The sequence below is a fragment of the Rufibacter roseolus genome (assembly GCF_017916365.1).
In the GTDB taxonomy this organism is placed as follows: Bacteria; Bacteroidota; Bacteroidia; order Cytophagales; family Hymenobacteraceae; genus Nibribacter; species Nibribacter roseolus.
This window is the reverse complement of sequence record NZ_JAFMSU010000003.1, coordinates 691,729-1,153,101: the sequence shown is the minus strand read 5'-3', so window position 1 is coordinate 1,153,101 and position 461,373 is coordinate 691,729. Positions and strand designations below refer to the sequence as shown.

Below are 461,373 nucleotides of genomic sequence, written 5' to 3'. Positions count from 1 at the left end.
AAACGGGATGCCCAGCATCTGCTCTACCAGCGGTACGCGGGGAAGATGCTGGCCGTGAGTAAGCGGTATGCCCGTACGGATTTTGAGGCCGAGGATATCTTACAGGACTCATTTATCAAGGTCTTCCGCTATCTGCAGGATTTCAAGGGCGACTGCCCGCTGGAGTTCTGGGTAAAGCGCATCGTGATCAATACGGCCCTGAAACACCAGCGCACAAACCGGCACCTCATGGTCACAGACCAGGAGGAGGAGTGGGACGATGTCTCTGAGCACGATAGCATAGACAGCCAGTTTGCCTACGAGGAGCTACTGGAGCTGGTGCGGGGCCTGCCGCCACGTTACCAGGCGGTTTTTAACCTGTATGCCATTGAAGGCTTCTCGCACAAAGAAATAGGAGAGATGCTGGACATTACCGAGAGCACCTCCAAGTCACAATATTCCCGCGCCCGCGCCAGCTTACGGCAGGCGTTGTTGCGGTTAAAACAGCAATACCATGAAAAAGTCACCGGCTGATAAAGAGAAAGGCCAGTCTGTGGAGGACATCTTCCGGAATGGCTTTGCTGAAGCTGAAAGCGCTCCACCACCCAGAATCTGGGAAAACGTGCACCGCGAAATAGAGAACCAGGAACTGCACCGGTATAGGAAGCAGATGATATGGTACCGCTCCATGGCGGCGGCCCTGCTGTTGCTCCTGCTCTCGGCGGGTATCATTGTTTGGCAGCAGGATTCCCCTCTTCTGGTTGGCCAGCAGGATACCCTTGCTTCCGGGCAGGAGAGAAGTAGCCAGAAAGCTCCGGCGGCATCTGTGCCAAACCGGCCTGCGGCCGATGTGAACCTTCCGGCAAATGCCGCCCCCGCGATAGCCGAAGCTCCTGAGATGGCCGAAGCTTCAGAACGCCACGTTACGCCTGAAGTTCTGGTTTCCGTTCCAAGGGTGTTTTCTGGGAAACAGGCTCAAAACGAAGATGCTACTGGGGCTGCTTCTAATAGCAGAACTTATGCTTTGAATGAGAACCGGCCAGCTTTAAGCATTTCATTTGCGCAGCAAAACCCTAAAGAAAATACCGCCACTGTAGAAACGCTGAAAGAAAGTAAACCTGCCGTAGAATTAGCCATCACAACAGAGGCAGAAAGGCCGGTTACAGACAAAACCATCCAGCCAATCAGCGGGGAAAACAAGGCTTTTCCCCGATCTGTTACAAATAATCTGTCATTTTCTAAAGGACTCCCGTTAGGCTTGGATTCGCTTAAAGGAGCGTCTGAGAGAAGTATTTTGGTTCAGAAGGAAGCCCCCTTGACGGCCTTGGCCCAGACCCCACCGCCTAAAAAAGGCAATGAAGCCGAAGAAAGTGACGTTTACAAGTGGAGCGTGACCATGGCCTATAGCCCTCAGTATGCTTACGCACCGGTAAAACTAAGCGATAATTCTGCTATGAACAGCCCGGCTGTAGGACAAGCCCAGGCATATGCGCAGTACAAGGAGGCGGTAGAGGAATACAACCACAGCTATACCCCAACCTATTCTTATGCGGCCCTGGTGGGAGCCAGTTACCGGATCAATGACAAATGGCAACTGGAGACCGGAGTCTTGTACACGCAGAACGAGGCAACCACCACGCAGTCTTACCTGGTGTACCAGGGAGGGTCGGTGTTATCCACGGTAGGGTTTGACCTGGGGAGCTCGTCGGGCAAGAGTGCACCTTTGGTGACCAACGCTTTCAACAATGAAATGGCCGCCAGAGCCATCACTGTAGACCGCACAGACCGCTACAACACCAGGTACCGGTACCAACAGGTTGGTTTGCCTGTGCGGTTGGCTTACCGGCTGAACATGAAGAGAATGTATGCCCTTTTCTCTGGCGGGCTGAACATGAACCTGCTGGTGCAGAATACCATTGTGCCAGAAACAGACCAGGTAGAGGCTGTGAGATATGGCCTCAATGACAAAGATTCCCCCTTCCGGACGGTACAGTGGGCAACCACTACCTCCATTGGGGTTGGCTATGACGTCACCAAGAAGATGAGTATACTGTTGGCACCTGAATTCACCTACTCGCTCAGCCCTATGCTGCGGGAGGCTCAAAGACAGGCCAATCCGTACCAGCTTGGGGTTAGTATAGGCGGCAGATGGCGCCTTGCCAAGTAATTTAGTTTATTTTTACCAACAGCAGTAGGGGTATGCCTTCCTTTAGTGGTCTCCTCTATCCAGGCATACGCTTACCAAGTTCCCTTACCATTATGAACAAGACTTGCTCTCTCCCCAAAGTAGTAAGAAACTGGGCATTGTTATTTTCTGTGCCATTGTACATTGGTACCTCCGTCCTGTGGCTTAAAGAAGAAATTAAGGATGTTGTAAGTGAGAAAGAACAAAATATAATTGCCGCTATGAAGAGCCAGGTACAGAAAGCGGTGGCAGACAAGAAGATAAAACAAAATACCTTGATTTTACCTTGATTCTTTATTGAATTCGAAATAAATTAATAGTGAAAATCATTATCTTTATAATCAAGGTCAAATTATTAGCATAAAAGTTTGATAGAATAAATGCGTTTAAGAGGAGTAGCTTTATTAGGGCTTGCGGGTTTGCTCACCTTTTCCAGTTGCGAGGATGAGGAGGTAACCAGCGATTGTTTTGAGGCGGTGGTATTAGACCAGGGCTGTGGTACGGTATTGGCCGTTTTGGATCCAGCCGCGGCCGAGATAGTGGACACCAAACCCAGTAATGACACGGTGTATGTGAACACCTTCAACTTGCATCCTGTCTATCAGGTGCCAGGCAAAAGGCTGTACATCACCATCAAATCCATCCCGGAGAACGAGGCGCCTGACTGTCCCGGCTTCATTCCTATCATTTATCCGCATGTAAAGGTGCTCACCGTGAGTGAGTCGCCCTGCAACTAAACTTAGAAGATTCTTTTCTGGTCATATAAAACAGAGACGCCGCTTTGCCAAAAGCGGCGTTTTTGCGTTATTTTAGTAAAGTAGCCTTTAAACACCAGTATATTTAGCAAGAAGGTAAACTCTCTTGCCAAGCCTGGTGTTATAATCCGTTACCTTTGATTGTATTTAATTCCTCTATGGATTTTCAGTTAACCTCAGAATTTCAACCAACCGGAGACCAGCCCAAAGCCATCAAGGAATTGGTGCGTGGTATAAAAACCGGTGAGCACGCGCAGGTGTTGCTGGGTGCCACCGGTACGGGTAAAACCTTCACGGTAGCCAACGTGATCCAGGAGGTGAAAAAGCCCACCCTGGTGCTTTGCCACAACAAAACCCTAGCCGCGCAGCTGTACGGCGAGTTCAAGCAGTTTTTCCCCAACAACGCGGTGGAATACTTTATTTCCTACTATGACTACTACCAGCCCGAGGCCTACATCGCCTCGTCTGATGTCTTCATTGAGAAGGACCTGGCCATCAACGAGGAGATTGAGAAGCTGCGGCTGCACTGTACCTCGGCCTTGCTCTCGGGTCGCCGCGATGTGATTGTGGTAGCCTCGGTGAGCTGCATCTACGGTATAGGCAACCCCGAGGAATTCGGGAAGAACGTGATTCCTTTGGCCCCGGGCATGAAGGTGAGCCGCAACAACCTGCTCTACCAGTTCGTGTCCATTCTTTACAGCCGCACCGAGGTGGAGTTCACACGTGGAACGTTCCGGGTGAAAGGCGATACCGTGGATATATTCCCGGCCTACGCCGATTTCGCGTACCGCATCTACTTCTGGGGCGACGAGATTGAGTCTATCCAGCGCATTGATCCGCAGAGCGGCAAAAAGATCGCCGATGAGGAAGGCATTTCGCTGTTCCCGGCCAACCTCTTCGTGACGGGCAAAGACACCCTGAACCAAGCCATCAATGAGATCCAGTTTGACATGGTGGCCCAGCACGAATACTTCCTCAAAGAAGGCCGCGACAACGAAGCCAAGCGCATCAAGGAGCGGACCGAGTTTGACTTGGAGATGATCCGGGAACTGGGTTACTGCTCCGGCATTGAGAACTACTCGCGTTACTTTGACCGCCGTGAGCCCGGTGCCCGCCCGTTCTGTCTGCTGGACTATTTCCCCGATGATTTCCTGATGGTCATAGACGAGAGCCACGCCACCTTGCCTCAGGTGCGCGCCATGTGGGGCGGTGACCGCTCCCGTAAAACCGCGCTGGTGGAATACGGCTTCCGTTTACCCGCCGCCATGGACAACCGCCCGCTTACCTTCAATGAGTTTGAGAGCGTGATGCACCAGGTCATCTTCGTGAGCGCCACGCCCGGCGACTACGAGATCCAGAAATCTGAAGGTGTGGTGGTGGAGCAGATTATCCGCCCAACGGGTCTTCTGGACCCCGAGATTGAGATCAGGCCCAGCCAGAACCAGATTGATGATTTGCTGGACGAGGTGGACAACCGCATTAAAGCCGGCGACCGCATCCTGGTGACCACGTTGACCAAGCGCATGGCCGAGGAACTCACCAAGTACATGGAGCGCCTCAATATCAAGGTGAAATACATCCACTCTGAGGTGAAAACCCTGGAGCGGGTGGAGATTCTGCGGGAACTCCGCCTGGGCGAGATTGACGTGCTCATTGGCGTGAACCTGCTCCGTGAAGGCTTGGATTTACCGGAGGTGAGTTTGGTAGCCATCCTGGACACAGATAAGGAAGGTTTCCTGCGCGACCAGAGATCCCTCATCCAGACTATCGGCCGCGCCGCCCGTAACGAAAACGGAAAAGTGCTCATGTACGCCGACCGCATGACCGGTTCCATGCAGCGCGCCATTGACGAGACCAACCGCCGTCGCGCCGTGCAGATGGAGTACAACCTGGAGCATGGCATTACGCCGCGCACCGTGCTCAAGTCCAAGGAAGCGATCATGGAGCAGACCTCGGTGGCCGATAGTAACAAACGCGAGCCGAAGGCCTACGCCGGCCCAGATGAAAGCCTCATGTCCGTGGCCGCTGATCCGGTGGTGCAGTATATGAAGAAGGACGAACTGGAGAAGGTCATCAAGAAAACTGAGAAGCAGATGGAAGCCGCCGCCAAAGAGCTGGACTTCCTGCAAGCCGCCAAGTACCGCGATGAATTGGCCGAACTGCGCAAGCTGCTGAAAAGCAAGCGCGACTAAGCATTAACTAATAAAAAAGGAAGCCTCGCCTGTTTTGGAGCCGTTTCTAGGAAATCGGCCTTAAAATGGGCGAGGCTCTTTTGTGATTAGGGTAACAAGACTACTTTCTTGGTGCTTTGATACGTGCCTGTCTGTACGGAAACATAGTAGACGCCGGGAGCATTATGAAGTGACTTCCATTGCAAGGCGTTGACACCGGCCGAGGCTTTATATGCTTGTTTGTAAACCAATGCCCCTTTTGCATCTGCCACCTGAATCTGTACCACAGAAGGCGCAGAGAGGGTAAACCGAAGGCTCAACTGATCCTGGAACGGGTTGGGGAAAGCCTCCAGCGTGAACCTGAAGTTCTCAGAAGGTTTATCTGTGCCTAACAGGTAGATTTTGGAATACACATAATTGTCAAAAGGCTGCAGGGCGAAAATCCTGTTTTGGCTGTTTTCGGCAAACTGGAAGTGTTGCAGGCTGGAGGCATAAGGCGGAGTCCCGATGTTTTGCATATCCCTGGTCCAGGTTTCTCCTTTATCTTTGGAGACCAGAATGCCGCGGCTAGGCCAGTTGCTGGTCCAGAGCGTGCGGTCTTTGCTCACGTAAAAGCTGTGGGCCACGGGTTGGTGCCAGTAATTCCAAGTGGTGTTGTGGGTGAGGTACAAAGGCCGCCACGTCTGCCCGCCATCCGAGGATTTAAGGGTTCCTTCCACGGCCAGGCTAGCAGAGCTCCCGGCCACGCCAACATAGAGGCTATCGTTTTCATCCACCGCAATGGAGTGCAGGTACGCCACATTGAAGTTGGCGATCTCCCGGAATTTGATGTCAACGGGTTGCCAGGTGGTTTGCTCCTTCTGGCGCGTGTATAAACCTATTCTGGTGTCTTGCCGCCCGTTGCCGTCATGGGTGCCCACGTACACCTGATCGTTCTTGCCCACCGCCAGATTCCAGGCACTCAAAGTACCGGTCATACCCTGGATGTCCTTCGTCCAGGTTTGGCCATTATCGGTGGAGGTGAAAACGCCGTCGCCCACGTAAAATTCCTCCTCGCTGCCGTCTTCGCCCAGGTCTCCGGTAACCAGATACAGTTTTCCCTCACTGTCTGATACAATCTTCCGGATGGAGTATTCACTGCTGACCGGGTGAGCAGTCCAGTTCTGGCCCTGGTCCACGGAGCGGTAGACAGTTCCTTTTCCTCCGGCTAGCAGGGTGCCGTCTGCTTTCGCCAAGATACTGACCACCGCGTGCGGTAACACCTGCTGCCAGGTCCGGCCATCGTCAGAACTCAGGATACCGCCATCGGTTGACCCAATGAAGATTCTGTCATTCACCGGACTGACTGCGATGCTGGTGGTGTTGGCGAAAGTGGAGCTAAGGGGTGGGCTGGGAGTCCAGACAGCCTGTGCGGCTGCTTTTGTTAAAAACAGGCCCAAAACGGTGAGAAGCGCCAGCAAAAATTTCATAGAAGAGACCATCTGTTAGGGATGTAATGTATTGGAGATTCCGGCAATAGGGCAGAAGTTGCAGAATGAATTACTTTTTCTTTAAAAACTCAGGGACAACCTGCTTATGCAACAGCGCTTTGGTAAAAAAGCAGGCAAAGAGCCTTTTCTGGAGCTAGGGGTGAAAGCCCTTGGAATGGTCTTTGCTTTGAAGAGATACCTGTCTTTAAAAAGTGTGGTCGGGACATATCAGGTGCAGTTGTAAACTAAGAGACAGGAATCGCTCCATCTAACCCTTATGTTACCGTGAAAAAACTTTTCCAACTGCTCTGGCTTCTAGCCGCTCCCTATTTATTAGCTTCCTGCTCTGATGACGATGAACCCACGCCGGCTCCTTATGCCACTTTATCCAGCAGCGTGGTCTATTCCAAATTCACCAATAACGGCTACATCCCGTCTGGACAGGCAAGCGAAATGCGCGTCTATTCCGGCGATACCCTCCGCTATTTCTTTCGGTTTGACTCCAATCAAGGTATCAAAGATCTCAAGGTCTATGACAACCTGCGGGGGCGCGATTTTCCGTTGGTGGTGAACCGCACGGCTTCTTCTGTTTCTGGTGGCCTAACCTCCAATGAGTACGAGCTGGAGTACATTGTCAACGATAGCCCAATGCAGGCGCAACCGGGCCAGGAGATTGTACTCACGGTAGAGCCCCAGGAGGCAAATGGCGCCGTTTACCATAATCCGGCCACCGGCAAACCCTTTGAGGTGAAGTTTACCGTATCTGCCTCTTCAGAATACAAAGGCGTGAAACTCTACAACTATTGGGGAGAGAAAAGAAACTCTTTGACCATCCTGGACTATCGCATTGGGGATTCCCAGCCACAGACTTTGGTCAATGAGCCCGGACTTACCCCGTTCGCCTTCCTTACAAACAAAATGCCTCCTAGAGATTGGCTCGATCAGCGCTTTGAACATTCTTTTACGTCGGGCCCGAGCATGGCCGCAGGACAGGTGGCGTACGTAAAGGTGCCCGCAGCCGCCAGGAACTGGAGCCAGCCCAACCAGGTAGCCGCAGCCATGAAACAATACGGCCCGGAAAAGACCGAAATCATAAACGTGCAGGCTGGCGATATCTACGCAGTAAGGGTGCGCTACCCCCTCAACAATTCCTGGGTCATTTACGGGCTAATAGAGGTGAAAAGCATAATGGATGACGGCGGCGATACCCACACCGGCAACGGTCATGATGAAGACTACATGGAGTTTGATATCAAGTATTTCCCCGGCTACCGGTATTAGTCTAAAATGGATTTGCCGTTTACACGCCGATTTCACCAAAACGGCCCCAAAACAGAAAAGCCGCTCTATCTAGTAGAGCGGCTTTTCTGTTTCTATAAGTAATAAACTTAAATCAACTTATCTGGTGTGATAGGCAGTTCCCGGATGCGTTTGCCGGTGGCATTGAAGATGGCGTTGGCAATGGCCGGAGCCACCCCAATGGTCGCGATTTCCCCGATGCCTTTGGTACCCAGCGGATTCCCGATGAAGTCTGGTTTGTCCACAAAGGCCACCTCAATGTTAGGAGAGTCGGCATGCACCGGTACGTGGTAATCGGCAAAATCTTTGGTCACGTAGCGCCCGAACCGGTCATCAATCACGGCACCCTCGGTCAGGGCCATGCCAATGCCGCCCACGGCTCCGCCGATCATCTGGTTCCCAGCCGTTTTCTTGTTCACGATTTTACCCGCATCTGCGCAGGAAACCATTTTGGTCACCCGCACCTGACCGGTGAGCGGATGCACCTGAACTTCGGCAAAATGCACCGAAAACGAGTACATAGAGTATTTGTTCCGTTCTGGGTTGTCTGGTTTTGACTCTTCGGTGGCTTCCAATTCTGGCAATCTTTGTTGCTTCAGAATATCGGTGAAGGACAGCTTGGTATTGGGCGCGCTGGAAAGGGAAACCTGTCCGTCTTTGAAGGCGAGGTCCTCGTACTTGGCTCCTTTGAAACTTGACTCCGCGTTTCCGGATGCCATAGTCGCCAGCTTCTTCTTCAGGGAATTACAAGCCGCTTGCACCGCCGAGCCCACGCTGGCTACCGTAGCCGACCCGCCTTGGCTAGGTGCCGGCGGGAAAAGCGAGCTACCCAGTTCAAAGGTGATTTTGCTTGGGTCCATGCCCATGGCATCGGCGGCAATCTGCACCATGGCCGTGCCCGTTCCGGGCCCGATGTCGGTAGTGGCGCTTTGGATGAGCACGGTTCCGTCGGCGCGAAGCACCGCTCTAGCCGAGGCCCGGTTGCGGTGCGAGCCGAACGTGCCCACGCCCATGCCGTAGCCTACCAGCCACTCGCCGTTGCGCAGGGTGCCGGGTTCTAGTTTCCGGTTTTTCCAACCAATTTTTTCGGCGCCCATCTGCATGGCCTCGGTCAGGAACTTGGTGGACCAGGGCAGGTTACGCTCAGGGTCACGGTCGGTGTGGTTTTTTATGCGGAACTCCAGTGGGTCCATTTTCAGCACATAGGCCATCTCATCCATCGCCGATTCCAGCGCGAAAGCACCGGTGGCCTCGCCGGGACCACGCATCCAGATGGGCGTGCTCACGTCCAGCGGCAGGATGCGGTAGCGGGTGGTGATGTTGGGGCTGGTGTACATCATGCGGGTCTGCTGCAGGACAGACTCCGTGAACTCCTCGTAAGAAGACGTCTGCCCGATGGCCTCGTGCGTAATGGCGGTAATTTTACCGTCTTTGGTTGCGCTCATGCCCATTTTCTGCCACGCAAATGGGCGGTAGCCCACCATGGTGAACATCTGCTCGCGGGTGAGCATCACTTTCACGGGGCGGTTCACTTTCTTGGCGGCGATGATGGCGGCGGTTTCGTGGGGCCAGGTGTGCAACCCGTTCCCGAAGGCGCCACCCACAAATGTGGCAATCACCTTTACGTTCTCCACCGGAATGTTCCACTCCTTCGCAAAAGCGTTCTGAGTGCCAATCACCGCCTGGGTTTTGTCATAGACGGTGAGGCGGTTATCAGCTTCCCAGTGGGCCACAATAGCCTGCAGTTCTATGGGGTTGTGGAATTCCGTAGGGATGACGTACTCGCCCTCAACCTTCAACGGTTCGCCTTTGTACGCATCCTCTTTGCCCTTCACATAGTCATTTAAGTAGTGCTTAGGGTTGCGCTGGGCGTGCGTAGGCAGAATGGCTTTGGACTGGTGCTTAAGAAAGTCAGTGGCGTGTTTGTCTTCTTCGTACTGCGCTTTCACCAGCCTAGCAGCGTAGCGGGCGCGCTCCAGCGTATCGGCCACCACAATGGCGATGGGCTGGTCATTAAAATAGACTTTGTCATCATAGAACACGCGGTGCGGCTGCCCGACGGGTTTTGGTTCCGTGGGGTGTGCGGCCTGGATGTAGCCCGGTACTTTGGGGGCGTTCTGGTAATGCAACACGGCAATCACCCCGGGCGCGCGCTCGGCGGCTTTGGTGTCGATGCTCTTGATGCGGCCTTTGGTGATGGTACTGCCCACCAGCACGCCGTACGCCATGTTGGGTAACTCGTACTCCGCGGAGTATTTGGCCGCGCCCGTCACCTTCAGCCGACCGTCTACCCGGTCCATCGGCTTCCCGACGTTATCTTGGAAGAAATAATCTTTCATAAGGAAGAGAGGTTAAACGGCAGCTGCCGCGTTTTTCAGCGCCTGCACAATGGTGTTAGGGCCTAGTTTAAGTTTATATTGGTTGTGTTCAAAGGCTTTGGCCCCGCGCATGGCAATCTCGGCGGCCTGCCGGAACGTCTGCTCCGTTGCTGGTTTGCCCACCAGGGCTTTCTCCGCATCGGTCAGGCGCCAGGGTTTGTGGGCCACGCCACCCATGGCCAAACGGGCATCCTTGATGGTGTTGTTCTCAATCTGGAGCGCCGCCGCCACAGATACCAGCGCGAAAGCATATGAAGCGCGGTCGCGTATTTTAAGGTAATTCACATTTTTTGTAAAAGCGGTTTCAGGCACCTCCACGGCAGTAATCAGCTCACCTTTCTGCAGGTTGGTGTCTATCTGCGGGGTATCGCCGGGCAGGCGGTGGAACTCGGAGAACGGAATCTTACGGTCGCCTTTGGGGCCGGAGACCAGCACATTAGCATCCAAGGCAACTAAGGCCACGCTCATATCGGAAGGATGCACGGCGATGCATTTATCGCTGTGCCCGAAGATGGCGTGCATGCGGTTGTAGCCTTGCAGCGCGCCGCAGCCGGTGCCGGGTTCGCGCTTGTTGCAGGGCAGGGCGGTGTCATAGAAATACGGACAACGGGTACGCTGCAGCATATTTCCGCCTACGGTGGCCATGTTCCGCAGCTGTGCCGAGGCGCCGGCATTCAGGGCCTGCGACAACAGCGGATGCTTCTCCATCACCAGTTTATCCTCGGCTACTTCACCGTTCAGGGCCAGCGCCCCGATGCGTACTGCGCCGTTTTCTTTCTCAATCTTACGGAGCGGCAGTTTGTTGATGTCCACCAGCTTCTCGGGCACCACGATGCCGCGTTTCATGAGGTCCAGCAGGTTGGTGCCCCCGGCGATGAACATGGCGGTCTGCTCTTTGGCTACCGTGTCAATGGCCGCTTTGTTTTTGGTAGGCCGAACGTATTGGAACTGGTTCATACTTTCTGTCCTCCGTTTTTAACTTCCTTGATGGCGTTCACAATGTTGGGGTAAGCGCCGCACCGGCAGATATTGCCGCTCATGAACTCGCGGATCTCATCGTCAGAATCGGCGTGGCCTTCCCGCACGCAGGCCACCGCGCTCATGATCTGGCCCGGCGTGCAGTAACCGCATTGGAACCCGTCATGCTTGATAAAGGCCTCCTGCATGGGGTGCAGTTTGTCGCCGTCGGCGAGGCCTTCAATGGTGGTGATTTTCTTTCCGTCCTGCATCACGGCCAGGGAGAGGCAAGACAGCACGCGCTGCCCGTCTACGTGCACGGTGCAGGCACCGCACTGGCCGTAGTCGCAGCCTTTTTTGGTGCCGGTAAGGTGGAGTTGCTCGCGGAGGAGGTCCAGCACGGTGGTGCGGGGCTCCACGGAAAGCTTGCGTTTTTTGCCGTTGATCTCCAGCGTCACGTTCACCTTCTCAAAGGCGGCGGCCACCTTCTCCTCAAACTTCAGATCGGCGGCTTTCACGGCCACGCCCGGCGTCAGCGCGAAGGCGGTGAGAATAGAAGATTGTTTCAGAAAATTGCGGCGGGCTTCATTCGGGCGTTGCCCTTCCTCGCCCTCGGGCTGAGGCTGGGTAAAGTCTTTTTCTTCGGCCATATGTACAGAAATTATTTGCGGATTAAAGAAGGCATATTACCCATAATGGGCATCAGAATCAATTTAAATAACAAACGGAAGCCTTGCCGATGGGTTGGGCAGGCGACACTAACGAGACGAATTTGAAGATCCTGCCCGGTACAAGGTTCCTGTTTTGGGGCCGATTTCCCAAAAACAGGCTCTAAACAGGAAGCTGCTTCCGGAGAACAACTGCTATACGGTTTCCTGCGGAACTCTGGCGTATCTTTGCGTCCCTATTTTGAATTAAGCTTTATGCCCGCTTTACCATCAAACCAATTCACCTTCAGACGCGGAACCGCCGCCGATGCCCGCTTACTCGCCGATCTGGGCTGGCGCACCTTTGACGAGACTTTTGCAGCCTACAACCGTCCCGAGGACATGGCCGCGTTCAAGCCCACCATGTACACCCCGGAACTCCAGGCAGCAGAATTAGCCGATCCAGACACGGAGTTCCTGATTGTGGAGGCTGAGGGAGAAGCTGTGGCCTACGTGAAGTGGAACACCGCAGCGGCACCAACTGGAATATCCGGGAAGAAGCCTTTTCAGATCAGCCGGCTTTATCTGCTCCAGGCCTGGACCGGCCGCGGTTTAGGCGATACTTTGATGAAAATGAGCTTAGAACGCGCGCAGCAAAAGGGGCATGACGTGGTGTGGCTCACCGTCTGGGAAAGCAACGAACGGGCTATCCGGTTTTACCAGAAGTACGGTTTTAGGGAATCGGGGGAGTTGACTTTTGTGCTGGGCGAGGACGTGCAGCGCGATTTGTACATGCAGCGGGAAGTATAGGCGCAGACGCTCGCAGGTCCTCCGGACGCTACGAGGTCTTTTGAGCAAACGGCATTACAATTCGTCTTCTTCTATAAGAGGAATGATGCTGCGGAAGTCAGCATTTGCTTTGTGGAAACTTTTCAGGGGGCCCTTGCCTCCAAACCATTTGAGAACTGTGTCTCGTTCCAAGTTAGTCTGCTTTTGTGATAAGAGGCTATGGTAAGATGAGTAAGGCCAATCTTTGAAATCCTGAATTAACCCGTGATGTTGCGGGTTGAAGTGAATGTAGAAGATAAGGCTTGTAAAGTATGATTCGGAGGTGACCTCTTTCCTTCTAAACCGCTTCTGGAACAGACTGTCTACTCTGTCGTAGCGGGCGTTCATGGCTTTGGTAAAAGCGTTCAGGAGATGTCCCCATTGCCTCTGAATGCGAACAGGTATCAACTCCTGGTTTTGCTCGCTTCTTTTAAATAGAGTCTCTGCCTCCCTCACCTGAATCAGGAAATGTACATGATTAGGTAACAGGCAGTAGCAGTAAGTATGCACAAACGGAGCCACGTATTTCCGGTACAACTGCAGGAAGTAAAAGTAGCTTTCCTGATTCACGAAAACCGTTTCGCTGTTATTGCCTCGGGTATAAACATGATAGAACTTACAAGGCTCAAATTCCTTTGTCTTCTGCATCTACCCATATACGAGAACCAATAGCGTTTGCTCAAAAGACCTCGTAGCGTCCGGAGGACCTGCGAGCGTCTGCGCCAACAGCCTTACACCACTAACAACCCTCTTTCCCGCATATCCAACCAAGTATCCGTAATCAGGAATTCCTGGAAGGTGAACATATGCCCCTCGGGATAATCAACGGCCAGGTCTTTCAATAAATACTTGGTGCCGAGGTCTTCTGACAGGCGGGTGAGCCAGGAATGCAGCCATTGGCCAACTTCCGGCGAGGTGCGGATTTCATACTCCTCGGTTTTCTCGGTGAAGGTGAGCAGAGCGTTTTGGAAGGTGCGGCCTTTCTTCGTTTTGGTCACCACCTCTAGCTCCGGGGCATTGCCCAGCCACAGCACACGGAGGTTCTGCTTCTCAGAATCAGGTTTGCCAATGGCTTCTACGGCTTGCGCAATCATGTTCTTCGGGTGGGAGGCACGTGGCACCTTGAAATCAAACCAGAAGGAAAGCGGTTCTTCCAACCCGATGCCGTGCATGTAGTTGTATAGCGCTTTCGCCAAACCAGCCCCGTAGAGTTCATGGTCAGCGCCCTGCGGGTCCTCATGCCACAAATCATTATCAGCAAACAAGCCGGGTTCTGGGCCCACTTTCACTACGCCGTATTTCTCAGGGTTCTTACCCACAGGGCTATGGGCGGTCATGGAGAACCGGTGCCAGTATCCACTCTGAATCACGTTCTGCTCAAAAAGTTGCCGCACCACTTCCAAAGAGTCAATGGTTTCCTGGGCCGTCTGCGTAGGGAAACCGTACATCAAGTACGCGTGCACCATAATGCCGGCGGCGGTGAAGTCGCGGGTGACGCGGGCCACTTGGGCGATGCTCACGCCTTTCTCCATCTTCGCCAGGAGGCGGTCAGAAGCTACTTCCAATCCACCCGACACCGCAATACAACCGCTGGCGGCCAGCAAACGGCATAAGTCAGCGGAGAAGGTTTTCTCGAAGCGGATGTTGCCCCACCAGGTAATCTTCACGCCTCGGCGCAGCAGCTCAATGGCCAAATCTCGGAGGGCAAGCGGTGGCGCGGCCTCGTCCACGAAGTGGAAACCGGTTTGGCCCGTCTGTGCGATGATCTGCTCAATACGGTCGACCAGCAAAGTGGCCGGGGCGGTCTCGTAGCGGGAAATGTAATCCAGCGTAATGTCGCAGAAGGAGCAGCGTTTCCAGTAGCAGCCGTGGGCCACGGTGAGCTTGTTCCAGCGGCCGTCTGACCAAAGGCGGTGCATGGGGTTGAGTACTTCCACCACGCTCAGGTACTCATGGATTTTCAGGTCGCTGTAATCAGGCGTGCCTACCTCGATGTGCGGGATGTCGGCATCGGTGGAGCCGTTGAGATACTGTACCTCACCGTTCAGCAGCAGGAAGGTGCGTTGCAGTTGCTCTACGTCGCGTTGGCCCTGGAAAAACTCCAGCAGTTTGAGCCACGGACCTTCGCCGTCATCCAGTGTGATGAAATCAATGTATTTGAAAATGCGGGGCTCGCGCAGGCTTCTGAGTTCGGTGTTGGGGTAACCGCCGCCCATGAGCGTTTTCACGTGCGGGTACTTTTGCTTGATGAACTGCGCCAACCGCAACGCACCGTACAGGTTTCCGGGGAAAGGAACGGAGAAACCTACCACCTCGGGCTGCACTTCCTGCATCCGTTCGGCTAGCAAATCCAGTAGCATCTGGTCTACCAGATTAGGCTCGGTTTGCAGTTCTTCTTCCAACGGGTCAAAGGACGTGGCGCTGAGGGCCAGTTTATCTGCATACCGGCTAAAACCGAAGTGCGGGCACACGGTCTCCTTGATCAGATCGGCTAAATCCTCCAGGTACAGCGTGGCTAGGTGCCGGGCTCTATCAGTGATGCCCATGGTCCCGAAAGCTTCCTCCAGATCGGCTAACTGCAGAAACCGGCTAGCCTCTGGCAGAAATGAACCCATGGCGATGGGGTGCGCTAGCGTGCTGTCGCGGCCCTGCAGGAAACGAATGACCGGTTCAATGGTGTCCAGGTAGGATTTGCGCAGGCACAGCATCCGCTGGCTGTTATCCGATAGTTCGTAGGTGCCGTCCAGAATGGCTTGAAACACTTGGTTCAGGCCTTTGCGGGAAAACAGGCGCAGTACCAACTCCAGACCAAAATCGGCTTGGGTCACGTCAAAACCACGGCCGCGCAGAAAACCTTTGATATAGGCGGTGGCAGGGTAGGGCGTGTTCAGCTGCGTAAGCGGCGGCGTTATGAGCAGGATTTTAGGAGCGGAAGTCAAGGGTATCAATTTTGGGCAAAGGTAGTGAAAGGAGTGCTGAGTCTTGCGTTAAGCACAGGTGGGTCCGTTTCAGGGTTGATTTCTGGAAAACAGCCTAGAAACGGAATTCCGGGTATTTGTTTAAGAAACAGCCGACCTTACCTTTGAGTTCGCTGGAAGGGGCCGGAAGCCATAAACAAGGGCAATAAGCTGAAAGTCTAGGGGCAAGTGAGGGAAAAGCATTTGAAATTAAAGCCCAGTTGCCGCTTAACCACCTCCGGCAACTCTCGTATAAGTACGGACTCGCTGAACGGCATTCTTTCCGCCAACTCCTTTGGCCAAGTTTCGGCACGTCACCCCCATCGCGTTCTCTTTACAGCTTATATCAGACCATATGGAGCATACAAGCATCGCCATTGTTGGAGGAGGATTAAGTGGGACCCTGACGGTTATTCACCTGTTGAAGGCAGCCCGGAAAGCCACCACGGTGTATTTGCTGGAAAAAGAGGCCCGGAAACTGCACCGGGGAGTGGCCTACAGCAGCAGTCTGCCTTTCCAACCCCTTAATGTGCCGGCGTCCCGCATGACCTTGTTTCCGGATGTGCCTGATCATTTCGTGGATTGGCTCCGGGAGCACCAAACCACCTATGCTGGTCAATTGCCTTCGCCTGTGACTCCAGATGCATTTATCCCGCGGTGTATTTTCGGCGACTACGTGGAAGATTGCCTGGCCTCCGCGGAAGCCAATGCCTGTGAAGGCGTGAAGTTGGTGCGGGTAAACCAAGAGGTGATCTCTTTGGGAAGAAGAACCAGTGGCCCTTCCTTTGTGGTGTCCCTCAATACCGGGAGTTGGTTGTCTGTGCAGAAAGTGGTGCTGGCCCTGGGTAACCTGCCGCCCGCTGATATTCCCATTCCCAACAAACCTTTCTACAGAAGCCCTCTGTACAAAGCCTCGCCCTGGTCTCCGGAGATTTTGAATGAGCTGCCCGTTCAGGCCCCTGTTCTGCTCCTGGGCTCCAGCCTGACCATGGTGGATTTGGTAGGCAGCCTAGTCAAGAAAGGGCACCAAGGCAAGATATACGTGGTGTCCCGGCATGGCTTGCTTCCGCAGGCCCATCAGGTAGACACGGTGCCTTACCCTCTGGCTCCGGTGCGTCTACAGAATCCTCTTTCTCCTTTGAAAGCAATGCGCCTGCTCAGAAAAGAGATCAGCAAAGCCGCCCAAGAGGGATACTCCTGGCACAGCGTGGTAGATGCCCTGCGCGATTCCCTCTCCAGTATCTGGCAGAATTTCTCGCTCCAAGAGAAAAAACAGTTTCTGCGTCATGTAAAACCCTATTGGGAAATCCACCGGCACCGCATGCCGCTTTCCTCTTCTTTCATGCTCCGGCAACTCCAAGAGAAAGGTCAGTTAGAGGTCAAGGCCGCCTCCCTGGTAGACCTCCACGCCAACGGGGAGATGGCGCAAGCAAAGATCAGGAAAAGGCACAGCACCGATACCCAAACGCTGGAGGTAGCCATGGTTATCAACTGCACCGGGCCGCTCTGTGATTACACAAAAAGCCAGCACCCGCTGATTCAACAACTGCTGGAGCAAGGTTTGATGCAGGCAGATGAGTTAAAAATGGGCATCACGGCTACAAAGGAGGGGAATGTGCTCAATGCTGCCGGTTTGCCCGTGGAGAACTTGTTTGCCATAGGCCCCCCGCTGAAAGGAATGTTGTATGAGTCCACGGCCCTACGCGAGATAAGGCAACAAGCGGCTTCCCTGGCCAGCCTGCTTTTATTTGGCGAGACCATGCTGGCGGCAGCCCTGTAGACAAGCTGGTTGTAAGATGGCGCCTTGGCTGGCTTGAATCCTGAAGCGCTGTTTCCAAGCCCATTTCCGGAAAACGGCTCCAAAACAAGAAGTAGACGAAAGATGCTGTAGTTTTACCCGCGTCTAATTTTTCTAATCCTATGTTCCTGATTGAACTCACCTATAAAGCGCCGTTTTCAGAAATAGAACCGTTCCTGCCAGAGCACATGGCCTTTGTGGAGAAAGGTTTTTCTAATGGCTTGTTCCTGGCCTCGGGCCGAAAGGTACCCCGCGACGGCGGCCTCATTTTCTGCAAGGCAGACAGCAAAGCCCAGGTAGAGGAATTCATGCAGGAAGACCCCTTCGTGTACCAGGATCTGGTAGAATTGAGGATAGCGGAGTTTGTGGCGTCCCGCGCCGAAGCCGGTATGGAAGCCCTGTTGGGGTAATTCGTTTTAGGGCTGTTTTTGGCAAATCGGCTCAGAACCAGGTACAATCCAGGGTAGAATAGTGACTAGAAACCGGAGGCTTGTCGTTTTTTTCCGTAGTACCGGGTAAGCAGACAGGGACTTCTGCTTTTTACTTCAAACCAAACCCAGTTTCCATGGATTTCTACCAACGCCCCACAGAGGAGATTTTGCGGGAACTTCAATCTTCTCCCCAGGGACTCACCGCCGCCGAGGCCCAGGCCCGGCTCCAGACCCACGGCTACAATGAACTCAAAGAGGCCGAGAAAGACTCTGTCCTGAAACTACTGCTGGAGACTTTCAAAGACCCCATGGTGATTGTGCTGCTGTTTGCCGCCGCCGTGCAGTTGGTCTTGGGCGAAGTTATAGAAGCGGTCATCATCTTTGCCGTGCTGGTGCTCAACGCCATTGTGAGTGTGGTACAGACCAAGAAAGCCGAGGGCGCCCTGGATGCCCTACGCCAGATGTCAGCCCCCTCGGCCAAAGTGCTGCGCGAAGGCGTCACCAACACCATTCCGGCCCGCGAACTGGTGCCCGGCGATCTGGTAGTGCTGGAGGCCGGCGATTACGTCTCCGCCGACGGGCGCTTGCTGGAGAGCGGCTCCCTGCGCACCGATGAAGGCATGCTCACCGGCGAGTCTTTGCCCGTGGAAAAACACGTGAACCCCATTCCGGAGGAAGTGGCCCTGGGCGACCGCAAAAACATGGTGTACAGCGGCGCGCTGGTGGTCTACGGCCGGGGTGCGTTTGTGGTCACCGCTACTGCCACCAAAACCGAGATTGGGAAAATAGCTGATCTGCTGGCCACCGCCGAGTCAAAGCAAACCCCGCTACAGCGCAAACTCGCCGATTTCAGCAAAAAATTAGGTTGGGTCATTCTGGCGCTGTGTATCGTCATCTTCGGGGTGGAGGCCTTCCGCGTTTGGACTGGTACCGCGGCCCAGGACACCACCGGAGCCTTGCTCAAAGCCTTCATGTTTGCCGTAGCCGTGGCAGTGGCCGCCATCCCCGAGGCGCTTTCGTCCATCGTGACCATCGTGTTGGCGGTGGGCACAAACAAAATGGCCCGGCGCCACGCCATCATCCGCAAACTGCCCGCCGTGGAAACCCTCGGCTCCACCAGCGTCATCTGCACCGATAAAACCGGCACGCTCACCCAGAACAAAATGACGGTGGTAGACTATTATGTGCCCGGCAAATCAGAAGACGAATTCCCTGATGACCCCTCGCGGTGGACAGCCGAGGAACGAAGGCTCATGCAGGTGGCCGTGCTCTCCAACGATGCCCAGATCAACGAAGACGGCGCCGAACTGGGCGACCCCACGGAGGTGGCCCTTATCGCCTTCAGCAACAAGAAAAACCAGCCTTACCAGCAATTGCGGGAGGAATTTGGGCGCGAAGACGAGTTGCCCTTTGACTCTGACCGCAAACTCATGTCTACCGTGCACACTATTGAAGGGCAACGGCTGATGCTGACCAAAGGCGGCCCCGATGTGGTGTTCTCCCGCTGTTCCCGCGTGCTCATTGACGGCGAGGAGCAGCCCTTCACCCCGGAACTCCAAGAAGAGGTAAGGGAGCAGAACGAGAACTTCTCCAACCGGGCGCTCCGTGTGCTGGCCTTCGCCTACAAACCGCTTTCTAATGGGGCCTCCATTTCCTTTGAAGACGAAAACGACCTGGTGCTGGTGGGCATGAAAGCCATGATTGATCCGCCGCGCGAGGCCGTGTACTCTTCCATTGAGGAAGCCAAACGCGCCGGCATCCGCACGGTCATGATCACCGGCGACCACAAGACCACCGCGCAGGCCATTGGGAGGGACATCGGGTTAATGGACGAGGACGATATCGCTTTGACCGGCCAGGAACTTGATGCCCTTTCTGAAGAAGAGCTGGACCAGAAACTGGAGCACATTGCCGTGTACGCCCGCGTGTCGCCGGAAAACAAGATCAGGATTGTGCGCGCCTGGCAACGGAAAGGTAAGATCACCGCCATGACCGGCGACGGCGTGAACGATGCCCCCGCCCTGAAACAAGCCGACATTGGCATTGCCATGGGCAGCGGCACCGATGTGGCCAAAGACGCTTCCGCCATGATCCTCACGGATGACAACTTCGTGTCCATTGTGAGTGCCGTGGCCGTGGGCCGGACCGTGTTTGACAACATCAAGAAAGCCATTGCTTACCTGTTTGCCGGGAACCTGGGCGCCATCATCGCCATCCTGTTTGCTTTGGCCCTGGACTGGATCAACCCGTTCACGCCCATTCAGTTGCTGTTCATCAACCTGCTCAATGACTCTTTGCCCGCCATCGCGTTGGGCGTGGAAAAGCCGGAACCTAACGTGATGCAGCGCAAACCCCGGGACATCAACGAAGGCATTTTCGCCGGCGATACCCTGCGCTCGGTGCTCATGCGGGGGCTGCTCATCGGTACGGCGGTGATTGTCTCGCAGTGGCTGGGCTTGCAGCAATCGCCGGAGATGAGCGTGGCCATGGCCTTTACCACCTTGATCCTAGCCCGTACGCTGCAGACCTTTGCGGCCCGTTCTAACACCCAAACCGCCTTCGGGGCCGGGTTCTTCCAAAACAAATACCTGTGGGGCGCGGTGCTGCTCTGCTTCGGACTGTACGGGCTTACGGTGCTGCCGGCGCTTCGGCCTATCTTCTCCATTCCCGCGGATTTCGGGTGGGAAGAATGGCAGAAAGCCGCCGGTCTGGCCTTTGGCGCCGTGACCTTGATGGAAGTCTGGAAGCTGATGCCGTGGGTATCCAGGAAAAATAAATAAGATGAAAGTTGCTGGGAAAGGCTTCAGAAACAAGTGCATCTGATTCCTAATCGATTTCCTGAAAACAGGCTTAAATCAGTTTAGCTCTGGTTTTAGCCTGTTTTCAGGAAATTGCCCTCTAAACAAAACACTCACTAAAACGCTGTCTTGCCTTTAGGAAAACGAGTAGCCTTGTGAGGTGCTATCACTGTCTACTGCTTCAAAATCAGAATCTAGCAGGGTGACGCTTACTTCATGGTCCTGGAACTGGAGGTTGCCGAAAGTGCTGGCGAAAGCGGTCTCGGTGGCATCGGCGCCGGAGGCTATCTTCACCATTCCGTTGAGGGGTGCCATTTTAGTAGCGTCCAAGAGAACCCAGTGGCCGCCTAGGTAGGCCTCAAAACAGGCGTGGAAGTCCTGGGGCTGTAATCTGTAAGAATACGCGGTCACGTAACGGGCCGGAATGGTGAGCGCGCGGCACAGGGCCACTCCCAGGTGCGCGAAATCACGGCAGACGCCCACCTGTTCGGTGATGGTGTCAAAGGCCGAGGTATGCGGCGTAGTGTAACCACCGCTGTATTCCACGTTTTCATGAATCCAGTCGCGCACGGCCATGACCTTGTTAAAGCCGTGGTAAATGTGCCCGAATTTATGGTGCGCAAACTTGTACAGGCGGTCTGACTGGCAATACCGGCTGGGGTGCAGGTACCGCAGCACCGAGGCAGGCATCATCGGGATAGCCACATCTGCCAGCTGTTCGGCAGCGATGGTTTTCATCTCATTCTCCACCTTGGCTGAGAAGGCAAACGTGACCGTGCCGGCGTCTGGCACGTCAAGGATTTTCATGCGCTTTTCGCCGGCCGCCGCGAGTACTTCCTGCATGGTTACGCCGGGCACCGCCTCAAAGACCTCCTCCCCTACAGTTTGCGTTTCTGATTTGAAGGGTAAAATGCTCAAGATGACCGACGAAGAAGAAATGATGTCATACTTCATCTTGACAGTTACCGCTAATTTCATAGGTGGTCTTCAGTAGGCACGGGAATCTTGTTGAAAGCAGCCTCCATCCAGGTGTCCGGGATTTTGTTCAAGGCAGATTTCAGTTCAGAGGCCCATTGTTCAGAGATACTTTCCAGGTCTTTTTTGGTGTACCGGTGTTCTACCATCTCAAAACTGTTGGCACGGTAGAGCACGACATCAATGGGAAAGTCTACGTCATTGGCGCTGACGCGGGTGGAGTCAAACGATAAAAAACCGGTTTTCAGGGCTAGTTGCATAGAAGAATCATCGGTTAGGGTGCGGTTCAGGATGGCTTTGCCGTGGCCGGAGTTGCCAATCACCACAAACGGGGCGCCCTGGCCCAGTTCTACCCAGTTGCCCTCTGGGTACAGCAAAAAGAGTTTGTGCTCATCGTCATCCTTCAGCTGCCCGCCAATAATGGTATGCAGGTTAAACCTGAGGCCCGCCTGTTCCAGCTCTTCTTTGTCTTCTTTGGCTGCCCGTTTTACCTGCGCCCCAAAGTCATTGACCGCTTTGTACAGCTTGTTGTGCCCGGGCCCGCTTTCCATGAGCTCCTGGAAGTAGAGCACCGCTTTGTCCCGCACCGACCTGAGCCCGCTGGTCATGATGAAGAGCGAATGCTGCCCATGTTGCTGAATGTATATTTTCTTTTTCTCTGTGGTGTCAGAGCCCGCGGTAATTCTGGTGTCTGCTATGGCAACCAGCCCCTCTTTCACTTTTATTCCTAAACAGTAAGTCATAATAAGCCTCCCTTCTGCCAATAAGTACCTGGTGTAAACAAAGTAATATTCTAAACTGGTTATAGTTAAAATATTGTAAATAAGGTAAGTAATGGATTTAAAGATAGGAAAGATTAACGTAGGTATTTGCCGCAACACCATGTTTTTGCCGAAGCCAATTGGATATGAGCCCATCATTGGATATGAGCCCATCAATAGATGCCTGAGGACGAATTTGCCTGTGTTTGTAAGGCGGAGATGCTTCTGGTGAAGAGAGTATCATCTGGTAAACCAGAGCCGCAATAGGGTAGGGATAGGATCTTCTAACAGAAACCCGTTCTTTGAAAAAGATTGAGGGCTAAACTCAACTACTTTCTCTTTATTTCTGTTAAAAGAAAGCTCCGCTGGTATCTTTTGTGAAATAAAGGACAACTAGCCGGAAGCGCACTTATATCCAGAAACGTATGCAGTCTTTAAGCGAAAAAGAATATAAAAATGAGTTTGTTCAGGCCTTTGACGGTGATGACAGCGGCAACGTGAAACCGCGCCAGACACCGGGCGTCCTGTACAGCAAAGCCTTGCCCACCCCGGTCAGGAAAGTGGAGTTACTGGCCTGGTCAGAAGAATTGGCGCAGGAACTGGGCATTGAGAAACCCACTGATCAGAAGGACATCGACATTCTGGGTGGAAACCACGTAGCGCCTTCCATGTACCCGTACGCTGCCTGTTACGCCGGACACCAGTTCGGGAACTGGGCCGGACAGTTGGGCGATGGTCGGGCTATTACGCTGGGCGAGTGGGTGGCACCAGACGGGAAATCCTGGGAACTTCAGCTGAAAGGCGCAGGCCTCACGCCCTATTCCCGCCGGGCCGATGGACGGGCCGTATTGCGGTCCTCGGTGCGGGAATACCTTATGAGCGAGGCTATGCACTATTTGGGTGTGCCCACTACCCGCGCCCTGAGCCTGGTGTCTACCGGCGACCAGGTCCTGCGTGATATGTTCTACAACGGCAACCCTGCTTTTGAGCCCGGTGCCATTGTGATGCGGGTAGCCCCTAGTTTCCTGCGCTTCGGGAGCTTTGAGATGCCGGCCGCCAGAAGAGAGAACGAGAACCTCCAAAAACTGGTAGACTGGACCATTGACCGCTACTATCCGCATTTACAGGGAGAGGGCCGGATTCTGGCCTGGTTTAAGGAAATCATGGAGAAAACAGCTGCGCTCATGGTGGAGTGGATGCGCGTAGGCTTTGTGCACGGCGTTATGAACACCGACAACATGTCTATCCTGGGCCTCACCATTGACTATGGTCCATTCTCGTTCCTGGACGACTACGACCCCGATTTCACCCCCAACACCACCGATTTGCCGGGCCGCCGCTATGCTTTCGGGAAGCAGGCTTCCATTGCGTACTGGAACCTGGGTTGCCTGGCCAGCGCCATCGCGCCTCTGTTGCCGGGCACCGAGGAACTGGTCGCCGTGCTGGAAACCTACAGCGACATCTTCCACGAGAAGTATTACGCCATGATGGCCCAAAAACTGGGCTTGGACCAGGTGAAAGAAGGCGACCAGGAACTCATCACCCGCTTCACCGATACCCTCTACACCCTTAACCTGGACATGACCATCCTCTTCCAGTTGCTCATGGACCTGCCAGAGGAGGTAGGCACCGAAGCCGAGGTGACCGCGCATTTCCAGGATAGCTTCTACCGGGAAATTGAAGCAGGCGAGCGCGCCACGCTGTTCACCCTGATGCAGGATTACGCCACCCGCCTTAAAGCCAACACTGGCACCCGTGAAGAAGCAAAGGATCGCATGCGGAAAGCCAACCCCAGAATCATCCTGAGGAACTACCTTCTGCACCAAGCCATAGAAGAACTGGAACGCGGCGAGAACAAGCTCTTCCTGAAACTGCAGGAAGCCATGAAAGACCCATACTCCCGCCACCACGACGAGCTCTTCGCCAAACGCCCCGACTGGGCCAGCCAGAAAGCCGGTTGCTCCATGCTCTCCTGCAGTTCTTAAGTAGACAGCACAATTTAAAAGTACACGCATTCCGTCTCCCTTTGAAGGGGGTAGGGGGATGACAAAGGCGCTTGAAGAACCGTCCATCTCTTGCTACCGTGCAAGGGCAACCACAAGGGATTGCCCCTACATTTCGGGAATGCGTGACCTGCACGAGTAATCATCCCCCTACCCCCTTCAAAGGGGACGATATGCGTGACTGGTAATTACTGCTTGAATATGGCTTGGTAAGGAAGGATCAGTTCTATTTAGAGGCTGTTTTCAGGAAAGCCCAACAAAAACAGGGAATGGACCCTGGAAGAAAGGAGAGGTTAGTACATCTCCATGACTTTCAGGGTCCATTTTTCATTAATAGTATAAGTACCTTTTCTTAATACGTGCAGGCCTTCTCCGGCGGCATATAGCACCACAGCGGTACCCATGGTCTGTAAACCATCCTGCCGGTCAGCTTTGTCATTGAGGTTGGTGAGGGTATTGATGGCGCCTACTAGGGTGAAGATGGTGCCCGCGGTCTTGAGGAACAGCCCGGCAAAGTTGGCTACTTTCCGGCCGCCGGTATGGTTCCGGAGTCTGATTTTTTCCACGTCTTTCAGCTGAACTTCAAGCCCCTCCACATAGAAAGAATTCCCCCTGATATCCAATACGGTCTGGGTGCGCAGGCCTTCGTCCTTGAACCGCTTAAAGGTGATCGTCTCGCCAGGGTAGATTCTGAACCGGGTCAGGGTTCCGGTTTTGGATAGCAGCAGGTACCGGTGTGTGCCCGTCTGGGTTTTGAGCGAATCTCCGGTCTGAGCCTGGCAAGTACTGGTGAAGCCTAAAAAGAGAAAGAACCCTAACAGAAGATATTTTGCCATGCCGATGGGGGGGAAGTTACCTGTAAACGATGTGCCCGCAAACTTATTCATAAATCTGACTACTTATCTGTTTGGGCAAACAATGCCTCCATGTTTTAAAGCCGATTTCTGAAAAAGAAGCCTAAAGCTGCCACGCTTCAAACCCGAATTCCGCTTTGGAAAACTGCATTCCCAAGGAAAAGAACAAGGAGTAGCCAGCCCCAGAAACAAAAAGGCCACCTGATCTTTCAGGCGGCCTTTTTTGTTAAGCCGAGCAGGAAATTAAGCCTGCACCGGGGTGGCAGTATAGCCAGCCTTGGTTACTGCCTGGATCACTTTCTCTGCTGTAACATCACCTTCCACGGTCAGGATTTTGTCTGGGTTGGCGGTGTCAACGGCCCAGTTCTGGATACCGGAGGTGCTGTCTAAAGCAGGAGTCACGGCGCTGATGCAGCCACCGCACTTGATATTGGTTTTGAATTTAAGGGTGCTCATATGGGAGTAATTAAGAAGTAAAAATTAGGAATCGGAAGGATCAGCAAAGGACAATCATCAATCAGCAATCCTACAAAGTTAACGACCGAAGGCGCAAACTGTTGGTAACCACAGAAACCGAGCTCAGGGCCATGGCCGCTCCCGCCAGCATGGGGTCCAGCAGGAAGCCCCAGATGGGGTAGAGCAGACCCGCTGCCACCGGTATCCCGATCACGTTGTAAATGAACGCCCAGAACAGGTTCTGGTGGATGGTGCGTACCGTGGCTTTACTCAGTTTGATGGCGTTAGGAATGGCCCGCAGGTCTGAGTGCATAAGCGTGATTTTGGCCACGTCCATGGCGATGTCGGTGCCGCGGCCCATGGCGATGCCTACATCGGCCAGGGCCAAGGCCTGTGAGTCGTTGATGCCGTCGCCCACCATGCCCACCACCTGGCCCTGGCGTTGCAGTTCCTGGATGAAATCGGCTTTGTCCTGGGGCATCACCTCGGCTTTGAAGTGTTGCAGACCTACCTGTTGCGCCACGGCGGCGGCGGTTTGGGCGTTGTCGCCGGTGAGCATGTAGACGTTCAGGCCCAGGTGCTGCATGTCTTTTATAGCCTGCGCCGAGGTTTCCTTGATGGCATCGGCAATGGCGATGAGCGCTACCACCTGGCCCTGCGTTCCGGCGAACACCACCGTCTTAGCTTTGGATTTCAGTTTTTGGGCGGTTTTCTCCAAATCGGCCGAGAAACGGAGGCCGTTCTCCTGCATCAGTTTCTCGTTGCCTAGCCAGAACGTCTGCCCTTGGTATCGCGCCTGTACGCCCCGGCCGGTCACGCTAGCGAACTGCTCCAAGGTCGCGGCTTGCACGCCTTGCTCCGTGAGGTATTTGGAAACCGCCTCGGCCAGCGGGTGCTCCGATTGATTTTCCAACGTCAGCAGCACCGAAGCCAACTCGTTCTGGGCTTCCTGGGGAGCAGTCCAGATGAGCTCGGTAACTTCGGGTTTGCCTTTGGTGATGGTGCCGGTTTTGTCCAGCACCACGGCGGTGAGTTTATGGGCGGTCTCCAGGCTCTCGGCGTCTTTGATTAGGATTCCGTTCTCGGCGCCACGTCCCACGCCCACCATGATGGCGGTTGGCGTGGCCAGCCCCAACGCACACGGACAGGCGATAATGAGCACCGTGATCAAAGCCAGCAGCGCGTGCGTCACGTTGTTGTCGCCGCCCATTAAGTACCAGGCCGCGAAGCTGAGCAGCGCAATTCCGATGACGATGGGCACGAAGATGCCGGCCACCTTGTCGGTGAGTTTCTGCACGGGTGCTTTGGAACCCTGCGCTTCCTGCACCATTTTGATGATCTGGGCCAAAAGCGTCTCGGCGCCTACTTTCTCCGCCGAGATCTGCAGACTGCCCTTCTGGTTGATGGTGCCCGTGAACACCTGGTCTCCGGCGGCTTTCTCCACCGGAATGGGCTCGCCGCTGATCATGCTCTCGTCCAGGAACGAGGAACCGCTCACCACCCGGCCATCCACCGGAATCTTCTCGCCGGGCCGGATGAGCAACACATCGCCTACCAGCACTTGTTCAATGGGCAGTTCCACTTCCTGTCCGTTGCGCAGCGCCTTCACCGATTTCGGCTGCAAGCCCATCAGCTTCTTGATAGCCCCTGAGGTGCGGGATTTGGCTCTTTCCTCCAGCAGTTTCCCTATCAGAATAAAGGCGATGATGACCGTGGCGGCCTCATAGTACACGTGCGGCTCCAGCCCGCGGGACAGGAAGAACTCAGGATAAATGGTGTTGAAGGCACTGAACAGAAACGCGATGCCGGTACTCAACGCCACCAGCGTGTCCATGTTGGCTTTGCCGTGGCGGGCCAGCTTGAACGCGTTCACATAGAAATTGCGCCCGAACCAGAACACCACCGGCAGGGTGAAGGCCAGCATGATCCAGTTGCCGTAGGGCATATGGTGGAAGAACATGCCAATGACCGCCACCGGCAGCGACAAGGCCGCAGCCCAGATGGTTTTGGTTTTGATACGGCGGTAGGCTTCCTCTTCGCGGGCCTGTTGGGCTTCCTGGGTGGCTTCCTCTTTCTCCAGCAACAAGTCATAGCCAATGTCCTGGATGGCTTTCTGCAGCAGATGTAGATCGGTGCCGGGGATGTATTCTACCAGGGCGGTTTTATTGGCGTAGTTCACGGCGGCACTTTGCACGCCGGGCTGGGCCTGCAGCATGGATTCCACGCTCACGGCGCAGGCGGCACAGCTCATGCCATCTATAGGGAAGGTGTTCCTTATGGCAGGCTTGGTTTTTTCACTTGTAAGGGTTGCCATATCGGTAAGGTTTAACGTCAGTTTCAATTTCTATGACAAAGATACGGCTGGCAAGAGGCGGGGTCGTTACAGCTTTGTATATCCAGAGTTACATAATTTTAAGGAATGGTTGTTTTTGGCGGGTTTACTAAAAAGTAGGTCGAAAACAGGAACCATAGCGCGTGAGAAACCCAACCCTGACCCTTTTGAGAGTAATTATTTTTTTCAGCTGCTTTTGCGTGTAGTGACAGGTCTACTTTATCTGATACTCCCCTCCTGGGTGGAGTAGGTTGACGTTCATTCATGGTTCCGTTGGAAGAAAGTGCAGGAGATAATGGTTTCAGCTTAACTGTTGCGCGATGAACTGGGCATCTCTGCCCGCGCCTAATAGCAGGGCAGAGCCTCGGCTCCGTTGCCAGGAAAGGCCCAGGTAAAATAATCCCGCTAATGGACTGATTCCGTTCTGGTGCACAGGAGCACCGTTTTCCGCTATTGCCCCGGGGATCTGTAGCCAATTGTAATCTGGTCTGAAACCCGTTGCCCAAAGAATACTGGTGAAGGAAGTTTGGGTACCATCCTGAAAAATGACTTGCTCCTGGTCAAATGCTCTGATCTCCGGGCGGAGTGGAACCTCTCCTTTTTGTAGCAGCATTTCTAACTCACGGCTATAGATCACTTCGGCTTGTTTGAGCATCTTTTTCCCGAGGACGGAAGTGGGCGGCGCGTAGATGGCTCCGGTCTTGGTAGCCCACCAGAAAACACTTCGGCCCAGCAATTGGAGGGAGGAGAACCTCGGTGGCTTTTTCACGGACAGGTGCACCTCGTGCGTGTGGGCCAGTTCCACGGCAAGCTGCGCCCCAGAGTTACCTGCTCCCACTACCAATACTTTCCCGGCAGGGATTTGCACCGGGTTGCGGTATTGGGAGCTGTGCAGTTGCAGAACACTATCAGTAGGGTTTGTGCCGTAGTTGGGTACAAATGGCGTCTGGAAAGGCCCGGTGGCGATGACTACTTGCCTGGCCTGAAACAATTGCTTTTGGGTTTGTACCTGAAAAATGCCGCTGGCTTTAGTTAATGCCACTACTTTCTGCTCCAAGGCCAAAGGCAATTGAAAACGTTGAGCGTATTGTTCCAGGTAACCGGCGATCTCGTCTTTGGTGGGGTAATGGTCTTTGGGTAGATCCAGCGGCCAGCCGGGCAAGTTGCAGTAGGGGGCAGGGGTGAACAGACGCAGGGAATCATAGCGGTTCCGCCAGGAGTCGCCCACTCTTGGGGAGGCGTCTAGTAGCAGGAAGTTCTTTTTCCGTTGGTGCAGATAATAGCCCAAGGCCAGTCCTGCTTGACCAGCCCCGATCACCAGAACGTCGTAGATTTCCTGCTTTTGCCAAGTTTCCTGCATCTCTTTTCATCTGTGTGGAGAGGCAAAGCTAGAAACTGGCCCGCCCGGAGGCTTTACACAATTATATGGAAGAGGTGCAAGATTTCGACTTTCAGTAGCGAAGGTGCATACCGGGGAAGAGTGTCAGGAATGCGTGCGGACACGAGCCGGAGGCTAGCGCCAGCGTGGGAGCAGGCAATCTGTTGTAATAGCTTTTTAGGTGCCAAACAGCGAAGGGCAATCAAAAGGGATTGCCCCTACAGTTTGGTATAAACGAAGAAGCTCCCCTCTTAAGGCAGATAAGGGAGCTTCTTCGTTTTGGGGCCCATTTGGTGAAAACAGGCCGAAAACTTATACAGGCATATTATGGCGCTGAGGCGTAAAGCAGATCAGCCACCGCGTCTGACTTAGGAATCAGTTCCTGGCAAACTTCAATGCATCGTCGGCAGGCAGCGGCGCAGGCTTGGCAATGATCGTGGGCGTGGCGCTCGCATTCCACGGCGCAGGCCTCGCAGATCTCCACGCACTGGCGCAGCACCAGCCGGGCGTGCTCAGACCCCTTGGAGAGAAACGAGGCGGTGAGGCTGCAGTAAGCGGAGCAGTCCAGGTCCAGGTGGATACAGCGCGCCATTTTCTTGACTTCATCTTCCTGCAGGCAGGCGGTGGCGCAGTGGTCGCAGGCCGCGATGCAGGCCAACAACGCATCAATGGCCGGTTTATACTCGGTACGCATAGGCTTGAGGTTTGGTCTCCTCTTCTATACGCGATTGAAAAAGAATGGGGTTGGGGTTTTTGCCTTGCTTTTGAGAAAAGAGCCCTAAATCAATTGGGCTCTGCCTGTCACCATACCCAGGTAGTTTGCTTAGTGGTACACGCCGGCCTCTGTGCAGGCATGCCCCTCGGCACCGCGCTCTACCTGCAGTGTCACGTGCGGAATGTGGAAATGGTCGCGCAGGCCGGCTCTGATCTGGGTTAACTGGATATCGGTGTAACCGTCTTCCACCACCAAGTGGGCAGTGAGGGAGTTCTCGGTGCTGCTCATGGCCCAGACGTGCAGGTCATGGACCTCGGCCACGCCGGGCACCTCTTGCAGATAGGTCCTGATGGCGGCTAAGTCAATGCCGTGCGGCACGGCGTCCAGAGTGAGCCGAAGCGATTCTACCAGCAGCCCCCAGGTTCCCCAAACAATCACAGCCACAATGATCAGGCTCATGACGGCATCTACCCAGTACCAGCCCGTGTAGTACATGACCAGTCCGGCTACCACCACGCCCAGACTCACCAGGGCATCGGCGGCCATGTGCAGGTAGGCGCCCTTCACGTTGATGTCATGGTCTTTGTCGCGGAAGAAAAGCAGTGCGGTACCCGCGTTGACGAGGATACCTACGCCAGAGATGAGCGAGATGGCCGTTCCGTTGAGGGCTGGCGCGGTGCCCAGCCGATTGATGGCCTCCCAGCCGATGGCGCCCACTGCCAAAAGCAGCAACATTGCGTTGAGCAAAGAGACCAGCGTGGTGCTTTTGCCGTAGCCGTAGGTAAACCGATCAGTGGGTTTGCGCTGCGCCATTTTCAAGGCCAAGAAAGCCAGCAGCAGACTAATGACATCGGTGAAGTTATGGCCGGCATCGGTGAGGAGCGCCAGGGAGTTGTACCACCAGCCGGCTCCGGCCTCTACTACCACATACAGGATATTCAGCCCGATGCCCAGCAGGAAAGCCTTGTTCAGGTGACCGGAGGCAGGCAGGCTATGACCATGCTGGTGTCCGTGGTGCCCGTGTGTGTGTCCGTATCCGTGGGAATGTGAATGTGCCATAGGGGCAAAGTGCGTTTGATTTTCTTTCATACGTAGCCGGCAGGAGAAGCTGGCATGAGAGGCAAATAAAAGCCAAATGGAGAATCGCCCTGTTACATTTTATGGCCCCGGAGTTACAAAATTGGGTAGTAACTGCCGTCTTCAGAGCGCAAGAACTCTAGCCAATGAGGTTGCCAAGTGCCCAGGAAATAACAGGAGAAGAGAAGGTTTTAAGCCCGATTTTCTAAAAACGAGCCTTATATGAGGAGCAAACTTATTGGGGAATAAAAAGAAACAGCCGGGAATACCGGCTGCTCTACTCTTGGGGCTTTCCCTGGTTTAAACCGTCACCGACCTGCAGGCCTCGGCGCAGCGGCGGCAGGCTTCGGCGCATTGCTGACAGTGGGCATGGTCATGTTTGGAGCACTCGGTGGCGCAGATTTCGCAGACCTCAATACACTCGCGCAAGAGGTGCTTGCCGTGCGCCGAGCCCCGGGCCAAAAGCGTCAAAGTCAGGCGGCAGACATCGGCGCAGTCACGGTCGGTCTGGATACAGCGCGCCATCATTTTAACGTTTTCTTCCTGCAGGCAAGAGGTGGCACAGTGCTCACAGGCCAGGATACACTCATAGAGTGCGTCTAATACATGTCTTATTGGGGAATTGTGCATAGGGTTGGGTTAAGGGGTACAACATACATTCACATGCACACGCTATTTCGCCGGTCGGGCAGAAAATGATTTGTTTTTCTCCGGCCCGGTCGGGCATAGTATTAGTACGCCCACTTGGACGGGCGGTTCTTATAAAATTAGACGGTGAGTTTTATGTAATTCCTGTTTAAGACAGGTTGTCCAGCGGGGTGCGGGCAATGATGGGGTTCTTCTTGTAGTCTGTCACGGAGATGCCGGTGACTTTCTTGAACTGGTTGGAAAGGTGCTGCACGCTGCTGTACTGCAACCTGAAGGCAATCTCACTGAGGGTAAGCTCACCGTAGGAGATGAGTTCCTTCACGCGCTCAATCTTGAGCCGAATAAGGTATTTTTCAATAGTGGTGCCGGTGTGCTGCGAGAAGACCTTGCTCAGGTGCTGGTAAGACATGCCCAGTTTCTCTGCCAGGTACACCGAGGTGGTGATAGGCTGGTATTCTTCCTCCAGGTGGCGCTGGTACTCCAGCAGGGTGGTCTTGATGAGATCGGTGAGCTGTTCGTCTTTCTCCTGCAGCAGCTCAAAGCCGTGGGCCTCCAGCGCCGGAGAGATGGTAGTTATGTCTGGTTCCTGGTTTCCGGTCACTACGGCCTCACCAAGTTTCACTTCCTGCACCGCTAAACCTTGCTGTTGCAGCACCTCGGTCACGGTGGCAATGCAACGCGGGCAAACCATGTTTTTGATATACAGGTGATGTTCCATGGTGCTAAGGTAATGTGCTAATTAGAAAATGTGCTGATTGCTAATGATTCTCCCTGGTAACAAAGAAAACGCTAAAAGAGTGTAATCCACCTGCCACAACTCAGAACCCAAGACTCAGAACTCAGGACTCCTTCAGTCTTCCGGCCAATTGGCTTTGGGCACGTTCTTTTTAGGGGCCGCTGGCCGGGGCGAGGTAGACTTAGGAGACTTAGGGGCGTTTCTAGGCAGTTTTCCGGATAAGCGCATGAAAACCCAGTTCACGGCGGGCACAATCACGAAGGCGGTGCCGGCCACCATGATGAAAATACCCAGGAACGCGTTGAACAGCCGGTAGATAAAATCGCTGGTGAGCCCGAAGGCGTACAGCAGCAGCGTCATGGCCAGCAGCATACTGATGAGCGCGACAATGAGCAGGTCGCGGCGCCAGTCACGCTGGAACGGATGTCTTTTTACCTCTTTGGCCATGGTACGCTAGAAAAAAATGGTTGGAGCCTGCCCAGGCAGATGCTTCCGCTAAGATACGGCAAAGCTGGTTTTCTGCCCAAACGTAACTTCCCCAGATGCCTAAAACAAAAGACCCGGGGCGTTTTCCCGGGTCTTTTGCGGAAAACAGGCTTGAAACGCCTGCTGCCCCTTCTTGTGTCATGAAATCAAGAGAAGGATTACTCTTTCTCGTTGCCCAGGCCTTCTTTGTCTTTGTGGCCTTTGAGGGTACTGGCGTTTGGCTGGTTATTCATGAACTCCTTATCTGAGGAGTCTGAACCACGGGTGTCTGATGGGTTAGAGTTTGATCCCTGCGGTGAGTGTTGCTCTGGGTCAAACTTGCCTTTCTTGGCGCCGCCGCCGTGGCCTTCTCTGGAAGGTACGTTCTCGCCGCGGGTGTTATCGGCACCGCCGGCTACCGGACCATCCTGGAATTTAGGATCGTTGGTGCCTTGGTCGCGGTTGTGGTTATGCTCATTGTTAGGCTGTCCGCTCACGCCGGCACCGGTGTTCATGCCTCCCTGGTCATTGTTGCTGGATTTCTGGTTTCCGCTGCCCGATGTGTTAGGGTTAGACCGGGTTTCCGGAGAGCCTTCGTACGGCGGGTTGTTGTTATGGCGGTTACTGTTGTTGAGCTGATCATCCTGGCTGTTGATATCGCGCCAGCTTCTGTCCTGGTCTGGTCTATGCTGCTTAGGGCTATTATCGCCTTTTCCTTTGGTCATGGTTCTTTCTCCTTTATTTGAGGTGAAACTTAAACAAATGATTCTGCCAGGATACCCTGGCGTGTACTGTTGTACGGAGACGGATTAGTTAAGATTAGCCAGACCGGGCCCGATGGCAAATAATACCGGAAAGGCGCCTGCGGGCTAACTCAAATACAGTCATGCGCGTACTATCCTCAAGTGTGGGCCTGAAGGTTTTTAGCCGAGCCCGGAAAACGTCACCTATTGAACCAGACCTATGAAAAAGCGAATCGTTTCTATAAAACAAGTTTCCTGTGCCTTTCTGTTGGGAGGCGCATTACTTTTGGGCACCACCTCCTGCAGCACCGGCACCAGCGAAGGCCAGGTGAACGTAGAGGAAAGTGACTTCAAAGACAAAAGCCCTACTGAAAACAACGCGCCCGGCGTGTCTGATGAGACCCAGGATCCCGTGAACACCAATGCCACCGACTCTACCAATCAGAAAATCTACGACCAGCAGGAAGACAAGGTAAGAGAGCGCAACTCCGGGGTAAGCAACCAGGGTGTAGGCGGCGCAGCTGAGCAGAAGCAAGACCGAGACAATAATTAAAAGACATACCTCCCGGAAAGCCTGCCCTCAAAAAGGCAGGCTTTTCTGTTTTTGGCCCATTTCCCAGAAAACCGGCTCTAAACGCAAGTAAGGATTTCTAGCCCCTATAAACAGAGAGCCGCCAGCCTCAATAGAAGCTGGCGGCTCTCTGTTATATGACCGTTTTACAGAAAACGGCCTTGAAACTGCTTATCTGAAGGAGAAACCGTTAGGCAGGATTCTCACCTGGAAAGAGTCAATAGCCGTGCCGGTTGGTTGGTAACGCACTACCCAGCCGTTGGAAGTATAGCCTCCCAGGCCCAGGTACAGGGTGTTAGATTGCGGATCAATGCCCAAACCATACGCATCGCGGTGGATGAGCGCGGTGGTAGGTGCGGAAGTTGCAGTGGTGGCCATGGTGTACACACTGCCGTTGTAGGTGAAGTACAGCGTGTTTTTAGCGCCGTTGATGGTCAGGTAGCCTGGTCCGCTGGTGCCCAGCGGGAAGCCGTAGGAGGTAATGGCGTTGTTGTTGGCCGGATCAATCTTCACCAAAGCGCCTGGTGTACCATAACCGCCCCGCAGAACCCAAATCTTGTTGTTCGCATCCAGCACCAGGTGCTTAGGAGATTCACCCACCAGAATGGTGCTTTCCACGGCATCGGTGGTGGTATTGATCACCGAGATGGTATTGCCGCCGCTGTTGGCTACGTACAGTTTGCCGTTGTACATTAAAACGCCCTCAGGCAGCAGTCCCACGTTGATGGTTTTGGTCACGCTGTTAGTGGTGAGGTCCAGGACAGAAACCCGACCGGTGCCTGTGTAGCCAGAGAAAGCGTAGCCTACATACTCGGTTACGTAGGCTTTGTTGTTGTTAAGGGCCGCCACGTATCTCGGGATTTTCAGGCCATTAATGACTCCTTTGGAGGCAAAGGAATAAGCGTCTGCCACTTCAATCTTTTCGCTGTTGTTCACCGCAATGTAAGCTTTGTCCCCTATGAATGTAATGGACTGCGCGGCATCGCCCAGCGGGCGATTATTCACCTTGTTGAACAAGTCAGGGATCAGGGTTTTGGTCTCTGGAGAGAGGAAGCTTACCTCAGCGGTAGGAGTGCCAAACTGTCCTTCGTTCAAAATGAATACACCGTGCTCGTAGGCGCCTTTGGGAGTAGAGTCTTCAGAATCTGAGTCGCAGGAGGTGGTGAGTAGGCTGCTGCTGCCCAGCAATACATACAGGAAGTACTTCTTAAGGGTATTAACTTTCATAGAGTTGGTAAAAGAGTAAAAATGTGAATTATGGTTGGGTGGCCCATCTCAGGGCCAGGGATACTCTGAAATTGCGCGGCGGCATGGCCCGGTACGCCATGGTCTGGTACACGGTGTTGGAAAGGTTCTGCACCTGGGCCATAAGCTGGGTCTCAAAGGAACGCCAGGCAAAGGTTTTCCCCAGCCCGAAGTTCACCAGCGCATAGGCCGGCAGCCAGTTGTTATTGTCATTGTCTGTGAAGCGGCGGCCGGTGAACGTAGCATCAGAAGAAAGCCACCAGCTGCGGTAGCGGACCTCGGTCCAGGTAGCCACCTTGTGCTTGGGCACATAAAACAGCTGCCGGCTCTGTAGCTGCGCCCGTTCATCGGGGAGTTTCTGCTGGGAGATGGTGTAGGCGTAAGCCAGTCCGGCTGATAGGGACCGGTTTTCATCCAGTCTGTACTGCCACCTGCTGTCCAGCTCGGCGCCATTGCCTTTTACCCGCTGCAGGTTTACTGGCTCTGAGTAACCGCCGGTGGCGGAGGGCTGCCATTGAATCCAGTCTTTTACCTGCAGCGCATAGCCGGTCAGTTCGGTGGTGCCCGTCAAGGGTCCGTTTTTATGCTGGTGCACCAGACCGCCCTCGTAACCCCAGCCACTCTCGGGTTTCAGGGCCGGATTTCCGCCGGGGCGCCAGAAACGGTCATTGAGCGTGGGCACCCGGTAACTGCGTGAGACATTGGCTTTGGCCGTTATTGTATTGCCGCCCTGTTCCAGGATTTGGAGGTTGGCGCCCAGCGTAGGCGTAAGCGGCGGATTGAAGCCCTGCACCCAGGCTTGGCGCACGTTGAGGCTCAACTGCAGCATGGGTAATGGGTCATAGCGGAGCCAACCGTAAGCCGAGAATCTTTGTTCCTGTACTTTCCCGGCGTAGCCGCCCACATCGGCTTTGAACAGCTGTCCTTCTCCGCCCATTTGCAGCAGCAGGTTGGGCAGCAAAGCCCGTTCATGCTCCACCTGGCTCTGGTAGGTGTTCACCTTGGAGAGGGAAAGGACGCCATCGTCTTTATAATTGAGCACATCGTTGAAAAAGGCGGTCCGGACGGTGGTGGTGCCGTCGGCTAACTGGCCCTGCCACTCGCCCATGAGGCGCAGGTTCTCATCGTCCTGCTGGGCGTGGGTGTTGGCGCTGCCCATGGAAGGCTGTATCTGCCGATGCGTCTTCACGTACCAGCCCCTCACGGTGAGCCGCTGTTCCGGGGCCAGTTTGTAGTGTAGTTCCTGCGCCAGGCTGGTTTGCGCAAAGGCGGCGTTCTGCTGCGTTTCCCACGGTGACCCAAAGGCGGTGGTGTTTTTAAACCAGAAATCATTGTCGCCGGCGGTGCGGGTGAAAGAGGAGGTGAGGGCTAAACGGCCGTTGGAGAAAGATCCGCCCGCGGCGGTCCGTTGATGCCCGAAACTGCCCAATTCCTGTTGTACCTGTATCTGCTGCTGGGGGGCAAATGATACCGGGTTGTCCAGAAGAACAGCTCCTCCCACGGCCCCGCTGCCGTGTAAGGCACCGCTTGGTCCGTGCTGAAGGCTCACCTGCGTATTGATTGATGGGGGTAACAAGGCAAAATCTGACATACCCAGGGTGGGCAGGGCAATGTTGAAGCCGTTCCAGAGCACAGCCGTGTGGCTGGACGAAGTACCCCTGAACGCTACGGTGGCCGTCATGCCGTTTCCGTAACTTCTAAGGTACAAGGGGCTGCGCTGCTGGAGCATATCTGCCAGCGTGAGGCCCGGCCGCCGTTGCAGCAGGAGGGAGTCTGCCGTTTGCACCCGTGACCCCGCGGCGTAGCGGGTGTACCGCTGGGCAGAGACAGTGACAGGGGCCAGCTGCACGGTATCTTTCAGTTGGGCATGGCTTTCCCGCAGCGCCAGAAGCTCTGTGGCCACCGTAGCCAACGCAAACAGAAAAAGACGACGTACCATATTCCTCAGGGTTGCCAACCTGGGAAGACTGCAGAGAAAGAGATAAACGAAAACGCCAGCCCACGTTGGGGCCACCATCCTTGCTGCTTTTTTTCCCGAAAGCCTCCAGGTGAATATTGGATGTTGGCAGGTCTCCTGGCTCTCTTCTTCGGCCCGGCCTTCCCATCTGGCAAAGCAGACAGTGGCGTGTGGTGGGCAGAATGGGTTTGAAGATAACAGTTGCGGGTACAGCTCAGGTTTTACACCTGATTCCCTTTTAAGACATCATCGGAAGAAGACCGAGGCTGTCACCAATATCGGGAGCAAAGGTACGGGAAGTTTTACAAGGCCCCTATAGCCCCGCTGAATTTTTGTAAACGGCTGTTCTTAGGCTGTTTTCCGGGAAACAAGCCTGAAACAGCAGGAACATAGTTCCTGGCGGAGCTGATATTGGTTTCTGGCCAAGCAGCTTTGCTTAGAGGCGTCATCTGGAAAAATCACGTGTTTTCAGTATGAAAATGATACGTCATTTTAAAGCCGGTTTGTGGCGCATAATTCTTCTGTTTCAGCGTTATTTTAGCAAGAACAGGCCCGAAACGGATGTGCTGTGCTGCTGGAACCGCGATGAAGATGTAACTTTTTACAAAGCCTGTAGTTTTTAGCACTGTATTTGCCATAGGCTAAATCGTCTCAAATTCCCTTTATCATCCACATGAAACAATTCTTTATTCTTAGCCTGCTGTGCCTGGGACTCTTTTTGCAAGGCCAGGCCCAGACTTCTAAAAAAGGCGAAGCCCAAACCTCTAAAAATGGTCAGGCCCAATCAGTTTTTAAAGAAGGGCAGGGTCAGACCGTTTCCAAAGTTGACTACAGTGCCATCAAGACGGCGGTGAGTTCGCCCAAGTCCAAGATGTACTACCCCAACCTGCTCAAGCGCTACCACGCCAATGACACCCAACTCACCCTGGACGAGTACAAGCACCTGTATTACGGCTGGACCACCCAACCTGGCTACAACCCCTACAAACCCAACGACAAGTCAGATGCCCTCAATGAGATGCTGTTATATGAGCGGTTCCCAGAGATTATAAGCACAGGCAAAAAACTGCTGGCCACCGATCCCTTCAACCTGGATGTGATGTACCTCATGCACATGGCCTACGGCGAGATGAACAACAAGGTGGAAAGCCAGAAGTGGCTCACCAAGTTTGAGGGCCTCATGGCCGCCATCAAAGCCAGCGGCAACGGGCGCAGCAAAGAAACCGCCGTGGTGCTGAACGCCCCCCGTGATGAATACATGTTCCTCACGGTGGTGGGGCTTCGGCAGAAAGGCCGGCCGCAGCTGGTGGATAACAAATATGATTTGGTAAGCCTGCAGACCCCTAACAAACTCAACCTCACCGAGGTCTACTTCAACATCCAGAAAGCGGTGGAGAAAAAGCGTTAACCAGGAATTTCCTGATTTATAACGATAGGGGCAACCAAGGATAATGGTCACTTGGCTGCCCCTATTCTTTTTGCGTTCTTGCCAAGGTTAAAACTGACCCTACTATGAAAAAGATATATGCGGCGCTTCTGATACTGGGCGCTTCTCTGGCCAGTTGCCAAGGCAACGGTGAAAAACCTGCAGAGACCTCCTCACCCAAAGAAGAAAACAAGGATACCGCGGTGGCTCTTTGTGAGTTTACCACCACAGATTCGGCTACGGCGGTCTCACAGTTACAAGGCAAATGGGAGCTGCGCGGCCTCCAGACCAATTACATGGGCGCCCAGGAAGACGAGTTCCTGACCGGGGAGCAGATAGGTGAAGCCAAAACCCTGACTTTTTATGAAAACGGCGAGTTTGAAGAGCACGTGAACGGCAAACTGCAGGGTGAGCGCAAATCCTTCAAGCTGGTGGGGCAGAGCCTGCCGCCGGTGGGTTACCAGTTCTGGTTCTGCGGCGAAAACACGCTGGTCATCAGCAACGTCATCGCCGATGGCGCCACCGAAGTCTTCATCCGCCAATAGCTGTCTGTTTATGCTCTTCCAACAAAAGCTTACCCCTGATTTCTATACCCGGCCAGACGTGGTCACCATCGCCCGCGACCTGATTGGCAAGTACTTTTTTTCTTCTTTTGACGGCGTGCTCACCGGCGGCATGGTAGTGGAAACCGAGGCGTACTCCGGTACTTCAGACGCCGCCTGCCACGCCCACCTGGGCCGGCGCACCAAACGCACCCAGATCATGTACCAGCAGGGCGGCGTGGCTTACGTGTACCTCATCTACGGCATCTATTCGCTGTTCAACATTGTGGCCAACGTGGAAGGCACTGCCGATGCCGTGCTCATCAGGGCCATCGAGCCTTTGGAGGGAATAGGGGAAATGCAACTCCGCCGAGGGCTTGCTAAAGTAGAGCCTCGCCTCACCGCCGGACCTGGGCTGGTCACGCAAGCGCTGGGCATTTCCACCCTGCACAACGGCATTGATTTATCTGGAGACGAAATCTGGTTTGAAGACCGGGGCGTGACTGTGCCGGAGGAGCAGATTATAGCTGGTCCACGGGTGGGGGTGGCCTATGCTGGCGCCGATGCGCTGCTGCCCTGGCGATTCAGCCTCAAAGGCAGCCGCTGGGTGAGCAAAGCCAAGCCTGTCTACCCGGTCTGAAGCAAAAGCCCTCGCTGGACTCTATTTCCGGCGAGGGCTTTTGCTTTCATTTATCTGAATGACTGAATATACATGAATGGCTGAGTACACATTTATCTACAGCTTACAACTAAACCCCGGCTTTCCGGCAGAGCAGCAGAATGGGTTTGTTATGCAGATCGGTGGTGGCGAAAAGATAATCGTCTCCGCCTTCCTTCAATTTTACCTTATCCCGGAGCTGCGCCACGGTAAGCGGATAGTTGCGCGCGGTGATGTTGGCTTTTTTATCGGGAAGTAGTAGCTGCAGTTCCTTGGTATTGGCCTTCGGTTTACCAATGATTTCAAAAATCCGGCCCGGAAATGCCGGTTGCAGTTCTTCTGAGGTGTAGAGATGGCTGTTGCGTTGGAGTTTGTGTACGCCGTATTTCTCAGAAAGCCACTTGTAGGCGCCGGCTTTAAGCAAAGCCGTATTGGGCTCATACAGATACCGCTGGGGCTCTGAATAGGTAACAGCAGCGTTCTCTTCCTGTTGTTTCGTGAAGCTGAGCGGCTGGGCTTCCTGGTGCGCCAAGAGATTGACGGTAGTGAGGAGAGGCGGTTCCATGGCCTCGGGCTTCAGAAGGTAGAGTACTTCTTTGCATTCGTTCTGCACGGCTATAACCCACACCTGGGCAACGTGGCTCAACTGCTGCAACGCCAGATCAATGTCCAGCATGGGGGCGGTCTTCAAGAGCACCGCTTTACTTTTCTGCAGCAGCAAAGGCAGCAAGCCCAATACGTCTGGCGTGCAGTCCTGCAGCAGGTGAACCCGTTCTTGGCTCTGGCCGCGGCGAGCCGGGTCCAGGTAGATGACATCCACTGATGTATCCATGCGTTGCAAATACTCTTCAGCGGTGGTAGAAAGGCTTTGGATGTTCTCCGCGCCCAGCAACTTGAAATTATAACTGGCTATTTCCTGCAGTTCCTGGTTCTGCTCAATGTGGATCACCTGACCGAAACTCCTGGCGAAGTAATAGCTGTCCACTCCAAATCCGCCGGTCAGGTCCACCAGCGTCTGTCCCTGCACCAGGGTTGCCTTATAGGCAGCTGTATCTTCAGAAGAGCTCTGTTCAACCGAAAGAGAAACCGGGAAAATGGTTTGCGGGTGCTTTGCCCAGGTAGGGAGCTTTTGCTGCGCCTTTTGACGGGACTTTATCTGCTGCACTAATTCCGGGACCGGCAGGGGAGCAAAACGCTTCGCCTGCAACATGAGTTGGGCAGTGTCTTGCTGTTGGTGGTCCAGGATGAACTTTTGCTCTTCAATGGTGAAAATACGCATAAAACGGCTCGGGCGTGGATAGGCAAAGATACGGAATTGCAGAAGGGTGTGGGGTAAATAGGTTTGTTTAATGTTTTATGTAAAAATCTTAAACATAGAGTTGGTGAACTGGTTCTATCTGTAAATAAGTTAGTTTTTACTTAAGTGAAGTACAGCTATGAAGAAATGGATGAAACTTACCCTACTCGCCGTTTTGCCCGTGCTATTCCTCACGAGCTGCGATGATGACGATGACGCTTCGGAAATGCTGACCGAGGAGGCCCGGGTGCTGGTGGTGCATGCTTCGCCCAATGCTCCGGGAGTGGATTTGTATGTAGACGGAACAAAAGCCAATACTTCGGCTCTGAATTACCCAAACAATACGGGTTATCTGACCCTTCCTGCCGGTTCAAGGAACATCAAAGTGACCGCCGCCGGGGCCGGAATGGGCAGTCCGGTCATAGATGCCAATGTGACGCTGGAGAAAGACAAGAATTATTCAGTCTTCGCGGCTGGTCCGCTCTCTGGTCTTACCCCGGTGGTGTTGGTAGATGACTTGACGGCTCCGGCCAGCGGTCGGGCACACGTGCGGTTCGTGCACCTTTCGCCGGATGCGCCTGGCGTGGATGTTGTGGTGCAGGGTGAGAATAACCTCTTCTCTGACATCGAGTTTAAGGAAGGCACGGCTTTCACGCCGGTGAATGCCGGAAGCTATACTTTGGAGGTGCAGCCCGTAGGCACTGACGTGGCAGCCGTAACGGCCACTCTGAACCTGCAGGCTGGTAAAATCTACACGGTTTATGCCCAGGGGTTCCTGAACCCTCCGTCTGGCAACACCAATACGCTGGGAGCCGGCGTGATTATGAACAATTAAGCAGAGAGCTGAGCTTTGCTGTGCCACCTGTCTTATCAAGGCAGGTGGCACGGTGCTTTAAAGCAAATCTGGTATAGCTAAAGTGCAGAAAATTGAGTAAGATAAACATTTTCTGTACCTTTGCATTTCTACAGTAAAACCTTAACTACAATGGTAGAAACGTATTTGCCTTACAAAGTAAAAGATATTTCCCTGGCTGAGTGGGGAAGAAAAGAAATTAAACTGGCCGAGGCTGAGATGCCAGGTCTGATGGCTATCCGTGAGGAGTATGGCGCAAGCCAGCCATTGGCGGGTGCCCGTATTGCGGGTTGCTTGCACATGACCATCCAGACGGCCGTGTTGATTGAGACCCTGACTGCTTTGGGTGCTGAGGTGACCTGGTCTTCCTGCAACATCTTTTCTACCCAGGACCACGCCGCAGCTGCTATCGCTGCTGTCGGTATCCCGGTGTACGCCTGGAAGGGCATGAACGCCGAGGAGTTTGACTGGTGCATTGAGCAGACTTTGTTCTTCGGCGAAGACCGCAAACCGTTGAACATGATCCTGGACGATGGTGGTGACCTGACCAACATGGTGTTTGACAAATATCCAGAGTTAGCCGCCGGCATCAAAGGTTTGTCTGAAGAAACCACTACCGGCGTTCACCGTCTGTACGAGCGTATGAAAAACGGCACTTTATTGATGCCTGCTATCAACGTGAACGACTCCGTGACCAAGTCTAAATTCGATAACAAATACGGCTGTAAAGAATCATTGGTAGACTCTATCAGAAGAGCTACTGACGTGATGATGGCTGGTAAAGTAGCCGTAGTGGCTGGTTACGGTGACGTAGGAAAAGGTTCTGCCGCTTCATTGCGTGGTGCCGGTGCCCGCGTGATCGTAACAGAAATTGACCCCATCTGCGCCCTTCAAGCTGCCATGGATGGTTTTGCCGTACGCAGAATGGAGAATGCCATTCCTGAGGCTGACATTGTGGTAACCGCTACCGGTAACTTCAACATCATCCGCGCCGAGCACTTCCAGGCCATGAAAGACAAAACCATTGTCTGCAACATCGGTCACTTTGACAACGAGATTGACATGGCCTGGCTGAACGAGAACTTCGGTCATACCAAAGACACCGTGAAACCGCAGGTGGACCTGTACACCATCAACGGCAAAGACATCATCATTCTGGCCGAAGGTCGTCTGGTGAACCTGGGCTGTGCCACTGGTCACCCATCATTCGTGATGTCAAACTCTTTCTCTAACCAGACGCTGGCCCAGATTGAACTGTGGACGAACGCCGAGGCTTACGAAAACAAGGTTTACACCCTACCTAAGCACCTGGACGAGAAAGTAGCCCGTCTGCACCTGGCCAAAATCGGGGTGGAACTGGAAGAACTGTCTCCAGAGCAAGCCGCCTACATCGGCGTGGAGGTGGAAGGACCGTTCAAACCAGAGTACTACCGCTACTAAGCATATGCGTTTCCGGCCTGTTTTCCGGAAAACAACATAAAAACGCCCGGCTTCTGTAAAGAAGCCGGGCGTTTTGTTTTGCCGCTCTGGGGACGATAAACGCACCTTCTAAGGATGAACGCAACCTCCAAGTATATGAGTAATCCCCATTACTGTCATCTTGGAAAGATCTTGGTAGCGAACGGTAGTAGCGCTTATTCAAGGCTTTTCTAGTTCGCCCACAAGATCCTTTCAGGATGACAAAAGAGAGGTAGACTCAGAAGGGAAATTCCGGAGAAGCATGAAAGCGGCTGGATTCATGCTTCTCTTGTAAAGTTAGCAATAGCTGTTCTGGTTAGTATTAAGCTTGAAGATACTTGCTGATCCCGTTCCTGCACCATTTAGCTTTCTGCCCGATGGCATCGGCTAAAATCTTGTCATTCTCCGGGAGAGAGGTGCGGGCATTTTCCGGGTGGTACAGGTGGTAGCCTACCCCGCCGAAGGGCAGGTTGCGGCGCTCCACGCCCGCGTTCAGCATTCTGATGGCAAACTCACTGTCCTCGCGGCCCCAGCCTTCAATGTCCTCGTTGAAACCGTTGATCTGGAGCACATCGGCGCGCCAGAAAGCCATGTTGCAGCCGCGTATGGCTTTGATGTCGGGGCGTTTTTTGGAGCCGAGCTTTGCCAGTGTTTCCGAGGAAACGGCATTGAAACGGTTGATGATGCCGGAGGTGAAAGGCGTGATGTGCCATTGTTTGCTTTGCAGGATCTGCTTGGTGAGCTCGGGTTGCAGCAGCACCCGCTTGCCCTGGATAAAGGTGTTGGCGCGCGCTATGCGTTTGTGGCTCTTGACAAAGTCTGGGTGCAGCACCATGTCACCGTCAATGGAAAGGATGTATTCGCCTTTCGCCATGGCCATGGCTTTGTTCCGGATAGCAGCTAGCCTAAAGCCCGTATCCTCGTGCCAGCAATGGCGCAGCGGCACCGGAAAGCTTTCCTGGAACTTCTCAATGACTGCCTTGGTCTCGGCGCGGGATCCGTCATCGGCAATAATCACCTCATCGGGTAACTCATTTTGCAAGGCCACGCTCTTCAAAACTACTTCCAGCGCATCTGGCCAGTTGTAGGTAGAGATGATGAGGCTGGTGGTCATGGAGCGGTTGGCCTCGTGCAGTTTCATGTACTTGTAGAAAGCCCCGTTGGCGTTGCAGGCCGAAATCAGGAACCCCTCAAAACCGTACAGGAAACCCCGCTTCAGGAAATAGTTGCGCAGGAAGGTCCAGAAGCCTTTGTAGATGGCCTTAAAGGCCGAGGACGATTTCAGGAACCGGTTCTGCTGGGCAAAAAGCGTGGTGTATTGGTTCAGTTTCCTGAGTAACTCGTCTGTGTTCTTGAAAGAATAATGGTTCAGGATGCCCGGTAGGGTCTCTAGCGCCAGCCCATCGGTCTTGATTCCTTCGTGCACCTCGCGGTCTGTAAAGGAGGTAACTTTGCGGTTAAAAAGGCGTAGCACATAATCATTCTCCCAACCACAAGCGTTGATTAAACGTTTCCCATAGAAATTGTGGCGCAAGAAGCGGTAGGCTTTGGCGTTATCTAAGGGGTGGCTGAGAATGGTTTGGGCTAGTTCCGGTGTCAGGACCTCATCGCTGTCAATGGAAAGGACCCAGTCATGAGAGGCGTAGGAGGCGGCCAGGTTCTTAAGCGGACCAAACCCGATAAAGGACGAGTGGAAGACCTTCACGTTGGGGAACTGACCGGCGATGGCCACGGTGGCATCAGTGGAGTCGTTGTCCAGCAGGATAACCTCCGGGAACCGGGCAAGCGCCTTGAGGCATTGCGGCAGCAACTCCTGGCTGTTTTTAGCGAGTATGGTAACAGAAATAGGTTGAGGCATGCGGCGCGGAAACAGAAAAAGGAAGGTGGATGGATTCCCGAAAAACGACGTTGGGACCGGTTAATGTAAACATCTGCCCTAATATTCGTATGTACCTATGTATATTTAATTTCTATATTTGCGTATAGGTATTTTTATCCCAAGTGTAAAAGTACAAAATCAAGACCAATGAGCGAACAGAGAGCGAATTCAATGACAAAAGAGGAGAAAGACGCCCGGTTTGAGGCCGAGTTGATGCCGGTTATTTCGCCTCTCTACAACTTCGCGTACCGTCTTACCCTGGATGAAGATGACGCCAATGACCTGGTACAGGAGACCTATCTCAAGGCGTATCGTTTCTTCGATTATTTCGAACCCGGAACTAATGCCAAGGCCTGGCTGTTCCGCATCCTAAAGAACTCGTTCATAAACGACTTCCGGAAAAAGAGCAAACAACCCGCCAAAGTAGACTACTCTGAGGTGGAAGGTTACTACAATTCAGAAGACGTGGACGCAGAGGGGGACAGTTCTGGCGGTACTACAGACCTGCGCATGGAAAGTGTGCAGGACCTGATTGGCGATGAAGTGGCGGGTGCCCTGAACTCACTGCCGGTAGACTTCCGGACCGTGATTATCCTGTGTGACCTTGAAGGGTTCACGTATGAGGAAATGGCCAAGATCCTGGACATTCCCATAGGAACAGTAAGGAGCCGCCTTCACCGGGCCCGGCATTTTTTGAAAGAGAAGTTGGAAAAATACGCGAAGTCAATGGGCTATAATGGCTAAACAGAAATTAATATGATGGGGACTACTACTATGACTGATGAATTGATGGGCGCAAACGCCTCAGATGAGAGCCATGAACCAGACTGTGAGAAGGTGCAGGGCGTTTTTGAGAAGTGGCTGGAAGGTGTAGCTACAGAAGAAGATGAGGCTTTTCTGTCTGAGAAAGCCGATGAATGCTCTCCCTGCTTTGAGAGCGTTGACAAACAACGGTTGTTTGTAAAGTTCCTGAACGCCTCGCTGCGCAGACCAGGTACTCCCGCTACACTAGTAGACTCCATCAAATCAAAAATCCACCAAACGGCTTAGTATTAAGCTTTCCTACCCTGGATGCAAGGTAAAATCATTATTTTTTCGGCCCCATCCGGAGCCGGCAAAACCACAATTGTCCGTCATTTAGTAAACGTACTTCCAGAGCTAAGTTTCTCTATCTCAGCCTGCACCCGCGACCGCCGGGGCCGCAGTGAAGTTAACGGCAAAGATTATTATTTCATTACCCCAGAAGAGTTCCGCGACAAAATCGGGAAGGATGAGTTCGTGGAGTGGGAGGAAGTGTACGAGGGGGCTTTCTACGGTACCCTTAAATCTGAGATTGAGCGCATCTGGTCTGAAGGCAAGCACGCCATTCTGGACGTGGATGTCAAAGGGGGTCTCAGCGTGAAGAACTTCTACAAAGACCGCGCCTTGGCCATCTTTGTGAAACCGCCTTCTATTGAGGAGCTTTCCAAGCGCCTGGTGGCCCGCAACACAGACTCAGCCTCCAGCATCTCCAGCCGTGTGTTTAAGGCTAAATTTGAATTGAGCTTTGAAGACCAGTTTGATGAGGTGATTGTGAACGAGAACCTGGAAGAGGCTTTTGCCCGTGCCGAGAAACTGGTGCGGGACTTTATCTATCCAGAAGAGCCTATTGTGTAGCCATGCGGGTAGGATTACTCTTTGGATCCTTTAACCCCATCCATATAGGGCACCTGATCCTGGCCAACTACATGGCCGCCAATACCACCTTAGACACTGTCTGGCTTGTGGTGAGCCCGCAGAACCCGTTCAAACCCAGCAGCAGCTTGTTGCATGAGTTTGACCGCCTGCACATGGTGCGTCTGGCCATTGCCGATAACGCCGACCTTGGCGTAACCGACATTGAGTTCCGGATGCCCAAGCCCAGCTACACCATAGATACGCTTACCTATCTCAGGGAAAAGTATCCTAAGTACCAGTTTGTGCTCATCATGGGCGAAGACAACCTGGCTACCCTGCCCAAGTGGAAAAACTACGAGCAGATTCTGGACCTCTACGAGGTACTGGTATATCCCAGACCGGGTAGCGCCAAGATTCCTGAGGCTTTGCAGAACCACGCCAAGATAACCGTGGTTCCGGCTCCGCTCCTGGATATCTCGGCCACTTTCATCCGGAAGTGTCTCAAGGAAGGTAAATCTACCCGTTACCTGCTGCAGGAAGAAGTACAGGAATACATACAGGCCAAGAAGCTATATATTTAGTAGAAGAAATCAATTGCCATAAGCCGGCGTTTTAGGCATCCTTTTTCTAAAAGGAGCCCAGAACGCCGGTTTTTGTTTTTCAAATTTTTTGAGTTTCAAGCCATTTGAAAACCTTGAAAATCGCAGATTAGTGGAAGATCAGGCCAGTTAAGGGAAAGCATCGTGCTTAGTTGTTTCTTCTACGCTACTTACTTTTTGCTATTTACCGGTATGTGGATAAATATGGGAAACCTTTTATTCTAAAGGGCGTTAAAACAAGGTTTAGTCAACGAATGAGTTAAAATAACCATATTTTTTAGCGTATAAGTACTTGGTTCTCTCAGGAAAGTAGTGTAATTTGCTTTCTTTCCCAGACAGACAAACTGAAGGACTACCCCCTGACAATGAGTTCCATCACCTTCTTCCAGGATACCTATATTTCTATCACCTATCACCAGAACCAGCAGTACATCAACGCAGATTGGATTGGTTTCCAGACAAAACAATCTGTACAGGATGGCTGCGAGCGTATTCTAGAGGCCATGGCGCAATTCAATTGCTACAAAGTCCTTAATGACAACACCCATGTGGAGGGCATCTGGTCCAGTGCGGCGGAGTGGGTGGGCTCAGACTGGTTTCCGCGCATGCGGCAGGCCGGTATGGTGTCTTTTGCCTGGGTGTACTCGCCCAGCATGTTCAGCCGGTTGTCTACAGACAAATCCCTGCGCTTCACCTATGACACCACCGGCATCGAAGTGTTTGACAGCCTGACCGAGGCCCAAAGGTGGTTGGCGGCCATTCCGGCGTAAAGCTTACTTTTTCAAATTCCCATAAAAGAGAAGGCCCCGCACTGTCAAGTGCGGGGCCTTCTCTTTTTAACCTGTTTTCCTTAAAACAGACCTGGAACGCAAAACCTTAGATGGTCATGATCTCGGCCTCTTTCTTAGACAGAAGCTCATCCAGTTTCACAATGTAGGCATCGGTCAGTTTCTGTACTTTGCCTTCGGCGTCTTTCACCGCATCTTCAGAGGTGCCTTCTTTCTGCAGTTTGCGCAGCGAGTCGTTCACGTCTTTACGGATGTTACGCACGCGGATTTTACCGCTTTCGGTCTCGTTCTTGGCTTGCTTTACCAGCTCGCGGCGACGCTCCTCGGTCAGGGCCGGGATGTTCAACCGGATGCCGTCTGCCTCAGTCATGGGGTTCAGGCCCAGGTCGCTGTTCTTGATGGCTTTGCCAATCTCAGCCACCATGTTCTTCTCCCAAGGCTTGATCATAAGCGTACGGGCATCTGGGGTCATGATGTTGGCCACCTGCGAGATGGGGGTTGGCGTGCCGTAGTAATCTACGCGCAGGTCCTCTACCATGGCAGGGGACGCTTTGCCGGCTCTGATTTTGGTTAATTCTACACTAGTGTGCTGCACCGATTTCTGCATTGACTCCTCGGCTTCGCTCAAATAAAAGTTAATTTCTTCGGTCATTGGGTTTTCTGATTTAGAAAGATGACTAAACGGTACCACCGTAGCAAACGCCAAAGGGCGGCACAAATTTCTGATTTAATTCTGTAAAATCCACTGCCGGGGCAGCAAGACCTGTAATTACATAGAAACCAAGGTTCCTACACGCTCGCCTTTAATCAGTTTGGCAAGGTTGCCCGGCGTGTTAATGTCAAACACCACAATAGGCAAGTTGTTTTCCTTGCAAAGGGTAAACGCAGTCATGTCCATTACGTTGAGGCCTTTTTCAAAAACCTCTTCAAAGGTGATGTCCTGGTACCGCACGGCTGAGGAATCTTTCTCCGGGTCAGCGGAGTAGATGCCGTCTACACGGGTACCTTTCAGCACCACATCGGCCTCAATCTCAATGGCCCGCAGAGAAGCGGCAGAATCTGTGGTGAAGTAAGGGTTACCGGTACCCGCCCCGAAGATCACTACGCGGCCTTTCTCCAGGTGGCGCATGGCGCGGCGGCGGATGTAAGGCTCACACACCTGCTGGATGTTGATACCAGAAAGCAAACGGGTGAAGATACCCACTTTCTCCAGCGCGCTCTGCAACGCCATGCTGTTGATTACGGTAGCCAGCATACCCATGTAGTCGCCCTGCACGCGGTCCAATCCAACAGACTCGGCCTGCACGCCCCTGAAAATGTTTCCTCCACCAATCACTACGGCCACCTCGGCGCCAAGATCTACGGCAGATTTAATCTCTTCGGCGTACTGCACCAGCATGTTGGTGTCAATCCCATATTGCTGTTCGCCCATCAAGGACTCTCCGCTGAGCTTCAATAGAATTCTTTTGAATCGCATGCTTATAAAATAGTAATAGTTAGTGACACGGGTCTATACACGTTTTGGGCCCGCTTTTCACAAAACAGGCCCAAAACGGAATATTCTTTAAAATACGATCAATACCTGGTTTTTCTCCACGTTCTGCCTGGTGGTTACCTTCACCTCAGACACCACGCCGTCGCCGGGAGACTTGATGATGTTCTCCATCTTCATGGCTTCCAGGATAAGGATGGAGTCTCCTTTCTTTACTTCCTGGCCCGGCTGTACTTTGATGTCAATGATAAGGCCCGGCATAGGTGCCTTGATGTCATTGATCTTGTGCGCCAGCGCCTGACCCATGCCCAGACTCTCCAGCAGCAAATCCATCCGGTCCTGGACCTGTAACGTATGCACATTGCCGTTGACCTTGATCTGGAAGGTTTTGGTTTCCGGGTCAGCCTGCAGCAGCTCGGCGGTATAGGAGCGACCGTCTTTCAAAATATGGAAGGAAGTAGGGCTGAGGGGAAGCAAATCCCAGGTAAATGGAGCATCGTTGAGAAGAATCTGGTTTTTCTCCAGAACTACTTGCCAGGTGGCGGCAGCCGATTTTACCTGTAGCATGTTGGCGGGGTTAGAGACAGTAATTTACCGTACGTGTGAAATAAATTCACAACTTGAGTTCCCAAAGTTAATAAATCATTACATGAATCACATCCTTTCCCGTGGCTTCTTGTTCATTCTGCTGTGTGGCTCGGCTGCAGGCTGCGCCGTGAAGAAGCCAGCCGCGCCCTCTGTCGCCTCAGAAACCGCTGCCATAGCCGTAGATTCCGTAGTTACGGAGATGCCCCACACAAGCCGCGGTCCCTACCAACCTTCGGCCGAGCGCCTCATGGATCTGTTGCACACCAACCTGAACGTGCGGTTTGACTGGGCGAAGCAACACCTGCTGGGAGAGGTCACCCTTACCTTAAAGCCGTACTTCTACCCGCAGCAACAAGTGGTGCTGGACGCCAAGGGTTTTGACATCCACAAAGTGACTTTGCTCAAAGGCAAACAGGCCGTGCCGCTGACCTATGACTATGACCAGCAGAAACTAACGGTGAAGCTAGACAAAACCTATACCCGCACCGATACGCTCCAGGTTTACATCTCTTACACCGCCAAGCCAAATGAATTGAAGGCCCATGGCAGCCAGGCTATTCAGTCAGACAAAGGCCTCTACTTCATCAACCCTCTGGGCCAGGAGGAAGGCGTGCCCCAGCAGATTTGGACGCAGGGCGAGACCGAGGCGAACTCGGCCTGGTTCCCTACCATTGACAAGCCTAACGAGCGGATGACCCAGGACATCTTCATCACGGTGGAAAGCAAGTTCAAGACCCTGTCTAACGGGACGCTGGTTTCCAGCAGAAATCTTAAAAACGGGCTTAAAACCGATCACTGGCGGATGACCCAACCACATGCACCGTACCTGGTGATGATGGCTATTGGCGAGTTCTCGGTGATCAAAGATAAATGGCGGAACAAAGAGGTGAGTTACTGGGTGGAGCCGGAGTACGCGGCCACTGCCAAAGCCACCTTCGGGCGGACGCCGGCCATGCTAGAGTTCTTCTCCCAGAAGCTAGGTGTGGCTTTCCCCTGGGATAAGTACGCGCAGGTGGTGGTCCGGAACTTCGTCTCGGGGGCCATGGAGAACACCTCCGCCTCCACCTTCATGGAATCTGTGCAGCAGGACCGTCGCGAGCTGCTGGACAAGAACTGGGACCACATCATCGCGCATGAGCTGTTCCACCAATGGTTCGGGGATCTGGTCACCACCGAGTCTTGGGCCAACCTGCCGTTGAACGAATCCTTTGCCGATTACTCAGAATACCTGTGGGCTGAGCACCAATACGGCCCCGACGAAGCCGCCCTTACGCACCAAAGTGCCTTGCTGGAGTACCTGGCCGAGTCCAGAACCAAACAAGAGCCTTTGATCCGTTTCCATTACACAGACAAGGAAGACATGTTTGACAGCCACTCCTACGCTAAAGGCGGGCGGGTGCTGCACATGCTTCGGCAGGAGGTAGGGGATGAGGCATTCTTCGCAGCGCTGCACTTGTACCTGACTCAGAACAAGTACTCGCCGGTGGAGATTGATAAACTGCGCCTGGCTTTTGAAGAAACAACAGGGCGCGATTTGCGACCGTTTTTCCAACAATGGTTCCTAACCCCGGGTCACCCCGAGCTGAAAGTAAGCCATTCCTACCAAAATGGGAGCCTGACCTTGCAGGTGAACCAAACCCAGGATACCCTACGCACTACGGTGTACAAAATGCCACTGACCATTGCTCTGCTCCAGAATGGAAAATGGCAGCAGGAGCAGGTGCAACTAGAGAAAGCAACCCAGGCGTTCACCTTTCCTATGCAGGCCGTGCCAGAGGCGGTGGTGGTAGATCCCACGCAGAAGCTGCTAGCCAATATAGACCATGAAAAGTCTGTGCCCGAGTGGTCAGCCCAGTTCCTGAACAGTACCGCCTATGCCGCGAAAGCGAATGCCCTGGAACACCTGAGAGATACTACTGTGACGCAGATTGACCAGGTGCTGGAGAAAGCCCTACAGGATCCTTTCTGGAAGATAAGAGCCACCGGCCTGGAGGTGCTGGTGTCTAAAGAATCAATGCAGAACCCGCGCATGCAGGCCCAGGTGCAGCGTATGGCTGAGACTGATCCGTACAGTGCGGTAAGAGCCACGGCTACCTATGTGCTGAGTACCTTGAGCGGCTTGCCACCGGAGATTATTGAAGGGAGGTTGAATGATTCCTCTTACCAGGTAGTGAGTGCCGCCATCTTCGCCTGGACCAAAGGTGATCATGACTTGAACCGATTGAAGCCTTTTCTCCAATACAAGAACCCAGATGTGGTCAATGCCCTGGCCTCGGCTTTTACCCAGAGTGAGGAAGAAGAGCTTTACGCCTGGTATCTGAAAAACGCCTCCAAACTGCGGGGCGGTGCCTTGTATTACTTCGTTCAGAGCTTCGGCGCCTTCCTTTTGAAAAAAAATATTGACCGGCAGGAGAGGGGGTGGCAAGCCTTGGTCCGGGTAGTAGAGCAAGAGACCATGGCCGAAGTGAAACAAGCAGCGTTTCAAATGCTTACACTCATGGCCGAGACCGATGAACGTCGCCAAAAGGTGCAGGAACTGGCCGCTAAAGACCCTAAATTAGCCTCTATTATGAGCCCCCAAATGAATTGATTGAAAAAAATATTTGCAGAAATATTTGACATGGAAGAAAAACCCACTAGTTTTGCAGCTCCTAAGAACGAAAACGGCAACGCAACTCGGTTTTAGGGTTCTTTGAAACAGTATTGGGGAGATTCCAGAGTGGCCAAATGGGACGGACTGTAACTCCGTTAGCGTAAGCTTTCGAAGGTTCGAATCCTTCTCTCCCCACACTTAACACGGTCAGAAATTGAGACAAGGTTACAGGTTGTTTCGCGAAGATTTCTGATGTTACCAGTAACAAGCGGGAGTAGCTCAGCTGGTAGAGCGACAGCCTTCCAAGCTGTAGGTCGCGGGTTCGAACCTCGTCTCCCGCTCTTTAAAGAGAGCAATGCAGCGAAAGCTGCATTCTTTTATTTTGCCGACGTAGCTCAGGGGTAGAGTACTTCCTTGGTAAGGAAGGGGTCGTGGGTTCAATTCCCATCGTTGGCTCAAGCGGTATTTTTTAACAAACAATACACCGTTTCACCCAAGAACTAAATACTTTCTAAAATGGCTAAAGAAACATTTGATCGTTCCAAACCGCACGTAAACATCGGTACTATTGGGCACGTTGACCACGGCAAAACAACCTTGACTGCTGCTATTACTCAGGTTTTAGCGAGCAAAGGTCTAGCCGCAAAAAGAGACTTCTCTTCTATTGACAACGCTCCTGAAGAAAAAGAGCGTGGTATTACTATTAACACTTCTCACGTTGAGTACGCTACTGAGAACCGTCACTACGCGCACGTTGACTGCCCAGGTCACGCTGACTACGTGAAAAACATGGTTACCGGTGCTGCTCAGATGGACGGTGCTATCCTGGTGGTTGCCGCTACAGATGGTCCAATGCCACAAACTCGTGAGCACATCCTTTTGGCTCGTCAGGTAGGTGTTCCTGCTCTTGTTGTGTTCATGAACAAAGTGGATATGGTAGACGATCCAGAATTGTTAGAGCTGGTTGAAATGGAAATCAGAGAGCTTCTTTCTTTCTACGATTTCGACGGTGATAACATCCCAGTTATCCAAGGTTCAGCTCTTGGTGGCTTGAACGGAGATGAGAAATGGGTTAAAACCATTGAAGAATTGATGGCAGCTGTTGATAGCTACATTCCAATTCCTGCTCGTTTGACTGACCTTCCATTCTTGATGCCAGTTGAGGACGTGTTCTCTATCACTGGTCGTGGTACAGTAGCTACTGGCCGTATCGAGCGTGGTATCATCAATTCTGGTGAGCAAGTTGACATCTTAGGTATGGGTGCTGAAGGCCTGAAGTCTACAGTAACTGGTGTTGAGATGTTCCGCAAGATCCTTGACAGAGGTGAAGCTGGTGACAACGTAGGTCTTTTGCTGCGTGGTATTGAGAAAACTGATATCCGTCGTGGTATGGTTATCTGCAAGCCAGGTTCAGTAACTCCTCACCAAAAATTCAAAGCTGAGGTTTACGTTCTTTCTAAAGAAGAAGGTGGACGTCATACTCCATTCTTCAACAACTACCGTCCACAGTTCTACCTGAGAACTACAGACGTAACTGGTGTGATCACTCTGCCAGAAGGTGTTGAAATGGTTATGCCTGGTGACAACATCACTATCACTGTTGAGCTGATCAACAAGGTAGCGATGGAGAAAGGTCTGCGTTTCGCTATCCGTGAGGGTGGTAGAACTGTAGGTGCTGGTCAGGTAACTGAAATCCTTGACTAATTATTAAAATCATAAGTCCGCCTTGCTGAAAATGTAGGGCGGACTTGTTTTTTTAAGAAAAGAATAATACATTTGCACTCCATTTAAATGAATGGCGTGCATTTTTTTACGGGAGTAGCTCAATTGGTAGAGTAGTGGTCTCCAAAACCATTGGTTGTAGGTTCGAGTCCTACCTCCCGTGCAAATAGAGTTAATAGCATCAGGAATGGGAAAGCTGACAAAATTTTTCAATGACGCTGTAGAAGAGATGCAGCACAAGGTTACCTGGCCAACTTACTCAGAGCTCCAGAAGAGCTCTATGTTGGTTTTGGTTGGCTCCATTGTGTTTGCCATCATTGTAGGTGCTATGGATTTCGTTTACGACTCCACCCTGAATTGGTTTTACAACCAGTTCTAATTTAAGCTGGAGAAAATGGCAGATTTAAAATGGTATGTAGTACGGGCGGTTTCAGGCCAGGAGAAGAAAGCAAAGTCTTACCTGGAGAATGAAGTAGCACGTCATAATTTAACGGAGATGGTGCCGCAGGTACTCATTCCGTCAGAGAAAGTATATGAAATGCGGAACGGGAAGAAACGCGTTAGAGAACGCAGCTTTTTTCCTGGTTACGTGTTGATCTTTGCAGATATCTCCAACGGTGAGGTAGAGCACTTGATTACCAGCACTCCGGGCGTTATTGGCTTCCTGGGTTCTGGAAACGGTAGAGCAGACGAGAAGCCGGTTCCGCTGAGAATGTCTGAAGTTAACCGTATCTTAGGAAAGGTTGACGAAACAGATGAGCAAGTGGAAACTTTGGAGACTCCTTTTATTGTTGGCGAAACTGTGAAAGTAATGGACGGTCCATTCAACGGTTTCTCTGGTACTGTAGAAGAGGTGTTTGAAGAGCGTCGCAAGCTGAATGTAATGGTGAAGATCTTCGGGCGGAATACGCCGGTAGAGCTGAACTACATGCAAGTAGAAAAAGAACAGTAGTAATAAATAATAATGGCAAAAGAAATAAAAGGTTATCTGAAACTTCAGGTAAAGGGAGGCGCCGCGAATCCAGCACCGCCGATAGGACCTGCACTTGGATCTAAAGGTCTTAATATTATGGAGTTCTGCAAGCAGTTCAATGCCAGAACCCAGGATAAGGCCGGCCAAGTATGCCCAGTTTTGATTACAATGTACACAGACAAGTCATTTGACTTCGTAATTAAAACTCCTCCCGCTCCAGTATTGTTGATGGACGCTGCGAAAATCAAATCCGGATCTAAAGAGCCTAACCGTAACAAAGTAGGTTCCGTGACTTGGGAGCAGATTCGCGAGATCGCTGAAATCAAAATGCCTGACCTGAATGCGTTCAAAGTTGAGGCAGCAATGCGTTTGGTAGCTGGTACCGCACGTAGCATGGGTATCACAGTAAAAGGAACTGCTCCTTGGAGTGAGTAATTAAAAAGCAAATGGCTAGAATTTCTAAAAACAGAAAAGCAGTCTTAGCAAAGTACGACCCTAAAAAAGAGTACTCTCTGTTAGATGCAGCAGGCGTAGTAAAAGAAATCACTTTCACTAAGTTTGATGCTTCCGTTGACATTGATGTGCGTTTAGGTGTTGACCCGCGCAAGGCTGATCAAATGGTGAGAGGCGTGGTAACGCTTCCTCATGGAACCGGTAAAGACGTACGTGTGTTGGTGCTTTGCACTCCTGATAAGGAAGATGAAGCGAAAGCCGCAGGTGCTGACTTCGTAGGTCTGGATGACTATATCCAGAAGATTGAAAAAGGCTGGACAGATGTTGATGTAATCATCACCATGCCGGCTGTAATGGCGAAAGTAGGTAGACTGGGCCGTATCTTAGGACCCCGTAACTTAATGCCAAACCCTAAAGCTGGTACTGTAACAACAGACGTAGCCAAGGCGGTGAAAGAAGTGAAAGCTGGTAAAATTGACTTCAAAGTTGACAAAACCGGTATCATCCACACTAGCATTGGTAAAGTGTCCTTCGGTCCAGATCAAATTGCTGCAAACGCTTCTGAGGTAATCGCTACCCTTAACCGTTTAAAGCCTTCTTCTGCAAAAGGAACTTATATTAAGAGCATCACATTGTCAAGCACAATGAGTCCTGGTGTAGTAGTTGACAAAACCTCAATTTAACGAGAAGAGATGACACGGGAAGAGAAAGAAATCATTGTACGTGACCTGAGTGAGAAATTAGCTCAAAACTCCTTCGTCTACATCACAGACGCTTCAGAATTGACCGTTGCTACTATCAACAGATTCAGAAGACTTTGCTTTGATAGAGGCATTGAGTACAAAGTTTACAAAAACACTCTGATTCGTAAGGCGCTTGATACCTTAGACACAGATACATCTGCTTTGGATGTGGCTTTGAAAGGTTCTTCAGGAATCCTATTTGAAGCTACTACTGGTAATGCTCCAGCAAAATTATTACTTGATTTCCGCAAGACCGGCGCTAAGAAGCCAATCTTGAAAGGAGCTTACATTGACAGCAGCATCTACGTAGGTGATGACCAACTAGATGCCCTGAGCAAAATCAAGTCCAAAGAAGAATTGGTTGGTGAAATCATCGGCTTACTTCAATCTCCTGCCAAAAACGTTATTTCTGCCCTTCAGAGCGGTGGCAATACTTTGGCTGGTGTGCTTAAAACTTTATCAGAGAGAGAACAATAACATTTCAATTTTAAAACAACTTTAATTACTAATAAAAATGGCAGATTTGAAAGCATTCGCTGAGCAGTTGGTTAACTTAACTGTTAAAGAAGTTAATGAACTTGCTACTATTCTTAAGGATGAGTATGGTATTGAGCCAGCAGCTGCTGCTCCTGTAATGGTAGCTGGTGCTGCCGGTGGAGACGCTGGAGCCGCTGCTGAGGAAAAAACTTCTTTTGATGTAATCCTTAAGTCAGCAGGTGCCTCTAAACTAGCAGTTGTGAAGCTAGTGAAAGAACTTACCGGTCTTGGCTTGAAAGAAGCGAAAGAATTGGTTGATGGTGCTCCAAAACCATTGAAAGAAGGTGTTGCTAAAGATGAAGCAGATTCATTGAAAAAGCAATTGGAAGAAGCTGGTGCTGAAGTGGAGGTTAAGTAATCCCACACTACCTTCCATTACCACTAAGGGTTAGACCTGGCAATTTCGTCAGGTCTTTTCCTGTTTGTACCTAGAAATGATTTTCTAGAATATTCTGTCGGAGAAAAGGCTGTTTCCCGACACGACAAAGTTTAAACGTTAAAATCAGACAACTTTGGCTACAAGTAAAACGACAGAGCGGATCAACTTTGCGTCCATTAAGTCGGTAATTGATTACCCAGACTTTCTGGACGTTCAGCTACAATCTTTCCAAGACTTTTTCCAGTTGGAAACCGCTGCCGAGAACCGCACGGAAGAAGGTCTATTCAAAGTTTTTGCTGAGAACTTCCCGATCTCTGACTCAAGAGAGAATTTCGTTCTGGAATTCGTAGATTACCATGTTGACCCGCCCAAGTACTCCGTTGATGAGTGCATTGACCGTGGGTTGACTTATTCAGTTCCATTAAAGGCAAAGCTTCGTTTGATCTGTAATGATACGGATAATGAGGACTTTGAAACTATTGAACAGGAAGTTTTCTTAGGAAACATTCCTTATATGACCGAGAAGGGTTCATTTGTGATCAATGGCGCCGAGCGCGTGATTGTATCTCAGCTGCACCGTTCACCAGGGGTGTTCTTTGCCCAAAGCAAGCACACCAACGGTACCAAACTTTACTCTGCCAGAATCATCCCTTTCAAAGGATCCTGGATTGAGTTTGCGACAGACGTGAACAACGTGATGTACGCGTACATTGACCGGAAGAAGAAATTCCCAGTTACTACTTTGTTGCGTGCCATCGGCTACGGAACTGATAAAGACATCCTGGACCTGTTCGGGTTGTCTGAAGAAGTGAAGGCCGATAAGAAGACCCTGAAAGGCGTGGTTGGCAGAAAGCTAGCTGCGAGGGTTCTGCGCACCTGGACAGAAGACTTCGTGGATGAGGATACCGGTGAAGTGGTGTCTATCGATCGTAACGAAGTGCTGTTGGAACGTGACTCAGAGGTGAGCGAAGACGATCTGGACGTAATCATTGACTCAGGGGTGAAATCCATCATCCTGCACCGTGAGAACGTTAACATCGCAGATTACAACATCATCTACAACACCCTGCAGAAAGATAACTCAAACTCTGAGCAGGAAGCTGTTGAGCAGATCTACCGTCAGTTGCGTAACACAGAAGCGCCAGACGTAGAGACTGCCCGTGACATTATCCAGAAGTTGTTCTTCAGTGATAAGCGTTATGACCTGGGTGATGTAGGACGCTACAGAATCAACAAGAAATTAGGCCTTGACAAAAACTGGGATGCCAAAGTATTGACCAATGAGGACATTGTCCTAATTGTAAAGTACCTGATTGGTCTGATCAACTCAAGAGCCGTTGTTGATGATATTGACCACTTGAGCAACCGCCGTGTAAGAACGGTAGGAGAGCAGTTGTATGCGCAATTTGGTGTAGGTCTTGCCCGTATGGCCAGAACCATCAAGGAGCGTATGAACGTGCGTGACAACGAAGAATTCAAACCGGTTGACCTGATCAACGCGCGTACGCTTTCTTCTGTGATCAACTCGTTCTTCGGGACAAACCAGTTGTCTCAGTTCATGGACCAGACCAACCCACTGGCAGAAATCACGCACAAACGTCGTGTGTCTGCTCTGGGACCAGGAGGTCTTTCCCGTGAGCGCGCTGGTTTCGAGGTACGTGACGTTCACTATACTCACTACGGTCGTCTTTGTACAATTGAAACACCAGAGGGACCAAACATCGGTCTGATCTCTTCTCTTTGCGTGCACGCCCGCGTGAACAGCATGGGCTTCATTGAAACTCCTTACCGCAATGTAGTGGAAGGTAAAGTAGATGTGACCCACGAAGTGAAGTACCTGACCGCTGAGGAAGAGGATACCCACCACATTGCACAGGCCAACGCCATCATTGACGAGAACGGTAACTTCATCAACGACAAAGTAAAAGGTCGTTTTGAAGGTGACTTCCCAGTAGTAGAGCCAGAGCGCTATACTTACATGGACGTTGCGCCTAACCAGATCGTATCGGTGGCCGCCTCGTTGATTCCGTTCCTGGAGCACGATGATGCTAACCGTGCCTTGATGGGATCTAACATGCAGCGCCAGGCAGTACCGTTGGTGAAGCCACAGGCTCCAATTGTTGGTACTGGTCTGGAACTGAGAGCAGCCCTTGACTCAAGAGCGTTGGTAAGAGCAGAAGGCGACGGTTATGTTCACTTCGTTGACGCAGATAAGATCATCATCCGTTATGACCTCTCTGAGGACCAGAAACTGGTGAGCTTTGACGCCGAGTACGTGACGTATGACCTGATCAAATTCCGCCGTACGAACCAGGATACCTGTATCAACCTGACTCCTCTTGTTAAGAAGAACGAGCGGGTAACCAAAGGTCAGCCTCTGTGCGAAGGATATGCCACGAACCAGGGAGAACTTGCCTTAGGTAGAAACCTGCAGGTAGCGTTCATGCCTTGGCAAGGATACAACTTTGAGGATGCGATCGTAATCTCTGAGCGTGTAGTTAGGGATGACGTGTTCACCTCTATTCACATTGAAGAGTTCGAGCTGGAAGTTCGCGAGACGAAACGCGGTGAGGAGGAATTAACCTCTGAGATCCCGAACGTAAGCGAAGAAGCCGTTCGTAACCTGGATGAGAACGGTATCATCCGCATCGGTGCCGAGGTGAAAGAAGGTGACATCCTCATTGGTAAGATTACTCCTAAAGGAGAGACCGACCCAACCCCAGAGGAAAAACTTTTGAGAGCCATCTTCGGGGACAAAGCCGGTGATGTGAAGGATGCCTCGTTGAAAGCGCCGCCATCATTGAATGGGGTGGTGATTGAGACGAAGTTATTCTCTCGCCCTAAGAAAGATAAAAACCTCCGCGCGAAAGCGAAGAAAGAGGTAGAAGACCTGAAGACCAAGTACAACGCTGAACTCAAAGCCGTGAAGAACGTGATGATTGAGAAGCTGGTACAACTGTTGGAAGGCAAGACAAGCCAAGGGGTACGTCACCGTTTCGGAGACGAAATCCTGACCAAGGGTGCGAAGTTTGGTAAGAAAAACATCTCTGAGGCACTTTTCCCTGACAAAAACCCTTATAAGGACGAAAGCAACTATGCCGTTCCTGAAGAGGTGAACATGTTCAAGGATCTGATTCTGGAAGGATGGACCGCGGATGAGCAGACAAACAAAATGCTGTTGGAACTGGTGAAAAATTACACCAAGCGCCGCAACATGATCTCTGCCCGTTTCAAACGCGACCGCTTCACCCTAGAGGTAGGGGACGAGTTACCAGCCGGTATCGTGCAGTTGGCCAAAGTATACATCGCTAAGAAGCGCAAGTTGAAAGTGGGTGATAAGATGGCGGGTCGTCACGGTAACAAAGGGGTAGTAGCCCGTATCGTGCGTGAGGAAGACATGCCGTTCCTGGAAGACGGAACACCAATGGACATCGTGTTGAACCCACTTGGGGTACCTTCAAGGATGAACATCGGTCAGATCTACGAGACCGTTCTAGGTTGGGCAGGTCTGAAGTTGGGACGCACCTATGCTACCCCAATTTTCGACGGCGCCACTGAAGAACAAGTTTCTGCAGAATTGGCCGAGGCTGGCTTGCCTAAATTTGGACGTTCTTATCTATACGACGGCTTGAGCGGTGACCGCTTTGACCAGCCAATCACGGTAGGTGTTATCTACATGCTGAAACTGGGTCACTTGGTAGACGATAAGATGCACGCCCGTTCTATCGGACCATACTCACTCATCACACAGCAGCCATTGGGTGGTAAAGCCCAGTTCGGTGGTCAGCGTTTCGGTGAGATGGAGGTGTGGGCGTTGGAGGCCTTCGGGGCCGCTAACGTGCTGCAGGAAATCTTGACTGTGAAGTCAGATGACGTGATCGGTCGTGCGAAAGCGTACGAAGCCATTGTAAAAGGTGACGTGTTGCCGAAGCCAAATATCCCTGAGTCGTTCAACGTGTTGATCCACGAACTCAGAGGTTTGGCCTTGGAGATTACGCTGGACTAATAAGCTGTTTTGGAGGAGATTTCAGGAAAAGGGGCGCAAAACGCCCTCTCTTGAAATCTCCCTTTTCAGCGTTAGAAGGGCCGTTTAGTAAAAAGGAAATTTACATATCTAGCAACACATAACATGGCGTTAGCAAGAAATAAAAAATTAATCCAAGACTTCTCTAAAGTTACTATCTCTTTGGCTTCTCCAGAATCAATCCTGGAGAGATCAAACGGAGAGGTGACTAAGCCTGAAACCATCAACTACAGAACCTACAAGCCAGAGATGGGCGGTTTGTTCTGCGAGCGGATCTTCGGGCCAGTGAAGGACTGGGAGTGCCACTGCGGTAAATACAAGAGAATCCGTTACAAAGGTATTATCTGTGACCGTTGCGGTGTAGAAGTAACCGAGAAAAAAGTGCGTCGTGAGCGCATGGGCCATATTGAACTGGTTGTACCGGTAGCACACATCTGGTACTTCAAGTCTCTGCCAAACAAAATTGGTTATCTGCTGGGCTTACCAACCAAGAAACTTGACCAGATCATCTATTATGAGCGGTACGTAGTTATCCAGCCAGGTATCCTGGGCGAGGACGGCGTGAACATGCTGGACTTCCTGACCGAGGATGAGTACCTGGACATGATTGACAAGCTGCCACGCGAGAACCAGATGTTGGACAACCATGATCCAAACAAGTTCATCGCGAAAATGGGAGCTGAAGCCCTTCAGATGTTATTGGAGCGCATCAACCTGGATGACCTTTCTTATGACCTGCGTTACTCTGCTGCCCACGAGACTTCTCAGCAGCGGAAAGCAGAAGCGTTGAAGCGTCTGCGCGTAGTAGAGGCTTTCCGTGATGCCGCAACCAGAATCGAGAACAAGCCTGAGTGGATGGTAATCCGCATGGTGCCTGTGATTCCACCAGAATTGCGTCCATTGGTTCCGTTGGATGGTGGCCGTTTCGCTACGTCTGACTTGAATGACTTATACCGTCGCGTTATCATCCGTAACAACCGTCTGAAGCGTCTGATCGAGATCAAAGCACCAGAGGTGATCCTGCGGAATGAGAAGCGTATGCTTCAAGAAGCCGTTGACTCCCTGTTCGACAACTCACGTAAAGTGAACGCTGTAAGAGCAGAAGGTAACCGTGCCCTGAAATCACTTTCTGACATGCTGAAAGGTAAGCAAGGACGTTTCCGTCAGAACTTGCTTGGTAAGCGTGTTGACTACTCTGGCCGTTCCGTAATCGTGGTTGGTCCAGAGCTGAAACTGCACGAGTGCGGTCTTCCTAAGAACATGGCCGCTGAGCTTTTCAAACCGTTCATCATCCGTAAGCTTATTGAGCGCGGTATTGTGAAGACGGTGAAATCTGCGAAGAAAATCGTGGATAGAAAAGACCCGGTTGTATGGGATATTCTGGAAAACGTGCTGAAAGGGCACCCAGTTCTGTTGAACCGTGCTCCTACGCTCCACAGATTAGGTATCCAGGCTTTCCAGCCTAAACTGATCGAAGGAAAAGCGATTCAGTTGCACCCATTAGTAACCACAGCATTCAACGCCGACTTTGACGGTGACCAGATGGCGGTACACGTTCCACTAGGACCGGCCGCAATCCTGGAAGCCTCAATGTTGATGTTGGCTTCGCATAACATCCTGAACCCTGCTAACGGTGCGCCAATTGCAGTACCTTCTCAGGACATGGTGTTAGGCTTATATTACGTGACCAAAGGTAAGCGCTCTACTGAGAATGAGAAAATTCAAGGTGAGGGTATGTCTTTCTACTCAGCTGAGGAAGTAATCATCGCCATCAACGAAGGCCGCTTGTCTAAGCACGCTTTCATCAAAGTGCGTGTGAAAGTCTTAAATGACAACAACGAACTGGAGACTAAATTGATTGAGACCGTAGCCGGAAGGGTATTGTTCAATCAGTTCGTGCCAGAAGAAGTTGGGTACGTAGACGAACTTCTTTCAAAGAAGAAATTGCAGCAGATCATCTCCCGCGTGTTCAAAGTAACCGGTATGGCGAGAACTGCTCAGTTCCTGGATGACATCAAAACCCTGGGCTTCCAGTCTGCCTACAAAGGCGGTCTGTCCATGGGCTTGGGTGACATCGTGATCCCGAAAGAGAAAGATATCTTGGTAGAGCAGGCCAAGAAAGACGTAGACGCTGTTTGGGCGAACTACTCTATGGGTCTGATCACCGATAACGAGCGTTACAACCAGGTAATTGATATCTGGACACGTATTAACAACCAGATCACCGAGACCCTGATGAACCGTCTTGAGAAAGACGACCAAGGGTTTAACTCCATCTTCATGATGATGCACTCAGGAGCCCGTGGTTCCCGTGAGCAGATCCGTCAGTTAGGTGGTATGCGGGGTCTGATGGCTAAGCCGCAGAAATCATTGCAAGGCTCAGTAGGGGAGATCATTGAAAACCCAATTCTTTCCAACTTCAAAGAAGGTCTGGATGTAATTGAGTACTTCATCTCTACCCACGGTGCCCGTAAAGGTCTTGCGGATACGGCCTTGAAAACGGCGGATGCGGGTTACCTGACCCGTCGTCTGGTAGACGTTTCTCAGGACGTGATCGTGAATGAAACCGACTGCGGTACTCTGCGCGGTCTGGAAGTAAGTGCCCTGAAAGACAACGAAGACATTGTGGAGTCTCTGTCTGAGCGTATCCTGGGTCGTGTAAACGTACATGACATCATTGATCCGATCACTGGAGAACTGATCCACGAGTCTGGAAACGAGATCACCGAAGAAGTAGCTAGAATCATTGAGAACTCGGCTATTGAAAGCGTGGAGATCCGTTCTGTGTTGACTTGCGAGACCAAGCGCGGTATCTGTGCCAAATGCTACGGCCGTAACCTTTCAACTGGCCGCATGGTGCAGAAAGGTGAAGCGGTTGGGGTTATCGCGGCACAGTCTATCGGTGAGCCAGGTACTCAGTTGACACTTCGTACCTTCCACGTAGGTGGTACAGCGTCTAACATTGCGGTTGATGCAGCTATCCGTGCTAAATTTAACGGGGTGATTGAGTTCGAAGATGTTCGGACAATTGAAACCACCAATGCAGAAGGCGAACCGGTGAAAGTTGTAATGGGTCGTTCAGGTGAGGTGAAGGTAGTAGAGCCAACCACTGGCAAACTGCTTATCAGTAACCACGTGCCTTACGGTTCATTCCTGTTGGTGAACGAGGGAGACACCGTGGCCAAAGGCGACGAGCTGTGTAACTGGGATCCATACAACGCGGTTATCCTTTCTGAGTTTGACGGTAACATCGTGTACGAGTCCATTGTGGAGGGTATCACCTTCCGAGAGGAGTCTGACGAGCAGACCGGTCACCGTGAGAAAGTGATTATCGAGACCAAGGATAAGACCAAGAACCCTGCTATTGTCATCATGCCGGCCAACGGTGAGCCTAAAACCTACAACATTCCGGTAGGGGCCCACTTAACGGTAGAAGACGGACAGCAGATCAAGGCTGGTCAGATTATCTCCAAGATCCCACGCGCTATTGGTAAAACCCGCGACATCACGGGTGGTCTGCCACGCGTTACAGAGCTCTTCGAGGCTCGTAACCCGTCTAACCCAGCGGTAGTGAGTGAGATTGACGGTGTGGTAACCTACGGTGGCGTGAAACGCGGTAACCGTGAGATCTACATTGAGTCTAAAGACGGTGTGAAGAAGAAGTACATGGTACCTCTTTCCAAGCACATCCTGGTACAGGACAATGACTTTGTGCGTGCAGGTGTTCCGTTGTCAGACGGTGCTATCACACCAAACGATATCCTGAACATCCAGGGACCTGGCGCAGTGCAGGAATACCTGGTGAACGAAATCCAGGAGGTATACCGTCTGCAAGGGGTGAAGATCAATGACAAGCACATTGAAGTAGTGGTTCGTCAGATGATGCAGAAAGTGAACGTGATTGACCCAGGTGATACCAGCTTCCTGGAGAACCAAACGGTTGACAAAGTAACGTTCATGGAAGAGAACGACATGATCATTGACATGAAAGTAGTGGAGGATGCAGGTGACTCAACCGCCATGAAACCAGGTATGATTGTGACGGCGCGTCGTCTGCGCGATGAGAACTCTAGCCTGAAGCGTAGAGACCTGCGTCTGGTGACTGTGCGCGACGCACAGCCAGCGGTGTCTAGACCAACCTTGCAAGGGATCACGCAGGCTTCACTGGGTACGCAAAGCTTTATCTCGGCGGCTTCCTTCCAGGAGACTACCAAGGTGCTGAGCGAGGCAGCCATCAAAGGAAAGGCAGACGAATTACTGGGCTTGAAAGAGAACGTAATCGTTGGTCACCTGATCCCTGCGGGTACCGGCTTGCGCGAATACTCAAAAATCATTGTTGGCTCCAAGGAAGAGTACGAAGCTCTTACGGCAAGCAGACAATCTGGAGTGAAAGCAAAGCAAGGCGAACTGCAAGAGAAATAAAATGGCTGCTGCAGAACAACAAGGACAGATCAACATTGAGTTGACGGAGGAGATCGCAGAGGGCGAGTATGCAAATCTGGCCATGATCGCGCACTCCCACAGTGAATTCGTGATTGATTTTATCCGTCTGATGCCCGGGATCCCGAAGGCAAAAGTAAAGTCAAGAGTGGTGATTACTCCAGAGCATGCCAAGCGTTTCTTGGCTGCTTTGGAGGAAAACATCCTAAAGTATGAGCAAAGTTTTGGGGCTATTAAGCAGACGCCGGAAGCCCCAAGCTTTCCGCTCAATTTTGGGGGAACTATTGGCGAAGCCTAAGCGGTTAATAATTAATGAATTAAAACTTTGAATTTGCAAAGCGAATTTTATACCTTTGCAAACCATTTTTTGAAGAGAGAAATCAGTTTAAAAAGTTAGTAAATGCCTACTATACAACAATTAGTAAGAAAGGGAAGAGAAGCGCTAACATCAAAGTCTAAGTCTCCAGCTCTTGACTCATGCCCACAAAGACGTGGCGTGTGCACACGCGTTTACACAACCACACCTAAGAAGCCAAACTCAGCGATGAGAAAAGTGGCCCGTGTGCGTTTGACAAACGGCAAAGAAGTCAATGCCTATATCCCGGGTGAAGGTCACAACCTCCAGGAGCACTCTATTGTGCTGATCAGAGGTGGTCGTGTGAAAGACTTACCAGGTGTAAGATACCACATTATCCGTGGTGCGTTGGACACTGCTGGTGTAAACGGTCGTCTACAGTCCCGTTCTAAGTACGGAGCAAAACGTCCTAAACCAGGTCAGCCAGCAGCTGCTGCAGGAAAAGGCGGTAAGAAAAAATAATTGAGTTAAGACAATGAGAAAAGCGAAACCAAAGAAGAGAATTCTTCTTCCTGATCCAAAATACAAAGAAACTCTGGTTACCCGTTTTGTAAACTACCTGATGGTAGACGGTAAGAAGAGTGTGGCATACAAGATTTTTTACGATGCTTGCGATTTAGTTGAAAGAAGAACTAAAGAGAACGGTCTTGAGACCTGGAAAAAAGCATTGAACAACATCATGCCAGGTGTAGAGGTAAAATCCCGCCGTGTAGGTGGTGCTACTTTCCAGGTACCAACTGAGGTACGTCCGGATAGAAAGATTTCTCTTGGTATCAAATGGATGATCTCTTACGCTCGCAAGAGAGGTGAGAAGACCATGATGGATAAATTGGCAGGTGAGATTATCGCCGCCGCCAAAGGAGAAGGTGCTGCTGTGAAGAAGAAAGATGATACTCACAGAATGGCGGAAGCTAACAAGGCATTCTCGCATTTCAGATTCTAAGAATGGCTAGAGACTTAAAATTTACCAGAAACATAGGTATTGCCGCGCACATTGATGCCGGTAAGACCACAACTACAGAGCGTATCCTTTACTATGCTGGGGTTTCCCACAAAATAGGAGAGGTACACGATGGAGCTGCCACCATGGACTGGATGGAGCAGGAGCAGGAAAGAGGTATCACCATTACTTCTGCTGCTACTACTGTAAACTGGGACTACAGAGGTGACAAATACCACATCAACATCATTGATACTCCAGGTCACGTTGACTTCACCGTAGAGGTGAACCGTTCCCTGCGTGTATTGGATGGTCTGGTTTTCTTGTTTAGCGCAGTTGATGGTGTTGAGCCACAGTCTGAGACTAACTGGAGGCTTGCAGATAACTACAAAGTAGCCCGTATCGGTTTCGTTAACAAAATGGACCGTTCAGGCGCTGACTTCCTTGCTGTTTGTAAGCAAGTGAAAGAAATGCTGGGCAGCAACGCCGTAGCGCTTCAGTTACCAATCGGGGCTGAAGATGACTTCAAAGGTGTGGTTGACCTGGTGAACTTCAGAGGTATTGAGTGGAATGAGCACGACAAAGGGATGACCTTTAGAGAAGTTCCTATTCCAGACGATATGCTGGAGGAAGCCACTGAGTACCGTGAGAAGTTACTGGAAGCAGTAGCAGATTACGATGAGTCTCTGATGGAAAAATACTTCGATGATCCTGAGACCATCACCGAAGATGAAATTATGACCGCGTTGCGTAAAGCAACTATTGACATGGCCATCGTGCCGATGCTTTGCGGTTCTTCTTTCAAAAACAAAGGTGTACAAACCATGCTTGACTACGTGATGGCGCTTTGCCCTTCACCTCTGGATAAAGAAAGCATTGTAGGTACTAACCCAGATACAGGAGAAGAGGTAGTGCGTAAGCCAAGTGAAAGCGATCCATTCGCTGGTCTGGCTTTCAAAATCGCTACTGACCCTTACGTAGGACGTCTGTGCTTCGTGAGAGCTTATTCAGGTGTACTGGAGTCTGGTTCTTACGTGTACAACACCCGTTCAAACAACAAAGAGCGTATTTCCCGTATCTTCCAGATGCACGCCAACAAGCAGAACCAAATCGAAAGACTTGCTGCTGGTGACATCGGAGCGGTAGTAGGCTTTAAAGATATCAAAACCGGGGATACCCTTTGCGACCAGAACGCGAAAATCGTGCTGGAATCAATGGACTTCCCAGAGCCGGTAATCGGATACGCCATTGAGCCTAAAACCCAGGCTGACTCTGACAAAATGGGTATGGCTATTGCCAAACTTATTGAAGAGGATCCTACCCTGCAAGTAAACACTGACGAGGAAACTGGTCAGACGATCTTAAGAGGTATGGGTGAGCTTCACCTGGAGATCATCATCGACCGCATGAAACGTGAGTTCAAGGTTGAGTTGAACCAAGGTGCTCCTCAGGTGGCTTACAAAGAAACCATCACCAAGAGCGTTGAACACAGAGAAGTGTACAAAAAGCAGTCTGGTGGTCGTGGTAAATTCGCAGACATCGTGTTCACCATGGGTCCTCGCGAAGATGGTAAGACAGGCCTTGAGTTTGAGAACGCAATTGTTGGTGGTGTGATTCCAAGAGAATTCATCCCGCCAGTGCAGAAAGGATTTGAAGAAGCAATGAAGAACGGTATCCTGGCCGGCTTCCCTGTAGATTCAATGAAAGTGCGTTTGTTCCACGGTTCTTTCCACGACGTTGACTCTGATGCATTGTCTTTTGAACTTGCCGCCCGTGCAGGTTTCAAAGAAGCTGGAAAGCAATGTGCCCCTAAACTTCTTGAGCCAATCATGGCCGTTGACGTAGTTACTCCAGATGAGTACACTGGTCCGGTTACTGGTGACTTGAACAGAAGAAGAGGTATCATGAAAGGTATGGATACCAAAGGTACTTCTACCGTAGTGAAAGCCGATGTTCCTTTATCAGAACTGTTTGGTTACGTAACAGACTTGCGTACCATCACCTCAGGTAGAGCAACTGCTTCTCTTACTTTCTCGCACTATGAGCAAGTACCGCAGAACTTGGCAGATGGCATCGTGGCAAAAATTAAAGGGACTTCGAAATAGTTGAAATAGAATGAATCAAAAGATCAGAATCAAACTGAAATCTTACGATCACAATCTGGTTGATAAATCATCAGAGAAAATCGTGAAAGCGGTAAAAGCAACTGGTGCGATCGTGAGTGGTCCTATTCCTTTGCCTACCGAAAAAGATATCTTCACTGTACTTCGTTCACCACACGTGAACAAGAAAGCAAGAGAGCAATTCCAACTTTGCACCTATAAGAGATTAGTAGACATCTACTCTACTTCTTCTAAAACGGTAGACGCATTGATGAAACTTGAATTACCAAGTGGCGTTGATGTTGAAATCAAAGTTTGATAAGCAACACTCAATATAAAAGGGAGAGGGTAACCTCTCCCTTTTTTTGTGCCGCAACAGGAAATCTGTTTTAGTGCTGTTTTGGTGAAAATGACCTGAAAATAGGTTGGCCTGGAAATACCTCCATTTGATATGGAGTGAGAAGGAGTGAAGAAAGGTGTTTTAGACCAGATTTCGCAAAATAAGCCTGAAAACAGCCAAGAGGTTGGAATCATTTCCTATGCAGGAAAGTTAACGACCTACTTATGAGTGACCTAAGGGTAAGTACAGAGGTGAAAATACCTTAGTATCTGAAAACAAATAATTTAGGATAGCTTGTAAAATAAAAATTAAATATAGAACTTTGCACTCCCGAAAATAGACCCTATTACGGGATGTTAATTTTAATTGTTTAAATAAAAAAGTAGAATGCCTGGAATTATCGGTAAGAAAATCGGAATGACAAGCCTCTTCACTCCTGAAGGGAAGAGCGTGGCCTGTACTTTGATTCAAGCAGGACCATGCGTAGTAACTCAGGTTAAGACGCAGGAAACAGACGGCTATACCGCTGTTCAGCTTGGGTACGGAGAGAAGAAGGTAAAAAGAGTAAGCAAGGCGCTTGCCGGACACTTCGCAAAAGCTAACACCACTGCTAAGAAGAAATTAGTAGAGTTTAGATTAGACGATGTTGCCTCTTTCTCCCTGGGAGATACAGTAGATGTAAACCTTTTCGAAGAGAACGAATTCGTTGATGTAGTTGGAACTTCAAAAGGTAAAGGTTTCCAAGGGGTAGTGAAACGCTACAACTTCAGTGGTGTTGGCGGGCAGACCCACGGTCAGCACAACAGAGCAAGACACCCTGGTTCAATTGGAGCCTGCTCATGGCCATCAAGAGTATTCAAAGGAATGCGCATGGCTGGTAGAATGGGTGGCGACCGCGTGAAGGTTCAAAACCTGCGCGTGTTACGTGTCCTGCCTGAGCAAAATGTACTTGTAGTTAGCGGTTCTATCCCAGGCGCTAAAAATTCATTTATTGTAGTTGAGAAATAAGATGGAGCTATCAGTTTTCAATAGTAAAGGCGAAGATACCGGAAGGAAAGTAACCCTTCCTGAGTCTGTGTTCGGGGTTGAGCCTAACGAACACGCCATGTATCTGGATGTTAAGCAATACTTAGCTAACCAGCGCCAAGGTACCCACAAAGCGAAAGAGCGCAATGAGGTTGCCGGTTCTACCAAAAAGATCAAACGTCAAAAAGGTACAGGCGGAGCCAGAGCTGGTTCTTTGAAAGCCCCAGTTTTTGTTGGTGGTGGTCGTGTATTTGGTCCAAGACCAAGAAACTATAGCTTCAAATTGAACAAGAAGTTGAAGTCTCTGGCAAGATTGTCAGCACTTTCAACTTTGGCTAAAGATGAGCGTCTGGTGTTAGTTGATAACATCACCATTGATACTCCAAAAACAAAGAGCTTCGCAGCCATACTGCAAGGCTTGAACGTGGGCACTAGAAAGACATTGATCGTTACGAAAGATGTTGATACCAACGTGGTTCTGTCTAGCAGAAACCTGCCTAAGGTAAAGGTGGCTACTCCAGGTGCTTTGACAACTTATGACTTGTTGAACGCAGACAAAGTAGTTTGTTTAGAGGAATCTCTTTCTGTTTTTGAAGAAATTTACACATCGAAATAATGAGTATCCTGAAAAGACCATTATTGACTGAGAAGCTTACCGCTTTGAACGAAGTAGGTAAATATGCTTTTGAGGTTGATAGAAAAGCAAATAAGATTGAGATCAAGAAAGCGATCCAGTCACGTTACGGTGTAACAGTAGAGAAGATTTCTACTATGAGAACCCAAGGCAAATTGAAGTCTCGCAACACCAAGTCTGGTGTTGTTACAGGCCGCACAGCATCCTCTAAGAAGGCGATTGTTACTTTGAAAGCAGGGGAAGTAATCGATTTCTATAGCGGAATATAAGCAAATAATAGAATGGCATTAAGAAAACTAAGACCGACAACACCAGGTCAAAGATTTAGAGTAGCGCCTGCCTTCACTGAAATCACGAAGAGCGAGCCGGAGAAATCTTTGTTGGCATCCAAGAAAAAATCTGGTGGACGCAACGATGACGGAAAGATGACCATGCGCTACATTGGCGGCGGTCACAAAAAGAAATTCCGTATCATCGACTTCAAAAGAACCAAATATGGGGTTCCTGCAACGGTAAAAGCTATTGAGTACGATCCAAACAGAACAGCCCGCATTGCCTTGCTGTACTACGCGGATGGTGAGAAAGCTTATATCATTGCTCCTGCAGGCTTGGCTGTTGATTCTACTGTAGTATCAGGTCCTGGTGTGGCTCCAGAAGTAGGTAACGCGTTACCGCTTTCTGATATTCCACTAGGTACCATTGTTCATAACATTGAGTTAGCTCCTGGTCAGGGAGCGGTTCTGGCAAGAAGTGCAGGTTCTTACGCACAGCTTGTAGCCCGTGAAGGCCGTTACGCTACCTTGAAATTACCTTCCGGTGAAATGAGAATGGTACTGGTTAACTGTATGGCTACAGTAGGTACCGTATCTAACGCTGACCACATGAACGTGAAGCTTGGTAAAGCCGGACGTAGCAGATGGATGGGTATCAGACCAAGAGTGAGAGGTGTTGCCATGAACCCTGTAGATCACCCAATGGGCGGTGGTGAAGGTAAGTCATCAGGTGGTCACCCAAGATCACGTAAAGGTCTGTACGCAAAAGGTAAGAAGACCAGAAACAAAAATAAATTCTCCGAGAACCTGATTGTTAATAGAAGGAAGAAATAAGTAATGGCAAGATCATTAAAAAAAGGGCCTTATATTGACTACAGGCTCGATAGAAAAGTGCAGACAATGGATGAGTCTGGAAAGAAAGCGGTGATCAAGACCTGGTCACGCCGTTCCATGATCTCTCCAGATTTCGTAGGCCATACGTTTGCGGTACACAACGGAAATAAGTTCATCCCAGTGTATGTAACTGAGAATATGGTGGGTCACAAATTAGGTGAATTTGCCCCTACCAGAAACTTCAGAGGCCATATTGCTAAGAAAGATAAAGGTAAAAGATAATGGAAGCGGTAGCTAAATTAAACAATGTACCAAGCTCACCGCGTAAGATGAGATTGGTTGCGAACTTAATCCGTGGTAAAAGAGTTACCCAAGCATTAGGTTTACTCAAATTCACTGCTAATTCCGGCGCTCCTAAACTGGAGAAACTTCTTTTGTCTGCCTTATCTAACTGGCAAGCAGCTAACGAAGATGCCCGCATTGAAGATGCTAATCTATATATTAAAGAGATTAGAGTAGATGAAGGAAAGATGCTGAAGCGTCTGCGTCCTGCTCCTCAGGGTCGTGGCCACAGAATCAGAAAAAGATCTAACCACGTGACACTTGTGATTGATTCTAAAGTGGAAGTGGAGACAGTTGAAACATCTACCTCTAACGAAGCCAAATAGTTAAAATGGGACAAAAAGTTAATCCAGTAGGCCTAAGACTAGGTATTGTTAAAGGCTGGGACTCTAATTGGTTCGGAGGAAAGGATTTCGCTGATAAACTGATCGAAGACGAGAAGATCCGTAAATACATCCTTGCCCGTATTCCAAAAGGAGGTATTTCTAAAATCATCATCGAAAGAACCCTTAAGAGAATTACCATCACTATCAACACTGCCCGTCCAGGCGTGGTGATTGGAAAAGGTGGCCAAGAGGTTGATAAAATCAAAGAAGAGCTGAAGAAAATCACCAGCAAAGATGTTCAGATCAACATCTTTGAAATTAAGCGTCCTGAACTGGATGCTAAACTGGTAGGTGAATCAGTTGCCCAACAATTGCAGGCGCGTATCTCTTTTAGAAGAGCTATGAAACAAGCAATTGCTTCTGCCATCAGAGTAGGTGCTGAAGGTATCAAAATCCAAGTATCTGGTCGTTTAGGTGGTGCCGAGATGGCCCGTACTGAGCACTACAAAGAAGGGCGTACTCCTTTGCATACCTTGCGTGCTGATATTGACTATGCCTTATCAGAAGCTCAGACCGTGTACGGTAAACTGGGTATCAAAGTGTGGATCTTCAAAGGAGAAGTGTTCGGTAAGCGTGACTTATCTCCTAACGCTGGTCAACAAAGTGGTGGTCAATCTGCCGGTCCTCGCAACGAAAGAGGCGAGAGAGGCAATGACCGCGGTGATCGCAGAGACAACAACCGCAACAAGCGTCCTGCAGATGCCAACCAAAAGCGTGGTGGTGATAACAGACCAAAACGCAAGTAGTTGTTCAATTTTTAGGAATTTAAGAAATGTTACAGCCAAAACGGACCAAATATAGAAAGATGCAGAAAGGCCGGGTAACCGGTCTTGCGCACAGAGGAAGCACAATTTCCTTTGGTTCTTTCGCCATCAAATCATTAGAAGCCTCTTGGATCACTGCCCGTCAAATTGAAGCCGCTCGTATCGCTATGACACGTGCAATGAAACGGGAAGGCCAAGTATGGATTCGAATTTTCCCTGACAAGCCTATCACCAAAAAGCCTGCAGAGGTACGGATGGGTAAGGGTAAAGGATCTCCGGAATACTGGGTAGCCGTGGTTAAACCAGGTACCATCATGTTTGAATCTGATGGAGTGTCGCTAGAAGTAGCTCAAGAGTCTTTACGACTGGCTGCTCAAAAGCTACCAGTGAGAACTAAATTTGTAGTACGTAGAGATTACGTTGAGAAATAGTCATGAAGCAATCTGAAATCAAAGCTCTTTCACTCAATGAAGTGAAAGAGCAACTTACAACAGAGAGAAACAACCTGGTGAACTTGCAGTTTGCTCATGCTATCTCTCCGCTTGAGAACCCATCAAGAATTAAGCTTACTAGAAAAACCATCGCCAGGCTGGAGACGCAACTGCGCTCTCTGGAGCTCAATGGCTAAGATAGAAAACCATGGAGACGAGAAATCTAAGAAAAGAAAAAACTGGACGCGTGGTAAGTAACAAGATGGACAAGTCCATCACTGTTATTGTGGAAAGCAAAGTGAAACACCCCATTTACGGGAAATTTGTTTCCAAGTCCAAGAAGTTCATGGCCCATGATGAGAACAATGAGTGCGGTATCGGTGATACTGTACGCATCATGGAAACAAGACCATTGAGCAAAAATAAAAATTGGCGCTTAGTTGAAATCGTAGAAAGAGCTAAATAAAATGATACAACAAGAATCGAGACTTACTGTTGCTGATAACAGCGGAGCAAAAGAGGTTCTGGTCATCCGTGTATTGGGTGGAACAGGAAAAAAATACGCCTCTGTTGGTGATAAAATTGTTGTTACCGTAAAATCTGCTCTTTCCTCAGGAAACGTAAAAAAGGGAACTGTTCACAAAGCTGTGATTGTTCGCACCAAGAAAGAAGTTCGTCGTAAAGACGGTTCTTATATTCGTTTTGATGATAACGCCGCGGTGTTATTGAACAACAACGATGAGCCACGTGGTACTCGTATCTTTGGGCCAGTTGCCCGTGAGTTACGTGAAAGACAGTTTATGAAAATTGTTTCTTTGGCTCCTGAAGTAATTTAAATACGAGAAGAGAAAACAAGATGTCAAAGCATAAACTTCATGTGAAGAAAGGCGACACTGTAAAAGTGATCGCTGGTGATGATAAAGGCAAAACAGGAACTGTTACTTCTGTGCTTACTGATAAGCAGAAAGTGGTAGTAGAAGGTTTGAACCTGGTTTCTAAGCACCAAAAGCCAAGCGCTAAAAACCCTAACGGTGGTATTGTAAAATTAGAAGCTCCTATTCATGCCAGCAATGTGCAGTTAGTAGAGCCTGCTACAAATGTTGCCACTAGAACCGGTAAGAAGCTGAACAACGACGGTAAGCTTCAACGTTATTCCAAAAAAACTGGAAATTTAATCTAACATGGCAGCTAGACTAAAAGATAAGTATTCAAAAGAGATTGTGCCTGCATTGAAAGAGAAGTTTCAATACAAGAGCATAATGCAAGTGCCTAAGATTACCAAAATCTCTATCAACAGAGGTATTGGTAATGCTGTGGCAGATAAAAAACTGGTTGACATTGGAGTTGATGAACTCACTATCATTGCTGGCCAGAAAGCGGTTCAAACCAAGGCTAAAAACTCTATCTCAAACTTCAAGTTGAGAGAAGGAATGCCAATTGGTGCCCGTGTGACCTTGCGTGGTGAGAGAATGTATGAGTTCCTTGACCGTTTGGTTACTATTGCCCTTCCACGGGTACGTGACTTCAAAGGTATCAGCGACAAAGGTTTTGATGGCCGCGGAAACTATACATTAGGGGTTAAAGAGCAAATCATTTTCCCTGAGATCAGCATTGACAAGATCAAGTCTATTGCTGGTATGGATATTACTTTCGTGACTACTGCTTCTACAGATGAAGAAAGCCTGGAGTTATTGAAAGGATTTGGTTTACCGTTCGCATCATTAAAGAAATAAGGAAATGGCTAAAGAATCAGCGAAAGCAAGAGAGCTCAAGAGACAAAAGTTAGTTGCCAAGTATGCAGCTAAAAGAGCTCAGTTAAAAGCTGCTGGCGATTATGAAGCTCTAGATAAGTTGCCTAAAAACGCTTCTCCAGTACGGTTACATAACAGATGTAAATTAACCGGAAGACCAAGAGGCTATATGCGTAAGTTTGGCATCTCTCGTGTTACTTTCAGAGAGATGGCTTCTGCCGGCAAGATTCCTGGAGTAACGAAGGCTAGTTGGTAATTATTACTCCTATCATTATTATAGTTAGGAAAACATTAGTATCTTTGCGGCTCCTTAAAAAGAGCGGAATCTAAAAATATAGTCTAATGCATTCAGATCCGATAGCAGATTATTTAACTAGACTACGGAATGCCATCAAGGCAAATCACCGTGTAGTTGAAATTCCGGCTAGCAAAATAAAAAAGGAATTAACCAAAGTTCTTTACGAGAAAGGTTATATTCAAAGTTACAAGTTCGATGATAGTTCAGTTCAAGGTACAATTAAGATTGCCTTGAAGTATGATCCCGCTACCAAGCAGTCTGCTATCGTGAAACTTGAGAGAGTCAGTAAGCCGGGACTCCGTAAGTATGTGCATCTAGATGAGATGCCACGAGTGTTGAATGGATATGGCGTGGCCATCCTGTCAACCTCCAAAGGTGTTATCACTGACAAAGAGGCCAGAGGCCTTAATGTAGGTGGTGAAGTATTGTGTTACGTGTATTAATCAGGAGAAATGTCGCGGATAGGAAAACTGCCAATCACACTCCCACAAGGTGTAGAGGTGTTGGTTAACCAGGATAACCTGGTTACAGTGAAAGGGCCAAAAGGAACCCTTTCTTCACAAGTTGATACGGACATTGCTGTTGCTATTGAGGATGGGGTACTTACAGTAACCCGTCCAACAGAGCAGAAAAGACACAAAGCCCTTCACGGTTTGTATCGCTCGCTTATCAATAACATGGTTTTTGGTGTGAGCACAGGATATAAGGTTTCTTTGGAATTGGTAGGTGTTGGTTTCAAGGCCACAACCCAAGGACAAAGCCTGGAACTTGCGTTAGGATATTCTCACAATATCTACGTAGCTCTTCCTCCGGAAATCACTGCTACGGCAGTGACTGAGAAAGGTAAAGCTCCAGTGATCACCTTAGAAGGTATTGATAAGCAGTTGATTGGTCAGGTAGCTGCCAAAATCCGCTCGTTACGTAAAGTTGAGCCTTACAAAGGCAAAGGTATTCGTTTCGTGGGTGAGGTTGTTAGAAGAAAAGCTGGTAAAACTGCTTCTAAATAAGTAAGAAAATGGCATTCGATAAAGCAAAAAGAAGACTGAGAATTCGTCGCAGCATCCGTAACAAGGTGTCTGGAACTGCTCAGCGTCCCCGTCTGTCTGTCTTCAGAAGCAATAAGTTTATTTATGCGCAGCTGATTGATGATGTGAATGGTGTTACATTAGCAAGTTCTTCATCTTCTGTAAATGAAGGCGGAGCCACTTCAACCAAAAGTGAATCTTCAACTGTGGTTGGACGTGACATTGCAGCTAAAGCTTTGGCTGCAGGTATTACTGAAGTTGTTTTTGACAGAGGTGGTTACCTGTACCATGGTCGTGTTAAATCATTAGCAGAAGGGGCTCGTGAAGCGGGTCTAAAATTCTAAGAACATGTCTAAATTAAATATCAGAAGCATTAAAGCGAGCGAAATCGAGCTGAAAGAGCGCGTAGTAGCTATCAACCGCGTTGCTAAAGTTGTGAAAGGTGGTAGAAGATTCAGTTTTTCTGCCATTGTAGTAGTAGGTGACGGTAACGGTGTTGTAGGATACGGTTTAGGCAAGGCAAACGAGGTAACTGATGCAATTGCAAAGGGTATTGATGATGCCAAGAAAAACCTGGTTCGTGTTCCTTTGTTTAAGCACACTGTTCCACATCCAATGGAAGGTAAATTCTCTGGTGGTTTTGTGTTGATTAAGCCTGCCGCAGCTGGTACCGGTATCATTGCCGGTGGTGCGATGCGTGCTGTGTTTGACAGTGCTGGAATCAGAGACGTATTGGCTAAGTCAAAAGGTTCTTCTAACCCACACAACGTGGTAAAAGCAACTTTTGATGCGCTTTCCAAAATGCGTGATCCTTTGGTTGTTGCTCAGCAGCGTGGAATCAGTTTACAACGTGTATTCAACGGGTAATTATGGCAAGTGTAGAAATCACCCAGATCCAAAGTATTATTGACCGCCCTGAAAGACAAAAAAGAACCATGAAGGCTCTGGGTCTTGGCAAAATCAATAAGACTGTAACGAAAGAGTTAACCCCTCAGATTGCAGGTATGGTTAACAGCATCCAACATTTAGTATCGGTTAAGGAGGTCTAAGAATGAACTTAAGTAATTTAAAGCCTGCTGAAGGTTCTACCAAGAACCGGAAGAGAATTGGTCGTGGTACCGGTTCTGGTAGAGGTGGTACCTCTACCCGTGGACATAAAGGGGCAAAATCTCGCTCAGGATATTCTTCTAAAGCAGGTTTTGAAGGCGGTCAGATGCCTTTGGTACGCCGTGTGCCTAAATTCGGTTTCAAAAACATTAACCGGATTGAGTTCACTGCTGTTAACCTTGATGTTCTTCAGAACTTAGCTTCTAAATCTGGATCTACTGTTATTGACTTCGCTGTTCTCCGTGACAACGGTTTAGCGTCAAAGAATGATAACATCAAAGTTCTTGGAAGAGGCGAATTAACTACTGCCATTGAGGTACATGCGCATGCATTCTCTCAAACTGCAGTAGAGGCTATTGAAAAAGCAGGCGGCAAGGTTGTGACTCTGTAACAGATGAAGAAGCTGATTACTACGATTAAGAATATTTTTGCGATTGAAGATTTGCGAGTTAGAATCCTAAATACTTTAGGATTCATCGCAATTTTCAGATTAGGCTCCTATGTGGTGTTGCCAGGAATTGATCCAACTCAATTGAAAAGCGGCGCCCAGGGAATCTTGGGTTTATTGGATGCCTTTTTAGGTGGAGCATTTGGTAATGCTTCCATCTTTGCATTGGGTATCATGCCCTATATTTCTGCTTCCATCGTTTTACAGCTTCTAACCATTGCAGTTCCTTATTTCCAGAAATTGCAAAAAGAAGGGGAATCTGGTCGTAAGAAGATCAACCAGTATACAAGGGTGCTTACTATTGTGATCACGCTTGCCCAATCAGTGGGTTTCCTGGCTACTATTAACGCAGAAGCTATTGATCCGTCTGTTGCTGGCCCGCTTTTTACAATTTCTTCCATGATCATTCTTACCGCCGGGACTATGTTCTGTATGTGGTTAGGTGAGAAGATCACAGACAAAGGTATTGGAAACGGTATCTCCATGCTGATCATGATTGGGATTGTGTCTCGTCTCCCAGGTGCCATCGTAGGAGAGGCTCTGGCATTAGGACTTGGACGCGCCCTGATCTTCATTATTGAGCTGATTGTTCTCTTCTTCGTAGTAATGGGAGTAGTGATGCTTACCCAGGCGATCAGAAGAATTCCAGTTCAGTATGCCAAGCAAGTTGGAGGTTCTTCTTCCTTACAAGCTGGTCAAAGACAATTTATTCCATTAAAGGTGAATGCTGCTGGGGTAATGCCTATTATCTTCGCACAATCATTAATGTTCTTGCCAGGTATGATCGCCTCTTTCTGGAGAAATGAGAGTGATATCGCCAATGAAATTGGTAATGTGTTCTCTGATTACACCTCTTGGCAGTATAACTTGTCTTTTGCAGTATTGATCATTGTATTTACTTTCTTCTATACCGCCATCAGTGTGAATCCTAACCAGATCTCTGATGACCTGAAAAGAAGTGGTGGTTTTGTACCAGGTGTAAAACCAGGACTTGCTACCTCTGAGTACATTGATGAAGTATTAACCAGAATCACTTTACCAGGTGCCCTCTTCTTAGCAATTATTGCAATTCTGCCTTCTATTGCTATGTTGTTTGGTATCACCCGAGAGTTCGCTGCCTTCTTTGGCGGTACTTCTCTTATCATCCTGGTAGGTGTGGTATTAGACACCTTGAACCAAATCGAGAGTTATTTGTTAATGCGTCATTATGATGGCATGATGAAATCTGGTAAACTCAGAGGACGTTCAAAAAATATAGCGGTTGCTTCCTAAGGAATGATTTCATATAAGACCGAAGAAGAAATCGAGCTTATTAAACAAAGTGCTAACATCCTCAGCCAAGTGCACGGTGAAGTCGCCAAGCACGTAGCTGAGGGTGTTACTACCTTAAAATTAGATTCTGTCGCTGAGGAATTTATCAGAGACAATGGTGGTTCTCCTTCTTTCAAGGGGTATAACGGGTTTAAGCACAGCTTGTGCATTAGCTTAAACTCTGCAGTAGTTCATGGTATACCTAGTAAGTATGCTCTACAGTCAGGAGATGTTGTATCTATTGATTGTGGAGTTTTTTTTCAAGGTTTCCACAGTGACAGTGCCTATACCCATGCTGTAGGTGAGGTTGCGCCAGAAGTGTCTGAATTGCTTCGCCGGACCAAAGAGTCTTTGTACAAAGGCATTGAATTAGCGGTAGTAGGTTCCCGTATTGGTGATATTGGTTTTGCCATACAGTCTCATGTAGAGCAATATGGTTATGGCGTGGTACGGGAATTAGTTGGCCATGGTCTTGGCCGCAGTTTACATGAAGGCCCAGAAGTTCCTAATTACGGGAAAAGAGGGCAGGGCATGAAATTGCAGGAAGGCCTGGTGATAGCCATTGAGCCCATGGTGAATCTTGGTTCAAGACATGTGGTTCAGGAAAATGATGGCTGGACCATCCGTACCAGAGACAAGAAACCCTCTGCTCATTTTGAACATACCGTTGTAGTAAGAAAGGGCAAAGCAGAGATTTTAACTACTTTTGATTACATAGATAAAGCACTGAACTAATACATGGCTAAACAGTCTTCCATCGAACAAGACGGTACCATCATTGAGGCACTATCCAATGCAATGTTTCGGGTAGAATTAGAAAATGGCCATCAAGTTATTGCTCACATTTCCGGTAAGATGCGGATGCACTACATCAAAATTCTTCCCGGCGATAGAGTAAAATTGGAAATGTCTCCTTACGACCTTAGTAAAGGCAGAATAGTTTACAGATACAAATAAACAGATGAAAGTTAAAGCGTCAGTTAAGAAGCGCAGTGAAGACTGCAAAGTGATCAGACGTAAAGGCAAGCTTTACGTGATCAACAAAAAGAATCCACGTTATAAACAAAGACAAGGTTAATTTAAAAACATGGCTAGAATAGCAGGAGTTGATATTCCAGATAACAAAAGAGGCGAAATCGCTTTGACGTACATCTTCGGTATAGGCCGCAAGTTGTCACAGTCTATTTTGGTGAAGGCTGGGGTGGATCTTGACAAGAAGGTGAAAGATTGGAGCGAGGATGAAGCCGGAGAGATCCGTAGCATTATCGCTGCTGAGCACAAAGTTGAAGGTGTTCTTCGGTCAGAAGTTCAATTGCACATCAAGCGTTTGATGGACATTGGTTCTTACCGCGGTCTTCGTCACAGAAAAGGTTTACCAGTTAGAGGTCAGAGAACCAAAAACAACTCAAGAACCAGAAAAGGTAAGCGTAAGACTGTTGCAAACAAGAAGAAGGCATCTAAATAATTAAACGACAATGGCTCAGAAAAGAAAAGATAAAGCCAAGAAGCGCGTTGTTGTGGTGGAGCCTGTTGGTCAGGTACACATCAAAGCTTCTTTCAACAATATTATTATCTCTGTTACTAACAACAATGGCCAGGTTATCTCCTGGGCATCTGCTGGTAAAATGGGATTTAAAGGGTCTAAGAAAAATACTCCTTATGCTGCCCAAATGGCTGCTGCCGACTGCGGTAAAGTAGCTTACGAAGCTGGAATGAGAAAGGCTGAAGTTTTTGTGAAAGGCCCAGGAGCTGGACGTGAGTCTGCTATCCGGACTATGCAAAACGTAGGTATTGAAGTTACTTCTATCAAAGATGTGACTCCACTTCCGCACAACGGATGTCGTCCTCCAAAACGCAGAAGAGTTTAAGGATATTATTTAGTATTAGAAATGGCAAGATACACAGGCCCTAAGAGTAAAATCTCTAGAAGATATAACGAACCAATTTTTGGACCAAGCAAAGCTTTAGCTAAGAAAGCTTATGGTCCAGGCCAGCACGGCCGTGGTCGTAGAAAAAAACAATCTGAGTATGCTATCCAGTTGATGGAGAAGCAGAAGGCCAAATACATCTATGGTGTATTGGAGAAACAGTTTGAGAACTTGTTTGACAAAGCTGCCCGTAAACAAGGTATCACCGGTGAGAACTTACTTGCTTTGTTAGAAGCAAGATTAGATAACACTGTGTACCGTTTAGGTATTGCTCCAACCAGACGTGGTGCCAGACAATTGGTTAACCACAACCACATCCAGGTAAACGGAAATGTGGTGAACATCGCTTCTTACACCCTGCGTCCTGGTGATGTAGTAAGTGTACGGGAGAAATCAAAATCTTTAGAAGCTATTACTACCAGCCTTGCTGGCCGTAATGCTCGTGCCTTCACTTGGTTAGAGTGGGATGGTAGCCAGTTAGCTGGTAAATTCATCTCCAACCCGGTGCGTGATCAGATCCCTGAGAAAATTCAGGAGCAGCTGATTGTCGAGCTTTACTCTAAGTAATCAGTTCTAATTTAAGTGTCAACCTTAAACCAGCAATCATGTCAATATTAGCCTTTCAAATGCCAGAGAAAGTCGTAATGGAGAAATCCGACGATTTCAACGGGCAGTTTGAATTTAAGCCGCTAGAAAAGGGCTATGGTGTTACCATTGGGAATGCGCTGAGAAGAATTCTTCTCTCCTCATTGGAGGGATATGCCATCTCCAGCATCCGGGTTCCTAGTGTGCTCCATGAGTTCTCTACCATTGAAGGTGTGGTTGAAGATGTCTCTGAGATTATCCTGAACCTGAAAATGGTTCGGTTCAAGAAAATTGGTGACCTGGTTGATGATAAAATCACCGTAAGCATCAGCAAGCAAGATACCTTCACTGCCGGTGACATCAATAAATTCTCTGGCTCGTTCCAGGTGTTGAATCCTGACCTAGTGATTTGCCACTTGGACCCTGAGTCTTCTTTCGAGATTGAATTAACTATTCAGAAGGGAAGAGGCTACGTGCCAGCAGAAGAGAACAGACCAGCAGATCAGGTTTTCGGCCAGATCGCGATTGATGCTATCTTCACGCCTGTTAAGAACGTGAAATACAGCGTTGAGAACACCCGCGTTGAGCAGAAGACTGACTATGAGCGTCTCTTACTTGAGATCACTACAGATGGTTCTATCCATCCGGAAGACGCTTTGAAAGGAGCTGCCAATATTCTGATCCAGCATTTCATGCTTTTCTCTGACAACACTATGACTTTTGAGACAGTGAAGCCTGAAGAGGAAGAAGCGGTTGATGAGGAAATGCTGCACATGAGAAAAGTACTTAAGACTCCTTTGCATGACATGGACCTTTCTGTTCGGGCGTACAACTGCTTGAAAGCAGCTGACATCAGAACTTTGGGTGACTTAGTGCAATTGGATCTTTCAGACATGATGAAATTCCGTAACTTTGGGAAAAAGTCTTTGACTGAGTTGGAAAACCTGGTTTCTGACAAAGGCCTGACTTTCGGAATGGATATCGCCAAGTACAAATTAGAAGAGGATTAATAATCTACGGCATAATTCCCGATCCCGAAAGGTTGATCGACGGTATGCACGTGCACAATCAATGTAATGAGACACGGTAAAAAAAACAACCACTTAGGAAGAACAGCTTCTCACAGAGCTGCAATGCTTTCTAACATGGCTTCATCTTTAATTCTGCATAAGCGCGTAATCACTACGGTGGCTAAAGCGAAAGCACTGCGGAAATATGTAGAGCCTCTATTAACCAAATCAAAGAGCGATACCACACACTCACGTCGTACTGTATTCTCTTACCTGCAAAACAAAGAGTCTGTTAAAGAACTTTTTGACGGAGTAGCAGGCAAAATCGCGAATCGTCCTGGTGGCTATACCCGCATTTTGAAAACCGGAACCCGTTTAGGTGACAACGCTGAAATGTGTATCATTGAACTTGTTGACTACAACGAGGATATGCTGACCACAACCGGTGCTGCCGCAGCTGCTAAGCCTAAGACAAGACGTCGTTCTTCAGGTAAGAAATCAACTGATGCGCAGGCTTCTACTGACGCACCAGCTGCAACTTCCGGAGAGGCCGCTGCTACTGATTCAGCTGAAACTCCAGCCGCAGAATAATAAGTATGCAATAATTATTGAAAAGGGATACGAGATTACTCGTATCCCTTTTTTATTTTTGCCACATATCTAAAACAGAATGAAGCTTCATACAACAACTGATGCAGTATTGGTGCTGGAAGACGGCACTGTTTTCCATGGTAAGAGCCTTGGGAAAGTTGGAACCACTGGCGGCGAAGTCTGTTTTAACACAGGCATGACTGGTTACCAGGAGATTTTCACTGATCCTTCTTACTATGGTCAGATTGTGATAACCACGGTTTCCCATGTGGGTAACTATGGCGTGCAGCAGGAAGAAGTAGAGTCTGGCAACATCCAGATTAAAGGACTTGTCTGCAAAGAGTTTTCGCACCATTTTTCAAGAAAGACCGCTGAAGGGTCTTTGCAGGAGTATTTTGAGAAGGCCGGGATTGTAGGAATCTGCGAGATTGATACCCGTGAACTGGTGCGCTACGTGCGTGACAAAGGTGTGATGAACGCCATCATCTCATCTGAGACCACAGACGTTGATACCTTGAAGCAGCAGTTGCTGGAGGTTCCATCTATGAGTGGTCTGGAGCTCTCCTCTAAGGTAACGACTGCCCAGCAGTATGACTTACCGGTAGCCGAGACCCGGTTTAAGGTTGCGGTGCTGGATTTGGGCGTAAAACGCAACATCCTGAATAACCTTACCATCAGAGGCTGCGAGTGCCGAGTGTTCCCTTACGGTACCACCTTTGAGGAAATGGAAGCCTGGGGACCCGACGGATACTTTATCTCCAACGGTCCTGGTGACCCTGCCGTAACCACCGAGGCGGTGAAAAGCGTAGAGCAGATCCTTGCAGTAGAGAAACCTATGTTCGGGATTTGCATGGGGCACCAGATTCTGGCTCAGGCCAACGGTATTCCTACCTACAAAATGCACAATGGTCATCGTGGCTTGAACCACCCGGTTAAAAACCTCATCACTGGCCGTAGCGAGATTACTTCGCAGAACCATGGCTTTGCCGTAGACGCCGAGGCGGTGAAGAATAACCCTAATGTGGAAATTACCCACATCAACCTCAACGATAATACCGTTGAAGGCATCAGGATAAAGAACAAACCGGCATTCTCCGTACAGTACCACCCAGAGTCTTCTCCGGGGCCGCACGACTCTGAGTACCTGTTTGATCTCTTTGTAGAGATGCTGGAGAAAGAAAAGAAATCATAAATCAAAATAGAACTATATGAGCTTAATTGAAGACATCAAAGCCCGCCAGATTTTTGACTCCCGCGGAAATCCTACCGTTGAGGTAGACGTAATCACCCAGAACGGGATTGTTGGCCGTGCCGCTGTTCCATCTGGAGCTTCTACCGGTAAACACGAAGCTGTAGAGTTACGTGACGATGACAAGAGCATGTACATGGGCAAAGGGGTACTGCAAGCTGTGCAGAACGTGAACTCCATTATTGCCGATGAACTGGTTGGTTTCAATGTATTCGAGCAGAGCCTGCTGGATAAGATCATGATTGAGATTGACGGCACGCACAACAAAGCCAAGTTGGGTGCTAACGCCATTTTGGGTGTTTCTCTGGCTGCCGCCAAAGCCGCTGCCAAAGAAGCAGGTCAGTCTCTGTACCGCTACGTAGGTGGCGTGAATGCCAATACGCTGCCCGTGCCTATGATGAACATCCTGAACGGCGGTAGCCACGCAGACAACTCTATCGACTTCCAGGAGTTCATGGTAATGCCAGTAGGCGCGTCCTCATTCTCTGAGGCGCTGCGTTGGGGTACCGAGGTGTTCCACCACCTGAAAAACGTACTGAAGAAAAAAGGTATGTCTACGAACGTGGGTGACGAAGGTGGTTTCGCCCCAAACATCGGGTCTAACCAGGAAGCAATTGAAGTAGTGTTGCAGGCCATTGAAGCCGCGGGCTACCGTCCGGGCGAGGACTTCATGATTGCCATGGATGCCGCCGCCTCTGAGTTCTACGATGCCTCTACCGGCCACTACCACTTCAAGAAATCTACCGGCGACAAACTTACCTCTTCTGAGATGGTGAGCTTCTGGACCGAGTGGGCGAACAAATACCCAATCATCTCCATTGAGGATGGTATGGACGAAGACGACTGGACCGGCTGGAAAGCCCTCACCGATTCTATCGGGAACAGAACCCAGTTGGTAGGGGATGACTTGTTCGTAACCAACGTAACGCGTCTGCAGCAAGGTATTGATCAGAAAACCGCTAACGCGATCCTCATCAAGGTAAACCAAATCGGAACTTTGACCGAGACCATTGATGCCATCAACTTAGGCCGCCGAAATGGCTATAAGAGCATCATGAGCCACCGTTCAGGAGAGACCGAAGACAACACCATCGCTGACTTAGCAGTGGCCTTGAACACCGGTCAAATCAAAACCGGCTCGGCTTCCCGCTCAGACCGGATGGCCAAGTACAACCAGTTGCTCCGTATTGAGGAAGAACTGGGTGAGGTAGCTTACTTCCCAGGCCGGAACATGTAATCAGCCTTTGAGGCGAATCAGCAATGATCCGTTTTGGATCTGTTTTTCAGAAAACAGGACATAAACAGAATTTGCAGAATTGATTCGCTTCCTGTGCAGATACCTTCTGGGATTCTTTGTAAATTCATGGCGGCAAGCGAAAGTTTGCCGCCATTTTTTGTTTAGACTATGTTAGCACGCGTCCCTAAATTCTTCCGCAACTTCTATTTCTTGACTGGCGTGGCCTTCCTGGCCTGGATGTTCTTCTTTGACTCCAATGATTTCATCACCCAGTTCCAGACCAGCCGCAAACTCACCATCCTGGAAGAGGAGCGTGACTATTACCTGGAGAAGATTGCCGAGGTGCAGAAAGACCGCAAGGAACTGATGAGTAACCCCGCGTTGCTGGAGAAATTCGCGCGTGAGAAATACCTCATGAAGAAACCCACTGAGGACCTGTACCTCATTGTGGAAAAAGATGAAGAAGAGAAGTAATTTGTCTTTAGGCATAAAAGCAGAAGGCGCAACTGGTTAGGTTGCGCCTTCTGCTTTTTAGGACTGTTTCAAGGCCATTTTCTTCACAACAGCCATGAAACGTTTATTCAATCTTCTTACCAGTCATGGCTTTCTTGATGGAGATCTGCATCACGCGTTCCGCAAAGGGGCTGGTCTGTTCCTCCAACACGTCTACCGCCTTCAGAATGGTGTCTTTGTCCCCGGAAGGCAGGGCGTCTTTCAGGCGCTGCACGTTCTGGTTTGTCAATTCTATCTCTTCTGGGGTCAGGTGCTCTCCGTTTTTCTGCACGAAGCGCTCTACCTGGTAAATCATCTGCTCGGCGGTGGTGCGGGCCTCAATGACCATGCGGGTGGAGACGTCCTCACGGGCGTGGGTAATGGAGTCCATCAGCATCTGCTCTACCTGCTCATCGGTGAGGCCGTACTGCGGTTTCACTTCCACTTCCTGCCGTACACCCGAGCGCAGCTCAATGGCCTCTACCTTCAGGATTCCGTCAGCGTTCAAAATGAAGTTCACGTCTACTTTAGGGAAGCCGGCGGGCATGGCTGGAATGCCTTTTAAGTCGAACTCGGCTAGTTTGCGGTTCTCTTTCACCAGATCGCGCTCGCCCTGGTACACCGATATTTTCATGTTCACCTGTCCGTCCACGGAAGTGGTATACTGCCGGCCGGCTTTGGTGGGAATCTTAGAGTTACGCGGGATAATGGAGTCCATGAGGCCACCCATGGTTTCAATGCCCAGCGTGAGCGGGGTCACGTCAAGCAGCAGGATGTCCTTACGGTTCCCGGCCAAAACGTCGGCCTGGATGGCAGCGCCAAGGGCCACTACCTCATCTGGGTTCAGTTCATTGTGCGCGGGCTTCCCAAAGAATTCAGAAACGGTCTGGTACACCAGGGGCACGCGGGTAGAACCACCCACCATGATTACGGTGTCAATCTGCTCGGGCTGCAAGTTGGCGTCTTTCAGAGCCATCCGGCAGGAAGCCATGGTGCGGTCTACGATGGGGGTGATGAGTTGATCAAACGTAGACCGGTCTAAGGCTAACTCCACACCATTCAATTGACTAGTAAAGGTATTATGGCTGCTGAGGGCTTTCTTCGCCTCCTCGGCCTGTAAACGCACCGCCTGGGATAGTTTCGCATCCTCAGATACCTGCGTGGCCAGGGAAGGATTCTGCTGGAACCAGTGATTCACAATGGCACGGTCCAGGTCATCGCCACCCAGGAAGGTGTCACCATTGGTAGAGAGCACCTCAAAGATGCCTTGGTGGATGCGCAGTATGGAGATATCGAACGTACCGCCGCCAAGGTCATACACGGCAATGGTGCGTTCCTCGCTTTGATCCAAGCCAATACCGTACGCCAACGAAGCTGCGGTAGGCTCATTCACAATGCGCAGCACCTCCAGCCCGGCCAGTTTCCCGGCATCGCGGGTAGCCTGGCGCTGGGAGTCGTTGAAGTAAGCGGGCACGGTGATCACGGCGCGGTTCACCGGCGTTTTCAGGGCGTGCTCGGCGCGGGCGCGGAGTTCTTTCAGGATCTCGGCGGAGAGTTCAATAGGGGAGTAGAATTTGTCCTGCACCCGAATCTTCACCAGCCCCTCAGAGTTATCGTCAATGATCTTGTAGCCGAAGAAATCCTTGTGCTCGCCCAAATCCTGGTAAGATTTGCCCAGCAAGCGCTTCACCGAGTAAATGGTGTTGGCCGGATCAGTTAACAGGTATTCTTTGGCGTTATTGCCCACAATCACTTCTCCTTCTCTGGAGAAATGCACCACCGATGGGACAATGGTGCCCAAGCCTTGGTCATTGATGGCAATGGGGGCATGGTCCTCGGGGTGCATATAAGCCACCAGACTGTTGGTGGTACCCAGGTCAATGCCCACAATCACCTCTTCCTTTTGGATGGAAGCGGTGGTAAGATTTATTGCTATTTTAGCCATGTGTCAAAGTTAATGCAGCGCGTTTCAGCGCACTTCCGCAAAAGTACGAAGAAATAGCCTCTTAAAAGGGTACGGTTTCCTGTGGGATAGGTGGCGGAAGACAGGCGTGAATCATGAATTAAATAAGGAGGCGTTTTGGGGCTGTTTTCCTGAAGATGAGCCTAAAATAGAATCAGTAGCGTCGTTACACTGTAACGACGAGTGTCTTTGAAACAAGAACGTCACTACCAGAAAGGCTTTGCTCCAAGACAATGTTGTAAAGGCAGTTTATTTTATATAGTAAGGAGGCGGTTTTGCCCTGTAGAACCACGTCGTTACGGTGTAACGACGCTACATTTTAGAACTTATTCTTGGAAAGTAGGCCTAAAAAAGCCCTCTCGGTGGGAGAGGGCCTTTGTGAGATCACTTACACCGCGTCAGACAAGCTGCTGAAGGTGAAGTCCCGAATTTTTAGGGGCGGCAGCAGGTAGTTGTTGCTGGACTCGCCGCTAACCACGCGCTCCGTCTTTCCAATGGCTTCCAGGTTGTTGAGCATGATGATGGGGCTTTCGTTGAAGCGGAAGTTCTTGACAGCGTGCTTGATTTTGCCGTTCTCAATGTAGAAGGTTCCGTCGCGGGTGAGGCCAGTGAGCAGGAGCGTCTGTGGGTCTACCGGACGGATGTACCAGAGCCGGGTTACCAGAATGCCTTTGGTAGTGCCTTTAATCATATCGTCCAGGCTTTGGGTGCCGCCCTGCATAATAGCGGAGTTGGGGAACGGCACGGGCGTGATTTTCTTCTGCTGCGCCCAGTACCTGGAGACCGGGATCTGCTTCACCACCCCTTTGTCTATCCAGGTGACTTTGTTCAGGGCTTGGCCGTCCTGCGCCCAGGGCGAGGTAGGCAGTTCTGAGTGCGACGGGTCTGAGTAGATGGTCACGCGCTCGTCCACCAGTTTCTGGCCTACTTTGTTGCCTCCTCCGGGTTTGCTCAGGAAACTGCGGCCTTCATCGGCGGAGCGGGCATCCATGTTAAAAAACAGGTTCTCCAGCATCACAGCTACGGCAGCCGGTTCCAGGATCACGGTGTATTTGCCCGGCTCCAGGGCCTTGGCGTTCATAGAACCCGTGGCTTTGTTCACCGCAATGGCCGAGGCTGTGGCCGTGTTCAGCTTGGAAACGTCATTGAATCCCCGGGAAACGTACCCAGAGCCAGTGCCGTCTGGCGTGCGCACGGTCAGCGAGAAATCTACGCCGGTGTCTGTGTTGTAGGCAAACAAGCCCTTGCTGTTCATCATGGACTGGAACCCCACAATGTCCTGGAGGTAACCGGCGGCCGTAAGGTTCTTGGCTTTTGCGGCCGATATGCTCTGCGCCACCATCTCGGCCCGTTTGTCTGGGGTGATAGCCGCCGTAGCCGCCACGTACGGGTTGGTGGTCATGTATTTCTGCGGACCCAGCACGCCCATGTACTCTGGGTTTTCCGGGGCTAGTTTGGCCAGTTCCTCTGAGCGGCGCACCACTTTCTCCAGCGAGGCATCGTCAAACTCATTGATGGTGGCGGTGCCCACTTTCTTCCCGAAGGAGGACTGCACCACCAAGGATGTGGTGTGCGCCTCCCCGGCGGTAGACACGGAGTTGCGGGCGTACCGCACATTCCCGGATTTGCTGCCATTCAGGTTTGCCTCGCACTCATCTGCCTTACTTAACGCCATCACTTTTTTCAGGACGGCCTGTGCTTGTTCTTGGGTATATATTGCCATGGATAGATACGTCTGATGTAAGTTGAAACTGCTTGTTGAAAGTTCTGAGTCTTGAATTCTGAGTCCTGAGTTGGGAAATTTGACTCAAGACTATGGACTATGGACTCAGGACTGAAAAATCCTTAGATCTTTCTACCGGTATTGATCACATTCACGCCGTTGAAGCGGGTGGTGGCGGAGCCGTGGGAGACGGCGCTTACCTGGGTAGGCTGGCCCTTCCCGTCGAAGAAGGAGCCGCCCAGGCGATAGTCACTCTCGTCGCAAATGGCGGCGCAGGAGCTCCAGAATTCCTGGGTGTTACTTTGGTAAGCCACATCTTTCAGCGGACCCACAATCTTGCCGTCCTTGATCTCATAGAAAAGCTGACCGCCGAACTGGAAATTGTAACGTTGCTGGTCAATGGAGAAGGAACCGTCGCCTATGATGTAGATGCCTTTCTCCACGTTCTTGATCATGTCATCCACACTAAGCTTCTGCTTGCCAGCGGCCAATGACACATTAGGCATGCGCTGGAACTGCACTGAGCTCCAGTTATCGGCGTAGCAGCACCCGTGCGATTCTGTTTCTCCCAGAATATGCACCTGGTCTCTGGTGGCCTGGTAGTTCACCAGCGTACCGTCTTTCACTAGATCCCAGCGTTTGGTTTTCACGCCTTCATCGTCATAGCCCACCGCACCCAGCGAGCCGGGCTGAACTTTATCGGCGAAGAGATTTACCTGCGGGCTGCCGTACTTGAAGTTTTTGGATTGCCACTTATCCAGCGTAGCGAAGGAGGTGCCGGCGAAGTTAGCTTCGTAGCCCAATACACGGTCCAGTTCCAGCGGGTGGCCCACACTCTCGTGGATGGTAAGCCACAGGTGAGATGGATCTAAAACCAGGTCGTACTTGCCCGCCAGCACAGATTTGGCGGTGAGTTTCTCTTTGGCCTGTTTGGCCGCAGCAGTGGCGTCTTCCACCATGTCATAGGTTCTGCCGTAACGTGTAGTAATGCCTTTGTATTTATCAGCGGGCCGACCGCTGAGGTACTCAAAGCCCATGCCCACGGGAGAACTCAATGATTGCCGTGTCTCGAACTTGCCGGTTTTCTGGTCAATGGCCGTGACGTTGAGCACGGGCCAGATGCGGTGCACGTCCTGGTCAATGTAAGAACCATCTGTGGAGGCGAAGTATTTCTGCTCATTTACCAAAAACAAAGCTGAATTCACGTAGTTGGCGCCGTTCTGCATGGCGGCGGCATTGGCACCCAGGAGAATGTCCACTTTCTCCTTGAGCGGCACCTCAAATGCGTTGCGTTCTATAGGTGTTTTCCAGCTTACCTCACCGTAGCCCTGTTGCGGCGCTAGTTGTACCGGCTCGGTCTGCAGTTTTGAATTCGCCTTGGCGATGGCTACCGCCAAGTCGGCAGCTTTGACGGCCCCGGCGGGCGAGACCTCATCAATGGCCGAGAAGCCCCAGGTGCCGTTCACCAGCACCCGCACGCCCAAACCAAAAGACTCAGTGTTCACGGTATTCTCCACCTTGTCTTCGCGAGTGATGAGGTACTGGTTCAGGTAGCGGCCAATCCGGACATCGGCGTAAGAAGCACCTTTAGACTTGGCGGCATTGAGGGCCGCATCGGCAATCTGTTTCTTCACGGTTGCTTCCAGGGGATTAAGCATCGCCTCCGGAGCAATATCATTGCCCCATAGCGGAATCGGCAGCATGAGGGCACCAAACCCAAGGCCGGAAAGTTGAAGGAAATCGCGTCTTTTCAAGGTGGAAGAAGTTAAGGGTTAGTTATTTAAATATAAGAATTTCAGGCGCCTTTGCAAGGAAATAGTATCGGTTATTTTCTATATAGAAGCCTGCGGAACTTGTTGTTATGCATGCATTCCGTCCCCCTTTGAAGGGGGTAGGGGGATGACAAAGGCCGTTGAAAGAACCAATACCTTCTGCTAAGAGCATGGGCAACCACAAGGGATTGCCCCTACACTTCGGGAATGCTTAATCTGCATGAGTAGTCATCCCACTACCCCCTTCAAAGGGAGACGATATGCGTGCTATAAATTAGAATCCATAAAAAATCCCACCTCTGGTGGAGGTAGGATTTTGGGCTGTTTTCAGGAAAACGGGGGTAAAACGCTATTCACAACCGATCATGTCCAGGGAGCCGATGGGGGCGCCGGGCGGAAGGTCTTTGTGGAGTTGCGGTTTGGCTTCCTGTGGTTTTTTGAGGCGGTCCAGGGCCAGGAGAGCGTTGGCTTTCACCGCATCGTTAGAGGAGTTGGCCAGTTTCTTGGCTTTCTTCTCCAATTGGTTCAGTTGCAGTAGGGCTGCGGCGCGGGCTGCGTAAGAGGCCTCTTCGTTTTGGGAAAGAGCCATGAGGTGGGTCAAAACCAATTGCTGGGTGAGTAGCTGCACCTGGCCGTTCATGCCCGAAGCGCTTTTGCTTTCCCAGGTCTTGTCAATGATCTGGTTCAGGACCTCATCCAAACCTAGTTCGTTGCCCCGGGCTTTCAGCTCCACCAACCGGGTGGCGCGCTCTGGGTGGAAGAGGAAGGAAAGCGTGAAATCTGCCGAGGCCTCGGCGGCGGCCAGTGGGTCAAAGGTTAGGCCAGTGCGTTTGTCAAACAGCTCGCGGGTAGGAGACCAGCCGGCGGGCCGGGGCGGAATAGCGGCGATGATTTTCTCCGGCAGCACCAGCACGTTAGGCTGAAGCGTGGCGAGCAAGGCATCCAGGGCTTTCTGCTGCTCGGCCTCGGGCACGAACTCGGTTACCAACTGTCCATCGCCGCGCGAGGCGTAGGTGTAGTTCACGCCACCCACTAGTTTGGCGGCCGCCTCTACCTGGTAGCGGTGATAGTTGTAGATGGGCACCAGCACGTCTTCCAGCATCGCCATCGGCACGCCGGGCTTGATGTTATTCTCCCCGAAACGCTCCAAGGCTTTCTGCCGCACACTTAATACATGCTTCAGTTCTTCAGAGGCGCTGGCGCCGTTGTCCCACAGGTGCGCCTGCGGATGCGCGCCGCCGGGTGCGCGGGAATCGCGGTCAGAGATAAACTGCAGGCCGCGTTTGTGGGCCTCGCGCAGTTGCTGATCCAGAGCCTGGGCCTCATTGGTGCCGGCGGGGAAATGCTGGTAACCAAATTTTATGGCTTCTTTATCCCATTCACCTATGCCCACGGCGTAGGCATCAGAAAGGTCAATCTCGCCGCCCGCGGTCAGTTTAACGGTAGGGTGGGGATAATCCATTACAGAGGCGCGGTTGCTCACACTGGCGGCGTAGTTGTGCATGATGCCCAGGGTGTGCCCTAGTTCGTGCGCCGACAGTTGCCGTAGGCGGGAAAGCGCCATTTTCATCATCTCGGGATTGGCGGGTTTGCCTTGTTCATAGGGCGCCAGCAACCCTTCGGCGATGAGGAAATCCTGGCGCACGCGCAGCGAACCCAGGCTCACGTGACCTTTGATGATCTCACCGGTTCTGGGGTCCGAGACGGTGGCTCCGTAAGACCAGCCCCGAGTGCTGCGGTGCACCCACTGGATCACGTTGTAGCGCACGTCCATGGGGTCAGCATCTACAGGCAGAATCTCTACTTTGAAAGCGTCTTTGTAACCGGCGGCCTCAAACGCTTGCGCCCACCAGCGGGCACCTTCCAGCAACGCGCTTCTGATGGGCTCCGGCGCGGCATGGTCCACGTAGTACACAATCGGCTCCACGGCTTCTGAGACGGCAGCGGCCGGGTTCTTTTTCTGAAGGCGGTGCCGGGCAATAAAACGCTTCACAATGGGCTGTTCCACGGGCGTGCTGAAATCAAAGTACTCAATCCCGAAGTAGCCGCCTCTGGGGTCCATGGCGCGGGGCGTATAGTTTTTGTCTGGCAGTTGCACGAATGAGTGGTGCTGACGCAGCGTGATGGCTTGCGCCGATGGGGCGACGCTGCGCACGAAACCGCCAGCGTCCTCACCGCCCACAAAGGTGAGCGTGGCCTCAAATTCTGAGTTCTGCGGGAAGTTCTTGGTGCGGGGCAGGTACATAACTGAGCGGTTGCCATCCAGGCGGTAAGAGCCCTGGCGACTGCGGCGGATGCTGCCCACCACGTCATGGGCATCGCGGAGGAGGAACTCGGTGGCGTCAACCAGTACTCTGTCTCCCTCGGTGGCCTCCACCTTAAATCCCCACAGCGCCGACTGCGCGAAAGACTGCGCCACGGCCTGTTCCTCGGCGGGGTTGCCGTTCATGGCGCGGTAGCCCTGGTTGGGTTCAATGAGCAGCACCTTGGGGCCAACCTTGTGGAAATACACCACGTGCTCGCCGCCCAACTGCCCGCGGTCCAACCCGATGTCGTTGGAGCCCAGCCCGGCGGCCAGGGAGTTCACATATAGGAATTGCTGGTCCAGTTTGTCAATCTCCAGCAGGATACGGCCGGTGGCCTCGTCCCAGTAAAACGGGAAATAACCGCTGAACTTCTGCATGCCCGCGGTTTTACCGGCGATGCCTGCGGGTTTGTTTTGGGCCCAGATCTGGGAAAATGCCAGAAAAGCGAAGAGAAAGGGGAGTAGCGTTTTGCGCATATTTTTGAGAAAGTAAGCCTGAAACGGAATGAGCTGGATAAGGTAGTGAATTAAGAACATAGGGGCAAGGCTATGTTTAAGCTTATCTCCTCTGGTTATCATGCTTAGGCGCTGAAACCGTGGCTAGAAGCAATATCTAAATACCTCTATATTTGCAGTGAAACCGAACTGAACGCAACTTCTTATTTCTTGTAAAAGATGCCGCTTGTCCAAACCACTTCGCCGAGCTTTACCAGAGAACATTCCTGGCTGGCCATTGTAGCAGGTTACCTGGCCTTGGCCCTGACGTACCATGCAGCCGAGTACGCCATGCGTTTCCATCAGCATATTCCGCTGTTCCTGGGGTTGATGCTGGCCGTGGTGCCGGTGGCCTATTTGGTGGCCAGATTGCAGGGCTTCCGGGGCCTGAGAGCCTGGGGCATGCAGTTTAACCAGAAGTATGCGCTCCTGCTGCTGTTGGGATTTGCGCTGGGCTTACTGTTAAACGGATTGGCTTTTGCCCTTCGGCTGTGGATGGGCATAGAGGTGGTCACCTTTGTACCCGATTCTTCTACTTTGGTAACCCAGACCTTGATCTTCGCGGCAGGAACCTTTCTCCCTTCCCTAGCCGAGGACATTCTCACCAGAGGTTACCTTTTTGGCCACCTCCAAGGCCGGCTGAGCAGGTGGGGGTTTGTGTTGGTGTCCTCCGCGGTCTACGTCCTGAACCACCTCTACTCCCTTGATGATGGTTTCGCTGCGTTGGCGTATCTGTTTGCGCTGGGCATCATGCTGGCGACTCCGCTGGTCTATACCAAAAATCTGTGGTACACCGTAGGCGCGCACTGGGCCGGTAATATTGTCTACCGATTGGGGCAGGATGTGCTTACCGTGAAAGAAGGACCCTCCACCTTTTCAGGCCTTTGGGAACTGACCATCTTTGTTCTTCTTTTTGCAGTGGTAAATTACTGGGTGGGCAGAAGGATAAGTAAAGCTTCTCGGCTGCGGTAGAAAGCGAAAATGTTTTTAGCCTGTTTTGTTGAAAATAAGCCAAAAAGCAACGGCCACTTTCTCAGGAAAGTGGCCGTTGCTTTTTGGTAATAGGGTGAAGCAGATGCTTCAAATAGCTTAAAGAGTATATGGCGTTTTACAAAACTTCTATCCCCACTACTTCTTTTATTTTGTAATAATTCTTGGCCGAAGGAATATATACCTCAATTTCCTGCCACTTGATTTTGAGTTTACTGTTGATATACTTGCTGGAATTAGAAGTGAATTTATCTGATCCTGTAAACTGTCTAAGCCAAATGAAAGACTTTTCATTATTGCTACCATCAGTCAAGATAAAGTAGTTGAAGTCTTTAGAGTCAATCCGCTTTAGTTTGCCTTCTGCAAATCCTGTTGAAGCTCCTTCTTCTGTTTCCTTTGCCATGAGTACTGATAATTTCATGAAAGCTTCACAGTTGTCTTTCATGAGGTTCTTTCCAACATCAATGCCCAATTGCTTCATTGCTGGACCGTCAGTAAACTCTATATTTCTCTCTTCTGCTAATTGAATTAACAAACCTGATTGTTTAGAAAAGCAATCAACAAAAGCTTGCTGCGCACTTTGTTTATCAGTTATCTTTTCATAATCGAGGCTGGTCATACAGCCACAGATATTCTCAGTTATTTTCTTTTCTGCTGGCCCGGATTGGGTTTGGGCTAATGAAGGTGATAAAAAGATTAAATAAAAAAGAGATAGGAGTAAAATGTGTTTCATTAAAGCTAAAATGTTAAAGGGTAAATAGTTTCTAAGAGGCAAAAGTATTTAGAGAATTAGATCAAAAGTAAAAAGAATAGTTTACAGAAATAGATAGTTGAAGAAAGTGTTTCGGGCCTATCTTCTGCAAAACAGGCCCGAAACTATTTCTTACAAAATCACCCCAAACTTCTCGCCCAAGCCTTCCAGATCTTTCACTACCGGGGGTAGCAGCGGAATACCTTCTTTCATCCGTTGCTCGGTGAAGATGCGTTCCGGATCGCCTGGAATGAGGACCTGGTGACCTTCTTTGGCTTTTGAGCTTCTGAAGCGGGTAATCCAGTTGTCCATGTGGTGCTTGAAGTCCTCGGCGGGGCGAAACGCGTCTACCCGCATGGCCCCGAAGAAGTGCCCGATGCCTTCGCCCACCGGATCTGCGGGCGGCGCCAGGAAACTCACGAACGGTGGTACCCACGGCCCGTAATTGGCGCCGGACAACACCGCTGAGAAAATGTCTACCACGGCGCCTAGCGCATAGCCTTTGTGGCTACCGGTATCACCACCAAGCGGGAGCAGGGCACCACCGTCTTTCAGTTCGTTGGGGTTGGTGGAAGGGGAGCCGTCTACCGCCTGAATCCAGCCGAGGGGTGCTTCCAGGTTCTTACGCTGCAGCATTTCCAGTTTGCCGTTGGCGGCGGTGGTTGTGGCCAAATCAGCGACGAAGGGCGGCTGCTCGTTGGCCGGGATGGCTACGGCGATGGGGTTGGTGCCCAGCAATCGTTCCAGCGAATAAGTAGGGGCTACGAGCGGGCTGGCGTTGGTCATGGCCATGCCAATCATGTCGTGCTCCAGGGCTTTCATGGCGTGGTAACCGGCTATCCCGAAGTGGTTGGAGTTCTTCACGCTCACCCAGCCGCTGCCGGCTACTTTGGCTTTCTCCAGCGCAATCTGCATGGCTTTGGGTGCTACTACCAGACCTAAGCCGCCGTCGCCGTCCACGGTGGCGGTGCTGGGTGTCTCATGCACGATGCGCACGTTAGGCGTAGCATTGATGCGGCCCGCTTCCCAGAGGCGCACATAGCCAATGAGGCGCGCTACGCCGTGAGAGTCTACACCGCGGATATCGGCGGAGAGCAGGGTTTCAGTCGCGGTTTGGGCATCCTCAGGTGGGCAGCCGATGGCCAGGAATATCTTGCGGGAGAAATCGAAAAGTCGTTCGTAGGGGTACATGCGCAATTTCAGATTGAAAGCGCCAAAGGTAAGGCAAACGGAAGAAAACATTCCAGCAGAAATGCTTCCTTTGTGAAAGCATTCATTTGTTCTATCTACTCCTAAACCTCCCCTTTATGAATTTGTTCCGCGTGAGCCTGGGCCTATGGCTAAGCTGTTTCTGGCTTGTTTTTCCTGTTTCGGCGCAAAAACAGGAAGCTATGAATACCCAGGTGAAAGCCGTCACGGTGTTCCTGAACCGCGCGCAGGTAACCAACATTGGCAGAACAACGGTAGACCCGGGCGTGACCGAGTTGGTGCTGGAAGGCCTTCCCGCGCAGTTGGATGAGCGGAGCGTGCAGGTGAACCCAACGGGCAACGTAACGCTGCTCTCGGTACGTTACGAGCAGAATTTCCTTCGGAATACCACCAAGCCCACTGAGTTGCAACGGCTGGAAGACTCCCTGCAAAGCTATAACGGCCGCATCAGAACGCTTTCAGACCAGCGCGAAGTCCTGCAGAAAGAGGAAGGGCTGTTGCAGGCCAACCAGAACATTGGCGGTTCTCAAACCGGACTCACCGCCGCCCGCCTCAAAGAAGTAGCCGATTATTACCGCACCCGTTTACTGGCCATCCGGAAGGAAATACAAACGATAGACCTGCAATTAAACCTGCTGCGCGAGCGCCAGAACCAGTTCAACAACCAGGTGAACCAAACCCGGCAGAACCAGCAGGCGAACAATCGCGTGATTGTGTCAGTGCAGGCGACTGCCCGGGCGCAGGTTGGACTAGAGGTGTCTTATGTTGTTATCAATGCCATTTGGGAACCTATTTATGATCTCAGAGCCAGCGGCAGCCAGGGGCCGGTGCAACTGCAATACAAGGCCAACGTGCGGCAGAACACCGGCGTAAACTGGGACAACGTGCAACTGACCTTGGCAACTACCAACCCGGCTGAAGGCGCGCAGAAGCCTGATTTGTTTCCTCAGCAGTTGAGTATTCAACTTCCTTCTCCACCCATCCGGAGTAAAGTGAAATTCACTTCTCCGGTGATAAAAAAAGATGAAGAAGGTGATGCATTAAACGAAGTGGTAGTAACAGCCCTTGAAAATAGAGTTGCAGGGATGTCCGTGTCCACCACTACCTCAGACTACACCGAAGCCGTGGCCACCACTCTGGCCGCCGAGTTCAAGATTGGCATTCCGTTCAGCGTACCTTCCGATGGGGAACCACACACCGTAGACATCCAGCAGCATAGCCTCTCCACCACTTATGCGCACACTACCGTTCCTAAGCTTGATCCTACGGCTTTTCTGGTAGCCTATCTAACCAACTGGGAGAACCTGAAACTGCTGCCCGGTGAGGCTAACGTTTTTCTGGCGGGCACCTTCACCGGTAAGTCGTTTCTCAACCCGGAGCAAACCCGTGACACGCTCACGCTTTCCTTAGGCCGTGACCAGAACGTGGTGGTGCAGCGCGAGCGCCTAAAAGACTACCAGAAACGCTCCACCTTGGGCAGCAATATCAAAGAACAGTTTGGCTACGAGATCAGCCTTCGGAATACCAAAGCGCAACCGGTAACCATTACGGTGGAAGACCAGATTCCCATGAGTACAACCTCGGAGATTGAGGTGGAAGATGTGGACCTGAATGGCGGCAAACTGGATAAAGATTCCGGGAAGGTAACCTGGCAGATCTCTCTTAAGCCGAATGAGACGGTGAAGCGCACTTTACGGTACGTGGTGAAGTATCCGAAGAATAAGCAGGTGAGTGGGTTGTAAGGGGCTTCTTTGGTTCTCTTGAGCTGAAGTGCTGTTTGCTTGGCGTTTGTTTGTCTTTCAGTGGTCTTTTTTGCTTACGTAGTCCGCTGGTGCTGGCGTGGCACCGTTGTTTGCGTTAGCTCATAAGCTGGGTTGTTGCATCGCTGGGCTCCGAGCGCTCACGGCCGCGAGGCCCCGCCTTCTGGCCTCGCGCTGCGCCAGCTTCCTTTGCTCCTTTCAGTCGCAATGCCTAGCGGCACCGGAACCTGACAAGGCGCTCCACCGAAAGGCTGGAAAAGAAATACGCCAGCAAGAACGCCTCAGACCTCGCAGCGTCCGCAGGTCCTGCGAGCGTCTTTCTCTGTAGAGACGCAATACCTTGCGTCTTCACACATTGCTGATAAGACTCCCCCTCTGAAGGGGTAGAAGAATTTTTACACCTTCCGGCCAAACATTCCCAAATCTTCAATCCTACTGCAAATAGGGGAGCCCAAGGACTTACGTGTCCTGTTTATGGGTTTGGCCCTGTTTTCCGCAAAACACCCTTAAAGCTCCTGTATTCACCGAACTAATTTCAGGGGATCAAGCAACCTGGAAGCGCGGTGTTGCATCTTCCAGGTAAATAACTTTCCATGGCTCTTTTTCTGGAACGGATTTTGCCTTTTGCTGAATATAAGATATTGCTAATATTATGAAAGCTCATTTACTCTCCTTTTTCATCGTTTCGCTGCTCTTCTGGGGCGGGCAGGCTGGAGCGCAGTCATCTTCCAAAGTACTGTATGAGCAGACCAAGCAGGAGACTATCTCCATTTCCAGCTTCGCCAACCCTGATCTGAACGCCCTGGCGCAGCAATTGGGGAGAGACAACCATCATCGGTCGGGGAAACTGGTGCTGCCGGTTGAGTTTGAGCAGCAGGAGAAGATTACCCGCACCGGAGACCAGGTTGCGGTAAACGTCTCGGTTCGCCACGTGCGGGTGCGCGAGCAGGTGCTTTTCCGGGAGTTTGACTTCTCTGATGCCTTAACCCCAACCGTGATCACGGCCAAGGTGCAGTTGCTGGGCCGCGAAGACAAAGTGCTGCAGACCTTCGATATTTCAAACAAGAGCATCAGCGAAGACGGGTCTACCGTGCTGGTGCAGACTTCCGTGAAAGACACTTCTGATTTCGCGGGCTACAAGTTGAAGGTAGTAGAGAAGAAACTGGGTTTCTCCGCCAGTAACGATGGTGCTGTGCGCAACCGGTTGAATTTGGTGAACCGCTATTATGAAGCCGATGCCCGTTTAGCCCAGCTTTCCCGCGATCTGCAGGCCGTGAACCCCAATGATATTGACCATTTGGCCTTACACGGCGATCGGTTGAAACTGCTGGAGCGGGACCTGGCCTTGCTGGATGACAACCGCATGGAGCGCGAACTGGGCCTGCGCCGGCATGATCCCGTACAGCTGCAGCGCCGCATGCAGGATCTGGAATTGCGCATGAGAGAGCGCCGGATAGCCCTGGATCAGATGTGGGCCCGGCTCCCCGAGATTTTCTATAACCGCGGCTTGGAGATGGCCATGAACGGCAACGCTCGGGCTGGCCGCGAGTTCTTTGAGCGCTCGCTGCAGGCTAACCCCGCCTTCGCGCCGGCGCACCTGCAACTGGCCCGGCTCGATTTTAAGGCCGGTTACCTGAAAGAAGCCTCAAAACGCACCCGCGATCTCCTCAACCGCATGCAGGTTGATCCAGAGACCTACCGGTTTGGGCAGGAGTTGGCGCTGGATATCCAGAATGAATACGTGTTCAACGGAGAGCAGCTGAACAACCAGGGCAAGTACCGCCAGGCGCTGGAGCAGTTTGAAGAAGCCCAGGATTTCTGCCGAGGCATCTCCAGCCTGCGTTGCCGCCCAGAGCTGTGGGAGAAAGGCGTTGAGTTCGCCAAAAACGGCATCTATGACGACTTGCTGCAGGATGGACGCCAAGCCCTGGACCAGAAAAACCTAAACCAGGCCGAAAAGCTGGCCCGGGAAGCGCAGCAGTACGCCCGTAACAACAAAACCGCCATAGACTCAGATGCCGCCGCTACCAACTTGCTCCGCGATGTACAGCAACAGGTGTATGCCGGCTACATGGCCGATGGCCGTAAAGCCCTCCAGACCAAACAGTACGCTGCAGCGTTGATGGCGTTTGAAAAAGGAAAAAGCCTGGTCAGTGACTTTGGCTTAGCGACCCAACCTGATGCCGAGAAACTGCTTCGGCAGGCGGCCCGTCCGGTGATCCTGGAGAAGATTGCCCAAGGCCAATTACAGGCCAACGCCAACAAATTGCCCCAGGCGCGGTCTATCTCCGCCGAGGTTACTAACCTGCAGATCCGCTACGGCTTGGTGAACGACAAAGAACTGGACGGCAAGTTCCGGGCTTTGAACCAGGGAATCTTCTCCCAGGAGTGCGCCAACGCCCAGGCTTCCTATGACCAGCACTACCAGCGCTCCCTGCAGCTAAGCGCCGAGCGCAAGTTTGCCCAGGCCGCCGCTGAGTTGGACCAGGCCATTGCGGCCGCCAAAGACAACGGCGGATGCGCCATCCCATCGGCTACCGCCGAAGTGGAACTGGCCCGGATTGATGCCCCGGCCCACTACCAGGAACTGCTGCAGAAAGCCAATGCGCTCATCGGCCAGAACAATATGCCCGAGGCCGTGAAGGTGTACCAGGAAGCCAGCCGGCATTATGAAACTGCCGCCGTCGCTCGGTTTGGCTTGGAGCATGCATCTTTGCTCGCTTTTGCCGTGACCCACGAAAACAAAACCTTCGTGGCCGAGGTTGCCCGGCACGCCGCCGCCAACGGGGACGCCACCGGTGCCCTGGAATTAGTGAAACGCTTAGTTACCTTGAAGTATACCAAATACAACCTGAACCAACTGCAGGAACAGATAGGCCAGCTCCTCGCCACCCGCGATGCCCAGGCTAATCCCAAAGGAGACTACAAGCAACTCGCCAACACCTACACCGGCGGCAACAAAGACCTTAAAACCTTGAATAAGGCCTACCAAAAGCAATTCAAGAAACTGACGTAAGCTAGTAACAGAACGGCCTCTCCTGATCAGGAGAGGCCGTTCTGTTGATGGGTTCACGTTTTCGTTTTGGAGCCATTTGGCTGAAAGCAAGCAACAAGTGATAAGTAAATCAAGGAATCAAGTCTATCTAATTTTCGGCCTTTATCAAGACTAATTTAGAACTGCTAGTTGTCAATTCAAGCGTATCTCCTGTTGCTTTATCTATTTTTGAAGAAAGAGGCTCTTCACCAAATTCGAAAATCAAAGAATCGCCTTTCAGTTGGTATTTGAATGATGTTTGCCCTTCATCGTCTGGTTCTGGATAGACAACAGTAGAATCATCAATTTGGAACACAGCATGTGGAGCATCTTTGTCATTGCTATCCCACCAAATTCCAAGCAGCTTTGATTTATCAATGGGAGCAGACGTTCTTTGGTTTTGCTCCGGTTTCTGTTCCTCTGCAATTAGTGGGTTGGCTGTTTCCGAAGTGTTTTCTTCTGCAGAAGTGCACCCACAGCAGAAGAGTAGAGAAAGAAAAGGTAAAATCAGGTTTTTCATTATGCCTGCTTATAGGTGCTAGATTAACAGCAACAATTGTAAACCGAAATTTGTGATCTGGCAGGTGTAAACATACCTAACCCCTCAAGGGGGAGTTCCTCTCAGCAATGCGTGAAGACACAAGGTGTTGCGTCTCTACAAAGGAAGACCTCACAGGTTTTGAAAACCTGTGAGGTCTGAGGCGTTCCTACTGTATTCCTTTTTCCAGCCTTTCGGTTGAGCGCCTTTGTTTTAGACCTGGTGCCGCGGATGCGGCAGGCCAACCGGCCAAGGCTAAAACAGCAGCGCGAGGCCGGAAGGCGGGGCCTCGCGGCCGTGAGCGCACGGAGCCCAGCCATGCAACAACACAGCTTATGAGCTAACGCAAACTGCCGCGCCACGCCAGCGAAAGCGGACTACGAGTACAATCAAATAGAAACTAAGAAGAGGACCTACCCCTGTAACAACTCCGCTAACATCCCTTCCTTCAGCGCATAAGCAGAAACCCTGATCTTCTCCAGATTATACTTCTCCAGCACCCAGTCAATGGCTACGCAGGCCACCACAATCATGTCTACCCGCATGGCCAGCATGCCGGGAATGGCCAGACGCTCAGGGCGGGTCTTTTGCAGGAGTTCTTTGTACTGCCGGTGAAAGGTAGCCAGCGCTAAAGACATATCGGGGGAGCCGTTGGGGTCGCGGGTGATTCCCTGGGGAGCCAGGTCCATGTCTACCAACGTGTCAAAAGTGCCCGAGGAACCGATCAGGACTTCGGGTTGGTGCTGCAGCACGGCGGAGGTAAGTTTCTGCAGGTGGTCTTGCAGGTAGTGGCGAAGGGCTTTGACCTGTTCTGGTTTAATGGCTTGTTCTTGCTCTGGGTAAAACTTATCCAGTAGTCGTTGGGCGCCAATCTCGAAGCTTTTCTTCCAGAGAATGCCTTTGTCCGTCCCAATGATAAATTCTATGCTGCCACCGCCAATATCCATCACCATCACCGGTTTGGGGCCCACTTCCATGGCCAGTTGCACGCCTTTGAAAATGAGTTCGGCTTCACGGGCGCCTGAGATCACCTCCACGTTAATGCCGGTGTGTTCTTTGATGGCAGCCACTACCTCAGCACCGTTGCTGGCGTTGCGCAGGGCGCTGGTGGCGGTGGCTTTTACCGTTTCCACCCCGTGCTGGTCCATGATCTCTTTGAACTCGGTCAGCGTTTTGAGGCCGCGTTCCCGGGCCGCCGGCGTGATCTCGCCTTTGCTGATGCCGCCCTCGCCCAGTTTCACCGGTACTTTGGTTTTGTATAGGATCTGCTGCCCGCCATCGGCGTCCAGTTCAACAATAAGCAGGTGGAAAGTATTGGTTCCAAGGTCTATAAGGGCAAATCGGCGCGACATGTTTTTGAATTAGGAATTTAGAATTAAGAATCGATCAGTACGAGTAAATAACTCTATTCTACTGATGGATTGAACGTCAATAGGTTTTAAGAAGGCACTACGGTAAAAGGCGGTGCTTTGACCAGGCAAACTCTTCTTCTAAACAAAGAAAGCCGTTTTAAGCCGATTTTTTACAAATCAAGCTTAAAACGGCCTTGGCGGTACGGCAATCAACAACCAACAATTAACAATCTATTTCACAGAGCTGAACCGGAAGAACGTGCCTAGCGGCAGTTTGCGTTTGGCCTGATCCTCTAAATACAGCTCGCCCAGTTCCTCGTTGCGCACGGTGTTGCCGAACGATGCTTTGATAAGGTTATCCAAAATCAAGGCTGAAAACCCGAGGGAGTACAGGTTGATCACGAAGAAATTGTTTTCCGTGTCCAGCAACTCAGCGCAGAGTTTGATGAGCTCATTGATCTGTTCCTCCAGGAGCCATTTCTCACCGTCTGGGCCGCGGCCGTATGCGGGAGGATCCAGGATAATGCCCTGGTATTTATTTCCGCGTTTCACCTCACGACGGGCGTATTTCATAGCGTCTTCCACGAGCCACCGGATGTTGTCCAGGTTGCTGGCCTCCATGTTCTGGCGGGCCCAGAAGTTCACCTGCTTCACGCTGTCCAGGTGGGTGACATCGGCGCCAGCGGCATTGGCTGCTAAGGAAGCACCGCCGGTGTAGGCGAACATGTTCAACACCTTCGGCTTGCCGGGCAGCGCGCGGGTGCGGTCAAAGATGAACTGCCAGTTAGGGTCCTGCTCAGGGAACAAACCCACGTGTTTAAAAGAAGACAAGCCCAACCGGAACCGCAGTTTGAGATCATTGTAACGGTAGTTGATGAACCACTGCTCGGCCATGCCTTTCTTGAGTTGCCACTGTCCTTTCTCCTGGTTGCCTTTCTCGCGTTTGAAGGTAGCCTGCGCCAGCCTTTGCCACTCACCCTCGGAGAGGTGTTTGTCCCAGGCGGCCTGAGGCTCGGGTCGGGCCAGCACATAGTCTCCAAAGCGCTCCAGTTTCTCGAAGTTGCCGCAGTCAATCAGTTCGTAATCGGTCCAGGCGCTGGTGGTCAGGAAAGTGTACATAGGTTTTTGGGGTGGTAAAGGTGCAAAGGTACGGTTTTGTGGGTTGCAGTGCTGTTCTTCTTGTAGGGTGCTTTGCTGTGCTAATAGAGCCTACGTATTCACCTCGTTCTTAAGAAAACACCTGTAAACCAAAACAAGGCTGTTTTCCGGTTCAGGATGCAAGGAGAACCGTTTAGGAGTTGTTTTCAGGAAATCAGGCCCTAAACCAAAAACAGGTTTCTCTAACCTCAGGCTGGAGGCGCAACCGGCGACGACCTTAGTGAATCTTTACCAGAAGCATCAGGTTATAAAGTGAGGAGATAGCGCGGCGTTTCTTTTTTTCTTAATTTTCAAGGTTCTTACTAGCAGGAGACCACACCTATAAGCAGGAAAAGCTCCTTTACTTACATCATGAATTTGACTTTCTATAAATACCAGGGCACCGGCAATGACTTTGTGGTGCTGGACAACCGGGAGCAGAACATTCAACTGAGCCAGGAGCAGGTGGCTTTCCTATGCGACCGCCGCAAGGGAATTGGGGCCGATGGCCTTATGCTGTTGCAGGAGAAAGAAGGCTATGACTTTGAGATGGTCTACTACAACGCCGATGGCCGTGTGGGTTCTATGTGCGGAAACGGCGGACGCTGCCTGGTGGCTTTTGCCCAGTTCCTGGGTGTGGTAGAAGACCAGGCGTATTTCATCGCCTCTGACGGTCCGCACCAGGCATTTCTGAAAGACGGGTTGGTGCATCTGCAGATGAAAGATGTGGACGAAGTAGAAGACCTGGATACCGCTACTTTCATGAACACCGGTTCGCCGCATTACGTGAAGCAGGTTGAGGCGTTGCAGGATTTGAACGTGTTTGCAGAGGGACGGGCCATCCGTTACTCAGACCGGTTCAAGGCCGAAGGTACCAACGTGAACTTCGTGGAGCACCTGCACCATAACAAGTTGTTTGTGCGTACGTATGAACGCGGCGTGGAGGATGAGACCTTCTCCTGCGGAACCGGCGTAACCGCCTGCGCCCTGGCTGCCAGCCGGGCCGGGTATGAGAGTCCTGTCCACATCCAGGTGCTGGGCGGAGAACTGCAGGTAAGCTTTGAGAAGGAAGGCAACGGTTTCAGAAACGTGTTCCTCATTGGTCCGGCCCTGCAGGTTTTCAAAGGAGAAATCAGCCTGTAATTCCGTTTACTTTAATTCCCCCAATCAATATTCCCCCGTTTAAAACTTTGCAAAGAAGAACATAACCCTAAGCCCTTATTGAATGGCATCACCCACGTGCTCGCTCATTGTTTCAACTTACAACTGGCCCGCGGCCCTCAACCTGTGTCTGCAGAGTGTGGCCCAGCAGGTAGTGATGCCCAAAGAGGTTTTAATTGCCGATGATGGATCAGGCCCGGAGACCAAGGATTTGATCGCGCGTTTTCAGAAGCATTTCCCGGTTCCGTTGATCCATGTCTGGCATCCGGATAACGGGTTCCAACGGTCTATGATCCTGAACAGAACTATTGCCCAAACCAAAGAGCCTTACATAGTGCAGGTAGACGGTGATATTATTCTGCATCCTAATTTTATTCAAGACCATCTTTCAATAGCAGCGCCTGGCCGCTTTTTGGCAGGCGGCAGAATTAATCTCTCCCCGGAAATTTCACAAGAGGTACTGGAGAAACAAATAACGCAATTCGGTCTAATCGATATCGTAAAGACCAGTAACCTGTTCAATGGGCTACGCAGTGGTTTCCTGCGCCGGGTTCTGGCGGACCGTTACAAACTTACAGGCAAAAACAAATACTACGTGAAAGGCTGCAACATGTCTTTCTGGCGTAAGGACCTTCTGGCGGTGAATGGCTATAATGAAAATTACGTGGGGTGGGGCCCCGAAGACAGTGAGATAGCGGCTCGTCTCATGAATGCCGGCATCAGGAAAAAATCTTTGAAAATGGGCGGAGTTCAGTACCATCTGCACCACACGTATGTTGACACCAGCCGCAAAGCCATCAACGAGGAACTGCTGCGCACCACCATCCAGACCAACATCACTTACTGCCAAAAAGGGGTGGACCAATACCTGCAGAAGTAACAGTCCAAAATCCACTGACGGTAACCAAAGGTATTATGCCATTTGCACGGTCTGGAAAATCTGAAAAAAAGCGGTTTTTGGTTTTCGCGCCTGTTTTCTTAAAATAAGACAAAAAACAGTTGAACAGGAGCAGGGTTGTGGCTTTATGTGAGGCTGGTTTATTTACTTTTGACTGTACCTTTAGGTCCCGGGCGTGGTGTCTGCGCCTGCCTTTGAGAAGCCATTTACACCTGTAGCTGCCCATGCTTCAAACAGACCGTATTTTTCTGCGCGCGCCAGAGCCCACAGACCTGGCGTTTCTCTACAGACTGGAGAATGACCCAGACCTTTGGCCGGTAAGTCTGTCCGTAGCCCCTTACTCGCAGGAGGCCCTGCATCAGTACCTGGAAAGCGCCAGCCTGGACATCTATGCGGCCCGGCAGCTCAGGCTCATGGTTTGCCTGCAGCAGGACCGCAGTGCCATTGGCACGGTTGACCTTTTTGACTTTGAGCCGCTCCATCAGCGGGCGGGGGTAGGCATTGCGCTGGCCTCTGACCAACGGGGGCAAGGCTATGGCAAAGAGACGCTCCAGCTTCTGGAAGAATACGCCACCCAGGTGTTGCAACTGCACCAGCTTTACGCCTCCGTAAGCCAAGAGAATACCACCAGTTTACAGCTTTTCAGGCAGGCCGGATTCCAGGAAGTGGGCGTTCGCAAAGACTGGCTCAGGACCCCAAAGGGGTGGCAGGCAGTGGTGGAACTTCAGAAAATACTAGGCTTATCTTAAAAAAAGGATAAAGTATTTCTAAGGGTGCCAATGTGTATCTGGGTGGAATAAATCGCATTCCCAATAGATGGGTTTATACTGAATTTTGGCGGTTTTTGTAGGGTAATCAAGGGTAAATCCTATTGAAATGCAGCCTTTTTTCCAAAAGTGCGTAAGCTAGGTTTGTAAAAGGAAAAGGCACCCATTATCGCGCTCTTTTTCAGGACCCTCACTTCTTAACTCGCTTTTGATATGTTTGACCTAGACTTAGATTTTATCCCCGGCGGGGGGAGTAGCTCCCTTACGCCAGAACCAGAAGTAACCTCAACCAGTACGCACACATCGTCTGTAAATAATACCCCAAAAACCGCCCCAAAATTAGCCAACGACACAAGTCTGGAGGCCTATCTTACTTCTGTTTCTGCCATTATCTGCTTATCGCACCTGAGATGGGATTTTGTGTACCAGCGCCCGCAGCACTTGCTCTCGCGTTTTGCCAAACACACCCGCTTGTTCTTCTTTGAGGAGCCTTACTTCTATGACAATGCGCAGCCCCGTCTGGAAATGGAGGAGCGCGAAGAAGGCCGGGTAACCAAAGTCATTGCGCATTTGCCCAATGGCCTTACCCCAGAAGAATCAGACGCCAAGCAAATAGAACTGCTCAACGCCTTCATGGCCGACCATGACCTGAGCAAAACCGTTTTCTGGTACTATACGCCTATGGCGTTAGAGATAACCCGTCAGTTCACGCCGGCCCTTACCGTGTTTGACGTGATGGATGAGCTTTCTGCGTTCAAGTTTGCCCCTCCGCGCCTGCTGGAACTGGAGGCTGAGTTGCTGCAGAAGGCAGACGTGGTTTTCACCGGTGGCCAGAGCCTGTACGAAGCCAAAAAAGATCGTCACAAAGAAGTGTATGCCTTCCCCAGCAGCATAGATAAAGTTCATTTCGCGCAGGCCCGCCAGAACCAGGTAGATCCTGCTGACCAAGCCAATATCCCGCACCCGCGTATGGGCTTCTTCGGGGTGGTAGATGAGCGCTTTGACATTGAGCTACTCCGCGAACTTTCCGCAGCACGCCCGGAGTGGCAGTTTGTTATTATCGGGCCGGTGGTGAAGATAGATGCAGCCGTGTTGCCGCACGCCGATAATATCCATTACCTGGGCGGAAAATCATACCAGGAACTTCCTTCTTACCTGGCCGGCTGGGACGTAGCCATGCTGCTGTTCGCCCTCAATGATTCCACTAAATACATCAGCCCAACCAAAACCCCAGAGTACCTGGCTGCTGGTAAACCCGTGGTGTCTACCTCTATCAGAGATGTGGTGCGCCCGTATGGCGAGCTGAACCTGGTGCAAATAGCCGATGGGACTAAGAATTTTGAAGCAGCCCTGGAGAAAGCGCTGGCCCAGAAAGACGATGCCAAATGGAGGCAGCGCGCCGATGAATACCTAGCTGGTATCTCATGGGACAAGACCTGGCAGAACATGGTGCGCCTGATGCAGTGCGTAAGCACGGAGAAAAAGGGCAGGCAGAGTTCAGCCGCAAAATAGGGCTTCACTTCTGGGAAAGAAAAGCCCGGCCGTTTCAAGCTAATTTTAAAGAAAACAGCCCCAAAGCAGGAAACAAGATTCTCTCTCCCTGGAGGAGAGTGTGAGGAGATACGCCATTAGTATCCGTGTAAAATAAGCAAAATTAAATTTGATCTAACTTTTAGCCAAAAGACAATATGTTCGACTATCTGATTGTAGGGGCAGGCTTTGCCGGGAGCGTACTAGCCGAGCGTTTAGCTACGTATTCCAATAAAAAAGTATTAATTATAGACAAACGCTCGCACATTGGCGGCAATGCCTATGACCATTATAACGAAGACGGGATTCTGGTACACAAGTACGGTCCGCACATCTTCCACACCAACTCTAAAGAGGTATTTGAATACCTGGGTCAGTTCACTGAATGGCGTCCGTATGAGCACCGCGTGCTGGCCAGCGTAGACGGGCAGCAGGTACCCATGCCAATCAACCTGGACACCATCAACAAGCTGTACGGCCTCAACCTTACTTCCTTTGAGCTGGACAAGTTCTTTGAGTCAGTAGCCGAGAAGGTGGACAACATCCGTACGTCTGAAGATGTGGTGGTTAGCAAGGTGGGCCGTGAGCTCTACGAGAAATTCTTCAAGAACTACACCCGCAAGCAGTGGGGTATGGACCCTTCTGAACTGGACAAGTCGGTGACCTCGCGCGTGCCTACCCGCACCAACCGCGATGACCGCTACTTCACAGACACCTACCAGGCCATGCCGTTGCACGGCTTCACCAAGATGTTTGAGAAGATGCTGGACCATCCCAACATCAAGATCATGCTCAACACAGACTACCATGACATCATAGACTTCATTCCTTTCAAAGAGATGATCTATACCGGTCCGGTAGATGAGTACTTCGATTTCAAATACGGGAAACTGCCGTACCGCTCGCTGGAGTTCAAGCACGAGACCGTGAACAAAGAAGTGTTTCAGCCGGTGGCCGTGGTGAACTACCCTAATGAGCAACTGTACACCCGCGTAACGGAGTTCAAATACCTTACCGGTCAGCAGCACCCTAAAACCAGCCTGGTGTATGAGTTTCCCCGCGCAGAGGGAGATCCTTACTACCCAGTACCTAAACCAGAGAACGCCGAGCTGTACAACAAGTACAAAAAACTGGCCGATGCCACCCCAGGCGTTCACTTCGTGGGCCGTCTGGCTACCTACAAGTACTATAACATGGACCAGGTTGTAGCCCAGGCGCTTACCCTGCACAAGAAACTGACAGGCGACAAAGTGACCAAACAGCCTGTTGTGGACGGCATGGACGTATTGCCCAAAGTGGTGCGCGAAGCCCTGACTGGAGGTGCCAGCACCGTAAACGGAAGTTCCACCAAAGTTACTCCGAATGGGAAACATTGAGCTTTGGGGGGGCGTTGAGTGTACCATTAACCGCGTTGGTGAGCAGTACTTTGACCAGCTAGCCAAAAGCGGGCACGCGCAACGTCTAACGGACCTTGATCTGTTTGCGGAATTGGGTATCACCAAATTGCGATACCCGGTACTGTGGGAGAGCGTGGCCCCAGAGCACCCGGAAAAACAGGATTGGAGTTGGGCCACCCAGCGGCTCAACCGCCTCCGGGAACTGAACATTGACCCTATCGTGGGGCTGCTGCATCATGGCAGCGGCCCCCGATATACAGACCTTCTGGACGACGATTTTCCCCGGAAATTTGCGCAGTACGCGCGCTCCGTGGCCAAACAGTTCCCCTGGGTCACCTATTACACCCCCATCAACGAACCACTTACCACCGCCCGGTTCAGCGCATTATACGGTTTCTGGTACCCTCACGCCAAAGACGATTCCTCCTTTGCCAAAGCTTTACTAAACCAAATCAACGGTACCCGGCTGGCCATGCAGGCGATAAGGGAAATAAACCCCAATGCCCAATTGGTGCAGACAGATGACCTGGGGTACTCCCACAGCACTCCGGCCTTGCAGTATCAGGCAAACTTTGAGAACCACCGCCGGTGGCTTTCCTGGGACCTGCTCTGCGGCAAGGTAGACCGGCAGCACGCCATGTGGAACTACCTGCGCGAGGTAAACGTGCCCGAGGAAACCTTGGATGACCTGGTGCAGAACCCTTGTCCGCCTAACGTGATCGGGGTGAACTACTACGTTACCAGCGAGCGGTACCTGGACGAGCGCATCATTGACTATCCATGGCACACCCACGGCAGCAACCATTACCAGCGCTACGCCGATGTGGAGGCCGTGCGCGTGCAGGCCGCCAATCCGCTGGGCGTGCAGAAAATCCTGGAGCAGGTCTGCGACCGCTATGACATTCCGGTGGCCATTACCGAGGCCCATCTCTGCTGCACCCGTGAGGAGCAGATGCGCTGGTTTGCCGAGGTCTGGGATTCTGCCTCGTTTTTGAGAAATCAGGGCAAAAACATCCTGGGGGTCACCGCCTGGACATTGCTGGGTGCCTATGATTGGAACACCCTGCTTACGCAGAACAACGGCCATTACGAGATTGGCGTCTATGACCTGCGCAGCGGGGAACCGGCCCATACGGCCGTCTCCAAATTCCTGAGTGGCCTGACCAAACAGGAAGAGCGCCACCCGGTGCTGCAGATTGACGGTTGGTGGAAACGCGCCTGCCGCAGTGTCTACCCACCTTTGGCAGAATGCCCTGAGTCTTGGAACATGGCTGCCGGACCTTTGCGGCAACTGAATAACCTTACCGTTCAGCCGCTGCTCATTACGGGTGCCACCGGTACCCTGGGCCGGGCCTTTGCCAAAGTCTGTGATGTAAGGGGAATCCCGTACGTGCTGCTCTCCAGGCAGGACATGGACATTGCAGATGAAGCCTCGGTGGAGGAGACGCTGCGTAAATTCCAACCCTGGGCTTTGGTGAATACGGCCGGCTACGTTCGCGTTGATGACGCCGAAAGTGAACCTGAAGCCTGCTACCGCGAAAACACCCTGGGGCCGGCCGTGCTGGCCAAAGTGTGCCAGGCGCAGAACATCGGGTTTGTGACTTTCTCCTCAGACCTAGTTTTTGACGGGAACAAGCCAACCCTGTATGCAGAGAAAGACGAGGCTAATCCGCTGAATGTATACGGCTCCAGCAAGGCCCTGGCCGAGGAGCAGGTGCAGGCCGCTATGTCTGGTGCCCTGGTCATCAGGACCAGTGCCTTCTTTGGGCCCTGGGATGAGCATAACTTTGTGTACAAGGCCTTGAAAGCCATTGCCCACCAGGAGACGTTCCTTGCCGCCGAGGACAGTATTGTCACACCTACTTACGTGCCGGATTTGGTGAACGCCGCCCTTGACCTGTTGATTGACGGGGAAAGCGGCATCTGGCACCTGGCCAACCAAGGCGCCCTCAGCTGGGCCCAATTAGCGGAACTAGCGGCCAATTTGGCGGGCCTGGAGCCCAGTCCCTGGCTTCAGCCGGTACCGCATGAAACATTCAACCTGCCAGCTGCCCGGCCCGCCTCTTCGGCGTTGGGGACAGAAAAAAGAGCCATCCTGCCGTCGGTAGAAGATGCCCTGCGTAGATTCCTGCACATGTGTGAATTCAACTTCAGACCATCTGATCGTCAGTTGCATAACCCCGAAGATGAGATGCAGTTTGCCGCGCAGGCGTAAGAATCTGTGCTATTTCCATTAAGTCCGTTTGGGGCCTGTTTATGATAAAACAGGCCCCAAACGGACTTTTCTTTTTGCCCAAGGTTGAAAGGGTGTAACCTTCTCACACGGCGCCGGAAAACCCCAGCAACTAATTGAACAGGCAATTCCGTCAGGCAGAACTGAACACCTCAAACAGGGGTAAAAGGCCTGCTAAAACTTTGGCTTTGGCTTTTGATTTCAGAATACAATTCCTGATCCAAGTCTCTAAGTGAATAGGAGCCGATGTGCTATTCCTGAAAAAGCTTAATCCATTCTCCTCCGGATGAAATCTTGGGGAAAATCTGCTCCCAAGGGAAGCAGGGCTGGTTTCCATCTGCTTGGTGAACGGCTTGAAAGTTCTGTCTGTTCAACCGGGCAAGAGAGGAAAGCGCTTGCCCGGTGGGTTGACAAAGGGCAGAAATCAGGTTAATTTTAGACGGACCTTGGTTTAAGGCTGTTTTTGCAAAAGTAGCCTTGAAATACCGTTGCTTTTTTCTGACCCAGGGCAATTTTCATCCAATTTTCACTTTCTATGACATACCGTCATACCAAGGGCACTATTGTGTAAGTGGTATTGTTTTAGCTAGATAGAAAATTGTCGGAAAAACCGCGTATTTTTGAAATTGATTCAAGTACATCTTAATTAGTTATATATGTTTGATTTTGTTGGGAAGACGGTCGCTAAGATTTTCGGTACCAAATCGGAGCGGGATATCAAGGGGGTATTGCCGTACGTAGCGCTCATCAACCAGGAGTTCGCCAAGCTCAATTCCCTTTCTGATGACCAACTGCGCGCCCGCACCCTGGAGGTACAGGCCGTGATCGCAGATCGTCTTAAGCCCATTGATGATAAAGTAACGGTTCTTTACCAACGCATAGAGAACGAGCCGGAGCTTGACATTGCCCAGAAAGAAGAGATCTTCACTGAGATTGACTCTCTGGAAAAAGACCGCAACAAAGACCTGGAAGTTGTGCTCATGGAAGTGCTGCCGCAGGCCTTTGCCATTGTAAAAGAGACCGCCCGCAGGTTCAAAGAAAACGGCCAACTGACGGTTACCGCTACCGACCTTGACCGCAACTTCGCCTCACGCAAACCCAACGTGCAGATCAACGGTGACCAGGCCGTTTGGTTAAATAAATGGATTGCCGCCGGCAACGAGGTAACCTGGGACATGCTCCACTATGACGTGCAGCTCATTGGCGGTATTGTCTTGCACCAGGGTAAAATTGCCGAGATGGCGACGGGTGAAGGTAAAACCTTGGTGGCTACCTTGCCAGCCTTCCTGAACGCCCTGGCTAAACGCGGCGTGCACGTAGTAACCGTGAACGACTACCTGGCCAAGCGTGACTCTGAGTGGATGGCGCCGTTGTTTGAATTCCACGGCATCACCATTGACTGTATTGACAAACACCAACCAAATACTGATGCCCGCCGCAACGCCTATCTGGCGGACATCACCTACGGTACCAACAACGAGTTCGGGTTTGATTATCTGCGCGACAACATGTCCCGCGAGCCCGGTGAACTGGTACAGCGCAAGCACCACTATGCCATGGTGGATGAGGTGGACTCCGTGTTGATTGACGATGCCCGTACGCCATTGATCATTTCTGGTCCGGTGCCGCGCGGCGATGAGCACGAGTTCTACGTGCTGAAGCCCCGCGTAGCCGCCCTGGTAGAAGCCCAGCGTAAATTGGTGAGCAACTACCTGGTAGAAGCCAAGCGCCTCATCAAAGAAGGAAACGACAAAGAAGGCGGTCTGGCCTTGTTCCGCGCTTTCAGAGGTCTGCCTAAAAACAAGCCGTTGATCAAATTCCTGAGCGAGACCGGTGTGCGCCAGATCTTGCTGAAAACTGAGGCATATTACCTGCAAGACCATGCCCGTCAGATGCCGGAGGCCGACAAGCCTTTGTTCTTCACCATTGACGAGAAACATAACCAGATTGAGCTCACCGAGAAAGGCATTGACTTGATTACCGGTCAGGGCGAAGATCCGCACCTGTTCATTCTGCCAGACATCGGGACTGAGTTGGCCAACATCGAGAGCCACAAAGAACTGTCTGCCGATGAGAAACTGCACGAGAAGGAGCGCCTGATTCAGGAATACCAGGAGAAGTCGCAGCGCGTGCACACCATCAACCAATTGCTCAAAGCCTACACCCTGTTTGAGAAAGACACCGAGTACATCGTGACCGATGACCACAAGGTGAAGATCGTGGATGAGCAGACCGGCCGGGTAATGGAAGGTCGTCGTTATTCAGACGGCTTGCACCAGGCCATTGAGGCGAAAGAGAACGTGCGCGTAGAAGACGCCACGCAGACTTACGCTACGGTTACGCTACAGAACTATTTCCGGATGTACCACAAGCTGGCCGGTATGACCGGTACCGCTGAGACCGAAGCCGGTGAGTTCTGGGAGATCTACAAGCTTGACGTAGTGGTGATTCCTACGAACCGCGTAGCCCAGCGCAAAGACGAGCACGACAAGGTTTACAAGACCATGCGTGAGAAATACAACGCTGTTGTAGAAGAGATTCAGTCTCTGACCCAGGCCGGACGCCCGGTACTGGTGGGTACTACCTCAGTGGAGATCTCTGAGCTGGTAAGCCGAATGCTCAAACTGCGCGGCGTGCCTCACCAGGTATTGAACGCGAAGCAGCACCAGCGCGAGGCCGAGATTGTGGCCGAAGCCGGTAAGCCAAGCACCGTAACCATCGCTACGAACATGGCGGGACGTGGTACGGATATCAAACTTACCCCGGAATCTAAAGCTGCGGGCGGATTGGCCATCATCGGTACCGAGCGTCACGAATCCCGTCGCGTTGACCGTCAGCTGCGTGGTCGTTCAGGCCGCCAGGGTGACCCGGGATCTTCCCAATTCTTCGTGTCATTGGAAGACAGCTTGATGCGTCTGTTCGGTTCTGACCGCATTGCCCGCCTGATGGACCGTATGGGTCTGGAAGAAGGCGAAGTGATTCAGCACTCCATGATCACCAACTCCATTGAGCGTGCGCAGAAGAAAGTAGAGGAAAACAACTTCGGGACGCGGAAGCGCCTGTTGGAGTACGATGACGTGATGAACGCCCAGCGTGAAGTGGTGTACAAGCGCCGCCGCAATGCCCTGTATGGCGAGCGTCTGGAGCTGGATATCTGGAACATGATCTATGATACCGCCGAGGACATTGTGCAGACCTACAAGGCCACCGGTAACCACGAGGACTTCCTGCTGCACATCATCAGGGTGTTTGGTTTCAACTCCGCTATTACCGCGTCTGAGTTGGCCGGTCAGTCTGTAGACGTGTTGATGGATCGCCTGTACAATGAGGCCCTTGATTTCTACCTGGCTAAAAACCACCAGATCATGGATCAGTCGGCACCTATCATGGCCGATATCTATGAGAACCGTGGTCCGTTGATTGAGAACATCGCCGTACCTTTCTCTGATGGACGCAAGCAGATCACTGCCATTGCCAACCTGGAGAAAGTGGTGAACACCCACGGCCGTGAGCTCATCAAGACCGTGGAGAAAGTGATCACCCTGGCCACCATTGACCAGGCCTGGACCCAGCACCTGCGCGAGATGGACGACCTGAAGCAGAGTGTGCAGAACGCGGTGTATGAGCAGAAAGACCCGTTGTTGATCTACAAGTTTGAGTCATTTGAGCTGTTCAAGCGCATGATCAGTAAGGTGAACGAAGAAACCGTTTCCTTCCTGTTCAAAGCCGATCTTCCGGTACAGCAGGAGGCGCCGGTTCCCGTACAGGAAGCGCGCCAGCCCAAAGCCCCGAAAGCGCCGCGATTGCAGGAGCAGAAAGAGGAGGTGCATTCTACCTTAGAAGAGCCTACGCAAGGGATGCCTTCTATGCCGCAGGCCGCCGCTCCAAAGCATGCGCCAATCAGGGTAGAGAAGCACGCTGGCCGAAATGACCGCGTCAACGTGATGTACTCAGACGGACGGGTTATGAAAGACGTTAAGTTCAAAAACGTAGAAAACGATTTGCTCAACAACCGTTGCGTACTCCTTGAAGACTAAATCACTGATTTCCCCGGAACAGAGCTTGGCACCGTATATAGACCATACGGTGCTAAAGCCTGATACAACTAAAGATATGGTGGCACAACTCTGTCAGGAAGCGGTCCAGTACCGCTTCGCGGCAGTGTGCGTGCCACCTTGCTTTGTGCGCCAGGCCGTGGCTGCCCTGCAGGACACGGGCGTAAAAGTAGCCACCGTGGTGGGTTTCCCTTTTGGGTACCAATTGGCCAAGGTGAAGTTCTTTGAGGCGCATCAGGCCCTGTCTGAGGGAGCCACTGAGATTGACGTGGTGATGAACATCGCGGCTTTCAAATCGGGGAAACATGAGGAAGTTATGTCAGAGTTGCAGGAGCTCAGCACGCTGTGCCACTTCAAGAATTCTATCCTGAAGGTGATCATAGAGACGGCGCTCTTGTCTCCGGAGGAGATTGTGCAGGTGTGTCAGATATGCGTGGAGGCCGAGGCCGATTTCGTGAAAACGTCTACGGGTTACGCCGCTTCTGGTGCTCAGATTGAAGACGTGCTGCTCATGCGTGCCAATCTGCCTGAACACATAAAGATCAAAGCCTCGGGCGGGATCAAAACAAAGGAAGCCGCCCTTGCGTTGGTGAAAGCGGGAGCAGACCGGATTGGAACATCCTCCGGCGTTTCATTGCTATGATTTGGAGAGACATGACCTATAGACTTTTTACCTTCCTTTGCCTGGCCCTTATGATGAGCTGTGCTGCCACCGGTAGTACTTCCTCTTCCACGAACAACGGTAACGGTTCTGCCTCTACAGGTAGCGGCCGTTCTGATGGGAAAAAGGGAGAAGGCACGGCTACCCTGGTAGACACCAAAAAGTACCGGCCCACTTTTCCGGCAGCCCCTGAAGGTGGCTCGGAACCCATGGCCCCGCCCGCTCCCACAAACCACGTAGGTCCGCAGGTGACCTTGCTCATGGACAGCGTGGCGCAGGTAAACCGTAACATCAAATACGCCGCGGGTTACCGTATTCTGGCCTACACCGGCATTGAGCGGAAAGTCGCCATGGACCTGCGCAATAACATTGTGAGAAGACTGCCCGAGGAGAAAGATTACCTCACTTATAAGCAGCCCACCTACGTGCTCAAGATTGGTGATTTCTTTACCCGGGTAGAGGCACAGGCTGCCCTGAACAAAATTCAGGATCTGTTGCCAAACGCCCTGCTGGTGCAGGAAACCATCAACATTCCTAAATAAGACGTTAAACCGTCTGGTTTTACCATCCGCCGTTCAGGGCTTGTTTTTCAGAAAACAGGCGCTGAACGGCGGATTTTTTGTGTTATTCTGCTGAATCATCCATTCCTATTTAGTCTTCTGAGAAGTGTGGGCTGTTATGGATTTACAGGAATGAAAGGTGCCGCTGATGCTTCAAAGAAACATTTTGCCTGTAGAATAGCTCGGCTTTAGCTAAGTGGAAAGCTGGTGATTGTCTTTGTAGGGCAGGTAAAATCAGTCTGGAAAAATACGGATGGCAGCACTAGGATTTGACGGGGGGGGGGGAGGAGAATTACTGAAAATGAAGTGGAGACTACTTAATTAGCAAAGAGGCGGTTCAAGAATAGAAAAGCGCTTCGTAGTTTTAGGTAAGAGCATTGTGTAATGGATAAACAGGACCTGATCTTACTTAATCTTTTTGCTAGAGTACGCGGGTATCTGGAGCCTGAAGACCATCCCGTATCTTCCGCAGAGATAGCCCTGGACAATCACCTGTCTATGGAGCAAACGTTTTCTTTTTGCAATGACCTTGTACAGGAAGGTTTTGTAGCCATTAGCCCCTTGAACAACCCGCCTTTGGTTTACCTTACCTTGACAGGCCTAGCCAGGGCCCGGAGAATGGAAGCCACCTTCGGCTTCTTGCGGCAGAAATCGGCTTCCTAGCCTTCGGCAATCTTTTTCAAAAAAAAACTTCCCTTAACTAATAATCTGACACGCTTATCATTTCTTGGCATTGAGCCTGCATGTAGGATAGGAGCGGAATAGGGAATGAACCATTTTCCGCTTCAGAATTCTACATCTCAGCAAATATTGGTGAATGGATAATGTACCGTTTAGAGGCTGTTTTCTGTAAACAGGCTCTAAACGGCATTTTCGGTTTATAGCCGTACCTTTGCCCTATTCGTTTGCCTTTCTACTATGCAAGAACTAACCCACCATATACAAGACCTCGCCCGGAAATACGCGTCAGACACGGTATCTACCCGCCATCACCTGCACCAGAACCCCGAACTGTCTTTCCAGGAATTTGAGACCTCAGCTTACGTGTTCCGGAAACTGCAGGAGTACGGGCTGGAGCCGGAGCGTGTCACCGAAACCGGGGTAGTGGCGCTGGTCAAAGGCCGCAACCCCGAGAAAGCCACTACCGCCCTCCGCGCCGATTTAGACGCCCTGCCCATTCTGGAGACGAACGAGGTGGATTATAAGAGCCGTAACGAAGGTGTGATGCATGCCTGCGGCCATGACGTACACACCTCCTCGTTGCTGACCACAGCCCGCATTCTGCAGGAGCTGCGCCAAGAATTTGAAGGCACCGTGAAGCTTATTTTCCAGCCCGGCGAGGAGAAATTTCCGGGAGGCGCGTCTTTGATGATCAAGGAAGGCGTGCTGCAGAACCCAACGCCGCAAAGCATCATGGGGCAACACGTGTTTCCGTTTCTTCCCTCGGGCAAAGTCGGGTTCCGTTCCGGTATGTACATGGCTTCCGCCGATGAAATCTACATCACCGTGAAAGGTAAAGGCGGCCACGGCGGCTTGCCCGAGCAACTGGTGGACCCTGTCCTGATCTCGGCGCACTTGCTGGTGGCCTTGCAGCAGATCGTCAGCCGGCGGGCCAATCCTAAGGTACCATCGGTGCTGTCCTTCGGGAAAGTCATTGCCAACGGCGCCACCAACGTGATTCCGGGGGAGGTACACATAGAAGGCACCTTCCGTACCATGGACGAAACCTGGCGCGTCGAGGCCAAGCAAAAAATCAAGAAACTGGCCGAAGGGCTATGCGAAAGCATGGGCGGTTCCTGCGACATCAACATCATGGACGGCTATCCTTTCCTTAAGAACGACCCCACGCTGGTAGCCCGCGCCCGCGCCGCCGCCGAAGCCTATCTTGGCCCGGAGAACGTAGAAGACCTGGACATGTGGATGGCCGCCGAGGATTTCGCCTACTACTCCCAGCAAACCGCTGCCTGCTTCTACCGCCTGGGTACCCGCAACGAGGAACAGGGCATCACGTCCGGCGTACACACCCCCACCTTCAACATTGACGAAGCAGCCCTGGAAGTTGGTAGTGGCCTTATGGCTTGGCTGGCCATCAGTGAGCTTCACGCACTGACCGCTCAGTTGTAAGCTGATTTTCTTTGTAGAAACCTTTTTTTCTAGATATAGAAAGCCTTCTGTTTGGAGCCCTTTTTTGAGAAAAGAGGCTCTAAGCAGAAGGCTATGGTTTTTTCGCGGTTTTGGTTTTTAAGCTAATCTTATAAACTGCCCTTGTCATATGCAGATATCTTTTTGAATAGGGCAGGTTGAAAAGGAATGTAATTGTTTCCTTCTCTAGCCCCTCTTTCCTGGTTCAAGTTTTCAACTTGGACCTACCATGGTCTGCAGTTTGCAACTGCAGTGAGGTGTCAGCCTCAAAACCACTTTGGAGATATTACTTTCAAATTTTTCCTTACCAAGCCTCAGAACTGCAACAGCGGTCTGCCGGCGTTTGTCACTTTTCTCCTTGATGAGAAAAGTAACCAAAAGAATCAAGAAGCCTCAAACTCGCTGACGCTCGGACAGTGAGGCTTCAGTAAAGGTACCACTTGGCTAAAGCAATCTTTTTCATAGCTGACGTAGGCCATCACGGCTTGAACTGTTACTGCTTGCGGCAGCCCGTGTCTCGGCCTCACTGTAGGCCTTCGCCCCGGCCTGCCGCAGGAAAACAGGTGTTTGTGGCATTAGGTTAGGTTAGGTTAGGTTAGGTTATCATGTAGAGACAAGGCAGGCCTTGTCTCCAACGGGTCTCCTCCGCAAAGGACAGACGCTACCTGAAAGGGCACCCACAAGAGGTGCCCTTACATTCTCCTCCTAACCTCACCCGTCATGCCTGCCGTTGTTGGTGTTATCACCAACAACCAAACCTGCGGCTCAACTATCTTCTGAGGCATTGTGGAATTCTATCCTCTGAGAGGCAGGGGTGGGTTTGAGTTTCAGGCCGCTTTTCAGAAAATAAGCCAGAAACCACTAGTAGCAACTGGGGCTTACCAATGCTTACCAATGCTTATCATTGCGGCATAGGGTAATGCTTTTCAGAAATCAACCATGCGGGATGACCAAATTTCCACTCTGAATAATATTTTTAAGACAAAATGTCTTAACTAATTCTAGTTAAATCTATAAAGCAAGACTTAATGTCTGTATATGCTCTGTTTATACGTTTGGTACAAAATTTACTAATAGGTAGATATCCAACTAGAAATTAAAACCTAAGAGATAAAGACAATGACAACTGTAAAACAACATCCGGTATTGCAAGGCAGAGCGCCACAGACTTTCAGCAGCCTTTTGGACAGTTTTTTTCAGGACACTGTGAACAACCGTCGGGTGCAGGGTTTCACGCCGGCCGTTGATCTTTGGGAAACTGAGAAGACCTATGAGGTGGAACTGGCCCTGCCAGGGGTGACCAAAGAAAACATCAACGTGGAGTTTGAGGAAGGCGTGTTGCGCGTAAGTGGCGAGCGTACTTTCAAGAAAGAAAACCAGGATCAGAAATACCACCGCGTAGAGAACCTGTACGGTAAGTTCAGACGCTCTTTCCAACTGCCAGAGCACATTGATGCCGCGGCAATTGATGCCCAATTCGAGAACGGAGTGCTGCATATTTCCGTACCTAAAGTGGAAGAGAAAGTGGTGAAGCACCAGATTTCTGTAAAGTAACCAAAAGTTAAGAATATGTTAAAAAGGCGCTTTTGGGCGCCTTTTTGGCGTAGTCTTTGAGTATGATATAATACTAGTTTTGCTATTTTAGCGTTACCCACGTACAGAAGAAACAAGACTGTCCATTACCTTAAGAAAAGAGATACTTTTCAATTTATTAACCTATATAGCTGACCAATCAATATGAAAACTAAACAGCTAATGTTGGGGCTGATGCTCTCTGCAATGGTAGGTGGAGGCGTAGCCGTTGGGAGTTACAGACTGTTGGACGATGATGCTCCTGTGAGCGGGCAGCAGTTGCCCAATACCAACGTGAGGTATACCAGTGCCATGCGCACCTCAGATGTGGTGGTGCCGGAAGGCCTCAATTTCGTGACCTCGGCTGAGTTGGTGACTCCGGCGGTGGTGCACGTGACTACAGAATATAAAGTACAGGCACGCCGTGGGCCAAGTGCAGGTGAAATTCATCCGTTCTTTCGTGATTTCTTCGGTGATGATTTTGAAGGATATCAGCGCCAGCAGCAAGGTCCGGCCATGGGCTCCGGTTCTGGGGTGATCATCGCCTCTAACGGATACGTGGTGACTAACAACCACGTGATTGACCGTGCCGATAAAATACAGGTGATCCTGGACGATAAACGCACGTATGAGGCCACTCTGGTGGGTACTGACCCTAACACAGACATCGCGCTGCTGAAAATCAACGCTGACAATTTGCCTGCCCTGCGCTACGGCAACTCTGACAATGTGAAAGTGGGCGAGTGGGTGCTGGCAGTAGGTAACCCTTTCAACCTGAACTCAACCGTGACCGCTGGTATCGTGAGTGCCAAAGGCCGTAACGTAGGTATTCTGCAAGGTGCCGGGAACATGAGCGTGGAGTCTTTCATCCAGACCGATGCCGCCGTGAACCCAGGTAACAGCGGGGGTGCCTTGGTGAACCTGAACGGTGACCTCATCGGGATCAACACCGCTATTGCGTCGCAGACTGGTTCTTTCGCGGGTTATTCCTTTGCGGTGCCTTCATCTATTGTGAGCAAAGTGGTGGATGACCTCCTGAAATACGGTGAAGTACAGCGTGCCTTGTTAGGGGTGCAGATGCAGGAAGTAGACGCCGATCTGGCCAAAGAGAAAAACCTGAAAACCCTGAACGGGGTGTACGTGGCCGGTTTCTCTGAAAGCAGCGCCGCCAAAAACGCCGGTATTGAGCAAGGTGACGTAATCACTGAAATCAATGGGGTGAAAGTGAACACCGGTGCCCAGTTGCAGGAGCAGGTGACCCGCTACCGTCCTGGCGATAAGATCAAGGTGACTTACCTGCGCGGAGGCAGCAACAAAACTGCCAACGTAACCCTGCGTAACGCCAGCGGCAGCACCGAGATCGTGAAACGTGACCCTAACTCCAAAAAGGCCATGACCATTGACGGGGCCAAGTTTGAGGCTGCCAGCAAGCAGGAACTGAACAAACTGGATATTCCGGGTGGTGTGAAAATCACTGGGGTAGAGGAAAGTGCCTTCGCTGAGACTGGTATGAAAGATGGTTTCATCATCACCAGCATTGACAAAGCGCCCACCAACGCGCCTCAGGACGTAGACAAAGTGCTCAAAGGCACCCGCCGCGGCGGACTCCTCATTGAAGGGGTTTACCCAGATGGTCGTCGTGCTTATTACGCCCTGGGTCGCTAATTTTGACCTGTTTTGAGAAATATAAGCCCTAAACGGCTCTTGCAAAGCTCCTGCCCTGCGGCAGGAGCTTTTTTGTTTTTTATGTTGGTAGAAAGGGCTATACTAGTGCCTTATTCCCCAAAAACCAGAAGTTAACCAGAACCTATATGCAGACCGAGACCACGCTCCAAACCGATATCACGGATATTCTAGCCCAACTGGGTATCCAGGACACTAACCCCGCCTACAGCACCGGGCTGAAGTGGGGCGGAGAGAACAATGCAGAATCCCGCACCATTCATTCACCCACCAACGGCAAGCCCATTGCCACGGTGAACATGGCCTCTGAGGCGGACTATGAGCAAGTGGTGACTACGGCGCAGCAGGCGTTTCTGGCGTGGCGTACCTGGCCCTCGCCCAAGCGCGGCGAAGTGGTGCGCCAGATAGGTCTCAAACTGCGCGAGTACAAAGAGCCTTTGGGCAAACTGGTGAGCTACGAAATGGGCAAGATCCTGCAGGAAGGCCTGGGCGAGGTGCAGGAGATGATTGACATCTGCGATTTCGCGGTGGGCTTGTCAAGGCAGCTGCACGGGTACACCATGCACTCAGAGCGCCCTACGCACCGCATGTATGAGCAATACCACCCGCTGGGCGTGGTGGGTGTGATCTCGGCGTTCAACTTCCCGGTGGCGGTTTGGAGCTGGAACGCCATGCTGGCAACCATCTGCGGCGATGTAGTGGTCTGGAAACCATCTGAGAAAACGCCGTTGACGGCCGTGGCTTGTCAGCATATTATCCGGGAGGTGCTGGAGCAGAACCAGGTGCCCGAGGGGGTGTTCAACATCATCATCGGCGATGCCATGGTGGGCAGCAAAATGGCGCATGATGAGCGTTTGCCTTTGATCTCGGCTACTGGTTCTACCCGCATGGGTAAGAAAGTAGGCGAGGCTGTGGGTCGGCGTTTAGGGCGTTCTTTGCTGGAATTAGGCGGAAACAACGCCATCATCATCACGCCCAACGCGGATCTGGAAATGGCTATCCGGGCGGTGGTGTTTGGGGCGGTAGGAACCTGCGGCCAGCGCTGCACGTCTACCCGGCGCCTCATCATCCATGACAGCATCTATGACGAGGTGAAAGAACGCCTCCTGAAAGTATATCCTAACCTGCCCATCGGGGATCCGCTGAAAGACGGTATTCTGGTGGGGCCGCTTATTGACAAGGACGCCACCACGGCTTTCCTGGCCGCGCTGGAGAAGGTGCAGGGCGAGGGCGGAAACCTGCTCATAGGCGGCCAGGTGCTGGAAGGGGAGGAATACGCCACCGGTACCTACGTTACCCCGGCCATTGTGGAAGCCGAGCACCATTACCACACCGTGCAGGAAGAAACCTTCGCGCCCATTCTGTACCTCATCAAGTACAGCGGCGACGTGAACAATGCCATTGACATCCAGAACGGCGTGCGCCAGGGACTTTCCTCTTCCATATTCTCCTCTAACCTGCTGGAGACCGAGGCCTTCCTGAGCCACTGGGGTTCTGACTGCGGCATCGCCAACGTGAACATCGGGACGTCAGGGGCCGAGATTGGCGGGGCATTTGGGGGCGAGAAAGACACCGGGGGCGGGCGCGAGTCGGGCTCGGATGCGTGGCGCTTCTACATGAGAAGACAAACCAACACCATCAACTTCGGGCGGGAGTTGCCGCTGGCCCAAGGCATCAAATTCGACTTCTAAGAAGGCAAATAAAGTACGAAGCAGAGGCTTGAAGCAAAGTTATGAAGTTAAAAAAGCTTAAATCAGTTGGTCACAATACAGCAGCTTCTTATTTGAGTACATTAAGCCTTATAGGTGGAAAATACACTAGTACTGTTTTATATAGATTAGCCTTGAAAATGGGGTTTACTCATTTAGAGTTGGATGTTTTAAACAATACCATTTATCCTTCCATAGAGCACTCAGGCGTAAAAACCTCCTTGAGTCAACTTAAAGTGAGGTTTTTAGAAATCTTGTATAAAGAAGAAATCCATTTTGAGGCGGTAAAATCTTTTAAGATTAGTATAGACCTTTTAGGAAGTAGAGAAGATGTTGTAGATATTCGGTGTAAACCAATTATAGTTGATTGGAATGGCAAAGAGTACGAATGTGCTTCTGTCTATGAAAAGTACCCCGAACCCATATAAATAACTTTGCAACACTATACCGCATTACAACGCTATAGCACAACCATTTTGATGGAGAAGGGCAAGGTATTTAGGGTGATTTCCTCTCAAGAGGGAAAGTGAAACTGTTCATTAGTTAACCTGTTTGATTCTCAGCAAGAAACAAAAATCCTCATGGATACCACCCTTAAAAGAGCGCGAAGACAAGGGATTGCCTACGCAATCAGGGCAACGCTGGTCACCGAGGTGGCCATTGCCGTGCTCTTCTTCACCTTTATGCTGGCCGTGACCAGCTCCGCCCAGATGTTTTGGGACATCGTCACGTACCTGGGAGCAGCCAACGTGACCATCTTTGTCTTCTCCAGCCTGCTGTTCGCTTTTTTGGTGGGCAGAAAGGCCGGCGTGAAAATCATGCTGCGTAAAAAGAAGTACGCCTGGGTGGGAGTCTTCTCCAGCCTAAAGGTGGTGCTGTTCTCCACGTTGATCTGCTGCCTGGCCGCGTTGCTTTTGCAGGCGGCCGCGGGTCCGGTAGAAAGAGGCTGGCTCTTGAACTACATCATGAAGCCTTTTGCCTGGGTGGCCGTATTGTGCCTTATCCCGGTTTCCGTGGCCGGGCTGTGGTACGGCTACAAACTGAAAAGTAAACTGTAATTGTAATGACCAAACCCAAAGTCCTGATTCTGGCGGCGAGCGCTGCCCTTCTTTTTCTTATCCCCAAACTGCTGTCTGCCCAGATCACAGACAAAAACGGTATTGTTGCCAAAGGCGCCAAAGTGGAGAAACTGGGCGATGGCTACTCCTTCACTGAGGGGCCAGCGGCAGACCAAGAGGGCAACGTGTACTTCACAGATCAGCCCAATAACAAGATCTACAAATGGTCAGCGAGTACGGGGAAGATCAGCCTGTTCAAGGACCAGGCGGGACGGGCCAACGGCATGTATTTTGACCGGAAAGGCAACCTCATTGCCGCTGCCGATATGGACAACCAGCTTTGGTCCTTTGACCAGGCCGGGAAGCATACGGTGTTGGTGAAGGATTACAAAGGCAAACTGCTCAATGGTCCCAACGATCTCTGGGTTGCCCCCTCAGGTGCCATGTACATCACAGATCCCCTGTACAAAAGAGATTACTGGACCCGTAACCCAGAGCGCCAGCAGGAGGGCGAGCACCTCTACTACCTGAGCCCCGATAGAACCAAATTCTACCCAGTAGACGAGACCTTGGTGAAACCAAACGGAATTGTAGGCACCCCCGATGGGAAGAAGCTCTACGTAGCCGACATTGAAGCCAACAAAACCTACGTCTATACCATCAACAAAGACGGCTCCCTCTCCGGCAAAAAGCTGTTCGCAGACATGGGCTCTGACGGCATGACCATAGATAGCCAGGGGAACTTGTACCTCACCGGCAAGGGCGTGACCGTGTTTGACAAGGAAGGCCGGCAGATTGCCCAGATTCCCATCCAGGAGAACTGGACCGCCAACGTGGTATTCGGCGGCAAAGACCGGTCCACGCTGTTTATAACAGCTATGGGATCGGTGTACGGGTTGAAGATGAAGGTGAAAGGCATTTAGTCGTATGCCTCAAATGCAAACGGCTGTTTTAGGTCTGTTTTGGCTTAAATGGCCCTAAAACGAAGCTTTTAGTAGAGGCCTATCAGGCAGCTAAAACCTAGGTGAAAACAGAAAGGCCCGAACCATTCTAATATGGTTCGGGCCTTTCTGTTTTAGGGCCGTTTTCCAGAATCCAGCTGGGAAACGGATGGGCGGGGTTTTCAAACCTCGGGCAGAATGCCTATCTTTTCTCAGGCACCAACCGCTGGCTTATGACAACCGCCTCTACCGCTCCTTTCCGCAACCTGATCACCAATCCTGTGAAGCTGAAGCTGTTCCTGCTCAGGAACCTGCCCATGGCGTACCTGGCGGGTATCAAGATCAAACGGCTCACGGAGGAGGAAGCGCAGGTAACCATCGGGTACAAGTACCTGACCAAAAATCCGTTCAGGTCCATTTACTTTGCCTGTCTGAGCATGGCTGCAGAGATGGCCTCCGGGGTGTTGAGCATGATGTATCTGCACGGGGCCCAGCCCTCGGTGTCTATGCTGGTGGTAGGCATGGAGGCCAATTTCAGCAAGAAAGCGGTGGGTACCATTACCTTCACCTGTTCAGATGGGGAAGCCATTGCCGCGGCCGTAAGGGCCGCCCAAGCCACCGGGCAGAGCCACAATGTGCAGGCACTGAGCATTGGCCGTAATGAGCAGGGCGAGGAGGTGGCCCGTTTCCGGATCACCTGGTCCTACAAAGCCAGAAGCCCCAGGGCCTAGCTTTTCTTGCTCGTTTTCTTCAGGAATTCTTTGATGGCCTTCTGGAACTGGGCGTTCTGCTCCAGGTAAATCACGTGGCCGCCCGGCATAGAGGCTGTCGTTTGGTTCGGGAATTTGAAGCTCTTGTAATGGTCTGGCCCGATGGAGAAATCCTGCTGCCCAGAGATCACCAGCACCGGCATTTTCAGGTGGCGGGTTACCTCGGTGAAATCCTGGAAGTACTCTGGGTAGTTCATCCAGGCCTGCCCGAAGCTGTAGTTAGGCGGGCGCTTGGCGTCTTCTTCGTTCATTTTCCGGAGACCCTCAGTCGTGGTGTACATGAGCTGGTGGTACTTGTCTTTTTCGTTCAGGGCCTGGATGATCATCATGAAACGGTCAATCACCGGTCTGTTCTGGTCCAGGAACGGGGCGGGGTTCTCAGGCTTCAGAATCTCCAGGCCTTTGTCTATCTGCACCTGCGCCGAGTAGTTCAGGTTAAGGGTGCCATTCAGGAGAATCATGCGGGAGATGGTCTGCGGGAAGTAGTAGGCGTATTCGGTGGCCAGGATTCCCCCGAAGGAATGGGCCAGCACCGTCCACTGCTTAAAGCCCAGTTGCTGACGTACCTCGTCAAAGTCCTGGACCGTGCGCCGCAGGCTGTAATTGCCCTCGGGCGCTTTCCCAGACCGGCCGCTGCCGCGCTGGTCTACATACACCATCTGCAGGGAGTCTTCCAGGGTATTCACGCCCAGCACTTCAAAGGAATGGCTCCAGGCGCCGGGGCCGCCGTGGATGAAAAGGCAGGGCCGTCCCTTGCCTGATACCTTTACATAGAGTTCGGTGCCGTCGCTCATGGTCAGGCGCATTTCGCGCGGCGCGGAAGATTGGGAGGCTGCGGGCGTTTTCTGGGCGAAAACGGAAAAACCAGGGCTAAACAGCAGTAGAAGGAGTAAAAAGGGGCGCAATTGTTTCATTGTTTTCTGTTTTTTGGGCAAAATTGAGAAATAAAATGAAAAATTAAAGGTTATTTCATAAACAGGATTTTTTTGGAGCGTGGTGCAACCCTTAGGCTTTTGCCTAGTCTTTAGAGTAGAAGTTTGGAACAGGAGAGAGCCGATAGGCTCAATGAAAAGTGTTGGTGTTGTTCCGGGTTGCTGTTACTGAAATTACCGTCATGATGAGCATTAAAAGGTAACAATTTGGAGACGCTGGAATACACCGACGTTAACGCGCACGTGGTGGCCCGCTGTAAGGAGGGCGATCGGAAGGCGCAGTATGAACTGTACAAACTCTACAGTAAGTCCATGTTCAACGTGGCCATGCGCATTACTAATGACTATACCGAGGCAGAGGATGTCTTGCAGGAATCGTTTCTGAGCGCGTTCAGGGAACTGCATACCTTCAAGGGAGACTCTACTTTTGGCAGCTGGTTAAAGCGCATTGTCATCAACAAGTCCATCACCAAAGTGCGCAGCCGGCGCCTGCAGGTGGTGCCCATGGAAGACCATCAGGACTTCGCCGACGAAGGCCCCGAGGTAGACCAGGAAGACCTGGAGTACAAAGTGGAAAGCATCAAGAAAGCCATTCAGTCTCTGCCTGACGGCTACCGCGTGGTGCTCACGCTGTATCTCCTGGAGGGATATGACCATGGCGAGATTGCCGACATCCTGAGTATCAGCGAGGCCACGTCTAAATCGCAGTACAGCCGGGCCCGCAAGAAACTGCTAGGCTTGATTCAGGAGCAGTCGTTTTTTAGCTGAAAAAGTAAAAACAGCACCTAAACGGGCAGCATTTAAATACGAGTACAAAGCGCAACAGCCATGAAAGATAGATTAAAAGATTTTGTACAGGCCCACCGAGAGGAGTTTGACTCTTTTGCCCCCCGACCGGATCTGTGGCAGGACATTGCCGCAGAACTACAGCAGGAGGAGAAAAAGCCCGTCATTCCCATTGAGACAGAACAGGAGGCCAAAGTAATTTCCATCAACTGGCACACCGCCTGGCGCTACGCCGCCGCCATAGCCCTGCTGGTGATGGTGGCCTTCTCGGCCCGCTACTACATGAATACCCAGGAATCCACAGATGCCGTTGCTACCACCCAGCCGGTGCCGCTGGAGAAAATAGCCCCAGAGCTGCGCCAGATAGAAACCAAGTACGTGCGGGTGATTGAGAAGAAGAAGTCTGAGCTCAAAGCCATGGGCGCCGGCCAGGTAAGGTTCGCAGAGCTGGACTCGGCTTATAACGAACTCAAAAAAGAACTCTACACCACGCCTAACAAAGAAGTGCTTCTGCAGGCCATGAGCGATAACCTCAAAATGAGAATCGCGCTGCTGAACCAACAACTGGAAGTGCTTGAAAGCAGAAGTAACGTAAAAACCCCAGCGCGTCATGAAACAACCAATATCTAAACTAGTACTGCTTACTTGCTTTTGCTTCGCGCTTGGGACCGCCCAGGGGCAGACCCCGCGTGTGTCTGCGTCCTGCAAAGAAGTTTTGAAAGATGAGATAAGGGTAGAGGTGGTCCCGCAGGTGCAGCATGCCCTGGCCGCCCTGCCAACCCCCGATGCGTTGGCAGAACTAGCCCAGGTTTCTCCCTGTGAGATGAAGTTAGAGCTTGAGCACCTGTCGCTGCCTTCCATCCACCTGAACCAGGTGCTCATAGACACGCCGCAGATCCCAACCGAGCAGCCTGGGCCAGAACAGCCCACCCCAGACTTGCAGGGAGCCTATGCCCACACCAAGATCAAGAAAGTGGAACGCTCCTTCAAGGTAGACCGCTCAGACAAGCTCAACATTGAGAACCAGTTTGGCCGGGTAGATGTGCAGACCTGGAACAGAAACGAGATTGCCGTGGAAGTGACTGTGGTGGCCCGCGCCATGACCGAGGAGAAAGCCCAGGAAATCCTGAACAAGATCAACATCAGGGTGAACGAGGATTTAGGCAACAACCTGGTGTCCTTTGTGACGGAGCGGGAGCCCATGCAGATCAGGACCAGCAGCGAGAAAGCCTTTGAGATCAATTACCTGGTGAAAATGCCCAGAGCCAACCCACTGCGCATCGCCAATAAATACGGCCTGGTGCAGATGCCCGACTTTGACGGCCCCACTGATCTGGAGGTGCAGTACGGCAAACTCACCACCGGTAGCCTTAACAACCCCAAGAACCGGATCACGGTGACCTACAGCGGGGGCGAGTGTATGCTAGGCTACGTGAAAGGCGGCGACCTGCTGTTCAAGTACTCTCACATGCGCTTAATGGGCGCCGATGACATCAACACCGTCACCGCTTACAGCAGCATCACCATTGACAAGGTAGACATGCTTACCATGGCCAGCCGCTATGATTCCCGCTTCCACATTGGCAGCGCCGGGCAGATCACCGGTACGGGCAGCTACTCGGGCATCAAAATAGGGAGCCTTCGGGAATCTGCCAGCCTCAACGTGAAGTACTGCTCGGGCTTCGAGATCAACAACGTGTCGTCTAACTTCCGGAAACTGGAGTTGACGGGTGGCTACACCGGCATGGCCCTGGGCTTCGCCGATAACTCGGCCTTCAACTTTGAGGTAGACACCCAATACGGCAACTTCAAGGTAGACCAGGATCTGGCCAACTTCAGTCTCAAGGAGGTGCGCAACACCTCTAGCACCTACAAAGGCAAATACGGGAAGTCGGCCTCGCCCAAAGGCACGGTGAGCGTCACCAGCAGATACGGCAGCATTGCCTTCAACTAAAAGCACCAGCATTTTATCATGGGGAGAGCGGACCTACCAAGGTCCGCTTCTTTTTTGCCCTGTTTTTAGCTTATTTTAGGAAAACTGGCCTCAAAACAGAAAGACCATGGACAAGACACCGCCCGCAATAGTAAACGCTTCACAGGCCCCCGAACCGGTAGGCCTTTACCCGCACGCGCGTAAAGTAGGCAACCTGCTGTTCCTCTCGGGTGTGGGACCCCGCGAGAAAGGCGTGAAACAGATCCCGGGTGTGACCCTGGACGAGGCTGGCAACATCACCAGCTATGACATAGAGGCCCAATGCCACTCGGTGTTCAAGAACGTGCGCACCATTCTGGAAGAGGCCGGCTCTGCCTGGGAGAACCTGGTGGACGTAACGGTGTTCCTCACCAACATGAAAGCTGATTTCCAGACCTACAACCGCATTTACGCCCAGTATTTCCAAGACTGCCAGCCCTGCCGCACTACGGTAGAGGTAAACGCGCTGCCCACGCCCATTGCCATAGAACTCAAGTGCATCGCCACCATTTAAGGCTTTGTGTTTTCGGTTCGATTTCAGGAAAACAGCCCTGAAGCAATAACACTGCTAACGCTGGCGCGAGCCTCCGGCTCGTGTCCACGTATACTCACCTTTTGTCATCCTGAAAGGGATCTTGTGGGAGAACGGTAGAGGTGGTACATTCCTGTATTTCCAGTTTGCCCACAAGATCTTTCCAAGATGACAGAAGAGAAGGTGAAAGATGGCTTTCGGCAGGCAATAACTCGGCAGTTTTACCTTTCTAGAAGAAGGTTTCTCGTTTTCAAGCCAGTTTCCAAAAAACAACCTTGAAACAATAAATACTGGAAGCAGTTTCCTATTTTGCCTGGGTAGTTAGGCGCGGGTCTAACCGCAGGACAGAACCTCTAGCGGGTTCTTTGATGATTTGAAGTAGTTCTTGATGATACAAAATTCCCCAGAAGCGTTGTTCACCCAGCGTGAGCAACACTTTTTAGCCGCCGAGGAGCGGCAGGCTACCAAATACCGATGGGTTGGGTGGCTCAGGCTGTCTTTTTTCGTAGGCTCAGTGCTGGGCTGCGTAGTGTTGTTTTACTACGGGCACAACGGGGCCGGGCTTAGCCTGCTCATTGGCGGGTACTTCATCTTCGCGGCGCTCATTTATTGGCACAACAAAATTGAGTACGCCCGCAAGCACCAACTTTACCTGGGCCTCATCAACAGAAAGGAAAACGAGCGCCTGCGCGGCGAACTCACAGATTTTCCGGCGGGTGAGGAGTTTCAGGAACCCAACCATTTCTACACCGCCGACCTGGACGTTTTCGGAGGAAATTCGCTTTTTCAGCTTTTGAACAGGGCCGTGACGCGTTTGGGGCAGCAACGCCTGGCCGAGTGGCTCAAAGCGCCGGCCTCGGCCGAGGAGATCAAAGCGCGGCAGGAAGCAGTGGCCGAGCTCCAGCCTGATCTGGAGTGGCGCCAGAACCTGCAGGCCCGGGCCATGCACCACCATCGCAAAACCCAGCAATTGCCCCAACCTTTCCTGCAGTGGCTCAAGAGCTCCGATTTTTTCTCCGGTAAACCCTGGCTGGTGGTCTTGACGTTCCTGTTGCCCTTGCTCACCATTGCCGCCGCCATTTACTGGGCTCAGGACCACTCACATTATCCATTCATAGCCCTGGTAGTGATTCAGTTTCTGGTGGCCTACCGGTTCCAGCGCCAGCGCGATGAGTACTATGAGGAGAGCACCGGCATGTATGAGACCCTGCGCAGCTATACAGACCTGTTGGTGCATATTGAAGGCCGCAGTTTCCAAAGCAAAAAGGCCCAAGCTCTGCAGCAGCAACTCAAGATTGGCGAACAGCAGGCCTCGGAGCACGTGCGCAAGCTGGCTTCCATTATCCAGTTTCTCTCAGCGCGGCTTAACACCTACCTTAACTTTATCCTGAACCACATGCTTATGTGGGATTTCATTTGGATGTGGCGCCTGGAACGCTGGAAGAAAACCATGTCGGGCAACATTGGGCAGGTGCTTGATGCTGCCGCTGAGTTTGAGGCGCTCGCCAGCCTGGCTGCTTTCCAGTATGCCAACCCAGGTTTCGCCGTTCCCCAGATCAGTGGCCAGCCTTTTGAGTTCTGCGCCGATGAACTGAGCCATCCGCTTATCTTCAGTCCGGGCCGCCGGGCCAACAGCATTTCCTTCAAGGGTGCCGGCAACACGGTGCTGATCACAGGTTCCAACATGTCTGGCAAGAGTACGTTTCTGCGGGCGGTGGGCGTGAACATGGTGCTGGCCTTTACCGGAGCGGCCGTCTGCGCCAGAAAGGTGACCGTTTTCCCCGGCCAGGTGTACACCAGTATGCGCACCGAGGACAACCTGGCGGAGAACACCTCTTCTTTCTACGCCGAGCTCAAGCGCCTTAAAATCCTGCTGGACCTCACGCGCACCAACCAGCCGGTGTACTTCTTCCTGGACGAGATCCTGAAAGGCACCAATTCCCATGACCGCCATCAGGGAGCCATGGCCTTGATCAGGCAGTTGCACCAGCGGCAGGCGGCAGGCTTCGTGTCTACCCATGACCTGGAGCTGGGTAATATGGAGCAGGAACTGCCCGGCTCGGTACAGAACTTCAGTTTCAATAGCTATTTTGAAGACGGCCAACTGCGGTTCGACTACACCCTGCGGCCTGGCATCTGCCAGAGCTTCAACGCCAGCCAACTCATGCGCCAGATGGGGATTGAGTTATAGTTTACAGGCCATTTAGAGGAAATCAGGGCTAAAACAAGTAAGCGCTTTTCTGCTTCTGAAGAGTGGAATCGCAGATGGCTGCCCGGAAGGAGAATTCTTAAACTTGGGGTAACAGTTTTGAAATCCTCCCGGTTACCTTTGCGTACAGTAGTTTTGAACTGAAACCCTCATTCTTTTTCTTTACCCATGCGTGTAGTAGCTGATATTCCTCACCCCGACATCAAGATTACCTTATTGGCCTGGAACGGGAAGTACTTGCTTAAACTGGAGTTAGGCCCCTTTGAGCAAACCTATAAAGTAAGTGAGATGGAGGTGACCGGCGGCGATGAGGAAGTGAAAACCTGGTTAGACGAGCCCTTCCTGCAAGGCAGTATTGAATTATTCCTTTCCATGCGGAAGAACCTGCATGAGGCCCGCCGCCGACATGAATAATTGGAATATTTTTCGTACTTCTACGCTATTTTTAGCGGAAACCAAGGAAAATGCGTAGCAGAGTTTGCATTTACCAAACCCTTCCGCTAAATTCAATTACAGACAGACAACGACTTAGGTATGATTTTCAACCCAAGCGCCACTAAGTAGCGTTTAGTCCCCCTTGCGCCATGAAGATAGGATTCAGCAAACATATCAAGATCTCCTATCGGGCGGATATGCAAACGGTCATTATCCGTTGGCAGCAGCCTGTCACTTTCACTGAGTTCAAAATGAATTGCCTGGCCATTCTCTCCACGGCCAAAGAGCATGAGGCATGCTCCTGGCTGCTTGACTGCCGCTCCAAAGGCGACATGTCGCAGAAGGAAAGCGATTGGCTCAGTTTTGAGTTTTACCCCAAGGTATTGGAACAGGTCTCCTCCCACGTGTTGGTGGCCTGGCTTTTAGCCCCGCGCCAGATGCAGCGCCTGCAGGAAGGGGCCGCCTTGTCAGCGATCACCTCAGACTCCTCTGATGTTTGCCGGAAAGCCTTCCTCACCGAGAACGAGGCCGTGAAATGGCTGGAAGAATCAGTGGCCCAGATGGTGCACCGCAATCATCCCCGGCAGTAAGGATTTCCTCATTTAGGGGCGGTTTCTTGAAAATCTTACTCTTTCCCCAAGGAAATATGGATATTTCTGCCTGTGGCTGGGCTATACGTTTAAGCCTTCTCTAATAAGATGTGTCCAGGAGATTTCTGCGGGCAGAAGTCTCCTGGACACATCTTATTTCACCACTAATTCTGACTTTTTAATTAGTCGGCGAAAGAGGGATAGAGGGTCATGCCGCCGTCTACGTACAAGGTGGCGCCGGTGATGTAATCTGCCTCATCAGACACCAGCCAGGCCGCTACCCGCGCAATATCGTCCGGCTCGCCAATGCGGCCATATGGGATCTGTGAGAGCATTTTCTGTTCGCCTTCCTTGCTTTCCCATTCCTCTCGGTTAATATCGGTTTTAATGGCTCCCGGCGAGATGCTGTTCACTCTAATCTGTTGCGGTGCCAGTTCCTGAGCCAGTGTTTTCATCATCATGGCCACGCCCCCTTTAGAGGTAGCGTAATTCACGTGGCCCGCCCACGGGATAATGTCATGCACTGAGCTCACGAAGATGATTTTACCGGCTGCCTTGGAAACCTCTTTTCTGATGCCCTGAGCGATGAATTCACGGGCGGCGGCGCGGGCGCAGAGAAAAGGCCCCGTTAGGTTAGTGCCAATCACCTTGTGCCACTCCTCTATGGTCATTTCCACCAAGGCGGCGTCTTTCTGGATACCGGCATTGTTCACCAGGATATCTATGGTCCCGAAGGTGTCTTTAGCAGTCTTGAACATGGCTTCCACCTCCTGCTCCTGCGAGACATCGGCTTTCACCAGGATCGCTTTTCCTCCCACGGCGTCAATCTGGTCTTTGGTGGCCTGGGCACCTTCCTCGTCTGAGTGATAGTTCACCACCACGCTGGCGCCGTGCTGACCCAACCTGATGGCAATGCCCTGTCCAATTCCGGAACTGGCCCCGGTAACTATCGCAACCTGGTTCTGTAAACGATTCTGACTTGTTTCTTCCATAGCAGAGTTTTTGAGTTGTGCCTTATCAGATACTATGGCTTATGGGTAAATGTTGTCTTTGCTTGGATTACCGGAAAGGGAAGAGGCGGTAATAGAGGAAGTGCATCTTTTTTGACTTGGTTTGTCTAGGCGCGGAAGTTGTAAATTCCATGGCAGCATTTTATCCGGTTCTCAGCCTTGAAGAACAAAATCCAATGGCTTGCTTCAGATAAAAGTAGGTGTTCTGCTGTATATAAATGTAAGAAGCCGTGTTCGTGCACAAATGAAACTTTTTTAAGTGTGCTCGAACACATTTTTAACGGATTCCTTTGTTATTCTTGTTTTATGTTTCTATGTTTAGATAAGGAATCAACATTTCTGGTCTTTCCCCATTGGTTACGCTTTTCTAAATCTGCCCGTCTATGGAAACATTAACCTATTCTGCCACTGCCCTTGAGAAGCTTCCCGTCACCATCTTTGACACTCCTGAGGAGGGCTGCCGACGTATTGCCCACTCCATTGCCGCTAACATCAGGGAGAAACAGAAAACCGGGGAGAATGTAGTCCTGGGTTTGGCCACTGGTTCTTCGCCCATAGGAGTCTACCAGGAGTTGGTGCGCCTGCACAAAGACGAGAACCTGAGCTTCCGTAACGTAATCACCTTCAACCTGGATGAATACTACCCCATGCAGCCCGATGCCTTGCAGAGTTATGTGCATTTCATGCAGGAGCACTTGTTCAAACACGTAGATATCCTGCCGGAGAACGTGCACATCCCAGACGGCTCCCTGCCCATTGAAAAAGTGTCGGAGTTTTGCGCGGCCTACGAGCAGCTCATAGAAGAAGCGGGCGGCATAGATGTGCAGTTGCTGGGCATTGGCCGTACGGGGCATATTGGGTTCAATGAACCGGGCTCGGGCCTCACTTCCCATACTCGTCTGGTGAAACTGGATCCGCTTACCATCGTCGATGCCACCAAGGATTTCATCAAGGAGGAATTTGTGCCGCTGCGGGCCATTACCATGGGCGTGGGCACCATCATGAAAGCCCGCAAAATCATAATGATGGCCTGGGGCGAGGGCAAGGCGCCTATTGTGCGGCAGATGGTGGAAGGCAAGATCTCAGAGGAGGTACCGGCTTCTTTTCTGCAGCAGCATGAGCGCGTCACCGTAATCCTGGACCAATGGGCGGCCTCTGAGCTGTCCCGCATTAAAACGCCGTGGCTTGTGGGGCTGGTGGATTGGGATCAGAACCTCATGCGCCGGGCCGTGATCTGGTTAAGCCTGCAGGCCAAAAAACCGCTCCTGAAACTCACCGATGAAGATTACCGTCACTGGGGCCTCACCGATTTGCTGGTACGTGTAGGCTCGGCCTACAGCCTGAACATACAGGTGCATAACGCCATCCAGAATACCATCACCGGCTGGCCTGGCGGCAAACCCGGCTCAGACGACAGCCATCGGCCCGAGCGCGCTAACCCCTTCCCCAAAACGTCCCTCATCTTCAGCCCGCACCCAGATGATGACGTCATCTCCATGGGTGGCACCCTGCTGCGCCTCGCCGATCAGGGCCACAACGTGCACGTTGCCTACCAGACCTCGGGGAACATCGCCGTATTTGATGATGATGCGCACCGGTTCGCGGATTTCGCCCTGGGGCTCTCCAGAAAGCTGGGCATTGCTACGGCGGAGTTCCAAGGCCTGCATACTGAAGTAGAGGATTTCCTGGAGCAGAAGAAACTGGGTGCCGAGGATACAGAGATTGTGCAATGCATCAAAAGCCTCATCCGGCAAGGGGAGGCGCTGGCAGCGTGCCGCTTTTGCGGCGTAAAGAAAGAGAACGTGCATTTCATGAACCTGCCTTTCTATGAAACCGGCCAGGTAAAGAAAAAACCATTGGGCGAGGAAGACATCCAGGCGGTCGCCGATCTGCTAAGCAAAGTAAAGCCTCAGCAGATCTTCGCCGCCGGCGATCTGAGGGACCCGCACGGAACCCACCGGGTGTGCCTAGATGCCATTCTGGAAGCTATCAACCGCCTGAAACACGAACCCTGGATGCAGGACTGCTATGTGTGGCTGTACCGCGGCGCCTGGCAGGAGTGGGACATTGAGGACATTGAGATGGCGGTGCCCATCAGCCCCGAGGAGTTGCTCCGGAAACGCAAGGCCATCTTCAAGCACCAGTCGCAGAAAGACAGTCCGGTTTTCCCCGGCAACGACAAACGGGAATTCTGGCAACGCGCCGAGGACCGGAACCGTGCCACGGCCCGCATCTACGACCAACTGGGCTTAACCGAGTACGAGGCCATGGAGGCCTTCAAGCGCTACCACTTCTAAGTTGATACCAGAAGCAAATTCCGTTTAGAGGCCATTTTTTGAAAAACGACCTTAAACCCCACAAGGCTAGAGATGAACGATAAACCAACCTTGCTGGTCCTGGCGGCTGGCATGGCTACCCGCTACGGGAGCCTGAAACAACTGGAGGCTTTCGGCCCCAACGGCGAGACCATCATTGAGTACTCCATTTACGATGCCATCAAAGCCGGTTTCGGGAAGGTGGTGTTCATTATCCGGCAGTCCATTGAAAAGGAGTTCCGGGCCGCCATGCAGGATAAGTTCAGCCAGACCGTGGAAGTGGATTTCGTGCTGCAGGAACTGGACCTCCTGCCCGATGGCTTCACCGTGCCGGAGAACCGGGTGAAGCCCTGGGGAACGGCGCATGCCGTGTGGGTGGCGAGTTCTAAACTCACAGGGCCTTTCGCGGTCATCAACGGCGACGATTTTTACGGCTACGAGTCTTTCAGGATTATGGCCGATTTCCTGAAAACGGGCCAGAAATGCGGCCTGGTGGGGTATCTGCTGGCCAACACTCTGTCTGAGCACGGGGCGGTTTCCCGAGGCATCTGCGAGGTGGATGCGGGCGGCAACCTGATCAGCATCACGGAACAGACGCACATTGAACGGACGGCCAACGGTATCATGGCAATTACCCCTACCCAGGAGCAGGTTCCGCTGGCCCAAGACCAGATGGTTTCCATGAACCTGATGGGTTTTTCCCCTGACCTGCTGCCCTACTTTGAGCAATACCTGAAGGAATTCCTCCAGCAGAGTGCCCAGAACCCCAAAGCGGAGTTCTTCCTGCCTCTGGTGCTGGATAAATTGGTGAAAGACGGCGTCACCCGCGTGAAGCTTTTGCCCACCCCCGAGAAATGGTTCGGGGTGACGTACCCGGAGGACAAGCCGGTAGCCGTAGAGGCGCTTCGGGAGTTGGTGAGGGCAGGTGTGTACCCAGAGAATCTTTGGGCCAGGAATACAGAAACGATCAGATAAGATGACAAATTCAACAGCGCCGGCCGGACAATTGTCCCCCATACTCTCGCAATTCAGCATAAAAGGCGGTGTGGCGCAGGTGGTGCCGCATGGCTCCGGTCACATCCATGACACCTACCACGTCATGAACTCCCAGCCGGGCAGCCCAGATTACCTGCTGCAGCGCGTGAACCACCATGTCTTCAAGAACGTGCCCGCCCTCATGGACAATATCCAGGTGGTGACCACGCACCTGCGCCAAAAGCTAGAGAATACGCCGGGCGCACAGCCCCAGAAAGAGGTACTGACGCTTATCCCAACGGTCCACCAGAAATGGTTCTACCATGACGCGGAGGGCAACTACTGGCGCATGTATTATTTCCTGGATGAAACTCTGGGTTATGATATGGTGACTTCCCCAGCGCAGGCCTACGAAGGCGGCAAAGCCTTTGGGAAGTTCCAGGCCCTACTGGCCGATCTGCCCGTGGAACTCCTGCATGACACCATACCCGATTTCCATAACGTGGTGAACCGTCTGCGGCTGTTCAGGGAAACTGTGGCCGCCGATCCGGTAGGGAGGGTAGCGGAAGTGGAAGCGGAGATTGCGTTTGTAGAGGAGCGAGCCGAGGCCATGAGCACCATTTACCACATGGGCCAGCGGGGAGAACTGCCGCTGCGCATTACCCACAATGACACCAAGTTCAACAACGTGCTCCTGGACAAAGACGGCAAGGCGCAGTGCGTCATCGATCTGGATACCGTCATGCCCGGGTACGTGGCCTACGATTTTGGGGATGCTATCCGGACCACCGTCAACACCGCGCCCGAAGACGAGCCGCAATTGGAGAAGATTCAGGTGAACCTTGCCCTTTTTGAGGCCTTTGCCAAAGGCTTTCTGGAGGAGACTAGCAACGCCCTTTCTGACCATGAAATCGCCTCCCTCTTGCACGGGGTGCTGTTGCTGCCTTTCATCATGGGCTTGCGCTTCCTCACCGATTACATAGACGGCGACCATTATTACAAGATCCATTTCCCAGTGCATAACCTGCAGCGATGCCGGGCGCAGTTTCAGTTGGTGAAGCAAGTGGAGTCGCTGCAGTCGGCGCTGCAAGGCATTTTAGAGAAAGTAGTGCAGGAAACCCGCCTTGCCGAAGTCACCACCAAAGCCTGAAGCCCTTATGAAGCAATTAGACGTGCCGCTATTGTTCCGGTTAGACCGGGAATCTCCTTTGGAGGAAGTCTCAGAACAACTGGACCAGCTGGAGAAGCATGCCATTAATACTGCGCCCTGGCCCGATTACCCCTATAAACCATCGGTGTCTTTCGCGGTGGCCCATAGCAACGACTGCTTTTTTGTGAAGTTCTACGTGGAGGAGGACGCCATCAGGGCGGTGTTCCGCAAAACCAACGACCCCGTGTACCGCGACAGCTGCGTGGAGCTGTTCATCGCCTTCAATGACGAGAGAGCCTATTACAACTTGGAATTCAACAGCCTAGGTTCCTGCCTCATGGCCTATGGGGCCGGCAAGGAAAACCGCCGGTTCCTTTCCGAGGCCGTCATCAGGGAAATAAAACGCTACGCGCAGCTCTCAGTGGGAGAGCTGCCCAATGCTGCCGTGAAGTGGGAATTGACGCTGGTGATACCGGTGGAGGTTTTCTGCTTCCATGGGTTTACTTCTTTAAACGAGCAGACCTGTAAAGTGAACTTCTACAAGTGTGGCGATGACTTGCCCAAGCCCCATTACCTGACCTGGAACACCATTAAGGCTGCCTCGCCCAACTTCCACCTGCCCGAGTACTTCGGGGAACTGCAGTTTCTGTAGGCACCTATGGAGAAACTGGTCCTTGAGCAGGCGAGATGCTCACTCATTTTTAACCTGATTTTGAGTAAACAGCCCTAAGATCCTGAGGCCGCCCAAAACGGATTTAACCTTTCCTCGGGCGCCTTGGGTGCCCTGATTTTCTCTGAACGAAGCTTAGCTCTTTAACCCCATAAAGCAACATCTATGAGTAATGATAGGAGAGATTTCCTTAAGCTGGCTGGTTTGGCCGGCGTTGGCCTGGTGAGTTCCGGTTTCATCAGTGGCTGTGCTTCCACGGCCGGGGCACTTTCCCAGATCCAAAGCCAAGCTAAGAAACCCCATCGGCAGCTTTTCAATATGAGCGGGTACGCCGCGCCCAGAATGGACAAAGTGCGGGTGGGCTACATTGGGTTGGGCATGCGCGGACCGGCCTCGGTGGTACGCATGAACCACATTGAAGGCGTGGAGATCAATGCCCTCTGTGACATCCGTCCGGAGCGGATTTCCGCCGTTCAGAAGAAACTGGAAGGCTCCATCCACAAACCTGTGACCTATTCTGGCAAGGAAGATGCCTGGAAAGAACTGTGTAACCGCGACGATATTGATCTGGTATACATCGCCACGCCCTGGCACCTGCACACGCCCATGGCCGTTTACGCCATGGAACACGGCAAACACGTGGCTGTGGAAGTGCCCGCCGCTAAGACCCTAGAGGAGTGCTGGCAACTGGTGGAGACCTCTGAGCGCACAAAGAAACACTGCATGATGCTGGAGAACTGCTGCTATGACTTCTTCGAGATGCTCACCTTGAACATGGCCCGGCAGGGATTCTTCGGGGAGCTGGTACACGGCGAGGGCGCCTACATCCACAACCTCATTGATCTGAACTTCGCTAAAACCAGCGATACCGAGGAGGCTTATTATAACATGTGGCGCCTGAGGGAAAACGGCCGCAACGGCAGCCTTTACCCAACCCACGGCCTAGGTCCCATCTGTCAGGTCATGGATATAAATCGCGGCGACCAAATGGATTACCTCACTTCCGTGTCCTCCAATGATTTCAGCATGGGCCCTAAAGCGAAGGAGTTGGCCGCCAAAGATAGTTTCTTCCAGGAGTTCGCGAAGATGAATTTCCGGGGCAACATGAACACCACCACCATCAGGACCAAACGCGGCCGTACCATCATGATCCAGCACGATGTGTCCTCTATGCGCCCATACTCCCGCATCCATCTGGTGAGCGGCACCAAAGGCATCGCCCAGAAATGGCCTGACCCCGCCCGCATCGCTTCCAGCCACGAAGATTGGCTCTCCCCGGAACAGTTCAAGAAAGTGGAAGAACAGTACACACCTCCGCTCATCAAGAAACTGGGTGAGATGGCCAAAAAGATTGGCGGCCACGGCGGCATGGACTTCCTGATGGAATGGCGTTTAGTAGATTGCCTCCGCAACGGCCTGCCACTGGACCAAGATGTTTACGATGCCGCCCTTTGGAGCTCCGTCGCGCCGCTGAGCGAATGGTCCGTAGCCAACCGCTCCAACTCCATCGACGTGCCTGATTTCACCGTTGGCGCCTGGCAGAAAAACAAACCGGTGGAATTAACCCTGCAGGGTGGCGGAACCACGAATGTGAGAGCTTAGCAAATACCATCTGGTAAAAAATCCCAGTTCCGTTTCAAGGATGCTTTTAGAAAATCATCCTTGAAACGGAACTGGGATTTTTGTTGATCGTGAACTCTAAAATTGAAGAGTACTTTTCTATTCAGCCAACTGCGCCTACCATTGTGGATTCTCCCCTTGAGGGGAGCGGAGAGGGGTGTTTACACCTGCCGATCCATGCATTGTTGATCGTCTTTTGGTACTTCATTGGAGGGTATAAGGCTTGATTTTTACAGCGTGAATGCGTGCTCTCCTGCGTAAACACCCCTCTTTATCTCCCCTCAAGGGGAGAATCTGCTTTTAGCGGGCGCAGTTGGAAAGAGGGAAGCATTATTGCCATCGGAAGGTGTCAAGGATCACTTCCTGGGAATCTGAATCAACAAGCACTTATAAAACTACATAAAACGTTTGGGGCCTGTTTTGTGGAAAACAGGCCCCAAACGTTTTAGTTAAAAGGAGAAGGCTAATTCACCTTGATGGTGTGGTTCAAACGGTTGAAGCCGGTGGTCTCTTCCCAGACATCGTTGTTGGCGAGCCGGATGCTGTATTCCGGGCGTTTGGAGAGGCTTTCGTAGGAATCCGGGAAGTTGAGCAGCACGTCATACTCGCCTTTAGCTAAGGAAGCAGGAAGGGTCAGTTCCTGGGAGACAGTGACCTGGCCGGGAAACCATTTCCGGATTTCGGTGGTGAGGGGCAGAACATGCAGTTGACCGGACTTTTTGTTCCGGAGGACCAGTTGTACCGGGCGCGGGTTGTAAGGGGAGGCGAAGCCGGTGTTCTCCAGGTTCAACGCGATGGACAGGGCTTTCCCTTTCTTGACTTTCACGGGCAAGGTGGCTGATCTCAGGGTGAACCTATAGCCTAGCCGGCGTTTGATGTTGTCCATGCAGCCGCCGGTGACCCAGTCATTGTTCACCTGGTTGTTGTAGGAGCTGTTGAGGTAGCTGTAGTGCATGGCGGCCATTTCCTGCTCGGCGTGTCCGGCGGGGGCGCAGTCGTTCTGCGGGCTGAAGGCATTGTCGCAGGTTTCACCACCCACGGCTACGTACTTGCTCTCGGCCTCAAAGTATTTGCGCATGACTTCATTGGCCGGGCCCCGCTTGGTGGAAGAGTTGCCGTAGTCAGCAAAGGTGCCGTAATCGTCTTCACTGGCCAGGAAACAATCATTGTGCAGCCCTACGCGGGCGCGGTCCTCGTGGGTGAAGGCTTCCTGCTCAGAGGTGGGGCTAGAGGTTACCGGCGCTTGAGGGCCGTAGACAAACCGCTGCTTCATCTGGGGCGTTCTCACCTGCACCATCCGGTTTTTGGGCAATGCGTTTAGGAGGGCTTTGGTCACTTCATTGCGGTTGAGCCAGCTGCTGTCATTGATGACGCCTTGGCCGTTGTTGGAAGCGTCCCCGAAATAATCGGTGAAGTAGTTCTCGCCCCAGATGCCAATGAAACCCTGCTGCATGACGGCAATCACATCGGCGTTCTCCTGGAGAATGGGCTTTAGCTGCGAGATGTGTTGCAGGACGATGGGCTTGGAAGCATCGCCGTAGGGCGGACAAATCTTGTAGTCATCTTTGCAGTCGCCGGCTTTGGTGTCATTAGTGTAGGCAAACCGCAAAATCATTTTAAGGCCGGCTTTCCGGGTGGCGTCCATATCCCGTCGGATCAACTGCAGAAATTCTTCGCTGATGGGCTTGGTCTTGAAATCTGAGAGTAGGTAGCCGCGGTACAACAATGTTACTCTAGCCGAGTACTTGGCGCTGGGCGTGATGTTCTGATTGGCCGGCAAGTTTCTTAGTTTGGTCAGTTCCTCGGCAGATAAAGAGCCTGGCTTTCCACCGGAGGCCAGGTAAAAGCCCCGTTCCGGATTAGCGAAATCCTCGGTACTCTCTGTATAGGTAATTTTGGTCTGGGCCTGGCCGAAAGTCGCAATAAACAGCTGCGCGAGGAGAAGGCCCAAAATACAACTGGTTTTCCGGATAGGAAGGATCGTTTGTTTGTTTGGCATGAAGTAGGGGAGACTGGGTGGAACGGATAGAGGCGCTGAAACAGTAACTCAATTTTTTGTTCTGGTCCAATGGAAGCAAATAAGTGTTGAATTACTTCAAAGTGTTTGGGGCCTGTTTTCCGCAAAACAGGCCCCAAACACTGGAGGTCTACAGTTCTATGGTGGCGAACTTGGAGGTAGGCTGCTTGTTGTAAGGCAGGTTACCGATCTCGGCCCAGCCTGCGGTGCTCTCCACAATGGCGAAGTTGACGAATTTTTTCATGTTGCCCAGGCCTTCGCGCTTGACGGCGAACTCCAGTACTTTCTTGCCACCCACGGTTTTCATGGCCGAGAACTGCACGGCCTGGCCAAAGGAGGCTACTTCGTTCCAGGCCCAGTCATTGCCAGGCCCCACGTGGGCAAACATGCTGCCTGCCGACTCTGCCGGAGTGCCCGGATTGTAATTGCCTTCCAGAAGGAAATCGGCGCCGGAGCCGGCAGGATACATCCAGGATTTCAAGCCGGTTTCGGGGTTGTTGTCAGCATCAAGGTACAGGTCTATCACGGCCAGGTTGAAGTCCTGGGTGCCTTCCAGGTAGAAGTTCAGGGCGCCGGCGGAGGCGAAGGTTTTCACGGCCAGCAGCGTACCGCCGGTGCCTTCGTCATTGGTGTGGGTGTAGGGAACGTGCTCCCAATCGGTGAAATCGCCGTCTATTTTAATATTCGGCCCTAAAACGTACACCGAGTCCTGGAAGGTGCTGGTCTCGCCGTTGTTTTTAACGGTCAAAGTCACCAGGTAGTCGCCTTTCTTGCCGTAAACGTGCGTGGGGTTTGACTGGGTAGAGGTCTCACTGTCATCCCCGAAATCCCAGAGATATTCAGCGGCGTTCTGGGAGAAATCGGTGAAATTGACCACGAAACCATCGGTTACGTAGCTGAAGACGGCCTTGGTGCCGGAACCTTCATCGTCTTCCTCGCAGGAAAAGGTGGCCACCAGCAGGAAGCTTAAGCCAAAGAAAAGTAAGAGTTTGTTTTTCATGTCTCTGGAGCTTTAAGTAAGTTCTGTTCTGCGCAGGGGTTAGTTCCCTACTTTCAATTGGTGTTTCAAGCTATTCAGGCCGGAATCCGGAACCCAGACATCGGTATTGGCTAGTCTCACGCTGTATTCCGGACGGTCTTTCAGGGCATCCGCCTTATCCGTGATCTTGAGGAACAGGTCATAGTCGCCGGCCGGAATACCCGTCAGGCTCACATTTTGGTTCATCTTGTAGGTAGTGCCGGGTTTTACTTCGCGAAGGTCCACAGGCACCGGTACCTGATGAAGCGCGCCCGAGGCTTTGTTTATGAGCACCAGCCAGGTGTTCTTCTGGCTATAGAGCGGGGCGTATCCTTTGTTTGTGAGGTTAATTTCTAGTTTGTAGGCTTGGTTGGTGCCCACCTGGGCCGCCAAAGTGGCATCTACCAGGGCCAGCCGGTAACCCAGATTGCGCTGGAATTCATCAAAACAGCCCGAATTCCGCCACGCGTTGAGGGTGGGTTGGTAATAGTCCAGGTTCAGGTAAGTCCATTTCAGAAGCTGCATCTCGGTGCGGCCTTCGGTGCAGTTAGGGTTGTAGCCGGCCTGCGGAGGGCAGGTTTCGCCTCCGGTGGGCACGTACAAAGCCTCGTTGCTGATGTAGGTTTTCTCCGTCTGGATGTTGGTGTAGGTGCCGTAGTTTGTGCCACCAGACATAAAGCAGTCGTTGTGATGGCCCACCCGGGCAATCTTCTCAGTTGTGTAAGCCACCTCTTTGCTCAAAGGGTTGGTGGTCCCGAAGATCTGCTGTTTTTTGGCCGGGGTCCTTACTTGCACCATCAATGCGGTGGGCAGCACATCCAGTAACTTGAAGAGGACCTTTTTTTCGTTTTCGGTGGTGTTCAGGCCATTGGTGGAGTTGTGCCACTCGCCCCAGGGACCTATGAAACCCGCCTGTACAAACGCAATCACGTCTTTGTTGGCCTCAAACGCGGGTTTCAGCTGGTCCAGGTGCTGTTCAATGGTGGCCAATGGGGCATCTGTGCCGTTCATCTGGTCTGTGTAGGCAAACCGAAGCACGCACTTCAACCCGGCTTGCCTGATCAGGTTCATATCGGTTTGGATCAAAGAGAGCTGGGCTGGACTGAGCGGGGCGGCTTTGAACTTCTCCAGGTAATAGACCCTTTGGATGAGCGTGATGTGGTTGTTTCTGAGAGAACTGAGCGTGCTGGAGTTCAGCGGATTGCCTTCGGCGTAAACCGGGAACAGCCGCATGAAGCCCCGTTCTGGGTTGGAGAAAATCTCATTAGACAGGGCATAGGTGAGATTAGGCTTTACCTCGGGCTCCGGCCCCGGTTCCTCGCCGCTACCTGAGCAGGCGGAGATACAGGTGAGCAACAGGTTCAGGATGATGACGGTAAGCAGCTTTCCTTTCATTGGAGGCAATTCTCTCGGTTGAAACTTGTAGTGATGGTAGGTTACTTCTTACATGCGGTGGAGGATTTCCGGCAAAAGGAAACCCTGTTGGCGGGAGCAGCAACCAATTATTTGCCGCTCCCGCCGGAGCTATTAGAAGTAGCCAGGGTTCTGGATGAATTTCCCTTTTCCTTCGCTCACAGTTCTGAGAGAGAAGGGATAGAGAGCTTTGTTTTCATCTGTATAGGTTGAGCCTTTCACCTCCCGGGCCCGCTCCACGAACTTGCCGTGGCGGATAAGATCAGAGCGGTACTGGCCGTTTTCGCACCAGTATTCGTGGCTTCTCTCGGTAAGGATAAGATCATTGAAAGCGGCCAAGGAGCTGTAGTCGGCCAGGTTTTTGTCTTGCAGATCGGCTCTTCTCCGGATGACGTTCACCAGCTCCATGGCCTCAGCAGAAGGAGTTCCAGCGGCATTGGCCAGGGCCTCGGCTTTAGACAAGAGCACATCCGCGTAGCGGTAGACGATGATATCCACGGTAGTAAGGGCGGTGGTTCTGGCGTTGTCTGGGTTAATCTTCAGCGGGATAGGGCCCATGTTCATGACCGTACCTGGGTTGGCGCGGTTATAGGTGTTGCCATCGGTGCCGGTGTACTCGGAAATCAGCATGGTTTTACGCTCATCGCCTTCCTCAAAGGTGTCATAGAACCACCAGGTGCTCTGGATGGTGCCCCAGCCGCCTTTTACCGGGTAGTTGGAGGGCAGTACCATCAGTTGCCACTGGTTTTCGCTAGTGCCTTCGTAATCGCAGGGAATGGCCCAGATCACTTCCTTGCTGTTTTTGGCGCCTTCCAGATCCCACATGCTCTCGTAATCCTGAGTAAGGGTGTAGTAGCCGTAATTGATGATCTCATTGGATAACTCTACCACCTTGCTCCAGTTTTTCTCGTGCAGGTTCAGGCGTATTTGCACCATTTTTGCCAAACCCTTGCTAAAACGGCCGTACTCGGCTTGGGCCGGGTGGGGCAGGTCTTCGGCGGCGGCTACCAGGTCGGCTTCAATGAAGGCTACGGTTTCCTGGTGTGACAAACGGGCCAATGGGGTTTCTGTCAATGGGCTTTGCAGTACCTCCAGCGGCGCAATCACCAACGGACCGTACATGTCAAAAAGCTCGTAGGCCAACAAGCCCCTGGCAGCCCGGATTTCAGCAATCGCTTTTTTCTTCACCGACTCGCTCACCTGGGCCTTGCTGATCAGATCAATGGTCAAGGTCATCAGACTGATTTTGTTGTAGAAGAGATCGTAGAAGCGGGTAATACCTTCGTCGGTGGGTTTGTAGTTGTGGAGGGAGGCCAACATCTGCGAGCCGAAGTTTCCGTTGAGGATCTCAGTGGTGGCGTCGTTGATGAACATGATGCCGTTCTCTGAGGTGGTATGGATACCGTTGCCCCAGGAGCCCCGCAAGGGATAATAGCAGGCCATCACCATGGCTTCCACGTCAGCCTCAGACTGCGGGAAAATGCTGGGGTTTATCTCAGAATAATCAATGGACTCTAGATCATCTGTGCAACTGCCCAGCAGGAGGAGAAATGCAAGAGACAGGAATACTTTGCGCATGGTCTTATATGTTAAGTGATGCAGGTTCATTAGAAAGTCAGGTTGATACCGGTGGTGAAGGTTTTCACGTTAGGGTAAGCCGCGGTGTAGGCATCGGTCTCTGGGTCTACGCCGTCATAAGGCGTGATCACGAACAGGTTCTGCGCCGCCACGTGGATAGAGGCTCTGGAGAATACTTTTCCGGTCCATTTAGAGGGCAGGGTGTAGGCCAGCGATACGTTCTGTAACCGGATAAACCAGGCGTCTTGCAGGAAGAAATCACCTACGCCGTAAGGAGACCAGCCATAGAAAGAACTAGGTTGGGTAGTGGATGGATTCTCCGGAGTCCAACGGTTTTTCACGCTGCTCAAGGCGTTGTACCCGAAGGTGTAAACGCCGTCTGCGCTTACGCCATAGGTAGTGAAGTTAGGGTCGGCCATTTTGCGGCCGAACATGCCGTTGAAATCAAAGTTCAGGCTGAATCCTTTGTAGGTGAAGATGTTGGTCATGCCCACAATCAGGCTGGGGTCTGAGGTGCCGAGCAGCTTGGTGTCTGCATCGTCAATTCTGCCGTCTGGTGCCCCGGTGCGCAGGAAACGGCCGTTCTCATCCACCACCGGGTTGCCGTTGGCATCGCGCACATACCCGTCAATGTCCTTAATTTTGATCATGCCAGGCTTCAACTCCGGCTGGGAAGGCACCTCTTCGCCCACCTGCATGATGCCGTCTGATAACCGGGCGTAAATGGCTCGGATGGGGTCATCGGCGCTCTCATACACGGCAGGTTTCCAGTCTGGTGTTCTTTCTTTCCAGTTGTTTTTGAATTTGGAGAAGGTGAAGATAGATCTCCACTCAAAGTCATTGCGCTGAAAATTGCGGGTGCTCACGGTCAGTTCAAAGCCTTTGCTCTGCGTCTCGCCAACGTTAGCCATCACGGTGTTGATAGGATGGTAGGAGTTGATAGGTTTGGCGAAAAGCAGGTCTGAGATAACCCGGTTGTACACTTCCAGGGAACCGTCTATGCGGCCATTGAAGAGCGAGAAATCCAAGCCGAAGTTGGCCTCTGTGGTGGTTTCCCATTTCAGGTCTGGGTTCTCCAATCTGGAAAGGGATACCCCAATCAACTGGGCGTCTTCACCTGATAACCAGGCAGGGTAGGCGTAATACGCGGCAAAGGCGTTGCTGCCTATGGAGGCATTCCCGGTTTGGCCGTAGCTGGCTCTGAGTTTGAACTGCGAAACCACATTGGCCAGGCTGCCGAAGAAAGGCTCTTCGGCCACGTTCCAACCCACCGCTACCGATGGGAAGGTACCCCATTTGTTGTTCCGGGCAAACACGCTGGCCCCATCTGTCCTTACGGTTAGGGTAAGCAGGTAGCGGTCTTTTAACGTGTAGTTCAGTCTTCCAAAGTAAGAAGCCAAAACGTTTTCTGAGCGGGAAGAACCAACGGTTTTAGTGCTGGTTCCGGCACCCAGGTTATTCCAGAGGAAAGCGTCTGAGATGAAGTTGGTGTTGCCTACGTTGTTGTAATCATTGTAGAAGTTCTGCTGGGAAACCCCTGCCAGTAAGGTGATTCGGTGGTCTGTGGCAAAAGTTTTGGCGTAGGAAGCTGTGGCCTCCATCAAGTACTCGTTCTTGTCGATCTCGGCGATAGAAGCCCGCCCGAACTCAAGCGCGCCATGGATGGTGGTTTTGGGAAGGTAATTCCAGCGCTTGGTAAGGCCCCGGTCCATGCCGCCTTTTAACCGAATTGTAAGGTCTGGGATAGGGATGATGTCTACGAAGGAATTGAGCAACATGCGCTCAATGCGGCCCTCGTCTGAAATGGTGAGCAGAGAATAAGGGTTGGGCTGCAGAGCCAGGAGCGGGTTTATTGGGTAATTGCCGTTCTCGTCAATGGGTTTGATGTGAGGCCCCATCTGCATGGCCGCCCTGATGATTCCGGAGTTCTCGTATTGGTCGCCGCCCAACTGGCTGTTGTCATTGTTGATACGGCTGGCAGTCAGGTTCAGGCCAAACTTGATGTACTTGTTTACGTCCTGGTCTACGTTGGCTCTCACCGTGAAGCGCTCAATGCCTGAGTTCTTAATGACCCCGTTGTGCTTGTAGTAGTTGCCAGACAGCAGGAACCGGGTAGACTCTGTACCTCCGGTTAAGGAGAGGTTGTGCTGCTGGACTGATCCGTCACGGGTAACCAGACCTATCCAGTCGGTGCCTCTTCCTACATTGTTGATGGCGTTTTGGGTGTATAATCGGCGAAATGGCCCATTAACAGGATCTGCCTGCGCTTCTTCCAGGGTTCTGGTGCCGTAAGGGATCACGTTGTTGTCAAAGTTCCAGCGCTCCCAGGCGGCCTCATTACGCACCTGCATCCACTCGTTCAGGGGCAGCACCTCAAAAGGATTGTTGTATTGCTGAAGGGAAAAGGTGTTGGAGTACTGAACCTCGGCTTTGCCGGATTTTCCGCGTTTGGTGGTGATGAGGATAACCCCATTGGCTGCCCGGGCCCCATAGATTGAGGTGGCGCTGGCGTCTTTCAATACCTCCACCGACTCAATATCATTGGGGTTGAAGGAGTTCAGGATGCTTTGGGTACCGGCCTGGTAGCGTCCGCCGCTGCCAGGTTGCTGCAGGTCTGAGATAGGGAAACCGTCTACCACAATCAATGGGGCGTTACTGGCGTTGATGGAACCGGCTCCCCTGATGAGAATGTCCAATCCGCCGCCAGGCTGGGCACTGTTTTCCCGGATCATCAGACCAGCGGCCTTGCCTTTGAGCATGTGCCCGATGGAGGCGGCCCCGGAGTTCACCACCAGGTCCTCGGCTTTCACTGAGCTGATGGCACCCGTTAAATCCCTTTTCTTCTGGGTGCCGTAGCCTACCACCACTACCTCATCCAGGGCTTTGCGGTCCTGGGCCATCTGTATGTTCAGGGTGGATTGGTTTTGTACTGCTACTTCCTGCGAGAGAAGCCCTATGAAAGAGAAAACCAGCGTGGCTCCCTGGTCGGGTACTTGAATGCTGTAGGTACCGTTTGGGTCAGTGGTGGTACCGGTAGTGGTACCTTTTACCACTACGCTAACCCCGGCCAAGGCCTGGCCGTCTTCTTTGGCCGTTACGGTTCCTGTCACGGTCCGCCCCTGGGCCATTACCTGCAAAACAGGCAGCAGCATCAGGAACGTTAGCTTCAAAAATCTTTGTACCATTTTTTTCATGTAATTACATTTTATGGGTGAGATAGGATCAACTAAAAGAGCAATAAGGAATGGGTGGGGGTGATGGGCTGCGGAACCAGTGTTTGATACCAAGTCAATCAACCTGATCTGTTTCGGTTTTCAGGTTTGCGGGAAATGCAAAGGGGCGTAGGTACTTTCAAGTCCCGTGTTTTAACCCTGTTAAGGGTTTCCTGGGCTATGAAGAGAGAGACAAAGGTTTGTAGTTCGGTTCCATAAAGGCTTGCTGTTTGGTATAGGTCAGTTCTGTTATATGCGCAGGGAATAATTCAGATCAATGGTCAACCGCCGTTGAATGGCTGTTGATACCTGTCTCAGGAATCCAGTAAAGAAGCCGTGCCACCCATAGGGCTCAGCTTTGAAACCGTCTTTTCCATCTCCAAACCAGCCGTTCTGAAATTTGCTGCGCCATGGGTTTAAAGGAGAACACATGAACTGGGCAGCTACCTCTTATTTATGGAGATTTTCTTGTCTCGGTGTTTTAAACATAGCTACTATAATTTAGATAAGCAAGCCCTTTAAGGTAAAATGTGTACGAAAACGCAGAGTTTTATCATATATGTGCTCGTACACATGAAATAAAGGTAAAAAGCTTGCTTTGTAATTTTAATTTATCAATTTGATGTAAAATTGCCCAGAGGCAAGGAGGTTCAAGTAGGGTGAACTTGGCAGATACAGGTAATCCTTTTTGTTCATAAGCGTTCAGGCGCTTGGCTAGATGATGAGAGCGACCTTAAAGAATCATAAGGCAGGAGGAGGGCATTACTCTTTCATGATAACTAATTGAAGAATTATCACCAATAAGCGCTCGGAAAAGGCGGCCCTATGAAAACAAGCAACCGACTCCTCTCCCTGGACTTTATGCGTGGTGTAATCATGCTCTTGCTGGCTGCGGAAAGCACCTTATTATATGCGCGGCTCGCAGGGGTAACCACAGAAGGAGGAGTGGCCGGTGATTTGGTGCAGCAGTTCTTTCACGTACCCTGGCGCGGGCTCCATTTCTGGGACTTAGTACAACCGGCTTTCATGACCATTGCCGGTACCTCGTTGTACTTCTCCACTCAGAACCGGTTGCAGAAGGGCGATGCCCAGGCCACCATCACCGGCCATGTCTTAAAAAGAAGCCTTAAGCTGTTATTCTTTGGGGTGGTACTCCATTGCGTGTACGCGGGCAAATTGGTCTGGGAACTGTGGAATGTGCTCTCGCAATTATCGGTAACATTGCTGGTGGCCTATTTCCTCCTGCCCTTTAAAGCCCGGACCCAATTTTTGGTGTCTCTATTATGTATAGGCCTCACCGAGGTACTGTACCGCTATGCCAACATTCTGGGGTTTGACCAGCCTTTTACCCCAGACAAGAATTTCGGGTCCTGGATGGACCTGCAGTTGATGGGAAAACTGAACAGCGACCACTGGATTGCCATGAACTTCCTGCCCTCGGCAGCCCATACCATCTGGGGCGCCTTGGCAGGGCAAGTGCTGGCTTCCAACAGAACAGCGCAGGCTAAACTCAGAGTTTTTCTGGTGGCGGGGTTCATTGGAGTTGCCGTGGGGCATTTGCTGGATATAGCCGGGGTAGATCCTATTATAAAGAGAACCTGCACCGCTTCTTTTATCCTGGCTTCTGGTGGCTGGGTGTTCCTGATCCTGGCTTTCTGCTATTGGTTTATTGACGTGAAGAGAACCGGCCCCTGGGTTCTGTTTTTCACGCTGGTGGGCATGAATCCCATCTTCATCTATCTGTTTTTTGAAACCGTGGGCTTACAGTGGCTCAACAGTACCGTAGCTATCTTCACCAACGGACTTACTGATTGGATTCAAATACCTGCAGGTTTCCAGGCTGTTCTTGCGTCTTTGGTGACGTTAGCCTGTGAATGGGCCATCTGTTACTGGCTATACCAAAGGCGCATCTTCTTCAGGCTGTAAAAAAGTAATGAATGGACCGCAACTGGTTTACCGAAGCCGTGGGTGTCTAGATAAAGGAAGCGAGTCAGTGGTTATTAGTATATTTGGCCGAACGGGGGTATTTCAAGGTATTAGAAAGTAAGGTTTTCTGCTTGTTACACTCTTATGCATGCTTCTTTAAGGCTGTATAAACATTTGAATCAAAGCAAATCGAAGTAATTTATTCCAGGCTACCAGATTTTGGATTGATGGTAAAGAAAGGCATTGTACGGATCAAGGATATTGCGGAGAAAGCGGGAGTTTCTACCGGCACGGTAGACCGGGTGCTGCATGACAGGGGGCGGGTGGCCGAGGAGGTGCGCCAGAAAGTGCTGGAGATTGCGCAGGAACTCAATTACCAACCCAATATGCTGGCTCGTACCCTGGTAAACAACCGTGTGTACGAGATAGCGGCGCTCATCCCTGATCCGGCGCAGGATATCTACTGGCAAGCACCCAAAATTGGCATTGAGAAAGCCCAAAATGAATTGGCGCAATTTGGTGTGCGGGTAACACAATTCATCTTTGATCCTTATGATGCCGGGTCCTTCAAGGAGAGGGCAGGGGAAGTGGTAGCTATGGGACCCGATGCCATTCTGGTGGCGCCTATTTTCTACCGCGAGTCCCTGACGTTCTTCAAAAAATGGAAAGCCCTGGAAATTCCGTTTGCGTTGTTCAATACCCACATCCCCGACTATGAACCGCTCATCTACATTGGGCAGGACTCGTACCAGAGCGGGTATCTGGCCGCGAAGCTGCTGCACTACGGCCATCCGCAGGGCGCCACTTTTTTGGTGGCCCATATTGACGTGGACCTGTCCAACTCCTCGCACCTGGTAAACAAAGAGCAGGGGTTTTTCGATTATTTTAGCCAAATCAGCCCAAAAACGCCGTACTCCCTGTTACACGCTGATCTGCACAACTCCTCCTCGGCGGCCTTCCATGAGCAGCTGGATAAATTGTTGCAGGATAATCCCGGGATCAGGGGCATCTTCGTGACCAATTCCAAAGCGCATACCGTGGCCAACTACCTACAGATGCGGAGCATCACCCATATTAAGCTGGTGGGCTATGACCTCATGGAGCGGAACCTGCATTTCCTGAACAAAGGCCTCATTGAGTTCCTCATAAACCAGAACCCCAAAGGCCAGGGCTACTGGGGCATCTACGGACTCGCCGACCAGCTGGTGTTCAAGAAAAAAGTGAACCCCATCAAGTACCTGCCCCTGGACATCATCACCAAAGAGAACCTACACTATTATATAGAGGCAGATCTATAACCTCTCCGTTTGTAGGTACTGCTGATTTCTGTTTCGGGCCTGTTTCTCTTAAAACAGGCCCGAAATACCCGTTTCCCCTTCAGCCTTTCGCATCATTTTCCCTCTTTTTGTAATTTCTTTTTACTGGATGAATTGGCGTAGATTCTTGCCTTCAAAGCTTGAATAAGGGCAAGGTATGAAATGCATTCTCCAAAAAAGAAGAAAGAACCTCTGAAATCTAGATAGAATTTTCTCATTAAGGAAAATTTGAATATTACTGTTCTTCTTTGCGGAAAATGCCGGTCTTTGTTTCTTGGGCTGTGATTCTTAAATTGTTTTCCATAAAATTTTAGGAAGTAAATAGTTTAAGAATCCATGCAAACCTTGATGCCCCTGATGTTTGCCTCCCTGGTGGGAATGGGCCACGCCTTTGAGGCAGACCACCTCATTGCGGTGGGCAACATTGTCTCCAAGCGCGACAGCTGGCTCTTGGCCATGAAAGACGGCTTGTTCTGGGGCCTGGGCCATACCACCACCATTGTGCTGCTGGGCTCCCTTATCATCCTGAGCCAGGTTATTTTCCTGCACTCCACCAACTATGAAGCCGGTTTCGGGTATTTCGAGGCCGGAGTTGGGCTGATGCTGGTGATCATGGGCATCAGCCGACTGACGAACAAGCAGAACTTCTCCCGATCCAGAACCCCGCGCTACCAACACAGCTACGCGTACACTGTGGGTCTGATCCACGGCCTGGCCGGAAGCGGAGCCTTGGTGATTTCCATTATGGGCAAGATTGAGAATCCATGGTTGGGCGTGGCCTATTTGGTTATGTTTGGGCTGGGCTCCATCCTGGGCATGTTTGTGGCTGCCGGACTGGTGAACATCCCCTTCACCCAGCGCATGAAAATAGGCCGAAGCGTACGGATGGGTATGGTGGTGGTTTCCTCGGTGCTGTGCGTGGCCTACGGCGGCTGGATGATGTACGAAAACCTGATCCAGTAACCCGATGGCCGTTTTCTTCCCTTTTTTTAATTCTACCCCATAAATGAAGCCTACCGTCAGCATAGAATATTGCCCCAAATGCGGCTGGATGCTGCGTGCCGCCTACATGGCCCAGGAACTGCTCACCACCTTTACCGACGATGTGAAAGGCGTGCTCCTAGAACCCAGCGAAACCAGTGGCTCCTACATCATCCGGGTCAATGACCAGGTGATCTTCGACCGGAATTTCCCGAGATCAAAGAACTCAAGCAACTGGTCCGCGATCAGGTGAACCCAGAGAAAAGCCTCGGCCACTCAGATAAAAAATAATAAACTCAGGACTCAGAACCCAAGACTCAGAACTACCGCAAATGCATCTTTCGCCCAAAGACATAGACAAATTGGTGCTGCACAACGCCGGTTTCGTGGCCCAGAAACGCTACGCCCGCGGCCTGCGGCTCAATTACCCCGAGGCGGTGGCCCTCATAGCCACGCAGTTGCTGGAGTTTATCCGGGACGGCGAGCGCGTGGCCACGCTCATGGACAAAGGCAAAAAGCTCTTGGGCTTCGCCGATGTCATGGAGGGCGTGGCCGAGCTGATCCACGAGGTGCAGGTGGAAGGCACTTTCCCCGATGGCACCAAACTGGTGACCGTGCACCATCCCATCTGCCGCGAGCAAGGCGCTCCTGAACTGGCCCTGTACGGCTCCGGGCTCACCAAAACCGCGCAAACCGCCTCGCCAGACACCCTCATTCAACCCAATCCCGGAGAGTACCTGCTGGGAGAAGACAAACTCACACTCAACCAAGACCGCACTACGGTAGAGGTGGAAGTAACCAACATGGGCGACCGGCCAGTACAGGTGGGTTCCCATTACCCGTTCTTCGAAACCAACGCCCTTCTGCAGTTTGACCGTGAGAAAGCCTACGGATTCCGCCTCAACATTCCGGCCGGTACGGCCGTGCGCTTTGAGCCCGGCGAGCGGAAACGGGTGACCTTGGTGGAACTCTCAGGCGAAAGAATCAGCTACGGCGGCAATAACCTGGTAGACGGCACCTTAGGTGAAGAACAAAAAGGCGAGGCACTGGAGAAAGCCAAAGCGCAGAAGTTCCTGAGTACGGAGTAGAACCCGTTTCAGGCCTGTTTCTTAAAAAACAGCCCTAAAACGGAAAAACCTGTAAAGTCTTCAAGACCTCACAGGTTTAAGCTTGAAAAGCCCAAAGACCTCGTAGCGTCCGGAGGACCTGCGAGCGTCTTGCACCAAGCTGTTTCAAGCCCGTTTCCCCTAAATCGCCCTAAAAACAACCAATAACTAACAACCAAACCTATGAGCCTTCCCCTTGACCGCCGCGCTTACGCCGAGATGTACGGACCCACCGTGGGCGACCGCGTTCGCCTCGGAGACACCGATCTGGTGATCCAGGTAGAAAAGGACTATGCCGTCTACGGCGAGGAATGCAAGTTCGGGGGCGGGAAGGTGCTCCGCGACGGAATGGGACAGGCAGCCGGGATCGGGCAGGCCGAGGCGCTGGACCTTATCATCACCAACGCGCTGGTCCTGGATTACACCGGCATCTACAAAGCCGATATCGGGGTGAAGAACGGGCGCATCTCCGGCATCGGGAAAGGCGGTAATCCGCACATCATGCCAGGTGTCACGCCGGGCATGGTGGTGGGGGTGACGACTGAAGTGGTAGCTGGGGAAGGCCTGATTCTGACGGCAGGCGGTATTGACTGCCACATCCACTTCATCAGTCCGCAGCAGATCAACGAGGCGCTGGCCTCGGGGGTGACCACCATGGTGGGCGGCGGCACGGGACCGGCAGCGGGCACGACGGCCACTACCTGTACGCCCGGCGAGTTCTATATCAAGATGATGATGCAGGCCACGGAAGCCTATCCGCTGAACTTCGGGTTTCTGGGCAAAGGCAACTCGTCCAAGCCCGAGGGGCTGATTGAACAGGTGGAAGCCGGCGCCCTAGGTTTTAAGCTCCACGAGGACTGGGGCACCACGCCCGCGGCCATCGACACGTGCCTTTCCATTGCCGAGCAGTACGACGTGCAGGTCTGCATCCATACCGATACTTTGAACGAGAGCGGTTTCGTGGAGACGTCTACGGCCGCGTTCAAGGGCCGTACCATCCACGCGTACCACACTGAGGGCGCAGGCGGCGGACACGCCCCGGACATCATCAAGATCTGCGGCGAGCCTAACGTGATTCCCTCCAGCACCAACCCCACGCGTCCGTTCACGGTGAACACCATCGATGAGCATCTGGACATGCTCATGGTCTGCCACCACCTGGACAAGAACATCCCCGAGGACGTGGCCTTCGCCGAGAGCCGCATACGGGGCGAGACCATCGCCGCGGAGGATATCCTGCATGACCTGGGCGCCTTGTCCATCATCTCGTCAGACTCGCAGGCGATGGGCCGTGTGGGCGAAGTGATCACCCGCACCTGGCAGACCGCCCACAAGATGAAACAGCAACGCGGCCTGCTGACCGAAGACACCGGCAAGGACCTGGCAGCCGATAACTTCCGGGCGAAACGCTACGTGGCCAAATACACCATCAACCCGGCCCGCGCGCATGGCTTCTCCGAGGAAATCGGCTCTGTGGAACTGGGCAAACTGGCTGATTTGGTGCTTTGGAGACCCGCGTTCTTCGGTTCAAGGCCCGAGATGATCATCAAAGGCGGCATCATTGTGCAGTCGCAGATGGGCGATGCCAACGCCTCCATCCCCACGCCGCAGCCGGTTTTGTCCCGGCCCATGTTCGGCTCCTTCGGTAAGGCCATCGGACAAACATCTATGGTATTCGTCTCGCAGGCCTCAGTGGAGTATGTGCAGCAGCATTACGGTTTGCAGAAGCAGGTAGTGGCCGTGAAAGGCTGCCGCAGCGTCACCAAAAAAGACATGGCCCTGAACGATTACCTGCCCAACATTGAGGTAGACCCCGAGACCTACAAAGTCACCGTGGATGGCGTGCACCTCACCTGCGAACCCGCCGAGAAACTGCCCTTGGCCCAGCTGTACAACCTATTTTAGTTAATTAGGAATTTAAAATTAAGAATTGAAAGAAAAGTATGCTGTAGAGACCAGGCACTGCCTTGTCTTCACGATTCCCGATCTATCATTCCTGATCCAATACATTTCAGGCCAGTTTTCACTAAAACGGCACCAAAATAGAACCACCGTCTAATATCTAACATCTATCCTTTAGCGTCTTACAAATGAAATTCGCCCGGCTGCTGCATCTTGTGGATTCCTCCATTCCTACTGGCTCGTTTGCGTATTCCTACGGGCTGGAGAGCAGCATCACGTTTGGACTCATCAAGGACCGGCTGGGGCTGCGGCATTACCTGTACTCGTACCTGCAGCAGGTGGTGGGCATGGAAATCCCGTTTCTGAACTCTTGCTTCCACCTGCCAGCGCCGGATTTGAACGCCGACCTCCGAACCATTGCCGAGGAATACGATGCCATGATGCTGGTGCCTACCATCCGGAAGGCAAGTGTGGTGCAAGGCAAGAACTGGCTGAAGCTGCTGGAATCTTTCTACCCTGCCTCGGGCATGCAGCAGGTAAGGCGGTGGTTTGAGGAACAGGACCTGCCCACGCATTTTGTGCTGGTCTTCGCACTGTGCCTCAAACGGGTGGAGTTTACGTTGTCTGACCTGCAGACCATGTACCTGCACATGGCGCTTCGGGACCAGGTGAGCGCCGCCATCCGGCTGGGTTTCATCGGTCCAATGGAAGGGCATAAGTTGCAACACAATTTTTACTCGATTTTCGAAAATCTGCTCCAAAACCAAATGAGCAGAGAGTACACCCAAGCCACAAGATCGGCATTCATGCTGGACACTGCCCAAGTCTTGCAGGAAGACATTTATTCCAAGTTGTTTCAGAATTAACTCACTCAACCACACATTCACTCATGCCTTTTGTAGATAAACTAGCGCTTCTGCTGCACGGACACACCCACGAGTTCTATGAATCACCGGGCAATTTTGAGGAACGCGAGACCCGCAAACTGCCGCCGTACCGCAACTTCCGGAAGCGGGCGTTCACGGTGGGCATCGGCGGACCGGTAGGCACCGGCAAAACCGCCTTGCTCAAAGCCTTGTGCGAGCGTCTGCGCAACGACTACCAACTGGGTGTGGTCACCAATGACATCTTCACCCGTGAGGACGCAGAGTTCCTCATCCGGAACAGCGCCCTCTCCGCTGACCGCATTGTGGGGGTGGAGACCGGCGGCTGTCCGCACGCCGCTATTAGGGAGGATATTTCCTTGAACATGGATGCGCTGGAAGGCCTCATGGCCAAGTTTGATAACCAGATTGACCTGCTGTTTGTGGAAAGCGGCGGCGATAACCTGGCGGCTCATTTCAGCCGCGAGTTGGTGGATTATTCTATTTATGTAATTGATGTCTCGGGCGGCGATAAGATTCCGCGGAAAGGCGGGCCGGGCATCACGCAGTCAGACCTGCTGGTGATCAACAAAATTGACATAGCGGCTCTGGTGCGCGCCGATTTAGGCGTAATGGAGCGCGACTCCCTCAAGATGCGGGGCGATGGTCCGTTTGTGTTTGCCCGGGCGCTGGACGGCTACAACCTGGATGTGATTATCAACCATATTTTCCAGGCGAAGGCAAAAGCGCTCGAGTCGGTGCGGGAAGACAGACGATAGGTTGGCGCGTCTGGCAATTAAAAATTACCTGCGGCTCCGGTAGTTTTCTATAGTCTTAACGAAAGGCTGTTTTAGGCCTGTTATCAGAAAATCGGATTGAAAACAGGGTTGCTTTGTGGTTAATACTTTCGCTCCAGCGGATTGTACCCGAAGAATTCCTCTTTGCTCAAGGTTACTAATAGATGCTGACATAGCGGCTCCAGATCCTGACGTGTCTTGCCCATGGCCCGGAGCACGTAGACACCTTCTTTCGCCTCTGACACGGAAAGCACGTAGTCTTGCTCAGTCATGTTGAAATCCAGGCCGGTGCTACCTGGCATCTTCAGGTCCTGCATCGCTTGGGCGAGTTGGCGGAACCGGCTGTTCTCCGGTGAGCCCACCAGATAGGCCGAGAACATGGTCTGATACGCATCAAAGTTAGCAGGGGAGGAGGCGATGTGCTCCTCGGGCGTGAACCCGAAGCGGTCAAGCAGCACCAGTCTGTTTCCCACGCTTACCTTCAGTTCTGAGGAAAACGCCTCAAAAACGAACCTTTCGCCCTGGTCCATGCGGCCGGAATGAAACCAATCCACCACCAACAGCACCGCCGAGGGATGCAAATGCCAATGCTGCGTCTGTTTGTAGCGGCTTTTCTCCTGCGGCACCACCGGGTCTGGGAACGAGACTGCCAATCCGTTTTCGCCTACGTGCGCGTTGAAATGCTGCTCGGCATCGGCCTGATTGGTGCTCTTGAAGATCTTGGTGTTGGCCTGGGTGCTTAGGAAAAGCCTAGAGTGCGCGCCGCAGGTGATCCGCAGGTTAATCTGGTCGCCGGAGACCATGCCGCCCCCGTAGCTGGACAGCACCACATGGCAGCTGTCATGGAATGAGCCGGGGTTCAGGATTTTCAGCGGCTGCAGGTTCTTGCTGGAAATAAGCCGTGACTTGCCGTTGACCAAGGCCACCTCTACCTCGCTCCAGTGAGTTGTATTCTCCATCAATTTTGTTTTCAGCTTCAAAATAGAGAAGAATCGGCAGAAAGCCGCTCGCTCTCATTGGTAAGATTTGTCTGACTGCGTTATAAAGCCGTTTTTCCAAAACGGGCACCAAACAGGGGCACCTCTGTAGAATCATTTGCCTGCGCCTGTATTGGGTTAAGGGCTAACATTAAATAGAATATCCTCTATACAGGAAATCCAGTATAAGGCTATGAGATAGAACGGCCGTGGATTTGCCCTCTGCCAATTGAAACTTCTACAGATAGACTTATGCTTCATATAAAGGAACTTACCCTTAACATACCGGAAACCACTAAACCAAGGGTGGTCATTATTGGCGGCGGATTTGGGGGCGTGAATCTTGTCAGGGGATTGCCTGGGAAAGATTTCCAAGTGGTGTTGTTTGACCGGCAGAACTACCACGGGTTCTGGCCCTTGCTGTACCAGGTAGCCACGGCAGGTCTGGAGCCAGATGCCATTGCTGAGCCGCTACGGAAGATGTTTGACGAGGATTATGAGGACTTCCACTTCCGGCAGGTGAAAGTGACCGGGGTGAACCCGGCTACCAAGACCGTCACTACCCTGGTGGGGGAATTACGGTATGATTTTCTGGTCATCGCCACGGGTACCAAATCCAACTATTTTGGGAACGAGCAGATCAAGAAGTTCTCTTTCCCATTGAAGCAGATCCCCGATGCCCTGAATCTTAGAAGCCAGATGCTGCAGGCCTTTGAGCAGGCCAATATGATCAAAGACCCCGATGTGCGGCAAAGCCTGCTCAATTTCGTGATTGTGGGCGGTGGGCCAACTGGCGTGGAGCTGGCTGGCGCTTTAGCTGAGATGCGGAAACACATCCTGCCCGGTGATTACCCGGGGCTTGACTTCAGCCAGATGAACATTGTACTGGTAGAAGGCCTGGACCGTGTGTTGCCGCCCATGTCGCCTAAATCAAGTCAGGTCACGCGGGAGTACCTGGAAAAAGCCGGGATCGTTGTGAAGCTGAACACCCTGGTAGAATCTTATGACGGCCAAACGGTGACGTTCAAGGGTGGCGAGACCATCAAAACCCAGACCTTGATCTGGGCCGCTGGGGTGTCCGGAGCTCAGATAGGGGGCCTTCCGCCGGAGGCCAGTGAACGTGGGCGCTACCTGGTGAATCCATTTAACCAGATCATTGGCTTCCCAGATATCTTCGCCATTGGCGACGTGGCAGCCATGAAGACCGAGAAATGGCCCAAAGGACACCCTGGGGTGGCGCAACCCGCCATCCAGCAGGGGCAGCATTTGGCCAAGAACCTGCGCCGCATGATCAGGAATGAGCAGCTCGTTCCTTTCGAATATTTTGATAAAGGATCACTCGCCATCATCGGGCGTAACCGGGCCGTGGCCGATCTGCCCAAAGATATGCACCTGAAAGGCTTTCTGGCCTGGATGGCCTGGCTCTTCGTGCACATCTATTACCTGATCGGGTTCCGGAACAAACTGGTGGTGCTGGCCAACTGGGTTTACAAGTTCTTTACCTTTGAAAATGGTAACCGGTTGATTATCCGGCCATTTATTAGGAAAGAGGATGTGGCAGGGCAGGAGTTTGTGCGCCGGCAGGCCGATCTTGATTAGACTCTAACGATTTTAACAACTGGTACTGAGGCCTGCTTTCGCAGGCCTCTTTTTTTTGTATGAAGGGAGGTAGTCTGAAGCCGGATGAGGACTATTGCTGGAAAGTCATACCAAATGGCTTTCCCATAAAATTCTGTTTATAAAAACATCACTTAAGAACTGGAGAGAAGGGACTGTGTTTTCCTTATGCCTCCTTTTCTTGGTAGGTAGTAAAATCATGCCTTATTGAGGATAATGCGGGTTTTGGGTCAGTATAAATGTCATTATTTTCATTAATAAATTACTTACTATTAGGTATTATCCATTAATTTATAAAAATTAGTAAATAATATTTTGGATGCTATTAATTTTGCACTATATTAGATGAAGAAAATTATATAAGGCTAAAAAGAGTGGTAAAAGTACCTGCATAAAAAATGGAGGGCTTGTATAGGAAAAGCTAGATATAGATTTTGCAAAGTGTTTTGTTTATATTTTTTGTAAAATAATTTCAAAATAGGAGAACGATTTGGTTTTTTCTTCTGTTCGGCAAGAGAATAAGCATAAATCATTTGGCTCCTCCTTCTCAACAACGGGTTTGTTGGGTGTTCGCAAGTTCATATTTAATCTATAAGTAATATAAATTGTTAAATCAGAAACCCTTTAGTTATGAAAGCAAAAGCTACCTTCTTGAGTTATATCTCTGCTGAGAAGAGAATGAGAAAAGAGCAGATCAAGTCTAAGAGTGCAAAGAACAACAAAGCCCAGGGAGAGCAAGTGCCTCAGCTTGAGCAAAGAGTTTCCATGCCTGCCGGTAACTGAACAGTACCTGATTTAGCAGTGAGGTAATCTGACCTTACGGCACCTGCCTATACCATAAGAAAAAACTCTATAGCCTAAATCTATACAAAATAAGCCAGGGTTTAACTTTATGAAAGCATGCTAATCCGGCTATGCCTAGTTGGTTACACCCTTATCAGTTAATTAATTCTATTAATAAATTCAAAAGAAAAGCCCCGCTGAATTAACAGCGGGGCTTTTGAATATGGGTTAAGTTAAGCTAGATTACCCAATGGCAACGCGCTTGAACTCAGTAACGGTCATGCCTTTGGAAGTGTTGTCCAACAATTTGGCAATGGTCACAGATGGGTCTTTCACAAACTCCTGGTTCAGCAAAGTGCTTTCTTTGTAGAATTTGTTCAGCTTGCCCTGGGCAATTTTCTCCAGCATTTCTTCTGGTTTGCCTTCGGCACGAGCCTGCTCTTTCCCGATCTCAATCTCACGCTGGATGGTATTTGCATCAACACCGTCTTTGTCTACTGCAATTGGTTTCATAGCAGCAATCTGCATGGCTACGTCTTTACCAACCTCAGTTACTTCGTTTCCGCCGGTGTTGGTTAAGCCTACCAATACACCCAGTTTACCGTTTGAGTGGTTGTAAGCAACAACTTTCTCAGCGGTTACAGTCTCGTAAGAAACTACGTCAATTTTCTCACCAATTTTACCCATCAGGTCAGTGATGTGGTCTTGCAGTGAGCGGCCATCGGCCTGAGGCGTAGCCAATAAATCTTCTTTGGTGCCTGAAGTGTTGGCAACGGCAGCCGCCAATACAGTCTGGGCCAAAGTTCTGAAATCTTCTACTTTAGATACTGGCTCAGTTTCGCAGGCAAGCGCGATCACTGTTCCAACTGTACCATCAGCGTTTACCTGAGTTAATACCGCTCCTTCAGAAGTAGCGTTGTCGGCACGCTTGCTGGCAATTTTCTGACCTTGTTTACGAAGGATATCTTTGGCTGTCTCAAAATCGCCGTTGGCTTCTGTCAACGCTTTTTTGCAGTCCATCATACCAGCGCCAGTTTCCTGACGAAGTCTGTTTACATCTTGTGCTGTAATAGCCATTGTTCTTTTATTAAGAAATACGGATAATAAGTTTCAGTAGGAGAGGGAGTTGCCAGAGAGGCGGGTTCCCGTTTGGTTAAAAAGAAACTGAACATCAGTGGCCAGGCTTCCTAATGTTCAGTTTCTTTTACAATTCTATAAAGAGATCAGAGAGGCTTATTCAGCGTCAATTTTCTCCTGGATGCCTTCGTCTTCTGAACGTTTTCTGTCAGAATCTTCTTTGTCTACTTTACGCTCAGACAGACCTTCTTCAATGGCGCGGCCAATCAAAGATGTGATGAGAGAGATAGATTTAGAAGCGTCATCGTTTGCCGGGATTGGAAAATCCACTGTCTCTGGGTTAGAGTTGGTATCCACAATGGCGAATACTGGCAAGTTTAGTTTCTGAGCTTCTTTGATAGCGATAGACTCACGCTTCACGTCTACTACGAACAGAGCAGCTGGGAGACGTGACAAGTCAGCGATACCACCCAACACACGGTCAAGTTTCTCACGCTCACGAGACAACATCAGACGCTCACGTTTAGCCATAGCGGCATAAGCAGTGTTCTCTTTCACCATTTTGTCAATAGTTGACATTTTTTTCAAAGACTTACGCACAGTCTGGAAGTTAGTCAACATACCACCTAACCAACGGTCGGTCACGTAAGGCATTTTAAGGCGTTTTGCCTCTTCAGCCACAATGTCCTGTGCTTGTTTCTTGGTGGCGACAAACAAAATCTTACGGCCAGATTTCGCGATTTGCTTAATAGCGTTAGTCGCGTCGTCCAGGGAAGCAAGAGTTTTGTTCAGGTCAATGATGTGGATGCCGTTTTTCTCCATGAAAATGTACGGAGCCATTTTAGGATCCCATTTTCTGGTAAGGTGACCAAAGTGTACACCGGCGTCCAGTAATTCTTTATATGTGGTATTAGCCATGATATTGATACAGCTGATGATATATTAACGTTTAGAGAACTGGAAGGAACGACGGGCTTTGCGACGACCGAATTTCTTACGCTCCACCATACGTGGGTCACGCGTTAAGAATCCTTCTTTTTTCAGGGCTGGACGGGTCTCAGCGTTTTCTTCCACCAAAGCTTTGGTGATAGCCAAACGAAGGGCTTCTGCCTGACCGGCCACGCCACCGCCTTTGATGTTCGCCTTAATGTCGTATTTGCCAACCGCATCAATCAGCGACAATGGCTGCTGAACGATGGTTTGCAATACTTCACTAGGGAAGTATTCCTTAATATCTCTATCGTTAATAGTGATATTCCCTTGCCCTGACGTCATGTAAATGCGCGCCACCGAGGTTTTTCTTCTACCAGATGTATTGAGAACTTCCATTAAATATGTCTAGATTATTTTGTAAGTTTTACTTGAACAGGCTGTTGCGCAGCGTGCGGATGCTCAGCACCAGCGTACACAAACAGGTTGCGGAATTGCTCACGGCCCAAACGGGTTCTTGGCAACATACCTCTTACCGCACGCTCTACCAACAGGGTGGAAGACTTGGCTTTCAGCTCACGCGGAGTGAAGGTCTTCTGACCACCTGGGTACCCAGTGTGGGTAACGAAGGTTTTCTTATCCCACTTCTTACCGGTCATGCGAACTTTGTCCGCGTTGATCACAATCACGTTATCGCCGCAGTCAGCGTTAGGCGTGAAAGAAGGTTTAGATTTTCCGCGAAGGATCATCGCGATCTGAGAGGCCACACGGCCAAGGGTTGAGTCTCCGGCGTCTATCACTACCCAGCCTTTATTAGCGGCCGCCTTATTAACTGATAGCGTCTTATAACTTAAATGGTCCATTGTAAATGGTTAACGGGTGAAAAGATTATATGCTTTTTCTTGAAAATGGACACAAAGATACAAGCTTTCTTTTTGGTGTGCAACCCCACTTTCATTTATTCCCCTGAAAATCAATAGAATTAACTATTTGTTAACTACTTTCCCGCTATTCCTGAAGCGTTTAGCACAAAGAAGCCTTGGTGTTTAGGAGCCGTCTTACAGAAAATGCCCTGGAAAACAAAGATCCATTCCAAGCCTCATTTCTGAAAAACAGGCCTGAAATGGATGCTGTCATGTAGCGGCGTTACACGTAACGCCGTGTTGCCACGCAGAGACACTGTCTTCAAATGAAAAAGGCCCCTACACCTAGGCAAAAGCTATACCTCTATGGATTGAAGTTGCTGAGGTAAAAGCGTTACTGTTGCATAGGACCACGGCGTTACAGGGTAACGCCGCTACTAGCCGTTCTTGCGGAGCAGTTTCAGGAGCACTTCAAAATCTTTGGGGTATTCTGAGGTGATGGTCACCTGCTCCCCGTTCAGCAGCGTGAAGCCCAATTGGTAGGAGTGGAGCGCGAAGCGTTTGATGACTGGCTGTTCCTGGGTGTCTTTGGCCAGGTTGAATTTGCGCTTGAGACTGGAGAGGTACAGCGGCTCGCCGCCGTAGAGTTCATCCTGCACAATGGAGGCTTTCAGAAAAGCCAGGTGAAGCCTGATCTGGTGCATGCGGCCGGTAATGGGCTTGCATTCAACCAGCGTGTGCCGACCGAATTTCTCCAGGGTAGTAAAATAGGTCTGGGCCGGTTTGCCTTTGAAAGCCAGCTTGGCCACGCCTTTGAGGCCGGGTTGGATGGCGCGGTCTACCAGCAGGTTGTCAAACTCATGGCTGCCCCAGGCTACGGCGTGATAGATTTTCTGTACCTGGCGGTTCTCAAACTGCATGGACAGGTGACGGTAAGCCTCGGGGTTCTTGGCGATGGCCAGGCAACCGGAGGTTTCTTTGTCCAGGCGGTGGCAGGCCTGGGCGTCCTCGTGGTACTGGCGGGCCAGGGTGAGAAGGTTGGTTGCGTTGAAAGAACGGTCTTCCAGCGTAGCCAGAAACGGAGGTTTATTGACTACAATGAAATCATCGTTCTCAAAAACAATAAGGTCGCGGAAAGCGGGTAACTTCATAGAAACAGATGTGTGACGGCAGACAGGCTGGCCGTTTTTGCTCTGCTTTTACGAAAACAGGCCCAAAACGGCGGCAGTCTCTGCGCGGCACAAAGGTACCACTTATTTTCTTCCCGGCAGATTCCCGGTTTAGGGGCTGGTTAGGAGAAACTGGCCTCTAAACATTGGCCTAGTCTTTAACGCGGGTGAGCTTAAACCGAAGGGTGGTGCCCTGGCCCACTTCGCTAAAGACCGCGATGGTGGATTTATGCGCCTCTACAATGTGCTTGGAGATGGCTAGCCCCAAGCCGGATCCTCCGCCGGAGACATCACGGGTGCGGCTTTTGTCTATGCGGTAGAAACGCTCAAAGATGCGGTTGTGGTGCTCTTTGGGAATACCCGGTCCGTCGTCCTGCACGGTTACCAAGGTCTTTTTCTTCCCGTCCTGGAAAGAGAGCCAGATATTGCCGTTTTCAGAGCCGTATTTGATGGCGTTGTCTATGAGGTTGACCAGCACCTGCTTGATACGGCCCCGGTCCCCGATTACCCTGAAAACTTCCTCGGAGGCGTTAAGTAGGTGAATGGTGATGTTCCTGGCCTGTGCCTTGCCTTCCAACTGTTCCAGCACCTCGCGGCCCAGCTCGTTCAGGTCAAACTTTGATTTCTTCATCTGCATCACCCCTTTCTCCAGCTGGGAGATGGTGATGAGGTCCTGCACCAGGGTATCTAGGCCGTCCAGACTTTTGGCAGCTTTCATGAGGAACTTGTCGCGCACCCGCTCATCATCCATGGCGCCGTCCAGAAGGGTGTGGATAAAGCCCTGGGCCGCGAAGATGGGGGTTTTAAGCTCGTGGGAGACATCAGCGAGGAACTCGCGGCGCATGGCCTGCAGGCGTTTGAGCTCTTCAATCTCCTTCTGGTTGCGCTCGGCCAGGAGATAGATCTCGTCTTTGATGCGCTGCAGGGGATCTGGCCTGAAGAGGAATTTGGTGCTCATCTGCTTGAATTCCTTCCGCTTGAATTTTTCCAGCCCGGCGTAGATGTTGTTGATTTCCCTGAAGATCAGAGCCTCATAGGAGAAGTACACCAGCAGAAAGCAGGAGGAGAACGTGAGCGCTAGGGCCAAAACCCGCTGCCTGAACTCCAGATACGGCGAGATGCCCAGGTAAATGGCAATAATAAGCGCCACCAGCACCGAGATGAGGATGGCAATTCTCTGCGAACTCAGCTTTATTCCTCTGGGAGGAGCAGCCGGGGTAGGAGGGATAGGTTTAGTCGGTGTTGAATTTGTAGCCAACGCCTTTAATGGTCTTTATTTGGTCTTCGCCTATTTTCTCCCGCACCTTCCTGATGTGCACATCTACGGTACGGGCAATTACAAAAACATCGTTCCCCCACACATTGTTCAGGAGTTCATCACGGGAGAACACTTTGTTTGGCGTGGTGGCCAGGAAGGACAGCAGTTCAAACTCCTTTTTGGGCAGGGTGATTTTCTGCTCGCCTTTGTGCACTATGAAGCTGGTGCGATCAATGCGCAGCCCACCTATCTCTATGACCTGGGTCTGCTCGGGACTTTGAACCGTGTCACGGCGCTTGTAGGCAGCCAACCGACTAATGAGGGCGCGGGGCTTGATGGGCTTCACAATGAAGTCATCGGCGCCGGCGTCAAAGGCGGCTACCTCAGAGAACTCCTCACTGCGGGCGGTCAGGAACAGAATATGGGTGTCTCTGAACTTTGGCTTCTCGCGCAGCTGGCGGCAAGCCGTGATGCCGTCCATGACGGGCATCATCACGTCCAGAAGGATGATATCGGGGAGGAATTTCTTGGCCACGTCCAGGGCCACTTGGCCGTTCTGGGCATGTGCCACCTCGTAGCCTTCTTTCTCCAGGTTGTACTGTAAGAGTTCCACAATGTCTGGGTCATCGTCTACTACCAGAATCTTGTATTTGGCCGACGTTTGCATAGAATGCGTTTTACTTGAAAGAGCAATACACTACTGGCAATCTCCTTGATAGCCAGGTTGAAACTACGCGGTGAGAAAAGCGGGTCTCTGAATTTCAGGATAAAGATAAGGAATAGTCTGCCGTAAAGTTGTATTAAGAAATTGTTACCCGGTTTAGTTGTTGGTGTTTAATCCTTAGTGATTAGCTGCCCATTTGGAGAAAAGGGTGTAGATGACAATGCGAGCCTTGTCTGCTTTAGGGCCGATTTCCTGGAGATGGCCCTAAAACAGGTGAGCCGCCGGAGAAGAATCCGGCGGCTCACCTGTTTCTGTTTATCTAATCACTAATCACTGGGCACGAATCACTAATAACTAGTAAGGCTATTTCACTATAGCAAGTCTACTCTGCAAACCATTGTATTTGTACAGGTCCACTTTCACGGAACCCACGAACATCTCGGCCTGGAACATCACCGGGATTTTGTTTACGTCGTCAGAGAAATACACCGTAATGGCGTCTTCGCCGCTGAATAGTTTGTTCTTAGGCATTCTGGGTACCAGGCGGTGCGCCCTGATCTTGCCGGCTTTGGTCTCCACCACGGTCTTGCCGCGGTAGGTAACCGTCATGTCAAAAACCTCATCGCCCAGGAAGCCTTGCATTCTGATGGTTTGGCCCGGCTTGTAACTGTCCAGATCCAGGGTGCGCAGGTAATAGAAGCCACTCACCATGTCCTGGGCATTGTCTGGCACCTTGAAGACCTGGTTCTTTTTTTCGTCACGGCTGTCATTCACCACCACGGTGTTCTTGAAGTGGTCAAAATCGGTGGTTTCCTTGCGGCGGTATTTGCCTTCCTCAATGTTGCGGTGGAAGCGCAGCGGCAGCATAGAAGAGGTATCTATAAAAGAGGTCCAGGTATCGCGCACACGGTGGAAGAAGTCAAAAGACCCAATGGTCTTGCCGGTTACCGTAGTCTGGTAGCAGGGGCGGTTATTGATCCGGTGTAGGTTAGGGGCCACGTTGATGGTGGCCTCGCCGGCGTTGATGATTCCGTAATGCACTTTGTATTGCAGCACCTCGCCGGGGGCAAATGAGTCGTTCTTCACGGTGCGCAGCGTGTCATTGAACGCGAAGCCACTCAATACTAATCCTAACAGCGGTACAATAAAAAGTAGATGATGTTTTACACGCATAAGTTATTCTTGCCTATATGCCTGGGCTATTCAAATGTCGTACCAATTCCTGCCAGATCAGGACCGTATACAAAGTTATAGGTTTTCAGGTGGAACTCAACTTAAACAGAAACGGCACCTAAAAAGGTGCCGTTTTGTGAAAAAAGCTAAGAAATTATTCGTTGTCTTCCAGGGCAGCGGCCACTTTCTCTGGCTCGCCTTTCACAATGGCCCGGATCTTATTCTCAATTTCCTGCATCAGCTCTTCATTGTCCAGCAGGAACTGCTTCACGGCGTCGCGGCCCTGGCCTAAACGGTCGCCGTTGTAAGAGAACCAGGAACCTGATTTCTGTACCACGCCCAGTTCAACACCCAGGTCAAGGATCTCACCTACTTTGGAGATACCCTCACCGTACATGATGTCAAATTCCACCACTTTGAACGGAGGCGCCACTTTGTTTTTCACCACTTTCACTTTGGTGCGGTTACCGGTGATGCTGTCCGGACCTTCTTTGATCTGCCCGATACGACGGATATCCAGACGCACGGAAGCGTAGAACTTAAGGGCGTTACCACCAGTAGTGGTCTCTGGGTTACCGAACATCACACCAATCTTCTCACGCAACTGGTTGATGAAGATACAGCAGCAGCCGGTTTTGTTGATGGTACCGGTAAGTTTTCTCAGGGCCTGAGACATCAAACGTGCCTGAAGACCCATTTTGCTCTCACCCATGTCGCCTTCCAGTTCGCCTTTAGGCACCAGGGCGGCCACGGAGTCAATCACAATAATATCAATAGCACCGGAACGGATCAGATGGTCGGCGATCTCCAGGGCCTGCTCACCATTGTCTGGCTGCGAGATCAGGAGGTTCTCCGTATCAATGCCTAGTTTCTCAGCGTATGCTTTGTCGAAAGCGTGCTCGGCGTCAATGAACGCGGCAAGGCCACCTTTCTTCTGTGCCTCTGCAATGCAGTGCATGGTAAGCGTGGTTTTACCGGAAGATTCTGGTCCGTAGATCTCCACCACACGGCCACGCGGAAGACCTCCAATACCCAAGGCGATGTCTAAGCCCAGGGAGCCGGTAGAAATGGCCGGGATGTCCTCCACCTGCGTATCGTTCAGCTTCATGACCGTACCTTTGCCGTAGGTCTTGTCCAGCTTGTCGATGGTGAGTTGGAGCGCTTTCAATTTTTCGCTGTTTACACTCATGTCTGTGTTTTCTTTGCTTAATTATTTGTTGAATTTACAACTTCCTGAGCCAATCTGCAAACGCTAGCCGCGGCGTTTGTGGTGCTTGCCAGACTCTTTCCGGAGGCGTAAAAATGAAACACCCAAAGTACCGGATTTGTCCCCTGATTTACTACTTTTTTTAGTTATTTTTTCTAGTTTGTTGCTATTTAAAATAGCAAAACAGCAACTGCCAAATAACCATTCAGTTATAGCGCGGGAGAGGGCTCAGGGTTTTTCTCCTTGCTTCTTCTCAACAAAAACAGGGGCAAATAAGTTACAGAGCGGGTGGGTATTTTAACGGAGAAGGCCCAGGAAACGTAAGCCGGTTGAGACCGCTGTTTTAGGCCAGATTTCCGGAAAACGGCCAAGAAGCAGGAACCGGAGAGGTTAGTCGCTTCGAGCCTCCGTTTCTTTTCTAGCCGTCTTTAACTACCTTTCGGGGGAGGGGTGCGGCAGGAGCTGATGGCGGGGATCTTTCCCTTTTCTTTTTACCATTTCCCGTGGCAAAGCGGGATGTTCACAATTTGCTATGTCTAAAAAGTGGCTTCTGCCCGCCCTGGTGGCGTTTTTTACAGGTCAGGTGGCCTTTGCGCAGTTAAACAACAAAGCCTTTGAGACCCGGCAGCCGGTAAAGCCCGAGCAGGCCGGGGAACTGCAGTTGGGCCTCAACGCCTTTGGGTACCAGAAGAACAACGAGTACTTCAATGACATCGCTGAGGGCTACACCCTGTTTGGCTATCACCTGAACCCGCGCCTCATCTACTTCGCCTCGCCCAACGTGCGCATAGACGCCGGGGTGCAGGTGCAGAAAGACTTCGGATCTAAGCGGTACTCGCTGATGCAGCCCACCTTCACCATCCGCTACGAGAAGGATGACATGGCGCTGCTTTTCGGGACACTGCAAGGGCACCTGAACCACGGCTACATTGAACCCCTCTACGATTTTGAGCGTGTGATCACAAACCGGCTGGAGAACGGCCTGCAATACCTCCTGAACAAGCCCAACGTGAAGCTGGATGTCTGGATTGACTGGCAGCGCTACCTCCGCCGCCTGGACCCGTTCCAGGAAGAGGTTGCCGGCGGGGCCTCAGCTGAATTCACGTTGTACCGTACGCCGGTTTCGCTTGATTCTGAAGAAAACACCCCTAAAACGGAAACCTACATCGGCTTGCCGCTACAGTTCACGGCCCAGCACCGGGGCGGCCAGATTGACGTAACCGATCTGCCCCTGGTGACCTTGACCAATGCCGCGGCGGGGCTAGTGATCAGGAAAAGCTATGACAAGAAGTTTTTGAAGGCCCTGCATTTTCAGCCTTACGTGGTGGGTTGGAAAGATTTCTCCAATGAGAAGAACCTGGCTTTCAAGCAAGGCGGCGGTCTGTACCTCAACGCCGGTATTGATACCAAGTACCAGAACGTGATGCTGAGCTACTGGCACGGAAATGGGTACTACTCAGAGTTAGGCGGTAAGCTATACCCGTCGGTCTCCTCTAACTTCAAAACCCCAGATTTCACCGATAAGAACCGGCAGATCCTGATTGTGCGGTTCATGCATGACGTGGAGCTCATGGAAGGTCTGAGCCTGACTTTGCGGGTAGAGCCTTTCATTGACTTCGATAATCCGCAGCTGGAGTTCTCCAATAGCCTGTACCTCAATTTCAACTCAGATTTCTTCCTGGCCCGCCTGAAGAAAAGATAACCTTTGTTTTAGGGCTGATTTTAGGAAAACAGGCTTAGAACCCTTTCCACAGCAGCTGCGCGTTGGCATCGTCTTTCTTGAGGCGGTACACGTGGATGGGCTGGGGCGTGCCGGTGCCGTTCTCGGGTGCTACGGGCGTATAGGTCTTGAGGTGCGTGAAACCGCTGCGCTCGGCCACGCGTTGGCTTTTGTCATTGGTCACGGCGCAGCGCAGATTGATGCATTCCATGCGAAGGTCCTGGAACGCGTATCGGGCAAGGCCCTTGAGGGCCTCCGTGGCGTAGCCCTGCCCCTCGGCCTGGTCTCCCAGGTAGTAGCCTACTTCAGAGTAGGGTTTGCCGCGGGCCAGCCGCCGCAGGGTGATATCGCCTACGTAATCATCAAACTCTTTCCGCCAGATCCCGAAACTGTACAGGTCCCCGGCCTTGTGCTGCGAGATGAAAACCTTAATCCGGTGCTGCGCATCTGGTAAGGTGAGTACCGCCGAGGTGCGGTCCGGGAAGTCGGGGAGCAGGCGGGCGCGGTTCTGGTGCAGCAGTTCCCAGAAAGCAGGCGCATGCTCTACCGTATACGGAAGCAACCATAGCCTTTCGGTGGAAATCTCTACTTGATAGGCTGGGGAGGTAACAGTTGGCTGCATAGGCGGGAAAAGATAATCTTTTTGGGTGTACGGCCCTGCCAACCCGTAGATGCCAAAAAACTAACAATTTCTGCCAAGAGGCCGTTAAGGAAGGTACTGTCTTTTTGTCTTCTGCCCCATTTTTCTTCAAAGGGAAGGCAGGCCTGGCCACTCTTTGGTCTGGAAGAATGCCGCCGGCTGGTTCCGGCATCAGGGCGCCTGTTCCTTTTTATGGCGAAAGATAAGAGCAAGCCCTGGCAGGGTAATGAAAGTACCGGCAAACATATTCATTGCTTTTGCGCCTTGATAACGGCTTAAGCGATAAAGCAGCTTGTTTTCACCTGTTTTCAGAAAACCATGCACGAAAAGAGCATCCTTCAGTCTTTGCAGGAGTACGGCCGAGGCGTTATTGGCGGCTTGCTGTTCAGCCTGCCCATGCTCTACACCATGGAGATCTGGTGGGCCAGTTTCACCGTGTCGCCGTGGCTCTTGCTGCTCTACATTCTGGTGACCTCGGTCTCGCTGCTGGGCTATAACACCTACGCTGGTTTGCGGTCCAGTGCCTCCTGGAAAGAGATTGCCGTGGACTCTATAGAGGAGATGGGGCTGGGGCTGGTACTTGGTTTCCTTTTCCTCTGGCTATTGGGGGTGATCCAACCCACGGATATGTCTCTGGAGCGCATGGTGTACATGACGGTGGTGGAAGCCATGCCCATTGCCATTGGCGTTTCTATTGGCACGGCCCAGTTAGGTACCTCCGAGAAAGAGGACGACGAGTCTGAGGAAAAGAAGCCCCAGGAAAGTATCTTGGCCAAGCAGGACGCCGGACCGGCCTCTACTCTGGAGCAGATCATGCTGGCCACCTGCGCCAGCCTGATCTTTGGCGCGAGCATCGCCCCCACAGAGGAAGTCATGAAGATCTCCGCCGATGCCACCCCGCTGCAGTTGCTTCTGGTCTTTCTGGTGTCTCTGGCCTTGAGCAGCGCCATTCTTTTTTACGTGGGGTTCAGAGGTTCTTATGAAACCCCGGCCAATGAGGCTCCCACTTTCCTGGAGGTGGTGTATGGCCTGAGCATCACCTATGCCGCCGCGTTCTGCACTTCAGCGGGAGCGCTGTGGTTCTTCGGTCGCTTTGAGGGAGTGGGGTTGCAGGCTTGTATTGAGGCTACGGTAGTGCTGGGCCTGGTCTCGGCACTTGGAGCTTCGGCGGGACGGTTTTTGTTTGACCAGGAGTATAAATAAAGGAAAGCTATATGAAGAAAAATCCGCTGGAGTGGTTCGTGTTTGGGGCGAGTGTCCTGCTCATCATTGCCCTGCTGGGCTACCTGACAGTGAAAGCCTTTCACTACGAACACACGCCGCCGGATCTTAAAATCAAAATACTCCCGGAAAAGGACCGGCCCGGGCAGAACATCCATAGGGTTGAGCTGGTGAACATGGGAGAGCAGACCGCCGAGAACGTTATTGTGGAGGTTTCCCTTTTGCAGCAGGGTAGGGAGGTAGACAAAGCCGAGCTGCGTTTTCCGCTGGCGCCTAAGGAAAGCGTGCAGGAAGCCTGGATCACTTTCAAGACACCCAAGCAGACAGACCAGAAAATGTCAGTGCACATCTTGGGCTACAATAAACCATAAAAGAGCTAAACCCTGTGTTCAGGGCGTTCGCTGGTTATTTATTCAGGAAAGGATAGTTGTACTGCAAGGGACTGCCTAGTTGCTGCTGGCGGGCGATGACTTCCATGGAGTGGGCAATCTCGTTGAAATACTCCAGGCGACGGATCAACTGCTCTTTCAACAGCACGGTGCCCTCAGGGGTGCGCAGGTACGCGCGTTTGTCTTCCAGAATCCGGTGCATCACGTCAGACACGCGCTTGCCTTCCTGCATGTACACCGCGTGAAACTCCACCAAGGCATCAAAACCGTCTTTGGTTACCTGGCAGGGAAAGCCTGCGGAGGTAAGTACATCGCACAGGAGGTTTAGTTCCAAGGGCATGGAGATGTTGTACGGCGTGGTGCGTACATCCAGGCCTCTGTTGATGTAAGAGAAGATGGTTTCCAGGTTATTTTCAAAGCGTTCGTAAAGAGCTGCTGCTTCCATGCAAGTTCGGGTTAAAAGAATCGGGGGCAAAAGTACACAATGCGTTACTCTTTTGCACCACCTGCGGTTGCCTGCAGGTAAAGGCGTATTTTAATTTTGGGATCGTTTTCTCAAAATCGGGCTGAAAACATCCTATGAGGGTTCCATGAGCTGCGAGCTGCTGCCTGCTTCCCAAAAGAAGGTTCAGGCAGAAAGGCTTTTTAGTCCAGCGGGGCGTTATCCTTTTTAAGCCTGATTTCTGAAAAGCAGGCCTGAAAAGTTACAGAAGACCTTTGATGATTTGCTCTACAGTAATGCCCTCTGCCTCGGCTTTGAAGTTGCGCACCAGGCGGTGACGCAGAATGGGTACGGCCACGGCCTGCACGTCTTCAATGTCTGGGGAGTATTTGCCCCGGATGAGGGCATTGCATTTGGCGCCCATGATCAGGTGCTGCGAGGCCCGTGGTCCGGCGCCCCATTCCAGATATTGGTTTGTCTGCGAACTGGCTAGTTGGGTGTTGGGGCGAGTGGCATGCACCAGCTTTACGGCGTATTCCACCACGTTGTCGGTGACCGGTACGCGGCGCACCAGTTGCTGGAAGGCGGTGATCTCCTCGGCGTGCAGTACCACGTTGGGCGTGTGTTTGCGGTCACCGGTGGTGTTCTTCACAATCTGCAGCTCGGACTCGTAGCTGGGGTACTCCAGCGCCACGTGAAACATGAAGCGGTCCAGCTGCGCCTCGGGCAGGGGATAGGTTCCTTCCTGCTCTATGGGGTTCTGGGTGGCCAGCACAAAGAACGGGCGCGGCAGGTTATAGTGGTGGCCCGCCACGGTCACGGAGTATTCCTGCATAGCCTCCAGCAAGGCTGCTTGGGTCTTAGGCGGCGTACGGTTGATCTCATCTGCCAGCACGATGTTGGCGAACACCGGGCCCTTCACAAACTGGAAATGACGGTTCTGGTCCAGCGTTTCGGAGCCCAAAATGTCAGAAGGCATCAAATCTGGGGTGAACTGCACCCGGTTGAACGACAGGTCCAGGGAGTTGGAGATGGTCTGGATCAGGAGCGTTTTGGCCAGACCAGGCACCCCCACCAACAAACAATGCCCCTGACAAAAAACAGCAGTCAGCACCAGTTTTACTACTTCCTCCTGACCAATAATGGTGTGGGAAATCTCAGCGGTCAGACGCTGGTAGGCATGGTGAAGCGCATCTGCGGCTTCTTTGTCAGAGGCAAAGGGAGGCATAGAGGGGAGTTTATTCGTCTAAACTACAGGTTTTGAAATCTGGGGCGATGTCTACGAACACCGTTTCTTTGTTTTTCTCAAACCACTCACTGATGGCTTTGTTGCGTTTGTCGGCTAGGGCCGCAGCGGCAATCTTCTGGTAATCGTCACGCATGTTGGCCTGGTGCGGGGCAGCCTTTGATTTCAGATACAGAATGCGCATGGCCTCTTTCCCGTCCTCGGTACGGTACGGAAGCGGACCGCTGATGGAACCTACCTGCATGGTATCAATCACGAAGAAGATAGACGGGTCCACTTTATCCACCGGAATGTAAGTGGTAGGGCTGTTAGGCATGGTGATCATACCGCCGTTCCCCTTGGAAGACATGTCATCTGAGAATTCCTTGGCCGCTTTGGCGAAAGTTAGGCTGTCAGACATGATGCGGGTTCTGATGCTGTCCAGCAGACGGGCGGTTTGCTGCATGTCTACCTGAGCTGTAGCCGGCTTGATGAGGATGTGGCGGGTGTTGAACTCCTCGCCGCGGCGCTCAATCAACTGGATGATGTGGAAACCGAACATGGACTCAATCACGGGAGAAGTCTCGCCGGGCTGCAGTTTAAGAGCGGCTGCCTCGTATTCAGGTACCAACTCGCGTTTCTTGAAGAAGCCCAGCTCTCCGCCGGCAGCCCCGGAACCCGGGTCCTGCGAAAACTGCCGGGCCAGCGTGGCGAAGTCCTCACCAGCTAAGATGCGTTTTCTGATGCCTTCCAGCTGTTCGCGGGCTGCCTGTTTCTGGGCGGTTCCAATCTGCGCAATCTTCACAATCTGGCCTACTTCTACCTCGGTGGAGAAATAAGGCAAGCTGTCTTTGGGAATACGGTTGAAATACTGCTGTACCTCTTTGGGTGTCACTTTCATTTTGCCGGCAATCTCGCGCTCCATTTTCTGAACGGTCATCTGCTCTTTGAGGCTGCGGCGCAAGTCACTGCGGATCTCGCTCATGGGCTTGTTGTAGTACGCCTCCAGTTTCTCCTGGCTCCCAATCTGGGCAATGAACTGGTTCAGGCGGCCTTCCAGCTCGGCATTGATGGTGTTTTCTTCTACAATGACAGAGTCCACCTCGGCACGGGCCAGCAATAGTTTATTCTGGACAAGTGAGCGCAGGATCTCGCAGCGCAGGTTAGGGGATTTATAGCCCTGGCTTACCGCGTTGGCGTGCTGAAACTCCAGCTCTGACCGTAACACGATATGCCCTCCTACTTTGGCCACAATGTTATCTATCAGGGCAGCTTGCTGGGCCTCTGCGTTTTGCGTCAGAGTGCCCAGGGTAATCAGTAGAAGGAGGCTTTTAAGGAAAGAAGAATAAGAAATTCTGATTTTCATGGTATTCTGTATAGCGGTCTCTAGCTATAGAACCGCTTCTCGTGCAAATTAGTATAGTGGTAAACAAACAAAGCTAGGCAAACGCCTTCACTTAAAGAAACTTCCGGAGGGCTTAGTGCTTAATAAGCTTCTGCACCTCTGGCTGGTTGATGCTTACCGGGTATTTCTGGCGCAGTTCTTTGATCCATTCCTGCTCCAGGTAATTCTGGTAATCTGAGATCACCACGCCGCGGGTCTCGTTCAGTTTCTTAGGGGTAGGCGGATCTACCTGGTCAATCTTGATCCAGAGAATGCGGCCATCCTGGGTGAGGTTGTAGGTACCCGGCTTCCAGGTAACCGCATCCAGCACCTTGTTCTCGCCGCGCTGGAACTTGCGCGAAGTAACCTGCAGGGCCAGCGGGTTGCTTTGGTTTAACTGTTCGGCCATGGCTTGCAGATCTGAGGTATACACGGTCACGGCCACACGGCGGGTTCCGGCTAATTGGGCCGTAGAAGGCACAATCTTAATGCGCTCTCCTTTAATCCCTTTCTGCTGCAGGTAGTTCTTCACCGCAGTGGCCCGGCGGGCTCCCAAGGTTGAGTTTCTCTGGTTTGCGCTTTCGCGGGCGTCAATGTAACCGGTCACATCCAGGCTGAGGGCAGAGTCTGCCTGCATGGTAGAAGCCAGCTGATCCAGCTGGGCCGTGGCTGCATTGGAAAGTTTATTTGCGCCGGTGGTAAAGAGCAGGTCAATTTGCTTGTGTCTGGAAGACGGGAACCTACCCGCAGCCAACAGGGCTTTGGCTTGGTTCATCACAGCAGAGTTGGCGGCGCTGAGGATGGTAGCCTGGGCCCGCTCGCCCCACATGTAGTTGGCTTTGTTTGCCTCAAAGAAAGCTTTCAAGCCCACGGTGTCCTCCACTGCTTTGGCCCATACCTTCTCCTCCATAAGCTGGAACAGCAGGATGCCGTCATGGTACTCGTTCACCAGCATCTTGTAATCCTGGTGTTTTTCCTCCAGGTGCTCACGCTCGTAATCCAGCAGGCTGGTTTCCACAAACTTGTCATAGAGCAGGTTCATGGCATGGGAAGGAGACACGTTCTGGCGGGCGCGCTGGTTCGCCTCAATGTACGTGGCAAAGCTCCCTACGGTATAGGGCTTACCGGCAATGGTGAACAGCGTAGCGGTAGGCAGGTTCTTGGGCTCAGCGGGCACGCTGAATTTCCATTTGCCAGTTACCAGGGTTGAATCTGCCAGTTTGAGGGTAGCCGTTTTAATGGCCTGGTTCTCCTGGAACTTGTTCTCGGCTTTGATGCGGCGCAGGAATGCGGCTTTGTTCAGCTCAGAGCGCGAGTCTTTGGCAATACGGTTCCGCAGCGAGGTCTCCATCTCTTCATAAGACGGCAGTTCTTTGCGCTCCAGCAGCTTGATGATGTGCCAGCCGTAAACCGTCTGCACAGGTGGCGTGATGGCTCCCGGCTGCGCCAGGGCGAAAGCGGCTTCCTCAAAGGAAGGAATCATGCGGCCGGTGCCAAACCAAGGCAACTCCCCGCCGTTATCCGCCGAGGCGGCGTCTTCTGAGAACTGAGAGGTGAGTTTGTTCCAGTCTTCCTTGCGCAGGACGCGGCTGTAGATCTCGTCAATCTTCTTCTTGGCGGCCAGGGAATCTGCTTTGGGCAGGCCTTGCTGCGCCCGCACCATGATGTGCGCCACTTTGATCTCGCCCTGGGCCGGGCGTACTTCGTTTACTTTGATGATATGGTACCCAAAACGGGTTCTCACCGGCTGCGAGATTTGACCTACCGGCGTGTTGAAGGCGGCGTTCTCAAAAGGGTATACCATCTGCAGGGCAGTGAAATAACCTAAGTTGCCGTTGTTCTCCCGGGCAGACGGGTCTTCAGAGAAACGCTGGGCCAGTTGCTCAAACGGGGTGCCGTTTACCGCCTGGTTCCGCAAATCCATGATCTTTTGGTAAGCGGCCAGCGTGTCTTTGGGATCGGCCTCCATGTCCACGGAAACAAGAATGTGGGTGGCGTTTACTTCTTTCTTCAGGCGCTCGTAGGCTTCGCGCACTAGTTGATCGGTTACGCTTTTCTCCGTGAGGAAAGGTTGCGCCAGTTGTTCTTTGTAACCGCCCAGCTCTGTTTTAAACGCCTGGGTGGTATCCAGACCGCGGCTCTTGGCCTCCGCCACTTTCAGCTTGAAATTGGTGTACAGGTTCAGGTACTCGTTTACGCTGGCGCTGGAAAAAGCACTGTCTGCGGCGCTGTTGTTTTTCTCATACACGTAAGCGAACTCAGAGACCGGTACTTTCTCTGGGCCAATGGTGAGCAAAACAGGTTCCGCGGCCTTTTTAGGGGAGGTACACTGGAATAGGAGCAGGGCACTCAGGCCCACATACAAAGAAGTAACTCGCATAGGTGTCAGCAAAATGCAGGATGTGTAGGCTATAGACTTCCCTTACATTATGCAATTTTACTCATTTTTTTGGAGAGAACAGGCTACTATTGAAAAACATAGTGCCCTGGAGGCGGGCTGGAAGAAAACCACCTCCGTTTTTGGCATATTTTGCTTAAAACAGGCCAAAAACGGTTTTTATTGTGCGGCTTGGGAAAAATATAGTCCTGTGCCTACACCAGGAGTTTGTGCATGCGGCAGATATTGGTTGACCCCTTCACACTGTATTCTACCTTGTCCATGATCCGGTTCACCAGGGCCACGCCCACGCCCCCCTTTTTACCCGCCTTTATGTTGTCATGGATGTTAGGCGCTTTGTAGTTGGCCTGCACAAAGGGGGTGCCGTTGTCTTCCAGCTCAAAAACAATTTCCCGGTCATCATACCTGATGGTGAGGCAGAGGTTTTTCTGGCTGTCTTCCTTGTTGGAGTGGATGATCAGGTTGGCGCAGATCTCGTCTACGGCCAGGATGATCTGGTTTAACGTGATCTCAGACAAGTGGACAGGAGAGAGGGTATCCGTCACAAAGGTGCGGATAATTTTAAGGTTCTTCCTGTCACAACTGACCCGGATCTTATTAGTCATTGGCAATGGTCACGGCTTCTTCATAGGAAGAGACGATGGTCATGAGCAGGTCCAGCCCCAAAATCTCGAACACGTTACGTACTTTCTCCTGCATGTTGAAGAAAATAAGCTTGATCTGAGCATCTTCAAAACGCTGCAAGTGCGAGATGAACACGCCTAAACCGGCCGAGGAAATGTAGTTGAGGTTTTTGCAGTCCACCAGGATCTTGCCAAACATCATGATGCTGGGGTTGGAGAGCTCTTCGTCCAATAACACGGAGGAGCTGGCGTCTAACTCACCATCTAAACTGATGGTGATGGTGTTGTCTGTGATAGTATGTTTTATTTTCATCGTGCTTCTTTACGAATCATCTAATTAATAGGTTGACGCGGTTTGAACTTGATCACAAGCAGGGTTTGGTCATCATAGAGGATATCATTGCTGAAGTCGCTGACATCGTTGATGATAGCGCTTTTGATGTCCTCGGCCTCTAAATGATATGTCTGGGAAAGCATGTATTTCAGGCGCTCCTCGCCGTACTCCTCCTGGCGGGAGTTACGGGCCTCCACAATGCCATCGGTGTAAATCACCATCACATCGCCGGGGTTATAATCATAGTGCAGCCGGTGGATGCGCTTGGCGTAAGAGGCGTCCCTGATAATGCCCAAACCCAATCCCTCTGTCTGGAAATAGAACGTATCTTCTATCATAGAGTTGTAGTAAAGGGTATGGCAATGGCCCGCCCGGGCAAAGGAAACGCCCTGCATCTCATAATCAATGATATACAGAGATGACGTGATAAAAGAGGTGCGCTCCAGGCAGCGGCTCAGGGCACTGTTGGCCTGGATCATGAACTCATCCGGCAGCAAGTCCTGCTGCATGAGGCCGTGGAAAATGCCTTTCATCTGCGCCATGTGGAACGCCGCCGAGATTCCTTTCCCAGATACGTCACCAATGATAATGGCGATGCGGGATTTGCTTAGTTGCAGGTAATCATAGAAGTCGCCGCCCACTTCTTTGGCCGCCTGGGCGTAGGTGCTGATCTCAAACCAGGTATCAGTGGGGAATTTCTTGGGGTTGAGGCGGTCCTGCACCAGGCTTGCGATCTTGAGTTCCTCTTTGTAGCGCTCATTCTGCAAGGATTCCTGCATGAGCCGCAGGTTCTCAATGGTCAATACCGTCTGGTTCGCGAAGGACTGCACCACGCTGATAGAGTCAGGGTCAAAGCCCTGTTCTACTTCCAGCAGCAAGTATAGCACGCCGTAGCGCCGTTTGGCCGACACCAGCGGCACCACCAGCAGGGAGTTGTAAAGGCTGGGCAGGCTTTTAAACTCGGGCAGCAGGTTCAGGTCGCCGTTCACGTACACGCTGTCCGGGGTTGAACTGTCCTGCTCCTGCACGTTTTCCATCAAGGCCTTTACTGCCTCCTGCACCTGGGTGTCAATGGGGTTACCGGTAAATTCAGAGGTGTCAACGTGGGTGGTCTCATTTATTTCCAGCCAGGCGGCATCTGCCCCGGTGGCTTTCACGGCACTCTCAAACAGCATTTTGTACACCTCATCCTCGCTCTGGCCCTGCTGAATGGTATGGCTCAGGCGCTGGAAGCTCAGTAAGTCGGCGTTTCTCTGCTCAAAAACCCGGGACGTGGGTAAACTGAACAGTGCCACCAGCAAAGAAACCAGGGCGTACAGAAACGCGAAAGCCAGGGTCAGCAGGATGAACGGGTTGTCTGTGTAGTCCACTTCCAGCTCTGGGGAATCGGCGTAGACGAACAGGAAGTTGGCGAACAGCACCCCAGAGGCCAGTACCGCCGTGAGCAGGAAAATACAGCTCCATTTCTTGTCAAGGGTGAGGAAAGCCACCCACCGTTGGTGCACGCTCATGTACAGGCTGTAGGCAAGCAAAAGGCCCAGGTCCAGGATCAGGAAAACGTGGCTCATGTACTGCACGTTGAGCAGGGGCACTAAAAGGCTGAGATAGACCAAAATCTCAAACCACTTCCACTGGCTCTGGACATCCTTGGTTTTGTGGTAGAGGATGAACTGCCGCCAGGTGTAGAAAGCCTTGCCCAGAAAATACACCAGAAACCCAAAGAAAACCTGGTAGAAGATATCCAGCAGGTAAGGGCTGTTCACCCAATATTGGTTCAGCCCTGGGTACCCTATGTGGAGGAGCAGGCAGACGTACGCGCCCAGGCCGCCTTTCACAAACAGGCCCCAAAGCGGAGAAGTGAACTCTGCGCTCCGCTGGATTGGCACGTGCGTGCGCTGGTGCAGGAAAACGGAAAGGATGAACACCACCGACAGCACGTTGTTCAGGTACGGGGTAGCCGCGTTGGCTTCGCCCATAAACCCTTGCCGGGCCAAAAACAACACGTTCACCAATAGCAAGACCCAGCTTACACTTCCGGTTAAAAAGCACAACTGTTTAATGGTTTTGTCTTGGGGCATTGGAGAGATTGCCTGCGGGTGATGGTTATGTAATGGCTGTGGGTGAATACGAGAATTTCTTAAAAGTAACTAAAAAAAACTTATGTTCTTCATGCAGCACTTTTGCCATATTTCCGGGGTGAATGCATCCGGCTGAAAGACAAAAGGTTGCCTTTGAATAAAGGAAATAGATAATTCAGCATAGGGTAAATCTATATAGGAAACGCTAAATCTAAGACAATGATTCACCAGAAGGTGGCAGGATGAAAGGTTTGTGACTACCTATTTTGTTATTTGTGTATAAAATATTGATTTTTAAGCGATTGATCGAAAAGTTTGGTGAGGAGAATATTGGAAAAACAGGAGCCGGGAGAGCTTCTGGAGAGTAGGATAGCAAAATAGTCTCTGAAATTAAGCTAAAGATCGCCGGAGGTGGTGATGTCAATGGTTGGTTTATGGACTTTTCCATTCTGCGTATATCATCCCTTTTAACGAGAGCTCAAATCCTAAACTGAACAATGCAAGATTTGCAGCAGCAGACTGTGATATGTGAGATGGAAGAAGCGCGCCTTGGTAGGTAATGCACTTGCGCCAGTGGACAGGCTTTCAACTCCCAGGGAAAACCTGTTTTAGTGGGTTTTCTTAAAAACAGGCTGTTAACAGAAGTGCTCTTTTCATGTGTAACCCTTCTCCATAAACGAATTTTGCTCTGCCCAAACGGATGGACAGAGCAAAACAGGAAAGATTTATTAATTGCCGGAGAGGCTTTTCTACAAGTTAACGGCTGTAGTTAGGAGCCTCGCGGGTGATCTGAACGTCATGCGGATGGCTTTCGCGGAGACCGGCTCCGGTGATTTTCACCATCTTGGCTTTCTTGAGGGTGTCAATGTCCGGGGCGCCGCAGTAGCCCATTCCGGCTTTGAGGCCGCCTACCAGTTGGTACAGCACCTCACCGGCCAGGCCTTTGTACGGCACGCGGCCCACAATGCCTTCAGGCACCAGTTTCTTCACATCGTCCTCTGCATCCTGGAAATAACGGTCTTTGGAGCCTTCGCCCATGGCCTCAATGGAACCCATGCCTCGGTAGGTCTTGAACTTACGGCCTTCGTAGATCTGCATGTCGCCGGGAGCTTCCTCGGTACCGGCCAGGAGTGAACCGATCATGATGGTGCTGGCCCCGCCCGCGATGGCTTTCACCAGATCTCCGGAGAACTTGATCCCGCCATCGGCGATGACCGGTACGCCGGTTCCTTCCAGGCCTTTCACAGCTTCAATCACCGCTGAAAGCTGCGGAACGCCAATCCCGGCGATGATGCGGGTGGTACAGATGGAGCCAGGGCCAACGCCCACTTTCACGGCATCGGCGCCGGAGTCTGCCAGGGCACGGGCACCTTCAGCGGTAGCCACGTTGCCGGCAATGAGGTCCACATTAGGGAAAGCGTCTTTGATTCTGCGTACCGCGTCCATCACGCCTTTAGAGTGGCCGTGAGCGGTGTCCACGCTGATCACGTCTACGCCGGCTTCCACCAGGGCGCCTACGCGGTCCAGTACGTCTGGGGTAACTCCCACGGCAGCACCTACGCGTAACCGGCCGAACTCGTCTTTGCAGGCGTAAGGGCGGTGTTTTCTCTTGAGAATGTCCTTGTAGGTGATCAAGCCTACCAGTACGCCTTTTTCGTCAATGACCGGAAGTTTCTCTATTTTATATTCCTGGAGGATGTCCTCGGCCTTGTCCAGTTCAATGCCTCTGGGGGCGGTTACCAGGCGGTCTTTGGTCATGATCTCGGAAACCTTCACCGAGTAGTTTTTCTCGAACCGAAGGTCACGGTTGGTGATGATGCCCACCAGTTTCTTGTCTTCAGACACAATAGGAATACCTCCTATGCGGTGCTCCTTCATGATCTGAACAGCCTCACCCAAAGTGGCGTGCTCATCCAGGGTCACCGGGTCCAGGATCATGCCGCTCTCAGAGCGTTTCACCTTGCGCACCTGCTCGGCTTGCTGCTTGATGCTCATGTTTTTGTGGATGAAACCTATTCCGCCTTCCTGCGCCATGGCAATGGCCATGTCTGCCTCGGTCACGGTATCCATGGCCGCCGACACAATAGGAATGTTCACCCGGATGTTGCGGGTAAGCTGGGTGGAAGTATTAGTATCTTTTGGGAGTACCTCTGAGTAGGCGGGTAATAGCAGAACGTCGTCGTAAGTCAGGGCTTCGAACAACAGATTGGGAGCGTGAAACTGCATGGCAAATAGCGTATATGGTATTTGCCACGTAAAATTAAGGGAAAAGTTGAATATCCTAGTGTGTGACGGAAAACTTTCTTTTAGGCAGGGGCCGTTTTGTGCCTTACTCCCTGAAAAGAGGCCAAAAGCGGTATGGTTTAGTATACCGGAAAAGCCGGGTCTACATCCTCAGCCCAGGCATGCACACCGCCTTTAAGATTGAGCAGGTTGGTGAAGCCGTGGCGCTGCTGAAGGAACATTAGGGCCTGGGCACTCCGGAAACCATGGTGGCAAATGAGCACCGTGGGAGTCTCCTTGTCCAGGGTAGGGGCGGCTTTGGGGATGTCAGCGAGCGGGATCAGTTCGCCACCCAGATTGCAGATGGCCCATTCTGCCGGTTCGCGCACATCAATGAGCTGTAACGGTTCCTGGCGGTCTAAACGTTCTTTCAGTTGCTGGGGCGTAATCTCTGGGAGCATGCGTCAAAGATAGGGCTAAATAATTTGGCAATAATATCCGTCAGGCACGTAAACCAACCGGCAGGCTTCTATTTTTGTGCACTTTACATGAAAGACCGTCCGCGTTTAAGGCCCATTTCCCTGAAAGCAGGCCTTAAACGGGGACGATGGCAATGACTCTTTATGGAACTTCTCTCCCCAAGCCAATGGGATTTGGCTACAGTTACTGAGATTGTGGGCGTGATCACGGGTTTGCTGTGCGTTTGGTTGGCCGCCTGGCAGAACATCTGGACCTTCCCCATAGCGCTCATCAGTGTAACGCTGTACATCGTGATTTTCTATGAGGCCCGGCTCTACGCCGATATGGGCTTGCAGGTGATGTTTGCGGGGCTCAACTTCTACGGCTGGTACATGTGGCTGTACAAAGGAAACCAACGTGAGGAGCGGCCGGTCTCCCGCATGACTTCCCGGCAGTGGATGTGGCTGTTGCTGTTTGTACCCTTGTTCACCCTGGGCTTAGGCACCTACCTGCACACCAACACCGACGCCGACCTGGCTTACTGGGATGCCGCCACCACCGCGGTGAGCCTGGGTGCCCAATGGCTCATGAGCCGGAAGAAACTGGAGAACTGGCTTATCTGGATTGTGGTGGACGCCGTGTACGTGCCCATCTATCTGTACAAAGAACTCTACCCAACGGCTGTGTTGTACTTCCTGTACCTGGCGCTGGCGTGGTGGGGCTACGTAGACTGGAAGAAAGACCTGCAGCGGATTCAGGAGGAGAAGGTGCCCTCGCCATCCATGGGGTGAGCGGACTGCTTCAAAGGTTATTTTGCCTAAATAGTAAAAAAATCACATTTTCATTTGCTTATGTAAGTTTTTTCCTCCTACATTTGGTCTGTCTATCATCTGAGTCCCCATGATGCAATTATTTATCCGGTACCTGCTTGTGCTTATCGCTACCCTTCCGGTAGTAGGTGGGCAGGCGTGTGCCGCATCAATGGGCGAAGCAGTGGTAGAAAGCCCCTCCCAGCATGTTGAAGCTTGCCTTAGGGCTGCTGCTTCTGAGGAACTGCTTTTCGTCTTTAAACAGGCGGTGCTGAATGAGTCTTTTTCTGAGGAAGAGACAGTTACGCATGCGCCCGGTTTTGATTCTCCAGTGGGCGAACCAGCCTCAGCCTTCTTCTCTGGTTTATCTTTTACACAGTGGCCATCGGCTTCAGACCGGGAGTATGGTTCAGCGGTTGCTACGGCAGCGCATCTGCCGCTCTACATGCGGTACCACAGTTACAGGCTATAGGCCAAAATCCTTTTTTTTACTGACACCCGTTGCGTGCTTCTAAAGAGCTTTGCCCGGAAAAATCATATCCAGGCTGATCTGTTTTCTTTGGGTTTACCCACCTGAGGTCGGTGTAATTTAGGTTTAATGCTTTTACCGGTTGAGCTTCTATGAGAGTTGCCGGGCTAGATTTCATTTCTTCAGAAAGCAGTCCTGAGCTCTTTTAAATGAATCTTTAATCCGCAGGCGATCCGCACTCAACATCCAGAAGGCAGCTATCACCAGCACTGCAACAGATTTACCGGTTAAAGAAGGATTTTCATTATTAAGAATTCATCGTTTAGGGCCTGTTTTCCGAAAAGCAGGTCTTATACGGAAAGAAACAGAGGTTGGTGGGAGCCGGAGCTATGGGGATACTCCCGCAGGTGCAATGTCATCTGCCCCGCTAACCTCTCATGAACTAAGTGCCGCTGCCAGAAAAGAAAGCACGCGGAAACAGAGCCAGGTCCATGAGAGGAGAACTAGTTAAGTCTGTCATGGTATCTTCTTCATGAGGCCAGACTGTTTTCGCTTGCTTTTTCAGGGCGTAAGTCCCAGCACCTGCAGAAGGATAGATCTGGATACCAGAAGGCCCAAATTCGTTAAGGTGCAGTGGCAGGAGTTGCATTGGAAGCAGCAGTTTTGCGGCTGTTTTCTGCAAATCGGGCCTAAAGCTGGGCTTAAAAGTTTTACCCTTGCCGCCGGGGAAAAGGCGGCTATTTAGATAGTATCTGCAGAAAACCCGGGGCCATTGGCCTCGGGTTTTCTTTTTGGCTCAGGGCGGCGGCTTTCCAGTTACAAGGTGTTTTAAAGAAAATACCCTAAAAAAGGGAAAAGGAGAACGGCTGCTTAGGCTAATGTTTCCGGGAAGATGATTTCCAGGGAATGGCGGTCTTTCTGCACGTGGTATTTTACATCCCAGGCGTAGAGATGGCAAATGGTGCGCACAATGGCCAGGCCCAAACCCAAGGAGGAAGAGGAGGCGTCTGCTTTGCTGAACCGCTCAAACAGCAGTGACGGCGCGTAGGGCAGCGGCTTGCCGGAGTTGGAGATTAGTAGCCTGTTCTTCTGCACCTCAATGGAGATGAAACCTTGCGGGTTGTTGTGCTTAATGGCGTTGCTGAGCAGGTTGGAGAGCAGGACGTCTACCAGCGCAGGGTTGGCCGAGACCCTGAGGGCAACCACTTCTTCCAAAGTCACCTGCAGCTCTTTTTCCAGGATAAAGTCTTCCAGCAAGTCAAGTTGCCGGCGCAGGAAAGCAGTCACGCAGATGGCCTCGGTGTGGATGAACTGTCGGTTCTCAATTTTGGTGAGCAGCAGCAGCGTCTGGTTTAGTTTGGAGAGTTTCTGCACGGCCGCGCCAGCAGTCTGGATGTGACGCGCCTGCAGTTCACTTAAGGCAGGGTCCTGCAGCAGTTCGTCCAGCTTGTTCTGCAAAACGGCCAGTGGGGTCTGCATCTCATGCGAGGCGTTCTCAGAGAATTCTTTTAGGGCCAGGTAATCCAGGCGGGCCTTCTCCGTGAGCCGGGCCAGCGCGGTATGCATTTCCTGGAACTCCTGGATAGCCGATTCTTGTAGCTGCAGCGGGCCGGGTTGGTGTACCGAGAAGCTCTTCACCGTTTCCAGCGTATTATAGAAAGACTGCCATACCGTGCGGTGAATGCTGCGGTTCATCATGGTTAGGCACACCAGCAACAATCCCATTACCAGCACCAGAATGCAGCCAATGGTCATGATGTACTCTGAATGCTGCACCACCATTTGCCGGAGCACAATGGCGTAGGAGTGCCCGTTGATATTCCGGACGGAGCGTACTTGTCTAAAGGTTTCTTCCTCGCCTTCCACCTGGTCAAACATAGTGGTGTCTGTGATAGTGAGGCGTTGGGGCTGGTGTGCCGCAAGTTGGGTTACCTCCAGCACCGGAAACAATTTGGTGGGCGTCTGGCCACGGGTCAGTTGCCGGGCAATGCGCCGCTCGGTGTTCAGGAGCTGCTCTTCGGCTTCATAATCTATGTTAGCCGTCAGGAAGAAGTACAGCAGGATGCCCGCCACCAGAAACAACAGTGAGGAGAAGAAAATGTAGGTGCGGTTTAACTTCTGCAGGAGCCTCATGGAGCCGCGAATTTGTAGCCCACCCCGTACACTGTCTGTAGGTAATCTGTGCCCCCGGCCTGCACTATTTTGCGGCGTAGGTTCTTGATGTGGGTGTAGATAAAGTCAAAGTTATCGGCGGAGCCGGAGAGGTCCCCCCAGATGTGCTCGGCTATGTTCTCGCGGGAGAGCACGCGCTGCTTGTTCGTGAGGAAATAAAGCAACAGATCATACTCCTTTTTGGTGAGGTCCAGCGCCTGGCCGTGTACCCGGGCCACCATGGCATTGGGCACCACCTCAATCTCGTTGAACACCACTGAAGTGGAGCCGCTGAACTTGCGCCGCCGCAGGATAGCGTTGATCCGGGAGTTGAGCTCGGCCAGGAAAAAAGGCTTGGTGAGGTAGTCGTCCGCGCCTAGGTCCAGGCCGTTAAGTTTATCGTCTAAGGAGTTCTTGGCTGAGATGATGAGGATGCCGGTGTCTGGCTGCATTTTCTTGAGCTTGGGCACCAAGTACAGGCCGTTGCCGTCGGGGAGGGTGATGTCCAGGATGAGCAGGTCATACTGGTAGAGCATCAGTTTCTCCTCGGCGGCAGAAAAAGTGGGGGCCTCCTCGCACACGAAACCTTCTTTCTGAAGATAACTGGAAGTGGTGTTGAGCAGGTTGGCCTCGTCTTCTACAAGAAGTATTTTCATTTTCAGATCAAAACATCAAGCTACAACCCAATTCTGAAGAGATTCTGAAGCCAGTGGCGCGGCCGTTTTCTGGCCGATTTCCTAATTCTGGCAAAGAAATATAAGGTTAAGGCAAAATAAGGACTTTCAGAAGTCTGAGGTTCAGATGAGATGGTGTTATTCTGGCTCCAGTATTCCAAATTTCAATCAATTTCCTGTTGCAATTGTTTAAGACATAGAATGTTGCAGAGATGGTGGTAAAGGGCTGATTTTATTTTCTTTTGGCACCTCAAAAACAGGATTCCTACAGATTCTCTTGCTTCCTTTAAGAATCAACGGAAGGGCTTGGGCGCCTGTTTTGTTTGGGGCCATTTTCTTGCCTCAGCGACCAGAACGGGCAGTGGTAGGAGCATTTGCTTTAAAGAGAAAAGTAGGTAAAATGGATAATTTAGAAGCACAAAGCCAGGAGGAAACCCGCGACGAGGTTTTCAAAGATGACATCAAGGAAGCCGCAGACTTTACTTTCAGCTCAAAGGTGGCCAAGGTGTTTGATGACATGGTAAGCCGGTCTGTGCCGTTCTACGGCGAGATACAGCGCATGATTGCCGAACTGGCCGCCGACCACGCCCAGGAAAATACCAATGTCTATGACCTGGGCTGCTCCACGGGTACCACCATGATAGGCATGGATGCCATGATGGCCCCGGACATCAGGTTTGTGGGCGTGGACGATTCTGTAGACATGCTGGCCAAGTGCGATGCCAAACTGAAAGAGATGGGCGTGGTGCGGCCCTACAGTCTGGAACTGGCCAATCTGCAGGAAAATTTGGAGATCAGGAACGCCTCAGTGGTGGTGCTCTGCCTTACGCTGCAGTTCATCAGGCCCATCCACCGTGACAAGTTGGTGAAGAAAATCTATGACGGACTGGTGCCCGGCGGCGTGCTCCTTTTGGTAGAGAAAATCCTCACCGAGGACAGCATGTACAACCGTGATTTCATCAAGTACTACTACAACTACAAACGGCGCAACCACTACAGTGAGATGGAGATCTCGCAGAAGCGCGAGGCACTGGAAAACGTGCTCATTCCCTACAAACTCAGCGAGAACATCATGATGCTGCGCGAAGCCGGCTTTGCCCAATGCGAGGTGTTTTTCAAGTGGTACAATTTCTCCGGACTCATCGCAATCAAGAAGTAAATGGTTTTTATTGGTAATTTCTTTTTCAAGTACAGAAATGTGCTATTTATTTTTCTGTATTTGGCCTTGTTTATTCCCTCACCGGATATTTTCAGGCGGGAGCATTTTGGGGAGTATTATTACCTCTGGCCCATTAGTCTGGGGCTGGTAGTGACTGTAGCCGGACAGGCCATCAGGGGCGCCACCATTGGGTTAGCGTACATTATCAGGGGCGGGAGAGACAAGAAAGTGTACGCTGAGGAACTGGTGACCCAGGGTATTTTCAACCATTGCCGCAACCCTTTGTACGTGGGCAACATCCTCATGCTGGTGGGTGTGGGCATTCTCTCCAATTCTTTGCTGTACATGGCGGTGCTCATCCCGCTGTTTCTGTTCATTTACCAGGCCATTGTGCTGGCCGAGGAGAATTTCCTGCGCGGCAAGTTTGGGGCAGCGTTCAACGCGTACTGTGCCCGGGTGAACCGCTGGCTCATCAATCCCAACGGACTGGGAGAAACGTTCCATAGCATGGAGTTCAAGCCCAAACGCTGGCTTTTGAAAGAATACAACACCCAGTTTGTCTGGCTTCTGGGCATCACGCTCATTCTGCTGCTGTACTACCCACAGCTTACGGACTTTAATCCGCAACTCAGAAATATGCTATTGGCTTTCATTGTTCTGGGGTTGGCGACCGTGTACTTTACGGTGCGTTACCTCAAGAAATCTGGCCGGTGGGTAGCTGATTGAATATGCCTTCTCAACTGACTTTGAAGGGACGGTTATCAGGCTTGAAAAGAATCTGGCAGGAGCGGGGCGCCGCGGTTGCTTGGTGCCTTTTTTTAGCCTGAAATCATGAATTAAAGAAAAAAGTGCAGTTCAGGGCAACCCTTTGCTTTTTTCTAACGATATGCAGTAGGTTAATTTCTCACCCCAACCGTGAACCGTATATGAAAAACATAGTACGTATTTGGCTTGCCCTCACCATGTGCTTCGGCCTGACTAGTCATGAGCTGATGGCGCAGGAAGCAGATTCTCTTAAGAAGTACCAGACTCCGGTAGTTGCGCAAGATACCTTGAAAAAGTACCAAGACTCGGTGGCTACACCAGAGAAGAAGCCCTTTTTCAAATCTAAGGCTTTCAGAGCCACTATTATACCTTCTATTCTTATTGCGTATGGCATAAGCACCATAGGAGACCGGGGTATCTACAGTAGCATGGATGCAAAACGCGATATTCAGAAGCATTTTCCAAATTTCCATACCACCATTGACAACCCCTTGCTCATTGCGCCTTATGTAGAATTGGCGGCAGCCAACCTCTTCAACATAAAGTCTAACAACGATTTTCTGAACACCAGCATCCTGATCCTGAAGGCCGAGGCGATCTTCGGGCTCACCGTTTTCACGCTCAAGCAAACCACCAACCAGGTGCGGCCTAACGGGGAAAACGACCAATCAATGCCCTCGGGCCACACGGCCCAGGCCTTTTTGGCGGCTTCTATCCTCAACTCAGAGCTCAAGCATAAGAGCCCGTGGTACGGAATTGGGGCCTACACCATTGCCACCAGCGTGGGCGCTTTCCGGATGCTTAACAACAAGCACTGGCAGTCTGATGTGTTTGTGGGGGCGGGTATAGGCATGCTGTCCTCCCACTTAGCGTACCTGTCTCACCGGAACCGTTGGGGCCGGAAACCTTCCATTGTGCAGTTGTCGCCTACCTATATTTACGGGGTGCCGGGCTTCGCTTTCTCCATGAACCTGGACGATTATAAAAACCGGAAAAGAGACCAACAATATCAGGCCCTAATCAATTAGCGGGCTCGTCCAGAATTAAATTTCAAAATCCTAGTCCAGAAAACCCGCTGTTTTTGCAGTGGGTTTTCTGTTTTTCAGCATCACCTGCTTTGTTTTTAACCTCATTTCTGGAAAATAACCCGAAAACAACTAGGCTGATTGGGCGTAATCAGATTTTAGTTTTTGATTTGCACCCTTATCTAAATAAATCATCCGGGTTAGCCCGGCAATCCCCAACATCCCCAATATCCCCATGAAAAAATTATTCCCTGTACTTCTGCTCCTGCTCACGCTCAGCCTTTCAGAGGTTGCCGCGCAGAACAACCGCCGCCATGACACCAATTACAACGGCTGGTTTATGTATTACGGCACGCACAAGCTCACTGATAAATGGAGCTTGCACACCGAGTTCCAGTTGCGGCGCTACCACGTGGTCTCAGATCCGCAGCAGGTGATGCCCCGCGTAGCCATGGTGTACAATCTGTCTGATCGCGCCTCCATAGCGGCCGGGTACGCCTACGTACACACCTATCCGTACGGTGACAACCCCGCCGCCGATGACTTCCCCGAGCACCGCACCTATCAGCAATTGCAGTTGAAAGACCAGCAGGGCATTTTTGGCTTGCAGCACCGTTTTAGGTTAGAGCAGCGCTGGATCAAGTTTGCCGGCGCCGAAGACTACACTTACATGAACCGTGTGCGGTACCAGTTCCGCACCAATATTCCACTGGCGGGCCCAACGCTGGAAGACAAGGAATTCTACCTGGGCTTGTATGACGAGGTGTTCGTGAATTTCGGGCCCAACGTGACCAACAACATCTTTGACCAGAACCGTGCGTACGCCGCCCTGGGTTACCGTTTCCATAAAGACGCCATGCTGGAGGTTGGTTACATGCACCAGCACGTGGCCCAGCGCAACGGCGTATGGTTTGAAAATAACCACACCCTGCAGGTAGGCCTTACCTATAACCTGGATTTCCGGAAACAGACTACTGCCGCCCAATAAACCATCATCTTATCGCTGCCAACCCGGCTCCATCGTGAGTATCCCTTTCCTGAAATGAAGAGGGTTTAACCAGAGAAGGGTAGGCAAGCGTATATATTCTGTACATTCATTTGTAAAACATTTTCGGGGCCGATTTCTGAAAACCGGCCCCGAAACTGTTTATCCTAAACCGCAGCAGTTTGGTAAAGATCGCGATCACCGGCCCGGAGAGCACCGGAAAATCAACCTTGTCGGCGCAACTGGCGCAGCACTACAACGCGCCCTGGGTGCCCGAGTATGCCCGCACTTACTTGGACCAATTGGAAAGGCCCTACGCAGCCCCCGACCTGGAAGCCATCGCCCGCGGGCAGCTGGCGCTCTGGCAAGAAGAGGAAGCCAAAAGTCCGGAGCTGCTCTTCCTGGACACTGAGTTGCTGGTGCTCAAAATCTGGTCTGAGCATTCTTATGACATCTGCTCTTCCTTCATCCTGGAGAACCTGCGGCGGCAGAACGTAGACCTGTACCTGCTCCTGGACATAGACCTGCCCTGGACCCCAGATCCGCAGCGCGAGCATCCGCACCTGCGCCAATTTTTCCATGACTGGTACAAACGTGAGCTGGACCAGATGGGCGTGCCTTACGTAGAGATATCCGGCTCCGCCGAGGAGCGCCTCCAAAATGCCATAAAGGCGGTAGACAAGGTGCTTCATCCCTAACCCCAATCCTCAGCTATGAAAACTACCTTCCTGGAAAACGAATACGTGCGCGTGGGCGTGAAAACCGCAGGCGCCGAGCTATGCAGCCTGGTAAAGAAAGACGCAAACCGCGAGTACATCTGGCAAGCCGATGCCGCCTTCTGGAACCGCCATGCGCCGGTGCTTTTCCCAATTGTGGGCCGCCTGCCGCAAGACCAGTACCTGCACCAGGGTAAAACCTACAGTTTGCCTCAGCACGGGTTCGCCAGAGACCAGGAGTTTGAGTTGGTAGAGGAGGGGCAGGACAGGTTGGTGTATGAACTCAAGTCCTCGGAAGAAAGCCGGAAAGTTTACCCCTTTGACTTTGTGTTGCGCATCGTCTACACCTTGCAGGGCCAGACCCTGGATGTGACCTGGCAGGTGCACCATGTCGGCGAGGGCGAGATGTTGTTCTCCATTGGGGCGCACCCGGCTTTCAATGTGCCCATGCAGGAGGGAGGCGCTTTTGAAGACTATTACCTGGAGTTCTCCCAACCCGAGTTGCTGTCGCGCTACCTGCTGGAAGATGGCACTGGGCTGCAGAATGGCCAGACTGAGCCCGTGCTGGACAACATGGCCGTGTTGCCGCTCCGCTACGAGCACTATGAGAAAGACGCCATGGTGTTCAAAGCGTTCAAGTCAGAGCGCGTGACCCTCAAAACCGACCGTCACCCACACTTCGTGCAGATGCAGTTCGCTAATTTCCCTTACCTGGGTATCTGGACCAAACGCGTGGGCGCGCCATTCCTGTGCATTGAGCCCTGGTACGGCATTGCCGGCACTTCGGGGCAGCCTATTGAACTCAGCGAAAAAGAAGGCATGCAGTCTTTGGGTACGAACGAAACCTTTGAAGCTTCCTATACCATCAGCGTAGGCTAGTCTGTTTCAGGGCTGTTTTTCGCAGAACAGACTTGAAACGCTGGAAGCTCTGTTTCGCGATTTGGGAAGGTTGGAAACGGCTGGAAATGCAGGTAGCTTTGTGCCTGGCCGGCTGCCCAACAGAAAGCAGGCTGGTTTCATTCAAAGGCAAAGCAAAATGGAAGTAAAAGATAGCAACGGCACCCTGCTCAACGAGGGCGACTCTGTCACGGTAATCAAAGACCTGAAGGTGAAAGGCTCCTCCACCACCATCAAAAGAGGCACGGTAGTAAAGAAAATCAGGCTCACCGATGACGCCGAAGAGATTGAAGGCCGCGTGGAGAGAACCGTTATGGTTTTGAAAACGTGCTTCCTGAAGAAAGTATAAAAGAAACACAAAAGGCGTCCACGGGCGCCTTTCGTGTTTTATAAAGCCTATTGCAGCACTGCATTGCCCTGCTCATCCAGCGGGAGAAACGGGTTATAGGCTACTTCCCAAAGGTGCCCGTCTGGGTCAGAGAAATAGCCGCTGTAGCCGCCCCAGAACACCTTCTCGGGGTGTTTCAAAATCGTGACGTTTTTGTCCGCCAGTTCCTGGAAAAGCGCATCTACCTCCTCTTCGCTGCGCAGGTTATGCGCCAGGCTGAACCCTTTGAAGCCGGTTCCTTCAGCAGATACGTGGGCATCTTTGGCCAGCTCCACCGTAGGAAAAAGCGCCAATTGCAAACCGTTGAGCTGGAAAAACGTGATGCCTTCCTGGCTGGCAGAAGTGCGATTCCACCCGAAAACGGATTCATAGAACTGGGTGGCCGCCGCCACGCTGGATACGCCTAAGGTGATCAGGGTGATTCTGGGTTGCATCTTTGTTAAAGGGTTTATTGATAGGTAAGTAAGGATCGTTTACGGGCTGTTTTAACCAAAACACGCTTAAATCAGGGAGCGGGTAAGATGCCCAATTGTTGCAGGAGCTTCCGGGTGACAGTCTTCCGGCAGGTGGCGAAATTCTCGTTTTGGGTCTGCACGTCTTTGTGCAGCCGGGTGGCGAAGAAGTAGACGTTGCCTTTGGTCTCCACGTAGCCCACATACCAGCCAATGTTTCTTCCGTTGTGGCTGGTCAGGCCGGTTTTGGCTCTGAGGGTGTATGCCGGTGTTTCTTCTGCCACCATCATCTGCTTCACTTTATGGATGTTCTCCCTGGAGAAAGGCAGCTTCTCCTGGTAAAGCTTCTGCAGGAACTGGATTTGTGTCTTGGGTGAGATGGCAAAATCACCGTAGTTCCAGAAATCGGCGCCTTGGGCACCGTTGAACTTGTCGTTGCCGTAGCCGCAGCGCTGTAGATAGTTTCGGTATTTGTTCAAACCAATCTGCTGGGCCAGGCGCACATAGAACCAGACCGTTGAGTTGGTGAAGGCGTGCTTCATGTCCGTATCGGCGTTCCAGGCCGGCACGCTCCGCTGCTGACCATCCCATTTCAATACTTCATTTTCATCCCGTACCGCTTTCTCCTCCAGCAGAATAAGAGAATTCAAAATTTTGAAGGTGGAAGCCGGCAGGGTGGCCCGTTTCGCATCCTTTGGGTGGCTGTAAGTCCAGCGGTTCTGTTTGAGGTCATACAAAGTGAAACTGCCTTCCAGGCCGCAATCTTTAAACGGCTGCTGCAGGTTCTGGCCAAAACTTATGAAGGGTAGAAAAAGAAAATACAGACCACAGGCAAACAGATGCTTCATAAAGTAAATCAAATAGAGGCAGTTCAGATTTTCCTGCCAAGTTTACTTTAAATATCTGGTTTCGGGTAGATTGAGCTTCCTTTTCTTCTGGCAATGCCTTGCCCAGGCCTAAGCTTAGAAAGATGTCTGCCGGCAGCTTTCTCCTTTTCATGAGTTTACAGAAAACAATTGACACCGCAGCAGGTTCTCAGGGTAAACAGGGTAGAAAGCCAGAGAATAGAATTTCTTGCGGGTAGGGCAGGGTGGCTAAGCGCAGGGCTTCCTTGAAAATCGTAAATAAAAACTTACTTTTGTTTAAATATTGCAGATGTCTTCCTTTCCATCTTTTCTGGCTCCAAATCCCAGTGCCATGCAGCGTGAAGCTAAAAACTCATTTGACAGAGTCTACTACGTGGTAGAGCACAACCCTGAGCTGAACATCATAGACACCAAATGGTACGGGTATGCCTCTCAGAATGACCTGCGCAAGGCCTGCGAAATTGGGCTTGAGTTGCTGGAGCAAACCAAATGCCCCTACAAACTGAACGACAACAGTGAGCTGACCGGTCCCTGGGCCGATGCCGTAGCCTGGCTGGAAAAGGATTGGTTGCCCCGGGCCATGCAAGCCGGACTCCGTTATCTGGCCCACGTAGCCCACGAGCATTCTTATGGTGAAACCGCTGGTCAGGTTATGCAGGTGAGCAAAATAGGGCGCCAACTGGAGTTCTGTGCCTTCAACTCCCGTCCGGAGGCGCTGGCCTGGCTTAAAGCCTGTCAGCTAAAAGCGAACAACTAAGCCGTTTAGCCCTAGCGTTTTTGCCTGCGTTTATTAGAAAACACAGCCTAAACATAAACACGCTTACCGTTGCCGGGCCATGGGCGCGTCTGCCGTCTCGGTTTCTTCGTTCACCAGGAAGAGTGTGCGGGTAGGGTAGGCAAACTCAATGCCGCGGTTCTGGAACTCCTCATAGATCCTGAAGTTGATGTTCTGCTGAATGTCCATGTACTTGTTGTAGGAATCGCTCAGGACATAGTAAACCACCTCGTAGTCTAGGCTGGAGTCTCCGTAACTCATAAAGTGGGCGCGGTCAAACTCAACGGGGTCCTGTGCTTTCACAATGTCTTCCAGCAACCCGGGAATGATTTTCATAGTCTCCAGCGAGGTCTGGTAGGTGATTCCAAGCTTGAACACCACGCGCCGCCTAAGCATCTGTTTGTAGTTATGGATGCGTGATTTGGTCAAGTCACTGTTGGCAAATACCAGCAGCTCCCCCGAGAGGCTTTTCACCCGCGTGGTTTTGATACCTATATAATCCACGGTGCCGCTTTTGTCGTCAATTACAATGAAGTCGCCGGTCTCAAAGGGGCGGTCAAAGAAAATCACGAAGTAGTTGAACACGTCACCCAGGATGTTCTGCGCCGCCAGCGCAATGGCGATACCCCCAATCCCCAGACCCGTGATGATGGTGGTCACGTTGTAGCCCATGTTGTCAAACAGGAAGAGCAGGCCCACCATCCAGATCACCGCGTTGATGATGAGCATGAGCCCGCCCAACTGCTTCACCTTCTCCTCGCCGCGCTCTTGCTTTCTTACATAAGACCTGAGCAGCATGAGAATAGTGGTGGAGATCAGGCGCACAAACAGGAAAGTGATCACCATGGTGGTCACTACTCCCAGCACGTTCTGGGCTTTCTCAGATAAGGTAAGATAGCTGATGCCGGCGTGGATAACAGCAAAGTAGAGGGCCGGGAGCAGGAATCGGTCCACACCTTCCACCAGCAGATCGTCCAGGTGGGTTCTGGTGCCTTTGACCCATTTCCTGATTTTCCGAAAAAAGATGTGCTTCACGGACCTGAGGAGCAGCAACCCAATAATGATGACTCCTAAGGCGAAGAGATAATCAAAAACGCTGTTGTGGTAGTAGGTCTGGTTTAATAATCTGTTCATTTCTTCAGCTGGGGGTGCACGGCCGCCCAACTTACGCCAGGCCGCAGATAGTAAAACAATAACCAGGGTATACGTGCAACCCTCGGACAGTAGTTATACTAGGACCATGAACGCGCTGAGGCATTCCATCTCCAGTAGACCTGGGAATGGAGCGCCGTGCGATCTCAGAAAAGAAACAGATTACGGTTTGGTTTTGGCTGCTTGGGCGGCTTTGAGGTCGCAGTTTTCTTTGCGGCGGGTGTCTGTGATGGTGAAGATTTTCCAGCCTTCGGGAGAGCGGTATAGTTGGAAGGCATCCACGCCGCAGTGGCTGAAGGTGTCTCCGGCATAGAAAGCATACTCGCACCAAAGGGTAGCCAAGTCTCCGTCAATGTTCACTTTCACATCCCAGATGCGCTCATCCAACACCTGCGGATGGGGCTGCGCAATCATCTGCACAAACTTGTCCATGGGTGTCTCGCGGGGCAGGACCTTGCCGTCTTTGCCGGCGCCTACTGAGAACAGCCGGGCATTGGGCGCCAATACCGAGCGGGACATAGTGCTGTCGCCGGCCCGCATGCCGTCAAAGAAACGCACCACGGCTGCCTCTACAGCTTTCGCATCGGCTGAGGGCTTAGCAGGCGTGGCTTTTTTGGTCTGGGCAAAGGCCGACCCGCTGAGCAGGAGGCAGAAAGAAAGCAAAAGGAGGGCGCGCATAGAAGGTGTGTGGTTACGATAGGCTCTGTTTACAAAAGCAAAGGCCTTGAGAAGGCCAGAGCAAAATACGTTTTTCTTTTTATATAAGGATCAACCGGTCCTGGAGCAGGGCCCTGAGCTCGGGTGGCAGCCCGAAGTGCGTGTCCATGAAGTCGTCCAAGATTTGGCGGGTATGCGGCGAGATCAGCCGCTGGATTTCCTCCATCGCCTCGCCGCTGATCATGTACGGCATGTAAGTGTATAAGAGGTCCTTGCCTTCGCACTGGGCGTAGATTTGGTATTCTTTGCAGGCTTCGCGGGGCGTACCCGTCACGATGCAGTGCGAGAGCCAGTTTTCCAGTCTTAAGGGGTTGGGTAAAGAAAGCAGGGCCTCGCGACGGGCCACCAGGTCCACATGCTCAGAAAAATAGGCGTCAATCTTACTTCTGGATTCTACAGACAGCTCTTCCCGCATCTGCTGGGCACAAGGCACGCACATGGCATATTCCAGCACGGTATCCAGCACACCGTCCTGGGGATAAAAGCGCACTGCTTTTTCTACCAGGTAACTCACGCCGTCTTGCAGCAGGTGGCGCTCGCAGGCGATGCAGGTCTGGAACGGCTGCCCCGATGCTCCGCAGTGGAAATCGGGCGGAATGGGCTCAAATTCGTGGGTTAATTGAATAGAAGGTAAATCCATAACAGGAAAGATAAGCGCGGTTGACCCGCCTAAGATACTCTTTTAAGGGTTTGAGGTAAACACTGGGAGGCTGTTTTTAAGGTGTTTTTCAGAAACTGGGCCTGAAATGAGCATTGGCTTAGGGTTTATATAGAAGGACGATTGGGGCTGGTTTGCTTATTGGCAGCTGGAAGAAAAGCCTGAAAGAATCAAGAGAATCGACTGAAAAAGGGGCCATAGTGTTCACGTCTGCAAAGCCAGTTTGAGGCTTGCGCCTCACTGAAGTTGAAACCTTCAGCCCATCGTAGGTCCAAGTTGAAAACTTAAACCAGAGAAACCAAAAATTTTGGCCAGGAAACCAAAGACTTGCATCAGGGCAAAACTTAATCAGAAAAATACTTGAACCAGGGGAATCAATGATCAGGGGACTTACAGGCAGAATGAAATAGCCTGAGATAAGGGAGGAAAAAAATATCGTCTTGTTCGTAAAGGGAAACCTGTTTCGGGGCTAATAATCGGAAATCAGCCTCGAAACAGGTTTTGCAATTCTGCTTAAGCCAGGTACTCCTTAAGTCAGGTATTCCACGGAAGTGGTGGCGCGGGAACCGGCATTAAGGTCAATGGTGACGCCCATTACTTTGAGGAACTCCCGGATAAAGGCGGGATGGCCGGGCCAGGCAGGGGAGGTGACCAGGTTGCCGTCTACCACGGCTTCGGTGGCCTCTACCGGAACAAAGGTGCCGCCGGCCAGACTCACTTCTGGCCCAACGGCCGGATAGGCGGTGAGGCGGCGTCCTTCCACCACGCGGGCAGCGGTCAGGATCTGGATGCCGTGGCAAACTGCGGCCAACGGTTTGTCTTTCTCCATGAAATGCTGCACCACCTTCAGCACGCGCTGGTTCAGGCGCAGGTACTCGGGCGCGCGGCCTCCGGCAATCACCAGTCCGGCGTAGTCCTCAGGGTTGACATCCGCGAAAGCGTAGTTTAGTTGAAAGTTATGGCCGGGTTTCTCGGTGTAGGTCTGGTCGCCCTCAAAATCATGGATGGCGGTTTTGATGGTGTCGCCTTTCTTTTTGCCGGGGCACACGGCGTGTACGTCATACCCCACCATGAGCAACATCTGGAAGGGAACCATGGTCTCGTAATCCTCGGCGAAATCGCCGGTGAGGAACAGGATTTTCTTTTTGTTTTCCATAGGATGATGCGTTAAGGATAAAAGAAAAACATTGCCGGTTCTGTTAACCGGCCAGTCAATTGCTACTTCTACCAGCGGCTCGCTCTTATGAAGTTGCGGAGAATTAGGTTAATAGTCAAGAAGTTATATGGGTTTGATAGCATTTTTAGATGTTCCGGGTTAAGATGTGATCTTTCTTAGCCTGCAGTTGAATGGCTCCTCCCTTTTCGGGCGAAGGGAAATTTTAGCATCTTTGGCCTGGTAAATGACCTGTCCTATGAAACGTACTGCCCTGCTTTGCTTCCCTGTTTTTCTGTCGATGGTTTTGGCCGGTTGCTCCAGCAATCCTTACGCCGCTACCAACAAGATCTATAAGAAGCAGGCGAAGGCCTTTGCCAAAACCCTGCGCGCCACGCCGGTCACCAATCCCGGAGAGGATAGCCTCATGCAGGGAGACCAGTGGGTAGGAACCACCAACTTCAACCTCCGGAAACCCAACTTCGTGGTGATTCACCATACGGCGCAGAACTCTACGGAGCAGACGCTGAAGACCTTTACTTTGGCCAGAACCCAGGTGAGCGCCCATTACGTGATTGGCCGCGACGGCAAGGTGTACCACATGCTCAGTGACTATCTGCGGGCTTGGCACGGCGGCGCGGGCAAGTGGGGCAATAACTCAGACCTCAACTCTTCCTCCATCGGGATTGAGCTGGATAACAACGGTTCTGAGCCCTTCGCCGAGGCGCAGATCAACAGCCTCTTGCAGGTGTTGGCTATCCTTAAGAAAACCCACGGTATTCCGGCTGCCAACTTCATCGGGCACTCAGACATCGCGCCCAGCCGCAAGGTAGATCCCAATCCAACTTTCCCCTGGAAGAAGCTCGCCGAGGCCGGTTTTGGGATGTGGTACGATGAGGAGAAGGTGCGCAACTCGGTATTTGAATCCATTATCCCGCCTTACCAGGATTCCACGGTCGTAACTGCAGATAGCATGGCCATTGCCAAAGACAGTATCTCGGCGCCCGTGACCATAGTTCCTCCCGGTGTGGTGGTGGAGGTAGACACTATTCCACTTTCCTTCCAGCCCAAAGATGCCCTCCGCATCATTGGTTACGATGTTAAGAACCTGGACGCGGCCATCAAGGCTTTTAAGCTGCATTTCGTGCAGAAGGAAGTGAACGGCATCCTCACCGACGATGACAAAAAGGTGCTGTACCATCTCTATAAAAAGAGCCTGGAGTAAAAGCCTTAGCCTAAGTTGGAATAGGTCCGAGAATTAAGTCGGTTTTTATTCCTCTGATACTTTTAAAGAGGTAAAGCAGAACTATCCTATCTTAAAAAGTCTCCTCGATCTGTTCCCTGACAGACCGGAAAGTGAACCTTACGAGCAGCTTTTGCCGGGTTAGTCTGTCAGGGGACAGAACAAGGAGAGAGGGTAAAAGCCAAAGAGAAAGAAGGAAGCAGAATGCCTGTGTATCTGGGTATTGCGAAGAAAAACCTTATATTGGCGCAGAGATTTGCTCCTGTGGCTCATGGAGTTGCCGTTTTTAACCTGTTTCTCAGAAAAGAGCGCCTAAACAAGTGCACAACTTCGGGAAAGCCAACACTTTCCCGTAACTTTGGGCGTTTTTGAGAAAGCGGGTTTTGCGCCCGTGAATAGCCGCATGCCAGAAATAAAAAAGATAAAACCCCCGCGTACCAAATACCATAAATGGATCAGAACCCTCTGGAAGACCTTCGTCTTCGGGGTATTGTTCATCGTCCTTTACTTTGTTGCCGTTGACCTGAACCTGTTGTACCTGTTTGGGGAATCACCGGGGCTGGACGACCTGGAGAACCCAAGAAACAACCTGCCTTCTGAGATCTATACGTCAGATGGTTTGCTGGTGGGCCGGTATTTCCGGGAGAACCGCGACCTGGTGCCGTATGACAGCATTGCACCCGTGATGGTGAAAGCGCTGGTGGCTACTGAGGATGAGCGTTTCTATGAGCACCAGGGCATTGACCCTATCTCAGTGCTGGCGGCCGTGAAAGACAACCTCAAAGGTGATTCCCGCGGGGCCTCCACGCTTACCCAGCAGTTAGCCAAAAACCTCTATAAAACGCGTACCAAGAACACCAAAGGCATTTTGGGGCACGTGCCGCTGGTGTCTACGGTGGTGGCCAAAACCAAGGAGTGGAATACCTCCATTAAACTGGAGCAGCGCTACACCAAAGACGAGATCCTGGGCATGTACCTGAATACCGTTGATTTCGGGAGCAACGCCTTCGGGATCAAGGTGGCCGCTAAGACCTTCTTCTCTACCACGCCAGACAAGCTGAAACCCGAGGAAGCCGCCATGCTGGTGGGTGTGCTGAAAGCGCCCACTACCTACAACCCACGGTTCAACCCCAAGAACGCAGTGGCCCGCCGTAATGTGGTGCTGCAGCAGATGGCCCGTAACCAGGTAATCACCCAGGCCGAGGCAGATTCTTTGTCCCAACTTCCAATTGAGTTGAAATACCACGTGGAACAGCACCTGGACGGAGTTCCGGCCTATTACCGGCAGGCGGTGAACGAGTTTGTGCGCAACTGGGCCGAGGAAAAGGAACTGGACATCTACGCCGATGGCCTCAAGATCTACCTCACCATTGACTCACGCATGCAGCGCCTGGCCGAGGAAGCCCTGCAGGAGAAGATGAAGACCTTGCAGAACCGGTTTGAAGGTCACTGGCGTGGGAAAAACCCGTGGGTAGATGACCAGAACAATGAGATTCCGGGCTTCATTGAGAATGCCATCAAGCGCACCGGCGTGTACGCGTCTTTGAAAGCCAAATACGAAGACGATACCGTTTCTATTAACCGGGAACTGAATACGCCCAAGAAAATGACGGTCTTCAGCTGGAAAGGGCCTAAAGAGATGACCATGAGCTCTATGGACTCGCTGCGGTATTACAAGCGTTTTCTGCGGGCCGGCATGATGACCATGGATCCTTTCACCGGGCACATCAAGGCCTGGGTGGGCGGTATTGACTACGAGAACTTTAAATACGACCACGTAAAGCAGGCCAAGCGCCAGCCGGGTTCCACGTTTAAGCCTTTTGTGTACGCCGCCGCCATTGATGGAGGTTACTCACCCTGCGACAGGATTCAGGACAAGCGCGTGACCATTAAATACGTAGAGAACGGCAAACCCATGGAGTGGACCCCGCATAACGCCAGCTACTCCATTTCCGGGCAGAACATGACCCTGCGCCATGCCATGGGCCGGTCCATCAATACCGTGACTGCGCAACTGACCGAGGCCATTGGCTGGGAGACCGTGCGTAGATTCGCCCGCCAGCTGGGGATCACAAGCCCGCTGGAGGCGGTGCCTTCCATTGGTTTGGGTTCATCAGACGTGAGCATCTATGAAATGGTGAATGCCTACAGCACTTTTGTGAACAACGGCTTCCTGAACAAACCCATGCTGGTGATGCGCATAGAAGACCGCAACGGCAACGTGGTGGAGCAGTTCAATCCGCAGCAGAAGCGGGTGATCTCAGAAGAAACCGCTTTCCTGATGGTGCACATGCTCAAAGGCACCATGGAAGAACCGGGCGGTACCTCACAGGCCTTATGGGAGTACGACCTCTGGAAAAAAGGAAACCAGATTGGCGGTAAAACCGGAACCACCTCCAATCACTCAGACGGCTGGTACATGGGCGTGACCAAAGACTTGGTAACAGGCGTTTGGGTAGGAGGGGAAGACCGCAGTATCCACTTCCGGACCTCGGCTACGGGTGAAGGCTCTAAAACCGCGCTGCCCATTTTTGGCCGGTTCATGGAGAAGGTGTACCGTGATCCTAACCTGGGAGTTAAGCTGGGGACTTTCCCTAAACCCAAAGTGAAAATCAACAAGACTTATAACTGCATCACGCCAGCGCCTCCCCGCAGACCAAAAGTGGTAGATACCACTGCCGTAGACACCATGCTGGAGCAGCTGAATGATAGTATCTCCTCTCAGTTTTAAGCGACCCTGGCTTAGGCTTTAGAAGACTTAAGGAAGAATGCCGAAAGCCCCACAGGAAAGACCATACGCTTTCCTGTGGGGCTTTCGGCTTTAAGGCAGGTTTGGTGCCTGTAAAAGCTTTGTTTCTTCTATGGTGTCAAAAAGTTGTGTTCAGATGCTTTGGTAAATGCCGCTGATGGTAAGCGATGCTGTTTTCTACCCTCCGGGGCAGCCATTACCAAAGTACGGGAGGGAGGAAAGAATTACCTGCGAGTGGTCAGATGAGAATCAAGCTAAAGGCAGGAGCCATTAAGCCATAAGCCGTTTTTGCCTTGTTTTTGTTATTTCAGACTGAAAACGCTTTTATCCTCGTCTTCTGGGATAGAGAATTCTGTATGTCTCTTCACGCGCTGGTTTGTAGCCCGACTCCTATTCCATCCACCTCTCCCAAACGAGTAAGCCTGCATCCTTCCTCAAGCCGCCAAGCCTTTTTGTTTTCTGATACAGAAGCAAGAAAGGCCTGCGAAAAGATGTTGGTTTAACCTTATTAAAAATCTTTAAAATACATAATTGTCTAATTCTGCGTCCTTGTGCTGTAGTCTGCAAATCCTTGTAAAAAGCTGCTTTTAGGCCTATGCTTCTTATTATCAATACTTTATATATATAATTGGTATATATATTAAAATAATATAATTCTGAATAAAATTATAGAACGCCCTAATGGTAAAATAGAGGTCTCATCTTCAAAGTATTAGCCTGCCTGAAAAGGTGCTCATAAAATCCAAATTTCTCGGAAAATTAGTGGCACCCCTACGAGAATAGCATAAATAAGGTTTAACTTCTTTATATAAGATTTAGCTTTTGTTTGAAAAGTTATATTTTGCTTGTTGCGTGGTTTTGTTTCAGTGCATAATTTTGGATTATCTAAAAGTAGAGAGAATTGTACTCTTTATGATGGTTTCACTTAACTCTTATGCGGTATATACGATAACTACTTGATATAAACCCTATTTAATCCTGGCTTAAAATGGAAATAACGAGGTTATTGATACAAAAGCTAGGTTGAGGGATGCAGAGGTTTAACTTGCAATTGTGTTTTTTCTATCTAAACTAAATTTTACTATAGCTTAGTATTAGGCTTGCATACTAGTAGAATTGTTTTATGTATTGAATAAGTCCACTTTGTAAAAACAGCCCTGTATTTCACATCGCAGGTAATGCGAGGGCTCTCACTTCACTTTATTTACCTCTAATAAGCCTAATTAATTCATAATTAGAGGTTTAAAGCCGCGTCTGAATTGTAATAAGTCTTCATGCTCCCCCCTTCATGGATTCTACCTGATTTTTCTACCTACCACGCGCCCATGAACCCTATTAAACCCATTCTTTTAAGCTTATCTATCTTTCTCTCCTGTTTAATTCCCAGAAGTTCTAATGCCCAGACATCCACTGAGGTAAACCTTAAAGTAACTTCCATTGAACCATCCCTAAATACCGGTACAGATTATGCTCCCTGGCTGCTGGATGATCTCAGTAAATTGGTTCAGAATAATTGGACCGCCATCAACAAGCAGTACATAGACGTTGTCCTGAATCTGGAAAGCCGGAGTACCATCTCAAGAGTTTCTCTGTATGATTACCAGGGAACCTTCACCACCAACCCAGCCTACATCTACGCTTTAAAAGGCACCGAGCGGCAACTCCTCGCCACTTTTGACGGAAGAATGTTCCTGCAGTGGGTAGATATCAAACCCAGCACCCTTACCGAGGCAGATGCCATCATCGTCCGGAAGTACGCGAACAACATTCCGCAGAAAGTAAGAATCTACGGTCAGCCCGTAGGTAGCGTCACCAACACCACCCAGTCTACTACGTTGGCCTCAGTGATCACCTTCAACTCACTTCCTGCCAAGAAATACGGCGACGCACCTTTCCTGCTGCAAGCCACCAGTACCAACACGGTTACTCCTCTCAACTTTACCTCTTCCAATACCGCGGTAGCAACCGTGGCTAATACCACCGAGGGCTGGAAGGCCACCATCCTGAAAGCCGGTTCTGCCACCATCACGGCCTCACAACCGGCAGGTAACGGATACGCCGCCGCCACTAACGTGAGCCGGACTTTAAGTGTCTCTACCGTTCCGGCAATCATCACCTTCAATGCTCTGCCTGCCAAGAAAGTGGGAGACGCGCCTTTCACCATCACTGCTACCAGCACCAATACCACCACACCCATCACCTTCACGTCTTCAAACCCTGCAGTGGCCACGGTGGTAAAGACTACCGAGGGTTGGAAAGCAACGATAGTAGGAGCCGGCACCGCCAACATCACCGCCTCGCAGGTAGCGGGTGGCAATTATTCCGCGGCTACCAATGTGACCCGTTCCCTGGTAGTAGGTACCAGCAGTACAACCACTACTACCACTACCACCACAACCCCGGTAACCGGCAATATCCCTTACAAAGGCTACTGGGGTTACCACAAAGACAAAAGCACCCAATACATTGACAAGCTGTTCAACGGTGTGGTGAATGAAACCGTGAGCATGGGTAACGGGGAAATGATGCCTGTGGCAGACGTTGTCCTGAACTTCCCGGATCAGATGGAGGTGGAACTGCAGAGAATCAGCTTCTATGACGGTAGCAATACCATTGCTGCAGGATCTGAGATCCAGACCATTTACGTGGAAAGAGGCACCGGCAAAGAGATTCTGGGCCCTGTCTATAACGGCAGCAAGTACAATGTCTGGGTTGACCATACCCTAACCACTTCCCTCAAGGTAAGTGCCGTTATCCTCCGGAAAAAGAAAGGCGTGAGACTACCAGACGAGATCAAGTTCTACGGTAAATACAAGCCTTATACCCCGCCTACCTTCACCAAGCCCGCTTATCCGCTCAAAAGAATGCTGGGTGTCAACACCTATCCGGCAGATAACTCCAGCACCATTGCCGAGCGACTTGTACAGAAGATTGCCGCCATTGAGCCTTACAAAGTAGTAAGGGATTACGTGGACTGGGGGATTTTGGAAGCCTACGAAGGAACTTACGGCTTTAACCCAACCCTGAAAGGAAGCTGGAAACTGGATGAGATTTACGCTCGCCACAAAGCCAGAGGCAAAGAAGTGCTGGTGTGTATCAAGAACATCCCCGGCTGGATGGTGGCCACGTATCCATCGGCCATTGATGATCATGAAAACGCCCCGATGCCGTACAAAAGCACCTATACCACGGGCACCAACTACTTCAACGCGAACTACAACGCCGATAAACTGAAGCCTGCTTCCTACATCAAGATCGCCAAGCTTGCCTTCCAGTTTGCCGCCCGATACGGATCCAATACCAGCCTGAACCCAACCCTGGTAAAGACCAAAAGCACCGTAAAGATCGGGATGAACCTGATTTCCAAAATGGAGGCCAATAACGAGCCAGACCGTAACTGGAAAGGCCGGGCTGCTAACCAGAACAGTGATGAGTATGCCGCTTACCTGAGCGCGTTCTATGACGGCCACATGGGAACCCTGGGACCTGGCGTGGGCGTGAAAAACGCTGACCCTAACATGAAAGTAGTGGCTGCCGGTATCGCCACCACTAAGACTGGCTTCTACCAGGGTCTTGTGGACTGGTGCAAAAAGAACAGAGGCTACCTGCCCAACGGGAAAGTGAACCTTTGCTTTGATGAGATCAACTACCACGCCTACAACAACAACTTTGATGGCGAGCAGTACGCCGATGGTGTGAGGGTAGGGGTTGCCCCAGAGCTTTCCCTGGCACCGCTTAACATCAACAAATTCCACCAGATGAACCGCGAAATGGTGGGTGACGGTGACATGCCGATCATCATCACCGAGACCGGTTATGACTGGAACAGCAAAACCCAGGGAACGAAAGTTATAGGGGCGAAAGACAAATTTGCGGTGCAGGGCGACTGGATCCTGAGAAGCTCCCTTGATTATGCTATGGCTGGTCTGTCTGGTCTGTATTTCTACCAGCTCTACGACGACGCCAGCGGCTCTATTTACAACACCACGCAATTTGCCACCAGCGGCCACGTAGACCGGAATACCCTGGTGCGCAGACCTGCCGCCGACTACATCGCCCAAGTGGGAACCGAATTCGGGGATTTTGTGCCGGTTAGCCGCCTGAGCTCTGACCCACGCATTGACAAGTACCGAGACGACTCCGGCAAGAACATGTATGCCTGCTGGGTGCCTGATGATGAAGACCGCAGAGTGAACTACACACTTTCTCTGGGGACCGACTCAGCTAGTATCTACACGCCTACAATCGGAAGCAGCACTTTTGCGGTGAAAAAGGTGAAGACAAACCAGGGCAAACTGGCCATTACCGTAACAGAGACCCCAATCTTTGTCCTGGCCACAGGTCCAATGGTAATGACCACCACCAGCAATGCTGTGGAGGAGACTAAAACCGCTGAGCTTGTGCCAACACTGGAGACTAACCTGTCTGTTTACCCCAACCCGTTCAACCAGAACACCACTGTTGAGTTCCTGGTAGCCGAGTCTGGTGAGGCAGTGCTGGATATCTTTGATTCCCAGGGTAAGCTGGTGCGTCACCTCTTTGTAGGAAACGCTGAAGGCGGGGTGCCGCAGGCCATGCAGTTCAACGCTCAGGGCTTGCCAAACGGTGTCTACATTGCACGGTTAACCACCGCTAAGAAGACCATCACCAAGAAGCTCTTGTTAATGAACTAACCTGAGCGGTTGTAAAGCGAGAAAGTCCCCTGAGAATCCGTTTTCAGGGGACTTTCTCTTTTTTGGCTTCTAAACAGCTAAACGTCAGGAGTTGAGATGAAACAGAAACCTCCGTGTTTGTGAAGGATGGAAGGAATTCTTCAGGTAAGGCTACAAAAAGAAATCCCTCAACGGTTTGCACCATTGAGGGATTTCTTTTTTGAGTTATCTGCTACTTAACTGTGCTTGTCATAAAGCGATTCAAGGGCTTCCTGAATGTTGTTGTACTCAAAGGTGAAGCCTGTCTGAAGCACCTTGGTGGCGCTCACGCGGGAACTGTTCAAGACAATCTCGCTCATCTCGCCCAGCATAAGTTTCAGCCCGAAGGCCGGTACGTTGGGGAACACCATGGGCTTATGCATAACCTTGGCCAGGTTACGGGTTAACTGCTCGTTGGTAGCAGGGTTGGGCGCCACAGCATTGTAAACCCCTTCCATCTGGCGGTCTTCAATGGCTTTGATGCACAGGCGGCACAGGTCATCAATATGGATCCAGGACATGTACTGCTTACCAGAGCCCAGCGGGGCGCCAGCCAGCATCTTCACGGGTTTGGCTATCTGCGGGAGCGCCCCGCCCTTGTTGCTGAGCACAATCCCAATCCGGAAGATAACCGTCCTGATGCCCAGGTTATGGACTTGCCAGGAAGCGTGCTCCCACTGTTTGCAAACCTCGGCCAGGAAGTCTGATCCATAGCTGCTTTCCTCCATCATCAAACGGTCACCGGAGTCACCGTAAATCCCTACCGCCGAGGAGCCCAGATACCCTTTTACGTGGTGCTGGGTTTTTTCCAGGTACTGGCAGAGCAGATTAGTGGATTGGATGCGGCTGTTGAGGATTTCCTTTTTGCGGGCCATTGTCCATTTCTCCCCAGAAACGCTGGTACCGGCCAGGTTGATTACGTAGTCAGCGTACCGGATGGCGTTCTCATCAATATAGCCTTTCTGCACATCCCACTTAAAGGTCTTGTAGCGGGCATATTTATTTGGGGTGCGGCTAAGGTGAGCCACTTCATAACCGCTGTCAATCAACATTTCTGACAGCCGTGTTCCCAATAAACCGGTGCCCCCGGCAATCAATATCTTATCTGACATGTTGCGATATCTACGGTCTACGCCCAGACCAACTTATACGGTAAATTGCCTAAATAGGTAGGGCTCATACTAATACAAGAATAGTCACTTGGAAACAAAGCGCAGGCCTGAAAAATTCATCTTTCCTTTCTTCTGCAGACCGCTATTTCTGGCTGCGGATGGCCTGCAGAAACTCCAGCCGGTAGACATCCTGCTCAAACAAACCAGAATACTCAGAGGTGATGGTGCTACTGCTCACGTCATTCACGCCGCGGCTCATCACGCAAAGGTGATCGGCCTCAATGAGTACGGCCACGTTCTCAGACTTGAGCACATCGCGCAGTTCCTGGGCAATCTGGCGGGTAAGGCGCTCCTGCACCTGCGGCCGGCGGCCATAGTACTGCACAATGCGGTTGAGTTTAGACAAGCCAATCACGTGCTCATTGGGGATGTAGGCCACGTGGGCTTTGCCAATGATGGGCACAAAGTGGTGTTCACAGCTGGAGTAAAGGGTAATGTCGCGCTCTACCAGCATCTGGCGGTAGCCGTACTTGTTCTCAAACAGGCGGGCCGCGGGCCGATTCTCGGGGTTAAGGCCGTCAAAGATCTCCTTCACGTACATCTTGGCTACCCGGCGCGGTGTGCCTTTGAGGCTGTCGTCTTGCAGGTCCAGGCCCAAGAGGGTCATAATTTCCCTAAAGTGGTGGGCAATGCCGTCTATTTTCTGTTCATCGGTGAGGTCAAACGCATCTGGGCGCAGCGGCGTGTCTAAAGAACCGGCAAAATGCTCCTCCTCGGGATCTTCCTCGTTCCAGTCCCTTTTATCCATGGTATTCAACAAAGTTTCTTTCAGTTTCAAATAAAGTGATGGACAACGCATAGTTTTCCGGGAGGTGGGGGCGAAGACGCTGCCAGATGACTACGGCGATATTCTCGGCGGTGGGATTCAGGTGTTGAAACTCCTCGGTGTCCAGATTCAGGTTTTTGTGGTCAAATTTATTTAAAATTTCTGCTTTTATGAGAAGACTCAGCTTTTTCATGTCATAGACATAGCCTGTGTCCTGGTCTACCGGGCCGGTAAGCTTTACTATGAGGTCATAGTTATGGCCATGGTAATTAGGGTTGTTGCATAGCCCGAAGACGGTTTTGTTCTGCTCATCGGACCAATTTGGGTTATGGAGCCGGTGGGCAGCATTGAAATTCTCTTTTCGGCAGACGGTCACATTCATAAGGCTGGAAACAGGAGTAGAGGCAATTTAGTTTTCCTTCGGGGTTTTTCTACTATACGTGCACCGTATAAATTTGCTAAGGCTTAAGGACTAATGCGGATAAATGGATTAATTTTGCGGCCGATTTAAAGCAGATAATGAACATGGAAGGCAAACGTACGCGGGAATTAACAGTTGTGTTATTGCTCTTATTTTGGGGAATGGCCACCGCGGCCTGGGCGCAGCGCTCAGCGGTAGAGGAAACCGAGGTGGAGGTGAACGGCATCAGCCGGAAAGGGCAGCGTATCATGATCCAACTGGACAGCAAAGTGGTGGAGAAAGCCTGGGCTACTTTTTTAAAGGAAAAATCCGGAGGGGTGGTGAAAGGGCCTTCTATTCTGCCCACGGCCAAAGCGCAGGCCGGCAAAGGAATCTATGCCGTGGAAAAAGCCCAGCTAGACTCCATCAGCCGCAACCCGCTGCGCATTTTCTCCAAAGTGGAAGCCAATGAGAAGGGCACCCTGCTGTGGTGGTCGCTGGACATGGGCAACGCCTACCTAGGTAAAAAAGAAACACCGCGTGAGTGGGCCAACGGCGCCGCCATGTTGCAGCAATTCGCGCGTAACCTCTACAGACAGGACATTCAGGCGCAGGTTCTGGACGCTGAGAAGGTAGTGACCAATACCCAGGCCAAAGCCGATTTGGTGGTGAATGAGGCCAACGAGATCCAAACCAAAATCACCAGAAACCAGCAGCGCAAACTGGAATTGGAAGCCGCCCTGGCCGCCAATGCCAAGGAACTGGAGCAACTGAACAAAGACGTGCAGCAAAACCTGAAACAGCAGGAAACAAACAAAAAGGAGCTGGAGAACATGCGCCACGCCGTGGAAATTGTCAAAGCCAAGCTGGACAAGATTGACTAACCAAAACATAATAAAGCAAACGGCCGGGCCCGATGTAGCACTTACATCGGGCCCGGCCGTTTTTGGGTAGTTTTTTGGGAATCATGCTTGAAACGGAAATCCTTTGAAGGCCGAGTTTGTCCTCTTGGGAGATTTTACATTTCCGTAAAGCTTTTGGTGCTTCAAGTTTATAGGAATGGTTTTATTATCAACAAAGTGATTGGGCCTCCTGCATCAAACCATCATTCCCACTTTGCCATCCTTATCTATTCTCTCTTTGTCATCCTGAAAGGATCTGGTGGGCAAACAGTAGTAGGTCTGCCGCAAAGCTGATGTAATGTCTACAAACCTCCTGCGTTTCAAGCCTTCTTTGACCTAAATAGGCTTGAAACGGCAATACTTTTAAATATCATATTGCCCAACCTAACCAGAGAATCCCCTGGTATCAGCGCCGATAGGTGAGATTTGTAACCCGAGGCTGTACCTTTGCGTGCCCTTAAGCAAGCCGGAATAGATGAGGCTGCGCGGGCATTGCATTATGATTGTAAGAGAAAGAGAAAATTGGTTTAAGATGCTCTTCGTCTGGAAGGGCTCTGTGTTGCCGGCCATTCTTCCCAGGTTGGGCTTGCTGCTGCTCATCTCGGTGGCGGTGGTGTTTGTGCAGGGACGACTGTTTGAGTACAAAATCCCGCTGAACCCGGCGGCGTTTACTTTGCTGGGGGTGGCACTGGCCATTTTCCTGGGCTTCCGGAACAACGCCAGCTACGAGCGTTTCTGGGAAGGCCGCAAGCTCTGGGGTGCCTTGCTTATTGATACCCGCTCACTCACCCGCCAGGCCCTCACCATGACCGGCCTCCCGGCAGATTCGCCCGAGGTGCTTTCCTTTGTGCGCCTGCTCATCGCCTTTACCTACGCGCTCAAACACCAGCTGCGCAGGACAGATCCTACTGAAGATTTTCAGCGGCTGCTCCCGCAAGAGTTAGTACTGAGACTGGCGAAAGCCCGTTTCAAACCTATTTTACTCCTGAGGGAAATGGGACAGTGGGTGCAGGCCGGGAAAGAGGCGGGGCGCATAGATTCCATCACGCAGGCAGCCATTGACCATAACCTAAACCAGCTTTCCAACATTGTGGGCGGTTGCGAGCGGATTGCCAGCACGCCCATTCCGTACACCTACAGCGTGCTGCTGCACCGCACCGTGTACCTGTACTGTTTCCTGCTGCCGTTTGGGCTGGTAGACAGCATCGGGTGGATGACGCCGCTCATGGTGGTGTTTGTGGGCTACACCTTCATGGCCCTGGAATCTATTGTGACCGAGATTGAAGAACCCTTCGGCACCGAGCCCAATGACTTAGCTTTGAACACCATCAGCCAGACCATTGAGGCCTCGCTCTTGGAGATGGCAGGCCAGGAAATACCCAAGGCCCTGAAGCCTAAAAAGAAATTTATCCTGGATTGACATCCGATTAGTCATTGCCAAAAACGAAATCCCCCGCTTCAGGCCTGTTTTAGAGAAAACAGGCCTGAAGCGGGGGATTTGCATCTGATAGAGCAATTAATGGTTCCAGGAACCGAATTTGCCTGCCTGGTAATCGGCGTACGCTTGGTGGATCTCGGCTTGGGTGTTCATCACGAAGGGACCCTGCGCCACCACCGGTTCATTGAATGGCACGGCGTGCCCGAAGAGCAAAATGCTGTCCTCCGTGGCTTCAATGGTCAGCTCCGGAGCATCGTTGTTGAATTCTACCAGGTTTCTGAACGGTACTTCTTGGCCATTCACGGTGAGGGTTCCTTTGATGATGTAGAAGAAGATGTTCCGCTCGGCGGGTACCTGCAGGCTCAGTTTTCCGCCCGGCTGGAAGTACACGGTGCTCAGTACGATGTCTGACAAGGTTTCAAAAGCGCCTTTATGCCCGTCCCAGATGCCGGAGACCAGGTTCACGGTTACTTTGCCTTCGTCCAGGGTGAAGGAGGGAATGCTCTCCTGCTGCAGACCTTCGTAGCGGGGCTCGGTCATCTTGAACCTGGCCGGCAGGTTCACCCACAGCTGCAGGATCTCCAAAGGGCCGCCCGTTTTCTTGAAATCTGAGGAAGAGACCTCGGCGTGGATGAGGCCCTTGCCGGCGGTCATCCACTGCACGCCACCCGCGGTGATCACGCTCTCATGCCCGCCTGAGTCTTTGTGCATGATATCGCCCTCCAGGATGAACGTCACGGTTTCCATGCCCCGGTGCGGGTGCGGCCCAAAGGGCAATCCGCGGTTATTGGGCTTGTAGACCTGGTGCCCGTGGTGGTTCAGGAACAAAAACGGATCTATCTGCTGCACGCTGCGCGAGGGCAGGGGCGAGTACGTGACCAGATCCGCGATGGGCGAGTACTCGGCTTTATGGATTCTCTTGATGCTTCTCATGTGGGTTCCTTCAATTTCCTGCTATATACGCAAACCGCTTGGGATAAGGCCCGGATTGCCGCTTACCTGCGGGAAAGCAGCCTACGCCTGCAGCAGATGCTTTTCTATGGCCAGGGCCACGCCGTCTTCAATGCTGGGGGCGGTGACTTCCTTGGCGGCGGCTTTGGCCTCTGGGCGGGCGTTCCCTACGGCGATGCCCAGTCCCACAGCACCCAACATCTCCACATCGTTGTAATTGTCCCCGAACGCCATGACCGACTCCAGCCCGAAATCATAGTGTTTTTTCAAAAGCAGCTCCAAAGCGGTGGCCTTAGAAATAGTCTTCGGGGCGATTTCCAGGTAGCGGTCGTTGGAGCGGTAGATGTGCAACTGCTCCCCGAACTTGGGGTTCAGTGCTTCCCAGAGCGTTTGGATTTCCTCGGCGGCGCCCATGCACATGACCTTGTGCGCCCCGGTAGACTCGGCTTGCCAGGTTTGCAAAACTTCCTGGGTAGAGGAGATGGTAGGCGTCACTTTGGTGTGCTTGATCTCGCGCTGGGTCCACTGGTCATCCTGCGGCGCGTGCCAGTCATCGTTCTGGTATAGACTCACGTTGATGCTGGTGCCCTGGGCCAACTGGGCAATCTCCAGGCACACCGAGGCCGGAATCTGCACGGTGTCCAGCACGCGGGGCTCCTGGGTGGAGTCATCGTAGAGCAGCACGTAACCGCCGTTGAAGCAGATCATAGGGTGGTGCAGAATGCCCAGTTGTTCCTGCAGATGGCGCACAGCGCTGGGCATTCTAGCCGAGGCCATGATAAAGGGCAGGTTTTTATCTAAGCGTTGAATGGTGTCAATGGTTCTTTGGGAAAGCTCCCGGTCACTGTTAAGCAGCGTTCCGTCAATATCGGAGCAAATGGCGCGGATGTTCATGCGGTAAGGAATGCGGTTGTTTGTTCCTCCAAAGGTACGGCAGGCAGCGGGGAAAGGAGGAAAGTTTTCTGAATCGTTTTGGGCCTGTTTTTAGGAAAATCAGGCAGAAAGAACGAGATGGTGGAAAAGAGGAAATGCGTGCAAAAGACAAGGCATGCCTTGTCTCTACAAAATTAACCAACATTGAGCGGTAGTACATTAGAAGAAAATCCCCCCTGGGAAGGGCAGGGGTGGGTACAGGCATTTCAGACCCGTTTTCAGAAAATGGCCCCTAAACACCTGCCTATTCCACTTCGACTCAAAACTCAAGACTCAGAACTCAGGACTCGCAATTATGCCTCCCGTTTCTCCAGTCCCAGAATCTCCCGAAAAGTTTCTTTACCGGGTTTTAAGTGCTTCAGGTTTTCAATAAGCAGGATGGACCGGTCTATGCGGAGTTGGGAGCTTTTCACCGCCGCTACGTGCTGGATGATGTAGCGCTGCATGCCGGGTTTTAGTTGGTCAAAACGGACTTTGCCTTCGTCATCCTGCCGGAAGAGTTCGGTGAGTTCCTCCGGCACGGGCGTGCCGTACTGGCTTTCGTCTTTTTCTAAAGTTACGGTGACCGGACTGCCTTCTTTCAGACCCAGTTGTTTCAGGCGCTGTTTGGTCAGCGTGATGTAGCCTAGGCCCTGACCCAGCGCCACTATGCCGCCCTGGTAAGTGAGCGCGTTGTTCACCGTGACTAGCAGCCGCACGTTGAACTTGCCGCCCAGTTTCTGCACCACCTCCGCCGGAATCTCCAGGTAATGGGTGCCCATGAGGTACTCTAGTTTACCAATATGAGTGTTGAAGTGGATGGGAGGCATGGTGAGAGAAGTAGGATTTGAGTGTTGATATTTGGTTATAGTCCCGTTTTAACAATGGCTAACCTGTTGACTGGAGCATGGCTTATGCACTTTGATAGCACAAGTATTTTCTATTAATAATTTGGAATTATCCCCGCTTCAAATTCCTCAATGTATTCTTTGGAGAAGCCCTTTGTTACAGGCATTAGCCAAACTGATTCCAGTACTTCCCCTTTTTTGAACATATGCCCATAGCCGTTAACCGTCTCGCCATTCAGATCAAAGGTGAACATTGCTGAAATTTCTTCCTCGTCGGATGAAAATGTCTTTAGTTTCAGCTTTGCTGGATTAATGCTGTGTTTCTTGAGCATACTTTCCAGTGCGTTGGAGTATGCGTCCGCAATAGCCAAAGTGTCAACTGTAATTTTGGAGTCTAGGAAGGTAGTAAGCCTGTCATTTTTTCCATCAGAGTAGAGCTTCATCTCTTTATAAAACCACTTTGCTGACGCGGGAATTTCCGAAGTTCGTAAAGTGAGTTTCTCAGGGCTGTCGAACTGCACCTCACCAATGGTCTGTGTAACCCAATCTGTGTTCAGAATTTCCTCATCTGTAGGTTGTGAGACTGCCCAGTAAAGAGCGAGTATACCTACAGCGAAAAGTCCAGTTGCTGAGGCGATTTTTAAACCTTTGCTTTTGTCTTTCATGAGATAATAAATACCTGCACCCATCAGAGCTCCAGCACCGCCAAAAAGGGCGGCATACAGAAATTCCGTTTTATCATCTGGTGCCAGAGCATCTGCCAGATTGTATCCAAAAATCATCGGGATTACCAGAAATACTCCCCACCAAGTCTGTTCTTCTTTATTCATTACTTATTTGTGCCAACTAGAATATAAAAAGATATTCATTCCAGTTATCCGTTCTTTAGAATAGATAACCAGAATGAATTCAGGAGGATTTTACAAGATAAACGCCTACTTCCTAAACGCCTTGAACTGCTTGATCAGGCCATTGGTGGAAGAGTCATGGGAGGTGATTTCCTCGTCTGAGGTCAGTTCCGGCAGGATTTGCTTGGCTAGTTGCTTGCCTAGTTCCACGCCCCATTGGTCGAAGCTGTAGACGTTCCAGATCACACCCTGCACGAAGATCTTGTGCTCGTACATGGCCAGGAGGCTGCCCAGGGTTCTTGGGTCCAGTTGTTTGAACAGGATGGAGTTGGTTGGCCGGTTGCCTTCAAAAACCTTGAACGCTTTCAGGGTCTGGATCTCCTCTTCAGAGCAGCTCAGGCGGTGCATCTCGTCAACGACCTGCGCCTCGTCCTTGCCGTTCATCAGGGCCTCGGTCTGCGCGAAGAAGTTGGCCATGAGTTTAGGATGATGGTCGCCGATGGGGTTGTGGCTGATGGCCGGGGCCAGGAAATCACAAGGGATGAGTTTGGTGCCCTGGTGGATCAACTGGTAGAACGCGTGCTGGCCGTTGGTGCCCGGCTCGCCCCAGATAATAGGACCCGTCTGGTAACTTACCGGCTGGCCGTTGCGGTCTACGTACTTGCCGTTGCTCTCCATATCGCCCTGCTGGAAATACGCCGCGAAACGGTGCATGTACTGATCATAGGGCAGCAGCGCGTGCGACTGGGCGTCAAAGAAGTTGTTGTACCAGATGCCCAGCAACGCCAGGATCACGGGCAGGTTCTGCTCCAGTGGTGCTTTGCGGAAGTGGTTGTCCATGGCGTGGGCGCCGGCCAGCAACTCCCGGAAGTTCTCGTACCCCACGGTGCAGGCGATAGACAACCCGATGGCCGACCACAAGGAATAACGGCCGCCAACCCAATCCCAGAACCCGAACATGTTCTGCGTGTCAATCCCGAACTCAGATACGGCTTTAGCATTGGTAGACAGCGCCACGAAATGCTTCTTGATGTGCTCCTCGTCTTTGGCATTCTCCAGGAACCAGTCGCGCGCACTGTGGGCGTTGGTCATGGTTTCCTGGGTGGTGAACGTCTTGGACGCGATCATAAAGAGCGTAGTCTCCGGGTTTATCTTTTTCAGCGTCTCGGCAATGTGCGTGCCGTCCACGTTGGAGACAAAATAGGTGGTGATGTTGGGTTTCTGGTAGGCTTTCAGGGCCTCGGTGACCATTACCGGGCCCAGGTCAGAACCACCGATGCCTATGTTCACAATGGTGTCAATCGGCTTGCCGGTATAGCCTTTCCAGGCGCCGCTGATGACCTCGTTAGAGAATTTCTCTACTTGTTCCAGCACCCGGTTCACCTCGGGCATCACGTCTTTGCCGTCTTCCAGAATGGGCGTGTTAGACAGGTTGCGCAGAGCCACGTGCAGCACTGAGCGGTTCTCGGTGAAGTTGATTTTCTCACCGGTGAACATGGCCTCAATGGCATCGGGAAGGCCGCACTCCTGCGCCAGTTCCACTAGGAGAGCGCGGGTTTCCTCCGTGATTCTGTTTTTGGAGTAGTCTAGCAGAATATCCTCAAAAGTGACGCTGAACTTCTCAAACCGTTGCGGGTCCTGCGCGAAGGCATCTTTCAGGTGGTTGTCTTTGGTTTGCGCGTAATGCTGCGTCAGTTTGGCCCAGGCCTGGGTGCTTGTAGGATCTATGGATGGAAACATGCGTGTGTCTTTAGTACAACTCTATAGAGAGCGAAGTTAGGAATTGTGACGACTTTAGGAAAATGCGTTTTGCAAAAGCACCCCGGCAGACCAAAGCGGCCCAAAGTTGTTTTAAGCCCGATTTTCCAAAACAAGGCCCAAAACAGAGAGCGTTACTGCACCCCCTGTTGGATGAGCCTATCGGCGAAGGCCTCGTCTTTCCAAGCCGATAAGCGGGTGGGTTGCCGCGGATTCACGTTGAGGTACCATTGCTCCAGAATCTTCTTGACCGCTGGGTAACGGGCCGAGAAATCACTGAAGGAGTTGGGCGAGATGGTCTGCTCACTGGGCCGCGCCGGCACCGCCACCACCAGGTTCCTCAGTTCGCCTTCGCTTTCCAGGATCATCACGCCCACCGGCAGAATCTCCAGCACCGTACCCGGTTCTTTCTGGTTGCACAGAATCACCACCGGCAGCGGACCCGCCTGCTTGCCATCCACAGAATCAATCAGCGTGGACGGAATAAAACCCTCGTTGCCGGGGTATGGCAGAAACTCCAGCTTGCGGGGCTGCCCGGCCTCCAGTTGCGGCACAAACTTTTTCTCCTGCGCATCATACACCTGCGGCATGGTGGAGCCTGAGGGCGTTTCCACCACCGCCTGCCAGTGCTTGGTCTCGGTGATGGCCGGGAGTTCACGGTAATTGGGTTTACAACTGAGGCAGAGAAATGCCAGGAGAAGCAGCGGAAGCGGCCAATAAGTAGTTATGGTAAAGGGCATGGTGGTAGCAGGAAGTGGCGGCGTTATAAGCCTGTTTTCTGTAAGATAGCTAAAAAACGGATTCTTTCCAGCAGAACCAGAAATCTCCCTTTTTAGACTCTCCTGCCCATTCTCCCAACCACTCATTCACTCAATCTTTCATCCACTCATTCACTCATTTACTACTGCAGTTCGTCCAGCAATCGGAAGGGGTTAAGTCTTTGCAGATTCAACGAGTACCTGATGCTGTTTCTAAATTCTTTGAAGTTTCTGGGGAGGTCTGAGGTGTAGTTGCTGCCCGCCACCGGAAAGTAAATCTGGAGTGCGTTCCGGAAAAAGGAAAGCTGCAGACCCGTGCCATAGAACAGTTTATCCTGCTCCTGCACGCGGCCCAGGTCCAGGTACATGGCGAAGGGCGTCACCGGTAAATCGGCGGTGAGGTTGAGGGCGGCCAGCCATTCCTGGCTCACTACGGGCACCCCGTTGCGGAAACCACCGTCCTGCCGATCGGTCTGCCGGATGGCCGCGGGGCCGCCCGATGAGGTGGTGGGCATCTCGGTGCGGTTAAAGAACGGCGTCTGCTTCAGGAAATCGGGGCTGCCGGCCAGACCCAAGTAGAACGGGCTGTTCAATTGGTCGTTGTTGGTTATGAACCCCGCAAAAGCCCGTAGCCTGATTTCTTTATCGGGCCGGTACTTGTGCCAGTTATCCAGAGAAAGCCTGAGCCTAAGCGGCCGGAAAGTCGTGCGCCCCTCGTCTGTTAAGGAAATAGGCGAAGTGGAAATAGCTTGGTATTGGAATAGGGTGGCATCCAGGTTTACTTGGGTACCGCTCACCGCATTTTTGGTAGAGAGTTGATAGGCTACTCGGGGTGCCTGGAAATCGGGAAACAAGTCATCCTTCACAAAATGCCAGCTCAGGGAAAGCTGCTGGCGGAATGTGCTGGGGCCGTGCAATCGGTTGTAAAACGTTAAACTAGGCGCGATGCTGTGGAAGTTAGCAAACCGCTGGCCCAGCACACCCAGTTCCAACTTCCGCAGAAAGCCTTGCGCCGGAATCCTGAACTTGACATCGGCCAGGCCAGTCAGACGATTGCTCCCCAACCCGTACATCGGCATGATCACGTAATTGAGTTTATGTTCCGTAAGAAACGAGTTGTAAAAGGCAGCCCCCAGTTGGAAACCATCAAGAGTGTTATACCCCAGCGATGGAGCCACGAAGATTTGTTTCTGGTCTATCCGGTCTGCGCTGAGAAAAGGCTGAAATCGTATCGGCTCACTTTTCGTAAAAAGACGGCCTAAACGGTACTGGTTATCGCGGCGGTCCAGCTCCGGGAATATATACTCAGGATCTAACACAACGCGGTCAATACCTGAATTTGTGAAGGTGACAGTCTGTTCTTTTTCGCCCGGCTTAGTCCAATGCGATTCCAGCGTTTTTCCCCTAGCGTCCAGCGCGGTTACTTGTATGGGTAAAGCTAGTTTGCCGGTGTGCCGCACGGTTGCCTGGGTAGATCCACCGGAAGAGGTAACGGTTTGGAGGTGCGCATCCGGGATGGCGGTGGAAGGCAGAAGGTCCCTGAAAAACCAATCCAGCTTTTCGCCCGTGGATCTCTCCAGCACGGCTTGCAGGTCCTCGGGGTAGGGATGCTTGAACTGCCATTGGCGGTAATAGGTGTGCATGGCGCTGTCAAAGTGGGCGGTGCCCAAGTACTTCTCCAGGTACTGGAACAGCTGCGCTGTTTTGAGGTAAACGACAGTGCCGTAGTTGAGCATCCTGAACTGAGTCGCCGGGGCGGTCACCGGTTGGTCCAAGCCGCGGCTGGCCGAGGATAAATAGGCTGGGTTGTCAATGGCGGCCGGGGGCAGATCATCCACCCCGAAAAACTTCCCGAAGGCATTCTGGTTCACCTCGCTGGAGACCATGCCCGCATACGGGTTGCGTCGCGCCTTTGTCCGGAACTCGTAGTAAGAATTGATGCCCTCGTCCAGCCAAGGATGCGCGCGCTCGTTGCTGCCCAGGATGCCGTAAAACCAGTTATGACCCACCTCGTGGATAATGGCCTCCGGCTCCGTCACCGTTACCATGGGGTATTCCATGCCTTCGCCGGCGCTCAAAGCTGCGTCTACCGCGGTAACTTGGGAGTAAGGGTAATCGCCCAGCCACAGGGAATAGGAGTACACGGCATCGTTGATCTCGTGCGCCCTTTCAACCCATTGCTCGGCCTCCCGGTTCGTGAACAGCAGCCAGGTGGTCACGGCGCGTTTGGAGTAAGGCAGCGTGACCTGACTTTTGAGCACGTTGAAGCGTTTATCGGCGAACCACGCGAAATCATGGATGCGGTCTTGTTTGTAGCGCAGGGTTTTGGTTTTGCCTGAAGAGACCGGGAAATCCAGGTCGGTATTGTCAAACGACTTTCGGTTACCAGTAAGTTGGGCCAGGCTATCCATGCGGGCGCGCTCAGCGGGGTTCTGCAGTTCGCCGGTGGCACCCACCGTGTAGTTGGCCGGCAGCGTGATGCGCACATCAAACGACCCGAACTCCGAATAGAACTCGCCCTGGTCCAGGTACGGCATCGGGTGCCAGCCTTTCTGGTCAAACACCGCCGGTTTTGGGTACCACTGCGAAATCTGGTAAGACTGCCCTACGTGTCCCAATCTGGAAAAAGATTCCGGCAGCTTCACCTGGAACGGCGTGCTGATGGTAATGCGCTCGCCCGGCACCAGCGGCTGGTTCAAGGTAATCTTCGCGATGTCCGGGTTTTGGGCATCCAGTTCCCACTTTACGTTTTGGCCATTTATTTTAAAATCCAGCCCTGAAATAGCCCCGCGTCCTTCCTTTTTAGAAAAGTAGAATTCGTCCTCATCATTCAAGAGTTGCTGCTTCGCAAAAGCGGTGCTTCGGTCCTGGTAAGCATTGGGCCACAGGTGGAAGTACAGAAACGTGAGCGTCTCTGGTGAGTGGTTCTCGTACTCAATCTGCTCGGTGGCGGTGAGCGTGTGCCGTTCATCATCCAGCGTCACGTCTATGGTATAGTGCACCTCCTGCTGCCAGTATTTCTTCTGAGCGAAGGTGAAAATCGGAAATAAAAGCAAAAAGGGGAGAATAAGCCGAAGGCGCATGGACAGAATCAAGGATTTAGCTGAAAAGTACGATTTTCCCGGAATAACGCCGGACTTCTGCCGGAAAGCTTCTGCAAACTTGCCCCGTAGATTATGTTTTGCCAGCGTAACCACTTATTTTAGATGTTTATAGGCTTCTTTTCTGAAAACAAGTCTGAAACGAAAGCTTCTTTTTAAGCCTCGGTTTCACCCTTTACCCATTCCGCTCTTACTCTTGAATTTACCTCTACCAAACATGAACCTTTACCAAAAATGGGCCGCGGCATTGTCGCTAGTGGCGCTTACCCAGGTAACGCACGCCCAAACCCCTAACCTGCACGCCCAGATTGACCAACTCGCGAATAAACTGGAGCCCAAAGTCATCCAGTGGCGCCGCGATTTCCACCAGAACCCCGAGCTCAGCAACCGCGAGGTGAAAACCGCCGAGAAAATCGCCAAACACCTCAAGAGCCTGGGGCTGGAAGTGAAAACCGGAGTGGCCAAAACCGGCGTCATCGGTATCTTGAAAGGCGGACAGCCCGGTCCCGTGGTGGCCCTCCGCGCCGATATGGATGCCCTGCCGGTGACCGAGCGCAACAGCCTGCCTTTCGCCTCTAAAGTGCGCACCACCTTCAACAACCAGGAAGTGGGCGTGATGCACGCCTGCGGCCACGACACGCACGTAGCCATGCTCATGGGCGCCGCCGAGATCCTGGCCCAAAACAAAAAAGATATCAAAGGCACCGTAAAATTCATCTTCCAACCCGCTGAGGAAGGTGCTCCTGCCGGCGAGGAAGGCGGCGCGGATGTGATGGTGGCCCAGGGTGCTTTGGAGAACCCCAAGGTAGATGCCATCTTCGGACTGCATATCAACTCCGCCACGGAGGTGGGCACCCTCAAATACCGTCCGCAGGGCACCATGGCCAGCTCCGATAACTTCAAGATCAAGGTGAAAGGCCGCCAGGCACACGGCGCCTACCCTTGGATGAGTGTGGATCCCATTGTGGTATCGGCGCAGATCATCAACGGCATCCAGACCATTGTGAGCCGACAGATGGAACTCACCAACGAGGCCGCCGTGATTACGGTAGGCGCCATCCACGGCGGGGTAAGAACCAACATCATCCCCGAGGAGGTGGAAATGATCGGTACCATCCGGGCCCTGGACCCCAAAATGCAGGACCAACTCCACGAGAAACTACGCCGCACCGCCGAAATGATTGCCGCCAGCGCCGGTGCCACCGCCACGGTGGAGATCGTGAAGAACACGCCCATCACCTATAACCACGAAGCCCTCACAGCGCACATGCTGCCCGTGTTACACACCGTGGCCGGCCAGCAAAATGTGGTGCTCACCAAAGCCGTGACCGGCGCCGAGGACTTCGCCTACTACCAGCAGAAAGTACCGGGCGTATTCGTCTTCGTGGGCGGCATGACCAAAGGCCAGGACCCTACCAAGATCCCAGCCCACCACACCCCAGACTTCATGATTGACGAAAGCGGCCTGAAATTAGGTGTCCGCACCCTGGCGTATCTGGCCGTTGATTACCTGAACAACCCATTGAAGAAGTAAGGAACTTCTGTATCTATTCAGCACGCATTTCGTCCCCCTTTGAAGGGGGGAGGGGGATGACTACTCATGCAGAGCATTGCATTCTTGAGTATTGGTAGGGGCAATCCCTTGTGGTTGCCCTAGCTCCAATTCCAAAGCTTTCGCCATCTTGATAATGCTTTGTCATCCCCCTACCCCCAAAGGGGGACGAAAAAGAACCTCAGAAACCTACATAACTAGTGCCCCGTTTTGAAGCTGTTTTTCAAAAAGCAGCCTTGAAACGGGGTTTTTCTGTTTTTAAGGTATCAAGTAAGTTTGATAGATTCCTTACAAAACATGCCTTAGTCAATTACACCTTTGGTTGTTTCTAAGCAAGGATTCTCCCCTTGAGGGGAGCGGAGAGGGGTGTTTACACCTGCCGGTCCACGCATTGATGATTATTCATTGCTGCCCAAAAGAGAAGTCACCTTTGTGATTAACTCTGGAATGCGTGCTCTCCTTTGTAAACACCCCTCTTTATCTCCCCTCAAGGGGAGAATCTGCGTTTAAGAACTGCCTTTTACAGCAAGCCTTCTCTGTTCCTAAAAGCGGCTGTTCCTGAACCAACTGCACCTTAGGTCGTACCTGTTTAGAGCCTCTTTTCGCAGAAGAAGCCTTAAAACAGCAGCGTATGCCACAGCAGGTCAGTGATTTCATAGTAGAACGTCTCCATCAATGGGGCGTAGACCGCATCTTCGGGTATCCCGGCGATGGCATCAACGGCGTCATGGGCGCTTTGGACCGCGCCGAAGACAAGGTGAAGTTCATCCAGGTACGGCACGAGGAAGTGGCCTCGCTCATGGCCTGCGCGCACGCCAAGTTCACCGGCGAAGTGGGCGTTTGTCTGGCTACTTCGGGTCCGGGCGCGATCCATTTGCTTAACGGATTGTACGATGCCAAACTGGACCATCAGCCAGTGGTGGCCTTGGTGGGACAGAAAGCCCGTACCGCGTTAGGCGGGCACAGCCAACAGGAAGTAGATTTGTTGACTCTGTTCAAGGATGTGGCCAGCGAGTTTGTGCAAGTGGCCATGGAGCCCAGCCAGGTGCGGCATCTTATTGACCGAGCCTTCCGCATTGCCAAAGACCAGCGCACCGTTACCTGCGTCATCCTCCCCAGCGATCTGCAGGAACTGGAGTACCAAGAACCGGAGCATAAGCATGGCACCGTGCACTCGGGCATCGGGTATCTGCCGCCGCGCGTGCTGCCCCGCGACGAGGACTTGCAGAAAGCCGCCGAGGTGCTGAATGCAGGCAAAAGAGTAGCCATCCTGATTGGGGCCGGAGCCAAAGATGCTGCCCCGGAAGTAACCCAAGTGGCCGAAGTTTTAGGTGCCGGGGTGGCCAAAGCGTACCTCGGCAAAGCCGCCCTGCCCGATGATCTGCCGTTTGTGACCGGCGCCATCGGGTTTTTCGGGACGGAGGCCAGCCACCAGATGATGGCCCACTGCGACACCCTGCTCATGGTCGGGTCAAGCTTCCCGTACGCCGAGTTCCTGCCCCAGGAAGGCCAGGCCCGCGGGGTGCAGATTGACCTGGATGGCCGCATGCTCAGCATCCGTTACCCCATGGAAGTGCCGCTCATCGGGGACAGTGCCGAGACCCTGCGCGCGCTCCTGCCGCTCCTGCAAAAGAAAGAAGACCGATCTTGGCGCCAGACCATTGAACAGAACATCCGGAAATGGGAAGAACAATTAGCCCAGGAAGCCAGCCACCCGGCCAAGCCCGTGAACCCGCGCCTGGTGTTCCAAAAGCTGTCACCACGCCTGCCAGATAAAGTCATCCTGGCTGCGGATTCGGGTTCCTCCTCCAGTTGGACGGCGCAATACCTCAAAATAAGGGAGGGCATGAAGTTCTCCGTTTCTGGTACGCTGGCGACCATGGGCTGCGCTTTACCCTACGCTTTGGCGGCCAAATTCGCCTTCCCAGATCGGGTGGCTTTTGCCCTGGTAGGCGATGGTGCCATGCAGATGGGCAGTACCGAGGAACTGTTGACCATCCAGAAATACTACCGTCAATGGGCTGATCCGCGCCTGATTGTGCTGGTACTCAATAACCGCGACCTCAATTTCGTGACCTGGGAACAGCGCATGAACGAGGGCAACCCCAAGTTCGATGATTCCCAAGTATTGCCTGATTTCAATTACGCCGCCTACGCCGAGAGCATCGGGTTAATAGGTATCCGGATTGAACGACCAGACCAGATAGACGCCGCCTGGGAAACCGCCTTAAACGCAGACCGCCCCGTGGTCATTGACGCGCTTACTGATTCTGAGATCATGCCCATCACCCCGCAGGTGGCCGCCAACTTCGCGGAGAACATCGCGGAGGCTATTGAGAAAGGAGACACCGCCGCCGAGCAGCGCCTAGAGGAACCTTTTAAAGGAGCCGTGGAAGGGGCGAAAGATAAGGAAGAATAGCAGGTTCGTTAAGGGCTTGTTTTTGGGAAACAGGCCCTTAACAATTCCTGCAAACGTTGAAGAAGTAGGTTTGCTCTATCTACTGGAAAGGAACTGTAAAGTAGTCTATTAGATTTTTACTCATCTGGGAAGCACTGAGGTCCGATAGCTCCTCCGCCATATTCCAAAACAATATTGTCTTTGTAAAATAGGTAAGTGCATCCGTTGTTGTATTCAGGTATGGACTCCTCCTTTAAGTTAGATTGGAAGATTCTATAGAAGTACTTTCCCATTCCGCTCCTGGCAAAACCGATCACTGTTTGTTCCCCATTTTCTAGGGAGACACAGTTGGCGTTACTTAGGAGCGTCTTAACCTTTGTAAGTGTAGTACTGTCCCAGCCTAGGATCCCCAATGTTTCTGTTAAGTCTTTTGATCTGTCAGCTAAGTTCCACTTTTCGGCGACTAACTTGGTCCTACCCGATGTTTGTTTTTTGTAAATCCTCAGATCTATGCTTTCTTCGGTGCTTACAATTACATTTTTGGGGTTGAATTCAATATAGACAATCAAGCTATCAGGCACCAGTCCTGAGAATTCCTTTCTTAGTTTAAGAATGTTGTCATGGTTCTTTTGAAGGTTGCTTATTAATTCAGCCTTGCTACTTCTGGGCATGGAAAACATGAAAAGCAAGAACTCTTTGCTCTCTTGGTTTCCCTTTTTGTACATCTTTAAGAGTTCTTTCTTTTTTCCAGGAGGTAAATCTTTTGAAATTACCTGTAGCAGAGAGTCTTTGTCTATGTTCTTATTGAACTTTTGGGCATTGATCTGTTGGAAACTTAGAATGGCCATGGCAAAGAGCAGCACTCTTATAATTGTCATAAAATAAAATGCTAGTTGTTTATTTTTCTTGCTAGACTTTGTAAGAGAGAACCTAACAGAATGACGCCTTTTTACACAATGGACTTGCTCTAAACAATGATGTTGCGGCTAGTCCACCTCTTTGTTTATAAACACATTGATTAAACTGTTATTGATCTGATTAGAAAGGACGATTCTATCCAATGGTTCTCTATCTGCAATATGGTTCTTCCTGTAAATAACTACTGTGTTTTCCTTCGCATCAAAAATTAAGGTATGGATGGTGGAAGTAGCTTTATCAGGTGCTTTCATACCGTAATTCTGTGTTAACATTGATATCCTCAAGGCTCCGTGAAGTGCTTCCTTTCTGCTATAATTCTTCCTTGATCTGCTGAACCCAGCCGCCACAATAGCCAAAGCATATCGTTGGCAGCTTGCTTCCATCACAGAGTCTATAGTAGAGGAGATCTTTAAGCCATGGGACTTTCGCTGTAAGTTAGATTGGAAAGCCAGTTGGCTGATTTCATCATTAAGCTTTGCAAGTACCATGGAGTCTGTTGGTAAGAGTAGATCCCCCAAATTATAAGCTTGTTTTTTAGAGACAAGTATGGAGTCAAGTAGCCTTACTGACTCCTGTGATAATGAAGCATTGATTATTCCTTTGTTCTGCTTTTCAATAATACGCAAGATGGAAACTGGTTTGAAATATCCTACGCTGTTCAATTCTTGAAGATGATCTGTCTTTACAGTTTGTCCCAAAGATTTAAATGAAATTATAAGAGCAAAAAGTAACGTGCAGAGAAGGAGATTATGAATGTTGATTTTCATGTAAGAATGTTATAAGCCAAAAAGCTATGCGTTAAGGCAAACTACTGTTTAAGTTTTGGTTCCATACAAACAGTTGCCTAGGTTAAGTGGGGGCTAGTTGGCTTTTTTAGTCAACCAATTCAATCATTACCTTATCAATGCGTTTTCCACTTTCCTTGTCAAAGGTTAGCAAGGTTTCTCGCTTCGTTTCAATTTTGATGGGTACTCCTGGGTAATAGAAGTATTCATATTTGTTGAGGTCCGTAATATCGAACTTAGCGGTTTTCATGGCCGCTTTCACCTCTTTTTCCTTTAGCCCCATCTTGTTGAGCACAAGAGTCACAATTTCTTTGGTATCCTTGGGGTTGAGCTTTAGTTGCTGTACAAGAACACAACGGCTTTCCTCTGAGTCAAAGCTCTCAATAGATAGTTTTCCTTTAGCCTTTATAGGATTCCCACCAAACATATTAGGAAGCTCATCATCGTATTCAACTGTTTTTGAGGTAGGAAACATTGCCCCAAAAGGGAAGTGTAAGTACTGCAATTCATTGAGGACAAACTGTTCCACTGCCTCTTTTGAATTGAATGCGGTAATCATAGGTTGCAGCCTTTTCTCCAGATCGGCCTTTGAAATAGAGTTGTCTGCTGCTTTTACCTCTATCATGTCTGTAAACATGCTTTTCATCATGTCAGCCACTTGTTGCCAGTTCTCAACTTCCACAAACTGGCCGGTTTCTGTGGTTTTATAAATGATTTCTGTTAAATCATATTTCGCGAACTTCTCCTGCAAAGCTTCCGGGATGTCATAGGTACTAGCAACATTGTTCTTATAACTCCACTTAATTAGGTAAGAACTTTCTGTAGAGTCTATGACTTCAAAATTGACAACGTATTGAGACGAGTCGTTTTGGGCCAAGGTGCCATTCTTCCATTGTTGCTTTAGTTTGGTCACCTTAAACTTGTAGACATCGCCTTTCTCCCAATAAGCAACAAAGGATATTTCAGGCTGTTCTTTTTGGGCTAAGGCAAGGAATTGTACTAGAATGAAAATAGATAGGAGTAGAAGTTTTTTCATTAAAGAAATGGCTAATAGTTTCTATTCGATAAATTATTGGGATAGATAATTCTAGGTATAAGAATAATTTGCGGAATAAAGACTTAAGTCGATTGCTGCTAAAAATGGCTTTATGCTAGTGGTGTAAAGATAAAGGAAAGATTTCCAAAGAATTCAATGGGAGACATTGCTGTAATAATTTATATTTGGGTAATAAACATAAAGTTTTGATGAAGGTTTAGGAAGAAAGAACGAGATGGCTCTTTAGAAATATACCCTTACTACATTCTTTATTCCTCAACCCTTTAGGCCTTCCGCCCTTAAAATTCCTTTTCCCGATTGGGCGGCGTACTTTTGTGTTTTCAAGCTGGTTTCACAGAATCGGCCGCTAAACAAAAGAGACCTAATGCTTTCCCATAAATCGTTTTTCTTCTTTCTCACTTCTTTTCTGGGTTTGTCGCTCATCAGTAGTGCACAAACCGCCGGGGCACAAGCTCAGATCGACCAACTCGCGAATAAGGTTGAACCCAAAATCATCCAGTGGCGGCGGGAGTTGCACCAGAATCCCGAGTTGGGCAATTTTGAGGTGAAGACCGCCGAGAAAATCGCGAAGCACCTGAAGGCCCTTGGACTGGAAGTGAAAACCGGCGTGGCCAGAACCGGCGTAGTAGCCATTTTAAGAGGTGGTCAGCCCGGACCCGTTGTGGCTTTGCGTGCCGATATGGATGCCTTGCCCGTGGTGGAGAACAACACGCATAACCTGCCTTTTGCGTCAAAGGTGAAAACCACGTTTGAAGGACAGCAAGTGGGCGTGATGCATGCCTGCGGCCATGATGCGCACGTGGCCATGCTCATGGGGGCGGCCGAGGTGCTCAGCGGCATGAAAAAGGATATCAAGGGCACCATCAAATTCATCTTCCAGCCTGCTGAAGAAGGCTCGGCTCCCGGTCAGGTGGGCGGCGCGAAGTTGATGGTGCAGGAAGGTGTGCTGGAAAGCCCCAAAGTGGAGGCCATGTTCGGGCTGCATATTAGGTCAGACGTGGAGGTGGGTGCCATTACCTACCGGCCGCAGGGCATGATGGCGAGCTCCGATAACTTCAAGATTACCGTGAAAGGGCAGCAGTCGCACGGCGGAACACCCTGGATGGGCGTGGACCCGGTGGTGACCTCGGCGTATATCGTGACGGCGCTGCAAACCATCGTGAGCCGTCAAGTAGACGTGACCAACGCCGCGGCCATCGTGACGGTGGGCGCCATCAACGGCGGCGTTCGCGCCAACATCGTTCCCAGCCAGGTGGAGATGATCGGGACCATCCGGGCGCTGGACGTGCCCATGCAGCAGCAGATCCATGAGCGTTTAAAGAAAACCGCCACTAGCATTGCCACCGGCGCGGGCGCTACCGCCGAAGTTTCTATCCAGGAGATGACGCCGGTGACCTACAACCACGAGGCGCTCACTGCACACATGCTACCCTCGTTGCAGCGCGTGGCGGGCACCAGCCAGGTGAAACTCACCAAACCCGTGACCATTGCCGAAGACTTTGCCTATTTCCAGCAGAAAGTGCCGGGACTCTACCTGTTCCTGGGCGGTATGCCCAAAGGCGCAGACCCCGCCAAAGCTCCCGCGCACCATACCCCTGATTTTTACATCGAGGAAAGCGGCCTGAAACTTGGTGTGCGAGCCTTGGCCAACCTAGCCGTGGATTACCTGAACAATCCGTTGAAATAAGTTGTTTTGAAGCCACTTTAGGGAAAACAGCCTTAAAACGAAAATGCGTGATAACCCGCCCCTGCCCCTCCCATGAGAGATAGGGGTAGGTTCTACCTCCACAGAGAATTTTTACACATCAACCTCCATACCCAAAACAACTTTGAAACTAGCATTAGTGACCTACGAAGCCATCCACAGCTATGGCTCCTTGAGCGGCAGCGAAGACGGCGTCCTGATGGATTACCTCACCTCCAAAGGCATTGACATCACCCTGGAAGACTGGCACGACCCGGCTGTGAACTGGGAACAATATGACCTGGCGGTGTTTAAATCGCCGTGGGACTACTTCGATAAATTCCCGGAGTTCTGCGCCTGGCTGGACCGCATGGAAGCCCTGGGCATCCGCACGCTGAACCCTATCTCTACCATCCGCTGGAACGCCGACAAGCACTACCTGCTGGAGGTGGAGAAAGCCGGCCTGCCCATCGTGCCCACCGCCCTGCTAAAAAGAGGAACCGATGTATCTTTAGACCAGTACTTCAGCCAATTCCAGACTGATAAGCTTATCATCAAGCCCTGCGTGAGCGGCGGCGCGAAGAACACGTTCATTGTGTCTCAGGATGAGGTGGAAGAAGTAAAGCCCAAGCTAGAGGAATTGCTCAGAGCCGAGGATTACCTGGCGCAGCCGTTCATGCCGCAGATCCAGGAAGAAGGCGAGTGGTCGTTCCTGTTCTTCAACGGTCAGTACAGCCATTGCCTGCTCAAATCCGCCAAGGACGGCGATTTCAGAGTGCAACATTTCTTCGGGGGGACCATCCATCCGCAGGAAGCCCCGGCGCATTTGTTGGCGCAGGCCCAGACCATGGTAGACCAGTTCGCCGAGGGATGCCTGTACGCGCGCGTAGACGGTGTGGTGGTAGGCGAGGAGCTGCAACTGATGGAACTGGAGCTGATTGAGCCGTTCCTGTACCTGCACACCCATCCAGACTCGCTGGAGAACTATTACCACGCCCTGGTCCAGATGATGGAAGAGGTGCCTTCCTCGGTTTCTTAGTCCATTTCAGAAAATCGGGCTTAAAACAGAAACTCCTCCCTGGCACTGACCGGGGAGGAGTTTCTGTTTATATAGACTTTGCGGCGGTTAACCAAACAGGTTGATGCTCATGCCGCCGTCCACGGCAATGCACTGACCGGTGATGTACGCGGCAGCGGGCATGCACAGGAAAGCCACCGCCGAGGCCACATCCTCGGGGTTTCCGATGGTGCGGGTAGGGGTGCGGCTCAACACACTTTCCAGGTACTCCTGATTCTGCAGCACCTGATCCGCCAGCGGCGTTCTGATGTACCACGGTGCCACGCAGTTCACCCGGATGCCGTCCGGAGCCCACTCGCCCGCCAGGTTCTTGGAGAGCTGCACCAGCGCGGCTTTGGTCATGCCGTAGATGGCCCCGGTGCGCACGTGTCCCAGTCCCGCCACTGAAGACACGTTTACCACGTTGCCCTGTGGGGAGGCTTTCAGAAACGGATGCGCCAATCTGCATAGTTCAAACGCCGAGGTAAGATTCGTGTTGAGTAAGTAGCTGTATTCTTCGGGTGTGTAGTCGCCTATTTTCTTCCGGATGTTGGTGCCCACGTTGTTCACCAGGATGTCCAGCGTGCCCCAGGTGTTCTCCACCAGTTGCAGCAGGTTGTGGCGGTCGGCGGGTTGGCTTACATCGGCCACCATACCAGAGGCTTTCAGACCCCGGGCGCGCCAATCGGTTACTGCCTGGTTTACCTCCAGTTCCTTGCGGGCCACAATGAGTACCTCGGCCCCGAAGGAAAGCAACTCCTCGGCGATGGCGGCGCCTATGCCCTTGGTGCCTCCGGTAACCAGGGCCCGGCGGCCCTCTAAACTCCAACGGTTATTCTGCATGTACTTTTCGTTCATAAATGGATAGGAAGGTAAGTGTACGCAGAATTTGCCAGAACGGAAAACCCGTAGCCTTATGGGGTTAAGACGAAAGGTGTTTCAGATCCATTTCCTGGAAAATAGGCGTAAAAAAAGAAGGTTCACTATTGTCCATTTAAGCTTTTTAGCTAAATCTGGTTCATAAAAAAAGAGGCTTCTAAAGGGAAGCCTCTTTTTTTATGAACCAGATAAGTTACCTATCTAAGAGCAGCCTCTTAACGGTTGTCTTGCCAGCTACTGTAATCCGGCAGATGTAGATTCCGTTGGCGTGGCTGCCGCTTTCAAATTCATAGCTGTACGACTTACCTGCCTCTGCCTTGCCCTGGTGCAGGGTTCTCACCAATTGACCATGCAAATTGTAGATCTCCACTCTTGCATCTCCATCCCTCGCAACAGAGAAACCAATGGTTACCCTATCTGTGAAGGGGTTAGGGCTGGCTGTGAACGAATCAGAGTTGAAGTTTGCCCTTACCTGGCCTGACTCAGCAGTCATGCTGGCCATTGTGGAGGTAGAGGTTGTATACGGGATGAGCCTTGAGCCGGGGATGGTCTCCATGGTGCCATCAGGCCGTGTCCAGGCCACGGTCATATGGTCATTGGAGCGGAACTCGCGCATCACCGCCTCAATGTAGTAGCGCTGACCAGCCTGCAGGTGAATCATGCCCGACTCCTGAGTGGGGAACATATTGTAGATTCCGGGGTTGGTGGCCCGCTGCTGGAAGGCGATCTTCACTTTATTGGCCGGGTCCTCGTTCGTGCTGAGCCAGAGGGCGGCCCGGTCGTCGGCGGAGAGGTGGAACCGGTAATTGCCGCTCACCGGCACGCACAGGTAGCCCCGTACCCGGGCGAAGTAGTTATCGCCCACGTTGGCCGGAACGGAGAAGGAGCTCAGATTACTGGTGCTGGTGGGATCTGTAGAAGCAGGTAGCTGGTGCACCTCCACCAACTTGGAGGGAACATTCGCCCACATCTCATAGGTAATGTTGCCAGTCCCATTGCAAACCACTGGAGCGCCGGTGTAAGGGATAAGGCTTGAGCCGGGGATAGTTTCCATCACACCATCTGGCCGGGTCCAGGCCACAGTCATGTGGTCTTTAAAGCGGAACTCGCGCATCACCGCCTCAATGTAGTAGCGCTGCCCGGCCTCCAGATGAATGAGTTCTGATTGCTGAGTAGGGAAGGCGTTATATTCACCGGGCTTAGAGGCGCGCTGCTGGAAGGCGATCTTCACCTTGTTGGCCGGGTCCTCGTTTGTGCTGAGCCAGAGGGCGGCCCGGTCGTCGGCGGAGAGGTGGAAGCGGTAGTTGCCGCTCACCGGCACGCACAGGTAACCCCGTACCCGGGCGAAGTAGTTGTCGCCCACGTTGGCAGGTACCGAGAAGGAGCCTAGGTTACTCGTACTTGAAGGGGTTGTGTTGGCCGGAAGTTGGTGTATCTCCACTAACTTAGATGGTACATTCGCCCACATCTCGTATGTGATGCCGCCTGTATTTTCGCAGGTGACTGGATTTCCATCCCCAGTTACCATAAATCTTTGAATGACAGGAGTGGCGGCGGCATATTCATCGTTACCCGCTTGTCTGGCCTCAACCACTACTTCCCCTTCCATGCCGGTCAATGTTATTGTATTGCCGCTAATGGTGGCTGGGCCACTGAGTATCACAAATGTGATAGGCAGCCCGGAGCTTGCAGTCGCACTTATAGTAAAAGGTGCATCGTTTACCTTTTTGTTAGCTATAGGGCCAAAGTTGATGGTCTGGGTCTTTTTATCTACCCATGTTATGCTCGCATTGGCGGTGACAGTACCAGATGAAGCCACAATGTTATCTGTACCAGCCTTATTGCCGGTGTAACAGAACAAGGCCTGCCCACTTGCATTTGTTGTGGCAAAACCGGTTTGTGAATTAGCGCCGGTTATGGCAAAATCCACTCTGACCCCAGCAACAGGCTCTCCATTTTGGTCGGTTGCAGTAGCTGTCATACAATGCTCTGTCCCTACCCTGGCGGTAGAGCCACCCTGTATGTTTATGGTAATGGTCCTAACCGTAGCCACTGGCGCCAGCGATTGCCCGCCAGGATAACCATAAGAGTCAAAATTGTCAAAACCATAAACAAAGGCACCAAAAGGTGACCCTCCTCCGGATAAGTTATGTGTGCCTAAGCTAACGGGTAATTGGGCTCCTGAAAAGCCACTGCTTCCTATTGCAGTAAAACTGGAAGCCGGGATAACAGTGCCATTGTGTGTGATAGAGCCGATAGCGGAAGTTGGAGCTACTATGTTAATGAAATTGGATGCAAATCCAGCAGAAGGGGTAGCAACCGTGTAGCTCCCTAGAAATTGCTCATAAGGTGGTATGAGCATCATGAAAGGGTCTGAGGTTACATTGTCAAAAGAACTGGAGTTAGAATACTGAGCAACTAAGATTGGTTCATTTGCAGTTATTTGGGCAGAACCATTGATAATCCTTTCATGAAATTGCCCTTTGTTTAAAGTGGCAACCAAAGAGCCGTTTACCTGTACCCGTGTATTGTTGGCAGATGCCAGAATTCTGAATGTGTCTCCATTCTTGCGGGTAGCAAGTGGAACTGTAACAAATTGTTTTCCCCATGCTGACGTAGGTGGCAATTGCTCAACAATATAGTCACAGGCCACATTTCCTGCTGGTATGTTTGCGCAGCCGTGTCCCCCAAAAACGCCTACTGGCTGGGATGATGTAATTAGGGTTCCGCTTAAATCGTTTGGTGACGATCCGGTATTTACCAGGTAATATGTTTGTCCCTGATTTAAGGTGATTGTGAAAGGTACGCCAGCGGTATGGCCATCTGTAGTAACGGAAGGGGTAATTTCAACGCTAGTGCCGTTTACTGTACCAACAATAGCCAGTTGAGTCGCATTTAGTACATCAACATTCTTGTAACCCAGGTTTATGTATTCTGTGCCTAAAATATCCGTTGGCAGAGCTAAGAAGGCATCTGTGGTAAATGGTTGTCTATTTAATCCATAAACCGTCACTTCTTGTTGAGAAGTAATATGAATGCCTTTATTCTCTACTTGATTTGATTGCCTCAATTGGGCCTCAGTAGGTACCACTACTGAGGTGATTGTACCTGGGGTAACCGAGAAATTATTTGAAAAACCCAACCCGGGTATGGTTACCATACCTGTAGTTGGAACATCTCCTGTAATGAAAAGTGTAAGGGTGCTTGACCCTCCAGCGTTACTTGGAAACGTAAGCCAGAAATTTTTTCCTTTACTGTCTGGTGCAGGAGATTGGGCGTTAACGAAGATGGGAGTTGAAGTGAGTAGTAAAAAGAGGCTAAATAGCCAATATCTTATACAAAATTGAGTAAAATGTTTCATGGTGTTTTATGGTTTTAAAGTAAAACATAATATTTATTTAAATAATGGAGGATTAATGATTATTAGGTGAGTGGATTTAATGGTTTGTTAAAGAGGGGTGACGTTAATATTTCTTAAGTTTACTTTGGTTATTTCTGCTTTGTAGGTAGGTAATGCCTGGTCTGGGAATGTAACACATTCTTTTACTTTTATTTGGTCGCAACTAAGTGGATATGTCTCTCCTGGAGGTAAATCAAGTTCTTTTTTTCCTAGAAAGCCGTCCTTTTCTTCTGGAACTTGTGTTGTCTGGAAAGTTTCTTTCCATGATATTCTGACTTTTTCTTTGTTAGTGTTGTTGAATTTAAAAAAGACAACACTTCTGTTGTTACAAGAATTAATTTGATAATATATTTTAACCCCTTTTTCTTCTGAGTGAAAAATCCAGCTTGGTTCACTGAAAATCAAGTTTGGCTTCTGGTAACTGAAAGCTTGGTCGCTGGGTGTGAAGATTATGCAGAATAAGAAAAGAATTGAGGTGTAGAGAAGAGTTTTGGTTAGGTTTCTTTTTTTATTCATCATTGTGATTTTTTTAAGTTAATTAGGTTTAATTATAAGTTTATAAAAATCATCAATCATGTTGTTAAGAAGGGTGTATTAATAAGGAATAAGTTGTTGTAGCTGCTTTATAATGGCTGTGTTATTTGAGAATTAGTAACTGCCTTGCTTGTTGTTTTAATTAAAAATTATGGTGTATGGAAAAATGTTAGGTTTTTATATTGTATTTTATACTATGCGCAGATATAGCGTCTCTTATTTATTAGATAATAGATAAGTTAATTAATTCGTACGAGTGCTTTGAGACGGTAGGTGTGAATTTTTAATTTATGTGATATATATCACATCTTTGGCTTGAGCGGATACGGGTTAAGGTTTCTCGGCGAATGCCTAAAAAAGAAGCTATTTGTTCAACCGAGGCCCTTAAGAATATGTTGGGAAACTTTGTCAGTAACGCCTCATATCTGTCCTTTGCCGCCATTTTCCTAATCATCATTCCTCGCTCATCACTCTGGATTAAAGCTTTGGCCAATTGTTGGTGCAGGACAATATGCAATTCCGGATAATGTTCATATAGATTCTCTAAATCCGGTCGGCTAATGGAGAGTACCTGTGAAGTCTCTATGATGTCCATGGCCTCATAAGACGGTTGTTGGGTAAAGAAGCTATAGTAAGGAACAGCAATTGAATTTTCAGGCAAAAATCTGCTGGTTACATCCTTATTGTTAACCAGGTAGTACATACGGGCCATGCCTTGTACAATAAAGTAAGCAGTGTTGCTTACTTCACCCTCTCTAAGTAATACGGTTCCCTTTTTCAGGAGATAGGGTCCCCGCAGACAGTCATGTAAAGCCTTTTCTAATTTTTGGCTTATGGGAGTAATTCTCTCTAGGAACCTAATAATACTTTTATGCATGCCCTTTAGGGAAATAAGACCAGAAATAATTAGGGAAGTATTACCTTAAGGATTTTGAAATAAAAGATACCTTAGTGTTTAATTACCAGTAAGTTAGTTTTATACTAAATAATATTAAATACTTATTGTTTAGTATTTTATTAGGAAAGATTAAGGGCAATCTAGCAAGTGCAGGTAAAATGATATTCAGCAATAAGCTTTAGCTTAGCGGAAGTACAGCTCTTTGCAACTTGAATCTGATTTTAGATAGTTTCCTATGTGAATCTCTGTCATGACGGGACAGAAACCAACTTGCCAGCTTCTGGTGCGAAAGGGGAATTTTCATTAGCCTAATTAGGAAAATATCCCCAAAGCGATAGGACCAGGATCGGCCTGCCTCCTTAGGCCTATAGAAGTTTGCTGATCAGAAAATGTGCCGCTACTTTAAAGCGGTAAAGGTCACCAGCAGCCCGCGGATAATCTGCACCAATGTGGAAGGAAAAACCCCGATCCAGACCAGGAGCAACGCCAGCACTGCCATGGTGGCACCACTGGCGAAGGAGATAGCCGGGTGCAGGACCTTGCGGAGCTCGGGTTTCTTCTCGGGCTGGGCGAACATCACCGCAATAACTTTGATGTAGTAGTACAGACCAATCACGCTGTTCAAGACCAGCATGGCTACCAGCAGCCACTGCTGGGTACTCACGCCCGAGGCCAGCAGGTAGAATTTGCCCACAAAACCCGCCGTGAGCGGAATCCCGGCCAGGGACAGCAGCATGGCCGTGAAGATGGCCGCCGTGGCCGGGCGCCGCCAGAACAAACCCCGATAATCCTCCAGTTGGTCGGCGTCGCGCACGTTGTCAGACAGGAGCGCCACCACCCCGAAGGAACCCAACGTGGTGATGAAATAGGCCACCAGGTAAAAACTCACGGCCTCCACACCCAGTTGGTTTCCGGCCAGAAACGCAATGAGCAGGTAGCCCAGGTGCGCGATGGAAGAGTAGGCGAGCAGCCGCTTGATGTTTTTCTGCCGAAGCGCCAGCAGGTTGCCCGCCACCATGGAAGCCACGGCGATGCAGGTGAAAATGAGCACCAGGCTGGGATATTGGTAACCGTTGGTCTCGGAGATAAACCGGATGAGCAGACCCATCATGCCACCCTTGGAAGCCGTGGCAATGTAGGCCGTGACGGGAGCCGGAGCGCCTTCGTACACATCGGGGGCCCACATATGGAAAGGCACCACGCCCAGCTTAAAGCCAACGCCCACCACAACCAGCCCAAAGCCGGTTAGGAACAAAAGTGGGATGTCCTGCACCGACCGCAGGTAAACGGCGATTTCGGTGAAGGACATGGTGCCGGTGACCGCGTACATGAGCGCCATCCCAAACAGCATGAACGCCGAGGACATCGCTGCCAGAATGAGGTACTTGATGCCCGCCTCGTCAGACATCTCGCGCAGGCGCAGGTAAGAGATCAGGGCGTATAATGACACGCTGAGGACTTCCAACCCCAGGAAAAGCGCCATGAAATGTTGACTGATGACCAATACGCAGGTACCCAGGGTGGCCAGTAGCAAAAGGATGTAGTACTCCTCTTTGCGCTCTTCCCGCTGCTCAAAATAGGCGTACGAGACTAGCGTCACAAACAGGGAGGTCATCAGAATGAGGCCCATGGTGAACACGCCCCAGCCATCCACAATCAAAAAAGGCGGAATCTGGTAGGAAAATCCGCGCAGGGGCAGCAGGGTGAACAAAGCCGCCAGGTGGGCCAGCAACGTAAGCCCGAACACCACCTGGTGATTCCGCTTCACGGCCACCGCCAGCATGGTTACAATGGCCCCGGCCACCAGAATGAGCAGAGGCATGAGGTAATGGACATCATTTAAGCGCATGGGAGCCTCCTTTCAGGGTTTGAACTGAATCTTGTGGGTATGCGGCAGTGAGGGTGACCTGGTCTGGCGAGGTAGTTTTCACCGCAGGATGGTGATACGCCTCTAGCTGTTCTTCCAGGGAACCCTGCGCCAAATCCAGGACCGGCTGCGGGTTAAGCCCGAGCCAGAGAATCAGCACCACCAGCGGCAGGGCAATCACTAACTCACGGGGAGAAAGATCCTGCATCCGGTGGGTGGCCACGTGCTGGCCCAGAAATACCTTCTGCATGATCCTGAGGGAATACACGGTGGCTGCCACCAGCCCAATGGTGGCGAAGATGGTAAAGGCCGGACTAGCTTGCCAACTGCCCACCAGCGTCAGGAACTCGGCAATGAAATTTCCCAAGCCGGGCAGTCCCAAAGAAGCCATCACAAATACTAGGGCAATGACGCCCATTTTTGGTATAGTAGCCCAGAAACCGCCCATCTGCCGGATGTCGCGGGTGTGGAGCCGCTCGTACAGAAAGCCCGCCAGGATGAACAAGGCTCCGGTGCTGAGGCCGTGGGTAATCATCTGCATCACCACGCCCTGGTACGCCCACTGGTTGAACGCGAAAACGCCCAGCACCACAAAGCCCATGTGGCTCACGCTGGTGTAGGCGATGAGGCGTTTCAGATCGGTTTGCGCGAAGGCCAGGATGGCGCCGTACAGAATGCCCAGCACGCCCAGGAACATCGCCCAGGGAGCGAAAACCTGCGCCGCCTCGGGGAACAGCGGTACCACGAAACGCAGCAAGCCGTAAGCCCCGGTTTTCAGCAGCAGGCCGGCCAGAATCACGCTGCCGGCGGTAGGGGCCTGGGAGTGGGCATCGGGAAGCCAGGAGTGGAACGGTACCACGGGCAGTTTCACCAGGAACGCCGCCAGGAAACCCGCCATTAGCCATTTACCTACCCTCGGGGTGAAATCGGTGCCCAAGAGGTCAAAATAGTTGAAAGAGTAGCTGCCTGTGGCGGCGCCGTGCACAAAGTACAAGCCCAAAATGGACAAGAGCATGAGCAGCCCGCTGGCCTGGGTAAAGATGAAGAACTTGTAGGCCGCGTAAGTCCGGTTCTCGTGCCCCCAGATGCCAATGAGGAAGTACATAGGAATGAGCATCACCTCCCAGAAAAAGTAAAACAGGAACAGGTCCATGGTAAGGAACACGCCCGTAATGCCCGCCAAAACCCACAGGATGTTGAAATGAAAGAAGCCTACTCTGTTTTTGATCTCTTTCCAGGAAATCAGCACGGAAACGAGCCCGATGAAGAACGTCAAAGCCAGCATGAGCAGACTCAGCCCGTCCAGCGCCAGGGAAAAGGAAACGCCCCACTGCGGAATCCAGGGCACCTCATAGCGCAGCAGCCAGGTACCAGAGGAGTTAGCCGGGGCCGGGGTTTCGAGCCAGAGGAACAGCGTGATGAGCAGACAAGCCAGCGTCACGGACAAAGCCACCCAGCGGGGCAGCTGCGCATGGACGCGGTCGCTGACCCAGGCCAGCACGCCGCCCACAAACAAAAGAACAAGAAGCCAGGCCAGTATCATGGGAGTAGACTTATAGTGATGATCACAAGGGCCCCCACTACCACGCCCATCATGTACCAGCGCAGGATGCCGCTCTGCGTGTGGGCCAGCCCCCGGTTGAATATCCGCGCGATGTGAACCAGGAGATTATAGAAAGAGTCAATGAAATCGTTCTTGTTGAGGGTGGCCATGTACACGAAAGGCTGCACGAAGAGCTTGTCATACAACCGGTCAAATCCCCAACCCGCGTACCAGAACCGGTGCAATGCCATGGCCGGGGCCGAGTTTCTGATGGCCTCGTGCAGGGCGGGTCTCCGGAGATACACCAGGTAGGCGATGAAAACCCCGGCCAGAGAGAACGCCGCCGCAATGGCCTGGAACATCCACTCAGAGGGCGCCATGCTCTCGTTTACGGCCAGATTTGGCAAAACCGGGCTCAAAAAGGAAGAGAACAGTACCACGTGCCCGAAGTTGTGCGGCAACTCAATAAAGCCCGCCACGGTGGAAAGTACCGCCAGCACCACCAGCGGCAAAACGATGAGCTTACCCGGGGGATGCTCCAGGTGTGTTTTAGACTCGCCGAAGAAGGTGATGAAGACCATCCGGAAGGTGTAGATGGCAGTGATGAACGCCCCGGCGAGCCCGGCCACGTACAGCCAGATATTGCCTCTTTCGCCCGCCAGCGCCAGCCACAAAATCTGGTCTTTGCTGTAGAAACCCGCCGTCACCAAAGGCAGGGCCGCCAGTGAAGCTGCCCCGATTAGGAAGGTCCAGAACACGGCGGGCATCTTCTCTTTCAGGCCGCCCATCTTGAACATGTTCTGCTCGTGGTGCAGCGAGATGATGATGGCCCCGGCCGCGAGGAAGAGCAGCGCCTTGAAGAACGCATGGATCATGAAATGGAAGATGCCCGCGCTCCAGGCCCCTACGCCCAAGGCTAGAAACATATACCCGATCTGACTGATGGTGGAGTACGCTAACACCCGCTTCAGGTCCGATTGGGTTAAGGCCGAGAAGCCTGCCAGCAGCAGCGTCACCGCCCCAATCACCGCCACCGTAAACTGGGCTAGCGGCGCCAGTTCAAACAAGACGTGCATCCGGGCGATAAGGTAGACGCCCGCCGTCACCATAGTGGCCGCGTGGATCAAGGCACTCACCGGGGTAGGACCGGCCATGGCATCAGGGAGCCAGGTCTGCAGCGGCAGTTGCCCCGATTTCCCCACAGCCCCGCCCAGCAACAGGAAGGCAATAATTACGGCCGGCTGTGCGCCTACGGACCAAGCTTGCGCGGCCTCCGAGGAGATGGCCTGGATGTGGAGCGTCCCGAAATACCGGAAGAGCATGAATAGCCCAATGGCCATGGCCGTGTCGCCCACGCGGGTGATGATGAACGCTTTGCGGGCGGCGTACCCGTTTTGGGGCTCTTTATACCAAAACCCGATCAAAAGGTAACTGCACAAACCCACGCCTTCCCAGCCCAGGTACAGGAGCAAGAGGTTATCGGCGAGCACCAGCACCAGCATGGAACCCACAAACAGGTTCATGTACGCAAAGAAGCGGGTGAAGCCCTCGTCCCCGGCCATGTAGGCCGTGGAGTACAGGTGAATGAGGAAACCCACGAACGTAATCACGAAGATGAACATCAAAGACAACGCATCCAGGTGAAAGGCAATAGATGGGTTAAAGCCAGCCACGTTAAACCATTGCCAGACTTCCTGCCGGTACACGCCTCCGGCCGGAGCATCGGATAAAAACTGAAAGCCTAGGAGCAAAATAAGCACAGCTGATAGACCCACGCTGCCCACGCCAATAATAGACGCTGCCGTATTAGATAACCTGCCGCCCAGCAGGATTAGCAGAAGGGCACCGGCAAAAGGCAAAGCGGGAATGACCCAGAGTAGATTTTCCATAGCTATCCGTGCATGAGGTTGGCTGCGTCGCTGTCAAGGGTTTTCAGGTTGTGGTACAACTGGAGGATCAGGGCTAGGCCTACAGAGACCTCGGCGGCGGCCATGGTGATGATGAAGATGAACATGACCTGCCCATCGGCCTGGGCCCAGCGGGCACCGGCCACTATAAAGGCCAACCCCGCGGCGTTGAGCATGATCTCCACCGAGATGAGCATGAAGATGATGTTGCGCCTAATGAGCAGACTCACCAGCCCGATGACGAAAAGGATGCCCGCCAGCAGCAGGCCGTATTCCATGGGGAGCGTATTCATGCCTCGGTCCTTTCCAGAAAACGGTGGATTACTTTCTTTTTCTGCCGGCCCAAATGATAGGCGCCCACAATGCCCGCCATCAGCAGCATGCCACTCAACTGCACACCCAGCACGTAAGGTCCGAACAAAGACATGCCCACGGCTTTCGCCTCCACGGGGGTGCTGCGGTAGGTGTCTGGGGTATCAGCGGTGAAAATGTAGACCAGCTCCACCAGGAGAATCATGGACAACACGGCTGGGCCGATCCAGATACGGGGCTTGAGCCATTCCTTTTCGTGTTGGATGTCTTCCTGGGTAAGGTTCAGCATCATGATTACGAAGATGATGAGCACCACAATGGCCCCGGCGTAGATGATGATCTCCAGGGCTGCCATGAAAGGAGCCCCCAATGTGAAAAACACCACTGAAATAGCCAGAAACGACACCACCAGGTAGAGCAGCGCATGGATGAGGTTGTACTGGGTCACCACCATGATGGTGGCCAGAACAGCGACGGCAGCAGCGATGAAAAAGGTCAGTTCCATGGCAGTTCTGGTTAGGGCAAAAGGCTTTTGACGTTCACCGGCGGATTCTCATTGATTCCTTCGCCTTTGTCCTTGCCGCCAATGGCCATGCCCGCCACTTTGTAGTAGTTGTAGCCCGGGTATTTGCCTTGTCCGTCAATGAGGAGGTCTTCTTTCTCATAAACCAGGTTCTGGCGGTTGTACTCGGCCATCTCAAAGTCGGGGATGAGCTGGATGGCGTAGGTGGGGCAGGCCTCTTCGCAGAACCCGCAGAAAATGCAGCGCGAGAAGTTGATCCGGAAGAAGTCCGGGTACCGGCGACCGTTCTCGTCCTCCGTGGATTGCAGCGAGATGCAGTCTACCGGACAGGCCGCCGCGCACAGGTAGCAGCCCACGCAGCGCTCGCCCATATCGGGGTCACGGGTGAGCACAATCCGGCCCCGCCAGCGGGTAGAGAGCTTGGCTTTTTCCTCGGGGTACTGGATGGTGTCGCGCTTGTGGAACGCGTGCAGGAAGGTTAACCCCATGCTTCTGAGAATACTAAACATATCAGCTCCTTTCTTTATGCCAGGGCCCAGCAAGAGCGATGACGGATTTATGCGTTAAGACTCATTTTGCATTAAAACAATGGCCGCCGTCACCAGCAGGTTTATCAGGGAAAGCGGAAGCAGGATCTTCCAGCCGTATTCCATGAGTTGGTCGTAGCGGGGGCGGGGGAGCGAGGCGCGCAGCAGGATGAACAGGCTGATGAAGGCGAACACCTTGATGGCGAACCAAAACAGCGGCGGCAGAAAACCCGGCCCCAGCCATCCCCCGAAGTACAGGGTCACCACCATGCAGGAGATGAGCGTAATGCCCAGGTACTCCCCGATAAAGAACATCCCGAACTTCATGCCCGAGTATTCCGAATGGAACCCCGCCACCAGCTCGCTCTCCGACTCCGGGATGTCAAAGGGCAGGCGGTGCGTCTCGGCCACCCCGGCGATGAAGAAGATGACAAACCCCAGGATCTGCGGAATGAAAAACCAGAGGTCGCGCTGAGCTTCCACAATAGTGGTCAGGTTGAAAGTGCCGGTCAACAGCACCACGCCCATCAGGGCCAGCCCCATGAACACCTCGTAGGAAATCATCTGGGCCGCGCCGCGCATAGCGCCCAGCAGCGAGTACTTGTTGTTAGAAGCCCAGCCGCCCAGAATGATGCTGTATGCGCCCATAGACGACATGGCCAGAAAAAACAGAATCCCGATGTTGAGATCGGCCACCACAATGCCGGGCGCAAACGGCACCACCACAAAACCCAGCAGCACCGTCACCAGCACAATGGCCGGCGCAATCACAAACACCACCTTATCGGCCAAAGGCGGAATCCAGTCTTCCTTGAATAACAGTTTCAGAGTATCGGCGAGCACGATGAACAGCCCGAAGGGTCCTGCGCGGTTAGGGCCGTAGCGGTCTTGCCAGAGGGCCAGCATCCGGCGTTCCACCCAGATGAGCCCCGCCGCTACGTTCAGCAGCGCGAACAGCACGCCTCCAATGATCAGGAGATAGTGTGAGGTTGATTCTTCCATGCCGGTTCTTGTTTAAGGATGATGGCCCAGGCGGGTACTTCAGCAAAAGGAACATCGGGCAGACCTTTGGGTAAACCTGCGGTGCCCGGAGCGAGCTCAGGATACAGTTTCACCGGCAACCGGAAGGTCTGGTGGTTCAACGTGAAACTGAGGAGCTCCCCGGCTTCCAGCCTATACATCTGCGCGTCTTGCGGGCTTAGGGTCACATAGGGTTTTGGGGCCCTTTCGGCAATGCCGGACGAAAAACTGCTCAGCTCCTCAGACCCGAAAATGTGGGGCAGCGGCAGCACGAACAAGTGGTCTTTCAGCGGCTGGAAATCCTCGGGCACATCATGGTAAAAGCGGGTGGTGCCGTTCTGCCCGGGTTCTATGAGCCGCACGCCCGGATCGCCGTACCGGAGGTGGCCGCCCACTTCGTCCTGGTACTTGTTCACCGACTGCATGGAGTTCCAGCCGGGCGCCCAGAAGAAAGGCGTGATGGGTGAGGGTGGTTGCCCCCGGTAACCCTCCATGGTATAGGAAAGCGGTCCATCGGGGTCCTCGGGTGGTTTGGGTTCGCTCACGCTGTGGTGGGCGAACATGGCGGTGCGGCCGCTGAACCGATGGGTCTCCCGGGGTACTTTCTGGCCCGCAATCCGGAAACCGGCGGGCGGAGCAATGGCCTCCAGACCTTTGAACCTGGGCTCGTTTTCCATGAGCGCGCGGGTAACGTCATCCAGGTTTTCCCACTGGTTCATCAGGGGCACGTGCAGGGCCTGGCCTATTTGCGCAAGCCAGCGCCAGCTTTCCTGGATGTCATCTGCGGTGGGGTGGACCTGGTAAAAGCGCTGGGCCCGACCCTCGTTGTTCACCAAAGTGCCGTCTGCCTCAGAGAAGGCGCCGGCGGGCAGCACGATGTGGGCTTGCTCAGAAGTGGCGTGGTGCAGATGGTCCAGCACGATGACCTGTTTGGCTTTGCCCAGGAACCGGTCTACCTCCGCTTTATCAGCGCAGCGATGCAGGTTGTTTTCCAGGATGATGACCGCCTCGGCGTAGTTGTTATGGATGGCGGCAAAGGCAGAATCCAGCCGGTGGCCGCCCAGCATCGCCAGGCCCATGCTGTTGCACTCGGGTACGGTGAGCACGATGCCGGTTTCTGGGTTTTGGGCTTGTAAGGCCGCGGTAAGGTTGGACACCGCCTCCAGTACGGCTTCGCTGCCGCTGGAGCAACCCGAGATGATCAAAGGTTTCTTCGCTTTCACCAAAGCCTGCGCGATCTGTTCCGCCAAAGCCTGCTCTTCCTCGGAGAAATGCGTCACCTCCGGCGACTCGGCGCTGATCAGGTTGGCCACGGCAAAACCCAGGCGGGCGATGGTATCTGGGCTAGCGTGAACCTTAGCGGTGGCGATCTCGTCCAGTTTGGTGGCGGTGAGCGTGGCCATGAAAAGAGGTCCGTGCTGGTCCTGCACCAGTTCGCGGGCGGCGGCATCCTGCCAGTAAGGGATACTGGCCTGCATCACCGTTTCCATGGGCTGCTGCCGTACCGATTGCCGCACGGCCAAACCCAGCAGGGGAGCGGTGTTGATCAGGTCCTCGCCCAGGATGAACACGGCATCGGCTTTCTCCACTTCCCGCAGGCTGAAGGTGCGTGCCGGCGAGGACTGCAGAATCCGCAGGCTCATGTTCACCAAGTCATAGTCCGTGTCTGAGACCCCGCTGTGGAAATTGTCCTCGCCCACCAGCGCCTTCAACGCGAAGTTAGACTCCAGCGAAGCCCGCGGCGAGCCGATGCCAATGACGCGGGCGTTCTTGAGTTGCGCGGTCACCTCCTGCAAAGCCTCCTGGCGGGAAACTGCTTCGGGCAGTTTGCTCCGCACCAGGGCTTTCTTCACCCGGGCCGGACTATTCACGAACTCGTAGCCAAACCGGCCGCGGTCGCAGAGGAAGTAGCCGTTCACCTCGCCGTTGTAGCGGTTCACGATCTGCCGCAAAGAGCCGTAGCGTTCGCCGGCGGTGATGTTGCAGCCCAGGCTGCAGTGGTGGCAGATGGAGGGGGCCATGGTGAGGTCCCATTTGCGGGTGTAGTGCTGTTTCAGGGTTTTGTCGGTGAAGACGCCGGTGGGGCAGACTTCGGCCAGGTTGCCGCTGAATTCGCTTTCTAATGTCCCGTCTTCGGCCCGTCCGAAATACACGTGGTTATGCGCTCCGAACACGTCCAGGTCTTTGCCGCCGGCATAATCTTTATAGTAGCGCACGCAGCGGTAGCACTGAATGCAGCGATTCATCTCGTGGTTCAGGAACGGGCCCAGGTACTGGTTCTGGTAGGTGCGTTTCTTGAACTGGAAGCGGCGGTAAGCGTGGCCCGTCATCACGGTCATGTCCTGCAGGTGGCAGGAACCGCCTTCGTCGCAGACGGCGCAATCGTGCGGGTGATTGGTCATGAGCCACTCAATCACGTGCTCGCGGAACTCCTTCGCTTCAGGTTCTTCAATGGAGAGGCGCATTTGGTCGCGCACCGGTTCCATGCAGGACATGATCAATCGGCCTCTGGTATCTGTTTCGTCTTTGAAGACTTTGACGGCGCACTGGCGGCAAGCCCCCACCGATCCCATGGCCGGGTGCCAGCAGAAATAGGGCAGGTCTTTGCCTAAACTCAGGCAGGCCTCCAGCAGGTTTTTGCCGGGCTTTACCTCGTAGGGCACGTTGTCTATGTAGATGGTGGGCATGGGTTACTTCCAGGGACATTGGTGATCGTGGATGTGGCGTTCAAAATCCTCCCTGAAGTATTTCAGGGCGCTCTGCAGTGGTTCCATGGCACCGGGGGCAAGGGCGCAAAAGGTGTTGCCCGGACCAAGGTATTTGGTATGGAAATCCAGGATGTTCATGTCTTCGGGCCGACCCTCGCCGCGGTCAATGGAGAGCAGGACTTTCTCTACCCAGGGCAAGCCCTCACGGCAGGGCGTACAGAAACCGCAGGACTCCTGCGCGAAGAAATGCTGGAGGTTGTGTACGAAACCCACGGGGCAGGTCTGGTCGTCCAGGATGATCATGGTGCCGGTGCCCATACGGCTGCCCGCCGCCGCGATGGAGGTGTAATCCATGGGCGTGTCCAGGTGCTGCTCTACCAGAAAATCGGTGGAGGCGCCACCAGGTAAGGCCCCCTTGAACCTGTAGCCGTCCAGCATGCCGCCAGCGTATTCTTCCACCAGTTCCCGGATGGTCACGCCCATGGGCAGTTCCCAGGCACCAGGCCGTTTCACCTTGCCGCTCACGCCGTAGATTTTGGTGCCGGCATCCTGCGTGCGGCTCAGGCTCTTGAACCATTCGGGGCCGTTGTTCACGATGTGGGGCAGGCAGCAAAGGGTCTCCACGTTGTTTACGATGGTGGGTTTGCCGTACAGTCCGCTCACCTGCGGAAACGGCGGCTTGGCCCGTGGCATGGCCCGTTTGCCCTCCAGGGCGTTGAGCAGGGCGGTTTCCTCTCCGCACATGTAGCGGCCCACCCCGGTGTGCAGGTGCATCTCCAGGCTGAACTCAGTTCCTAAAATGTTCTGCCCCAGGTAACCGGCCGCGTACGCTTCCTGAATGGCCCTGACAATCCCTTGCGCCGCCTTTTTGTAGGCCCAGCGTAGGAACACGTAGGAGATGTCCGCCCCAATAGCGTAGGAGGCCAGGATCATGCCCTCAATGAGTTGGTGCGGATTGCCTTCCAGCAGCAGGCGGTCTTTAAAGGTGCCAGGCTCCATTTCATCGGCGTTGGCCACCAGGTATTTGGGCCTCGGTACGTCCGGGCCCATGGGCACGAAACTCCATTTGAGCCCGGTGTTGAACCCGGCCCCGCCGCGGCCCCGCAGGTTGGAGTCTTTCACCAGCGTCACCACCGCCTCGGGCGAGAGCTCTAGCAGGGCTTTCCGGACCGCCTGGTAGCCGCCCACGTGCTCGTACTCCTGCAGGCTGAGGGGTTCTCTATCCGGGTGGATGTGTTTGGTCAAGGGTCTTTCCATGGACTTTGCCGGGGCGGTTTATCGGTGGTGGTGCAGGATGACGTCTAACTCCTCAATGGTCACGTTCTGGTACAGGTGGTCATCAATCATGAGGGCGGGAGCGCGGTCGCAGGTGCCCAGGCAGACGTTTGGCAGGAGCGTGAAGCGGCCATCGGGGGTGGTCTCGCCGTAGGTGATCTGCAGTTTCTGCATCAGGTAGTCCCGTATCTGCTCGTAGCCCATGACCCAGCAACTGATGCTGTCGCAGAGCAGGATCACGTGGCGGCCCACCGGCTGCCGGAAAATGAGGTTGTAGAACGTGGCTACACTGTCCAGCTCCTCCGCCGACATGCCCAGCATGGTGGCCGTGTCCTTCAGACTTTCGTCCGAGACCCAGCCGCGGTGCTGCTGCACAACTTTCAGGGCCTCAATGCAGGCCGCCTTCTTCTGCGGCACCAGGCTAATCTCATGTTCAATCTGCGCGATTTCCTCCGTGGTCAGCATCTGTTCTTGGGTTTGGTTCTGGTGGTTTTCCTCAGCAAGGCAGCAGCCCCGCTGTTCTATAGCTTAAGTCGATGTTTTCGTCCTGAGTAAACTCACCTGATGTTCCCTGTTTCAGGCCTGTTTTCCAGAAACCAGCCTAAAAACAGAGAACTCAGGCGGACATTCACTGTATTTTGAATCCCTTCGGCTTGCTGCGGTTTTCCTGCTGGGTTGTTTTAGGGCTGTTCCTTAAAATCGGCCTTAAAACCAAAGTCAATCAGCAGCGCTTTTGCCAGAGGGCTATTGCATTTTCTCTCATTCACTCAACCACTCATTCACTCATTCCTCACCGGTCAATATCCGCGAGCACGTAGTCCATGGCGCCGAGGATGGAGAGCAGGTCGGCCACGGTGTAGCCGCGGGTGATGTAGGGCAGCATCTGCATGTGGGGGAAGGAGGGCGTGCGGATGCGGACGCGGTAGGCCGAGGTGTTCCCGTCTGAGGTGAGGTAATAGCTGTTGGCGCCTTTGGTGGCCTCAATGCAGCTCATGGCCTCACCCGCCGGGATCACCGGTCCCCAACTCACGTTCAGGAAGTGCGTGATGAGCGTCTCGATATCCTGCATGGTGTGTTTCTTAATGGGCGGTGTGGTCAAAGGGTGGTCGGCTTTGAACGGACCGGCGGGCATGTTCTTGAGGCACTGCTCTATGATGCGCAGGCTTTGGCGCATCTCGGCCACCCGCACCAGCGCCCGGTCGTAGCAGTCGCCGTTCTGGCCGGTGGGCACCTCGAAGTCAAATAGCTCGTAGCCCGAGTAAGGCCGCGTTTTCCGGAAGTCCCAGTTCATACCACAAGCCCGCAGGTTGGCCCCGGTCACGCCCCATTCAATGGCTTCCTCGGCGGTGAAGATCCCGATACCCACGGTGCGCGCTTTGAACAGGCTGTTCTTGAGCACCATGCTGTCGTATTCTTTGAGCCTTTTGGGAAAATAGTCCAGAAAACCCTGCACCAGCGTTTCCCAGCCCTTGGGCAGATCCTGCGCCACGCCGCCGATGCGGAACCAGTTGGGGTGCATGCGCCCGCCACAGACAGCCTCCACCACCTCGAAGACTTTCTCCCGGTCAGAGAACATGTAGAACACCGGCGAAAGCTGGCCCAGGTCCTGCGCGAAGGTTCCGTACCATACCAGGTGACTGGCTATCCGGAAGAACTCGCACATCATCACCCTGATCACCTTCACCCGCTCGGGTACCTCAATGCCCGCCAGTTTCTCCACCGCCAGCAGGTACGCCAGGTTGTTCATGACGCCGCCCAGGTAATCCACCCGGTCTGTGTAAGGGATATAGGTGTGCCACGATTGCCGCTCGCCCATCTTCTCGGCCCCGCGGTGGTGGAACCCGATCTCGGGCACCGCATCCACAATGTCTTCGCCGTCCAGTTGCAGAATGATGCGCAGAACGCCGTGGGTGCCCGGGTGTTGCGGCCCGATGTTGAGGAACATGAAATCACTGTCTTCGCTCTGGCGCGCCATGCCCCATTCCTCGGGCTTGAACTTCAAGGCCTCCTGCTCCCGGTCCTGTTTCTCGTCCCACAGCCGGAAAGGTCCCATCTCCGTGGCCCGGGCCGGGTGCTCTTTGCGCAGTGGGTGGCCCTCCCAGGTGCGCGGCATGAGAATGCGCGACAGGTGCGGGTGCCCTTCGAACTTGATCCCAAACAGGTCATAGATTTCCCGCTCATACCAGTTGGCGTTGGCCCACAACCCGGTGATGCTGGGCAGGGAAGGATACTCCCCAAACAAGCCTATCTTCAGCCGGATGAATTGGTTCCGCGCGTAGGAGAACAGGTGGTAGACGATGGTGAAATCGGCGTGGGGGACGTGGTTTGTGGCACGGTTGCGGGTGCGTTCATCCAGGGCGCAGAGGTCGTAGAGGAAAGGGAAAGGCTGCGGGATTTCTTTCTTGAGGTGATGCAGGATCTCCTTGGCCTGGCCCACGGGCATCCAGAGGGTGAGGATCTCATCCTTGGTGGTCTGTACGGTGAAGGTGCCCTCACCGAAACGGGATTGCAGTTGCGCCAGAAGGTTGCCGTTGCTATCCATTGTACAGGAGTTTTGTACCCCCATTCAGGGGCATATCCTTTTCCTTGCGTACCTATTTCATTCCTCTACACTGACGGGGTTCCACTTGCTATTGGGTTTATCCTGATGTCTTGAATCCTACTTGAAGGTATTCTGATTTATATCTCATCCGGAGACCGAAAATCGGTCATTTGCCGGCGGTATTCCACTTTGCGCGCCTTTACCTCGGTTTTATCTGGCCGGATGATGCCCTGTTCGCCCACGCTCCAGCTCAGCGGCCGCTTCTCTTTCCCCACCGATTCTGACAGCAGCACCAAGCCTTCCATGAAGGCATCGGGGCGGGGAGGGCAGCCGGGCACGTACAGGTCCACGGGCAGAAATTTGTCCACGCCCTGTACCACGCTGTAGATGTCGTACATGCCGCCCGAATTAGCGCAGGACCCCATGGAGATGACCCAGCGGGGTTCCATCATCTGCTCGTACAGGCGCTGGATAATGGGGGCCATCTTGATGAAGACCGTGCCGGCGATGATCATGACATCGGCCTCGCGGGGCGTGCCCCGGATTACCTCGGCCCCGAAACGGGCCAGGTCGTATTTGGGGGTCATGCTGGTGGCCATTTCCACAAAGCAGCAGGACAGCCCGAAATGGAACGGCCACATGGAATTGCGACGGCCCCAGGCCAACAGGCTTTGCATGGAACTGAGCATGATGCTCTGCTGCATGGTTTCCTCGTAGGAGCCCGTGCCCTTCACGGCGCCCGTGGGTTGTTCTGGTCTACTTAGCCACCACTTCATGCCGGGTCTCTTCTTTTAGGGTGATTTTCTTATAAGCCTGTAGAATCTTCCTGCCGTCCGGACCAAAGTCCAGGGCCCCGTTGCGCCATTCATAGATGAGCACCACCACCAACAGCACGATAAACGCCAGCACCCCGAAATACCCGTACCAGCCGAGTTCCTGGAATGCGATGGCCCATGAGACAATGAAAATGGTCTCCACGTCAAAGATGACGAAGAGCATGGCGATGAGGTAGAATTGCGAGGAGAAGCGTAGGCGCGCCGTACCCGTGCTGATGATGCCGCCTTCATAGGGCTCGGCGGTGGCACGCTCGTTGTGCCGACCGCCCAGGAAATGGGAAATGGTGAGGATGATGCCCGCCAGGCTGAGCACAATGGCCGCGTAGACCAACAAGGGCCAGAGCAGGGTTGTTTGGGTAGAATTGGTCAAAGCGCATCCCCTCCAGGGAATCGTTTGGATTCTGGTTTACCGCAGTTAGGAAAGGTTCACAAGCACGCACTGCCGGCAAGAGCCGTTAGTGACCGGTTATGTAATGCTCCAGGTTCTCTATAATGAATTTCTGCTCGTCAATGATGTACTTTACCACGTCCCCAATAGAGATCAAGCCCACCAATTCCCCGTTTTCCAGAACCGGAAGGTGCCGGATGTAGCTTTGGGTCATCAGTTTCATGCATTCCTCTATAGGGGTGTCTGGGGTAACGGTGATGGGGCGTTCGCTCATGATTTCGCTTACCAAGGTCTCTTTGGAGGCTTTCCCCTTCAGAATCACCTTGCGGGCGTAATCACGTTCAGTAAAAATACCGGTAAATCTTCCCCGGTCTATAATCAGGAGGGCTCCCAGGTTTTTCTCGCACATGAGCTCCAGTGCCTGGTACACGGTGTCGTCGGGTCCTATCGAGTAGATAGCGTGCCCCTTGTTTGCTAAAATGTTTCTGACCTTACCCATTTTGCCTCTTCCTCCGCAAGAGATTTCTATAATGTGTAAAGGGGAATGATTGTGGTTTTTGCCAAGGATCTATAAGATAGGAGAAATATAATATTTATTTTAATAATTACATTATTTTTCTTCATTTTTTTGCCGAAATGAGAATTTGTAATTAAGAGTGAACTGCTTTTCAGTATAAGACAAGGGTGTTTACCAGATCATCAATCTGGCAGCAGTATTTTTGCTTTTTTTGGTATAAAATTCTGCTAATTAAGGTATTGTCTTTTTGTTGCAGTCCCTGTTGAGCCAAAAGTTCTTAGACTCCAAGGCGGGAATAGGCAGCCTAGTTTCCGTTTTTAGTCGTTCAGCCTTCTAAAGCCTCTTTCCTAGGGATTGCCAGTCGCCCCTTTTCTTCAGAAGCTAGTGTTTGGCATGGTTCATGGCCTTACCCGACCTACCTAACTCATGCAGGGCTGCCCTAAAGCCCTGGGCCAGGATAGTTGCGGGACCCTGACCGTAATAGTGCAGGAAGATCATGTGCGGGTCGTCGCCTAGCATGTGGTTGTGCACAGCTACCACCTCCAGGTTGCTTCGCCGGAGCGCGGCGATCACCGGGTTGACCTCGTGCTGCAGCATGGCAATGTCGCCGGCAATGTGCGCGCGCTCTTTGGTGCCGGCAAAGGAGGCCCAGGAGTTCAACCCAATGGAAGGCGTCATCTCGGCCCCCATGGCCATCACCCTCAGATCTGAGCGGCCCACGGTGTATTTATAGGTAGGTCCGTTCACAGTGCCAGTATATTTCACAATGGCGTCTAAGGCCGGAATATCAAAGTTCTCTTTTCCGGTGGGGCCAGCGGTAGCAGCTTGCGGTGGCTGGTTCGTTGGCGCTATTTTGCTTTGGCTGATGGTGGCCGCAAACTTTTTGGCAAGGTCAGCCGGGCTGCCCATGCCATGCAGGTGCATGTAATAGATGCGGGGCTCCTCGTAGAAGAAGTGGTTGTGGATGGCGCTTACCTCCAGCCCGTTGGCGTGGGCCGCTGAGATGAGCGGATTCACCTCTTCCTGCAGCAGCACCGTGTCGCTCATGAGCATGGCCGTTTTTCCATCCACGGTTTTCTTGATGGACGCCCAGCCACCGAAACCGAAGGGGATGGGTACGGCTTCGCCTTTGACTTTAACTTTCAAATCATTGCGGGGAAGGCCGGTGGTGTGGGTAGCCTCGTCTTCCTTGTAGGTTCCTTTCTTACCCAAAGCGCTCTCTATGGCCGATATCTCAGCAGGGGAGAGCGGGGGCGTTTTCTTGGGTGCCGGCGAGGCTTGCAGGTCCAGTAATCCGAAGGCGGAGGCGGTACCCAGAAGGGCAGTGGCCTGTAAGGCATTGCGTCTATTCATAGGACTAACGGTTTATGCAGGAAAGCCACAGAGCCGCTGGAGCCACTGTCAGAGCAATTTACAAACAGTTAGGAATATGCCGCTGGAATTTGTTTGTTTCCTTCTGACCTGAAATGGGGTAGCTAAATAGTGGAAAATGGGAAGTTGACATTTCAGACCTGTTTCCCGAGGATCGGGCTTAAAACGGAGGATAGGGGTTACTTGCGGAGAGAAGGTGGTTGCTAAGCATAAACAACCCACCCCTTCCCCTCCCAAGAGGGGAATTCCCGGAAGGTGAGCTGAACAAGGGTAAGGCCGATTGAATGAGCGGACTATGTCAAAGGGCTCTTCCCTTGGACTGTCCCCCGACAGACCAACCCAGTAGGGACTCTTTTCCAAGTTTGTGGTTTGGTCTGGTGGGGGACAGACCAAGGAAGCAGAGACAGTTTCAAGGAATACCCTAACTAAGACATCTGCAGTCACCAAAAGGCAACAAAAAAGCCGATCTCGGGTGAGATCGGCTTTTCAGCACTGATAGTATGTGAAAACTAAACCGTAAGGTCTTAGCTTCTTTTTTCTTTGATACGGGCGGCTTTACCAGAAAGACCTCTCAGGTAGAACAGACGGGCTCTTCTGACTTTACCTCTGCGGATTACCTCAATTTTCTCGATGTTTGGAGAAAGAAGCGGGAAAATACGCTCGGTTCCGATTTGGTTAGACACTTTTCTTACAGTGAAAGTCTCGCTGGCACCGGAGTTTCTGCGCTGCAAAACCACGCCTTGGAATTGCTGGATACGCTCTTTGTTACCTTCACGGATCTTCACGTGAATATTCACTGTGTCGCCAGCAGCAAAAGTAGGAATTGAAGCACGCTTCTCTGTGTATTCCTGCTCTACTAATTTAATTAAATCGCTCATGACTATAATATAGTGTCTTTTTATCTGCAAAATTCGGAGTGCAAATATAGACGTTATTTTTCTAATTGTAAATCAACAAGTACTAATTTTTTTCATCATGCAGCAAATCAGGCCTTAGTTGGCGGGTGCGCTGCACGGCCTGCTCAAACCGCCACTCCTCTACTTTGGGAGTATTGCCAGACAGCAGGATTTCTGGCACGGTATGTCCCTCAAAATCAGCGGGACGGGAGTACACCGGAGGAGCCAGGAGATTGTCCTGGAAAGAGTCTGAGAGCGCGCTGCTCTCGTCATTCAACACACCGGGTATTAACCTGATAAGCGAATCTGCCAATACCGCGGCAGCCAGTTCCCCGCCAGAGAGCACATAATCGCCTATGCTGATCTCGTGGGTCACAAACAGATCGCGCACGCGCTGGTCCACGCCTTTGTAGTGGCCGCACAGGATGATGACGTTCTGCAGCAGAGACAACCGGTTGGCCATGGGCTGGTTCAGCGTCTGGCCGTCTGGGGTCATGTAGATCACCGCATTATAGGTGCGCTGGGCCTGCAGTTCCCTTATGCACTTGGCAATAGGTTCCACCATCAGTACCATGCCGGCGCCTCCACCAAAGGCGTAGTCGTCAATCTGGCCGTGCTTGTTGATGGCGTATTTGCGCAGGTCGTGCAGGTGTACTTCCACCAGACCTTTGTCCTGGGCTCTTTTTAGAATAGAGTGGTCAAAGGGGCCGGTGAGCAGGTGGGGCTGGCAGGTAATGATATCAAACCGCGTCATCGTCTTCGTCTTCCTCGCCTTCCAGGGGCGGTTCTTCCAATTGGCGGTTAGAGGGTTGGGTGTACACTTCCAGCAGGCCCTCAGGCAGGCTCACGTAGATCTTGCGTTCCTCTTTGCTGGTGCGCAGGATGATCTCGTCCTGAACCGGGATGAGCACCTCGTGACCCTGGTAGTCCATGGCCAGCAGGTCTTGGTTGGGCAGGTCAAAGAAGGTCTGCACGGTACCCAGTTCGCCTAACTGCTCATCTATCACCGTATAGCCAATCACCTCATGGAAGTAGAACTGATCTTCTTCCAGGTCGGGCAACTGGTTCAGGGGAAGGTAGAGGGCTACGCCTTTGAGTTTCTCGGCATCGGCCACGGTGTTCACATCCTCAAACTTGAGAATGCTTTTGCCTTTGTCCTGTGGATTGAGGTCATCAATGAAAAAAGGAACCAGTTTCCCGTTAATCAACAGGAAAACTGATTCCAATTCATCGTACTCTTCCGGAAAGTCAACGTCAAAAAACGCGACCACCTGGCCTTTGGTGCCATGCGTGCGAACAATATACCCCAACTGGAAGCATGCGTCTAACGTCATGGCTAGTAAAATTAAGCTTGAGCTTCTTCTGTAGCGTCAGCAGCAGGAGCGTCTTCAGCACCTTCGGCATCGCCTTCAGCAGCCGGAGCATTGGCAGCAGCAGCTTCAGCAGCTCTTCTTTGCTGAGCCTCAACACGGGCAGCGTTCACTTTGGCTTCGGCCTCCAAAGCAGCTTTTCTCTGAGCAGCTTTGTCGCTTCCTAATTTCTCTACTTTACCGCTGATTTTGGCTTCTTTACCGGCTTTCCACTCTGCATAGCGGGCATCAGCCTGCTCTTGCGTCACGGCACCTTTCAATACACCAATCTGTAAGTGCTTTCTGAACATAACACCGGTGTAAGAAAGCATGGCTTTCACAGTGTCAGTTGGTTGAGCGCCTTTCAATACCCAATCCAACGCTTTGTCTTCGTTGAAGTTGATAGTGGCAGGGTTTGTCTGTGGGTTGTAAGTACCCAATTTCTCGATGAAGCGACCATCACGTGGTGCACGAGCGTCTGCAACTACGATATCGTACATTGCAGCTTTTTTGCGGCCTCTGCGGGCCAGTCTGATTTTAACAGCCATAGTAAACTTTGTTAAAGCGCCGGATCCCGTCCGGCATTGGGGTGCAAATGTACGGCAATAATTTTGAAACTGCTACTATTGATTTAAAGATTTGAGAATGTGGCCTTTTGGAATGGCGTTGGATTTGGAGATTTGTGGATTTGAAGATCTGAAGATGGGCGATAGTTGAGGCGTTTTGAGGCTGATTTATGAAAAACTGGCCAGAAACATGGCTCGCTCTCAAAAGGGTATTCTTACCTGAACGGTACCAGGCTGTGCGGTCCCCGGCCGAACAGGTCTCCGGCCAGGAAGAATCGTTTTGAGGCTGAATTTGCAGAATCGTCCCAAAAAGAAGGGCCGTACTGTTTCTGCACCCAATTTGGAGAAAAACCCTGGAGCCGGAGCAAGGCCGGGAAAACATGAAAGTGGCTGTAGCCCCACCGCGGCTTTGGGGAGGACGGGATGCCGGTAAGTTTACCGGGGTCCCAGATCCACAAGGGCACGGCGGCCTCCTGCGGCGAAGTCTCCTGCACCGAGGCATGCGTGATACTGATTCCTGATTGCGCCAGGTTCTGGCCGTGGTCTGAGGTGTAGAAGATGACGGTGCTGTCCTGGGGGGAGATGGTGCCCATGAGCTTGCGCCAGAACTGGTCTACCGTCCAGCGGAGGGAGTTGTGATACGTATTCAGGGTACGTGCCTGGTCTTTGTAGATACTGCGCGGCGAGAGCACCGGTTTGAAAAACGTAGAGTCTGCTGGATAGGTGCGGGCATACGGCCAGTGGGCACCAGCTTTGACTACGTAGGCGAATACCTTTTTCGGGGATTTAGCCAAGTGCGCTAACTGGTCTGCCACCAGCATGTCCCGGTCATAGTATGGAGCTTGGGGATGGGTAAAAGCGGGCCGTTCCATGTGGTCAATGTATTTTAGGTCCTCGGGGCTCATGAAGTTCTGCAGCACATCGCCGCCCAACTGCGCATCTATGTAATAGGTGATATAGCCCGCCTTTTGAGCGAATTGAAAAATATTGGTGCGGGAAAAAGTGCGGTACGCTGTGTCTGGAAGTTCCGTAGGCCGGGTGCCACTCATCAAAGCAATGTTGGAGCCGGCGCTCTGGTTTGTGGTTGAACTGGCCACCCCAAAGTCTAGTAATTGACGCCGGACGGAATAAAGGAAAGGCGTAGTCTTAAGTTCCGGCTGATGCAAAGTCAGCTCAGTGGCGGTGATACTCTCGTCCACAATCAGGAAGAGGTGCGGCACGCCGGCGCTTTCCGGAGGGACGGGTACTGGGGTTCGTAGGGGTTGCGGCAGTTGGTCTGTCACGACCGCAATCACCGTCAGTGGAACCCGATAGAGCGCCGGAAAATCATCCACCACACCAGTGGTTCTTTTGATCATGGTAAAAGCCGCAATGGCAGCCAATGGCAGGAAACAAGCCGTCCAGGATGCTGACCGCCACGCTGCTTTCTTTCTCAGCCAATTAATGGCTATAATCACTAGAATGGTAGCTAAAAAAGCAAGGGCAGCCTGCCCTCCGTAATTCTGAAGGGCGGTATCCAGAAGCGGTAGATTGTTCCAGGCCAGCACCGCATCTGAGTACATGAAGTTGTAGCCCGTGATAAACCGGTAGGTGAGACTTATAAGCAGGCAGGGGAGGAGATGCGCCAGGGTAACCCGATAAAGGATTTTGCTTCGGTTGAAAAGCAGGAGCAGAAGGCTTGCCACTGAAAACGCAAACAACACCAGGTACAGCAGCAGGTGCATGAGGCTATCCTGAAAAAGCAGGAATGTGGTGATGAAGTAGAACCGGCCGGGCCGCATCTCTATCAGCAGGACAAACAATGCCAACGCGCAGAATAGAATAAAAGGAGTGTGCCTTAAAAAGCGTGGCCTCATGTATTTCCCGTAACTTGCTCTCTTAAATCAGGAACCGAAGGTAATGGAACTCGTTCAATCTGCCAATCCGGCGGATAGGCTCCCCGGCCGTGTAGATCAGATAGACGTCATGCGTGGCTTTGCGCTGCTGGGAATATGCCTGGAGAATATTTTCACCATGCATACGTCAAACGCCTTTTTTGCGGAGTATGCCAGCCGGTACGGGCATGGGTTGAACCACTTCCTGCTACTTGCCTTGATGGTGTTGGTGAGAAGCAAATTCTACCCCATCTTTTCCTTCGTGTTCGGGGCATCTGCTGCGTTGGGGTTACCCGCCCAAGGCCCAGGCTTCTTCCTGCGCCGGTTAGCCGGACTGTTTCTCCTGGGCGCGTTGCAGGTAATTTTTATCTGGGAAGGCGATGTCTTGGTGCAATATGTGTTCATGGGTTGTCTTTTGTTACTGCTCCGGAATTGGGGCGCCAAGCCTTTGGTAATCCTGGGCTCTTTTCTGCTGCTGTTTAGTTTTATGGGCGATTTGTGGGAAATGCCCCAAAAGCAAGTCTCCGAAGAGAGCTTGGCCGCTTATGAGACGGGTACCTTTTCAGAACTAATGTTTTTCCGGGTGCAGGAGTATTTGCAAAGCGTATTTACCTGGGCAGCCCTTCTCTTCTATAGCCGGATTTTTGCCTTTATGCTGATGGGCTTCGCCTTTGTCAAGAGTAACAGTATCTCGCGGTTAACTTCCCCGGCTTGGCTCCTGAGGGTATTTCTGGGGCACTTGGCCTTAGCCATAGGAGTAGCCATTCTGGTGCAACTGGCCGGATGGCGGGGAGAAGCAAATGAAACGCTTTGGCTGAAAGAGTTGTGCCTGGGAATCTATTTCTATGCCACTGTTATTACCCTGGCTTCTTTACCTGTTTTGCTTTGGCATACTTCCATACTGCAACGCTTCCTATCTTCCATGAGATTGCTAGGAAAACTCACCCTCACGCACTACTTAACCCAAAACCTGCTGTTCAGCCTGCTTTTCTATGGGTACGGATTGGGCTTGTTCAATAAACTGGAGCCCTGGCAGTGCGTGCTGCTATATGTTATAATAATAGCACTTCAGTTAGGTTTTTCGGTCTGGTGTCTGAAACGGTATAAACAAGGTCCTGTGGAATGGCTACTAAGACGCATAGCCGGTAAAAAGCAGAAAGGCGCCTCCTGATCGGGAGACGCCTTTCTGCTTTTATAGAAGCTGCGGTTAAGCAGTAGCTTTTTTCAATTTAATGATACCCACTTTGTCCAAGGTCCAGATGATAGGGTAGGTTGGGTCCACTTCCCACCATTTCACCCCGAAATTCACGCGGTTTGGCAATTTGTGGTGGTTGTTCTGGAATAACTCCCCGCCGGTTAAGAAATCAAAGAAAAGCGAGTTTCTTGATTTGTCGTTGTTGTCAAAATTCTGGTAGCCGTATTTGTGGCCGCTCCAGTTCACAATGGCACCGTGCAGAGGTCCCATCAGGAAGTGCAATGGTAGCAGCAGGTACATCCACCAGAAATCGGCGAATTTTATATAAAATAACACGTAGAACGTACCCCAGGCCAGACGGGAACCCCAGTGGTCACCAATGTTCTCCACCAGGCGCCAAACCGGGTAATTGCCGTCAAAGCGCAACTCTGGTTCCACCCGGTTCTTCAGTACATCGTTGTAGATGTTCTTGGTCTTCCACATCATGGTGAAGGCATTGCTGGAAAAGTGCGGCGAATGCGGGTCACGGGCCGTGTCTGAGAAGGCGTGGTGCATCCGGTGCAGAATAGCGTATGCCCTGGGCGACAGGAAAGACGAGCCCTGGCTGATGTAGGTGAAAAGGAAAAAGAACTTCTCCCAAAACGCATTCATGGTAAACATTTTATGCGCGGCGTAGCGGTGGAGGTAGAAGGTCTGCACAAACAGCGACAGGTACCAATGGGCTACAAAAAAGAGGATGATGATCATGCTGGGTGATTGCAATTAATAGTTTACGCCTAACACCGGCGGGCAGTATGAGAACAGCCCCGCCGTAAATAAGTTCACAAAGCTACAACGCAAGTTTTAAACGCTGCAAAGACAAACCTGTATTTTGCGCAAAAGTGACAAGAATCATCTTTTAACTCTCCCCATTCTCCAGCCAAGAGCCTGTAAGCAGGTTATAGATTGAAGTTTGCCTTTAGTCTATTTTGTTTTAGGGCCATTTTCCCAAAAACGGCTGAAAATCGCTTCGGCACCGAATCAGAAACCGCACGGCCTTTCATAGCTAGCTTCTGCATGGGCAAAATAAGTAACTGCGCCAGAATTTAAAAGAGGGCTGTAGCCAGATGAATCTAAGGTTGGAAAGGTTGCCAGGCCGGGATGCGGGGAAGAGGAGCCTTTACCGATACCCAGGTTTTCAGGATGGGGTGCTCAAAACCCAGTTCCTGCGCGTGCAACGCGATGCTTTTGTTTGGCAGCGGCTCCGGGGCTCCGTATCTGAGATCGCCCAGGATGGGGCATTTGAGCGAGGCCAACTGCACCCGTATCTGGTGCGGCCGACCGGTGACGGGCCGTACTTCTACCAGGTATTTGCCATTAGTACCTTTAAGCAAAGAATAACTTAGTTCGGCGCGTTGGCTGCCCGGCTTTTCACTTGTGAGGGCTTTGGTGGTGTTGCGTTCCGCGTCTTTGATGAGCCAATGCACTAGGGTGCCGGCCTCAGGGTGAGGCGCACGCTGCGTGATGGCCCAGTAGATCTTCTCCGTCTTGCGGGTTTTGAACTGCTCGTTCAGGCGGGTGAGGGCTTTGGAGGTTTTAGCCAGCAGGACTACGCCGCTCACCGGCCGGTCCAGGCGGTGCACCACGCCAATGAACACGTTGCCCGGTTTCTGGTATTTCTCTTTGATGTATTCCTTCGCCAGTTCAGAGAGCGGCACATCACCGGTTTCATCGCCCTGCACCAGTACCCCGCTAGGTTTGTTCACCACCAGCAGATGGTTGTCTTCAAAAAGTACGTCTAGCTTGAAGGGGGCAGGCATTCGGTTTTAAAGGTGTTTTTAGGAAATGGGGCCGAAAACGGAAAATTGTTGATTGCTGATTGTTTTTCAGGAGACAACAATCAGCAATCAACAATTAAATCAATAAGCTTCTTCTTCGGTGGGAAAGTTGAGGGATTTTACGTCCTGGATGTAGTTGCTCACGGCGCCGGTGATGATCTCGTGGAGCTCGGCGTAGCGGCGCAGGAAACGGGGTTTGAATTCCTTAGTGATGCCCAATAAATCATGAATTACCAGTACCTGACCGTCTACGTGTGGCCCGGCCCCGATCCCGATGATGGGGATATGGAGTTCATTGGCTACGCGTTTGGCCAGCGCAGACGGTATTTTCTCCAGCACAATGGCAAAACAACCCAGTTCCTGCAGCAGACGGGCATCGGAGAGGAGCTTCTCGGCCTCGGCCTCTTCCTTGGCGCGCACAGAGTACGTCCCGAATTTATAGATGGACTGTGGCGTCAATCCTAAGTGCCCCATGACCGGCACGCCGGCGCTGAGGATACGCGTAATGGAATCTTTGATTTCCTCGCCGCCTTCCAGCTTCACGCCGTGGGCACCGGATTCTTTCATGATCCGGATGGCGGAACGCAGGGCCTCTGAGGAGTTTCCCTGGTAAGAACCGAACGGCAGGTCTACCACCACAAACGCGCGTTTCACGCCCCGCACCACTGAGGAGGCATGATAGATCATCTGGTCCAGGGTAATGGGCAGCGTGGTCTCGTGGCCAGCCATCACGTTGGAGGCAGAATCACCTACCAATAAAACATCTGTTCCGGCGGCATCCAGTAAGGTGGCCATGGAGAAATCATAAGCAGTGAGCATGGAGATTTTCTCGCCACGTTCTTTCATGCTTTGCAGCTGGTGGGTGGTAACTATTTTTACCTCGCGTTTCTGAACCGACATAATAGAATTGGGGGTGTTAGCCTGGGCAAAGGTAAGGAGTGGGGAATTAGGAATCAGGAATAAAAAACCAGAAATTCTTTGCCGGTGAACTAGGGTGAAGTGTACCAGTTTAATACGTTTGTTTCCCAGGCTTAGGTGTGTTTTAAGGCAGATTTAAGGGAAATGGCTTAAAAACAGAGCGGCCATCTTGAAGAAGATGGCCGCTCTGTTTTTAGCTTAGTAAGGTCTTCCGGTGGCGCTGCTGCTGCGCCGGATGCGCAGGTCCTGCAGCAGGGCAGACTTGGCGTTGATGTTGATGGAGTAGCGCTGCAGTACTCCAAACGGTACCCAGTCTATAGACATCTGCCAGCAGTGAAGGTCCCGTACAATCCCGATGTTGGTGTAACTCAGGATCTTGTTCTTCAGGTCATAGCTGGTGGTGTAGTTCACGGCCCATTTATCGGTGAGGGTCACGGAACCGTTGATGCCCGCCGAGGTGGCGTTGTTCACCAGTTTGTCGGTGAGGTTATCGCGGGTGAAGTTGGAGGTCAGGTCCACGGAGAGCGTCCAGGGAATATTGAACTCCACGTAATCTGCGGCGGTAACGGTGCGCTGCAGGGCCGGCAGGTTGGTGGGCGGCGCGGCCCCCGAGGCGGCCTGTTGCTTGCGGGCCTGCTGGTTAAACTCAAACCCGGTGTTGAAGTTCAGGTTCATGAGGCGAGCCAGCCTGAAACCGCCGCCTTGCGCCAGGTAGATGTTTCTTCTCACCCCGTTGATGTACTGGTAAGGGTCAAAGCTCCCCGAGACCGTCACGCCTACGTTGTTGAACAGCTTCGTAGACATGTTCACGTTGATGTTTGAGAGCTTGAAAGAATCGGCGGCCATGTTGTAGGACCCGGAGAGGTTGAAGGCGTCAATCAAACTCACTTTTTTGTACACGCCCGCGCTGTCGGTCTTCACTTTCATCTCTACGTTGTTGCTGATGGAGAAAGAGAGAGCGCTGGTGAGGCCCGGACCCGGTACGTTGCCTTCCAACCCCTGGAACCGGGACAGCAGCTGCGTGTTACCCAGACTGTCGCGCTGTACCCGCTGGTAGAAGCCGTATTCCTCCCTTCCAAAATCAGGGCGCCAGCTATAGGAAACGTTAGGCGTGATGGTGTGCCGGATAGCCTCAATCTTCTTTCCTTTGATCTGCGCAATGCCGTACAGGTTGGTGGAGAAAGACAAGCTTCCCTGGTATTGGTAGGTGCGCTGCAGGCCTTTAGAAGTATCCGCTTCCAGCAGGTTAGTCCCGGGCTTGGTGCGGTAGGTGTACTTTTTGGTAAACCAGCTCTCGCTATAGCTCACGCCCGGCGTCACTTTGAAGTGCTTGAAAAGGCTCACCGTTCCAAGGGTAATAGGAATGTCATGGTTGATGCTGGTACGGGCATTCCGGAAAATCTGGGCCAGGTTAGACCCGTTGATGGCGATCACCGTGTCACGGACCCTGGCGGTGGTGAAAGGGAAGCCCAGGCTGTTACCCGACGAGATGTTGTTGGTCACGTACTGGCGCGCATTCAGGGAATACCCAATCCGGATGCCCTCAATCCAACGGCCGGTCATCGTACCGCCAAACCACTCAATGGGGCTCTGGCTCGCCACCCCGAAGCTGAAATCAGGGAGGGTGAAACTCATCTGCTGCACCGGAACCAACTCGCCGGCTTCATTGCGCTGGGTTCTGGTGGTCTGGCTTTGCGAAATGGTTACGCCGTAGTTGATAGGCGAGTTGGGGCTGCTCTTGCGGTATGAAACAGTGGAGTTGAACGCCGGTGATAGCGCATTCTGGGCGGTGGTGGAGTTTCTTTGGTTATAGAACTGGCTACCGGCGTTCACGCTGGCCGAGAACTGACCTTTGCCGGGTCGCGTGATAGGCTGGTGGCTCCAGCTGATCCAGATGTCGCGGGAGTCTGTGTTATAGTTGTAGACGGCATCGGTGGTCCGGCCCACGCCAATGTTCTCGGAGCCTTTGTTATAGGTATGGCTCACGGAGAAGTTACCGCTGAACTTGTAGCGTTTGGTATAGGTAGACTGCACCCGCGCGCCGTAGCCCCCCAGTGAGAAGATATCGCCGGTGATGCGCATGTCCATGTACTCGTTCATGGCCCAGTAAAAACCGCCGTCACGGAGGTAGAAGCCCTGCTGGTTAGACTCCCCGAAGGTAGGAATGATGACCCCGGAACCTCTTTTACGCGGCGAAGGGAAAAACCCAAAAGGCAGACCGATAGGCGTGGGTACATCGGCGAAGACCAGGTGAAAAGGCCCGGCCACCACGCGGTCATTGGGGATCACCTTCATCTTGGAGGCCTTGATGTAGAAGTGCGGGTGCTCCAGGTCACAGGTGGTATAGCGGGCGTGCCTACCGTAGATGCTGCCCAGGGAGTCGCGTTTGATGGTTTCGGCGTGGATATAGCCCTCGCCCTGCGTGGTAACGGCGCCAATCACGCGGCCCTTCTTGGTTTTGTAGTTGTAGGCCATGCGCTCGGCCTGGTAGTTTTCGGCCCCGTTTTTGAAAAGAGGCTTGTTTTGAAGCACCCCGGCAGAGTCCAAAATCCCTTCGGCGTTGATGAGGTTGGTTTTCCAGTTGATCTGGATGTAACCCGCGTCCAGGGCGATCTCGCCGTAATCAATGTGGGCGTCGCCGTACAGGTGCATGATCTGACTAACGGCATCGTAGCGGATAGAGTCCTTCGCCTTATAATTAATGGTGGTCTCAATATCACCTTTGGCTTTGGCGTTAGCAGTATCAGGAGAGGAGACCACAATGGAGTCCGCCTTTGGAATTAAATTGGCACGATTAAGGTTAGGACGAATTTGCGCGCTTCCCTCCGTAGCGGAAAAAAAGGCAATCACTGTAAAAGCGGCGATTGCCAAAAACAGGAGGGATCTCTTCTGATTCAAGTAAATTTTTTGTTATTTTGTTAACTAGGACAAAGTTATTAACAATAGCTTTTAACTAACGCATCCTGTGAAAAATATTGTCTCTCTTACCGTTTTTGCTTTTTTACTCTTTGGTTCCTTCACCACTTTTGACCGGAAGGATGTAAAAATACGAACTGTGGTAATTGACGCCGGCCACGGCGGAAAAGACACGGGTTGTAACGGAGCCTCGGCCCGCGAGAAGGAAGTAGCCCTCAAGGTGGCGCTTAAACTGGGCGAACTCATTGAGGAGAACGTGCCCGATGTGAATGTTATTTTCACCCGCAAGGACGACCGCTTTGTGGAGCTCATTGACCGGGCGGGCATCGCGAATAAAAACCACGCCGACCTGTTCATCTCCATCCACTGCAACTCCGGGCCCAGCAACGCCTTCGGCACCGAGACCTACACCATGGGTCTGCACAAGTCCAGCAGCAACCTGGCCGTAGCCACCCGCGAGAACTCCGTAATCTTGCAGGAAGAGGACTACGAGAAGAACTACAACGGCTTCAACCCTAAGTCGCCGCAGAGCCACATCCTATTCAGTTTGTACCAAAGTGCCTACATTGACAACAGCCTGAGGTTCGCGCAGAAAGTGGAGCGGGAGTTCAAGACCAAGGTGGGCCGCTCCAGCCGTGGCGTGAAGCAGGCGGGCTTCCTGGTGCTGTGGAAATCTGCCATGCCCAGCACTTTGATTGAGATTGGCTTCCTGACCAACCCAACGGAAGAGAAGTACCTCAACGATAAATCCAACCAATCGTATATTGCATCAGGCATATACCGCGCTTTCAAGGACTACAAGCAGGAACTTGAGGCCATGAACTAATTTAATCTACCTCTGTGGGAAAATTTTCCAAAGAACTCAAAGTAGCGTTGCTGGGCATTGTGTCTTTGGCGGCACTCTACGTGGGCTTTATATTCTTAAAGGGAAGTGATATACTTTCCTCAACGCGTACTTTCTACGTCACCTATGACTCTGTGGAAGGCCTGGCGGTCTCTAACCCGGTGTTGATCAACGGTTTCAGGGTAGGTCTGGTGAAGAACATGGTGCTGGACCAGAAGAAAGGCAACAAGATTCTGGTAACCCTGGACATTGACAAAGACATTGACGTGGGCGATTCTACCGTGGCCATGCTGGTGAGCTCAGACTTACTGGGCAGCAAGGCGGTGGAACTGTATATGGGCCGTAACAGACTGCGCTACAAGGGCGGCGAGTACCTCATTCCATTCGTGAAACGCAGCATCACCGACATGCTGTCGCAGCGGGCCATGCCCGTGCTGGGCACCGTAGACACCACCCTGCAGCGCCTGAACGCCTTCCTTGACAAAGACGCGAAACAAAGTATCCAGTCCATCCTGCTCAATGCCCAGGCCACTTCAGAGACCCTGAGGGCGGTGGCGTTGGCCAACCAGGGCAACATCAACGAAATCACCAGCAACCTGGCCCGGCTTACGGCTTCCCTGCGGGGCACCGAGGCCAAGTTCAGCCGCCTGGCCGGCAGCCTCAATACCCTCACCGATACCCTGGACGTCAACTCCATGAACAGCGCCATCAGGGGGCTGGACAGCACCATCTATCAGGCGCAACTGACCATGGCCAAAATCAACCAGGCCAACGGCAGTTTGGGCAAGCTCATGAACGATGACTCATTGTACAGCAATCTCAACGCCTCCAGCGCTAGCCTAAACGAGCTGCTTATGGACCTGAAAGCCAACCCTAAGCGCTACGTGCACTTCTCCCTTATTGGGGGCGGCACCAAGGTGAAGGAAGCAAAAAACGTGAAGGAAGCCACCCGGGTGAAAAATGCCGAGAACGTGCAGAATGCGGGAGCGGTAGACACCAAGAAATAACCCGCGTTATCAGCAGCAAAAAGCGTTTCGGGGCCGTTTTCTTTAAAGCGGTCCCGAAACGCTTTTTTGTTGCCTTCCGTAAAGCGAAGCAATTTCCTAACAAGTGTTAGCCTTTTCTGAATTTTGCTATATTTGTATACCCCGCATGGGACCTAACCCCTAACCACCCGCTTTCTGTAGATTTATGGATATTGAATTCAATAAGAACGAAGACAGCCTCAAACAGCTTTGCTTCCAACTTAAAGCCAGACATGACAAAGTAGCCCTGGGTGGCGGCGAGAAAGCCATTGCCAAACAGCACGAAAAAGGCAAACTCACCGCCCGCGAACGCATCAAATACCTGCTGGATGAGGATTCTGAGTTTCTGGAGATAGGCACCTTTGCCGGTGAGGGCATGTATAAAGAGTACGGCGGATGTCCGGGTGCCGGGGTAGTGGCCGGCATTGGCTACGTGAAAGGGCGGCAGTGCATGGTAATAGCCAACGATGCCACCGTAAAGGCCGGCGCCTGGTTTCCCATCACCGCCAAAAAGAACCTGCGGGCGCAGGAGATTGCCATGGAGAACCGTTTGCCGGTCATCTACCTGGTAGACAGCGCCGGCGTGTTCCTGCCCATGCAAGACGAGATCTTCCCCGACAAAGAGCACTTCGGGCGGATGTTCCGCAACAACGCCATCATGAGCTCAGAAGGCATTGTGCAGATCTCGGCCATCATGGGTTCCTGCGTGGCAGGCGGAGCGTATCTGCCCATCATGAGCGACGAGGCCATGATTGTGGAGGGCACCGGCTCTATCTTTCTGGCCGGATCTTACCTGGTGAAAGCGGCCATCGGGGAAACCATCGACAACGAGACCTTGGGCGGCGCCTCTACCCACTCAGAGATCTCCGGCGTAACCGACTATAAATTCGAGACCGACCAGGAGTGCCTGGACCACATCAGGAACATTTTCGATAAAATGGGCGAGAATCCCAAGGCAGGTTTCAACAGGGTAGCCGCGGCGAACCCCAAGCTGGACCCGAAGGAAATCTACGGTATCCTGCCGCAGGACCGCGTGAAGCCCTATGACATGATGGACATCATCCTGCGGCTGGTGGACAACTCGGAGTTTGAGCCTTACAAAGACCTGTATGGGCAGAGCCTCATCTGCGGCTTGGCGCGCATTGACGGCTGGGCCGTGGGCATTGTGGCCAACCAGCGCAAGATTGTGAAAAGCAAGAAAGGCGAGATGCAGATGGGCGGCGTGATTTACTCAGACAGCGCGGACAAAGCGGCCCGTTTCATCATGAACTGCAACCAGAAGAAGATTCCGCTGGTGTTTCTGCAGGACGTATCCGGGTTCATGGTGGGCAGCAAGGCCGAGCACGGCGGTATCATCAAAGACGGCGCCAAGCTGGTGAACGCCATGAGCAACTCTGTGGTGCCTAAGTTTACCATCTTGATCGGGAATAGCTACGGCGCGGGCAATTACGCCATGTGCGGCAAAGCCTATGACCCGCGCCTGATCTACGCCTGGCCTACGGCGCAACTGGCGGTGATGTCTGGCGCCTCGGCGGCCAAAACGTTATTGCAGATCCAGGTGGCGTCCTTGAAAGCCAAAGGCGAGGAGATAACCCCCGAGGCTGAGAAAGAACTTCTGGACAAAATCACCGACCGGTACAACGAGCAGTTGAGCCCGTACTACGCGGCCGCCCGCCTGTGGGTAGACGGCATCATTGATCCGCTGGAAACCCGGAAAGTCATTTCAGTGGGCATTGAGGCGGCCAACCACGCACCCATCACCAAACCCTTCAACGTAGGCGTGATCCAAACTTGATTATAATTAGGAATTGGGAATTAAGAATTGTGCGGAAACCAGCCCAGCTCTCCCAGCAAGGGACTTTCCGCTTGTGTATTTAGAAAAGCCCTAGCCTGAGCTTTTACATTATCTGATATTCCCCTCCTAGGAGGGGTAGGGGTGGGTAAAGGAGCGTATTTGATTTATGCCGCACTTGCAAACCGCGCCCTGTGTTGAGTAAGAATCAGGAAACTACATCTTGACAATGAAAGAATTTTTGACCTCCTGGCGCTAATCCGGGAGGTCAAATTCGTTTAGGAGCTGACTTTGGGAAAACAGCCCGGAAACGCTTTTGCTTTATTTCCCGTTCTCAGAGGAAGGAAATTTGGTAACCGCCAGCCTTGTTCATAAACAGATTCAGTAGTTATGATTCTTAATTCCTAATTTTAAATTCTTAATTGATTTACCTTGACGAATAAAGAGATAAAGGCGCTCATCTCACTATTGGATGACGAGGACCCGGATGTGGTGGCGCACGTGCACCAGAAGATTGTGGAGTTAGGCGACACCATCACGCCGTTTCTGGAGGAAGCCTGGGAAGAGAGCCTGGACCCTGAGCACCAGAAGAAGCTGGAAGAACTTATCCATGACCTGCAGTACAGCTCCCTCACGCAGCGCCTGAAAACCTGGAAAGAAGAAGGCGCCACCGATCTGGTGCGCGGCATGTGGCTCGTGAGCACCTACCAATACCCCGACCTTACCCTGGAGCAGATCATGCAGCCCCTGGCCGAGCTGTACTATGAAGCCTGGGTGAACGTGCGGCCCGAGATGCACCCATATGACCAGGTCAAAGCCCTGAATCACGTGCTCTTCAAGCTGCACCACTTCTCTGCCAACACCAAGAATTTCCACGCGCCCAACAACTCCATGATCAACCAGGTGCTGGAAAGTAAACGGGGTAACCCGTTGACGCTCTGCGTGATTTACATGGCCCTGGCGCAGAAACTGGGTTTGCCCGTGTACGGCGTGAACCTGCCCAATCTGTTCATCCTCACATTCAAGAGCGACGTGATTCCGCAGTTCTATATCAACGTGTACAACCGCGGCCTTATCCTCTCCAAGAGCGACATAGACAATTACCTGTTGCAGTTGAACCTGAGCCCCGTGGATATTTTCTATGAGCCCTGCTCGCCCATTGACATCGTGCGGCGCGCCCTCCGGAACCTGTCCCTGTCTTACGAGAAACTCAACGACCCAGAGAAAGCCACCGAGATTGAGAAACTCATTGACGTGCTGGGCGATGAGCAGGTCACCAACGCCAGCGCGTCTTCTGAGGAAGAGGACATGGATGACGAGGAAGGCTACGATGATGAGGACGAAGAAGAAGATCGCTAACGTTTAAGGCCTGTTTTAAGAAAACCAAGTCTAAAACAGAAAGTATTCATTAGGAAGCCACTCCCCGGGAGTGGCTTTTTTTGTGCCCATTGTCATCGGGCGCAGACCTGTTTTAAGGGCATTTTGAGGAAAACAGGCCTGAAACAAATTTCCTGGGCTAAGGGATATCGTTATCTTTATTCTTTCATGCTTGCATTATGATACAGAAGAGTACCCGCTTAGACAATGTTTTCTACGAGATACGAGGTCCCATTTTTGAAAAGGCAGTGGACCTGGAGAAGGAAGGCTACCGCATCACTCGGCTCAACATTGGCAATCCGGCGCCCTTCGGGTTTGAGGCGCCAGATGAGATTGTGCATGACGTGATGGTGAACCTGCGCAACGGCCAGGGCTACACAGACTCTAAAGGCGTATTTGCGGCCCGCAAGGCCATCATGCACTACAGCCAGAGCAAAGGCCTTTACAACGTGCACGAAGACGACATCATCATAGGCAACGGCGTGAGCGAATTAATCATGCTCAGCATGCAGGCTCTGCTAAATAACGATGACGAGATCCTGATTCCCGCCCCCGATTACCCGCTGTGGACCGCCGCCGTGACCTTATCCGGGGGCAAAGCCGTGCATTACCTCTGCGACGAAGCCTCTGACTGGTACCCAGACCTCGCGGATATGGAGAAAAAGATCACTTCCCGCACCAAAGGGCTGGTCATCATCAACCCCAATAACCCTACCGGCGCCGTGTACCCTGCCGAGGTGCTGCAGCAGATTGTGCAACTGGCCGAGCGCCACAAACTCATCATTTTCTCCGATGAGATCTACGACAAGATCCTCTACGATGAGGTAGAGCACCATTCCACCGCCTCTTTCACCGAGGACGTGCTGTGCCTTACCTTCAGCGGGCTGTCCAAGAACTACCTGGCCGCCGGTTTCCGGGCCGGCTGGATGGTGGCCTCGGGAAACAAAGCCATCGCTACTTCTTACCTGGAGGGGCTCAACGCCCTGGCCAGCATGCGCCTGTGCAGCAACGTGCCCTCACAGTTCGCTATCCAGACGGCCTTGGGCGGCTACCAGAACATCACCGACCTGGTGTTGCCCTCCGGCCGATTGTACAAGCAACGCGAGGTGTGCTACGAGAAACTGACCTCCATCCCCGGTATCACCTGCGTGAAGCCGAAGGGTGCCTTCTACATGTTCCCAAAGATCGATACGAAGAAATTCAACATCCAGTCAGACGAGAAACTGGTGCTGGACCTTTTGATTGACCAACACGTGCTGTTGGTGCAGGGTACCGGCTTTAACTGGCCCCAACCCGATCATTTCAGGGTGGTGTACCTGCCCATGGCCGAGGAACTGGCCCTTACCCTGGACAAACTCGCCGAGTTCCTGAAGGAGTATGACGGCGCGGCGGTCATGGGGTAGTGCCTGCCTGGCGTTATCGTTTTTGCCCTGGTTTTTAGATTTTGGACTAAAAAGAGCCTGCAACTCAAATATCCTCGACCTCATTTCTTAATTAGTGCTACTCTTGGTTGGTTTTCTGCGAGAAAGCCTGTAAATTATCTTATTGTGTAGGTGAGATAATTACTTGATGGGAAACACTTTTACTAGAAATATTCTAAGCAGGCTTCTTGGTAGTGTATGGTTCTTTTCCCTGGCGTTGTCAGCGGTAGGGCAGACCTCGCGTGGGCTTGCCCCTGATATCCTGAAGGAGAAACTGGCGCCTGCCCTCCGGCACTTGCCTCCTGGGCAAGCTAAAGAAACCATTAGGGTGCAGGTGAAAGATAAAGCTGCTTTCCAGGAATGGCTGAAGGCCCAGTTGCCGCAGGTACGTCAGCTGCAGACCGATGCTAAGCGAAATACCTTCCTGCTTTCAGCCCGTTTTTCAGAAATCAGCCTGTTAACGCATTGCCCCTTTGTCTCTTTTATTGACGTAGGCAATAGAGCCCCCCAGGAAGAAGCCCACCTGCAGAACTCAGATTTAACCGTCAATGGGGTAGAAGCGGTTCATCTGCGCTACCCGCAATTACAGGGTGAAAACCTGGTGGTCTCCATCAAAGAGCAGCCTTATGACCCGACAGACATAGATTTCAAAGGGCGGGTGCTGGCTCCGGTATCTTCCACCGGGGCGCCTACTCCGCATGCCACCAGCATGGCCACGTTGGTGGCCGGGGGCGGAAACACCTCGCCGGCCGGAAAGGGGGTGGCTTGGCAGAGCCAGGTGATGACCTCAGATTTCACCCGCCTGATGCCAGACGAAACCTCTTTTCTGCAATCAAGCAAAATATCGGTGCAGAACCATTCTTACGGGGTAGGGCTGGAAAACTACTACGGCCTTGAAAGCCAGGCCTATGATGCGCAGGTGCTGGAATACCCCCAGTTGCTGCACTTCTTTTCCTCCGGTAATGCCGGAACCCAAACACCCACCACCGGGCCTTATGCCGGTATAGCCGGTTTTGCCAACCTCACGGGGCAGTTCAAGATCTCAAAGAATACTCTCAGCGTTGGGGCGGTGGATACCTCTGGGCAGGTGAGTGTCCTGAGTTCCCGGGGACCTACCGCTGATGGCCGGATCAAGCCCGAGGTGGTGGCCTTTGGCGAGTCGGGTTCTTCAGAAGCATCGGCGGTGGTGTCTGGGGTGGCCTTGCTTTTGCAGCAGGCCTACCAGGAACAACATAATGGCGCCCTGCCTTTTGCGGCGCTGGTGAAAGCTGCCCTCATCAACAGCGCCGATGATAAAGGAAGGCCCGGTCCGGATTATGAGGCTGGGTTCGGGAATGTAGACGCCATGGGGGCGGTGGAATCTGTGTTGGAGAAAAGGTATTTTGAGGGAGTTGCCTCACAGGGTAAAGAAAAGGTCTTCTCCATTGCCGTTCCTACCGGGGCTGCCGGTTTAAAAGTGACTTTGGTTTGGCATGACGCTGCCGCTGAACCTTCTGCGGCGAAAGCCTTGGTAAATGATTTGGACTTAACCGTGCAGGAGACGTCTACTGGCCGGAAGTGGTTGCCTTGGGGCCTGAGTGCCTACCCGCATAAAGACTCTTTAATCCTGCCCGCGCGCCGGCAGGTAGACCGGCGGAACAACGTGGAACAGGTGAGTCTAACCTCGCCGGCTGCCGGAGACTACAAGATAAAGGTGGCGGGTACCCACGTGACTTCGGAGTCTCAGCCGTTCAGTATTGTCTATGAATTTGAAGCGCCTTTCATATGGACTTTCCCTACTGCCGGAAGCAGCCTGAAGAGTTCCCAAAAAAACCGAATCCGTTGGCAGGCGCCTTTGGCCAATGGCACCACCGCCCGTTTAGAATACCGCTGGGCTGGCCAGGATTGGAAGCTCATCCAAGATAATGTGCCTTTGCAGGAGGGCAAGGCCGATTGGCTCACCCCGGATTCAGCGGGGCTGGTTCAGCTAAGGCTGGTGCCTGACCTTGGGGAAGCTTTGCTATCCCAAGAGTTTGTTCTGAGCCCGGTTTTGCCTTTGCAGGTGGGCTACCAATGCGAGGAGGAGGTTTTACTTTTCTGGCCGAAGGCAACCGGCGCAAACCAATACCAGGTCTTTGCCCTGGGCGAAAAATACCTGGAGCCGGTAACTACTGTCTCAGATACTTTACTAATCTTCTCAAAGCGCGAAAATGCTGCCTTACACTTCGCGGTGGCGCCGGTGATAGCTGGCCAGACTGGCCTTAAAAGCTTAACAGTGAACTATGCAGACCAGGGAGGGCAATGCTATGTAAAGCAATTCCTGGCGCGCCAGCTGGTCACTGATTCCGTTCAGCTGGATGTGGAGCTTAGCACCCTTTATGGATTAGCCAATGTTGTGCTGGAGAAACGGACCCACGGCACTTTTCAGGCGGTACAATCCCTGTGGCCCATGAATGGAGCCCGGACCACGGTTTCTGATCCTGCTCCGGTGCCGGGCAGAAATGAGTACAGGTTAAGGCTTCAGACCGCTAAAGGACAGACTTATTACAGTCATTTGGAAGCCGTATTCTATGCACCAGAAAGCTTTTTGCAAGTATTTCCTAACCCTGTTTTAGCGGGTGACGAGGTGCAATTAGTCTTGAAGGAAGATGAATTAACCCGAATTCAGGTGTTTGATCAAACTGGCAGAATGCTGAAAGAGATTCAGCAGGATGGGGCTATAAAGGTGATCAAAACGGAAGGTTTAAAGGCCGGTATTTATCTGTTAAAAGTTTGGGCTAAGTCTGGGTATAAAACCACTAGGTTGGTGCTTATATAAGTGTCATAAAAAATAAAATAGCAAAAATAGCCGCTGTGAAAACAGCGGCTATTTTTATGTAGATTTACTAAATTCAGGCTATTAATAGAGGTAATTAAGGGCCGTGCGGTCATTGGAGTTAAACGGACGGTTTTGCCCGGTGGCCACGCAAGCCAACATCCAGGAAGTAGCATCGGCAGTGGTAGGAGTACCTGGGATGTGAACAGCTCCTACGGTGCTGGCGCCTTCGTTCGTATAGGCTCCGCCGCAGCTATAGCTTCTGTCCATGTAATCTGTGTGACGGAAACCAATGGTGTGGCCAATCTCGTGTGCCAGAATAGTGGCCAGGTAGTTGGTGCCCGGGTTGGTGCCTAAATAGGTAGAGTTAACCAATACCTGGTTGTAGGGGTTTCCGCCGGATGGGAAACCGGCAGAAGCCAGATACGTGGCATTGGTTGGGGATTTGGAAAGCAAAATGTTGTAGCTTGAAGAAACGCGTTGGAACTTGATCAACAAGTTTTCGGCGTTGAATCTACGGATGGCCTCATCCAGGGCCGTTACGTAGGAGGTTGGTAAACTGGTAGAGATGGCCACTCTGATGGTTCTACCCGTTCCCACGCTTACCAGGTTATTGGTCCGGTACTGCTCGGTTTCACCTACCCGCAGGAATTTCTGGTCGTGCTGGCTGTTCAGTTGCTCATCGGTCAGGAAGATGTCTCCCTCTACCAGGTAGCCGCCATCCACTACTTTAACATCGGTGGTACCAAAGCCCATTTCATAAATCTGCTGCAGCTTTTCTTTGGAGATGGCAGCTTTCTCCACTACTTCTTCTTCGCTCACTGAGCATGAGGTTCCGCCTAATACCAAAGCGAAAGCGAGGAACTTGATCATGTAATTTTTTTTCATACTGCTTATTGGGGTTAGTTGAATAATGTGTCCATTTTATAGATAAAAAATAAGCAGTGCAAGTAATTATTGTCTGTTTTTGTAAATAAAAATATTTAATAATTGTTAAACATTCTCTTGTAAAAAGGTTTTGTATTTTGGCAATATGTTGTTAAAATATTAGAACTATTTACAAGGTGGATGTGAGTAGTTTAAACTTAATTAAAAGAATAGGTAGAAGATATATTCCTTGTATTCATGTACAAACATTGAAATTGTTTGTGGCTAGTTTTAGTTAAAAGATGATGTGAAAAGGAGTATTTATACGTAATATATTTCTTGTTATTTATTCAATCAAGAAAGCCTGAGCGACCTTGGATATGTTTGCTCTCCTGGTTTGAAATCCTCTTAAATAGAAAAAGGCTGCCAGAGGCAGCCTTTTAGTGAGAAAGTGAAGTAAAGTAGAAAGCCGACTTACAAGGGCAGTTGCTTAATTAGGCACGTACTGCAGGAAACTAAGGTTTTCTTCGCGCAGGGTATCGTTGGCCATCTCCAGCAGGTCGTTGGCCTGTACTTTTCTGATCTGCCCAAAGATGTCGTTCAGGCTTTCAATGGTGTTCAGGTCCAGGATGCTTTTGCCCATCATCATCATAAAGCCCATGTTGCTTTCCTCGGCCATGGCCAACTGGCCCATGAGCTGTTCTTTGGCGGTGTGGAGCTGCACCGAGCCCATAGGCTTCTCCCGCAATAGTTTTAGTTCTTTCAAGACCAGACCAACGGTGCGCTTCAGCTGCTTTTTCTCCGTCCCGAAGTAAATTCCGAACAATCCGGTATCCACGTAGGTGGCGTAGTTTGCGTCAATGGTGTACACAAGGCCATGTTTCTCACGCACCGCCAGGTTTAGGCGGGAGTTCATGCCAGGGCCACCCAGGATGTTCACCAGCATGAAAAAGGTCAGTCGGCGCGGATCAGACAAAGGATAGGCCGGGCACCCGATTACGCAGTGCGCCTGCTGGATGGCCTTCTCCATGACCAGCGTCTGGGGCTGATAGCTGTTGAACAAAAGCCGCTCGCGGGGCTGGATCTTGCTCTGGATGTGGCCCAGGTATTTTTCCGCCAGCTTCACCACCTTGGCAATAGGCCAGTTGCTCACCGAGCAGAACACCAGTTTATCAGTGCTGAGGTTGCGCTCAATGAAGACCTGGAAGTTCTCGCGGGTAAAGCCGCTCACGCTCTCACGGGTGCCCAGGATGTTGTAGCCCAGCGGGTGGTTCTGGAACACCACGGCATCGAACTCGTCAATGATGGCGTCTTCAGGGGTATCCAGGTACATAGCCATTTCCTCCAGAATCACGCCGCGCTCCTTCTCAATCTCCTTGCCAGGGAAAGTAGAATTAAAGGTGATATCAGTGAGGAGCTCAAACGCCTTTTCGAAGTGGTTTTCCAAAACCGAAGCATAAAAGCTGATCTTCTCCTTGGTGGTGTAGGCGTTCAGTTCGCCGCCCACGCTCTCCAGCCGGTTCAGAATATGGAACGATTTCCGTTTCTGTGTGCCTTTGAAGGCCATGTGCTCCCAGAAGTGGGCCAGGCCTTGCTCATGGGGCAATTCATCGCGGGAGCCTATGTCCATCATAAAACCGCAGTGCGCGATTTTAGTATGCGGTACCTGCTTGTGCAGCACTCTTATGCCGTTTGATAGGGTATGGATATGGTAATCAGGTAATTTCGTCAATTTCAATGGTGCGTTTACAAGTAAAACACTTCTGTGCTGCCTTAAGTTGTTTAAAAGAAAGAGCAGCCTGCAAAGGTACGGAGGATTGGCGTGAAATGGTGAAGATTTAGCAGAAGCGGCCCGCAATTTTGCAGGATGGAGAAGGGGGCATCAGAATGGATTCGTTCCCCTTTAAGTTTTTATTCAACCTCTGATAGGGTACACCGGGTCTTTGGGTGTCTAGTCATAAAAGGGCCAAGGAAATGATTCATTCAGCGATCCCTGATATCAGACTGAGCGGCGCCACGCCCGCGGATTATCCCGAGCTGGTAGCAGTTTGGGAGGCATCGGTGCGGGCCACCCACGACTTTGTGACCGAAGAGGAGATAGACTATTTCCGGCCCATTATCCTGCACGACTACCTCAAAATGATGCAGCTCACCTGCGCCCGCAACAACCACGGGGCCATCTTGGGTTTTGCCGGGGTAATTTCTGGTAAACTGGAGATGCTGTTTCTGCACCCCATGGCCCGGGGCAGAGGCATAGGCACGGCTCTGCTGCAGTACGTGATCCAGCATCAGGGCGTGACCAAAGTAGACGTGAACGAGGAGAACGAACAAGCCCTGGAGTTCTACCAGCGCCACGGTTTCAAAGTGATCAACCGTTCTGAGCAGGATGCCATGGGCAAGCCGCACCCCATCCTGTATATGGAGCTAGATAAGGAATGATTTCTTAGAGACCCAGATTAAATGGTAAATTCTTCTCTATCCTTCTGAAGGAAAGTAATTAAAGTGAGCTCGGGATTAAAAAAAGAAGGACAATCCACTCAGTCTACATTTAAGTCTACATAGGGTGCCTTTCTGCTATGCTGTATACGCATTTCGTCCTCCTTTGAAGGGGGTAGGGGGATGACTACTCCTGCTAATCATGGCATTTCCGAAGTGTAGGGGCAATCCCTTGTGGTTGCCCTTTTCAATAGGGCGGCATTAGCTCTGTAGCGAAAGCTTTCGGTTTTTGACGCCGCCTTGTTATCCCCCTACCCCCTTCAAAGGGGGACGGAATGTGCAATAGTTTCAGAGTTGACGTTAGCTAATTGGATATCCATTTCAAGCCCGTCTTGCAGAAATTGCCTAAAAACAGCTTTCCTAATCCAGTCCCCGGTAAGAATAATTCTCAGCTAAGCTTTATTGATGCCCGGCTTAAAGTCAGGAGATTTTTATTGATTTAAGACCTGCTCATAGACCTGGTAGAGCTGCGGGATGGTGACCTGCGGCCGGAAGGTTTGGGCGTGTTCCAGGCCTTGTTTTACCATCTGTTTCTGGAGATCGGGGCTGGACAGGATTTCCCGGATGGCGTGGGCCATGGCTTCAACATCGGTAGGGGAGACGTAGCGAGTGGCCGGGCCGCCGGCCTCGGAGAAGCAGGAGCCGGTAGACGTGATCACGGGCACGCCGCTGTTCAAGGCCTCCAAGATAGGTATCCCGAAGCCCTCAAAGATGGAAGGGTAGACAAACAGCGTGGCCAGTTGGTAAATCACCGGCAGCTCCTGGAACGGGATATAGGGCAGAAACAACACCTTCTCCGCCAGTGAATGCTGCTCAATAAAGTCATGGATCTCCTGGTAGTACTCCGTTTTGCGCCCGATGAAGACCAGCGGAATAGGCGCGCCTGCCGCGTGCCAGCCTTGCAAAAGATGCAATTGGTTTTTGCGGCGCTCCAGCGTACCCACGCACAGGATGAACTGGCCTGGTAAGCCGTATTTCTGCCGCACGGCTTTTTGGGCCTCTTTTTCGGGAATCAGCTGAAAAACAGGATCGCAGTCCTGGTACACCACCTGCACCTTTTCGCGGCCTACCCCGAAGAACTCCTCCAGGTCCTGGGCGGTCTGCTCACTGATGGCAATGATCTGGTGCGCACTGTCGCAGGCGTCCTTGAACTTCTTGCGGTAGATGTAGCGGTCAATGGTAGGATAGAGTTCCGGGAAACGCAGGAAAATCAAATCATGGATGGTGACCACTAGTTTGGTACGCTGCCGGTCCAGGCCGTAGGGCAGCTCATTGCTGAGGCCATGGTACACCTGCACCCCGTGCCGGGGCAAAGCCGCCCGAAGCCCGAAGGTGCGCCAAAGAGAAGAGAACCGCTTGCCTAACCCGTTGGGCTGTACAATCTGGGTTTTGGCCACGGCCGGAAAGAAATCCTTGAACAAATCGTTTCGGCGGGGGGTAAACAGCGCGTACTCGTCCTGGGAATAATGCATCATCATGCCCGAGATAACAAACCGGCTGTAATTTCCCAGGCCCGAGGTATTGGTAAAAGCGCGTTTCGCGTCGTATCCTATCTTCATATCAGCACCGCAATATTAGCATTCTTCCGGGAGAAGTAGATTGAGCCGGAGGTCCAAGGTAGAAAATTACGGAAAAGAGAAGCTAAAGGCTTTGCCCAGCCGCAGCATTCTGGTCAGATTAGGGAAAGTAACCTGCATAGGAAATAATTTTCGCGGGATTGCTCAAGGTTTTGAATATGGGTAAAAATGTATAGATGATTTATCCTATATTGATGCATCATTGCTCCTGGCTTAGGCATAGCAAACCTTTAAGAAACTTTCCATAAAACCTGCAAAATGATAAGAAGCGTACTTGGTCTGTTTTGGCCCTTTGCTCCTGCAAAAGGGTTTAAATTCATGGTTTTGCTTTGGGCAGGGCTCTGTGTTGGGTTGTCTGCGGCTGCCCAGGAAAAGCGCGCTGAGGAAAAAGTTTACATGAGCGCAGACCAGATGCCGGAGTTTCCGGGCGGGCAAAGCGCCATGCTCAAATTTGTGACTGATAATTTCAGGATGCTGCCTGGCTTGCCCAACGAGCCCTTGAATGGCACCATGGTGGCGTCTTTTGTCATTACCCCAGAGGGAAAAGTGTCTCAGGTGGAGGTCGTGAAAAAATTAAGCCCAATTCTGGATGCCGAGATGGTGCGGGTGGTTTCCGCCATGCCCACCTGGAAGCCCGGCGTACACCAAGGGGTTCCCGTAGCCGTTAGGTCTTCGGTTCCGCTTAAGGTAGCCTGGAAAGGACTCACTCCTAATAATGCCCTTGCCAACATTATCAATGGGCACCTCCAGCAGGAACAACCTAAACTACAGGCAACCCCTGAGTTCCCGGGCGGAGAGAAGGCCCTGTGGGAGTACATGAAGGAAAAGAAAGCCTCCCTGGAAGACGCCAGACAGATGAAAGTAACTGGTGTTTTTGAGGCAGAGTTCCTGGTCTCAGAAACCGGTAAAGTAACGGATATCCGTATCACCAGGGCCCTGCACCCAGACTTCAGCAAGGCGGTAAGGCAAGCCATTGAGGAGATGCCTGCCTGGAAACCTGCCAAACAAAAAGGGAAGGCAGTACCGGCTATTTATTCATTTGCCTATGAAGTAAAGGAAGGAGAGAAATGAGCAAAGTTGAAAAAACGGCAAATTCCCTGTTCTGCCATATTGCGTGAGTCAATTCGGTTTCCCAATTGGGTGGCCAATGAAAAAGCCTGCATTAACAATTCTGGTTTGAACTCCGTTTACAGAGAATCCACATTCACTTAAGTAAAGGAGTTACGCATGTTTGATCAAATATTAGGCTTAGTAAAGCAGCAATTGGGCAGCAACCCCCAGGTGGCGGCAGCCATCCCCCCAGGAAAGGCAGATGCAGTGCACAATGAGGTTGCCCACCAGGTTACCAATGGATTAGCCAACCAGTTGGTCACCCAAGGCGGTATAGGCGGATTGTTGTCTATGTTGCAGGGCGGCGGCGCGACCGCAGGTAATCCTGTGATTGCCTCCATCACCCATAATGTGGTAAGTAGCCTGGGAAGTAAGTTTGGTTTGCCTGCAGCGGCCACCACCGCCATTGCAGCCGCTTTGCCGGCCCTGCTGCAGAAATTCACCCACAAGGCCAATGATCCCAATGATCACAGCATCACCCCCTCCAGCATCACAGAATCCCTCACAGGCATGTTGGGTAAAGGTGGTTTAGGCGGATTAGGTAATCTGGGCGGTTTAGGTGGGTTGTTCAAATAATGAGCTAAAAACTATTTTGCCTGCATTCCTGATCTAAAGAATGTTTTAGCGGCACGGCTGTACAAAAGGAGCCCCATGAGGCGGTATACAATACCGTCTCATGGGGCTCCTACTATTTTTACCTAATAATAACTAAGTATTTAGTTTGAAAACTAAAATATTAGTTGTAGGTTTATTTCATCACCATGACTTCCTACCTATGAAAGAGTTAACCAAAGCCGAAGAGCAGGTTATGCAGATTCTCTGGAATTTGCGACAGGGCTTCGTGAAGGACATCCTGGACCAGTTGCCGGAGCCAAAACCTGCCTACAACACCGTTTCCACCATTGTGCGCATTCTGGAGAAGAAAGGCTTTGTAGGCTACAAGGCCTACGGCAAGACCCACGAGTATTACCCGCTCATCGCCCGCGACGATTACCGCCATTTCTACCTCAAGAACTTTGTGAGCGGCTACTTTGGGGGCTCGTTCAAGCGCCTGGTTTCTTTCTTTGCAAAAGAGGAGAACATGGACCTGCAGGAACTGGAGGAAATGCTGAAACACGTAAAGGAGGACCTAGACAAGAAAGAAGATGAATGAGGCGCTGCTGCAGTACCTGCTGGAATCAGGCGCAGGCCTGGTGTTACTCTACCTCTTCTTCGTGCTGGTTTTGAAACGGGAGACTTGTTTCCAGTTTAACCGGTTCTACCTGCTGGCGGCCATCCTGCTGGCTTGCCTTTTGCCGCTCTCCAACCTACCGGGCCTCAGTATCTGGCCGCAGGAGTTGGAACCAGAACCCACCTTGGTGTTTGAAACTGCCATGGGAATGCCTTTGGTAACTGGTGAGGCAGTTATCACCCCCGAGGAATCCTTTGACTACTGGAACCTGCTGTACGCGGCCTACGGTCTAGGCGTATTGTTCTTTGCTGGCAGGTTTGTAGTACAGGTCTTCCATCTCAGAAGGTTTGCCAGGCAGGAGGGCATTTCCATTTACTTACCCAACCGGGCGCCCGTGGTGCTCACCAATGGGCAGTTCCCCACCTTCTCTTTCTGGCGCTGGGTTTTCTTTGACAACAGCCAAACGCTCACCCCGGAGGAAACAGAACGCATTCTCCAGCACGAGCAGGTGCACATTGACCAGCGACACACCTTGGATGTGCTGTTGGTGTCTCTGATAGGAATTGTGTTTTGGTTTAATCCGCTGCTGGTGCTGTATAAAAAGGCCCTGGAACAAACCCATGAGTTTATCGCCGATGCCCAAGTAGCTAAAACCTCCGGTCCGGCTTTGTATTCTTCGCTCCTGGCAAAGCAGGTGCTCAGGAGCGCCGACTTTCCTTTAGGCAGTTACTTTTTCCTCAATAAATCCCTCACCCTAACCAGAATCAAGATGATGAAAAGATTGCATGAGTCCCCCAAACTCAGCCGCATGCTGATGGTAGTTCCTGTTTTGGTCCTGGTTTTGGTAGCGGTAGCCGCCATGCGTCCGGCCCCGGTTCCTGAAAGTAGCGCAGAGACAACGGCCAAGGTGCAGAACGGACCCGCCCAGTTCCCCGGCGGCCGCGAGGCGCTCAATGCCTACGTGAAGAACCAATTGGTGCTGCCGCAGATAGCTTTCCAGAAGAGAAAGAATCAGAACGACTTTGTGCAGGTGAAAGGCAGCATTGAGTTGGAGATAGGTACAGACGGCACGCCCCGCTACGGGAAAAGCCTGGGCCTGGAAGTGCGGCCCAATGACCCTGAGGTGGTGAAAGCCATCCACGCACAGTTTGCCCAGATGGTAAGCCAGATGCCCAAATGGACGCCGGCTCAGAAAGACGGCAAAGCCATCACGTCCAAAGAAACCATTTCGGTGTCCAGCGTGAGCGGAAATTTCCTGTCTTATGCAGACTACCTAGCCAGCCGGCAGCAAAAGACCTCGGTTACTTCAAAGGCAGGAGATGCCAACAGTTCTGTCACCAAACGTGCAGAGTATCCTGGTGGTAAAGATGCCATGATCCGTTACCTTCATACCCAATACATTGCACCTAAAGATGTTATTACACCTAAAGCTGCGTTAGAAGCCAAAGGAAGGACTGATAGCACTGTGAAGTTCCTGCGCTATATAAAGGCAGAACTCAACATCGGGGCTGACGGTCAAGTCGAGGAGGTAACCTTCGTCAAGCCTTCTATCAAGCCTTATCTGAATATAGTAGCCACAGCTTCGGAAAAAAAAGAATTTCTACGCGTGGTAAAGCAGATGCCTCGCTGGACACCAGCTTACCTGAAAGGTGCAGCGGTTGTTTCCAAAGAAACGGTGGAGTTTGCCACAATTATGAATATTAATTTGCCAGGGACCGAAGGCAATGAAAATCCAAATGTGACCCAGGAGAAATCCGCCGCTGCGAAAGACTTGGTTTTCATCGCCGTAGAGCAGATGCCCGAGTTTCCCGGTGGAATGGCAGCCATGATGAAGTACCTGAAAGAGAATATTGCCTATCCCGAAGATGCCAAACGGGCCAATATCTCCGGCATGATGGTGGCTTCCTTTGTGATTAATCCGGAAGGAAAAGTAACAGATGTACAAGTATTAAAGAAGCTACATCCCAGCCTAGACCAGGCCTTCGTGCAGTCGCTACAGAATATGCCCAATTGGAGACCAGGCATGCAGAACGGGAAAGCGGTATCGGTGAAATACACGGTTCCGTACCGAGTGGTAGCGGAAGCAGCGGCCAATGGCACCAATGAACCGGCGTATAATCAGGAGGAGAAGGTTTTTGTGGCCGTGCAGCAAATGCCTGAGTTTCCTGGAGGAGGTCAGGCGGCTTTGATGAAGTATCTCTCTGAGAAGGTCGGTTTACCTGAAGAAATCCGCCAGGCAAAGGTAGAGGGAATGGTCATCGCCAGTTTTGTGGTCACCGCCGAGGGCAAGATCACGAAGGTAGAGGTGATAAAGAAACTTCATCCTGCTTTGGACCAGGCTTTGGAAAAAGCCCTCAAGAACATGCCCACCTGGATTCCGGGAAAACAGAACGGGAAAGCCGTGAACGTCAAGCTAAACCTCCCTTACAAGGTGGATCTGTCCCAATAGAACTTTTCCTTAACTACTTATTTGCCCCGAAGCCCGGAACCTGTTTCCGGGCTCTTTCTTTGAAAACGGCTCCTAAACGGAATGGCTAAAGCGAAGCGGCTACTGCCAAACCAACTCCATTACTTTGGGGCCAACCTGTACCGTGGTGTGGGTCTCGCCGGGCAGCCGGTTTACCACAATCTTCTTGAGGCGGCTGGATAGTTTTTGCTGGCTCATGACCTTGGTCTGGGAGGCCTTCCGATACAGCACAATGCCACCGTTTTCCTGTATTCCACGCACAGAATCAGTCTTGAAACTGAACATGCTGCCCGTTACTGGAATCACGGCGTGCACCTGATCTGGGCTAACCAAGCTTTGCGTTAGCTCCAGCGCTTTGCCTGCATCGGGCACGCCGTAGCCCACATAGTTATTTCCGAAGGGGTACAGATGGCTGCTTTTCTGGATAATGTCGGTTAACTGTTGGGGTGTGAGGCTGGGGTTTGCTTCTAAAAGGCAGGCGGCCAGTCCGGCAATAACGGGTGCTGAGAAAGAAGTCCCTGAGGCCGCGAAACACACTACATCTGGTTTGAGGTAGGGCAGAAAAGTGGGCCCGATGCTGCTGTAGCCCTGTTTGCTCCAGGTGGAGAAGTCGGTGGCGCCCACAGTGAGCACACCGGCGGCATCGGCGGGGGTGTTCACTACCTGCCATTTCTTGTTGTTGCCGTCATTGCCGGCCGCAATCACCAGCATCATGCCTTTATGCTCCACAGCCATCTGCACGGCGCGGGCAATGTAGCTGCTGCCGTCCATCTGCTCGGGTCGGTAGTTTTCCTCGGGTTTGTCAAAACCGGTGCCATAACCCAAAGAGGAGTTCACCAGGCGCACGCCCAGGCTGTCCATCCATTCCAGCGCCCGCACAAAGTATTCCTCTTCCACGCGGCTCTCGCGGTTGCCCTGATCGGTGCGGGCCAAGTAGAAATCGGCCTCAGAGGCAAAGCCGCTCAGCACCCGGGCACCGGGGTCAGAGCCGGCCAGGCACAGCAAGACATCGGTGCCGTGGGAGTCCATGTAGGTTTCGCGCTTGTGGTAGGTCTGGCTCAGGGCGGGGTTCACAAAATCACGGAAGGCTTTCAGGCGGCCGTTTTCAAAAATGGGCTGTAAACCCGCTTTCTTGGGGGCCTCAAAGAAACCGGCATCAATCACGCCCACTTTCACCCCTCGGCCCGTGAGACCGGCCGCCAGAATGGCCTCGGGCTTGAGTTGGGTCAGGGCTTTGCTCACGTACAGCGGCTTGTAAGGCGTAGAGGTCTGGGTAGGCTTGAAATACCCGGTAATGGGCTTTAGCTCCCGCACAAAAGAACTTTGCTCCAGACTTTTCACCTGCGCGGGGTTGGCCGTGACCACGGCGGCGTTGAGCCACTTGGAAACCGCCGTAACCGTGAAGCCTTTTTGGGTCAGACTGTCCAGGTAGGCGGGGTGTACCGGTTGGTCAGAAGACTGGGCGAGGGGCAGGTTTTGCAGGCGGCGTCTTTCCAGGGCGGCCGCGCTCACCATCGGGCCTGAACCGGCGGCAGGCTTGTCTTTGAAGATGACCCAATACCGCTGTTGCGCCTGTGCTTGGGCCGGAAAGAAGCTCCTTATAGCCAAGGCACAGAAAAAAAACACTATTGTACAAACCCTCACGTTCCAGAGATTAAATGAAGGCTATTTGCCTGCAAATTACCGTTTAATGTTATACATTTAAGCCTCAAAACCTTGTTTTAAGGTCTATTTCAGAAAAGCAGGCCAGAAGCGCCAAGCTTGTAGCACACCAAACTACGCCAACACGTACCGCCATGAAATACGAGTCTATCGGGAAAGACCTTTACATCCACAACCGCCACAAATTCATCCCATACCTCAAGCCGCAGTCACTGGCAATCTTCCATTCCAATGATGTGATGCCCACCAACGCAGACGGTACCATGCCTTTCCGGCAGAACAACGACCTGCTTTGGCTGAGTGGTATAGACCAGGAGGAAAGTGTGCTGATTCTTTTCCCCGATGCCCGTGAGGAGCGCCTCAAAGAGATCCTGTTCGTGCGCGAGACCAATGACCACATCCTCACCTGGGAAGGCTACAAACTCACCAAGGAGCAGGCCCGCGAGGTTTCCGGCATTGAGACCGTTTTCTGGACCCATGAGTTTGACTCTATCCTGAACTCGCTCATGCCGTACGCCGAGAACGTATACCTCAACTCCAACGAGCACCTGCGTGCCGTGGTAGAGGTAGAGACCCGCGATGCCCGTTTTATCAAGAAGATAAAGGAAAAATACCCTTTACACAACTATTGTCGCAGCACGCAGCACCTGCATTACCTGCGCTCCCTCAAGCACCCGCGCGAGATTGAGCTCATGCGCACCGCCTGCAACATCACTGAGAAAGCCTTCCGGAGGCTGCTCAAATTTGTGAAGCCCGGCGTGATGGAGTACGAGATTGAGGCCGAGATAGCCCATGAGTTCCTGCGCAACCGCTCCCGGGGCCCGGCCTATAGCTCTATTATTGCCTCGGGCGCCAATGCCTGCATCCTGCACTACGTAGATAATTTCAGAGAGTGTAAAGACGGTGATGTGCTGCTCATGGACTTCGGGGCTGAGTACGCGAACTACGCCGCTGACCTTTCCCGCTCCATTCCTGTTAACGGCAAATTCACCCAGCGCCAGGCCGATGTCTACAACGCCGTGCTGCACGTGATGAAAACCGCCAAGCAGATGCTGGTGCCCGGCAACACCCTGGACCAGTACCACAAATTTGTGGGCAAGGTGATGGAGAACGAGCTCATCAAGCTGGACCTGCTTTCTGAGGAAGAGGTGAACAACCAGAATCCCGCGCAGCCCCTTTACAAGAGATACTTCCCGCACGGCACCTCCCACTTCCTGGGCCTGGACGTGCACGACGTGGGCGATAAATACCGCCCGTTTGAAGAGGGTATGGTCTTCACCTGCGAGCCCGGCATCTACATCAGGGAAGAAGGATTGGGAATCAGGCTGGAGAACGACATCCTCATCACTCATAACGGTCCGGTAGATTTGATGGAGAACATCCCGCTGGAACTGGAGGACATAGAGCGCGAGATGCGCGGTTAAGCAAAAGATTTCAGGTGACTTGTTCCGGGGCTGATTTCTAAAAACCAGCCCTTAAACAGGAATGCTTAAACCAAGGCCAGGCGGCCGAATTAGATTTTCAGAAAGAACGTGAGTACCGTAAAAGAGATTGTAAAAGCAGGGCGTGCCCTTACCTGGGCAGGAATGGTGGCTGCCCTGTTGGTGGGGTCAACCGCAATGGCCCAGCAGAAAGAAGCGCCCCTGCCCATTGATACGGAAGAGCCCGGTACCCGCCGGCTTACCTTAGAAGAGGTAATCAAGATGGCCAGGGAGCAATCTCCCAGCTATCAGCAGGCCATCACCCAGCTGGAAAACCGTACCTGGCAGTACCAAACATATAAGAGTAATTACTTGCCCCAGTTGGCGCTGTATGCCACGCTGCCTTCCTACACCAAAGACTATGAACGCGTCACCGATCCGGAAGGACGCGTGAACTTCGTTCCTGTCCAATCATCCATCTCCTCAGGGCACTTAGAGCTGAAGCAGAACATCGGCCTGACCGGGGGCACCATTGCCATTGATTCCAAGCTGAACCGGATTGACAACTTCCACGAAATCCAGGGGCATAGTTATATCTATGCCTCCAACCCGGTGGTGGTAACGCTCCGGCAGCCTATTTTCAACCATAATGGTTTGAAGTGGGACCGCAAAACAGAGCCTCTGCGCTACGAGGAAGCCAAGCGTAACTTCTGGGAGGAAATGGAGCGCATTGCCGTGCGGGCTACGGACCTTTATTTCTCGCAGCTGCAAAGCCAGATAGGCTATGACATTGCCCAGAAGAACGTGGCCAACAATGACACCCTCTTCAAGATTGCCCAGAGCCGCTTCTACGACGCCAAAATCAGCGTAAATGAGCTGCTGCAGCTTGAGTTAAGCCTCTTGACTTCCAAACAGAGCCTGGAGCAAGCCAGATTGGATATTGAGACCAGCACGCTGCGCCTGAAGACGTATTTAGGTTTCACCGAGACGTACCCCATCCGGTTGCTGCCGCCAGACCTTATCCCTCAGTTTGAGGTGAATGAAGAAGTGGCGCTGCGACAAGCCCGCGAAAACCGTTCCCGCATGATCGGGATCAAACGGGAGGAGCTGGACGCCGAGCGGAACCTGGATTGGGCCCAGGCCAGTGCCGGTGTAAACGCTGATCTTTTCCTGCAGTACGGTTTAACCCAGCGGGCAGGTTCTCTGGGACCGGTGTACCAAGACCCTACAGATCAGCAACGGGTCAATCTGGGATTTAGCGTTCCGCTGATGGATTGGGGCCGTAACAAGTCTAAGATTGGAACCGCCAAAGCTAACCTGAAACTGGTGAAAGCCAACCTGGAACAGCAGCGCGTGAGCTTTGAGCAGGACGTGTTCCTGCAGGTGAAAAGATTTAAAATGCTGCGTGAGCAGATGAAGATTGCGCAGCAGGCGAATGGCCTGGCAGAGCGTAGGTTCCTGGGAGCCAAAGACCGGTACCTGAGCGGGAAAATAGGTTTGTTGGAGCTGAACCAGGCCGCCACCGAGCGTGACTCGGCCCGCCGCAGCTACGTGAGTTCCCTGCGCAATTTCTGGGATGCCTACTACAACCTGCGCCTCCAAACCCTCTATGACTTTGAGACAAACCAGCCTTTGACCATGCCGCTGCCGTTTTAAATATAGCACAGGGCAATGTACCGCAGCGTTTTGCCCTTGTTTCTGGAAAACAGGCCCATAAACAGAAGAGCCCGCTACTGATGATAGCGGGCTCTTCTGTTTATAATGTATCTGTGGGTGGTTATCTGGTGTAAGCCTCTGCAAGCCATTTGCGGGCAGTATCCAGGTTGTCAAAGGATCTGGCTTCAAAGGCTTTTACCTCACTTAGGAACGTTGACGCTGAGGACTCCCCTAAACTCTCTGGATTGGCTAGCATCGCGAAGCGTTTGAGCCCCGCTTTGGCCGCGCTGGGCGCCCACTCATTCACAACCCAGTCTATGGAGTGGTCCCAGGAGCCAATAATGAGCCGCGTATCGTTCAAGACGCATTTGTATCCTGCCTCAGCCAGCGCCTGCGTGTAAGCCCTGGCCCCGGTTTTTATGTTCTCCTCGGTTAAGTACCCCATCCAGTTTACATAGATTAACCTGTTTTGGGAATCCTCTTTGATTGTGAGATAAACTCTTCCAAAAGGATTAACAAGTTCCTTCGTCATGGTATTATTGAGGTTGCTCAGTTTTCTGTACTCCAAATATACATATTTTAATTCAAGTAGCTTTGTTTGGATAGCTGTATGATAACAGGGAAGACTATGGTGTGTCTGTAAAGGGTTAAAAGCAACGGATTTACCATGGTATTGGACCCTGATAAAAAGCGAGTGCCCGGAAGTTCTGCTCCCGGGCACTTGCTTTGTTTTTAGCATAATTTTAGGAAAACAGGCCTAAAGCGCTGGTTTTCCTTTTGATTTCTGTGGGCTGGCTGGTTACCCTTTGCTGGCCAGCAGGTACAAGACCGCCATCCGGATGGCCACGCCGTTCTCTACCTGGTCCAGGATGATAGAGTGGTGGGAGTCGGCGGCGTCTGAGGTGAGTTCCACGCCGCGGTTGATAGGACCAGGGTGCATCAACACGATCTCCTTGTCCAGTTCGTCCAACATCTTCTTGTTGATCCCGAAGTAAAGGGCGTATTCGCGCAAGGACGGAAACAGTTTGCCTTGCTGGCGCTCCAGCTGGATGCGCAGCACGTTGGCCACATCGCACCATTGCAGGGCCTCGCGCACGTTCCAGAAAACCCTCACGCCCAAATCAGCAATGTGTTTGGGCAGCAGGGTGGGCGGTCCGCATACGGCTACTTCGGCTCCCTGCATCTGCAGCGCGAAGATGTTGGAAAGCGCCACCCGGGAGTGGGTGATGTCACCGATGATGGCCACCTTTTTGCCGGCTACCTCGCCCAGTTTCTGCCTGATGGAGAAGGAGTCCAGCAGCGCCTGGGTAGGGTGCTCATGGGTGCCGTCGCCGGCGTTCACGATGTTGGCCTGGATTTTACGCGACAGGAAATGCGGTGCGCCGGGGCTGCTGTGGCGCATCACAATCATATCTACCTTCATAGACAGGATGTTGTTGACGGTGTCCAGCAGGGTTTCGCCTTTTTTCACTGAACTGCCCGAGGCCGAGAAGTTGATTACATCCGCCGAGAGGCGTTTCTCTGCCAGCTCAAAAGAGAGCCGCGTACGGGTGGAGTTCTCAAAGAACACGTTGGCAATGGTGACATCGCGGAGCGACGGCACTTTCTTGATAGGCCGGTTCAGAACCTCCTTAAACTGGTCAGCGGTTTCAAAGATCAACTGAATATCCTGCGGGGTAATCTCTTTGATGCCCAACAGATGCCGGACGCTAAGCTGTTGCATGGGGTTCTTCTTGGTCTGGGGTAAGGGTGAGGAGCCAGATAACATCCTCTGGTGAATCTGGGCCTTGCCAGGTGACTTCTACCCGCTGCGAGTGCAGGGAGTCTACGCGCTGGCCGGTATACGTGGCTTCAATGGGTAAATCGCGGGTGTACTGGCGATCAATTAGTACCAGCAGCTCTACCTGGGCGGGGCGTCCGTAGGAGATCATGGCGTCCAGGGCGGCCCGCACGGAGCGGCCGGTATAGAGCACATCATCTACCAGAATCACGCGTTTGCCTTCCAGGGAGAAATCTACCTTGGTGGCATTTGGAGCCAGCGGCGTGGCGCGGCGGCGGAAGTCATCGCGGTGGAAAGTGATGTCCAGGTAGCCGGTCTGCACCGTTATACCCAGAATCTCCTGCAGGGTCTGCTGGAGCCGGTCTGCCACAAAGATGCCGCGCGGCTGCAGGCCCAGGATAACGGAATTGGAAAAATCGCGGTGCGTCTCTATGAGCTGGTGCGCCAGGCGCCGGATCATGATCTGAAACAGTGCGTGCGGAACAATGAGGCGTTTGTGCATGGCCGGGTTTTGGGCAAATATAAAGACTTACCGGCAGCCTTGGGTAAAAGAAAGCAATTTTTCTCTTCTCTGGCCTGTGGTTTCAAAAGCTGTATTTTTGAGGCATTGACTTAAATTTTCCCAGTTGGGAACAAGGAGCAGCAGAGTTCCTGCTGGTTAATTTGAGAAAAACCCGCTTACCTCAAAGGGATTTTGCCGTAGGTTTGAGTTATGGCTAAACTCATTAACCTAAAAGTATTCCCCGATTTTTTCAGATCAGCCTCGGCGGGCGGTATCATTCTCATCATTTCGTTGGTTATTTCCCTGCTCATAGCCAACTCTGGCTGGGGAGAAGCCTATGCTGGATTTCTGCAGACCCAGCTGGGCTTTGAGTCTGCGCAGGTGCACCTGAGGTATCCTATACTCCTTTGGGTCAATGATGGGCTCATGGCCATTTTCTTTTTGCTGGTAGGGCTGGAGATCAAGCGCGAGATGGTGGAAGGGGAGCTCTCCTCGCCCAGAAAGGCTGCTCTGCCGGTGTTTGCCGCGGTGGGTGGCATGGTGGTGCCGGCTGCCATTTATGCGCTTGTCAATACAGGAACTGATACAGCCGGTGGGTGGGGTATTCCCATGGCCACTGATATCGCTTTTGCCATTGGCTTGCTTTCTTTGCTGGGCAGTAGGGTGCCTGCGGGGCTGAAGATCTTCTTGACCGCCCTGGCCATTGTAGATGATTTAGGCGCGATAGTGGTCATTGCCGTCTTCTATTCTGCAGGGTTGCACTTTGCGTACCTGCTCTACGCCGCCGCAATCTTTCTGCTGTTGCTGGTTTTCAACAGGTTTGGGGTTAAGTCATTGGTCTTTTATTTGGTGCCGGGGCTTTTCATGTGGTATTTTATTCACCATTCTGGGGTACATGCCACCGTAGCAGGGGTGTTGACAGCCCTTACCATCCCTACCACCTCAGATGCCCGGGAGTCACCGTTAGAGCATCTGGAGCACGCGCTTACCAAACCCGTGAACTTTCTCATCATGCCCATCTTTGCCCTGGTCAACACCAACATCAGGTTTGAGGCAGGTATGCTGGAGGGGTTGCTGAGTCCCTTGGGTCTGGGTATTGTTTTGGGGCTGTTTTTGGGAAAACCCCTGGGAATCTTCTTTTCCAGCTGGGCGGCCGTAAAATTGGGGGCGAGCGTTTTGCCTACCGGCGTTAACTGGAAAATGGTGGCCGGCTTGGGTTTGTTGGCTGGGATAGGCTTTACCATGTCTATTTTCATTGCCCTGCTTTCCTTCTCAGACCCTGCTTACCAGACCGGAGCCAAGTTCTCCATTTTGGTGGCATCTGTGTTGTCTGGGGTGTTTGGCTATTTTCTGCTGGGGGCGGTTTCTGCCAAAACTCCGGTTTTAGAGAATCACAGGGAAGCCGTTTAATCAAACGTCATGCTTTGGAGATAGAAAACCGTGCGGTCTTGGCCATGGGCCGGTTTGATGCGCTGAAACCCGTAGGCGATAAAATTGCTGCCGTACCAATGGATGATTCCTTCCTCGTTGCTGGCGTACAGTTTCTCAGAATCGGCCTGTAATCTTACCTCCACCTTCTCCTCATCGGAGATAGAAACGTTTGGCCGTAAAGTCTTGTACCTGACGTATTCTTCCTCGGGGTACACCAGCGTGATATTGCCCGCCGGCGAGACACCTGGTGTTACCTTTGACATCAACTCTGGATAAGTTTCATTTTTGAGCCGGAAGGAATTGTCCCACAGCAGGTTGCCCTCATGGTCAAAAACACAGGCAATGGCATGGGTGAATTGGTAACCTTCAATCAATTCCTGCTCAGAGGGTTGCTTGTCCTGCCCGGAACCATAGATGCTGCTATACAGATTAAGGGGGCCGCTTTTGTACTGTGGGTAATAAATTTCCCCTACCATGGCGTATCCTTGCGGGTGGGGCATAACAGGGTGTAAAAGTAAGCGGGGGCGCAGCAGAACAGGCTTTCCCTTGGCTTCGCGGCGGGCGAATTTGGCTTTTATCCGGCGTGCTCTCCTGGGCGAGAGGTATTCAAAGAAGTGCTTGAGCTTGCTGAAATCAAAATACCTGAGGTTGCCAACCAAGCTGCTGGAAAATAAACCCTTGGAGAAGGTATACCTGCGATGCCCGAAAGTGCCCACCAGTACCTTGTTGAGGGTGTCTCCGGGAGCGAGCCGGGCACTTTGCAGCGTGTTCTCTGAGCGGAACTCCATCTGGGGCTGAACAAAGTACGTGCCCACGACCTCGCCATTGGAATTCATGCGCTTGATCTGCAGCCGCGAACGCGTTCCGTTTGACTCGGCCACCACAACTTCAACCGCGTGCGTCAAGGTGTCTACCCTGAACTCGCCTACATCCTCTTCCAGGCCCAGCGTAAGGGGCAGGGCTCTTATTTCTCCCTGACTAGGGTTTAGGTGCAGTAGACTCAGCTGGTCTTTTTCCAGCGCCTTCAGAAACACCTGTCCGTCCAGCGCTTTCATTTCTTTGAGGGTAAGACCAGACGGGGGTAACGTGTGCTCACTGAACGTAACCGTACCCAAAGTATTATTTACCTGGTAAAGCAGGACTTTCCTGTCATGGAGCCTGTAAAACAGCAGGTACAGGGTTTTCGGCTCGGCGGCCAAAAGCAGGAAGGCGTGGTTTGAATGATGCCCATGGCTTGTTTGCCAGATAGGTTTAAGCGCTTTGTTGTATTTGGTGAGCACAAATTCATGCTTCCCCTCTACCGCGTGGCGTTTGGTGGAGATTACCAGCAAGCCACTGTCCGGTAGGGCATGCACCAGGTGTTTGTCATCAAAAGAACTGCTTTCCACCTCTACCCGGTGCGTCTGAGCCGGAGGTGCTGATTTCTCCTTGCCCCTGTTCTTCTGGCGGACTTGCGCAGTACAAGTGATGCTCCAGCAAAGCAGGAGTAGCGCAAGCATTACCTGATATGTACCACATGAGAAGAGACGCATACAAGAAAAGCTAATCTGAACTTAATATAGTTATAAAATTATATAAAGCCACAAGTCAGATTAAGAACTTTTCAGATTTGTTTCTGTCATCTTCATAAGAATTTCCCGGTTCAAAATCTACAGCCGGAAAATAAGGATCTGCCAAAGTCTGGCAGTTTTGCCGCTGTTTTGACCGTGTTTTCAGGAAAATGGGGTGGAAACAGAGACCTGCTCAATAAAGGAGATTACTCAAAAGCCATGTTCTGCAGGTAAAACACCGTGCGCGCCTCACCCTGCTTGGGTCTGATTCTTTGGAAACCGTAGGCGATGAAGTTGCTGCCGTACCAGTGTATGATTTGCTCATTGGTGCTGGTGACCATTTTCTCCGTCTTTTCCTGGAGCCGCACCAATACCTTTTCTTTGTTTGTGAGGGAGATATTTGGTTTCAGGGTTTTATGCCAGACAAAATCCTTTTCCTGGTACACCAGCGTGATGTTGCCCGCCGGGGAAACTCCAGCCTTTAGGGTAGGATCCAAAGTGGCGTGCGTGAGATTTCTGAGTTTATAGGTGTTATCCCACAGCAGGTTGCCCTCATGGTCAAATACACAGGCAATGGCATGGGTGAATTGATAGCCGTCAAAAGTGATTCTTTTATCATTGTAATTGGGTAATCGGCCATTTTCTTTTCTGAACTCACCTTTAGTAAGGGTGGTATAGTGCGGATAATACACTTCTCCCACCAGGGCAAAGCCCTGCGGGTGCGGCATGATGGGGTGCAGCAATACCTGGTGCTCCATCACCAAAGCGCGCTCTCTTTCCTCCTTGCGGGCTAATTTGGCCTTCATGCGGCGCTCTCCCCCCGGCGATAAGTATTCAAAGAAGTGGCTGAGTTTGTACAGGTCATAATAAGCGATCTGCCCGGCCAGGGTGCTGATGAACAAACCATTGGCATATTTGTCGGTGCGGTACCCATAGGTGCCCACCAGTAGTTTGTTCAGCGTGTCACCGGGCGTGAGGCGGGCTGGTTGCAGGGTGTTGTTGGCGCGGCTGTTTAAGTCAGGTTGGATGAAGTAGCTACCGGTGACATCGCCTTTGGAGTTCATGCGCTTTACCTGTACCTGCGCATACTGCCCGTTTGTTGCCGCCGTCACAAATTCCACGGCCTTGGAGAGCGTGTCTACCCTGAACTCGCCCAGGTCTTTCTCCGTACCGAAAACCGCCGGCAGCAGTTTTATTTCCTCCTGTTGCGGGTTCAAATGCAGCATGTTCAACGTGAATTTATTCACGCCGCTCAGGAACACCTGGCCATTCAGCGCGGCCATTTCCTTGAAGAGGATATCGGTGGAAGGCAGGGTGTGTTCACTGACCGTTCCCAGGCCTGTGTTCGTATTTACCTGGTAGAGGAGGAGTTTCTGGCTCGTAAGGGTAGAAAACAGAAGATAGATCTTGCCCCGCTCCGCAGCGACAAAAAGTAAGCCGGTGTTGGGCAAATGCTCGTTCCTGGTTTCCCAAACCGGCTTAAGCGCCCGGTCATACTTGGTAAGCACAAAATCATTCTTGCCAAACCATGCATTGCGTTTCATAGACACCAACAGAAGGGCACTGTCTGGAAGTGCCTGCACGTGGTGTTCGTTGTCAAAGGAATTGCTAGCCAGTTCTGACCGGTAAGTCTGGGCCGGCGCAGCCGATTTCTCCCGGTTCTTATTTTTCTGGGCCTGCACGCTAAAAGCCGTGCCCCAGCAGAAAAGAAGCACGATCAGAAACTTAAGATGGTTTTTGGGGCGGGAGAAATGCATAGAAAGAGTAGTGATCAGGGTAATAGATATTGAATAGGTATAGATTTTTAAAAGCAGTATTTGCCTAAAAAGGATGAAGATTTAATAATTAGAAAGCCATGTTCTGGAGATAGAAAACTGTTCTGGAGGAGCCTTTTTTGGGCTTAATGCGCTGAAACCCGAAGGCGATAAAGTTGTTGCCATACCAGTGAGCAAGGCCTTCGTGGCTGCTGGCGACCCTCTTCTCGGTTTCTTCCTGTAACCTTACCGCTACCTTCTCTTCATCACTGATAGACTGGTCTTGTTTTAGGGTTTTGTACCAAACATATTTCTCATCTGGGTAGGCCATGGTAATGTTCCCCTCAGGACTAATGCTGGCCTCCACCGTGGGGGTTAATTCTGGATAGGTGATGTTCTTCAGTTTATAAGAATTGTCCCAGAGCAGATTCCCCTCGCGGTCAAAAACACAGGCAATAGCATGGGTAAACCGATAGCCGTCAAACATCATGGGGCGGGCATCGGCCACCGGAGCATACACGGGGTTAGTAGCCCTGGAGGTGTAGTACTTGTCGTGGCCAAACTGCTTATGATAGACCTCTGCAATTACAGCATAACCCAGCGGGTGGGGCAAAATTGGGTGTAGCAGTAGTTGGTAAGGGTAGGTCCATGGTTTGCCTTTTGCTTCTTCCTGGGCAAACCTGGCTTTCATGCGTCGTTGAGCCCGGGGAGAGAGGTACTCCAGAAAGTGGCTTAGTTTACTTAGATCATAATACTTGAGATTACCTTTCAGATCACCCGTAAACAAACCTCGCAGGAAGCGGCTGGATCGGTACCCATAGGACCCGATGAGTAACTTGCCTAGGGTATCACCGGGGGTGAGGAGACCTGTTTGCAAGGTGTTGTCTGTGCGCTCTTCCGGTTTAGGTTGGAAAAAGTACGTGCCAATGATGCCGCCCTGCGGATTCATGCGCCTGGCTTGTACCCGCGGGTGTAAGCCATCAGACTCGGCCACCACAAACTCCATGGTGCGGGAGAGCGTGTCTACCCTGAACTCAGCCAGATCATCCTTCAGCCCCAGAACCGAGGGCAACAGCTTTATTTCTTCTTCCTGGGGGTTTAGGTGCAGCATTCTCAGGTTTTCTTTCTCCAGCCCATTCAAGAAGACCTGACCGTCCACAGCGGCTATTCCCCGGATGTAGATGAAAATGGAGGGCAGGCTGTGTTCGCTGTGCGTGGCTTTGCCGGTGGCCGCGTCTACCTGGTATAGCACCAGCTTTTGGTAAGACTTAGTGGAAAACAGCAGATACATCTTCCGGCTGTCAGAAGCCACATCTATCAAGTGGTGGTTGGGGTCATGCGCGTACTTTGATTCCCAAATGGGTTTAAGCTGGCGGTCATACTTGGTAAGGACAAAGTCCTGATGGCCAAACCCTGCGTGCCGGGGCAAAGACACCAGAAACAGTGCACTATCTGGCAGAACATGCACCCGGTGGTCATCGTCAAACGAATTACTTTTGAGTTCTACCCGGTAAGTCTGGTTAGGCGCAGCTGACTTTTCTTTATCCTTATTTTTCTGGCGGGCATGTGCCGCAAAAGAGCCAATACAGCAGAGCAGCAAAAACGGCAGAGGCATCAAGGAAGTACACCGGGGGAAGACACGCATAAAAAGGAAGCTAATCAGATCTTAATATATGGATAAAGTTATATAAAGACATTACCCTGTTTAAAATCTTCACTCAAATGAGTGAATTAACTCCCTTATGGTTTTAGTCCAAAAGGCTTTCCTGGAAATAGAAGTCCTGACCAGGGCGAACAGTATTGAGGCTGTTTTAACCCTGTTTTTAGAAAAGTAGCCTGTAAGCACAAGCGGGTGCGTTTTAAGAAAGGCCTTTAGAAGACCATGTTCTGCAGGTAAAAGACGGTGCGGGCCGAGCCGTGATCAGGCTTGATGCGCTGGAACCCGAAGGCCACGAAATTGCCGCCGTACCAATGCACAATGCCTTCGTTGCTGCTGGTGATTCTTTTCTCGCTTTCCTCCTGCAGCCGCACCTCTACTTTCTCATCGTCAGAAACGTAGGTGTTGGGTTTAACGGTCTTGTACCAGATGTATTCTTCCTCCGGGTAAGTCAGGGCGATGTTGCCCTCGGGGGTGACGCCGGCTTCCACGGTGGGGGCCAGTTGGGGGTAGGTCTCGTTCTGCAGTTTGTAGGAGTTGTCCCAGAGCAGCTTGCCCTCGCGGTCAAAAACACAGACAATGGCATGGGTAAACCGATAACCGTCAAAGTTGCTCCTGGCCTGCCGGATGTCCGGGTACCGGCCCGTGATGTTGGTGTATTGGTTTAAGCTGTTGTTGCGGTACTGCGGGTAATAGATCTCGCCCACCAAGGCGTAACCTTGCGGGTGAGGCATGATGGGGTGCAGGTACATGCGGTAGCGCAGCACGGGCGGTTTTCCTTTGGCCTCCTGCCGGGCGAATTTCGCTTTCATGCGCCGTTGGGCGCGGGGCCCCATGTACTCAAAGAAATGATCCAGCTTGGTGAAATCGTAGTAGTTGACGTTGCCGGCCAAGTCACTGCTGTACAAACCCTTGGCGAACACCGAGGTGCGGAAACCATAGGTGCCCAGCAGCACCTTGGTGAGGGTGTCGCCGGGGGTGAGGCGACCAGCCTGCAGGGTGTTGTCATTGCGCTCGTCCAGCTCGGGCTGGAGAAAATACGTGCCTATAACCTCGCCCTTGGTGTTCATGCGTTTGGCCTGCACCCGTGAGCGCCTGCCGTTTGACTCGGCCACAACAAACTCTACCGCGTGGGTAAGCGTGTCTACCCTGAACTCGCCCAAGTCATCTTCCATCCCAAAAACGGCGGGTAGCAGCTTTATTTCGTCCACGTTGGGGTCCAGGTGCAGCATGTTCAGGTTGTCGCGGTCCAGGCCGTTGAGGAACACCTGTCCGTCAAGGGTAGCCATCTCCCTGATGGTGATATAGGAGGCCGGCAACGTATGTTCGCTAAAGGTGGAGACGCCCGTGGCGGCGTTCACCTTGTGCAGCATCAGCTTTTTGTTGTTGGGGGTAGAGAACAGCAGGAACACCAATTTGCGGTCGGCGGCCACCTGCAGCAGCACATGGTTGGTTTTATGCTCATACTTGGTTTGCCAGACCTGTTTCAGCTCGCGGTTGTACTTGGTGAGCACAAAGTCATCCTTGCTGAACCAACTGTTCCGCTTAAACGATACCACCAACAGGCTGGTGTCTGGGAGCGTGTGCACAGAATGCTCCTCGTCATAAGAGTCACTTTCTATCTCTGCCCGATAGGTTTGGGCCGGCGGCTCAGGCTTCTGCTTGTCTTTGTCTTTCTTCTGCGCCTGCGCACAGAAAACCCAGCCCCAGCAGAGCAGGAGAAACAGGTACCGCCAGGAAGTGCTTCTGATGAGTGGGAACATACGGTGTTTTTAAGAAATCACGCTGAACTCAATAAAAACGCCAACCTGTAGCCAGATGTTATATGCCGCTTACTGGCCCATGGCCAACAAAAGGTCAAACTCTTCGGGCGTTAATGGCATCACAGATAACCTTGACTGCCGCAGCAGCGCGATGTTCTGGAGCCGTTCTTCTTTTTTGATCTGGTCCAGGGTTACTGGTTTTGCAAACGCGCTCTCCGGCACCAGGGTTACCGCCACCCATTGGGTCTCTGGGGTGGTGGGGTCCTGATAGGCTTCCTGGCTTACTTTGGCCACCCCCACAATAGATTTCTCAGAGACGCTGTGGTAGTACATGACCAGATCGTTCTGCTGCATTTTCTGGAGGTTGTTACGGGCCTGGAAGTTTCTAACTCCGTCCCAGGTGGTTTGTTTATCGCGTTGCAGGTCAGACCAGGCGTATTTTTCAGGTTCAGATTTAACGAGCCAGTAATTCATAGGTAAGCTAAAAACAAGTGGGTTTTCCCAGTGAGGAGCCCACTTGCCATGGTTAAAGGTAAAAGGATTCTATTCTTGGTTTTTCTTTCGCCGGAGTTTGATCAGTTCTGAGGTGACAGAGATGATCTCCAGTTCTTCCGGGGCGTGTTTGGGATTGTCAAAGGTTACCAGCAGGCGGTCTTTGGCCTTGGCCTCCCACTTGCCGGGCTGCTCTTCCAGACCATCGGTAGGGGCGATGCCGTAGCGGATGAACGTGCCGTCTGCCTGGATCATAAACCCGGTGCGCCCCCGCGAGGGCGGAAAGTCAAAGGTATTGGGCCGGTAGGTGCGCACATCGGCAGAGTCTTCTTCATAGGAGTTGAGCCAGGTAAGCCCGTACACCGAGGCCGGCAAATCGGCTTTGGCGCCGCACCGGGCCCCCATGAGCACCAGGGCCAGCAGGCTCAGCAAAAAGAAGTGTTTCATACGTCTGCGTGTTGCCTCAACTTTGCGTCCATGACAATTCAGGCACAATATAAAAAATAGTCCTGAGTTCTGAGTCTTGAGTCCTGAGTTGGGAAGAATATAAGCCGATGAAGGGTCAGTGCTGACTTGCAGGAATTTATTTGTTTTGGAGCCGTTTTCCTTCAAACAGGCTCAAATCGGCTTTGCCGAAACCAACCTGTTATGCCCTCTATTATTCATGATCCAGAGCTAAGTGCCCGCCAACAAGGTCCCGTTGTTGGTGTTATCACCAACAACTCAAGTTGCGGAGGCCTGCGCAAGGGCAACCACAAGGGATTGTCCCTACTCAAATACTTGCATAGATAAAGATGTTTAGCCTGGTTCCTGTAAAGACCACAGAAAACGCTGTAGAATTCACACGCATATCGTCCCCCTTTGAAGGGGGTAGGGGGATGACAAAGCAGGACGAAGAACCAAAAGCTTAAATAGCAAAGAAGGGCACAATGATTTCCGGAGAATGCCATGAACAGCACGAGCAATCATCCCCCTACCCCCTTCAAAGGGGGACGGAATGCGTTGGAGAGTTAAAGGTATTAAGCATTTTTAAGCTGTTTCTCAGAAAACAAGCCTTAATCGGCTTTGCCGAAAACATTCCTAACTCAAGACTCAAGACTCAGGACTCTCACGTTGACTCAGGACTTACATCCGCAGGATGTTCTTATCTTTGTCTGAACCCCATTCACAACAACATTCGTGGAGAACAAAGAACTTATCCGTATGTTCCGGCTGACGGCTTCTCTGATGGAGCTGCATGACGAGAACCCGTTTAAAATAAGATCCTATACCAGCGCCGTGATGGTGATGGAACGGATAGAATCACCTATTCACCAGATGAGCCAGGCCCAGTTGGAAAAGCTGGATGGTATTGGCAAAGGCATGGCCGGCAAGATCATGGAAGCCATCCAGACCGGCTCCCACACCGACCTGAAACGGCTCCTGGAAACCACCCCCGAAGGCGTGGTGCAGATGCTCAACATCAAAGGCATAGGGCCGAAGAAAATCAAAACCATCTGGAAAGACCTGGGCGTGGACACCATTGAAGGCTTGCGTGAGGCCTGTGAGAAAAACGAAGTATCTAAGCTGAAAGGCTTCGGGGCGAAAACCCAGGAAACCATTCTGCAGGGGCTGCAATACACCGAGTCCAACAAAGGCAAACTGCTCTGGGCCGAGGCCGAGACCCTGGCGCTGGAATTGCTCTCTTTCCTCAAAAACAGGCCTGAAACGGTAGCCGCCGAAGTGGTAGGGGAGATTCGCCGAAACCTGGAGACCGTGGAGACCCTGCAGTTCCTTCTGAGCCTGAACAGTGAGGAGAACTGGCCCTACTTCCTGACCGAGCTGCCGGGGATATCGCCGCAGGAATCGGTTTCCGGACCGTTTGTGTGGCGTGGACTGGTAGACACATCCGGCGTGAAGCTGGAGGTGCGGCTGGTGCCCGAACGCCGCTTCGCAAACCAGACGCTGCTGTACTCAGCCAGTCCGGCGTGGTTATCGCAACCCGTGAACGAAGCCGGCGATACGCTCATCGCGGAGGCCTACGGCGAGCCGGCTGCTTCTGAGGAGGAGATCTTCCGGCGCGTGAACCTGCCGTACATCGCCCCGGAACTGCGCGAAAGCCTGCGCATGCTGGAGTTGGCCCGCGAAAACCAACTGCCCACGCTCCTCCAGGACAGCGACCTGAAAGGCATCCTGCACAACCACAGCACCTACTCAGACGGCGCGCACACGCTGGAGCAGATGGCCGTGCACTGCAAACAACTGGGCTACGAGTACCTGGGCATCTGCGATCACTCCAAATCTGCCTACTATGCCAATGGTCTGCAGGAATTCAGGGTGAAGGAGCAGCAGAAAGAGATTGACCGCCTTAACCAGGAGCTGGGGCCGTTCCGCATCTTCAAAGGCATTGAGTCTGATATCCTGGCAGATGGCTCGCTGGACTATGACAATGACGTGCTCGCCTCTTTTGACTTCATTGTCGCCTCCATCCACAGCAACCTAAAAATGGACATCGTGAAGGCCACTGACCGATTGGTGAACGCCATCCAAAACCCCTATACCACCATGCTGGGGCACCCCACCGGTCGCTTGCTCCTGCGCCGCGAAGGCTACCCCATTGACCATAAAACCGTGATTGACGCCTGCGCCGAAAACCAAGTCATCATAGAAATCAACGCCAACCCGTGGCGCCTGGACCTGGATTGGCGCTGGGTAGAATACGCCCTGAGCCAGAACGTGCTCCTGAGCATCAACCCAGACGCCCACAGCATGCGCGGCTACGATGACATGCGCTACGGCGTACTCGTCGGCCGCAAAGGCGGACTAACCCCGGAGATGACATTCAACGCCAAAAGCCGGGACGAAGTGGCGGCCTATTTTGAAGAGCGCAAGCGGGCGAAGGGGATTTTGTAAGAATAACCAGTATAAGGAATCACTAATTATCATCACCTAAATGTCATCCTGGAAAGATCCTGCGCGCAAACTGAATTAGCGTTTACGAAGAGGCTTTTTCAGCTTGTGCACAAGATCCTTTCAGGATGACAAAACGGGAGAGGCCTGTTCTGTTAAGACCTGTTTGGCTTTGAGTCTGTTTTAGGTCGATTTTCAGAAATCGGGCGCTCAACGGAAGGCTGATTTAGCTCTCGCCTTTTTTTATTCTCTCCGCCTTTTCTCCCCAACCTGGATTGCCGCTTTTGCACCGGTTTGGGTGCTGCCATCTGGTTTTCCGTCAGTGGCTTTATTCAAAGCAGTGCCGCCTTTCACGTAAGTAAACTCCAGGATAGAGCCTCGGTACTGACTGCCTTTGGGGTCTTCGCCGGAGGGGCCGGAGGTCACCGAGGAACTGTCCACGGCCAGGTAGATTTTTTTGCCATCAGGGGAGATAGCCAAATCGCGGTAGCGGATTTTGGACCGGAAGTAGGTGAGCGTATCACCGGTGACGCCCGTGCCGGAGGCGTTGAGCGGTAACCTGATCAGCTTGCCGGTTTTGAGCGTGGGCACCAACAGGGAGTTCTGCCAGCCGGGTATGCCCGGGGAAGTGTACACGGCAATGCTGCTGGGCGCCTCAGAAGGCCACTCCGGCGAATCCTTTTCGCCATTGCTTCGCACTTGCGTCATGACCTTGGTAAGGAACGCGTTGGAGTTGGGATTGAAACTGTAGACAGGATCACGGTAGGTCTGGGCTCCGATGGCGGCGGCATTCTCTTTCTCGCTTTTAATAGTAGGGTAAGCCGTGTGCCACTCGCCGGGTATCTCGGTGTGGTTGCTCACGCCGGCGGCCAGCCCGTTGTAGTTGTTGTCATTGTACCCGATGATGAGCGGATGGCCATAGTTTTTGCCGCGTTCCACCACGTTGATTTCATCGTCTGAGAAAGGACCGTGCTCGCTAGCGTAGATGCGGCCAGTGCCATTCACCTGGGCGTACGCCAGGCCTTGTGCGTTGCGGTGCCCCAGGCTCCAGACAGCGTTCTGCTTTTGCGTACTGATAAACGGGTTGTCATTGGGAATCCAGCGGTCATACTGTTTTTTATCGGCATCGGGTTCCAGGTTGAAGCGAAGGACTTTGCCTTCGTAACTGCTGGTAGCTTGCGCGTGGTTGATCCGGCCAATGTTCTTGAACTGCCCGGCACCCATATCGCCTACGGTGTAGAAGAGGTAATTCTTGCCTTGCACCGGCGCGATGAGCACTCGGCCTGAGTTATGGTCGTTGCTGCCGGGGATGGAATCGCAGAGTACCTGCGGATTGGTGAGTTTCTGTCCCTTAGCATCGTAGTCATACCGCACCAGGCGCATGGTGTAATGGCAGCCCCCGAAGTTAGGATCACAGCCATCGCCCTGTTTGCCAGCACCGGCATATTGGTAAGCGTAGGCCAGGTACACGTATGCTTTTCCCGAGAGTAATTGGGGGTGCAAAGCCATGCCCATCAGACCGCCCTGCGGCCAGGGTTTTCCGCCGTCTACGGAGTCAGGCACCTTGTCATAGCGGGGGAATTTCCGCTCGGGGGTAAGGTCCAGTAAGACGGTCTGCGCGCCGGTGGCCGGGTTCAGTCGGCTTACTTTATAGCCTTTGGCCTCGGTAATCCAGAGGTAGTTATCGGGCCCGTAGGTCACTTCCCAGGGATCACTGAGTTTGTCTTTGATCACCCGCACGGTAAAGGTCTCGCCTTTGGGCCCGGTAAGGTCCTGGGCCGAGGTGAACGTACAGGAAAGAAGCAGAAGGAAGGGCAGGAACAGGAGGCAACGCGGCATAAGCTAAAAAGGAAAGACCCACATAATTTTCCTCCCTTTTAACCTGCCTTGTCCGCAATAGGTTGTTCTAATTGACTGACCAGAAGCCAGAATCAGTATTTATCCTTTCTGCCGAAATTGTTCAGGGGTGTTTCCGGTGTGTTTTTTGAAAAAACGGCTGAAATAAGAATTGTCCTCAAAGCCCAGGACCTGCGCTACCTGCGCGATGTTGAGGTGGGGTGAGTGGGTGAGCAGCCGTTTGGCTTCCAGCAAGAGTCGTTCCTTCAACAGGTCAGTGGTGGTTTTACCCAGGTTCTCTTTGCAGAGCTCGTTGAGGTATTTGGGCGAAAGGTGCAGGGCCTGGGCGTAGAACTTCACGGACTGATGCTCCAGGTAATGCTGCTCCACCAGGTTCTCCAACTGGTACAGCTGGAAAGGCCAGCTGTTCTCCTCTAACTGCACGGGGGCAGCCTGGTACAGCCGGGCCAACCGGATCAGGAGTAGTTCCAAATACGCGCGTAGGGCATCGGTTTGGAAAGAAGCCGCTTGGGTATACTCGTGCTGCATCTGCTGCAGAAGCTGTTCTATGGGAGCAAGGTCCTGGGCTGAGGCATACAAGACGGGCGGGTGTTGCCAGGTCCGGAAGAAGGGGAACTGCCGCAGGTTGTCTTTCTCCTGACCGCCGCGATAAAACTCCGGGGAGAAAAAGAGGAGGGTGCCTTCGGTCTCCGGGGTGAGGTCCCAGGCATGCACCTGGCCGGGCGTCAGGAAAAACACACTGCCGGGAGTAGCCTCATACTGGGTAAAATCAATGGTGTGCGTGCCCTGTCCGCTTCTTACCCATAGCAGAAGATAAAAGTCGTGCTTGTGCGGGGCCTGCACAAAGGCGTGGGTTTGCCGGTGCGCCTGCAGATCGGCCACGTGGATGCCCCGGCTCAGGGGTTTTGCTGGGGTAAAATCAGGGATGCGGTAAACGGGGAGCTTTTCGGGCATAGAGCAAAGTGCCAGCGCCTGGCTGGTTTGGCCCCAATTTCCGAAAAATAGCTTTAAAACAAAGACCTGCTAGTGGCCCCGGGCAAAGGGATGCGCGGCAGCCTCGGGGTTATAACTTATGAAGATGTTGATCCAGATGGCGCGGGAAAGTTTGAAGAGCGCAGGCATGAACAGCAGCAGAGACAACAGCAGCGCGCCCATAAACATCCAGAGGGTGATTTCCTCTGAGAACAGCATCATGAGGCCTACAATGGCTAGCGTTGGTCCGGCGGTGAGTCCGTAACTCACGAACATGGCGCCGTAATAATAGCCGGGCTCCGGTTCATAGATCTGGTTGCACACCGGGCAGTGGTCCAGCATTTTGCTCATTTTGCGGTACCCCATGAGGCTGTTGTTCTCAAACAGATCGCCCTCGTGGCATCGCGGGCATTTCAGTTTGGCAATGCTGTATAGTTTAGAGCCTTTTCCTAACATAGCTTTCTATTCTTTTCTCTTTACAAAGGTACGTGCATTGGAATGGCAAGGATAGGACAAAAGGCGGTTGTTCCGGTGATTTTTACCTGGGGGCCGGGTGTGGCGGTGATTTCAGGGTGTTTTTGAAAAAATAGGAGCGAAACGTTTTGCCTAATTTGTGTTAGATAAGGGATTTGCAAACCGATATTGGTTTTTCAAAAACTACGTTTACTAAGCGCAAAGTCCCCCTTTGAAGTGGGAGGGGGATGACTTCGCCTGCTGATTCTTCTTTTCTTTCTCTGGTTCAAGTTTTCAACTTGGACCTACCATGGCCTGCAGTTTGCAACTGCAGTGAGGTGTTGCATCAAACTCGGATTTCGCTTGCGTTGTGCGGAGAGTTAGCGACAGCGATCTCCGCACTTGCCGGACTGTCAATCTCCTGATTGGCGAATTGGAAGAGGTTCCTGTTGGTAGTATATATCGTCGTTGTTTGTGTTCTCACCAATTACTTCAACTGCCTATCCGGTAAAATTTCTGCTATTACTCTCCAATCCCTTCCTACCAAGCCTCAAGGCTGCAGCCGCTTTCTGCGGGCGTTTGTCACTTTTCTCCTTGATGAGAAAAGTAACCAAAAGAATCAAGAAGAAAAGAAACTCGCTGACGCTCAGACAGTCTTTTCTTCACTTTCTGTGCCACTTGGCAAAGGCTATCTGTTGCATCGTAGACTTAGGCCATTGCCACCTGAACCGTTCCAGCGTGCGGCAGGCCGGGCCTCGGCCTCACTGTAGGCCTTCGTCCCGGCCTGCCGCAGGTGAGTTGCCTTGCTTTGGAACCGGTGCAATGCCTGCATCGTCCTGCGGACGGGATTTAGGGAAGAATTACTTGCTCACCCGGTTCTCTTCGTCTGAGGTGCCGGTTTTCCGGTTGCGGGCAGCCTTGATCTTGCTGTTACCGAACTTGTAGTCAAAGGTGAGGTTCAGGCGGCGGCTTTCCCACTCGTTTTCCCAGTACATGTTCACGTTGCTGTAGTTCAGGTTGGCTCTGAAGTGGGCTGTGTCAAAGATGTCATTCAGCTTTACGCTTACCGTGGCGCGGCCGTCCATGAAGGTTTTCTTACCGCCTATGCTCATGAGGTAAGAGGCTTTGTGCCGGAAAAGGCCAGATACCGAGGGGGAGTTGTAATAAGCCGAATATTGCACGCTGAAGTTCTTGGGCAGCGTGAAGTTGTTGTCCGTGCTGAAGTCCCAGGAGAACTGTTCCTGGTTGTATTGTTCGCCTTGCACCGGGGTGCTTACCTTGTTCAGGTTGCCCTGTAGTTGCAGGTTGGCGCTCCACCATTTGCGCACGGGCAAGGTGCCGCCGCTGCTGATGCTCAAAGAACGGGCGCGGCTCAGGTTTTGCGGCGTGCTGATGCTTTCTTTGGTGGCATCGTTCTGGCTCACTACTTCCATCACAAAATCATTCTCCTGCAGGTAGCTGATGCTCAGCAACTGGAAGTTTTTGAAGGTGTAACTGGCCACCAGCGAGTTGGAGAAGGACGGTTGCAAAAACGGGTTTCCTTTGATGCCCATGTACGGGTCTGAAAAGAACGTGAATGGGTTCAGGCTGCGGTAATTGGGCCTACTGATGCGGCGGCTGTAGGAGGTAGAAAACTGATGCTCGTCACTGGGGTTGTAGCTGGCGAAGACGCTGGGGAACAGCTCCCAATAGTTGCGGTCTACCACTTTCTGCGTCGTGCGCGAATTGCCTCTTGAGATGGTTTGCTCGGCCCGTAGCCCGGCCTTCAGGCTCAATGCCTTGCTTACTTTTTTGCTGAAGCTGAGGTAGCCGGCATTGATGTTCTCGTCATACAGGAACTGGTTTGTGCGGCGCTCATCGGTTTGCCAGGTGTTTTCCAGTTGCTTCTCAAATCTGATGTCTGCGTCATTGCGTACCCAGCTGCTCTTCCAGCCGGTTTCGGCTTTCCAGTTGTGGGCCAGCGGGTGCACGTAATCGGCTTTGATGGCGTAGATCTGCGTGGCGGCATCTGAGAAACTGCGCAGATTTTCAAACTCCTTCCCGTTCTGGATGGCTTCCGCAAAGTACTGGTTGGCGAAGGATTCATCTGTCCCGTTACGGTAGCGCACGTAGTCGGCATCAAAGGTGAGCGAGCGGCCCGTCGTGTCTATATCGAACTTATAGTTCAGGTTGAGGCTGTAGTTGTTGGAGACCACATCGCGGGGGTTGTTCATCTGCACGCTGCCGATGGCGTTGCCTGGTACGTCATAATTCACCGAGTTACTGGTGGTCAGGACATCCTGCGGTGAGGTGTAGCCTTTGACCATGATGCCCACGGTGTGCTTCGGGTTGATGAAATAATCGGCGCCCGCCACTACGTTTACTGTTTTGGTGATGGGGTGCCAGTAGTTCACCGAGCGGTACAGACTGTCTCTGATGGTGCGCTCCATGGTGAGTTTGTTGTAGGAATTCACGTGGCCGGTGCTCAAGCGGGTGTAGAAACTCACTTTTCCCAGGTTGTAATTCAGGTTGAGGGCAACCCAGGCTTTCTCATACGTGCCGTAACCGGAGCCCGCACTTAGGGTCCCGTTCATGCCTTTGGTGAGCTCGCGCTTGAGCACGATGTTGATGATACCCGCCGTGCCTGCTGCATCAAAAGACGCCGGTGGATTGGCGATCAGCTCTACCTTGCTCACCGCCGAGGCCGGTAAGGATTTAAGGTACATGCTCAGCTCAGAACCCGTCATGTACGTCATCTTGCCGTTGATCATGACGTTCACGCCGCCACTGCCCCTGAAGATGATATTATCGTCTTTGTCCAGCCGTACGCCCGGCGCATTCTTCAAGATCTCCAGCGAGTTCTCGCCAGCGGTGTTGAGTTTCTCCACGTTCATGATCAGCCTATCGGCTTGCTGCTCCAGCAGAGGGCGCTGACCCTGCACCACCACTTCTTTGAGGGCAGTGGTTTTGAGGGCGGTTTGCAAAACAGGCACCTGAATCGGCTGGGTGCCTACCTCAAAGGCCGGGCTTGCTACCGTGTTGTGGTCAATGCGGCTGGCTTTGATGGTGTATCGGCCGGAGGCTACTTTTTCAAAAACATAGGCGCCGGCTTCATCCGTCATCTGGGAGTTGACCAGGATAGAATCCGGTAAAGACACCAGCACGATGGTGGCATAGGCGAGGGGTTGCTTCTGGCCATCCTGCACCGTGCCTTTCACGGTAGTGCGGTTCTGCGCCGAGGCGGAGAATGAATAAAGAAAACTCAGGAAAACCAGGATGGGGAGGTGGCGGAAAGTAAAGGTTTGGCTCATACAAATTTGATATGCCTGAAAGATGAACCAAAAGTGCAGGAGGTTGCCTCGTGTAAGAATTAAATATCGCAATCTCCCTATCTATCATCTAAGCCAGTTCTTTCCTTGTTTTTCAGAAAGTGCACAAGCAGCTACCGCCGAGAAAAACCAGGACGAGGGTGGCCAAAAACTAGAGGAGCCGCAAGCTAATGAGCCTGTCAAATTATGCCTCGCCGAAGCGTGAACCCAACAGACTTCAATAGTCTAAAGCATCCTCAAAAAAGAAAAGGAGCAGGCTGATGACCTGCTCCTTTTCTTTTCTCCGACAGATTTCGAATTAGGGGCACTTGAGTCCTTTCCGTTCTCAGCCTAAAATTCAGAAATCGGCCCTAAAGAAGCTTAGTTCTAGCGTTTCACGATGAACTTCTGGACCATTTTACCCTGGGCCGTGCTGAGGTAGAGGAGGTAAAAGCCTTCGGCTAGACCTTGGATGTCAAAGACCCAGCCCTCGTTTGACTTTACCGGGGCCGGTAGCTTAACTGGCTTACCCACAGAATTGTACATACTGGTGCCCCGCACCTGAACAGAGGCGGGCACTTTCATGGTGAGGGTGGAAGTGGCGGGATTAGGAAAAGCAGAAACCTGCGTTTGCCATTCTTCAGAGACGCCGGTCACCACCGGTGGGTTTTCCAGCGCAAAAAGGAGCATGTCCCTCACCATGGTACCAATGAGCCGTCGGTTGCGCCACTCTTCTACCACGATGGCAACATTGTAGGTTCCCTGCAGGCGGGGGGTATTCCAGGTCAGTAAACCAGTGTTTCTGTTCAGGGTTACGCCGGCAGTTGAAGTGGAGACCGGGGCGCCCAGGAAGTTCTCCAGTCCGCTGTAGCCCGGGGTGTTCACGCCGATAGGATTTCCGCAGGCACTTACCCCGTTTGAGGCTTTTGGCGTTACTAACTTGAATGAGAGACTGTCTCCTTCGGCATCAACAGCGCCAGAATTATGCACGAAAACTTGGTTGCGGACGGGGACGCCTATAGGGTAGGACTGAAACTTGGGAGCGTGGTTTACTCCCAGGAAAGGATCAACGATGATGGTGCTCTCCAGGTAAAAGGTCTCCTTAACCGAGGATGAGATGTTCACTACGCCACTCTGGCTCCCTGCGGTGTAAGTGGCAAGGTAGGTGCCTGCCCCTGTATAAGTGTGCTCAAACTTATACACATTCATAAATGCATTATCAGAACCAACGGTCACCAAAGTCCTTGATTCTCTGGCTACCTTCTGGCTTGTGCAATCACCAAAATAGAGCGTGGCTTCCAGGTCTTCAAAGGGTGGCGGGGCCACGCTGTAGGTGACCAGGGTAAAGAAGTACCGCATTGGGTTACGGGCCGCGGTTGTGTCACTCTGGTAGTAGATATTCCCAGCCCTAATGTGGGAGGCCTGTGCAGAGAAGCAAACAAGGAAAAACAGAAGCAGGAATAGAACTTTGGTCTTTTTAAATGGTAGGGGAAGTTTCATAGTGTGAGGCGCTTGCCTTATTCAGTTGGATAAAATATTGGATTCAATTTCAATGGTCTGGCTTTTAGATAAATATAGTAGTTTGGAGCCGCGTTTACAACAGATGCCTTAAGCCTTTAAGCGCAGCCGGAACCAACCATGCACCTTGCAGTAAGTCAAATTTGAATGGAAAGAAGATAAGCTAATATTGTCTGGGGCGTTCAAATGCCGCAGATGAAAACCCCCAAGCTTGGTAATTTTTATTTCAGGGCTGTTTCTCAGAAAAAAGCCCTGAAACAGGTAATCCATTTAACGCTGTATGACCAATTTATGAGCCAGCGTTCCCTGGTCTGTTTGCAAGCGGAGCAGATAGAAGCCCTCAGGTAAATGGCGGACATCAAGGATCCATTCTTCGGCTGTTTTCTGTGGAATAAGCAAAGTCAGGACCTTCCCGGTTGGGTCAAATACCTGTGCAGCCCATACTTTCACTGCCGTTGGGGCTTGCACCATCAGGATACCCGTCGTAGGATTAGGATGGAAGCTGATCTGCCCTTTGATTTCGTCTGAAATTCCGGTCAGGCGGCCAGTGGTTATCTCATTAGAAGCCATGCTGGTGCCTCCTTTAGGGGCATTGAAATCGGCGTAGAGGCGGTAGCTGTAGTCCTGGCTCAAGTCAAGTCCCCGTCCGTTGTTGTTGTCCACATAGGAAGTTGTGGCAGCCGTCACAGAGCCGATCAGCGAATACCCTGCCATGGTCGGAATGCCTTTATCGCAGGCGCTGGGCGTAAGGTTGGAAGGGTTTACCTTTCGGTAGATGTAGAGGCGCCGGGCATTTGGTACAGCATAAGTTTCCCAGGTAAGCCGGATGCTGGCATCGGTTTCCCGGACTGCCGCAGTAAGGGTCGGAGCCGGCCCCAGTACCGTAATACGCCAAGGCTGCAGGTCCACCAGATTAAGCTGATTGGTCCCCTTTTGTTCTTCTGCCCTGAAAACCACCTGGTAAGGCTCTGCGCGGATATCTAATTGGCCAGGAGACCACGTGAAAACTCCCGAAGCGCCATCTTGAGTAATAAAACTGGCGTTGGAGGAAAGTAGCGTAAACATGGGCCCCAAGGCAGATAAAACCATTGGGTCCTGGTCTTCATCGGCCGCTTGGATGACTTTATGGACCGAGGTGCCGGCTACCACGCATAGGCCCTGGGGAACAGTCAAGAGAGGTGGATGGTTGGAATCTTCCCGTACAAAAATCTGCATGTCGCGGGTCACTTTGCCAATCAATCGGCCACTTCGCCACTCCTCCACCTCAAACGCGATGTTGAACTCACCCAGCACCCCGGGGGTATTCCACGTCATCTGGCCGGTATTCGCATCCAAGGAGAAACCCGAGGGCCTACCGGTGGCGGTACGACCGGTAAACTGCCCTAGTTCCCGGTAACCCGGGGCTGTAATTCCAACGGGATTTCCGCAGGCGTCTACTCCACTGGAAATGCGTGGTGCCACCATTTTGTAAGAGAGACTATCTCCATCTAAGTCAAAGGCGGCAGGGTTGTGCACAAAAACCTTGTTTCTGACCGCCACATCCACCGGAGCGTATTGGAGAATTGGAGAACGGTTCACTCCCAGCGTGGGATCAACGGTAACGGTGGCCTGCAAAAAGAAGGTCTGCTGTACCGAGGAAGAAATATTTACTACGCCGCCATTCCTGTTTTCCCCCACAAACGTGACCGAAAAAGTGCCTGGCTTGGCGTAGGTATGCTCAAAGCAGTAGGTATTGAGGAAAGTGTTGTTCTGGCCGTTGCTGAGCAACGTTCTGGACACGTGGGCTGCGGTTTGGCTGCTGCAGTCCCCGAAATGAAGCGTCGCCTCCAAATCTTCAAAGGGCGGCGGGGCCACGCTGAAGGTAACCAGCGTAAAGAAGAACCGTCCCGGTATTGGGTTGGCCGTGGTATCAGTGGAGGCATATATTTGTCCCGCGCGTAAGTGGGTAGCCTGCGCCACGGTGGTAGCTAGTAGGAAGAAGAGTAGAAAGGAAAGGCAGGATTTGAATGTGGGTAAAGGTTTATTCATGTAGAAGGTTCTATGGAAGGATAGATAGAATAAGTGATTGCTTAAAAAGTGATAAAACAGTGGGTGTTATATTATTGATGCATAAAAATAGAATTAATTAAAGCCACCAAGTGGGTTCAACCCTATATTTTTTGCCCGACTCAAAAGAATTTGAAATCCTATAACTTGCCACCTGTTTTTGGACCCGTTTCATAAAAACAGCCGCCAAACGGAAATTGCCTTTCTATGCTCGTTTTCTTCGTTCTTCTGTACCTGGCACTCAACGTGCTGCTTGGGCTATGGGCCGCCCGCCGGGTGCACAATACCTCAGACTTTATGCTTGCTGGCCGGGCCTTGCCGCTGCCCATGGCTACGGCCGTGGTGTTTGCGACCTGGTTCGGCTCAGAGACTATTTTGGGAGCATCCGCTGAGGTGGCCGAGGACGGTCTGATAGGCATGGTGGAAGACCCACTGGGCGCGGCGCTGTGCCTGGTGCTGGTGGGGCTATTCTTCGCTAAAAAGCTTTACCGCATGAACCTGCTCACCTTCGGGGATTTCTACCGCGTCAAATTTGGCCGCACCACTGAGATCATCGCCTCGTTCTGCCTGGTTATTTCCTACTTCGGCTGGGTGGCTGCGCAGATGGTGGCATTGGGCATTTCGTTTAATCTGCTGCTGGGCACTACGCTGGTGCAGGGCATCTTAATCGGGAGTTTTCTGGTGGTGCTCTACACTTACTTTGGCGGCATGTGGAGCGTGAGCGTCACAGATTACCTGCAAACCATCATGATCATCCTGGGGTTGCTCATTGTGACCTGGTGGGTCATGCGCGAGAAGCCCTTCTCAGAGGTGACCGTCACGCTTCCGCCCGATTTTTACAGAATCACGCCTAAAATGGGGACCTCTTTCTCGGGCTGGCTCAACTATCTGGCGCTTTGGATGACTATCGGGCTGGGCTCCATTCCGCAGCAGGATGTGTTCCAGCGGGTCATGTCGTCTAAATCCGAAAAGGTGGCCATCAACGCTTCTTTGCTGGCCGCTTTGCTGTACGTGACGGTGGCCTTGCTGCCCTTGATTCTGGCGCTGTATGCTAAGGTACTGCACCCGCATCTGCTGAATAACGATGCCCAGATGCTGGTACCCAGCCTCATTTTAGGCTCCAGCCCTATGGTGATCAAAGTGCTGTTCTTCGGGGCGTTGATCTCGGCCATCATCAGTACTGCCAGCGGCGCTATTCTGGCCCCGGCCTCCATCCTGAGCGAGAACCTGCTGCGCCCTTTTTTCCAAGACATCACCGATAAAAAGCTGCTGGCTTTGTCCAGAGGCAGCGTCTTGATTGTATCGGTGATCTCGCTGGGCTTTGCCTTGTCGCGCAACAACATCCATGAACTGGTGAGCGAGTCCTCGGCGCTGAGTCTGGTGAGTCTGCTGGTGCCCTTGGTGGCCGGCATTTACCTGAAGAAAGCCTCGGCCACGGCCGCTATTCTGTCCATGGTGTTGGGCATGGGCGCCTGGCTTGTCTGTCGGTTAGCGGGTACCGAGGTGGAGCCGATGTGGTACGGACTAGCCGGAAGCGTACTTGGTTACCTGATAGGCGGGCTTCTGAGCAGAGAAACGGTCCAGGAACCTGAAGAAAAGCCGGTTCATTTTTAAGCTATTTTCCCAAAAAGAGGCTAACAACTCTGTTCAAGCCGGCCTTTTTTCATCGGAAGCTTCTGGCGGAAATGCGGTTATCTAAAAGATTGATATATTGGCACCGAGCTGAATTTCCCCTAAAACCTGTAATGACTATGCGCCCACGTACCTGTTCCTTGCCCAAGCTATTCATGGTCCTTTGCTGTCTTTCGTTTTTCTTCCACGGGAAGGTCCAGGCCCAGGGATTTCTGCGGGCCGAGGGGAAGCAGATTGTAAACGGACAGAACCAACCGGTTATCCTGCGGGGCATGGGTCTGGGCGGCTGGATGTTGCAGGAAGGCTACATGCTCCGTACCGCCGAGTTTGCCGGTCAGCAGCACCGCATCAAAGCGAAGATGGAGGAGATGATAGGGCCGGAGCGCACGCAGGAGTTCTACAACGCCTGGCTGCAGAACCACACCCGCAGGATCGATATTGATTCTATGGCGGCCTGGGGCTTCAACTCCGTACGCCTGCCCATGCACTACAACCTGTACACCTTGCCCGTGGAGCAGGAGCCGGTGGTGGGCCAGAACACCTGGCTGGAGAAGGGTTTTGCCATGACCGACAGCCTGCTGCAATGGTGCAAAGCCAACCGCATGTACCTCATCCTGGACCTGCACGCCGCCCCCGGCGGACAAGGCAACGACAACAACATCTCGGACCGTGATCCGGCCAAACCCTCTTTGTGGGACAGCGAGGCGAACAAGCAGAAAACCATCGCGCTGTGGCGCAAACTGGCCGAGCGTTACAAAGACGAGCCCTGGATAGGCGCCTACGACATCATCAACGAGCCCAACTGGGGTTTCCAAAGCAAAGAAGACAAAAACGGCTGCGCCGAAAAAGACAACGCCCCGCTGCGCCAGCTGATGATGGACATCACCAAGGCCATCCGGGAGGTAGACCAGCGCCACCTGATTTTCATAGAAGGCAACTGCTGGGGCAACAACTACAACGGCGTGCTGCCGGTCTGGGACAAGAACATGGGCCTCAGCTTCCACAAATACTGGAACTACAACGACCTGAACGCCATCAAAGGATGGCTGGAGTTGCGCGATCAGCACAACGTACCCATCTGGCTGGGCGAGACCGGTGAGAACTCCAACGTGTGGTTCCGGCAGGCCATTGAGCTGGTGGAAGGGCAGGGCATCGGCTGGGCCTGGTGGCCGCTCAAGAAACTGGGCTTCAACAATCCGCTGGAAGTGCCCATGACGCCCGGCTACGGGAAACTGCTGACTTACTGGCAAGGCAAAGGCCCTAAACCTTCCGCCGATGAAGCTTACGCCTCCCTGATGGAACTGACCGAGAACCTGAAACTGGAGAACAACCTCTACCATCCTGATGTGGTGGACGCCATGTTCCGGCAGGTGAAATCAACTGAAACGGTTCCGTTCGGGAACTACAGTTTTGTCAAAAAACTAACCATCCCCGCCGTGAACTATGACCTGGGCCGAAACGGTTTCGCTTACCTGGACAAAGACACCGCCAACTACTACATCTCCACCGGCGGCCCGCGCACGCCCTGGAACCGAGGCACCACCTACCGCAACGACGGCGTAGACATTGCTCAGGATAGCATTTCTAAGAAGTTTTTCGTGGATCACATTGAAACCGGCGAGTGGCTGCAGTATACCACCGCCTTCGAGGAAAACAAAGCGACTACGGGCACACTTAAGCTATTAGTGGCTTCAGATAACAACGCGGGTAGACTTACCCTCACCTTAAATGGAGACGTGGTGAAAGCAGGCATGGGTGTCCCCAACACTGGCGGCCCAAAGAAATGGAAAACCATAACGCTGAAAAATATCCCCCTGAAACCCGGCAAGAACGTTTTTAGGGTCTTTGCCGAGCAAGGCGGTTTTCAGCTGCAGTCCCTAGAGATTAGTGTGAAGTAAGGCCGTCTGTTTTGGACCTGTTTTCAGGAAAGGAGGCTAGAAATGAAGGATTGTTTGTGTCGTGGAAATAAGGCAGTGCTTTGTCTCTACAGGGGTTTGGTGCCTTCTGGTAAGAACAGAATGAACCATTGCTGGCGCGAGCGTCCCGCTCGTGTCCGCACGCATTGCTGAGTGTTCTTCGCTTCTCTTTTTGAGCTTCGGAATTCTGGCTCTTCCTGTGTTTCCTAACCCACTTTGTCATCTTGGAAAGATTTTGTGAACGAACCAGGTAAACTTCGCACAGGCGCTTCTGCCTTCGCCACCAAGATCCTTTCAGGATGACAAAAGGGAGTTAATCTATTAGCACTTCTAAAAGTTATCTTTAATGCGTGCGGACACGAGCGGGACGCTCGCGCCAGCGATGAGTAAAAAGAAAAGGCCTCACAGGTTTCCAAGACCTGTGAGGCCTACTGCATTTATTGGAAAACTGGCTAAAAACGGATTATGCCAGCAACTCAGCAATTACCTTATCTACTTTCTCAAACTGGAAGCCGCTTAGTACCTCTTCCATCAAACCTTTAATCTCTGCTGTACACAGGTTACCAATGCTGCCTTCATGCTTGTGGTGCACCGTTTCGGGACGTTTAAACTCACCTTTCTCAATGGCCAATCCCACGTTTTTGTAGGCATCCCGGAACGGCACGCCATTCAACACTTGGTTGTTCACCACTTCCACGCTGAAGAGGTACTGGTATTTCTCGTCTTTCAGGATGTCCTCGTTTAGCTTGAGGTGCGGAAGCATGAAGGTCATCATCTCCAGGCAATCCCGGATCTCACCAAAGGCCGGGAAGAAGCTTTCTTTGAGTAACTGCAGCTCACGGTGATAGCCGGACGGCAGGTTGCCAAGGAGCATCTGAATCTCGGTGGGCAGGGCTTGCAGGCGGTTGCACTTGCCGCGCATGATCTCAAAGACATCGGGGTTCTTTTTGTGCGGCATGATGCTGGAACCGGTGGTCAGTTCGTCGGGCAGGGTCACGAAGGCGAAGTTCTGGCTCATGTACAGGCACACATCCATGGCCATGCGGCCGAGGGTACTGGCAATGGAGGCCAAACCCAAGCTCACGCTGCGTTCCGTTTTACCACGGCCCATTTGCGCGTACACCACGTTGTAGTTCAATGCCTCAAAACCCAGCAGATCGGTTGTCATCTGGCGGTTGAGCGGGAAGGAACTACCGTAACCAGCCGCCGAGCCCAACGGGTTCTTGTTGCTGATTTTATAGGCCGCTTGCAAGAGTTGAAGGTCATCTACCAGGCTTTCGGCATACGCGCCAAACCACAGCCCGAACGAAGACGGCATGGCCACTTGCAGGTGCGTGTACCCGGGCAGCAGGATGTGCTTGTTCTTTTCGCTTAGCTCTTGGAGGGTATTGAACAGCGTGTGCACGGCCTCCACGGTTTCACGGATTTCATGGCGGATGAACAGTTTGAGGTCTACCAGCACTTGGTCGTTGCGGGAGCGGCCGCTATGGATTTTCTTACCCGCCTCACCCAAACGGCGCGTGAGCAAAAGCTCCACCTGCGAGTGCACGTCTTCCACGCCGGGCTCAATTTCGAACTCGCCGCGTTCGATGGTTTTATAGATTTCCTTTAGTTCCCGCTGCACGGCGGCCAGGTCTTCCGGCTCCATCAGCCCGATGCTCTCCAGCATGCGTGTGTGCGCTAGGGAGCCGAGCACGTCAAAAGGAGCCAACTGTAAGTCCATTTCGGCGTCTTTGCCCACGGTGAATTTCTCAACGTTCTGCGCGACGGAGGTTTCTTTTTGCCAGAGTTTCATGCTAAGCGTTAATAACGGGTGTCAATAATTGTATGTAAAGAGCGATGCCTTCTTCCAGTTCTGAAAGGTAAATAAACTCATCGGCGGTATGGGAACGCGCCGAGTCACCCGGGCCCACCTTCACCGATGGGATGTTCAACAGCGCCTGGTCTGAGGTAGTAGGGGAGCCGTACAGGTTCCTACCCAGCCTGATGCCCGACTGCACAATAGGATGGTTCTGGTCAATGGACGAGGGCCGCAACCGGGTGGACCTTGGCGTCACCTCGCTTTTCACGTGTTCTCTTATAATGCTCAACACTTCCTCAGGTTGGTAGGCATCGGTCATGCGCACATCTACGGTGAATTTGCATTGGTCTGGCACTACGTTGTGCTGCGTACCGGCCTGAATGATGGTTACACTCATCTTCAACGGGCCTAAGAAGCTAGACTCCTTCGGGAAACGGAACGTGCGGAACCACTCAATATCTGGTAGCGCTTCATAGATGGCATTCACACCTTCCTCGCGGGCAGCGTGACCACCTTGGCCGTGGGCCACGCAATCCAGTACCATCAGGCCTTTTTCGGCTACCGCCAAGTGCATCTGGGTTGGTTCGCCTACGATGGCAAACTCCACCGCGCCCATTTCTGGGTACACCATTTCAATGCCATTCCGGCCCGAGATTTCCTCCTCAGCGGTAGCCGCCACTACCAGGTTATACCTCAAATCCTGTCGCTCATAAAAGTGCAGGAACGTAGCGATGAGTGCCACTAGGCAACCACCCGCATCATTACTGCCCAAACCGATGAGTTTGCCATCTTGCAGAGTAGGTGTAAACGGGTCAAATGTCCAGCTGGGGTGCGGCTTCACGGTATCATGGTGTGAGTTCAGCAGCACCGTAGGCAAGGCTGAATTATAATGTTTGTTAAACGCCCAGACGTTGTTCTCCTTGCGGTGAATTTCTACGCCTTTGGCCTGCAAAAACTGCGCAATCGCCTCCGCCGTTCCCGCCTCCTCGCGGCTGAACGACTGGATGGAAATCAACTGCTGTAGCAGGGTTAAGGCGTCTTGGTATAAGGTGTTGTTCATTTAGGAGGTACACTATCCATGGTCCCCCTTTGAAGGGGGTAGGGGGATGATTATATCTGCTGATTCTCTTTTTTAGCTCATTTTTTGGAAAATAGGCCCAAATCAGCAACGCGTGGAGACAAGGCGGTGCCTGGTCTCTACTTTTCATCGGTATACAGCTTCTCGGCTTTTTGCGCCGAGGTCCGGATACCTTTGATCATGGCAGAGCTGAAGCCGTTGTGCTCCATCTCGTTGAGGCCGGCAATGGTACAGCCCTTAGGCGACGTCACTTTGTCAATTTCGTTTTCCGGGTGACTCCCGAAATGCAGCAGGAGGGAAGCCGCGCCTTTCGCCGTTTGGGCCGCCATGCGCAGCGCGTCGCCCGCGTGGAAACCTATTTCGGTGCCGCCCTGAGCTGCCGCCCGGATGGAGCGCAAAAAGAAGGCGATTCCGCAGGCCACCAGTGCCGTAGCCGAGGACATCAGTTCTTCCTCTATTTCCACCGTTTCGCCCACGGCCGCGAAAATTTCTTTTACCAACGCGATGTTTTCAGGCGAGGCGTTCTTGCTGGTGATACACGTCATGGACTCCCGTATGGCAATGGCGGTGTTGGGCATGGCACGCACTACTTCCACCACTTTGCCCAGGCGGCTGATGATATCGGTCACGGCCACGCCGGTCACGATGGAGATGAACAGGTGGCGGCTGGGGTCAATGCTCTCCGAGATGTTGTCCAGCACGCTGTCCAGTTGCTGCGGCAGGATGCTCAGGATTACAATGTCGGCCTCAGACACAGCCAGCGCGTTGTTGCTGGAGGCGCGGTAGCCCTGCTCCACCATCGAGTCCAGCAGCTTGGTGTTGCGGCGGGTGAGGGTGATGTCCTCGGCGCGGTATTTCCCGGAGGCCACCATGCCCTTCGCTAGCGCGATGCCCATGTTGCCGCCGCCCAGAATGGCTATTTTCTTGTACTGTTCACTCATGGCTCTTTAGGTTGCAGCCGGCGCACCGGCTTCGGTTTAAAAGTTCTCCCCGCAAGAAAGATAATTTGCGGATTCCAGAAGTCGTTTTGAGCTAGTTTTCTGAAAATCAGGCTCAAAATAGCTTTTGCCGGAGACACTCGTAGTGTGCCGCAACTCCTACAAGTGTCTTACCGCGTGATTCTGGTTCCTGCTTTCCCGCTAGCGGCAATGTCTTTGATTTCCGCAGCATCTCCAATAATGACGGCATTTACTCCGGCTTGAAGCGCGGCAAAAGCGTTGTCCAATTTGGGCAGCATCCCTGCGAAAATGGCGCCTTGTTCTTTCAACTCAGCGTAATAATCAGGTTGGAGGTGATGAATGACACTGGTTTCGTCCTCCACATTCAGCAGCACCCCTTTCTTCTCAAAACAGTACACCAGGTTCACTTCAAATTTCTGACTTAACGCTACGGCCAGGGTAGAGGCGATAGTGTCGGCGTTGGTGTTGAGCAGGTTGCCCTGCCCGTCATGCGTGAGCGCGGCGAAAACAGGCGTAAGGCCCTGTTCGGCCAAAAAAGCCAGGAAGGTAACGTTCACCTGCTCGGGGCTTTCCACATCGCCCACAAAACCGTAATCAGTGTCTTTGACGGGGCGCTTATGGGCGGGAATCACGTTGGCATCGGCTCCGGTGAGGCCCAGGGAGTTGCAGCCGCGTGCCTGCAGTTGGGCCACCAGGTTCTTGTTCAGCAACCCGCCGTACACCATGGTGACCACGCGCAGGGTATCGGCATCGGTGATGCGGCGGCCGTTGACCATGTTAGGTTCAATGCCCAGCTGTTTGCTCAGTTCCGAGGCAATTTTCCCGCCGCCGTGTACCAGTATTTTTGGACCTTCTATGGTGGCGAAATCGGTAAGGAACTGCTCCATCTGCGCTGGGTTGTCCAGCACGTTTCCCCCGATTTTGATGACGTTTATTTTTTCAGACACTAGAGGTTGGTTTTAAACTTTACGCTGGCGCGAGCGTCCCGCTCGTGTCCGCACGTATTTCTGATGACTGATTATTTGTCATCCTGAAAGGATCTTGTGGGCGAACTCGAATAGCCTTAATCAGGCGGTACTACTGTTGGTTACCAAGATCTTTCCAAGATGACATAAAGAGGATTTACAATGCCTGAAGGAATGCGTGCGGACACGAGCGGGACGCTCGCGCCAGCGGGGCATCATCCTAAAAGTAATTAGCCTTTAGTTAATGCTTTCCAGCAACCGCTTCAGGACCACTTGGGCAGCGAATTCACGGTTGGCGGCGGTCTGCACTACCAAAGAGTTAGGACCGTCCAGAATTTCGTCACTCAGTTCCACGTTGCGCCGGACGGGGAGGCAGTGCATCACTTTGGCGTTGTTGGTGTTGGTGAGATGTTGGTTCGTAAGCATCCAGCTGGCGTCTTGGGTGAGTACCTGTCCGTAGGGTGCGTAGGTGGACCAATTCTTTACGTAGATGAAATCAGCGCCTTCCAGGGCTTCTTGCTGGTTGTAAGTGATGGTGGCGCCGTTGGTGAATTGCGGGTCCAGCTCGTAGCCCTCGGGGTGGGTGATGACGAAGTCCACATCCGCGGCGCACATCCACTCGGCAAAGGAATTGGGAACGGCCTGGGGCAAGGCCTTCACGTGCGGGGCCCAGGTCAAGACCACCTTTGCCCGACGGCCTTTAGGGGCGTGCTCGGTAATGGTCACCAGATCAGCGAGGCTTTGCAGCGGGTGACGTGTGGCGGATTCTAAACTCACGAAGGGCACGTTGGCATACTGGATGAATTTCTGCAGGATTTCCTCGGAGTAATCTTCTTCCACGTTCTGCAGTTTTGGGAAGGAGCGCATGCCCAACACATCGCAGTACTGGCCCATGACAGCGGCGGCGTCCTTGATGTGCTCCACGGTGGTACCGTTCATGATGGCGCCGTCCTGGGTTTCCAACGCCCAGCCTTCCTGGCCCATGTTCATCACCATCACATTCATGCCCAGGCTCTGGGCCGCTTTCTGCGTGCTGAGGCGCGTCCGCAAGCTAGGGTTCAGGAAAATAAGACCTAACGTTTTATGTTTGCCCAGGCTCTCATGGGCGTAGGGGTGCTGCTTCAACACCAGCGCTTCCCGCACCAGTGACTCTAAATCTTCTACGTCGTGAACAGAAGTGAATTGCTTCATCTTTTTTATGGTATCAAGTATCGCGTATCAGGTAACACGACACCGGTTTGACATCAATCTGAAATCTTGATACGTGCTACGCGCTTTGTGATACTAACGCAGCGAACGCCTCTAAGAATCTGTCTATTTCTGCCTTCGTGACATTCAAAGCAGGCAAGACCCGGATGGTATTCTTGTTGGAGGCTGAGCCGGTGAAGATGCGGTACTCGTCCAACAGGGCTTTGCGGAGCGGGGCGCAGGGTGTTTCCATCTCTATACCCACCATCAAACCTTGTCCGCGCACCTCGCGCACGCCGGGTAGGGCTTTGGCTTTCTCCATGAGGTAGGCACCCATATTGGATGCATTCTCCACCAGGTTCTCCTGCTCCATCACTTCCAGCACGGCCAGTGCAGCGGCGCAGGCCAGGTAATTGCCCCCGAAGGTGGTGCCCAGCATGCCGTGTCTGGCGGGAATCTCAGGCGAAATCAACACGCCCGCCACCGGAAAACCGTTGCCCATGCCTTTGGCGATGGTAATCAAATCTGGTCTGATGCCCGCGTGCTGGTGCGCGAAAAACTTGCCCGAACGTCCGTACCCCGACTGAATCTCGTCCAGGATGAGCAGCGCGCCGTGTTTTTTGGCTAGTTTTTCCAAATTCTGCAGAAACTTGACTGCCGGGATGTTCACGCCACCCACACCCTGGATGCCTTCCACAATAATGGCTGCCACCTCATTGGTGGCCAGTGCTTCTTCCACCGCGGCAGAATCATTGAACGGCAGGAAGATGATGTTCTCCGTCTCGTTCACCGGGGCCACCAGGCTGCGGTCATCCGTCGCGGCCACTACCGCTGAGGTTCTGCCATGAAACGACTTGCTGAAGGAAATGACCTTTTTGCGGCCCGTGTGGAACGATGCCAGCTTTAGCGCATTCTCGTTCGCCTCAGCGCCGGAGTTGATCAGGAAGAGTTGGTAGTCTTCATAACCACTCAGCTTGCCCAGTTTCTCAGCCAATTCCTGCTGCTGCGGAATCTTCACGGAGTTGGAGTAAAACCCGATGTTGTTGAGCTGGTCAGTGAGGCGCTGCACGTAATGCGGGTGGCTGTGGCCGATGGAAATCACCGCATGGCCGCCGTACAGATCCAGGTACTCGGTACCGTTCTCGTCCCAAAGGGTGGAGCCGAGGGCCTTCACTGGTGTTATATCGAAGAGGGGGTAAACGTCAAAGAGATTCATAGTTCGTAGCACGTATTACGCCCCGCGTAACACGATTTCTGTTTTGGGTCTATTTTCTGGAAAACAGCCTTAAAACGGCTATTCTGATTTCTATTTCTTTTCGCTGGCGCGAGCGTCCCGCTCGTGTCCGGTAGCATTCCAGATCCTCTTTTGCACATCAGCAGAACAATGTTCAGAAATGCGTGCGGACACGAGCGGGACGCTCGCGCCAGCGGAACCTTGAATTGATTTTCGTTTTCGGCCTGTTTTTCTAAAAGCAGGCCGAAAACGAAAAAATCCTTAAAACCCGATGGCCTTTAACTGCAAACCAGCCCTTTCCTCCAACCCGAACAGTAGGTTCATGTTCTGCACGGCTTGGCCTGAGGCACCTTTCAGCAGGTTGTCAATCAAGCTGGTGATGACCAGTTGACCGTCGTGCTTCTCCAGATAGAGGAGGCATTTGTTCGTGTTCACCACCTGCTTCAGATCTGGGTTCTGGTCGGTGATTAGGGTGTACGGATGACCTGCGTAGAACTCCCTGAACAAAGTCTGGGCATCCTCCAGACTTAAATCTGAGTTCAGATAGGTAGTACACAGAATACCCCGGCTAAAGTTGCCGCGGTAGGGTACAAACCGGATTGCAGTGTCCAAACCGTTTTGCAACGATTGCAGACTTTCAGTGATCTCGTCCAGATGCTGGTGCCCGAAGACTTTGTAGCTGGAGATGTTGTTGTTGCGCCAGCTGAAGTGCGAGGTCTCAGCCAGCTTCTGCCCTGCGCCGGTTGAGCCGGTAATGCCGCTTACGTGTACTTCTTCCGGCAAAGAACCGTTCTGCGCCAGCGGAAGCAAAGCCAATTGAATCGCCGTGGCAAAGCAGCCCGGGTTTGCTACATTGGCGGCGGTTTTGATTTGCTCGCGGTTAAGCTCTGGCAGACCGTACACAAATTGGCGGTTGCCGAAAGATGATTTCTCAGTTAACCTAAAATCCTGGCTCAGGTCGATGATTTTCACCGCGTCTGGAATGGAGTTGGCGTCCAGAAACTTCTTCGCATCGCCGTGACCTACGCAGAGGAATAGCACGTCTACCTCGGTACCCAGCTCGTTGGTGAAGACCAAATCCGTGTCGCCAATCAAATCAGTGTGGGTAGCAGTGACGGGTTTTCCGGCCTGGCTGTTGCTATGCACAAAGCTGATGTCTACGTGAGGGTGGTGCACCAGCAGGCGCAGCAGTTCACCACCGGTGTAGCCCGCTCCGCCTACAATGCCCACTTTTATAAGATTACTCTGCGCCATCCTCGCCGTTGATTAAGCGGTACATCATGGTCTGGTTCCCGAAGATCTTGGAGAAGCCTTTCACGTCTTCGCCAGTCCAGGCGTTGTTCATCTCACCGTAAGAACCGAATTTTGAGGACATCAAATCATGCTCCGACTCAATGCCTTCTACCTGGAAGCGGTACGGGGCCAGCAGTACGTGTACTTTTCCAGTCACGGTTTTCTGGGTGTCGGTGAGGAACGTCTCGATGTTGCGCATGGTTGGGTCCAGGAACTGGCCCTCGTGCATCCAGTTGCCGTACCAAGTCGCCAGGCTGTCTTTCCAGTACAGCTGCCACTTGGTGAGCGTGTGTTTCTCCAGGGCGTGGTGCGCTTTGATGATGACCATCGGCGCCGCCGCCTCAAAACCCACGCGTCCTTTGATCCCGATGATGGTATCGCCTACGTGAATGTCACGGCCAATGGCAAAGCCACCGGCAATCTCCTGCAGCTTTTGGATCACGTGCACCGGGTTGTCAAATAGCTCCTCGTTCAGGCCTACCGGCTCGCCGTTTTTGAAGTGCAGCGTGATACGTTCCGGCGTTTCTTTAGAAAGCTGGGTTGGGTACGCCGATTCTGGCAGGGCCTGGTGCGATGTCAAGGTCTCTTTGCCACCCACCGACGTTCCCCAGATGCCTTTGTTGATAGAGTACTGCGCCTTCTGGAAATCCATCTCCACGCCGCGCTCTTTCAGGTAGGCAATTTCTTCCTCGCGCGACAGTTTCAGGTCGCGAATGGGGGTAATCACCTGCACGTTCGGTACCAGAATGTTGAATACCATGTCAAATCGTACCTGGTCGTTGCCGGCGCCGGTGCTGCCGTGGGCCACGGCCTCGGCTCCGATTTCCTGGGCGTACTTGGCAATGGCCACCGCCTGCGAGATACGCTCGGCGCTCACGGATAGGGGGTAGGTGTTATTTTTCAACACATTCCCAAAAATCAGGTACTTCAGGCAAGACAGATAGTAGTTATCGGTTTCGTCTAAGGTTACGTGATGGGCCACGCCCAGATTCTCCGCCCTTCGGGCAATCTCGGCTAACTCCTCTTCAGAGAAGCCGCCGGTATTCACGATGGCCGAATAGATTTCATAACCTTGTTCCAGCAGGTACTTCACACAGAAAGATGTGTCTAAGCCGCCGCTGAACGCGAGAACTACTTTTTTCATGGGTGTAATGGGTGATTGAGAGAATGATTGATTGAGAGAATATTTTCAATGAGTGAATCAGTGGTTGAGTGAATAAGAGAATGAGTAAAATAAAACCTATTCACTCTTTCACTCAACCATTCAATCATTCATTGTCCGCCTTTGGCGGAACGTACAGCATGGCCGTGCAGAGACAGTTGCTGCGGTTTTTGGCCGTGAGGATGTCAAAGTTCACGCAGCTGCGGCAGCCTTTCCAGAACTCCTCGTCGTTGGTGAGCTCAGAGTAAGTCACCGGACGGTAGCCAAGGTCTGAGTTGATTTTCATCACCGCCAATGCAGTAGTCAACCCGAAAATTTTAGCCTCGGGATACTTGGTGCGCGACAGTTCAAACACCTTTTGCTTGATGCGCTTGGCCAATCCGCTCTTACGCAGGTGCGGTGACACAATCAGGCCCGAGTTGGCCACGTACTCGCCATGGCCCCAGGTTTCAATGTAGCAGAAGCCCGCCCAGTTGCCCTCGGCATCAAACGCGATCACGGCTTTGCCTTCCCGCATCTTCTGGGCCACATAGTCTGGGGAGCGCTTCGCGATACCGGTGCCGCGGGCTTTCGCCGAAGACTCCATCTCGTCGCAAATCTGCTGTGCAAAGGGGGTGTGCTCCTCAGTAGCAACCACTACCGTGAAAGCGTTATTTGAAGTTTCCATGAAAGGAACAGATGCAATAGGCTGCAACTCTACAGCCGAAGCGTATGTACGCATCGCTATATGTTTGTTAAAAAATAAGAAAGAAAAGGAGGTACTGCTACCAACTTAAGAGTTGGTATACAGAGATGCATCCGGGTTGGTTGTAGATTACAACCTGCGCCGGTGGCCTAGCGCCTGGATCGGGTAAGGTAAATGGGTTCACAAAAAACTGTTCTGGGCAGAACAGAAAAAAGCGCACTCCTCAAAACGGAGCGTTTTACCGTTGCCACAACAACTGATAAAAGCGACTTTTTATTCATTGATTTAGGATCGTGTAAAAAATGTTGGCTTCTGCTTGAAAGCTTCCGCAAAGATTTCATTAAAAAAATGAAAATACCAACGGTTTGGTTCATTTCTTAAAGAAAAATTAATCTTGGGTTGGTGATCTTCTGCGGCAAAAGCAATAAGCCCAGGAAAGCTCCAAGCTCAAGAAATGCCGTTTAACAGCTATTCTTGGAAAATTGAGGCTAAAACGAAATGAGCAGAGAAAGCCCGAACACTACTGCTTGTTGTTGGCCACACCAGACATTGCTCAGAGGAAATTGACCTGCATGAAACAGTATGGTTTTGGATTCTCTTCTTGTGCTGTTTGTCTGCATCAATGATGGAAATGGGTGTAAAAAGGGAAAGTCCTTAAAAGAACTATCCATGGATTGGTTCTTTTAAGGACTTTCCCTTTTTGGCGTTTATAACCCGTTTCTGCTTAAATGGTGTTGTAGTAATTGATTACCTGGGTTAAATCTTTGTCGTTTTTAAGGTTAAGTTTATTGGTGGTGATGTAGCCTTTCAGTGCATCCTTTTTGTTTTTCAGCGCAGACAAAACCGATTTTTCATCATTCTTTATTTTGGTAAGCTCATCACCCTGTTTAAGGTAGTAGATGGTGACATCGGCAATTCTTTTGGTGACAGTGGCTGAATTGAATGCTTTTTCTTCTCTTATTACCTTGAAGTCCCTTTTCAGCAGACTCACCGGTCCGGTAGCCAGGACTTCATAAAACGTGTTGGCTTGCGCGCTTTTATCAACGGTGGGACCACTCAGAAAGGTTCTGGTCTGTTCAGTGACTTTGTCCCGTGAGTAGTCGATGCTGAAAGAAGTTACGGGTTGGGTGAGTTCCATCACTATGCCATGTTTGTTTTTGAACTGCAGCAGGCCTTCCACCATGTCATACTTCAATTCTACGTCTTTGTGGATGGTGCCATTGGGGAGTGTGATGGTTCCTTTGCTAAAGTCTTCCTGTAAAAAGGGGGAGCCTTCCACGTTAACGTACTGGCTTAACCTGATAGGCCGGCCGTTCACTTCCTCTAAATAAACCTGGGCAGTGGTTCTCATACTGGTACATGCTATGAGCAGCAATACCAGCCATAAAAGTTTGTTTGGGTTCATGTTAAATGGTGAGATGTTGTAAGTTAAAGTAGAATAGAGCTACATCTGCAACGCTTATAAAGCTAAAGAAATTGAGCGTAAGTACCGTTTGTCTCATGCTGAAATAAAATAAGCCCTCAGGTAAGTCTGAGGGCTTATTAGTTATTCATTCAGGGTTTGATTGAATGACCTTTCATTTATCACCTATTATTCCCAACCCGGATTCTGCTGAATGTTAGGGTTGGCAGTTATCTCGGTACGTGGAATTGGCAATATTCTCTTTGGATCACTGTAAGGAAGATCATTTGGTGCTCTTCTTCTGCCAGTGATATCAGCCATTAGCCTGTTTAGGGTGGCAAAACGATCGCCTTCAAAAGCCAGCTCTTTTCTGCGCTCCGTAATGATATCGTTCAGGAGTTGCGTTCCGGTAGAGGCGTATACCTTGCCTGGTTCTCTTTCCGCTACTAAAGCATTCAGATACGTGAGAGCCAGTTCATCATTCCCGGTACGGTTGGCTGCCTCGGCGGCAATGAGGTAAACCTCAGACATCCGGATCACTACTTTGTCTTCAGCGTCGCCAGCTATGGCATTGTACTTAGTGACAATGTAGGCTGGGTTGTCACCGGCGCCTCTTCTACCTACCCTAATCAACTGTCTTCTGATATCATCAGGTGAATACTGGGCGAAAAGGCTTGGCGTGGCCAAGTTTTGGCCGTAACCACCCTGGTTGAAGAAGTAGGCATATTCATTTACCCCGTTATTCTCCGTCTGGGTAGCGGAAACCTCAAACAATGACTCCAGGCCTTGCAGTTTGGTGGCGTCTGTCTCTGCCCAGTAAGATAATACAGACTCATATGGCAACAGCTCAACGCCGCTTTCATTGATGACTTCCTCTGCTTGCTGTAAAGCCAAAGCGTAATCTCCTTTGTAGAGGTTCACTTCGGCCTGCAAAGCGCGGGCGGCATACTTAGACAAGCGTACCGTGCCTTCATCCAGGGTCATCATGGTGTAGGCTTTGTCCAAATCAGACAAGATCTGTGCGTACACCTCAGCTACCGTATTCCGGCTTGGCTGTGCATTGTATTCGAACTCTTTCAAGACGAGCGGCACACCCAAATGCGAGGCATTGGCGGTTTCATTGTAAGGTCTGGCAAAGTGCCGCACTAATTCAAAATACATTAAGGCTCTTAAAGCATAGGCCTCGCCTTTGTACTGGTCTACTGCTTCCTGGTCTGTAACAGTAGGGTTTGAATTGATGATCGCGTTGGTTCGGTTGATCACGTCATAGGCCCCTGTCCAGATTTCGGTTACTTCCCCGCTGTTGTTCAGGAAATTGTAGCCGGAGAGAGAGTTGAAATAACCCGAGTTGGAAGTAGCGACATACATGTTGTCGGCGAGCATGTCTCCCAGCACCGGTAGGTTCAAGCCATACAGGTTTGTAGAAGCAAGTCCGCCATACGCTCCTCTTAGGGCGCTTAGAACATCATTGTCTGTGCGAAGGGCTTCATTTGCGTTGATGCCCGTTGAAGGTGTTTCATCCAGGAACTCATCACCGCAGGAACTGAGCATGCCTGCAGAAAGCAGCCCAGCTAAAAGCATTACCTTATAATTATTTTTCATGAGGTCTTTTTAAAATTAGAAGCCAACGTTAATACCAAAAGTGACTGTTTTAGGAACACTGATTTCGAAGTTTGTGGTTCCCGTAACTCCCCCTGCCTCAGGGTCATAAGGAAGTGTGTCGTCTTTCACCCAAGTAGCTAAGTTGGTTCCTCTCAGGTATACTCTTACGTTAGTCATTTTTAGGTTTCCAATAAGACTGGCTGGTAAGCTGTACCCCAGTGTTACATCTCTCAGGCGAATGAAATCACCTTTGTTCAGGTTGTTTGTAGACAAAGAGCGATAACGCAAGTCATTGTCATAAGACAACATAGGCACAGAAGCCTGGTCACCTTCCTGTTGCCATCTGTCAAGTTGGGTTGCTCTTTGGTTGAATCCGCTCAGGTACCATCCACCACTGTTCAGATACTGGAAGTATGGGTCGCGGATGTAGTTGCCATAGCTATAGTAAAACAAGGCATCAAGGGTCAGGCCTTTGTAAGTAAGGGTGGTACCTGCACTACCAAAAGCAGTAGGTAAGGCAGATTTCCCGGTCAATGAATAAGCAGCCTGTGAGTAAGTTTTAGTGGTCTCTGACTGAGACGCATCTGTATACCACATTGGCATGCCATCCTCAGGATCTACACCAGCCCAGATTGGCATGTAGAACTGGTAGATATCCTGACCCACTTGTCTGATGAAACCACCGGTTTGTTGCTTGTCTACCGCTAGCTCTGTGATCTCGTTTTTGTTTCTGGAGATGTTAAAGCTCAGGTCCCACTTAAAGTCTCCTACTTGGATTGGAGTACCGGAAATGGCAAGCTCAAATCCACTGTTTTTCATGGCGCCAATGTTTTCCAGAATGCTGGGGAAACCAGTGGTTAAGGAAAGCGGACGGTTCAGCAGCAGGTCTGAGGTAGTTCTGGAGTAATAGTCTGCGGTTAAGCTTAAGCGGTTGTCAAACAAGATCGCATCAATACCCACGTCAAATGGTTTATTTTTCTCCCAGGTGAGGTTGGCATTACCCAGTGATGATGGTGTGGCAGCCACAGCGCCTTCGTATGTGCTGGCATAAGAATAAACCCTTCTCCAGTCATAATTACCAATCCCGGCGTTACCGTTTACCCCATAGGAGGTTCTTAGCTTCAACTGGTTGATCCAGTCATAATCTTGCATGAAATCTTCTTGGTCAATGTTCCAGCTAGCGCCTACAGACCAGAAGTTACCGTATCTGTTCTCTGATCCGAATCTGGAAGAACCGTCTCTCCTGAAGGAGCCAGACAATACATACTTGCCTTTGTAAGAAATATCTCCTAAAGACAGGATGGACGCAAAGGAGTAGCCTTCATTGGCTCCATTGGCCGTGATTGGCGTGGCAGCGTTAGAAGGAGCCGTGAAATCAATGTTCAGCGGCATGTTCTCGGCATACACATTAGATGTATAGATTGAGGATCTCTGCGCTTCATAACCACCTTTCAGGTTTACAACCCAGGCATTGTCCTTGTTAATGTCCCAGGTGTAGTTCAACAGGTTTGTCCATACCCAGTTGAAATAACGGGTATAATACCTTGTGGAGCTACCGCCTACAGATTCTGCATCACCATAGAAAGGGTTTTGATAGTTGTCTTCTTCCAGACTGTTGTAGTCAATACCATACTTTGTAGTGAAGGAGAGGCCTGGCAAAATTTTATACTCTGCATTCAAGCTCCCGATAGCCTTTAAGATGTTGCTCTCGTTTTTATCTAATTCTGCCAAACGGAGTGGGTTGAAAGGGCCTTGTGGTTCAGCATCAAGACCAAGGGTTGGCATCAGGAATAAACCAGCCAGAATTGGGTTGGCAAAGAATCCACTGTTAAGCGGACCGGTTTGAGTACTATTGGAAAGCAACAGGTTAGTACCTACTGCCAGCTTCTGGTTTAAGCTGTGTCTGATATTTAAACCACCAGAGTATCTTGTGAATTCTGAGTTAAGAGTGGTGCCTTCCTGGTTGAAATAACCACCAGAGATATTGAAGGTAGTTTTTTCATCTCCCCCTGAAGCGGCAAGGTTATATTGTTGCGTTTTACCTGTTTGCAGTACTTCATCTTCCCAGTTGGTATTCACCTCTGGGTCCAGTCCGAAGTTCTCTTGAATGAATGCGCCAATATTGTCTTCATTCAGTTCATAGAAGTCCCAGTAGCCATCATTGCGCAGCGCCTCACCCAGCAACTCAATGTTTTCAGCGGTTGTGAGCATCCGGGTTTTCTCATTATAATAGGCCCGTTTGGCTACCCCGTACTCTGCATCAAAACGCACTTTGGTTTTTCCGGCTCTACCGCTCTTGGTGGTAATTACAATTACCCCGTTGGCCGCTCTTGAACCATAGATAGAGGCAGCAGAGGCATCTTTCAATACGTTGATGCTCTCAATATCATTGGGGTTAATACCAGCCAAAGCGTTGGCAGTGGTAGTATTTCTAGACAAATCACCAGAGTTGATGGGAACTCCATCTACTACGAATAGGGGTGCAGAAGAACCAGTGATGGAACCAATACCTCTGATGCGGATCTGCTGGGCAGAACCTGGTTGGCCTGATGCACCAACTGACTGTAGGCCAACTACCCGGCCTTGTAGGGCCTTGTCAACAGAAGACATAGGGATGTTCTCTATTTCAGCCCCACCAACCTGTGACACAGCCCCGGTTTGCTCTAATTTGGTTTGGGTACCATAACCAGTTACCACAACCTCGCTCAGGGTACGGGCATCTGTTGATAAGCGAACATCTATGTTTGATTGACCTCCAATAGCAATTTCTCTGTTGGTGTATCCAATGAAAGAGAATACGAGAGTTCCCCCAGAAGCCGGTACAGAAATGGTGTAGCTACCATTAACATCTGTAGGCGCAGCAGTGCTGGTTCCTTTGAGCTGGACTGTTACCCCAGGCATTGCATCGCCTGTTGCAGCATCAGTCACCCTTCCTGTGATCGTCCTTGATTGCGCCACGGCCTCCTGCAGAGCCATAGACAACAAGAAAAGACTTAATAGTAAAATTTTCTTCATGTTGGTTTTTGTTTGTTTAGGTAAATGAAGTGTATAAAAATAACAATTATTAATATAAACTAATAACCCCTGAGCTATTAGTTTGTTTTTTTAGTGTATTTCTCTGCATAACTGATACTTAACATATGGTTATTTTGATGAGGTGCTGTAATGCCCTGGAGCACAGCCGTTTTTAATAATATGTTAATTAGAATATATAATCAAAATTATATATTCTTTACAAGAATGCAGACAGAAGGATGCTGTAGTTTACTTGTGGCAAATCTGTTGAGAGGATAGAAGCTGTAACGTTTTTTGTTTCTAAGGGTTTTGTAAATAATCATTGCTAAGATAGAACAACCACCGTCTTGTGTCATTGCCATGACGAGCAACTGCCTCCTTATGGTTGCTCAGGTTTGATAACCTGCGCAATGACTTTCATATCTGCCACAATGTGAAGCTTTTATATCCAAAAGAATAAGGGCTTGGTTTTAGGGAGTAAGACAAACCAGTTACTTTTCATTCTATCAATTTCTTATAACCATAGAGAGTTGACAATGCCTATATGATAATAGAATAGCATGTTTTTATTAATTTCATAAAGAATATTCAATAAATTAAAAATAAAATTACAAGTCCAATTTTGAATCTTGAGTTTACTAAATTGTTTCTGGAAAAGTGAGCCAGTAAAATATTTCATTTTTTCTATTTTAAGTCAAGGCTTGATTATTGTATTTTACAAACGTTTTTATTTTAGGGATCTTAAAGTAAGTAGAAGCTTTTATCTGTTTTTCGAAGTGTAAAATGGTTATACATAAGGCGTTGAGTATTGTTTTAACTGGTAGTTGTAATGCTGATAGGTTTAGTTAAATGGTGTATTTCCCTTTTGGTTTTGTGGTGGTGCATGCCTGTTTAATCAATGGCAAAGCTTCTGAATAAGCGCAGGATGGAAGTCTTATAGCTCTTGAAAAAGCTAATTACAGCTGAATAAAACTCAATGCATCAGTATGCCAGTACACAAAAGATTAACGAATTCTTGCCTGAAAGCTTCTTCATTCCATTAAATAAAGGATTAAGGTAAAGAGATCTGACTTGCGGTTTTCTCCTCATAACCGTAAAAAGACCTTAAAACGGTAGCAGTCTGCTTGAGAAAATGTTTAGGTCTAAAGTGAAGGTTCGAAATTGTGAATAATTCAAGAACACGGAAGAGAAGGTGAAGAGTAGCACCAAAAGTTACTTGTCTTATTCGAACAATGGAATATAGTCAGTGAGTGGAAGCACAGGGCTTCTCTCCCCAAAAAGCCTGTATTGATTGTGCTAGAGTGAATTTTTCTACCTCTGTCTCATCTTTAAGGCTGGAAAATTGATTTAAATAAAACATTGGGATAACCTCTAAGTAAAGAGGGAATTCTGGCCTGGTGAAGAGTTTAAGAAAAAAAGTTAGGATTTGAGATGGTGAAAAACTAAAAACCTTGTTTCTGAGCCAAGAATCGCTTAATATTAGGCAACGATAAAACCATTTATAACCTAACTACAACCTAACATGAAGAAAGTCTTACTTTTAGTTCTTGTTCTGTTCACCGTGGTGCTACAACAAGCCGCGGCGCAGAATAGGACTATTACAGGGAAAGTCACAGACGCAAGTACTGGCGAGGGAATGCCAGGAGTGACTGTCCAGCTCAAGGGAAGCACTACAGCAGTGCCTACGGATGTTAATGGAAGTTATTCCATCAGCGTGCCTGCTGGTGGTGGTACACTCGTATTCACTTTCATTGGTTACACAAACCAGGAAGTGGCCATTGGAAACCAAACTTCTGTTAACGTAAGATTGTCTACTGATGCAGAACAGCTGAAAGAAGTTGTGGTAACAGCTTTAGGTGCCGAAAGAACCAAGAACTCATTGCCTTACGCTGCGCAGCAGGTACAGGGCGAGGCCCTTACGGTTGCTCGTAACCCCAATGCTGTTAACTCATTGGCTGGTAAAGTGGCTGGTTTGAACATCACGCAAAACAACACCATGGGTGGTTCTACCAACGTGGTAATGCGCGGTACCAAATCAATCACTGGTAATAACCAGGCTCTGTTTGTGGTAGATGGTGTTCCAATCAGCAATGCCAACACTAACTCCGCTAACCAGAGAACTGGCCGTGGCGGTTATGACTACGGTAACGCTGCCGCTGACATCAACCCAGACGACATTGAGTCAATGAGCGTTCTGAAAGGTGCTGCTGCAACTGCACTTTATGGCTCACGCGCCGCTAACGGTGTGATCATGATCACTACCAAAAAAGGTAGAAGAGGTTTGGGTATCACCATGAACAATGGTGTAACCATGGGCTTTGTTGACAAAAGCACTGCTCCTAAATACCAGAAACAATACGGTGCTGGTTACGGTCCTTTCTATGGCCCGGATGAAGATGCTTATTTCAACCAGCGTGACATGAACGGCGATGGCGTTCTGGACTTAGTTGTTCCTTTCACTGAAGATGCTTCTTACGGTGCTCCTTTTGATCCAAGCCTGATGGTGTACCAGTGGAACTCATTAGACCCAACCTCTCCTCAGTATCGTCAGGCTACTCCTTGGGTAGGTGCTAAAAACGATCCTAACTATTTCTTCGAAGATGCTGTTTCTGTGAACAACAGTGTTGTTTTAGATGGTGGCAACGATAACGGTAGCTTCAAATTGGGTTTCACCCGAAATGAGGACAAAGGTATTCTGCCAAACAGTAATCTTACCAAGAACATGATCAATTTTGCGGCTACTTATAACGTGTCGCCTAAATTGACTACCAGTGCGTCTGTTAACTTCTCCAAAGTAAATGGCTTAGGTCGTTACGGAACTGGTTATAGCTCTTTTAACCCAATGCAGCAATTCAGACAATGGTGGCAAACCAACGTTGACCTGAAAGAGCAGAAAGAAGCTTATTTCCGCAACAGACAGAACATTACCTGGAACACTCGTAGTGCCACTGACTTGAGACCAATCTACTCTGACAACCCTTACTGGGTACGTTATGAGAACTATGAAAATGATGAGCGTTACCGTTATTTTGGTAATGTATCTGCCACTTATAAATTCGCTGACTGGTTTAACCTGATGGGTAGAGTTACTTTGGACTCTTATGATGAGATGCAGGAAGAAAGAAATGCGGTAGGTAGTACCGGTGTCGCTGCTTATTCTCGTTTCAACAGAACTTCCAGAGAGTTTAACTATGACCTGATTGCTAATTTCAACAAAATGGTAGCAGGCGGCGATGTTAGCTTATCTGGTTTGATTGGTGCTAACATTCGCAGAAACTACGAGAGCTCCATCTTTGCCACAACTAACGGAGGTCTGGTAGTTCCTAGATTGTATTCTCTCTCTAACTCAGTAAGCCCAATCAACGCACCAACTGAGAGCGAGTTGAGAACCGGAATGGATGGTATCTTTGCCAGTGCTACAGTTGGTTACAAAGAAACTGTGTTCTTAGATGTGACAGCAAGAAGAGACAAGGCTACTACCTTGTTGGCTCCTAACAATGTATTCTATTATCCATCTGTTGCAACCAGCTACGTTTTCTCAGAAACTCTGAAAGAAACTTTGCCTTGGTTAAGCTATGGTAAAGTGCGTTTGAACTATGCAGAAGTAGGTAACGATGCCCCAGCCTTGTCTATCTATGACGTGTATGACAAACCAACTGCCTGGGGTTCTATTCCTTTGTTCTCTGTAGTTGGAACTAAAAACAACCAAAACCTGAAACCAGAAAGAACCAAGAGTGTGGAAGCTGGTTTAGAGATGGCCTTCTTGCAAGGTAAATTTGGTTTTGACATGTCAGTTTATAAAACTAACACAGTAGACCAAATCTTACCAGTGAGCGTTTCTACAGCCACAGGTTACAACTCAACCTTCGTGAACTCTGGTAATGTGGAAAATAAAGGTATTGAAGTATCTGCCTTTGTTAACCCCGTTAAAAACGATGATTTCTCTTGGACCGTGAATGTGAACTGGTCTAAAAACAGAAACGAAGTAATTTCATTGTACGAAGGTGTTCAAAACATTTCATTGGCTACCTACCAAGGTGGTATGTCTTCTAACGCTACCGTAGGTCGTCCGTTTGGTACACTGCGCGGTGCTGGATTTGTTTACAAAGACGGCCAGAAAGTAGTGGATGAAGATGGACACTACATGCTTTCTTCAAACAGAGAAATTGGTGATCCTAATGCTAACTGGAGAGGTGGTATTTCTAATACCTTAAACTACAAAGGTATTGGCTTATACTTCCTGGTTGACGTGCGTCAAGGCGGAGATGTGTTCTCTTTGGATAATTTCTACGGTTTTGGTACAGGTCTTTATGAAGAAACTACTCAGAACAATGACCTTGGAAACCCATCTCGTTTGCCAATCGCTCAAGGTGGTGGAGTTATCCTGCCAGGTGTGAAAGAAGACGGTACGCCAAACGACATCCGTGTAGAAAACGGTGAAGGTCTTTATGGTTACTACATGCCACAAGAGGCGCATGTTTATGATGCCAGCTTTGTAAAACTGAGAGAAGTTTCTTTGAGCTATTCTTTACCAGCTCCGTTGATGGCTAAATTGAAACCTTTCTCTGCAATTGATTTGTCTCTGGTAGGTAGAAACCTGTGGATCATCCACAAAAACCTGCCTTACGCAGATCCAGAAGATGGTTTGAGCTCTGGTAACTTAGGACAAGGATATATTTCTGGTAGCTACCCAACTACCCGTAATATTGGATTTAACCTTAGATTCAAATTTTAATTAAGAACAATGAAGAGAATACTATATTTCTGCATTCCAGCTTTGCTATTCACTACTTCGTGTGTAGATAGCTTAGATGATTATAATATCAACACGAAAGCCGCCACTCAAGTACCGGGTGCTACTCTGGTAACTAGTGCTGAGCGCAGCTTGTCTAATATCATCACCAGTTCCAGTGTGAATAATAACCCTTTCCGGTTTTATGCACAGTACTGGGCGGCTACTACGTATCCAGATGAGAGCCAGTTTGTGATTGCTACCAGACAAGTGGATAGAAACTTCTGGGATCCTTTTTACCGTGACGTTCTGCGTGATTTAAAAGAGGCCAAGACCATTATCACGGCGAATAATCTTTTAGATGCAAAGATTAAAGCAAACCAGTTAGCTTCTATTGAAGTTCTGGAAGTATATGCCTGGTCTGTATTGGTAAATACCTTTGGAGATGTTCCTTACTCAGAGGCCTTAGACATTGCTAATGTATTGCCTAAGTACGATGATGATGCTGCCATCTATGCTGATTTAACTGTTCGTCTGGACAAAGCGATTGGTATGTTTGACGCTACAGCTACCGGATTAGGTACCGCTGATTTGATCTACAATGGCAATGTTCCTAACTGGATTAAGTTTGCCAACTCTCTGAAATTGAGACTGGGCATGACGTTAGCAGATGTGGACCCTGCCAAAGCTAAAGCAATGGTAGAGGCTGCAGCCCCTAACGTAATTAAATCTAACACAGAAAGTGCAGATATCACTTACCTGGCTACTACCCCCAACACTAACCCTGTTTGGACAGATCTAGTACAAAGTGGTAGAGCTGACTTCGTGGGAGCAAACACGATCATTGATAGAATGAACGCGTTGAATGACCCAAGAAGAAATGAGTACTTCAAACCATTGGAGAATGGTACCTTTAAAGGTGGTACTTACGGTGCGCCAAACTCTTACTCTGCGAACTCTGCTCCTGGTACTATCCTTGAGAGCCCTACTAACCCAGGTATGCTGTTGTCATACTCAGAAGTTGAGTTCTTGCTGGCCGAAGCAGTTGAAAGAGGATTTGCTGTAGGCGGAACCGCAATGGGTCACTACAATGCTGGTATCACTGCCTCTATCACTGAGTGGGGTGGAACTGAAGCCGAAGCAACTGCTTACATTCTGCAACCAAGCGTTAACTACCTGACTGCTCCTGGAGATTACAAGCAGAAAATTGGTACCCAAAAATGGTTAGCCCTTTACAACAACCCAGTTGAAGGTTGGAAAGAGTGGAGAAGATTAGATGCTCCAAACCTGGTGAAACCAGCTTTGGGTATCAGTGAGATTCCACTTCGGTTAACTTACCCAACTACGGAGTTTAACAGTAATGGTGATAACGCCGAAGCTGCTTCAGCTGCCATTGGTGGTAATACCGTTACCTCAAAAGTTTTCTGGGATAAATTCTAAGAATTATTTCAGGTCTAAAGCCTGATTAGTCAAAAGCCCTGGTAGGATCTGCCAGGGCTTTTTTATTTCCTTCTTTTCTGTATTCATTCCATAACTCTATGTTCAATGTTTTCCATAGGCCATAAATGAATTGAGGCATAAATCAGCGGATGCCATTTTGACCCTATGGATATATTATTAAGTTGGAAATAATGAGCTGCAATAACAAATCCTGGTCAGCGCTGCTGAATTTCCAATAAGGTCAAATGCCCATCATCATATCAAATTCTTTCCAAGCAATGGCTGTAAAAACAAAGAGAGTTTGCTCCCGCAGGAGCAAACTCTCTTTGTTTTACTATTACGTAAATAGATCCGGAACATCGCCTAAGAGCCGCATTCTTACCTTCTTGTAAGAGCTTCTTAAGAATGTACGTCAAACTGTAGTCGCAGAAGGTTCGCGTAAATCCCATCTGGGTTGTTGGCCAGTACTTCATGTGAGCCTTCCTCCACAATCTGCCCTTTGTCAATCACCAGGATTTTGTCTACTTTTCTGATGGTGGCCAGACGGTGAGCGATGATGATAGTGGTCCGGTTTTTCATCAATTCATCCATGGCTTCCTGAACCAGCATTTCAGACTCAGAGTCAAGGGAACTGGTGGCCTCATCCAGAATCAAAATTGCAGGGTCTTTGAGGATGGCACGGGCAATGGCGATGCGCTGACGCTGTCCTCCGGAGAGCTTAATACCGCGCTCACCCACCACCGTGTTGAATGCCTCGGGGAAAGACTGGATAAACTGCAGGGCATTGGCTTTTTGGGCAGCTATCAGCACTTCTTCATCGGTGGCATCCGGACGGCCGTAGGCAATGTTCTCCCTGATGGTTCCGCCAAAGAGCAATACCTCCTGCGGCACAATACCAATGTTGCCGCGCAGGTCATGGAGGTGCAGGTTATTGATGTTCTGGCCGTCAATAGAGATGGTGCCCTGCTCTACTTTGTAGAACTTCATGAGTAACTGCGCAATGGTAGATTTTCCGGCGCCGCTGGAGCCCACCAAGGCAATTTTCTCCCCGGCCTTAATATCAAAGTCAATGTTCTGCAGTACCGGCAAGTCCGGGCGGGTAGGGTAGGAGAAGCCCACATGGTTATAACGTACGTTCCCGTTCAATCTCACCGGCGTGGCTGCCGGAAGGCCCACATTAGGTTGCTCTACCGGTTGGTCCAAAATCTCCAGAATACGGTCAGAAGCACCAATGGACACCTGGATCTTGGCGTACAAATCACCCAGACCGGCCACTGAAGCCCCGATAAAGGTCGTGTACAGGATAAAGGAAGTCAACTCACCAAAGGTTAGCTCGCCACGCTGTACCAGGGTAGCGCCGTACCAGATCACCAGAATAATACCCCCAAAGAGCCCGATGATGATAAAGGAAATGAAAGCGCCCCGGTAGAATGAGGTGGTGATGGCCGTTTTCACCGATCGGCCCAAAGCCTGCTTGTAGCGGTTGATCTCAAATAGCTCATTGGTGAAGGCTTTCACCACCTGGATGGCCTGCAAAGTTTCCTCCACAATCACATTGGTGATAGCCAGTTCATCCTGCGTTTTGCGCGATAGCTTTTTAAGCCTTTTCCCGAAAACCATGGCCAAAATAACTAGCACCGGAAAAGTGGCCAGCATGAAGAGTGAAAGCTTCACGGAAATAAACATGATAAACCCGATGCCCACCACCAGAGTAGTCACCTGGCGGAATAGCTCGGCCAGGGTAATGGAAAAACCATCCTGTATGTAACTCACGTCTGAGGTGATGCGGCTGGTGATCTCACCCACACGGCGTTGTTCAAAGAATGTGAGCGGCAGGCCCATGAACTGGGTGTATAGGCTCTGGCGGATGTCGGCGATGGCGTTTTCACTTACCTGGGCAAAGAAATAGACCCGGAAGAAAGAGAAGATTCCCTGCAAGGCAATCACCCCGAAAAGCAGCAACGCGATAAGGTCAATGTCTTGGAAGAAAGCGGTAGGTTTGCCCACGGCCGCATCTAACAGCATACCCGTCACGGCCGGGAAAGCCATGAACGTAAGGCTGGAGAAAAGCAGAAACACCAGGCCCGTGTAGAACTTGGCTTTGTAGGGAAGCAGAAATCTAAATATCTGAAGGCCACGCCGCAAGCTCTCTTTGTTCAGCTTGGGTTTGCCTTCTGTCTCAAGTTCGGAAGCCGCTCCCGGCCCGAATCCTCGTTTTGCCATGTACTATTTAATAGTTAAATTTAAATTGGGCCGCAAGGAAGCAGCACCAGAAAAGCTTTCTGAGACTATCAAATCCGTTTTACGCCGGTTTTGAAGAAAGTAGGGCTAAAACTGGAACAAATCTGCTTAATCTTGGAAAGCAACCTGCAAAGGTAGCCAATACTCCTGACTTCCGCAGCTTAATGAAATGGGGTTAAAGGCCTTTCTGAGCAGTTTTACGGGCAGATACCAACCATAGGCCCAAAAACATGAGCAGGCCGTTCAAAAGCAGCACCTCAAAGCCAAACTGGTAGCCCCAAAACCACTCCTGCGAGTTCGCGCTGATCACATAAGTGAGCACCGGAGACAACACGCCAAACACCGGCACCAACCTGTCTTGCACCGTACGCTTGGTCAGCAGCCCGAAACTGTACATGCCCAGCAAGGGGCCATAGGTGTAGCCCACCAGCGTGAAAAGCGTGGCGATGATGCTTTCGTCGTTGTACAGCCTGAAGAGCAGGATCACCACCATCAGCAATCCCGAGAAAGCCAGGTGCACCCAGTTTTTATAGCGGATGCGTTGGGCCTCCGGCCGATGCTGGAAATGAAGGAAATCCACGCAGAAAGCGGTAGTGAGTGAGGTGAGCGCCGAGTCTGCCGAGGCGTAGGTGATGGCCGTGATGCCTAGAATGAAGGCTATCCCAGCTACAACCGGGAAATGACGCAGGGCCAGCTCAGGGAAGACATCGTCTCCTTTGCTGGGCAGCAGGATTCCTTTTTTGGTTGCGTAGAAGTAGAGAAGGGCACCCAGGATCAGGAACAGAAGGTTCACCACCAGTAGAATCACCGTGAACCAGAACATGTTCTTCTGGGCCTCGGGCAGGTTGCGGCAACTCAGGTTCTTCTGCATCATGTCCTGGTCTAGCCCCGTCATGGCAATGGTGATGAAAGCTCCGGCCACTAACTGCTTCAGGAGGAAATTAGGCGCTTTGGCGTCCCAAACCCATACCTGGGCATATTTGCTCTGCCCTATGGCCTCGGTCATACCGGTAAAGGAAAGTTGCAGTTCCTCAGAAACAACCCAGATGCAGATGCCCAGGCACAGGAGCATGGCCAGGGTCTGAAAGGTATCGGTCCAGATGATGGTTTTCATGCCGCCCCTGAACGTGTACACCCATATGAACGCGATGGTAATGCCCACTGTGCCCGCAAACGGAATGCCCAGCGGCCCAAATACCGCCAACTGCAGCACGCCGGCCACCAGGTACAGCCGCAATGCCGCGCTCATGGTACGCGAGAGCAGGAAGAAGGCGCTGCCGGTTTTGTAAGACCAGAATCCCAGCCGTTGCTCCAGGTACGTGTAGATGGAAACCAATTGCAGCCGATAATACAGCGGCAGCAGCACCAGCCCAATTACCAGGTACCCTAGCGCATAGCCCAGCACCATCTGCAGGTACGTGAACCCCGATTTTTCCACCATACCAGGAATGGACACAAACGTGATGCCCGAGAGCGTAGTCCCGATCATGCCAAACGCCACCACGTACCACGGCGACTCACGGTTGGCTAAAAAGAAAGCGGTCGTTGACTCGCCTTTCTTACTGGTTATAAAGGAAACGGCCAGCAACAAGCAGAAATAAGCGACAATGATGCCGAGGATAAGCAGAGGAGACACTGGGAGAATTAGGAATTAAGAATCGGGAATTAAGAATTACATGAGGCTATACCGTGGGGAATTGCCTGCGCAAAAGTACACGGAAGAAAGCTGTTTTAGGCCTGCTTTCGGGAAAAGAGCCGCAAAACCAGTTCCGGGACAAACAACAAGCCCCTGCGCTTTGGGCCTGTTTTCTGTAAAACAGGCCCAAAGCGCAGGGGCTCGCAAAAAGATGTTGTTAATAGGCTTGGGTTACATCCACAAACTCAGACCTTTTCCGGGAGATGGAGTAAAGGCCCATAAACGTGAGGAAGCCGTTCAGGATCAACACCTCAAACCCGAACTCGTAGCCCCAGAACCAATTCACGGAGTTCAAGCTGATAATGTAGGTTAAGATAGGCGCCAACACGCAGATCAAAGGCACCAGGCTGTCGCGCACGGGACGGTTGGTAAACACCCCAAATGAGTAGAGGCCCAGCAACGGTCCGTAAGTATAGCCCGCTACTTTAAACACCGCCTGCACCACGCTCTCATCGTTCACAATCTTGAAGATCACAATCACCACGGCCATGGTCACCGAGAAGCCAAGGTGCACCCAGTTCTTCAGTTTAATGCGCTGCGCCTCGGGGCGATTCTTGAAGTCAAGGAAATCCACGCAGAAAGAGGTGGTCAAAGCCGTGAGTGCCGAGTCTGCCGAAGCGTAGGTAATGGCCGTGATGCCCAGGATGAACACAATGCCCATGAAAGCCGAGAAGTAGTTCAGAGCCAGGAACGGGAACACGTTATCGCCTTTTTCAGGCAGGGTAAGGCCTTTTGACTGCGCGTACAGGTACAGCAGCGCGCCCAGGCTCAGGAACAGGATGTTCACAAACAGGATGATCAGGGTGAAGGAGAACATGTTTTTCTGCGCCTCCTTCAGGTTCTTGCAGCTCAGGTTTTTCTGCATCATGTCCTGGTCCAGACCTACCATCACAATGGAGATGAAGAACCCGGAGAAGAACTGCTTGAAAAAGTATTTGGAGTCTTTCACGTCCCAGAAAAACACCTGCGAGAACTTGCTCTCACTGATGGTGTTCACCATGCCGTTGAAAGAAAGGTTGAGGTCCTGCGAGATGGTTATGATGGTGATGCCCACGCAGATGAGCATGGCCAGGGTTTGGAAAGTATCGGTCCAGATAATGGTTTTCATCCCGCCCCGGAAGGTATATACCCAGATCAACCCGATGGTGATGATCACGGTCACCTCAAAAGGCACGCCCAGATTGTCAAAAACGGCTAGTTGCAAGACCCCGGTTACCAGGTACAGGCGCAGGGCAGCGCCCAGGGTTCTGGACAGCAGGAAGAACCCGGCGCCCGTTTTATAAGACCAATACCCGAAGCGTTGCTCCAGGTAGGTGTAGATAGACACCAGGTTAAGCCGGTAATACAAAGGCATGAGCACCAGCGCCACCACAAAATATCCCAGCATGTTACCCAGAATGAGCTGCAGGTAAGAAAACTGCGCCTTCTCTACCATGCCCGGTACCGAGATAAAGGTCACCCCGGAAAGCGAGGTTCCGATCATCCCGAAGGCCACCACGTACCACGGAGACTGGCGGTTGGCCAGGAAGAAGCTATCGGTGGATTCTCCTTTTTTACTTGTGAGAAAAGAGATGAGGATAAGGATACAGAAATAAGCGGCAATGATACCCAGGATAAGCGTTGACGACATGTGCGGGGAGGTAGGGTTTTGTGCGTTTTAGTTTTTGGTGCAAAGGCAAATATAACCAAAAAAGAATAGGGCGTAATTGAAAGAATGAGGGCAAAACCGGAGCCGAAGGACAAAAAGAAGCCTTCCCCACTTATATAGGGAAGGCTTTTGATGCAATATCTTAAAAACGGCTGGTTTTCTTAGAAGCCCCAGGGAGAGTTGAACCCGCCCGGATATCCGCCGCCGTAACCGTAGCCATAACCTGCATTGCCGCCGTTGCTGTAACGCACCCCACCCGAAACGGTGAAGTTAGGCGCTACCTGGTACTGGGCCTGAAAATGAAAGCCCTGGTTAGGCAGTCGGCCGTAAGTGAAAGGATTGCTGTTGTTCCAGCGGTTGGCCGCCGATGGGTTAAGGTCTTTCCAGACGCTGCCGCTGAGCAAAAGCCGGTCGGTCATGGCGTACGTACCGCCCACGTGTAACAAGTACTGGCGGCTGGGAGCGGAAGTCATCAACGTAGAAGTGCCCTCGCCGGTAGTGGTTCTGAAAGTAGGCCCTCCCCAGGTCTGTAGCATGGTAAGGCTGCTGAACACGTGGAACTTGGGTGATACCTGGTACTGCAACCGGGGCTCTACATAAGAAACCGACCCGAAATTACTGAACGCTGCACCCGCATTTAGGCCATAGCTCACCCGAGGAACAAACGGAGCCGATGCTTTGAGTGAATCCAGAGAAGAAGTGCGGGTGGTGACATCCTGCGCCTGAATTGGAAGCACGCCTGCCACCCAGACCAGCAAGGCAATGAAGGTATGTATGAGTTTGTTTGACATCTTGGATTTTGAATGAGCGCTGCCAGAAAGCCTGCATGACTTGGTGGGTCGCTACCCTGCTAAGATAAAGGTATTTAAGCCTCTAACGCAAGAACTCCCCTCAATAGTTTACCCTTTTCCGTTTCAAGCCTGATTTCTGAAAAGCGGGGCTGAAACAGGTAATTCTCAAACGGTGGAAAGATTGAACGGCAATGAGTCGGAAAGTGAAAGGGAAGTGGTTCTGTTTCTGTTCCTTGTTGTCCTTCAACATTATTGGTTATACTCCATTGGTTATGCCCTGATTTTTTCCTCACTCTCCTCTGTTATTGCCATCCAAATTCTCTCTCCATTGTCATCCTGAAAGGATCTTGGTTGCGAACTAGGAAGGCGTTTACCCAGGCGATATTGCAGTTCGCCCACAAGATCCTTTCAGGATGACAAATAGGAGAGGTGCAGGATGACCAGCATAAGGATGGCAAAAAAAATGCCTCTCAAAAAGGGTTGCCCTTATAACGCATAAACCTCCTTTGCAGAGAATGGGAAGCTCTGCAAAGGAGGTTTAAATCATTCAAGCTATTCTCCTTAAAGGAGGTCTAAGCATTTTATGTATTATGCTACTTGCTTTTCTTAGCCAACCAAGCTTCTCTTCGGGCTTTGGCGGCTTTGGAGACAGTTTGGTTTACTTTTTCCAGCGGTACCAGGGCCAATCCAGGATCTTGCGCCAACGTAAGCGGCACCGTTTTCTTTGTACCCTGTTGTATTACCTCCAGTTGCACCTGATCACCGGGTTGGAATTTGGTCAGGAGGCTGTCAAGGGTTTTCTCCGAGGTCAGCTTCTGGCCATTCAGGGTTAAAAGGACATCGTCGCGGTCCAGGCCTACTTTGTAGAGCGGGCTGTTAGAGAAGGTGCCCTGGGCAATGGTGGCCTGGTCGTTCTGGAACTTAAGTCCTTCCCAGCCCAGCACTGCATTTTTTGAAGCCTGTAAGGCAAATCCCATTTCGCGGGCTAAGGCTTCGTAAGGGATGGTCTCCTTGCCGGAAATGTGCCGTTTAAAGAAATCCTGGGCGAAAGCCGGGTCTTTGGTCAGATCACCCAGGGCGCGCTCCAGGTCAGGCAGGGTGTAAGGTTTCTCGGGTTTGCCGTGGCGCTGCCAGAGCAGGCGCATGTAGTCATCCAGAGACAGGTTCTTGAATCTGGTGCGCAGGGTGAAGTCCAGCCCCATGGCGATGGCGTTGCCGTAGGTGTAGTAGGAGATGTAAGTGTTGGTGCGGTTGGTAGGGTCCACGGAGCGGGAAGCATCCACAAACGGCGCCTGCTGGCTCATCTCCACCGGCGAGAAATAATCTTTTCCCGGTGACACTTTTACCGCAGTTATAGGATAGGCGGCATTCTGCAGGTAGTCGGCTTGCGGGGAGACCCCGGCCCGTTCCATGAGCAAGGTACCGTAATAGCTGGTGAAGCCCTCGGCGAGCCACAGTTCACCGCTCATGTTGGCATCCGCGAAGTTGAAAGGCTCCAGGCTCTTGGGCCGGATGCGCTCCACATTCCAGGCATGGAAAAACTCATGCGACAGGGTGCTCAGGTTGGGGTTCATGCCAGCCTCCAGCGAACGGGAACTAGTGATCACCGTAGAGTTGCGGTGCTCCATGCCATCGCCCGGGGTACCGGGCAAATAACAGGCAATGAAGGTGTATTCGCCAAAGTCAAAGGTCGGTAATTCGCCGAACACTGCCTGTGCCTCGGCCACGATGCGCTTGGCCCGGTTGGTGTATTCGTCCAGTTGCTCCTGGGTGCCGTTGTGGTGCAGGCCTATCTTTATTTTCTGGGTTCGGCCTTTCTCTTGCACGGTCCACTCGCGCCACTGCAGGTTAGCCAGCTCGGTAGGGCTGTCCATGAAATACTGAAAATCTGGGGCCGAGAAGGTGAGCGGGGCGGCTTCGCGCTTGAGCTGGGTGGCGGCGGTCCAGTTCTGGCCGGCCGGCGGCGTGAACGTCACCTGTATTGGGGCTTTCTCCAGGCCGTTGGCGTACATGAAAGTGGCCGGGGCGTTCAGGTGGGCGTGGGTGGTATTTACTCCCGCGTAAGTGCCATCCGGGTGGTCAGCGAAGAGAGTGTATTTCACCGTTACGGTGCCATCGTGGTCCGATACGTTCCACTGGTGCAGGTTGGGGCGGTTCACTTGCAAGGTCCTGCCCTGCCCATCGGTGACTTGCACGTTGTACACGTTCTTGGCAAATTCATGCAGAGCATAGCGCCCCGGCGAGGAGCGGGCCATTCTCACTTCCAACATCGGCGCGGTCACGCCTTTGAAGGTTGCAATGATGGTGGCTTCGCGGTGAACCGCGTTCTCAAAGGATACCTGGTAGTTGACGCTCTGTTGCGCCATTGCGGGAGTAGCAAACGCCAGGGCCGCGGCGGCCAAGGCAGTGAAGAGTGTTTTCTTCATGGAGGAGAATGTTTCAACCCCCAAGATACACATCAATCCTAGAATCTTCCACTCAGGGCCTATTTAGTTGTCTTGGGCAGGGGAGCCTGGCTTCTGGTAAACCTGGGCGCAGATGAAGTTTTGGAAGAAGAAGGCCTGCTGCCAGGGTTTATAGCCCAGTTTTGCGAAAAGCGCCTCAAACGGCGGCAAGCCTTTGGCCGGGATGTCACTGACTGCCCTGAAGAACCGGTACATGGCCCACAGCATGGGTTTCTGCCAGAGTCTCTGGGTAGGGGAGATGCTTAACCGGAAATCGGTGTGGAGCCAGAGGCCGGCAGGGAGCAGGGCCTGGTCCAGCCGCTGCATCATGGTAAGGGCTGTCTCGGGAGGGAAAAGGTCCAGCACGAAAGGCGTGAGCACCGCCTGGAATCTCTCCTCGGGCCGAAGGTCAGCCTCGGTGCCTAGCCGGAATTCCACCTTGTCCTGAACCGATGTTTGGGGGAATCTTTTTTTGGCCTGCTGTAGCATTCTGGCAGAGGACTCAAGGAACAGCACCTGGCTGGGTTGGCTTTGGCGCAGGAGTTCGGGTAGAATCCAGCCGCTGCCACCGCCCAGAACCAGCACCCGCCCCCCCTCCGGAATCAAGGGAAGGAAATGCGCTTGCGCCTGCTTCTGCGCTTTGCCATAGACCAGCTGCGCCAGGGCATCATACACCGGCGCGATAAAGTTGAAGTCTGGAGTTGGGCTTGGCTGCATCTGGGGAAACAAGCTGAGCTGTTATAGAGCCGCTTTCCCAAAAGTAGCCCAAAAACATATATCCGCCGGTCAGGGAAATCAGAAAGGGCAGTAAACAGGCTTAGCATTTCCTTGCCTTTTGGAGCGGTAACTGGCCACTCGTTGATAAGGACGGATGTGGGATTTTTGAACTCCAACCCTGGCCAACAAAGTTGACCTGTTTTACAGCCGTGGCAATCCAATCCTGTTTCAGGCTCAGTTATCTGAAAAAACTATGAAAACAGCTTTGGCAAAAAATGGATTCTGATAGGGCGGTATGAGCCAGAGGATACCTTACACGGCATGCTGATAGTGCCGGTCAACGGTATCGCTGAGTTTGTTGAAGATAAAGTCCTGGGCCTGGTCGCGCATCTTTTGGGCATCGCCTTTGAAAACCTGGCGGTACTCTTCCACTTTTTCTTTGAAGAGGATGGAGATGAACGTGGTCCCGATGGGTTTCTCGGCGGTCTCGGATCCGCCCTGCCCGAAGAGCCCGGTCACGGCCACGCAGACATCGGCCTTCAGGAGTTTGTAGAGACCCTGCACCATCTCGTTGGTGACCTGCTGGCTCTCGGCGGTGTAGAGCTTGAGAGTTTCGTTTTTCACGCCCAGAACCTTGTTTTTGGCCTCGGCGCTGTAGGTAACCATGCTGCCCAGAAAGACATCGGTGGTGCCGGTGGCCTCACTTAGCGCCGCTGCCAGGCTGCCGCCGGTGCAGCTTTCGGCAAAAGCCAGGGAGAGATCCTTGTCTTTCAATTTCATCATGAGCTGGGTCAGTTCTTCTGGTTTCATACGGTTTCCTGTTTGGCCTATGAGGCTTGATACTGTTTTTTGGGGCGCAGGTTGCCCAAACAGCCTAGCCAAACATGGACTTGACTGGTTACGTATTTTAAGAATCTTGCCGTTTTGGGCCTTGTTTTCTGAAAACAGCCTTTAAATGGCCGTCGCCTTGACTTGAGACTATGAAAAAAAGATTTCGGAAATTTGTGGCCAGTACCGCGTTGTTCACCGTGGAGTTGGTAGTGATCTGGACGGTGTTTATTCTATGTTTGGTGGTGTTTTTCTGGCTGGCCAAAGAAGTGCTGCCGGGCCAGGAACTTAAGTTTGACAGTAAGGCCTTCGCCTGGGCCGATGAACGGGCCAACCCTAGCCTGACCGAGTTTATCAAGGGCATTACGTTTCTGGCTTCGCGCAATTTCATCTCGGGAGCCGGGCTTATGCTCATCGGGTATTTCCTGTTTGTGAAGAAACACAAATGGTACTCTGTGAAAGTGCCGGTGATTGCGGTGGGCAGTATTTCCCTGAACCTGCTGCTCAAGTACCTGTTCAACCGCCCAAGGCCGCTGGTGCCGCACCTGGTGGAGTCTTACGGACTCAGTTTCCCCAGCGGGCACGCCATGATCAGCGCCTCCTTCTACGGCCTGCTCATTTACCTGGTCTACAAAAGCGTGGAGGAGCCTGCCTGGCGCTTTCTGCTGATCACGTTGCTCTCCTTGCTGATCTTGTTTATCGGGTTTAGCCGGGTGTACCTGCATGTGCACTACGCCACCGATGTGCTGGCCGGATTGGCCGCGGGCCTGGGTTGGGTTATTCTGGCCATTTTTCTGCTGAACCGAATGGAGAAATTCTCCAAGCGCAACCTTAACCCGGTGGTGAAAGGCGAGGGGCAGGTGGTGTCCTGAAAAATAAGTGCCTGAGCGCGTGGGCGAAATGAAAAACAGGAAAAATTTTGCGCAAAAAAGTAGGCACAGCTATTGCGGATAAAGAAAAAGTAGGTAGTTTTGTGCTCCCTAAAGCAATTAAGGGACATTGATGCGCAGGTGGCGAAATTGGTAGACGCACTGTCTTCAGGCGGCAGCGCCTTCGGGTGTGGGAGTTCGAATCTCCCCCTGCGCACAAAAGAAAAGCCTTGTAACTGAAAAGTTGCAAGGCTTTTTTGTTTTGAGGTGGATGTAAAAGTATGAGCATCTTTGTGGCTCAATGCTTCTCACCAATCCTATCAACCTTGAATTTCTTATGAAGGAATTTAAAAGGTTCTGCTGATTGACGATGACGAAATCACCACGTTCCTGGATTCACAGCTAATAAACAAATGGTATAGCCTCTCACTAGCAAAGCACTGAATAGCCTTTTGGGCACTGTAAGCAGTTGAAGCCCTACCTATTTTGTTTCCACCTTCCTTCAATATTGGTGAAAGTCTTACCACCTAAAACATCTTAAAATTTCAACGATCATCATGGCCATTTCAACGGGAAAATAGAAGGGTTCAACGTGCTTTTATGCTTTTTTTGGGTTCTTTAAAATAATTTTAGGAAAAAGTACGATAATGCTTATACTCCAAAATTGGTTAATCACTATTAACTACGAACCGGCTGAGGATATAATGTTGGCCAAGCTGCCCAGTGTAGAGGAGTTTGGTGCAAATGAACTGAAGCATGCCCTGGAGATAGTTTCTGACAATGTTCTTAACTACGTTGTGAAAAATCTGATTCTGGATTCAACGAATGTTTCAGTGGAGAAGATGGAGGATAGGGATTATAGGGCTACAATAAATGACTTTCTTTTTAAACTAACCTTGACTCGCCTTGAAAGGTTTGCCAGGCTTAACAGTTCTATTCTAAACCTGGAAACCCGAGCTATATCAGCCGTAAACGAGATTTTTCAAAAAGTAGGCTCAACTATAAGTTTCAGGGTTTTCGCGGATTTGGAATCTGCAGTAGCATGGTTGAAGGCGCCGGCACAATAGACTAGTGCCTGACTAATGGCTTTCATGCGGACAATAACATCAAAAAGCCCCATATTCCTAATTCAAAATCTACTGCCTCCCCTTTTTAAAAGTTAAGATAGCCGCCAAATCAAACGCCATACCTACGGTGAAAGCCGCCGCGAAAGCCGCCCGGGTATTCCTGACTTTCTTATTGCGTTCACTGGCTTGTTGTTGGTAGACCTGGATGGCCTGGTTGTATTCATTAGTTAGCTGTTGATAGGCCGCAGGGTTGCTTTTGGCTGCTTCTGCCAAGGCATAGCTGTATTCCAGTGTGGGATCATATGGTTTCTTGTATAAGCCCGGTGCCATCATGTAGTAACCCGCGCTGACAATATTCAAGGCCAAGCCTACTAACAAAAAGCGGTCTGCTCTTTTGGTGTAAACGTACGGGTAGGTTTCCTCTGCTGAAGAAGGCAAAGACAGGTTGATGGCAGCCCCTGCTTTAGGTCTTGTGGCAAGCGCCAAAGTGGTTTGGGCCATACCCCCAAATGAAACGGTGAGGGCTAATAAAACAAGTATAATTTTTCTCATAGTCCTTTGTTTCTTCTAAGATAGCAATCCTTTGTTAAGAACTCTCTTTCAAAGCCTTGTGAATTTCTTCCTATAGCTTAGCCCCTGGTCTGGTAAATTTATGTAGCCACCTAAGGATGGTTGCCCAGGAAGACTTAGACACGCTTTAGCCTGTGCGTCTTTTTTTGGATAAGGCAACCCTCACTGTATTTGTAAATTGTTCAGGCTTATTCCGTCCAGGTAGGCGGTGAAATCCGGTTCCTCGGTGAGCGCATTGATCTGCTCATTGCGGCCGCTGAGGCGGGAGAAATAGACCTCGGCAAAGAAGTTTTTGGTCCAGTATAGCTGTATCTCATAGTTGCCCTCGGTACGACTGGCCAGGTGGCGACCGTGCGTCAACAGATAGTCGGCGCGGCCGGCGAAATCAAGGTAGAGAAAGCCTAAGAGGTACAACATACCCCATATACGCAGTAGGCGCGGGCCCCGGATTTTAGGCGGGCCCGGCTAGGAAGAAGGCTGATGGTGTATCTATCTGGGGGCTCTCTTGCGTACAAGCGGGGAAAAGATTGACTTGCCTATGCAGGAGGAAGTGGAACAGAAAGGAAAGAAAGCAGGGACGTTTCTGGCGGTGGTAACGCTGCAGATGGTGGTGGCGTGGCTGGTGTTTGTGGGCTGCGCACTGTTGTTTTTCTGGATGGCCACTGTAGTGTTCATTGAGCAGGAGAAGGCCCTGGATCAGGCGGCTTTTGCCTTCGCCGGCGATCTCAAAGATCCCGAGACCACAGATGCCATGTACTTCATCACCTTTTTCGGGTCCAAAAATTTCCTCATCTTCGGTTCACTGGGATTGGCGTTGCTTTTCCTGGTCTTTAAGAAATGGCGATTCTATTCGCTCAAGATCATTGCCATCTCGGCCACCACTACGCTGTTCAACCAGAGCATGAAAGTCTTCTTTGACCGGCCCAGGCCTTCCAGCGCCCTTTTCCACGTGAGCGGCAACAGTTTTCCCAGCGGGCACGCCATGATTGGCGGCGCGTTCTGGGGATTGCTCGTGTACCTGGTCTGGACCAATGTGCGGCAGGTCTGGCTCAAGTGGGTTCTCAGCATCTTGTTGTCCATCTGGATTCTGCTCATCGGCTTTAGCCGGGTGTACTTCAATGTGCATTATGCCTCTGATGTGCTGGCGGGTTGGGCCGCGGGCATTTTCTGGCTCATCATCGCTATTTTCCTTCTCAATAAACTGCAGCGGAGATTTGGCCGGCAGGTAGACAAAGAGATGCAGCAGAGATAACTGAAATACTCTGTTAGAGCTCGTTTTCTAAAAACTAGCCTCTAAACCCGGTAGCAAAGCGCTGATGCTGGTGTATTTTGTCAATAAAATTGACAAATTTACGCCAGCAAACGACATCCCATACGTACAGACCCGTCTGTTAAACCAGCATTATATGATTATTACGCCCAGAGTACGTGGCTTTATCTGCCTCACCGCCCATCCTAAAGGATGCGAGCAGAATGTAGTGAACCAGATCAACTATGTGAAATCCAAGGGTTCTGTGGAAGGCCCTAAAAAAGTTTTGGTCATTGGTGCCTCCACCGGTTTCGGGCTGGCGTCCAGAATCACCAGCGCCTTCGGAGCCAACGCGGCTACCATTGGGGTGTATTTTGAGAAGCCTTCGGCCGAGGGAAAACCGGGTTCACCAGGCTGGTACAACACTGCCGCCTTTGAAAAACATGCGCATGAGGCCGGCCTTTACGCCAAAAGCATCAACGGCGATGCCTTCTCTGACGAGATCAAGGAGAAAACGCTGGACCTCATCAAAACCGATCTGGGCCAGGTAGACCTGGTGATCTATAGCCTGGCCTCTCCGCGCCGCGTGCACCCCAAAACCGGCGTTACCCACAACTCCGTGCTGAAGCCTATCGGGCAGACGTTCTCCAACAAAACCGTAGATTTCCATACCGGCAACGTGTCTGAGGTGAGCATCACACCTGCTTCTGAGGAAGATATTGAAAACACCGTGGCCGTAATGGGCGGAGAAGACTGGGCTATGTGGATGGATGCCCTGAAGGCCGCTGATCTGCTGGCACCGGGTGCTACCACCGTGGCGTACTCGTACATCGGGCCGGCTCTGACCGAGGCCGTGTACCGCAAAGGCACCATCGGGCGGGCCAAAGATCACCTGGAAGCCACCGCCTTCACCATCACCGATTCTCTTAAAGACCTGAACGGAAAAGCCTTTGTGTCTGTGAACAAGGCCTTGGTGACCCAGGCCAGCTCGGCTATTCCGGTAATTCCGCTGTACATTTCCTTGCTCTACAAAGTGATGAAAGCCAAAGGCATCCACGAGGGTACCATTGAGCAGATCCAGCGCCTGTTCCAGGACAGACTTTTCACCGGGGCAGACGTGCCGGTAGACGAGAAAGGTCGTATCCGGATTGATGATTGGGAGATGCGTGATGACGTGCAGGCCGAAGTTGCCACCCTATGGGAGCAAGCCACCACTGAAACCCTTCCTGAAATTGGCGACCTCCAAGGCTACCGCACCGACTTCTTCAACCTATTCGGGTTTGAAGTAGAAGGCGTGGAGTACGGCACCGATGTAAACGAAGTAGTGGAAGTACCTGGGCTGGTATAACCTGAAAAACAGGATGAAAAAGTAAAAGCGTAAGAAGCTTTACTTATTTTTTCTAGAAAGGACCTTGTAAATGAATTGGAGCACCTCAATTATGGAGGCCTTCTGGTTTATTTTCAAGGTCCTTTCTGATTTTTAGGCTTAAAACGGGATGATTAGTCTGTGCTTAAACCCTTCCTCGGTCTGTCCCCTGATAAACCGAAAGATGTACCCAAAATCAAAATGATATTCGTCTCCATCTTACACGCTGATTCTCCCTAGAATGCACGCATTCCGTCCCCCTTTGAAGGGGGTAGGGGGATGATAAGGCCGTCTAAGAAACCAAACTGCTTTGTTACAGAGCGTAAACGTCTAATGACACCTCAACCAAGGGCAACCACAAGGGATTGCCCCTACATTTCAGCAATGCCTTGATCAGCACGAGTAGTCAACATCCCAAACTTCAAAGGAGATGGAGATTCCATTGGAACCACCAAGCCTGCAAGGCTACTAGTAACTCAAGTGGCGAAGTGACTTCTTATCGTTTTAAGCTCTTTTCTGATTTTGAGACCTCAAACGGAAGAGTAGGTATCCAACTAGTTAACTAGTTAACTAGGACTTCAGATGGGCTAACTGCTCCTCGTACAAACGCAGGTTATCGGGGTCAAAGACGACAAACATTACTTGCTTTGGCAGGTCATGTTGCCCCAGGTAAGTTTGCACGGTTTGTACCGCTACCTCGGCGGCTTTGTCTTTGGGATAACCGTAAATGCCCGTGCTGATGTTGGGGAAAGCGATGGTTTCGAGGCGGTGTTCCCGGGCCAGTTCCAAGGAGTTGCGGTAGCAGTTGGCCAGCAAGGTGGGTTCATTTTTGTGGCCTCCGTTCCAAACCGGTCCTACGGTGTGGATGACGTACTTGGCTGGTAGCCTGCCGCCCGTGGTGATCACCGCCTCGCCGGTTTTGCAGCCACCTTGACGAGCCACAATCTTCCGGCAATCTTCCAGAATAGCAGGTCCGCCCGCCCGGTGAATGGCCCCGTCTACGCCACCGCCGCCCAGCAGACTTGAATTGGCCGCATTCACAATGGCGTCTACCTTTACTTTGGTGATGTCTCCCTGCAAAAGCTGGATGCGGTGCGTTGTAGAGTCTTGCATATGGTTTTAAGGCTGTTTTTAGAAAATCGGGCTGAGAATCAACCTGCATACACTCACTCACTCACTCACTCAGCACTTGACCTCTATCCGAAGGGCTTTGAGGCCGCTGACGCCTTGCAGGTCTTCCACCTCCAGCTGTTCTACGTTTTCGGTTAAAATGCCTTTGTTCTGCAGGTATTCAATGTACTCCAGGTACTCGTTGGCTTCGCGGGCCTGGGAGTAGACAATCGCGATTTTGCCGGGTTGGGTGAGGCGTTCCTCGGTGTCGCGCACCAGGGCTTTGTCAATGCGTTTTTTCACTATCTCGTAGCGGATGTTGTAGGCGCCGTCCACGTCAAACTTGCGCTCGTCTTGCCGGAACCTGATGGCTAACGGCTGGCTGTGGATGAGAATAAGTTGGGTAGTTTCCAGGGGCACTTTCAGCTTTGGTTTGAGGGCCTGCGTACGGCGGGCCACCTCGCAGATCACCATCAATTGCCAGAGCCGCAAGTTGCGCAGGAACATGATGTCAAAAGGCAGATTTTCCACCAGTGACTGGCCCACGTAGATGTTGAACTCCACGCCATCGGTGACGAAGCGCTCAAAGTAATGCGGGTACATCTGCTGGGCATTGAGCTCTTCCTGCTCCACGTACTCAGAAATGGTCTCGTTGATGAGCGTGAGGCTTTCCTCAAAGGCTTTCCGGCGTTTGTACAGGATGCCCAGGCTGGGGTCCATGGCCTCGCGGTAGAGGTTAATGGTTTCCATCAGCTCGGGGTGGGTGACTTCCAGGAACTGGAACATGGGCTCTACCTGGGTGCGCAGGGTCTCAAAGATGGTGATGCCGTCCTGCACCAGCACGCCCGTTTTAAGCTGGCGCAGGTGCTTGGAGACGGAGAACCGCAGCTCGTCCAGAATGGGCAGCGAATGCACCTCCACGGCTTTCCTCAGCACCGCCTCGGCCAGTTCCAGGTGTTCTACCAGGTCGCCCAGGATGGCGGTGTTACGCTCGGTGCTGGAACTGCGCACATCGGCCACGGCGTAGAGCGGGTATACATCGGGGAAAATGATGGCCTCCATCTCGGGGTTGGGTGCAATGGGCGAGGCGTTGATCTTGTCCAGCAGGTTCATGGCTGCTTCCCGGAAACGCCATTCCAGCACTGGGTGAATGGCGGTGAACTTCTCCCGGATCACGGACTGCACGCGGGCCTCAATCTCTTCTGAGTTGCGGTTCACGGCTACTGAGAACAGCGGCAGAAACTGCTCCACCTTGGCAATGGAGAAATTGTCCAGGTCACCGGGGTTAGGCGAACCCAGTTCTAGAATACCAATGGGGTCATTGCCGTAGCGCAGCAGGGCCAGCACAATATTCTTTATGCCCATGGTCAGCATCTCCTCGCGTACGCCTTCTGGCAGCTGCACGGTATTTTCCACGTTCTTGATCACCAGCGGCTCCCCCTCCCGTACCAATTCGTCATAAATGGCCTTGAAACCGGCGTAGCTGGAACTGGTGATTTCACTCTGCAGCAGAAAGCTGTGGTTGATCTTGTTCCCGAAGTTGACGAACGCGCTCTTGTTTTTATGGAAGGCCGCCACGCCCAATTGCAGGTGCGGCCGTTTGAACAGCACCCTTATTTTTTCCTGCAGTTGCTCAAACCGGTCGGGGGCCAGCATCACGTCGCGCTCCAGCAAATCGTTCTTGAGCGATGACAGTACTTCCTGGTCGGTGACGTCCAGCAGGTTCATGATGTAGAAACCGCTGATCTCAAAGTTCTGGGGCGGCAACAGCTCCATCCAGATGTCCATGTCGCGGATGTTGTCCAGCATGGTTTGGATATCTTCCTCACTGAGCTCGGGCAGGGTCTGGGTTACCGTAATGTCCAGGAATTGGGTGTTCAAGACCACGTTGTAATGGCGGTAGAGCCCCAGTTGGTAGTCTGGCACGGTATAGATCAGGAACTCCTCATGCGGCACCTGCACCTGGTAGAATTTCTCCAGAATAAGCAGGTACACCATGCGTACGCGGTTAAAGAGCATGCGGTGCTCGTCTATGTTGAGTGGACGCTTGAGTTGGTTATGGTCGTTGAGGATGATCTGCTTGAAAGGCCGGGTGTAGTAGAAGCTGGCATCGTAGCGGGGACTTACCGCGCCACTGGCCTCAGACTCATGGGTGGCAGGCGGGAAAATGGCCGTCATGAGCAGGTCAATGAGGCAATGGTGCTCATCGTTCAGCGTGGTGACATCGGTGATGGGGTCTAACAGCTCCGGTACCTCCTGCAGTTGCCGGCTTATCTCCTGGGCGCTTAGCGTAAAACTGCTCTTGCAGTCATCCTGAAACTGTTTCCAATAAGTAATAATAGGCTTTAGGCTTAAACTGGCCTTGAACGGAAAAGTAGAGACACTTATCTGATAATCGTTGGATTGCATACAGGGCTTTTAACGCAAAAACAGGAGGGCAGATACATAAAAAGCCTTTCTATTAAACAGCCTGGCTTTTCAAGGGAAAACAGACACTGAATTGGGAGTGCGGGGCCCTGTCTACCGGCTTAAACCAAACCTGTAAAGGCAACGAAAACCCAAGCCCAGAAGGGTTTTGGGGCCGAAATCTTGGAAACGGACCTAAAACCGGAAAACGTACCCGGAACAGCTGAGACCTAAAAAGAAAAGCCGATGCTTGGGCACCGGCTTTCCATAAATGGGTGATAAGAGGAAGGTTATTTAAAAGTGTCGTTGGTGTTCACCACGCGCACGTTGGTCACGTTCAGTTTGAAGTTGGCGATCTGCGCGTCTTCGTCTTTCACGGCTTGCGGCAGGCCTTCTTTCACCACGTTGGAGTAACTCATAGGCGAAGGCGTGTTGTTTTTCAAGGCATCCGCTAAGGGCTGGGCTTCGCTGTCATCCGTCACGATGGTCACAAACACGTTATCGGCGGTCCAGTACTTCTTGATGGCGCGGTTCACATCGTCCACGGTGAGTTTGGCCAGCAGGGCATCCATCTCCTCAATGTAGTCTTTGCGACCGTAGAAGTGCGAGTCCAGCAAAAAGCCCAGGCGTTTCTCAGGCGTCTGGATGTAGAGCTTGTTGTAGGAACGCAGGAACTGGCGGGTGAGCTCAAAGTTCTCTTTGCTGATGCCTTCCTTCACCATCTTGTCTACCTCGCGCAGAGCCAGGCGCAGCGCGAAATGCGCGTGCCCCACGTTGATGTTGCTGAGCTCCTTATACTGGCCTTTAAGCCCCTCGGCGGTCTGCACCGGCCTGATCCAGAGCGCATGGTAGTTAGCGGTACGCGGCACCCCGGCTACCGGCAGCATGTTGCCGCCCCCGTTCTCGTACCACTCAATGTAAGAGTAATCGCCGTAGTTCATGGAGCGGGTGCTCCGGATTTTGTCATACAGCTGCCCATAGCTTTTTCGGTGCTCACCCAGGTAAGAGTTAGCTATCATCAAAGCCGCGAAATCATCTGAGGAACGGGTGATGGTCAGCGGCGAACCGGTGAAAATGGCCGAGCCCAGCGCGCTGGGTTTGCTGATGATCTCCACTTCCACCCCGTTTGGCTTGCGAGGCTGAGCCACCTGTGGCAAGGCGGCCGGCGCCGCGGAAAGGCCTTTGAGGTCATTCTTCAACTGGCGCAGGAATTCCGGCGAGTAGCTGCCGGCAATGCCAATGGTCACGTTGCCCTGCATGAAGAAATTCCGGTAGTGGTTTTTCACGTCTTCCAGGGTAATGGCCTTTACGCCGGCGCTGGTGCCCTGCGCGGTGTGCTGGTAATTGGTGCCCCTGAACATAAGGTCTTCCAGCGCTTTCTTGCTGTAGTCCTCGTCAGAAGAAGTCCTGATGACCTGGTCCACATAGTTTTGCTGGTTAGACTTCACGCGATTGAAATCAGCGGCCTCAAAGCGGGGCGTGAGCACCAAGCCTTTCAGGATAGGGTAGAACTGCGTGAGGAAATCTTTGTGCACCGCGAAGGTGAACACGGTGGCTTCTTTGTCTACCGTGGCGCCGTAGCGAGCTGCCATGGGATAGATTTTCTCCTGGATCTGCGGGTTGGTCAGTTCCTGCGTTCCGCCCGACATAATGGTGTTGGCGGTAGCGTAGGTGAGGCCCTGCTTCCCGGCCGGGTCTGTCACGGAACCGTTGCGGAACATTAGTTTCACAATCACTTTGTCAGACTCGGGCAGGGCCAGTTCCACCACCTCAATGGGTTTGATGAACTCTAGCTTTTTCTCCGTTGGGGCGGCCTGGGCCGAGGTGTCTGATGCGGAGGTCTGCGGTTGTTTCTGGCAAGCCGATAGCGATAAAGCCAGCGGCAGTATATAGGTGAGTATCTTTTTCATTATTTCACGCCTCCTTGGTCGTTAGGGGAAATGGTGGCAATGGTGAGGCCGGTGTTTACAAAGTATTTCTTGGCCACGGCCATGATGTCCTGCGGCGTTACCTGGTCATACAGCGCGTAGATGCGGTTAATGGACTCTGGGTCGCCGTTAAGCCAGATGAAACGGGCCAGCGAATTGGCAATGGCATCTGGGCTGTCCATGCCCATGGCAAAGCTATAGCGGTTGTTAGACTTGGTGTCGGCGAGTTTCTGGGCATCTACCGGTTTGGTTTTCATCTCTTCAATGGCCTTCACAATCTCGTCTTTCACGTACTGCAAATCCTCAGCCTTCACCACCGATGCCGATACGCTGATCAGGTTGGGGTCACGGGAGAAGCTGGGGCCACCGCCCACAAAGCGCACTTTCTGCTCCTGCAGCACCAGTTTCTTGTACAGCTCAGAAGTAGGCGCGAACAGAATGCTGGTCATCAGGTCCAGGGCCGGCAACTCCTTGCTTTTGTCTGAGAAAGCCGGGCCTTTGTAGCCCAGCATGAGGTACGGCGGGAAACCAGCCTGTTTTACGTGGGCAAAACGGGTTTCTTTCTGCGGGGCCTCGGTCTCAATCTTAGGCTGGTAATTGCCGCGCTTCCAGTTCCCGAAGTATTTCTGCGCCAATCGGTTCACTTCTTCCTGCTTCACGTCGCCCACCACCACAATGGTGGCGTATTCCGGACGGTAGAACCGGTTGAAGAACACCTTGGAGTACTCGTACTGGTTGGGCATGTCCACTACGTCTTTGAAGAAGCCCATGGTGGTATGCGAGTAGGTGTGTTTCTTGAAAGCCGTGCTGTACACCAGCTCATTGAGCTGCGAGTACGGGCTAGCCGAGTTCTTGGTGTACTCGCCCTTCACGGCACCGGCCTCGGTCTTGAAGTCATGTACCGAGTATTTGAGGTTCTGAAAACGGTCGCCCTCCATCTCAAACATCTTCTCCAGCATATTGGCGTTGCCGGTCATGTGGTAGACGGTACGGTCAGTAGACGTGTTGGCGTTCGCCGATGCCCCGATGGATTTCAGGACGGCCTCGTACTCCTTAGTATTGTATTTCTCGGTGCCCCGGAACATCATGTGCTCAAAGAAGTGCGCGAACCCGGTCTTGCCCGGCTCAACTTCCTCGCGCGAGCCCGCCCGCACCACAATGTAAAAGGCCGCCAGTCCCGGGCTGTTGAACGGCACCGTGACCACGTTCAGTCCGTTGGCCAGCTTCTTCTGCTGGATAGGGTACGGCAGAATCTTGTCTCCGCTTTGGCCCTGTGCCCACACCCCGGAAACCAGCGTGCAGCAAAGCACCAAAAGAGAGAACAGCTTTGTTTTGTTCATATAAAGAATAAGGTTAATTAATGGTATGGCAACTAACGGCCAAAGAAAGTGCCAATTTACGAAAGGAACGCCATTTTAAGCCAGTTTCCTATAAATCGGCCTGAAAACGGGATCAGCTCTGACCCTGAAAGCCGGAACTCAAACCGATGGCCTTAGGGAGATTTTGGGAATGGGTCTAACCAGAGGAAACAACTGAGACGGCTCAGGTACTTGTTGGCCTAAAACTATTTCGGGGCTGATTTTTGAAAATCAGCCCCGAAACCGCATAAAGGATATTCTTGATTTAAACCAAGTCGAAAACTACTCCTGGTACAGGATAAGCATAGACACCGGCGGAACGGCTATTTTGTCCTTTACCTTGCGACCGCCCTGCAGCTGGAGGGTTTCGCCCTCGGCGGCTACGGTCCATTCTCCGTTCAGGCGGATGTCGGCGGCAGTTTCGCGGCCATTGTAATAGACCAGGATGTTCTTCCAGGAATCACCGTGCGCGTGGTCTTTAAGTTGGTAACCTACCAAACCCGGGAAAGTGGTTTTGAACTCCAGGTGCTTGTTCACCATCTGGGCAGAGGGCATCCAGAAGGCCGGGTGCGCCTTGCGCAGGGCAATGAGGTTTTTGTAGTAGGTGAAGACATCCTGATGGGCGGTTTTCCAGTCCCAGTTGATTTGGTTCACGGCATCGGGGAGGTTGTAGCTGTTGTGCTCGCCGTTTTTAGTGCGCATCAGTTCCACGCCCGCGTGCAGAAAAGCCGTTCCCTGGCTAGTGAGCACAATGGCATTGGAGAGCAGGTGCATTCTTTTGAGCTGATCCGCGGAGGCTTTAGGATTAGAGGCTTTCAGCTTGTCAAACAGGGTCAGGTTATCGTGGCAAGACACGTAGGAAACTGCCTGCCAAGGTTCACGGGCCCAAGGTGCTTTTGAGTAATTTACCTTCTTGATCTCCACCTGCGGATGCGCGATGCTGCCCACCACGCCAAACTTGATGGATTCCTCGGTGTTAGGTGCGCCGCTCACAAAGCCTTTAGATTTTTCATCGAAGACCGATCCTTTGATGGCATCCCGGATGTCATCTGAGAAGGCGGCAGTGTGCTGCAGGAGGTGCGTATTGGCTTTAAGAGCCTTGGCATTGTCGGGCAGGGGGCTTTGGCCGGCGGTCCAGCCCTCGCCGTAGATAATGATGTTGGGGTTGATCTTCTTCAGCTCGGCGGTAAGTTGGTTCATGGTCTCCAGGTCATGGATGGCCATGAGATCGAACCGGAAACCGTCCAGGTGGTATTCCCGGGCCCAGTACTTACAGGACTCTATGATGTATTTGCGCACCATAGCCCGCTCGCTGGCAGTCTCGTTTCCGCAGGCCGAGGCGTCTGAGTATTTGCCCTCGGGGGTCTGGCGGTAATAATAATCTGGGAACTCCAGGTTGAAGTTGGAGCCTTTAGTGAGGCCCGTATGGTTATAAACCACGTCCAGCACCACGCCCAACCCTTGGTCATGGAAACCCTTTACCATCTGCTTGAATTCCTTGATACGGACCTCGGCGTGGAAAGGGTCAGTAGAGTAGGAGCCCTCAGGCACGTTGTAGTTCTGCGGATCATAACCCCAGTTGAACTGCGGTTTGCTTAAGGCAGATTCATCAATGGAGCGGTGGTCAAAGGAGGGCAGCAGGTGAATGTGCGTTACCCCCAAATCCTTCATGTGGTCAATGCCGGTAGCCTGTCCTGCTTTGTTTTTGGTGCCGGGCTCTACCAGGCCCAGGAACTTACCCACATTCTTACTGCCCGAGGAAGAGTGCGTGGTGATGTCGCGCACGTGGGCTTCCCATAGAACCACTTCATTAGGCGTTTTCACGGTAGGTCCTTTGTCCTGCGCCCAACCGGCGGGGTTAGTTGAGGCTAAATCAAGCACCATGGCCCGTTGGCCGTTCACACCCACTGCCGTGGCGTAGATGCCGGGTGTCTCGTCCAGCCAGTGGCCGCCGGTTTTCACGTGGAAGGTATAGTACACACCCTTCAGGTCCCGCTTCACGGTGAGTGACCACAGGCCTTTCTCGCCTTTCACCATAGACAGTTTTTCCCGCGCCGAGCCGCCGTTGCCCTGGTTAAAGAGTTTCACCACCACTTCTTCCGCCACCGGAGACCAAAGCTTGAAGGTAGTAGCCTTCGGGGAATACGTCGTCCAGAGGTCCGCCTCTACAGGGGTAGGGTACTGGTCAAACTTATGGGACTGGGCCCAAACGCCGGAAGAACTCATCAGGTACAGGAAGATTAGGAGTGCTGAAAAAGACTTACGTCGTTTCATTGATTTAGGTGAAAAGCGGTGGAATTTGAGGTAAAATTAACAAAGCGGCCTTAAATCACCCCACCTGTAGCGTGATTTAAGGCCGCTTTGTTAAAATCAGAGGTAAAACGGAGCTGCGCGCCTACTCCGCCTTGACGCGGCGCGAAAGCAATGCCACGCTCACGCCCATGAGCGCGATAATGGCAAAGGACAGGCGCAGACTGCTCAGGCCCGCCAGCATGCCAATAAGGGGAGGACCCACCAAAAATCCGGCAAAGCCGATGGTAGACACCGCCGCCAGGGCCATGCTGGGCGCCATGGTTTTGCTTTTACCGGCCACGCCGTACACCAGCGGCACCACCGCCGATACCCCGGCTCCCACCAGCAGAAAACCAATGATAGCCGTGACCATATGCGGAAAAATCACCGAGATGGCCAGCCCAACCGCCGTAAGCGTGCCGCTGAGCTGTAGCACTTTTTTCAGGCCCAGTTTGGTGGTGAGCCAATCGGCGATGAAGCGGGTAAAGGCCATGGTGCTCATGAAAGCGGTATAGCCGGCAGCAATCCAGGCTTTCTGGGCCCCCACCACTTTCTGGAAATACACGCCGCTCCAGTCAAACATGGCGCCTTCGCAGATAAGGGAGCAGAACGCAATCAAGCCCAAACCCATGAGCGACTTGTCTGGCATGACAAATAGCGGCTGATCTGCGGGGGCGGGGGCATCTTTGGGCCAGAGGTACTGGTAGGCAATGGCCAAACCCGCAATGATCACCGCCATGATGATAAAGAAATGCTGCAGCGGCTCCACATCGGCACCGATCATGAGCGTACCAATGGCCGCGCCCACAAAACCGGCCAGGCTCCACAAACCGTGGAAAGAAGCCATGATGGATTTATTGTAAAGGCTTTCCACACCCACGGCCTGCGTATTCACCGAGATATTGGCCATGTTGCTCCCAAAGCCAAAGAGGAACAGCACCAACGTAAGATGCAGCACGCTCTGGCTCATGCCAATGAGCACCAGGGTGGAACTGTATAAAAGCAGGGCAATGGTGACCACCTTGCGGCTACCTATTTTAGACGTCAGCCAGCCCGTGAACGGCAAAGACAGCATGAGCCCTACCGGCAGCGCGAAGAGCACGGCGCCTAACTCAGCCTCGGAGAGATGCAGTTTTTGCTGGATGGAAGGTATGCGGGAACCCCAGCTGGAAAAGCACAGGCCCAGCATGAAAAACAGGGTGCCAACGGCTATTCTATGGGTTTTTCTGGAGAGGGGGAGAGAAGCGGAAGTAAGCATGAGCGAATAAAATTCGGGCAAAAATACATCTTTCTACGGGAAGGAACTAAACAAGGGCGGTTTCTGTACATGGCTATAACCATGGTTTCGCCTGTAAACCAAGCACTAGTGGCCTGTGCGCACCAGCCCGGCAGAAGGCGATTAATCCCGCAAAACAACTCCTACCTGTCTTTTTATACATTTAATGTACAAACCGCTATCAGAGGAAAAAACCTCTACGCGCCTGGAAGAAATGCTCTCTTCTACCGGAAAAATTTTCCTGCAGATTGATCTTCAGCCCCAAGGACCATGGATCTATAACAACTGGATTGGGTACCCCACCCATGACAACGTGGCCAAAGGGGCCTTCAAATATTTAGACTGGATGCAGGCCAAAGGCTGCTCCGCCGTACTAAACGATAACCGGAACCTGGTAGGCCGTTGGGATGGGTCAATGGATTGGCTGGAGCAGAACTGGATTCCTTATGCCGTAAAATCCGGCCTGAAATACTGGGCCCACCTGGATAACCTCAGCACTTTCTCGGCGCAGTCTGCAGATCAGCTGCAGGCCCGCATCAAAGGCAAATTTGAAGTAAAACTCTTTGAAGACCGTGCCGCCGCCGAGGCCTGGCTTACCCAATGCCTGAAAAAGAGCCGATAAGGCACCGTTAAGCTTAATTTTCGCTTATCTGGGAACCCAGGTACTGACCTGGTGCGGAGAGGCAGAATTTCCATTTTAAGGTCCTTTTAAAAAATCATGCTTAAAAAGACAAGGCATTCACCAGGCTTTTGCGCTCCATTTCATTAAATGGCCATAAAACAGGCTGAATAAAAAGAGAATCCGGATTCCTTCTGATGTGCTCAGGAAGAATCCGGATTCTCTTTTTTTGATGGTATTGCAGGTGTTTCAGGGCTTTTTGGCTTAAACAGGCCTGAAACGCTTATTTGCCCGTGCCTTTAATGATGGTGAGCATGTTCATTTCAAGGGTAGGGTAGGCGGTCTCCACAATGCGACCCAGTTCTTTGCCCTCGCGGTACAGAATAAAAGTGGGCACGGCCGTGATATTGTCCAGTTTCTCCTCACCATTGGGGCCGGTTTTGTCTTCGCGCAGGCTTATCAGGTGCAGGCGGGAATGCGGGAAATGGGCTTGATCCAGTAGCTTGTAGAAGCGGGGCACATCGCGCTGGCTGTCCTCACACCAGCTGCCCATATAGGCTTTCACGGTGATGTTCTCCAGCAAAGGCGCCAGTTCTTCCATGATCTTCTGGTTGGGCGTATAGCGCTGGTAGGCCGGGTGGAACCAGGTGCTGTAAGGCGCATTCTCAAAAGCAGCGCGGTCCACGGCCCCAATAAGGATGTTCTCGTTGCCAGCTTTGTTTTTCTCCTCCCGGTTCTTGTTCGCGTCCAGGCCCGTTTGCCCGGCGGCAGAGTACCCAGACTGTTCAACGGAAGAATTAGCGGCAGGGCGGGAGCAAGCAACAACCCCCAGGGCCAGGAAAGGAACAAAACACAAACGGAAATGCATCTGCAAAGTATTTTAAAGAAGTTAAGACACGGGGATGATGGAGAAACGAATTTTCCTCCGCAAAAGATATCCTCTGGCCAGATTCTGTTTTAGACAGTCTCCAGCGCTCTTGGTGCCTCCAGGTCCACGAACTCACCTTCCCAGCGGGCGATGACAGCGGTGGCCAGACAGTTCCCGATCACGTTTACCGAGGTCCGGGCCATGTCCATGAGTTCGTCAATGCCCAGGATGATGAAGATAGGCTCTACCGGCAGGTTGAAAGACGCTGCTGTACCCAAAAGAATCACCAAAGAGGCACGCGGCACCCCAGCAATCCCTTTACTCGTCAACATCAGGGTGAAAACCATCAACAACTGCTGCTCCCAAGGCATCTCAATACCGGCGGCCTGCGCCACGAAGATAGACGCCAGTGACAGGTACAGGGTAGAACCGTCCAGGTTGAAGCTGTAGCCCATGGGCATCACAAACGCCACAATCTTGCGCGGTACGCCAATAGATTCCATTGCTTCCATGGCGCGCGGCAGAGCGGCCTCAGAACTGGTGGTAGCGAAGGCAATGGACACCGGCTCAGCGATGGCCTGCACAAACATTTTCACCGGAATTCTAAAGATCAACGCTACAGGCAGTAATACTAAAAGCAGGAACGCGATGAGCGCCACGTACAGCGTAGCCAGCAGTTTGAAGAGGTTCACCAGAATCCCGAAGCCCATGTGGCCCACGGTGTAGGCGATGGCAGCACCCACCGCAATAGGCGCGAAGAACATGATGATGTTGGTGAACTTGAACATGGTCTCCGCGAGGCTCTCGGTTACTTCCAGCAACGGGCGGCGCTTACGCTCATTCAGCATAGCCAGAGCAATCCCGAAGAGCACGCTGAACACCACAATCTGCAATACCTGCCCCTCGGCCACCGATTTGGCGATGTTCTCCGGGAAGATGTGCAGAATGATGTCTTGCCAGGTCTGGGCGGGCGGCGCGGTGATCTCGCTGCTGGTCTGGCCTTTTAGCTGGATACCATCGCCGGCGCGGCTCAGGTTAATAGCGGCCAACCCAATGAAAAGGGCAATGGTGGTCACAATCTCAAAGTAGACCAGGGCCTTCACGCCCATCTTGCCCACCTGTTTCAGGTTAGAGTGACCGGCAATGCCCACCACCAGCGTAGCGAAAATGAGCGGCGCGATGATGGTTTTCACCATCTTCAGGAAAATCTTGCTTAAAACATTCAGGCCCTGTGCGAAATCAGGGAAAGAGTAGCCTATCTCAGCGCCTACCACCATGCTCACCAGAATCCAGGTAGTGAGGGATTTCTTCTGGCGGGCAAACAGCAGGAGCACTGCAATACCCACCCAGCGGATACCGGTCAGGGCTACTTCGGGGAGAGAGAGAAGGCCGTAGTTCTGGCACAACGTGAGCACAACAGCCACCGTGAGAATCACAAAAGCCGAGATGGCGAGCGTGGATTTTTTCATAAATGAATTAAGCTCCCTTCCTTCAGGAAAAAGGAAGAGCGGAGGTTTTGGTTTAGTTTGTTCGCCGGCTCAAAAGAGGCGGCTAAGGTCTTGGAACCTACAAATATACTTTTTTCTTCCGGTTCCTAAAGAGGCAAGGCGTTCTGGGGCCGTTTTTGAAAGATGCGGGCAAAAGCACGAATTTTATTGGCCTTTGCGTCTTTTTTACTACACTTGAGGCTTGCAACCCCTACTATTTACTATGCTACTTTGGAATTTGGAGGCTCGGGACCTCACCTTGCGCTATACCTGGAAAATCTCCCGCAATGCCTCAGATGTGAAAACTAATCTGTTTGTGACCGTTGGTGACGAGAGATTTCAGGGAAGGGGAGAAGCCGCCCCCAACACCCGCTACGGCGAAACTCCCGCACTGCTGCAGGAGCAGTTTCAGACCCTGCAGGCCAACGGCCTGTCCCACGTAGGTTCAGTGGAAGAACTGCAGCACCTCATGAGCCTGCACCCAGTGCTGCCGGCGCTCAGGTTTGCCATAGAATCAGCTTTTATTCACTACCTCTGCCGGAAAAACGGTCAGACGGTGACTGAGTTTTTAGGCGTACAACCCGTGGCCTCAGCCCCTACGGCGTATTCCTACCCCATTATGGATCCCGGTAAGATCGCGGACTTCACCAAAGAGCACGGCCTGCACCGGTTTGAGTACCTCAAAGTGAAAGTAAACCAGGAAAGTGGCCTTGACATGCTTTCTGAGGTGACCAAAGCCACAAACCAAGGCCTGATCATTGACGCCAACGAGGCCTGGCAGGACCCAGATTCCCTTATGCGCTTCTTTGAGGGGCTGAAAAGATACCCCGTGCTCATGATTGAGCAGCCAATGCCTTCAGACCTGCAGGACGAGTACCTGTACCTGAAGAAACGCTCGCCCTATGACCTCTTCGCTGATGAATCCGTCACCGACCACGCCGACTGGGAACTGCTGCAGCAACAGTTCCATGGGGTGAACATGAAACTCATGAAAGCCGGCGGTTACCTCAACGGACTGGCTATTCTGCAAAAGACCAGAAGCCTGGGCCTGAAAACCATGATAGGGTGCATGATGGAAACGTCCATGGCCATCTGGTCGGCGCTGCAACTGGCCCACGGCGTGCACCTGCTGGATCTGGACGGCATGCTGGTGGTGAAAGATGAGCCATTCAAACTGGTAAAAGAAGAAGCCGGCCGCCTGTACCCCGTGGAACAGCCATAATTCTGAAAAATTGATTTAAGGCTGATTTCTGGAAAACGCCATATAAACAAAACGCCTCCCAGATCATTGGGAGGCGTTCTGTTTTTACGTGAGAGAAGCGGCTACTTCTTTTTCTTTTCTTCGGTGGCCAGTTGGCCTTGGAGTTTGGCTAAGTCGGCGTCCAGTTTCTTCAGCTCAGTTTGGCTGGGCTTGTTCTGGACGGTTTTCTGCAGGAGCTCGCCCTTTTGCTGTAACACCCGCTGTTTTTCCTGTAGAAGCCTGAGGCGGTCGTTCATCTGTTGGGCCTGCAGCAGCTGTTTGCCTATGCCGGTGGTATCGCCGGTGATGGTGGTGCTCCTGTGCGTGATCACGGTGGTACGGTGTATGTTGCCTTTGAGGTCTACATGGTCACCTTCATTCAACTGGATGGCCTCTCCACCCGATGCCGTCAGGGCGCCGTTGGGTTGCAGGGTGGCACCGTTGGTGAAAGTCCGGGCCTTGGTCAAGGGGGTGAATTGCTGGCCGTTTATTTCCATCATCTTGCCGTTGCGCATGATAATGCCTTGCCGCAAAGGGGCAACGCTGGTAGTGGTGGTGCGGCCGCGCTCACTTTTTCCAATAGAGGCATTCTGGGCCTGAACCATTTCCGGGGCAAGGGTAATGCCCAGAAAAAGGCCACCGGCTAAAAGGTAACGTTGGATCATAGAGGTCAATAGTGGTTTTGAGTATTTATACGATGATTTCTCTAAAACAGCCCGAAAACGGGGCTAGCTTAGGCATTGGCGCTTTTCCGGCGCTCCTGCCAGTACTGGAAGATACCTGGAAGGATAGACAGCAGGATAATGACCGGAATAGCGTAGTGCAGATAGTCTTTCAGCTGCGGAAACTGCTGGCCCAGGTAATAACTGGCCAATACCAGGGAGCAGATCCAGAGGGCGGTGCCCAAGCTGCTCAGGAGCAGGAACCTGCCCATTTCCATGCCGGTAACCCCAGCCAGCAGTGGGTTGAAGGTGCGCACCACCGGCACAAACTTGCCTAGCACAATGGCCATTTTGCCTTTATCACGGTAGAACTTCTCAGCGCGCTCCAGGTTCTTGCGCTTGAAATACCAGGTGTCCTGCTTCCGGTAGAGTTTTTTGCCCATGCGGCGGCCTATGGTAAAGCCCAGCAAATCGCCGGCAATGCCTGCCGCGGTCATGCTGACCAGCAGTACGGCCAGCGGCACGGTGAGCACATCGGCGCCCGCCAATAATCCGGTGGCCAGCAAAAGGGAATCGCCCCCGGGAATGACCAGCCCAATGAGCAGCCCGGTTTCCAGGAACACGATGGCCAGTATAAGGGTGAGGCCGCCGTACCGGATCATGTTCTCGGGGCTGGAGAACAGATCTGCCCAGGAAACCAAAAAAATGTCTGCCATGCGGTTAATAGAGATAGATTCACGGGAAATACGCACGATGGATGCCGGATGTTGGTAGTATCTTTGCGCCCGCCGCAGAAAAAGCCCCGCTAAGTTGCTGATTTTGCGGTAGGAACATATATTTGAGTATCGCCTGAAGACTGGAGGTTAAGATGAAAATAGAAGAAGAAATAAAGCAGAGTGTTTTCAAGGACGTTTACCAGAAAGCGTACATCAACGTGGTGTACACTTCTAACTGGTTGGAGCAAAGGCAGTCGGCTATGTTCAAGTCTTACGGGGTCACGCTGCCGCAGTACAATGTGCTGCGCATCCTGCGGGGGCAGTTTCCCAAGCCGGCCACGGTGAACCTGCTCATAGATCGCATGCTGGACAAAACCTCCAACGCCTCGCGCATTGTAGACAAACTGGAAGCCAAGGAACTGGTTACCCGTGAGCAGTGCCCCACTGACCGCCGCACCGTGGACATCCTCATCACCCAGAAAGGACTGGATCTGCTCACCGAGATGGATGGCCTGGGCAACGCGGGTTTCACCGGCCTTAACAACCTGACTGAGGAAGAAGCCGAGGTTTTAAATAATCTCCTGGATAAAGTCAGAAGCTGAAATTTTTATACCTTATACCCTTAAAAGCATTTTCTACTAAACCACTTACCAGTTATCTCCATGAAAAAAGTTTTACTCTCTGTTATGGTAGCGGCCGCTGTAGGGGTTTCTGCCTTTAAAATGGTGGCACCAGGCACGCCTGGCAAGGCAAAACCCGCTGCAACCGTGGTGGCGCCCGCCGTTCAGAACTACAAAGTAGTCCCCGCTGAAAGCAAAATCACCTGGGTTGGCCGCAAGGTAACCGGCGAGCACACCGGCAACATCACGCTGGCCAGCGGTACCATTCTCCTGGAGAAAGCGAACCTGCGCGGCGGAACCTTCATCATGGACATGACCTCCATCACCAATACTGACCTGCAGGGCGGCTCAAACAAAAGACTCGTAGACCACCTTAAGTCTGATGATTTCTTCTCAGTGGAGAAAAACCCTACGGCCAAGTTCGCCATCACCAACCTGACACCTAAGCAGAATGCCAAAGGCGATGCTGCCAACTACACCATCACCGGCGATCTTACCATCAAAGGCATCACAAACCAGATCTCCTTCCCGGCGCTGGTAACCGTGAAAAAAGGCGTGGCCACCGCTAAAGCCAACCTCAAATTTGACCGTACCAAGTGGGATATCAAATTCCGCTCCGGCAACTTCTTTGAGAACCTGGGCGACAAAGCCATCATGGATGATGTGGAACTGAACATTGAGCTGGTAGCCAGACAAGAGGCAGTAGCCAAGAAATAAGCAGACCAAAACATACTAAAAGCGGCTAGGATCTTCCTGTAAGGTCCTAGCCGCTTTTTTGTGCCCTTTTTTTCAAAATATGCTTGAACCTGAAGAATGGCAGCACTGCCCAAAAGCAAGTATCCCGAAAATCGGTTTTCCGGTTAATAGTTGATGTTTCCCCTCCTGGGAGGGTCAGAGGTGGGTTCCCTCTTTGAGCCCATTTCAATAAAATCAACCCGAAAACGAAAACCCGGAAGCTTAGCCTTCAGGGCCATGCTTCCGGGTTTTGGTAATTGGGGCAAAAAACTGGTTATGTCAAAGGGTGTTCTTTACCAAAGACCGGTTATAGTCAGGTTCCCAGTCATTGATGGGCAGGCAGATGCCTGGTGGGAGGTCCAGATCGGGTAAACCATCATTGATTGGTTCGCCCCCGTCATCATCGTTGTCATCTTGCGGCGGTACGCTCATTCTTTTACGTGGGGCCAGCGCCAAAAAGGCAATCAGGGCAAACATGGCCAAAGAGTATACGATCATCATAAAATCCGATGAGTTAAAAGTCTCACATCACATCCACAGCCTAGTAGGCGACTCTTTTTTGTTCAACGTATGGGGGCCTTGCTATGTTGACCGCATCGGCAAAAAAATATTTGAAGTTATGCCGGTCCTAATTGGTTTTCCAGGAAGGCGGGCGTAGCTTTGCCTCAGTTTAGGGGTGCCTTAATATAACGGGCTGAGATCATACCCATTGAACCTGATCCGGGTAATGCCGGCGAAGGGAAAAACAAGGGAACAAAACAGAGTGGGAGCACCGGCCCCTGGTGGCTCCTGGTTGTTTTATCTATTTTTTCAATTTTCACATGAAAAAAGCTTTAGCCCTGCTCTTGGGCTGCCTGCTGCCTTGGTTTGCCATGGCACAGAACACTTTGTCTGGCCGCGTAGTAGATGCTGCCACCCAGGCTCCGCTTACCGGTAGCACCGTCACATTGGGTACCGGCAACCGCGCCACCCTCACAGATGCCTCCGGCCGATTCAACTTCTCCAACCTGCCCGCCGGCGATTACAACCTGCAGATCAGCTACCTGGGCTACGCCAGTGCCACCCAGGCAGTCACCGTACCCGCGTCCCAGCCGCTGGACTTCAGCCTTACCCGCACCAGCGTGGCTACCAAAGAAGTACTGGTGACTGCCACCCGCGCCAATGAGAAAACCGGAACCACCTACACCAACGTGGGCAAACAGGAACTAGAGAGCCGCAATTTTGGGCAGGATCTGCCTTATCTGCTGGAAAACACGCCTTCGCTGGTGACCAACTCAGATGCCGGCGCCGGCGTGGGCTACACCAGCATGCGCATCAGGGGCTCAGACATCACCCGCATCAACGTGACGGTGAACGGTATTCCGGTGAATGATGCCGAAAGCCACGGCGTTTTCTTCGTGAACATGCCAGATTTCGCCTCTTCTCTGCAGGATGTGCAGATTCAGCGCGGCGTGGGTACCTCGTCTAACGGACCGGGAGCCTTCGGCGCCAGCCTGAACCTTCAGACCCAGGATGCCAGCCCCGAAGCCTACGCCCGCACCGACAACGCCTATGGTTCTTACAACACCTGGAAAAACAACGTGCAGTTTGGAACCGGCCTGCTGGGCGGCAAATTCGCCGTGGACGGGCGCTTATCAAGAATCACCTCAGATGGCTACATTGACCGGGCTTCCTCTAACCTGAAGTCCTTCTACCTGTCTGGGGGCTACTATGGAGCCAAGGACTTGCTTAAACTGGTGGTGTTTGGCGGCCATGAAGTCACCTACCAGGCCTGGAACGGGGTAGACGAGGAGACCCTGAAAACTGACCGCACCTTCAACTCCGCCGGTACCGATTACGGCAGCACCGATATCCCGTATGACAACGAGGTAGACGACTACCAGCAGTACCATTACCAACTACACTACGCCCACGAGTTCAGCCGGGCCCTTACCCTGAACGCTGCCCTGCACTATACCCGTGGCTTCGGGTTCTATGAGCAGTTCAAGGTGAACGAACGCCTCACCAACTACAACATTCCGCCGGTGACGGCAGGTGGAGTAGCTATCACTCGCACCGACCTAGTAAGCCGCAAATGGTTGGACAACGATTTCTACGGCAGCACTTTCTCCTTGCAGTACAACGGGCAGGGCAAACTCTCGGCGGTGCTGGGCGGAGGTTGGAACCGCTATACCGGAGACCACTTCGGGGAAGTGATCTGGGCGCAGTACGCTTCCACCATCCGGCCACGCCACCGCTACTATGAGGGCGATGCCCAGAAAACTGATTTCAACGTGTATGGCAAGGCCACGCTCCAAGCCACCGAGAAACTCAGCCTCTTCGGGGATCTGCAGCTCCGCAGAGTAGATTACAAGGTGAACGGCATTGATGATGACCAGCGCGACGTCACCACCCGTGCCGATTACCGGTTCTTCAACCCCAAAGCGGGCATCACTTACGCCTTTTCAGACCAGAACAGCCTGTATGCCTCGGTAGCGGTAGGTCACCGTGAGCCCACCCGCTCAGACTTTGTGGACCGTCCGGCCAACGATAGAGCCAAGGCAGAGCGCATGATCGACTACGAGGCCGGTTACCGCCTGAACTACCCCCTGGGAGAGCTGAACGGCCTGCCGCTGCGCTTTACCACCGATCTTACCTACTTCTACATGGACTATAAAGACCAGTTGGTGCTGACCGGTCAGGTGAACAACGTAGGAACGGCGCTCAGAACGAACATTCCGGAAAGCTATCGCACCGGTGCAGAGTTGGCCGCCGGCGTGGGTCTGGGTGATTTGGCCCGTCTGTCTACCAACTTCTCCCTGAGCCGCAACCGCATCAAGCAGTTCACCGAGACCCTGCCCATTGACTACAACCCCGAGGATGTGGTGGTAAATCAGTATGACGAGACCACCATCGCCTACTCGCCCAGTTTTGTGACTTCCACCCAGCTGGAGGTGCAGCCTTTGACTGGCCTTCGGTTCGCATTTCAGTTCAAGACCGTGAGTGAGCAGTTCCTGGACAACACCGCCAGCCAGAACCGCCGCATCCGTCCTTACGAAGTAGGCGATGCCCGCGTGTTCTACCGTTTCAGACCGGTGAACTGGATGAAAGAAGTGGAACTGGGCCTATTGGTGAACAACGTCTTCAACGAAGAGTATGAAGCCAATGGCTACACCTTCACCGAGCTGTACGCCGGAGACACCAACCGTTATGACTATAACTACTATTTCCCGCAGGCACCCCGCAACTTCATGGCCCAGATCAGCCTGCGCTTCTAAGCCCTTTTCATAAAAATCGACCTAAAATTGAAATTGGTCTAAGTTAGGTTTTCACCTTTACCTGAAACAAAAATCGCCGGAGTTGCACATCAGATGCAACTTCGGCGATTTTTTTTGGGTCCATGCCCTACAAACGGTCACTCATCAAACCCATAACTAAACCCCAATACCTCAATATCTATGAAAAAGCTTTTCCCATTACTACTTCTTGCGGCACTCTTCTGTGTTGTTTCTCAGGCTGCGGCGCAGCGCAGAACGGACGCTGACTGGCTGCAACTGATTAAGAAAGACTACCGGCAGTTTGCCCGGGAATTCACCGCCGATTCACCCACCGATTTTGCCAAGACCCAGAAAGTGGTGCATTGGCTGGTGCAGCATTTTGAGTGGGAAGCCACTGATTACCAGAAACGCACGGTGGAACAGATCATCGCCCGGGGCGGAGGGAACTGCGCTGAATTAGCCTCCATCACTAAAGCCATGCTGAAAGAACTGCAGGTGCAGCAGCGCACGGTACAGGAAATCAACCTCCACAAGGAAAGTGAGCAACGGCAGGAGAATGCCCGGCAGTTGGTGAAGGAAAAAGGAAACAAAGGATCAGTCTTCGGTCGGCAGCACAATGACCATGTCTGGTTGGAAGTGTACGATGTCGCCACCAAACAGTGGCAACCGGTAGATCCCTCGCTGGGCCTTGTGGGGCTGCAGGATTGGCTCAAGAGCCGCGTCCTTTTTGAGGAACGGCAGCTGCTGGACCCCACCGGCCATGACATGATTGTGCCCATGGCCATCTTTGTGTTGGGCCCTGGCGGAGAGCTGCTGGAAGACCGTACCCAGCACTACCTGGTGCAGGCCTTCAATCAATACTACGGCCAGCGGCTGCAAACTTTACCGGACTGGGCAGCCTGGCAATCTAGCCTTGCTACCCTGGGCCCGAAGTGCTACCAGGCGTTTACCGGGAAGACCAACTTGCACCAGTACGGTCAGGAGATTGCCCAATTAGGGCAAGTCTATCAAAAGCTGAAAGTCAGCTATAACTCCGCGAAGTAGGTGGCCGGGGTTTGTTTCTGCCCTGATTTCCTGAAAAGAGCCCTAAAACGAAGAGCCAAACCAGCGGCGTGAAAGGTTTTGCTAACAAGTGTTGGCAGAGGTGCGGTTTCTTGCTAAGTTTGGAAACAGACATCGAAGTTAACCCCAAAAACTATGGCTTCAGACAACTCCGGCGCCCCAGACTATTTCAACGTAGACGACCTGCTCACCGATGAGCACAAGCTTATCCGGCAGACCATGCGCGACTTCGTGAAGCGCGAAATCTCCCCCAACATTGAGAAATGGGCGCAGGACGCGCACTTCCCGTCTGAGATTGTGCCCAAGTTCGGTGAGATAGGAGCCTTCGGGCCAACCATCCCCACGGAGTACGGCGGCGGCGGGCTGGACTACATCAGTTACGGCATCATCATGCAGGAGATTGAGCGTGGCGACTCCGGAATGCGGTCCACGGCCTCGGTGCAGGGTTCTTTAGTCATGTACCCCATCTACGCCTACGGTTCTGAGGAGCAGCGCCGGAAATACCTGCCCAAGCTGGCCTCCGGTGAGTGGCTGGGCTGTTTCGGGTTAACAGAGCCAGATTTTGGGTCTAACCCGGGCGGTATGGTCACCAACATCAAAGACATGGGCGACCATTACCTGCTCAACGGCGCCAAGCTCTGGATTTCCAACTCCCCCGAGAGTCAGGTTGCCGTGGTGTGGGCCAAAAACGAGCAGGGCCGCATCAAAGGCCTCATTGTGGAGCGCGGCATGGAAGGTTTCACCACCCCCGAGATCCACAACAAATGGAGTCTGCGTGCCTCTACCACCGGTGAGCTGGTGTTTGATAACGTGAAAGTGCCCAAAGAGAATCTGCTGCCCAACATAGACGGTCTCAAAGGTCCGCTGGGCTGTCTGGACTCTGCCCGCTACGGTATCTCTTGGGGTGCCATCGGAGCCGCCATTGACTGCTATGAAAGCGCCTTGAACTATGCTAAGCAGCGCATCCAGTTTGATAAACCCATCGCCTCTTTCCAACTCATACAGAAGAAACTGGCCGAGATGGTGACGGAGATCACCAAAGCCCAACTCATGGTGTGGCGCCTGGGCGTACTCAAAAACGAAGGTAAAGCTACCACCCAACAGATTTCCATGGCCAAGCGCAACAGCGTAGACATGGCCCTGCACGTAGCCCGCGAGGCGCGCCAGATACATGGTGGTATGGGCATCACCGGCGAGTACCCCATCATGCGCCACATGATGAACCTTGAAAGCGTGATCACCTACGAGGGTACCCATGACATCCACCTGCTAATTACTGGCGCAGACATCACCGGTATTCAGGCTTTCAAATAGGCTTTAGTAGAGAGAAAAAATGGAAGAAAGTCAGAAAGACGCCTACTTTGGATTTGAGGATTTAGTAGATACCAAAAGCTTAGAAGAAGTAAAAGGCAGAAGGCGGGATGTGTTGCCCTGGTGGATGAAGATCTTTACTTGGATTTTCCTGTTATCTGGATTTCTGATCCCCATTGGATTAGTACTGGGCTTATTGGGATATAGTTTTTCGGTCTCTCTATACGGTTTTGGGCCCACTGATCCGTTTTCACTTCTAGGTCTCTCCCTGATGATCTTGTATTTGTTTAAAGGTGTTTCTGCTTACGGCTTATGGACGGAGAAGCATTGGGCTATTAGGCTAGGAATGGTTGATGCAAGTATCGGCTTAGCGGCCAGTATTGCAGCTATGTTTGTGCTTCCATTAGTGGATAGATCAGAGGGACTTATTCTTAACTTTAAACTAAATCCGCTCTTATTGGGTCTATATCTGTGGAAGCTCCAAAAAATAAAGCCCTATTGGGAAGCAGACCTCAGATAGGTTGAGGAGCAAAGCCATGCTAATGTGTTGGTTTCATCTATTAACAAACCAGCATTAAAAATCTTAGAGAAGGTAGTTGCGGGAACGTGGCTGCCTTTTCTGTTTTTAGTCTAAATATGAGAAAGTAAGGAAGAAACGTTTTTGCTAAAATAATTAGATTAGTTGATTGGGCTTGGTAAAAATAGTAGCAAAAAGATGGCTTTTTACACCAACAATGGAGCGTTTTTAGGCAGATAGCTGTTATCTTTACATCTGAATCTTTGCTTAGACTGCTAAGAGATTTTACACATGAGAGAAGACTATTTAAGCGGCTCTGCCGATAACTTTTCGCCCGCCGAGAAGGAGTTTGACAAGGCCCTCCGGCCTCTGGATTTCAGCGACTTTACCGGCCAGGCCAAGGTGGTGGAGAACCTGAAAGTATTTGTGGGGGCTGCCATCATGCGGGGCGAGGCACTAGACCACGTGCTGCTGCACGGACCTCCCGGCCTGGGTAAAACCACGCTGTCGCACATCATCGCCAACTCCCTGGGTTCCAATATCAAGATCACGTCTGGTCCGGTGCTGGATAAGCCTAGTGACCTGGCAGGCTTGCTCACGAATCTGGAGCGCAACGATGTGCTGTTCATTGACGAGATTCACCGCCTTAACCCCATTGTGGAGGAGTACCTGTACTCAGCCATGGAGGACTATAAGATAGATATCATGCTGGACTCGGGTCCTAATGCCCGTTCCGTGCAGATTTCTTTGAATCCGTTTACCTTGATTGGCGCTACCACGCGTTCTGGTCTTTTGACGTCGCCGTTGCGGGCCCGTTTCGGGATCAACTCTCGCCTGGAGTACTATGACTCTAAGCTGTTGACTTCTATTGTGCAGCGCTCTGCTGAGATCCTGGGTTCGCCTATCTATGAGGATGCTGCCTTTGAGATTGCCCGCCGTAGCCGGGGTACACCGCGTATCGCTAACAACCTGCTGCGCCGTACCCGCGATTTTGCCCAGATCAAGGGAGATGGTACCATTACGGTGGAGATTGCACAGTTTGCCCTGAACGCCCTGGACGTGGACCACAATGGTCTGGACGAGATGGACAAACGTATCCTGAGCACCATCATTGACAAGTTCAAAGGTGGTCCGGTGGGTCTTTCCACTATTGCCACGGCCTGCGGCGAAGAAGCCGAGACCATTGAAGAAGTGTACGAGCCATTCCTGATCCAGGAAGGTTACATCAAGCGCACCAGCCGGGGCCGCGAAGCCACCGAGGCCGCGTACCGTCACCTGGGCAAAATTCCGCCTAACCACGTACGCAGCGGTACCTTGTTTGACAACGCTGAGTAGCCGTTATTAGGCTATTTAGGTGATAACAGGCTAGAAACGGAAGACACTACTCGTAGGAGCTGCGCTCACTATGAGGTAATAGTACTTGAAAATGTATGTGCAAACCTCACAGGTTTTAAAAACCTGTGAGGTTTTTTGTTTCTCCTGCCTGTCTCTATTCTGTTTTCTTGATCTCGGCAATCAACTCCACTTCCAAGACCACATTGGGCTCCAGCAAGCGAACTACCTGTACCCAGGTGGCGGCTGGGGTGTGGGTGCCGTAGTAATTCTTCCGGACCAGGTGGTGCTTAGAGGTTTCCTCCATGTTGGTGGTGTAGAGGTTCTCTTTGACCACATGGGTAAAATCGAGGTTATACTGCTTCAGAGTGGCTTGCAGGGTGCGGTACACCTGATCAATGGCTTTGTCCATGGGGCCGCTTGCCACGGTGCCGGAGATATACAGGAGATTGCCGCTGCGGTAGGCTTGGGCGTAATTCCATTCCTGGTTAGGACGGTACAGTTTTGGCGTAGCCCCGGTTTGTTCCTGGGCTTGTGACGTGTACGCCAGCAAAATAAGAAGGAGGGTAAAGATTGATTTGGTCATAGTGCAGGCAAAAGGTTTTCATACTGACAGCCGAAACCAAAAACATCCCTACTCGCCTGTTTAGGAAGGGGCCATCTGCTAGGGAGGAAAGCCACTTGGAAGGAAACCTCAGGGTTTATCCTCCGCAACGGAGTGGAAGGATTTGTCTGCCAACCAGGAGGTGTTTTGCGCCTATTTTCCCAGAAACGCACCCTTAACGCAGAAAAACGATGTAAGTGAAATTCTTTTCCCCCAATTTTGTTCTGTCCTAACAGCTTACCCCAACACCCATGTTCAATCTTGCCCCAAAGCATACCCTACTCATCAAGCAGAAAGCCCAGGAACTGGGTTTTATGTACTGTGGTGTGTCTAAGGCTGATTTTTTGGAGGAGGAGGCGCCCCGGCTGGAGAATTGGCTCAACCAGAACATGCACGGCCAGATGCACTACATGGCCAACCATTTTGAAAAGCGTCTGGACCCGCGCTTATTGGTGGAGGGTGCCAAATCGGTGGTGAGCCTCCTGCTGAATTATTACCCTGAGGAAACCCAGTCTCAGGAAACATTCCAGATTTCCAAGTACGCCTACGGCCAGGATTACCACTTCGTGATCAAAGACAAGCTTAAAACGCTGTTCAATTACATTCAGGAGGAGATTGGCGAGGTGGGCGGACGCGTGTTTGTGGACTCTGCGCCGGTTATGGACAAGGTCTGGGCGAAGAAGAGCGGGCTGGGCTGGGTAGGCAAGAACAGCAACCTCATCCGGCCAGGGGTGGGCAGTTTCTTTTTCATCGCGGAGCTCATCCTGGACCTGGAACTGGAACCTGATGGGCCCATCAAAGACTATTGCGGTACCTGTACCAAATGCATGGATGCATGCCCCACAGATGCTATCTCACAGCCGTACGTAGTAGACGGCAGCAAGTGCATCTCTTATTTCACCATTGAGCTGAAAGACCAGATTCCGCAGGAAGTGGAGGGGAAATTTGGGAATTGGGTATTTGGCTGCGACATCTGCCAGGATGTCTGCCCCTGGAACCGTTTCAGCAAAGCGCACCGTGAGCCGGCCTTCGCGCCCCATCCAGAGTTGCTCCACCTTTCCAAAACCGATTGGCTGGAGCTAACCCAGGAGGTGTTTAAGGATGTTTTCAGAAAATCGGCGGTGAAACGGACAGGGTTTGACGGGCTTACCCGCAACCTGCACTTTGTGGCCACTGAGCCCGCGCCTTTCCTAGGCAGTGAGGACGTTGCCGAAGACCTTATCTAAAATAGTGTTATAAGTGCCTGAGAAGTGATTGTAGCACCAATCGCGCAAGGTTTCCAACTCTTTGTGCATTAGCATCCGCATACTTTTCCGCAGTTCTTTTTCAAACAAACTGGAGTCAAAGCTTACTTTGTCTAAAATCAATTTCACGTACTCTAACATGTCTTTAAGTAAGATGTAATTTAATTTATGATGGATTAGGTATTATGCAGACGCAAATATGCATCTTTTAATTCCATATATTAAAAGTTTTTGTGGAAATATTTATACTGATTTAGGTTCGTATTTATACAAAAACTGGCCGAACTTGTACAAGCCCGGCCTGTTTTTGTATAATTTAAATAAATTAAGCAATAAAAGGCATTACAATTGCATTCACCTGGGCCACAGTCAATGGCTCATCAAAGGCCTCTGAAGCAGCATTGGCATCAATCGTGATCCCGCCGAAGGTACCGGTGATGTTCACGGTGGCCTGGGTAGTGTTTTCCTCACCGTCATAGATTCCCTGGAACTCGGCCGGAAGTCCGCCTCTGTCCTTCATGGTAATCCATGGTTTGAGGCCAGCCACGCCATTGGTCATGTCGCGGCGCATACGGCGCAGGTGCGCGGCATGTCTCGCCTCTACCGAGTGGATCTGCAGGGCAGCCTGCAAAACGGTGTCGTTGCTCATAAGGGCCGGAGCGGCTCCTTTGTAGGCTCTTACCCCGGTGTCTTCAAAGGCCTGGGCTACTGCCAGCATGGTTGGATAGCTGGTGAAGGTGGCATTACCCAACAAGCCATTGGCGGTCCAGTCAAAGCTGGCATCGGTGTAGGTGGTGGGGGCAGCGCCGCCCATGCCTGAGATAGCGGCCCGCAAGAAGTCTACGTGCGCTTTTTCATGGTCGCGGATGACCCCGAAAGCGGTTTTCCCGGCGGCACTTGGGAAAATGTCTGTGGCAGCGGCTCTAAGGTAGAAGTGGTATTCCAGGTTTTCCAGCAACAGCGCAAACTCAAGTACCTCTCTCACCGATGGGTTGGCGGCTGTCTGTCCGTAGGCTTTGTTCAGCATAGATCCGAAGGCGATAGGAATAGCGGCAGCAGCCAGTTTCTTCCCGAACCCACCGAAGTGTTTGAAGACTTCGCGGCGCGGATCAATGCGGTCAAATATTTCCGGATCTACTTTCTCTACCTCTTTTAGTATATTGAAGATATTCATGGCTTTCTGATGATTAGGTGGTTGGTAAACTGCTTGCGTTAATGGTTTCCTTGATGAAAGGCTGGGCGGCGGCCAATACCTGGGCTGGCGTAAGGGCTACATCCAGGCCGTTGGCGTCTACAATGTTGCCTGCGGTAATGCCGGCGGCGCCGCTGGCGAAGGTGCCGTTCTCAATCATGTCTCTGATCTCGGCGGCGTGTCTGGCTTCCACGGAAACAATTTTACCGGCAATGCTCAGGAATGCCGAGTTGGTAAGCAGTTTGCCCGCGCCATTGTAAGCGGCTACCCCCAAGTCTTCAAACGTTTTGGCGGTTGCCAGAATAGAGGCACGGCTGGCCAAAGCACTGGAAGGAAGGTTAGGAGTCAGACTTGGGATGATTTGACTGGCGGCATTGGCGGTGATGGCGGCTTTGAAGAACTCGCGGTGCGCTACCTCGTGGTTACGGATGTCAGTGAGCACCTGTCTTTCTGTGGCGCTGGTGAACAGGGTGGAGAAGTTCGGCAACGCTACCACCGCGGTATAGAACGCCGCCTCCAATTGCTCCAGGGCATAGGCGTAGTTCAGGATACCCACATCGCCGGAGCCCAAGTTTACGGTACCAGACATGTTGGTGTTGGTCATGTCATCATCGTCATCGCAGCCTGCCAATAAAAGTGCCGATGCCGCTACGCCTGCCCCAGTGTACTGAAGGAAAGAACGTCTGTTAAGAGGGTTTTTCAATCCCTGCAGGATGCCCTGCTCTGGAACTGAATTTGTGTTTTTTGCCATAGTTTTAAATAATTGAAGATGAAATAATTTCAATAGCCTAAGGCTTACCCATCCTTAGGCCATGCCCTGGCCCGGCTCCTTTCACCGGCGGAATTTGCGAGACCTACGAGGAGAGTTGTAGCCCCGGATTTCATGCCCAAGAAAAAATTTGAGAATTGAGGTATTTCTTTTAGCAGGTTTCTGAACTATGCGCCAGATAGATAGGGAGGCTGAGCGGTTATTCGTACTTTTGTAAAAATTAAAAGACGGCTTTTTAGGGCCGTTTTAAAGAAAACAGATGAAAAAGGCGGTTATCTTCTTTCTATGGTTTATGGCCTGGGCTGCCTGGTGCAGCGCGCAGGGCCATACCGTAGAATTTGGCCCTACCGCTATCCCCATTGACCAATATTTCACTATTTCTTTAAAGTCGCCTGGCGTACGGCCGGCCAAAGTTGAAGGATTCCCAGAGATTGAAGGCTTGCAAAAAAGCACCCAGAAATCCTTTACCACCACCATAACCAGAGGCACCAAGACCTCTATGGTCTACACGCTTACCCAGCAATATGCCCCGCTCAAGGAAGGAGAGGTCACCGTGAAGCCCTTCACGCTGGTGGTAGACGGTAAAAACGTGCCGGTACCGGGTGTTAAGGTGAAGGTGGGACCATCGGCGCCTGCGGGTCCGGTTCCGAAAGATAGTTCGGCCGCTCCTGTACCTATCAGCGCGGCTGCGCCCGAGTTTGTAGACGTGAAAGAGAATGCCTTCCTTACCCTGCACGTGCCCAAAGAAAAGGTGTTTGTGGGGGAAGCGGTACCGGTCTCGCTATGGTTCTACGTAGCAGATGCCGACCTGGGCCTGCTGGATTTCTTTGAGTTTGAGTCGCAGATAGGCACCATTGTGCGGCAACTGAAACAGCGGAGCACCCTGGAGGAAGTGGTGCAGCAGGAGGAAATCCTCCCGGAGAAAATCAAGATAGGGGAGAAGCCGTTCACCCGCTACAAACTGTATGAGGCCATCCTGTTTCCCATCACACCGCAGTCGCTCCGCTTTCCGGTGGTGAGCCTGCGCATGATCAAATACAAGATCGCGAAAAATCCCTCGCTGCTCACCCAGAACCGGCTGCCGGAAAACAAAACCTACTCGGCGCAGAGCAAAGAAGTGACCGTACGCGGATTGCCGCCGCACCCGCTACGGGACCAAGTGGCCGTAGGCGTTTTCCGCCTGGAAGAGCAGGTTTCCCGCAAAACCATTTCCCTTAACCAGAACCTGGTGTACCATTTCAACATCAAAGGTGAAGGCAACATCAGGACCCTGCCGGCCCCGCAGAGCATGGGTATCTCCAGCGAGCTGGAAATCTATTCCCCCGAGATACGGCAAAGCCAACAAGTGGTCCAAGGCCGGTTGGTGGGAAACAAGACATTCCGGTATTTCATTGTGGGCCGCCAGGCGGGCGAGTTCCCCTTGAAGGAGTTGTTCCAGTGGGTGTTTTTCAACCCCGTCACCGCCCGTTATGATACACTAAGGCCGGCGCTTACGGTGCAGGTACGGGGTCAGGAAGACCAAAATAGTTTTATCAGGGCGCAAGATGTGGGCGATTTTTACAATATTGCCGCCACAGAAAGCAATGAGCTCATCAGCATAGACCAGTTCAAGGAAGTGCGCCTTTACACCAATGTGGTGTTGGGTCTGCTGCTGGGAGTGGCTTCGTTTATTTTCATACTAAAGAGGAAATGAGTAATACCTACGGATCCATTTTCCGGATCACCACCTTTGGGGAATCGCACGGGACGGCCGTTGGCGTGATTGTGGATGGCTGCCCCGCCGGCTTGCCCATCACCATTGAGGAAATCCAGGCCGCCCTGGACCGCCGTCGCCCGGGACAATCCAAGATCACCACGCCCCGCGACGAGAAAGACCAGGTGCAGATCCTCTCCGGTATCTTCAACGGCCAGACCCAGGGGACGCCCATCGCGCTGGCAGTTTTCAACAAGGACCAGGCGAGCCACGATTACTCCCACATAGAAAACGCTTTCAGGCCCTCGCACGCAGACTACACCTATACCGCCAAGTACGGCTCCCGCGATCACCGCGGCGGCGGCCGGAGCTCTGCTAGGGAAACTTTGGCCCGCGTAGCCGCCGGGGTGCTGGCCCAAAAATTCCTGGCGCAGCAAGGCATCCAGATCACCGCGTATGTCTCACAGGTAGGTCCTGTCCACGCCCCCGCTGATTACACCAAACTTGATCTGAGCCAAGTGGACAGCAATATCGTGCGTTGTCCCCACCCTGAGACGGCCCAAACCATGATCCAGCTCATCGAGGAAACTCGCGACCGACTGGATACAGTAGGCGGTGTGGTCTCCTGCGTGATCACCGGCGTTCCGGCTGGCCTGGGAGAACCGGTGTTTGACAAACTGCACGCCGAGTTAGGCAAGGCCATGCTGAGCATCAACGCCGTGAAAGGCTTTGAGTACGGCAGCGGCTTCGAAGGCGTAAGCATGTACGGCTCCCAGCACAATGATGTCTTCTACACCGATGACGACGGCCAGGTGAAAACCCGCACCAACCATTCTGGCGGTATCCAGGGCGGTATCTCCAACGGACAAGACATCTATTTCAAAGTTGCCTTCAAGCCGGTGGCCACCATTCTACAACCACAGACTACCATTGACCAGAGCGGACAGGAAATCACCCTGCAAGGCAAAGGCCGGCATGACCCCTGCGTGTTGCCCCGCGCCGTGCCCATTGTAGATGCCATGGCAGCGCTGGTGCTCGCCGATTTTGTGTTGCGGCAACGAACGAATAAAGTTTGATATGTTTAAGGCCTGTTTTGTGAAAGACAGGCCTTTTTGTTTTCAAAAGTTTGTTTTTGAGCGTGTTAGCTATCTTCTGGAGCCGCTTCACTGGTTACGTAGTCCGCTTTTGCTGGCGTGGCGCGGCAGTTTGCGTTGGTGCATAAGCTGAATTGTTTCATAGCTGGGCTCCGTGCGCTCACAGCCGCGAGGCCCCGCCTTCCGGCCTCGCGCTGCTGTTTTAGCCTTGGCAGGTTGGCCTGCCTGCGGCACCAGGTCTAAAACAAAGGCGCTCCACCGAAAGGCTGGAAAAGGAAATGAGTTTGCAGGAACGCCCCAGACCTCACAGGTTTTGAAAACCTGTGAGGTCTTCCTTTGTAGAAATGCAATGCCTTGTGTCTTCTGGGCCGGCAATTGGCACAGATAATCGCGGGACCTTCGGACCCTACGAGGTCTTTTGAGCAGACGGTATTGCAGATGAGCAGACGGTATTGCAGACGGGAAAGAGGCTCGCATTCCCGAATTCCTCTATTGGGAGGGGTAGGTTTACACCACTCAGTCCACGCATTCTGACATTTGCAGATTGTAGAGACCAGGCACCGCCTTGTCTCCAACGGCTCCTCCGCAACAACCGGGAGGTACCTACAAAGAACCTATCAATCATACCCGTCCCTATAAAACAAGATCAATTTGGAGGCCGATTTCCATAAATCAGCCGCTAAACAAACCCCAAATAACATCCAAAATCCTTACAAAATCACCAGCAGCCAAATTAAAGCTAGTACCGGCAACAGGTAGACGATGGAGTACTTGAACATGTATTGGAAGAAGGGGGGCATGTTGACGCCGGCTTGCTCGGCGATGGATTTCACCATGAAGTTGGGACCGTTGCCAATGTAGGTCATCGCGCCGAATAGTACTGATCCGATGGAGATGGCTTCCAGCACCAGCAGGGTCTCAGGGGTTTGGCCCAGGCCGTAGGCGAAGTTATAGACTTGGGTGGTGCTGGCATAGTTGAGGTGGTATTTGGCCATGCCCAAAGACAGAAAGTTGGCGTAGGTGGGGGCGTTGTCCAGCACGCCGGATAAAGAGCCCGCTACCCAGTAGAAGACTGAAGGGGTCAGTTTGGCGGCAAACTCGGGAGACGAGGCCAGTTCCGCGGAAAGTTGCAGGGCAGGCATCATGGTGAAGAAAATCCCGAAGAACAAAAATACCACTTCCAGAATGGGGTCAAAGGTGAAGTGGTTCCCGTTAAGGGCGGTTCGGCTGGCAAATTTGAAACACAGCAGGGCAACCGCCAATTGCACCAGTTCCCGCACAAAAGAGACTTTGACGCCGCCTTCCAGCGGAATGTACGGCAACCAATCATAGGAGGCAGGGTTCAGGAAGGTAGCACCAATGATGAAGCCCAGCCAGAGCAGGTTGCGCTTACCGGTAAAGAAGAACTCGGTTCTGGCTTCATTGCGGGCCTGCACCTCTGGTTTAGGCGTAAAGGTTTCTTTGTTGCGGCTATCCAGAATAAAGAAAATCAGGCATAAGGCGGCCACGGCAATAACCCAGGGCGTGAAAAGGTGCTGCAGTGTCCAGAAAAAAGGCACGCCTTTGAGGAAACCGATAAACAGCGGAGGATCGCCCAGCGGAGTCAACAAGCCTCCGGCGTTGCTCACGATAAAGATGAAGAATACGATCTGGTAAGGCTTGATGCGGTGGTTGTTCAGCCTAATGAATGGCCTGATAAGTAGGAGCGAGGCCCCTGTGGTGCCTATCAGGTTGGCGATAATGGCGCCGAAGAGCAGAATCCCTACGTTGATGAGCGGCGTGGCATTGGCGTTGGCGTTGATGTAGATACCGCCTGCGGCGATGTACAGAGAACTCAGCAGAATGGCGAAAGAGGCATACTCGGCCAAGGTCTCTACCGGCAGGTGCGTGTCATGCAGCACAAAAAGGTAATAGGCCAGCACCAGCAAACCCAGTCCAACAGATATTTTCTTGAATTGATGGTGCCAGAAAACCGGGAAGAAAATAGGGCCTGTGGCAATGAGGCCAATCAACAAGGCGAAGGGAGCGATAAGGAAACCAGGTACATCTGGTGCGGTGGCCGCCAACAGAACGGTGTCAAAAAGCATAGGCGCGTGATGAAGGAAGGAGCAATCCGGATAAAGTTAAGGTTTATCCGGGAAAGGGTGGGCGTTTAGGGCCTGGTTTAAGTAAAACCGGCTTAAAACACAGAATGGGCGGTACCCAAGAAGTAACTAACAGGTATCGGAAATTCTCACTAATTTTGGAAACTTAAATACCTGAGCGTAAGTTTTTACTTTATATAAAGAAGACAGCCATGACTGAAAATACAACCAAACCGGTTTCTGTGTACGCCGAGGCGAACCCTAACCCGGAGTCAATGAAATTTGTCCTGAACTCAACCTTGTTGGGAGAGGGCGGAAGCGTGGACTATCCAACCGTGGAAAGTGCCGCAGATTCTCCTTTCGCGCAGGAGCTGTTCAACTTTGACTACGTTTCCCGCGTGTTCATCGCGAGCAACTTTGTCACCGTAACCAAGAACTCTCCGGTGCAGTGGCCGCATTTGATCCCTGAGCTGAGAACGTTCATCAAATCATACGTAGAGGCTGGCGGACCTATTTTCCTGGGCAACCCGGTAACTACCAGCGCGGCATCGGCTGCTGCCGAGGTTCCTGCTGACCTTTCTGCTGAGGACACTGAAATCTCGCAGAAAGTGATTGACCTGCTGGAAAACTACGTACGCCCGGCCGTGGAGCAGGATGGTGGAAACATCACTTTCCGTTCTTACAAAGAAGGCGTAGTAACGGTGAACCTGCAAGGTTCGTGCAGCGGCTGCCCGTCTGCCACCGTTACCCTCAAAGCCGGTATTGAGAACCTGCTGAAGCGCATGGTACCAGAAGTAACCGAAGTGGTTGCTGAAGGCGTTGTGCTCTAAGAAATAATCTAACTACATGAAAAAGGCCCTGCTCTGTCAGGGCCTTTTTCATTCATGGGCTTTTCTGTTTCAGAGAGAAAGAGTTGAGTTTTTAGGCCGATTTTGGGCTTTTAGGCTTGTTCTATATTCCGGCTACGGTATATTTCCATTTCTTTTGCCTATTTTCAAAGCAGATTCCAAAATATACCCTAATGTCAACAACTGCTTCTAAGCACCCCAAAGGCTTGTATTATCTGTTCCTGGCGGAAATGTGGGAACGCTTCGGCTATTACCTCATGATAGGTATTTTCTTCCTGTACATGACCGATACCCAGAGCGGCGGAATGGGGTTGCCCAAAGACCAGGGCTCCGATATCTACGGAACCTTCATTGCCCTGGTGTTCTTAACGCCTTTCATCGGCGGCCTCCTGGCCGATAGACTCTTGGGTTACCGCCTGTCCATCACCATTGGCGGGGTGCTCATGGGACTGGGCTACTGCGGCCTGGCCATGCCCGGCGATGCATTTTTCTACCTGTCCTTGGCGCTGATTGTGATCGGGAACGGGTTCTTCAAAGCCAATATCTCTACGCTGCTGGGTAACTTGTACTCAGAGCCGCAATACCTGCCCAAGAAAGACACCGGGTACAACATCTTTTACATGGGCATTAATGTGGGGGCCTTTATCTGCAACTTCGTGGCGGCTTACCTGCGCAACAAATACGGCTGGGGCTTCGCGTTTCTGGCGGCCGGTATTGGTATGTTCATAGGCCTCATCATCTTCTGGGCCGGAAATAAAACCCACCGCGACTACGACATCCGGAAACCCGCCCAACCCCATGACATGCCCCTTTGGAAGGTTTTCGGGTTAGTTATTCTGCCGGCGATCATTGTTGGTGTGTTGAGCTGGGTCTTAATCCCAGGCGATGTGTTCGGGTCAGACTCTACTGATGCTTTCATCTTTGGTTCTATTCCCATTATCCTGTTTTACGTGAGTCTCTGGGCGCGTGCCTCAAAGGAGGACAAGAACCCTATTGCGGCGCTGCTCTCCATCTTTGCGGTAGTGGTGGTGTTCTGGGGCGTATTCAAGCAGAACGGTACCGCCCTCACTACCTGGGCAGAGTATTACACCGACCGCAGCCTGCCCGAAGTGCTGGAGAAACCAGCCGCCTCTTTGGGGATGGTGCAGCAAGTGGATGCCAAAACCACCACCGTTCCAGATTTTGACGCCGCTTTCCGTACCCGCACCGATGCCGATGGCAAGGTAATCACCAAAGAAGGCGTGGCCCCTTACCTGAACAACCTGCCCAAAGAAGAATGGCCACAGGAAGGAAATTCCCTCTCGCTTATATCTACCGAGCTGTTCCAATCCATCAACCCGTTCTTCGTAATTGCCTTAACGCCATTGGTGGTAGGCTTCTTCGGGTTACTGCGCCGGAACGGAAAAGAGCCCAGCACACCGGCTAAGATGGCTTTGGGCTTGTTCATTACCGGCCTTTCTACCCTGGTAATGGTAGGCGCTGTATGGGCCGGCGATAACGGCCAATTCAAAGTATCCAGCCTGTGGCTCGTGGGGACTTATTTCGTAGTCACCCTGGGTGAACTCTGCCTCAGCCCGATGGGCTTGTCTCTGGTCTCCAAAGTTAGTCCGCCGCGTCTGACGGCCCTCATGATGGGCGGCTGGTTCATCGCTACCTCTATCGGGAACAAACTATCCGGTATTCTGGCCAGCCTCTGGGACACCTACGATGACAAACAGTATTTTTTCTGGGTGAACTTCGCGGTAACCGTCTCCGCGGCTCTAGCCCTCGTGCTCATGCTCAAGTGGCTCCGCCGAATTATGGAAAAGCCAGCTATCTAATCTGAGTGCAAATCGGGTAATTGCCCGATAAAGAAAACGAAAGGCCGCATGGAATTAATAATTCATGCGGCCTTTCGTTTTATCTTGAGAAGTCCTAACCAGTAGAGTAGTCCTAACCAGTCCCACTTTCGTTTCCTTGGTCTGTCCCCTGACAGACCAATCTCATGACGAGAGGTTTTGAGCTTGATCTTTCGGTCTGTCAGGTGACAGATCGAGGAAGAGCCGCTTCCAAAACATGTGATTCCCCTCCTTGGAGGGGTGGGTTCCTCTTTTCCAGATAATCCAAAAAAGGGATCAGGCTGTTTTCTGGTTTGAAGCCTTTTTACCCAAAACTGCCCTAAAATGCCATCGGCGGCTATCCAACCCTTAAAGCTGGATAGCCGCCGATGGCATTTTAATCCAAAGAGGAGATCTTTTACAACAAGATACCAGCCAATGCAGCTGACATGTAAGAGGCCAGCGTACCACAGATCAAGGCTTTTAGGCCGAGGGCGGCCAGGTCTTTTCTCCGTTCTGGTACCAACTGCCCGATACCACCTACCTGAATAGCGATAGAGCTGAAATTGGCGAAACCGCAAAGAGCAAAAGAGGTGATAAGCAAAGTCTTGGGATGCAGGTTGGCTTTGATGGCGGCTAGGTCAAGATAAGCCACAAACTCGTTAATCACGATCTTGGTACCCATCAGGGAGCCGGCGGTAAACATATCCTGGGAAGGAACACCCATGGCCAGAGCGAAAAGGGAGAATACGCTGCCCAACAGGCTCTTCATGCTCAGGTTTTCCAACGGAATTCCCACGGCATCCAGAGACATTCCCATACCCGCCAGAGATCTACCTATAAAGCCCAGGAAATAGTCTAATAACGCAATCAGGGCGATGAAGCCTACAAGCATGGCTACCACGTTCAAACCTACGCGAAGTCCGTCTGAAGCACCGTGGGAGATGGCATCTACCAGGTTTGCGTCTTGTTTTTTCACCTCAATGCCTACTTTCCCTTTAGTCTCGGAAACCTCGGTCTCAGGGAAAACAATCTTGGAGATCACCAGGGCGCCGGGAGCAGCCATAATACTGGCGGCAATAAGGTACTCAGCGGGAACGCCAAGCGCGATGTACACCGCCATCACACCACCCGCAATACAAGCCATACTTCCGGCCATGGATGCCAAAAGCTCAGAGTTAGTCATAGTAGGCAGATAAGGCTTGATCATGATCTGGGCTTCTACCTGGCCCACAAACACACTGGCCACGTTGGAAACCGCCTCGCTACCGCTTACCCCCATAAGTTTGTGCACGCCTCGCGCCACTACAGACACAATGCGCTGCATCAATCCAATGTGATAGGCGATGCTCACCAACACGGCCACGAAAATAATAGTAGGCACAATCTTGAAGAAGAAGATCACGTCATTACCCACCCCGAAAGCCCGGTCCATTTTCTCTTTGTTCACCAGTGCCCCGAACACGAACTCCGCGCCGCGGTCAGAGAAACTCAGAATTTGGGTGATGTAGTGCCCCAGTTTCTGGAAAATCATCTGCCCGAAAGGCACTTTCAGGATAAAGAAAGCCAGTCCAAGTTGGAGCGCAAGGCCCACCACCACCAGCCTCACGTTGATGGCTTTCCGATTATTGGAAAGTAAGAATGCAATACCTAAGATTAGAACAATGCCAATCAGGCCGGTAAATCGGTTCATATAAAATTGAAAGGTTTTTTGATGTTAGTTGGGTTTGGGGCTACCAATGACCAGGAATTTGTATGGATCATTGTGAACGTCTCAGGTATTTAAGTTGACTACCAGGCCTGCCCAAAAAGGAAAGGAAGTGAAAAGGAACAGGCAAATGCAGCAACGTCGCCACGGCGAAAACGGTCCTGGAAGACGTCATGTAGGGTATGTTAAAAAACATGGTGACAAAAATACAGATATTTACCTGTAAAACCTTAGCCCCTAAAATTTTATCTGTTCACCTTCGGCGCAGAAGGTTGGCCCTTTTTCTGATTGCCAGTGAATTGTTCTTTTTCCATGAAAGTGGGTCCTACATCCTGGGTCTAGAAGCATCAGGAAAGATCTGGGTTTTAAGTTTGTTTTGGGCCGATTTTTCAATAAATGGTTCTAAAAGCCGAGCGAGAGCCAGCGGGAACAGTTTTCGGAATTGGGAAAGTTTACCCGAGCTGGCTTTTAGGAATAAGTCTTTGACTTTTAGTTTGTTTAGAGCGGGAATGGACCTAGGGAAACTACCTCTGAGGCCCTAAATGAGGATGGTTTCTGAGATTATTCGTTTCTTGTAAGAAATAAGTCATAAATATGGATAATACAAAGCAATTGCACCGCACATTGGGCCTTAAGCTGGTAGTGGTGGTGGTGATTGGCAACATCATAGGGTCTGGGGTGTACAAGAAAGTGGCGCCCATGGCCGCAGAGTTGCATTCGCCGGGGTGGGTGCTCATCTGCTGGATTTTAGGGGGAATCATCACCTTGTTCGGGGCGCTGAGCAATGCCGAGGTTGCCGGTCTGCTCGCCGATACGGGCGGGGAATACGCCTATTACAAGCGCATCTACAACCGCTTCTTCGCTTTCATCTACGGCTGGTCGCTGTTCTCGGTGATCCAGACGGCGGGTATTTCTTCGCTGGCATACGTGTTTGCGCAGTCTTTGCACAGCCTGGCTGCGGTGCCACCGCTGCTCCCGGAGTTAGCCGATGTGAGCATCGCGGGCATTTTCTATCCCTTCGCCGATTTTAACGTGAAGCTGACGGCCATTCTGCTCATCATTTTCCTGACCTGGATTAACAGTCGTGGCGTGAAGGCAGGAGCCGGGCTGAGCACCGCTATCCTCGTTTTGGTGTTCATCGGGATTGGTCTCATCATCCTCTTCGGGTTGGGCAGTGGAAATGCCGACCTTAGCCGCAGCTTTGACCTGCAGACCTCCAACAATCAGCCGGTTTCGTTCAGTGCCGTGTTTGCGGCCATGCTCTCGGCATTCTGGGCGTACCAGGGTTGGGCCTCAGTGGGTTTTGTGGGCGGCGAAATCAAAGATCCGCACGTGAACATTCCGCGCGGCATCACCATTGGCGTGTTCACCGTCATCACCATTTACCTGTTGGTCAACGCCACTTATCTGGCGCTGCTGCCCATTCAGGAACTTGAGGGTATTTTCAAAGCCGGAAACCAGATTGCGGCCATTGAGGCGGTGAAAAGCTTCTGGGGCAGCGGCGGTGGCTTTTTCATTTCCATCCTGATTCTGGTGACTACTTTGGGCTGTACCAACGCCACCATCCTGGCCAGTTGCCGCACCTACTTTGCCATGGCGCGGGAGGGATTGTTCTTCCGGAAAGCCGCCAACCTGAATCAGGCCCAGGTACCCGCTAATTCGCTTTTGTTCCAGTGCGTGTGGGCCTGCGTGCTGGTACTATCCGGTACCTTTGACCAACTCACCGACATGATCATCTTCGCGGTGTTCATCTATTACGGAGCAACTACCCTTGGCGTATTCATCCTTCGCCGCAAGATGCCCGATGCGCCCCGCCCTTACAAAGCCTGGGGCTACCCTGTGGTGCCAGCCATCATGGTGATCTTCTGCGTGGCCCTGTTCTTCAACACCATCATCGTACGTCCCCGGGAAGCAGGCATTGGCATGATCTTGATGCTCACCGGTATTCCCATGTACTGGTGGTTTATGAAGAAAAACATCCTCAACCAGGAGCCTGCCGAAATAGAGAAGCACGCCTAGGTTCATCATAGCAAATCGCCCTTCTGGTTTCAGGCCTTTTTTGTCAAAACAGGCCTGAAACCAGAAGGGCGATTCATTTAATAACAATGTGGTTTGAAGAGAATTTAATGCAGAGCTCTTCTTTTGACCATGCCGCCGTCAGTATCGTCAATGCTTTGCTGGATCAGGAAGGCATCAGGGTCAATGGACTTTACTTCTTTGCGGAGGGCCGGGATCTCCAGCCTGGTCACTACCGTGAAGATGATGTCAATCTCCAGGTTGTCACCCCGCTTCCCGAAGCCTCTCTTGCCTTGGTAAATGGTGACCCCGCGGCCTAGCTTTTCAGTGATGGCTACCCGTATCTGCTCGCTCAGCCTGGAGACAATGGTTACACCCGTGTACTGCTCAATACCATGCAGCAGGAAGTCAATCATCTTGGAGGCCGAGAAATAGGTCAGGATAGAGTAGAGCGCCACATCCACGCCTAGGAAGAAGGCCGCGGTGCAGAAAATGACGATATTGAGCATCAGAATCACGTCACTCACCTTCACCAGCGGGTAGATTTTACTCACCAGAACCGCCGCTACCTCAGTACCGTCCAAAACCGCCCCACCGCGCATGGCCAATCCTATGCCCAACCCAATGAACACTCCCCCAAAGATGGCGGTCAGCATTTTGTCTGCCGTCACGTCTGGATAGGTCACAAACACAATACAGAGCGAGAGCCCTACAATGGCCAGGGCGCTTTTGATGGCAAACAATTTGCCCACGTACCGGAAGCCCATAAAGATGAACGGCAGGTTCAACAGCACAATGAGCAAAGAAAGCGGAATCCCGAAAATATGCGTCAGCAGCATGGAGATACCGGTCACGCCGCCGTCAATGAAATGGCTGGAAAGCAGGAATCCTTTCAGGCCCATGCCTGCCGATAGAATACCACAAAGAATCAAACAAAAGTTTTTGAACTCAGACCTGATGTCAAAGTCGCGGTTAGAGGAGGGGAGCATAAGCCTAAAAGGGGTAAGTCTGGAAGAACCAGAAGATGGCAAAAAAGCAATTTAATAAAAACCGGCCACAAGTCCGGGCTCAGTTCCCAATTCCTGCCCCAATCCCCTAAAACAAGCCTCCCTTTGCCCATGGTTTCCTGGAAAATGGAAGCAGATGAGGCAAGCACGCTTTATCCCTATTAGGGCTGTTTTCCTCGAGTCGGGCTAAAAACAAGGGCAAAAGTAAGGTGCCGTACACTCCATTTCTATCGAAGGTGAAATAGCCTTTAAAGAACCTTTCAACCAATCCCTGGATCTTGACTAAAGTAGCCGAGACAGGGATTCCCCTCCTCGGAGGGGAAGGTTTAAACTTCTAAGATTAACATATCGTCTCGGCTTTGGAATGGTAAAACTATAGGCATAAAAAAAGCCGGGCAAACGCCCGGCTTTTCTATGGATAGGTGAATGCAAATGTTATTTCGCGGCAACCACAGTTGGTTTCACAGCTACCAGTTTCTCTCTATCTACGTTGGTAGTATCCACCACAATTGGCGCGGCGATGAACAAGGTAGAGTAAGTACCGGTCAAGGAACCGATCAACATTGCGAAGGAGAAGCCTCTCAGGGTCTCACCACCAAATATGAACAGGATGATAACCACCAGCAATACAGTTAAGTTGGTGATGATGGTACGGCTGAAGGTGCTGTTCAAGGCTGGGTTCACAATGTCACGGAACTTCATGCGTGGGTTCTCATGGGAGAACTCCCGGATACGGTCAAACACTACCACGGTATCGTTGATGGAGTAACCAATGATGGTCAGGATAGACGCGATAAATACCTGGTCCATCTCGAAGGAAACCCCGAACAGGTTAGCGATGGTGAAGGCGGAGAATACCACCAACACGTCGTGGATCAAGGCGATTACCCCGCCCAAACTGAACTGCCAGCGGCTGAAACGGAAGGCCAGGTAAATGAAGATACCCGCAAAGGCAAGTAATACCGCAATGATGGCTGTCTTCTGAATGTCATCGGCCATGGTGGCGCCCACTTTAGAAGAGCTGACAATCTGCGGGTTCAGGTTCTGGTATTCTTTCAGACCTTGTACCAGGGCAGTTCTTACGGTCTCATCGGCTTGGGTAGACTCATTCTCAGCGATGTAGCTGGTGGTGACTTTCAAGCGGTTAGGAGCACCGTAGGTTTTTACCTCAGTACCAGCGCCTTTGAACTCGTCATCCAGGGCAGATCTTACATCGGAGGCAGGAACTGCGCTCTTGAAGTCTACCACGTAAGAACGACCGCCTTTGAAGTCAACGCCCAATGGCAGGTCGCCTTTAATGAACACGGCCACAATACCGAACAGGATAAAGATAGCAGACAAGATATAGGCTTTCTTACGGTTGCCCAGGATATCAAACTTGATGTTTTTGAACCAGTTTCTGGAAAGCGGCGTCTCCAGGGAGATTTGGCTGCTGTCTTTGCCTTTGGTCATCCACTCAATCAGCAGGCGGGAAATGTATACCGCGGTGAAGAAAGAGGTAGCAATACCAATCATCAACGTGATGGCGAATCCTTTCACCGGACCGGAACCGAAGAAGTACAGGATGATACCCGCCAATAACGTGGTCACGTTGGAGTCAAAGATAGAGCTGAACGCTTTGCTGTAACCTCTTCTGATGGCTTCGCCCATGCTCATGCCGCCGTGCAATTCCTCTTTGATACGCTCAAAGATCAGTACGTTCGCATCCACAGACATACCCATGGTCAATACCATACCGGCAATACCAGGCAGGGTAAGGGCAGTACCAAACTGCGCCAGGATACCAATAATGAAGAAGATGTTGAAGAACAGGGCGATGTTAGCGATCAGGCCACCTTTGCTGTAGTAGGCAAACATGAACAGAACCACCAGACCCATACCGGCCAAAGAAGAAAGCAAACCTTGGTTGATGGCTTCCTGACCCAAAGAAGGACCTACAATGGCTTCTTCCACAATACGGGTAGGAGCTGGCATTTTACCGGCTTTCAGAATGTTGGCTAAGTCTTGCGCCTCTTCAATGGTGAAAGAACCAGAGATAGAAGAGTTACCACCGGCAATCTCGCTCTGTACCACTGGGGCAGAGTACACATAGTCATCCAACACAATAGCTACCTGACGACCGATGTTGTCACCAGTCAGACGCTGCCATTTCTTAGAACCGGCGGCGTTCATGCTCATGTTGATTTCTGGGCGACCTTGCTGGTCATAGTCCTGGCGGGCATCTGAAATGTACTCACCAGTCAAAGGAGCTTTGCCTTCGCGGCCTTTCTTCACTGCGTAAAGTTCCAGGAACTCAGCACCGTCATTAGAAACGATTGGCTTCACGCCCCACAGGAACTTCATGTTCTGCGGGAACAGAGCTTTCACTTCCTGCTTCGCGAACAGCGCGTTTACCTTGGCGGTGTCCCGCACGTTGGTACCTAAACCACCTGGCAGGGTAGTGAAAAGACGCGCCAGCAGAGAGCTTTGGTTAGGGTTGATAGAGTCTTTCTTGGCAGCAGCGCTGTCAGCGGGTTTGCTTAACTGGGCAGCCAAGGCTGAAGTATCAGCACCGGCGGCGGCAGTCAAAGATTTAGAGGTGTCAGCAGCAGAGGCCAGGGTAGAAGAAGGGGCAGCAGCGCCTTTCAGTTTGTTGGCAGCTTCCTCTTTCACCAGGTAATCGTTCAACTGAGTGAAATAAGGACCAAACTCCTGCACGCTCCATACTTCCCAGAATTCCAGGTTAGCGGTTCCTTGCAACAGTTTACGAACACGCTCTGGGTTGTCAACGCCTGGCAACTCAATCTGGATACGGTTAGTGCCTTTCAGGTGCTGGATGTTAGGCTGGTTTACCCCGAATTTATCAATACGGGTACGCAGAATGTTGAAAGAACGGGCTACCGCATCATCAACCTCTTTGTTGATCACGTTCAGTACTTCCTTGTCTGTAGAGTTGTAGCTAAGAGAACGGGTGGTGCTGTTAGCGAAGATAGAAGCCAGTTTGCCGTTTGGCTGCAGCTCACGGTAAGACTGGTAGAAGAGGTCTACAAAGTTCTTCTGGCTGGTGGCCTGCAGTTTCTGGGCGCGGGCAATGGCTTGCTCAAAAGCGGCATCTCTGCGACTTCCGGCCATGGCTCTGATGATTTCCACCGGAGAAACCTCCAGCGTTACGTGCATACCGCCTTTCAGGTCAAGACCAAGGCCAAGCTCACTTTCTTTTACCTGCTGGTAAGTGTACTCAGCTCCCAAGAAGTTGAAAACCGGGGCTTTCCAGACAGAGTCAAGGTAAGATTGTTTTTTGTAGTGGTCTACGGTGCCAGTTTTAGTGGTGGCAAACCGCGTAGCGTCTTCTTCAACGCCTTTGGAGACCAAAGAGAACGACAGATAGTACAGGCACAACGCCGATACGATAACCGTCAAAACCAGGATAAAACCTTTGTTACGCATTGGTGAATAGATGGATAAATAAAAATGAATGATAATAGTATAAGCAGCTGGGAATGCCGTTTAGGGCCTGAAAACCAGAAAGGAATCAGAAAACACAAGGCATAACCCAAAAAGAGAATGCGGAGTTTACCCGGTAAATGCCCTTGTGAGGCGTAAAGTTCCGGAAAACAGGAAGTTAGGGTGCGTTGGGTGAGATGGGCAACGTGGTCAGTTGCTGCAAAAGAAATGTCCAGTAGGGTGTTCCCAGAGCGGTTTTCACCAGAGTCTGCACCGGCGCCGTGAAGGTGAGGCGCAGGAAGGTGGCCGGCTCGGCAATCTGTAAGGCAATAAAGGAAGTGGTGGCCTCAAAGGAAACTTTCTGTTTCACCACCGATGATTGCTGGTCTCGGCCCTGGTTGTTCACCGCCGTTTGCTCAGCCGGGGAGGCCGTTTTATAGGCGTATGCCGGGAGAGTCCTGTAGTTCACAGTAAGCACCAACAGCAAGGCCATGCTTGTGCAAAGCAGCCGCCAATTACGTTGTATGTAGTGCCCAGGTTTCATCTCTATAAGCAAAGGTAGAGGATTCTTGAAATAAAACAAAAGCCTCTGCTGGTGGTGGAACAGCAGAGGCTTTTGATAAGTGCCCTTGGGCTTGAAAAAGGTTATTTTTTAATCTTGGAGTTCAGGTAGGTTACCAGAACATCCAGCCCTACATCAAAATGGCGGTTGTTAGGGATGATCACATCGGCATCGTTCTTAAACGGCTTGATGTATTTCTCATAGGTAGGGGCCACGTGGTTCGTGTAACGGTAAAGCACATCGTCCAAGTCATAACCGCGTTCCACCTTGTCACGGATGATGCGGCGCTGTAGCTTGATGTACTCCTTGGCGTCTATGTACACCTTCATGTCCAGGAGTTTGGCTACCTCCTCAAAGTAGAACACAAAGATGCCTTCCACCACCACAATGGGAGCCGGCTTGAACTCCAGTTGGCGGGGTACCACGTTTGGATTATTGAAAGTGTACTCTTTGCGGTAAACGGTCTCTCCTTTACTTAGTTGGAGGATGTCATGGGCGTACGCGGCGCTGTCAATAGAGCTGGGCAAATCAAAGTTATGAAAGCCGTTCTCGTCTATGAACTGTTTGTCGCGGTCGTGATAGTAATTGTCCTGAGACACCAGGCAAATGTCCTCAGGTGCATACGAAGCCAGTAGTCTGCTCAGGAATGTGGTTTTTCCTGACGCGCTTCCTCCCGTAATTCCTACAATGAACGGCTTTTGATGCATAAATAAGTATGGGTTTACGGGGTGCAAAATTAACCATTTGTGTGCATGCAGCCTAACGCATGTTCAAAAGAATTTCTTTAGGTACCGGTTTGTACATAGCGGTGCTGCAGAAAGGACACCAATTGCTGCACAGCCCGGCCCCGGTGGCTGATCTGGTTTTTCTCCTGACTATTCATCTGGGCGAAGGTGCGGTCATGCCCCTCGGGCACGAAGATGGGGTCGTAGCCAAAGCCCTGCTCGCCGCGGGGCTCTTCATTGATATGTCCTTCAACAATGCCGTTGAACAGGTGCTGTTCGCCTTCTTCCAAAAAAAGCGCGATGGACGTCCTGAACCGGGCCTTGCGGTTGCTTCGGCCTTTTAGGTTCTCCAGCACTTTTTGCATGTTGGACTGGTTATCCCGCTCCGGGCCGGCGTACCGCGCCGAGTACACCCCCGGTTCGTTGTTGAGCGCCTCTACCTCTAGCCCGGTATCATCCGCGAAACAGATCACATGGTACCGCTCCCAAACGTAAGACGCTTTCTGCAGGGCATTGCCTTCCAGGGTGTCCTGGTCCTCGGCCAGTTCCTGGGTGCAGCCTAGGTCTTCCAGGCTCACGAGTTCAAAGGGAGGTCCCAGCAACTGCTGGATTTCCTTTAGTTTATGGGCATTGTTTGAGGCAAAACAGATTTTCATACTGCGTTTTGGTATAACGTAAGTTAGTAAGTGCGGCAATGATACTAGGTGCAGCTGGTAGTTCAAAGAACGTTAGAATGGGGAGGCAGGATGTGGTAACCGCCCCAGAATAGCCAGAACGCAGAGTTTTCTAGGCCGTGGCCCAGAAATAACTTCCAGATTTCACACGCATCTGGCTCTTGCCCAGAACTCTCAACCTTTTTAATAGGTCATCAGGCTTTTTGATGTAATTTTGCCCGAACTTTTTGAGTTAAGGAAAGCGATAGCCGTATACGCCGCAAGGACGTTCCCGCTTTTGCGGATCGGTTCGCAGTTTTAGCCTTGTTTCCAGGAAATCAGGCCTGAAACGGGTACATGTGAGAAATGTCTGATATCAGAAACAGGCTCGTTACCCCTGACCTTGAATTGCTGCATGGCGCATAATAGCCAGTGCTGGACAGGCACCCCAGAGTAAAGGGAGGCCGAAGATGAAAAACAAAGACAGTAGATGAAATTTCATAATGATGACGAAAGACCGGTAAGACGGCCCCGTGCGCAGGTAATCTCCCGCAGATTTGACCGCATTTTCATGGAGCTGGCCAATATCGCTTCGTTTATCGGCCGCTTTTTCAAGGAGGTATTTCTGCCGCCTTATGAGTTCAAAGAGATTATCCGGCAATGTTTTGAGATAGGGGTGAAGTCCTTGCCGCTCATTTCGCTCACCGGCTTTATCATAGGCATCGTGTTCATGAACCAGTCCCGGCCCTCGCTGGCTGAGTTTGGGGCCACATCCTGGCTGCCCTCACTGGTGTCGCTGGCCATTGTGCGGGCCTTAGCGCCGTTGGTGACCGCCTTAATCGGAGCGGGCCGTATCGGGTCCATGATTGGCGCCGAGCTGGGCTCCATGAAGGTGACCGAGCAGATTGAGGCCATGGAGGTATCGGCGACCAATCCGTTCAAGTTTCTGGTGGTGAGCCGCGTGCTGGCCACCACGTTTATGATTCCGGCGCTCATGATGTACACCATGTTGGTTGCTTTATTGGGCGCTTTTTTGAATGTGAACGCGAACGAGGGCACCAGCTTCACCACCTATTTCACCCAGGTGTTCGATGCCATCACCTTCCTGGATATTTTTTCCTCAGTGATCAAATCGGCGCTTTTTGGCTTTACCATTGGCGTGGTGGGCTGCTATAAAGGCTACCATTCGTCAAAAGGCACCGAAGGCGTGGGCAAGGCGGCCAATTCTTCCGTAGTAACGGCTATGTTCCTGGTATTTATAGAGGAGTTGCTGTCTTTGCAGGTGATCACGGCGCTCCGGTACCTTTAATTTAGTTAATCTGATGAAGGAGACACAACCCGTTATAGACAGAAGCAACTGCGTCATCAACATCAGAGGCCTGGAGAAATCCTTCGGCGATCTGGACGTGTTGCGCGGCGTGGATTTGGATTTATATAAAGGCGAGAACCTGGTGGTGCTGGGTAAATCAGGAACCGGTAAATCTGTGCTGATCAAGATCATCGCCGGTCTGCTCAAGCCCGATACCGGTACTGTGAACGTGCTGGGCAAGGAAGTGCCCAAACTGAGGGGCCGTGAACTGGACGAGCTGCGCCTGAAGATTGGGTTCTCGTTCCAGAACAGCGCCCTGTATGACAGCATGACAATTCGGAAGAACCTGGAGTTTCCGCTGGTGCGTAACCGCCGCGACATGACCCGCGCCGAGGTAGACCGCATGGTGGCCGTCGTGCTGGATGCGGTGGGCCTCTCCCAGACCATCAACCAGATGCCGTCTGAGCTCTCCGGCGGTCAGCGCAAACGCATAGGCATTGCCCGTACGCTTATCCTGCAGCCCGAGATCATGCTCTACGATGAGCCCACCGCGGGTCTGGACCCTATTACCTGTATTGACATCAACAACCTTATCAACGAGGTGCAGAGCCGTTTCAATACCTCTTCCATCATCATCACCCATGACCTTACCTGCGCCAAAGACGTGGGTGACCGCGTGGTGATGCTCCTGGACGGGCAGTTCCAGCGCCAGGGCACCTTTGATGAGGTGTTTGACACCCCAGATGAGCGGGTGAAATTATTCCATGATTACAACTTTATAGACTAAATGAGTGCAGTAGAAAATAGGCGAGCCGTTGTAGTAGGCATCTTTGTGTTTTTAGCGCTGGTGATACTGGTGGTAGGCATCTTTGTGCTAGGCGGCCAGCAAAAGCGTTTCACCAAAACCATCCAGGTATCGGCTATCTTTGACGATGTCACCGGCCTTAAGATAGGAAACCAGGTGCTTTTCTCCGGGGTACGGGTAGGCGTGGTGAAGCGTATTGCCTTCGAGGGACCCTCGCAGGTAGCCATCACCATGGACATCACCGAGGAATCGCAGAAATACATCCGCAAGGACGTGAAAGCCCGCATAGGCTCTGAGAGTTTCATCGGGAACAAGGCCATTGTGCTCTACGGCGGCAGTCCGCAGATGCCTTCTATCCAGGAAGGCGACCGTCTAGGAACCGAGGCCCAGCTCAGCACCGAGGAAATGATGGCGACTTTTCAGGAAAACAACAAGAACCTGGTAGCCATCACCACTGATTTCAAAAAACTCAGTTCCGGCCTGGCCAACGGCGAAGGCTTGGCGGGCGCGCTGCTCACCGATGACCAGCTTGCCCAGAATTTCCAGGCCATCCTGGCCAACCTGCAGAGAACTTCGGCCACCAGTGTGCGGGCCTCGCAGGCTCTGGCGCAGTTCTCCAATAAACTAAACACCGAAGGCGGCCTCGCCGATGATCTACTCACCGATACGGTCACTTTCAACAAACTGCAGGCCACTGTGGCTCAACTGGAGAAGGTGATGGCCACCACCAATCAGCTTACGAGCAAACTTAACCGCACCTCAGATAAGCTCAACAGCAACAACAACGCCCTGGGCGTGCTCCTCAACGACGAGCAGTTTGCCCTGGACTTGCAACTGACCATGCAGAACCTGGAAGCCGGCACCGATAAACTGGACGCCAACATGGAAAGCCTGCAGCACAGCATCCTGCTCAACGGCTTCTTCCGCCGCAAAGCCAAACGCGACGCCAAACAAAAGGAACGCGAGCAGCAGCGCCAGGAACGCCTCCAAAAACTGGAAGAGAAGCAAGACAAGAAAAAGCAACCTGTCCCCGCTACTACCAGCAACGAGCCCGCAGAAACACCCGCTGCTACTCCGGGACTGGCGTATTGATTGTATAAGGTTGTGGCTAGCGTTTAGAAGTTGTTTTCAGGAAAATAGGCCTAAAGCAGCAAGGGGGAGAATAATGATAGTAAACCCTTAAGGGTTGTTGGTGATAACACCAACAAGAGTGGGCAGATAAGCAAATAGTAGGGGCACCTCTTATGGGTGCCCTTTTTCGTTGCCACTGTCTATTGCGGTGGAACTGTTGGAGACAAGGCGGTGCCTGGTCTCTACATTTGGTTAATGGGAAATGTGTGGATCGGCAGGTATAATCATCCCGTTGGAAGAATTTTGGGTGAATGGAAGGGGGAATGCTTCGGAACAGCAAGTGAGCAGACGAAATGTAGACTTTGAGGCTAGCGCCTCACGGCAGTTGCAAACTGCCGGTCATTTTTGGTCCAAGTCACAGACTTAAACCATGTCAAATATAGAAGACGCTCGCAGGACCTCCGGACGCTGCGAGGTCTGAGGCGTTCCTACCATATTCCCAATCCCAGCCTTTCGGTTGAGCGCCTTTGTTTTAGACCTGGTGCCGCGGATGCGGCAGGCCTACTGGCCAAGGCTAAAACAGCAGCGCGAGGCCGGATGGCGGGGCCTCGCGGCCGTGAGCGCTCGGAGCCCAGCGATGCAACAGTAAAGCTTATGAACCTACGCTAACAGCGGCCCTTCGCCAGCAAAAGCGGACTACGATTTTATAAATTGTTTAGGAACGCTTCACTAAGGCAAGAGGCTAAGTGCGCCAAGTATGTCTTTGAAAGAAGAAAAGATCGTTTCAAATCCAATTTCTCAAAACCAGCCTTAAAACCCTACAACAAATAAGCATTCCATTCATCCTCTGTCCACACTACCCTGATATGCTCCCGCAGGGTCGTAGCCAAAGAATAACCGGTGTAAGTAGCGGAAATAGGGTAAAGCGGGTGGTGACGGTTGATAAGTGTGGCAATCTCCAACTTCTTGCAGTCTTTCTCCAAAAACTCCCGCAGGGTGTAGGCCAGCGTTCTGCCGGTATTCAGTACATCGTCTACCAAGACCACAGGGGTGTGGGTCAAAGTGGAAAGGGAAGGCTCCACCTGGATATCGTGGGTGAGGGGTTCGGTTTTGTGCAGGGAGACGCCTACCAATTGTACCTCCAGAGGTGAAATCTCCCTGAGTTCCTGGGCCAGGGCTTGCGCCAGAAAGTAGCCGTTCTCATGGATGCCGGCCAGCACCAGCTGCTTTTCCTCAAAGTTCTGTTCGTAGATTTCAAACGCCATGCGCTTGATTTTCTGCAGGATCTGGTGGTGGTCCAGGATGCGGTTCTCTTTTGTTAAGACCATGGCGTGTTGCTGTTTAGGGGCCAAATTACCAAAATAATCGCCAAAACAGCCGCATGGTACATGGCAGAGTTGTATCTTTGAAAATATTTCTAGGAAAAGGTTTTAATTGTAAGGCGAATGCCTTACTTTTGCAGTCCTATTCCAGAAATCCGTAGTTAAAAATATAGCATAATGAAAAAGGACATCCATCCTGAATACAGAGAAGTCGTTTTCCAGGACACTTCCTCAGACTTCAAATTCATCACCCGTTCTACCATGAACTCTAACGAGACCATCACCATGGAAGACGGCAAGACTTACCCAGTGGTTAAAGTGGAGGTTTCTTCTGCTTCGCACCCGTTCTACACCGGTAAAAACATCTACGTGGATACTGCCGGCCGTATTGACAAGTTCAAGCAGCGTTACAAAAAATAAGCGTATTGCGGTTCTCCGTACAGAAGTCTTCCTGAACCTCAGGAAGACTTTTTTATTTTTGCCTTATGAACATCATTCTCTTTGACGACCCGGTTCTGCGGGCCAACCTGCTGCCGCTCACCTATACCCGGCCCGTGGCCCAGATCCGCATCGGGATCCTGACCATTGCTGAGAAGTGGCAAACCCTTTCCAGGGAATTGGTTTCTCACCTCACGCAGGGCTACCTGCAGGGTAAATTCCCGCAGCATCTAGCTGATGGCAATAACCTTTATATCAACGGTGCCATCTGCCCTACCCCGGAACTGCTGGCTCAGATAAAGCAATTGCCGGTGGGTGGCACCCTGTATCAGGACGGGCTCTTGGTGGCCCTCAACGCAGATCATCTGGACCTGAGAAGCATTGAAGAGGTTTATCAGCACAACACCTCCGAGAGAGTACAGGTGGAGCTTCCGGCGCATACGGTGATACGCCACTTGTGGGACATCTTCAAGTTCAACGGACCCCAAATTCGGGAGGATTTCAAGCTGGTTACCCAAGGCCGCGTGAGCCAGAAAATCTCAGATCCGCACACGGTGGCCTATAAGCCGGAGGATATCTTCATTGAGGAAGGCGTGATTTTCAAAGCCGCTATCCTGAACGCCGAGGCTGGGCCTATCTACATCGGGAAGAACGTGCAGGTGCAGGAGGGTACCGTGATCAGGGGACCGTTTGCCATCTGCGAGGAATCTGTGATCAACATGGGCGGCAAGATGCGCGGCGATGTGACGGTGGGCCCATACTGCAAAGTGGGAGGCGAGATCAGTAACTGCGTGTTCTTCGGATACTCCAACAAAGGGCATGACGGATTCCTGGGTAATTCGGTGGTAGGGGAGTGGTGCAACTTCGGGGCCGATTCTAACACCTCCAACCTCAAGAACAACTACTCCAACGTGCGGCTCTACAGCCACGCCCAGGAGAAAATGGAAGACACCGGCCTGCAGTTCTGCGGCACCATCATGGCCGACCACGCCAAGTGCGGCATTAACACTATGTTCAACACCGGGACGGTGGTGGGCGTGGGCGCCAACGTGTTCGGAGCCGGGTATCCGCCTAACTTCGTTCCTTCGTTTAGCTGGGGCAGTGGTGCAGAGTCCCAAACTTTTAAACTCCTTAAGTTCTACGAGGTGGCCCAGGCCGTAGTAGGCCGCCGCGGCCTTTCGGTCTCTGAGGAGGACCGCAAGATTTTTAACCATGTGTTTGAGGAGACCAAAACCTTCCGCACCTGGGAAACGGTGCCGGCGGGTTCCACTGCTTAAGACGCCTAAAACATAGAACTCCGGCGCCGGATGGTTTTCACTCTATTTTCTGAAAAGTAGGGCAAAAACGGTCCGGCGCCGTTATCTTTACAGACCAAATGGCGCGGGAGCAGAGAATCCGGGCCTTAGATTTAAAATTAACCTTCATACGTGCAGTTTTCCCAGATTTACGGCCACCAGGAAACCAAGCAACTGCTGCTGAACTCGGTGAAGTCACAGCACGTGGCCCACGCCCAGCTTTTCTTAGGATCGGAGGGAAGCGCCAACCTGGCGCTGGCGCTGGCCTATGCCCAATACCTCAACTGCGAGGACCCGCAGCCTCAGGATTCCTGCGGCGTGTGCCCCAGTTGCAACAAAATCAGCAAACGCATCCACCCCGATCTGAATTTTGTGATGCCGGTGACCAAAGTGAAAGACCAGGATGCCCTGAGCAAGAACTTTGTGACCCAGTGGCGCGCTTTCCTCAGCGACAGCCCCTACCAGACCCTCAATGACTGGATGCAGTTCATCGGGGCCGAGAACAAACAGGGCACCATTCCGGTGGGCGAAAGCCGCGAGCTGGTGCGCATGACCTCACTCAAAGCCTTCGAGGCGAAATACAAGGTTATTGTCATCTGGCTCCCTGAGCTCATGAACGCCAGCGCCGCCAACGCCCTGTTGAAGCTCCTGGAAGAGCCGCCTGCCGCTACGGTGTTTTTGCTCGTGAGCAACGCCTCAGATAAGATCATGCCTACTATCCTGTCCAGAACCCAGCTGGTCAAAGTGCGCGCCTTTACTGATGAAGAAGTAATCCAATACCTGGTAGAGCAGCAGGGCACCGAGCGGGAACGCGCCTATCAAGTCGTTTCTTTGGCCGAGGGGAATCTGCAGGCCGCCCGGGTGCTGAGCCAGGAAATGACCTCGGACTATTTCACGTTCTTCCTGAGCTGGATGCGCCTGTGCTACAACCACAAGTTTGACGGCGTGCTGGAGCAGAGCGAGGATTTCCAGAAGCTGGGCCGCGAGAACCAGAAGAACTTCCTGCAGTTTGCCCTGGGGCTGCTCCGGAAAGTGCTCTTGTATGGCGTAGACAGCAAGCTGATCGCGTTTCTGCCGCCACCGGAGCTGGATTTCGTGCAGAAGTTCGCCAAGTTGATCCACCAGGGCAATGGCGCGCAACTATCGCATGAATTAAACGAGGCGCACTACCACATTGAGCGGAATGCGCACCCTAAAATTACGTTTTTAAATACCTCTATTCAAATTGCCCAGCTCATCAGGCCGGTGGCATAAACAGAGCACATGGAAACAACTGAACCAACGTCTCCCATCCGCATCGCTACGCGTGGCAGTCGGCTTGCTTTGTGGCAGGCCCATCACGTGGCAGATACGCTGCGTGCCCACGGCATGGAAGTGGAGATTGTGACCATCACCACCAAGGGAGACCTCGTGTTAGACCGTTCTTTGGATAAAATAGGCGCGAAGGGCGTGTTCACCGAGGAACTGGAGGAAAGCCTGCGCACCGGCGCCACCGACATTGCCGTGCACAGCGCCAAAGACGTGCAGTCCACCATCCCCGATGATCTGGAACTCTTGGCGTTCATGGAGCGCGAGAAAGTGCATGACGTGGTGATTTCCTTTGATCCCTTGTTCAAGCTGGGCGAGGGGCAGCAGGTGATCGGCACGTCTTCTACCCGCCGCCGGTCCATGCTCAAGCGTTTCTACCCCAACGTGATCACGTCTGAGTGCCGGGGTAACCTACAGACCCGCATCCAGAAGCTGAAAGACGGTCAGTACGATGCCATTCTGCTGGCCTACGCCGGCGTGTCCCGTATGCAGTACGACCACATGGTGGCGCAGCACCTTCCGCTAGACAAATTCATCCCGGCCGCCGGGCAGGGCAGCGTGGCCATTGAGTGCTCCAAAAACCTATCGCTGGAGCGCAAACTGAACCTGAAACTGGCCCTGGACCACAAACCCACACACCTTTGCCTCCTGGCTGAGCGGGCGTATCTGCGCACCATGGAAGGCGGCTGTAGCATCCCGTCCTTCGCCTTGGCGACCATAGAGGGAGAGACCATTACCCTCAAAGCCGGCATCATCAGCCTGGATGGGCAGGAACTCATTGTGGAAGAGCTGACCGCTCCTGCAGACCAGGCTGAAACCATGGGCGAGCAATTGGCGCATACCGTACTCAGCAAAGGCGGGGACAGGATTTTAAAAGCCATCAGAGAAGAAAAAGCATAAAAGGACAAAAAAAGAGAGGCTGCTGTTTTGAGCCTGTTTATCTAAAATTGATATGAAAAAAACGCTTTACCTGTTAGCCTTATTGATCTTGTTGGGTACGGCCGCCTTCGCCCAGAAGAAAAGCAAAAAAGACTATCTGGTTACCATTTCCACAAACCAAGGCACCATCCGGTTGGTGTTGTTTGAAGATACGCCCAAGCACCGCGAGAACTTCCTGAAACTGGTGAAACATAAATTCTATGACGGCACCACCTTCCACCGCGTGATCAACGATTTCATGATCCAGGGCGGCGACCCCAACACCAAGGACGAGGATCCCAACAACGACGGAGCCGGTGACCCGGGCTACACCGTTCCCGCCGAGATTCTGCCGCACCACAAACACATTTACGGCGCCTTGGCCGCTGCTCGCATGGGAGATAATATGAACCCCAAAAGAGAATCCAGCGGATCGCAGTTTTACCTGGTGGAGAACCATGAAGGCGTTCCGTTCCTGGACAAACAATATACGGTGTACGGTCAAGTGATTGATGGCTTGAGTGTGATTGACAAAATCGCGGAGGCGCCCAAAGACTACCGTGACCGGCCTACCACTGACATCAAAATGACGGTAACCGCTAAGAAGATGCCTAAAAAGAAAATCACTAAATTGTACGGCTACCGCTACGAATAGACCTCTCCACTATGAAGACGATCCTCATTACCGGCTCCAACGGTCTACTGGGGCAGAAACTGATTGGCCTGCTCCACACCGAGCCCCACATCAAACTCATCGCCTCCTCTAGGGGCCAGAACAAACTAGCCGGATTGTATCCGCACGTGGCCTTCGCCGCCATGGACGTGACCGATGCCGGGCAGGTGGAAAGCGTGATCGCGGAAACGCAGCCTACGCACATCATCCACACGGCCGCCATGACCAACGTGGACGACTGCGAGAGCCAACGCGAAGAGTGCTGGAAGCAGAATGTAGACGCAGTAGAGAACCTGGTGAAGGCCTCGGAGCGGCACGGCGTGCACCTCATCCACGTCTCCACAGATTTTATCTTTGATGGCGAAAACGGCCCTTATTCAGAAGACGCGGAAGGTGCCCCGGTAAATTTCTATGGCGAGAGCAAACTGGCCGCCGAAGAACTGGTGAAAAACGCCGCCTGCAAATGGGCAATCCTGCGCACGGTGCTGGTCTTCGGGATTGTGCATGACTACGGCCGGTCCAACATTGTGCTGTGGGTGAAAGGCTCCCTGGAGCAAGGCAAGCAGATCAAAGTGGTGAACGACCAGCTCCGCACGCCCACCCTCGCCGAGGACCTGGCCCAGGGCTGCTGGCTCGCCGCCAAACACGATGCGCAGGGCATCTTCAACATTTCCGGCGAAGAACTGCTCACCCCGTACCAGATGGCCATTCAGGTAGCCGAGTACTTCAACCTGGACAAAAGCCTGATTGAGGAAGTAGACGGTTCTATCTTCACCCAACCCGCCAAACGCCCGCCGCGCACCGGCTTTGACATCACAAAGGCTAAAACGCAGCTAGGCTATCAGCCCCGCACGTTTAAAGAAAGCATTGCCATTGTTGCAGAGCAGATATAAAAAGACAAGTTAACCGGAACGGCCCTTTTGCATTATGCAGGAGGGCCGTTCTCGTTCAAGACCTTTAATCCCCAATTGTAGGTGGCATGGCATGCAACAGCACCTAAGGAAGCTGTCTCCTGCGGCAGACCGGGGTGAAGGCCTACAGTGAGGCCGAGCACTGGCCTGCCGCAAGTAGGGTCGTGCCAAGCAGTAATGGCCTACGTCTACGATGCAACAGATAGCTTTAGCCAGGTGGTACCTTGATTGAAGCCTCACTGTCCGAGCGTCAGCGAGTTTGAGGCTTCTTGATTCTTTTGGTCACTTTTCTCATCAAGGAGAAAAGTGACAAACCTCCAAACGGAGGAACAAGCGCTGGAGGATGAGTAGGAAGGTAGTTACAGGTAAAGACCCAGAAAGTGCCTTTGAGGCTGGCGCCTCACTGCAGTTGCAAACTGCAGACCATGGTAGGTCCAAGTTGAAAACTTGAACCAGAAAATAAACAACAACCCAATACAGCCCCTTAGGTAAACCTAAATATTCAACATTCTTAATGTTTCGCCGTAGAATGACTCTATGCTGAAACGTCTGCTACGCTCCATAAAGGATTACTTCTCGTTCTCCCAGCGGGAGCTGACGCAGTTTTTCATTCTCATCTTTCTCATGGTGGTGCTCGTGGTGGCGCCATTTTTCTTTTTCCAGGACGATGTTCCCTATGACCCCACCGCCGACCAGAAAATCCTGGACAGCCTGGTAGTACAACTGGACAACCAGAAAGAGGTCGCTGATGCGGAACGGGCAGAGAAGTACAAACGCAAATCCATTAAACTGTACCGGTTCAACCCCAATGAACTTACTGTGGCGCAGTGGCAGGAACTGGGCCTGAATAAATATATCGCACAGCGGATTTTGAACTACCGCGCCAAAGCCGGTGACTTCAAGAGCAAAGCCCAATTGCAGAAAATCTACGGCCTGCCCGACTCACTTTTCCAGATGTGGTATCCGTACATAAACCTGCCGGATGAAAGTCCAGGCTACGCGCGCACCTATGCCAAAGACCGACCATTTTCAGGTCCTTATCCGGAAAACAGGTCCAAAACAGAATACCCAAAGAAGCGCTGGGAACTGCAGCCTTTTGACCTGAACACCGCTGATACCATTGATTTGATGCGAATCAGAGGCATCGGTAGCAAGCTGTCGGCCCGCATTGTGAAGTTCCGGGACAAGGTAGGGGGCTTCCACTCGGTGGAGCAGGTGGCGGAGGTGTATGGGTTGGCGCCCGAGGTGGTGGACAGTGTGCGGAAGTACGGCTTCATCTCCAGGGCTTATGAACCTAAGCGCATCAACCTCAACACCACCTCTTTTGACGAACTGCGGCAACATCCTTACATCGGCTACGCTCTGGCCAAAGCCATTGTCAATTACCGGACCCAGCACGGCCCATACCCCAGCGTGGCAGAACTGCGCAAAATAAAGATCCTGGACGAGGCTAGGTTCCAGAAGATGCAGGCTTACCTGAGTGCCCCATAGCGGCAGGCACGCCAGAATAGAGGATATTCCAATAGACAAGGAGAAGAAGCCCGGGGGTATTTTTTCGTAAGCCTTTTGATTACCCCACTGTTTACGCGGCCATTTCTAAAAAGCAGCCCTAAAACGTGGTAAAGTAAAATATCTAGTATAAACACTGATTTTGGAGGTTAATCCGGCACTTTCCACGTACAAATCAGAAGAATACCAATATTTTAGTAAAGCAACCGTAATCTCTCTGAACAACGGGTGTGCCTGGTTTTTAGACCCAGGACCAAGGGTATTCCTGAACCAGGGAGGTTAGGGAAAAGAACGGAGCCGCAGAAGCACAGGGGTATGAGACAGGAAGAAATCATAGGAGAGCACCAATTAGAGGAATCAGTTCTGGAACGGATCCTGCGGGCGGCTCCTGACCCATACCTGATCCTGTCGCCGGAGCTGCGCATTCTGTTCGTGACCCAGGCTTATCTCAGCGCTACCTTAAGCAAGCAGGAAGACCTTCTGGGGAAATATTTGTTTGATGCCTTCCCAGACAACCCGGCTAACCCAGAGGCCAAGGCCGTGAAAAACCTGCATGCCTCCCTGCAGACCGTGCTGGAAACCAAAAAGCCGCACCAGATGCCCGTGCAGCACTATGACGTGCCCAAAGGGCATGGTTTTGAAGAAAAGCACTGGATACCCATAAACGTGCCCGTACTCAACGAGGCTGGGGAAGTGCTCTGCATCATCCATAAAGTGACCGATGTCACTCCATTGGTCAAAGAACAGAAGGAAGTGCACCTGCTGGCCCTGGAGCTGCAGGCATTGCAGCAAGGCTTAAACTTAGCCCAGGATTTACAACAACAGTTCAGGGAAGAGGAGCGCCGTCTGAAAGAAGCCCAAGCGATGGGCCACATCGGGAGTTTTGAGGCCGATTTGCCACAGGAAGACTTAATCTGGTCAGATGAAATGTACCGGATCTTCGGGTTGAAGCCGCAGCAGGAGCCAGCCACCTTTGAAAAGTTTGCCTCTTTTATACACCCCAGTGACAAAGCCCGGTTTGAGGAGGCCATGCAGCGGTTTTACCAAACCAAAGAGAATTTTGACCTTACCTACCGCATCATCCGGGCCGATGGGCAGACCAAGGTGGTGCACACCCGGGCTACCACTATCCAGATAGGTGCTGAGGGCCTCCAACAGAGGGTGCACGGCACCATGCAGGACATCACCGAGCAGAAACTGGCCCAGGAAAGGCTGGAAGCCAATGAAGCCCTGCTCCGACAAGCCGAGGCCGTGGGCCATACCGGCAGCTACGAGGCTGAGATAGACACCATGACTTTCAGGTTCTCTGATGAGATGTTCCGGATATTGGGGTATGAACCGCAATCTGTGCAGCCCTCGCTGGACTGGGTAGACACCTTTACGCACCCAGAAGACGCTCCTTTGATAAGGGAAAAACTGGCGCAGGCCCTGGAAACCAAAGAGCCCTACCAGTACGTGCGGCGTATTTACTGGCCCAATGGACAGATGCGCTACATTAAAGGCAAAGGGCGCATTGTCTGCGATGCGGATGGAAAACCCCTCAAATACCTGGGTACTATCTATGACATCACAGACCAGACCCGCACCGATCTTATCCTGAACACCATCAATGAAGTGTGCTTTGAGCTGGATGAGCAACTCCGGTTCAAATACGCCAACCGTAAGGCGTTGGAGGCCTGGTCTAAAAAAGAGGATGAGGTGCTGGGCAAAAACTACTTTGAGGTGCTCCCCCAACACCAGAACTCAGAGATGGCCGAGGTGATTTTTGGAGCCAACCAAAGCCGGGAGCAGGTCCTGAAGCGGGTACACAGCCCGAAGGAAGATAAATGGTTTTTCTACAATATCACTCCTTCGCCTACTGGCCTCATAGTGCTGTATATTGATATCACAGACCGCGTGAAGGCCCGTTTGGAGATCAAAAAGCAACAAGATCAATTCGGGCTGCTGGTAGAGAACATGCCCAGCCTTATCTCGCGCTGGGAAAGGAACGCCCGGCTGGTGTATTGCAATCATAATTTTGAAAATAAACTAGGCTTGGAAACAGGCTCAGGGTTAGGTAAAACCAACCAGGAGATGGGTATTCCCCCGGAAGTAGCCTTGCCATTCAACCAGAGTCTGGAAGAAGTTTTTTCTACCGGAAAGGCCAAGGACCATGATTGTGATATAGATACACCGGAAGGCCGGATAAACTTATTGGCGCGCCTGGTGCCAGAATTTAGCCCAGATGGCACTGTAGACACCGTGCTGAGTATTGCCCATGATATCTCTTTTGTAAAACAAGCCGAAGAGCAGATCAGAAAGCACCTCAACATTCTGCAGCAGGCCGAGGAACTGGCAGGCATGGGTAGTTGGGAGTATGACATCGCCTTGGGTACCATCACCTGGTCAGAGGGGTTAGGACGGCTGCTGGAGGTAGACAGAACCAAAGGCTCCTGGGCCCAGAATTTCCTGGAGGCCGTGGTGGAGGAAGACAAACCCATTGGCGACCGCATCCTGAACGCCCTCCGGCAAGACCCACAACCCTTTGAGGAAACCTTGCGCCTGAACACCTACAAGGGACTAAGAAGGCAGAAAGTGAAAGGCACTGTGGTGGTAGGGGCAGACGGTACCCCCTCCAAAGTGCTAGGCGTGAACTGGGACATCACCGAGATGCACCGGCTGGAAGAGGAGAACCTCACCATCAGGCTGAACCAGCAAAAGGAATTGCTGGTGGCTATCCTGAATACGCAGGACGAGGAACGCCGCCGCATTGCCGAAGGCCTGCACAACGGCATCGCGCAGCTCCTGTATGCAGCCAAACTGAACCTGAACCAGGTCATTGGGGAAGAGGAAATTCTGAAGAACAAGCACCTGCTGGAAAAAACCGCCAAAGTAGACGCCATTCTGGAAAAGGCCATCCAACAAACGCGTTCCCTGTCGCATGAACTGATTCCCACTCCCTTGTCTGACCTGGGGCTGCAGGCGGCCATCAAAGACATCTGTTCTACCTTAAGCTGCAAGCAACTGAAGCTGAAATGTTGGGTATTCAACCTGCACACGCCGCTGGAGAAACACATGGAACTGGCCATTTACCGCATTGCCCAGGAACTGGCCAACAACATTGTGAAACACGCCAACGCCACCCAAGGCGGGCTTCTGCTACGTGAGCAACGGGGCGCCTTGGTGCTGGAGGCCGAAGACAACGGCCAGGGCTTTGTGCCCAACCAAGTGGGCCACAAAGGCATGGGCCTCAAAGCCATCCATGACCGGGTAAAGCTGCTCAACGGCACCATTGAAATAGACTCGGCCCCGGGCCAGGGCACCACCATCAGCATCTCATTCCCCTTGTCAAACCCGGCGGTAGGGGCGGTGTAAACGGCTATTTGCACAAACCCGTTTAGCGGCTGATTTTCATAAAACGGCTGCTAAACAGGTTTTTAGTTAGGTATTCAGTCTGTAGGGGCAATCCCTTGTGGTTGCCTTTGCGCCGGCCACCGCAATATAGGTTGTTGGTGATAACACCAACAACGGCGAAGGTCATCCAAGACATAGAAACGCTATTTAGATGTCCCCCTTTGAAGGGGGTAGGAGGATGATTTACTCGTGCTGATCAATGGCATTCCCTAAAATCAAGTTGCCGACGTTGCCGGTGTTATCACTAACAACTGAACCTACGCTCTGCACCGAATAGGGCAACCACAAGGGATTGCCCCTACATCAAAACAAACCTACAGCGAAGCCCCACCTAATCCAGCCAGATTTGTAATGCAGCCTACATTCCTTAATTTACCGTGGCGGGTGCGGGCACGTACAGGTGTACCAAAGAAAGAGAAGTAACCGTTTTCCATCCAAAGCAGTTTACTTCTTAAAGATTGCCCCTGGCATTCGCTTTTATTGATTCCAGTTCCTTTAAATACCAGATGACTAACCCCTCCACGTCCCTTCCGCACCTGTTGAAACAATACCAGCGCCGGCTCCTGAACCTGAGTGGCTCTAACCGTTCGTTGGTCTTGCTCAAACCCTCGGCTAGCCTACACCTGGATGTTCAGGCGCTGGATTTTGCCCATAAAAGTCCGGCTTACGACTACGTCAAAGACCTCCTGGCCGGAAGGCAGACCATTACCTTGTGCGAGGTAGCCGATGCCCGCGATGCGGCTCTGGCGCCGCTCACCAAAAGCCTGAAAACCATCCAGCGGCGGGCCCACATGATCTGGGAAGAGCGCGGTGCGAAGGAACTGTTCGTGGGCTGGCCCTTCGTGGAAGGCGCTTTCCCCGATGGGACTTTGGTGCGCTGCCCTTTAATTTTTTTCCCGGTGGAACTGCGCGTGAACGAGAAGCGCCAGTGGCAACTGACCCGGCCCGAGGATGCGCCTGCGTTCTTCAACAAGAGCTTTTTGCTGGCCTACGCCCATTACCTGAATGTAGTACCCGATGAAGCGCTCATGGAGGAGGATTTCGATGAATTTCCCTCCGATGACCTGCAGTTCAAAACCAAACTATACGAGCTCCTGAAGGAGAGCAACCTGGAAATCAACTTCAACCAGGAACTCCTCAAAGACGGACTACAGCCTTTCAAGGCCTACAAACGCGAAGACCTGGAGAAAACCTGGAAACCAGGCCAACTCAAGCTCCAACCCGAGGCTGTGCTGGGCATTTTCCCGCAGGCCGGTTCTTACCAACTCGCTGATTATGATGACCTGCTGGAGAATCCGCCTGCTGAGTCTTTAGAGGAATTGCTTTTGCCCCAAACTGAGGTGAACGCCACGCACGCCCAACTGGAACAGCAACTCTTCACCGCCTTTGACGCCGATTCCTCGCAGGAAGCGGCGCTGCGCCAGGTGAAAGCCGGCCAAAGCGTGGTGGTGCAGGGACCTCCGGGCACAGGTAAATCACAGCTCATCTGCAACCTGGTCTCTGATTATTTGGCCCGCGGTAAAAGCGTGCTGGTGGTCTGTCAGAAACGCGCTGCCCTGGATGTAGTGTACCAACGCCTGTCTACTACGGGCCTGGACCAGTTCTCTGCGCTGGTGCATGACCTCAACCTGGACCGGCCGGCGGTATTCTCCAAAATCAGGTACCAGATTGAGCAGGTAGAGGAGTACAAGCGGCAGAACGTGGCCCTGGGCAACATCCAGGCCGAGCGGCAGTTCCTGGAAACCAGCCGCCGCATCAACCAGATCTCCGAACGGCTGAACGATCTCAAGGAAGCCCTGTTTGACACCAGCGCCTCCGGATGGTCCCCGAAAGAACTGTATCTGCGCAGCAATCCGCGTGCGCCGCATCTGCCCGCCCAGGGCATTTACCTGAACTTCACGGCTTCTTCCTGGCAGGAGTGGCGGCCGCGCCTGCTGCATTACCTCCAAGACGCCGTGTTGCTGCAAAGCCCCGATTTCCCGTGGAACGACCGCCGCTCTTTCCATCTCCATACCTGGGCCGAGCGCCAGAAACTCACGCAACTGCTTTCCCAGATTCCAGCCGAAGTGCAAGCCGTAGCAGGACAGGTACAGGAATTATTGCCTACACAAGCAGAGGTCTGGGATGGACTCCAGGCGCTCATGCAGGAATTGCCCGCACTACTGGCGGTGCAGGAAGCCCTACGCGACAAAGCCGTTTTGAGGCTGTTTTTTGGAAATCTGGCCCAAACCAAAGACTACCGCCAACGCGAGGTACAGCTCACCCAACTCCAGAAAGACTCCGCCACCGTCCAGACCAAACTCACCCATGCAGAGGTTCAGCAGGTAACCCAACTTCTGGCGGCGTATGACCAGGCGCACAGCGGGTTCCTGGGTAAAATCCAGTGGGCTTTCTCCTCAGATAAAAAGAAACTCGCGGCCTTCGCCGAAGGCAAAAACCTGACGAACGCAGACACCGCGGTAGAGCACCTGCGCACCGCCCTCCAACAGTGGACCGCGCTGCAGACGCAATGGCAGAACCTACAGACCCTGGAACCCACGCTGGAACTTCCCGCGGATTTCTTCGCGCCAGAAGCAAAGCAGGAATTAGCCGCTTTGCAGGAGGCCTGGGAACAGCGCAAGGTAATTCAGCGGCTGGCCGCCTATGACGTTCTGCCCGATGCCCTGCTGCCATTACCGGCGGAGCGTTTTATGGCCGTTTTTACCAAAACGCTGCCAAAACTATCACAGCTGCAGGAAGAGCAGCGCGAGTGGGCAAAGTGGCTGACTCCCTCGCAGATTGAAACCATCGCCACGGATGCCGCCGCTACCCAGCGCATGAGCCAGAGCCTGGCCGAACACTTCGAGCGCATGGTTCTCTTTGACGAGCTGGTGCAGACGCTTTCGCCGGAGCTCAAGGGCTGGCTGGATGATCTGCGCGCCGCCATCCCGGAAGGTGTGGAGGCGCAGTTGCAGGCCCTGGAGAACAGCGTACTGCTGGCCTGGGTCCAACACCTGGAGGGCCAGCACCCGGTGCTCACCATTGTGAGTACCGGCGAACTGGAGCGCCTGGAAGCTGAACTGCAGGACAAAATCAAACAGAAAGCAGATCTGAGCCGCCAGATTATCCTCCTCAACCTGCGCGAGCAGACCTACCAGAACATGGAGTACAACCGGTTGGGCAATCCGGTGACCTACCGGCGCTTGCTTACGCAGGTAAGCAAAAAGCGTATGCTGTTCCCGCTGCGTAAACTAAACGCTGAGTTTGGGGACGAAATCCGTCAGCTGTTGCCGTGCTGGCTGGCCTCGCCCGAGACGGTGTCGGCGTTGTTTCCGCTGGAGCGCATCTTTGACCTGGTCATCTTTGACGAGGCCTCGCAGTGCTTCGCGGAGGTGGGAATTCCGGCCATGATCAGGGGTAACCAAGCGGTGATTGCCGGCGATGAGCAGCAGTTGGGACCCTCGGATCTGTACCGCGTGCGCTTCGGGACGGATGAAGAAGAGACCGAGGAACTGCTGGTGGAGTCACTGTTGCAACTGAGCGCGCTGCACCTGCCGCAGACCTTGCTTTCTGAGCATTACCGCAGCCAGTACCCAGAGCTCATCCAGTTCTCCAACCAGAATTTCTACCGCCACAAGCTGCAGCTAATTCCTAAACTGGAGGCCATGAACACCGCTGAGCCCGCGCTGCAGTACCTGAAGGTTGACGGCGTTTGGGAAAATCAAACCAATAAGGTGGAGGCCGAGCGTGTGCGTGACCTGGTGTTTGAGCTAATGACCAAAGGCGAGACCAACATAGGGGTCATCACGTTCAACTTCCCGCAGCAGCAGTTGGTGCAGGACCTTTTGGAAGAAGCGGCTTCGGCCCAGAACGTGAAACTGCCCGAGGAACTCATCATCAAGAACATTGAGAACATCCAGGGCGATGAGCGGCAGTACATCATCTTCTCCATCGGGTATGCGCCGGATGCCACCGGCACGGTGCGCGCCATGTTCGGGAGCCTGAACGCGGCCAAAGGCGAGAACCGGCTGAACGTGGCCATCACGCGCGCGATTAAGCGGGTGTGCGTGGTGACCAGCCTCTGGCCAGAGCAGTTCCCGACGGAGAACGTAAAGCATCCCGGCCCCAGACTGCTGCGCGAGTACCTGGCCTTCGCCCGCGGGGTGAGCGAGAACGGGTTCACGCCCCAGCCAGCGCCTGCGGCGGGTATTCCTTCGGCACTTCTTTTATATCCGCAGCTTTTACATGAGTTTGGGAAAAACGGGGCTAAAACGCAGTTGTCGCTGGAACTTCCCTTCGCAGATCTTACTTTCCGCAACGGCAACCAGTACCAGGCCGTAGTACTTACCGATGACGATTTGTACTACCGCCGGCCTTCAGCAAAAGCATCGCACGCTGATGTGCCGCTGCGCCTCAAGGCCCGGGGCTGGAAATACGGCGCCGTGTACAGTCGTCAGTTCTGGAACCAGCCCGAGAAGGTCTGGCAAAAACTAACCGAACTGTACCAAGACTATGAAAGATAAATTGCTGGAAATCGGCGTGGGCCTGTGTCTGCTGGTGGCCGTGGCCTGTGACACCGGATCGGCGAAAAATGAGGACGCCAACCTGGACTCCTCGGCCAAAAAGGAGAAGAAAGACAAAAAGAAAGACAAAAATCCCGCTTCTGAGGGCTTTGCCGTCAACAACAACTATGACCTGCTGGAGGTGAGTAAGATGGGCAAGAAAACCGTGCCCGAGAGCTCAGGCCTGGAGGCATCCGGTGACGGCAACTTCTGGACCCACCCAGACGCGGGCAATGAAGCGGTGCTTTACAAGGTGAACCAGTCCGGCGAATTGCTTGAGACTATGGCTGTACAGGGCGCTAAAAATAATGATTGGGAAGACGTAACCCGCGGCGATGACGGTTTCCTGTACATAGGGGATATGGGCAACAACGAGAACACCCGTAAGGACCTGCAGATCCTGAAAGTAGACGAGAAAGCCAAAAAAGTGGTGGGCTCCATTCCGTTCAAGTACGCAGACCAGACCGAATTTCCGCCTTCAAAAGCGAACCAGAATTTTGACGTGGAAGGCTTTCTGATGCACAACAATGCTTTTTACCTCTTCACCAAAAACCGCGGCAAAGGCGACTGGGTGAAGCTTTACAAAGTAGCCAACCAACCCGGTGCATCGCAGACCGTAGCACCGCTGGACAGCATCCAGATCAGCACCAAAATCACCGCCGCAGACGTATCGCCGGATGGTCGCCACATTGCGCTACTGGGTGAAGGCTGGGTGTACCTCTTTGAAGAGAGTAGCCCTGAAGGCGTGTTCAAGGGCAAGAAAGAGCAGATTCCGCTGGGTAAAGTTGGTCAGGCCGAGGGGCTGGTTTTCGTGAACGATTCTGACATGATGATCTCCAACGAGGCCGGCCGTCTTTTCATGCTCAGCCTTAAAAAGTAGCTTTTCAGGCTGAGCATGAAAAGTAATGAGCTGTAGTTTTGGGTCGCTTTCTGCAAAATCGGCCTGAAAACCCATGGGCCTGTTACCGGGCCTGAGCTTCTACCGTAAGAAGTACCAGATCTTCTAAACACACAATCAACCGCATCCGTATGGCTCATATCATCTTAGTAACCGGCGCTACCGGTACCGTAGGTTCTGCCACCGTCAAGGCACTTTCAGCGGCAGGGGCTGATGTTCGGGCTGGGGTACACTCATTGATCAAAGGAGACAGCCTGAAACGCCTGCCGGGCGTAGACCTGGTGGAAATCAACTTTGACCGACCCGAGAGCCTGGCGGTGGCCTTTACCGGCGTCACTACTGCGCTCCTTATCACACCTTTTGCCCAAAACCAGGTGGAAATGGCCCAGAAGCTGATTGATGCCGCCCAGGCCGCCGGCGTGAAGCACGTGATCCGGCTTTCAGCGAGCGGGGCAGAGTCTGAGCCAGGCATTCAGTTGGGCCGCTGGCACCGCCAGGCCGAGGAATATCTCAAAGGAACGGGCATGAATTATACCATGCTGCGGCCAGGGTCTTTCATGCAGAACTTCGTCAACATATACGCGCACACCATCAAGGAAAGCAACACCTTTTACCAGCCTGCCGGCGAAGGGCGGGTCTCCCATATTGATGTGCGGGACATTGGCGATGTGGCCGCGGAAATCCTCCTGAACCCCGATGAACATAACGGCAAGGCTTACACACTCACCGGTCCGCAGGCCCTCAGCGGGAAGGAGGTCGCCGATATTTTCTCAAGGGTATTAGGCCGCACCATCCAATACGTTGACTTACCCGAAGAAGCCGCTCGTACCGCCATGCAACAGCAAGGCATGCCCGACTGGATGACCGAAAGTTTGCTGGAACTGAACGCCATTACCCGGACTGGCTACGCCTCTGGTGTCACCAGTGATGTACAGGAAATCATCGGTCGGAAGCCCTACACCTTTGAAGAGTTTGTACAGGTTTACCGCGATTGTTTCTAAATACAAGCGGCAAATGCCCTAAGAAGAAGCGCCCGTTTTACAGCAGTTTTTCAGGAAACAGCTGTAAACGGGCGCTTCGGTTTTAGAGGAAAGCTGATTAAGGATTTGACTTAACTGGCGCTGCCGATCATGTAGTGACCAGGCATCGCCTTGTCTCCACGTTATCTGATCATGTAGGGGCAATCCCTTGTGGTTGCTCATGTACATGCCTCCGTAGAACAGGTAGTTGCTTGTATTACTGTTGCTGTGTTATCAACCTTGTTATTTTGAGGCCTTAAGCCTCACTGAAGTTGCAAACTTCAGGTCATTTTGGGTCCAAATTGAAAACTTGAATCAGATAAGGAGGGAGGTTTTGCAGCAAGCAAAAAGCCCCGCTGGAAACCAACGGGGCTTTTCTATAGATGAAATTACCTAATAATTCTATTAACGGTCATCTCTGGAAGAACCGCCCCGTGATGAACGGTCCTGGCGATCTCTGTCACCGCTGGAGCGACGGTCATCATGATCCTGGTCTGGACGATACTGGTTACGGTTCTCGTAGCCGGAACCACCGCCCCCAAAGCTGGATTGTCCGCCCTGAGTGCCGCCGTAGCCGCCGCGTGAACCCATGCCGCCGGAAGAGGAAGAACCGTATCCGCTGGAGCCGCCGTAGCTGCTACCGCCCTGGCCGTATCCGCCCATGCCGTAATCACGGCTTTGGTCGCCGTAACCACCGCCGGTAGAAGCACCGCCGTGTCCGCGGTCATGGTCATAGCCGCCTTGTCTTGATCCGGTTCCTGAAGAGCCGTAACCACCGCGGGAGCCCATGTCATTACCCATGTTTCCGTAGTTGGAGCCTCCAAAGCTTCCGCTGCCGGAGCCACCGTAGTTGCCGCCTTGTGATCCCTGGCTGGACCCGTAGCTGGAGCCACCGTAGTTGCCACCGCCCATTGAGCCGTAGCCACCTTGTGAAGAGCCATGGCTTCCGCTTCCGCCTTGTGAAGAACGGGAGCCGAAATCGCCACCTTGTGAGTTATAGGTGCTGTAACCGCCCTGGCCGCTGCCGCCGCTCATAGAGCCGTAGCCACTGCTATCGCCACCGCGGTTCTGGCCGCGTGAACCGCCGCTGCCTTGCCAATCCTGGTTGCCGCCCTGTGAAGAGCCGTAGCCTCCGCGTGATCCCATGTCTGAACCCATAGATCCGCCGTAGCCGCCTCTGGAGCCCATGTCATGTGAACCATAGTTAGAGCCGCCCTGGCCACCTTGGTTTTGGGTGCTGTATCTGGTTCCGCCTTGGCTGTAGCCGCCGTCAAAGTCTGAGTTTCCGTCATAACCACCGCGGGAAGATCCACCGCGTGAGCCGTACTCTTCGCTGTAAGATCCGCCACGGGAGCCCATAGAGCCATAAGAGCCGCCTTGCTGGTTGCTATAGCCTTGGCTGTATCCGCCGTGGCCGCTGCCCTGGCCTCCGCCACCGTGCATGCCGTAGCCGCTCTCAGTGCCGTAGCCCATCTGGTTTCCGTAATAGCCGGAGCCGCCGTAGTTTGAATAGCCGCCGCGGTCAGACTCTGAACGGGAAGAATTACCGGCGTATCCGCCTTGGGAGCTCATTCCGTATGGATTGCTGCCCATGCCGGAACCACCGCCAAAGCCTTGTCCGCCGGAGTGGCCCATAGATCCGCCGTAGCCGCCCTGGCCGTAGTTAGAACCACCCTGGTTGCCCTGTGATCCGTAACCGCCCTGACCATAGTTAGAGCCGCCCTGGTTTCCGTAGTTGCCACCGCCTTGTCCGCCGTAACGGTTGTGCTGGTCGTCATGGTTGTTCCAGGAGCTGCCGCCGCCGAAGCTGCCGCTGTTGCCTCCCTGAGAACCGTATCCGCCCTGGCCGCCTTGTGAGCCATAGCCGCCTTGGTTACCCTGTGATCCGTAACCACCTTGCTCGCCGTTGAAGTTACCGCCACCGCTGATGCCGCTCATAGAAGAGCTGCCCTGGTTGCCGTAGTCGCCGCCTTGTGAGCCGCCGTAGCCCATGCCGCTGCCCATAGAAGCAGAAGATCCTGAAGCACTGTCTGAGCCGGAAGAAGCGCCTGACTTAGATGATTTGCCGGAGCTTGATTTATCTCCAGACGCTTTGGCAGAAGTGGAGGAGCCTGATCTGCCGCCGGCTTTTGGCGTAGCAGAAGATGTTGAAGCCGAAGTGGATGTTTTGCTTCCAGAGGTTTTGCTTCCCGAAGCGCTATTGGTAGTAGAAGAAGATCCTTTTTTAGAAGTAGTGGAAGAACCACTAGTGGCGGTAGGAGAGCTGGAGCTGTCTGATGTGCCGGTGCCAGAAGAAGTTCCACCAGAGGCAGTTCCACTAGAAGCGCCGGTTGGTGAGCCAGTGCTGCCTTGTAAACCAGAAGTTCCTTGTGAGCCGGAAGAACCTAGAGATCCAGGAGAGGAACCTGAAGTTGAGCTTTGGCCCACGGTACCTGATGAAGAGGAGGAAGAAGCATTGGTGCCCATCCCACCGGATGACCCGGTAGAAGAGGAGCTCTGGTTATCGTTTTGCTGCTCTTTTTGATTGTCTTTCATGGTTAAATCTCCTTGTTTTTAGTTTGTGAATGGTGTTTTGAATACCCTTGCCGGAGACCCTGAAATTATACCAGATTCTATGGCAAGTGTTTATACTATACGAACGGGTGTTTGCATGGTTAACTCATTCATTGCGATTTTTTAATCAAGAAAGAATCTGTAGGAGAATAGCCTTAAAAACTTTGCTTAAAATGAAGCTTAAATTATGAAAATGATTTTGCCGACTGTTGGAGATGCCGGGTTTTTAGAAAAGCCTCAAAAATGGAGCTATCTGTTTCAGGCCTATCTTGTTGATAACGAACCCAAAACAGTTGCTGCCACAATCAGGCTCAACACCTCATGTGAGGCTGTAAACACAAGAGTATAAAACTGTCATGAAACCGTTCTTTAACAGAAACGATTCGTTCTTAGAAGGCCTCCCCTTCTATCGAAGGGGAAGATTATAACGCTTGCAGATTTGGTGGCAGAGGGCTTTAAGTAATGCACAAAAGAAACAGAAATGCCAGCGGCGCTTTCCTGTCTTAATCGGGAAAGCGCCGCTGGCAGAGAGTAATCAATCAGGTAGAAAGGCTGGATAAGGGAAGAGGAGAATGCCCTCAAAATGAGCAGAGACCGGGCGCAAAGACTGCTAACGTACAACCAATTTCTGCAAAGGACTTTTATGTTTGCCCCGTGTTGTTGCCCTGCGCGGTAACCGTGTTGGTGTTGATGTTCGTGCTGATGTTGGTAGGTACATCTACATCCAGTTTATTGAGGAGTTCCTCCGCGTCTTCCTGCTCTTCCTCGTTAGGCTCGGGCACCTCGTGCTCATCTGCCTCTAATGGTTCATAATTCAGCCTGATGAACATGGGGAAGTGGTCTGACCCGAAAAAAGGCAGACGTTTTATCCTGATCAACCGGAAAGCGGGATCATAGAAAATGTGGTCCAGGGAGTACCGGAAGAACGGCACAAACGCATTGTAGGTGTTGAAGAAGCCGCGCCCGATTCGGGGATCCAGGAGTCCACTTATTTTCCGGAATAGGTTGGTGGTGTAAGACCAGGCCACATCGTTCAAGTCGCCAATGACAATGCTAGCGTATGGGGAGTCTTTCGCCATTTTGGCTACGGTGAGCAGCTCAGCCTCGCGGGTATCTGTGTCTTTGTTCAGGTGGGGTGGCTGCGGGTGCACGGTAAACAAATCAAACTTGAGCCCGGAGGGCAATTCCACTAACATGTAAAAAGAGGGAATGCCTTCCTCCACCAGGTACCTAACCTCGGTATGCGTGAGTTTGAACTTGCTGTAGAACATCATGCCGTAGGTATTCTCCAGGGGCTCTTTAATGCAATACGGGTAGCGTTGGTCCAGTTCAGAGATGGCATTGGCCCAGCGGTGATTAGGCTCGTTGATGAGCAGCAGGTCTGGGTCGTTCTCGCGCACTACCTTCAAAAAGCGGTCATACCGAGTGTTGGACATCCGCACGTTGGAAATCATGACCCCGAAGGAATTTTTAGGGGCCTTTATCTTGGATCTGAGGGCCTGTACCCGCACAAAAGGGGTGAACTTGTACACGTGCACCAGTTCATTCACAATGGCCAGAACCAGCAGCCCCGCAAAGATCTTCTGGGTAAGCAACTCATACCCGTATAGCCAGCCGTACAGCCCCAGGATGACCGTACATAAAATAGCTACCTGAACCCTGGGGAAATCCAGGATTCTGATCCACCAATAAGTACTCTTTACCATGGTCAGTAGAGAGGCCAAAATGGCAATACAGCCAAGCAGCTCAAGGGTAATTTTCATAGTTAGCAGTGATTCGGTTCGTTCACATACTCATTTCTGGAAGCAGGGTTGCCTCAGTAAAAATACAGCCCCGGCGCTGGGGAAAGTAGCCGCCAAAAAAAAGTCGTTTCCAGCATGATTTGCGAAAATCAGGCCAGAAACGACGCTCAAAAATTTATATTTTATGTTAATTAAGGGGCTGCTTGCTCTACCCGCACGCCCACAGACATAATGCCTGGCAAAGGATCCTGGCGCATGTACTGATTTAGTTTGATCTGGTATTTTCCCGATTTGGAGAAACGCACGTTCTTGAGAGCCCTGAACCGGTGGTCAAAGATGTCGCCGGTGCCGTTGCCTTTGGGCTCGCCGGTTTTGGGGTCCATGAGGTACATCTCATGCAGCATGGAGTTGATCTGTTTGCCGTCTGGCCCTATGAGGTAATGCCGCAGGTACAGGTTGTAAAACGGGTACTGAATGGCATTGCGCACATTGAGGAACACGTTGTACTGCTGCGTGGTGTCTGAGATCTCGAACTCAAACTTGGGGGCTAGGGCCACGGGCCACTGGTTGTTCTCAATATCCTGGTTTTCTTCAAACACGCGGTTGGCGTCACAGCTGGCCAGGAACAGGCCCAGGCTCAGCAGTGACACTATTACACGAAAACTTTTTATCATCATCCTTCTGCTTTTGGAGTGCCGCCTTCTGGGTTGCCCGGTTTGCGGTTCCGGTGATTACGGTTGCGGTTGCGTCTGGAGCGTTGTTCCCCTTCTGCCCTTGGGCCACCTTCTGGTCTTTCTGGAGCACCTACCGTAGCGGGCGCAGCTCCCTGGGTTACCGGCTGAGGCCTATTCTGCGGCGGACGCTGCCCTTGGGGCCGCTCCTGGCGCGGTGGCCGGTTTCCGCCTTCCCGGTTGCCGCCTTCTTTAGGCTGCCGGTTAGGATCACGCTCACGCTCCTGGCGGGGTTTGCCTTGCTGCTGCTGACCTTTGGCCTGCTGCTCGCGCTCTGGCCTGGGTGGTTTCCCTTCTCCGCCAGCAGGGCGCTCACCGCGTTCCTGGCGGGGCTTGGGTTCACCCTGCACCGCTCGGCCCGATGGACGGTCTCTGCGCACTTCGGGGGTAGGAGTGGCCTGGGCCAACACTTCAGTAGCAGTGGCGGCGTTGCCTCCGTCTTTTTTCTTTTTCTTGCGCTTCTTCTTGGTTTTGTATTGCTCGTCCAGGCGGTCAAGGTTGCCTTCCAAAGCTTCCACGAAGTCTACTACTTCAGGTAGTTGCTTCTTCACTTCCTCGGCCAGGTTCTCAGGCATTTCGCCGGCGGCGTTCATCTTCAATACCTCCTGCACGCGCTCCACGGTTACCGGAAACCAGTTGCTGTCGCCACGGTATCCGAACCACATGATGCGCCGGAAAATGTCGGTCTTCTGCAGGAAAGCATCGCCGGCTTTGGTCTGGAGCGGACGGTTCACGTTAGGGATGTCTTTGAGGGCATCCATGTAGGTTTCCAGCTCATAGTTAAGGCAACACTTGAGGCGCCCGCACTGGCCGGATAACTTGCTGGGGTTCAGAGACAGGTTCTGGTAACGCGCTGCGGTGGTGGACACGCTCCGGAAATCGGTGAGCCAGGTAGAGCAGCACAATTCGCGGCCGCAGGACCCGATACCACCCAAACGGCCGGCCTCATGGCGCAAGCTTATCTGGCGCATCTCAATGCGTACCTTGAATTCCTCGGCCAGTTTCTTGATTAGTTCCCTGAAATCCACGCGGTCATCGGCGGAGTAGAAGAAGGTGGCCTTGGTTTTATCGGCCTGGTACTCTACGTCTGAGAGCTTCATTTTAAGCTTCAGTTCCTGCACAATGGCGCGGGCGCGGTACATGGTGGTGGGTTCCTGCTCGCGGGCGAGGTTGAACTTCTCCATGTCTTTCTCGGTGGCCACGCGGTAGATGCTCCGGATCTCGTCGTTGTTCTGGACCTTCTTCTTGTTCATCTGCAGGCGAACCAGTTCGCCTTTGAGAGACACGTGGCCAATGTGGTGACCGTTAGGTACGTCTACCACCACGGCATCGCCGGTAATGAGCGGCAGCCGGTTTACGTTCCTGAAAAACTCTTTACGTCCGCCTTTGAAGCGGATTTCTACTATATCAAACTCTTTAAAAGACACGGGAATCTCCATGTCTGAGAGCCAGTCAAATACATTTAACCGGTTACAGCCTCCCGTGCTGCAACCGCCGTTGCTTTTGCAACCCGCAACTACCTCGGTGCCATCGGCAAGGGAAGTGGTTTTGGAGCCGCAGCCGCCACTAGAACATGAACTACATCCCACAGGTCAATTTCCTTTATATAGATAATTCTTGTTTTCAAAAATAATTACTCACGCAGCCCCAAAAGCAAGGTGCCTAACCCCGGAAAAAGTAAGATTTATCCTCCTGAATGTAAGCGAATTAATGGGGAGAATAACGGGGGTAAAAGGCAATCTTACGCTTTTCTACGGCAAATACTGAGAGCCTAATTAACAAATATAATAACTAAATCCGAATAGCTTGGCACGATTCGTTAAGTTATAAACAGGGCGTTTTGAGGCTAATTTGCTCTAAACAGCCTTGAAACCTCAAAACCCCTGAACAAAAAAGAAGCGGCTGCTCGTTCCTTTTCTTATCATCCAGAACATATTTGGCCCAGGCACCGGACCAAAATTAGCGCCGGCAACCCCCTGTTTAGCCTGGACAATGGAAGCCGATAACAGGCTATACTGGGGAATTTGCCAGATGGAGGATTTTCTTAAAGTTCATTCTTTCATGATGGAAAAGCCCAGGTTTTGATCATGGTTTCTGTTTCCGTTATTTGGGCTTTGATCTCCAATTACCAGTTTCTATGACCTTTGCTTTTGCCCAGAACCAGACGGTTGACCAGTTGACCTCCCTCTTCAATGCCGCTTTCTCTAACTACATCATGCCTCTGTCGCTTACCCCGGAGGTGATGGCCCTGAAACTGCGCCGCGATGGTACCAACCTATCTCTATCTCCGCTAGCGCTGGACCAAAAGGAACCGGTGGGTTTTATCTTCCAGAACCTGGGCGAATGGGAGGGCAAAAAGACGGCGTACAACAGCGGGACCGGGGTGGTTACCAAAGCGCGCGGACAAGGCCTCACCCCCAAGATGTATGAGTTCTGCCTGCCTTACCTGAAGGAGTACGGCGTAGAGCAGTGCCTGTTGGAGGTGATACAGGAGAACAAGCGGGCGTTTGGTATTTACCAGGGGCTGGGCTTTGAGGTGATCCGGTCTTTCCACGTTTTCAGGCACAACAAAGCAGATCTTGCCTGGCATGGTCACTCGCCCGCAGATGTCACTTTCCAGAAGGTTTATGTGCCGGACTGGCCGCTTTACCAATCGTTTTGGGAGGTGGAGCCCAGCTGGCATCTGCATACTGCCGCCATTGACCGCACCTCTTCTGATGTACAGATAGTGGAGGCGCACGCCCAGGGCAAATGCGTAGGCTATGGCATCATCTATCCGCTCACCGGAGCCATCGCCCAACTAGCAGTAGCCCCTGCCTGGCGCGAGAAGGGCATTGGGCAGGCCCTGTTGCAACAACTGGTCTCCCTCACGCCATCGTCCATAGTCAGCGTCATAAACGTGGATGCCAAAGGCGAGCGCCTGCTGCGGTTTTTCAAGAAACGGAAAATGGCTGAACTACTGGGCCAGTATGAGATGCTGTGGCCTCTGTAAGGCGGTGTTTTAGAAGTGTTTTTGGGAAAATAGGCCGGAAATAAGTATCATTATCGGATCAGAAATGAAATAAGAACCTCAATATTTTAACCGTATCCGCAAAAGGTCTTTCTACTCAGTATTTAAATTCTATTATTATATTCTAAATCCCCTTATACAAATCAAATTTATGCGATTTCTATCCCTCTTTCTGTTTGTTTTTTGCCTCAATCTCCTGCCTCATTTTACAGAAGGGGCGGAGAAGTACAAAGCAGGAGACAAACTGTTTGTAGCGCCTACTAAAGGTTTGAACCTGAGAAAATCACCTGATTCCCAATCTGCTGTTCTGTCCAAACTGGACTATAACACCCAGGTCACCATAGCAGAGGACGCACCACCCAGGAAGTCACTCCAAATACCGGTAACTGATTTTGCGGGCGGAAAACTGAACCTCCAGGGGCATTGGGTAAAAGTGAGCACTGGTAATGCAATGGGGTATGTGTTTGACGGAATGCTCTCCAAATACAAAGGATTGGCCTTGGGTAGCTATGAAGAAGACGCTTGGCTGGTTTCTTTGTTCGGGAAGCCAACCCTGAAGACGTCTAAAAAGAGTTTAACGGCGCAGGGTGGGGAAATAGATTTTGAAATAGAGGAAAAAACGTACCCCCGGGGATTGGTCTTTCATTCTACCTGGGGTGATGGCTGTGGAAGTTACGAATATGCGTTCAGCATTTCTTACAACGAGGCGTACTGGTTTATTGAGCGCATGATGGTGGGCGCCGATGCCGCCGATGACATCAAAATTATAAAGGAGAAGGGTAATACCGTTTTTAGTTTCTCAAGTTGTACATAAAAGCTTGTACCAGTTTTTAGCTCGTTTTCTTCAAACCAGAGGAAAACTATGCAATAGCGAAAAAACAGAAAACCCCGGCAGATCTTTAGAATCTGCCGGGGTTTTCTGTTTCTGAAGTCAAGCAGAGGGATTAATAGTCATAATCCTCTTGCTCTCTTCTCTTTTTGGCCCTGAAATAAGCGACTATTCCGTAGCCAATGATGGCAGTTACCGCCAGTTGGCGAAGGAGGCCGCCGCGGTTGTGCTGCCATTCTGCCTTCATGCCTTTCTCTGCAGGGATATTGGGGAACTTACCGTTCTTGATGTCCTCAATGATTCCCTCTACCACGTTTACGCGGTCTGCCAGAATGAGCGGAAGCCAGTGGCCGTAGTCGTTCTCGCTTTTCTTGAAAGCCAGCCGGCGGATCATACCGCTGAGACCGCTGGGCGGAACCGCCGTCCCGAAAACTGCGGTCACATTGGGGCGTTCTATGGAGTGGTGTACTTCAATGTTCACCGGTTGCTGCGTGGGTCGGGTCCAGGTGTAGCCTTTTTCCTCTTCGCCGGCGCGGTTTCTCATGGGGTACGTGGGGTCATTCTTGGGGTCTGCGTCTATTCCCCAGCCAATGATATGGGCATATTTATTTGGTGTGGTTTCCATAGTCAATTTCCTTTAAATTCTTGCTGATGGTGGAATAAGAACAGGTTTGATGCAGTTGTCCAGTTTCTCAGAGAACATGCGGTACGCATCAGAAACCTCTTCCAATGGTATACGGTGCGTGATAAGCCCTTTGGGGTTCAGAATTCCGTTTTGCACGTGTTCAATCAATCTGGGCAGCAGGCGCTTCACCGATGCCTGATTGGCCCGGATGGTAATGCCTTTGTTCAGCACGTTCCCAATGGGTACCAGGTTATCGGTAGGTCCGTACACCCCAACAATAGAGACAATCCCGCCTTTTTTCACGCAGTTAATGGCCCAGTGCAAGGCAGTAGCAGAGCCTGCCTGGATAAGCAGTTTGCGGCCAGTGATGGTTTGCAGGGCATTACCGGTGGCCTCGGCACCTACGGCGTCAATGCAGACATCGGCGCCCAGCCAATCGGTTTGTTTTTTGATGAACACGGCTGGGTCACCAAACTCCCTGAAGTTGTAGGCTTCGCACTGCGCGTAGTTTTTGGCAAACTCCAGGCGGTACTCCACCTCGTCAATAATGATCACGCGCCCTGCCCCGAATAACCAGGAGCATTTGGCAGCCATAATCCCCACGGGGCCGGCACCAAACACTACCACAGTATCGCCGGGCTGGATACCGCCCATCTCGGCGGCCTGGTAGCCGGTTGGCACCACATCGGTCAGGAGAACGGCATCATCCGGGTCCATCCCCTCAGGGATCACGGTAGGGCCCACGTTGGCGTAAGGCACACGCACATACTCGGCCTGACCACCATTATAGCCACCCGCCGTGTGTGAGTACCCGAAGATACCGCCTACAGCCGTTGCTTGTGGATTGGATTCGTGGCAGTTACCGTACAATTCCTGCTTACAGAAAACACACTGGCCACAGGCAATGTTAAACGGCACCAGCACGTGGTCGCCCACCTTCACTTTGGTTACCTCAGAACCAACTTCTTCTACTATACCAGTGAATTCATGCCCGAAGGTCATGCCTACGCGGGTGTCCGGCACTGAACCGTTGTATAAGTGCAAATCTGATCCGCAAATACACGACCTGGTTACCCTAACAATTGCATCCTGGGGGTGCAGGATTTCAGGCATTGGTTTTTGATCTATCCGGACCCGTAAAGGTCCCCGGTAATTCATGGCTAGCATAAGAATTCTCCTTGGGGTTAAAGTGAGACATATTTTGTAGTTGTGCCGTGTCTCCAAGCAAGGCGGTTTGCACCAATCCCTGATAAGATTTCATAACACAGGTATTTTTTACTTCCTGAGGACCCGAAAGTTTCAGTAAGTGCTTTGTTCAGGAGTAAATACGTATTTATACGGTGTTTCTACGGAAGTGACCTAAACCCACCAACTTACTTGAGGCTTTTGGGTGCTTATTGGGCTAAAAAGCTGGGTATTCTCCTGAAAAATCCGGTTTTGAAAAGCAGACTTTCAAGGGCAACAGCTACAAAAACAGCCGAAAAAAGAGGGAGTAACAGAAAAAAATTATTCTGAAAGGAGAGGGGGCTTGCATCAAGCCCAAAGTTGTTTTGGCTTTAATTTTAGGAAAATACGCTTGAAACTGCGACCGAAGTACCTTTCCAAAAAGTATTTTTTAGATGGCTAATTTCAGCAGTTCAGTTTTCCTTCCATACTTTTGCGGCCAGACAAGAACTGTCTCCCTGTTTTACCTGAACTTGAGCAACCCAGCAACATGAGTATTACCATCAGAGCCATAGAAGAAAAAGACAACCTGCCACTGGCGGAACTCATCAGAAAGGTGTTCAGGGAATTCAAAATAGATAAGCCGGGCACCGTCTACACAGACCCCACCACCGATGACCTGTACCATCTTTTCCTCGCGCCAGGCAGTGTTTACCTGGTGGCCGTGGAGAACGGAGAGATCATTGGCGGCTGCGGCGTTTTCCCCACTGATGGCCTGCCGGAGGGCTGTGCCGAGTTGGTGAAATTCTACCTTTCCGCTGAGACCCGCGGCAGAGGAATCGGGCTGCAACTGCTGGAGAGAAACATGGAGCTGGCCCGGGAACTGGGCTATAAACAACTGTATCTGGAGTCTTTCCCCGAGCTGGCTAAAGCTGTGAGCATGTACACCAAAGCTGGTTTCAAACCGTTACCCCACGCACTAGGTAATTCCGGCCATTTTGCCTGCAACATCTGGATGTTGAAAGACTTGACAAAAGTTGCTGCTGCGGCAAATCCTCAGTAGTAAAGGCTCCTAACCCAATTTTCTGCTTGTAAGGGAATTTTCGGGCTATGCCCATAAACAAAAAATCAGTTGGCTAAGTCTGGATTGGTGACTTGGCCAACTGATGAAAGATGATTCTATTTCGAGCTTATTTTCCTGAAAACAGGCTCTAAATAACTATTTGCCAAGCCACTCTTTGAAAGCCGCGGCCCGCTCGTTGCTGATGATGATTTCCTTATCGGTAACAGGTTTAACGTACACCTTAAGGCGGCCTTTAAGGTAAGGGTGGATCTCGTCAATGGAGTGGATGTGGGCAATGAACTGGCGGTTGAGTCGGCTGAAATGCTCAGGGTCCAGCAGCTCTTGCAGGGTGTCCAGGGTATAGTCGGTGATGAAGCGCTGGCCGGCGTTGGTGATAAGGAAAACGATCTTGTCCTCGGCGTAGAAATAGGCGATCTCATCGGTGGAGACCGAGCGTATTTTCTGGCCGGTTTTCACTAGGAACCGGGTTTTGTAATTAGGCGTATCGGTGGCAGGGGCGGAGTTGCGGTTCAGGAGCGCCATGATCTGCTGCATGTCTAAAGCCGGAGCTGGCGCGGGCTGGCTTTGCCGCAACGCCTTGAATTTGTCCATGGCCGCGCCCAGGTCCTCGTTGCTGATGGGCTTGAGCAGGTAATCAATGCTGTTCACCTTGAACGCTTTCACGGCATACTCGTCATAAGCCGTGGTGAAGATGATGGGGCACTTCACCTCCACCTTCTGGAAAATCTCAAAACTGTTGCCGTCAGACAAGTGGATGTCCAGGAAAGCCAGATCGGGCGCCGGATTGGACTCAAACCACTTCACCGCGTTGCGGATAGAATCAATAGTGCCTACCACCTGGATGCTGGGGTCGTAGCGCAGCAGTTGGGCTTCCAGTTTTTCTGAAGCCAGGTACTCGTCTTCAATCAGGAGAATGTTCATCAGGCGGCTTTGTTTAGAAGCGGTAATTTAGCAATGAAATCGTGGGCTGTTACCTCCACGTCCACTTTTTTATCGGTGATGAATTTATAGCGGTTAATGATGTTTTTCAGACCCACGCCGGTTGACTCTTCGCTGCTCTCTCTTAGCTGCAGGTTGTTCTTGATGATGATATAATCGCCCTCCACAAACACGTCAATGAACAAGGGCTCATCGCGGCTCACGATGTTATGCTTGATGGCGTTTTCCATGAGCAGCTGCATGGTGAGTGGGGCTACCTGGTGATTGAGCAGATGATCGGGCACGTCCATGTTCACCCGCAGGTTCTCCCTGAATCTGATTTTGAGCAAAAAGAGGTAAGAATAGATAAAGTCCAGCTCGGTGTTGAGGGTCACCAGCTCTTTATCTTTGTTCTCCAGCACGTAGCGGTACACTTTTGACAGCTGCTCCACAAACTTGGCGGCCAGGTCCTGGTCTTTGTAAATGAGCGAGGAAAGGGCATTAAGACTATTGAACAGAAAGTGCGGATTCACTTGCTGCTTTAAAGACTCAAACTGCACTTTAATGGTTTCCTTCTTCAGCTTCTCAGACTGCATTAGGTAACGGTGCCACTGGTTGTAGAAGTAGATGCCAGACCTGATGAAGTGCACAAACAGCAGGATGATGCTGCCAAACACAAACACTTCTTTGAGGTCGCGCATGGCGTTGGGGTCCTGGAAGTCATACTCCATCTGCCCGAATACCAACCTTGGCATGATCTCAAACAACACCATCACCAGCAGGATGTAGATCTGCACGGCCACCCATTCATAGATGAAGCGGCGCAGCCCGTACTCGCGCCAGTCATATTTCCGGCTCAGGCGTTTGGCAATACGGCGGGTTCCTTCCAGTACCACGTTTACCATCAAGGCATTGTAGAGCAACCGGAAAACATCCAACGCCTCAAAATCACGCACGCCTACCCGGTGGATAAAGAAGAACGTCCAGAAAATAAGAAAAGCAATGCCTGTGTTGCCCAGATAGCGCAACAGGTGCTTGTTCTTGAATTGAAACTTCTTTTTCATAAATGGCGACTGCACAAACAGCCTGTCCAAAAACTCTGTGGAGAGAAGCATAGTTCAAAAAGTATGAAAGCGCTCTGCCGCCGTGAAAGAATCCGTTTCGTGCGCTCTCCTCATACTGGTAATGGTTGAAGTTTGACGTTCTGTTCTAAGCTTACTTTTTGAAAAACAGCCTTAAAATATCTTTAGACCGGGTCTGGTGTTCCTGCCTAAAAGCAAAGAATGTGCCCGCCCGGGTGGTAAATTTAATCAGAATCCGAATGCCCTTTTTTGCATCCGTTTGCCTAAAGGCCTGGTCTGCGCCGGCAAAAGAAGCAAAAGGGCCTGTCGGCTTTTTTCATAAGTTTGCGTAAGAATCCCAGTGGGATATTACCTCCGCTAAGTTTGCAATTAGATCTTTTCACCGCAAGCCGGCAAGATAATCCTGACCAAGGCGGAAATTAATACCCTGAAGCTGTGGTATCTACAGATTAAGCTTCCTGATTCTTCCAATTTTTAAAGAGAGACATCTATGAATTCTGCCTGGTGGTATTTAGTGTTGGCGGGCCTTTGCGAGATTGGCTGGGCTATTGGTTTAAAATATACAGAAGGGTTTTCCAGGCTGGTGCCTACTGTTGTTACCGTGGTCATCATGATCCTGAGTTTTGTCTTGCTGGCCCAAGCAATGCGCACTTTGCCCGTGGGTACCGCCTACGCCTCCTGGACCGGAATCGGCGCCGTGGGCACTGCCATTTTAGGGATGATTCTTTTCAATGAACCCAAGGACGCTTTGCGCCTGGTTTGCATTGGGTTGATTATTGCCGGCGTGTTGGGGTTGAAGTTTTTAGCGAAGGAATAAGGAAGTTTCAGTTATTGTGGGCTTGGTTGTATGTGGGTTGGTACACATAGTCCGCTTGTGCTGGCGGAGGACCGCTGTTTCTGTTAGTTCATGAGCATAACTGTTCCATAGGTAGGCTCCGAGCGCTCACGGCCGCGGGGCCCCGCCTTCCGGCCTCGCGCTGCGCCAGCTTACTTTGCTCCCTAGCGGTCGCAATGCCTGTCGGCACCGGAACCTGACAAGGCGCTCAACCGAAAGGCTGGAAAAGTTAATGCGCCGGTAGGAACGCACCAAACCTCACAGGTTTTCAAAACCTGTGAGGTCTTCTGTATATGACATGGTTCAAGTCTGCGACTTGGACCCAAAATGGCCGGCAGTTTGCAACTGCTGTGAGGCACTAGCCTCAAGACCGCATTTAGGTCCGCTTAAAGGCCAATTCACTAGTACCCCTATCCTTTTATTATATCCAAGACTTCACCGTTGAGAGGAGCGAGGAGGAGTGTTTACACCTACTGATCTACGCTTTCTAAAAATTAAACAATGTATAGACCAGGTATCGCCTTGTCTCCCACGGTTCCAAACGCAATTCGTGTAATCAACGAAAAAGGCACCCAAAAGAGGTGCCTTTATTTATTCTCATATGCAGTTTATGGAGCGTTTTTACAAAAATGAGCAACATGCAGCCAAACTCTTTTTAGCCTAATTCCACAAAAACACGCTTAAAACAATCCTTGCTTCCGGCGGTAAGCGAAGAGGGTGTCGTTCGTAAGCAGGTAAACGAATTTGTCACCTATTAATACCTGCCGGTAGGGGAGGGACTGTTCTGGTAAGGTAACGGTGCGGGTCTGGAAGGTGTAGAGGTGCTGGAAATGAAGTTGGTTGTCTGAAAGGTAGTACAGTTCATCGCCTACAAAGCCAACATAGGATAGGCTAGGGAGGGGCAGCTTTTTCTGGTAGTTACCCATGTTGTCAAACACGTAAATGCCCGAGGAGCGGTCTACCATATACAGCTTGCCCTGGTACTCGCGCATAAAGGTGATATCGTGCTGCCTGCGGTCCAGCAGCAGTTCCAGCGGATTTTCAAACACTACCCGGTTTACGCGGGTGTCTACCTTGAGGAGGCGGAAAGTGGTCTCGTCAAAAAGCCAGAGCCGGTCATCGGCAGCCAGGGTAGCGGCCCTGATGGTGCCATCGGTGTATTCCCGTAGATCGGCTAGGCCTAGAGGCGTGAGGAAACGGTCCAGGAGTTGCACCCGCTGCCGGTCATCATAGAACACTGATATCTTGGCCGGACTCCAGGCCTCTACCATGGCCACGCGTCCCTGCGTAGGCTGCGAGAAGGTGTTAAGGACCTTGCCCACGGTGTCAAGCTGAATGATGTTCTGCCGGGTGTCTGCGAGATAGGCGCGGTCAAAGCGGTCAATGGAAAGCAGGGCATTGCCCTTGGCCGGCAACTGGTAGGCCAGTATCCAAGTCGGAGTTTGCGCCTGGCCAGACAAAGGCACCAAGAAGAACCAGGCCAGGATGCACAGGCAGAACTTAGGCAGGCTGCTTTTCAAAATACGTGAGGGTGAGGTCCTGTCCATTATATACGGCGTAGGAGCAAAAATTGACCCATTCTCCCAGGTTCAGGTAACGGCTGCGCTCACCGATAGGCAGATCCAGCGGCAGGTGGCGGTGCCCGAAAACGTAGAAATCATGGTGCTGCCTTCCTTCCACGCGCTGGCAATAGTGCACGAGCCATTCTTCATCGCCTTTGAAGACCTCGTCTACCTTGGTATTCTGTATCCGGCTGCGGCGCGACCAGAAAGTAGCCAGCCCGATGCCCATGTTAGGGTGGATGCGCGCGAAAAACCACTGGCTCATTTTGTTGGCGAAAATCCGCTTCAGGACCTTATAGGTGTAATCCTTCGGGCCTAACCCGTCACCGTGGCCGATGTAGAACGTATGGTTGCCGATTTTGGTGGAGACGGGTTTCCTCAGCACGGGGATGTTCAGTTCCTTTGGGAAGTAGTCGAACATCCACATGTCATGGTTTCCCGTGAAAAGGTAGATAGGAATGCCACTGTCGGCGATCTCTGCGAGTTTTCCTTGTAAGCGGATAAACCCCCGCGGGATAGCGTGCTTATATTCAAACCAGAAATCGAAAATGTCTCCCAAAAGGAAAATGGCGTGCGCATCTGCCTTGATCTGATCTAACCACCGCACAATCTTTTTCTCGCGCGCCAGGCTTTGCTCCGGAGACGGAACCCCTAAGTGGAAATCTGAAGCGAAGTAGACTTTTTTACCGGGCGGCAGGTGGTCAATCGGTGTGATCATCAACGAGGAACAGGATAAGTTCTTTGGGGCCGTGGGCGCCCATGACTAAGGTTTTCTCAATGTCGGCAGTACGGCTGGGGCCGCTTACCAGTGAAAGCATAGACGGCAAACGGTTGCCGTATTTTCCCTGCACAAACTGCAGGGCTTGCTTGATATCGGGCACCAGTTGCGACAGTTTGGCCACCACCAGGTGCATGGCAGGGTAAACGGACAATCTCCGGCCGCTGGCGTTGGCTGAGGAAACCAGAATGCTGCCGGTACGCGCCACCAGTGCCTCACAGGTGGTGAGCGACGCCTGGGCATTGTTGATGAAGTCGTCCTCGGTGCCGTTGAAGTTGATGCCCCCGGCGTGCAGGATCTTCTTCAGGGCCGGTTCCCACACGTACAGGTTGTCAATGCCGCGCTCTTTCTTGAACTCAAACAGCTGGTCAAAGAAATCCTCCTCGTTCTCGCAGTACACAAAGGTGCCACTGTTGCGGATAAAGGTCTCCGCGAAAAGCACCGAGAGGTCTTCCAGCAGCGGCCCGTAAACCGAGGTGGAGAAGTCTGGGGTAGGAGGCAGAAAAGGCGCTGACTTAGCCAGCGCCTCTCTTACCTTGCGGAGCACAATCTCTTTGGATTTGGCTTCGTACATTTTGAATTTCCGTTTAGGGCCTGTTTTTCAGAAAAGGGCTACGAATTGAACGTAGTTCCTTCGCCGGTGGAAGACGGTGCGCCGGTTGGCTCTGCAGCCGTGGGCGTGTCTTCCTGGTTTTGCTGGGCACCGGTTGGGGTTGTGATATGGCTTTCACCGGCCAATTCGCTCTGCGTCTTGCTGCGGTCTGTGCCGGCGGTATGGGCCTGGTAGTTGGTCAATCCCTCGAAAGGCCTTGGGCCTACCAGACGCTCCAGGTCGTGCTGGAAAAGGATCTCCTTCTCTAACAGTTCCTGCGCCACCAGTTCCAGTTCGGTCCGTCTGTCAGACAACAGCTGCAGGGTGCGGTTATACGCGTCACCTACCAGCAGGCGTACCTCAGAGTCAATCGTTTCTGCGGTAGTTTCTGAATAAGGCTTCGTAAACGTGTTATCCGGCTGCTTGGAGTCATAGAACGACAGGTTGCCTATACGGTCATTCATGCCATACATGGTCACAATGCTGTAAGCCATTTTGGTAATCCGCTCCAGGTCACTCAAGGCTCCTGTAGAGATTTTCCCGAACACGATCTGCTCAGCCGCACGGCCACCCAGGGCCATACACATCTCGTCTACCAACTGCTCGGTGTTGTACAGGAACTGCTCTTTAGGCAAGTACTGAGCGTATCCCAACGCAGCCACGCCACGCGGAACGATGCTCACTTTCACCAACGGATCGCAGTGCTCCAGGAACCAACCGGCAATGGCGTGACCAGCCTCGTGGTAAGCCACAATTTTCTTTTCCTGCGGAGAGATGATCTTGTTTTTCTTCTCCAAACCACCAATCACGCGGTCAATGGCATCGTTGAAGTCTTTCATCTCAATGGCCTTCTTGTTGCGACGCGCGGCGATGAGGGCAGCCTCGTTACACACGTTCGCGATCTCGGCCCCGGCGAACCCAGGGGTCTGGGCAGCCAGTTTTTTCGCGTCCACGTCATCGGCTAAGGTCAAAGGACCCAAGTGTACCCCGAAGATGTGGGTACGGCCGTTGATGTCTGGCTTGTCAATGCTGATCTGGCGGTCAAAACGTCCGGGACGCAGCAAAGCGGAGTCAAGGATGTCTGGGCGGTTGGTGGCAGCCAGGATGATCACGCCTGAATCAGTGGCGAAACCGTCCATCTCCACCAGCAGGGAGTTCAAGGTGTTCTCGCGTTCATCGTTACCACCCGGCATCTGCCCGCGGCTACGGGAACGCCCGATGGCGTCAATCTCGTCAATGAAGATGATACATGGGGCTTTGGCTTTAGCCTGCTTGAACAAGTCACGCACGCGGGCGGCACCTACCCCCACAAACATCTCCACGAAGTCTGAACCCGAAAGAGAGAAGAACGGAACCTCAGCCTCGCCGGCAACGGCTTTCGCCAAGAGGGTTTTACCGGTACCCGGAGGGCCTACCAGCAATGCACCCTTAGGGATTTTACCTCCCAGGATGGTGAATTTGGTGGGGTTCTTCAGGAACTCTACAATCTCCTGGATCTCTTCTTTAGCTTCCTCAAGCCCGGCTACGTCTTTGAAGGTGATCTTCACGCGGTTCTCGGCGTCAAACAGGGCGGCGCGCGATTTTCCGATGTTGAAGATCTGTCCACCGGCTCCTCCGCCCGCCATGCGGCGCATCAGGAACCAGAAACCTACCATGAGTAGGATAAAGAACGGCCAGCCCATGAGGAGCTCCAGAAGACCGGTGCGCTTCTCAATTTCCAAAGGCACGCGCTGCTCACGCGGGATATTGGCCTGCAGTTGGTCCAGATCCTGCTTAAAGCTCTCGGCAGTGATAATAGGGAAGTGATATTGCGCGCCCTGCGTGTTCATGCTGAACCCACCCCCGCGGCTCTCCAGTTCTGCCCGGTACTTATCGTTCTTCAGGGCTTCCTCTTTCAAGGTCACCTCTGCCACGTTGTTGTTCACTACTGCTACTTTCTTCACATCCTGGGCCAACAGCATCTCCTCAAACCGGGGCTGCCGGATTTCAATGGTGGCGTTGAGGTTGTTATAGTAAGTAAGTCCGAAAATAAAGATCACCAAGGCCGCCAGAACCCAGATCTGCATGGTTGGGCGGGGCGGGGTATTGGGTATTATTTTTCTTTTTCTCTTTTTTTCTGGTTTGTCTGTCATGGGTTGTTCTCTCTCAATAAAAAGTAAACCTCCGGACGGGGGCATTGTTTAAACCACCGCCGATGTAGTGCCTGTGGTAGGCTCTACGTGCGTAATCTCGGCATCACCCCAAAGCTCTTCCAGGGCATAGAAATTACGCTTATCCTTGAGGAAAATGTGGGCCACTACGTCTACGTAGTCTAGTACCACCCATTCGCGGTTGGTCCGGCCTTCACTCTGCCAGGGATGTTCTTTCGTTAGCTTGAAAACTTCTTCCTCAATAGACGTAGCAATAGCGTCTAGTTGGGTGTCTGAGCTAGCGGAGCTTATGATAAAGTAGTCAGAGACGGCATTCTTCAAAGATTTCAGGTTTAGAACGACAATGTCAGCTGCTTTTCTTTCTTGCATGCCTTTTACTACCAGTTCTGCCAATATGTCGGAATTGTCCTGAATCGTGTTGTGTTTCATCTGGGAAATATAAATTTGATCTTCAAAAATACTAAAGTCTTTGCATAAATTTTCGCTAAATACCCTTTTTATAGGCCAGCAATTGGTTTTTATGCCAGAATGTGCCTCCACTAACACAGAGGCGCATCTGCTTCTTAACAAAAATGGCGCCACTGATGGTTGTGTCATAGTGGCGGGTGCCCAAACCGGTGGGCGCGGCCAACGTGGCAATACCTGGGACGTGGAGCCTGACAAAAACATTACGTTATCTGTCATATTAAAGCCAACCTTTTTAGAGGCCCAGCACCAATTTTCGCTCAACATTGCCGTCTCCCTGGCTGCGCTTGACCTTCTGCGGGAATACCTGCCCGAAGGGGTAGCCCTTAAATGGCCTAACGATCTATACTACAGAGACCGGAAAGCGGGTGGCATCTTGATTGAGAACGCCGTGAGCGGGCGGTTCCTGCAGCACAGTGTTATTGGTATTGGCCTCAACGTGAACCAGGTTTCTTTTGTCCACCCACGGGCTACCTCCCTGGCCTTGCTCACCGGAGAACAAATTCCCCTGCCCAAGGCCATCAGCAAGTTACTGGAAAATCTGGAGCGACGGTACCTGGCACTGCGGACCGGGGCCGGCGAAGCCCAGAAAAGGGAGTACCTGCAGCATTTGTACCGTTACCAGGAATGGCACTCTTACGAGGTAGGAGGGCAGGTGCTGCCGGGGCAAATCACAGGGGTTGACGCGACTGGGCGGTTGGCGGTACTCATAGAACAAAAATTGCAGTTCTTCCAGTTCCAGGAGATCAAATTTGTGATGGAAGAGTAGTTGTTTTTGGCCCAATTTTTGAAATACAGGCTTAAAGTAGCTTGTACAGAACAAAGGCTTTATTGATTTTTTTATAGTTATAGATAGGAAATATTCTATAGTTTAGTTTGTAGTTTAAAGATCCGTTGCTATATTTGAACGATTCCGCATTTAGTCACCAACTTCTTGGCATATATGGTATGAAAATTTTTACACGCGTTATCCTGGGCGTTCTAACCCTGGGCATGGTTTTAGGCAGTAAAGCATCCTCTCTGGGCGAGATTCGGGGCGGTTTGCCTCTGGGTTCCCGTGCGGCCAGTACGTCTGAATCCGATACCGTTTTCCTGAACTGGCGTACTTCTGCCAATTTAGCGATCACGGATTTTGGGATACCGGCGGCCTCAACCCTTGCTTCCTACAACCCGAACGTGAAAAAGTATTCGCCATTGTTGTACCTGACAAAAAATACAGGCGCCAAAACGCCAAAGCCTGGTCTGCGCCAAATCACAGCCCTGTACGCCAGCACCAGCAGGATTCTATCAGGGAACCAGGGGGTGAAGGAGCCCAAGGTCATTCCTTCCCTCAGCGCGTATCCTAACCCCTCCAGGGGTATGACCAAGATCTCGTTGAGTTCGCTTGGCGATGACAACTACAAGATCAGGATCTCCAACGCCATTGGTAAAGTGTACAAAGAGATTCCGGTGAGCAAGCCTGCTTCCTCTGAGACCATCATGGTGGATCTTTCGCCTTTGCCGGCTGGTATCTATTTCTACAGCCTATTGGTAAACGAAAAAATGGTGGAAACCAAACGACTCATTCTGCAGCAGCAATAATTTTCAGCTGCCTAAGTTATAGGAAGAGCCAGCCTGCGCTGGCTCTTTTTTTATTTATTGGGGTCTGCAAGAGGCTAAACGTGCAGAAAATTGCTAATTTCGAGGGTTCAATCTTTAACACATCATGTTGCAATACAATCGGATCAACAATCTGGTAGGTTGGCTGGTATTTGCGGTGGCAACCATCGCGTATGTACTTACCCTGGAGCCAACGGCCAGTTTCTGGGACAGCGGAGAATTTATTGCCTGTTCCTATAAACTCTTAGTGCCACACCCCCCCGGAGCTCCTTTTTACCTGTTGTTGGGGCGTATTTTCTCTTTGTTTGCGAGTGAGCCGGCACAAGTGGCCTGGTGGGTGAACCTGCTCTCGGCGCTTTCCAGCTCCTTTACCGTGCTTTTCCTGTTCTGGACCATCAGTATCCTGGCCCGTAAACTGTTGGTGCCAAACCAACGCCCCAGCACCCTGGGTGCCATGGCTACGGCTACCGCTCCAGAAGAAACCTTGGTAGAGCCCACCCTGGGGCAGACTATTGCCATCATGGGGGCTGCTGCTGTTGGTGCGTTGGCATTCACGTTCTCTGATTCTTTCTGGTTCTCCGCGGTAGAGGCCGAGGTGTACGCCTTTTCATCCTTCTTTACCGCTTTTGTGGTATGGGCCATGCTCCGCTGGGAAAGCCGCGCCCATGATGCCGTTTCAGACAAATGGCTCATCCTTATCGCCTACATGGTGGGTCTTTCCATTGGCGTTCACTTGCTGAACCTGGTAGCTATCCCGGCTTTGGCCTTTATTTTCTTTTTCCGTCTTAAAAAGTACTCAAACAAAGGCGCTCTTATTACTTTGGTGGTAAGCGCCGTGATTTTAGGCGTAGTGCTGGTGGGTGTTATCCCGGGCTTGCCTTCCATTGCCGGCTCCTTTGAGGTGATGTTCGTGAACAGCTTCGGGTTGCCGTTTGGCTCTGGGGTGATCTTCTTTGTGGTGCTGTTCATCGCAGCAATTGTTTGGGCGGTGCGTTACGCCATCAGAACCGGAAACCGTACGCTGCATACGGCTTTGCTGAGCTTCATCTTCGTGCTTATCGGGTACTCTTCTTACCTGATCATTCCTATCCGTTCTGGCTACGACCCCACCATTGACGAGAACGACCCAGAGAACATCGTGAGCTTTGTGTCTTACCTTAAGCGGGAGCAGTACGGTGACCGTCCGTTGCTCTTTGGGCCGCAGTTCAACGCGGAGCCTATTGACCAGAAAGAAGGCGCTGCCCAGTATATCAAAGGCAAAGACAAATACATTGAGGTAGGCCGGAAGATGGAGACGGTATACGATTCAAAAGACAAGACCCTGTTACCGCGTCTGTACAGCAACCAACCTGGTCATATTGCCCAGTATAAGAAATGGGTAGACATTCAGGAAGGCCAGAAGCCAAGCTTCGGGGCGAACATGAGCTTCTTGTTCCGTTACCAGATGGGCCACATGTTCTGGCGTTACTTCGGCTGGAACTTCGTGGGCCGCGAGGGCGATATTCAGCAGTCTGGCGTGTTGTGGCCTTGGGAAGGCAATAATGGTCTGCCAGCCCGCATAGCCGAGAGCAAAGCCCGCAACAACTTCTACATGCTGCCATTGGCGCTGGGGATTCTGGGCTTGATTTTCCAAATCAGGAGAAAACAGCGCGATGCCTTTGTGGTGGGCCTTCTGTTCTTCTTTACCGGTATTGCCATTGTCATTTACCTGAACCAACCGCCTATTGAGCCGCGCGAGCGCGATTACACCTTCGCCGGTGCTTTCTACGCTTACTGTATCTGGATTGGCCTGGGTGTGTTGGCGATCGCCGATTTCCTCCGTCGCACTCTGAAATCTGATGTGCTGGCTGGCGTAGTGGCTACGGTGGTGGGTTTACTTATCCCCGGCATTATGGCAGCCCAGGGCTGGGATGACCATGACCGCTCAGACCGTTACCACTCTGTTGACTCGGCCAAGAACCTGTTGAGCTCCGTGGCGCCTAACGCCATCCTGTTCACCAACGGTGACAACGATACGTTCCCGCTTTGGTACGCCCAGGAAGTGGAAGGCTTCCGGACGGATGTGCGCGTAGCCGTACTCTCTTACATGAACACCGACTGGTACCTGGACCAAATGAAGCGCCAGGCCTACAAGTCTGAGCCGTTCCCGATGAGCCTGGAAAACGAAAACTACCGCCAGGGCATCAACGACTACCTGCCGTACGTGGAACGACCCGAGGTAGCCAACGGCATTGACCTGAAGCAATACATCCAGTTGGTGAAGCAGAACCACCAGGCGCTGCAGATTGGGGACCGGGCCGGACGCACTTACCTGTCTTTCCCTACCAAGAACTTCTTCCTGAACGTGGACAAGAACGCCGTCATCGCCGCCAATGCGGTGCCGGCGGCCTACAGAGACTCCATCGTGAGTCAGATGCGCTTCACCATTGACAAAGGCGGCCTGGAGAAAAAGCACCTGGCAATCCTTGACCTGTTGGCGAACAACAACTGGAAGCGCCCCGTGTACTTCTCTACCACCGCCGACAACTCTGACTTCATGGGCTTGGACAACTACCTGCAACTGGAAGGCCTGGCCTACAGAATTGTGCCGGTGCAGAGCAGAAGCCAGGATCAGATGGGCTACATCGCCAAGGACATTATGTATGACAACATGATGAACAAGTTCTCCTGGCGCAACCTTGACCGTACGGATATTTTCTACGATGAGAATTACCTGCGTTTCCCAGCCAATGCCCGCGACAAGTATTATCAGCTCACCCTGGAGTACCTGAAAGCCGGCGACAAAGCCACAGCCAAGAAGATCATGGATTACTGCTTCGCACAGCTACCGGATAAATCCATCCCGTATGACTACTACATTCCGCCGTTTGTAGTGCCGTTGTACGAGGTAGGCGAGCAGAAACGCGCCCAGGAAATCGTGAACACCATGTCAGCTCGGTCAGACGCTGCCCTGCGGTATTACTTCACGCAAAGCTCCATGTTTGAGACCGAGATCCGCATTAACCTCTTCATCATGCAGCAGTTGATTCAGGTGTCGCGCCAGGTTGGCATGACCCAGAAATCCGCTGAGATTGAGCAGAAGTTCATGCAGTACTACGGCCAGATGGGCAAGTAAGATGGATTGATTATAACGGAAGGGCCGGGTAGAAATATCCGGCCCTTCTGCTTTTCACCAGACTGCTGTTTGCGGCTTCTTTTCAGAAAACCAGGTTAAAAACAGGAGGTCTGTTCTTACGTACTTCAAAGAAGCAGAAAGTAGGAAAGGGTGCCCGGCAGAACGCCCTGAGCCGGGAGCGGAAGCTTCTGCTTCATTTCTGCGGAAATACGGCTACCTTTGCAGGCAAATCAGAAAAGCAGCCTGGCTGCAGATCAACGCATAACATCCATGGAGAACAGAAATTACAGAGATAGAGAAGGCGGCGGCAAGCCAAGACACTTTACCCAACCCAAGGTAGATAAAATGGAGATGGTGTTCGGCCTGCGGCCGATACTGGAAGCCTTGCACGCCGGCAAGACCATGGAGAAGATCTATCTGCTCAAAGGCACCAAGCATAGCATCAGCCAGGAGATCACCGAGCTGGCGCGCGAGGCCCAGATTCCGATTTCCCTGGTGCCCAATGAGAAGCTGGACCAATTAACTCGCAAGAACCACCAGGGTGCTGTGGCCTACCTCTCCGCGATTTCCTATTCTCCGCTGGATGAGATTGTGGCCTCTCTTTTTGAAAAGGGCAAAGATCCGTTGTTGCTGGTGCTGGACCGCATCACCGATGTGCGGAACTTCGGGGCGATTGCCCGTAACGCCGAGTGTATGGGCGTGGACGCTATTGTGATTCCGAGCCGCGGAGCTGCCCAGATCAACGCCGATGCCCTTAAAACCTCAGCCGGTGCCCTGAACCTGATCCCGGTTTGCCGCGAGCCCAACCTCAAAGACACCCTGCATTTCTTGAAGCAATCAGGCATAAGGGTGGTGGCCTGTACAGAGAAAGCCGATGATAACCTCACCGATGCCGCTGTGGATTTGACCGGTCCTATTGCCGTGCTCATGGGCAGCGAGGAAGACGGTATTTCCCCTGAGTACCTCAAGAGAGCCGATGTGCGCGTGAAAATCCCGATGATCGGCCAGGTGCAGTCTCTGAACGTATCGGTGGCCAGCGGCATCATCCTCTATGAAGCCCTGAGACAGCGGAAAGCAGAATAGCCTTAACGTATTTGATTATAGTATAAAGCGCTTCGGGCCTGTTTTTGGGAAAACAGGCCTGAAGCGCTTTTTGTATTTTGTTCCTCTATGGGATAAATCTGACGGTCAGGTTCATTTCGTCAGCTAGTCAGGTTCATATTGTCAATACCTCGCCCTTGTTGGTGTTACTATCAACAAGCACAAAGGCCAACCGGATGGAATTTAGCTGATCGCGAAAAGCAGTCAAAAATTCATGATCTTTGGAAAGGCTCATGCAGCCTTTTGACTCTAGGCAGGGTCTTGAAGAAAAAGCCACTTTTATGAAAAAGAACTTACTACTCCTGTTGCTGGCCTTCCTTTCGTTTTCCTGCTTTGACAAAGACGAGGAGCCTGCCATGCTGCCCAGTGGAACCTATGTGGGGCAGTTCCAGAGGTCAAGCCCAACCGCAGATTATGATGTCGCCAATGTCACTTTGGTTTTAGACGGAGTTTCATTTTCTGGAAGCAGTGACCACGTGAAATACCCGGCCATTGGGCAGGGCACCTACCACGTGGAAGGACAGGAGATAGTGTTCAAGGATAATTCCTTCTGGACCGCGGAGTTTGACTGGACGTTGATTCTGGATGGTGCCTACGTTGTGAGCACCCAAAACCAGGAGGTTACCTTTACCCGCAAGCGCGGCGATATCACAGATGTATACAGGTTGAGGTTGCAGCAGCCGGAGTAAGAATTTCAGCAATAACATAAAAAGCGTCGGGGCTCCTGGTTTGCAGGAGCCCCGACGCTTTTTATAGGAGAAAGGAATCTTAGATGAAGTTCTGGCCTTTCATGGCCTTGGCATCGGCCACGAAGTCTTTTACTTTTTGCTCGTCTTCGCGGCGGCAGACCATGAACACGTTGTCATGGGCGGCCACAATATAGTCTTCTAAGCCTTGCAGCACCACCAGTTGGTTTGCCGGGGTTTTAATGATGCAGTTCTTGACATCGTAGGCCAGCACGTTTCCTTCAATGACGTTACCCTCGGGGGTTTTCTCAGACAGGCTGTAGAGTGAGTCCCAACTGCCCAGATCAGACCAGCCAAAATCACCCAGAATCACAAACACGTTATCGGCTTTCTCCATGATGCCGTAGTCAATGGAGATGTTACGGCAATGGGAGTAAGCTCGGTTGATGAATGCCTCTTCCTGGTCGGTGTCCAGCACGGGGATGCCTTCGTCAAAGGTCTCGGCCATGTCGCCCAGGTACTGGTGGAAAGCTTTTACAATGGCTTGGGCGTTCCAGATGAAAATACCGGCGTTCCAGACAAACTCGCCGCTGTCCAGGAACATCTGGGCAATCTCCAGCGAGGGCTTCTCGGTGAACGTTTTTACCTTCTTGAGGCTGTTCTGCTCATCGTCAATAAACTGGATGTAACCGTAGCCGGTATGCGGACGGGTAGGTTTGATACCCAGGGTCACCAGGATCTCGTTTTCGGCAGTGGCCGCCAGGGCTTCGCGCACGCAGTTCTTGAAAGACTCTTCGCGCAGGATCACGTGGTCTGCCGGGGCAATCACAATATTGGCGTTGGGGTTGCGCTTGGCTATCTTAAAGCAGGCGTAGGCAATGCAGGCGGCGGTGTTTCTGCCAATGGGCTCCAGCAGGATCTGGTTATCGGTGAGTTCCGGCAGGTGGTCCCGTACCAGGCTGTCATAGTCACGGTGCGTAACCACGAAAACGTTCTCCGGGGGGCAAATGTCCTGGAACCGTTTCACGGTGGTTTGAATCATGCTTTCGCCAATGCCCAGTACATCATGGAATTGCTTGGGATGACTTACCCTACTAAACGGCCAGAAGCGGCTCCCAATGCCACCTGCCATGATTACCACATAGGTATTGTCGTTCATTTTATACTAATCCTTCTTTAAGTAAATCATGCAGGTGCACAAAACCGGTGAAAGTGCCGTTCTTGGTGACAATGAGTTGTGTAATGTTTTTCTTCTGCATCGTGGCTAAGGCTTCTACGGCATATTCATCACAATCGATGGTGAGCGGCGAAGGGGTCATGATGTCTGCGGCCGTAATACCCGTCAGATTCTCAAAGTTGGAGAGCATGCGCCGTAAGTCCCCGTCGGTGATAATACCCGTTAAGTTACCAGAATTATCCAGAACCGCAGTAGCCCCCAGTCGTTTTGAGGAGATTTCAATAATGATCTCTTTTAGGGTGGCACCGGTGTTCACCTGCGGCGCGGCGTTAAGTGAGTAGATATCACCTACCTTAAGGTAAAGCCGCTTGCCCAGGGAGCCACCGGGGTGCAGGGCCCCAAAATCCTCTTTGCTGAAGTTGCGCGACTCTAAAAGGCAAACGGCCAGGGCATCACCTAAAGCTAAGTGCGCGGTAGTGCTGGTAGTAGGCGCCAGGTTATTGGGGCAAGCTTCGCGCTCAATGGTGGCGTTCAGGATGAAATCAGACTGCTGGGCCAGGTAGGAATCTACGTTAGACACCAGGGCCGCCAACTGGGTGCCTTTGCGCTTGAGCAGCGGCACCAGAACTTTAATCTCTGGGGTGTTGCCGCTTTTGGAAAGGCAGATCACGAAATCATCGGCCTGGATCATGCCCAGGTCCCCGTGTATGGCATCGGCGGCGTGCATGAAAAGGGCCGGAGTGCCGGTAGAGTTGAGCGTGGCCACAATTTTGGAGGCGATGTTGGCGCTTTTGCCAATGCCCGTGACCACCACACGGCCTTTGATGGCCAGAATTGCCTGTACGCACGCCTCAAAATCCTCATTGATATAATCAGCGAGTTTAAGGATTGCGGTGGCTTCCTCTTCCAACACTTTTTTTGCGATGCTTTTGATATTTTTCGTGATATTCAAGTTAGATTTGTATTAGACAAGACAACAACAGAAAGTACAAACCCTTGTTTCTCACAACAAGCATATTACATGTTAGTAAAACAAGAATCATTAAAGAACAAATTAAAGGAAGTTTTCGGCTATAGTCAATTCAGGGGCAACCAGGAGGCGATTATAGAGAACATCATGGCCGGCAAGAACACCTTTGTGATCATGCCAACCGGTGCCGGAAAGTCACTTTGCTACCAGTTGCCCGCCCTGGCCATGGAAGGCACGGCTATTGTGATTTCCCCGCTTATTGCGCTCATGAAAAACCAGGTGGACCAGTTGAACGCTTTTGGGGTGAACGCCCAGTTCCTGAACTCCACGCTCTCCAAGGCGGAGATGAACAAGGTGAAAAAGGAAACGGTGAGCGGCGACGTGAAACTGCTCTACGTAGCACCCGAGTCCCTCACCAAAGAAGATACCCTGGATTTTCTGAAACAAGCCAAAATCGCGTTTGTAGCCATTGACGAAGCCCACTGTATCTCTGAGTGGGGGCATGACTTCAGGCCGGAGTACCGCAAGATCAGAGGTATCATTGACAACATAGGCAACCTGCCTATCATTGCCCTGACCGCCACCGCCACGCCCAAAGTGCAGCTGGACATCCAGAAAAACCTGCAGATGGACGATGCCTCCGTGTTCAAGTCCTCTTTCAATCGTACAAATTTGTACTATGAGGTAAGACCTAAACACAATACCAAAAAGCAGCTTATCCAGTACATTAAAAAGCACAAAGGCAAAAGTGGGATTATCTATTGCCTGAGCCGCAAGAAGGTAGAGGAGATTGCCGAGCTGCTGCAGGTAAACGACATCAAAGCGCTGCCGTACCACGCCGGACTGGACTCCAACGTGCGCATGGCCAACCAGGACGCTTTCCTCAATGAGGACGTGGATGTGATTGTGGCTACTATTGCCTTCGGGATGGGGATTGACAAACCCGATGTCCGGTTCGTGATCCACTATGACACGCCTAAGTCTATTGAAGGCTACTACCAGGAAACCGGCCGCGGCGGACGCGACGGATTGGAGGGGAACTGCCTCATGTTCTACAGTTACGATGACATTGTGAAGCTGGAGAAATTCAGCAAAGACAAGCCTGTAACCGAACGCGACAATTCTAAGTTATTATTACAGGAGATGGCGTCTTACGCCGACTCAGCGGTTTGCCGCCGGCGCCAGCTGCTGCACTACTTTGGTGAGCAGTATGACAAAGACTGCGGGTTCTGCGACAACTGCGTACACCCTAAAGAGAAATTTGAGGCCGAGCAGGAACTCACCTACGCTTTAAAGGCGGTGGTGCAGACAAACCAGCGTTTTGGCATAGATCACCTGGTCAATGTGCTCATTGGGTTCAAAGACCAATATGTAGAAAGCTACAGCCACGATCAACTGGAAGTGTTTGGCGTAGGCAAGGAGCAGGAGCCCCAGTTCTGGAATTCAATTATCCGGCAAGCCCTTTTGTTTGACTTTTTGGAGAAAGACATTGAAAACGTAGGAACTTTGAAAATCACAGATAAAGGTGAAGATTTCTTAGAAAGCCCGCACTCCATCAAATTCGCCAAAGACCACAACTTTGACGAGGAAGTGCAGCAGGAAGAGGAGAAGGAGGAAACGCAGGCCGCCGCCGGCCATGACGCGGTTCTCTTTGACCTGCTCAAGGCACTGCGCAAGAAGCTGGCCAAGGACATGAACCTGCCGCCCTATGTGCTATTCCAGGACCCGTCCATCAAAGAGATGGCTACCACATACCCTACCACCAAAGAAGACCTGGCGCACATTGCCGGGGTGGGTATGGGCAAGGTGCAGAAGTTTGGGAAGCCCTTCCTGGAACTGATCTCCAAATACGTGGAGGAGAATGACATCGTGACCGCCGCCGATGTGGTGGTGAAGACCACGGTGAACAAGTCAAAGCTCAAAATCTACGTCATCCAGCAGATAGACAAGAAGATGGACCTGGAAGAGATCGCCTCGTCCAAAGGCCTCACCATGTCTGAGCTCATTGAGGAGATTGAGCATATCTGCTACTCCGGTACCAAGCTTAACCTGGACTACTACATAGACGGGGTGCTGGATGATGACCGTCAGCAGGAAGTGATTGACTATTTCATGAGTGCCACCACAGACAACATGGCCGCCGCCATCAAAGAACTGGGCACCGATGATTATACCGAGGATGACCTCCGTCTCATGCGGATCAAATTCCTCTCTAAATACGCGAACTAAGATGTAGAAAACAGAAAAGCAGGTGGCAGTACCTGCTTTTCTGTTTCTGTTATGTGGCACCATTTTAGTGGTGTTTTATAATAAATTGCCCCGAAACGGCGGAACCGTATCTCTGTACTTGCCTGTGCCTTGCCCAGGCTTAAACCCTGCTTGTATGAACGTACTGATAATAGGAGCGGGCGGCCGTGAGCACGCCCTGGCCTGGAAGATTAGCCAAAGCCCTTATTCTGAAAGAATCTTTGTAGCTCCCGGTAATGCGGGTACAGCCCAGATTGCCACCAACGTTGACATCTCTATCACTGATTTTGAGGAACTGGCCAAGTTCGCCACTGATTTCAACATCATGATGCTGGTGGTAGGCCAGGAGGCGGCACTGGTAGAGGGTATCGCAGATTATTTCGCGGAGCGGGATTACCTGCAACACATCCTGGTGGTGGGGCCGCGCAAAGCCGGTGCCCAGCTGGAAGGCAGCAAAGATTTTTCCAAGAAGTTCCTACTCAAGTACGGCATTCCAACCGCTCGCTACGAGACGTTCACCGCCCAGACCTTTGACCAGGGTATTACCTACCTGCAGAACCACCCGTACCCCGTAGTACTCAAAGCTGATGGGCTTGCCGCCGGCAAGGGTGTGGTCATCGCACAGAATTTTGAAGAAGCCCGTG

388 protein-coding genes, 5 tRNA genes, 4 pseudogenes and 2 riboswitches (2 of these 399 cut by a window edge) are annotated in these 461,373 nt (G+C 51.9%); of the genes and pseudogenes, 205 read left to right on the top strand and 192 right to left on the bottom strand.

Translation table 11 applies throughout. From position 1 onward, the window contains the following. From J3P35_RS20690 to uvrB, 5 genes are all read left to right on the top strand, one after another. Positions 1 to 513: the 3' portion of an RNA polymerase sigma factor gene (locus J3P35_RS20690; protein WP_246850388.1), read on the top strand. The gene continues 63 nt to the left of window position 1, outside the view; 513 of the gene's 576 nt are visible here — the last part of the coding sequence; the start codon falls outside the window, past its left edge; its stop codon occupies positions 511 to 513. After that, positions 494 to 2,146, top strand: a complete 1,653-nt coding sequence (locus tag J3P35_RS20685) for an outer membrane beta-barrel protein (RefSeq protein WP_210466620.1) — start codon at positions 494 to 496, stop codon at positions 2,144 to 2,146. Before J3P35_RS20690 ends, J3P35_RS20685 begins: the two co-directional genes overlap by 20 nt. A gap of 92 nt (positions 2,147 to 2,238) precedes the next feature. Continuing rightward, positions 2,239 to 2,454: a hypothetical protein gene (locus tag J3P35_RS20680; RefSeq protein WP_210466619.1), complete on the top strand. Its 216-nt coding sequence runs from the start codon at positions 2,239 to 2,241 to the stop codon at positions 2,452 to 2,454. A gap of 90 nt (positions 2,455 to 2,544) precedes the next feature. After that, complete coding sequence (locus J3P35_RS20675; RefSeq protein WP_210466618.1) at positions 2,545 to 2,901, top strand: hypothetical protein; 357 nt, start codon at positions 2,545 to 2,547, stop codon at positions 2,899 to 2,901. A 176-nt stretch (positions 2,902 to 3,077) separates the two neighbouring features. Next, positions 3,078 to 5,111 carry an excinuclease ABC subunit UvrB gene (gene uvrB / locus J3P35_RS20670; RefSeq protein WP_210466617.1) on the top strand — a complete coding sequence of 678 codons (2,034 nt, stop codon included), beginning with the start codon at positions 3,078 to 3,080 and terminating at the stop codon, positions 5,109 to 5,111. Positions 5,112 to 5,197: 86 nt separating this feature from the next. On the opposite strand, the gene J3P35_RS20665 is transcribed toward uvrB, so the two are convergent. Then, on the bottom strand, positions 5,198 to 6,559 hold the full coding sequence (locus J3P35_RS20665; protein ID WP_210466616.1) for a T9SS type A sorting domain-containing protein: 1,362 nt from the start codon (positions 6,557 to 6,559) through the stop codon (positions 5,198 to 5,200). Positions 6,560 to 6,665: 106 nt separating this feature from the next. Here J3P35_RS20665 and J3P35_RS20660 point away from each other — a divergent pair, with 106 nt between their 5' ends. Then, the gene (locus J3P35_RS20660) at positions 6,666 to 6,803 is read left to right on the top strand and encodes a hypothetical protein (RefSeq protein WP_210466615.1); all 138 of its coding nucleotides are present in this window, start codon (positions 6,666 to 6,668) and stop codon (positions 6,801 to 6,803) included. Between the two features lie 41 nt (positions 6,804 to 6,844). Beyond that, positions 6,845 to 7,840, top strand: a complete 996-nt coding sequence (locus J3P35_RS20655; protein ID WP_210466614.1) for a hypothetical protein — start codon at positions 6,845 to 6,847, stop codon at positions 7,838 to 7,840. A 107-nt stretch (positions 7,841 to 7,947) separates the two neighbouring features. On the opposite strand, the gene J3P35_RS20650 is transcribed toward J3P35_RS20655, so the two are convergent. Genes J3P35_RS20650 through J3P35_RS20640 form a run of 3 tightly spaced genes read right to left on the bottom strand, consistent with a single transcriptional unit; the run spans position 7,948 to position 11,843 of the window. Beyond that, a complete protein-coding gene (locus J3P35_RS20650; RefSeq protein ID WP_210466613.1) occupies positions 7,948 to 10,197 on the bottom strand; it encodes a xanthine dehydrogenase family protein molybdopterin-binding subunit in 2,250 nt (749 codons plus the stop codon). A gap of 12 nt (positions 10,198 to 10,209) precedes the next feature. Next, entirely contained in the window at positions 10,210 to 11,193 is a 984-nt protein-coding gene (locus tag J3P35_RS20645) for an FAD binding domain-containing protein (RefSeq protein ID WP_210466612.1), read from the bottom strand. Then, on the bottom strand, positions 11,190 to 11,843 hold the full coding sequence (locus J3P35_RS20640) for a (2Fe-2S)-binding protein (RefSeq protein ID WP_210466611.1): 654 nt from the start codon (positions 11,841 to 11,843) through the stop codon (positions 11,190 to 11,192). Before J3P35_RS20640 ends, J3P35_RS20645 begins: the two co-directional genes overlap by 4 nt. 273 nt (positions 11,844 to 12,116) lie before the next feature. On the opposite strand from J3P35_RS20640, the gene J3P35_RS20635 reads away from it, so the two are divergent. Further along, complete coding sequence (locus J3P35_RS20635) at positions 12,117 to 12,650, top strand: GNAT family N-acetyltransferase (RefSeq protein WP_210466610.1); 534 nt, start codon at positions 12,117 to 12,119, stop codon at positions 12,648 to 12,650. Positions 12,651 to 12,704: 54 nt separating this feature from the next. Here the strand turns inward: J3P35_RS20635 and J3P35_RS20630 are convergent, their stop codons facing one another. Further along, the gene (locus J3P35_RS20630; protein ID WP_210466609.1) at positions 12,705 to 13,016 is read right to left on the bottom strand and encodes a hypothetical protein; all 312 of its coding nucleotides are present in this window, start codon (positions 13,014 to 13,016) and stop codon (positions 12,705 to 12,707) included. A 383-nt stretch (positions 13,017 to 13,399) separates the two neighbouring features. After that, a complete protein-coding gene (locus J3P35_RS20625; RefSeq protein ID WP_210466608.1) occupies positions 13,400 to 15,607 on the bottom strand; it encodes a B12-binding domain-containing radical SAM protein in 2,208 nt (735 codons plus the stop codon). Between the two features lie 373 nt (positions 15,608 to 15,980). Between J3P35_RS20625 and J3P35_RS20620 the strand changes: the two genes are divergently transcribed. The 3 genes from J3P35_RS20620 (at position 15,981) to J3P35_RS20610 (ending at position 20,634) form a co-directional block, all read left to right on the top strand. Further along, positions 15,981 to 17,405: an FAD/NAD(P)-binding protein gene (locus tag J3P35_RS20620; RefSeq protein ID WP_210466607.1), complete on the top strand. Its 1,425-nt coding sequence runs from the start codon at positions 15,981 to 15,983 to the stop codon at positions 17,403 to 17,405. Positions 17,406 to 17,545: 140 nt separating this feature from the next. Continuing rightward, positions 17,546 to 17,833 (top strand): YciI family protein, encoded by a 288-nt coding sequence (locus tag J3P35_RS20615; protein ID WP_210466606.1) that lies wholly within the window; start codon positions 17,546 to 17,548, stop codon positions 17,831 to 17,833. A 155-nt stretch (positions 17,834 to 17,988) separates the two neighbouring features. Further along, on the top strand, positions 17,989 to 20,634 hold the full coding sequence (locus J3P35_RS20610; protein ID WP_210466605.1) for a cation-translocating P-type ATPase: 2,646 nt from the start codon (positions 17,989 to 17,991) through the stop codon (positions 20,632 to 20,634). Between the two features lie 153 nt (positions 20,635 to 20,787). On the opposite strand, the gene J3P35_RS20605 is transcribed toward J3P35_RS20610, so the two are convergent. Continuing rightward, on the bottom strand, positions 20,788 to 21,630 hold the full coding sequence (locus J3P35_RS20605; RefSeq protein ID WP_210466604.1) for a transglutaminase-like domain-containing protein: 843 nt from the start codon (positions 21,628 to 21,630) through the stop codon (positions 20,788 to 20,790). Beyond that, on the bottom strand, positions 21,627 to 22,370 hold the full coding sequence (locus J3P35_RS20600) for a peptidase (RefSeq protein ID WP_210466603.1): 744 nt from the start codon (positions 22,368 to 22,370) through the stop codon (positions 21,627 to 21,629). The genes J3P35_RS20605 and J3P35_RS20600 overlap by 4 nt, the downstream gene beginning before the upstream one ends. Positions 22,371 to 22,813: 443 nt before the next feature. Between J3P35_RS20600 and J3P35_RS20595 the strand changes: the two genes are divergently transcribed. Next, positions 22,814 to 24,373, top strand: a complete 1,560-nt coding sequence (locus tag J3P35_RS20595; protein WP_210466602.1) for a protein adenylyltransferase SelO — start codon at positions 22,814 to 22,816, stop codon at positions 24,371 to 24,373. Positions 24,374 to 24,684: 311 nt separating this feature from the next. On the opposite strand, the gene J3P35_RS20590 is transcribed toward J3P35_RS20595, so the two are convergent. From J3P35_RS20590 to J3P35_RS22040, 10 genes are all read right to left on the bottom strand, one after another. Beyond that, a complete protein-coding gene (locus J3P35_RS20590) occupies positions 24,685 to 25,227 on the bottom strand; it encodes a hypothetical protein (RefSeq protein ID WP_210466601.1) in 543 nt (180 codons plus the stop codon). 261 nt (positions 25,228 to 25,488) lie between these two features. Next, a complete protein-coding gene (locus J3P35_RS20585) occupies positions 25,489 to 25,701 on the bottom strand; it encodes a heavy-metal-associated domain-containing protein (RefSeq protein WP_210466600.1) in 213 nt (70 codons plus the stop codon). Between the two features lie 70 nt (positions 25,702 to 25,771). Further along, positions 25,772 to 28,015, bottom strand: a complete 2,244-nt coding sequence (locus J3P35_RS20580; RefSeq protein WP_210466599.1) for a heavy metal translocating P-type ATPase — start codon at positions 28,013 to 28,015, stop codon at positions 25,772 to 25,774. 319 nt (positions 28,016 to 28,334) lie between these two features. After that, on the bottom strand, positions 28,335 to 29,393 hold the full coding sequence (locus J3P35_RS20575; RefSeq protein ID WP_210466598.1) for a flavin-containing monooxygenase: 1,059 nt from the start codon (positions 29,391 to 29,393) through the stop codon (positions 28,335 to 28,337). 343 nt (positions 29,394 to 29,736) lie between these two features. Then, positions 29,737 to 30,105: a four-helix bundle copper-binding protein gene (locus J3P35_RS20570; protein ID WP_210466597.1), complete on the bottom strand. Its 369-nt coding sequence runs from the start codon at positions 30,103 to 30,105 to the stop codon at positions 29,737 to 29,739. A gap of 129 nt (positions 30,106 to 30,234) precedes the next feature. After that, positions 30,235 to 31,185: a cation diffusion facilitator family transporter gene (locus J3P35_RS20565; protein WP_210466596.1), complete on the bottom strand. Its 951-nt coding sequence runs from the start codon at positions 31,183 to 31,185 to the stop codon at positions 30,235 to 30,237. A 318-nt stretch (positions 31,186 to 31,503) separates the two neighbouring features. Beyond that, a complete protein-coding gene (locus J3P35_RS20560) occupies positions 31,504 to 31,833 on the bottom strand; it encodes a four-helix bundle copper-binding protein (protein ID WP_210466595.1) in 330 nt (109 codons plus the stop codon). Between the two features lie 166 nt (positions 31,834 to 31,999). Next, entirely contained in the window at positions 32,000 to 32,569 is a 570-nt protein-coding gene (locus J3P35_RS20555; RefSeq protein WP_210466594.1) for an AraC family transcriptional regulator, read from the bottom strand. 132 nt (positions 32,570 to 32,701) lie between these two features. Next, on the bottom strand, positions 32,702 to 33,034 hold the full coding sequence (locus tag J3P35_RS20550; RefSeq protein WP_210466593.1) for a hypothetical protein: 333 nt from the start codon (positions 33,032 to 33,034) through the stop codon (positions 32,702 to 32,704). Between the two features lie 197 nt (positions 33,035 to 33,231). Next, entirely contained in the window at positions 33,232 to 33,777 is a 546-nt protein-coding gene (locus J3P35_RS22040) for a hypothetical protein (protein ID WP_246850386.1), read from the bottom strand. Between the two features lie 238 nt (positions 33,778 to 34,015). Between J3P35_RS22040 and J3P35_RS20540 the strand changes: the two genes are divergently transcribed. After that, a complete protein-coding gene (locus J3P35_RS20540; protein ID WP_210466592.1) occupies positions 34,016 to 34,348 on the top strand; it encodes a hypothetical protein in 333 nt (110 codons plus the stop codon). Positions 34,349 to 34,537: 189 nt separating this feature from the next. Here J3P35_RS20540 and J3P35_RS20535 read toward each other — a convergent pair whose 3' ends face one another. The 3 genes from J3P35_RS20535 to J3P35_RS20525 form a co-directional block, all read right to left on the bottom strand. Beyond that, positions 34,538 to 35,593 (bottom strand): YncE family protein, encoded by a 1,056-nt coding sequence (locus tag J3P35_RS20535; protein ID WP_210466591.1) that lies wholly within the window; start codon positions 35,591 to 35,593, stop codon positions 34,538 to 34,540. A 28-nt stretch (positions 35,594 to 35,621) separates the two neighbouring features. Continuing rightward, entirely contained in the window at positions 35,622 to 37,550 is a 1,929-nt protein-coding gene (locus J3P35_RS20530) for a TonB-dependent receptor plug domain-containing protein (protein ID WP_210466590.1), read from the bottom strand. Between the two features lie 119 nt (positions 37,551 to 37,669). Then, positions 37,670 to 37,848: riboswitch (cobalamin riboswitch) on the bottom strand. A 178-nt stretch (positions 37,849 to 38,026) separates the two neighbouring features. Continuing rightward, positions 38,027 to 38,206 carry a hypothetical protein gene (locus J3P35_RS20525; protein WP_210466589.1) on the bottom strand — a complete coding sequence of 60 codons (180 nt, stop codon included), beginning with the start codon at positions 38,204 to 38,206 and terminating at the stop codon, positions 38,027 to 38,029. A gap of 35 nt (positions 38,207 to 38,241) precedes the next feature. Between J3P35_RS20525 and J3P35_RS20520 the strand changes: the two genes are divergently transcribed. The 3 genes from J3P35_RS20520 (at position 38,242) to J3P35_RS20510 (ending at position 40,176) form a co-directional block, all read left to right on the top strand. Next, the gene (locus J3P35_RS20520) at positions 38,242 to 38,976 is read left to right on the top strand and encodes a DUF4919 domain-containing protein (protein ID WP_210466588.1); all 735 of its coding nucleotides are present in this window, start codon (positions 38,242 to 38,244) and stop codon (positions 38,974 to 38,976) included. A gap of 104 nt (positions 38,977 to 39,080) precedes the next feature. Continuing rightward, positions 39,081 to 39,539 carry a hypothetical protein gene (locus J3P35_RS20515; RefSeq protein ID WP_210466587.1) on the top strand — a complete coding sequence of 153 codons (459 nt, stop codon included), beginning with the start codon at positions 39,081 to 39,083 and terminating at the stop codon, positions 39,537 to 39,539. A gap of 10 nt (positions 39,540 to 39,549) precedes the next feature. Beyond that, positions 39,550 to 40,176, top strand: coding sequence for a DNA-3-methyladenine glycosylase (locus J3P35_RS20510; RefSeq protein WP_210466586.1), 627 nt, complete (start codon positions 39,550 to 39,552; stop codon positions 40,174 to 40,176). 109 nt (positions 40,177 to 40,285) lie between these two features. On the opposite strand, the gene J3P35_RS20505 is transcribed toward J3P35_RS20510, so the two are convergent. Then, positions 40,286 to 41,473: a THUMP-like domain-containing protein gene (locus J3P35_RS20505; RefSeq protein ID WP_210466585.1), complete on the bottom strand. Its 1,188-nt coding sequence runs from the start codon at positions 41,471 to 41,473 to the stop codon at positions 40,286 to 40,288. A gap of 157 nt (positions 41,474 to 41,630) precedes the next feature. Between J3P35_RS20505 and J3P35_RS20500 the strand changes: the two genes are divergently transcribed. Both J3P35_RS20500 and ahcY read left to right on the top strand, forming a co-directional pair. After that, positions 41,631 to 42,326: a DUF4397 domain-containing protein gene (locus J3P35_RS20500; protein ID WP_210466584.1), complete on the top strand. Its 696-nt coding sequence runs from the start codon at positions 41,631 to 41,633 to the stop codon at positions 42,324 to 42,326. Positions 42,327 to 42,476: 150 nt separating this feature from the next. After that, on the top strand, positions 42,477 to 43,784 hold the full coding sequence (gene ahcY, locus J3P35_RS20495) for an adenosylhomocysteinase (protein WP_210466583.1): 1,308 nt from the start codon (positions 42,477 to 42,479) through the stop codon (positions 43,782 to 43,784). A gap of 340 nt (positions 43,785 to 44,124) precedes the next feature. Here the strand turns inward: ahcY and J3P35_RS20490 are convergent, their stop codons facing one another. Beyond that, on the bottom strand, positions 44,125 to 45,660 hold the full coding sequence (locus J3P35_RS20490) for a glycosyltransferase family 2 protein (RefSeq protein ID WP_210466582.1): 1,536 nt from the start codon (positions 45,658 to 45,660) through the stop codon (positions 44,125 to 44,127). A gap of 168 nt (positions 45,661 to 45,828) precedes the next feature. Between J3P35_RS20490 and J3P35_RS20485 the strand changes: the two genes are divergently transcribed. The 5 genes from J3P35_RS20485 to J3P35_RS20465 all read left to right on the top strand — a co-directional run bounded on the left by J3P35_RS20485 (position 45,829) and on the right by J3P35_RS20465 (position 48,706). Further along, positions 45,829 to 46,425, top strand: a complete 597-nt coding sequence (locus tag J3P35_RS20485) for a sigma-70 family RNA polymerase sigma factor (protein ID WP_062543958.1) — start codon at positions 45,829 to 45,831, stop codon at positions 46,423 to 46,425. A 12-nt stretch (positions 46,426 to 46,437) separates the two neighbouring features. Beyond that, positions 46,438 to 46,731 carry a hypothetical protein gene (locus J3P35_RS20480; RefSeq protein WP_210466581.1) on the top strand — a complete coding sequence of 98 codons (294 nt, stop codon included), beginning with the start codon at positions 46,438 to 46,440 and terminating at the stop codon, positions 46,729 to 46,731. Between the two features lie 21 nt (positions 46,732 to 46,752). Then, a complete protein-coding gene (gene gmk / locus J3P35_RS20475; protein ID WP_210466580.1) occupies positions 46,753 to 47,337 on the top strand; it encodes a guanylate kinase in 585 nt (194 codons plus the stop codon). Positions 47,338 to 47,339: 2 nt separating this feature from the next. After that, entirely contained in the window at positions 47,340 to 47,918 is a 579-nt protein-coding gene (gene nadD / locus J3P35_RS20470; RefSeq protein ID WP_210466579.1) for a nicotinate (nicotinamide) nucleotide adenylyltransferase, read from the top strand. A gap of 383 nt (positions 47,919 to 48,301) precedes the next feature. Next, positions 48,302 to 48,706 carry a hypothetical protein gene (locus tag J3P35_RS20465; protein ID WP_210466578.1) on the top strand — a complete coding sequence of 135 codons (405 nt, stop codon included), beginning with the start codon at positions 48,302 to 48,304 and terminating at the stop codon, positions 48,704 to 48,706. Positions 48,707 to 48,812: 106 nt separating this feature from the next. Here the strand turns inward: J3P35_RS20465 and frr are convergent, their stop codons facing one another. The 3 genes from frr to J3P35_RS20450 form a co-directional block, all read right to left on the bottom strand. Further along, positions 48,813 to 49,376: a ribosome recycling factor gene (gene frr / locus J3P35_RS20460; RefSeq protein ID WP_210466577.1), complete on the bottom strand. Its 564-nt coding sequence runs from the start codon at positions 49,374 to 49,376 to the stop codon at positions 48,813 to 48,815. Between the two features lie 117 nt (positions 49,377 to 49,493). Further along, a complete protein-coding gene (pyrH, locus tag J3P35_RS20455) occupies positions 49,494 to 50,201 on the bottom strand; it encodes a UMP kinase (RefSeq protein WP_210466576.1) in 708 nt (235 codons plus the stop codon). 87 nt (positions 50,202 to 50,288) lie between these two features. Further along, complete coding sequence (locus J3P35_RS20450; protein WP_210466575.1) at positions 50,289 to 50,783, bottom strand: acetyl-CoA carboxylase biotin carboxyl carrier protein subunit; 495 nt, start codon at positions 50,781 to 50,783, stop codon at positions 50,289 to 50,291. Positions 50,784 to 50,865: 82 nt separating this feature from the next. On the opposite strand from J3P35_RS20450, the gene J3P35_RS20445 reads away from it, so the two are divergent. From J3P35_RS20445 to J3P35_RS20195, 51 genes are all read left to right on the top strand, one after another. Then, positions 50,866 to 53,394: a M1 family metallopeptidase gene (locus J3P35_RS20445; protein WP_210466574.1), complete on the top strand. Its 2,529-nt coding sequence runs from the start codon at positions 50,866 to 50,868 to the stop codon at positions 53,392 to 53,394. Positions 53,395 to 53,509: 115 nt separating this feature from the next. After that, positions 53,510 to 53,592 (top strand) — tRNA-Tyr (locus J3P35_RS20440). A gap of 73 nt (positions 53,593 to 53,665) precedes the next feature. Next, a tRNA-Gly gene (locus J3P35_RS20435) sits at positions 53,666 to 53,738 on the top strand. A gap of 43 nt (positions 53,739 to 53,781) precedes the next feature. Beyond that, positions 53,782 to 53,853, top strand: a tRNA-Thr gene (locus J3P35_RS20430). 60 nt (positions 53,854 to 53,913) lie between these two features. Then, positions 53,914 to 55,101 (top strand): elongation factor Tu, encoded by a 1,188-nt coding sequence (tuf, locus tag J3P35_RS20425; protein ID WP_210466573.1) that lies wholly within the window; start codon positions 53,914 to 53,916, stop codon positions 55,099 to 55,101. A gap of 108 nt (positions 55,102 to 55,209) precedes the next feature. Further along, positions 55,210 to 55,282 (top strand) — tRNA-Trp (locus tag J3P35_RS20420). A 24-nt stretch (positions 55,283 to 55,306) separates the two neighbouring features. Beyond that, positions 55,307 to 55,498 (top strand): preprotein translocase subunit SecE, encoded by a 192-nt coding sequence (secE, locus tag J3P35_RS20415; RefSeq protein ID WP_210466572.1) that lies wholly within the window; start codon positions 55,307 to 55,309, stop codon positions 55,496 to 55,498. Positions 55,499 to 55,513: 15 nt separating this feature from the next. After that, the gene (gene nusG / locus J3P35_RS20410; protein ID WP_149092172.1) at positions 55,514 to 56,071 is read left to right on the top strand and encodes a transcription termination/antitermination protein NusG; all 558 of its coding nucleotides are present in this window, start codon (positions 55,514 to 55,516) and stop codon (positions 56,069 to 56,071) included. 12 nt (positions 56,072 to 56,083) lie between these two features. After that, complete coding sequence (gene rplK, locus J3P35_RS20405; RefSeq protein ID WP_048919288.1) at positions 56,084 to 56,527, top strand: 50S ribosomal protein L11; 444 nt, start codon at positions 56,084 to 56,086, stop codon at positions 56,525 to 56,527. An 11-nt stretch (positions 56,528 to 56,538) separates the two neighbouring features. Next, positions 56,539 to 57,228, top strand: coding sequence for a 50S ribosomal protein L1 (rplA, locus tag J3P35_RS20400; RefSeq protein ID WP_149092173.1), 690 nt, complete (start codon positions 56,539 to 56,541; stop codon positions 57,226 to 57,228). Positions 57,229 to 57,237: 9 nt separating this feature from the next. Further along, positions 57,238 to 57,765: a 50S ribosomal protein L10 gene (rplJ, locus tag J3P35_RS20395; protein WP_210466571.1), complete on the top strand. Its 528-nt coding sequence runs from the start codon at positions 57,238 to 57,240 to the stop codon at positions 57,763 to 57,765. Positions 57,766 to 57,802: 37 nt separating this feature from the next. Beyond that, positions 57,803 to 58,183: a 50S ribosomal protein L7/L12 gene (gene rplL / locus J3P35_RS20390; RefSeq protein WP_149092175.1), complete on the top strand. Its 381-nt coding sequence runs from the start codon at positions 57,803 to 57,805 to the stop codon at positions 58,181 to 58,183. A 154-nt stretch (positions 58,184 to 58,337) separates the two neighbouring features. Then, positions 58,338 to 62,210: a DNA-directed RNA polymerase subunit beta gene (gene rpoB / locus J3P35_RS20385; RefSeq protein WP_210466570.1), complete on the top strand. Its 3,873-nt coding sequence runs from the start codon at positions 58,338 to 58,340 to the stop codon at positions 62,208 to 62,210. A 123-nt stretch (positions 62,211 to 62,333) separates the two neighbouring features. After that, positions 62,334 to 66,650 carry a DNA-directed RNA polymerase subunit beta' gene (rpoC, locus tag J3P35_RS20380; RefSeq protein WP_210466569.1) on the top strand — a complete coding sequence of 1,439 codons (4,317 nt, stop codon included), beginning with the start codon at positions 62,334 to 62,336 and terminating at the stop codon, positions 66,648 to 66,650. A 1-nt stretch (position 66,651) separates the two neighbouring features. After that, entirely contained in the window at positions 66,652 to 66,966 is a 315-nt protein-coding gene (locus J3P35_RS20375; protein WP_149092178.1) for a DUF3467 domain-containing protein, read from the top strand. Positions 66,967 to 67,068: 102 nt separating this feature from the next. Then, positions 67,069 to 67,485: a 30S ribosomal protein S12 gene (rpsL, locus tag J3P35_RS20370; protein WP_048919295.1), complete on the top strand. Its 417-nt coding sequence runs from the start codon at positions 67,069 to 67,071 to the stop codon at positions 67,483 to 67,485. Positions 67,486 to 67,498: 13 nt separating this feature from the next. After that, positions 67,499 to 67,966, top strand: a complete 468-nt coding sequence (gene rpsG, locus J3P35_RS20365) for a 30S ribosomal protein S7 (protein WP_210466568.1) — start codon at positions 67,499 to 67,501, stop codon at positions 67,964 to 67,966. Between the two features lie 2 nt (positions 67,967 to 67,968). Continuing rightward, on the top strand, positions 67,969 to 70,068 hold the full coding sequence (gene fusA, locus J3P35_RS20360) for an elongation factor G (RefSeq protein ID WP_210466567.1): 2,100 nt from the start codon (positions 67,969 to 67,971) through the stop codon (positions 70,066 to 70,068). A gap of 10 nt (positions 70,069 to 70,078) precedes the next feature. Continuing rightward, complete coding sequence (gene rpsJ / locus J3P35_RS20355; protein WP_048919298.1) at positions 70,079 to 70,384, top strand: 30S ribosomal protein S10; 306 nt, start codon at positions 70,079 to 70,081, stop codon at positions 70,382 to 70,384. Positions 70,385 to 70,792: 408 nt separating this feature from the next. After that, positions 70,793 to 71,413, top strand: coding sequence for a 50S ribosomal protein L3 (rplC, locus tag J3P35_RS20350; protein WP_210466566.1), 621 nt, complete (start codon positions 70,793 to 70,795; stop codon positions 71,411 to 71,413). A gap of 1 nt (position 71,414) precedes the next feature. Continuing rightward, entirely contained in the window at positions 71,415 to 72,047 is a 633-nt protein-coding gene (gene rplD, locus J3P35_RS20345; RefSeq protein WP_210466565.1) for a 50S ribosomal protein L4, read from the top strand. Then, positions 72,047 to 72,334, top strand: coding sequence for a 50S ribosomal protein L23 (rplW, locus tag J3P35_RS20340; protein ID WP_210466564.1), 288 nt, complete (start codon positions 72,047 to 72,049; stop codon positions 72,332 to 72,334). The genes rplD and rplW overlap by 1 nt, the downstream gene beginning before the upstream one ends. Before the next feature lie 12 nt (positions 72,335 to 72,346). Further along, complete coding sequence (gene rplB / locus J3P35_RS20335; RefSeq protein ID WP_210466563.1) at positions 72,347 to 73,171, top strand: 50S ribosomal protein L2; 825 nt, start codon at positions 72,347 to 72,349, stop codon at positions 73,169 to 73,171. A 3-nt stretch (positions 73,172 to 73,174) separates the two neighbouring features. Further along, positions 73,175 to 73,453 (top strand): 30S ribosomal protein S19, encoded by a 279-nt coding sequence (gene rpsS / locus J3P35_RS20330; RefSeq protein WP_048919303.1) that lies wholly within the window; start codon positions 73,175 to 73,177, stop codon positions 73,451 to 73,453. Next, positions 73,453 to 73,839 carry a 50S ribosomal protein L22 gene (rplV, locus tag J3P35_RS20325; protein ID WP_149092184.1) on the top strand — a complete coding sequence of 129 codons (387 nt, stop codon included), beginning with the start codon at positions 73,453 to 73,455 and terminating at the stop codon, positions 73,837 to 73,839. The genes rpsS and rplV overlap by 1 nt, the downstream gene beginning before the upstream one ends. A 5-nt stretch (positions 73,840 to 73,844) precedes the next feature. Then, on the top strand, positions 73,845 to 74,645 hold the full coding sequence (rpsC, locus tag J3P35_RS20320) for a 30S ribosomal protein S3 (protein ID WP_149092185.1): 801 nt from the start codon (positions 73,845 to 73,847) through the stop codon (positions 74,643 to 74,645). A 26-nt stretch (positions 74,646 to 74,671) separates the two neighbouring features. Further along, positions 74,672 to 75,094: a 50S ribosomal protein L16 gene (gene rplP, locus J3P35_RS20315; RefSeq protein ID WP_062543985.1), complete on the top strand. Its 423-nt coding sequence runs from the start codon at positions 74,672 to 74,674 to the stop codon at positions 75,092 to 75,094. A 2-nt stretch (positions 75,095 to 75,096) separates the two neighbouring features. Further along, complete coding sequence (rpmC, locus tag J3P35_RS20310) at positions 75,097 to 75,291, top strand: 50S ribosomal protein L29 (RefSeq protein ID WP_062543986.1); 195 nt, start codon at positions 75,097 to 75,099, stop codon at positions 75,289 to 75,291. A gap of 11 nt (positions 75,292 to 75,302) precedes the next feature. Further along, a complete protein-coding gene (gene rpsQ, locus J3P35_RS20305; RefSeq protein WP_210466562.1) occupies positions 75,303 to 75,560 on the top strand; it encodes a 30S ribosomal protein S17 in 258 nt (85 codons plus the stop codon). A gap of 1 nt (position 75,561) precedes the next feature. Beyond that, positions 75,562 to 75,930, top strand: a complete 369-nt coding sequence (gene rplN / locus J3P35_RS20300) for a 50S ribosomal protein L14 (RefSeq protein WP_062543988.1) — start codon at positions 75,562 to 75,564, stop codon at positions 75,928 to 75,930. A gap of 20 nt (positions 75,931 to 75,950) precedes the next feature. After that, positions 75,951 to 76,274, top strand: a complete 324-nt coding sequence (rplX, locus tag J3P35_RS20295; protein ID WP_210466561.1) for a 50S ribosomal protein L24 — start codon at positions 75,951 to 75,953, stop codon at positions 76,272 to 76,274. A gap of 1 nt (position 76,275) precedes the next feature. Then, complete coding sequence (rplE, locus tag J3P35_RS20290) at positions 76,276 to 76,827, top strand: 50S ribosomal protein L5 (RefSeq protein ID WP_210466560.1); 552 nt, start codon at positions 76,276 to 76,278, stop codon at positions 76,825 to 76,827. A gap of 4 nt (positions 76,828 to 76,831) precedes the next feature. Continuing rightward, entirely contained in the window at positions 76,832 to 77,101 is a 270-nt protein-coding gene (gene rpsN, locus J3P35_RS20285; protein WP_186641338.1) for a 30S ribosomal protein S14, read from the top strand. An 86-nt stretch (positions 77,102 to 77,187) separates the two neighbouring features. Beyond that, on the top strand, positions 77,188 to 77,586 hold the full coding sequence (rpsH, locus tag J3P35_RS20280; RefSeq protein WP_210466559.1) for a 30S ribosomal protein S8: 399 nt from the start codon (positions 77,188 to 77,190) through the stop codon (positions 77,584 to 77,586). A gap of 9 nt (positions 77,587 to 77,595) precedes the next feature. Then, positions 77,596 to 78,150 (top strand): 50S ribosomal protein L6, encoded by a 555-nt coding sequence (gene rplF, locus J3P35_RS20275; protein ID WP_210466558.1) that lies wholly within the window; start codon positions 77,596 to 77,598, stop codon positions 78,148 to 78,150. Positions 78,151 to 78,158: 8 nt separating this feature from the next. After that, a complete protein-coding gene (gene rplR, locus J3P35_RS20270) occupies positions 78,159 to 78,512 on the top strand; it encodes a 50S ribosomal protein L18 (RefSeq protein WP_210466557.1) in 354 nt (117 codons plus the stop codon). Positions 78,513 to 78,516: 4 nt separating this feature from the next. Next, positions 78,517 to 79,035: a 30S ribosomal protein S5 gene (gene rpsE / locus J3P35_RS20265; protein WP_149092192.1), complete on the top strand. Its 519-nt coding sequence runs from the start codon at positions 78,517 to 78,519 to the stop codon at positions 79,033 to 79,035. Positions 79,036 to 79,037: 2 nt separating this feature from the next. Continuing rightward, positions 79,038 to 79,217: a 50S ribosomal protein L30 gene (rpmD, locus tag J3P35_RS20260; RefSeq protein WP_149092193.1), complete on the top strand. Its 180-nt coding sequence runs from the start codon at positions 79,038 to 79,040 to the stop codon at positions 79,215 to 79,217. 2 nt (positions 79,218 to 79,219) lie between these two features. Further along, positions 79,220 to 79,666 (top strand): 50S ribosomal protein L15, encoded by a 447-nt coding sequence (gene rplO / locus J3P35_RS20255; RefSeq protein ID WP_210466556.1) that lies wholly within the window; start codon positions 79,220 to 79,222, stop codon positions 79,664 to 79,666. A 3-nt stretch (positions 79,667 to 79,669) separates the two neighbouring features. Further along, positions 79,670 to 80,995, top strand: coding sequence for a preprotein translocase subunit SecY (gene secY, locus J3P35_RS20250; RefSeq protein ID WP_210466555.1), 1,326 nt, complete (start codon positions 79,670 to 79,672; stop codon positions 80,993 to 80,995). 3 nt (positions 80,996 to 80,998) lie between these two features. Beyond that, positions 80,999 to 81,769: a type I methionyl aminopeptidase gene (gene map, locus J3P35_RS20245; protein WP_210466554.1), complete on the top strand. Its 771-nt coding sequence runs from the start codon at positions 80,999 to 81,001 to the stop codon at positions 81,767 to 81,769. Between the two features lie 3 nt (positions 81,770 to 81,772). Further along, positions 81,773 to 81,991, top strand: coding sequence for a translation initiation factor IF-1 (gene infA, locus J3P35_RS20240; RefSeq protein ID WP_048919321.1), 219 nt, complete (start codon positions 81,773 to 81,775; stop codon positions 81,989 to 81,991). Positions 81,992 to 81,995: 4 nt separating this feature from the next. Continuing rightward, positions 81,996 to 82,112 carry a type B 50S ribosomal protein L36 gene (gene ykgO / locus J3P35_RS20235; RefSeq protein ID WP_071885446.1) on the top strand — a complete coding sequence of 39 codons (117 nt, stop codon included), beginning with the start codon at positions 81,996 to 81,998 and terminating at the stop codon, positions 82,110 to 82,112. A gap of 9 nt (positions 82,113 to 82,121) precedes the next feature. Then, entirely contained in the window at positions 82,122 to 82,499 is a 378-nt protein-coding gene (rpsM, locus tag J3P35_RS20230) for a 30S ribosomal protein S13 (protein WP_186641349.1), read from the top strand. Positions 82,500 to 82,509: 10 nt separating this feature from the next. After that, complete coding sequence (gene rpsK / locus J3P35_RS20225; protein ID WP_123127710.1) at positions 82,510 to 82,902, top strand: 30S ribosomal protein S11; 393 nt, start codon at positions 82,510 to 82,512, stop codon at positions 82,900 to 82,902. Between the two features lie 21 nt (positions 82,903 to 82,923). Next, the gene (gene rpsD / locus J3P35_RS20220; RefSeq protein ID WP_210466553.1) at positions 82,924 to 83,529 is read left to right on the top strand and encodes a 30S ribosomal protein S4; all 606 of its coding nucleotides are present in this window, start codon (positions 82,924 to 82,926) and stop codon (positions 83,527 to 83,529) included. 38 nt (positions 83,530 to 83,567) lie between these two features. Then, on the top strand, positions 83,568 to 84,557 hold the full coding sequence (locus J3P35_RS20215; protein ID WP_123127708.1) for a DNA-directed RNA polymerase subunit alpha: 990 nt from the start codon (positions 83,568 to 83,570) through the stop codon (positions 84,555 to 84,557). A gap of 66 nt (positions 84,558 to 84,623) precedes the next feature. Then, positions 84,624 to 85,148, top strand: a complete 525-nt coding sequence (gene rplQ, locus J3P35_RS20210; protein ID WP_210466552.1) for a 50S ribosomal protein L17 — start codon at positions 84,624 to 84,626, stop codon at positions 85,146 to 85,148. Positions 85,149 to 85,227: 79 nt separating this feature from the next. After that, positions 85,228 to 86,340 carry a glutamine-hydrolyzing carbamoyl-phosphate synthase small subunit gene (gene carA, locus J3P35_RS20205; RefSeq protein WP_210466551.1) on the top strand — a complete coding sequence of 371 codons (1,113 nt, stop codon included), beginning with the start codon at positions 85,228 to 85,230 and terminating at the stop codon, positions 86,338 to 86,340. 16 nt (positions 86,341 to 86,356) lie between these two features. Further along, positions 86,357 to 87,634: a phosphopyruvate hydratase gene (gene eno, locus J3P35_RS20200; RefSeq protein WP_210466550.1), complete on the top strand. Its 1,278-nt coding sequence runs from the start codon at positions 86,357 to 86,359 to the stop codon at positions 87,632 to 87,634. 168 nt (positions 87,635 to 87,802) lie between these two features. Beyond that, complete coding sequence (locus J3P35_RS20195; protein ID WP_210466549.1) at positions 87,803 to 88,108, top strand: FtsB family cell division protein; 306 nt, start codon at positions 87,803 to 87,805, stop codon at positions 88,106 to 88,108. Between the two features lie 103 nt (positions 88,109 to 88,211). Here the strand turns inward: J3P35_RS20195 and hscA are convergent, their stop codons facing one another. The 4 genes from hscA to J3P35_RS20175 all read right to left on the bottom strand — a co-directional run bounded on the left by hscA (position 88,212) and on the right by J3P35_RS20175 (position 96,366). After that, positions 88,212 to 90,071 carry a Fe-S protein assembly chaperone HscA gene (gene hscA, locus J3P35_RS20190; RefSeq protein ID WP_210466548.1) on the bottom strand — a complete coding sequence of 620 codons (1,860 nt, stop codon included), beginning with the start codon at positions 90,069 to 90,071 and terminating at the stop codon, positions 88,212 to 88,214. A 406-nt stretch (positions 90,072 to 90,477) separates the two neighbouring features. Continuing rightward, entirely contained in the window at positions 90,478 to 91,812 is a 1,335-nt protein-coding gene (locus tag J3P35_RS20185) for a TldD/PmbA family protein (RefSeq protein WP_210466547.1), read from the bottom strand. A 122-nt stretch (positions 91,813 to 91,934) separates the two neighbouring features. Further along, positions 91,935 to 93,566, bottom strand: coding sequence for a TldD/PmbA family protein (locus tag J3P35_RS20180; protein ID WP_210466546.1), 1,632 nt, complete (start codon positions 93,564 to 93,566; stop codon positions 91,935 to 91,937). Positions 93,567 to 93,933: 367 nt separating this feature from the next. Next, positions 93,934 to 96,366, bottom strand: coding sequence for a zinc-dependent metalloprotease (locus tag J3P35_RS20175; protein WP_246850385.1), 2,433 nt, complete (start codon positions 96,364 to 96,366; stop codon positions 93,934 to 93,936). 198 nt (positions 96,367 to 96,564) lie between these two features. Here J3P35_RS20175 and J3P35_RS20170 point away from each other — a divergent pair, with 198 nt between their 5' ends. Then, positions 96,565 to 97,356, top strand: a complete 792-nt coding sequence (locus tag J3P35_RS20170) for a CPBP family intramembrane glutamic endopeptidase (protein WP_210466545.1) — start codon at positions 96,565 to 96,567, stop codon at positions 97,354 to 97,356. Between the two features lie 136 nt (positions 97,357 to 97,492). Here the strand turns inward: J3P35_RS20170 and J3P35_RS20165 are convergent, their stop codons facing one another. After that, positions 97,493 to 98,107 (bottom strand): hypothetical protein, encoded by a 615-nt coding sequence (locus J3P35_RS20165; protein ID WP_210466544.1) that lies wholly within the window; start codon positions 98,105 to 98,107, stop codon positions 97,493 to 97,495. Between the two features lie 150 nt (positions 98,108 to 98,257). Further along, the gene (locus tag J3P35_RS20160) at positions 98,258 to 99,316 is read right to left on the bottom strand and encodes an Ldh family oxidoreductase (RefSeq protein WP_210466543.1); all 1,059 of its coding nucleotides are present in this window, start codon (positions 99,314 to 99,316) and stop codon (positions 98,258 to 98,260) included. 200 nt (positions 99,317 to 99,516) lie between these two features. Between J3P35_RS20160 and J3P35_RS20155 the strand changes: the two genes are divergently transcribed. Further along, positions 99,517 to 101,076, top strand: a complete 1,560-nt coding sequence (locus J3P35_RS20155) for a DUF4139 domain-containing protein (RefSeq protein WP_210466542.1) — start codon at positions 99,517 to 99,519, stop codon at positions 101,074 to 101,076. A 670-nt stretch (positions 101,077 to 101,746) separates the two neighbouring features. After that, positions 101,747 to 104,110 carry a tetratricopeptide repeat protein gene (locus tag J3P35_RS20150; RefSeq protein ID WP_210466541.1) on the top strand — a complete coding sequence of 788 codons (2,364 nt, stop codon included), beginning with the start codon at positions 101,747 to 101,749 and terminating at the stop codon, positions 104,108 to 104,110. Between the two features lie 127 nt (positions 104,111 to 104,237). Here J3P35_RS20150 and J3P35_RS20145 read toward each other — a convergent pair whose 3' ends face one another. The 3 genes from J3P35_RS20145 to J3P35_RS20135 form a co-directional block, all read right to left on the bottom strand. After that, a complete protein-coding gene (locus J3P35_RS20145) occupies positions 104,238 to 104,648 on the bottom strand; it encodes a hypothetical protein (RefSeq protein WP_210466540.1) in 411 nt (136 codons plus the stop codon). 431 nt (positions 104,649 to 105,079) lie between these two features. Beyond that, positions 105,080 to 106,018 carry a Ppx/GppA phosphatase family protein gene (locus J3P35_RS20140; RefSeq protein ID WP_210466539.1) on the bottom strand — a complete coding sequence of 313 codons (939 nt, stop codon included), beginning with the start codon at positions 106,016 to 106,018 and terminating at the stop codon, positions 105,080 to 105,082. A 231-nt stretch (positions 106,019 to 106,249) separates the two neighbouring features. Further along, positions 106,250 to 107,137: a class I SAM-dependent methyltransferase gene (locus tag J3P35_RS20135; RefSeq protein ID WP_210466538.1), complete on the bottom strand. Its 888-nt coding sequence runs from the start codon at positions 107,135 to 107,137 to the stop codon at positions 106,250 to 106,252. Between the two features lie 390 nt (positions 107,138 to 107,527). Here J3P35_RS20135 and dapF point away from each other — a divergent pair, with 390 nt between their 5' ends. The 17 genes from dapF (at position 107,528) to J3P35_RS20050 (ending at position 130,253) form a co-directional block, all read left to right on the top strand. Beyond that, positions 107,528 to 108,298: a diaminopimelate epimerase gene (gene dapF / locus J3P35_RS20130; RefSeq protein WP_210466537.1), complete on the top strand. Its 771-nt coding sequence runs from the start codon at positions 107,528 to 107,530 to the stop codon at positions 108,296 to 108,298. Between the two features lie 82 nt (positions 108,299 to 108,380). Next, on the top strand, positions 108,381 to 109,196 hold the full coding sequence (locus J3P35_RS20125) for a glycosyltransferase family 2 protein (RefSeq protein WP_210466536.1): 816 nt from the start codon (positions 108,381 to 108,383) through the stop codon (positions 109,194 to 109,196). A 242-nt stretch (positions 109,197 to 109,438) separates the two neighbouring features. Beyond that, positions 109,439 to 109,963: a GNAT family N-acetyltransferase gene (locus tag J3P35_RS20120; protein WP_210466535.1), complete on the top strand. Its 525-nt coding sequence runs from the start codon at positions 109,439 to 109,441 to the stop codon at positions 109,961 to 109,963. A gap of 231 nt (positions 109,964 to 110,194) precedes the next feature. Further along, entirely contained in the window at positions 110,195 to 111,493 is a 1,299-nt protein-coding gene (locus J3P35_RS20115) for a glycosyltransferase family 1 protein (RefSeq protein WP_210466534.1), read from the top strand. Between the two features lie 176 nt (positions 111,494 to 111,669). Then, positions 111,670 to 112,887, top strand: coding sequence for a UDP-galactopyranose mutase (glf, locus tag J3P35_RS20110; protein WP_210466533.1), 1,218 nt, complete (start codon positions 111,670 to 111,672; stop codon positions 112,885 to 112,887). Beyond that, positions 112,874 to 115,123 (top strand): family 1 glycosylhydrolase, encoded by a 2,250-nt coding sequence (locus tag J3P35_RS20105; protein WP_210466532.1) that lies wholly within the window; start codon positions 112,874 to 112,876, stop codon positions 115,121 to 115,123. The genes glf and J3P35_RS20105 overlap by 14 nt, the downstream gene beginning before the upstream one ends. A 674-nt stretch (positions 115,124 to 115,797) precedes the next feature. Continuing rightward, entirely contained in the window at positions 115,798 to 119,178 is a 3,381-nt protein-coding gene (gene secA, locus J3P35_RS20100; protein WP_210466531.1) for a preprotein translocase subunit SecA, read from the top strand. Beyond that, positions 119,168 to 119,839 carry a deoxyribose-phosphate aldolase gene (deoC, locus tag J3P35_RS20095; protein ID WP_317195410.1) on the top strand — a complete coding sequence of 224 codons (672 nt, stop codon included), beginning with the start codon at positions 119,168 to 119,170 and terminating at the stop codon, positions 119,837 to 119,839. Before secA ends, deoC begins: the two co-directional genes overlap by 11 nt. An 11-nt stretch (positions 119,840 to 119,850) precedes the next feature. Further along, complete coding sequence (locus tag J3P35_RS20090) at positions 119,851 to 120,399, top strand: sporulation protein (protein ID WP_210466530.1); 549 nt, start codon at positions 119,851 to 119,853, stop codon at positions 120,397 to 120,399. Positions 120,400 to 121,335: 936 nt separating this feature from the next. Beyond that, entirely contained in the window at positions 121,336 to 122,541 is a 1,206-nt protein-coding gene (locus J3P35_RS20085; protein WP_210466529.1) for a M20 metallopeptidase family protein, read from the top strand. 1,137 nt (positions 122,542 to 123,678) lie between these two features. Beyond that, the gene (locus J3P35_RS20080) at positions 123,679 to 124,113 is read left to right on the top strand and encodes an Hsp20/alpha crystallin family protein (protein ID WP_210466528.1); all 435 of its coding nucleotides are present in this window, start codon (positions 123,679 to 123,681) and stop codon (positions 124,111 to 124,113) included. A gap of 183 nt (positions 124,114 to 124,296) precedes the next feature. Beyond that, a complete protein-coding gene (locus J3P35_RS20075) occupies positions 124,297 to 125,796 on the top strand; it encodes a Do family serine endopeptidase (RefSeq protein WP_210466527.1) in 1,500 nt (499 codons plus the stop codon). A 146-nt stretch (positions 125,797 to 125,942) separates the two neighbouring features. After that, entirely contained in the window at positions 125,943 to 127,505 is a 1,563-nt protein-coding gene (gene amaB / locus J3P35_RS20070; protein WP_210466526.1) for an L-piperidine-6-carboxylate dehydrogenase, read from the top strand. A 41-nt stretch (positions 127,506 to 127,546) separates the two neighbouring features. After that, on the top strand, positions 127,547 to 127,951 hold the full coding sequence (locus tag J3P35_RS20065) for a hypothetical protein (RefSeq protein WP_210466525.1): 405 nt from the start codon (positions 127,547 to 127,549) through the stop codon (positions 127,949 to 127,951). A gap of 153 nt (positions 127,952 to 128,104) precedes the next feature. Beyond that, positions 128,105 to 128,581 (top strand): hypothetical protein, encoded by a 477-nt coding sequence (locus J3P35_RS20060; protein ID WP_210466524.1) that lies wholly within the window; start codon positions 128,105 to 128,107, stop codon positions 128,579 to 128,581. Positions 128,582 to 128,586: 5 nt separating this feature from the next. Then, positions 128,587 to 129,504: an SMP-30/gluconolactonase/LRE family protein gene (locus J3P35_RS20055; protein ID WP_210466523.1), complete on the top strand. Its 918-nt coding sequence runs from the start codon at positions 128,587 to 128,589 to the stop codon at positions 129,502 to 129,504. A gap of 251 nt (positions 129,505 to 129,755) precedes the next feature. Then, positions 129,756 to 130,253, top strand: coding sequence for a DUF4442 domain-containing protein (locus tag J3P35_RS20050; protein ID WP_210466522.1), 498 nt, complete (start codon positions 129,756 to 129,758; stop codon positions 130,251 to 130,253). Here J3P35_RS20050 and J3P35_RS20045 read toward each other — a convergent pair. After that, the gene (locus J3P35_RS20045; protein ID WP_210466521.1) at positions 130,250 to 131,206 is read right to left on the bottom strand and encodes an alpha/beta fold hydrolase; all 957 of its coding nucleotides are present in this window, start codon (positions 131,204 to 131,206) and stop codon (positions 130,250 to 130,252) included. The genes J3P35_RS20050 and J3P35_RS20045 overlap by 4 nt on opposite strands. Before the next feature lie 225 nt (positions 131,207 to 131,431). On the opposite strand from J3P35_RS20045, the gene J3P35_RS20040 reads away from it, so the two are divergent. The 7 genes from J3P35_RS20040 (at position 131,432) to J3P35_RS20010 (ending at position 137,748) form a co-directional block, all read left to right on the top strand. Beyond that, positions 131,432 to 131,992: an RNA polymerase sigma factor gene (locus J3P35_RS20040; RefSeq protein WP_210466520.1), complete on the top strand. Its 561-nt coding sequence runs from the start codon at positions 131,432 to 131,434 to the stop codon at positions 131,990 to 131,992. A 60-nt stretch (positions 131,993 to 132,052) separates the two neighbouring features. Continuing rightward, the gene (locus J3P35_RS20035) at positions 132,053 to 132,640 is read left to right on the top strand and encodes an anti-sigma factor (RefSeq protein WP_210466519.1); all 588 of its coding nucleotides are present in this window, start codon (positions 132,053 to 132,055) and stop codon (positions 132,638 to 132,640) included. Beyond that, positions 132,621 to 133,964: a hypothetical protein gene (locus J3P35_RS20030; RefSeq protein ID WP_210466518.1), complete on the top strand. Its 1,344-nt coding sequence runs from the start codon at positions 132,621 to 132,623 to the stop codon at positions 133,962 to 133,964. The genes J3P35_RS20035 and J3P35_RS20030 overlap by 20 nt, the downstream gene beginning before the upstream one ends. Before the next feature lie 106 nt (positions 133,965 to 134,070). Next, a complete protein-coding gene (locus J3P35_RS20025; protein ID WP_210466517.1) occupies positions 134,071 to 134,496 on the top strand; it encodes a RidA family protein in 426 nt (141 codons plus the stop codon). 406 nt (positions 134,497 to 134,902) lie between these two features. Beyond that, a complete protein-coding gene (locus tag J3P35_RS20020; RefSeq protein ID WP_210466516.1) occupies positions 134,903 to 136,705 on the top strand; it encodes a MutS-related protein in 1,803 nt (600 codons plus the stop codon). A gap of 186 nt (positions 136,706 to 136,891) precedes the next feature. Beyond that, complete coding sequence (locus tag J3P35_RS20015; RefSeq protein ID WP_210466515.1) at positions 136,892 to 137,137, top strand: hypothetical protein; 246 nt, start codon at positions 136,892 to 136,894, stop codon at positions 137,135 to 137,137. 170 nt (positions 137,138 to 137,307) lie between these two features. Further along, positions 137,308 to 137,748 carry a hypothetical protein gene (locus J3P35_RS20010; RefSeq protein ID WP_210466514.1) on the top strand — a complete coding sequence of 147 codons (441 nt, stop codon included), beginning with the start codon at positions 137,308 to 137,310 and terminating at the stop codon, positions 137,746 to 137,748. Positions 137,749 to 137,930: 182 nt separating this feature from the next. Here J3P35_RS20010 and J3P35_RS20005 read toward each other — a convergent pair whose 3' ends face one another. Further along, positions 137,931 to 138,740, bottom strand: coding sequence for an SDR family oxidoreductase (locus tag J3P35_RS20005; protein ID WP_210466513.1), 810 nt, complete (start codon positions 138,738 to 138,740; stop codon positions 137,931 to 137,933). Positions 138,741 to 139,141: 401 nt separating this feature from the next. Here J3P35_RS20005 and nagB point away from each other — a divergent pair, with 401 nt between their 5' ends. From nagB to J3P35_RS19980, 5 genes are all read left to right on the top strand, one after another. Next, on the top strand, positions 139,142 to 141,055 hold the full coding sequence (nagB, locus tag J3P35_RS20000) for a glucosamine-6-phosphate deaminase (protein ID WP_210466512.1): 1,914 nt from the start codon (positions 139,142 to 139,144) through the stop codon (positions 141,053 to 141,055). 72 nt (positions 141,056 to 141,127) lie between these two features. After that, the gene (locus tag J3P35_RS19995) at positions 141,128 to 142,048 is read left to right on the top strand and encodes a nucleotidyltransferase family protein (RefSeq protein ID WP_210466511.1); all 921 of its coding nucleotides are present in this window, start codon (positions 141,128 to 141,130) and stop codon (positions 142,046 to 142,048) included. Position 142,049: 1 nt separating this feature from the next. Continuing rightward, positions 142,050 to 143,198, top strand: a complete 1,149-nt coding sequence (locus tag J3P35_RS19990; protein ID WP_210466510.1) for a phosphotransferase enzyme family protein — start codon at positions 142,050 to 142,052, stop codon at positions 143,196 to 143,198. A 7-nt stretch (positions 143,199 to 143,205) separates the two neighbouring features. Then, positions 143,206 to 143,850, top strand: coding sequence for a carbohydrate-binding family 9-like protein (locus J3P35_RS19985; protein WP_210466509.1), 645 nt, complete (start codon positions 143,206 to 143,208; stop codon positions 143,848 to 143,850). Positions 143,851 to 144,033: 183 nt separating this feature from the next. Then, the gene (locus J3P35_RS19980) at positions 144,034 to 145,470 is read left to right on the top strand and encodes a Gfo/Idh/MocA family protein (RefSeq protein WP_210466508.1); all 1,437 of its coding nucleotides are present in this window, start codon (positions 144,034 to 144,036) and stop codon (positions 145,468 to 145,470) included. 481 nt (positions 145,471 to 145,951) lie between these two features. Here J3P35_RS19980 and J3P35_RS19975 read toward each other — a convergent pair whose 3' ends face one another. From J3P35_RS19975 to J3P35_RS19955, 5 genes are all read right to left on the bottom strand, one after another. Next, entirely contained in the window at positions 145,952 to 147,439 is a 1,488-nt protein-coding gene (locus J3P35_RS19975) for a DUF4832 domain-containing protein (protein WP_210466507.1), read from the bottom strand. Positions 147,440 to 147,635: 196 nt separating this feature from the next. Then, positions 147,636 to 148,505 (bottom strand): PKD domain-containing protein, encoded by an 870-nt coding sequence (locus J3P35_RS22135; RefSeq protein WP_210466506.1) that lies wholly within the window; start codon positions 148,503 to 148,505, stop codon positions 147,636 to 147,638. A 39-nt stretch (positions 148,506 to 148,544) separates the two neighbouring features. Next, positions 148,545 to 149,918, bottom strand: coding sequence for a DUF4832 domain-containing protein (locus J3P35_RS19965; protein WP_210466505.1), 1,374 nt, complete (start codon positions 149,916 to 149,918; stop codon positions 148,545 to 148,547). A gap of 132 nt (positions 149,919 to 150,050) precedes the next feature. After that, positions 150,051 to 151,514, bottom strand: coding sequence for a RagB/SusD family nutrient uptake outer membrane protein (locus tag J3P35_RS19960; RefSeq protein ID WP_210466504.1), 1,464 nt, complete (start codon positions 151,512 to 151,514; stop codon positions 150,051 to 150,053). 29 nt (positions 151,515 to 151,543) lie between these two features. Next, positions 151,544 to 154,699, bottom strand: coding sequence for a SusC/RagA family TonB-linked outer membrane protein (locus J3P35_RS19955; RefSeq protein ID WP_210466503.1), 3,156 nt, complete (start codon positions 154,697 to 154,699; stop codon positions 151,544 to 151,546). 852 nt (positions 154,700 to 155,551) lie between these two features. On the opposite strand from J3P35_RS19955, the gene J3P35_RS19950 reads away from it, so the two are divergent. The 8 genes from J3P35_RS19950 to ureG all read left to right on the top strand — a co-directional run bounded on the left by J3P35_RS19950 (position 155,552) and on the right by ureG (position 163,599). Then, positions 155,552 to 156,652, top strand: coding sequence for an acyltransferase family protein (locus J3P35_RS19950; protein WP_210466502.1), 1,101 nt, complete (start codon positions 155,552 to 155,554; stop codon positions 156,650 to 156,652). A gap of 227 nt (positions 156,653 to 156,879) precedes the next feature. After that, positions 156,880 to 157,950, top strand: a complete 1,071-nt coding sequence (locus J3P35_RS19945) for a LacI family DNA-binding transcriptional regulator (protein WP_210466801.1) — start codon at positions 156,880 to 156,882, stop codon at positions 157,948 to 157,950. 354 nt (positions 157,951 to 158,304) lie between these two features. Beyond that, positions 158,305 to 158,931 (top strand): urease accessory protein, encoded by a 627-nt coding sequence (locus tag J3P35_RS19940; protein WP_210466501.1) that lies wholly within the window; start codon positions 158,305 to 158,307, stop codon positions 158,929 to 158,931. A gap of 43 nt (positions 158,932 to 158,974) precedes the next feature. Next, positions 158,975 to 159,202: a SelT/SelW/SelH family protein gene (locus J3P35_RS19935; protein ID WP_246850383.1), complete on the top strand. Its 228-nt coding sequence runs from the start codon at positions 158,975 to 158,977 to the stop codon at positions 159,200 to 159,202. Between the two features lie 79 nt (positions 159,203 to 159,281). Then, complete coding sequence (locus J3P35_RS19930; protein ID WP_210466500.1) at positions 159,282 to 160,037, top strand: urease subunit beta; 756 nt, start codon at positions 159,282 to 159,284, stop codon at positions 160,035 to 160,037. A gap of 201 nt (positions 160,038 to 160,238) precedes the next feature. Further along, on the top strand, positions 160,239 to 161,960 hold the full coding sequence (gene ureC, locus J3P35_RS19925) for an urease subunit alpha (RefSeq protein ID WP_210466499.1): 1,722 nt from the start codon (positions 160,239 to 160,241) through the stop codon (positions 161,958 to 161,960). A 185-nt stretch (positions 161,961 to 162,145) separates the two neighbouring features. Next, positions 162,146 to 162,823 carry an urease accessory protein UreF gene (locus J3P35_RS19920; protein ID WP_210466498.1) on the top strand — a complete coding sequence of 226 codons (678 nt, stop codon included), beginning with the start codon at positions 162,146 to 162,148 and terminating at the stop codon, positions 162,821 to 162,823. Between the two features lie 23 nt (positions 162,824 to 162,846). Beyond that, positions 162,847 to 163,599, top strand: a complete 753-nt coding sequence (gene ureG, locus J3P35_RS19915) for an urease accessory protein UreG (RefSeq protein WP_210466497.1) — start codon at positions 162,847 to 162,849, stop codon at positions 163,597 to 163,599. Positions 163,600 to 163,718: 119 nt separating this feature from the next. Here the strand turns inward: ureG and J3P35_RS19910 are convergent, their stop codons facing one another. Continuing rightward, complete coding sequence (locus J3P35_RS19910) at positions 163,719 to 164,576, bottom strand: urease accessory protein UreD (RefSeq protein ID WP_210466496.1); 858 nt, start codon at positions 164,574 to 164,576, stop codon at positions 163,719 to 163,721. Between the two features lie 270 nt (positions 164,577 to 164,846). Here J3P35_RS19910 and J3P35_RS19905 point away from each other — a divergent pair, with 270 nt between their 5' ends. Both J3P35_RS19905 and J3P35_RS19900 read left to right on the top strand, forming a co-directional pair. Next, a complete protein-coding gene (locus J3P35_RS19905; protein ID WP_210466495.1) occupies positions 164,847 to 166,193 on the top strand; it encodes an NAD(P)/FAD-dependent oxidoreductase in 1,347 nt (448 codons plus the stop codon). Between the two features lie 648 nt (positions 166,194 to 166,841). Next, entirely contained in the window at positions 166,842 to 166,994 is a 153-nt protein-coding gene (locus tag J3P35_RS19900) for a hypothetical protein (protein WP_210466494.1), read from the top strand. A 243-nt stretch (positions 166,995 to 167,237) separates the two neighbouring features. On the opposite strand, the gene tsf is transcribed toward J3P35_RS19900, so the two are convergent. The 9 genes from tsf to recA all read right to left on the bottom strand — a co-directional run bounded on the left by tsf (position 167,238) and on the right by recA (position 175,317). Further along, a complete protein-coding gene (gene tsf / locus J3P35_RS19895) occupies positions 167,238 to 168,071 on the bottom strand; it encodes a translation elongation factor Ts (RefSeq protein WP_210466493.1) in 834 nt (277 codons plus the stop codon). A gap of 156 nt (positions 168,072 to 168,227) precedes the next feature. Continuing rightward, complete coding sequence (gene rpsB / locus J3P35_RS19890) at positions 168,228 to 168,989, bottom strand: 30S ribosomal protein S2 (protein WP_210466492.1); 762 nt, start codon at positions 168,987 to 168,989, stop codon at positions 168,228 to 168,230. A 24-nt stretch (positions 168,990 to 169,013) separates the two neighbouring features. Continuing rightward, on the bottom strand, positions 169,014 to 169,400 hold the full coding sequence (gene rpsI / locus J3P35_RS19885; protein WP_123127659.1) for a 30S ribosomal protein S9: 387 nt from the start codon (positions 169,398 to 169,400) through the stop codon (positions 169,014 to 169,016). A 14-nt stretch (positions 169,401 to 169,414) separates the two neighbouring features. After that, entirely contained in the window at positions 169,415 to 169,864 is a 450-nt protein-coding gene (rplM, locus tag J3P35_RS19880; RefSeq protein WP_210466491.1) for a 50S ribosomal protein L13, read from the bottom strand. Between the two features lie 437 nt (positions 169,865 to 170,301). After that, entirely contained in the window at positions 170,302 to 171,015 is a 714-nt protein-coding gene (locus tag J3P35_RS19875) for an RluA family pseudouridine synthase (RefSeq protein ID WP_210466490.1), read from the bottom strand. Positions 171,016 to 171,184: 169 nt separating this feature from the next. Then, a complete protein-coding gene (locus J3P35_RS19870; RefSeq protein ID WP_246850382.1) occupies positions 171,185 to 172,291 on the bottom strand; it encodes a sensor histidine kinase in 1,107 nt (368 codons plus the stop codon). Beyond that, positions 172,266 to 172,958, bottom strand: coding sequence for a response regulator transcription factor (locus tag J3P35_RS19865; protein ID WP_210466489.1), 693 nt, complete (start codon positions 172,956 to 172,958; stop codon positions 172,266 to 172,268). Before J3P35_RS19865 ends, J3P35_RS19870 begins: the two co-directional genes overlap by 26 nt. Before the next feature lie 360 nt (positions 172,959 to 173,318). Next, positions 173,319 to 174,128: a DUF3108 domain-containing protein gene (locus J3P35_RS19860; RefSeq protein WP_210466488.1), complete on the bottom strand. Its 810-nt coding sequence runs from the start codon at positions 174,126 to 174,128 to the stop codon at positions 173,319 to 173,321. A 154-nt stretch (positions 174,129 to 174,282) separates the two neighbouring features. Next, on the bottom strand, positions 174,283 to 175,317 hold the full coding sequence (gene recA / locus J3P35_RS19855) for a recombinase RecA (RefSeq protein WP_210466487.1): 1,035 nt from the start codon (positions 175,315 to 175,317) through the stop codon (positions 174,283 to 174,285). Positions 175,318 to 175,867: 550 nt separating this feature from the next. Between recA and J3P35_RS19850 the strand changes: the two genes are divergently transcribed. After that, a complete protein-coding gene (locus tag J3P35_RS19850) occupies positions 175,868 to 177,037 on the top strand; it encodes a hypothetical protein (RefSeq protein WP_246850381.1) in 1,170 nt (389 codons plus the stop codon). A gap of 34 nt (positions 177,038 to 177,071) precedes the next feature. Here J3P35_RS19850 and J3P35_RS19845 read toward each other — a convergent pair whose 3' ends face one another. After that, positions 177,072 to 177,677, bottom strand: a complete 606-nt coding sequence (locus J3P35_RS19845) for a GNAT family N-acetyltransferase (RefSeq protein ID WP_210466486.1) — start codon at positions 177,675 to 177,677, stop codon at positions 177,072 to 177,074. 336 nt (positions 177,678 to 178,013) lie between these two features. Between J3P35_RS19845 and J3P35_RS19840 the strand changes: the two genes are divergently transcribed. Next, positions 178,014 to 178,898: a DUF2391 family protein gene (locus tag J3P35_RS19840; RefSeq protein ID WP_210466485.1), complete on the top strand. Its 885-nt coding sequence runs from the start codon at positions 178,014 to 178,016 to the stop codon at positions 178,896 to 178,898. Positions 178,899 to 178,909: 11 nt separating this feature from the next. Then, positions 178,910 to 179,287 carry a hypothetical protein gene (locus J3P35_RS19835; RefSeq protein ID WP_210466484.1) on the top strand — a complete coding sequence of 126 codons (378 nt, stop codon included), beginning with the start codon at positions 178,910 to 178,912 and terminating at the stop codon, positions 179,285 to 179,287. Positions 179,288 to 179,321: 34 nt separating this feature from the next. Here the strand turns inward: J3P35_RS19835 and J3P35_RS19830 are convergent, their stop codons facing one another. The 9 genes from J3P35_RS19830 to J3P35_RS19790 all read right to left on the bottom strand — a co-directional run bounded on the left by J3P35_RS19830 (position 179,322) and on the right by J3P35_RS19790 (position 190,473). Next, positions 179,322 to 179,750: a hypothetical protein gene (locus tag J3P35_RS19830; protein ID WP_210466483.1), complete on the bottom strand. Its 429-nt coding sequence runs from the start codon at positions 179,748 to 179,750 to the stop codon at positions 179,322 to 179,324. Between the two features lie 259 nt (positions 179,751 to 180,009). Continuing rightward, complete coding sequence (locus J3P35_RS19825; RefSeq protein WP_210466482.1) at positions 180,010 to 180,975, bottom strand: AAA family ATPase; 966 nt, start codon at positions 180,973 to 180,975, stop codon at positions 180,010 to 180,012. A gap of 10 nt (positions 180,976 to 180,985) precedes the next feature. After that, a complete protein-coding gene (locus J3P35_RS19820; protein WP_210466481.1) occupies positions 180,986 to 182,338 on the bottom strand; it encodes a peptidylprolyl isomerase in 1,353 nt (450 codons plus the stop codon). Positions 182,339 to 182,450: 112 nt separating this feature from the next. Beyond that, on the bottom strand, positions 182,451 to 184,736 hold the full coding sequence (locus J3P35_RS19815; RefSeq protein WP_210466480.1) for a peptidylprolyl isomerase: 2,286 nt from the start codon (positions 184,734 to 184,736) through the stop codon (positions 182,451 to 182,453). 212 nt (positions 184,737 to 184,948) lie between these two features. After that, complete coding sequence (locus J3P35_RS19810) at positions 184,949 to 185,359, bottom strand: ATP-binding protein (RefSeq protein WP_210466479.1); 411 nt, start codon at positions 185,357 to 185,359, stop codon at positions 184,949 to 184,951. Continuing rightward, complete coding sequence (locus tag J3P35_RS19805; protein ID WP_062544051.1) at positions 185,352 to 185,690, bottom strand: STAS domain-containing protein; 339 nt, start codon at positions 185,688 to 185,690, stop codon at positions 185,352 to 185,354. The genes J3P35_RS19810 and J3P35_RS19805 overlap by 8 nt, the downstream gene beginning before the upstream one ends. Positions 185,691 to 185,710: 20 nt before the next feature. After that, positions 185,711 to 187,789, bottom strand: coding sequence for a PP2C family protein-serine/threonine phosphatase (locus J3P35_RS19800; protein ID WP_210466478.1), 2,079 nt, complete (start codon positions 187,787 to 187,789; stop codon positions 185,711 to 185,713). 756 nt (positions 187,790 to 188,545) lie between these two features. Beyond that, entirely contained in the window at positions 188,546 to 190,015 is a 1,470-nt protein-coding gene (gene guaB, locus J3P35_RS19795; RefSeq protein WP_210466477.1) for an IMP dehydrogenase, read from the bottom strand. Between the two features lie 137 nt (positions 190,016 to 190,152). Further along, complete coding sequence (locus J3P35_RS19790) at positions 190,153 to 190,473, bottom strand: rhodanese-like domain-containing protein (RefSeq protein WP_210466476.1); 321 nt, start codon at positions 190,471 to 190,473, stop codon at positions 190,153 to 190,155. Positions 190,474 to 190,665: 192 nt separating this feature from the next. Here J3P35_RS19790 and pnuC point away from each other — a divergent pair, with 192 nt between their 5' ends. Both pnuC and J3P35_RS19780 read left to right on the top strand, forming a co-directional pair. After that, positions 190,666 to 191,262 (top strand): nicotinamide riboside transporter PnuC, encoded by a 597-nt coding sequence (pnuC, locus tag J3P35_RS19785; protein ID WP_246850380.1) that lies wholly within the window; start codon positions 190,666 to 190,668, stop codon positions 191,260 to 191,262. A gap of 109 nt (positions 191,263 to 191,371) precedes the next feature. Then, positions 191,372 to 191,752: a hypothetical protein gene (locus J3P35_RS19780; RefSeq protein WP_210466474.1), complete on the top strand. Its 381-nt coding sequence runs from the start codon at positions 191,372 to 191,374 to the stop codon at positions 191,750 to 191,752. A gap of 867 nt (positions 191,753 to 192,619) precedes the next feature. Here the strand turns inward: J3P35_RS19780 and J3P35_RS19775 are convergent. After that, positions 192,620 to 193,882 (bottom strand): sensor histidine kinase, encoded by a 1,263-nt coding sequence (locus tag J3P35_RS19775; protein ID WP_210466473.1) that lies wholly within the window; start codon positions 193,880 to 193,882, stop codon positions 192,620 to 192,622. Then, positions 193,879 to 194,556, bottom strand: a complete 678-nt coding sequence (locus J3P35_RS19770) for a response regulator transcription factor (protein ID WP_210466472.1) — start codon at positions 194,554 to 194,556, stop codon at positions 193,879 to 193,881. Before J3P35_RS19770 ends, J3P35_RS19775 begins: the two co-directional genes overlap by 4 nt. 418 nt (positions 194,557 to 194,974) lie before the next feature. Between J3P35_RS19770 and cmoA the strand changes: the two genes are divergently transcribed. The 7 genes from cmoA (at position 194,975) to J3P35_RS19735 (ending at position 200,470) form a co-directional block, all read left to right on the top strand. Next, entirely contained in the window at positions 194,975 to 195,733 is a 759-nt protein-coding gene (gene cmoA, locus J3P35_RS19765; protein ID WP_210466471.1) for a carboxy-S-adenosyl-L-methionine synthase CmoA, read from the top strand. Between the two features lie 39 nt (positions 195,734 to 195,772). Next, complete coding sequence (locus tag J3P35_RS19760) at positions 195,773 to 196,459, top strand: methyltransferase family protein (protein ID WP_317195409.1); 687 nt, start codon at positions 195,773 to 195,775, stop codon at positions 196,457 to 196,459. A 200-nt stretch (positions 196,460 to 196,659) separates the two neighbouring features. After that, positions 196,660 to 197,526: a phosphatase PAP2 family protein gene (locus tag J3P35_RS19755; protein WP_210466469.1), complete on the top strand. Its 867-nt coding sequence runs from the start codon at positions 196,660 to 196,662 to the stop codon at positions 197,524 to 197,526. A gap of 232 nt (positions 197,527 to 197,758) precedes the next feature. After that, positions 197,759 to 198,511 carry a DUF2490 domain-containing protein gene (locus tag J3P35_RS19750; RefSeq protein WP_210466468.1) on the top strand — a complete coding sequence of 251 codons (753 nt, stop codon included), beginning with the start codon at positions 197,759 to 197,761 and terminating at the stop codon, positions 198,509 to 198,511. A gap of 179 nt (positions 198,512 to 198,690) precedes the next feature. Further along, a complete protein-coding gene (locus J3P35_RS19745) occupies positions 198,691 to 199,206 on the top strand; it encodes an AAA family ATPase (protein WP_210466467.1) in 516 nt (171 codons plus the stop codon). A 15-nt stretch (positions 199,207 to 199,221) separates the two neighbouring features. Next, positions 199,222 to 200,103, top strand: a complete 882-nt coding sequence (locus tag J3P35_RS19740) for an aldose 1-epimerase family protein (protein ID WP_210466466.1) — start codon at positions 199,222 to 199,224, stop codon at positions 200,101 to 200,103. A gap of 157 nt (positions 200,104 to 200,260) precedes the next feature. After that, on the top strand, positions 200,261 to 200,470 hold the full coding sequence (locus J3P35_RS19735) for an alkylphosphonate utilization protein (RefSeq protein WP_123127635.1): 210 nt from the start codon (positions 200,261 to 200,263) through the stop codon (positions 200,468 to 200,470). A gap of 47 nt (positions 200,471 to 200,517) precedes the next feature. On the opposite strand, the gene J3P35_RS19730 is transcribed toward J3P35_RS19735, so the two are convergent. From J3P35_RS19730 to J3P35_RS19720, 3 genes are all read right to left on the bottom strand, one after another. Next, on the bottom strand, positions 200,518 to 200,943 hold the full coding sequence (locus tag J3P35_RS19730; protein WP_246850377.1) for a VOC family protein: 426 nt from the start codon (positions 200,941 to 200,943) through the stop codon (positions 200,518 to 200,520). A gap of 71 nt (positions 200,944 to 201,014) precedes the next feature. Continuing rightward, positions 201,015 to 201,698: a penicillin-binding transpeptidase domain-containing protein gene (locus tag J3P35_RS19725; protein WP_246850375.1), complete on the bottom strand. Its 684-nt coding sequence runs from the start codon at positions 201,696 to 201,698 to the stop codon at positions 201,015 to 201,017. A 28-nt stretch (positions 201,699 to 201,726) separates the two neighbouring features. Further along, on the bottom strand, positions 201,727 to 201,960 hold the full coding sequence (locus tag J3P35_RS19720; RefSeq protein ID WP_210466816.1) for a hypothetical protein: 234 nt from the start codon (positions 201,958 to 201,960) through the stop codon (positions 201,727 to 201,729). Positions 201,961 to 202,158: 198 nt separating this feature from the next. On the opposite strand from J3P35_RS19720, the gene J3P35_RS19715 reads away from it, so the two are divergent. Further along, a complete protein-coding gene (locus J3P35_RS19715; RefSeq protein ID WP_210466464.1) occupies positions 202,159 to 202,584 on the top strand; it encodes a hypothetical protein in 426 nt (141 codons plus the stop codon). Positions 202,585 to 202,647: 63 nt separating this feature from the next. Here J3P35_RS19715 and J3P35_RS19710 read toward each other — a convergent pair whose 3' ends face one another. The 4 genes from J3P35_RS19710 to J3P35_RS19695 form a co-directional block, all read right to left on the bottom strand. Continuing rightward, positions 202,648 to 203,736: a mechanosensitive ion channel family protein gene (locus tag J3P35_RS19710; RefSeq protein ID WP_210466463.1), complete on the bottom strand. Its 1,089-nt coding sequence runs from the start codon at positions 203,734 to 203,736 to the stop codon at positions 202,648 to 202,650. Between the two features lie 180 nt (positions 203,737 to 203,916). Beyond that, complete coding sequence (locus tag J3P35_RS19705) at positions 203,917 to 204,432, bottom strand: nuclear transport factor 2 family protein (RefSeq protein ID WP_210466462.1); 516 nt, start codon at positions 204,430 to 204,432, stop codon at positions 203,917 to 203,919. Between the two features lie 79 nt (positions 204,433 to 204,511). Then, entirely contained in the window at positions 204,512 to 205,111 is a 600-nt protein-coding gene (locus J3P35_RS19700; RefSeq protein WP_210466461.1) for a hypothetical protein, read from the bottom strand. Between the two features lie 547 nt (positions 205,112 to 205,658). Further along, a complete protein-coding gene (locus J3P35_RS19695) occupies positions 205,659 to 206,285 on the bottom strand; it encodes a DJ-1/PfpI family protein (RefSeq protein ID WP_210466460.1) in 627 nt (208 codons plus the stop codon). 256 nt (positions 206,286 to 206,541) lie between these two features. On the opposite strand from J3P35_RS19695, the gene J3P35_RS19690 reads away from it, so the two are divergent. The 3 genes from J3P35_RS19690 (at position 206,542) to J3P35_RS19680 (ending at position 214,947) form a co-directional block, all read left to right on the top strand. Further along, positions 206,542 to 207,507 (top strand): N-acetylmuramoyl-L-alanine amidase, encoded by a 966-nt coding sequence (locus tag J3P35_RS19690; RefSeq protein WP_246850372.1) that lies wholly within the window; start codon positions 206,542 to 206,544, stop codon positions 207,505 to 207,507. A gap of 421 nt (positions 207,508 to 207,928) precedes the next feature. Continuing rightward, positions 207,929 to 210,256 (top strand): penicillin-binding protein 1A, encoded by a 2,328-nt coding sequence (locus tag J3P35_RS19685; RefSeq protein WP_210466459.1) that lies wholly within the window; start codon positions 207,929 to 207,931, stop codon positions 210,254 to 210,256. 1,292 nt (positions 210,257 to 211,548) lie between these two features. Further along, positions 211,549 to 214,947, top strand: coding sequence for a T9SS type A sorting domain-containing protein (locus tag J3P35_RS19680; RefSeq protein WP_210466458.1), 3,399 nt, complete (start codon positions 211,549 to 211,551; stop codon positions 214,945 to 214,947). A 215-nt stretch (positions 214,948 to 215,162) separates the two neighbouring features. On the opposite strand, the gene J3P35_RS19675 is transcribed toward J3P35_RS19680, so the two are convergent. The 3 genes from J3P35_RS19675 to J3P35_RS19665 form a co-directional block, all read right to left on the bottom strand. Next, a complete protein-coding gene (locus J3P35_RS19675; RefSeq protein ID WP_210466457.1) occupies positions 215,163 to 216,077 on the bottom strand; it encodes a TIGR01777 family oxidoreductase in 915 nt (304 codons plus the stop codon). Between the two features lie 142 nt (positions 216,078 to 216,219). Further along, a complete protein-coding gene (gene folE, locus J3P35_RS19670) occupies positions 216,220 to 216,885 on the bottom strand; it encodes a GTP cyclohydrolase I FolE (protein WP_210466456.1) in 666 nt (221 codons plus the stop codon). After that, complete coding sequence (locus tag J3P35_RS19665; protein WP_210466455.1) at positions 216,878 to 217,285, bottom strand: 6-pyruvoyl trahydropterin synthase family protein; 408 nt, start codon at positions 217,283 to 217,285, stop codon at positions 216,878 to 216,880. The genes folE and J3P35_RS19665 overlap by 8 nt, the downstream gene beginning before the upstream one ends. A 143-nt stretch (positions 217,286 to 217,428) precedes the next feature. Here J3P35_RS19665 and J3P35_RS19660 point away from each other — a divergent pair, with 143 nt between their 5' ends. Together J3P35_RS19660 and J3P35_RS19655 are read left to right on the top strand one after the other, a co-directional pair. After that, a complete protein-coding gene (locus J3P35_RS19660) occupies positions 217,429 to 218,187 on the top strand; it encodes a DNA repair ATPase (RefSeq protein WP_210466454.1) in 759 nt (252 codons plus the stop codon). Positions 218,188 to 218,680: 493 nt separating this feature from the next. Further along, positions 218,681 to 219,625 carry a bestrophin family protein gene (locus J3P35_RS19655; protein ID WP_317195408.1) on the top strand — a complete coding sequence of 315 codons (945 nt, stop codon included), beginning with the start codon at positions 218,681 to 218,683 and terminating at the stop codon, positions 219,623 to 219,625. 96 nt (positions 219,626 to 219,721) lie between these two features. Here J3P35_RS19655 and J3P35_RS19650 read toward each other — a convergent pair whose 3' ends face one another. The 7 genes from J3P35_RS19650 to J3P35_RS19620 form a co-directional block, all read right to left on the bottom strand. Then, entirely contained in the window at positions 219,722 to 220,576 is an 855-nt protein-coding gene (locus J3P35_RS19650; RefSeq protein ID WP_210466452.1) for a pirin family protein, read from the bottom strand. Between the two features lie 81 nt (positions 220,577 to 220,657). Next, positions 220,658 to 221,488, bottom strand: coding sequence for a Cof-type HAD-IIB family hydrolase (locus tag J3P35_RS19645; protein ID WP_210466451.1), 831 nt, complete (start codon positions 221,486 to 221,488; stop codon positions 220,658 to 220,660). A 332-nt stretch (positions 221,489 to 221,820) separates the two neighbouring features. Beyond that, entirely contained in the window at positions 221,821 to 222,336 is a 516-nt protein-coding gene (locus tag J3P35_RS19640) for a YdeI/OmpD-associated family protein (protein ID WP_210466450.1), read from the bottom strand. A 113-nt stretch (positions 222,337 to 222,449) separates the two neighbouring features. After that, entirely contained in the window at positions 222,450 to 223,184 is a 735-nt protein-coding gene (locus J3P35_RS19635) for a hypothetical protein (RefSeq protein WP_210466449.1), read from the bottom strand. A 105-nt stretch (positions 223,185 to 223,289) separates the two neighbouring features. Further along, on the bottom strand, positions 223,290 to 224,942 hold the full coding sequence (gene pgi, locus J3P35_RS19630) for a glucose-6-phosphate isomerase (protein WP_210466448.1): 1,653 nt from the start codon (positions 224,940 to 224,942) through the stop codon (positions 223,290 to 223,292). A gap of 152 nt (positions 224,943 to 225,094) precedes the next feature. Further along, a complete protein-coding gene (locus J3P35_RS19625) occupies positions 225,095 to 225,700 on the bottom strand; it encodes an inorganic diphosphatase (protein WP_210466447.1) in 606 nt (201 codons plus the stop codon). Between the two features lie 161 nt (positions 225,701 to 225,861). Further along, positions 225,862 to 228,774: a M1 family metallopeptidase gene (locus tag J3P35_RS19620; RefSeq protein WP_210466446.1), complete on the bottom strand. Its 2,913-nt coding sequence runs from the start codon at positions 228,772 to 228,774 to the stop codon at positions 225,862 to 225,864. A 262-nt stretch (positions 228,775 to 229,036) separates the two neighbouring features. Between J3P35_RS19620 and J3P35_RS19615 the strand changes: the two genes are divergently transcribed. Beyond that, positions 229,037 to 230,353: an amidohydrolase gene (locus tag J3P35_RS19615; RefSeq protein WP_210466445.1), complete on the top strand. Its 1,317-nt coding sequence runs from the start codon at positions 229,037 to 229,039 to the stop codon at positions 230,351 to 230,353. 649 nt (positions 230,354 to 231,002) lie between these two features. Further along, complete coding sequence (locus J3P35_RS19610) at positions 231,003 to 232,790, top strand: thiamine pyrophosphate-requiring protein (RefSeq protein WP_210466444.1); 1,788 nt, start codon at positions 231,003 to 231,005, stop codon at positions 232,788 to 232,790. Between the two features lie 116 nt (positions 232,791 to 232,906). Here the strand turns inward: J3P35_RS19610 and J3P35_RS19605 are convergent, their stop codons facing one another. From J3P35_RS19605 to J3P35_RS19595, 3 genes are all read right to left on the bottom strand, one after another. Then, the gene (locus J3P35_RS19605; protein ID WP_210466443.1) at positions 232,907 to 233,647 is read right to left on the bottom strand and encodes a hypothetical protein; all 741 of its coding nucleotides are present in this window, start codon (positions 233,645 to 233,647) and stop codon (positions 232,907 to 232,909) included. A gap of 108 nt (positions 233,648 to 233,755) precedes the next feature. Beyond that, entirely contained in the window at positions 233,756 to 234,454 is a 699-nt protein-coding gene (locus J3P35_RS19600; RefSeq protein ID WP_210466442.1) for a hypothetical protein, read from the bottom strand. Positions 234,455 to 234,560: 106 nt separating this feature from the next. Continuing rightward, positions 234,561 to 235,508, bottom strand: coding sequence for a hypothetical protein (locus J3P35_RS19595; protein WP_210466441.1), 948 nt, complete (start codon positions 235,506 to 235,508; stop codon positions 234,561 to 234,563). A gap of 385 nt (positions 235,509 to 235,893) precedes the next feature. Here J3P35_RS19595 and J3P35_RS19590 point away from each other — a divergent pair, with 385 nt between their 5' ends. Continuing rightward, positions 235,894 to 237,216, top strand: a complete 1,323-nt coding sequence (locus tag J3P35_RS19590; protein WP_210466440.1) for an amidohydrolase — start codon at positions 235,894 to 235,896, stop codon at positions 237,214 to 237,216. Positions 237,217 to 237,358: 142 nt separating this feature from the next. Next, the gene (locus J3P35_RS19585; protein ID WP_246850370.1) at positions 237,359 to 238,252 is read left to right on the top strand and encodes an ATP-grasp domain-containing protein; all 894 of its coding nucleotides are present in this window, start codon (positions 237,359 to 237,361) and stop codon (positions 238,250 to 238,252) included. Between the two features lie 87 nt (positions 238,253 to 238,339). Here the strand turns inward: J3P35_RS19585 and J3P35_RS19580 are convergent, their stop codons facing one another. From J3P35_RS19580 to J3P35_RS19460, 26 genes and pseudogenes are all read right to left on the bottom strand, one after another. Further along, a complete protein-coding gene (locus J3P35_RS19580; protein ID WP_246850368.1) occupies positions 238,340 to 239,128 on the bottom strand; it encodes an SDR family oxidoreductase in 789 nt (262 codons plus the stop codon). A gap of 214 nt (positions 239,129 to 239,342) precedes the next feature. After that, positions 239,343 to 240,758, bottom strand: a complete 1,416-nt coding sequence (locus J3P35_RS22030) for a PA14 domain-containing protein (protein WP_246850366.1) — start codon at positions 240,756 to 240,758, stop codon at positions 239,343 to 239,345. Positions 240,759 to 240,938: 180 nt separating this feature from the next. Further along, positions 240,939 to 242,309: pseudogene (locus J3P35_RS22310) on the bottom strand (T9SS type A sorting domain-containing protein); the annotation flags it as partial. A gap of 288 nt (positions 242,310 to 242,597) precedes the next feature. After that, on the bottom strand, positions 242,598 to 243,068 hold the full coding sequence (locus tag J3P35_RS19570; RefSeq protein WP_210466438.1) for a hypothetical protein: 471 nt from the start codon (positions 243,066 to 243,068) through the stop codon (positions 242,598 to 242,600). 298 nt (positions 243,069 to 243,366) lie between these two features. After that, positions 243,367 to 243,960 (bottom strand): Crp/Fnr family transcriptional regulator, encoded by a 594-nt coding sequence (locus J3P35_RS19565; RefSeq protein WP_210466437.1) that lies wholly within the window; start codon positions 243,958 to 243,960, stop codon positions 243,367 to 243,369. A gap of 418 nt (positions 243,961 to 244,378) precedes the next feature. After that, positions 244,379 to 245,830, bottom strand: a complete 1,452-nt coding sequence (locus J3P35_RS19560) for an NADH-quinone oxidoreductase subunit N (protein ID WP_210466436.1) — start codon at positions 245,828 to 245,830, stop codon at positions 244,379 to 244,381. Next, a complete protein-coding gene (gene nuoM / locus J3P35_RS19555; protein ID WP_210466435.1) occupies positions 245,817 to 247,391 on the bottom strand; it encodes an NADH-quinone oxidoreductase subunit M in 1,575 nt (524 codons plus the stop codon). Before nuoM ends, J3P35_RS19560 begins: the two co-directional genes overlap by 14 nt. Further along, entirely contained in the window at positions 247,388 to 249,280 is a 1,893-nt protein-coding gene (nuoL, locus tag J3P35_RS19550; RefSeq protein ID WP_210466434.1) for an NADH-quinone oxidoreductase subunit L, read from the bottom strand. Before nuoL ends, nuoM begins: the two co-directional genes overlap by 4 nt. Positions 249,281 to 249,282: 2 nt before the next feature. Further along, complete coding sequence (gene nuoK / locus J3P35_RS19545; RefSeq protein WP_207430613.1) at positions 249,283 to 249,591, bottom strand: NADH-quinone oxidoreductase subunit NuoK; 309 nt, start codon at positions 249,589 to 249,591, stop codon at positions 249,283 to 249,285. Then, positions 249,588 to 250,115, bottom strand: coding sequence for an NADH-quinone oxidoreductase subunit J (nuoJ, locus tag J3P35_RS19540; protein ID WP_210466433.1), 528 nt, complete (start codon positions 250,113 to 250,115; stop codon positions 249,588 to 249,590). Before nuoJ ends, nuoK begins: the two co-directional genes overlap by 4 nt. A gap of 11 nt (positions 250,116 to 250,126) precedes the next feature. Continuing rightward, a complete protein-coding gene (nuoI, locus tag J3P35_RS19535) occupies positions 250,127 to 250,642 on the bottom strand; it encodes an NADH-quinone oxidoreductase subunit NuoI (protein WP_149092325.1) in 516 nt (171 codons plus the stop codon). Between the two features lie 54 nt (positions 250,643 to 250,696). After that, positions 250,697 to 251,662, bottom strand: coding sequence for an NADH-quinone oxidoreductase subunit NuoH (nuoH, locus tag J3P35_RS19530; RefSeq protein WP_210466432.1), 966 nt, complete (start codon positions 251,660 to 251,662; stop codon positions 250,697 to 250,699). Further along, entirely contained in the window at positions 251,632 to 254,367 is a 2,736-nt protein-coding gene (gene nuoG, locus J3P35_RS19525; RefSeq protein ID WP_210466431.1) for an NADH-quinone oxidoreductase subunit NuoG, read from the bottom strand. The genes nuoH and nuoG overlap by 31 nt, the downstream gene beginning before the upstream one ends. A gap of 3 nt (positions 254,368 to 254,370) precedes the next feature. Next, on the bottom strand, positions 254,371 to 255,645 hold the full coding sequence (nuoF, locus tag J3P35_RS19520) for an NADH-quinone oxidoreductase subunit NuoF (protein ID WP_210466430.1): 1,275 nt from the start codon (positions 255,643 to 255,645) through the stop codon (positions 254,371 to 254,373). A gap of 18 nt (positions 255,646 to 255,663) precedes the next feature. Further along, positions 255,664 to 256,128, bottom strand: coding sequence for an NADH-quinone oxidoreductase subunit NuoE (gene nuoE, locus J3P35_RS19515; protein WP_210466429.1), 465 nt, complete (start codon positions 256,126 to 256,128; stop codon positions 255,664 to 255,666). A 325-nt stretch (positions 256,129 to 256,453) separates the two neighbouring features. Further along, positions 256,454 to 258,205: an NADH-quinone oxidoreductase subunit C/D gene (gene nuoC, locus J3P35_RS19510; RefSeq protein ID WP_210466428.1), complete on the bottom strand. Its 1,752-nt coding sequence runs from the start codon at positions 258,203 to 258,205 to the stop codon at positions 256,454 to 256,456. 137 nt (positions 258,206 to 258,342) lie between these two features. Then, positions 258,343 to 258,981, bottom strand: coding sequence for an NADH-quinone oxidoreductase subunit B (locus J3P35_RS19505; protein ID WP_210466427.1), 639 nt, complete (start codon positions 258,979 to 258,981; stop codon positions 258,343 to 258,345). After that, positions 258,962 to 259,411 carry an NADH-quinone oxidoreductase subunit A gene (locus J3P35_RS19500; RefSeq protein ID WP_210466426.1) on the bottom strand — a complete coding sequence of 150 codons (450 nt, stop codon included), beginning with the start codon at positions 259,409 to 259,411 and terminating at the stop codon, positions 258,962 to 258,964. The genes J3P35_RS19505 and J3P35_RS19500 overlap by 20 nt, the downstream gene beginning before the upstream one ends. Before the next feature lie 85 nt (positions 259,412 to 259,496). After that, positions 259,497 to 259,928, bottom strand: a complete 432-nt coding sequence (locus J3P35_RS19495; protein ID WP_210466425.1) for a CBS domain-containing protein — start codon at positions 259,926 to 259,928, stop codon at positions 259,497 to 259,499. 399 nt (positions 259,929 to 260,327) lie between these two features. Then, entirely contained in the window at positions 260,328 to 261,299 is a 972-nt protein-coding gene (locus tag J3P35_RS19490; protein WP_210466424.1) for a DUF1259 domain-containing protein, read from the bottom strand. A gap of 542 nt (positions 261,300 to 261,841) precedes the next feature. Then, on the bottom strand, positions 261,842 to 262,195 hold the full coding sequence (rplS, locus tag J3P35_RS19485) for a 50S ribosomal protein L19 (RefSeq protein ID WP_123127567.1): 354 nt from the start codon (positions 262,193 to 262,195) through the stop codon (positions 261,842 to 261,844). An 82-nt stretch (positions 262,196 to 262,277) separates the two neighbouring features. Next, positions 262,278 to 262,967, bottom strand: a complete 690-nt coding sequence (gene trmD / locus J3P35_RS19480) for a tRNA (guanosine(37)-N1)-methyltransferase TrmD (protein ID WP_210466423.1) — start codon at positions 262,965 to 262,967, stop codon at positions 262,278 to 262,280. Then, positions 262,954 to 263,547, bottom strand: coding sequence for a ribosome maturation factor RimM (gene rimM, locus J3P35_RS19475; protein ID WP_210466422.1), 594 nt, complete (start codon positions 263,545 to 263,547; stop codon positions 262,954 to 262,956). The genes trmD and rimM overlap by 14 nt, the downstream gene beginning before the upstream one ends. 11 nt (positions 263,548 to 263,558) lie before the next feature. Continuing rightward, entirely contained in the window at positions 263,559 to 264,110 is a 552-nt protein-coding gene (locus J3P35_RS19470) for a 30S ribosomal protein S16 (protein WP_210466421.1), read from the bottom strand. Between the two features lie 233 nt (positions 264,111 to 264,343). After that, positions 264,344 to 265,984 carry a sulfatase-like hydrolase/transferase gene (locus tag J3P35_RS19465; protein WP_210466420.1) on the bottom strand — a complete coding sequence of 547 codons (1,641 nt, stop codon included), beginning with the start codon at positions 265,982 to 265,984 and terminating at the stop codon, positions 264,344 to 264,346. 22 nt (positions 265,985 to 266,006) lie between these two features. Continuing rightward, on the bottom strand, positions 266,007 to 266,147 hold the full coding sequence (locus tag J3P35_RS19460) for a hypothetical protein (RefSeq protein ID WP_210466419.1): 141 nt from the start codon (positions 266,145 to 266,147) through the stop codon (positions 266,007 to 266,009). Here J3P35_RS19460 and J3P35_RS19455 point away from each other — a divergent pair. Next, positions 266,142 to 267,173 carry a DUF418 domain-containing protein gene (locus J3P35_RS19455; RefSeq protein ID WP_210466418.1) on the top strand — a complete coding sequence of 344 codons (1,032 nt, stop codon included), beginning with the start codon at positions 266,142 to 266,144 and terminating at the stop codon, positions 267,171 to 267,173. The two genes, J3P35_RS19460 and J3P35_RS19455, sit on opposite strands and share 6 nt — an antisense overlap. 36 nt (positions 267,174 to 267,209) lie before the next feature. On the opposite strand, the gene J3P35_RS19450 is transcribed toward J3P35_RS19455, so the two are convergent. From J3P35_RS19450 to J3P35_RS19435, 4 genes are all read right to left on the bottom strand, one after another. Further along, positions 267,210 to 267,944, bottom strand: a complete 735-nt coding sequence (locus tag J3P35_RS19450) for an acyl-CoA desaturase (protein WP_210466417.1) — start codon at positions 267,942 to 267,944, stop codon at positions 267,210 to 267,212. A gap of 365 nt (positions 267,945 to 268,309) precedes the next feature. Beyond that, positions 268,310 to 268,996, bottom strand: a complete 687-nt coding sequence (locus tag J3P35_RS19445) for an RluA family pseudouridine synthase (RefSeq protein WP_210466416.1) — start codon at positions 268,994 to 268,996, stop codon at positions 268,310 to 268,312. A 99-nt stretch (positions 268,997 to 269,095) separates the two neighbouring features. Then, positions 269,096 to 269,914, bottom strand: a complete 819-nt coding sequence (gene panB / locus J3P35_RS19440) for a 3-methyl-2-oxobutanoate hydroxymethyltransferase (RefSeq protein WP_210466415.1) — start codon at positions 269,912 to 269,914, stop codon at positions 269,096 to 269,098. A 216-nt stretch (positions 269,915 to 270,130) separates the two neighbouring features. Further along, a complete protein-coding gene (locus tag J3P35_RS19435) occupies positions 270,131 to 272,692 on the bottom strand; it encodes a putative LPS assembly protein LptD (RefSeq protein ID WP_210466414.1) in 2,562 nt (853 codons plus the stop codon). A gap of 205 nt (positions 272,693 to 272,897) precedes the next feature. Between J3P35_RS19435 and J3P35_RS19430 the strand changes: the two genes are divergently transcribed. From J3P35_RS19430 to J3P35_RS19405, 6 genes are all read left to right on the top strand, one after another. After that, positions 272,898 to 273,674, top strand: a complete 777-nt coding sequence (locus tag J3P35_RS19430) for an N-acetylmuramoyl-L-alanine amidase family protein (RefSeq protein WP_210466413.1) — start codon at positions 272,898 to 272,900, stop codon at positions 273,672 to 273,674. 14 nt (positions 273,675 to 273,688) lie between these two features. Then, positions 273,689 to 274,699: an MlaD family protein gene (locus J3P35_RS19425; protein WP_210466412.1), complete on the top strand. Its 1,011-nt coding sequence runs from the start codon at positions 273,689 to 273,691 to the stop codon at positions 274,697 to 274,699. A gap of 184 nt (positions 274,700 to 274,883) precedes the next feature. Further along, complete coding sequence (locus tag J3P35_RS19420; RefSeq protein WP_210466411.1) at positions 274,884 to 276,512, top strand: acyl-CoA carboxylase subunit beta; 1,629 nt, start codon at positions 274,884 to 274,886, stop codon at positions 276,510 to 276,512. A gap of 429 nt (positions 276,513 to 276,941) precedes the next feature. Next, a complete protein-coding gene (locus J3P35_RS19415; protein WP_210466410.1) occupies positions 276,942 to 277,868 on the top strand; it encodes a transglutaminase-like domain-containing protein in 927 nt (308 codons plus the stop codon). Between the two features lie 197 nt (positions 277,869 to 278,065). Further along, complete coding sequence (locus tag J3P35_RS19410) at positions 278,066 to 279,289, top strand: pyridoxal phosphate-dependent aminotransferase (RefSeq protein ID WP_210466409.1); 1,224 nt, start codon at positions 278,066 to 278,068, stop codon at positions 279,287 to 279,289. 166 nt (positions 279,290 to 279,455) lie between these two features. Continuing rightward, complete coding sequence (locus J3P35_RS19405) at positions 279,456 to 282,104, top strand: S8 family serine peptidase (protein WP_210466408.1); 2,649 nt, start codon at positions 279,456 to 279,458, stop codon at positions 282,102 to 282,104. An 81-nt stretch (positions 282,105 to 282,185) separates the two neighbouring features. Here J3P35_RS19405 and J3P35_RS19400 read toward each other — a convergent pair whose 3' ends face one another. Both J3P35_RS19400 and J3P35_RS19395 read right to left on the bottom strand, forming a co-directional pair. Next, the gene (locus J3P35_RS19400; protein WP_210466407.1) at positions 282,186 to 282,989 is read right to left on the bottom strand and encodes a M57 family metalloprotease; all 804 of its coding nucleotides are present in this window, start codon (positions 282,987 to 282,989) and stop codon (positions 282,186 to 282,188) included. Positions 282,990 to 283,458: 469 nt separating this feature from the next. Further along, on the bottom strand, positions 283,459 to 284,700 hold the full coding sequence (locus J3P35_RS19395) for a M16 family metallopeptidase (protein WP_394371301.1): 1,242 nt from the start codon (positions 284,698 to 284,700) through the stop codon (positions 283,459 to 283,461). A 242-nt stretch (positions 284,701 to 284,942) separates the two neighbouring features. Between J3P35_RS19395 and J3P35_RS19390 the strand changes: the two genes are divergently transcribed. Further along, positions 284,943 to 285,407 carry a GNAT family N-acetyltransferase gene (locus J3P35_RS19390; protein WP_210466405.1) on the top strand — a complete coding sequence of 155 codons (465 nt, stop codon included), beginning with the start codon at positions 284,943 to 284,945 and terminating at the stop codon, positions 285,405 to 285,407. Positions 285,408 to 285,895: 488 nt separating this feature from the next. On the opposite strand, the gene J3P35_RS19385 is transcribed toward J3P35_RS19390, so the two are convergent. Next, positions 285,896 to 287,023 (bottom strand): glycosyltransferase family 4 protein, encoded by a 1,128-nt coding sequence (locus J3P35_RS19385; RefSeq protein WP_210466404.1) that lies wholly within the window; start codon positions 287,021 to 287,023, stop codon positions 285,896 to 285,898. Positions 287,024 to 287,437: 414 nt separating this feature from the next. Here J3P35_RS19385 and J3P35_RS19380 point away from each other — a divergent pair, with 414 nt between their 5' ends. From J3P35_RS19380 to J3P35_RS19365, 4 genes are all read left to right on the top strand, one after another. Continuing rightward, a complete protein-coding gene (locus tag J3P35_RS19380) occupies positions 287,438 to 288,112 on the top strand; it encodes an energy transducer TonB (RefSeq protein WP_210466403.1) in 675 nt (224 codons plus the stop codon). Between the two features lie 156 nt (positions 288,113 to 288,268). After that, positions 288,269 to 288,727, top strand: coding sequence for a hypothetical protein (locus tag J3P35_RS19375; protein WP_210466402.1), 459 nt, complete (start codon positions 288,269 to 288,271; stop codon positions 288,725 to 288,727). 199 nt (positions 288,728 to 288,926) lie between these two features. Next, complete coding sequence (locus J3P35_RS19370) at positions 288,927 to 289,304, top strand: BlaI/MecI/CopY family transcriptional regulator (RefSeq protein ID WP_149092354.1); 378 nt, start codon at positions 288,927 to 288,929, stop codon at positions 289,302 to 289,304. Then, complete coding sequence (locus J3P35_RS19365; protein WP_210466401.1) at positions 289,297 to 291,771, top strand: M56 family metallopeptidase; 2,475 nt, start codon at positions 289,297 to 289,299, stop codon at positions 291,769 to 291,771. The genes J3P35_RS19370 and J3P35_RS19365 overlap by 8 nt, the downstream gene beginning before the upstream one ends. A gap of 99 nt (positions 291,772 to 291,870) precedes the next feature. Here J3P35_RS19365 and J3P35_RS19360 read toward each other — a convergent pair whose 3' ends face one another. Beyond that, positions 291,871 to 293,397, bottom strand: coding sequence for a S8 family serine peptidase (locus tag J3P35_RS19360; protein ID WP_210466400.1), 1,527 nt, complete (start codon positions 293,395 to 293,397; stop codon positions 291,871 to 291,873). A 188-nt stretch (positions 293,398 to 293,585) separates the two neighbouring features. Here J3P35_RS19360 and J3P35_RS19355 point away from each other — a divergent pair, with 188 nt between their 5' ends. Together J3P35_RS19355 and J3P35_RS19350 are read left to right on the top strand one after the other, a co-directional pair. Beyond that, entirely contained in the window at positions 293,586 to 294,875 is a 1,290-nt protein-coding gene (locus J3P35_RS19355) for an aminopeptidase P family protein (protein WP_210466399.1), read from the top strand. Positions 294,876 to 294,983: 108 nt separating this feature from the next. Further along, positions 294,984 to 296,528 carry a TolC family protein gene (locus J3P35_RS19350; protein WP_210466398.1) on the top strand — a complete coding sequence of 515 codons (1,545 nt, stop codon included), beginning with the start codon at positions 294,984 to 294,986 and terminating at the stop codon, positions 296,526 to 296,528. A gap of 121 nt (positions 296,529 to 296,649) precedes the next feature. On the opposite strand, the gene J3P35_RS19345 is transcribed toward J3P35_RS19350, so the two are convergent. From J3P35_RS19345 to pyrR, 3 genes are all read right to left on the bottom strand, one after another. Continuing rightward, a complete protein-coding gene (locus tag J3P35_RS19345) occupies positions 296,650 to 296,973 on the bottom strand; it encodes an STAS/SEC14 domain-containing protein (RefSeq protein ID WP_246850365.1) in 324 nt (107 codons plus the stop codon). Between the two features lie 354 nt (positions 296,974 to 297,327). Next, entirely contained in the window at positions 297,328 to 298,251 is a 924-nt protein-coding gene (locus J3P35_RS19340; RefSeq protein WP_210466396.1) for an aspartate carbamoyltransferase catalytic subunit, read from the bottom strand. Further along, entirely contained in the window at positions 298,238 to 298,810 is a 573-nt protein-coding gene (gene pyrR / locus J3P35_RS19335) for a bifunctional pyr operon transcriptional regulator/uracil phosphoribosyltransferase PyrR (protein WP_210466395.1), read from the bottom strand. The genes J3P35_RS19340 and pyrR overlap by 14 nt, the downstream gene beginning before the upstream one ends. A gap of 210 nt (positions 298,811 to 299,020) precedes the next feature. Here pyrR and nhaA point away from each other — a divergent pair, with 210 nt between their 5' ends. Beyond that, complete coding sequence (gene nhaA / locus J3P35_RS19330; RefSeq protein ID WP_210466394.1) at positions 299,021 to 300,220, top strand: Na+/H+ antiporter NhaA; 1,200 nt, start codon at positions 299,021 to 299,023, stop codon at positions 300,218 to 300,220. Here nhaA and J3P35_RS19325 read toward each other — a convergent pair. The 6 genes from J3P35_RS19325 to J3P35_RS19300 all read right to left on the bottom strand — a co-directional run bounded on the left by J3P35_RS19325 (position 300,217) and on the right by J3P35_RS19300 (position 307,904). Next, positions 300,217 to 301,740 carry a hypothetical protein gene (locus J3P35_RS19325; protein ID WP_210466393.1) on the bottom strand — a complete coding sequence of 508 codons (1,524 nt, stop codon included), beginning with the start codon at positions 301,738 to 301,740 and terminating at the stop codon, positions 300,217 to 300,219. The two genes, nhaA and J3P35_RS19325, sit on opposite strands and share 4 nt — an antisense overlap. A 257-nt stretch (positions 301,741 to 301,997) precedes the next feature. Beyond that, positions 301,998 to 303,548 (bottom strand): hypothetical protein, encoded by a 1,551-nt coding sequence (locus tag J3P35_RS19320; RefSeq protein ID WP_210466392.1) that lies wholly within the window; start codon positions 303,546 to 303,548, stop codon positions 301,998 to 302,000. An 88-nt stretch (positions 303,549 to 303,636) separates the two neighbouring features. After that, a complete protein-coding gene (locus J3P35_RS19315) occupies positions 303,637 to 305,160 on the bottom strand; it encodes a hypothetical protein (protein ID WP_210466391.1) in 1,524 nt (507 codons plus the stop codon). A gap of 257 nt (positions 305,161 to 305,417) precedes the next feature. Next, a complete protein-coding gene (locus J3P35_RS19310; protein WP_210466390.1) occupies positions 305,418 to 306,965 on the bottom strand; it encodes a hypothetical protein in 1,548 nt (515 codons plus the stop codon). 69 nt (positions 306,966 to 307,034) lie between these two features. Next, on the bottom strand, positions 307,035 to 307,439 hold the full coding sequence (locus J3P35_RS19305; protein ID WP_210466389.1) for an EVE domain-containing protein: 405 nt from the start codon (positions 307,437 to 307,439) through the stop codon (positions 307,035 to 307,037). A gap of 69 nt (positions 307,440 to 307,508) precedes the next feature. Then, a complete protein-coding gene (locus J3P35_RS19300) occupies positions 307,509 to 307,904 on the bottom strand; it encodes a hypothetical protein (RefSeq protein WP_210466388.1) in 396 nt (131 codons plus the stop codon). A gap of 732 nt (positions 307,905 to 308,636) precedes the next feature. Between J3P35_RS19300 and polX the strand changes: the two genes are divergently transcribed. Further along, positions 308,637 to 310,349, top strand: coding sequence for a DNA polymerase/3'-5' exonuclease PolX (polX, locus tag J3P35_RS19295; protein ID WP_210466387.1), 1,713 nt, complete (start codon positions 308,637 to 308,639; stop codon positions 310,347 to 310,349). Positions 310,350 to 310,589: 240 nt separating this feature from the next. Here polX and J3P35_RS19290 read toward each other — a convergent pair whose 3' ends face one another. The 6 genes from J3P35_RS19290 to J3P35_RS19265 all read right to left on the bottom strand — a co-directional run bounded on the left by J3P35_RS19290 (position 310,590) and on the right by J3P35_RS19265 (position 320,461). Then, the gene (locus tag J3P35_RS19290) at positions 310,590 to 312,185 is read right to left on the bottom strand and encodes a PQQ-dependent sugar dehydrogenase (RefSeq protein ID WP_210466386.1); all 1,596 of its coding nucleotides are present in this window, start codon (positions 312,183 to 312,185) and stop codon (positions 310,590 to 310,592) included. 99 nt (positions 312,186 to 312,284) lie between these two features. After that, entirely contained in the window at positions 312,285 to 313,157 is an 873-nt protein-coding gene (locus J3P35_RS19285; protein WP_210466385.1) for a helix-turn-helix domain-containing protein, read from the bottom strand. A gap of 69 nt (positions 313,158 to 313,226) precedes the next feature. Beyond that, entirely contained in the window at positions 313,227 to 313,631 is a 405-nt protein-coding gene (locus tag J3P35_RS19280; RefSeq protein WP_149092373.1) for a DUF983 domain-containing protein, read from the bottom strand. A gap of 857 nt (positions 313,632 to 314,488) precedes the next feature. Then, positions 314,489 to 316,918 (bottom strand): outer membrane beta-barrel family protein, encoded by a 2,430-nt coding sequence (locus J3P35_RS19275; RefSeq protein WP_210466384.1) that lies wholly within the window; start codon positions 316,916 to 316,918, stop codon positions 314,489 to 314,491. Positions 316,919 to 317,302: 384 nt separating this feature from the next. After that, on the bottom strand, positions 317,303 to 318,274 hold the full coding sequence (locus J3P35_RS19270; RefSeq protein ID WP_210466383.1) for a T9SS type A sorting domain-containing protein: 972 nt from the start codon (positions 318,272 to 318,274) through the stop codon (positions 317,303 to 317,305). A 429-nt stretch (positions 318,275 to 318,703) separates the two neighbouring features. Further along, positions 318,704 to 320,461 (bottom strand): T9SS type A sorting domain-containing protein, encoded by a 1,758-nt coding sequence (locus tag J3P35_RS19265; RefSeq protein WP_210466382.1) that lies wholly within the window; start codon positions 320,459 to 320,461, stop codon positions 318,704 to 318,706. A 225-nt stretch (positions 320,462 to 320,686) separates the two neighbouring features. Between J3P35_RS19265 and J3P35_RS19260 the strand changes: the two genes are divergently transcribed. Together J3P35_RS19260 and J3P35_RS19255 are read left to right on the top strand one after the other, a co-directional pair. After that, positions 320,687 to 322,093 (top strand): sodium:solute symporter family protein, encoded by a 1,407-nt coding sequence (locus J3P35_RS19260; protein WP_210466381.1) that lies wholly within the window; start codon positions 320,687 to 320,689, stop codon positions 322,091 to 322,093. Between the two features lie 137 nt (positions 322,094 to 322,230). Continuing rightward, a complete protein-coding gene (locus tag J3P35_RS19255) occupies positions 322,231 to 324,009 on the top strand; it encodes a cellulase family glycosylhydrolase (RefSeq protein ID WP_246850364.1) in 1,779 nt (592 codons plus the stop codon). Between the two features lie 481 nt (positions 324,010 to 324,490). Here J3P35_RS19255 and argH read toward each other — a convergent pair whose 3' ends face one another. The 12 genes and pseudogenes from argH to J3P35_RS19195 all read right to left on the bottom strand — a co-directional run bounded on the left by argH (position 324,491) and on the right by J3P35_RS19195 (position 340,411). Beyond that, the gene (gene argH / locus J3P35_RS19250) at positions 324,491 to 325,822 is read right to left on the bottom strand and encodes an argininosuccinate lyase (RefSeq protein ID WP_210466380.1); all 1,332 of its coding nucleotides are present in this window, start codon (positions 325,820 to 325,822) and stop codon (positions 324,491 to 324,493) included. A gap of 1 nt (position 325,823) precedes the next feature. Beyond that, on the bottom strand, positions 325,824 to 326,888 hold the full coding sequence (locus tag J3P35_RS19245) for a M20 family metallo-hydrolase (RefSeq protein WP_210466379.1): 1,065 nt from the start codon (positions 326,886 to 326,888) through the stop codon (positions 325,824 to 325,826). A gap of 137 nt (positions 326,889 to 327,025) precedes the next feature. Then, positions 327,026 to 327,847, bottom strand: a complete 822-nt coding sequence (proC, locus tag J3P35_RS19240) for a pyrroline-5-carboxylate reductase (RefSeq protein WP_210466378.1) — start codon at positions 327,845 to 327,847, stop codon at positions 327,026 to 327,028. A gap of 167 nt (positions 327,848 to 328,014) precedes the next feature. Beyond that, positions 328,015 to 328,812 carry an acetylglutamate kinase gene (argB, locus tag J3P35_RS19235; RefSeq protein WP_210466377.1) on the bottom strand — a complete coding sequence of 266 codons (798 nt, stop codon included), beginning with the start codon at positions 328,810 to 328,812 and terminating at the stop codon, positions 328,015 to 328,017. Between the two features lie 255 nt (positions 328,813 to 329,067). Next, positions 329,068 to 330,021, bottom strand: a complete 954-nt coding sequence (locus J3P35_RS19230) for a Rossmann-fold NAD(P)-binding domain-containing protein (RefSeq protein WP_210466376.1) — start codon at positions 330,019 to 330,021, stop codon at positions 329,068 to 329,070. Positions 330,022 to 330,097: 76 nt separating this feature from the next. Beyond that, the gene (locus J3P35_RS19225; RefSeq protein WP_210466375.1) at positions 330,098 to 331,234 is read right to left on the bottom strand and encodes an aspartate aminotransferase family protein; all 1,137 of its coding nucleotides are present in this window, start codon (positions 331,232 to 331,234) and stop codon (positions 330,098 to 330,100) included. Positions 331,235 to 331,513: 279 nt separating this feature from the next. Continuing rightward, complete coding sequence (argC, locus tag J3P35_RS19220) at positions 331,514 to 332,506, bottom strand: N-acetyl-gamma-glutamyl-phosphate reductase (protein ID WP_210466374.1); 993 nt, start codon at positions 332,504 to 332,506, stop codon at positions 331,514 to 331,516. Continuing rightward, a complete protein-coding gene (gene argG / locus J3P35_RS19215) occupies positions 332,493 to 333,689 on the bottom strand; it encodes an argininosuccinate synthase (RefSeq protein ID WP_210466373.1) in 1,197 nt (398 codons plus the stop codon). The genes argC and argG overlap by 14 nt, the downstream gene beginning before the upstream one ends. Before the next feature lie 139 nt (positions 333,690 to 333,828). Then, positions 333,829 to 334,374: pseudogene (locus tag J3P35_RS19210) on the bottom strand (GNAT family N-acetyltransferase); the annotation flags it as partial. Between the two features lie 742 nt (positions 334,375 to 335,116). Further along, the gene (locus J3P35_RS19205) at positions 335,117 to 335,743 is read right to left on the bottom strand and encodes a hypothetical protein (protein WP_210466372.1); all 627 of its coding nucleotides are present in this window, start codon (positions 335,741 to 335,743) and stop codon (positions 335,117 to 335,119) included. Positions 335,744 to 335,983: 240 nt separating this feature from the next. Beyond that, positions 335,984 to 337,396: a RagB/SusD family nutrient uptake outer membrane protein gene (locus tag J3P35_RS19200; RefSeq protein ID WP_210466371.1), complete on the bottom strand. Its 1,413-nt coding sequence runs from the start codon at positions 337,394 to 337,396 to the stop codon at positions 335,984 to 335,986. 15 nt (positions 337,397 to 337,411) lie between these two features. Beyond that, entirely contained in the window at positions 337,412 to 340,411 is a 3,000-nt protein-coding gene (locus J3P35_RS19195) for a SusC/RagA family TonB-linked outer membrane protein (protein ID WP_210466370.1), read from the bottom strand. Between the two features lie 1,522 nt (positions 340,412 to 341,933). On the opposite strand from J3P35_RS19195, the gene J3P35_RS19190 reads away from it, so the two are divergent. Both J3P35_RS19190 and J3P35_RS19185 read left to right on the top strand, forming a co-directional pair. Then, on the top strand, positions 341,934 to 345,146 hold the full coding sequence (locus J3P35_RS19190; RefSeq protein WP_210466369.1) for a SusC/RagA family TonB-linked outer membrane protein: 3,213 nt from the start codon (positions 341,934 to 341,936) through the stop codon (positions 345,144 to 345,146). 9 nt (positions 345,147 to 345,155) lie between these two features. Continuing rightward, the gene (locus J3P35_RS19185; RefSeq protein WP_210466368.1) at positions 345,156 to 346,583 is read left to right on the top strand and encodes a SusD/RagB family nutrient-binding outer membrane lipoprotein; all 1,428 of its coding nucleotides are present in this window, start codon (positions 345,156 to 345,158) and stop codon (positions 346,581 to 346,583) included. Positions 346,584 to 346,982: 399 nt separating this feature from the next. Here the strand turns inward: J3P35_RS19185 and J3P35_RS19180 are convergent, their stop codons facing one another. The 7 genes from J3P35_RS19180 to J3P35_RS19150 form a co-directional block, all read right to left on the bottom strand. Then, a complete protein-coding gene (locus J3P35_RS19180; protein ID WP_210466367.1) occupies positions 346,983 to 348,806 on the bottom strand; it encodes an ABC transporter ATP-binding protein in 1,824 nt (607 codons plus the stop codon). A gap of 193 nt (positions 348,807 to 348,999) precedes the next feature. Then, positions 349,000 to 350,460, bottom strand: coding sequence for a sodium:solute symporter (locus J3P35_RS19175; protein WP_210466366.1), 1,461 nt, complete (start codon positions 350,458 to 350,460; stop codon positions 349,000 to 349,002). Between the two features lie 217 nt (positions 350,461 to 350,677). Further along, positions 350,678 to 352,150, bottom strand: coding sequence for a sodium:solute symporter (locus tag J3P35_RS19170; RefSeq protein WP_210466365.1), 1,473 nt, complete (start codon positions 352,148 to 352,150; stop codon positions 350,678 to 350,680). Between the two features lie 179 nt (positions 352,151 to 352,329). Then, complete coding sequence (locus J3P35_RS19165; protein WP_210466364.1) at positions 352,330 to 352,959, bottom strand: hypothetical protein; 630 nt, start codon at positions 352,957 to 352,959, stop codon at positions 352,330 to 352,332. 593 nt (positions 352,960 to 353,552) lie between these two features. Then, entirely contained in the window at positions 353,553 to 355,385 is a 1,833-nt protein-coding gene (locus J3P35_RS19160) for a M61 family metallopeptidase (protein WP_210466363.1), read from the bottom strand. A gap of 63 nt (positions 355,386 to 355,448) precedes the next feature. Beyond that, entirely contained in the window at positions 355,449 to 356,132 is a 684-nt protein-coding gene (locus J3P35_RS19155; RefSeq protein WP_210466362.1) for a class I SAM-dependent methyltransferase, read from the bottom strand. A gap of 300 nt (positions 356,133 to 356,432) precedes the next feature. Next, positions 356,433 to 356,930: a CinA family protein gene (locus J3P35_RS19150; protein ID WP_210466361.1), complete on the bottom strand. Its 498-nt coding sequence runs from the start codon at positions 356,928 to 356,930 to the stop codon at positions 356,433 to 356,435. Between the two features lie 170 nt (positions 356,931 to 357,100). Here J3P35_RS19150 and J3P35_RS19145 point away from each other — a divergent pair, with 170 nt between their 5' ends. The 3 genes from J3P35_RS19145 (at position 357,101) to J3P35_RS19135 (ending at position 358,884) form a co-directional block, all read left to right on the top strand. Next, positions 357,101 to 357,820: a phosphatase PAP2 family protein gene (locus J3P35_RS19145; RefSeq protein ID WP_210466360.1), complete on the top strand. Its 720-nt coding sequence runs from the start codon at positions 357,101 to 357,103 to the stop codon at positions 357,818 to 357,820. A gap of 132 nt (positions 357,821 to 357,952) precedes the next feature. Beyond that, a tRNA-Leu gene (locus J3P35_RS19140) sits at positions 357,953 to 358,034 on the top strand. Between the two features lie 430 nt (positions 358,035 to 358,464). After that, the gene (locus J3P35_RS19135; RefSeq protein WP_210466359.1) at positions 358,465 to 358,884 is read left to right on the top strand and encodes a hypothetical protein; all 420 of its coding nucleotides are present in this window, start codon (positions 358,465 to 358,467) and stop codon (positions 358,882 to 358,884) included. A 69-nt stretch (positions 358,885 to 358,953) separates the two neighbouring features. On the opposite strand, the gene J3P35_RS19130 is transcribed toward J3P35_RS19135, so the two are convergent. Together J3P35_RS19130 and J3P35_RS19125 are read right to left on the bottom strand one after the other, a co-directional pair. Then, the gene (locus J3P35_RS19130) at positions 358,954 to 359,436 is read right to left on the bottom strand and encodes a hypothetical protein (protein WP_210466358.1); all 483 of its coding nucleotides are present in this window, start codon (positions 359,434 to 359,436) and stop codon (positions 358,954 to 358,956) included. A 180-nt stretch (positions 359,437 to 359,616) separates the two neighbouring features. Then, entirely contained in the window at positions 359,617 to 359,871 is a 255-nt protein-coding gene (locus tag J3P35_RS19125; protein WP_210466357.1) for a hypothetical protein, read from the bottom strand. 121 nt (positions 359,872 to 359,992) lie between these two features. Between J3P35_RS19125 and J3P35_RS19120 the strand changes: the two genes are divergently transcribed. Further along, a complete protein-coding gene (locus tag J3P35_RS19120; protein ID WP_210466356.1) occupies positions 359,993 to 360,706 on the top strand; it encodes a phosphatase PAP2 family protein in 714 nt (237 codons plus the stop codon). A 154-nt stretch (positions 360,707 to 360,860) separates the two neighbouring features. Continuing rightward, entirely contained in the window at positions 360,861 to 362,051 is a 1,191-nt protein-coding gene (fabV, locus tag J3P35_RS19115) for an enoyl-ACP reductase FabV (protein WP_210466355.1), read from the top strand. Positions 362,052 to 362,639: 588 nt separating this feature from the next. Here fabV and J3P35_RS19110 read toward each other — a convergent pair. The 7 genes and pseudogenes from J3P35_RS19110 to J3P35_RS19085 all read right to left on the bottom strand — a co-directional run bounded on the left by J3P35_RS19110 (position 362,640) and on the right by J3P35_RS19085 (position 372,442). Then, the gene (locus J3P35_RS19110; RefSeq protein WP_210466354.1) at positions 362,640 to 363,182 is read right to left on the bottom strand and encodes an O-acetyl-ADP-ribose deacetylase; all 543 of its coding nucleotides are present in this window, start codon (positions 363,180 to 363,182) and stop codon (positions 362,640 to 362,642) included. 69 nt (positions 363,183 to 363,251) lie between these two features. Further along, on the bottom strand, positions 363,252 to 365,588 hold the full coding sequence (locus J3P35_RS19105) for a GAF domain-containing protein (RefSeq protein ID WP_210466353.1): 2,337 nt from the start codon (positions 365,586 to 365,588) through the stop codon (positions 363,252 to 363,254). Positions 365,589 to 365,875: 287 nt separating this feature from the next. Continuing rightward, positions 365,876 to 367,495, bottom strand: coding sequence for a M16 family metallopeptidase (locus J3P35_RS19100; protein ID WP_210466352.1), 1,620 nt, complete (start codon positions 367,493 to 367,495; stop codon positions 365,876 to 365,878). After that, positions 367,495 to 368,214, bottom strand: a pseudogene (locus tag J3P35_RS22305) (M16 family metallopeptidase); the annotation flags it as partial. The gene J3P35_RS19100 and the pseudogene J3P35_RS22305, both read right to left, overlap by 1 nt. A gap of 78 nt (positions 368,215 to 368,292) precedes the next feature. Then, positions 368,293 to 368,853 (bottom strand): annotated as a pseudogene (locus tag J3P35_RS22300) (M16 family metallopeptidase); the annotation flags it as partial. 300 nt (positions 368,854 to 369,153) lie between these two features. Next, entirely contained in the window at positions 369,154 to 371,145 is a 1,992-nt protein-coding gene (gene pulA, locus J3P35_RS19090; protein WP_210466350.1) for a type I pullulanase, read from the bottom strand. A gap of 121 nt (positions 371,146 to 371,266) precedes the next feature. Next, positions 371,267 to 372,442: an MFS transporter gene (locus J3P35_RS19085; RefSeq protein WP_246850363.1), complete on the bottom strand. Its 1,176-nt coding sequence runs from the start codon at positions 372,440 to 372,442 to the stop codon at positions 371,267 to 371,269. Between the two features lie 163 nt (positions 372,443 to 372,605). Between J3P35_RS19085 and J3P35_RS19080 the strand changes: the two genes are divergently transcribed. Further along, the gene (locus J3P35_RS19080) at positions 372,606 to 373,061 is read left to right on the top strand and encodes a hypothetical protein (protein WP_210466349.1); all 456 of its coding nucleotides are present in this window, start codon (positions 372,606 to 372,608) and stop codon (positions 373,059 to 373,061) included. A 280-nt stretch (positions 373,062 to 373,341) separates the two neighbouring features. On the opposite strand, the gene J3P35_RS19075 is transcribed toward J3P35_RS19080, so the two are convergent. Both J3P35_RS19075 and J3P35_RS19070 read right to left on the bottom strand, forming a co-directional pair. Continuing rightward, positions 373,342 to 373,926: a thioredoxin family protein gene (locus J3P35_RS19075; protein WP_210466348.1), complete on the bottom strand. Its 585-nt coding sequence runs from the start codon at positions 373,924 to 373,926 to the stop codon at positions 373,342 to 373,344. A gap of 89 nt (positions 373,927 to 374,015) precedes the next feature. Next, the gene (locus tag J3P35_RS19070; RefSeq protein ID WP_210466347.1) at positions 374,016 to 375,395 is read right to left on the bottom strand and encodes a dicarboxylate/amino acid:cation symporter; all 1,380 of its coding nucleotides are present in this window, start codon (positions 375,393 to 375,395) and stop codon (positions 374,016 to 374,018) included. 241 nt (positions 375,396 to 375,636) lie between these two features. Here J3P35_RS19070 and J3P35_RS19065 point away from each other — a divergent pair, with 241 nt between their 5' ends. Beyond that, positions 375,637 to 376,635 (top strand): enolase C-terminal domain-like protein, encoded by a 999-nt coding sequence (locus J3P35_RS19065; RefSeq protein ID WP_210466346.1) that lies wholly within the window; start codon positions 375,637 to 375,639, stop codon positions 376,633 to 376,635. Positions 376,636 to 376,736: 101 nt separating this feature from the next. Here J3P35_RS19065 and J3P35_RS19060 read toward each other — a convergent pair whose 3' ends face one another. Then, positions 376,737 to 377,318: a DUF6799 domain-containing protein gene (locus J3P35_RS19060; protein ID WP_210466345.1), complete on the bottom strand. Its 582-nt coding sequence runs from the start codon at positions 377,316 to 377,318 to the stop codon at positions 376,737 to 376,739. A gap of 68 nt (positions 377,319 to 377,386) precedes the next feature. Then, positions 377,387 to 378,031 (bottom strand): DedA family protein, encoded by a 645-nt coding sequence (locus J3P35_RS19055; RefSeq protein WP_210466344.1) that lies wholly within the window; start codon positions 378,029 to 378,031, stop codon positions 377,387 to 377,389. Between the two features lie 152 nt (positions 378,032 to 378,183). Between J3P35_RS19055 and J3P35_RS19050 the strand changes: the two genes are divergently transcribed. Further along, positions 378,184 to 378,633 carry a MarR family winged helix-turn-helix transcriptional regulator gene (locus tag J3P35_RS19050; protein WP_210466343.1) on the top strand — a complete coding sequence of 150 codons (450 nt, stop codon included), beginning with the start codon at positions 378,184 to 378,186 and terminating at the stop codon, positions 378,631 to 378,633. Between the two features lie 60 nt (positions 378,634 to 378,693). Beyond that, positions 378,694 to 379,368 carry a YceI family protein gene (locus J3P35_RS19045; RefSeq protein ID WP_210466342.1) on the top strand — a complete coding sequence of 225 codons (675 nt, stop codon included), beginning with the start codon at positions 378,694 to 378,696 and terminating at the stop codon, positions 379,366 to 379,368. Between the two features lie 297 nt (positions 379,369 to 379,665). Here the strand turns inward: J3P35_RS19045 and J3P35_RS19040 are convergent, their stop codons facing one another. Then, a complete protein-coding gene (locus J3P35_RS19040) occupies positions 379,666 to 379,887 on the bottom strand; it encodes a hypothetical protein (RefSeq protein ID WP_149092422.1) in 222 nt (73 codons plus the stop codon). Positions 379,888 to 380,048: 161 nt separating this feature from the next. Further along, positions 380,049 to 380,146, top strand: a riboswitch (TPP riboswitch). Between the two features lie 61 nt (positions 380,147 to 380,207). Between J3P35_RS19040 and J3P35_RS19035 the strand changes: the two genes are divergently transcribed. The 5 genes from J3P35_RS19035 (at position 380,208) to ruvB (ending at position 386,868) form a co-directional block, all read left to right on the top strand. After that, positions 380,208 to 382,643 (top strand): TonB-dependent receptor, encoded by a 2,436-nt coding sequence (locus J3P35_RS19035; RefSeq protein ID WP_210466341.1) that lies wholly within the window; start codon positions 380,208 to 380,210, stop codon positions 382,641 to 382,643. Between the two features lie 180 nt (positions 382,644 to 382,823). After that, positions 382,824 to 383,687, top strand: a complete 864-nt coding sequence (locus tag J3P35_RS19030; RefSeq protein WP_210466340.1) for a transglutaminase family protein — start codon at positions 382,824 to 382,826, stop codon at positions 383,685 to 383,687. Positions 383,688 to 383,840: 153 nt separating this feature from the next. Continuing rightward, entirely contained in the window at positions 383,841 to 385,019 is a 1,179-nt protein-coding gene (locus J3P35_RS19025; protein ID WP_210466339.1) for an acyl-CoA dehydrogenase family protein, read from the top strand. Positions 385,020 to 385,038: 19 nt separating this feature from the next. Beyond that, positions 385,039 to 385,536 carry a hypothetical protein gene (locus J3P35_RS19020; RefSeq protein WP_210466338.1) on the top strand — a complete coding sequence of 166 codons (498 nt, stop codon included), beginning with the start codon at positions 385,039 to 385,041 and terminating at the stop codon, positions 385,534 to 385,536. A gap of 288 nt (positions 385,537 to 385,824) precedes the next feature. Next, on the top strand, positions 385,825 to 386,868 hold the full coding sequence (ruvB, locus tag J3P35_RS19015) for a Holliday junction branch migration DNA helicase RuvB (RefSeq protein ID WP_210466337.1): 1,044 nt from the start codon (positions 385,825 to 385,827) through the stop codon (positions 386,866 to 386,868). Positions 386,869 to 387,022: 154 nt separating this feature from the next. Here ruvB and J3P35_RS19010 read toward each other — a convergent pair whose 3' ends face one another. Then, positions 387,023 to 387,451, bottom strand: a complete 429-nt coding sequence (locus J3P35_RS19010) for a RidA family protein (protein ID WP_210466336.1) — start codon at positions 387,449 to 387,451, stop codon at positions 387,023 to 387,025. 269 nt (positions 387,452 to 387,720) lie between these two features. On the opposite strand from J3P35_RS19010, the gene queG reads away from it, so the two are divergent. Next, positions 387,721 to 388,695 carry a tRNA epoxyqueuosine(34) reductase QueG gene (gene queG, locus J3P35_RS19005; protein WP_210466335.1) on the top strand — a complete coding sequence of 325 codons (975 nt, stop codon included), beginning with the start codon at positions 387,721 to 387,723 and terminating at the stop codon, positions 388,693 to 388,695. Positions 388,696 to 389,038: 343 nt separating this feature from the next. On the opposite strand, the gene J3P35_RS19000 is transcribed toward queG, so the two are convergent. Beyond that, positions 389,039 to 389,887, bottom strand: coding sequence for a ferritin-like domain-containing protein (locus J3P35_RS19000; protein ID WP_210466334.1), 849 nt, complete (start codon positions 389,885 to 389,887; stop codon positions 389,039 to 389,041). Between the two features lie 13 nt (positions 389,888 to 389,900). Further along, positions 389,901 to 390,656 carry a ferritin-like domain-containing protein gene (locus J3P35_RS18995; RefSeq protein ID WP_210466333.1) on the bottom strand — a complete coding sequence of 252 codons (756 nt, stop codon included), beginning with the start codon at positions 390,654 to 390,656 and terminating at the stop codon, positions 389,901 to 389,903. Positions 390,657 to 390,933: 277 nt separating this feature from the next. Between J3P35_RS18995 and J3P35_RS18990 the strand changes: the two genes are divergently transcribed. After that, positions 390,934 to 392,367, top strand: coding sequence for a BatD family protein (locus J3P35_RS18990; RefSeq protein WP_210466332.1), 1,434 nt, complete (start codon positions 390,934 to 390,936; stop codon positions 392,365 to 392,367). Beyond that, a complete protein-coding gene (gene aroC / locus J3P35_RS18985) occupies positions 392,364 to 393,443 on the top strand; it encodes a chorismate synthase (protein ID WP_210466331.1) in 1,080 nt (359 codons plus the stop codon). The genes J3P35_RS18990 and aroC overlap by 4 nt, the downstream gene beginning before the upstream one ends. A gap of 728 nt (positions 393,444 to 394,171) precedes the next feature. Here the strand turns inward: aroC and J3P35_RS18980 are convergent. After that, entirely contained in the window at positions 394,172 to 395,548 is a 1,377-nt protein-coding gene (locus tag J3P35_RS18980) for a sodium:proton antiporter (protein WP_210466330.1), read from the bottom strand. 209 nt (positions 395,549 to 395,757) lie between these two features. Between J3P35_RS18980 and J3P35_RS18975 the strand changes: the two genes are divergently transcribed. Next, entirely contained in the window at positions 395,758 to 396,375 is a 618-nt protein-coding gene (locus J3P35_RS18975; protein ID WP_210466329.1) for a NifU family protein, read from the top strand. A gap of 191 nt (positions 396,376 to 396,566) precedes the next feature. Beyond that, positions 396,567 to 398,213 carry a peptide MFS transporter gene (locus J3P35_RS18970; protein WP_210466328.1) on the top strand — a complete coding sequence of 549 codons (1,647 nt, stop codon included), beginning with the start codon at positions 396,567 to 396,569 and terminating at the stop codon, positions 398,211 to 398,213. A gap of 415 nt (positions 398,214 to 398,628) precedes the next feature. Here the strand turns inward: J3P35_RS18970 and J3P35_RS18965 are convergent, their stop codons facing one another. Then, positions 398,629 to 399,903, bottom strand: a complete 1,275-nt coding sequence (locus J3P35_RS18965; RefSeq protein WP_210466327.1) for a NupC/NupG family nucleoside CNT transporter — start codon at positions 399,901 to 399,903, stop codon at positions 398,629 to 398,631. Positions 399,904 to 400,512: 609 nt separating this feature from the next. Between J3P35_RS18965 and J3P35_RS18960 the strand changes: the two genes are divergently transcribed. After that, a complete protein-coding gene (locus J3P35_RS18960) occupies positions 400,513 to 401,937 on the top strand; it encodes an APC family permease (protein ID WP_210466326.1) in 1,425 nt (474 codons plus the stop codon). 104 nt (positions 401,938 to 402,041) lie between these two features. Here J3P35_RS18960 and J3P35_RS18955 read toward each other — a convergent pair whose 3' ends face one another. The 5 genes from J3P35_RS18955 to J3P35_RS18935 form a co-directional block, all read right to left on the bottom strand. Beyond that, a complete protein-coding gene (locus J3P35_RS18955) occupies positions 402,042 to 402,923 on the bottom strand; it encodes a YitT family protein (RefSeq protein WP_210466325.1) in 882 nt (293 codons plus the stop codon). A gap of 453 nt (positions 402,924 to 403,376) precedes the next feature. Beyond that, on the bottom strand, positions 403,377 to 406,367 hold the full coding sequence (gene secDF / locus J3P35_RS18950; protein ID WP_210466324.1) for a protein translocase subunit SecDF: 2,991 nt from the start codon (positions 406,365 to 406,367) through the stop codon (positions 403,377 to 403,379). Positions 406,368 to 406,542: 175 nt separating this feature from the next. Then, a complete protein-coding gene (locus tag J3P35_RS18945; RefSeq protein WP_210466323.1) occupies positions 406,543 to 406,857 on the bottom strand; it encodes a hypothetical protein in 315 nt (104 codons plus the stop codon). Between the two features lie 152 nt (positions 406,858 to 407,009). Continuing rightward, entirely contained in the window at positions 407,010 to 407,633 is a 624-nt protein-coding gene (locus J3P35_RS18940) for a uridine kinase family protein (RefSeq protein ID WP_210466322.1), read from the bottom strand. 77 nt (positions 407,634 to 407,710) lie between these two features. Continuing rightward, a complete protein-coding gene (locus J3P35_RS18935) occupies positions 407,711 to 408,307 on the bottom strand; it encodes a non-canonical purine NTP diphosphatase (protein WP_210466321.1) in 597 nt (198 codons plus the stop codon). Positions 408,308 to 408,794: 487 nt separating this feature from the next. Here J3P35_RS18935 and J3P35_RS18930 point away from each other — a divergent pair, with 487 nt between their 5' ends. The 3 genes from J3P35_RS18930 to J3P35_RS18920 are packed head-to-tail and all read left to right on the top strand — an operon-like array spanning position 408,795 to position 411,510. Next, complete coding sequence (locus J3P35_RS18930; RefSeq protein ID WP_210466320.1) at positions 408,795 to 409,613, top strand: MlaE family ABC transporter permease; 819 nt, start codon at positions 408,795 to 408,797, stop codon at positions 409,611 to 409,613. Between the two features lie 13 nt (positions 409,614 to 409,626). Next, entirely contained in the window at positions 409,627 to 410,400 is a 774-nt protein-coding gene (locus J3P35_RS18925; protein WP_210466319.1) for an ABC transporter ATP-binding protein, read from the top strand. Further along, positions 410,401 to 411,510 (top strand): MlaD family protein, encoded by a 1,110-nt coding sequence (locus tag J3P35_RS18920; RefSeq protein ID WP_210466318.1) that lies wholly within the window; start codon positions 410,401 to 410,403, stop codon positions 411,508 to 411,510. A 797-nt stretch (positions 411,511 to 412,307) separates the two neighbouring features. On the opposite strand, the gene J3P35_RS18915 is transcribed toward J3P35_RS18920, so the two are convergent. Continuing rightward, on the bottom strand, positions 412,308 to 412,817 hold the full coding sequence (locus J3P35_RS18915; RefSeq protein WP_210466317.1) for a phosphoribosyltransferase family protein: 510 nt from the start codon (positions 412,815 to 412,817) through the stop codon (positions 412,308 to 412,310). 171 nt (positions 412,818 to 412,988) lie between these two features. On the opposite strand from J3P35_RS18915, the gene J3P35_RS18910 reads away from it, so the two are divergent. From J3P35_RS18910 to J3P35_RS18860, 11 genes are all read left to right on the top strand, one after another. Further along, complete coding sequence (locus tag J3P35_RS18910; RefSeq protein WP_149097165.1) at positions 412,989 to 413,231, top strand: type B 50S ribosomal protein L31; 243 nt, start codon at positions 412,989 to 412,991, stop codon at positions 413,229 to 413,231. 65 nt (positions 413,232 to 413,296) lie between these two features. Continuing rightward, a complete protein-coding gene (locus tag J3P35_RS18905) occupies positions 413,297 to 414,526 on the top strand; it encodes a GlmU family protein (RefSeq protein WP_210466316.1) in 1,230 nt (409 codons plus the stop codon). Positions 414,527 to 414,676: 150 nt separating this feature from the next. Then, positions 414,677 to 415,798 carry a DNA polymerase III subunit delta' gene (holB, locus tag J3P35_RS18900; RefSeq protein ID WP_210466315.1) on the top strand — a complete coding sequence of 374 codons (1,122 nt, stop codon included), beginning with the start codon at positions 414,677 to 414,679 and terminating at the stop codon, positions 415,796 to 415,798. 9 nt (positions 415,799 to 415,807) lie between these two features. Continuing rightward, a complete protein-coding gene (gene hemC / locus J3P35_RS18895; protein ID WP_210466314.1) occupies positions 415,808 to 416,752 on the top strand; it encodes a hydroxymethylbilane synthase in 945 nt (314 codons plus the stop codon). A gap of 52 nt (positions 416,753 to 416,804) precedes the next feature. Beyond that, positions 416,805 to 417,425, top strand: a complete 621-nt coding sequence (locus tag J3P35_RS18890) for a peptidylprolyl isomerase (RefSeq protein ID WP_210466313.1) — start codon at positions 416,805 to 416,807, stop codon at positions 417,423 to 417,425. An 11-nt stretch (positions 417,426 to 417,436) separates the two neighbouring features. Beyond that, a complete protein-coding gene (locus J3P35_RS18885; RefSeq protein ID WP_210466312.1) occupies positions 417,437 to 418,336 on the top strand; it encodes an SDR family oxidoreductase in 900 nt (299 codons plus the stop codon). A gap of 555 nt (positions 418,337 to 418,891) precedes the next feature. Beyond that, on the top strand, positions 418,892 to 419,845 hold the full coding sequence (locus tag J3P35_RS18880) for a ComEA family DNA-binding protein (RefSeq protein ID WP_210466311.1): 954 nt from the start codon (positions 418,892 to 418,894) through the stop codon (positions 419,843 to 419,845). A 333-nt stretch (positions 419,846 to 420,178) separates the two neighbouring features. Next, positions 420,179 to 423,217 (top strand): sensor histidine kinase, encoded by a 3,039-nt coding sequence (locus J3P35_RS18875; RefSeq protein WP_210466310.1) that lies wholly within the window; start codon positions 420,179 to 420,181, stop codon positions 423,215 to 423,217. A 545-nt stretch (positions 423,218 to 423,762) separates the two neighbouring features. Then, positions 423,763 to 427,758, top strand: a complete 3,996-nt coding sequence (locus J3P35_RS18870) for an AAA domain-containing protein (protein WP_210466309.1) — start codon at positions 423,763 to 423,765, stop codon at positions 427,756 to 427,758. After that, complete coding sequence (locus tag J3P35_RS18865) at positions 427,748 to 428,677, top strand: hypothetical protein (RefSeq protein ID WP_210466308.1); 930 nt, start codon at positions 427,748 to 427,750, stop codon at positions 428,675 to 428,677. Before J3P35_RS18870 ends, J3P35_RS18865 begins: the two co-directional genes overlap by 11 nt. 149 nt (positions 428,678 to 428,826) lie before the next feature. Beyond that, positions 428,827 to 429,696, top strand: a complete 870-nt coding sequence (locus tag J3P35_RS18860) for an SDR family oxidoreductase (protein ID WP_210466307.1) — start codon at positions 428,827 to 428,829, stop codon at positions 429,694 to 429,696. 423 nt (positions 429,697 to 430,119) lie between these two features. Here J3P35_RS18860 and J3P35_RS18855 read toward each other — a convergent pair whose 3' ends face one another. Next, positions 430,120 to 431,718 (bottom strand): hypothetical protein, encoded by a 1,599-nt coding sequence (locus tag J3P35_RS18855; RefSeq protein WP_210466306.1) that lies wholly within the window; start codon positions 431,716 to 431,718, stop codon positions 430,120 to 430,122. On the opposite strand from J3P35_RS18855, the gene J3P35_RS18850 reads away from it, so the two are divergent. Next, positions 431,705 to 432,238 carry a hypothetical protein gene (locus tag J3P35_RS18850; RefSeq protein WP_210466305.1) on the top strand — a complete coding sequence of 178 codons (534 nt, stop codon included), beginning with the start codon at positions 431,705 to 431,707 and terminating at the stop codon, positions 432,236 to 432,238. The two genes, J3P35_RS18855 and J3P35_RS18850, sit on opposite strands and share 14 nt — an antisense overlap. 216 nt (positions 432,239 to 432,454) lie before the next feature. After that, on the top strand, positions 432,455 to 432,616 hold the full coding sequence (locus J3P35_RS18845) for a hypothetical protein (protein ID WP_210466304.1): 162 nt from the start codon (positions 432,455 to 432,457) through the stop codon (positions 432,614 to 432,616). 292 nt (positions 432,617 to 432,908) lie between these two features. On the opposite strand, the gene J3P35_RS18840 is transcribed toward J3P35_RS18845, so the two are convergent. From J3P35_RS18840 to ricT, 3 genes are all read right to left on the bottom strand, one after another. Then, complete coding sequence (locus tag J3P35_RS18840) at positions 432,909 to 434,030, bottom strand: endonuclease/exonuclease/phosphatase family protein (RefSeq protein WP_210466303.1); 1,122 nt, start codon at positions 434,028 to 434,030, stop codon at positions 432,909 to 432,911. A 170-nt stretch (positions 434,031 to 434,200) separates the two neighbouring features. Further along, positions 434,201 to 434,659: a gliding motility lipoprotein GldH gene (locus J3P35_RS18835; protein ID WP_317195407.1), complete on the bottom strand. Its 459-nt coding sequence runs from the start codon at positions 434,657 to 434,659 to the stop codon at positions 434,201 to 434,203. A 23-nt stretch (positions 434,660 to 434,682) separates the two neighbouring features. Beyond that, positions 434,683 to 436,329 (bottom strand): PSP1 domain-containing protein, encoded by a 1,647-nt coding sequence (ricT, locus tag J3P35_RS18830; RefSeq protein ID WP_317195406.1) that lies wholly within the window; start codon positions 436,327 to 436,329, stop codon positions 434,683 to 434,685. Between the two features lie 548 nt (positions 436,330 to 436,877). Here ricT and J3P35_RS18825 point away from each other — a divergent pair. Together J3P35_RS18825 and J3P35_RS18820 are read left to right on the top strand one after the other, a co-directional pair. Next, positions 436,878 to 437,732, top strand: coding sequence for a GNAT family N-acetyltransferase (locus J3P35_RS18825; protein ID WP_210466301.1), 855 nt, complete (start codon positions 436,878 to 436,880; stop codon positions 437,730 to 437,732). 169 nt (positions 437,733 to 437,901) lie between these two features. Next, positions 437,902 to 438,564, top strand: a complete 663-nt coding sequence (locus tag J3P35_RS18820; protein ID WP_210466300.1) for an SH3 domain-containing protein — start codon at positions 437,902 to 437,904, stop codon at positions 438,562 to 438,564. Between the two features lie 130 nt (positions 438,565 to 438,694). On the opposite strand, the gene J3P35_RS18815 is transcribed toward J3P35_RS18820, so the two are convergent. Then, a complete protein-coding gene (locus J3P35_RS18815) occupies positions 438,695 to 439,204 on the bottom strand; it encodes a hypothetical protein (protein ID WP_210466299.1) in 510 nt (169 codons plus the stop codon). A gap of 12 nt (positions 439,205 to 439,216) precedes the next feature. Further along, a complete protein-coding gene (locus tag J3P35_RS18810; protein WP_210466298.1) occupies positions 439,217 to 440,371 on the bottom strand; it encodes a zinc-dependent alcohol dehydrogenase in 1,155 nt (384 codons plus the stop codon). A gap of 547 nt (positions 440,372 to 440,918) precedes the next feature. Here J3P35_RS18810 and J3P35_RS18805 point away from each other — a divergent pair. Continuing rightward, positions 440,919 to 441,431, top strand: a complete 513-nt coding sequence (locus tag J3P35_RS18805) for a GNAT family N-acetyltransferase (RefSeq protein WP_210466297.1) — start codon at positions 440,919 to 440,921, stop codon at positions 441,429 to 441,431. A gap of 156 nt (positions 441,432 to 441,587) precedes the next feature. On the opposite strand, the gene J3P35_RS18800 is transcribed toward J3P35_RS18805, so the two are convergent. Beyond that, complete coding sequence (locus J3P35_RS18800) at positions 441,588 to 442,373, bottom strand: LytR/AlgR family response regulator transcription factor (protein WP_210466296.1); 786 nt, start codon at positions 442,371 to 442,373, stop codon at positions 441,588 to 441,590. Further along, positions 442,373 to 443,485, bottom strand: coding sequence for a sensor histidine kinase (locus tag J3P35_RS18795; protein WP_210466295.1), 1,113 nt, complete (start codon positions 443,483 to 443,485; stop codon positions 442,373 to 442,375). Before J3P35_RS18795 ends, J3P35_RS18800 begins: the two co-directional genes overlap by 1 nt. 457 nt (positions 443,486 to 443,942) lie before the next feature. Here J3P35_RS18795 and sugE point away from each other — a divergent pair, with 457 nt between their 5' ends. After that, positions 443,943 to 444,269 carry a quaternary ammonium compound efflux SMR transporter SugE gene (sugE, locus tag J3P35_RS18790; RefSeq protein ID WP_210466294.1) on the top strand — a complete coding sequence of 109 codons (327 nt, stop codon included), beginning with the start codon at positions 443,943 to 443,945 and terminating at the stop codon, positions 444,267 to 444,269. Between the two features lie 698 nt (positions 444,270 to 444,967). Here sugE and J3P35_RS18785 read toward each other — a convergent pair. From J3P35_RS18785 to rsfS, 5 genes are all read right to left on the bottom strand, one after another. Beyond that, positions 444,968 to 445,834 (bottom strand): hypothetical protein, encoded by an 867-nt coding sequence (locus J3P35_RS18785; RefSeq protein ID WP_210466293.1) that lies wholly within the window; start codon positions 445,832 to 445,834, stop codon positions 444,968 to 444,970. After that, the gene (locus tag J3P35_RS18780) at positions 445,788 to 446,567 is read right to left on the bottom strand and encodes a UDP-2,3-diacylglucosamine diphosphatase (protein WP_210466292.1); all 780 of its coding nucleotides are present in this window, start codon (positions 446,565 to 446,567) and stop codon (positions 445,788 to 445,790) included. Before J3P35_RS18780 ends, J3P35_RS18785 begins: the two co-directional genes overlap by 47 nt. After that, positions 446,551 to 447,201, bottom strand: a complete 651-nt coding sequence (locus J3P35_RS18775) for a LutC/YkgG family protein (RefSeq protein ID WP_210466291.1) — start codon at positions 447,199 to 447,201, stop codon at positions 446,551 to 446,553. The genes J3P35_RS18780 and J3P35_RS18775 overlap by 17 nt, the downstream gene beginning before the upstream one ends. A 38-nt stretch (positions 447,202 to 447,239) precedes the next feature. After that, positions 447,240 to 449,285, bottom strand: a complete 2,046-nt coding sequence (gene ftsH / locus J3P35_RS18770) for an ATP-dependent zinc metalloprotease FtsH (RefSeq protein ID WP_394371300.1) — start codon at positions 449,283 to 449,285, stop codon at positions 447,240 to 447,242. Positions 449,286 to 449,399: 114 nt separating this feature from the next. After that, entirely contained in the window at positions 449,400 to 449,798 is a 399-nt protein-coding gene (gene rsfS, locus J3P35_RS18765) for a ribosome silencing factor (RefSeq protein WP_210466289.1), read from the bottom strand. A gap of 91 nt (positions 449,799 to 449,889) precedes the next feature. Between rsfS and J3P35_RS18760 the strand changes: the two genes are divergently transcribed. The 5 genes from J3P35_RS18760 to J3P35_RS18740 all read left to right on the top strand — a co-directional run bounded on the left by J3P35_RS18760 (position 449,890) and on the right by J3P35_RS18740 (position 456,338). Continuing rightward, positions 449,890 to 450,603, top strand: coding sequence for a biotin--[acetyl-CoA-carboxylase] ligase (locus J3P35_RS18760; RefSeq protein WP_210466288.1), 714 nt, complete (start codon positions 449,890 to 449,892; stop codon positions 450,601 to 450,603). Positions 450,604 to 450,782: 179 nt separating this feature from the next. Next, the gene (locus J3P35_RS18755; protein ID WP_246850360.1) at positions 450,783 to 451,415 is read left to right on the top strand and encodes a T9SS type A sorting domain-containing protein; all 633 of its coding nucleotides are present in this window, start codon (positions 450,783 to 450,785) and stop codon (positions 451,413 to 451,415) included. Between the two features lie 124 nt (positions 451,416 to 451,539). After that, the gene (locus J3P35_RS18750) at positions 451,540 to 454,548 is read left to right on the top strand and encodes a glycosyltransferase family 117 protein (RefSeq protein ID WP_210466287.1); all 3,009 of its coding nucleotides are present in this window, start codon (positions 451,540 to 451,542) and stop codon (positions 454,546 to 454,548) included. 270 nt (positions 454,549 to 454,818) lie between these two features. After that, positions 454,819 to 455,631 carry a 23S rRNA (guanosine(2251)-2'-O)-methyltransferase RlmB gene (rlmB, locus tag J3P35_RS18745; protein WP_210466286.1) on the top strand — a complete coding sequence of 271 codons (813 nt, stop codon included), beginning with the start codon at positions 454,819 to 454,821 and terminating at the stop codon, positions 455,629 to 455,631. A gap of 299 nt (positions 455,632 to 455,930) precedes the next feature. Then, positions 455,931 to 456,338: a hypothetical protein gene (locus J3P35_RS18740; RefSeq protein WP_210466285.1), complete on the top strand. Its 408-nt coding sequence runs from the start codon at positions 455,931 to 455,933 to the stop codon at positions 456,336 to 456,338. Between the two features lie 79 nt (positions 456,339 to 456,417). On the opposite strand, the gene J3P35_RS18735 is transcribed toward J3P35_RS18740, so the two are convergent. Next, a complete protein-coding gene (locus J3P35_RS18735) occupies positions 456,418 to 457,494 on the bottom strand; it encodes a mannose-1-phosphate guanylyltransferase (protein ID WP_210466284.1) in 1,077 nt (358 codons plus the stop codon). Between the two features lies 1 nt (position 457,495). Continuing rightward, the gene (locus J3P35_RS18730) at positions 457,496 to 458,464 is read right to left on the bottom strand and encodes a KpsF/GutQ family sugar-phosphate isomerase (protein WP_210466283.1); all 969 of its coding nucleotides are present in this window, start codon (positions 458,462 to 458,464) and stop codon (positions 457,496 to 457,498) included. 69 nt (positions 458,465 to 458,533) lie between these two features. Here J3P35_RS18730 and recQ point away from each other — a divergent pair, with 69 nt between their 5' ends. Further along, positions 458,534 to 460,711 carry a DNA helicase RecQ gene (gene recQ, locus J3P35_RS18725; protein ID WP_210466282.1) on the top strand — a complete coding sequence of 726 codons (2,178 nt, stop codon included), beginning with the start codon at positions 458,534 to 458,536 and terminating at the stop codon, positions 460,709 to 460,711. Between the two features lie 154 nt (positions 460,712 to 460,865). Next, positions 460,866 to 461,373, top strand: the 5' end (the start) of a protein-coding gene (gene purD / locus J3P35_RS18720; protein ID WP_210466281.1) for a phosphoribosylamine--glycine ligase. 797 nt of this gene lie beyond the right edge of the window; only the first 508 of its 1,305 coding nucleotides appear in the window; it begins with the start codon at positions 460,866 to 460,868; the stop codon falls past the right edge of the window.

Excerpts from the sequence above, each read along its gene's own strand:
- J3P35_RS20685 (WP_210466620.1), top strand. The coding sequence starts at position 494 with ATGAAAAAGTCACCGGCTGATAAAGAGAAAGGCCAGTCTGTGGAGGAC.
- J3P35_RS20680 (WP_210466619.1), top strand. The coding sequence starts at position 2,239 with ATGAACAAGACTTGCTCTCTCCCCAAAGTAGTAAGAAACTGGGCATTG.
- J3P35_RS20675 (WP_210466618.1), top strand. The coding sequence starts at position 2,545 with ATGCGTTTAAGAGGAGTAGCTTTATTAGGGCTTGCGGGTTTGCTCACC.
- uvrB (WP_210466617.1), top strand. The coding sequence starts at position 3,078 with ATGGATTTTCAGTTAACCTCAGAATTTCAACCAACCGGAGACCAGCCC.
- J3P35_RS20665 (WP_210466616.1), bottom strand. The coding sequence starts at position 6,559 with ATGAAATTTTTGCTGGCGCTTCTCACCGTTTTGGGCCTGTTTTTAACA.
- J3P35_RS20660 (WP_210466615.1), top strand. The coding sequence starts at position 6,666 with ATGCAACAGCGCTTTGGTAAAAAAGCAGGCAAAGAGCCTTTTCTGGAG.
- J3P35_RS20650 (WP_210466613.1), bottom strand. The coding sequence starts at position 10,197 with ATGAAAGATTATTTCTTCCAAGATAACGTCGGGAAGCCGATGGACCGG.
- J3P35_RS20645 (WP_210466612.1), bottom strand. The coding sequence starts at position 11,193 with ATGAACCAGTTCCAATACGTTCGGCCTACCAAAAACAAAGCGGCCATT.
- J3P35_RS20640 (WP_210466611.1), bottom strand. The coding sequence starts at position 11,843 with ATGGCCGAAGAAAAAGACTTTACCCAGCCTCAGCCCGAGGGCGAGGAA.
- J3P35_RS20635 (WP_210466610.1), top strand. The coding sequence starts at position 12,117 with ATGCCCGCTTTACCATCAAACCAATTCACCTTCAGACGCGGAACCGCC.
- J3P35_RS20630 (WP_210466609.1), bottom strand. The coding sequence starts at position 13,016 with ATGAACGCCCGCTACGACAGAGTAGACAGTCTGTTCCAGAAGCGGTTT.
- J3P35_RS20620 (WP_210466607.1), top strand. The coding sequence starts at position 15,981 with ATGGAGCATACAAGCATCGCCATTGTTGGAGGAGGATTAAGTGGGACC.
- J3P35_RS20615 (WP_210466606.1), top strand. The coding sequence starts at position 17,546 with ATGTTCCTGATTGAACTCACCTATAAAGCGCCGTTTTCAGAAATAGAA.
- J3P35_RS20610 (WP_210466605.1), top strand. The coding sequence starts at position 17,989 with ATGGATTTCTACCAACGCCCCACAGAGGAGATTTTGCGGGAACTTCAA.
- J3P35_RS20605 (WP_210466604.1), bottom strand. The coding sequence starts at position 21,630 with ATGAAATTAGCGGTAACTGTCAAGATGAAGTATGACATCATTTCTTCT.
- J3P35_RS20600 (WP_210466603.1), bottom strand. The coding sequence starts at position 22,370 with ATGACTTACTGTTTAGGAATAAAAGTGAAAGAGGGGCTGGTTGCCATA.
- J3P35_RS20595 (WP_210466602.1), top strand. The coding sequence starts at position 22,814 with ATGCAGTCTTTAAGCGAAAAAGAATATAAAAATGAGTTTGTTCAGGCC.
- J3P35_RS20590 (WP_210466601.1), bottom strand. The coding sequence starts at position 25,227 with ATGGCAAAATATCTTCTGTTAGGGTTCTTTCTCTTTTTAGGCTTCACC.
- J3P35_RS20585 (WP_210466600.1), bottom strand. The coding sequence starts at position 25,701 with ATGAGCACCCTTAAATTCAAAACCAATATCAAGTGCGGTGGCTGCATC.
- J3P35_RS20580 (WP_210466599.1), bottom strand. The coding sequence starts at position 28,015 with ATGGCAACCCTTACAAGTGAAAAAACCAAGCCTGCCATAAGGAACACC.
- J3P35_RS20575 (WP_210466598.1), bottom strand. The coding sequence starts at position 29,393 with ATGCAGGAAACTTGGCAAAAGCAGGAAATCTACGACGTTCTGGTGATC.
- J3P35_RS20570 (WP_210466597.1), bottom strand. The coding sequence starts at position 30,105 with ATGCGTACCGAGTATAAACCGGCCATTGATGCGTTGTTGGCCTGCATC.
- J3P35_RS20565 (WP_210466596.1), bottom strand. The coding sequence starts at position 31,185 with ATGGCACATTCACATTCCCACGGATACGGACACACACACGGGCACCAC.
- J3P35_RS20560 (WP_210466595.1), bottom strand. The coding sequence starts at position 31,833 with ATGCACAATTCCCCAATAAGACATGTATTAGACGCACTCTATGAGTGT.
- J3P35_RS20555 (WP_210466594.1), bottom strand. The coding sequence starts at position 32,569 with ATGGAACATCACCTGTATATCAAAAACATGGTTTGCCCGCGTTGCATT.
- J3P35_RS20550 (WP_210466593.1), bottom strand. The coding sequence starts at position 33,034 with ATGGCCAAAGAGGTAAAAAGACATCCGTTCCAGCGTGACTGGCGCCGC.
- J3P35_RS22040 (WP_246850386.1), bottom strand. The coding sequence starts at position 33,777 with ATGACCAAAGGAAAAGGCGATAATAGCCCTAAGCAGCATAGACCAGAC.
- J3P35_RS20540 (WP_210466592.1), top strand. The coding sequence starts at position 34,016 with ATGAAAAAGCGAATCGTTTCTATAAAACAAGTTTCCTGTGCCTTTCTG.
- J3P35_RS20535 (WP_210466591.1), bottom strand. The coding sequence starts at position 35,593 with ATGAAAGTTAATACCCTTAAGAAGTACTTCCTGTATGTATTGCTGGGC.
- J3P35_RS20530 (WP_210466590.1), bottom strand. The coding sequence starts at position 37,550 with ATGGTACGTCGTCTTTTTCTGTTTGCGTTGGCTACGGTGGCCACAGAG.
- J3P35_RS20525 (WP_210466589.1), bottom strand. The coding sequence starts at position 38,206 with ATGGCAAATACAGTGCTAAAAACTACAGGCTTTGTAAAAAGTTACATC.
- J3P35_RS20520 (WP_210466588.1), top strand. The coding sequence starts at position 38,242 with ATGAAACAATTCTTTATTCTTAGCCTGCTGTGCCTGGGACTCTTTTTG.
- J3P35_RS20515 (WP_210466587.1), top strand. The coding sequence starts at position 39,081 with ATGAAAAAGATATATGCGGCGCTTCTGATACTGGGCGCTTCTCTGGCC.
- J3P35_RS20510 (WP_210466586.1), top strand. The coding sequence starts at position 39,550 with ATGCTCTTCCAACAAAAGCTTACCCCTGATTTCTATACCCGGCCAGAC.
- J3P35_RS20505 (WP_210466585.1), bottom strand. The coding sequence starts at position 41,473 with ATGCGTATTTTCACCATTGAAGAGCAAAAGTTCATCCTGGACCACCAA.
- J3P35_RS20500 (WP_210466584.1), top strand. The coding sequence starts at position 41,631 with ATGAAGAAATGGATGAAACTTACCCTACTCGCCGTTTTGCCCGTGCTA.
- ahcY (WP_210466583.1), top strand. The coding sequence starts at position 42,477 with ATGGTAGAAACGTATTTGCCTTACAAAGTAAAAGATATTTCCCTGGCT.
- J3P35_RS20490 (WP_210466582.1), bottom strand. The coding sequence starts at position 45,660 with ATGCCTCAACCTATTTCTGTTACCATACTCGCTAAAAACAGCCAGGAG.
- J3P35_RS20485 (WP_062543958.1), top strand. The coding sequence starts at position 45,829 with ATGAGCGAACAGAGAGCGAATTCAATGACAAAAGAGGAGAAAGACGCC.
- J3P35_RS20480 (WP_210466581.1), top strand. The coding sequence starts at position 46,438 with ATGATGGGGACTACTACTATGACTGATGAATTGATGGGCGCAAACGCC.
- gmk (WP_210466580.1), top strand. The coding sequence starts at position 46,753 with ATGCAAGGTAAAATCATTATTTTTTCGGCCCCATCCGGAGCCGGCAAA.
- nadD (WP_210466579.1), top strand. The coding sequence starts at position 47,340 with ATGCGGGTAGGATTACTCTTTGGATCCTTTAACCCCATCCATATAGGG.
- J3P35_RS20465 (WP_210466578.1), top strand. The coding sequence starts at position 48,302 with ATGAGTTCCATCACCTTCTTCCAGGATACCTATATTTCTATCACCTAT.
- frr (WP_210466577.1), bottom strand. The coding sequence starts at position 49,376 with ATGACCGAAGAAATTAACTTTTATTTGAGCGAAGCCGAGGAGTCAATG.
- pyrH (WP_210466576.1), bottom strand. The coding sequence starts at position 50,201 with ATGCGATTCAAAAGAATTCTATTGAAGCTCAGCGGAGAGTCCTTGATG.
- J3P35_RS20450 (WP_210466575.1), bottom strand. The coding sequence starts at position 50,783 with ATGCTACAGGTAAAATCGGCTGCCGCCACCTGGCAAGTAGTTCTGGAG.
- J3P35_RS20445 (WP_210466574.1), top strand. The coding sequence starts at position 50,866 with ATGAATCACATCCTTTCCCGTGGCTTCTTGTTCATTCTGCTGTGTGGC.
- tuf (WP_210466573.1), top strand. The coding sequence starts at position 53,914 with ATGGCTAAAGAAACATTTGATCGTTCCAAACCGCACGTAAACATCGGT.
- secE (WP_210466572.1), top strand. The coding sequence starts at position 55,307 with ATGGGAAAGCTGACAAAATTTTTCAATGACGCTGTAGAAGAGATGCAG.
- nusG (WP_149092172.1), top strand. The coding sequence starts at position 55,514 with ATGGCAGATTTAAAATGGTATGTAGTACGGGCGGTTTCAGGCCAGGAG.
- rplK (WP_048919288.1), top strand. The coding sequence starts at position 56,084 with ATGGCAAAAGAAATAAAAGGTTATCTGAAACTTCAGGTAAAGGGAGGC.
- rplA (WP_149092173.1), top strand. The coding sequence starts at position 56,539 with ATGGCTAGAATTTCTAAAAACAGAAAAGCAGTCTTAGCAAAGTACGAC.
- rplJ (WP_210466571.1), top strand. The coding sequence starts at position 57,238 with ATGACACGGGAAGAGAAAGAAATCATTGTACGTGACCTGAGTGAGAAA.
- rplL (WP_149092175.1), top strand. The coding sequence starts at position 57,803 with ATGGCAGATTTGAAAGCATTCGCTGAGCAGTTGGTTAACTTAACTGTT.
- rpoC (WP_210466569.1), top strand. The coding sequence starts at position 62,334 with ATGGCGTTAGCAAGAAATAAAAAATTAATCCAAGACTTCTCTAAAGTT.
- J3P35_RS20375 (WP_149092178.1), top strand. The coding sequence starts at position 66,652 with ATGGCTGCTGCAGAACAACAAGGACAGATCAACATTGAGTTGACGGAG.
- rpsL (WP_048919295.1), top strand. The coding sequence starts at position 67,069 with ATGCCTACTATACAACAATTAGTAAGAAAGGGAAGAGAAGCGCTAACA.
- rpsG (WP_210466568.1), top strand. The coding sequence starts at position 67,499 with ATGAGAAAAGCGAAACCAAAGAAGAGAATTCTTCTTCCTGATCCAAAA.
- fusA (WP_210466567.1), top strand. The coding sequence starts at position 67,969 with ATGGCTAGAGACTTAAAATTTACCAGAAACATAGGTATTGCCGCGCAC.
- rpsJ (WP_048919298.1), top strand. The coding sequence starts at position 70,079 with ATGAATCAAAAGATCAGAATCAAACTGAAATCTTACGATCACAATCTG.
- rplC (WP_210466566.1), top strand. The coding sequence starts at position 70,793 with ATGCCTGGAATTATCGGTAAGAAAATCGGAATGACAAGCCTCTTCACT.
- rplD (WP_210466565.1), top strand. The coding sequence starts at position 71,415 with ATGGAGCTATCAGTTTTCAATAGTAAAGGCGAAGATACCGGAAGGAAA.
- rplW (WP_210466564.1), top strand. The coding sequence starts at position 72,047 with ATGAGTATCCTGAAAAGACCATTATTGACTGAGAAGCTTACCGCTTTG.
- rplB (WP_210466563.1), top strand. The coding sequence starts at position 72,347 with ATGGCATTAAGAAAACTAAGACCGACAACACCAGGTCAAAGATTTAGA.
- rpsS (WP_048919303.1), top strand. The coding sequence starts at position 73,175 with ATGGCAAGATCATTAAAAAAAGGGCCTTATATTGACTACAGGCTCGAT.
- rplV (WP_149092184.1), top strand. The coding sequence starts at position 73,453 with ATGGAAGCGGTAGCTAAATTAAACAATGTACCAAGCTCACCGCGTAAG.
- rpsC (WP_149092185.1), top strand. The coding sequence starts at position 73,845 with ATGGGACAAAAAGTTAATCCAGTAGGCCTAAGACTAGGTATTGTTAAA.
- rplP (WP_062543985.1), top strand. The coding sequence starts at position 74,672 with ATGTTACAGCCAAAACGGACCAAATATAGAAAGATGCAGAAAGGCCGG.
- rpmC (WP_062543986.1), top strand. The coding sequence starts at position 75,097 with ATGAAGCAATCTGAAATCAAAGCTCTTTCACTCAATGAAGTGAAAGAG.
- rpsQ (WP_210466562.1), top strand. The coding sequence starts at position 75,303 with ATGGAGACGAGAAATCTAAGAAAAGAAAAAACTGGACGCGTGGTAAGT.
- rplN (WP_062543988.1), top strand. The coding sequence starts at position 75,562 with ATGATACAACAAGAATCGAGACTTACTGTTGCTGATAACAGCGGAGCA.
- rplX (WP_210466561.1), top strand. The coding sequence starts at position 75,951 with ATGTCAAAGCATAAACTTCATGTGAAGAAAGGCGACACTGTAAAAGTG.
- rplE (WP_210466560.1), top strand. The coding sequence starts at position 76,276 with ATGGCAGCTAGACTAAAAGATAAGTATTCAAAAGAGATTGTGCCTGCA.
- rpsN (WP_186641338.1), top strand. The coding sequence starts at position 76,832 with ATGGCTAAAGAATCAGCGAAAGCAAGAGAGCTCAAGAGACAAAAGTTA.
- rpsH (WP_210466559.1), top strand. The coding sequence starts at position 77,188 with ATGCATTCAGATCCGATAGCAGATTATTTAACTAGACTACGGAATGCC.
- rplF (WP_210466558.1), top strand. The coding sequence starts at position 77,596 with ATGTCGCGGATAGGAAAACTGCCAATCACACTCCCACAAGGTGTAGAG.
- rplR (WP_210466557.1), top strand. The coding sequence starts at position 78,159 with ATGGCATTCGATAAAGCAAAAAGAAGACTGAGAATTCGTCGCAGCATC.
- rpsE (WP_149092192.1), top strand. The coding sequence starts at position 78,517 with ATGTCTAAATTAAATATCAGAAGCATTAAAGCGAGCGAAATCGAGCTG.
- rpmD (WP_149092193.1), top strand. The coding sequence starts at position 79,038 with ATGGCAAGTGTAGAAATCACCCAGATCCAAAGTATTATTGACCGCCCT.
- rplO (WP_210466556.1), top strand. The coding sequence starts at position 79,220 with ATGAACTTAAGTAATTTAAAGCCTGCTGAAGGTTCTACCAAGAACCGG.
- secY (WP_210466555.1), top strand. The coding sequence starts at position 79,670 with ATGAAGAAGCTGATTACTACGATTAAGAATATTTTTGCGATTGAAGAT.
- map (WP_210466554.1), top strand. The coding sequence starts at position 80,999 with ATGATTTCATATAAGACCGAAGAAGAAATCGAGCTTATTAAACAAAGT.
- infA (WP_048919321.1), top strand. The coding sequence starts at position 81,773 with ATGGCTAAACAGTCTTCCATCGAACAAGACGGTACCATCATTGAGGCA.
- ykgO (WP_071885446.1), top strand. The coding sequence starts at position 81,996 with ATGAAAGTTAAAGCGTCAGTTAAGAAGCGCAGTGAAGACTGCAAAGTG.
- rpsM (WP_186641349.1), top strand. The coding sequence starts at position 82,122 with ATGGCTAGAATAGCAGGAGTTGATATTCCAGATAACAAAAGAGGCGAA.
- rpsK (WP_123127710.1), top strand. The coding sequence starts at position 82,510 with ATGGCTCAGAAAAGAAAAGATAAAGCCAAGAAGCGCGTTGTTGTGGTG.
- rpsD (WP_210466553.1), top strand. The coding sequence starts at position 82,924 with ATGGCAAGATACACAGGCCCTAAGAGTAAAATCTCTAGAAGATATAAC.
- J3P35_RS20215 (WP_123127708.1), top strand. The coding sequence starts at position 83,568 with ATGTCAATATTAGCCTTTCAAATGCCAGAGAAAGTCGTAATGGAGAAA.
- rplQ (WP_210466552.1), top strand. The coding sequence starts at position 84,624 with ATGAGACACGGTAAAAAAAACAACCACTTAGGAAGAACAGCTTCTCAC.
- carA (WP_210466551.1), top strand. The coding sequence starts at position 85,228 with ATGAAGCTTCATACAACAACTGATGCAGTATTGGTGCTGGAAGACGGC.
- eno (WP_210466550.1), top strand. The coding sequence starts at position 86,357 with ATGAGCTTAATTGAAGACATCAAAGCCCGCCAGATTTTTGACTCCCGC.
- J3P35_RS20195 (WP_210466549.1), top strand. The coding sequence starts at position 87,803 with ATGTTAGCACGCGTCCCTAAATTCTTCCGCAACTTCTATTTCTTGACT.
- hscA (WP_210466548.1), bottom strand. The coding sequence starts at position 90,071 with ATGGCTAAAATAGCAATAAATCTTACCACCGCTTCCATCCAAAAGGAA.
- J3P35_RS20185 (WP_210466547.1), bottom strand. The coding sequence starts at position 91,812 with ATGGCAATATATACCCAAGAACAAGCACAGGCCGTCCTGAAAAAAGTG.
- J3P35_RS20175 (WP_246850385.1), bottom strand. The coding sequence starts at position 96,366 with ATGCGCAAAACGCTACTCCCCTTTCTCTTCGCTTTTCTGGCATTTTCC.
- J3P35_RS20170 (WP_210466545.1), top strand. The coding sequence starts at position 96,565 with ATGCCGCTTGTCCAAACCACTTCGCCGAGCTTTACCAGAGAACATTCC.
- J3P35_RS20165 (WP_210466544.1), bottom strand. The coding sequence starts at position 98,107 with ATGAAACACATTTTACTCCTATCTCTTTTTTATTTAATCTTTTTATCA.
- J3P35_RS20160 (WP_210466543.1), bottom strand. The coding sequence starts at position 99,316 with ATGTACCCCTACGAACGACTTTTCGATTTCTCCCGCAAGATATTCCTG.
- J3P35_RS20155 (WP_210466542.1), top strand. The coding sequence starts at position 99,517 with ATGAATACCCAGGTGAAAGCCGTCACGGTGTTCCTGAACCGCGCGCAG.
- J3P35_RS20150 (WP_210466541.1), top strand. The coding sequence starts at position 101,747 with ATGAAAGCTCATTTACTCTCCTTTTTCATCGTTTCGCTGCTCTTCTGG.
- J3P35_RS20145 (WP_210466540.1), bottom strand. The coding sequence starts at position 104,648 with ATGAAAAACCTGATTTTACCTTTTCTTTCTCTACTCTTCTGCTGTGGG.
- J3P35_RS20140 (WP_210466539.1), bottom strand. The coding sequence starts at position 106,018 with ATGTCGCGCCGATTTGCCCTTATAGACCTTGGAACCAATACTTTCCAC.
- J3P35_RS20135 (WP_210466538.1), bottom strand. The coding sequence starts at position 107,137 with ATGTACACTTTCCTGACCACCAGCGCCTGGACCGATTACGAACTGATT.
- dapF (WP_210466537.1), top strand. The coding sequence starts at position 107,528 with ATGAATTTGACTTTCTATAAATACCAGGGCACCGGCAATGACTTTGTG.
- J3P35_RS20125 (WP_210466536.1), top strand. The coding sequence starts at position 108,381 with ATGGCATCACCCACGTGCTCGCTCATTGTTTCAACTTACAACTGGCCC.
- J3P35_RS20120 (WP_210466535.1), top strand. The coding sequence starts at position 109,439 with ATGCTTCAAACAGACCGTATTTTTCTGCGCGCGCCAGAGCCCACAGAC.
- J3P35_RS20115 (WP_210466534.1), top strand. The coding sequence starts at position 110,195 with ATGTTTGACCTAGACTTAGATTTTATCCCCGGCGGGGGGAGTAGCTCC.
- glf (WP_210466533.1), top strand. The coding sequence starts at position 111,670 with ATGTTCGACTATCTGATTGTAGGGGCAGGCTTTGCCGGGAGCGTACTA.
- J3P35_RS20105 (WP_210466532.1), top strand. The coding sequence starts at position 112,874 with ATGGGAAACATTGAGCTTTGGGGGGGCGTTGAGTGTACCATTAACCGC.
- secA (WP_210466531.1), top strand. The coding sequence starts at position 115,798 with ATGTTTGATTTTGTTGGGAAGACGGTCGCTAAGATTTTCGGTACCAAA.
- J3P35_RS20090 (WP_210466530.1), top strand. The coding sequence starts at position 119,851 with ATGACCTATAGACTTTTTACCTTCCTTTGCCTGGCCCTTATGATGAGC.
- J3P35_RS20085 (WP_210466529.1), top strand. The coding sequence starts at position 121,336 with ATGCAAGAACTAACCCACCATATACAAGACCTCGCCCGGAAATACGCG.
- J3P35_RS20080 (WP_210466528.1), top strand. The coding sequence starts at position 123,679 with ATGACAACTGTAAAACAACATCCGGTATTGCAAGGCAGAGCGCCACAG.
- J3P35_RS20075 (WP_210466527.1), top strand. The coding sequence starts at position 124,297 with ATGAAAACTAAACAGCTAATGTTGGGGCTGATGCTCTCTGCAATGGTA.
- amaB (WP_210466526.1), top strand. The coding sequence starts at position 125,943 with ATGCAGACCGAGACCACGCTCCAAACCGATATCACGGATATTCTAGCC.
- J3P35_RS20065 (WP_210466525.1), top strand. The coding sequence starts at position 127,547 with ATGAAGTTAAAAAAGCTTAAATCAGTTGGTCACAATACAGCAGCTTCT.
- J3P35_RS20060 (WP_210466524.1), top strand. The coding sequence starts at position 128,105 with ATGGATACCACCCTTAAAAGAGCGCGAAGACAAGGGATTGCCTACGCA.
- J3P35_RS20055 (WP_210466523.1), top strand. The coding sequence starts at position 128,587 with ATGACCAAACCCAAAGTCCTGATTCTGGCGGCGAGCGCTGCCCTTCTT.
- J3P35_RS20050 (WP_210466522.1), top strand. The coding sequence starts at position 129,756 with ATGACAACCGCCTCTACCGCTCCTTTCCGCAACCTGATCACCAATCCT.
- J3P35_RS20045 (WP_210466521.1), bottom strand. The coding sequence starts at position 131,206 with ATGAAACAATTGCGCCCCTTTTTACTCCTTCTACTGCTGTTTAGCCCT.
- J3P35_RS20035 (WP_210466519.1), top strand. The coding sequence starts at position 132,053 with ATGAAAGATAGATTAAAAGATTTTGTACAGGCCCACCGAGAGGAGTTT.
- J3P35_RS20030 (WP_210466518.1), top strand. The coding sequence starts at position 132,621 with ATGAAACAACCAATATCTAAACTAGTACTGCTTACTTGCTTTTGCTTC.
- J3P35_RS20025 (WP_210466517.1), top strand. The coding sequence starts at position 134,071 with ATGGACAAGACACCGCCCGCAATAGTAAACGCTTCACAGGCCCCCGAA.
- J3P35_RS20020 (WP_210466516.1), top strand. The coding sequence starts at position 134,903 with ATGATACAAAATTCCCCAGAAGCGTTGTTCACCCAGCGTGAGCAACAC.
- J3P35_RS20015 (WP_210466515.1), top strand. The coding sequence starts at position 136,892 with ATGCGTGTAGTAGCTGATATTCCTCACCCCGACATCAAGATTACCTTA.
- J3P35_RS20010 (WP_210466514.1), top strand. The coding sequence starts at position 137,308 with ATGAAGATAGGATTCAGCAAACATATCAAGATCTCCTATCGGGCGGAT.
- J3P35_RS20005 (WP_210466513.1), bottom strand. The coding sequence starts at position 138,740 with ATGGAAGAAACAAGTCAGAATCGTTTACAGAACCAGGTTGCGATAGTT.
- nagB (WP_210466512.1), top strand. The coding sequence starts at position 139,142 with ATGGAAACATTAACCTATTCTGCCACTGCCCTTGAGAAGCTTCCCGTC.
- J3P35_RS19995 (WP_210466511.1), top strand. The coding sequence starts at position 141,128 with ATGAACGATAAACCAACCTTGCTGGTCCTGGCGGCTGGCATGGCTACC.
- J3P35_RS19990 (WP_210466510.1), top strand. The coding sequence starts at position 142,050 with ATGACAAATTCAACAGCGCCGGCCGGACAATTGTCCCCCATACTCTCG.
- J3P35_RS19985 (WP_210466509.1), top strand. The coding sequence starts at position 143,206 with ATGAAGCAATTAGACGTGCCGCTATTGTTCCGGTTAGACCGGGAATCT.
- J3P35_RS19980 (WP_210466508.1), top strand. The coding sequence starts at position 144,034 with ATGAGTAATGATAGGAGAGATTTCCTTAAGCTGGCTGGTTTGGCCGGC.
- J3P35_RS22135 (WP_210466506.1), bottom strand. The coding sequence starts at position 148,505 with ATGAAAAACAAACTCTTACTTTTCTTTGGCTTAAGCTTCCTGCTGGTG.
- J3P35_RS19965 (WP_210466505.1), bottom strand. The coding sequence starts at position 149,918 with ATGAAAGGAAAGCTGCTTACCGTCATCATCCTGAACCTGTTGCTCACC.
- J3P35_RS19960 (WP_210466504.1), bottom strand. The coding sequence starts at position 151,514 with ATGCGCAAAGTATTCCTGTCTCTTGCATTTCTCCTCCTGCTGGGCAGT.
- J3P35_RS19955 (WP_210466503.1), bottom strand. The coding sequence starts at position 154,699 with ATGGTACAAAGATTTTTGAAGCTAACGTTCCTGATGCTGCTGCCTGTT.
- J3P35_RS19950 (WP_210466502.1), top strand. The coding sequence starts at position 155,552 with ATGAAAACAAGCAACCGACTCCTCTCCCTGGACTTTATGCGTGGTGTA.
- J3P35_RS19945 (WP_210466801.1), top strand. The coding sequence starts at position 156,880 with ATGGTAAAGAAAGGCATTGTACGGATCAAGGATATTGCGGAGAAAGCG.
- J3P35_RS19940 (WP_210466501.1), top strand. The coding sequence starts at position 158,305 with ATGCAAACCTTGATGCCCCTGATGTTTGCCTCCCTGGTGGGAATGGGC.
- J3P35_RS19935 (WP_246850383.1), top strand. The coding sequence starts at position 158,975 with ATGAAGCCTACCGTCAGCATAGAATATTGCCCCAAATGCGGCTGGATG.
- J3P35_RS19930 (WP_210466500.1), top strand. The coding sequence starts at position 159,282 with ATGCATCTTTCGCCCAAAGACATAGACAAATTGGTGCTGCACAACGCC.
- ureC (WP_210466499.1), top strand. The coding sequence starts at position 160,239 with ATGAGCCTTCCCCTTGACCGCCGCGCTTACGCCGAGATGTACGGACCC.
- J3P35_RS19920 (WP_210466498.1), top strand. The coding sequence starts at position 162,146 with ATGAAATTCGCCCGGCTGCTGCATCTTGTGGATTCCTCCATTCCTACT.
- ureG (WP_210466497.1), top strand. The coding sequence starts at position 162,847 with ATGCCTTTTGTAGATAAACTAGCGCTTCTGCTGCACGGACACACCCAC.
- J3P35_RS19910 (WP_210466496.1), bottom strand. The coding sequence starts at position 164,576 with ATGGAGAATACAACTCACTGGAGCGAGGTAGAGGTGGCCTTGGTCAAC.
- J3P35_RS19905 (WP_210466495.1), top strand. The coding sequence starts at position 164,847 with ATGCTTCATATAAAGGAACTTACCCTTAACATACCGGAAACCACTAAA.
- J3P35_RS19900 (WP_210466494.1), top strand. The coding sequence starts at position 166,842 with ATGAAAGCAAAAGCTACCTTCTTGAGTTATATCTCTGCTGAGAAGAGA.
- tsf (WP_210466493.1), bottom strand. The coding sequence starts at position 168,071 with ATGGCTATTACAGCACAAGATGTAAACAGACTTCGTCAGGAAACTGGC.
- rpsB (WP_210466492.1), bottom strand. The coding sequence starts at position 168,989 with ATGGCTAATACCACATATAAAGAATTACTGGACGCCGGTGTACACTTT.
- rpsI (WP_123127659.1), bottom strand. The coding sequence starts at position 169,400 with ATGGAAGTTCTCAATACATCTGGTAGAAGAAAAACCTCGGTGGCGCGC.
- rplM (WP_210466491.1), bottom strand. The coding sequence starts at position 169,864 with ATGGACCATTTAAGTTATAAGACGCTATCAGTTAATAAGGCGGCCGCT.
- J3P35_RS19875 (WP_210466490.1), bottom strand. The coding sequence starts at position 171,015 with ATGAAGTTACCCGCTTTCCGCGACCTTATTGTTTTTGAGAACGATGAT.
- J3P35_RS19865 (WP_210466489.1), bottom strand. The coding sequence starts at position 172,958 with ATGCAAACGTCGGCCAAATACAAGATTCTGGTAGTAGACGATGACCCA.
- J3P35_RS19860 (WP_210466488.1), bottom strand. The coding sequence starts at position 174,128 with ATGCGTGTAAAACATCATCTACTTTTTATTGTACCGCTGTTAGGATTA.
- recA (WP_210466487.1), bottom strand. The coding sequence starts at position 175,317 with ATGAGTGTAAACAGCGAAAAATTGAAAGCGCTCCAACTCACCATCGAC.
- J3P35_RS19850 (WP_246850381.1), top strand. The coding sequence starts at position 175,868 with ATGTCTAAAAAGTGGCTTCTGCCCGCCCTGGTGGCGTTTTTTACAGGT.
- J3P35_RS19845 (WP_210466486.1), bottom strand. The coding sequence starts at position 177,677 with ATGCAGCCAACTGTTACCTCCCCAGCCTATCAAGTAGAGATTTCCACC.
- J3P35_RS19840 (WP_210466485.1), top strand. The coding sequence starts at position 178,014 with ATGCACGAAAAGAGCATCCTTCAGTCTTTGCAGGAGTACGGCCGAGGC.
- J3P35_RS19835 (WP_210466484.1), top strand. The coding sequence starts at position 178,910 with ATGAAGAAAAATCCGCTGGAGTGGTTCGTGTTTGGGGCGAGTGTCCTG.
- J3P35_RS19830 (WP_210466483.1), bottom strand. The coding sequence starts at position 179,750 with ATGGAAGCAGCAGCTCTTTACGAACGCTTTGAAAATAACCTGGAAACC.
- J3P35_RS19825 (WP_210466482.1), bottom strand. The coding sequence starts at position 180,975 with ATGCCTCCCTTTGCCTCTGACAAAGAAGCCGCAGATGCGCTTCACCAT.
- J3P35_RS19820 (WP_210466481.1), bottom strand. The coding sequence starts at position 182,338 with ATGAAAATCAGAATTTCTTATTCTTCTTTCCTTAAAAGCCTCCTTCTA.
- J3P35_RS19815 (WP_210466480.1), bottom strand. The coding sequence starts at position 184,736 with ATGCGAGTTACTTCTTTGTATGTGGGCCTGAGTGCCCTGCTCCTATTC.
- J3P35_RS19810 (WP_210466479.1), bottom strand. The coding sequence starts at position 185,359 with ATGACTAATAAGATCCGGGTCAGTTGTGACAGGAAGAACCTTAAAATT.
- J3P35_RS19805 (WP_062544051.1), bottom strand. The coding sequence starts at position 185,690 with ATGAAAATAAAACATACTATCACAGACAACACCATCACCATCAGTTTA.
- J3P35_RS19800 (WP_210466478.1), bottom strand. The coding sequence starts at position 187,789 with ATGCCCCAAGACAAAACCATTAAACAGTTGTGCTTTTTAACCGGAAGT.
- guaB (WP_210466477.1), bottom strand. The coding sequence starts at position 190,015 with ATGCAGTTTCACGCTCCCAATCTGTTGTTCGAAGCCCTGACTTACGAC.
- J3P35_RS19790 (WP_210466476.1), bottom strand. The coding sequence starts at position 190,473 with ATGCTCCCAGAGATTACGCCCCAGCAACTGAAAGAACGTTTAGACCGC.
- J3P35_RS19780 (WP_210466474.1), top strand. The coding sequence starts at position 191,372 with ATGATGCAATTATTTATCCGGTACCTGCTTGTGCTTATCGCTACCCTT.
- J3P35_RS19775 (WP_210466473.1), bottom strand. The coding sequence starts at position 193,882 with ATGAGGCTCCTGCAGAAGTTAAACCGCACCTACATTTTCTTCTCCTCA.
- J3P35_RS19770 (WP_210466472.1), bottom strand. The coding sequence starts at position 194,556 with ATGAAAATACTTCTTGTAGAAGACGAGGCCAACCTGCTCAACACCACT.
- cmoA (WP_210466471.1), top strand. The coding sequence starts at position 194,975 with ATGGATAATTTAGAAGCACAAAGCCAGGAGGAAACCCGCGACGAGGTT.
- J3P35_RS19755 (WP_210466469.1), top strand. The coding sequence starts at position 196,660 with ATGAAAAACATAGTACGTATTTGGCTTGCCCTCACCATGTGCTTCGGC.
- J3P35_RS19750 (WP_210466468.1), top strand. The coding sequence starts at position 197,759 with ATGAAAAAATTATTCCCTGTACTTCTGCTCCTGCTCACGCTCAGCCTT.
- J3P35_RS19740 (WP_210466466.1), top strand. The coding sequence starts at position 199,222 with ATGAAAACTACCTTCCTGGAAAACGAATACGTGCGCGTGGGCGTGAAA.
- J3P35_RS19735 (WP_123127635.1), top strand. The coding sequence starts at position 200,261 with ATGGAAGTAAAAGATAGCAACGGCACCCTGCTCAACGAGGGCGACTCT.
- J3P35_RS19730 (WP_246850377.1), bottom strand. The coding sequence starts at position 200,943 with ATGCAACCCAGAATCACCCTGATCACCTTAGGCGTATCCAGCGTGGCG.
- J3P35_RS19720 (WP_210466816.1), bottom strand. The coding sequence starts at position 201,960 with ATGAAAAGGAGAAAGCTGCCGGCAGACATCTTTCTAAGCTTAGGCCTG.
- J3P35_RS19715 (WP_210466464.1), top strand. The coding sequence starts at position 202,159 with ATGCAGCGTGAAGCTAAAAACTCATTTGACAGAGTCTACTACGTGGTA.
- J3P35_RS19710 (WP_210466463.1), bottom strand. The coding sequence starts at position 203,736 with ATGAACAGATTATTAAACCAGACCTACTACCACAACAGCGTTTTTGAT.
- J3P35_RS19705 (WP_210466462.1), bottom strand. The coding sequence starts at position 204,432 with ATGCGCGCCCTCCTTTTGCTTTCTTTCTGCCTCCTGCTCAGCGGGTCG.
- J3P35_RS19700 (WP_210466461.1), bottom strand. The coding sequence starts at position 205,111 with ATGGATTTACCTTCTATTCAATTAACCCACGAATTTGAGCCCATTCCG.
- J3P35_RS19695 (WP_210466460.1), bottom strand. The coding sequence starts at position 206,285 with ATGGAAAACAAAAAGAAAATCCTGTTCCTCACCGGCGATTTCGCCGAG.
- J3P35_RS19690 (WP_246850372.1), top strand. The coding sequence starts at position 206,542 with ATGAAACGTACTGCCCTGCTTTGCTTCCCTGTTTTTCTGTCGATGGTT.
- J3P35_RS19685 (WP_210466459.1), top strand. The coding sequence starts at position 207,929 with ATGCCAGAAATAAAAAAGATAAAACCCCCGCGTACCAAATACCATAAA.
- J3P35_RS19680 (WP_210466458.1), top strand. The coding sequence starts at position 211,549 with ATGCTCCCCCCTTCATGGATTCTACCTGATTTTTCTACCTACCACGCG.
- J3P35_RS19675 (WP_210466457.1), bottom strand. The coding sequence starts at position 216,077 with ATGTCAGATAAGATATTGATTGCCGGGGGCACCGGTTTATTGGGAACA.
- folE (WP_210466456.1), bottom strand. The coding sequence starts at position 216,885 with ATGGATAAAAGGGACTGGAACGAGGAAGATCCCGAGGAGGAGCATTTT.
- J3P35_RS19665 (WP_210466455.1), bottom strand. The coding sequence starts at position 217,285 with ATGAATGTGACCGTCTGCCGAAAAGAGAATTTCAATGCTGCCCACCGG.
- J3P35_RS19660 (WP_210466454.1), top strand. The coding sequence starts at position 217,429 with ATGGAAGGCAAACGTACGCGGGAATTAACAGTTGTGTTATTGCTCTTA.
- J3P35_RS19655 (WP_317195408.1), top strand. The coding sequence starts at position 218,681 with ATGAGGCTGCGCGGGCATTGCATTATGATTGTAAGAGAAAGAGAAAAT.
- J3P35_RS19650 (WP_210466452.1), bottom strand. The coding sequence starts at position 220,576 with ATGAGAAGCATCAAGAGAATCCATAAAGCCGAGTACTCGCCCATCGCG.
- J3P35_RS19645 (WP_210466451.1), bottom strand. The coding sequence starts at position 221,488 with ATGAACATCCGCGCCATTTGCTCCGATATTGACGGAACGCTGCTTAAC.
- J3P35_RS19640 (WP_210466450.1), bottom strand. The coding sequence starts at position 222,336 with ATGCCTCCCATCCACTTCAACACTCATATTGGTAAACTAGAGTACCTC.
- J3P35_RS19635 (WP_210466449.1), bottom strand. The coding sequence starts at position 223,184 with ATGAATAAAGAAGAACAGACTTGGTGGGGAGTATTTCTGGTAATCCCG.
- pgi (WP_210466448.1), bottom strand. The coding sequence starts at position 224,942 with ATGTTTCCATCCATAGATCCTACAAGCACCCAGGCCTGGGCCAAACTG.
- J3P35_RS19625 (WP_210466447.1), bottom strand. The coding sequence starts at position 225,700 with ATGCCCTTTACCATAACTACTTATTGGCCGCTTCCGCTGCTTCTCCTG.
- J3P35_RS19615 (WP_210466445.1), top strand. The coding sequence starts at position 229,037 with ATGAACCTTTACCAAAAATGGGCCGCGGCATTGTCGCTAGTGGCGCTT.
- J3P35_RS19610 (WP_210466444.1), top strand. The coding sequence starts at position 231,003 with ATGCCACAGCAGGTCAGTGATTTCATAGTAGAACGTCTCCATCAATGG.
- J3P35_RS19605 (WP_210466443.1), bottom strand. The coding sequence starts at position 233,647 with ATGACAATTATAAGAGTGCTGCTCTTTGCCATGGCCATTCTAAGTTTC.
- J3P35_RS19600 (WP_210466442.1), bottom strand. The coding sequence starts at position 234,454 with ATGAAAATCAACATTCATAATCTCCTTCTCTGCACGTTACTTTTTGCT.
- J3P35_RS19595 (WP_210466441.1), bottom strand. The coding sequence starts at position 235,508 with ATGAAAAAACTTCTACTCCTATCTATTTTCATTCTAGTACAATTCCTT.
- J3P35_RS19590 (WP_210466440.1), top strand. The coding sequence starts at position 235,894 with ATGCTTTCCCATAAATCGTTTTTCTTCTTTCTCACTTCTTTTCTGGGT.
- J3P35_RS19580 (WP_246850368.1), bottom strand. The coding sequence starts at position 239,128 with ATGAACGAAAAGTACATGCAGAATAACCGTTGGAGTTTAGAGGGCCGC.
- J3P35_RS22030 (WP_246850366.1), bottom strand. The coding sequence starts at position 240,758 with ATGGAAGGGGAAGTAGTGGTTGAGGCCAGACAAGCGGGTAACGATGAA.
- J3P35_RS19570 (WP_210466438.1), bottom strand. The coding sequence starts at position 243,068 with ATGATGAATAAAAAAAGAAACCTAACCAAAACTCTTCTCTACACCTCA.
- J3P35_RS19565 (WP_210466437.1), bottom strand. The coding sequence starts at position 243,960 with ATGCATAAAAGTATTATTAGGTTCCTAGAGAGAATTACTCCCATAAGC.
- J3P35_RS19560 (WP_210466436.1), bottom strand. The coding sequence starts at position 245,830 with ATGCGCTTAAATGATGTCCATTACCTCATGCCTCTGCTCATTCTGGTG.
- nuoM (WP_210466435.1), bottom strand. The coding sequence starts at position 247,391 with ATGATACTGGCCTGGCTTCTTGTTCTTTTGTTTGTGGGCGGCGTGCTG.
- nuoL (WP_210466434.1), bottom strand. The coding sequence starts at position 249,280 with ATGGAAAATCTACTCTGGGTCATTCCCGCTTTGCCTTTTGCCGGTGCC.
- nuoK (WP_207430613.1), bottom strand. The coding sequence starts at position 249,591 with ATGAATACGCTCCCCATGGAATACGGCCTGCTGCTGGCGGGCATCCTT.
- nuoJ (WP_210466433.1), bottom strand. The coding sequence starts at position 250,115 with ATGGAACTGACCTTTTTCATCGCTGCTGCCGTCGCTGTTCTGGCCACC.
- nuoI (WP_149092325.1), bottom strand. The coding sequence starts at position 250,642 with ATGTTTAGTATTCTCAGAAGCATGGGGTTAACCTTCCTGCACGCGTTC.
- nuoH (WP_210466432.1), bottom strand. The coding sequence starts at position 251,662 with ATGGAAGAATCAACCTCACACTATCTCCTGATCATTGGAGGCGTGCTG.
- nuoG (WP_210466431.1), bottom strand. The coding sequence starts at position 254,367 with ATGCCCACCATCTACATAGACAACGTGCCCTACGAGGTAAAGCCCGGC.
- nuoF (WP_210466430.1), bottom strand. The coding sequence starts at position 255,645 with ATGGAAAGACCCTTGACCAAACACATCCACCCGGATAGAGAACCCCTC.
- nuoE (WP_210466429.1), bottom strand. The coding sequence starts at position 256,128 with ATGCTGACCACGGAGGAAATCGCGCAGATTGAACATGAGATTAGCCTG.
- nuoC (WP_210466428.1), bottom strand. The coding sequence starts at position 258,205 with ATGGATAGCAACGGCAACCTTCTGGCGCAACTGCAATCCCGTTTCGGT.
- J3P35_RS19505 (WP_210466427.1), bottom strand. The coding sequence starts at position 258,981 with ATGAAGTGGTGGCTAAGTAGACCAGAACAACCCACGGGCGCCGTGAAG.
- J3P35_RS19495 (WP_210466425.1), bottom strand. The coding sequence starts at position 259,928 with ATGGGTAAGGTCAGAAACATTTTAGCAAACAAGGGGCACGCTATCTAC.
- J3P35_RS19490 (WP_210466424.1), bottom strand. The coding sequence starts at position 261,299 with ATGAATAGACGCAATGCCTTACAGGCCACTGCCCTTCTGGGTACCGCC.
- rplS (WP_123127567.1), bottom strand. The coding sequence starts at position 262,195 with ATGAGCGATTTAATTAAATTAGTAGAGCAGGAATACACAGAGAAGCGT.
- trmD (WP_210466423.1), bottom strand. The coding sequence starts at position 262,967 with ATGACGCGGTTTGATATCATTACCTGCCAGCCCCACCTGCTCACCGGC.
- rimM (WP_210466422.1), bottom strand. The coding sequence starts at position 263,547 with ATGACGTTAGACGCATGCTTCCAGTTGGGGTATATTGTTCGCACGCAT.
- J3P35_RS19470 (WP_210466421.1), bottom strand. The coding sequence starts at position 264,110 with ATGGCTGTTAAAATCAGACTGGCCCGCAGAGGCCGCAAAAAAGCTGCA.
- J3P35_RS19465 (WP_210466420.1), bottom strand. The coding sequence starts at position 265,984 with ATGAGGCCACGCTTTTTAAGGCACACTCCTTTTATTCTATTCTGCGCG.
- J3P35_RS19455 (WP_210466418.1), top strand. The coding sequence starts at position 266,142 with ATGCATACGTCAAACGCCTTTTTTGCGGAGTATGCCAGCCGGTACGGG.
- J3P35_RS19460 (WP_210466419.1), bottom strand. The coding sequence starts at position 266,147 with ATGCATGGTGAAAATATTCTCCAGGCATATTCCCAGCAGCGCAAAGCC.
- J3P35_RS19450 (WP_210466417.1), bottom strand. The coding sequence starts at position 267,944 with ATGATCATCATCCTCTTTTTTGTAGCCCATTGGTACCTGTCGCTGTTT.
- J3P35_RS19445 (WP_210466416.1), bottom strand. The coding sequence starts at position 268,996 with ATGCCTGCCCCCTTCAAGCTAGACGTACTTTTTGAAGACAACCATCTG.
- panB (WP_210466415.1), bottom strand. The coding sequence starts at position 269,914 with ATGTCGGTTCAGAAACGCGAGGTAAAAATAGTTACCACCCACCAGCTG.
- J3P35_RS19420 (WP_210466411.1), top strand. The coding sequence starts at position 274,884 with ATGGATATTGAATTCAATAAGAACGAAGACAGCCTCAAACAGCTTTGC.
- J3P35_RS19410 (WP_210466409.1), top strand. The coding sequence starts at position 278,066 with ATGATACAGAAGAGTACCCGCTTAGACAATGTTTTCTACGAGATACGA.
- J3P35_RS19405 (WP_210466408.1), top strand. The coding sequence starts at position 279,456 with ATGGGAAACACTTTTACTAGAAATATTCTAAGCAGGCTTCTTGGTAGT.
- J3P35_RS19400 (WP_210466407.1), bottom strand. The coding sequence starts at position 282,989 with ATGAAAAAAAATTACATGATCAAGTTCCTCGCTTTCGCTTTGGTATTA.
- J3P35_RS19390 (WP_210466405.1), top strand. The coding sequence starts at position 284,943 with ATGATTCATTCAGCGATCCCTGATATCAGACTGAGCGGCGCCACGCCC.
- J3P35_RS19385 (WP_210466404.1), bottom strand. The coding sequence starts at position 287,023 with ATGAAGATAGGATACGACGCGAAACGCGCTTTTACCAATACCTCGGGC.
- J3P35_RS19380 (WP_210466403.1), top strand. The coding sequence starts at position 287,438 with ATGAGCGCAGACCAGATGCCGGAGTTTCCGGGCGGGCAAAGCGCCATG.
- J3P35_RS19375 (WP_210466402.1), top strand. The coding sequence starts at position 288,269 with ATGTTTGATCAAATATTAGGCTTAGTAAAGCAGCAATTGGGCAGCAAC.
- J3P35_RS19370 (WP_149092354.1), top strand. The coding sequence starts at position 288,927 with ATGAAAGAGTTAACCAAAGCCGAAGAGCAGGTTATGCAGATTCTCTGG.
- J3P35_RS19365 (WP_210466401.1), top strand. The coding sequence starts at position 289,297 with ATGAATGAGGCGCTGCTGCAGTACCTGCTGGAATCAGGCGCAGGCCTG.
- J3P35_RS19355 (WP_210466399.1), top strand. The coding sequence starts at position 293,586 with ATGAAATACGAGTCTATCGGGAAAGACCTTTACATCCACAACCGCCAC.
- J3P35_RS19345 (WP_246850365.1), bottom strand. The coding sequence starts at position 296,973 with ATGGGGTACTTAACCGAGGAGAACATAAAAACCGGGGCCAGGGCTTAC.
- J3P35_RS19340 (WP_210466396.1), bottom strand. The coding sequence starts at position 298,251 with ATGCAACAGCTTAGCGTCCGGCATCTGTTGGGCATCAAAGAGATTACC.
- pyrR (WP_210466395.1), bottom strand. The coding sequence starts at position 298,810 with ATGCACAAACGCCTCATTGTTCCGCACGCACTGTTTCAGATCATGATC.
- nhaA (WP_210466394.1), top strand. The coding sequence starts at position 299,021 with ATGGCTAAACTCATTAACCTAAAAGTATTCCCCGATTTTTTCAGATCA.
- J3P35_RS19325 (WP_210466393.1), bottom strand. The coding sequence starts at position 301,740 with ATGCTTGCGCTACTCCTGCTTTGCTGGAGCATCACTTGTACTGCGCAA.
- J3P35_RS19320 (WP_210466392.1), bottom strand. The coding sequence starts at position 303,548 with ATGCATTTCTCCCGCCCCAAAAACCATCTTAAGTTTCTGATCGTGCTT.
- J3P35_RS19315 (WP_210466391.1), bottom strand. The coding sequence starts at position 305,160 with ATGCCTCTGCCGTTTTTGCTGCTCTGCTGTATTGGCTCTTTTGCGGCA.
- J3P35_RS19310 (WP_210466390.1), bottom strand. The coding sequence starts at position 306,965 with ATGTTCCCACTCATCAGAAGCACTTCCTGGCGGTACCTGTTTCTCCTG.
- J3P35_RS19305 (WP_210466389.1), bottom strand. The coding sequence starts at position 307,439 with ATGAATTACTGGCTCGTTAAATCTGAACCTGAAAAATACGCCTGGTCT.
- J3P35_RS19300 (WP_210466388.1), bottom strand. The coding sequence starts at position 307,904 with ATGAAACACTTCTTTTTGCTGAGCCTGCTGGCCCTGGTGCTCATGGGG.
- J3P35_RS19290 (WP_210466386.1), bottom strand. The coding sequence starts at position 312,185 with ATGCCGCGTTGCCTCCTGTTCCTGCCCTTCCTTCTGCTTCTTTCCTGT.
- J3P35_RS19285 (WP_210466385.1), bottom strand. The coding sequence starts at position 313,157 with ATGCCCGAAAAGCTCCCCGTTTACCGCATCCCTGATTTTACCCCAGCA.
- J3P35_RS19280 (WP_149092373.1), bottom strand. The coding sequence starts at position 313,631 with ATGTTAGGAAAAGGCTCTAAACTATACAGCATTGCCAAACTGAAATGC.
- J3P35_RS19275 (WP_210466384.1), bottom strand. The coding sequence starts at position 316,918 with ATGAGCCAAACCTTTACTTTCCGCCACCTCCCCATCCTGGTTTTCCTG.
- J3P35_RS19270 (WP_210466383.1), bottom strand. The coding sequence starts at position 318,274 with ATGCGGTACTTCTTTACCCTGGTCACCTACAGCGTGGCCCCGCCACCC.
- J3P35_RS19265 (WP_210466382.1), bottom strand. The coding sequence starts at position 320,461 with ATGAATAAACCTTTACCCACATTCAAATCCTGCCTTTCCTTTCTACTC.
- J3P35_RS19260 (WP_210466381.1), top strand. The coding sequence starts at position 320,687 with ATGCTCGTTTTCTTCGTTCTTCTGTACCTGGCACTCAACGTGCTGCTT.
- J3P35_RS19255 (WP_246850364.1), top strand. The coding sequence starts at position 322,231 with ATGCGCCCACGTACCTGTTCCTTGCCCAAGCTATTCATGGTCCTTTGC.
- argH (WP_210466380.1), bottom strand. The coding sequence starts at position 325,822 with ATGAAACTCTGGCAAAAAGAAACCTCCGTCGCGCAGAACGTTGAGAAA.
- J3P35_RS19245 (WP_210466379.1), bottom strand. The coding sequence starts at position 326,888 with ATGAACAACACCTTATACCAAGACGCCTTAACCCTGCTACAGCAGTTG.
- proC (WP_210466378.1), bottom strand. The coding sequence starts at position 327,847 with ATGAGTGAACAGTACAAGAAAATAGCCATTCTGGGCGGCGGCAACATG.
- J3P35_RS19230 (WP_210466376.1), bottom strand. The coding sequence starts at position 330,021 with ATGAAGCAATTCACTTCTGTTCACGACGTAGAAGATTTAGAGTCACTG.
- J3P35_RS19225 (WP_210466375.1), bottom strand. The coding sequence starts at position 331,234 with ATGAATCTCTTTGACGTTTACCCCCTCTTCGATATAACACCAGTGAAG.
- argC (WP_210466374.1), bottom strand. The coding sequence starts at position 332,506 with ATGGCGCAGAGTAATCTTATAAAAGTGGGCATTGTAGGCGGAGCGGGC.
- argG (WP_210466373.1), bottom strand. The coding sequence starts at position 333,689 with ATGAAAAAAGTAGTTCTCGCGTTCAGCGGCGGCTTAGACACATCTTTC.
- J3P35_RS19205 (WP_210466372.1), bottom strand. The coding sequence starts at position 335,743 with ATGAGAACCACTGCCCAGGTTTATTTAGAGGAAGTGAACGGCCGGCCT.
- J3P35_RS19200 (WP_210466371.1), bottom strand. The coding sequence starts at position 337,396 with ATGAAAAATAATTATAAGGTAATGCTTTTAGCTGGGCTGCTTTCTGCA.
- J3P35_RS19195 (WP_210466370.1), bottom strand. The coding sequence starts at position 340,411 with ATGAAGAAAATTTTACTATTAAGTCTTTTCTTGTTGTCTATGGCTCTG.
- J3P35_RS19190 (WP_210466369.1), top strand. The coding sequence starts at position 341,934 with ATGAAGAAAGTCTTACTTTTAGTTCTTGTTCTGTTCACCGTGGTGCTA.
- J3P35_RS19185 (WP_210466368.1), top strand. The coding sequence starts at position 345,156 with ATGAAGAGAATACTATATTTCTGCATTCCAGCTTTGCTATTCACTACT.
- J3P35_RS19180 (WP_210466367.1), bottom strand. The coding sequence starts at position 348,806 with ATGGCAAAACGAGGATTCGGGCCGGGAGCGGCTTCCGAACTTGAGACA.
- J3P35_RS19170 (WP_210466365.1), bottom strand. The coding sequence starts at position 352,150 with ATGTCGTCAACGCTTATCCTGGGTATCATTGCCGCTTATTTCTGTATC.
- J3P35_RS19165 (WP_210466364.1), bottom strand. The coding sequence starts at position 352,959 with ATGTCAAACAAACTCATACATACCTTCATTGCCTTGCTGGTCTGGGTG.
- J3P35_RS19160 (WP_210466363.1), bottom strand. The coding sequence starts at position 355,385 with ATGAAGAAAACACTCTTCACTGCCTTGGCCGCCGCGGCCCTGGCGTTT.
- J3P35_RS19150 (WP_210466361.1), bottom strand. The coding sequence starts at position 356,930 with ATGAAACCAGAAGAACTGACCCAGCTCATGATGAAATTGAAAGACAAG.
- J3P35_RS19145 (WP_210466360.1), top strand. The coding sequence starts at position 357,101 with ATGAAAAAAAGATTTCGGAAATTTGTGGCCAGTACCGCGTTGTTCACC.
- J3P35_RS19135 (WP_210466359.1), top strand. The coding sequence starts at position 358,465 with ATGCTTATACTCCAAAATTGGTTAATCACTATTAACTACGAACCGGCT.
- J3P35_RS19130 (WP_210466358.1), bottom strand. The coding sequence starts at position 359,436 with ATGAGAAAAATTATACTTGTTTTATTAGCCCTCACCGTTTCATTTGGG.
- J3P35_RS19125 (WP_210466357.1), bottom strand. The coding sequence starts at position 359,871 with ATGTTGTACCTCTTAGGCTTTCTCTACCTTGATTTCGCCGGCCGCGCC.
- J3P35_RS19120 (WP_210466356.1), top strand. The coding sequence starts at position 359,993 with ATGCAGGAGGAAGTGGAACAGAAAGGAAAGAAAGCAGGGACGTTTCTG.
- fabV (WP_210466355.1), top strand. The coding sequence starts at position 360,861 with ATGATTATTACGCCCAGAGTACGTGGCTTTATCTGCCTCACCGCCCAT.
- J3P35_RS19110 (WP_210466354.1), bottom strand. The coding sequence starts at position 363,182 with ATGCAAGACTCTACAACGCACCGCATCCAGCTTTTGCAGGGAGACATC.
- J3P35_RS19105 (WP_210466353.1), bottom strand. The coding sequence starts at position 365,588 with ATGCAATCCAACGATTATCAGATAAGTGTCTCTACTTTTCCGTTCAAG.
- J3P35_RS19100 (WP_210466352.1), bottom strand. The coding sequence starts at position 367,495 with ATGAAAAAGATACTCACCTATATACTGCCGCTGGCTTTATCGCTATCG.
- pulA (WP_210466350.1), bottom strand. The coding sequence starts at position 371,145 with ATGAAACGACGTAAGTCTTTTTCAGCACTCCTAATCTTCCTGTACCTG.
- J3P35_RS19080 (WP_210466349.1), top strand. The coding sequence starts at position 372,606 with ATGTACAAACCGCTATCAGAGGAAAAAACCTCTACGCGCCTGGAAGAA.
- J3P35_RS19075 (WP_210466348.1), bottom strand. The coding sequence starts at position 373,926 with ATGCATTTCCGTTTGTGTTTTGTTCCTTTCCTGGCCCTGGGGGTTGTT.
- J3P35_RS19070 (WP_210466347.1), bottom strand. The coding sequence starts at position 375,395 with ATGAAAAAATCCACGCTCGCCATCTCGGCTTTTGTGATTCTCACGGTG.
- J3P35_RS19065 (WP_210466346.1), top strand. The coding sequence starts at position 375,637 with ATGCTACTTTGGAATTTGGAGGCTCGGGACCTCACCTTGCGCTATACC.
- J3P35_RS19060 (WP_210466345.1), bottom strand. The coding sequence starts at position 377,318 with ATGATCCAACGTTACCTTTTAGCCGGTGGCCTTTTTCTGGGCATTACC.
- J3P35_RS19055 (WP_210466344.1), bottom strand. The coding sequence starts at position 378,031 with ATGGCAGACATTTTTTTGGTTTCCTGGGCAGATCTGTTCTCCAGCCCC.
- J3P35_RS19050 (WP_210466343.1), top strand. The coding sequence starts at position 378,184 with ATGAAAATAGAAGAAGAAATAAAGCAGAGTGTTTTCAAGGACGTTTAC.
- J3P35_RS19045 (WP_210466342.1), top strand. The coding sequence starts at position 378,694 with ATGAAAAAAGTTTTACTCTCTGTTATGGTAGCGGCCGCTGTAGGGGTT.
- J3P35_RS19040 (WP_149092422.1), bottom strand. The coding sequence starts at position 379,887 with ATGATGATCGTATACTCTTTGGCCATGTTTGCCCTGATTGCCTTTTTG.
- J3P35_RS19035 (WP_210466341.1), top strand. The coding sequence starts at position 380,208 with ATGAAAAAAGCTTTAGCCCTGCTCTTGGGCTGCCTGCTGCCTTGGTTT.
- J3P35_RS19030 (WP_210466340.1), top strand. The coding sequence starts at position 382,824 with ATGAAAAAGCTTTTCCCATTACTACTTCTTGCGGCACTCTTCTGTGTT.
- J3P35_RS19025 (WP_210466339.1), top strand. The coding sequence starts at position 383,841 with ATGGCTTCAGACAACTCCGGCGCCCCAGACTATTTCAACGTAGACGAC.
- J3P35_RS19020 (WP_210466338.1), top strand. The coding sequence starts at position 385,039 with ATGGAAGAAAGTCAGAAAGACGCCTACTTTGGATTTGAGGATTTAGTA.
- ruvB (WP_210466337.1), top strand. The coding sequence starts at position 385,825 with ATGAGAGAAGACTATTTAAGCGGCTCTGCCGATAACTTTTCGCCCGCC.
- J3P35_RS19010 (WP_210466336.1), bottom strand. The coding sequence starts at position 387,451 with ATGACCAAATCAATCTTTACCCTCCTTCTTATTTTGCTGGCGTACACG.
- queG (WP_210466335.1), top strand. The coding sequence starts at position 387,721 with ATGTTCAATCTTGCCCCAAAGCATACCCTACTCATCAAGCAGAAAGCC.
- J3P35_RS19000 (WP_210466334.1), bottom strand. The coding sequence starts at position 389,887 with ATGAATATCTTCAATATACTAAAAGAGGTAGAGAAAGTAGATCCGGAA.
- J3P35_RS18995 (WP_210466333.1), bottom strand. The coding sequence starts at position 390,656 with ATGGCAAAAAACACAAATTCAGTTCCAGAGCAGGGCATCCTGCAGGGA.
- J3P35_RS18990 (WP_210466332.1), top strand. The coding sequence starts at position 390,934 with ATGAAAAAGGCGGTTATCTTCTTTCTATGGTTTATGGCCTGGGCTGCC.
- aroC (WP_210466331.1), top strand. The coding sequence starts at position 392,364 with ATGAGTAATACCTACGGATCCATTTTCCGGATCACCACCTTTGGGGAA.
- J3P35_RS18980 (WP_210466330.1), bottom strand. The coding sequence starts at position 395,548 with ATGCTTTTTGACACCGTTCTGTTGGCGGCCACCGCACCAGATGTACCT.
- J3P35_RS18975 (WP_210466329.1), top strand. The coding sequence starts at position 395,758 with ATGACTGAAAATACAACCAAACCGGTTTCTGTGTACGCCGAGGCGAAC.
- J3P35_RS18970 (WP_210466328.1), top strand. The coding sequence starts at position 396,567 with ATGTCAACAACTGCTTCTAAGCACCCCAAAGGCTTGTATTATCTGTTC.
- J3P35_RS18965 (WP_210466327.1), bottom strand. The coding sequence starts at position 399,903 with ATGAACCGATTTACCGGCCTGATTGGCATTGTTCTAATCTTAGGTATT.
- J3P35_RS18960 (WP_210466326.1), top strand. The coding sequence starts at position 400,513 with ATGGATAATACAAAGCAATTGCACCGCACATTGGGCCTTAAGCTGGTA.
- J3P35_RS18955 (WP_210466325.1), bottom strand. The coding sequence starts at position 402,923 with ATGCTCCCCTCCTCTAACCGCGACTTTGACATCAGGTCTGAGTTCAAA.
- secDF (WP_210466324.1), bottom strand. The coding sequence starts at position 406,367 with ATGCGTAACAAAGGTTTTATCCTGGTTTTGACGGTTATCGTATCGGCG.
- J3P35_RS18945 (WP_210466323.1), bottom strand. The coding sequence starts at position 406,857 with ATGGCCTTGCTGTTGGTGCTTACTGTGAACTACAGGACTCTCCCGGCA.
- J3P35_RS18940 (WP_210466322.1), bottom strand. The coding sequence starts at position 407,633 with ATGCATCAAAAGCCGTTCATTGTAGGAATTACGGGAGGAAGCGCGTCA.
- J3P35_RS18935 (WP_210466321.1), bottom strand. The coding sequence starts at position 408,307 with ATGAAAATCTGTTTTGCCTCAAACAATGCCCATAAACTAAAGGAAATC.
- J3P35_RS18930 (WP_210466320.1), top strand. The coding sequence starts at position 408,795 with ATGAAATTTCATAATGATGACGAAAGACCGGTAAGACGGCCCCGTGCG.
- J3P35_RS18925 (WP_210466319.1), top strand. The coding sequence starts at position 409,627 with ATGAAGGAGACACAACCCGTTATAGACAGAAGCAACTGCGTCATCAAC.
- J3P35_RS18920 (WP_210466318.1), top strand. The coding sequence starts at position 410,401 with ATGAGTGCAGTAGAAAATAGGCGAGCCGTTGTAGTAGGCATCTTTGTG.
- J3P35_RS18915 (WP_210466317.1), bottom strand. The coding sequence starts at position 412,817 with ATGGTCTTAACAAAAGAGAACCGCATCCTGGACCACCACCAGATCCTG.
- J3P35_RS18910 (WP_149097165.1), top strand. The coding sequence starts at position 412,989 with ATGAAAAAGGACATCCATCCTGAATACAGAGAAGTCGTTTTCCAGGAC.
- J3P35_RS18905 (WP_210466316.1), top strand. The coding sequence starts at position 413,297 with ATGAACATCATTCTCTTTGACGACCCGGTTCTGCGGGCCAACCTGCTG.
- hemC (WP_210466314.1), top strand. The coding sequence starts at position 415,808 with ATGGAAACAACTGAACCAACGTCTCCCATCCGCATCGCTACGCGTGGC.
- J3P35_RS18890 (WP_210466313.1), top strand. The coding sequence starts at position 416,805 with ATGAAAAAAACGCTTTACCTGTTAGCCTTATTGATCTTGTTGGGTACG.
- J3P35_RS18885 (WP_210466312.1), top strand. The coding sequence starts at position 417,437 with ATGAAGACGATCCTCATTACCGGCTCCAACGGTCTACTGGGGCAGAAA.
- J3P35_RS18880 (WP_210466311.1), top strand. The coding sequence starts at position 418,892 with ATGCTGAAACGTCTGCTACGCTCCATAAAGGATTACTTCTCGTTCTCC.
- J3P35_RS18875 (WP_210466310.1), top strand. The coding sequence starts at position 420,179 with ATGAGACAGGAAGAAATCATAGGAGAGCACCAATTAGAGGAATCAGTT.
- J3P35_RS18870 (WP_210466309.1), top strand. The coding sequence starts at position 423,763 with ATGACTAACCCCTCCACGTCCCTTCCGCACCTGTTGAAACAATACCAG.
- J3P35_RS18865 (WP_210466308.1), top strand. The coding sequence starts at position 427,748 with ATGAAAGATAAATTGCTGGAAATCGGCGTGGGCCTGTGTCTGCTGGTG.
- J3P35_RS18860 (WP_210466307.1), top strand. The coding sequence starts at position 428,827 with ATGGCTCATATCATCTTAGTAACCGGCGCTACCGGTACCGTAGGTTCT.
- J3P35_RS18850 (WP_210466305.1), top strand. The coding sequence starts at position 431,705 with ATGCCGCTGCCCATAGAAGCAGAAGATCCTGAAGCACTGTCTGAGCCG.
- J3P35_RS18855 (WP_210466306.1), bottom strand. The coding sequence starts at position 431,718 with ATGGGCAGCGGCATGGGCTACGGCGGCTCACAAGGCGGCGACTACGGC.
- J3P35_RS18845 (WP_210466304.1), top strand. The coding sequence starts at position 432,455 with ATGAAAATGATTTTGCCGACTGTTGGAGATGCCGGGTTTTTAGAAAAG.
- J3P35_RS18840 (WP_210466303.1), bottom strand. The coding sequence starts at position 434,030 with ATGAAAATTACCCTTGAGCTGCTTGGCTGTATTGCCATTTTGGCCTCT.
- J3P35_RS18825 (WP_210466301.1), top strand. The coding sequence starts at position 436,878 with ATGACCTTTGCTTTTGCCCAGAACCAGACGGTTGACCAGTTGACCTCC.
- J3P35_RS18820 (WP_210466300.1), top strand. The coding sequence starts at position 437,902 with ATGCGATTTCTATCCCTCTTTCTGTTTGTTTTTTGCCTCAATCTCCTG.
- J3P35_RS18815 (WP_210466299.1), bottom strand. The coding sequence starts at position 439,204 with ATGGAAACCACACCAAATAAATATGCCCATATCATTGGCTGGGGAATA.
- J3P35_RS18810 (WP_210466298.1), bottom strand. The coding sequence starts at position 440,371 with ATGCTAGCCATGAATTACCGGGGACCTTTACGGGTCCGGATAGATCAA.
- J3P35_RS18805 (WP_210466297.1), top strand. The coding sequence starts at position 440,919 with ATGAGTATTACCATCAGAGCCATAGAAGAAAAAGACAACCTGCCACTG.
- J3P35_RS18800 (WP_210466296.1), bottom strand. The coding sequence starts at position 442,373 with ATGAACATTCTCCTGATTGAAGACGAGTACCTGGCTTCAGAAAAACTG.
- J3P35_RS18795 (WP_210466295.1), bottom strand. The coding sequence starts at position 443,485 with ATGCTTCTCTCCACAGAGTTTTTGGACAGGCTGTTTGTGCAGTCGCCA.
- sugE (WP_210466294.1), top strand. The coding sequence starts at position 443,943 with ATGAATTCTGCCTGGTGGTATTTAGTGTTGGCGGGCCTTTGCGAGATT.
- J3P35_RS18785 (WP_210466293.1), bottom strand. The coding sequence starts at position 445,834 with ATGGACAGGACCTCACCCTCACGTATTTTGAAAAGCAGCCTGCCTAAG.
- J3P35_RS18780 (WP_210466292.1), bottom strand. The coding sequence starts at position 446,567 with ATGATCACACCGATTGACCACCTGCCGCCCGGTAAAAAAGTCTACTTC.
- J3P35_RS18775 (WP_210466291.1), bottom strand. The coding sequence starts at position 447,201 with ATGTACGAAGCCAAATCCAAAGAGATTGTGCTCCGCAAGGTAAGAGAG.
- ftsH (WP_394371300.1), bottom strand. The coding sequence starts at position 449,285 with ATGCAGATCTGGGTTCTGGCGGCCTTGGTGATCTTTATTTTCGGACTT.
- rsfS (WP_210466289.1), bottom strand. The coding sequence starts at position 449,798 with ATGAAACACAACACGATTCAGGACAATTCCGACATATTGGCAGAACTG.
- J3P35_RS18760 (WP_210466288.1), top strand. The coding sequence starts at position 449,890 with ATGCCAGAATGTGCCTCCACTAACACAGAGGCGCATCTGCTTCTTAAC.
- J3P35_RS18755 (WP_246850360.1), top strand. The coding sequence starts at position 450,783 with ATGAAAATTTTTACACGCGTTATCCTGGGCGTTCTAACCCTGGGCATG.
- J3P35_RS18750 (WP_210466287.1), top strand. The coding sequence starts at position 451,540 with ATGTTGCAATACAATCGGATCAACAATCTGGTAGGTTGGCTGGTATTT.
- rlmB (WP_210466286.1), top strand. The coding sequence starts at position 454,819 with ATGGAGAACAGAAATTACAGAGATAGAGAAGGCGGCGGCAAGCCAAGA.
- J3P35_RS18740 (WP_210466285.1), top strand. The coding sequence starts at position 455,931 with ATGAAAAAGAACTTACTACTCCTGTTGCTGGCCTTCCTTTCGTTTTCC.
- J3P35_RS18735 (WP_210466284.1), bottom strand. The coding sequence starts at position 457,494 with ATGAACGACAATACCTATGTGGTAATCATGGCAGGTGGCATTGGGAGC.
- recQ (WP_210466282.1), top strand. The coding sequence starts at position 458,534 with ATGTTAGTAAAACAAGAATCATTAAAGAACAAATTAAAGGAAGTTTTC.